Here is a 446,026-nt window from a genome sequence, read left to right as displayed (position 1 = left end):
AAACAACAGGGCATTGCCAGCCTGAAGCTGCCGGAACTGCGCGAGGATGAAGCGCGTGTCGCTGCCGCCCTGCAACGTCTGCAGATTGCCCGCACCCAGCTGGATGACGAGGCGAACCGCCTGCTGCGCCGCCGTGATGAGCTGGCGCGCCGTCTATCGCAGCTTGGCGAAGACATCGTTCGCGAAGAACGGCTTGTCTCTGATAACGCCCAGATCCTTGCGCGGCTCGATGAGGAAGAGGCAGACCTTCTCGAAATTCTCGCCGATTCCGGTCGTCATGCCGAAGAGATGCGCGAAGCCTTTGAGGCAGCTGCCGCTAAACTGACTGAAAGCGAAACCGTTTTCACTGCCATCACCGCCGAGCGCGCCGAGGCCGCCGCCGGGCGCCAGCAGCTGGAACGGGCGATCCGCGAGCTTTCCGATCGTAAACTCCGGCTGGAACGCCAGTCGCAGGAGGCATCCTCCGAGATCGATGCCGTCGATGAAAAACTCTCCGGCCTTCCCGATCCTTCGGAGCGCCGCGAGGCGGTCGAGGCAGCCGAGATCGCGGTGGAAGACGCTCTGATCGTGGCGGAAGAAGCCGAAGCCGCCGTTGCCGAGGCGCGTTCCGCCGAAGCGCTGGCGCGCGGCCCGCTGGAAACGGCGCGAAACCGGCTGAACGCTCTGGATACGGAAGCGCGCACCATCACCAAAATCCTGGCGGCCAGTGCTGCCGCCAATGGCAGCTTCACGCCGGTGGCGGAAGAAATGACGGTGGAACGTGGTTTTGAGGCAGCGCTTGGTGCAGCCCTTGGCGACGACCTCGAAAGTGCCCTTGATCCCGCTGCTCCCGCCTATTGGGCCGGCAATGGCGATGGTGCGGGCGATCCTGCTTTGCCGCAGGGCGTCAAGCCGCTTTTGAACTATGCGCAGGCGCCGGACGCATTAAGGCGCGGTCTCGCCCAGATCGGCGTTGCAGCCGACACTGCGGAAGCCTTGCGCCTGATGCCGTCGCTGAAGGCCGGTCAGCGGCTGGTGACGCGCGAGGGCGCGCTGTTTCGCTGGGATGGCCACATCGCCAGCGCTGATGCGCCGGGAGCCGCCGCCCTTCGTCTGGCACAAAAGAACCGGCTTGCCGAAATCGAGACGGAACTGGAAGAGGCCCGTTTCAGTCTGGAGGAGGCCGAAGAACAGCTCTCCATCAGGACCGACGACATCAGAAGCGCCGAGTTGCGGCTTTCGGAAGTGCGCGACAGAAGCCGGCTGGTGACGCGTCATCTTGCCGAGGCACGAGAGGCGCTGACATCAGCCGAACGCGCCTCGGGCGATCTTCTGCGCCGCCGGGATATCGTCTCGGAAGCGCTGAACCAGATCGGCGCGCAGATCGACGAGATCGTCGTTCAGGAAGAAAACGCCCGCATCGAAATGGAAGATGCACCGGATCTTTCCGCCCTTGATCTGCGCCTGCGTGAAAGCCAGCTGGAAGTCGCCACAGACCGTGGCCTGCTGGCAGAAGCGCGCGCCCGCCACGAGGGGGTGAGCCGCGAGGCGGAAAGCCGCCAGCGCCGGCTTCAGGCAATCGCGCAGGAGCGCTCCACCTGGGCATCGCGGGCCGCCAGTGCCGCCGATCACATCGCCACCCTGCGTGAGCGTGAGGAAGAGGCGCGCGAGGAAATCGCCGAACTGGACATTGCGCCGGAAGAGTTCGACGAGAAACGCCGCAACCTCCTGACCGAGCTTCAGAAAACCGAAGACGCCCGCCGCTTGGCCGCGGACCGGCTGGCGGAGGCGGAAAACCTGCAACGCGCCGCCGACCGCGTTGCCACCACCGCCCTTTCCGAACTGGCAGAAGCCCGTGAAAAGCGCGGCCGCGCCGAAGAGCGGCTTGTTTCCGCCCGCGAGAAGCGGCAGGAAACCGAACATCGCATCCGCGAAACGCTGAATACCGAGCCGCATATGGCGTTGCGCCTGACCGGCCTTGGTCCCGACCAGCCGAAGCCCGATATTCGCGATGTCGAGCGCGATCTCGACCGGCTGAAGATCGAGCGTGAGAGGCTGGGCGCCGTCAACCTGCGTGCCGAGGAAGAGCAGGCGGAGCTTTCCGCCAAGCTCGCGGCCCTCATCAAGGAACGCGACGATATCATCGACGCGGTGCGCAAGCTGCGCGCCGGTATCCAGAACCTCAACCGCGAAGGCCGTGAACGGTTGATTGCGGCCTTCGATGTGGTCAATTCGCAGTTCCAGCGGCTTTTCACCCATCTGTTTGGTGGCGGCACGGCGGAATTGCAGCTGATCGAATCCGACGATCCGCTGGAAGCCGGCCTGGAAATTCTCGCCCGTCCTCCGGGCAAGAAGCCACAGACCATGACGCTGCTTTCCGGCGGTGAACAGGCGCTGACGGCCATGGCGCTGATCTTTGCGGTCTTCCTCACCAATCCCGCACCGATCTGCGTGCTGGACGAGGTGGACGCGCCGCTCGACGACCATAATGTCGAGCGTTACTGCAATCTGATGGACGAAATGGTTGCCTCCACTGAAACGCGTTTCGTCATCATCACCCACAATCCCATCACCATGGCGCGCATGAACCGCCTCTTCGGCGTCACCATGGCCGAACAGGGCGTGTCGCAACTGGTTTCCGTGGATTTGCAGACTGCCGAGCAACTGCGCGAAGCCGTCTGAGTTTCCCGTTCCGGGCTTGCCCCTTAAGCCTTGTCCATCGCGAATTTATCTGGCCGCATCACCCATTCGGGTGGGCGACAATGCGCGGCATTTTGCTATGTCTTTTTGAAAGGAATTTGGGCTCTTTCCAGACCCCCCATCCGGTTTCCTGTACCGGATGGAAAGCCTTGCGAGGTCGCTGCCGTGGCCTCGCAAGGCTTTTTTTTGGTGTTGTGCCTCGCGTCCCTCTTTCCTGTACCAGTCACAGGAAACCAGCCGACTTGCCGCCCTCTTACACTGGCACCAACCGCAGCCGCGTGCCCCACGGATCAATCGCTTCCACAACCTTGTTTTCCATCTCCACCAGCACATAACCGGCCGCCCGCAGCCGCGTTTTCTGCGCTTCAAGGTCCGTGGGATTTTTGATGGCAAGAGAGAACCAGTCGAGGCCGGTTTCAGTGGCGTTGCGCTCTTTCGCGCCCCGGCTGTTCCATGTGTTGACGGCCAGATGGTGGTGATATCCGCCCGATGACAGGAAGGAGGCATCCGAACGGGCATCCTGCGTCGGTTTGAGACCAACGGCTTCCTCGTAAAAGGCGCGTGCGGTGGCAATCTCGCCGACCCGCAGGTGAATATGCCCGATGCGCATGCCGGAAGGTGCGGCCTCGTAATCGCTCTTTTTGGTGTCGGTCAGCGTTACGAGATCATCGACGTCGAGCGGTTCGGTCCCCATCTTAACCACGCTGCCGCTCCAGACCCATGTGTCCTTCGGCCGGTCGCTGTAAACCTCGATGCCGTTGCCTTCGGGATCGTTGAGATAGACCGCTTCACTGACATTATGGTCGGCAAAGCCTGTGAGGGGCACCTGCCTTAACGCCGCATGTACCAGCCACCGCGCCAGATCCTTGCGGGTGGGCATCAGATAGGCGATGTGGAACAGACCGGCTGAGGTGGGGCTTTCATAATCCGCCGTTGGCTTGTGAACGAGATCAAGCAGGGGAACGGTGCCGGCGCCGAGCGTCACGCCCCGTGCGTTGCGCGCAACCTCATTCAACCCGAGCACGGAACGGTAATAATCGATCATCGGATCGAGATCGCGCACCCGAAGCGCCGCCTGACTGACATGCATCGGCGTGGTCAGCGCAAAGGGAAGGGCGGTGCCTGCACTTGCTGCGGGTGGGGCGCCTTCTGCTCTAAGAGCACCGGCAAGGGCGGTGGCGGCGCAAGAAATTCCGGCAAATTTCAACGTGTGGCGGCGAGTAAATTGCATGAATAATCTCTTTTTGGGCGATGTGGATGGCTTAGGGAACACTCCGTTTCTGCGCACTACACGAATGCGTCAGTAACGCTGTTATTTTGCTTTTGCGGCAATTCTGGCGCGCAATTCGCCGCAATTATGCTGCACTGCGATGTAAACTGGACGTTGTGGCGTTTCCAACATGCTGCCAATGCTGTAGATGATAGAAAAATGACAACGCTTCTGGGTGGAGAGCGTGGAATGAAAAAGTGGGTTTATACCTTCGGCAACGGTGCTGCCGAAGGCCGGGCAGGTGACGTTGCTATATTGGGCGGCAAGGGTGCAAACCTTGCCGAAATGGCAAGTCTCGGCCTTCCCGTTCCCCCCGGCCTCACCATCATAACCGATGCCTGCGCCCTTTATCACAAGAACGGCCGCGATCTCCCCGAAGAGCTGAAGCTGCAGGTCATGGCCGGCCTTCACGGCATGGAAGCCGTGACCGGCAAGACATTCGGCGGCAGCCAGACGCCGCTGCTGTTGTCGGTCCGATCAGGCGCGCGTGCCTCCATGCCGGGCATGATGGACACGGTGCTCAATCTCGGCCTCAACGACCGCACGGTGCAGGCGCTGGGCCACGATGCGGGCGACGCCCGTTTCGCTTGGGACAGCTATCGCCGCTTCATCCAGATGTATGCCGATGTCGTCATGGGTCTCGACCATGAGCTGTTCGAAGAAATTCTCGAGGACGAGAAAGGCCGGCTCGGCCATGAATATGATACCGATATGTCGGCGGTCGAGTGGCAGCATGTCGTTGCGCTTTACAAGCAACTGATCGAGGACGAGCTGGGAGAGGCTTTCCCGCAGGATTGCCATGTTCAGCTCTGGGGCGCTATCGGCGCAGTCTTTGCCAGCTGGACGAACCATCGCGCCGTGACCTATCGACACCTGCACAATATTCCCGGCGATTGGGGCACGGCGGTCAACGTCCAGGCCATGGTCTTTGGCAATCTCGGCTCGTCATCCGCAACCGGCGTTGCCTTCACCCGCAATCCCTCCACCGGAGAGGCGGAGCTTTACGGCGAGTTCCTCGTCAATGCCCAGGGTGAAGATGTGGTAGCGGGCATCCGCACGCCGCAATCCATCACCGAGGCCGCGAGGCTGGCGTCGGGTTCCGACAAACCCTCCATGGAAAAGCTGATGCCGGAGGCTTTCGCCGAGTTCATGGTGATCTGCAAACGGCTGGAGACCCACTATCGCGACATGCAGGATCTGGAATTTACCATCGAGCGCGGCAAGCTCTGGATGCTCCAGACCCGTTCCGGCAAGCGCACCACACGCGCCGCCATGAAGATCGCCGTCGATATGGTCGAGGATGGGCTGATTTCGCAGGAAGAAGCCGTCTGCCGCATCGAGCCGTCATCGCTCGACCAATTGCTGCACCCCACCATCGATCCCGGTATTTCCCGGCCCATCATCGGCTCCGGCCTGCCTGCCTCCCCGGGTGCGGCAACCGGCGAGATCGTCTTTACCTCGGAAGAAGCGGTCGCTGCGGAAGCCGAAGGCCGAAGCGTCATTCTGGTCCGCATCGAAACCAGTCCGGAAGATATTCACGGCATGCATGCCGCCGAAGGCATTCTGACCACGCGCGGCGGCATGACCAGCCACGCCGCCGTGGTAGCGCGCGGCATGGGCATTCCCTGTGTTACCGGTGCGGGTTCGATGCGCGTCGATATGCGCAACAAGGTGCTGATCGGCGTTGGCTGCATGCTGAAACGCGGCGATGTCATCACCATCGACGGCTCTTCCGGCCGGGTGATGAAAGGTGAAGTGCCGATGACGCAGCCTGAACTGTCAGGCGACTTCGGCAAGCTGATGCAATGGGCCGATAATCTGCGCCGTATGACAGTGCGTACCAACGCCGATACACCGGCCGATGCCCGCGCCGCCCGTGCTTTCGGTGCAGAAGGTATAGGTCTTTGCCGCACCGAACATATGTTCTTCGAAGGCGACCGCATTCATGTGATGCGCGAGATGATTCTCGCCGAAAGCGAAAAGGGCAGGCGGGCAGCGCTTGACCGGCTTTTGCCGATGCAGCGTTCGGATTTCACCGAGCTTTTCCAGATCATGCACGGCCTACCGGTGACGATCCGCCTGCTTGATCCGCCGCTGCACGAATTCCTGCCGAAGAGCGATGGCGAGATCGTAGAGGTCGCCGCCGCCATGGGCATGCCGCAGACCGTATTCCGCCAGCGGCTGGATGCGCTGCACGAATTCAACCTCATGCTCGGCCATCGCGGCTGCCGGCTTGCCATTTCCTATCCCGAAATTGCCGAAATGCAGGCACGCGCCATTTTTGAGGCTGCGGTTGCGGCGGCGCGCATCACCGGTGCACCTGTCGTGCCTGAGATCATGGTGCCGCTGGTCGGCCTCCGGTCCGAACTCGATTACGTCAAGGCCGTCATCGACACTGTGGCCGCCGAGGTGGCGGAAGAGACCGGCATGACGCTCGAATATCTGACCGGCACCATGATCGAGTTGCCGCGTGCGGCGCTGCGCGCGCATGTGATTGCGGAAGCTGCGGAGTTCTTCTCCTTCGGCACCAACGATCTGACGCAGACGACCTTCGGGATTTCCCGTGACGACGCGGCACGTTTCATCAATACCTATCAGCGCAAGGGCATTATTGAACGCGACCCGTTCATCTCGCTCGATTTCGACGGTGTGGGAGAACTGATCCGCATTGCCGCCGAGCGCGGCCGCCAGACGCGTCCGGAGCTGAAACTCGGCATCTGCGGCGAACATGGCGGCGACCCGGCCTCGATCCATTTCTGCGAGGATGCGGATCTCGACTACGTGTCCTGCTCGCCCTTCCGCGTGCCCATCGCGCGTCTTGCCGCCGCGCAGGCGACACTTGCCGCAAGGGCAAGGCAGGGTGAAACCGCCAGCAATGTCGCCTTCATTCCGGTCAGGGGTTTGGTTGGACGATGATCCGCCGCTCCACCACCACCGGACGATAGAACATGTCGCGGTTCATCTGCGCCTGCCAGGCGCGGTTGTCGGCGCGACGATCCATTTCCAGATCGAGAAGGCAACCCGCCATGGGGTCGGTGCCGGGGCGGAAACCATAACCCCGGCATGTAGCCTCATCCCGCGCCCGGCGCTCTTCCGGAGTCAGCGTCTGGCAGGCGGTGAGCGCCAGCAGAGCGGCGAGCGAACCTAAGACGATGGAAACGCGCATTTTGTTTCTCCCTAGAACATGACAGCCGAGCGGCACTTTTATTGCCGCGATTGATACGCCTGTTTCATGATCGGGAAAAGCGGGTGAAGACTGGAAAGTTGCATCGTCTATTGCCTGATGCCGCAATCTTCTTTTCACGCCAGGGATGTCCGCGGCCGCCACCCGTTCTTGTTTTGCATTATTACTCTGAGCAGCCGTCCAGTATCGTGCCCCTGCTATCTTCAAGCGAGGCGTTGCTGCCTTTCGTGCGCAAAGTGTAGCTATAGTTCGGGTCTATTGCGTTATAAACCGCTCCGGACGCCGATATTGTTTCCGCCATAGGTATCATTTCTTCCATCTGCTGCAGGATCGCGAAGCTTTTTCCATCGGCGCCGTTGACGTAAACTACACGTAGGACTTCGTTGTTGGCGCACGAATAGGATACGGAATCAACAGTTGTTCCCGCTGCTGCGGTCAAATTAGGGAATGCAATGAAGGAGAAAATACTCAGGAGAATTATAGGCGATTTTTTCATATTTTTTCTCGGTGCAATTTTGTTTTCCATAATTATATTAGGATAATTGCAGTTAAAGTTGATGATTCGCAAATTTATACTTCAATATTTTTGAGATTATTGTCAATGTGGGCGTCGCTAAAGTGATGGCGACGCCCATCATGGAGATATGAAGGTACCACCCCGGCGGCACCACTTTCAGTCGTTCTTTGTTCAGGCAGGAACCGCGTCGTGGTCATCGAGCGCCTCGATGTCCTTGGCGTTGTTGTAGACTGCCTCGTCCAGAATGCCTTCACGTTTGGCGACGATGGTGGGCACCAGCGCCTGACCGGCGACGTTGACGGCCGTGCGGCCCATGTCGAGGATCGGGTCGATGGCGAGCAGCAGGCCAACACCTTCGAGCGGGAGACCGAGCGTGGAGAGCGTCAGCGTCAGCATCACCACGGCACCCGTGAGACCCGCCGTTGCGGCCGAGCCAAGCACCGAGACGAACACGATCAGCACATAGTCCTGAATGCCGAGCGGCACCTGGAAGAACTGGGCGATAAAGATCGCTGAAATCGCCGGATAGATGGCGGCGCAGCCGTCCATCTTGGTGGTGGCGCCAAGCGGCACGGCGAAGGCTGCATATTCGCGCGGCACGCCGAGGCTCTTTTCCGTCACGGTTTCGGTGACGGGCAGGGTGCCGATGGAGGAGCGCGACACGAAGGCGAGCTGGATTGCCGGCCATGCGCCTGCAAAGAAGCGCGATGGCTTCAGGCCATGGGCGAGAAGCAGCGCCGGATAGACCACGAAGAGAACCAGCGCCAGACCGATATAAACGGCCGCCGCATACCAGCCAAGCTGCGAAAGCGTCGTCCAGCCATATTGGTCAACGGCGCGACCGAGCAGGCCGATGGTGCCAATGGGCGTGAGGCGGATGACCCACCACAGGATCTTGCGCACGATGGCAAGCAGCGACTGGTTGAAGGCAAGGAACGGCTCCGCCGCCTTGCCCGCTTTCAGTGCCGCGACACCAAAGGCAATCGACACCACGAGCAGCTGCAACACGTTGAAGTTCAGCGAGGTGCTGGCGGAACCGTTATTGACCTTGGTCGAGGCCTCGAGGCCAAACACGTTTGCCGGCACGAGACCCTTCAGGAAGTCGAGCCAGGAACCGGTGGAGGAGGGTGCCGCCGCTGCCGTATTGGCAATCGCGGTGTTCACGCCCGGCTGAATGACGAGGCCAAGGACGATGCCGATGACCACGGCGATCAGCGCCGTGATGGCGAACCACAGAAGCGTCTGCCAGACAAGCTTTGCCGCATTGGAGAGGTTCTTGAGATTGGCGATGGAGGCGACGATGGCCGTGAAAATCAGCGGCGGCACCAGCGCGCGCAGCAGCTGCACGAAAATGCTGCCGATGGTCTGCAACGTCACGGAAAGCCAGTTCGGGCTGCCGGCGGCATCAGGACCGATATTGCGCGCAACGAGCCCGAGTAGCAGGCCGATGACCATGGCGATCAGAACCTGAAAGCCGAAGTTGCGATAAAAGGGTTTTGGCCCGGATGAGGGGGCTGGCGTCGTTGCCTGTGACATGGCTTGTCTCTTTTTTGTGCAAGAAAACGAGGATAATGCACTTTTTACACGCATTCTCGGAGGAAGGGACGAAGAATACGCCGATTTCCTCAGCAAATAAGGGATGAGCTTGCGTATTTGTTGCACTGACGATGCATTATTCTCTTAAGGGGAGATAATGCGGAAAAATATTCCGCTCTATCGTGGCCGTGGGCTTTCACGCGCTCAAAACGATGTCGGAGGCTAGAAGAGCGTTTGCGTTTGCTGAGGCCGCTGCGTTCCCACTCCGTCACCCCGGACCAGATCCGGGGTCCATTGCGATCAAGTCGTTGATCGTGGGAGGCTTCTTTCACCATGCAGACGCGCCGTGGCTGGATGCCGGATCAAGTCCGGCGCGACAAAGGTGGGTTTACGCACTTTACCCGCAGATCAGACCCGTCCTTGTTTTCCTAACCGCAAATCCGGTCTATGACATCATATGCAGGTGATTCCCTTGCCAGATTTCGGGTGCAACGCTTTTACGCCAATGCGATCTAACGGATATCCGCTTCCATGACTGTGCGTTTTGTCCGGCCTTTTTCAGTTGCAGCCTATCTTTCCCGCTATCTCGGTATGGCGGCGCTGGCGCTTTTTCTTGCCGCCGCCGGCATCCACCGTTTCGGACCGTTGACGACGCCCGATCTCGTCGGCCTGCTGATGATAGCCGCTGGAATCGCTCTGGTGGCGATGCTTCTGGCGTTGGTTGGTCTTGAACGGCTGTGGACCACGGGTGCGCGCGGCGGCCTTTCTGCGCTTGCCGCGCTGCTGTTGTCGGCGTTGCCGCTCGGCGTCGTCGGTTACGGCGCATTTCTGTACTGGCAGCAGCCAAAGATTTACGACATCTCCACCGATCTTGCCGATGCGCCGGAATGGCTGGTGCCGCCCGTTGCCAATCAGCAATGGCTGTCAAGACCGGCCACTGTTGCAAAAGCCGACCGGGACGCGCAGGCGGTGGCCTATGCGAGCCTTGCCGGACGCCGTTATGAAGGTGCGATAGACCGCATCTACGCCGCCGCCAAAAAAATGGCCGCCGCCCAGAGCATCCGCATCACCCATACCAAAGGCGTCATCGGCACGGTGGAGCCGCCCTCCGTCGGCGTTCCCGAACAGGACAAGTCTCAGCCCACCGAGGAAGCGCCGGTAGAGGACCTCCCCTCCATCGTGCCGGTTCCCATGGCACGGCCGGTCGAGGCACCGCAGCCCACCTTCTTTAACGGCAGCGGCGTGGTGCTGATGCAGGGCGAAAAGCGCACGCGCATCTGGGGCCTGCGTTTCGACATCCTCATCCGCCTGAAAGAGGAGGCGGAAACCACGATCGTCGATGTGCGCGTTGCGTCCCGTTACGGCCCGCACGATCTCGGCATGGGTGCAGCAATCGCAGAAGCGTATCTCGATGCGCTGGATGCGGAAATGCAAGGCCTGAACGACAATTAAGGCTTAGTTTCCTTCTTCGTCATTCCGGCTCAATGCCGGAACGACGGGAAAATGCGACGGTGGTTGAAATGTTTGAACCGGATATGATGACGCCGATATGAGCGTTGCGCCCAGACGCCAGCCTCACGCCGGAAAATATTCCCCCAGCAACGAAGGCGCACCCTCGGTCCGCACCTCGCCCTTTTCGATCAGGTCTTCGATATGGGCCAGTACGGAAAGTGCCGCAGCCCCATGCAGGCGTTTGTCGGTGCTGGCATAGATCACCTTCACCATATCGGCGATCCGCCGGTCGCCTTCCCGGATGCGCTTCAGAACCGCCCGTTCCCGCATGCGGCGGTGGGCGCGAAGCCCGCGCATGAAGGCTGCGGGATCGTTGACCGAGCCGCCATGGCCGGGCAGGAACAGCCGGTCGTCGCGGGCGAGCAGGCGCTCCAGCGAGGCCATGTAATCGCTCATCGACCCATCAGGCGGTGCGACGATGGTGGTGGCCCAGGCCATGACGTGATCGGCGGAAAAGACGATGCCGCTGCCATCAAGTGCGAAAGCGGCGTGGTTGGCGGTGTGCCCCGGCGTGTGCAGCGCCGTCAGCGCCCAGCCGTCGCCGGAAAGGCTCTGCCCGTCGCCAAGTGCCACATCCGGCACGAAAGCCGTATCGGAACTTTCGGCAAAGGGATTGGTCTCACCCACATGCAGTGGCCGGGCGGCGCGGTGCGGGCCTTCCGCAACCGTGATAGCGCCGGTCGCCTGCCGCAGCCGCTGCGCAAGCGGCGAGTGATCGCGATGGGTGTGGCTGACGAAGATATGGGTGACCTCGCGTCCATCAAGCGCCGCCATCAGCGCCTGAAAATGCGCCTCATCCTCCGGGCCGGGATCGATGACGGCAACGGACCGGTCGCCGACGATATAGGAGTTGGTGCCATGGAAGGTAAACGCGGAAGGATTGTTGACGGTGATGCGCTGGATAAGCGGGGCAACGGGAACCGCCTCGCCATAGGCCGGCCTGAAATCGAGATCGAATGCCGGGTCCGCCATCAAGACCTCCTGAAATATGCCATGCCACGCAGAGCCGCAGCCTCAGCCGCGCAATCGCCAAGCCCTAACATGCCATGTCAGGCACGGCATCCAAAAAGCTTGGATTTTGTGAAAAAATAAGCCGTCAGGTCATTGCCGCGTCGGGCAGGCTTTGCTAATCAGGCCCGGTTCAGGCAGCGGCGTTTCGCCCAAGCTGCCCTGTTGGGGCGTCGCCAAGCGGTAAGGCACCGGTTTTTGGTACCGGCATTCCCAGGTTCGAATCCTGGCGCCCCAGCCATCACTTCCAAAATCAGAACAGCGTGCACAGGTGCCGGCGGGCATCTATCAGCCGTACCATTTCACTGCGATCCCGGATGTTGTGACGCGCGAAAACCTGTCCTCCGTCATCACCAGCCTTGACCCAAGAATCCACAAACCGTTGAAATCCATGGATCCTCGCGAAGAGGCCAGGATGACGCGTGTGTGTTAAAGGCCTGCTTAAACAGAAACGCCGCGCATCCAAAGACACGCGGCGTCCAAACTTAAAATCGCGGCTAAGCCTTAAAGCGCGATATCCGGAACCTTCTTCACCGGCGCGCCAGCAGGTGCCGCTCCCGCGCCCTTCAGCGCGCCAAGATCGATCTGCGGCGGGGTCGGCAATTGCAGGTGCTCGGCCGTATAGGCCCATTCCTGCTGCACTTTTTCCGGGTCGTCATTGAGCTTGGTGCCGTAGCTCGGAACGATCTGGCGGATCTTGGCCTGCCATTCCGGTGTTGCCACCTTGTCCTTGAAGACCTTTTCCAGAACGCTCAGCATGATCGGTGCCGCCGTGGAGGCGCCAGGGGAGGCGCCGAGCAGACCGGCGATGCTGCCATCCTGCGCGGCGACGATTTCCGTGCCGAGCCTGAGTACACCGCCCTTTTCCTCGTCGCGCTTGATGATCTGCACGCGCTGGCCCGCCTGCCACAGACGCCATTCGCCCTGCTTCGCGTTCGGGAAATATTCCTTCAACGCGGCAAAGCGGTCGTCGTCCGACATCATCAGCTGGCCGGCGAGATATTCCACCAGCGGATATTCATCGATGCCGACGCGCACCATCGGCCAGGCATTGCTTGTCGTAACGGAGGAGACGAGATCGAAATAGGAGCCTTCCTTCAGGAACTTGGTGGAGAAGGTGGCGAAAGGTCCAAACAGGATGACGCGCTTGCCACCAAGCACGCGGGTATCGAGGTGTGGAACCGACATGGGCGGCGAGCCGACCGAGGCCTTGCCGTAGGCCTTGGCCAGATGCTGCATCGTCACGTCAGGATTGTCGTTGATCAGGAACGAGCCACCAACCGGGAAACCGGCGTAATTGTCGCCTTCCGGAATACCGGACATCTGCAACAGATGCAGCGCACCGCCGCCGGCGCCGATGAACACGAATTTCGCATCCACGGTCTGCTCAGCATCGGTCTTCAGGTTGCTATAGGTCACGCGCCAGCTGCCATCGGCATTGCGCTGGATATCGGAAACCTCGCTGTTGACCTGCAGGTCGAAATTCCGGTCGCTTTGCAGATGCGAAACGAACTGGCGGGTGATCTCGCCGAATTCCATGTCGGTGCCGAGCGGAGACCAGGTCGCACCGATCTTCTGGGAAGGATCGCGGCCTTCCATCATCAGCGGCACCCATTTCTTAAGCTGCTCGGGGTCGCTGGAATATTCCATGCCGGCAAAAAGCGGGCTTGCCTTCAGCGCCTCGTAGCGCTTTTCGAGATAGGCGATGTTCTCATCGCCCCAGACGAAGCTCATATGCGGCGTGTGGTTGATGAAGGAGCGCGGGTTCTTCAAAACGCCGTTACGCACCTGCCATGCCCAGAACTGCCGGGAAATCTGGAAGGATTCGTTGATGTTGACGGCTTGGCTGATCTTGATGTTGCCGTTGTCGTCTTCCGGCGTGTAGTTCAGCTCGGCAAGCGCGGAATGGCCGGTGCCGGCATTGTTCCAGCCGTTGGAGCTTTCAAGCGCCACGCCGTCCAGCCGCTCGAGCATCTGCATCGACCAGGTTGGCTCCAGTTCACGCAGCCACACGCCGAGCGTCGCGCTCATGATGCCGCCACCGATCAGAAGCACGTCGACCTTCTTGGTAGCCGTATTGGCGAGAAGCGAGGATGTCGGCAGCGCTGTCGCTGCAAGCCCTGCGAGCGCAGTGCCGAGAACCTGTCTGCGGTTCATTGGAAGCGCATGGGAGGGAAGCGCGTCTGAGGAAAGATCAGTGAGCTGGGATTTGTCTTGATCGATGGGAGTCACGGCCATACCTGATTCTTGTTTTGTGTTAAAAACACTCCTCCCAGCCGCCCCGTTACAGCAAAGCCGAAACAGGCACAACCCTGACTTATTCACTCCAGTTCAAGCGCTTTTGCGAGGATTTTGCCGGGACATAAGGTCGCATTGGCAGTTTCTGCCATTTTGCGGATTGTCATTTTTGTGGTTGCGAGGATTAGACGGTGCTTTCAAACGGTTGAAAGTGTCTCAAGCGCGAATATCGCGAAAACGCCGTCAATTCGGCGTTCGCCGCGCTTGGCGGATCAGGTTGCGCTGGTCCGTGTGAAAAAAATTCAGGAAAAATGAGAATAATCGCAAAAAAGTGAAAAGGCCCGCCGGTTAGGGCAGGCCTTGGCTCGTTTCGTCAGCTGGACGAAAACTCAGTTTGCGGCGAGGAATTCCGCGCAATAGCTCGGGCCGTTGACGCCGGGGCGGTCGGAAACCGTGCGTACCGAAGTGATCGTGTAGTCGCTGGAGACGGTGAGCTGAACCGTGCAGGAGAGCGAGGCGGTGCGGGCGGGCGAAATCTGGCGACCCTTCTTGCCGTCCTTGCCTTCTTCGAACTTGGCCGGAATGGTGGCCTTCTTGTAACCGCCGCGCCAGTTATAGATGGTCGAGCTGCCGGTTTCCGTGTCGCTCAGCGGCGGGCCGAATTTTGCAAAGAAAATACCTGCGGACTGACCGACCCACCGCGTTTCAACGGGGCTCTTCTGGGTGAAGGAAGGGGCAGAGCCCGTCGATGTCGTGCAGGCGGAGAGCGCAATGGCGAGCCCTGCGAGCGTTACGCTGCGAAATAGCATGGTGAAATGTCCTTTGTGCCGTGTCCGGCTTCCCGCCGGTCATTACGTTCCCCTAGCAGATTTGGCGGCGACGGGCAGGGGAGCTGTGCCGCTTGACGAAAATTTCCTGCCACAATTGCTTTTTTGTAACGTTTTCTCACACGCCGCCCGGTGCGGCAGGCACTTGGCGACCGCCCTTCGCAGCGCGTTGAAAACTTGTCACAAAAAATGCAATATGCCGCTTGTCGAATGCTGGAGGCTGGTCTATAGAAGCGCCGCTGGTCACGGAGTGTAGCGCAGTCTGGTAGCGCACGTCGTTCGGGACGACGGGGTCGGAGGTTCGAATCCTCTCACTCCGACCAGCTTAAGCCCAATATTTCCCGGGGCTTTCAAATGATCCCAACACTTCTGGAGATCCTTGGATCAAGGCATCGTACGGAGACCTGACCGTTTAAAACCGGACGGGTAAACGCATTCGGCGTCCGCAGCTGCAAATCACGACTTTGGTGATTGCACGGAAGGTCAATTTCTCCTACTCGCCAACGGGAGAATGAGCAAAACGCAAACAACAGCCGTCGGCCACAAGTCGGTTAAACCATCCCAGGACCAATTCCAGAAGTAATAACCCTCCAGATGGGGAGGAGGCATTTCTATGGACACCTCGTAGTCCCGCTTTTCCCGGCCATGAAAATGACCGGCGGCGAAGGCCAGACCGATTATCCACGCCACTCGCCAGCTAACGAGCAGGCGAAACAGAACGGCGACAATCGCCGCCATGATGACGGCCTCTAGAATGTGCCCCGCCCAATCCCAATGGTCTTGAATGTAGGTCCAGTCGATCATCGGTAGCGGTAATCACCGCGCCAGTCGCGACGATCGCGCCAATCCCTCCGGTCGCGCCAGTCGCGACGGTCATAGTCACGGTAGTGGCGATCGCGTTCATAGGTGCGGTAGTACACGCCTGTCGTATAATATCCGCCGCTACGGTAGCCCCGATCATCGACACAGCCGCTTAGGATGCCCACCGAAACCAGGCAGATCGCTGCAGTCAGAATTTTCATAATCTTCATCTCCAAATGACGGACACTAACGTGCGCTGAACCACGCAGTTCCATTGCTCAGAGAGTGAGGTGTCGGTCATTAACCGGGCCTGAACACAGCGCCATGACGCTGGCCATCTTCTAGGCTCTGCCAAGCGTCGAAAACTTGATGCGTTTGACTTTATCGACTGCGATGAAGCCGTCGTCAGCGCAGTCGCAGGGAACGCAACCGCGCCTCAACCGTTATCCCACCACAACAACGATGGAGGATAACATGCTAAAAGGTATTGCACTGTGGGCAATGGGTGTTCCGATTTTTGTGATCATCCTGCTTTACATGTTCGTGTTTTAAACGAGGCCTGATCCAAAGGCTTTCAAACAAAAAAGGCGACCGCTTGGACGGTCGCCTTTTTGTTGTGTGCGCGTGTCTGTCAGTCCAGATCGCTGATCAGCCGTGAGGCTGTCGCACCATCCGTGCGGCGGATGTCGATCTCGTCGCGGTGCTTGGCCAGCAGTTCGCTTGCCAGAAGCTTCTCGGCCAGATGGGCGGGCAGGGAGAGAATGACGCGGTCACCCTGTTCTTCCGTCGCGCCAACGCTGCGTTTGCCGGCAATCATGCCACCCGCCACCGTGTTGTTGGTGTCGGGGTCGATCAGGATGAAAGAGCCCGTTGCCCGGTTCTGCTCATAGGCATCGAAGATCGCCGTCTCGTCGAAGGAGAGCCGCACCTTGCCGATGGCGTTCATCGGCAGCGATGTCTCGTGCGCCTGCCATTCGCCTTCTTTCAGGTTGAGCTGGCTGACCGGCTGCACGCTGACGCGCTGGCGGCGGCTGCCGCTTTTCAGCCAATAACGTTTGCCGGCCTCGATGCCACCCGGCTGCAACGCCACGATCTGCGCGTCGAAGGCAAGCCCTGTCTGCGGTTGTGCCTCGATGGACACGATCATGTCGCCGCGCGAGACGTCCACCTGACGGTCGAGAACGAGCGTGACCGCGTCACCAGCAACGGCGGCGTTACGCACCAGATCGAAAGTGACGATCTGCTTGACATTCGCGACCATGCCCGACGGCAGCACGACAACGCTGTCGCCCGGCTTGACCGAGCCGCCGGCAACCGTGCCCTGATAACCGCGGAAACTTTCGCCGGGGCGCGACACGCGCTGTACGGGGAAGCGGAAACCACCCGATTGCGCCGAGCGCACCGTGGCAAGCTCCAGCGTTTCGACCAGCGTCGGGCCTTCATACCAGGGCATGGAGGCCTTGCCTGATAGCACGACGTTTTCGCCCTTCAGCGCCGACATTGGAATGGCTGTGATCTGCTTGATGCCGAGGTCGGAGGCGAAATCGCGGAATTCGTGGGCGATCAGTTCAAAACCTGCCTTGTCGTAATTCGTCAGGTCGATCTTGTTGATGGCCAGCACGAATTGCCGGATGCCCATCAGCGCCGCGATGGTGGCGTGTCGGCGTGTCTGTTCCAGAATGCCGGTGCGCGCATCGACCAAAAGCACGGCGAGATCGGCCGTGGAAGCGCCGGTCGCCATGTTACGGGTATATTGCTCATGGCCGGGCGTGTCGGCCACGATGAACGCGCGCCGGTCGGTCGAGAAATAGCGATAAGCGACATCGATGGTGATGCCCTGTTCGCGCTCTGCCTGCAAACCGTCGAGCAGCAGCGCGAAATCTGGCAGGCCGAGATCGTTCTGCTTGCCGCTATCGCGGTGCAGGGTGGCGGCCTGATCTTCCTTGACGGCCTTGGTGTCCCACAGGAGACGGCCGATCAGGGTCGATTTGCCATCATCGACGCTGCCGCAGGTGATGAGACGAAGCGGGCGCGTATCACGCGTCGCCTTCGAATGTTCGGCAAAGGGCAGAATGGTGGCCGTGGAGGCGGTGTTGGTAGCAGCGGCGGTCATCAGAAATAGCCCTCGCGCTTCTTCTTCTCCATCGAGCCGGACTGGTCTCGATCGATGGCGCGGCCCTGCCGCTCGGAAACGGTGGCGATTTCCAGCTCTGCGATGACCTCCTGAAGCGTCGCGGCCTCGGAGTGGATCGCGCCGGTGAGCGGGAAGCAGCCGAGCGTGCGGAAGCGGATCGAGCCGTGCTGGATCTCTTCGCCGGGCAGCAGCTCCAGCCGCTCGTCTTCGGCAAGGATCATCATGCCGTCACGCTCGATATAGGGGCGCTCGGCGGCGTAATAGAGCGGCACCAGCGGAATGTTTTCCGCCTCGATGTAACGCCAGATATCGACTTCGGTCCAGTTGGAGAGCGGGAAGGCGCGCACGCTTTCGCCCTTGCGGACCATGCCGTTATAGATGTTCCACAGCTCAGGGCGCTGGTTGCGTGGGTCCCATTTATGGTCCGGCGTGCGGAAGGAATAGATGCGCTCCTTGGCGCGGCTTGCTTCCTCGTCGCGGCGCGCACCGCCGAAGGCGGCATCGAACTGACCGGCGTCCAGCGCCTGGCGCAGCGCTTCCGTCTTCATGATGTCGGTGTAGAGCGCCGAACCGTGGGTGAAGGGCGTCACGTTTTCGCTCGCGCCGCGCGGGTTTGTGTAGGAGATGAGATCGAGGTCATATTCCTTGACGATCTTGTCGCGGAATTCGATCATTTCCTTGAATTTCCAGCCCGTATTGACGTGCAGCAGCGGGAATGGCACGCGGCCTGGGAAGAATGCCTTGCGCGCCAAATGCAGCAGCACGGACGAATCCTTGCCGATGGAATAGAGCATTACGGGATTGTCGAATTCGGCGGCGACTTCGCGGAAGATATGAATGGCTTCGTTTTCAAGCGCCTTCAGATGCGGATCGAGCGGCGGCTTGGATGCGACAGTATTCTTGCTGTCCGTCTCGTGGACTGCGTTGGACATTTTAAACTCCGGAACTGGTCTGAATGATTATCGTTGTGGGATGGCGGAAATGGCGGACGTCTGGTCCGCACCGGCGACGTGAAGACCGCATTCGCGCTTCTCGTCGTTTTCCCACCACCATCGTCCGGCGCGCTCAGGCTCGCCGGGCTTGATAGCGCGTGTACACGGCTCGCAGCCGATGGAGGGGTAACCACGCGCATGCAACGGATTGACGGGAATGTTTTCAGAAGCGACATAGGCCTTGATCTGGTCGATGTCCCAGTCCGCCAAGGCATTGACCTTGATCAGATTACGCTCAGCGTCGAATTCGGCAAAAGGCGTGGTCGCACGATTGCCCGACTGGCCGCGGCGGAGCCCGGTGATCCAGAAGGTGGCACCTTCCAGCGCCTTGCCGAGCGGGATCAGCTTTCTGACATGACAGCAGGCGTGACGGGCCTCGATGCTTTCGTAAAAACCGTTGAGGCCGTATTTTTCGGCATAGGCGTCGATATCGTCCTGTTCGGGCCGGAAGCGACGGATGTCGATGCCGAAGCGCTCCTCGGTTTCCTCGATGAGATCGACGGTTTCCTTGAAGAGTCGGCCGGTTTCCAGCGTCACGACGTCGATCGGCAACCGGTGGGTGCCGATGGCCGCCGTGATGACCTGGTCCTCGATGCCGAGGCTGGTGGTGAAGACCGCACGGCCGCCAAGACCGGCGATAAAGGAAAGTCGTCCCGCAAGATCGAGCCCGGCAAGCGTGGCGTCGAGGGAAGCGGTATCGGCAGAGGCATTTGCTGAATTGATCGTCATTGTCACGTCCGGGATTTCCATGGCCGATTATTGTTGAAATCGGGCCTCTGGAACAGAAATGACAGTCTTTGTGCGCTGCACTTCAGAGCAAAAATGCCTCACGCGCACGATCTATGAGCAAAAGATGCCCGTTCACCTTCTTTGCAGCTTGGATTTGAATTGTGACAACTTCTGCGCTAAGCCGGAATTGCCGGGTATCCGGGCTTGTGTTCTACTGGTTTCACGATGATTTCGCAGAAGGCAAAATATGCGCTGAGGGCGCTTCTTTCGCTGGCAAAGGCCGACGGCGGCTGTCCTGTGCAAATTTCCGATATTGCCCGCGAACAGGCCATTCCGAAAAAATTCCTTGAACAGATCCTTCTCGAAATGAAGAAGGAACGCATCGTCGAAAGCAGGCGCGGCAAGCAGGGCGGTTATTTGCTGGCGCGCCCAGCTGCCGATATCACCTTCGGCGAGGTGCTGCGCCTCATCGACGGGCCGCTGGCTCCGTTGCCCTGCCTGTCGCAGACCGCCTATCGCCGGTGCGAGGATTGCGATGGCGAAAAGCAGTGCGAGATACGCCACGTCTTCGCCCGCGTGGCCGATGCGACCCGCAATATCCTTTTCAACACCACCGTTGCGGATGCCGTTGCAGGCGTGGAAGTGCCCGAACTTTTGACGGCCTGACGAAAAAATCGTCTAAAACACCTGAATATTTTTCGCTGTAACGCCAAAAAATCGTCAAAAATGTGAAACGGTTTTGCATTCAGCAAAGTTTTACACGACGCTTGTTGCGCCTTTCGCCTATGCTGCGCTGTATTTGTTGCCCGTGGAAACGCTCTCGGGAAACACTTTTTCGATCGTATTCGGCCTCATTGACCAACTCTACCGGTCCAGTAGAGTTAAGCCATCTTCATCAGGAGGGAATACCGATGTCCAAGCTTCTGTCCGGTTTGAGCGTTTTCGCTCTCGGTCTATCGCTGGCTCTGGGAGGTGTCGGCTCGGCTGCCGCGCAGACCAAGCTGCTTAACGTGTCCTATGATCCGACCCGCGAACTCTACAAGGATTTCAACGAAGCCTTCGCCAAGAAGTGGAAGGCCGATACCGGTGAGGATGTCACGATCCAGCAGTCGCATGGCGGCTCCGGCAAGCAGGCTCGCTCGGTCATCGACGGTCTGGAAGCCGATGTGGTGACGCTGGCGCTGCAGAGCGATATCGATGCCATCGTCCAGAATTCCGGCAAGATCAACAAGGACTGGCGCGGCCGCCTGCCGCATAATTCCTCGCCCTACACCTCCACCATCGTGTTCCTCGTCCGCAAGGGCAACCCGAAGGGCATCCATAACTGGGGCGATCTGGTAAAGGGCGACGTGCAGATCGTTACCCCGAACCCCAAGACCTCTGGTGGCGCACGCTGGAATTACCTTGCCGCCTGGGCATGGGCGAATGAAGAGTTCAAGGGCGACCAGGACAAGATCAAGGCCTATGTCGGCGAACTCTACAAGCGCGCTCCGGTGCTCGATACCGGTGCCCGCGGCTCCACGGTCACATTTGCGCAGCGCCAGATCGGCGACGTGCTGCTGGCCTGGGAAAACGAAGCCTATCTGGCCGGTCAGGAATTCGGCGCGGATGCCTTCGACATTATCGTGCCGCCGATCTCGATCCTCGCCGAGCCGCCGGTCGCCGTGGTTGATGCGAACGTCGACGCCAAGGGCACCCGCAAGGCGGCGGAAGCCTATCTGCAATATCTCTATTCCGACGAAGGTCAGAACATTGCGGCGAAGCACTTCTATCGTCCTTCGAACCCCGCAGTTGTCTCCAAGGATCTGCTGAAGCAGCTGCCCGACATCAAGCTCGTCACCATCGACGATCCGCAGTTTGGCGGTTGGGCCAAGGCGCAGCCTGAACATTTCGGTGACGGCGGCATCTTCGACCAGATTTACAAGCCCGCCAAGTAAGCGGATGATGGGCTGAAGACAAATCCGCCCACCCCGCTTAAGGGAACTTGAAAAACGACAAATCGATCGACCGGACACCGTGCCGGTCGATCCTTTATAACAAGGCCGGGGAACACCGGCTCCCAGAGAGCATTTCCAGGAAAAGTGGACCCCGGTTTTCTGTCCGGAAATGTACCAAACTAAAGATTATCCGGAGCGTTGATGAGCAATAATACATCCGGAAACAGGTGGAAGTGGCGTCAATCGAGCGTGATACCCGGCTTCGGCCTGACGTTCGGTTACACGGTCGTCTATCTGTTTCTTATCATTCTTATTCCGCTCGGCGGCCTCATCTGGTCCACGGCGAAACTTGGTTTTGCAGATTTTATTGCGATCGCTGTCGATAGCCGTACGCTGAATGCGCTGCGCGTCAGTTTCGGCACCGCCTTCATCGCCGCACTGGTGAACGCTGTTTTTGGCGTCATCGTCGCATGGGTTCTCACGCGGTATCGTTTTCCCGGCCGGCGTTTCGTTGATGCCATCGTGGATCTGCCCTTTGCCCTGCCGACGGCGGTTGCCGGCATCGCGCTCACCACGCTTTATGCCAATCGCGGCTGGGTTGGCTCGCTGTTCGAACCCTTCGGCATCAAGATCGCGTTTACGCCGACCGGTATCGTCATCGCGCTGATCTTCATCGGCCTGCCATTCGTGGTCCGCACCGTGCAGCCGGTCATGGAAGAAATAGACCGGCAGGTGGAGGAGGTGGCGGCAACGCTCGGCGCCAACCGTTTCCAGACCATCAGCCGGGTGCTGCTGCCAAGCCTCACGCCCGCCATCCTGACGGGCTTCGCACTCGCCTTCGCGCGCGGTATCGGAGAGTACGGCTCGGTCATCTTCATCGCCGGCAATATTCCTTACGTCTCGGAAATCGCACCGCTCCTCATCGTCATACGGCTGGAGGAGTTCAATTATGCGGGCGCGACGGCCATCGCCACCATCATGCTGATCATTTCCTTCGCCATGCTGTTCCTCATCAATCTCATTCAGGCCTGGAGCCGCAAGAGGTACGGTTATGTCTGATGCTTCCCGCACCTCGTCCCGACCGTTCCGCGATCCCGCCAGCGAGAGCCTGCCTGCCCGGCTGGTGCTGATTGCCATTGCTTTCCTGTTCCTTGCGGCTTTCCTCGTGCTGCCGCTGGTATCGGTGTTCTTCGAGGCATTTCGCAAAGGCGCCGATGCTTTCTGGGAAGCGATCGTCGAGCCGGATGCACTCTCCGCCATCCGTCTGACACTGCTTGTCGCTGCCATTTCGGTACCGCTCAACCTTATCTTCGGTGTCGCCGCCGCCTGGGCGATTGCGAAATTCGAGTTCAAGGGCAAGGCATTCCTGATAACGCTGATCGACCTGCCGTTCTCGATCTCGCCGGTCATATCGGGTCTGGTCTATGTCATCCTGTTCTCTTCGCACAGCGTGCTCGGGCCATGGCTGAAGAGTTATGGCATCGAAATCCTCTTTGCTGTTCCGGGCATCGTGCTAGCCACCATCTTCGTCACCTTTCCCTTCGTCGCGCGTGAACTGATCCCGCTGATGCAGGAGCAGGGCAATGGCGATGAGGAGGCGGCGATCTCGCTTGGCGCAACCGGCTGGCAGACCTTCTGGTATGTCACGCTGCCGAATATCAAATGGGGACTGCTGTACGGGGTGCTGCTCTGCAACGCCCGCGCCATGGGCGAGTTCGGCGCCGTCTCTGTCGTATCAGGCCATATTCGCGGCGAGACCAACACCATGCCGCTGCATGTCGAGATACTCTATAATGAGTACAATATCGGCGCGGCCTTCGCGGTGGCGACGCTGCTGGCTGGTCTGGCGCTCGTGACGCTCGTTCTCAAAACCATTCTCGAAATACGCTTTGGCGCGGGCAACGCAGCCGGCAAGCATTGAAAGGCATATTCATGGAAGTGAAAGTTTCCGGCATCACCAAGCAGTTTGATCGCTTTCCGGCGCTGAACGACGTGTCGCTCGACATTCGTTCCGGCGAGCTGATCGCGCTGCTCGGTCCCTCCGGTTCCGGCAAGACGACGCTGCTGCGCCTCATCGCCGGCCTGGAGCAGCCGACCCAAGGCCGCATCTTCTTCGGTGATGAGGATGCCTCGCACCGCTCGGTGCAGGAGCGCAATGTCGGTTTTGTGTTTCAGCACTACGCCCTGTTCCGCCACATGACGGTTGCCGACAACATAGCCTTCGGCCTGAAGGTGCGCCCTTCCGCCTCCCGCCCGCCGAAAGCGGAAATCCGCAGGCGAGTTTCGGAGCTTCTGGACATGGTGCATCTGACCGGCCTCGAAAAGCGTTACCCCACCCAGCTTTCCGGCGGCCAGCGTCAGCGCGTGGCACTTGCCCGCGCAGTTGCCATCGAGCCGAAGGTGCTGCTGCTCGATGAACCCTTTGGCGCACTCGATGCCAAGGTGCGCAAGGAACTGCGCCGCTGGCTGCGCGAATTCCACGACCGCACGGGCCACACCACCGTCTTCGTTACCCACGATCAGGAAGAAGCACTGGAACTGGCCGACCGCGTCGTTGTCATGAGCCAGGGCAAGATAGAACAGGTCGGCACGGCGGATGACGTCTACGACACGCCCAATTCCCCGTTCGTCTTCTCCTTCATCGGCGAATCCTCCAGCCTGCCGGTGACGATCCGCCACGGCCAGGTGGTGTTTCAGGGCGAGAGCATCGGCGTCGCCGAAAATGGCGCAGGTGAGGGCGAACTGTTCTTCCGTCCGGAAGATGTGGTGCTGACCGACGAGAAAAACGCGCTTTACGGCAAGGTTACCACCTGTCGCCGCCTCGCCGGCACCCGCATCGCCGAAATCGACATCGCCAATAACGGCCATGACCCCTATCACCTCGAAATCGAGGTGCCGCTCAACGCCGCCGTGGCGGTAGGTGCCGAACTGCGGTTTCGTCCGACCCGGTGGAAGGTGTTTGGCAAGAAGTAGGGGAGATGCGGCTGCGATTGGCAGCTGGCGGTTCCCGGTAATACTGGCCTTGAGCCGGTATCCAGCCAGCCCAAACACTTGGTCTGGCTGGATCTCTGTGACAAGCACAGAGATGAGGGAACCGGGTAAACGCGCGATCACCCCAGAAACGGAAAAGGGTCGCCAGAGGCGACCCTTCCATGAGCTTGGTCCTGTTTACAGACCCGGGACTGTTTCTCAACGTTCCGAAGGCAAGAGGTTTTTACGCCGAGGGCTGCCCCGTCGAAAACCCACCCTTTCCATTGCCTGCACCAGAGACCGAAATCTCATTAGACATTGGATCACCTCCTTCCGATACGTTGAACATAACTAGAAGGTAGTACGATTCGTCATTAATGCAAGAGGTCTGATCAGGACACCCGCATCACGATCTTGCCGATATGATTGCTGGTTTCCATCAGCCGGTGGGCCTCCACAACTTCGTCCAGCGTGAAGACCTTGTTGATGACAGGCGCAACCTTGCCGCTTTCGATGAGCGGCCAGACCTGTTCGATAAGCTCATCACGGATGGCGCGTTTCTCGTCAGCGGTACGTGGCCGCATGGTGGAGCCGGTGACGGTCAGGCGTTTGACCATGATTGGCCGCAGATCAACCTTTTCAGCCACGGCGCCGCCCAGAAAGGCGATGATGGACAGACAGCCATCCTTGGCGAGTGCGGCAATGTTCTTTTCGAAATAGGCCGCACCGATCATGTCGAGAACCACATCGACACCCTTGCCATCGGTCTCGGCCTTGATGACGGCGGTGAAATCCTCGTCGCGGTAATTGATGGCCCGTTTGGCACCAAGCTTGACGCAGGCCTCGCATTTTTCCGCAGAACCCGCCGTCGCATAGACATCAGCGCCGAAGGCTTTGGCGAGCTGGATGGCGGTTGTGCCGATACCGCTGGTGCCGCCGTGGATGAGCACGCTTTCGCCTTCGGTCAGGCCCGCCATCTGGAAGAGGTTGGCCCAGACGGTGAAGAAGGTTTCCGGCAGCGCGGCGGCCTTGACGGCGTCGTACCCCTTGGGGAAGGGCAGGGCCTGTCCGGCCGGCACGGTGCAATATTGCGCATAACCGCCGCCATTGGCGAGCGCGCAGACCTTGTCGCCAGGTTTGAATTCGCTGACGCCTTCGCCGAGCGCCACCACTTCTCCGGCAATTTCGAGGCCGAGGATCGGGCTTGCGTCCTTCGGCGGCGGATAGGCGCCCTGCCTCTGCGCGACATCGGGGCGGTTGACGCCGGCCGCCTCGACCCTCACCAGGATTTCGCCTCTGGCGGGGGTTGGCAAAGGTGCTTGCGAAAGCTGCATCACCTCCGGGCCACCATGGGAGGGAAGGTCGATGAAGCGCATTTTTTCGGGCAGGGTCACATTTTCGGGCATGGCCAGGGGCAATTCCTCATTTGTCGGCGTTACCTGAAGATTTAGGACAGATGTACCGCTTAGGGAAGGAGGCCCTTTGTCGCTGATGTCATTTTGTCTCCCCGAACACCCGGATGACGAGGCCGCCTTCGTTTTCTTTCGCGGCTGTCTTGATGCCGGCGATCTCGCTGCCGATGCGCTCGGGATTGGCGATGATCAAACCTTTTGGCAATGTGAGAACGCCGATGGAGCAACGCAGCAAGGCAAAATCCCGCTCATTGCCGCGACGGTCCAGCCCGACCATGCGACCGGCCTGACGGTCCTCTGGCGAATAGAGTTCGGCCACTTCACCGTGAAAATCGCTGAGCAGCCGCTCGAGGATTTCCGTCAGTTCCTCCACCGCCCAGTCACGCACGCCGACGAAGAAGTCGTCGCCGCCGATATGGCCGAGAAAGCAGTCGCCGGCGAAAAAGTAGCGACGCATCAGTGCGGAAAACAGGGTGATGGCGTGGTCGCCGGCATTGAAGCCGTATTTATCGTTGAAGGGTTTGAAATTGTCGAAATCGCAATAGCAGAAGAAACGGGTCTCATCGCCATCACCGCAGCTGTCGGCGATGAAGCCGCCGATGGCGCGGTTGCCCGGCAGCGCCGTCAGCGGGTTCTGGTCCTGCGCCATCTTGAGCTGTTTTTCATTGATGACCTTGATGAGCGATGCGGCTGAGACGATGCCGGCGTAACGCATGTTTTCGGTCAGGATGATGCAGGCGCTGCCGCCCATGCTGGCGAACATGTTCATCAGTTGATCGGCATCGGCGTCGAGACCCACGATCGGCGCAGGATCGACGAAGTGGGAAATGGTGCGCTCGTAGATCTTGTTCTTGAGGAGATCGCGCCCGAAAGGCCGGTAGATGTATTCCTTGAGGTGATATTCGTTGATGACGCCGCGCGGTTCGCCATTGGCGTTGAGCACCGGGAAAAACGCCTGCTGCGGGTTTCTGCGGAACAATTCGAAGACGCTGTCGACGCTGTCATGCTCATAGACGGTGGGAAGACGCTCTATTTCGCGACGGATGAGGATTTCGTCCAGCGACTGGCTGTTGCGCCGCGCCACGCCCACGCGGTTGAGGTGCGGAAAGCTCTCGGGAAGTTCGCTGGTGAAAACCGTCGGCCTGGCGATCAGCCAGCCCTGCACCAGATCGACGCCATATTCGCGGCAGGTGAGAAATTCCGCTTCGGTTTCGATGCCTTCTGCAATGACCCGGACGCCGAGAACATGAGCGATGTTGACGATGTTGCGCACGAGATGCTGCTTGCGCGGAAGATGATCGACACCGCTGATGAAATGCCGGTCGATCTTCAGGTAATCAAGCGGATAGTCGCATAAAAGCTTCATCTCGCCGTGACCGGCGCCGAAATCGTCGATCGCCAGCTTGAAACCTTCCTTGCGCATGCGGGCGATCAGCGCCTTGAACTCCGGCACGCTGGTATTGTCGAAACGTTCGGAAAGTTCAAAGCAGATGGAGGAGGCCGGAATGCCCGCCCGCGCCAGATGGCCAACGAGCTTGTCGAGAATGGCGTCCCCGTGCGGGATAAGCCTTACATCGAGATTGAGGAACAGGGTGGTGGTGGAAAAATCCGCCAGGGTGGAGAATTTAGCGAGCGCCCGGCTCGCCAGCATCTGCTCGAAGGCCTTCAGCTCGCCATCCTCGGCAGCCTGGTCGAGAAGCGCGAGCGGGTTGGAAAACCCAAGCCGGTCATGGCCGCGCATCAGTGATTCATATCCGAAAATCGTGCCCGTCGTCGCCTCGACGATCGGCTGAAACGCGGTTTCAAGCACAAGCTTCGCCATGGGAAACATGTGCCCGGAGGCAAACCGCCTTATGACATCGTTCTCCAGCGTTACGGCCGGCATTTCTGTTCTCCGCTATTGCCAGTTCCCGTTGGTGGCATGACAAGTCAAATGCACACACGGGAACTTGTCTCTTTTCAGCAGACAATCGCAGATTACAGGTCAACAAAAGCTTTCACGACTGTGAAGCTTTAATGAAGGTTTTGTCACGGGCCCCTCAATAGCCAGGGGTATCCGGCAGGCCCTCAGGCCCGGCGCACATGTCCGGTGTGAGCGGCGTAAAGTTCCGCAACATTCAGGCGTTCGCGATCCGCCTCGACAGGTGCTGCAGCCTCTGTATCTGCGCCGGTTGCGGCAGCAGAGGCCGCCCATAGTCTCAGCGCGGCCCTTACGACCTCGCTGCCGGATGCGTAGGCGCCGCTATTCACGGCCTCGCGCATTCTTGCTGCCTGTTCCGGGGAAATCGATACTGTCACCATTGGCATGATATCACTCCCTTGTTCAACCGTTGCGAAGGCATCTCCGGTCCGTGTCGGGACCTGATGGGGATCGCGGTCTTGCGGGCGTTTTTTCAGTTTTCGTCTGGCGCCGCTTCCAGCGAAATTTGTATCACTCTGCATATTAGCACGAAACGTGTTCCATTCCCAATTTGCAGTATATCACGGTTTAGTTTTTCCCCTGTGAGCGGCTCCTCAGCATGGGAGCGGCTAGTCTTATCCGGCCTTGCCCGGTTTTCTTTGATCCATGGCAAATCAGCGACATGAAATGGCGCGTTTTTTATTGATTGATTGATCAATCAAGAATATTTTGCCCGCCATCAAGGAGACCCTTATGCCCAAGATCGGAATGGAGCCTTTGCGCCGCAAGGCGCTTGTGGATGCGGCGTTGCGCACCATAGGCCACCATGGTTCGCTGAATGTGACAATGTCGGATATTGCCCGGGAAGCGGGCGTATCTCCGGCGCTTGCGCATCATTATTTCGGCAGCAAGCAGCAGCTTCTTCTGGAAACCATCCGCAGCCTGCTGCGGGATCTGAGGCGCGATGCGGTGGCGGCGCTGACCCGCGCCAATGGCCCGCGCGAACGGCTGAGCGCCATCGTTCACGTCTCTTTCCAGAGCGACCAGTTCACGCCCGAGACGGTGGCGGCATGGCTTGCCTTTTACGTGGAGGCGCAGCGCTCGGAAGAAACGCGCCGCCTGCTGGTGCTCTATTCCCGTCGCCTGCGCTCGAACCTCATGGCAAGCCTAAACCGGCTATGCCCGCCCGATGACGCGGCGCGCATTGCGGAAGGGGCGGCAGCCCTTATCGACGGGCTGTATATCAGGCACAGCCTGCGTTCGGCCCCGCTTGGGCTCGCCTCAGCGCCGGCCCTTGTCGAAGACTATTTCGACTTGCAGCTCAAACCATATCCTGATGGACAGCGCCCGAAGCCGTCCGTCCGCATTCTCTAGGAGTATTCGACATGACTATCGCGACGTCTCTCAGGGCGCAGCCCAAAGCCTCGCATTTCATTGATGGCGACTATGTCGAAGACAATGCCGGCACGCTTTTCGAAAGCGTCTTTCCGGCCACCGGCGAAGTCATTGCAAGGCTGCATGCGGCAACGCCCGCGATTGTCGAGCGCGCCATTGCATCGGCCAAACGCGCCCAGAAGGAATGGGCGGCAATGAGCCCCATGGCGCGCGGGCGTATATTGAAACGCGCCGCCGATATCATGCGTGAACGCAACGAGGCGCTCTCCACGCTCGAAACGCTGGATACCGGCAAGCCGATCCAGGAAACCATCGTCGCCGATCCGACCTCGGGTGCCGATGCCTTCGAATTTTTCGGCGGTATCGCGCCTTCCGCGCTGAACGGCAACTACATCCCGCTCGGCGGCGATTTCGCCTATACCAAGCGCGTGCCGCTCGGCGTCTGTGTCGGCATCGGCGCATGGAACTATCCACAGCAGATCGCCTGCTGGAAGGCGGCCCCGGCGCTCGTTGCCGGCAACGCCATGGTCTTCAAGCCATCGGAAAACACCCCGCTCGGCGCTTTGAAGATCGCCGAAATCCTGATCGAGGCAGGGTTGCCCAAGGGCCTGTTCAACGTCATTCAGGGTGATCGCGATGCCGGCCCGCTTCTTGTCAACCACCCGGATGTCGCCAAGGTCTCGCTCACCGGCTCGGTGCCCACCGGCCGCAAGGTGGCCGCCGCCGCCGCCGGGCATCTCAAGCATGTGACGATGGAACTCGGTGGAAAATCGCCGCTGATCGTGTTTGACGATGCCGATATCGAAAGCGCTGTCGGCGGGGCGATGCTCGGCAATTTCTATTCTTCCGGTCAGGTCTGCTCCAACGGTACCCGCGTTTTCGTGCAGAAAAAGGCAAAGGACCGCTTCCTCGAAAACCTGAAGCGCCGCACTGAGGCGATGATCCTCGGCGACCCCCTGGATTACGCCACCCATCTCGGCCCGCTGGTCTCCAAAGCCCAGCAGGAAAAGGTGCTTGGCTATATCGAAAAGGGCAAAGCGGAGGGTGCGACGCTGGTAACCGGCGGCGGCATTCCCAACAATGTTGCAGGCGAGGGCGCCTATGTGCAGCCGACCGTGTTTGCCGATGTGACCGATGACATGACTATCGCGCGCGAGGAAATCTTCGGCCCGGTCATGTGCGTGCTGGATTTCGATGATGAGGATGAGGTTCTGGCCCGCGCCAACGCCACCGAATTCGGCCTTGCCGGCGGCGTCTTCACCGCCGATCTCGCCCGCGCTCATCGCGTGGTCGACCAGCTGGAGGCGGGCACGCTGTGGATCAATACCTACAATCTCTGCCCGGTGGAAATCCCATTCGGCGGCTCCAAGCAGTCTGGTTTCGGGCGCGAGAATTCGGCGGCGGCGCTGGAGCATTATAGCGAGCTCAAGACGGTTTATGTGAGCACGGGGAAGGTGGACGCGCCTTATTGAGATTTGGTGGTGGGGGGGACCCCACCCTCAGCCCGTCAATCGGAACCAACGCTCATTGAAGAGAGAGCAAATCATGCACGCAGATTACGTCATCGTCGGTTCCGGTTCCGCAGGCTCCGCCATCGCCTATCGCCTGTCGGAAGACGGCCGTTATTCGGTGATTGTCATCGAGGCTGGCGGCTCGGATTTCGGGCCTTTCATCCAGATGCCGGCCGCACTGGCCTGGCCGATGAGTATGAAGCGCTACAATTGGGGCTATCTCTCCGAACCCGAACCGAACCTCGACAATCGCCGCATCACCGCCCCACGCGGCAAGGTCATCGGCGGTTCGTCCTCCATTAACGGCCTTGTTTACGTGCGCGGCCATGCCGAGGATTTCAACCGCTGGGAGGAACTGGGCGCGCATGGCTGGGCCTATGCGGATGTGCTGCCTTATTTCAAGCGCATGGAACACAGCCATGGCGGCGAAGAGGGGTGGCGCGGCACGGATGGGCCGCTGCATGTTCAGCGCGGGCCGGTCAGCAATCCGCTGTTCCACGCCTTCATTCAGGCTGGTGCGCAGGCAGGCTTCGAGCTGACAGACGACTATAACGGCTCCAAACAGGAAGGTTTCGGCCTGATGGAGCAGACCATCCATAATGGCCGCCGCTGGTCCGCCGCCAATGCCTACCTGAAGCCGGCGCTGAAGCGCGGTAATGTCACGCTGGTCAACGGCTTCGCCCGCAAGGTCGTCATCGAGAACGGCCGTGCCGTCGGCGTCGAAATCGAGCGCAGGGGCGGGGTGGAAACCATCAAGGCCGATCGTGAGGTCATCGTCTCGGCATCGTCTTTCAACTCGCCGAAATTGCTGATGCTTTCGGGCATCGGGCCTGCCGCTCATCTGAAGGACATGGGCATAGAGGTTCAGGCGGATCGGCCGGGTGTGGGTGCAAACCTTCAGGACCATATGGAGTTTTATTTCCAGCAGGTCTCCACCAAGCCGGTGTCGCTTTACTCCTGGCTGCCCTGGTTCTGGCAGGGGGTCGCGGGTGCGCAATGGCTGCTGTCGAAAGGCGGGTTAGGGGCCTCCAACCAGTTCGAGGCCTGCGCCTTCCTGCGTTCAGCGCCTGGCCTGAAACAGCCTGACATCCAGTACCATTTCCTGCCCGTCGCCATCTCCTATGATGGCAAGGCGGCTGCGAAAAGCCATGGTTTTCAGGCACATGTCGGCTACAACCTGTCGAAGTCGCGCGGCAATGTCACGCTGCGTTCCGCCGATCCGCATGACGACCCGGTCATCCGCTTCAACTATATGAGCCACCCGGAAGACTGGGAAAAATTCCGCCATTGCGTGCGCCTCACGCGCGAGATTTTCGGCCAGAAAGCCTTCGACGATTTTCGCGGGCCGGAAATCCAGCCGGGCGAAAAGGTGGAGACGGACGAACAGATCGACGCCTTCCTGCGAGAACATCTGGAAAGCGCCTATCACCCCTGCGGCACCTGCCGGATGGGCGACAGGAACGACCCCATGGCGGTGGTTGATCCCGAATGCCGGGTGATCGGCGTGGAGGGGCTGCGGGTCGCCGACAGCTCGATCTTCCCGCATGTGACCTATGGTAATCTGAATGGCCCGTCGATCATGACGGGCGAAAAGGCGGCAGACCACATCCTTGGCAAAACCCCGCTGCCGCGCTCCAATCAGGAGCCGTGGTTAAACCCGCGCGCGGCCGTCAGCGACCGGTGAGGGTCAATGGTAATCATCCTCACGCTGATGGCGAACGGCGGCAATGGTGACTGTTTCCGGGCCGTCGATGCGGAACAGCACGATATAGCCGGATGACCCGAACGGCACGAGGAGTTCACGTATCAGCCCGTTTTCAGAAGATGCCTTACGGCAACTGAAGGGAAAATCGCTGAGAATGTCTAATCCTGCTCTTATGGCGTGAATGGCCTTCTCGGCCACATTGATGTCGTATGCGATCAGAAAATCATAGATGCGATCGAAATCCGCCAGTGCTTCTTCGGTATGACGAAGCTGATATGTCATTTCCGTTTCGCGGCTTTCGCAGCATCGAGTTTTCTTTGCATCATCGAAAGAACATCGTCGGTGCTATAATAGACACCGGTGCGCTCCGCTTGTTCGAGCGACGCCAGCCCGCGCGCAATGAATTCCGCCTGCGATTTGCGGATTTCCACCTGCCTGCGGACCGAATCCTCGACAAATGACGATAGTGTCTCGCCGTCTTTCAGAACGCTTTCTGCCGCCTCGCGGAAATCCGCCGTTACACGCAGCGAAGGCAAAGTTGCGGTTTTCATCTTTTCTCTCCATGCGTTGCATTTGCGATGCGCAGCTTCTGCCATCTGTCGCAACGAGTCAAATGCAAAACTTGCAATCGCCGGCTGGCAGGCAGATAAACGGGTTTCCCGTCTGCTAAATACCAAAACCACCGATCTGGACCGCCATGCCTGTCGATTACAAGAAGCTGAAAATGCTGCGCCGTTCCCGTGTTGTGTGGGGTTCATGGCGGGTGTGGAAGCCGAGGGCGGTTTTCTGGATCGGCGCGATTGCGGTGGGCCTTATCAGCGTCGGTTTTGCCTGGGCGGCGGATCGCGCCCAGCATCTTTTCTTCTCGGCAACATCTTCCGGCGAATGGGCGTTTCTGCTGCCGCTTGTCGTGACGCCGCTCGGTTTCACGCTGTGCGCCTGGCTGGCGCTGACGGTTTTTCCCAATGCCGGCGGCAGCGGCATTCCCCAGGCCATCGCCGCGCGGCACCTGCGTGACGACGCGGATCGTTCGCGGCTCCTGTCGCTGAAACTCGCTTTCGGCAAGGTCTTGCTGACGGTCGTCGGGCTTTTGTCCGGTGCGTCGATCGGGAGAGAGGGACCAACGGTGCAAGTCGGGGCCTCGATCATGCTTCAGGCGGCGCGCTGGGGCGGCATGGCACAGGCAAAAGGTCTTATTCTTGCCGGATCAGCGGCGGGTATTGCCGCAGCGTTCAACACACCGCTGGCCGGCATCGTGTTTGCCATCGAGGAAATGAGCAGGACCTACGAATCCCGGGCAAACGGCCTCATCCTTACCGCCGTCATCCTGTCCGGCCTTGCCTCGCTGGCGCTGGTCGGCAGCTATACTTACTTTGGCACCAGTTCCGTCATGGCGAAAACCATGATGGACTGGCTGCTCGTGCTGGTCTGCGGCATTGGTGGTGGTGCGTTCGGCGCGCTGTTCAGCGCGGGCGCGCTGCGCCTGTCCGCGCGTATCCGGCGCTTCGCCCAGGCCATGCCGTCAAGGCGGATGCTGGCGGTTGCCGCCGCCTGCGGCCTTGCCTCCGCCGTCATCGGTATTGCAACTGATGGCGCGACCTTCGGAACGGGTTACGAACAGGCGCGCGCCGCAATCGAGGGTCAGGCCGCACCGGCATTCTTCTTCATCGAAAAGCTGGCGGCCACGTTTCTGGCGATGATGTCGGGCATTCCGGGCGGTATATTCGCGCCGTCGCTGTCCGTGGGCGCGGGCTTTGGCAGTACGATGGCGACTTTGCTGGGTACGAGCATCGGCCTTGGCGCCATTGTCGGCATGGCGGGATATTTCGCGGGCGTGGTGCAGGCCCCCATGACGGCTTTCGTGATCATCCTCGAAATGACCGGCAATCATGACGGCGTCATCCCCATCATGGTGGCATCGATGCTGGGATATCTAACCTCCCGGCTGTTCTCCCGGGAGCCGCTCTATCACGGCCTGTCGCGTGTTTTTATTGCCCAAAGCATCCGCGCCAAACGCGCAGCACACGCCGCTGAGACCTGACCCGACTTTACGCGCGGATACCCGCTACTCCGAAATAGCCAAGTCCCGGTATCTTCACACCGGGCCGGCTGAAATCGAAGCCCGCGACCAGGCCGAGGAAATTGACCTCGAAGCCACTGCGTGCGCCCGCCGAAATACCGAACAACCCGCCAAGCGAGAGGCTCGCATCCTTCCAGTCGTCGGCGACGTGGTAAAACGCGCCGTTGGGCAGATAGTCGCGGCCCACCGCGTCTGATGGCAGAACCACACCGAGCTCCGGCACGCTGCGCAGCACATGGGCAACGAAAGTGTTGGAGTTGGGACCGGGATAGATACGATAGCCGCCCGGTTTGCCATAGGGATAGTCGGCAATCGCCTGTTCGATCTTCGGGATCAGTTTTTCCGCTGCCGCCCCATGAATGGCCACCACCTGACGCGGCGTGTTGGAATACCAATAGGCATCCGCCGGATAGCCATTGTGGCGTATCGGCATTCCCCAGCCCACCTTGTCGTAGCGATCGTAGGCCGTCGCGCCCGGCTTTTTCAGCACGATCCAGGCATGGCTGGCGACGGAGCCTTTAAAGCCACCGGTCATGGCGGAAAAAACGTAAACCGCCGCCTGCCGGTCGGCACCTGCTTGCGGCAGGGTGCCGGAGGAAGACCAGCGCGCGTCACGCCAGCCCTGCGGGTGATCCCTCATGGCCCACAACCCCGCCGATGCCAGAGCTGGCAGCAGATAGATGATGGCAATCGCCAGCAGCAGACGTTTTGCAAATTTCACTGATAGCCTCGTGCATCGAAAAATCAATTGCGCTATCAACGACATAAAATCAGAACTTTTTGAGGCCGCAAAAATGAACAATTCCGTTACCGTCGAAGTCCTCAGGGGCAGTCTGGTCGAAAGCCGCCACCAGAGTCTTGCAGTGGTGGTGGATGGCGATGGTGGCGTCGTGTTTTCAGCTGGTGATGTCGAGCGTGGCGTTTTCCCGCGTTCTGCCTGCAAGGCCATGCAGGCGCTGCCGCTGGTGGAAAGCGGCGCGGCGGATGCCTATGGCTTCGGCAATCGCGAACTGGCGCTTGCCTGCTCTTCCCATTCCGGCGAGGATGAACACGCGGCGCTCGCCGCCTCCATGCTCGCAAGGGCGGGCAGGGATGTGGATACGCTCGAATGCGGCGCGCACTGGTCTTCCGACCAGAAGACCATCATCCATCAGGCCCGCACGCTGGAAAAGCCGACGGCGCTTCACAATAACTGCTCCGGCAAGCACTCCGGCTTCATCTGCGCCTGCTGTCACACAGGCACCGACCCCGAGGGCTATGTCGGTTACGACCACCCCCTGCAGCGGGAAATTCGCGCGACGATGGAAAGCCTGACGGGTGCGACGCTTGGCCATGACAATTGCGGCGTGGACGGTTGCTCGATCCCCACTTATGCCGTGCCGCTCAAGGGTCTGGCGCATGGTTTTGCCAAGATGGCGACGGGCAGGGGGCTGGAGGCCGGGCGCGCGCAAGCCTCCCGCCGGCTCTTTGACGCCTGCATGGCGGAACCCTTTTACGTGGCGGGCACCGGCCGCACCTGCACCAGGCTGATGCAGATCGCGCCGGGCAGGATTTTCGCCAAGACCGGCGCAGAAGGCGTGTTCGTGGCCGCACTGCCGGAAAAGGGCATCGCCATGGCGGTGAAATGCGAAGACGGCACGACGCGTGCGGCGGAAGCGATGATTGCCGCAATGCTGGCGAAATATTTCGATGGCGCCGAGAACGAGGCGCTGCTTGCCATGGCAAACCGGCAGATGCGCAACTGGAACGGCATCCACGTCGGCGATATCCGGGTTGTCGGCCTCTAGAGGCATCTCCTGTAAAACTGCGCAGCGGCTTAATACAAAAAATAAGGCGCGCGGTATGCCTTCGGTTAAACGCGACACGCTTCAGAAATAACCTTTGACGCGGCCCGCTGCCGGCAGGATTATGGATTGCCCTTGCATGTGATGGTCTGCCAGATCGCCGCCGCAGGGGCTGGCGTCTCCACGCGAGGAGGTGGGCGCCCCTCATTGCCCTGGAGGTTGCATATCCATGTTCACACTGTTTTTCTCCCCCGGTTCCTGCTCCCGCGCCAGCCATATCGTGCTTGAGGAATCCGGCCTGCCTTACACGGCCCATCGCGTCAACTTCGCCGAGGGCGAGCAGCGCTCCGAGGCATTCCTGAAGATCAACCCGAAAGGCCGCGTGCCAGCGCTGGCAACGGCAAGCGGGGTGCTGACGGAAACGCCTGCCATCCTCGCCTTCATTGCGCAGATGGCTCCGGAGAAGAAACTCGCCCCACTCGACGATCCCTTCGAATTCGCCCTGATGCAAGCCTTCAACGCCTTCATTTCCTCCACGGTGCATGTCGCCCATGCGCATGGCCGGCGCGGCAGCCGCTGGGCGAGCGAGGATAGCTCCCTGGCGGATATGAAAGCGAAGGTGCCGCAGACCATGACCGATTGTTTCGAACTGATCGAGCACGGCATGCTGCACGGCCCGTGGGTCTTGGGCACCGCCTATTCGGTCGCCGATCCCTATCTATTCGTCATGTCCGGCTGGCTGGAAAGCGACGGCGTGGATATCGCCCGCTTCCCGAAGGTGCATGATCACTTCAGACGCATGAACGAGCGCCCGGCCGTGCAGCGGGCGCTGGCGGGTGAGAAGGGGTGATGTGCTAAAAAGCTTGCTTCGTCATCCTCGGGCTTGTTCCGAGGATGACGTCGAGTGCGAAGAGAGGTCTGCCAACTATCCCCAGCTACTGCCTTCGTTCACGCCGCCTCGGCGGCCCGGCTGTCCCACATGGACTTGAATGCCGTGCGGGCCTGGCAGCGCTCCAGCCAGGCTTTCAGCGCCGGATGGGCGTCAAACAGCGGCTGGTGGCCCTGCGCGTAACGGACGATCTCCGCCACGTTGAGATCGGCGACGGTGAAACGGTCGCCTACCAGATAATCGTGGCTGGCAAGATGTTGCTCCAGCACCCGGAAGGGCCGCCTCAAGAGGCGCGCGGCGACATCGATCACCGCTTTGCCGGCATCGCTTTCCGAAAGCCCTTCGGCGATGGCGGAGGAAATCTTCAGCGAATTGGTCTCGATTTCGGTCGCGGCAAAGAACGACCATTGCAGCATCGCCGCATCTTCCTTCAGGTCGACCGGTGCAAGCGGCCCGCCATATTTGCGGACGAGATAAAGGTTGATGGCCATGGATTCATAAAGCACCATGCCGTCATCTTCGATGCAGGGGATGGTGCCCATCGGATTGATGGCCAGAAACGCGGGGGACAGCGTGTTGAGCGGCGCATCTGCGGCCAGGGGATCGGCAACGCGGCGGGCCTGCACGACAGGCACGTGCTTGAATTCCATGCCCAGTTCCCCGGCAAGCCAGAGCGTGCGCGTGGCGCGGGAACGGTAGACACCATAGATCGTCAACATCGAAGTCACCCTTTTACCTTTTCGATGGCGGCACGTTAAGGTCTCGTCCTTTTAAAGTGAAGTTGTGGATGTCAGGGTCAACTATGATTTTTTCTGATCCGTCAGGAGGTCCGTATCCGGTGACAGCCGGGCCTCGAAACGGTCGATGAACCGATCGAAAAGCCGGGCGAATGTCTCGACATCCTCCTCCGGCCATCCATCCATCACATCCTGGATGACGCTCATCTTGGTCCGGCGCATTTCCTGCAGCAGACTGGTGCCAAGTGGTGTGATCTCAACGATGCTGCGGCGGGCATCTTCCTGCGAGACGCCGCGTTTCAACAGGCCGCGCCCGACCATATCCGCCACCACCCGGCTGCCGCGCGAGGGGTCGATGCGCATGCCCTCGGCAATCGCACCAACGGTGACATCACCGTCCGCGCGGCGCAATATATCGAGAACGTCGATATGGGAGAGTTCCAGACCCGGAGCCACCTTGGCAAGCGCCATACGCCCGATGATGCGCCGTCCGATCATGATGCGCATACGCGTCATCGTATTGCCGATGCGCTTGATGTCTTCGGGCAGATCCTCGTTCCAGTCTTCCTCAGTCGACACGCTCAGCCGTTCCTTTCAATCCCGATTTGCGATCACATTTAGCGCCAATATCATGGATGTCAAAAACTTGCCATTGACATATATATGCTAATAGCACACAAATTGTCGCAGCAAAATTGCCGAAACTCAACGAGATTTTTCATGGATATGTCCGTTGCCCCCGTGGCGCCGCTTGTGTCGGATCACCGGCGTAGGCTCATCGTTTTCCTGTTTCTGATGCTGGCCATGTTCATGGCTACCCTCGACAACCAGATCGTCTCGACAGCGCTGCCCACCATCGTCGGCGAGTTCGGCGCGCTGGAGCGTTTCGGCTGGATCGGTTCGGCCTATCTTCTGGCGACCAGCGCGGTCATGCCTGTTTATGGCAAGCTCGGAGACCTGTTCGGGCGAAAATACGTGATGATCGCGGCGGTTATCATCTTCACGCTCGGCTCGCTCGCCTGCGGGCTGGCCTGGTCGATGGATAGCCTGATCGCGGCCCGCGTGCTTCAGGGCCTTGGCGGCGGCGGCATCATGGTTTCGATCTTCTCCGTCAATGCGGATCTGTTCGAACCGCGTGAAAGAGCTCGTTACCAGAGCTATTCCAGCCTCACCATCATGGCCTCGGGCAGCGTCGGGCCCATTCTCGGCGGCACGATGAGCGATCTGTTCGGCTGGCGGTCGATCTTCCTCATCAACCTGCCACTCGGGCTTATCGTCATCACCGGCCTGATTTTCCTGCTGCCCTACCGCCGTCCCGCGCGTCAGCCGAAGATCGACTATCTCGGCGCCGTCCTGCTGGCAGCGACGATCGCAAGCGTCGTCTTCTGGGCCGACAGCAGCGAATTGTTCGGTTCGCTCATCGCCGGTCCCAGCCTCGGTATTATCGCTTTCGCCGTCATCGCCGCCTTCCTCTGGGTGCAGGTGGAACGTCGCGCGCCGGAGCCCGTGGTGCCGCTCAGGCTCTTTAAGGACAGCACCTTTCCGCTGTTGATGATCGTTTCATTGACCAGCGGCGGCATTGGCATCGGCATGGTCAATTATTACGCGCTGTTCCTGCAGACCACGACCGGGCTTTCCCCATCCCATGCCGGCCTGTTCTTCATCGCCGTCACCGGCGGCATCGTCATGGGTTCCCTGTCGGCCGGGCGGTTGATCTCGATCACCGGCGTCTACAAACCGTTTTCGGTGGCCGGGCTTACTATCAATGTCATCGCCATGCTGCTCTTCACGCAGATGCATGCGGGAACGCCGCTTTGGCTGATTGCGATTCTCATGCTGGCGCAGGGTTTCGCCGTCGGCCTCGGCCAGCAGGCACCCATTATCGGCGTGCAGAATTCCGCGCCGAAGGCCGATATCGGTGCCGCAAGCGGCGCGGTGACGCTCACCCGCATGGGCGGCGCAGCAATCGCCATCTCGGTCTATGGCGCGATCGTCACCTCCAGCCTCAAGGGCGTTGCCGTGACCATTCCGGGTGTCGGACGGATTGAGGAATTGACGCCGAAGATGCTCTCCGAACTGCCCGCGGCATCCCAGGCCGCCGTTGCCTCGCTCTATTCGGATGCCTTCACGCCGCTGTTCTTCGCAGCCGCCGCAACCGCCGCCATCGGCCTTGCCGCAGCACTGATGCTGAAACCGGTCCGGTTGCCAGCCGCAGCACAGGCGGCCAAGCCGGCGGAAAGTGCGGGGGAGTAGGGGGCGGCTGTCCTTATAAGGCGCGGTTAACTCGAGCTGTGCCTTCCTCCGGCAACTAGCTCTTCCCTCATCCCTGTGAGAAGCACAAGGATGAGGGATGGTTCCGGGCCTTTCCAATATGCCCGTGACCTCTGAGCGCGAAAACAAAACCGCACCCCTGGAAATTTAACGCCCGTTCCGCGTTATGCTCGCAGCACTTTAAATTCGCGCGGGCGGCCCTATCTCAATGCATATGAAGCCGGAACAGCTCCTGAACTCCACGCCCAAGGGTCTTTATTGCCCGCCGGGCGATTTTTATATCGACCCGGTGCGGCCGGTGGCGCGCGCGTTGATAACCCACGGCCATTCCGATCACGCCCGCGCCGGCCACGGGGCGGTGCTGGCTACACGCCAGACGCTCGATATCATGCGCATCCGTTACGGCGAGGACTTCTGCGGCAGCGAGCAGGCGGTCGCATTCGGGGAGACTGTGGAGGTAAACGGCGTGACCGTCGGTTTCCGCCCGGCGGGCCATGTGCTGGGTTCGGCGCAGATCTCCGTGGAAATGAACGGCATGCGCATCGTTGCCTCCGGCGATTACAAGCGCGGTATCGATCCCACCTGTACACCCTTCGAAACGGTGCCGTGTGATGTCTTCATCACCGAGGCCACCTTCGGGTTGCCGGTGTTTCACCACCCGCTGCCGCGGGTGGAAATCGGCAAGCTGCTCACCTCCATCAAGCAGTTTCCCGAGCGCACCCATCTGGTCGGCGCTTATTCACTCGGCAAAGCGCAGCGCGTTATCAGGCTCCTGCGCGACAATGGTTATGCCGATCCCATCTATATCCACGGCGCGCTGGCGCGGCTTTGCGATTATTACGTGTCGCAAGGCATCGATCTCGGTGAGCTGCGCCCCGCGACGCTTGAAAAAAGCGATCCCGCCATCTTCAAGGGCGCGATCGTCGTCGGCCCGCCCTCTGCATTTCAGGAGCGCTGGGCGCGCCGTTTCAACGAGCCCCTGATCGCATTCGCGTCCGGCTGGATGATGGTCCGACAGCGGGCGAAACAGGGCGGCGTGGAGCTGCCTTTGGTCATCTCCGACCACTGCGACTGGCCGGAACTGCTGGAAACCATCAAGGAAATTGGCCCGCAGGCCGTCTGGGTCACGCATGGTCGCGAGGAGGCGCTGGTGCGCTGGTGCGAATTGCAGGGCATTGCTGCCAAACCGCTGCATCTTGTCGGTTACGAAGACGAGGGGGATTGAGATGAAAGCCTTCGCCACCCTTCTCGACCGACTTGTCCTCACCCCATCGCGCAACGGCAAGCTGAAGCTTTTGACCGATTATTTCCGCGATACGCCTGACCCCGACCGGGGGTACGGTCTGGCGGCGATTGCCGGCACGCTGGACCTCAAAAGCGTCAAGCCCGCAATGCTGCGCGAGCTGGTGCTGGAGCGCATGGACGAGGTGCTGTTCCGCTATTCATACGATTATGTCGGCGACCTGGCCGAGACCATCTCGCTGGTCTGGGGCAATATCGGCGGTCTGGATGATTCCGAGGCGCAGGATCCCCGTCTTGGCGAAGTCGTGACGCTGATGAATTCGCTCGGCCGCACCGAAGTGCGCGGAGCGGTGCGCGATCTGCTCGACCGGCTCGATACCTCCTCGCGTTTCGCCTTCCTGAAACTCGCAACAGGCAGCCTTCGCATCGGCGTTTCGGCGCGGCTGGCGCGGCAGGCACTGGCGGATTTCGCGGATAAGGACATCATCGAAATCGAAACCCTCTGGCACGGTCTGACGCCGCCTTACACGACGCTTTTCGCCTGGCTGGAGGGCAAGTCCGAGCGACCGGTTCTGGCAACGCCCGCCATCTTTCACTCGGTAATGCTGGCCACCCCGGTTGCAGACGGCGATCTCGATGGTCTGGACCCTGCCGATTATGCGGCCGAGTGGAAATGGGACGGCATCCGTGTGCAGCTTTCCCGCGCAGGCGAGACGCGCAAACTCTACTCTCGCTCCGGCGACGATATTTCCGGCGCATTTCCCGACGTGCTCGATGCCATCGATTTCGAAGGCGTGATGGATGGTGAATTGCTGATTGGCGGCACGGCGCGCTCCAACAATCTCACGCGCACCTTTTCCGACCTTCAACAACGGCTGAACCGCAAGACGGTGACGGCCAAGATGCAGGATGACTATCCGGCCTTCATCCGCGCCTACGACCTGCTGTTCGATGGCGAGAGCGACATTCGCGCGCAGACCTATCTAGAACGCCGTGGCCGCCTGTCGGATATCATCGAGCATGCCCCGCATGACCGCTTCGACCTGTCTCCGCTCATCGGTTTTTCAACATGGGACGAGCTGAATACGCTGCGCGCCGCGCCGCCCGATCCGGTGATCGAAGGCGTCATGATCAAGCGCCGCGACAGCGCCTATCAGGCGGGTCGCGCCAAGGGACCGTGGTTCAAGTGGAAACGCGATCCCTACAATATCGATGCTGTCATGATGTATGCGCAGCGCGGCCATGGCAAACGCTCGAGTTATTATTCCGATTTCACATTCGGCGTATGGGCGGAAGGGGAGGATGGTGAACAGCTGGTGCCGGTTGGCAAGGCCTATTTCGGTTTTACCGATGCGGAGCTTGAAGTGCTGGACAAGTTCGTGCGTGACAACACCGTCGAGCGTTTCGGGCCCGTGCGCGCGGTGCGCGCCACGCCGGATTTCGGTTTCGTGCTGGAGGTGGCTTTCGAGGGCATCAACCGTTCCAACCGCCACAAATCCGGCGTTGCCATGCGGTTTCCGCGCATTGCGAGGCTCCGCGCCGACAAACTCCCGGCGGAGGCGGATCGCCTGGCGACGCTTGTGGCTATGATCGATGGCGTTGATGGGTAGGGGTCTCCGCTGTCTCCCTCATCCCTGTGCTTGTCACAGGAATCCAGCCAGCCCAAGTCCTTGGGCTGATGGGACTTTTCCCGCCGCGCCGATGCGCGTCGACTGGATTCCTGTAACAAGCCCAGGAGTAAGGGAATGTTTTGTCCAGAAAATGCCATGATGGCTGCGAATACATTGTTGTCATTCGCGAATCCGTGATTGGACAGCCTCTCGCCGCAGTGCTGAACTGCTTCTAATGTTTTGATCACTCAGGTGCGCATATGCCAGATAAACGCTTTCTCTCCTCAGCATTCGGACAGGAAGAAAGCGGCGCGACCTTAAGGAGCCTGACGCGGCGCAATCTGCTTGTGGGTGCCATGGGCCTGTCAGCAGCGGCACTTTTGCCCGCGGGTGCGAAAGCGGGCATTCCCACGCCCGAGGTGCTGCCGCTGGAAAAGCAGGATTACGGCGAGGCGCGTAAACGGTTCCATACCCATTTGCTGCGCAAAATGTCCGCTCCGGAAAAATCATCGCCGCTCGGCACACCGCCGGGCGCGGAACGGGTCACCTATCGTGGCGGGCCGGATGGTTCCATTGAGCTTGTGGCCTGGCTTTCCCATTATCAGCCCTCGACGGTACTCAAACCCGCGGTGCTTTTCCTGCACGGCGGCAACGCCACCGGTGACGGCCATTGGGCGATGATGAAGCCCTATTGGGAGGCGGGTTTCGTGGTGCTTTTGCCGTCCTTCCGGGGCGAAAACGGCCAGAACGGCAATTATTCCGGTTTCTACGACGAAACAGCGGATGCGCTGGCGGCGGCGACCTATCTGGAAAGCCTGCCCGGTATCGACAGGAAACGCTTCTTCATTGCCGGGCATTCCAATGGCGGCACGCTGACGCTCTTGGCCGCCATGAGCCGCAAATTCCGTGCCGCCGCGCCGATTTCTGCGGGCGTCAATTCATGGCGTTACTTCAACCGCTATTCGGACGAACTCTGTTTCGACGAAACCGACGAGCGGGAATTCATCATGCGCTCTTCGGTCTGTTTCGGTCCCAGCCTCAAATGCCCGGCGCTGTTGCTGCGCGGCACGGAGGAGCGCCCGTTCGACGCCGATCACCAGCTTTTCGTCGACCGCGCCGTGTATTCGGGATTCAAGGTCGACAAAAAACTGCTGCCCGGCACACACAATGGCGTGGTGCCGGGCGCCGTGACGGAAAGCATCCGCTTTTTCAACGAATTTGCATAAAAAAGGGCCGAAAACCGCTTTGCAGCTTTCGGCCCTCTCGTAAAGTCAGGCGCTCTTCTTGAAGTAGCCGAGCAGCCGCATGGCATTGGCGGTGACGAGAACCGTAGCGCCGGTGTCGGCGAAGACAGCGAGCCACAGGCCGGAGAGGCCGGTAACCGTTGTCACCAGGAATACCGCCTTCAGGCCGAGCGCGATCGTTACGTTCTGGTGGATATTGCGCATGGTGGCGCGCGATAGGCCGATCAGGCGGGCAGCATCGCCGACATTGTTGCGCATCAGCGCTGCATCCGCCGCTTCCATCGCCACATCCGTGCCTGAGCCGATGGCGACACCGACGCTTGCAGCCGCGAGGGCGGGCGCATCGTTGATACCGTCGCCCACCATCACCACGGTTTTCTTCTGGGCAAGCTTGCGGATTTCCTCGACCTTGTTCTGCGGCAGGAGTTCGCCGCGCGCTTCAAGTCCCAGCTTGTTGCCAATTGCCTTTGCCGTGCGGGCATTGTCGCCAGACAGCATAAGCGAGGAAATACCCATCTCCTTCAGTGCCTTGATGCCTTCTGCCGCATCCTTGCGCGGTTCGTCGCGCATGGCGAAGAGACCGCTCGCCGCTCCCTCGGCCATGACGACGGCCACGGTCTTGCCTTCGCTTTCCAGTGCGGAAATGCGCTCTGCAAGTTCCGTCGATACGGTCCCGACTTCGGTTGCAAAACGCGGCGCGCCGATGAACAGGCGCTTGCCGCCGACGGTGCCCTGCATGCCACGACCGGAAATCGCCTTGATCTCCGAGCCGGGCAGGGGAGTTACGCCTGCCTTGTTGGCATGGTTGACGATGGCTCTGGCAAGCGGATGGCTGGACTCGTTCTCGATGGTTGCGGCTTGCGCGATCAGCCCGGCCTCGTTGCCGTCAAGAGCCACCACATCCGTCACGACAGGTTCGCCGAGCGTCAGCGTGCCGGTCTTGTCGAAGGCCACGGTTTCGGTGCGTGCCAGCATCTCGATAACCGCACCGCCCTTCACCAGCATACCGTGCCGTGCCGCAGCCGAAAGGCTGGAGGCGATGGCAGCCGGAACGGAAATGACGAGTGCGCAGGGGCAACCGATCAGCAGCAGGGCGAGACCGCGATAGATCCAGGTGTCCCAGTCGCCAAGGCCCACAAGCGGCGGCACGACGATGGTAAGTGCGGAAATCGCGACGATCAACGGCATGTAGTAACGCGAGAAGTTCTGGATGAAGCGCTCGGTCGGGGCGCGGGCGTCCTGTGCTTCTTCAACGAGCGTGATGATGCGGGCAATGGTGTTGTCTTCCGGCGCACGGTCGACCCGAATGCGCAGCGAACCGTCATGGTTGATCGAACCCGCAAAGACGCGTGCGCCTTTTTCCTTGGCGACCGGAATGCTCTCGCCGGTCATCGGCGATTCGTCGACGCTGGATTCGCCTTCCATCACCACGCCATCGGCGGCAATGCGGTCGCCCGGACGCGCCACGACCACCTGTCCGATGCGAACCTTATCGGCGGCCACCTGCCGAAGCGTACCGTTTTCTTCCACCAGTGCCGTTTTTGGCAGCAGGGAACCGAGAGCCTTGATGCCCGAGCGGGCACGTGCGGCGGCAAAGCCTTCCAGCAACTCGCCAACGGAGAACAGCAGCACGACGATCGCCGCTTCTTCCGCCTCGCCAATGATGATGGCGCCGATGGCGGCAATCGTCATCAGCATCTCGATGGTGAAGATCGCCCCGAAACGCGCGGCGTTGAAGGCGTTGCGCGCAATGGGAAACAGCGTGACCAGCGTTGCGACGATGAAGGCGTAACTGCCCCATGCCGGGAAGCCGAGCTCCGCCGCATAGGCAACGGCCACGAGAATGGTGCCGGTGAAGGTGTTGCGCGCCTTGGCCGTGCGCCACCACACGCCTTTTTCATCCGCGCCATGGGCGTGGCCTATGTCGGCGCTCTGCGCGACGTTTTCAACGCTCCCGTGGCTATGCGCGTGCTTCGCATCGTCATGATGGTGGCCGCCGCAGCTTGAGTGGTCGTGGTCGGCGTGGTCATGGCTCGAATGGTCGTGGCCCGAATGGTCGTGGCCTGAATGATCATGTTTGTGATCGTGATCATGGCCGTGATGACCGCCGCATGATCCATGGTCGTGGTCGTCCGCATGATCGTGATTATGTTCTTCGACCTTGCCGAGTGCGGTTTTTTCCTGCGGCAGCAAGGCAGGCTTGAAGCCGAGCTTGCGCAGCGTGTCCTCGATCTTGTCGACCGGGGTTTTGTTGTCTGCCAGAGAAAGGTTCAGCCTTTCGCGCGCAACGGATACCTTGACGTCGGCAACACCGGGCAGACGCGAGAGCGCGGTTTCGATCTTGGCCGCGCAGCTGGCGCAATCCATGCCGCCGACAGAGAAGGTCAGGGCATTTTTCTGCTCGATGCTCGGTGCTGCTTCCGCATGGTGATGACCACCGCACGATGAATGGTCATGATCATGCCCATGATCGTGATGTTCCGCCGCAATCTTTTCGCGCGGAGCCTTGTCCTGCGGCAGCAAAGCGGGCTTGAAGCCAAGTTTGCGCAGCGTATCCTCGATTTTTGCGACCGACGTTTTGTCTTCCGCCAGCGAAAGGTTCAGCCTTTCGCGCGCAACGGAGACCTTGACGTCGGCAACGCCGGGCAGGCGGGAGAGCGCCGTTTCGATCTTCGCCGCACAGCTGCCGCAATCCATGCCGCCGACCGTGAAGGTCAGGTCTCCTGATTCCCCGTTCAAACTGCCGCGTGTCGAAATATTCATGGTTCTAGCTCCTGAATTCCACTCGACAGCCAATCTGGCACCTCTAGCAACTAGAGGTTCAAGGGCAAAAATGCGCTTTTCCGATTTTTTTTGAAAGGCACACACCAGCCTCGCGCCAGCCGCGCAATGCATCATGCCTTCAAACTTGGTTTCATGAAGCGGTTCAGATGACAGCACTCCTATTGAAAAACTGCCGCCGGGCGGCCTCGCTGGCGGTCATTGCGCTGCTGCCTTTCCTGAGCGGCTGCCTTTTCGTGACGGATACGAGCCGGATGAACCCGGACGTCTTCGTTCAGGAAACGGCGCCGGTGTTCAATTTCAATTCCGTAAGCTCCAATCGCCAGCCGGAACTGCCACCACAGCCGGGTCAGCTTTCCACGCGCCCTCCGGATCTGTTCAGAACCCGCTTCCATCAGGAATACGGTCCGCCGGTGCGCGGGCAGGGCCTGAGCGCGCCGCAGGTGCAGGGATTGAATGTGCCGCAGGCGCAGGGTCAGGCGATGGCCTATGGGCTTCCGGTCTCCAATCCGCTGCACCGGGTCATGTATGGCCCGATCCGCGATGACGACCGGTCCCTGCCGGCCATTCCCTATGGTCGCATCGATCCGCGTTATCTCCGGCAGGAGGTGAGCTACCAGACGGCGGAAGCGCCGGGTACAATCGTCGTGGATACAAAGCAGCATTTTCTCTATCTGGTGCAGCCGGGCGGCAAGGCTATCCGGTATGGCGTTGGCCTCGGGCGCGACGGTTACGCCTGGTCGGGTCGCGGCAAGATCCAGTGGAAGGCGAAATGGCCGCGCTGGACGCCGCCCGACGAAATGGTCAGGCGCCAGCCGGAACTCACCTCCATTTCCGCCGCCAATGGCGGCATGACGCCGGGTCTCAACAACCCGCTCGGCGCGCGTGCCCTTTACATTTTCAAGGACGGCAAGGACACGCTTTACCGCGTGCACGGAACGCCCGACTGGCAGTCCGTCGGCAAGGCAACTTCGTCCGGCTGCGTGCGCATGCTCAATCAGGATGTGATCGACCTCTACGAGCGCGTACCGAAGGGCGCACAGATTGTGGTTATCTGACCACTTTCTAAAAGAAAGCGCTGCATCGTGGGGTTCCCCCAGCGCCTTCTGGCTGGCTTTTAGCGGTCGGTTAACTATTTTCGCAATACGCCTGTGTACGTGGAACAAACGATGTACAACGGCGATATAGCCGTTCGAAATGTGGGACAATCCGGCCTTATGACAAGCACCGACACAGATCTTTCCAGACGCACTTTCCTTTCCCTTCTGGGTATTTCCTCCGCTTCGTTGCTGGCGGGCTGCGCTTCTTCCGGCACGGGTGAAGCCATTCGCCAGCAGGCGAGCAGCATCGGCAGCGATTTCCGCCAGATGTTCTCGTCGGGCGTTAGCGATGCGGAACTGGCCGTCATGTACGGTTCGGTCGAGGATGGCGGTTACGTCATTCCCGCGGTTCCCTACCAGAAGATCGACCGGCGTTATTATCGTCAGCGCGTAGTCGATCCGACCGGCGAACGCCCCGGCACCGTCGTCGTGGATACGCGCTCGCGTTTCCTCTATGTCGTGGAGCAGGGCGGCAGCGCCATGCGTTACGGCGTCGGCATCGGCCGCGATGGTTTCGCCTGGTCCGGCGAAGGCGTCATCCAGTGGCGCCAGAAATGGCCGAAATGGACCCCGCCGGACGAAATGGTCGCCCGCCAGCCGGAACTGGTCAAATATTCTTCCAAGAACGGCGGCATGCCACCGGGCCTGAAAAACCCGCTCGGTGCCCGCGCGCTCTATATCTTCCAGAACGGCAAGGACACGCTTTACCGCCTCCATGGATCGCCGGAATGGAACTCCATCGGCAAGGCCGTCTCTTCCGGCTGCGTACGCCTGATGAACCAGGACGTCATCGACCTCTACGACCGCGTGCCGCAGAAGGCGCGTGTGGTTGTTTGGCAGTAAGCCAAGCCTGTTCGAATAAAAAGGCGGCCTTGTGCCGCCTTTGTTTTTTCGGGATCACGGCCGGGCGATATTTTCCTTCAGCGCATTAACCTGGTCCCGCAGTTGCACCAGTTCCTCCAGCCCGCAGCCCGTGGCGTCGCCGATTGCCGCCATGATCTTCACGCCCTCCTTTTTGAGATCGGCGCCCTTGGGCGTTACGGCCACCAGCACCTGCCGCTCGTCAACAGTTCCGCGTTTGCGGGTGATCAGCCCGGCATGTTCCAACCTTTTCAGCAACGGCGAAAGCGTGCCCGAATCGAGGCCCAGCATTTCACCGAGTGCCTTCACGGTGGAGGTTTCCTTTTCCCACAGGGCCATCATGACCAGATATTGCGGATAGGTCAGGCCGATCGGGTCCAGCAGCGGCTTATAGGCGCGGGTGAAAGCGTGCGCCGCGCCGTAAAGGGCAAAGCATATCTGCTGGTCCAGCCTCAACAGGCTTTCCAAATTGGTGTCGTCGCTCTCTGCGCCCATTGTTCTGCTCCAAAAATCAACCGGGAAGGGAACAATCAGCCCTGCCTTTCGGTTCCTGCCACATGGATGCGCGGCGAAATTTCGTGAAATTATCGCAAAAAACAATTTTTTATTCAATGTGCAAAATTATATTGCGCACAATTGAATTGCGCATTATAAGAAACCCAACACCAACCCAACGGGAGTAAATGCCATGCCTATTCTCTACACGACCAAAGCATCCGCCACCGGTGGCCGCGCCGGCAACGCCAAGTCGGAAGACGGCGTACTCGACGTAACGCTGACCGTTCCGAAGGAACTCGGCGGCGATGGCGCCCGCGGCACCAATCCGGAGCAGCTTTTCGCAGCCGGTTATTCCGCCTGCTTCCTCGGCGCATTGAAGGCTGTCGCCGGCAAGCAGAAGGTAAAGATTCCTGAAGACACGACTGTGACGGCAACCGTTGGCATCGGTCCGCGCGAAGACGGCACCGGCTTCGGCATCGAAGTGTCGCTGAAGGTCAACATTCCCGGTCTTGAGCGCGAAAAGGCAGAAGAACTGGTAGCCGCCGCCCACATCGTGTGCCCTTACAGCCACGCCATGCGCACCTCCACGGAAGTGCCGGTCTCTGTGGCCTGACCCAGCAAGTTCCAGCAGCAAGGCCGGGTTAATCCCCGGCCTTCTTGTTTATGGAAAGAAAAGTGCTATATTCTTTCTAAGGAAAGGATATATGCCATGAATATTCACGCCAAGACCGCCATGGATCCTGCTTCGCAGGGCAGGGTCGTCACCAAGGCCGTTATGACCGCTGCCGAGCGGCTGGGCCTTAATGCGGCCCGCACTGCGGATATTCTCGGTGTTTCCGCCCCGACGGTGTCGCGCATGAAGCGGCTCGATTTCCTGCTGGAGCCGGGCGCCAAGTCTTTCGAGCTTGCGGTGCTGCTGATCCGGGTTTTCCGTTCGCTGGATGCAATCGCCGGCGGCGACGAGGCGGTAGCCAAAAACTGGCTGCGCAATCACAATACGGCGCTTAACGCCGTGCCTGCCGAGAGGCTCACCACCATTACCGGATTGATCGATGTCCTCTCCTATCTGGACGCCCGACGCGCTCCTGTCTGAAAAGCGCGCCGCATCGGGAAAATACTGGCGATTGGTGGAAGCGCAGCATCAGGTTTCCACCATGAAGCTGGTGGATACGGTGGAGGAGCAATCGCTGCTGGAAGATATTCTGGAGGCGAGCAAGCGGCCCTTTCCGCCGGAATGCGCCGGGCTCGATTATCTTCTTGCCACGCCCTTCCGGTATGGCGCGGCCTATCCCCATGGCTCGCGTTTCCGCCGGGCTGGCTTTACCGAAGGCGTTTATTACGCCGCAGCCAAGGTGGAAACCGCGCTTGCAGAAATGGCCTTCTACCGGCTGCTGTTTTATGCGGAATCTCCCGGCACACCGCTGCCTGCCAATCCCGCCGACTATTCCGCCTTTGCCGCCCGTATCGCCACCGATGCGGCGCTGGACCTGACGCAACCGGAATTGAACCGGGACGAGGCGCTGTGGGCCGACCTGCAGAATTACGAGCCATGCCAGGCGCTGGCCGAGCAGGCGCGTCTGGCAAAGATCGAGGCGATCCTCTACCGCTCGGTGCGCGATCCCGCAGGCGGCCTCAATATCGCGGTGCTGTCGCCGAAAGCCTTTGCCGAAAAAATGCCGGTGGAACGGATGAGCTGGCGCATCCGCCTGTCGAAGACCGGGGTGCAGGCACTGTGCGAATTTCCGATGCGCAGAACAGGGTTTGCGGTCGCGGATTTTTCCGGCGATCCACGCCTCGCCAGCCTGCTGGGCTGACGGGCGTTTCGCTTGTTTTATTCTCAGCCCGTTTGACGGGCCTCATGCCGACGCGAAAAACGCTTCGGGATCATCGACTTCCACCAGCCTGCGCTTGTCGATCAGCCAGAAACGTGTCCCGACCGCCCGCACGAAACTCCTGTCATGCGAGACGAAGACGCAACTGGCCGAACGGTTGATGATTTCCGCCTCAAGCGCTTCCTGCCCATCTATATCAAGATGGTTGGTGGGCTCGTCCAGCAGGTAGAAATTCGGTTCCGCCAACCGCAGCGCCAGCATGGCGAGCCGCGCCTTCTGGCCGCCGGAAAGCGTTGCGATCCGACGTTTCTGCATTTCCATGTCGATACCGGCACCCGCAAGCAGGCCGTGTATGCGCTGGTCGCCAATGTCGAAGCGGCGGGTCATGAGCGCAAATGGCGTGCTGTCGTCGTCGATTTCGGCAAGCGACTGATCGACGTATCCGGCCACCAGCGAAGGCGTGGCCTTTATGCCGTCCTGTATTTGGCCTTCATCCATCACCGCCGCTTTCAGAAGCGAGATCAGCCGCGTCTTGCCGACGCCGTTGCGGCCGAGAATGACGATGCGGTCGCCCTGGTGGACAAATTGCCGGCCGGTGCGAAACAGCAATGTCCCGTCCGGCGTCGAGACCGGCACATCCTCCAGAGTGACCAGAACCTTGGCATGGGTACCGCGATTGGCGAGCTGGATCTTGCCAGCGGAGCGCTCGCTATGTGCTGGGCGCGCATTCTCCTCCAGTTTCTCGGCACGCTGGCGCAATTGCTTGGTCTTGACGGTCAGAAGATCGCTGCCCGAATTGATGCCGATATTGTTGAGCTTGGCGGCCTGCCGGCGCAATTGCTGCGCGGTTTTCATGTCGCGCTGGAAACGCCGCTCATCGGCGGCATCCTCCTCTTCGAGTGCCGTGCGCGCATGGCCGTAAGGCAGCCGGAACAGCGCCGAATTTTCCGGCCGCAGGAACAGCGTGGTCTTCGTGACATTGTCGAGAAAGGCGCGGTCATGGCTGACGATGACGACCGCCGTGTCGCGCGGCAATTGACCGAGCCAGCTTTCCAGCACGTTGATTTTTTCGAGGTCGAGATGGTTGGTCGGCTCATCGAGCAGGAGAACGTCAGGCTCGGTGATCCACGCCCGCGCCAGCATGGCAAGTCGCTGCCAGCCACCGCTCAGTTCTTTCAAATGGCGATGACGATAGGGTTCCGGCACCAGCATGGCATCAAGAATAATGTCGGCGCGCCAGCTCTCATTGTCGATCTCATCCGCCGGCAGGGCGGAAAGCACGGCGTCCCGCATCGTCTTTTCCAAAAGCGGGGAGGGCAGGTGCTGGTGGACGATGGACTGCGTCAGCCCGCGCAGCCGGGTGATATCACCGCTGGTAGCGTCCAGTTCACCGGCAAGGCAATTCAGCAGGGTGGATTTGCCGTGGCCATTCGCAGCGACGATGCCGATGCGGTCTCCGGCATTCACGGTGAGGCCAAGATTGGAAAAAAGCGGCTTTCCCAGAATGATTCCGAGGTTTCGAAGCGTGATAAGGGTCATGAAATTGTCTCTGGCAAAACGGATCTGTGACGAACCGTGGTCTGCGACAATGCAGTACGGGATATCGGTTCGAGGTGATCCGTCGTGAAAACATGCGCAACGGCAGACAAGCTGCATTCTGCGCGGCCTTTCGGGCAAACCAGAGTTTTGGTGTTCCGGTCAGCCCTGCAAACGCGTCTGCAGGGCAAAAAGGTGGCAGATCTCGCGGTTGCGCCAGAAGCAGGAAATATCCATGCGAAGCCTCCTTTCTTGATACGTGTTCAACCATCCAACAATTAACAGCGGCAGGGGTTCGAGGCAATGGCTTTTGAAGAGGAGGGTGGTGCCGGAGAATATGGCGACCCGCATTCTCCAGCCCTCAAGCGCGGCGCCCTTACTGTTTTGCCACGCGCTCGCGCAGTTTTTCCACATGTTCGGCCATTTCAGGTGTCACCGCGTCGCCGAAATCCTCCATTTCGAACATCGGGCGGATTTCGATTTCGCTGCGCTCCAGCATCGGGTTGGGGCAACGCTTCACCCACTCCACGGCCTCATCCATGTCCTTCACCTTCCAGAGCCAAAAGCCGGCAACCAGCTCGTTGGTGTGCGGGAAGGGGCCGTCGATCACGCTACGGCTGTCACCGTCGAAAACAACTCTCTTGCCTTTGGAGGAAGGGTGGAGGCCATCACCGGAAAGCATGATGCCGGCATTGACCAGTTCCTCGTTGAACTTGCCCATGGCTTCCATCAGTTCGGTGGTCGGCATTATGCCATCCTCGCTGCTGCGGGTGGCCTTTACAAAAACGATAACACGCATGGTTTCCTCCCTTGTTGCGTCTTCCTCGTTAGTTTCGCCGTCCGGCGCGACGGGTAGATGACATTTTTACGGGTAAAAGTGGCTATATGCCGCTTTCCCGTCAGCCAAGATCAATGAGGTCGCGGCGCAGCCGGTCGGGGTCGCCGCTGCCGATGCGGGCCTCGATTTCGGCGTGGGTCTGTTGCCAGATGGGGAAGGCGGCGGTGAGTACGGCCATGCCTTCCACTGTCAGCCGCAGCCGCTTGCCGCGCTTGTCCTTTGGGTCTTGCTCGATACTGACCAGCCCACGCCGCTCCAGTGGCTTCAGCGCTGCCGTCAGCGTCGTGCGGTCCATCGCCAGAAGATTGGCGACCGGCCCCATCGGCGGCGGCTCCGGCCGGTTGAGCGACATCAGCAGGGAAAATTGGCCGTTGTTGATGCCGACGGGCTTCAATGCGTTATCGAACAGCCGCGCCAGCGCCCGCGCCGCACGTTGCGCATGCAGGCAAAGACAGGAGTCCCGCACTAAAAGAGTTGCCGAAAAAGGAATCACGCTGGCGTTTGACATGGACTATATATGTTGATATCAACGTAATTAGTCAAGCGGAACCTGTCGCCTTGCTGACGGTTTTCCTGGCTTTCAATGCAGACACAGGCGGCGCCCACCATGGAAGCGGAGCGGTGCCGTGGTGAAAGACGGATCCAAGGAGGAAAGATCATGTCTCATCCCGTCGTTTCGAATGAGGAGTGGCTTGCGGCCCGCCGCGATCTGCTGGTGAAGGAAAAGGAATTGACCCGCGCGCGCGACAGGCTGAACGAGGCGCGCCGCGCATTGCCATGGGAAGAGGTGACGAAAGATTATATTTTCGACGCGCCGTCCGGCCCGAAATCGCTGAAGGAACTCTTCGGCAATTGCAGCCAGCTCATCGTATACCACTTCATGCTGGCACCCGACTGGGAGGAGGGCTGCACCGGCTGTTCCTTTTTCGCCGACCATGTCGATGGTGCGATGGTTCACCTGAAGCACGGCGATGCAGGTTTCGTTGCGGTCTCGCGCGCACCGCTCGAAAAGATCGAGGCCTATAAAAAACGCATGGGCTGGAAATTCCCTTGGGTCTCGGCCAACGGCAGCGACTTCAACTATGATTATCAGGCCTCCTTCCGTGATGAGGATATCGAGAGCGGGGCGATCACCTACAATTACCGTGAGATCGAGCCGATGGGCGACCTGAAGGACCTGCACGGCGTCAGCATTTTCGCCAAGGGCGAGGACGGCAGGATTTACCATAGCTATTCCGCCTATGCCCGCGGCATGGAAGAGACGCTCGGTACATTGATGCTGCTCGATCTGGTGCCAAAAGGCCGTAATGAAGACGGTGTAATGGATTGGGTGCGCCGGCACGACCAGTACGAGGACGAGCCCAAGGCCGCGTCTTGCTGCCACTGAAATAGGACGAGGAGGAGGAGACGACAATGGAAAATGCCAAGCCGCAGAAGGAACACGCGTTCCTAGGCAGGATCGTCGGCGACTGGGTCATGACCGCCAGTTCCGGGCATGAGGGATACGATCCCGATGATCCCGCCCAGCGGTTCACCGAAACCGTCAGCTCCATCGGCGGGCTGTGGATCATCGGGCACGGCACCGGCAAGATGCCTGACGGGACGGAGATGACGGCTGTCATCACCGTGGGTTTCGACCCTGCCAAGGGCCATTTCGTCGGCACCTGGGTGGGGTCGATGATGACCAATCTCTGGGTCTACAAGGGCTGGCTGGAAGACGACGGCAAGACCCTGACACTCGAAGCGGAAGGACCGGCCTTTGACGGTTCCGGCCGCATCGATACCTATCGAGACGTGCTGGTGCTGCACGACGACAATAACCGCAGCTTTTCCGGCAGCGTCCGGCAGCCGGATGGCAGTTTCAAGACCTTCATGACATCGGAGTTCCAGCGTAAGGCATGACGCCCCGCCGGAATTTGCCCGATCACGCCGAATAATGCGCTGCCGCGTCCTGCGGCAGCCGATCGCCAGAAAAATGACGCCATAACCCCGGAGAGATTCAATGTCCGATACACACGGAAAATTCATATGGGTTGAACTGATGACGCCTGACATGGAGCAGGGTGCCCGCTTCTATGGTCATGTCGCTGGCTGGCAGACCAAGGATTTCGGTTCGCCGGAAATGCCCTATCTGGTGCTGGAAGCCGATGGCAAAGGCATGGGCGGCATCATGGAACTGACCGAAGAACACAAGGGCCAGGGTATTCCTCCCAACTGGACGGGTTATGTCGGCGTTGACGATGTGGACGCCACGGCAAAACTTTTCGCGGAAAAGGGCGGTTCGGTCAGGCGTCCGCCGCAGGATATCCCGGAGATCGGCCGTTTCGCCGTGGTGGCTGATCCTTCCGGTGCGGTTCTGTGCATCATGACGCCGCTGCCGATGGAAACCGGCGGTTTTCCGCAGGAGACGCAGAACCTGCCGGGTCACGTCGGCTGGTACGAACTTGCCACCAACAATGTCGACGACGCCATAGCCTTTTACGGTGAGGTCTTTGGCTGGACCAAGGACCATGATTTTGACATGGGCGCAGAAATGGGCCCGTATCGCATCTTCGCCCATAACGGCAAGGTCGTCGGCGGCATGATGAAATGCATGGCGGGTGCGCCCACCTGTTATTGGGGTTATTATTTCAACGTCGACGGCATCGATGACGCCATCACCCGGGTCAGCACCGGTGGCGGCAAGGTCGTCAACGGCCCGATGGAGGTTCCCGGCGAGAGCTGGATCGTCAATTGCCAGGACCCGCAGGGCGCTTTCTTCTCGCTGCTGTCGCAGAAGAAGTAACCCTTCTGGGCTGATATACCGATCTGCCGGAGGTTACTCCGGCAGATTACCGGTTTCTCGGTAGCCGAACGTGATCGATAAAGGCGCGGAGCTTCGGCGCAAGATGACGTCGATTCGGATAATAGAGATAAAAACCCGCAAAAGTCGGAGAATGGTCCTCCAGCATGGAAACAAGCTGGCCGCTCTCCAGGTAGGGACGGAAAGTCTCTTCCATGCCAAATGTGATGCCGGCGCCGGCACAGGCCAGCTTTATCATCAACTGCATGTCGTTGGTGGTGAAGTCCGGCTGGACAGCGACCGCGAATTCCCGGCCGTTTTCGGCAAATTCCCACCGATATGGCGCAACGTCCGGACGAGGCCGCCAGCCGATACATCTGTGATGGATCAGTTCGCGCGGCTGCGTCGGTAAGGTGACGCGATCTCGATATTGCGGGGAACAGACGGCGAGCTGCCGCTGCGGCCCGGAAACCGGAACGGCAATCATATCCTGCGCGATCAGCTCCCCCAGACGCACGCCGGCATCGTAGTGTTCGGCGACGATATCGAATTCCTCGTCCGTCACGACAATATCGAGTTGCACTTCCGGATGGATTTCAGCAAAGCGCGCCAGCAATGGCCCGGACAAGAAGCGCTCCGCTATCGAGGAAACGGCAAGCCGCAATTGCCCCCGAGGCATTCCACTCAGGGAAGAGGCGGCCTGTGTCGCTTGCATGAGGTTGCCGATGGATGGCGAAACATCGGCGTAAAGCTGTTGCCCCGCTTCCGTCAGGCTAACGCTGCGCGTTGTGCGCTGAACGAGCGCTATCCCCATCGTTTCTTCAAGCCTGCGGATGGTCTGGCTGACGGCTGACCGTGTTACGCCGAGCCTGTCCGCCGTAGCCCGAAAATTGCGTTCCTCGGCAACCATGCAGAAGGTGGAAAGCGCGTTGAGATCAACATTCATTGGTTAGTAAATCTATCCATGGAGGTTATCATTGAGGTAATTATCACGACAATGGCAAAGCTTTATCTTTCCTGCAACGGCCTCCTCTCGAAAAAGCGGGCCGTAAAGCCAAGGAGAAAGCCATGACATTGAACAAAGTTATTCTCATAACAGGTGCGTCGAGCGGGATCGGTGAGGGTATCGCCAGAGAACTTGCCGCTGCAGGCGCGAAACTGGTTCTGGGTGCGCGCCGCATGGACCGTTTGCAGGCCTTGGCCGACGAACTGCGCCAAACGGGCGCTGAGGTTGTCGTGCATCCCCTTAACGTCACGGAAAGGCAGAGTGTCGAGGAGTTTGCCGAGGCGGGACGCAAGGCGTTCGGACGGATCGACGTCATCGTCAACAATGCCGGCATCATGCCGCTATCGTTGATGTCGTCCCTCAAGGTCGATGAATGGGACTGCATGATCGACGTCAACATCAAGGGCGTGCTTTATGGCGTCGCCGCTGTTCTGCCTGAGATGACCGCCCGCGCTTCCGGCCACATCGTCAACATCGCTTCCATCGGCGCACTGGCCGTTTCGCCCACGGCTGCCGTTTATTGCGCGACGAAATTTGCGGTGCGGGCGATTTCGGACGGGCTGCGACAGGAAAACCGCGACCTGCGGGTCACCTGCATTCATCCCGGCGTGGTGGAAAGCGAACTTGCCGACACCATCACCGATCCGGCCGCTGCGGAGCTGATGCAAAGCTACCGGGCCATAGCATTGAAGCCGGACGCCATTGGCCGCGCAGTCCGCTATGCCATCGAACAACCCGACGACGTGGACGTCAATGAAATCGTCGTCCGCCCGACCGCCGCATAGGGAGGATCGGGCCAATGAAGATTGTTTCGACATCGCTTGCCCTTGTACTCGCAACGGCCGCCGCCGATACCGGCCACCATCAGGAGGATCGTGCCGTGAAAGGGAATATGGACAAGATGGCCCAGACCGAAAGCCACCCCTATATCGGCATGTGGGTCACCGGCGATGGCCATATCCGTCAGGAGCTTTTGCCTGATGGCCGCTACGACGAGGCGCGCGGCCAACGCAAAAGCGCCTATCAGGGGCGCTACGAGGTGAGGGGCAACCATATCGACTATTGGGATGATACCGGCTTTACCGCCGATGGCGAGTTCATCGACGATGTGCTCTACCACGGCGGCATGATTTTCTATCGCGAGCCGTGAACCAACCGTCACGCTAACAGGATAAAAACCGCCCGGCTGATCGAGGCCGGGCGGCTTATCTGTTTTAACGCTTCAGGCTTCCCAGTATGCCGCGCACGATGGCGCGGCCCACGGATGTGGCAACCGAGCGGGCGGCACTTTTCATTGCCGCCTCGATCACGGTTTCGCGCTGATAACCGCTCGTCTTGCGGGCGCCGGTGGTGGAGGCCTTTGTGGGTTCCTCGTCGCCGAAACCGGGCAGGCGCCAGCGTCCCGAGGCACTGTCGGACTGGCTGGAGGCATTTTCCTCTTCCGCGCGCTTGGCGGCTTCGGCTTCCGCAGCCTTCTGGGCGCGTGCGTTGAGGATTTCAAAGGCCGATTCCCGGTCCACATCCCTGTCGTATTGACCGGCAAGCGGGCCGGTATCCATCAGCAATTTGCGCTCGGCATCGGTGAGCGGCCCGACGCGGCCCGAGGGCGGCCGCACAAGGGTGCGCTCGACGATGGAGGGCGCGCCCTTGTCATGCAGGGTCGAAATCAGAGCCTCGCCCGTACCGAGCGTGGTGATGATGTCGGCTGTGTTGAAGGCGGGGTTCTGGCGGAACGTATCGGCTGCGGTGCGCACAGCTTTCTGCTCGCGCGGCGTATAGGCGCGAAGCGCATGCTGCACGCGGTTGCCCAGCTGGGCAAGAACGGTTTCCGGCACGTCCAGCGGGTTCTGCGTCACGAAGTAGACGCCCACACCCTTGGAGCGGATAAGCCGCACCACCTGCTCCACGCGCTCGACGAGCACCCTTGGCGCGTCGTTAAACAGCAGATGCGCCTCATCGAAAAAGAACACCAGACGCGGCTTTTCCGGGTCGCCCACTTCCGGCAGTTCCTCGAAGAGCTCCGAGAGCATCCACAACAGGAAGGTGGCGTAAAGGCGCGGGTTCATCATCAGCTTGTCGGCGGCGAGAACCGAAACCGTGCCACGCCCGTCCGTGCCGACGCGCATGATGTCGGCAATATTCAGCGCCGGCTCGCCGAAGAAGTTTGCGGCACCCTGCTGTTCGAGAACCAGCAGCCCGCGTTGCAGCGAACCGACAGAGGTCTTGGAAATCAGGCCGAACTGGCTGGACAGCGCACTTGCATTCTCGCCCATGTAGTTCAGCAGCGATTGCAGGTCTTTGAGATCGAGCAGCGGCAACCCGCCCTGATCGGCGATCTTGAAGGCAATGTTGAGCACGCCTTCCTGGGCTTCCGAAGCATCCATAAGCCGCGCCAGCAGCAGCGGGCCCATTTCGGCAATGGTGGCGCGCACGCGATGGCCTTTTTCACCGTAGAGATCCCAGAAGATCACCGGCGATTTGCCATAGGAAAAATCTGTGAAACCGATCTGTTCGGCACGTTTCTGCACCCAGTCCTTGGCTTCGCCCTGCGCGGCGATGCCGGAAAGGTCGCCCTTGATATCGGCGCAGAAAACGGGAACGCCGGCTTGCGAGAAACCTTCGGCAAGAACCTGCAGGGTTACGGTCTTGCCCGTGCCCGTTGCGCCGGTGATCAGGCCGTGGCGGTTGCCGAATTTCAGCTCCAGATATTCACCCTTGTTCAGGCTGTCGTCCGGATTGCGGCTGGTCCCGATATAGATCTGTCCGTCCTGCAACATCGACCATTTTCTCCTGCGACTGATGCATGCCCCTTAAATCGCGATCGATTTGAAGATGGTCATGTCCGAATTGAACTTTTACGGCACCCTCTGGCCGCTACTGCCAAAGCGGCCTTTTCATAGTATGGTTGTGATGATCTTATAAGGACAGTTTCAAGGCGCAACAACTGCTTGATGGCGATGAAGAAAAACCGCTTCATGAAAGTTGCCGCACCCGCCTGCCGCCCGCTTGAATGCGGCATGAGATTGTTTTACGTTGACGTTAACGTCAGTTATTCGGTGTTGGCGTCGTTTTTCAACAGGAGGCAAGAATGAACGAAGTCGTTGACCAGATCGCCGCAAAGGCGGGCATAGACCCTGCGCTGGCCGAAAAGGCTGTTGGCATGATTCTGGGTTTTCTCCAGCGCGAGGCGGCAGATGGTCCGATCGCCCGCATGATCGAAGCCATTCCGGGTGCCAGCGATCTCGTGGCACAGTATAATGGCGAGGGCGCTGGTGGCGGCGGTCTGCTGGGCGGATTGATGAGCGCGATCGGCGGCGGCGGCATCATGGGTCTCGGCCAGCAACTGATGAGCCAGGGCATCGGCATGAGCGAAATCACCACGCTCGCCAAGGAAACCATCGCCGTTGCTCGCCAGCACGCGGGCGATGAGACTGTCGATCAGGTGATCGCTTCGGTTCCGGGCCTCAGCCAGTTCGCGTAAGGCGACATTTTATTCGATAGCGGGGCGCGGCGGCTGTTCATTGAATCGGCGCCGCGCCTCTTCTATTTCCGCATGGTGGGTTTCCGCCCATATCCACACGCCGCAAAAGGCGCTGCCAAGGGTCTCTCCGAGAGACGTGAGGCCATAATCCACATGCGGTGGAATGACGGGGTGCACGGTGCGGCGCACCAGTCCGTCGCTTTCCATCTGCCTCAGCGTTTTCGTCAGCATCTTCTGGCTGATGGTGCCGACCAGCCTGCCGATCTGCGTAAAGCGAAGCGTGCCATGCTCTTCCAGCACCTCAAGGATCAGCATCGTCCATTTGTCCGCCACTTTCGCGATGATATCCTCAACCAGCGCCTCGATGACCGGATCGGTTTCCGTGGGCGGCGGAGACTTGCGCCTGTTCTCGATCATGGGATCGGCGGCATACCGTTTCATCTTACACTCTCCTTTGGGTAAGTATAATTCTTTTGGGTGCCTACTTACGAATGGAGAGTATAGCCGCTAATTTCCCGTCATCCAACAGGCAAAGGATTTTTCGATGAAAACGACAGGCAACACCATTCTCATCACCGGTGGCGGCTCCGGCATCGGCCGGGCGCTGGCGGAAGCGTTTCACCGGCTGGGCAACAAGGTCGTCATTTCCGGCCGCCGCCAGAATGTGCTGGATGAGGTAACGGCCGCCAATCCCGGCATGGCCGCGATGGTCATGGACGCGACCGACGCCGAAGGCATCCGCTCTTTCGCCGACAATCTCATCAAGACACATCCGACGCTCAACGCCGTCATCAACAATGCCGGCATCATGCGGCCGGAGGACATCGCCTCGGCCCCGGACTATCTGGACACGGCGGAGGAAACCATCGCCACCAACCTTCTGGCGCCCATTCGCCTGACGGCGGCGTTGCTGCCGCATTTCCTCAAGCAGCCTGAAGCGACAGTGCTGACGGTATCCTCCGGCTTGGCCTTCGTGCCCATGGTGGTCACCCCAACCTACAGCGCCACCAAATCGGCCATCCATGCCTATTCGGTCGCACTTCGCGAACAGCTGAAAGAAACCTCGGTTGAGGTCATCGAAATCGTGCCGCCCTATGTGCAGACGACGCTGATGGGGGAAGGCCAGGCAAGCGACGAAAGAGCCATGCCGCTCGAGGCCTTCATTTCGGAAGTGATGGACATTCTTGGCGGTCGCCCGGATGAGAAGGAAGTGGTTGTGGAACGCTGCAAGCCGCTGCGTTTCGCCGCGCAGAACGGCAATTTCGATCAGGTGTTTTCGATGGTCAACGGCATGCATCCGTAAGGCTCGGCCCTGTCTCGGACGCATCGCCTGTGATAGCGTGACGCTCTTTAAAGGGAGCGCCAGCTTTTCATGGGCAGCCGTCAATTCCTCATGCCGAAAACCGCCATGCCCGGTATTGCTGCCGTGGTTGCGGATAGCGACCGCTCTTTTCCACGTCACATGCACGACCAGTTCGGCATCGGCCTTGTGGAGCGCGGCGCGCAGAAATCGCTGAGCGGGCGCGGCATGGTGGAGGCTGAAGCCGGCCATGTCATCACCGTCAATCCGGGTGAGGTTCATGACGGCATTCCGCTGGGAGAGGGCGGGCGCGCCTGGCGGATGATCTATCTCGACATCGATATCGTGCAGGCCGCCATTGCCGATATCATCGAAAAGGATCACGGCTTTTTCGAATTCGCCTATCCCGTCGATACGAGGCCTCTGGCGGACCGGTTCCGCGTGCTTTTTTCAGCCGTGACGGCAACTGATCGCCCGGGTGACACCCTTCGCTGCGACGAGACCCTGCTTATGCTGCTCGTGGGTGCAATGGAAACGGTGGCAACACCACGCGAGACGGCAGCGCCCGATAGCATAAGACGGGCGAAAAGCAGGATCGATGACGATCCTGCCCGGCCATTGCGCCTAACCGATCTGGCGCAGGAGGCCGGCATGAGCCAGTTCCGCTTCCTGCGATCCTTCAGCAAGACCACGGGGCTGACGCCGCACAGCTACCTTTTGCAGCGACGCCTGCATCTGGCACGGGGTGCACTGGCCAAAGGCGCACCGCCCGCCGAGGTGGCGTTTTTCGCCGGTTTCTCCGACCAGAGCCATTTGAACAGGTTTTTCGTAAGGCAGTTCGGAGTGACGCCTGCGGCGTATAGGGCGGCGGTTTCGTAGGGCAGGTTTGGGTAATAGGGCTACAGACGCGAGCCTCCAAGCCTCAACGCTGCAATTTCATCCAAGACCCCCGCGTCGGACACAGTCAAGCTCCTGTCCTCCATTCAACAGGACTTGCAGAATCCATGACGCCCGAATTCCTCATCACATCCCTGATCATCGCCGCTTCGCCCGGAACAGGTGTAGTTTACACGCTGGCCGCCGGCCTGTCCCAAGGGTCGAAGGCGAGCGTCGTCGCGGCTTTCGGCTGCACGCTCGGCATCGTGCCGCATCTGCTGGCCGCCATCACCGGACTTGCCGCCATTCTGCACGCGAGCGCCCTTGCCTTCGGCGTGATCAAATATCTGGGTGTCGCCTACCTGCTCTACATGGCGTGGAACACGCTTCGGGAAGATGGGGCGCTGAAGATCGACGACAAGCAGGAGCACCGCAAGGCAGGGCGGGTCATCGGTGAGGCGATCCTCATCAATCTCCTGAACCCGAAACTGTCGATCTTCTTTTTTGCTTTCCTGCCGCAATTCATCGCGCCGGAGGAGGTTTCTCCGACGTGGCGCATGGTCGATCTCGGGCTGATCTTCATGGCCATGACGTTTCTGGTCTTTGCGCTTTACGGCTGTTTTGCCGCCTCGGTCAGGCGGCAGGTTGTGGCGCGCCCGGCCATGCTCACCTGGCTGAGACGCAGTTTCGCCGCCGCGTTTGTGGCGCTCGGGGCGAAACTGGCGTTGACGCAGCGGTGAGACCGGACCGGGTTCAACGCAGTCAATCGTCCCAGTCGGGCGCGAGGTGACCGGGGTTGACGATGCGGCCATCGGGTTTGGCAAGCGCGTGGATCGCCTGCATTTCCTCTTCCGAGAGCGCAAAATCGAAAATGTCGAAATTCTCCTTGAGGCGGCTTTCGGTTGCAGTCTTGGAAAGCGCCACGACATCCGGCTGCTGCACCGCCCAGCGCAGCGCCACCTGTGCGGCCGTCTTGCCGTGCCTTGCACCAATATCCTTCAGAACCGAATCATCAGGCACCTTGCCATCCGCCATCAGATAATAGGCAGTGACCGAAAGCCCGTGTTTGCGCGCTGCCGCATTCACCTTCGTCTGGTCCAGATAGGGATGGTATTCGATCTGGTTGGTGGCAAGCGGCGTGTCGGAGAGTTTGACCGCCTCTTCTGTCAGCGCCACGTTGAAGTTGGAAATGCCGATATTGCGCACCTTTCCGGCCTTGCGCACGTCGTTCAGCGCGCCGATCCTTTCCGCCAGCGGCACATCGCTTTTCGGCCAGTGCAGCAGCAGGAGATCGACATAATCCGTCTTCAGCTTTTGCAGGCTTTCATCGACGGAGGCGAGAAAATCAGCGTGGCGGTAGCGGTCCACCCAGACCTTGGTGGTCAGGAAAATATCGTGCCGGGAAATGCCGGACTTCGCGATCACTTCGCCAACCGCACCTTCATTCTTGTAGATCTGCGCCGTATCGACATGGCGGAAACCAAGTTTCAGCGCCTCCGGCAAAATGCGCCTGATATCCTCTTCCGGAATGCGGAAGGTGCCGAAACCGAGGGCGGGAATGTTCGCGCCATTCGCGTTGACGTCATACATGCATGTCTCTCCTGTTTATTGCAAACATGGCCGGCAAGGACTGCCGGATGGGGAATCGGTCTTTTATTAACTGGTGTCCGCGCCATTGGTTTCAAGCGTCTCGCCATTGCGAGGCGATGTGCGCGAGGCTACCAGTCGATGGTGAAACGTCGTAGATGGCATGATCGGAATGTGGAGGAACCACGCGTGTCGCGCTCACAACGGCTTCTTGATCTGTTGCAGATCCTGCGCGCCCACCGCATGCCGGTCAGCGGTATGGCGCTGGCCGCGCAAACCGGCGTCAGCCTGCGCACGCTTTACCGCGATATAGCAACGCTTCAGGCGCAGGGTGCTGACATCGAGGGCGAGGCGGGTGTGGGTTATGTGCTGCGTCCCGGTTTTTTGCTGCCACCGCTGATGTTTTCGCAGCAGGAGATCGAGGCGCTTGTGCTCGGGTCGCGATGGGTCGCGGGCCGTGCCGATGAGGGGTTGGCGCAGGCCGCCCGCGCAGCACTCGTCAAGATCGCCGCCGTTTTGCCCGATGCCCTGCGTGAGGAACTCGATAATTCCACCCTGCTTGTCGGCCCCGGGCAGGCCATGGCCACCATCCACGTCGATCTCGCCGCCATTCGCGATATTATTCGCAAGGAGAGCAAGGTCGTGATGACCTATCGCGACGAGAAGGGTGAATTGACGGAGCGGGTGATCTGGCCCTTCGCGCTCGCTTTTTTCGATCTGGTGCGGGTGGTGCTGGCATGGTGCGAGACGCGGCAGGATTTCCGCAGTTTCCGGGCCGACCGCATCGAGAGCTTCAACCCTCTGGACAAGCGTTATCCCCGCCGCCGCCATTCCCTGCTGAAGGACTGGCGCGAGCGGGAAAAAAAGCGACGGCAACAAAGTCATGCTGACAAAAACTGACAGCACGGGGGTCTAGAACCTGTTCATCCGCAACTCAAGGAGAACAGCCATGACCCACCCCGATTTCACCATTCTCTACGTCGACAACCCGCCGGCCAGCACGGAATTTTATAAAGCCCTGCTTCACGCAGAGCCGGTCGAAGCCTCTCCGACATTCTCCCTTTTCGTGCTTCAAAACGGCATGAAGCTCGGCCTCTGGTCAAGGCATACGGTGGAGCCGAAGGCATCGGTCGGGGGCGGTGGCGGCGAGCTTGCCTTCCGCGTCGAAAGTGATGCGCAGGTGGATGAAGCCTTCGCCGACTGGAAGACAAAGGGCATCGCCATTTTGCAGCAGCCCGGCACGATGGACTTCGGCTACACATTCACAGCGGCCGACCCCGACGGCCATCGTCTGAGGGTCTACGCCTTCGCGGGTTAGAGATAATGCGTTGAGGCCGATTGGCTAAATAGTGCCGTAGCCATGTCGTACTCTAAGCTCTCCTCATTCCTGTGACAGGCACAGGAATGAGGGGAGGCGAAAACTACGCTACTTCTTCACCGCCACCACGAACAGGCGCGGAAAACGCAACAGCAGCCGGCCGTCTGCCATGGGCGGATAGGCGGCTGCGATGCGCCTGGTATAGTCGTTGAGGAAGGCCTCGCGGTGTTCCTCGCCGGCGGCGGCAAGATAGGGGCGCAGACCCGTGCCCTTCACCCATTCCACAATGCTTTCCGCATCCTTCATGGGGTGGTTGTAGATGGTGTGCCACACATCCACCCGCGCGGATTTCGGTGTCAGCGCATCGAAATAGGCTGATGGCGCGGGCAGGGGTTTGCGGCGTAATTTGCCATCCGCAAACTTGTCCTTCCAGGGGCCGTCTGCTCCCGTTTCCTCCATGGCGCGATGTGTCGGCTCCTGCAGATTGTCAGGCATCTGCACGGCAAGAACGCCGCCGCTTTCCAGCTGGTCCATCAGCTGCGAAAGAACGGCAAGATGATCCGGCACCCATTGGAACATCGCATTGGCATAAAGCAGGTCCGCCTTCTGGCTGGGCCGCCAGTTGCCGAGATCGGCCTTGCCGAAACGGGTGTTGGGCAGCCGGTCCGCCGCCTTTTCCAGCATGTCGTCGTCGCTGTCGATGCCGGTGATGACGTTGACGCCGTAACGATCGGTCAAAAGCTCGGTGGAATTGCCCGGGCCGCAGCCCAGATCGTAACCGTTCAGCACGCGCTCCAGCGGCACCTGCGCCAGAAGATCCCTTGCCGGGCGTGTCCGCTCGTCTTCAAATTTCAGATATTGCTGGGCGGACCATGCCATGATTTTCTCCTGCTGACGTGTTGCATTCGGATCGGCGAACAAGAATGGTAAGGGGCGTTGCAAGCGCCGTCAGACTGCCAGCATCGCATGGGCGAAATCCCCCCGCCATCATCCAACGCATGAATTATTGTGATGGATCTATTCATCAACCTTTTGTTTCGCCTCACAAAACGTCTTTGTCAGGGCATGCATTTGTTATTTTCCATCAAAATAAGACATGGCGGCAATTAAAACTTGACCTCACCCGGTCAGAGGCATTCACTCCCGCCGATTTCAGAGCATTGCCAGCAAAAGTGCGGAGCGGTTTTGCGTGCGGCAATGTGGCAGGACGAAAAAGATGGAGCTCTTTCGCTTTTTGCAGAAAGGCGGAGATGCTCAAGACAGGAGACAGTCATGACCGTCGATACCGCACCCCGATCAACCACCTGGACCTATGTTGATGGTCAATGGCTGCCCGGCAATCCGCCGCTCATCGGCCCGACCTCGCATGCCATGTGGCTGGCCTCCACGGTGTTTGACGGCGCGCGCTGGTTCGATGGCGTGGCTCCCGATCTCGATCTGCATTGCCAGCGCGTCAACCGCTCGGCCACCAACATGGGCATGAAGCCGACCATGACGGCGGAAGAGATCGAGGCATTGGCGCTGGAAGGCGTCAATAAATTCGACGGCAAGACCGAAATCTACATCAAGCCGATGTATTGGGCAGAACACGGTTCGCCGGGCAGCGTCGTCGCGCCCGATGCCAATTCCACCCGTTTTGCGCTGTGCCTTTTCGAAGCGCCGATGAATGCCGGCGCATCGCTGACACTCACCGTCTCGCCGCTGCGCCGTCCTTCACCGGAAACCGCGATGACGGATGCCAAGGCCGGTAGCCTTTACCCCAATAGCGGCCGCGCCATTCTGGAAGCCCGTGCACGCGGTTTCGACAACGCCCTGATGTGCGACATGAACGGCAATGTCGCTGAATCGGCATCGTCCAACGTCTTCATGGTCAAGGACGGCGTCGTCTTCACCCCGGTTCCGAACCGCACCTTCCTTGCCGGCATCACCCGTTCGCGGGTGATGAGCCTTCTGCGCCAGGCCGGTTTCGAAGTGCGCGAAGCGACCCTGTCGGTCGAGGATTTCCGCGGGGCGGATGAAATCTTCTGCTCGGGCAATTATTCCAAGGTTTCCCCTGTTGTGAAACTGGATGACCGCGCATTGCAGGCAGGCCCGGTCGCCCGCAAGGCGCTCGATCTTTACATGGATTGGGCACGTCTCGGCGCAGACGTCTAGAGCGCCGTGCGTCCCGCCGGACGCTCTGACTCTCTTTGATCTGCGCATCGTTACGGACGAAAATCGAATGTGATTTTCTGTCTGGTGGGCAAAGCTGACACGTATTTCGATCAGGGCCACGGCAGGCGTTCGGCTTGCCGTGGCCTTTTGTTTTTGCAGTGCAGTATTTTCCCGCGAAAACTGAGGGGAATTTAATCCAATTTTAGACAAACCACACGTAGTTTGCAGCATCTTCCCTTCCGGCTAACGAGGGCCGCCAGATGTCTTTCAGCATTCGTAATGTACTTGTAGGGTTTTTTCTTACCATCAGCCTCGCGCTGGCCGGTTTGGTCGGAAACGAGTTGTGGCGGTCGGCCAATCGCGCCGGCACCTTTTCAGAGGTTGCGCAACTCGTCTCGCTCGACAAGCTTCTTTTCAACGCTCTTTTGAATTTCCGCAGTGAACGCGGCGACAGCGCCACGGCACTGACGCTCGATCCGTCGAAATCGACGGGCAGCGTCGCCAGCGTGCAGGCCGCACGCCAGAAGGTGGATGCTGCCATGACGGCATTCCTCACGCAGTCTTCGTCGCTTGAAGACACGCAGCTTCAGGCACCGCTGAAGCGCGTTAAAGATGTCTACGCGCAGTTCGTCGAATTGCGAAAGAAGGTTGACGCCAACGTTTCGCTGCCGCTTGACCGGCGCGAAGGCGGTCTCGACAAGACGGTCATGGCGCTCGGCGGCGATTTCCTCGCCTCGCTCGAGGCGGGCTCGACGGCGCTTGAAGGCACTGTTCGCTCTCTCGATCAGGGTCAGACCGGTTTGATCCAGTTGCGCTCTTACGGTTGGTCTGCCCGTGCCCTTGGCGGCAGCGCCACCGTCATTCTCAACGCTGCCGTTGCCCAGAACCGTCCACTGACGGCGCAGGAGATGCAGCAACTCGGCGCATTCGATGCCGGTGCGGCTTTCGCCTGGAAAGCGACCGGCGATCTGGTTACGCATGAATCGACGCCGCAATCGCTCAAGGATATCTACGCCACGGCGGACAAGACTTACTTCAAGGGCGATTTCAGCACGCAGCGCGCCAAGCTCATCGACGATCTCATGAATGGTCGCACGCCTGCCTTCACCATGGACAGCTGGCGCACCACCGTCACCGAAAACCTCGGCACGATCGCGAAAATCGCTTCTGCCGCCATGGATGTTCTGGACGCAAATGCCGCACAGGCCAAACAGGACGCCTTCATCGATGCGATGATCTATCTCGTTGTCTTCATCGCGACGCTGGCGCTCTGTATCCTGTCGCTTGCCGTCATCGTCGGGCGCGTCACCCGGCCGATCAGCCGCCTGACCAACGCGATGATGGAGCTTTCGGGCGGCAATCTTTCGATCGATGTCGCCGGCGCAAAACGCGGCGACGAGATCGGCGAGATGGCCCGCGCCGTGGAAATCTTCCGCGAGGCGGCAATCCGCAACAGGCAGCTGGAATCCGAAGCCCTGGCCAACCGCGAGCGGGCCGAGCGGGACCGCATCGAGTTGCAGCAGCGCGCCGAGGCCGAGGCCGAAGAACGGCTCAATCAGGCCACGGGTTCGCTGGCGGGCGGTCTTCGACGTCTCGCTTCCGGCGACATGGTCTGCGAGATCGCCACGCCGTTCGCACCGCAATTCGAGGCGCTGCGGCACGATTTCAACAGCTCGGTCGTTCAACTGCGCGAAGCGCTGACAAGTGTCGGCCAGTCCGTGCAGACGGTAAATGGCGGCGCTCACGAGGTTTCGTCGGCATCGGACGATCTTTCCCGCCGCACGGAGCAGCAGGCTGCCTCTCTGGAAGAGACCGCTGCCGCGCTGGAAGAGATCACCGCCAATGTTTCGGCCACCTCCAAGCGGGCAGGCGATGCGCGTGACACGGTGCGTGAGGCAAGGGCAAAGGCCGATCTTTCCGGCAAGGTGGTGCGCGATGCCGTTTCCGCCATGGAACGCATCGAGCATTCCTCGCGCCAGATCGGCCAGATCATCGGTGTTATTGACGAAATCGCCTTCCAGACCAACCTTCTGGCGCTGAATGCGGGCGTCGAGGCGGCGCGGGCGGGCGATGCGGGCAAGGGTTTTGCAGTCGTTGCACAGGAAGTGCGCGAACTGGCCCAGCGTTCCGCCAAGGCCGCCAAGGAAATCAAGCAGCTCATCAACACGTCAGCCGTTGCGGTGGGTGAGGGCGTGAAGCTTGTCGCCGATACTGGCGTCGGGCTTTCCGAGATCGAGCAGCTCGTACTGTCCGTCAACACCCATATGGACGCCATCGCCACCGCGGCGCAGGAACAGTCCGCCGGTCTCTCCGAGGTCAACACCGCCGTCAACCACATGGATCAGGCCACGCAGCAGAACGCCGCGATGGTTGAGGAAATGAATGCGGCCGGTGCGGGTCTTGCGCAGGAATGTGCCAATCTCCAGGCTTTGTTGGCGCAGTTCCAGCTCGGCCAGCAGACCTCCGCATTGCGCGAGACGGCAAGGCACATGCGAGAGGCAAGCCCCGCACGCGCACCCGTCTCCCAGCCGTCCAGATCCCGCCCGGTCACTGCTTCGCGTGGCAATGCCGCGCTGGCCGTGAAGGGTGATGACTGGACCGAGTTCTGAGGACGAGATTGCCTTTGGCTCCGGGGTCCAGCGCGGTCAAGTCTCTGATCGCGCACGACTCTTCTCACGGCGCAGACGCGCCGTGGCTGGATGCCGGATCCAATCCGGCATGACGAAAGAAAAAAGTCGCAAGCATCAACAGATCGAAGCCCGCGTCCGAAATCGACGCGGGCTTCATCGTTTCTGCAGGTTTGGCAATGCAGCAGCGAGCGCCCTTAGTGGCGCGGTCATGTGCTTGTCGCGTCTGAGGGCAAGGGCGATCCGCCGTTCGAGCGGCGGCTCGAGCGAGCGCCATTCAAGCCCCGATGGAGCATCTTCATGCTCCATCGCCATGCGTGGCACGATGGCAAGGCCAAGGCCCGCACCCGCCAGTTTCTTGATGGCCTCGACGCTGCCCAGTTCCATGGCGGGTTGAACGGTGCGGCCGCTTGCCGAAAACCATTGATCCACGAGCTTGCGCGTATTGCCGCCCTCGTAAAGCAGCAATGGCTGTGTCGAAAGCGTCTCGGCATTCAGGATTGTTGCGTCGCTGATGGTGCCAAGCGGGAAAACCGCAACCAGTTCATCGAGATGGATGTCGCTGATATCGAGGCTGCGGCCGCTGGCCGGCAGGGCCACCACCGCCGCATCGATCGTATTGGCTTCGAGAAGCCTCAGTATATCGTGGGTATTGCCGGTCTGCACGACGATGTCTATCCCCGGCATCACCTGGCGGATTTTGCCCAGCACTGGCGGCAGAAGATAGATGCAGGCGGTGGCGCCCGTGCCGATGCGCAGGCGTCCCGTCACGCCGCTGCGATGAGGGGCTACGGTATCGATGGCATGCGCCACTTCTTCCGCAATCCGTCTTGCATGGATGAGAAAGTCCCGGCCCGCCGCTGTCGGCTGCGCGCGCCTGCCGACCCGTTCTATCAGCCGCACACCGAGCTGCTTTTCCAGCAGCCGGATGTGCAGGCTGATGGCCGGCTGCGTCAGCCCCGCCTTGTCGGCTGCGGCGGAAAAGCTGCCGAGATCGGCGACATCCATGAAGCTGCGCACCTGCCGCAGATCGAGGTCCATCATCAAAGAAAACCTTATCGTTTGTATAAGACAGATAATCTTTATTTTGACTGAGCCGCAATGCACAATAATGCCGTGAATGACCACAGGACACGAGAATGACCCTTCCCACAATTTCCAGCCTTACCATCCGCCCCTGCGAGGAGGCGGATATTCCAGCCATTACCGAAATCTACCGGGATGCCGTGCTGCATGGCCGCGCCAGCTTCGAGATCGATCCGCCAAGCGTGGATATGATGCTTGAGCGCCGCCGACTGCTGGTAGAAGGCAACTACTCCTATCTCGTCGCCGAAATCGACGGAAAGGTAGCCGGATATGCCTATGCCGGCGCCTATCGCCCGCGTCCGGCCTATGGTGCTGCTGTGGAGAATTCCGTTTATATCGATCCGGCCATGAAGGGCATGGGAATTGGCGGCAAGCTGCTCGATGCGCTGATCGAGGATGCGACTTCGCGCGGCTTTCGGCAGATGATTGCGGTCATCGGCGATAGCGCCAACGCCGCGTCCATCGGTGTGCACCGCGCCGCCGGTTTCGAGCATGTCGGCACATTCAAGTCCATCGGCTGGAAACACGGCCAGTGGCTGGACACGGTGCTGATGCAGCGCGCGCTGGGCGATGGCGACACCACGCCCCGTTTCTGAAACCTCAGGGCTTGGTGGAACCAGGGATTTCAACCTTCAGCGTATCGCCGGCAAGCTCGCTGCCGAGTTCGACGGCCTTGGTCTTCTTGTCGTAAACGCAGATATGGCTGATCGTCGCATCCGCGCCCCTGGCCTTGCCGGTGAGGACGGCGAGGCCATAATTCTCGCTGCCCACCGGATCGACCACCACCTTGGCGTCCTCGATCATGTCTTTGCCGGCGCCAAGGCACGCCGTCTGCACATCCGCCACGAATTCCTTCCAGGCATCGTCAGACGACGCGACGGCCGGAAGCGCCAGCGAGGAGAAGGCGGCGAGAAGCAGCGCGCGATGGATCATGGAGCGGGTCATGGAATTTCCTTCCTGCAATTTCATCAAAAGCGAACCGATAGGGTGGAAAACGGTACGCCAGGGTTGTGAAACAAATGTGGTGGCGGCTGGCTTGAGAGGAATTTTCTCTTTTGTCGGAACATTTTGATATTTCACAGGTTGCCCAAACAGAGGTTCGCTCCTATGGTCCGCTCACACGGTTTCTAGGAGCGGTAACCCGCTGCAAAAAGGAGTAAAAACCATGGCCTTCGAACTTCCTGAACTCCCCTACGACTACGACGCGCTTGCACCATACATGTCGCGCGAGACGCTCGAGTTCCATCACGACAAGCACCACAAGGCATATGTCGACAACGGCAACAAGCTGGCGGCGGAAGCCGGTCTTTCCGACCTTTCGCTTGAGGAAGTCGTGAAGAAGTCCTTTGGCACCAATGCTGGTCTCTTCAACAATGCTGCCCAGCATTACAACCACGTCCATTTCTGGAAGTGGCTGAAGAAGGACGGCGGCGGCAACAAGCTGCCGGGCAAGCTGGAACAGGCATTCGCCTCCGATCTCGGCGGTTACGACAAGTTCAAGGCTGATTTCATCGCTGCCGGCACCACGCAGTTCGGCTCCGGCTGGGCATGGGTTTCCGTCAAGAACGGCAAGCTCGAAATCTCCAAGACCCCGAACGGCGAAAATCCGCTGGTTCATGGCGCAGAACCGATCCTCGGCGTCGACGTATGGGAACACTCCTACTACATCGACTACCGCAACCTGCGTCCGAAGTACCTCGAAGCCTTCGTCGACAACCTCATCAACTGGGACTACGTCCTGGAGCGTTACGAAGCCGCTTCCAAGTAAGTTTTGCGGATTGTAATTTTCTGAGCACCCGGCCCCCAAAGGCCGGGTGTTCTGCTTTTGAGGTCAACAATCCAGCGTGTCGCTCCCATTTGTCACAAGCCTGTCATCCGCCCGGTTTATCGCGGCGCATCATGACTGAAAAAACCACACCGCTCTTCTCATTCGGCATCGTTGCCGATCCCCAATATGCCGATGCCGAGCCCCGCCCGGATATGGGCCGGTATTATGCCGAAAGCCCGAAAAAGCTTGGCGAAGCGATCGACGCCTTCAATCGCGAGGAACTGGCCTTCGTGGTAACGCTGGGCGATATCATCGATCGCGGTTTTGAAAATTTCGATGCGATCCTTGGCGTCTACGAGCAGCTTCGCCACCCTTCGGTGATGCTGCCGGGAAATCACGATTTCGCCGTTGCCGCCGAACACTTGTCCGCCATCCATGCCCGCCTCGGCATGGCGTCGCCCTGGCACGATTTCACCATCGGTGAGATACGTTTCGTGGTGCTTGACGGCAACGAGGTCAGCCTGTTTGCCACGCCGCCCGGCGATCCGCGCCGCACGCTGGCGCAAGAGCGTCTGAGGCGCCTGCAAGAGGTGGGTGCGATCAATGCGCAGGACTGGAATGCGTCGCTCAGCGACGAACAGTTCGAATGGCTGCGGACCGTTCTGCAAAAGGCGGATGCGGCGGGTGAAAAAGTGGTCATTCTCTGCCACTATCCGGTCTATCCGAACAACGCCCATAATATGTGGGACGCGCCCCGCATCGTTGATCTTCTTGATGTACACCCTTCGGTCGTCGCATGGTTCAGCGGCCATAATCATGAGGGCAATTACGGGGTGCAGGGCAACACTCACTTCGTCAACTTTAAGGGCATGGTGGATACGCCCGACCAGAACACCTTCGCCATTGCCGATGTGTTTGCCGACCGAATCGTCATCCGCGGTTTCGGGCGCGAGGACGATAGGGTGCTGGAGCATTTGCGGCATAACGCTGCCGTGCTTTAAAGTCAGCACCACCCTCTCAACCGTCATTACCGTCCCTGTCACAGGAATGCCGGTTGAGACGGGGGCACCGACACAGAACGAAGGTTGAAAGACGCGCTAAATCAGTTGCTTTACGCGCTGGCTTGATTCGTCGTTCGTTCCGAAGTCCCCAGCTGATTGCTCTGCCAGCCGCTCATCCACAATTGCCGCAACCTTTCGCCTTCCATCTTGAAAAAGCTGCCGGTTGTCTTGCAGGTCAGAACGCGGTCGGAGCGGAAATTGCGGATCGCTTGCCTGAGTTCGCACCAGGCGAAGATATTGGTCGTCTCCGAATAATAGATCGTGGCGATGGGCCGGATCTGCCGCCGGGTCTCCACGCCGGTTTCATCGCCATAGGTTATGTCCAACCGCTCCTCGTCGCGCACCGCCCGCCTGACCATGGCAAGATCGACGCCGGCGGGTGAGGGCGCGATGCTGCCCCAGGCGTGCAGGGCATTGGCGGACAGGGTTTTCGACAGGGGGTCGGGCAGGGATGCCGCAATCTTGTCGCTGACCTTTTTGGCCGCCTGCCGCAATTCAGTATCGCCCGTGCGCGCGACCATGGCGAGCGCAAGCACGATCGCCTCCGTCTCCTCGATGGAAAACATCAGCGGCGGCAGGTTGAAGCCGGGACGCAGGATGTAACCGACGCCGCGTTCGCCTTCGATCGGCACGCGCATGGTCTGAAGGGCCGAAATATCGCGATAGACCGAGCGCACCGTGACCTCCAGTGCCTCGGCAATGGTCTGCGCGGTGATCGGCCTGCGCGCCACCCGCAGGATCTGGATGATCTCGAACAGTCTCGATGCCTTGCGCATTGCCGTTTTTCCCGGTGGTTTCCCAACGCAACTGACACAACGCTGTCAGTTGGCTTTTCCTATAAGCAGCAAAACACATTGAGAAACATGAGTTTTCTCGAATGTGTCGCAAACTGTCTTGGGAGATACTGACATGAGTTACGTCGAAAATCTCTGGCTTTTCTTTCTGGTCCTGTTCGGCATCATCATCCTGCCGGGCATGGATATGCTGTTCGTGCTGGCAAGTGCGTTGACGGGTGGCAAAAGAACCGGGCTTTCCGCCGCAAGCGGCATGAGCGCCGGCGGCATGGTGCATTCACTTTACGGTGCGTTGGGCGTCGGCATGCTTGCCGCCTGGATGCCGTCGCTGTTCCTGCCGCTGCTGGTCGCCGGCGCCGCTTACATGGTCTGGATCGGCGTCGGCCTGATGCGCAGCGCCATCACCGTCAATGGCGATGAGGCGCAGGCGAGCGCCTCTGTCAGAAAGGCGTTCTGGCGGGCCGTGCTCACCTGCCTTTCCAATCCGAAAGCCTATCTCTTCATGATGGCGATCTATCCGCAATTCCTCAAACCCGACTATGGTCCAATCTGGATGCAGGGGCTGGTAATGGGCGCGATGGTGGCCATCACGCAGTTCACGGTCTATGGCGCTCTGGCGCTGACGGCGGATAAAAGCCGGGCATGGCTCGTTTCCTCGCCTGCCGCGACGATTTTCATCGGCCGCGCCGCCGGTTTCATGCTGATTGCCGCAGCCCTGGTTACGCTTTGGGAAGCACTCTCCTAGACTTCTGTTTTCTTGGGGAAATTCACTGCAATGTGACTTCTTTTCGCCATGCGGAAAGGGCATCCTCGCGCCGTTATCGCGCGTTCGGCATCTGCCGGAATCAAGGAGAGAGTGTATGAAACTGAAAACCATCGCGGCGGCCATGCTTTTCGGCTGTCTTTGCGCCGGAGCGGTCTACGCTGCCGGCGAAGTCGAAAAACGTGAAGGCATGATGAAGCAGATCGGCGGCTCCATGGGGGCGCTTGCTGCCATCTCCAAAGGCCAGAAGCCTTATGACGCCGAAGCCGTAAAGGCTGCCGTGACGACCATCAGCACCAACGCCAAGGCTTTCCCCGACCAGTTTCCCCCGGGCAGCGAGACCGGCAGTGCTGCGGCACCCGCGATCTGGGAAAATTTCGATGACTTCAAGTCCAAGGCCGCCAAGCTCGGTGCCGATGCGGACAAGGTCCTCGCCAGCCTTCCCGCCGATCAGGCAGGCGTCACCGCCGCCATGCAGACCCTCGGTGCCGATTGTGGTGCGTGCCACCAGACCTACCGTCTGAAGAAGTGATCCTATCAAGAACGCCGCTTCCCGGCGGCGTTTTTTTTCAGCGGGAATGATGCCTGATCTCATCAGGTGATAATGGGGAGAAGGGTCATGGCCTCCATTTGGACGAAGCTCGCGGGCGGGATCGCGGTGGCGGCCATTGCCGGTTTCGGCATTTTCGCCTGGGTCACCGCGCCTGTGCGTCAGGCACCCAGCCACTGGGTGAGCCTTGGCGAGCCGGACCTTGCCAATGGCGAAACGCTGTTCTGGGCGGGCGGCTGCGCAAGTTGCCATGCGGCACCAGATGCCAAGGGCGATGCGCTTTTGACGCTTTCGGGCGGGCAAGCGTTGAAAAGCCCCTTCGGCACCTTCCATGTGCCCAATATTTCCTCCGATCCGCAGCATGGCATTGGCGGCTGGACGCTTTCGGAATTCGGCGATGCGATGACGCGCGGCGTCGGCAAGAACGGCGAACATCTCTACCCGTCCTTCCCTTACGCCTCCTATGCCCGCATGACGCAGAAGGACATCAACGACCTCTTCGGTTATTTGCGGGTTCTGCCCGCCAGCCAGAATGACGCGCCGGATCACGAACTGCCGTTCCCCTTCAACATGCGCATGGCATTGGGCGGCTGGAAATTCCTCTATTTCGATACATCCGCGCCACCCCGCGTCGAGCTTGCCGATGCCAATGCCGAATTGCTGCGCGGCCAATATCTGGTGGAAGGCCCGGGCCATTGCGGCGAATGTCACACGCCGCGCAATGCGCTTGGCGGTTTTCTCGATGGCAAATGGCTGGCCGGTGGTCCCAATCCCGAAGGCGAGGGCCGCATTCCCGATATTACCCCCGGCTCGCAGAGCGTCGGAAGCTGGGAAGCGGCCGATATTGCCAACTATCTGGAAACCGGCTTCACCCCGGAATTCGACAGCGTCGGCGGCTCCATGGTCAAGGTGCAGCAGAATATGGCGCATCTGACGGTCGATGACCGCAATGCGATCGCCGCCTATCTGAAGGCCATCCCGGCACGGTAGCCCTTTGCCGTCATGCCGGACTTGATCCGGCATCCAGCCGCGGCGCGCAATTCTCACGCCGGCCTGCCATTGACTCCCACCCACACCCATCGGATAACGATCCTGTGATGGTTCCTTCCGGGCGTTCCGGAAGGTGAAAAGGGAACACGATAGGGAGACATCCTCATTCGTGGCTGCCCCCGCAACTGTGAGCGGAGAGCCTGAAACGAAATGCCACTGGTAAGCATCTCGCCGGATATGGGCGAGGGCAATGCCGGGAAGGTGTTTCAGGTTTTGACCCGTAAGCCAGGAGACCTGCCATCACGGAAATGTCCATGCCGGCGGGGTGTCCGGAAGAGCGGAATTTCAGGGTGGTGGCGCTTGAACGTGCCGCCCTGTGTCAGTCTCGTATCCCCGTGGTGAAGTGTATCGCATGCGGCTGCACGGCGTTTGCCGTTCCGCCGCGTCTAAAGGCGCGGGGTCGCGCCGTAAGAGGGGTCACCATGTCCATCAACCAGAATACGGCAAATGCCGCCGTTTCAGCAAAAACGGGCAGCTTCGCGCAATCGCTGACGGCGATCGTGCTTGGTCTGTTCGTCGTCGGGTTTGTCGGCTTTTCGCATGTGGAAGCCGTTCACAACGCCGCGCATGACACGCGTCATGCCAATGCTTTCCCTTGCCATTGAGGGGAAAAAGCATGTCGTTCTTTCGCAATATCGTTTTTACCGCCGTCCTCGTCGGCATCGTTGGCGGCTTCGCCGTTTCGGCCATGCAGGCTTTCGGCACCACGCCGCTGATCCTGAAGGCGGAAACCTATGAAAATGCCGGTGGCGAAGCGCCCCACAGCCATGATGCTCCGGCCACGACCGGCGCTGCCGTTCCCGCGCACGAACATAATAAGGAAGCCTGGTCTCCGGCCGACGGCTTCGAGCGCACCGCCTATACGGTCGCCGCCAACGTGCTGACCGCCATCGGTTATGCGCTGGTGCTGACCGGCCTCATCTCGCTGCGCGGCACCGATGCCGGCTGGCGCGAAGGCCTTTTGTGGGGTGTGGCCGGTTTTGCCGCCGTCATGCTTGCGCCGATGATCGGCCTGCCGCCGGAACTACCGGGCAGCCCGGCGGCCGCGCTTGAGGCGCGTCAAATCTGGTGGCTTTCGACGGTTGCCGCAACCGCGGGCGGCATTGCGCTGATCGCATTCCGGCGCGAACCCTGGGCAATCGTGCTCGCACTGGTGTTGATCGTTGCTCCACATGTGGTGGGCGCGCCCCTGCCGCCGGAAGGTGAACATGCGCTGGCACCGCTGCCGCTGGAACGACAGTTCATCGTCGCCGCCACCGTGACCAGCTTTGTCTTCTGGGCCTTGCTCGGAACATTGAGCGCGTTTTTCCTGAAGCGCTTCCAGCAGGCTTAAATCCATGCAGGACGCAGCCGAATGGAGTGAGGAACTCGACGCGCTGCGTTTTGCCGTTCCCGGTCACGGCGCTTTCTGCGCCGTGCATCGCCTTGCTTTCAAGGCAGTCCTTGGCGTCAGCCCGGAACGGGAAGCGGCGCTCGCCTATTTTCATGAGAATGAGGCTGCCTTTACGGTCGCAGCCCTTGCCAAGATAAAACGCTCGGCTTTGCCGGCCGGTCGCAGTCTGCATCTCAACAGCCGCGATATCCGCCGTGCGATGGCGGGGGAGGGCGGGGATGTCGCGCCCCGTGTCTGCCGGGTGCTTGATCAGGGGTGATTTGTGATGGTCTCGCGGCTCAACTTCCCCACCACCCTCATTCCTGTGACAAGCACAGGAATGAGGGTGGGAGGATCCGCAAAACTCTCGACACCAAGGTGAGCTTCACCGGTGTTCCGCCGCAAAAATTCCAAGTTCCGCCTCGGCTTCCGGACCAAAGAGGCCGAGGTGTTTCAGAATTTCCACTGCGAAACTGACGGGTGCACTGCCGGCTGCGGTTACGATTCCGCCATCGCTGACCGCCTTCGGCTGGTCGCGATAGAGCGCTTCGCCGCGATAGGACGGATAGGCCTTGTGAGAGGCGAGCGAATTGCCGGTATGGGCGACGTCATCAAGGGCGCCCGTGCCTGCAAGCGCGCTGGCAGCCGCGCAGATGCCGGCAACCAGCCGGCCCTTCTCGCGAAACCGCTGTACCAGCCCGCCAAGATCGACAGCCATTCCCTTTTCCCAGCCGAGGCCGCCGGGAATGACGAGCGCATCGATGTTAGCAGGATCAAGCGCGTCATAGGATGTGTCGGGCGTAACGTTGAGCCCGCCCATTGAAACCACGGGCCGGCCGTCCGGGGTCGCGTAAACGATCTCGACGCCGAGATAGCCGCGCGCGGCGGCGGCAAGCAGCGCCGGTTCCCAGTCCGCAAAATCCTGCGCAAGCGCAATGGCAATCCGTGTCATGACCGTCTCCGAAGGTTGCAATCAGGCGATAGACTGCATGTAGCGCATGCCGGTGACCGGGCGCGGCGCGAAATCCATGCTTTCGTAGAAACGATGCGCGGCGACATTTCCGGTCGTGGCGCTGACGGAAAGATAGTCGCAACCGAGGCGCTTGGCGATATCGCGGGCGCGGGAAACCAAGTGCTGGCCGGTGCCATGTCCGCGGTGACCGTCACGCACGAAAAGATGGTGTAGCTCAAGCCCGCGGCGGCCTTCCTGCGCCCTGTAGAGCGGCAGCATCAGGGCGTAACCGATCAATGCGCCGTCGGCTTCCGCTACCAGCCCATGCACCCAGGGAAGCGGGCCGAACAGGTCGCGTTCCAGTTTCGCCGGCGTAATCGCCGCCGCATCGCCATGAAAGGTGGCAAGCAGGGTGATCATCTCATTGAGCTCAGGCAAATCGGTCTTGCGTGCGCCACGAATGATGACGACGGGCGGTCTTTCCAATGTAAGGGAACTGTCTTCGGTCATTTTTCTGGTCCTTCGGTTTTATCGGTGCCGTCAGGACGCTTGAAAAACAACAAAGCCGCCTGACGGCGGCTTGTTGACAAAATGATCTGTCGAGCCGCCCTTTACAGGTAGGCCCAAAAGTACGAGCAGGAGATGGGTGCGCGTTCGTTGATCATGTCCATGCAATGCGCTCGAATCTGAAATCTGTCAAGCCTGCTCTTCAGCCTCAATGCTCCCCTTCGCACATGCCATGGTCGGAAAGTGCGCGGATGACGTAACAATCCTCGATCGAATGACCATGGCAATGGGAGACGATACGTTCCAGCTCATGCTCGAGCTTCTTGAGGCTGCTGATTTTCTCGCGCACATGGGCGAGGTGTTCGGCGGCAATGCGGTCCGCACCCTCGCACGGCATTTGCCGGTGCTGGCTGAGCGCGATCAATTCTCTGATGGCGTCGATATTGAGCCCGATATCGCGGGCATGGCGGATGAAAGCCAGCCTTTCGAGATCGGATTTTTCGTAACGGCGCTGGTTGCCTTCCGAGCGGTCTGCCTCGCGGATGAGGCCCATCTGCTCATAATAGCGGATCGTCGGAACCTTCACGCCGGTACGTTTGGACAATTCACCGATGGACAGCATTGCCTTCTCCATATCCTCAAGAGCAGCCGGGACAAGAACGAACCGGATGCTCTAGTCTCTAGAGATATAGCTTTTCAGCCTGCCGTTCAATGGGTGTCAGGCGGCGGCCTCCACGCCGAGTGCCTGCGCCAGGGCTTTGAGAACTTCTGTCTCGATGCTGGAGGCGGCGTCAGGCTGCGCTGATGCGGCGATATCTACCGCCGGTTCGGTTCTGGCCTGTGCGCCGCTGTCTAGGTTCCAAAGTGCTGCGGCAAGGCCGGCGGAAACGCTGGCGGCGGCAGGTGCGGCGGAAACGGCAACGCTCTCGGCGCTGGAAATCGCGCGGTGTGCCGCCCGTGTCAGTTCCAGCAGGGCCTCGGTGGTTGCATTTGTTTCCCTGGTCTTTGTCGGCTCAAGGGTCCGGACCGGAGTTGCGTAATAGCTGCTGGTTGTTGCTGCGATAGTCGTCATGACTGAGTCCCCTAAGTTTCATGGGGTATTTTTAGGGGTCGAAACATTCGCGAAGATTGCGTCGCGCAGGGCTTGAACCAAAAAACATCGCAATATAGTATACCCCCCTATAGTATATGAGGTACTCATGTCCCATACGATCCGCAACAAGGAGAAGCTTCTCGCTCGCATCCGTCGCCTCAAGGGGCAGATGGAGGCGGTGGAGCGAGCCCTGGACGATTCCAAGCCCTGCGGCGAGGTGCTGCAATTGCTGGCCTCGGTGCGCGGTGCGCTTTCCGGCCTGACGGGGGAGGTGATGCAGGAACATCTGCATGAGCACGTCGTGCACGCCGAAAATGAAGACGAGCGGGCGCGTGCGGCGGAAGAGCTGGCCCAGGTGCTGAAGACCTACATCCGCTAACCTCTCTCCCAAAAGTGTCCGCGGCTTTGGGAAAAGACATGCGTGAAACAGAATATTCCAGGATCGAACAGGATTAGCGACATGACGACGACATCCGAATTTTCCGCAGCGTCCGGCCACGACCATGTTTTCCTAGGCCGGAACCATGAGCGCAATGAAAAGCGCGTGTGGATGGTGATTGCGCTGACCACAGTCATGATGGTGGCGGAGATCGTCGCCGGCCACTGGTTCGGTTCCATGGCGCTGACGGCGGATGGCTGGCACATGTCCACCCATGCGGGCGCAATGCTCATCTCGGCGCTGGCCTATCTCTATGCCCGGCGCGAGGCGCGCAATCCGCGCTTCACCTTCGGCACCGGCAAGTTCGGTGATCTCGCCGGTTTTGCCAGCGCCATCGTGCTGGCGGTGGTGGCGCTGCTCATCGCCGTCGAAAGTGCGATGCGGCTTTTCAATCCTGTTCAGATCGACTTCAATCAGGCGATCCTCGTCGCCGTCATCGGTCTTATCGTCAATCTCGTCAGCGCCGTGCTGTTGAAGGATGACCACGATCACGGCCATGGCCATGGTCACGCACATGGTTCGCATGCCCATCACGGCCATGGCAGCCACACCCATCACGATCACGGCTCGCACGCGCATCACGGCGAGCACGGAGCGAAGGGCGGCAGGGACAATAATCTGCGCGCAGCCTATCTGCATGTACTCGCCGATGCGCTGACTTCCGTTCTCGCCATTGTCGCACTGCTGCTCGGCAAGTGGAACGGCTGGTCCTTCCTCGATCCGTTGATGGGTATTGTCGGCGGTGTGGTGATTGCCCGCTGGTCATGGGGACTCATTCGCTCCACGGCAACGACGCTGGTGGATGCGGTTCCGCTGACGGAGGACTTGCCGCAGGAAATTCGTGAAAGCGTGGAAACGGAAGAAGATCGCATCACCGACCTGCACGTCTGGCAGGTGGGGCCGGGGCATCACGCCGCCATTGTCGCCATCCACTCGCAGGTGCCGAAGGCACCGGCTTTCTACAAGCAGAAGCTTGCAGCCATACATGAACTCTCACATGTAACGGTGGAGGTCAGCCCGGCAAGGGCCTGATCGGAATCATCTATTCGTATTCGGAATAGGCGCTGCGCACCCATTCGGCCTGCGCTTCTGCCTTGTCCTCGGCGGAGGTCGCAGCCTGCGTGTGGGCCGGCGCGCTGCCATTGCCAACGGCCCACAGCACGTTTGCCAGCGAACGGGAAAGAACGGTGCTGGAAACGGTCGGGTTGCCGGGGCCGCGTTTTACGGCCTGTTCCTCGGGCGCGCTCTGCGCGCTGCCGGGTTTTTCGATGTCGCGGACACGAGCCTGATAATTGTATCCGCCAATATTGCTTTCGATCTGCATGCCAGTGATTCCGCGTTCAAAAGTTAACAAATGGTTAACGGCGGCGGCTTGCCCGAAGCTTGCGCTTGCTGCATTGCAATGTCTTTCCCGGCTTGACACGTGGCAAAGGGGTGCTTCGTTTTTGCATGGTTGGACGGAAAGGCGGGCATTACCGGCCTTGCCCACACTTCGCGTCGTGCTCGCCATGGCGACCCTGTTGTGCCGCTCAAACTGTGGCGCCAAACACCCCACTCCCGTCATACCGGCTCTAGGCCGGTATGACGAAAGAGCGTTTTGACGCCGCCAGGCAGCTCCGATGTCTTTTGCGTAGCGGGGCTGGGGCTGTTTCGGTCCTCTGAAAGAAAGGCAAATCCTGTTGGTGCCGGATTACGCAGTTTCCTTTTCCGCAGGCGCCGCCGGTTCCGGGATTTTTTCCGCTTCCTCCACGACTACCACCCCGGCCTCCGTCTCCTGAGGTGCCGGCGTGACCATCGCCGCCACCAGCGTGTCGAGGCCGATGGCGCCGACTGGCTTGCCATCTTCATCCACCACATGGGCGCTGGTTTCGTTCGCCTCCGACATATCGCGGGCGATGGTTTCCAGTGTCGCGTTTTCCGGCACCGACATGCCCTCGGGTTTCGCCGTCAGCGGCTCCATCACGGTGGTCGCCTGAAGCACGCGGCTGCGATTGACGTCGCGCACGAAGTCGGTGACGTAACCATCCGCAGGGGAAAGGATGATGCTCTGGCCGTCGCCCTGCTGCACCACTTCGCCGTCTTTCAGAATGGCAATGTGATCGCCGAGCCGCAAAGCCTCATCCAGATCGTGAGTGATGAACACCACGGTCTTTTTCAGCTCCTGCTGAAGGTCGAGCAGCATCGTCTGCATATCGACACGGATCAGCGGATCGAGAGCCGAATAGGCCTCGTCCATCAGGAGAATATCGGCATCGTTGGCAAGCGCACGGGCAAGGCCGACACGCTGCTGCATGCCGCCGGAAAGCTGGTTCGGATAATAATCCTCATAGCCGGCAAGACCGACACGATCCAGCCAGTAACGGCCTTTCTCTTCGCTGTCCTTGCGTGGCATGCCCTGAATATCGAGGCCGTAGACGCTGTTTTCCAGCACGGTACGATGCGGCAGGAGGCCGAATTTCTGGAACACCATCGCCGTTTTGTGACGGCGGAATTTCCGCAGCGCCGAAGTGCTCATGCCGCAAATGTCCTCGCCGTCGTAGAGAACCTCACCTGCGGTCGGGTCGATCAGCCGGTTGATGTGGCGGATCAGCGTCGACTTGCCGGAACCGGAAAGCCCCATGACCACGGTGATCTTGCCGCCCGGCATGGTGATGTTGATGTTGTTGAGGCCAAGCACATGGTTGTGTTTGTCGTTCAGCTCGACCTTGTCCATGCCGGATCGCACCGCTTCGAGGTACTTCTCGGGATGCTTGCCGAAGATCTTGTAAAGATTCCTGATTTCGATGCTTTTAGCCATGGGAGACCTCGCGGTATTTCTGCAGGCGCTTGCCGAAAGCCTGGCTTGCCCGGTCGAACATGATGGCGATGGCGACCAGAGCGAAACCGTTCAGGAAGCCCACCGTGAAAAACTGGTTGTTGATGGCCTGCAGCACATTCTTGCCGAGACCACCGACGCCGACCATGGAGGCGACGACGACCATGGCGAGTGCCATCATGATGGTCTGGTTGATACCGGTCATGATGGTGGGCAACGCCAGCGGCAGCTGCACATTGAACAGCTTCTGGCCGTTGGAGGAGCCGAAGGCATCGGCGGCTTCCAGCACCTCCCGGTCTACCAGGCGGATGCCGAGGCTGGTCAGGCGGATGACGGGCGGAATGGCATAGATCACCACTGCGATCAGGCCCGGTACCTTGCCGATGCCGAAAATCACCACCACTGGGATGAGATAAACGAAGCTTGGCAGGGTCTGCATCACGTCGAGCACGGGATTGATGATACGCTGCAACCGTTCGGAGCGTCCCATCAAAATGCCGAGCGGCAGGCCGATGACGATGGCGATCAGCGTGGCGATGGCGACGATGGAAAGCGTCGTCATGGCGTCGCGCCAGAGGCCGACTGCGCCGATCATGAGCAGGGAGATGGCCGTGCCACCGGTGATCTTGAAGCTGCGCCCGGCCAGATGCACGATCGCCAGAATGACCAGCATGGTGACGATCCACGGGGTCTGGATGAACAGCCGCTCCGAGGAGTTGAGAAAGAGCTGCAGCGGATGCACGATCACATCGATCGCATCGCCGTAATTGCGCACGATATCGCGAAAACCGTCATCGATGGTCTTGCGTGCCACACGCATCGTGCCGTTATCGATGGCCGGAAACTTGCACAGCATATCCGGCAGATAGTTACAGAGGGCCATTATTGTTGTTTTCCCTTTGGGTTTTGGGGGATGGGTGGTCGAGGCTGGAGCGCGGGGCACCCCCCTCCGTCCTGCCGGACATCTCCCCCACAAGGGGGGAGATCGATCCGAGACAAAGTCTCGCCCATCAAACAGGTTGCGGATTTATGAGAAGGGTGAGCCCAGCCGATCTCCCTCCTTGGGGGGAGATGCCCGGCAGGGCAGAGGGGGTAAGCCACGGATGACAACCGAAGTTTCCCACTCTCATCAACCAATCACATCGAAGCCTTGATCTTCTCCGCCACCTCGGGCGAAACCCACTTCGTCCAGATATCCTCGTTGTTCTCGAGGAAATATTCCGCGCCGTCTTCGTTGGTGCCCTGGTTTTCATCCATCCAGGCCAGAACCTTGGCGACGGTCTCGTTGTCCCACTGCCGCTTGCGGATATAGTCGATGGAAGGACCGGCCTTCTCGGCGAAGTCCTTGGTGACAACAGTGAATACCTCTGCCACCGGATAGGCGTTTGGCTTGGGATCGGCGCAATCAGGCTTGGCGATGCAATTGTCGTAGGCCTCGCGGTCGAGTGCCACGCCATCGTCCAGTTTCACCATGTCGTACTTGCCAAGAATGGCCGTCGGGGACCAGTAATAGCCGAGCCAGCCCTGCTTTTTCTCATAGGCATTGGAGATCGAGCCATCGAGGCCCGCGGCGGAGCCGGTATCGATCAGGGCGAAGCCCTTCTCATCGGCCTTGCGTGCCTTGAACAGGTTGGCGGTCGTTGGCTGGCAGCCCCAGCCCGGCGGGCAGCCAAACACGGCACCCTTGCTGGCGTCTTCCGGCGCCGGGAAAAGCTCGGGATGCTTGAGTGCGTCCTCAACTGTCTTGATATCAGGGTGTTCGTCGGCGAGATATTTGGGAATCCACCAGCCTTCAACGCCACCTTCACTCAGGATTTTGCTTTCCTGGATCAGGTTGCCCTTCTTGACGGCGTCCTCATAGGGGGCGCCAAGGGTATTCACCCACATTTCGGGCGCCATATCCGGCTGGCCCTTTTCATTCATGGAGGTGAATGTGGGAGTGGTGTCGCCGCTGATGACGTTGACCGTGCAATCATAGCCGTTTTCCATGATGAACTTGTCGACGTAAGCCGCAACACCGGCGGACGCCCAGTTCATTTCGGCGATGGTGACGCTGCCGCATGTTTCTGCGGCGTTGGCGGAATTTGCTGCACCGGCAGCGATGGTAAAGCCCGTTACGAGAATGGTCGAGGCCAGGAGTTTCTTCATGGGAGACCTCCAAGTCTGATGCAGTGTTTTCAGTTGGCAAAGCGGGAGCACTGCAAAGCCCGGATTGCCAAGGGCGAACTGACATGGCGCATGAAAAAGCCGAAAAAATCCGGCGATAAGATTATCCGCAAGACGTGCTGCAGGATTGCCGCGAGAAGGGCGGCGAAAAGGCGCATGAATATGTCAACGGCCCGGATAATACGGCCGAAAAGTGATATTGCAATGCGAAATGGCGCAACGCAGCCATGCGTTCGATTTCCGGAACATTTTTTCCGGTGACGTAATACATGGGAATTATTTGCATTTGCGGAAGATATATTATGAGTTGCAGCAACCGGAAATAAAAATTCAATGTCGATAAAGATGTTATTTAAATAAAAGATGCGTATGGTAATTTGTGGAAAAAATATTCAATAACGAGATTTTTGCAGGTATTTTCGTCCAAAATAAGATCGGGCGACGATTGGATCGCCGCCCGTTTCTGCATTCAGCGTGTCAGACGGTGTCCTTGCCCGCGACCTTCAGTGCGAAGGCATATTCGAAGGCAATTTCTTCCAGCCGCTGGAAACGGCCCGACTTGCCTCCATGGCCAGCCGCCATGTTGGTCTTGAGCAGGATCGGGGCTTCCCCCGTCGTCTTTTCGCGCAGTTTCGCCACCCATTTGGTCGGTTCCCAATAGGTCACGCGCGGGTCGGTGAGGCCGGAAAGCGCAAGCAGCGGCGGATAGGGCTTTTCCCCGACATTGTCATAGGGGCTGTAGGCGGCGATCCACTGATATTCCTCTTCCGATTCCAGCGGATTGCCCCATTCCGGCCATTCCGGCGGGGTTAGCGGCAGCGTGTCATCAAGCATGGTCGTCAGCACGTCCACGAAGGGAACCGCAGCGATGATGCCGGCAAATTTTTCCGGGGCCATGTTGGCGACGGCGCCCATCAGCATTCCCCCTGCCGAACCGCCTTCCGCGATAATGCGATCGTAGGAGGTAAAGCCTTCCTTGACCAGATGATCGGCAGCCGCGATGAAATCCTTAAACGTGTTCTGTTTGTCTTTCATCTTGCCGGTTTCATACCACTCGAAACCCTTGTCCTTGCCGCCGCGAATGTGGGCGATGGCATAGATGAAGCCACGGTCTGCCAAAGACAGCGTTGTGGTGGAGAAGGAAGCGGGAATGGTGATGCCATAGGCGCCGTAGCCATAAAGCAGGCAGGGGGCCGAACCGTCGAGCACTACATCCTTGCGGTAAAGCAGCGAGACCGGCACCAACTCGCCGTCATGGGCAGGCGCCATGATGCGGCGGGTAATGTAGTCGTCGGGATTATGGCCGGAAGGCACTTCCTGCGTTTTCAGCAGCGTGCGGTCGCGCGTCACCATATTGTAGTCGAACAACTGGCTCGGCGTCGTCATCGAGGAGTAGGAGAAGCGGATGACATCGGTGTCGTATTCTGCAGCGCCATGCAGGCCAAGCGAATAGGCTTCCTCGGCAAAGGCGATGGAATGTTCCTCGCCCGTGCGGCGATCGCGGATAACGATGCGCGGCAGGCCGTCGCGGCGCTCCAGCCAGATCAGATGGCGGGCATAGGCATCGACGGAGAGAATGAGGCGACCCGGCTCATGCGGCACGACCTCCTTCCAGTTTTCCTTGCCCGGCGCGGTAACCGGCGCTTCCATGATGCGGAAATCCTTGGCATCGCCGTCATTGGTGAGGATGTAGAAGACATCGCCGCCTTCGCACATCGAATATTCGATACCTTCCTTGCGCTCCGCAACCACGACAGGCTCGGCCATCAGGTCCTTGGTGGAAAGAATGCGGTATTCGCTGGTCTCATGGTCGTGAATGTCGATGAAGATGAAGTCGTCGAGCACGGACGCGCCAACGCCCATGAAGAAGCCGGGGTCCTTTTCCTCATAGACCAGCCGGTCGGCCGACTGCGGCTCGCCGATGATGTGGTGGAAGACCTTCGAGGGGCGGTGGTTTTCGTCCTGCAGCGTATAGAAAAAGCTCTTGCCGTCAGGCGCCCATGCCCCGCCGCCGCCGGTATTTTCCACGACATCGGCAAGGTCTTCACCGGTTTCGAGATTACGGATGCGCAGCGTGAAATATTCCGAACCCTTGTCGTCATAACCCCAGATGCCGTGACTGTGATCGGAAGACTGGTCGAGGCCGGCAAGACGGAAATAATCCTTGCCTTCAGCTTCCCTGTCGCCATCAAGCAGCACGTGCTTTTCGCCGCCATCACGCGGGGTGCGGAAATAATGCGGTTGCTCGCCGCCGGTCACGAACAGCGTGCCATAGGCATAAGGTCCATCATTGACCGGAACAGAGGAATCATCCTGCTTGATACGGCCTTTCATCTCCTCGAACAGCTTTTCCTGAAGCGCCTTGGTGTCGCCCATTGCGGCTTCCATATAGGCGTTCTCGGCCTCGAGATGGGCGCGGATGGCTGGGTCGAGCAGGGTAGGGTCCTTGAACATGGCCTGCCAGTTATCGGCCCGGAACCATGCGTAGTCATCGGTGCGGGTGATGCCGTGATGCGTATCCTGGACGGGCCGTTTTTCGGCGGTCGGGGCGGCGGGCAGGTTCTTGAAAATCGGCAAGGGAAACTCGCTTTCGTATGAAAAATGCGTGGGCGGCACCCAAGATGTAGAGTGCCCCTCACCACCGATCAAGTTTCAAATCTCCACAGGTGAAATGAGGCTTGGGCACAATTTCGTCAGTTTTCGATCACATTTTGGCAATATCCGGCAAATCAGCGATGATACGCGCCTGCCACCGGCCTGCCGTGCATCGATAAGAACAAACGAAAACTGACAGGATCCCATGCGAAAGTTTCTTCCCGCTGCTCTTTCTGCGTTTTTCCTTGCCTTGCAGGCATCTACACCCGCTTTCGCAATAGACGCCAACGTCATGCGGCAGCTGAACGTGCTCGCCCCCGAGGAGCGTCTGGAGCAGCGTTGCGACATAGAGGCGATGGAGCGGATCGCGACGGAGCAGAAGGGCATGAAGCCGGATAAGGTCATTGCCTATACCTTCGGTGATCCCGAGGTTGGCAAGAATTCGATCAAGGCGTCGGGTGCAGTCTTCAGAAGCGCCGGTGAATGGTACAAGCTCAAATACAAGTGCCAGCTGAAAAGCGACAGCCTCTCCATCCAGTCCTTCGATTACCGTGTCGGCGACAAGATTCCCGAAGAGCAGTGGAAGAAGTTGTATCTTTATGATTGATCGGGGAATTCTTCGTCCGCGGTCGCCGGTTTAAACCCCGCTTTTCTTGCCGCCCTGCCAATGGGTCTGTAACGCTGTCCTTCGATCGAATTGAGGGGCGAGAACATGGCGAAGCAATTCAAGGGACTTTCGGCTTTTCCGATCACGCCCGCTGACGAGGCCGGGCAGGTGGATAGCCAAGCCTTTTCCGCCCTCGTCGAGCGGCTGGATGCGGCGGAGGTCGATTCCATCGGTATTCTCGGCAGCACCGGAACCTATATGTATCTGTCGCGTGCCGAGAGGCGGCGCGCGGTCGAGGCAGCCCATGCCGTCCTCAAGGGCAGGCGCACGCTGATGGCAGGCGTCGGCGCGTTGCGCACCGATGAGGCCGTGGCGCTGGCGAAAGACGCCGAAGCTGCCGGTGCCGATGCGCTGCTTCTGGCGCCCGTTTCCTATACGCCGCTGACTCAGGAAGAGGCCTATCACCATTTCGCCGCCGTCGCCGGCGCAACCGATTTGCCGCTCGCCATCTACAACAACCCGACGACGACGCGATTCTCCTTCAGCGATGAGCTTCTGGTCAGGCTCGCCTATATTCCGAATATCCGCGCCATAAAGATGCCGCTGCCGGCCGATTCCGACTATGCGGGAGAGCTTGCGCGGCTGCGGCCGAAACTGACGGATGATTTCGCCATCGGTTACAGCGGCGACTGGGGATGTGCGGAAGCAACGCTTGCCGGTGGCGATGCCTGGTACAGCGTCGTTGCGGGCCTGCTGCCGGTTCCGGCATTGCGGTTGATGCGCGCCGCCCAGGCCGGGGATGCGGAGGAGACGCGCAGGCTCGATCTGGCCTTCCAGCCGCTCTTCAAGGAATTCGGCAGTATCCGCGTGATCTACGCCGCCGCCAATGCTTTGTCGGTAACGGCATGCGAGCCGCCCCGGCCAATCCTGTCGCTCACCAGCGCGGAGCGCCAGCGGGTGGAAGAGGTGCTGAACGCTCTGTCAACGCTGGAAGCCGCGCCATAATTCGGGCGTTTTGCAGGCGGATTGCCACATCTTACCCTTCGGAAACTGAAAAATGCTGCGTAGCCTGCCCTTTGCCGCTCTCTTCCTGTCGCTCTCCACTGCCGCCTTCGCGGGGACGGGTCTCGTCGAGCCGACGCTGAAAATGACGCCGAGGCATGACGGCAGGGTGCGGGTGGCGATGACTCTGGACGCCTGCATGGGCAAGACCGACCATCGCATTCTCGATACGCTGGTGCAGGAAAAGATACCGGCGACGATCTTTGTCACTGCCCGCTGGCTGAAGCACAACAGCGAAGCACTTGCCGTAATGATGGCGCATCCGGATTTGTTCGAGATTGAAAACCACGGCGAAAACCATGTGCCAGCGGTGGACAAGCCCCTTGCCATCTACGGCATTGCCGCTGCCGGCTCGGAAGCGGCAGTCGAGCAGGAGGTCGAGGGCGGCAGGCAGGCAATTGTCGCCATGACCGGTCTTCAACCGCAATGGTTTCGCGGTGCGACGGCGAAATATACCACCTCGTCCATGGCCACTATCAACAGGCTCGGCATGCGGGTGGCGGGTTATTCCGTCAATGGCGATGGCGGCTCGCTTCTGGGCGCGGCCGCCACGGCAAAGCACATCGCTTCGGCCAGGGACGGCGACGTCATCATCTCCCACATCAACCAGCCTACCCACGAAGCGGGTGAGGGCGTGGTGAGGGGCCTTCTGGCGCTGAAGGCGCGCGGCGTGGTGTTCACAAGGCTGGACGACCCGTCGTTTACGCCGCCGGGTAATTGAGCGCGGCGGCTCTCTCCTCATTCCTGTAACAAGCACGGGAACGAGGGAAATGAGCATCCCACATCCACGCCCGTTTTTCGGCGGCATACCGCGCAAATTTGCGCTAGCATCCTCCCATGCTGTTCAAACGCCCCGACACCGAAACCCTATATTCCGCCCTTGTGAACAAGGACCCCGCCTATGAGGGCGTGGCCTATGTGTGCGTGACCTCGACGAAGATTTTCTGTCGCTTTACCTGTACGGCGCGAAAGCCGAAGATCGAAAACTGCCGCTTTCGCGAAACCATCGCCGAATGTCTGGAAGCTGGCTTCCGCCCCTGCAAGCGCTGCAAGCCGATGCTTTCCTATGGCACGGCGGATGAAACCGTCACCACCCTTCTGACGGCACTGGAAAACGAACCGGCGCGGCGCTGGCGTGAGGACGATGTGGTGGCGATGGGCCATGACCCTTCCACGGTGCGTCGCACCTTCAAACGCCGTTTCGGCATGAGTTTTCTGGAAATCGCAAGGTTGCGGCGGCTGGGAGATGCGGCGACAAGCCTCGCATCAGGAGAAGCCGTGATCGGCGCGCAGATCGATGCCGGATATGAATCCGGCAGCGGTTTCCGCTCGGCCATCAACCAGTTCTTCGGCACCTCTCCCGCCGCCATGAAGGGCAAGGGGTTCCTGAAGGGCGACTGGATCGACACGTCGATCGGTCCGATGCTGGTCGTTGCCGATGATCACGCCCTGCATCTTCTAGAATTTGCTGACCGGCCAGCGCTTCCGGCCGAATTGAAGCGGCTGAAGGCCCGCACCGGCGCGGATATGGTGCTGGGCAGGACGCCGGTCACCGGCCAGATCGCAGCAGAACTCGCGGCCTATTTCGCCGGGCACTCGGCTGACTTCGAAACCCGGCTTGCCGGACACGGCACACCCTTCGAGCGCGATGTCTGGCACGCATTGCGGGAGATACCGGCGGGAGAGATCGTCAGCTATTCTTCGCTTGCGACGTCGATGCAACGGCCATCCGCCGTGCGTGCCGTCGCCCGCGCCAATGGCGCTAACCAGATTGCCATCGTCGTTCCCTGCCACCGGGTGCTGGGCGCAGATGGCAGCCTGACCGGGTATGGCGGTGGGCTGTGGCGGAAGAAATGGTTGATCGAGCACGAGCGGCGCATGGCCGATAAGCTCCGCATCCCTCTCGCCTCCTGACCGGCCATCAGGCCGGCAGGTTTGGAACGATGCGGCGTGAAGGAAACAGCTCGCGCGTTACTGTCATGGCGATCAGCGACAGCGGCAGTGCCAGCATGGCGCCCGCAGCACCCCACATCCACGTCCAGAAGATGATCATCACGAAGACGAGGAAGGGGTTGATCTCCATGTTGCGGCCCACCACTGCCGGAAAGGCCAGGTTTTCCATCAACAGGTGAATGGTGAAGAAGATCGCGGATGGCAGCAACGCCAGCACCATGTTGTCATGCGTGATGATGCCTGCCACCGCCAGCGACACCGTCATGGCGGTGATGCCGAGAAACGGCACGAAGCTGGAGAGGAAGGCGAAGAGCCCCCACAGAAGCGGCATGGCCAGCCCGCCGAAATAGGCGATCGCCACCATCGTCACGCCCAGCGCCGCATAGATCAGCGCTGCCGTGGCAAAATAGGTGCCGAGCACTTCTTCCACCGAAGCGATGATGCGAATGGCCCTCAGCCGCTGGTGCCGGGCCGGAAAGGCCATGATGATCGCCTTGCGCAGCCGCAGGCGGCTGTAGAGGAACATCAAAAGCGCGGCGAGGAAGATCATGCCCTGAACGACTGCGGGGGTGACGTTGGAACCGAGCAGGGAAATTATCTCGCCGCTGCGCGAAATCAGCGACTCCATCGAAATCGACCCCATGCTGAAGGTCGCTGCCGAAATGTTCAGCCATCGGATGCTTTGAAGATAGGGCAGGAAGCGGTCCATACTGCGTTCGATCAGCGCTGGTCCTTCGGAGGCGAGCTGCGACAACGGGTCGATCAGCGAATTGATCACGAAAAACATCACGGCCGCGACAAGGCCGGAGAGAATGACAGCGACACCGGCTCCGGGAATGCCATAGGAACTGAGCTTTTCCGCCGCGATGCCGAGGATCATGCCCACGACAATCGCCAGCACCACCGGTATGAGGATCAGAGACAATTCATGAATGACCGCCATCATGACGACGAGAAAAATGCCGATAACCGACCATGCAACGGCCACATCGAGCGCTTCTCGGCCAAGCGGTTGCTGGCTGCGCGCGTCGTCACGGTGCGACCCGGACGCCAGACCCTCGAAAGGGTCGGCCCTCGTCGACGGAGCGTTTGCGGCGCGCCGACCGATATTGCCCAATATGCCGGTTTTTTCCGGCCTGGCATTCTCATTCATCGAACTGTCCCCCAATAAGACATCAAACGTTCGAAAAATGAGGCGGTTCCGGAGCGGCAAAAATTTCTGCCGCCCCGTGGTCTTTACGCGGAAAGCTTCAGGCCTATGCCCCACGGATCTTTGAGAACAATACCGTCGCTCTGCCGTTCTGTAGCTATTTCCAGCCGGTCGAGAGCGGCCGTTGCAGTATCGAGCGCCGCACTATCGTTGAACTTCAGCGAGTAGCCCGAAAGGCCCGTCATGTTGTCCTTGCGGGCCGTGGCGCCGCGGCTGTTCCAGATATTGGCGGCCACATGGTGATGATAAGCGCCTGAGCCGAAGAAGCTGGCACCCGGATAACGCGCCATGATCTTCAACCCCAGCACATCCTGATAAAACTCATCTGCCTGCGGAATATTGCCGACCTGCAGATGCATGTGGCCGATGGCCGTTCCATCGGCGGCGGCCTCGAACGCCGTTTTCGGCGCACTGTCATACAGCGCCTGTAGGTCGAGGCGGAGCGTAGCCATCTCCACCGTGCCGTCCTGCTGGTAGGTCCATTCCGACGGCGACCGGTCGCGATAGACCTCGATGCCGTTGCCTTCGGGGTCGGCCAGATAGATCGCTTCACTCACCAGATGGTCGGATGCGCCCTGAAGCTGGATATTGTTGTGCGCGGCATGGGCCAGCCAATGGGCCAGATCCTCGCGGCGCGGCATCAGGAAGGCGGTGTGGAACAGTCCTGCTGCATTGCGCGGCGCGCGTTCAACCGTGCCGGAGGTGGAAAGTGTCAGCAGCGGCTGGCCGTTGACACCAAGAACCTCGCCGCTCGGGCTTTTCTCGATGACGGAGAGGCCGATGATTTTCTGGTAGAATTCCGAAATGCGCGGCAGATCGTGAACGACAAGATGAGCCTGACCGACATAAGCCGGCCGCGTCAGGGCGAATTGTTTGATTTCACTCATCATAATCTCCATATTGAATCCGGCGTGCTGACGACGCGGATTTGCGCGTCTGCATCAGCCGACGCCGCTTTGCGGCGTTCATTTGTGGTGAATATGGGCGGGTTTTGTCGTTCAGCAAAGATCGCCATCTGGCGATTGACCGTCCACTATTCGTTGACAATGCCCCTGTTGCTGCTCCGACGCAGCTTTGACTTCAATCAAGGCGAAGGGCGCATCGGCAGGGAAATATGAGCCCGACACGTGAACGGCAGATTACGCCAAAGGAGATAGCCATGTACAAGAAAATCATCGTACCGGTAGACCTCAGCGCCATCGACAAGGGAGAGAAGATTCTCGCCAAGGCCAAGGCGCTGCTGGATGTCGATGGCGAGATCGTCCTCATCAATGTGGTTGAGGAACTGCCCGGCTATATGGCGATCGACCTGCCGGTAGACCTCATCGAAAATGCCATCAAGGATGCCAAGACGAAACTTGCGGATATTCAGGCGAAGGCCGGCTTCAAGGGCAAGCACGAAATCAGAAGCGGCGCGCCGGCGCGTGAAATCATTGCCGCTGCCGAAGAGCACAAGGCCGATCTCATCATCATCGCATCGCATATGCCTGACTTTACCAATTATTTCATCGGCGCCACCGCCGACCGCGTGGTGCGCCATGCCAAGTGCTCGGTGCTGATTGACAGGTAAAGTGAGTTGAAATCTTGGGGTTGCGGGCGATTTTCGCCCGCACCGGCTGGAGGAGAAGACCATGAATGTCGAAAGTTACGAGAAAATCCTGCGCGACCGCCAGCGCGAGCTTTACAGCCGCCTGCACAAAATCGAGGCGGATTTCGAAGAGCCGCGCAACCCCGATGACGACGATCGCGCCGCTGAACGCAGCAATGACGAGGTGCTTGATGAAATAGGGCAGGTGGGCCAGGACGAGCTGCGCGCCATCGACGCCGCACTGGACCGCATCGCGAACGGTACCTACGGCACCTGCGTCAAATGCGGCAAGAAAATTTCGGAAGACCGCCTGAAAGCCGTGCCCTATACGCCGTTCTGCCAGGAATGCGCTGCGGCCTTGTGAGGGCGCTCCTTTTTCCCTCCTCATTCCTGTGACAAGCGCAGGAATGAGGGAAACGGCGAGGCCGCCACTCAACCTCTCCTTTCGCAACAGCCCGGAACGCAATTTGATCGCCGTTAACCGGCTGCTGTCTTGTTCCTGTCTAATATTGCCGTCATGCTTGGCCACAAGCAGGCAAACGGGAATGGACTATGAGTAACGTGTGGCGGTTTGGTCGCCAGTATGATTTTCACGAGATTGTCGCCGATGGTATCGTCCACGGCGTGGGTATCGTTTTTGCGCTGGTGGGCGCCACGGCGCTGATTTTTTACGCGACCGTCTGGGGCAGCCTCAGCGCCATCGCGGCCGCCTGGATTTACGGACTCGGCCTTGTCGCCTGCCTTTCCGTGTCCTTCACCTATAATATCTGGCCGCATTCCAACGTAAAATGGTTCCTGCGCCGGCTGGATCACTCGGCGATCTTCATCCTGATCGCCGCCACCTACACGCCGTTCCTGATGCGCGGTATCCACGAGCCGCTGATTGCCACCATGCTGGGGCTGATCTGGCTTGCCGCCATCTGCGGCATATTGCTCAAATGCGTGTTTCCCGGCCGTTACGACCGGGTCGCCATAGGCCTTTATCTCGCCATGGGCTGGAGCGGCATCATGGTGGTGCAGCCGCTCTCGACGCATCTGGCCCCCGTCACGCTCTGGCTGATTGTCGCTGGCGGTGTCATCTATTCGCTCGGCGTGGTCTTCCATGTCTGGGAAAAGCTGCGATTCCAGAACGCCATCTGGCACGGTTTCGTCGTTGCCGCCGCCGTTGTCCACTATTTTGCCGTGGTCACTTCCTTCAGCCTCGTTCCCATGTCTTCCTGAGCTAGAGAGCACTGGACAGCCATCCGCGTCATCGCCTAATGCTCGCCTGAAGGTCGTGCCCCGGAACGTTGGGCGCGCGATGCAGACAAGAATGAGGGCGAACGATAATGAGTTTGGAACTGCGCGATGCCACCGTGGGCGATCTTTCCGGCATCATGGAGATTTACAACGACGCGGTCCTGAACACGACGGCGATCTGGAACGAAGTGCTGGTCGATCTGGAAAACCGCAAGGAATGGTTTTCCGCCCGCAAGTCACGCGGCTTTCCTGTGATCGTCGCGATTCTTGACGGCAAGGTTGCCGGCTATGCTTCCTATGGCGACTGGCGCGCCTTCGACGGCTATCGCCACACCCGCGAACATTCGGTTTATGTCCACAAGGACGCGCGCGGCCACGGCATCGGCAAGCGGCTGATGCAGGCGATCATCGACCACGCCTCCGGCAACGATGTGCATGTGCTGATCGCCGCGATCGAATCGGAAAACGGCGCCTCCATCCGCCTGCACGAAAGCCTCGGTTTCACCGTTGCCGGCCGGTTTTCGGAAGTGGGCACAAAGTTCGGCCGCTGGCTGGACCTGACTTGCATGGAGCTTAAACTGAACTAGTACGCGGGCCGGGATTTCTCTCAGGCGGGGCGCCGGGCGAAGGCCAGCATGACGCCGAAAGCCATCATCATCGAGCCGCTGATCCGGTTGACGCGCTTTAGGGCGTGCGCATTGCGCATAAGACCGGACAGTCGCGAACCGACAAAGGCATAAACGGTGATGGCCACCACCTCGAGCAGCAGGAAAATTGCGCCGAGCGTGGCGAAGCTCTGCCAATAGGCATCCTGCTGGATGAATTGCGGGAAAAAGGCCGTAAAGATCAGGATGGCCTTCGGATTGCCGGAGGCGACAAAAAACTCCTGCCGCAGAAAGGTCTTGAGAATATTTCCGTTGCCCGAGGAGATATCGGGAGCGGTGACGTCCGCCCTTGAGCGGATGAGCTTGAAGCCGATCCAAAGCAGGTAGAGAACGCCGATCCATTTGATCAGCGAAAACATCATTTCGGAAGCCATCAAAAGTGCGCCGAGGCCCAAAGCGGCGATCGCGATCATGCCCGCAAACGCAACCAGCCGGCCGCTCGCGGCCATCACTGCCGTTGCCATGCCGTATCGCGCACCAACCGTCATCGACAGGAGATTGTTGGGCCCGAACGCCATGTTCAGGGCAAAGCAGGCGGGAATGAATATGAGGATGGTTTCGAGCGCCATGATGGTGATCCGGAAGGAGTGAGATCGCGATAATCTCACTCTCCGGTCCGGCTGTCGAGACGGTCATTTTCTTCGCAAAAACGGCCGGCAGGCAACCGGCCGTTACCTGTCTCTCATCAGATCGGTTCGAACACCATCGAATGGCCGTTGATGCAATAACGCAGGCCGGTGGGCGGTGGGCCGTCCGGGAAGACGTGGCCGAGGTGGCCGCCGCAATTGGCGCAGCGGATTTCGGTGCGCACCATGCCAAGCGTCGCATCGCGATGTTCCGTCACCGCACCCGGTTTCACCGGTTCGAAATAGCTCGGCCAGCCGCAACCTGCATCGAATTTGGTATCGGAGAGGAACAGCGGCTCGTCGCAGGCGGCGCAGCGATAGAGGCCTTTCTGGAACGTGTCCCAGTAGGGACCGGTAAATGGGCGCTCGGTGCCGTGTTCACGCAGGATGCGATATTGCTCCGGCGTCAGCTGCTCGCGCCAGTCGGCATCGCTCTTGTTCACTTTCGGGGATGTCAGATCGCTCATGGAATGATCCTTTCTGTTCCTGCCAGAAATAGGCATCGGCGCTGCAGATTGAAAGAGGGCAGCTGTCATAACGAGTACGTTATGGGCAGGTATGAGAGTCGATTTGGGTTGAGATGGCGGTGTCTATGCCTTAACTGAAAAATACGATTTGAAGAGAACGCCGTTCATGGGCGTACAGGGGTAGGGGAAGCCCTGGGAGATGTGAATGACATCAGATGTCACGCAGCTGACATTCCTGTCGCTGTTTTTGCCGTTTCTGGCAGCGCTTGCCGCACCGATGCTGGTGAAAAGATTAGGTCACAATGCCGTCTGGATATTGGCGATCGCGCCCGCGCTGGCTTTTGTCCATTTCGCACTGATGCTGCCGCAGGTGGCGGCTGGCGGCGTGGTCACGGGCGGTTACGTCTGGGTTCCAAGTTTCAACCTCAGCTTTTCGTGGTTCATCGACGGCCTGTCGCTGACCTTTGCACTTCTGATCACCGGTATCGGTCTGCTGATCGTGCTTTATGCCGGCGGTTACATGAAGGGGCATCCGCAGCAGGGCCGCTTCCTGTCTTTCCTGCTTCTGTTCATGGGCGCGATGCTGGGCATCGTGGTTTCGGACAGCCTGTTGATGCTGTTCGTTTACTGGGAACTGACCTCGATAACCTCGTTCCTGCTGATCGGATTCGACCATGCGCGCCCGGCCGCACGCCGTGCCGCCTTGCAGGCGCTGGTGGTAACGGGCGGCGGCGGTCTGCTGCTGCTCGCCGGGTTGATCTTCATCTGGGACATGAGCGGCATGACGCAATTGTCCATGCTGGTGCGTGGCGGCGATATATTACGCGACAGCCCGTTATATCTGGCTGCGCTGCTGCTGGTTCTCGGCGGCGCGTTCACCAAATCGGCGCAGTTTCCGTTCCATTTCTGGCTTCCCAACGCGATGGAGGCACCAACGCCGGTTTCGGCCTATCTGCACTCGGCAACCATGGTGAAGGCCGGTGTCTATCTTCTGATGCGCCTCAACCCCGTTCTCGGCGATACCGCTGCCTGGCAGATCCTGCTGCCGTTCTTCGGCGGGTTGACCATGCTGACCGGCGCGCTGCTGGCCGTGCGCCAGACCGACCTGAAGCTGATGCTGGCCTATACCACCATGTCCTCGCTCGGTTTGCTGGTGATGCTGACCGGCTTCGGCTCTGACCACGCGATCGAGGCGGCTGTGCTTTATCTGGTGGCGCATTCGCTGTTCAAGGGCGCACTGTTCATGGTTGCCGGCATCATCGACCACGAGACCGGAACCCGCGATGTGACGAAGCTCGGCGGCTTGCGAAAAGCCATGCCGATCACCTTTGCGGCAGCACTTGCCGCGGCCATCTCCATGGCCGGCCTGCCGCCCTTTTTCGGCTTTCTCGCCAAGGAAGAGATTTATTATGCGCTGGCGCATGGCAATCCGCGTGCCGTGCTGTTCACCGGCATCGCCATTCTCGGCAATGCGCTGATGTTTGCCGTCGCTTTTGCCGTGGCGCTGAAACCTTTCCTCGGCAAGCCCGTGAAAACCCCGAAACACGCGCATGAGGGACCACTGCTGCTGTGGCTCGGCCCGGCGCTGCTGGCGATAAAGGGGCTGACCATCGCTCTCTTCGCTGGCCTTTCGCATTTTTACATTTCGACGCCGATGGCAAGCGCGATCGCGGGTGAGGCGCGCCCGGTGGAAATCTCGCTCATTCCCCATATCGGCGTGCCGCTCGGCCTGTCGCTGCTGACGATCGCGCTCGGCATCGTCCTCTACATGCAGCTTTCCGCCGTTCGCGGCCTGATGGTGCGCACCTTCAAGGCGCTGGGTGCAGGGCCGGACAGGGGCTTCGATGTTTTCATCGAAACGCTGGTCAAAATCTCGTTCCATGTTGTCAGGCTTATCCAGCCCGGCAGGCTGGAATTTTACGTCACCGCCACTTTCGCCGTCATTGCCGTCGTGCTGCTTGCGCCGCTGTTTCTCTATGGCGAACTGCCGTCCATGCCGGCGTGGCCGCACGACATGAAAATCCATGAGCTGACCTTCATTGGCATCGCGGTTGCGGGCCTTGTCGCGGTGCTTACGGCGTCCAGCCGGCTTACGGCCATCATCGCGCTCGGCATTCAGGGGTTTGCGGTGGCGGTCATCTTCCTGCTGTTCGGCGCGCCCGATCTGTCGTTTACGCAATTCATGGTCGAAACCCTCTCCGTGGTCATTCTGACGCTGGTGATGACACGGCTTCGCCTGTCTCCGTCAGACCATCGCGGCCCTGGCCAGAAGTTTCTGGACAGCACCATCGCCATTGCATGCGGAACCGGCTTTGCCCTGTTCCTGATGCGGGCGACGGAAGCGTCGTTCGATAATCGCCTCACCGATTTCTACAACACCTATTCCAAGGTCATCGCCCACGGGGCGAATGTGGTGAATGTCATCATCGTCGATTTCCGCGGCACGGATACGCTGGGCGAGATTGCGGTGGTGATGATAACAGGCCTGGCCATTCTCGCGCTCATCCGCATCCGCCCGGATGCTGCCATCAAGGGACCAGTAAAAGTAGCGAAGAAGAAGGGAGCGCGGGCTTGAACACGCTTATCCTGCGCACCGTCGCCCCCGTAGTCACCAGCCTCATGGTGCTGTTTTCCATCTTTGTATTGCTGCGCGGCCATAACGAGCCGGGCGGCGGTTTCATCGGCGGGTTGATCGCGGTCTCGGCGCTGGCGATCTACGGCATCGCTTATGGTGTGGCCGCGGTCCGGCGCGCCATCGTGTACCACCCGCTGTCCATTGCCGGCGCGGGGCTGCTGTTGGCGATGTTGTCTGGTCTCGTCTCGATTGCGGCCGGCGTGCCCTTCATGACCGGGCTGTGGGTCTATCCGAGCCTGCTCGGTGTGGAAGTGCCACTCTCCACCGTCATGTCCTTCGATATCGGCGTTTATCTCGTCGTGGTCGGTGCTATCACCTCCATTGCGTTGGCTCTGGAAGAAAGGGATAGCGACTGATGGAAGCTGTTTTCTCCATTCTCGTCGGCATCTTCTTTTCGGTGGCGATCTATCTCATGCTCTCGCGCCACAGCATCCGCATGCTGCTCGGCATCGCCATTCTCGGCAACGCAGTCAACCTCCTGCTGTTCACGGCGGGAAGGCTGACGCGCGAAGTGCCGCCGATCATTCCGCCCGGCATGGACACGCTGCCGGCGGGTGCCGCCAATCCGCTGCCGCAGGCGCTTATCCTCACGGCAATCGTCATTTCCTTTTCCTTCTTCTGTTTCCTGCTGGTGCTGACCTGGCGCGCGTTCCAGGAATTGCAGACCGACGACACCGACGAAATGCGCACCGCAGAACCGGCAGGCGAGCCTTTGCCGCCGCTCGGTTATTGAGCGGGGCGGGGCACAGACACATGGCTTCATCCACCACTTCCGCAATATCAGATCTTTCCGCAGCGCTTGTCACGGCACCCGTGCCGCTATCCGACTGGCTGATCATCCTTCCCGTCGCGCTCTCAATAGGCGCAGGTGCGGTGCTGATGATGCTGCGCCACACCATGCGTCTGCATGCGCCCATTGCAATCACGGCACTTGTTCTGCTGGTAATGCTCGATGCTGCGCTTCTGTGGAAGGTCGTGACCCAAGGGCCGTTCACCATGGTCATGGGCCGCTGGCTGCCACCCTTCGGCATTGCCTTTACGGCTGATCTGACCGGCACGCTGCTGTCGCTCGCCGCCGCCATCGTAGCGCTGGCCGGTGCCATCCATGCCAGCGCCGATATCGACGCCAGCGGCAGGCGATACGGTTTTTATCCGTTCCTGATGCTGTTGATGGCGGGTGTCACCGGTGCGTTCCTGACCGGCGACCTCTTCAACCTCTATGTCTGGTTCGAGGTGCTGCTGATCTCGTCCTTCGGCCTCATCGTGCTGGGCTCCACGCGCGAGCAGATCGATGGCGCGCTGAAATACGCCATCCTCAACCTCATCGGCACGACGCTGTTCCTGATCACGGTCGGTTATCTCTATGCCATCTTCGGCACACTCAATATGGCCGATATCGCGCTGAAGGCGACGCAGCTGCGCGGCACGGCTCCGCTGATGACGCTTGCCAGCCTGTTTGCTCTCGCATTCGCCATGAAGGCGGCGGCCTTTCCGGTGAATTTCTGGCTGCCCGCCTCCTATCACACGCCGCGCATCGTCGTTTCCGCCCTGTTCGGCGGCCTGCTCACCAAGGTCGGCATCTACGCGCTGATGCGCGTCATGGTCATGCTGTTTCCGGTCGAGCGGGAGGAGCTTAGTATCGTCATCGCCATCTCTGCGGCGCTGACAATGGTGCTCGGCGTCATGGGTGCGCTGGCACAGAACGATATCCGCCGCATGCTCGGTTACATCGTCATATCGGGCATCGGTTACATGATGGCGGGCATCGCCATCGGCACGCCCTCCGGCGTTGCCGGCGCGATCTTTTACGCGCTGCACTCCATGGTGCTGATGACGGCGCTTTATCTCGCCGCCGGCCACGCCGCCCGTCTTGGCGGCAGTTTCGCCCTGACTTCGCTCGGTGGCCTTTATCGGCAGGCGCCGTGGTTTTCGGGCCTCGCGCTCGCCTTGTTTTTCGCCGGTTCCGGACTGCCGCCGTTTTCCGGCTTCTGGCCGAAGGTGGTTCTCGTCAAATCGGCGATCGATATCGGCGCCTGGTGGCTTGCCGCCGCCCTTCTCCTGTCCGGCTTCATCGCCACCATCGCCTTCGGGCGGGTCTTCCTCTTATGTTTCTGGCGCCCGGCAGTGGCCTCAACCGGCCAGGCGCCGTCGCTGCCTGCGTCGCCTCTGGCGGCCCCTTCTTTCGTCCCGCTGGTCGGGCTGACATTGCTGGTGGTGTTCTTCGGCCTGTTTCCGGAAAGCCTGCTCAATCTCAGCCAGCAGGCGGCTGCGGGGCTTGGCAACCCCGAAGCCTATATCCAGTCGGTGTTTCCCGAAGGGAGCAGACCATGAGCCGCTACATCCTGTTACTGCTCTTCGTTGGCGTATGGCTCGCTGTGAGCGGCAGCGTCACGCCGGCGAACATTCTCTTCGGCCTTATCGTCTCGGCGCTGGCGCTGGGCCTTATCCGTCACCAGATCCCCAAGGACGGCCGTCATCGGCTGCGTCCCGTCCGCGTGCTGTCGCTGCTGCTGCTGTTCTTCAAGGAGCTGGCGCTGTCGGCCTGGAAGGTGGCGGTGATGGTGACGCGGCCGAAGCTCGATGTGCAGCCCGGTATCTTCGCCTATCCGCTCAGGCTGACGACGGATTTCGAGATCACGCTGCTTGCCAATCTCATCACGCTGACCCCCGGCACACTTTCGGTCGATGTTTCCGAGGATAAAACAACGCTCTACGTCCACGCGATCGATTGCAGCAATATCGAAGCCGCCAAGAATGACATCAGAAACGGCTTCGAAAAAAAGATCATGGAGGCGTTTCAGGGATGACGCCGGAACTCATAGTTTCATTTGCAACTGTACTTGCCACGGTTGTACTGTCCGCTGCCTTTTTGCTGACAGTATATCGCGTCGTCGTCGGTCCGACCTTGCCGGACCGAATCGTCGCGCTCGACATGCTGGTCGGTATCGCCATCGGCTTCATTGCGGTTATCGCCATCCGCACCGGCGTCGATCTTTATGTCGATATCGCCATTGCGCTCGGACTGGTGGGTTTTCTCGCAACGGTGGCTTTTGCCCGCTTCGTCCTGTCGCGCGGTGCAGATGGCAGGCGCAGGACAAAGGCTGTTCTGGACGGCGAGCGGGCATCGGAAGTTGTTGAAAAGCCTGAAAAACAAGTATCCAGGCGTGGAAAAAGAAGGGGCGGGCGATGATGGGCTGGATCGTGGCTATTCTGGTTGCGGCACTGACGGTCTCAGGTGCCGCCTTCTCGTTGATTGCGGCAATCGGGCTTAATCGCCTGCCGGATGTCTACACCCGCATGCATGCGGCTTCCAAGGCGGGAACGGTGGGCTCAGGCCTGTTGCTGCTGGCTGTCGGCATTCATTCCACGGAAATATCGACGCTGGCACGGGCACTTGCCGGTTTCTTTTTCTTTGTTCTGACAGCACCGGTCTCCGCACATCTTCTTGCAATGGCTGCACACAAGGCAGGTTATCCACTTGCTGATAAATCGGTAGTTGATGACCTAAAGAGAATTTGAAGTTGAATTACCCCCTAATAATGGGGGGTCTTCGTTTTGCATTACTACTTGGCATAGTATTTTATTACCCGTGATTTTTTGTATTCCAATTAGACTGTTTTGAACTGAAAAAATCATAATAGGAATTTGACTTTTGCTGTTTTGATGCTATCCAAATTAAGTGTAAAATTGCTTATTGCGATTTGCATCTAGCCTCTTCATGGTCGGCATAGGCATTTTATTAATGTCTAATCTATGGTTGATCAGACCTTTGTTGGCCATGTCGCGGGCTACAAGTTGAATCTCGGATCAATTCGTTTCCGGTTTCGCTTGAAATCTAGGGGTAGATTTCACGTTGGTTTCAACAGGGCGAAGGAGGGGCACCGGGTAACTTCACATCGCTCGATGCGGCGTTCATCCGTGTCTGGAGATAAATAACAGGAGATACTTAAATGACGGAAACTGCATACGGTAACGCCCAGGATCTGCTGGTCGAACTGACGGCGGATATTGTGGCTGCCTATGTTAGCAACCACGTCGTTCCGGTAACTGAGCTTCCCGGCCTTATTTCGGATGTTCATACGGCACTCAGCGGAACATCGGCACCGGCATCGGTGGCGGTCAATGTTGAAAAGCAGAAGCCTGCTGTGTCGGTTCGCAAGTCGGTTCAGGACGATCATATCGTCTGTTTGGAATGTGGTGGCTCGTTCAAGTCGCTCAAACGCCACCTGACGACGCATCACAGCATGACGCCGGAAGAATATCGCGAAAAATGGGATCTGCCGGTCGATTATCCGATGGTTGCTCCCGCCTATGCCGAAGCCCGTTCGCGGCTCGCCAAGGAAATGGGTCTCGGTCAGCGCCGCAAGGCGAACCGTTGATTTTCTAAGACGGATTGTGTCGCGGCTGTATTTTCTCCCCGTCCGGGGAAAGATGGCCCGAAGCGCCGGATAAAGGGGACCTTGGCAGCATATTGCTGGCCTTGCCCCTTAACTCGCCGCCGTGACCTTTTCCCTTAGCAGGAGATGGCGGCAGGGCGCGCATGCCCGCTCCATACACAACTTGCACCATAGTGTTATGTCCAGCTGGTCCTTAGACCGGCTTTTTTATTGCCGCGCGCAATTTCGACAGAGGAAAAAAATCCTTGTCGAGGCGTCACCTTTATTCAAAAACAAAGCGAAATCAATCGCATGTTTTTCGACGCCAAATTTGCCCTTCCCCGCGTCCATCCTCAGGTGTATGAATTAATTCCTATTCGTAAAGGAGTTGCATATGCCTTCGGACATATCGTCTTTGCCTGCCCCCTTTCGGCCCTGTGTGCAGGTTGCCGATAGCAATTTCCGCCGTTTTCCGCCTGCTGCCGGGCGGGAGGAGATTTCCCGGATTTGCCGGCTGGTCCGGCAACTGGCCGGGGAAATGGTGAAATTAACCGGCGATCGTGTGGCTGCGCGCCGGGACAGGCGGCGCACCGAATGCCATATCCGCCAGATCGCCATGTATGTGTGCCATGTGCAGCTCGGTATTCCCATGTCAGATATCGGCCCCTGTTTCGGCAGGGACAGAACGACAGTCGGCCATGCCTGCCAGGTGGTTGAGGATCGTCGCGACGAACCCGCCTTTGACGAGTTCGTCGCCACACTGGAGCGGCTTTCCGGCAGCATTTTCAACGTGATGAAAGGTGTTCGGGATGAGTGAGACAAAAAACGCTCCATCGATACTTCCCGATCCTGTCCTGTTGCGGCTCCTGCGCTGCATTGCTGCGGGCACGGCTGAGATATCGGAGGATCGCGGCGATATGGTATTGCAGCGACCGGAGGCCGGGAACGGCAGGACAGGGCGTCTGGCGTTGCGGTTTCCGGCCGCTACGGTGCAGCTAGCCCTCTCTTCGGGGCTGATCGAGAGACGCGAAAACACACTCTCCGCCGCGCCGCCGCTCGCCTCCTATTTGAAGCGCGCTATAGCCAGGGATCGCGATGAGATTTTTCAGGAACAGCACTGGGATTTGCAGACGGTGGTTCTGGATGTCGGCAAGGACAGGCAGCCGGCCCGGCGCAACCTCGATAGCTCGCCACTGACAGGCCTTTTACGGCTGAAGGAAAAGGATGGCACGGCATTCTTCCCCAGCGACGCCTTGCAGGCGGGCGAACGCCTCGCCGCCGATTTTCACCGCGCGCAATTGAACCCGAAGGTGACGGCAACATGGGAGCCGAAAATTGCAAGCCGCACGAAGGGGGAGGCGGGTGGCAAGCTCGATTTTACCGAAGCGGCGATTTCCGCCCGGACGCGGTTTTCCCGTGCAGCCGATGCTATGGGGCCTGAACTTTCAGGTGTCGCCATCGATATCTGCTGCTTTGAAAAGGGGCTGGAGGCCGTGGAGCGCGAGCGGCAATGGCCGGCGCGTTCGGCAAAACTGCTGCTGCGGGCCGCTCTGCTATCGCTTGCCCGGCATTATGCGCCGCAAGCGCAACGCAGCAGAAGGACAAGCCACCATTGGGGCGACGAAGATTATCGCCCGCCGATGGCGCCAACGATGGCAACAGAATGAAGGCTCAGGCGGTCAGAAGTCTCGCTTCCTCGCGGATACGTTTGACCATGGAACGCAGGCCATTGGCGCGCTGCGAGGACAAATGTTCCACCAGCCCGATCTTGTCGAACACCTCAATGGCGTCCAGACCGGCGATTTCGGAAGCTTTTTTACCGGAATAGACGGCAAGAACGATGGCGACGAGGCCGCGCACGATATGCGCATCGGAATCGCCCTCGAAGGTCATGAGAGGATCTTCAGCACCATCGCTGTGGCTGACGAGCCAGACCTGGCTTGCGCAGCCCTGCACCTTGTTCTCAGGCGTGCGCTTGTCTTCCGCAAGGTCGGGAAGCGCCTTGCCGAGTTCGATGACGTAACGATAGCGATCCTCCCAGTCGTCGAGGAAGGCGAAATCGTCAAGGATCGTATCGAGAGAGGCCATGTTGCGCGCCGTACCGTTCGTTATTGCCATGCTTTGCTACGATATAGGGCAAGTGCGAACGGTTTTGAACCATGCGGACCATGAAAAAGCCCACGGAAACAGGTTTCCGTGGGCAAGTTTGGCAGGCAGTCACGCAGGCGGACATATCCGGCTGCAGAGAAGGGGCGGCGCGGCGTTAGGCGGCGGCGCAAAATATCAGGGGGTGGGGCGCTTCTGCGGCAGGGGAATGATGGTGCCGGTCTTCAGCATGTCGGCATTCCCAGGGAATTCGACGCTGATCGCCGGTGCTGCGGCCAGTTTTTCGCTCTCGCTGGCGAGTTCGGCTGCGGGTGCCGTTTTATCACCGGATGCAAGCTGCGCGTCGAGCAATTCATAGGCGACCTTGGCGCCTTCCTTTGCCCGTTCACCGAGCGCGTGGAAGGTTTCGGCGCCCTTGACGCAGACGTCGGGTTTTTCGATGCAGATGGCGCTGACATAACGATAGGCCTCACCGGCTGCCGAAACGGCGCTGGGAATATCGAATGCCGAAGGTTCCTTGGTCGGATCGTTGCTGCTACCGAAATAGGACAGCGCGACCAGCACCAGCGAAAACCAGAATGTTCCTTTGATCAGAAACCACATTGTCAGACTACCCTGCCAGATGATCTTTGTTTTGAAGCCCCGCCCTTTTTGGGTCATCGGCCTTTGTCCCGTTTTTCGGGCTTGGAGAGAAGCTACAGGCGACCGGCGAACAGCCAATTGCAAAAAGCCGCGCAATTTAATTCAAATTGTATCTATTCTCCTCGCATCGGGACCGGCTCCAGCAATTCCGTCGCATTTTAACAGTCCATGTTAAGCATAATTGCGACAGATGCCGTCTGTTCCGGGCAAAAGTGGTCACCCGTGCTGCCACAAAGGTTAACGCGATGGCAAAAATAAAGCGAAATCCGTCGCTTACCCGTCATTAACCATGATTGGCAAAGCTTGGTTGAAATGCTCCGTAATGGGACTGCGGCGCATTTCGCGGCTGTTTGGTGCCGTTCTTTTTATCCATTCCTTAAGCCGCGGGCTTCTATTGTCGGAGCCGTTAGATCCGTCTCAGGGATTCAGGTTTGGTATTGCGTAATATGAGAAAAAAAGCGGTCGCATTGGTCGACCATGCCGCAGGCAGATGGCTTGCGCGTATGGAGGAGGACGCCGAAAGGCGCGCCGGCACCGTTGCGCGCCTGCGCCGCCTGTTTGCCTTCAGCGCCGTCGGCTTTCTGGTCGTTCCCGCCCTGTTCAGCCTCGTCTTCAGCCCCGCCATCGCGCTGCCCATCGGCGCCGCTCTGGTGCTGGCGCTCTATCTGGCCGCAGCCGCCCTGTTGATCGCCTTTTCGCGTCCTGCCCGTGGCGCAGCGTCCCTGTCCGCTCAAGCCGGCGACGATGACCTCGTTGCGGCATCGCAGGTGCCCGGCCTCGTACTCACCATCAATGAAAACGGCCTCGTCGAGCGCGTCTCCGGCCGCGACCTTGAAACGTTTCCATCCGATCTTCAGGCCTGCAAGGGCCATGTCTTTGCCGAATATGTCTATGTTTCTGATCGCATCGAGCTGATGCAGGCTTTCGACCTTCTGCGGCAGGGCGAGGAAAAGTCCAGCGTGGAGCTGCGGTTCGAAACCGGCGCGAAATCGCGCCAGGCGCAGTTCATTCACGCGCGTATGGAAATGACGGCGATCCGCAATGCGGCCGGCAGGCTGCGCCGCGTCGTCGCCCAGCTCTCCGACGTTACCGAGATGGAGCTTCTGCGCCGCGATGTCGCCCGCAAGGCGGCGGAGGCGGAATCGGCCAACGACGCCAAGTCGCGGTTCCTCGCTGCCGTCAGCCACGAGCTGCGCACCCCGCTCAACGCCGTCCTCGGCTTTTCCGACATTCTGGCGGGCGAATATTTCGGCCGGCTGGAAAACGACCGCCAGCGGGAATATGTCGGCTTGATCCGCCAGTCCGGCGCGCATCTCCTGTCGGTGGTCAACACCATGCTGGATATGAGCAAGCTGGAAGCGGGCCGTTACGAGCTGATGATGGAAAGCTTCCCGATCGGCGAAACCATCTCGTCCTGCGAGGCCATGCTCGGCTTGCAGGCGAAGGAAAAAGGTCTGACATTGACCAGCCGCATCCAGCGCGGTATCGGCGAAATCTCCGCCGACCAGCGCGCCATCCGCCAGGTTCTCATCAATCTGGCTGGTAACGCCATCAAGTTCACCGATGCCGGCGGTGTGGTGTCGATCGATGCGGCGCGTGAAGGCAGGATGCTGAAACTGACGGTCAGCGATACCGGCATCGGCATCGCATCCGACAAGATTGAACTCCTGGGCCAGCCTTTCATGCAGGTCCAGAATGAATATACCCGTCGCTATGAGGGCACGGGTCTGGGATTGTCCCTGGTCAAGGGTCTGGTAGCACTGCATGGCGGCACTTTCGCCATCACCAGCCAGCCCGGCGCGGGGACGGTCGTAACGATCATGTTGCCTGCCGACGGTTCCGGCATGGCGGGTGGCGAAAACGCTGAAACCGAATGCATGGTGGAGTTTCCGCCGCGCATCAAACGGCTCGGCGAAATGGCCGCGATTATGAAGAAGGATGGTGACGATGGCCCCGCGAAAGCGAAAATCGCCTAAGAAAACAACGGCCCAGATTGGCGCCGGGATTGTTTCCTTGGTGGTTTCGGCCATCGGGCGCGAACTCCTGCGCCGTCCCAAACTGGTGGGCGGCTCAGGCGCCTTCGTGGTCGTCTTCGGTTTTGTCGCCGCCAACGCGCTCTGGTACCAGCCGGGCGTTCACCCGTCTCCTTTCCTGCGTACCCGCGATGCGGCAAACCCGAACGGCATTGCCGGTTATCGCGCGGCGGAGCCGCTCGGCACGCAGGGTCATGTCACGACCTTCCGCATAGAACGCCCCAGCGAAACCGAAACCGCACAGCAACCGGCGGCCGCAACGGCGACGCCCGCGACATCGGTTGCGGCGGAAAACCAGAAGCCGCAGCAGATCGTTGCCGATATTCAGGCCGAACTTAAAAAACGCGGGCTTTACGAAGGCGAGGCGGACGGCAAGATGGGACCGCGCACGGCTGCTGCCATCATGTTCTTCGAAGAAACGCTTGGCATGGAACAGACCGGCGAACCGACGACACGGGTGCTGGCGGCGCTCAGGATCGACGGCGCAACCGTCGCCGCAATCCCGAAGGATCGGCCTTCCGACGCCAACACCGGCGGCGGCGTTGAGATCGACCCGGTCGCGGCCGCAATCCGCAAGGCTGAAGCGCCTCGTCCCAAGGCCGAACCGGTCTCCTTGAACAGCGCTGCCGCCGCTTCAAAGCCGGTGAGCCGCGATCTGATTGCAAAGATCCAGCAGGGACTGATCAATATCGCCTATGCCGATGTGAAGGTGGACGGTGTGGCCGGCGAGCAGACCCGCAACGCCATCCGCCATTTCGAAAAACACTACCGCCTGCCGGAGACCGGTGAACCGAGCGAAGCCGTGCTGAAGAAGCTGAAATCGATCGGGGCGCTTTAGGGGACTGGGTCTCAACTCTCCCCATTCCTGTGACGAGCGCAGGAACGAGGAAAGAAGAGAGCATAACAACACGGACAGGCAGCGGCCTGCCGCCTCCATCGAAAGCACCCCCAATGCGCCTCAAATCCGAAATCTTCGTATCAGCCCTTATCCGCCGCGTGTTTTCCACTGGTGGCTTTGCCGCTGTCGAAAAGAAGGGTGCGGAAGAGGCCGGCGCGATCTTCATCCGCCAGCGCCTTCGTGATGGCCGCGAAAACCTGTATGGACCCGCGCCACAGAGTTTTGCCGAGGACGAGGAAGTCCGGGCCGAACGCCGTTTCGAGACGCGTCTTGCAGGTGTGGAGGGGGAGGAAAGTGCTGCTCTTCTCGAAAGGGAGCGGCGCTTCGACAGCGATCTGTGGGTCGTCGAGATCGAAACGGACGAGATCGGCACTCTCCTGACGCTGGTGGACCAACCGAAGATTTAAAGCGTGCAGCAGCTTTGCACCCGGAATTGCTCCGGGCGAGGGGGGCCGCCTTAACCCTCACGTCCCCGTTCTGTGAATGACAGGTGCGCTGTGGTTCGGTCGTTCGCGGCCGTGGGTGTAGCTGTCGGCGCGCCGCCAGCTTTCCACCCGCTCTTCGCATTCAATGATTTCGAGGCGGTCGAGCATGGCCTCGGCGCGGCTCATGTCGCCTTCGGCGGCGGCAAGATGTGGATAGAAGCATTGCAATATGAAGGCGGCTTCGGAAAATTCCATGCCGAGCCCGATGAGGGTGGTGGCGAGCTGCGTGCCTGATATGTCGAGCATGATGCGCTCCGACAGCCAGTAGCTGGACGACAGCGAATCCGCCAGCGTCACCGCAAACTGCCGCGCATCACGCTCGCGCGCGAACCGCACGAGCAGCGCTTCCTGCACGTCACTCAGGCGGCGCAGGCCAAGAACGTCGCTTTCCGGGCGGCTGAGCTGATGCGCCATCCGTTTGATGCGCTGGCGCATTTCCTCTTCCACGGCGGTGGATTTGATCTGGGCGTCTGCCGGCTGCGCGCTGGCGGGCTCCGGCATGGCGGGAGGCGTCGCGTCATCGGGTCGCTTCAGGTCTTCCATGTGCCGCAGGCCGACAAGCGCGTCGATGACGGTCGGCGACAGGTCCTCGCGCCGCACGATGGCGCGCGCATGGGCGGCCCCTTGCGTGCGGGCAATGGTGATCAGCGTGTCGTCATCGAGGCACTTCGACGAAATCAGGAAGGGGGCGGCAATGGAAATCGGCTGGCAGGCGATGAAGAAGGCAACCGCCGAAGGCACGTTTGGATGCTGGGAAAGCGCTGCAATGGCTTCCCGCTTGGCCTCTTCGGTGGAAGCGTTGAAAAGCGGCATGAAAAGCTCGGCAAACTGCCGAAGGTCCGTTTTTGACGGATGGGGAACAGTCTCAAAATTCGTGACAGTGGCCATTAGCACCACATCTTTCTTCCTCACGGCTCTTGGCCTCTCAAGTTCTCGAAACCGGTCGGTCAACGCACTACCCAACAAAAACGCAAACACAATATCGGTTCAAATTAGAGCAAATCCGTTGACACCCTGTTAACTATGGGGGGTGGCAAGCGTTATTGTGCGTTTATCAACAAGGAAATTTTAAAACCTTCGTGACGGACAAAACGTCATGGAACCTTGCCGTCTCGCCTTTGTTTTCAACGGGTGCAGCTTTATGAAGGATAAGTTGGCGCCCGGCGATTAGGGTTAACGGATCATTAACCTCTGTCTGTTTCTAATTTCATGGGCAGTATTAGGATTCCATGTTATTCTGATTGATAGAATAATTTCGAAAATGGCATGCCGAAGCCTTGATATGCGCACGACACCTTGCAAAATCGCCATCGATTTTTGGGTCGTGCGAAAACCAGTCTGTGGGCTGGATTATGCGCAATGTGATGGTGATGAAATTCCCGACGCAAGACGAGGCTTGCGCGGTTCCCATGGGCAACATTGACTCCCGAAGAGGAGACGAGCATGGCAGTTATTATTCCAATCGCCGAAGCCCGACGAAGCCTGCGCCCGGCCGGAATGTCCGGCAAGGTTATGGGCCCGGCAAAGGTCGTGCTGTTTACCGGCGTGCGTTATGAAAAACGCGATACGGAACCGGCTGGCAAGGATGCGCGCAAGCGCAAGCCCGCACCGGAAACCGCCTTCAAATCCTGATTACGCTTGGTTGACCGGCGCTATTTCCACGGTGTCGGCTGACATTTCGCCTCGTTCAGGAACCGTTCCGCTTCTTCCCCGAAGCTCGGCTGCGGCACCATGGTCCGCAACACCACATACCCTTCCGTCTGATCCGATTCCGCCAGAATGGCCTGTGAGAGCGATGGCGGCTGCGCCTTGCGAATGGCCGCGATCTGCACAGAATCCGCCACCAGAATATCCATCACCCCGCCTGCGGACGTGCGGTCGTTCATGCTGAACACCTCGTTCGACGCCTTGTCGTAAACCGCGACCGACCAGAAGGGCACCGCGCCGATGGCCGTCAGCCTGACGGGCTTTTCCTCGATATTGAAGGTGCAGACGGCAACCCGCATGAAGGGATCGCCGCTTCCCAGTATCTTTTTCTCCGTCGTTTCTTCGAGAAGATGAAACTGATGCGGCTTACCTTCCGCCAAGGCGCGGGTATAGGCGTCGCGATTGCTGAAATGCGGTATCGCCAGAAGAATGACGACATGCAGCACGGCGGCGGCGACAAGGCCGGTGAGGATGGCGAGCAGGGTCCTAAGCATTGCCACACCCCAGCTTGCGGATTTGCGGCATGGCGATGTCGATAAGGCCGGAACTGCCGGCAACCGGCGTGTCGAGCAGCGTCATGACCAGCTTGAATGTCTGCCCCTGCGGCACAGCCAGCCAGTTATAGGTCTGGGCATCGGGTGCAATGGTGATGTCGATGCCGCCATCGGCGCTGCGCAACAGCGTGCGCGAATTGAGCGCAAAGGGTCGTCCGGCATCTTCCGCCAGAACATTGCCCTGCTGGTCTGCGGTATAGAGCGTCCAGAACCGTGAGGGCGGCACGGCGCCCGCCAGCTGGTAACGGCATTCGCCGGTCAGACGCTGGCCGTCGCTGTCGACGGAGGCGGTGAAGGCCAGCCCCTCGGCCGTTCCATAAAGCAGCTTGCCGGCATCGGCGCGGTGCGACTTGGCGTAGGGATCGGCCTCGATCGTCTGCGCTTCCGGAAAGGCATCCCATGAGCCGATGCGGATCGAGCCGAAGCCGGATGTCGCCTCAAGTGCTGCCAGCGTCGCGGCAATGCCGCCGCCAAAGGCGATCAATAGGGCGATGCCGACAAGGAATGGAACTCGAAACACGCTGTTTTCCCGTTTTTGAACAGGTCGAGGACTATCACTGATTCCCTGTTTGGAAAATGGTACGCCTTGTTTAGTCTTGATGGAAATGACCAGAAGAGGGATTCCACCATGTCGCGACAAGCCGCCATCGACCACGCCACCCGCTTTTTCGACGATGGCAGGTTCGAGCAGGACTTGGCGCGGCGCGTTTCGCTGCGCACCGAAAGCCAGGATAAGGCGCGCGGTGCCGAGCTGGCGCTCTATCTGGAGCGCGAAATGCAGCCCGCTTTCACCGCCATGGGGTTTTCCTGCACGATCCTGCGCGACCCGGCGGCGGATTTGCCGTTTCTGATCGCCGAACGTTTCGAGGGTGAAAATCTGCCGACCGTGCTGGGTTATGGCCACGGCGATGTGGTGCGTGGTCTTGATGACGGCTGGGCAGAAGGCCTTTCGCCTTTCGTGATGTCCGAGCGCAATGGCAGGTGGTACGGGCGCGGCACCGCCGACAACAAGGGGCAGCATTCGGTCAACATGGCGGCGCTGAAAGCGGTGCTGGAGACGCGTGGAAGACTTGGGTTCAACGCCAAATATCTGATCGAGATGGGCGAGGAGAGGGGTTCTCCCGGCTTGAGGGAAGTTTGCCGGGACTATAGCGAGCGGCTGAAAGCCGATCTTCTGATCGCCTCCGACGGCCCGCGCCTGAATGCGGAGCGGCCGACCGTTTTTCTCGGTGCGCGCGGCGGCATTACCTTCGATCTGGTGATCGAGGCGCGGGAAGGCGGCCATCATTCCGGCAATTGGGGCGGGGCGCTGTCCAATCCCGGCGTCCAGCTGGCGCATGCCATGGCAAGCCTCGTTGGCCCATCCGGGCAGATCCGCGTGCCCGAACTGGTGCCCGAAGAGCTGCCGCAGGCCGTGCGTGACGCGCTTGCCGATTGCGAGATCGATGGCGGCCCGGATGGTCCGAAAATCGATCCTGACTGGGGCGAGCCCGGCCTTTCCACCGCCGAACGTGTGTTCGGCTGGTGCGCGCTGGAGGTGCTGGCCTTCGAGACCGGCAATCCGCGAGCGCCCGTCAATGCCATTCCGCCACGGGCATGGGCGCGGCTGCAATTACGCTTCGTTGTCGGCATCGATCCGGAAGCGGTGCTGCCCGCCATCCGCCGCCATCTCGACCGGCAGGGGTTCAGCATGGTTCGGATCGTACCCGCCGGCGACGAGATTTTCCGCGCCACGCGGCTTGATCCGCAGGACCCATGGGTCGGCTTCACGCTGAGTTCCATGGCCCGCACGACGGGCAAGAAACCGGCACTTCTTCCCAATCTGGGTGGCTCGCTGCCCAACGATATCTTTGCCGATATACTGAAACTGCGCACCATCTGGGTGCCGCATTCTTATCCCGGCTGCTCGCAGCATGCGCCGAACGAACATCTGCCGAAGGAGATTGCCCGCGAGGCGCTTGCCATCATGGCCGGGCTTTACTGGGACCTTGGAGAGGGAGATACCCCTCCGCTTTAAGCGCCCATGACCAGCTTGAAGGCGATGGCCCACATGGTGAAGGCGATAACCCCTTCGAGGATGCGCCAGGCGGACGGCTTTTCGAAGATCGGGCGCAGCCAGCGCGCGCCGTAACCCAGCGAAAAGAAGAACAGCAGGGAGCCGGTGGCGGCACCCGCCGCGAAGGTTTTTTCAAAGCCGGGAAATTGCGTGGAGATGGTGCCGAGCAACACGACGGTATCGAGATAGACATGTGGGTTGAGAAAGGTCAGCGCCAGGCAAATGGCAAGCGTCTGCCACAGGCTCGCCTCCCGCCTTTCCGCCACCGAAAGCACCTCCGACGAACGGAGGGCCGAATGTAGGCTTTTCGCGCCATACCAGATGAGAAACGCCGCACCGGCATACCGCATGATGGGATCGAGCGCCGGCATGACGGCGCTTATCCGCTGAAAACCGAAGACGCCGACGGTGATCAGCAGCGCATCAGAAATTGCGCAGGTGGCACAGACGGCAAAGACATGGGAGCGCGCCAGCCCCTGCTTCAGAACGAAAGCATTCTGCGCGCCAATGGCAACGATGAGGCTGAGACCCATCGTCAGGCCGGTGAAGAAGATCTGAATGTCCATGTGCTGGCTGCTGCCTTTTGTCTCTGCCTGTGCGGATGGATGATGCCACCGCTTCCAGACCGAGTGCTTTGATATTTCCCTCACATGGTTTAATCAAATTAAACAAACTCAGTTCAAGTAAGTAAAACTAATGACGGGCAAAAACTATGCGACAGGGCGATTTCATGTGCGGGCACCTCGCCTCTTCCCTCATTCCTGTGACAAGGACAGGAATGAGGGAAGAGGAGAGTGCTACTGCTACTGCCCGGACGCTTCCCGCCAACCACGCCCATATCAATCTTTACAAGGAGGCCTGTGATGCTGGACTATCCTTCCATGCGCGCCGTGGCGCTCGTGGCCCAGACTGGCAGCTTTGAGAAGGCGGCACAGGTGCTGTGTGTCACGCCCTCGGCCGTTTCCCAGCGTATCAAGCAGCTGGAGGAGCGCCTCGGCGTGGTGCTGATAGTGCGCGGTAATCCTTGCGTGGCGACGGAAAAGGGCGAGTGGCTCTGCCGGCACATGGACCATGTCGGCATGCTGGAAACCGAACTGTTCCGGCAGCTTCCGGTTCTTTCGGAAGCGGGCGCGGCGGCAGAGCGTGTCACACTCAACATTGCCACCAATGCCGATAGTCTCGGCACATGGTTTCTCGACGCGGTTTCGAAATTCACCGGTGGCAGCGACTATCTCGTCAACATTGCGGTGGACGATCAGGACCATACGGTGGAATGGCTGCGCGGCGGCAGGGTGCTCGCCGCCGTCACCGCCCATGCCAAGCCTGTGCAGGGCTGCCGGGTCTTGGCTCTCGGTGTGCTCAGATATCACGCAACCGCCAGCCCGGCTTTCATGGCGCGCTATTTCTCCGATGGCGTCACGCCCGCCACGCTTGCCCGCGCGCCGGGGCTCACCTTTAACCAGAAGGACAGGCTGCAGGCCAGCTGGATCAAAAAAGCGCTGGGTGAGGATATATCCTATCCCACCCACTGGCTGCCCTCGACCGACGGTTTCGTGAAGGCAAGTCTTGCCGGCATGGGCTGGGGCCTTAACCCGGTGCAGCTGGTGGGAGAGCACCTTCAGGCGGGGCGGCTTGTGGAAGTCGTTCCCGGCACGCCGCTCGATATCCCGCTTTACTGGCAGGTCAATCGGCTCGCCGCTGAACGCCTCGGCACGCTCACCGCCCATGTGGTGGAAACAGCACGGGCGGCGCTTCTTTCCTGAGGCAGATCAAATAGTCTGCCATTCGCTCCAGTTCAACACGCGCGGAATCTGCGGTTTTGCTTCGCCGCCAAGAAACGCGATATATTCCAGCGAGTGGCCGTCGGGATCCTTGAAATAGACGCTGGCTGCCGGCATCCATGGAAAGACGACGGGCTCGTCGATCTCGTTTTCGCCGTCAAAACCGAGCGGCGTTACGCCGTTCCGGCGTAGATAGTCCGGTGCGGCGAGAAGCTGATCAAAATCGACGCTGAAGGCGATGTGCAGTCTCATATTGATGGGTGCGGACTGGATGGACCATAGGCCAAGCATCGAATGCCCACGTTCGCCGGTCCAGAAGAACGCCACATTCCGTTCAGGGAATCGTTGTGCCAGCTCCAGACCGACAACATTACGATAAAACTCAACCGAGCGTTCCAGGTTCGAAACCGTCAAATGCGTCTCGAACAATGCTTTTACTTTCACCATTTCCTGTCCTCAATTGCCTTAGCGCTGCGCCTTTCGGGCATTCGCTTTCTTGCAACCGGACTGTGCAACCTCAACCATGATTGAGGTCAAGCACCAAATGTGGATTTTTCTAAAGCCGAGTGCAGGCAGCAATCTGGAGGGAAAAACGCCTTCATTATGAGCCAAGGTTGCCAAGCCGTCACCGCCGGGCCGCATCCCCCGGGCCATCCCGCAATGACGCATCCGCAACCTTTTGCGTCGTGACGGTCAAAGGCGCGGCTTCCTTCATCTTCTTGGCGATGGAACGGATGACGCGGGTTGCTTCGGCTGAGAGCGAGCGTGGGCGGGTGAGTGCCGGCATGGCGGGTGCAGCGGTGGCGGATGCAGCAGCTACCTGGGCCGAAGGCTGCGGGCGCGCGCCTGTCGGCAGCGGGTTCTGGATGCCGGGAATGGGGCGCAGCTCCATGCCTTGATGGGCGTAGTCCATAAGCCGCTTGAAGGTCATGGCGGGAAGCGCGCCGCCGGTCATGTTGTTCATCGGCGTGAAATCGTCGTTTCCGAACCAGACCGCCGTGGTGTAATTGCCGGTGAAGCCCACATACCAGGCGTCGCGGTAAGCCTGCGACGTGCCGGTCTTGCCGCCGGAAACGATGCCGTTTTCAAGCGCGCCGCGCCGGGCCGTTCCCATCACGGGAATGGTGACAAGCATCTGGTTCATCTTCGAATTGGCCTCTTCGGAAAGCACCCGCTTGGCGGGTTCCTCGTCACGGCCGAAATCGTAGAGAACCTTGCCCTCGTAATCCAGCACCTGCTCGATGCCGTGGCGGCGCGATTGCATGCCATCGGCCGGGAACACGGCATAGGCCGTCGCCTGATCGAGAACCGTCAGTTCCGATGTGCCGAGCGGAATGGTCTTGTCGCTGCGCAGCGGCGTGGCGACGCCCATCGCCTTGGCGGTGTCGACGATCACCTGCGTGCCGAGCACGTCTTTGGCGAGACGCACCGGCACGGTGTTGTAGGATTTGGCAAGCGCCACCTGCAACGTCACCTTGCCGGCGTAGGAGCGGCCATAATTCTGCGGCGACCAGCCGCGCCAGGTCACGGGCGCGTCGGAAATCAGCGTCTCCGGCTTCATGCCCTTTTCCATGGCGGCCGAGTAGGTATAGACCTTGAAGGAGGATCCCGGCTGGCGCAGCGCCGCCGTTGCGCGGTTGAACTGGCTTTCGCCGTAGTCACGCCCGCCGACCATGGCGCGCAACGCGCCGCCGTTTTCGATCATCACCATCGCGCCCTGCTTGACGCGGTAGCCCTCGCCATACTCGCGCAGCTCCATTTCCATCGCCTGCTCGGCTGCCTGTTGCAGCCCGGTATCGATGGTGGTGCGCACGACGACGGTATGGTCCTTGAACCTGCCCTGCGCCGCCAGCCGCTGTACCTCGTCAAACGCCCAGTCGAGGAAATAATCCGGGGCCTTCACATCGGCGCGGTCGATGACGGTGGCTGGATTGCGCCGCGCGCCGATCACCTGACCCTCGGTCATCAGCCCGCTCTGCACCAGGTTGGAAAGCACGGTGTTGGCGCGCGCACGTGCGGCGGGCAGGTTGACATGCGGTGCGTATTTGGCCGGCGCCTTGAACAGGCCGGCGAGGATGGCGGATTCGGCAAGCGTGACATCGGTCAGGTTCTTGCCGAAGTAAAATTGCGCCGCCGCTGCCGCCCCGAACGTGCCGCCGCCCATATAGGCGCGGTCGAGATAAAGGCTGAGGATTTCCTTCTTCGACATGTTGGCCTCGAGCCACAGCGCGAGGAAGGCTTCCTTGATCTTGCGCTCCAGCGAGCGCTCATTGGTAAGGAACAGGTTCTTGGCAAGCTGCTGCGTCAGCGTCGAGCCGCCCTGCACCACGCCGCCGGCGCGGGCATTCTCGCTCATGGCGCGTGCAAGGCCGATGAAATCGATGCCGAAATGGTCGAAGAAGCGCCTGTCTTCGGTGGCCAGAACCGCCTTGATGAAATGATCCGGCATCTGGTCGATCGGGACGGAATCCTCATGGATGATGCCGCGATGGCCGATGGTGTTGCCGTAACGGTCAAGGAAGGTCACGGCAAAATCACCGCGATAACGCCAGTCCTTCTTGGTCTCCTCAAAGGCGGGCATGGCAAGCGCCAGAAGAACGACACAGCCGGCCGTTCCGAAGGTCAGCGCGTCGCATGTCAGGTTGACGAGAAGCTTCTTCCAGCCGCGCACATGCAGTTTGCGCGAGGCAATGGTGACGTCTTCCCAGAAATCCACCAGCCTTGCCGCAGCCGTCCACAGGCCGGAGTCGATAAAGCTATCGATTCTCAGCAGGATGTGCCGCTTTTTGCGACCGTTTTTATCGTCTTTTTCTTCCTGCACCTGGCGATGTTTTCCTGTTCAACGCAACGCGGATTGTCGATGTTTCTGCGCTTCATCCAATTCCGGACGCAAAACCATGACATGGTTCTGCTGGAATTGCTTGACGCGGCGGCCTCTCGCGGGTCAATGACCCATTGCCACTCGCCAAAATGCTAAAATATCGTACAAACCAGCCCTTGGCGATACGATATTAAGGATTAGGGATCGGTTAAACCTTGCCCTCCACGAGATCAAAATGGAACGGAAATGTTAACGATGAATGACGCGCCGTTCTGGAAAACCAAATCACTGGAAGAGATGAGTGGCCAGGAATGGGAAAGCCTGTGCGACGGCTGCGGCCTGTGCTGTCTGAACAAGCTGGAAGATTGGGACACCGGCGAAGTGGTGTTCACGTCGGTCCGCTGTCAGCTGCTTGACGGTGAAAGCTGTCGGTGCTCCGACTATGAGAACCGCCGCGCCACCGTGCCGGACTGTATCCAGCTTGATTTGAAAAAGGTGCACGAAATCGGCTGGCTGCCGCCCACCTGCGCCTACGCGCTGGTGCGCGATGGCAAGGATCTGTACTGGTGGCACTATCTCGTCTCCGGCGACGTGAACACGGTGCATCAGGCTGGCATTTCCGCGCGCGGCCGCACCGTCAACGAGCTGGACGTGGAGGTTGACGATTTCGAGGATTATGTGGTGGACTGGCCGCTCACAGTGGGTGAGACGGCGGGCGAAAAAGAGAATAGCTGACGGAAGTCGCCAATTTTCGTGTTGGTCCTATTCCTGCCCCATCGTTTTCTTAAGGCATGTTTCGGAATAACGGTATGCCTGAAACAAGGGCCGCCGTTCATCCATTCCTGCATATGATCCGCAGAATGCGGACGAGGGACATCAAAACGCATGCGCTATCGGCTGCCCGCCATCGTTCTTTCGTGCATTGCCCTTCAGGGTATTCTGCCGCTTTCCGCCTCCGCCCAGCAATCGCAGGCTTTTGAATGCACGCTGGTCACCTCCATCGAGACCGGCGCTGTCATCAACCAGCAGGGCGCCTGCGATCAGCGCGTGGCGCCGGCCTCCACCTTCAAGGTGCCGTTGGCTCTGATCGGTTATGACGCCGGCATCCTGCTGGATGACAAGACCCCCGCATGGGACTGGAAACCCGGCACGGAGGCCCGCGCGCAGGACCGCAAGACGGTTGATCCGACCATATGGGAGCAGGATTCGGTGCTGTGGTATTCGCGCGAACTCACCCGCCGCCTCGGCCCGGAAAAATTCGCCGCCTATGTCAAACGTCTGGGTTACGGCAATGCCGATGTATCCGGTGAACCCGGCAAGAATAACGGTCTCACCCATTCCTGGCTCGGTGCTTCCCTGACCGTTTCCCCGGTCGAGCAGGTGGGCTTCATCCGCCGCCTTCTGGCCGGAAATCTCCCGGTTTCGCGCGACGCGCAGGCAAAGACGCGGGCGATCGTGCCGGTGTTCGATGCGCCGGAGAGCTGGAGCGTGCACGGCAAGACCGGCACGGGCTTCATGCGCGACGAAAAAGGCAACCCCGACCGCAGCCGCCCCTTCGGCTGGTTTGTTGGCTGGGCGGAGCGCGAAGGCCAGCACATCGTCTTCGCAAGGCTTCGCGTTGCCGACAAGCCGTCGAGTGAACCGCTCGGCCCCGCAGTGCGCGACGCCTTCCTGCGCGATATTGCCCGGCTGGCAGTGCACAGATGATTACACGGCTGGCCAGCCCCAAGGAAAAGCGGACATGGCGGATGCCTCCAACGATGTGATCAAGCTCTACACCGACCATGGGGTTGATTTCGACAGGCTGCGCGGTCGCTCCCTCGCCGAAAAACCCTGGCTGGATCGGTTCACGTCGCTTTTGCCGCAGGGCGGATCCATCCTCGATATCGGCTGCGGTTCAGGCGAGCCGATTGCCGGCTACTTCATCGGCAACGGATATGACGTGACCGGCATCGATACGTCATATCCCATGATAGAAATTTGCCGCACCAGATTTCCGGAAAAGCGCTGGGTGGTCGCCGATATGCGTGAACTCGTGTTGAGTTGCCGCTTCGACGGGTTGATTGCCTGGCATAGTTTTTTCCATCTGAAGGCCGACGATCAGCGCCGCATGTTCGGTATTTTCCGGCAGCACGCCAATGACGGCGCCGCACTGATGTTCACGGCCGGGCCGGGACACGGGGAAGCGACGGGGACCCTTCAGGGAAAACCGCTTTACCATGCCAGCCTCGCTCGCGAAGAATATGAAAGCCTGCTTGCCGCGCACGGGTTTCGACTTCTCGACCACATCGTCAACGATCCTGATTGCGGTGGGGCGACGATTTATCTCGCCAGACGTGTGGCGGCGTAATCATTGAATTCAGAGCTCTGCCAGGCACTCACGATTGTGTGTGCGATAAAAAATGTCCTTATCCCTTGACCTTCCCATGATGGGAATCCTTACATAGTAGCCATAAACGGGCGAAAGTCGCCCCCAGGGAAGTGGCATCATGAATATCGGACAGGCTTCGGATGCATCCGGCGTTTCCGCCAAGATGATCCGTTATTACGAACAGATCGGCCTCATCACCCCCGCCGCCCGCACCGGCAACAACTACCGGGTCTATGGCGAGCAGGACGTGCATAATCTTCGCTTTATCAAGCGGGCGCGCACGCTTGGCTTCTCGCTGGAGGAGACCGAAACGCTCCTGAAACTCTGGCAGGACAAGAGCCGCGAGAGTTCGGCGGTGAAGGACATTGCGCTCGGCCATATCGCCGATCTCGAACAGAAGATTGCCGAGATGAAGGGCATGGTGAAGACCCTGTCCCACCTTGCCCATTGCTGCGGCGGCGACCACCGGCCGGATTGCCCGATCCTCGATGATCTAGCGGCAGGCGTCGAAAAGGCCGCCCACAAGCCTGCGAAGGCCCACTGACGGCCGCATCCCGCCCCGCCGCCAGTCCCTAAACCTCGTCGAACGCACCGCCTTCGCGCGAGGGATTGCGGTCGATCACGCGCTCTTCCGCGTCATCGGGAAGGGCCTCGTCGCTTTCCTGATAGGGGTCGTCCTCGCTCTCGGCCTCTTCTTCCTCGATTTCATGTTCGATGGACTGCGGAATTTCTCCCTTTGCCGGAAGGGCGTCGATATCGAGATCGAGCAGTTCCTCGTCCATGGCGTCTTCGTTGAGAGGTGTGATTTTCTTGCGGTCCATGGTGGTATCCTTTCTGTCTGGTCATTGCGCAAACGACCGGGGAGGCAGAGGGTTCCTGATGCCTGCAAGTTCGCTCGAGCGGAATAGGTGAAAAGGCGCCTTGACCTCAATGGTGCTTGAGGTTCTAGTTTGCCCGCCGTATCGCAAGAATGGAAAGGATACGGCTTTGACGAGTATGGAAATGACGGAGAAAAATAGCTGGTCGGAATTGCTTGGTGGGGCGAACCTCTCGCTTCTGACCGTCATTTCCTCCGGTATCGGCCTGCATGCCTTCAACCAGTTTGCAGTAGTCACGGCCCTGCCGGTCGCGGTGCGCGAGATTGGCGGAGCGGCGTTCTATAGCTGGGCCTACAGCCTCTATTTCGTCGGTTCCGTGGCAGGCGGTGTCACCGCCGTTCTGTTTCGCGAGCGTTTTGGCGCACGCAGCGTTCTATTCCTATGCTGCCTTATCTTTTCCTTCGGCTCCGTCATGTCGGCGCTCGCCGACAGCTTTTTATGGGTCGTCATCGGCCGGGCGTTGCAGGGACTTGCCGATGGCCTGATCGTGGCCGTGTGTTACAGCCTCATACCTGCCGGCTTTCGCTCGGCTCTACTGCCGAAGGTCTTTGCCATCGAGGCGGCCATCTGGGCGGTCGCGTCCTTCGTCGGGCCGCTCACCGGCGGGTTTGCCACGGAGCACATCTCCTGGCGCGCCACATTCCTGCTGTCTGCGCCGCTGATCGTGCTGCTGCTGGCCTATACGGCGATTGCGGTCTCGGCAGAACGGTCGGTCGCGACCTCGCGCAAGCCGATGGTGCCGCTGCTCCTTTGCCTCGTCGGCGCATTGGCTTTCTCCGCACCCTCCGCCTTTGAGGATGCCGGTCTGCGCATCATGTCGCTGCTGGTTGGTGCGGCACTGTTGTGGGCGTCGCTGAAGGCGGGCACCCAGCCTTCCACCGGCCTGTTCCCCAAGGATTCCTTCCGGTTGAAAACGGTACTTGGCAGCGGTTTCTGGGTGCTGTTCCTGATGTCCTATGCCCATGCACTCGGCAGCGTCTATCTCGCTTATGTCGCCATCAATCTCTGGCACCATGAGCCGACCTTCGCTGGTTTTATTGTCGTGACGATGCCGCTTGCCTGGAGCTTCGTGGCAATGCTGATCGGCAGCCTGCGTTCGGGCCGCCTGCGGCAGCTTTGCCTGCATTACGGACCCTACCAGATGGTGCCGGGCTGTGGGCTGCTCGGGCTTGGGCTGGCGACGGGGAACTGGCCGGAAATGCTGATCGGGCAGATATTGATCGGTTCAGCTTTCGGCATGTCCTGGGCAGGCATCAGCCAGGCAGCCATGGAAGCCGCGCCGGAAGAGGAGCGCAAGATGACGGGCGCCCTGCTGCCTACGGTCGCGACGCTGGGTGCCGCGGCCGGTGCGGGCGCAAGCGGCACCGTCGCTGCCGCGAGCGATCTCGTTCTGCAGATCGATCGTGCGGATGTAACGATGCCGATGCTCTATCTCTATGGGCTGGGTGTCATCGTCTCGCTTCTGGCGATCCTGACAACCCGCGGCTTGCGAAGCGGACAGCGCTGACGCATCTGCGGCGTGTGTGCCGTTAAGACTGCGTGGTGGCGATGGTGATCGCCGCCAGATACACCACGAAAGCCATGATCGCGACTGCGCCAATAATGATGACGACACCCTTGCCCGCGCGTTTTTTCTCGGTCTTGTTTTCGTTGGCTTCTGTCGGAAACAGGATGGGATCGCGGGAATCGCTGATTTTTGTCATGCCGTTTCTCCTTTGAGCGTTTGCTGCTTATCAACAGCAGATCCGCCAAAAGGTTCCTCACGGACGCAGCGCCCAGCTGGTGGCGTGCACTACAGCCCCCGGCGCTGCCTTGAGGAGCGCTGAACGCACGGGCTCGAAACCCTCTATGCGTTTTGTCCCCACATACCGGCCCCGGTTGGCGAACACTTCGATGGATCCGTAGTCCAGAAAGACGCGGATGTGCGAGGCCCTTGCCCCTCTGGCGATATAGTGCGGCGAGGGGCCATCGCGTCCGTCCTCGTGGCGGATCCACAGGCCCGTTTCATCGGCGATGAGGCCCAGTGTGACCACGGGATGATCGAGCACCAACTCGAACGGTGTGCCGGGCGAAGCAAGCTCGATCAGCATCTCCACCGCACCGTTGATGAAGGTGACGCGCTCCCCGGCCGCCAGCCGCGTGCGATCGACAATATGGCTTCGCAGGCTTTCCGCCGCACCGATGGGCGGGGTCAGTAGCTCGCCGTTCGAATAGTGGATCCGGCGCGGCAGCGTCATGGATGTCGGGAAATCGATCTCCGGATTGGCATCCGCCCAATTTGCGAGCCAGCCGATGCCGATGATGCTGTCGCCATCCAGAAACGCCTGGAAGGCGTAATTGTCGGTGCCGAAATCCAGCTCCTGCCCAAATTCTTTGGTGAAGACCTTGCCGTCGAACCAGCCGACATCGGCCATGGTCAGGTTCTTGCGGCCGGTTTCAGGGTCTTCGGAATGCATCAGCCCATAGACCAGAACCCAGCGCGTGGATCGGGCATTGGCCGGGCCGTCGAGCGGCAGAAGGCAGGGGCATTCAATGGCAGTGGTCTTGTAGCGCGTTTCCACCCAAAGCTTGCCCACATAGGTCCAGCCTGACGCCGCCGTCGGGTCCAGCGTCTCGTAAAGCAGGATGACGCCGCCACCGTCGCTCTGACTTCCGAGCAGCATTTTCCAAAGTCCATCCGGGCCGCGAAAGACGTAAGGATCGCGGAAATCCGGCGTCAGCCCCTGTCCGTCCGGGCGATGGCCGAGAATGACTTCGGCCTGTCCGGCCATGATGAGATCGGAAGAAGTGGCGGTGAGCTGGATCTGCTGTTCGGGAGTGCGATCCTGCACCTGCTCGGTGAAGAACACGCGGATGCCTGAACCTTCGACCAAAGGAATTGTCGAGCCGGAATAAGCGCCGCCGCGCTTGTCCGGCCGCGTCGTCAGATCCTCGGAAGGGAAGAGGAAGATCGGCAGATGCCGCCAGCGCAGGTAGTCGGAGGAAACCGCGTGGCCCCAATGCATGGTGTTCCAGCGCAGACCGTGTGAATAATGCTGGTAGAACAGATGCGGCCGGCCTTCGAACCGGCCAAAGCCGTTCGGATCGTTCATCCAGCCGAAGGGCGGGCGGAAGTGGTAGCTGTCAGGCAGTTCCGGTGCGGCATTGTCCGGCTTGGTATGGACGACGGTTATGCCGGTTTCCAGCACGTCGGCGGCGGTGAACCAGTAGATGACGGAAACGGCGGTCGTGACAGTATCGTAGCTCAGTTCCACATGGCCGCCGCCGAAGACCTGATAGATTCTAAATCCGAACTCTTCCGTGTTGAGGCTTGAAACCTCAGCGAATTTTCCATTCGCATTGGAAAAGGAGACGGCGCCGGGTTCCGCCGGTTTTTTCGCCTTCAGCCATACATGGAAAGTGGCGTTAACAGGCAGATCGGTGTGCAGGATGCGGATTGCGCTTTCCGGCTCGGCGGCTACGGCTTCAACGACGGTCATTCCCGTTCCTTTCGTTGCGGCTACTTTGGTTCAGGAAACGCAACGAATGGGACGAAAGAAAGTTCAACCGCCAGAGGTTTCGCCGTCGCCAGCCTCGTATTTGCCATCCAGCTCGAACACCAGCCCGTCTGGATGATAGAAGGTGCGGCCTTCGCCGGAGAAGTAAGCCGCAACGATCTTGTTGGTCAGCCGCGAGCCGAAACCCGTACGCGTCGGCGTCCTGACCGCAGGTCCGTCCGTCTCGCGCCAGCGCAGTTCGAAGCGGTCATCCTCGTCCAGCGTCCAAAAGATTTCGATTTTGCCGCTCTCGTTGGAAAGTGCGCCATATTTCATCGCGTTGGTGGCCAGTTCATAAATGGCCAGAGACAGGCCCAGCGCCTGTTGCGGCGCGATTTCCATGTCCGGTCCGGAAATCGTTACGCGCGCCTTGTCGTCGAGATGCGGATAAACGGACTCGCGGACAAGCGCGGAGATGCTGGCACCCTTTCCCGAAGCATGAATGAGGTTCTGGGCGTTGCCGAGTGCTGCGATACGTCTTTTGATGGTGTCGCGCGCATCCTCAAGCGTCTGCGAATGGCGCAGGGTGGCGCTGACGACCGCCGTGGTGATCGCCATCGTATTCTTGACCCGGTGGACGAGTTCGCGCCGCAGAAGATCCTCCCGGCTGCGGCTCTGCACCGCTCCGGTCGTGTCGACGGCTATGTCTATCAGCCCTGCGATCTTGCCCTGGTCGTTGTAAAGCGGGCTGTAGGAAAAGGTCCAGTAGGTGTCTTCGGGGTAGCCGTTGCGGTCCATGACGAGATGCATGTCCTCGGCGAACGTGCCCTTGCCGGAGAGTGCCTGATCAACGAAGGGTTTCACATCGTTCCAGACATCGGACCAGATGATGTGAAACGGCTTGCCGAGCGCACCCTCTTCCTTCAGCCCAAGAAACGGGCGGTAGGCGTCGTTGTAGACGATGTTGAGGTCAGGCCCCCAGAACAGACAGATTGCATGGCCTTGCTTGAGGATCATCTGCACGGTGGTTTTGAGTGATACCGGCCATGTCTCTATCGGCCCCGTGCTTGTCGACGCCCAGTCGAAGCGGCGGATGGCCTCGCCCATTTCACTGTCGTCATAGGGGAAATCTGGCACGAATTTATCCTGCTTGCATTGCGGCTCATTCATTGGATGTTTGTATGTTCAAATATACCTATAGTTCAAATTGATTTTTCCAAACTCCGCTGCGGCTTCCCGTAATTGTGGCTATTCACCCCTCGCAACCGGGCGGAAAAAGGGCCATATCAGGTAAAAGCAGGGAGTTTACCCGTGATCAGATTCGACAATTCCTATGCCCGCCTGCCGGAAAGGTTCAGCGCCGCCGTCTTGCCAACGCCGGTGAAGGCGCCACGCCTCATCGCCTTCAATCGCGCGCTGGCAGACGAGCTTCTTCTCGACGTCTCAGGCCTCGACGACGACAGGCTGGCGGCGATCTTTTCCGGCAATGTGGTACCGCAAGGGGCCGAGCCGCTGGCGATGGCCTATGCCGGCCACCAGTTCGGCGGTTTCGTGCCGAAGCTCGGCGATGGTCGTGCCATTCTTCTCGGTGAAGTCATCGACAAACACGGCAAACGTCGGGATATTCAGCTGAAGGGCTCCGGCCCGACGCCGTTTTCGCGAAGGGGCGACGGGCGCGCGGCGCTCGGCCCGGTACTACGCGAATATATCGTCTCCGAGGCAATGTTCGCGCTCGGCGTTCCCGCGACAAGGGCGCTCGCCGCCGTCCTGTCCGGTGACAGGGTGCAGCGCGAGGTGGGTCTGCCGGGCGGGGTTTTCACCCGTGTTGCGGCAAGCCATATCAGGGTCGGCACCTTCCAGTTCTTCGCCGCGCGCGAGGATGATGAGGGGATCAGAAATCTCGCGGATTATGTGATTGACCGCCACTATCCCGAAGTGAAAAACGCGGACAATCCCTATCTCGCCCTGTTGCAGGGCATCGCTCAGAGGCAGTGCGAACTCATCGCCCGCTGGATGATGGTTGGCTTCATCCACGGCGTGATGAATACCGACAATATGGCGATCTCCGGCGAGACGATAGACTTCGGTCCATGCGCCTTCCTTGACGAATACAACTCGAACAAGGTGTTCTCCTCCATCGACGCACAGGGGCGCTACGCCTTCAACAATCAACCGGGTATCGCCCAATGGAACATTGCAAGGCTGGCGGAATGCCTGTTGCCGCTGCTCGACCCTCAAGTGGAGAAAGCAGCCGAACTCGCAAACGCCGTGCTCGCTGATTTCGCCGCCGCGTTTCCCAAGCGCTGGCTTGCCGGCATGCGCGAAAAGCTTGGGCTGACGGGCGAAGAGGAGGGCGATATCGAGCTGGTGCAGGCGCTTCTTTCGCTGATGCAGGCATCGGAAGCCGATTATACGCTGACCTTCCGGCGTCTTTCTCACGCGGTAGAGGGCGATGCCGAGCCGTTTCGCGGCATGTTCATCGATATCGCGGCGGCGGATGCATGGCTGGCGCGCTGGCAGGAGCGGGCCGGGCGGGATGAAGTTTCTGCCTCCGAGAGGTCGCGGGCGATGCTCGCCGTCAACCCGGCCATAATTCCCCGCAACCACCGCATCGAGGAACTGATCGAGGCGGCGGTGGAAGACGGCGATTTCGAACCGTTCCACGCCATGCTGGCGGCGATTGCCACGCCATTTGAGGAACGGCCGGACAATTTCGTCTACATGCAGCCGCCGATGAGCGATGAGAAGGTGTTTCGGACCTTTTGCGGGACGTGATTTGGGAGAGGCATTCCGCCGCTCGTCGTCATGCTCGGGCCTGTCCCGAGCATCTGCGACCTATCGATTTCGTGAGACGTTAGATCCTCGGGACAAGCCCGAGGATGACAGTGTCGGGGCCGATTGCTCCCCTTAACTCACCCAACCCGGGCCAGCGGCTCATGCGCGCCGTAATATCTTCCAAACCGGTTTTCCAGGAATTTCGGCAGGGCCACTTCTTCCTGCCGGACAAACCCCTTCTGCGGCAGGGCGCCTTCCGCAAGCAGATCGAGAACCGTGCAGATGCCGGCTGCGGTGGTGATCTGGATTGCGCTCATCATCCGGCCGGAAACGGGGCCGGCATAGACCTTATTGGCATAGGTTTCCTGCAGGAAACGGCCGTTGCGGGTGCCGCAGACGGTAACGAAGACAATGACCACGTCCTGCATGGTGCCGGGCAGGGCGTTTTCGAACAGGTCCTTCAGCACATCGCGGCGGTTGCGCAGGTTGAGGTCGTTCAAAAGCGCCTTCATGATCGCGACATGGCCGGGATAACGGATGGTGCGGTAATTCATCGTCCGCACCTTGCCTTCCAGCGTCGCACATAGCGTGCCGAGGCCGCCCGAGGTGTTGAAGGCCTCATATGTCACGCCGTCGAGCGAGAACTCTTCGCGCTCTTCCAGCGCCGGAACGGCGGTGAGGCGGCCTTCGACGATGGCTTCGCAGGGCTCGATATACTCGTTGATCAGCCCGTCCGTGCTCCAGGTAAGGTTGTAGTTGAGCGCATTGGACGGATATTGCGGCAGCGCGCCGACACGCATGCGCACGCTGTCCAGCTTGTCGAACCGGGCGGCAAGATCTGCGGCGACGATGGAGATGAAACCGGGGGCAAGGCCGCATTGTGGAATGAGCGCGGTCTCAGCCGTTTCCGCCAGTGCCTTGACCTTGCGGGTGGATTCGACGTCTTCAGTCAGATCGAGATAATGCGTGCCGACTGTAACCGCAGCTTCCGCAATGCCCGCCGTCAGGTGGAAGGGGGCAGCGGAAAGCACGGCAAACTTGCCTTTCAACAGCGCTTCCAGCGCCGGACGGTCGCCAATGTCGACGATTTCAGTGTCGACACGCTCATGCGCCGGCACATTCGTCAGCTGGTCTGCCGAGCGATCGGCAACCGTGATGCGATAATCGCCGGTGACAGCCAGCATCCAGGCGATGGCTGAACCGATATTGCCCGCGCCGATGACGACGATGTTTTTCATGTTTTTGTTCCCCGCAGTAAATTCATATGCCTCTGCGCACCGGATGCGCTTCATAGGCAGAATGCCAGCTTTTTTGGACGATTCGCAGCTTCACTATGTGCGGATAGCGGGTTAATATTGGACAATTAGACGACAGGATTGGTCATTATGACGATTGCCGACAAGGACCGGGCGCTGCTCGCCCTGCTTTCCGAAAACGCCCGCATGCCGGTGGCGGAACTGGCCCGCAAACTCGGCCTTTCGCGCACCACCGTGCAGGCTCGCATCGAGCGGCTCGAGGCCGAAGGGGTGATCGCCGGTTATGGCCTGAGACTTTCGGAAAGCTATCTTTCCGGGCTGGTGCGCGCCCATGTGCTGATCACCATCGGGCCAAAGGCGCTGCCCGGCGTGACGGCGGCGCTCACCGCCATCAAGGAGGTGACAACGCTGCATTCGGTCAGCGGCACTTTCGACCTGATCGCCATTCTGGCAGCACCTTCCATTCTCGACCTTGACCGGTTGATCGACAGGATCGGCGCGCTGGACGGCGTGGAACGCACGCTATCGTCGATCATTCTTTCCACGCGGATTTCGCGGTAGGCGTTGGAGGGTTTGGCAGGCGAAAGGCGGACGAGTGCGCGCAATGCTCTCGTCTCCCTCATTCCTTTGACAAGCATAGGAATCAGGAAGGTGGGGGTCTGCCTTACCCTAACCCACCCCTCTCGTCATAAGCCTTCTGCGCCGCCAGCACCGCGTCCATATTACCCTCCGCCCAGTGGGCCAGTGCCGCAACCGTGTCGGTCAGCGTGCGCCCGAGCGGCGTCAGAGAATATTCGACCGTGACCGGCACCGTCGGAAAGGCCTGCCGCGAAATCAGGCCGTCGCGCTCGAGCTTTTTCAGCGTCTGAGACAGAACCTTCTGCGAAATGCCCTTGATTTCCCGCCGCAGCAGGTTGAAGCGCACCGCGTCCACCCGCAGCTTGTCGAGGATCAGCAGCGCCCATTTGTCAGCGATCCTGTCCAGCACCATGCGTGTGGGGCAGCGATCCTCGTAAACGTCATAGACATGTTCCATGGGTCTCATCCCGCTCTGAAAAGCCCGGGTCGGTTTCCTTGAGGATACCAGATAACCGGAAAGTGCTCTCTTTTCCTGATTTCGAATACGCAGTACGTATGTTTTCGAAACATGGTTTCTATTGGATACTACGGAGATTTGAGATGACTGGCAAGATACTCGTAATCGGGTCCACCGGCACCATCGGCACGCCGCTGGTAAAGGCGCTTCTGGCCAAGGGCGAAAGCGTGAAAGCGGCCTCGCGCACCGGCAAGGCAGCCGAAGGCGCGGAAGGGGTGCGCTTCGATTATACCGACGCCTCGACCTACACGGACGCCTTCGATGGCGTCGACCGTCTGTTTCTGATCCTGGCTGGCGGGCGTCTGGATGCAATCGACGCGCTGACGCCGGTTGTCGAGGAAGCTGCCCGCCGCAATGTGAAGATCGTGTTCCTCAGCGTCTTCGGCGTCGATGCCGACGATTCCATTCCCTATCGCCAGGTGGAACTGAAGATCATCGCTTCCGGCGCGCCTTACGTTATCCTGCGCCCCAACTGGTTTGCCGATAATTTCCACACCTACTGGAAGGTCGGCATCGAACACGGCCAGATCGCCGTTCCGGCAGGCGAGGGCAAGTCGAGCTTCATCGACGTGCGCGATATCGCCGACAGTGCAGCGGCAGCGCTGACCTCGACGGCTTTCGACAATAAGGCGTTCAACCTGACCGGGCCGAAGGCTTTCAGTTACGGCGAGGCGGCTGCGATCATCTCGCAGGCCATCGGCAAGCCGGTCGGCTATAGCGCGGTTTCGGACGATGTTTTCATCGGCATTCTGACCGGCGCTGGCGTTCCGAAGGATTACGCCGCCTTCCTCGCGTCGATCTTCTATCCGGTGCGCGAAGGCTGGACGTCGGCGGTCACCGGTGATGTCGAGACTTTGACCGGCCACGCACCGCGCTCGCTGGAAACCTATGTGGCCGACCATGTGGCCGCGCTGAAGGACTGACGCTCAGAAACGACACGCCCGTCGCGTCACGCCGGATCGGTGGAGCCGCGGCGGGCCTTGAATAACATCTTGAGCCGCTGGATATCATCCGCATTCCAGCCCTGCGGTGCGGTTACCTCCATCCACGCATCGATATAGTGCTCCGGCGCGTAGACATGGCCGTAACCGATCGGCGCCGTGGTGGCGGCGGCAACATCAAGACCGAGCTGCAGCAGGGTCACGACGGGGAACCAGCGGAAGGACGTGGAGACGTCAGGGCCGTGATGAACCATCCATTGCGGTCGCCGGTAAAGCGATGCGGCCTCGAAGAAGGTGATCGGGTCGCTGGCATATTGCAGATAGACGATGCGCATCGGGCCCCACTTCGCATCAGGCATATGCGCAGTGGTATATTGGTTGGCGAAGCGGATGACCGAGGAATCGCGGAAACGCGGCAGCCATTCCGGCGTACCCGCCACGCGCCCATTGGTGGCCATGCGCCATGTGGGGCTGGAAAAGGGCGGACCGCTCCACAGCGCACCCTGGAACGGGTCCGAGAGCACGTCGTAAAGATCGGATGATTTCTGCGAGTTCAGCGAACCGAGGCTCAGCCCGTGCAGATAGAGTTTCGGGCGCGTTTCCTTCGGCAGGGTGGTCCAGTAACCGTAGACGGCCTGAAACAGCGCGCGCGCCGTTTCCACACCGTAATCCGGTTCGGTCAGAAGCGCGATCCAGCTGGAAAGATAGGAATATTGCACGGCAACGCTGGCGATATCGCCGTCATGCAGATATTCGACCGTATCAAGCGCTTCCGGATCGATCCAGCCGGTGCCGGTGGGAATGACGACCAGCAACACCTTGCGCTCGAACCCGCCAACCCGCTTCAGCTCCTCCAGCGCAAGTGCTGCCCTTTCCTCGGGCGTTGCCGCAGAATTCAGGCCTGCATAGACCCTGAGCGGTTCCTTGGCCGGGCGGTGGGTGAAGGCGGAAATCTCCTGTGCCTCCGGCCCGCCGGCCACGAATTCGCGGCCTCTGCGGCCAAGCGATTCCCATGTCATCAGGGAAGCGCTGCTGCCGGTTTTGAGCGCATCGGAAGGGCGCGGTACATCCGGCTCGATCAGCGCATCCACCTGTTTCAGCGAGGAATCGGCAAACTTCAGGCCGATATCGAAGATCAGACCGTTCAGCAGCATCCATGACAGCACGATGGCGGCGGCGATACCGAGCACATTGGCGAGCCGGCGCGGCAGGAAGTGACGGCTGCGCACCGAGAAGAATCGCCGGATGAGCTGGAAAAGCCGTCCAGCGCCGATGAGGAGGGCGGCGACTAGCACCGCAACGCCGCCGGTCTTGGTGGGGTGGGCGCTGGGCAACGGATCTAGCTCCATCAGGATACGGATGGAATTCTGCCAGTCTTTCGCCTGCCAAAGAAACGCGATCGCCGTTATCGCGCTGGCAAGGGCGATGAGAAAGCGGATGCTGCGCCGGTTATGGCGCGAGGGGTGGGGCAATTCCAGATAGGTCCAGATGGCGGTGAGCGCCACGCCGATCAGATAACCGATGGCAAAGGAAAATCCGCACAGCACACCCTGCATCAGCCATGTGCGCGGCAGAAGAGACGGCGTGAGCGAAGCGCAGAACAGAATAGTGCCAAAGACGATGCCGGTTGCCGAAAGACCCGCAAACAACCGCCCAACCCATTGTTTCAACAACTTGACTTGCCCCTTTTTCCCGCCGTCTGGCACGAGTGTAGTATGCGCCGGGCGAGGGTGCAAACCCTGTTCGCAGGATAAAAACCACAATCATAGGAAAATAATCCTTTACAGCGTGACGGTGGTTTGATAGGTTTAGGTCACAGTCGGAGATTTGCGGCTGAGCGGCAAAGGTCGGTTTAGCCGATGCTTTTCCGCGACACGTCATTCTCTCGCAGGTCCACCTCATGGCAAATATCCGCAATTGCGATCTGGCGCTCCACGGCGTCTGGCAGGAAAGCTGCGCCTATGGCGGCGAGGGCAGGCTGGAGGCCGCACCCGAGATAAAATCGCGGGCCGACAAGCTGGCTGCCGAAGATGCGGCGCGCAATGGCAATCTGCGGCAATTGCTGAACGAGCTGACGGTGGAGATGCGCGAACAGTTCTGCATGTACCGCAACCTGCGGCAGACAAGCGAAGCGGCATTTTTATCAACGGTGGAGGATGCCTCGGGCAAGCAGGCGCGCGCCGACGTGAAGGCCGCAACGGATCAGCTTTCGCTGATTGTGCGCACACTGGAACGGATCGATGCCCTGCAACGGGTGCTGGCAGAAGAGAGGCAGGCTCTTGCCGGCGAGGACGAAGCCGATACCGAAGATTACGAAATGGCGGTGGCGCATTTCCTCAAACGCATCGACGAACTGGCAGAACAGAAATGCCGCGCGAGGCTGGAGGCAGATCTGGCCCGTATGCATCTACAGAAGCTGACACATGACGGATGTTTCGAGCGAACCCCAACTGCAAAAGCAGGTCTTCACCCTTCTGCGCGACTGGCGTTTCATCGGTAACCTGCCGCAGCAGCCGCCTGAGGGTGACTGGCGGACTTGGCTTCTGATCGGCGGGCGAGGATCCGGCAAGACCCGCGCCGGGGCCGAATGGGTGCACAGGATTGCGTCCGCCGGCAAGCAATCTGATTTGCGCATCGCGCTTGTTGCGGAAACCCTGGGGGATGCCCGTGAGGTGATGATCGACGGCATTTCCGGCATCTGCCGTATCGCCCGCCGTTGCCGCCCCGCCTTCGAGGTATCGCGCCGCCGGCTCATCTGGCCAAACGGGGCCATGGCGCAGGTGTTTTCCTCTGAAGACCCAGAAAGCCTGCGCGGCCCGCAATTTCACATGGCTTGGGCCGATGAACTTGGAAAATGGAAATATCCGCAGGAAACCTGGGACATGCTGCAATTTGGTCTGCGTCTGGGTGAGGCCCCACGGCAATTGGTGACGACGACGCCACGGCCCATTCCGCTCCTGAAGGCGCTTCTCGCCGACCCTTCGAGCCGGGTGGCCAAAATGCCGACGGCGATGAATGCGCAAAATCTCTCACCCGGTTTCCTGAAAGCCATGCACGACCGTTACGGCGGCACGCGGCTGGGGCGTCAGGAAATCGGCGGCGAACTGATTGATGAGCGCGAAGGCGCGCTGTGGAAACGTGCCGATCTGGAAGCAATTGTGGAAACCGACCATGAGCCGCTGGCGCGGATCGTGGTCGCGGTAGACCCGCCCGCCGGTATCGGTGAAAATTCCTGCTGCGGCATCGTGGCGGCCGGGCTTGGCATATCAGGCAAGTTGGTCGTGCTTGCGGATTGTTCGGTGGAAGGTGAAACACCGGGCGGCTGGGCGCGGGCCGTTGTCGCTGCCGTTCGCCGTCATGAGGCCGACCGGGTGGTGGCGGAAGTCAATCAGGGCGGCGAGATGGTGCGGGCAATGTTGCAGAGCATAGACGCCAATCTGCCGCTTACCCTGGTGCGGGCAAGCCGGGGCAAGTTCACCCGCGCCGAGCCGGTGGCGGCACTCTACGAACAGGGCAGGGTACGCCACGCCGCACGGTTTGAAAAACTAACCGACCAGATGGCGGATTTCGGACCCGACGGTCTTTCATCCGGACGCTCGCCCGACCGGCTGGATGCGCTGGTCTGGGCAATAACGGCGTTGACGACGAGTGTTGCGAGTGAGCCGAGGGTGCGCGGAATGTGATATCCGCGCTAATTGGCCCCATGAATGAGAGCCAATTGCCTATCTAGCCGACGCATATTGGTTCTTCTCCCCGGCGGGGAGAAGAAATCCGGGTCGCCGTTAACGCCCAAAATCGGACGTCTGGCAGATGCTACTTCTTCGGAGACTGCGCGGGTTTCGGCTGAGAACCGGTTTCGCGCATCTGGCGCCACTCATTTTCGAGCCGGTCATAAACGGTCTGGGGGATTGTCGCTGTCATGGTGGCATTCCTCCTTGAATGGTCAACGCTGCGGAAGTGCGCGGTGAATGGAGTTAGCGCGCTAAGGTTCCGCAACTCAAGGAATTTTTTACCTCAAAACCCCGGTCAGCGGATTAAAATCGATTAGGATTTTTTCAAATCGATTTAGTTTTGACGGCTGTCATGTGGAAAAAACAAAGGGTGATATCGCCCCCGATTTTCAGGAGCCGGCTATGGCCTATGACGGCGCGCGATTCTTCGCGTCGGTGCGAATTTCCATCTACGGTGGTCGCCTGCGAGCTGCACAGCTTGACGGGACAAAGACGATCCTGGCCGGCTTCGGCAAGGCCCTGCCGGGCGGTGATCCCCGCTGGCTCGCCTACATGCTGGCCACGACTTTTCACGAGACGGCTGCGACCATGCAGCCGGTGCGCGAGACATTGGCGGCAAACGATGCCGAGGCGATCGCAAGGCTGGACCGGGCCTTTGCAGCAGGCAGGCTGCCCATGGTGCGCAAACCCTATTGGCGGCCAGACGCCGACGGCAAAAGCTGGCTCGGACGCGGTTTCGTGCAACTGACGCATCGCCGCAATTACGAGGCCATGTCGCAGCTGACCGGTGTGGACCTTCTGGCGCGCCCAGAACGCGCCATGGAACCGGATGTGGCAACCGCGATCCTGATCCACGGCATGATAGCCGGCAGCTTTACCGGCCGGAAGCTTGCCGATGTCTTCGAGGGCAAGCGTGAGGATTGGGAGGGTGCGCGCGCCATCATCAATGGCCGCGACCGGGCGCGGCTTGTCGGGGACTACGGCCGGGCATTTCATCGCGCCCTTTTGGCGGCGCGGATTGAACCGGCGCGGGCCAGATGATAACCCGTTAGCAAGCGCCGCAAGGGCCATATTCGAATTTTGCATGACAGGTGACACCGTGATCCGCCATATCGTTTTTTTCACCGTTCCCGAGGAAAACCGCGACGCCGTGCGCAAGGGGCTCTCCGGCCTCACCGCCATACCGCATTCGCTGAAGCTCGAAATCGGCGAGAATGTGAAGAAGGACCAATGGGGCAATTCGGTCGATTTCATCGTCTATGGCGAGTTCGAAAACGAGGCGGCGCTCGCGGCCTACAAGGCCGACCCCGCTTATGATCTTTCGACGCGTACGGTGAAGCCGCTGCGCGAGACGCGGGTTGCCGCTGATTTCAACAGCGATACGGCAGTGAAAGCGCCAATCCGGTAAGTTTCGTCAAGACTCGGGCCCTCCACCCTCATTCCTGTGCTTTTCACAGGAAGCCAGCCGACGCGCGTCTGCGCGGCGAAACGAGTGCTTTAAGTCCAAAGACTTGGGCTGGCTGAATCCCTGTGACGAGCACAGGGATGAGGGCCTGGCGGGAAACTGAGCCCGCATTAAAACAAGGACAATTCCATGCGATTTCCGTTTTCCCTGCCGTGGCGGCGCCCGGCGGATGGCAGAGCCGTGCCTGAACGCAAGACAGCGGCGGGCGGCTTCATGGCGGTTGCGCCGCAGGGTGGCCAGGCATTCTGGACCGGCCGCTCCTATGCCGCACTCGCCCGCGAGGGCTTCATGAAAAACCCGGTAGCGCACCGCGCCGCCCGCATGGTGGCAGAAGCCTCCGCATCGGTGAGCTGGCTGCTTTACGATGGCGATGAGGAGATCGGCGATCATCCGCTGCTCGCACTTCTAGGCAAGCCCAGCGCTCATATGGGCGGGCCGGACTTTTTCGAGACGCTGTATGGCCATCTGATGTTGGCTGGCAACGCCTATATCGAACCGCTAGTGGTCGGCGAACGACTGCGCGAGCTGCATCTTCTACGGCCGGACCGGGTGAGCATCATCGAAGGCGCGGATGGCTGGCCCGTGGGTTACGATTATCGTGCCGAGGGCCGCGCCATCAGGCGCATTGCTGCTGAACGTGACGGGCTGGGGCTGCTGCACCTGAAGCTTTTTCATCCGCTGGACGATCGGGTCGGGTTCGCGCCACTTGCTTCGGCGGGCGCGGCTCTCGATCTCCACAATGCCGCAAGCCAGTGGAACAAACGTCTGCTCGACAATTCCGCTCGCCCTTCCGGTGCACTGGTCTATCAGCCGAAAGAGGGTGGCAATCTCTCCACCGAGCAATATGAGCGGCTGAAGCGCGAGCTGGAGGAAGGTTATCAAGGAGCGATGAATGCAGGCCGGCCGCTTCTTCTGGAAGGCGGTCTCGACTGGAAGGCCATGGGGCTTTCGCCGCGCGACATGGATTTTCTGGAAGCACGCAACGGTGCCGCACGCGACATAGCGCTTGCACTCGGCGTACCGCCGATGCTGATCGGCATTCCCGGCGACAATACCTATGCCAATTACCAGGAGGCAAACCGCGCTTTTTATCGTCTCACCGTGCTGCCGCTCGTCAACCGCACGGCGGCACGGCTCTGCGGCTGGCTGTCGCCGATTTTCGGCTCCGGGCTGCGGCTGGAACCGGATCTTGACAGGATCGCCGGTCTTGCCGGTGAGCGGGACGCCCTGTGGACAAGGATCGGCGCAGCGTCGTTTCTGACCGACGAGGAAAAGCGGGAGGCGGTTGGGTATTAGCCTCCGTGCTTGAGCCACCGGGCTGCGTCTTCGACCAATTTCTGAACCAGCGGAATCGTTTTGTGAGGTTCGCCGTTCAAGCGATTCTGAAGACTCGCGAAATGGCGTTTTGAAACTGCACACCCGACCTGCGGGCGACGCGGCGCGTCTGTCCGATTTTTCACATCCTAAACCGGAATGATTACCCATGTCTGAATTCGCCAATGAAGGCGGCATCTGGGCCGCCCGCATCACCGGTGCCGTCGCAGGCGCGGGTGTGTCGCTCGTCTACCTCCTGCCGAAAAGCAAACGCGAGGCGGCGAGCCGTTTCGTGACCGGCGTCTCCTGCGGCATGATCTTCGGCGGCCCCGTGGGCCTGTGGATCGTGCAGCAACTCGAGATTGCCGGCGCGCTTTCAGGCCGGGAAATCATGGTGGCGGGCTCTGCCGCTGCCAGCATGGTGGCCTGGTGGGGGCTTGGCCTGCTGGTGCGCGTGGCCGACCGTTACAACGCCCGTCCGCGCGCTTAGCCTCCACGCGGCACCCCCTTTTCACATCGCAGGAGTTTCCCATGCACGTCTATCGCGGGCCGCGCCCCGCCACGCGCAAATTCGCCAATCTGGAACTGCGCGGCATAGCTGGCGACGGCACGTTTTCCGGTTATGCCAGCGTCTTCGGCGAGGTCGATCTCGGCCGCGACGTGATCGAGCGCGGCGCTTTCCGCCGCTCCATCGAGGAACGCGGTGCGGGCGGTATCCGGATGCTCTACCAGCACGATCCGGCCGAGCCGATCGGCGCATGGCGCACCATCCGCGAGGATCAGCGCGGGCTTTACGTGGAAGGTGTTCTCGCCCCCGGCGTCGCCCGTTCGCGCGAGGTCCATTCGCTGATGAAGACAGGCGCGCTGGACGGGCTTTCGATCGGTTTTCGCACGGTACGTTCAAGCAAGGAGGGGCGCTCCGGCAAGGCGGCACGCCCTGGCGTCAGGCGCATTCTGGAGGCCGATCTCTGGGAAATCTCTGTGGTGACCTTTCCGATGCTGCCGTCCGCGCGGGTATCGGATGTCAAACACGCCCGCTTCTTCCGCGACCGCGAAACCGAGCTGGTGCGCACCATGCGCCGCGCGGCGCGTTCGCTTTTCGACACAGCCTTCAAACGCTGACTTCCTCCCAAACACTTCCGAAAACAAGGATGGCGACATGACAGACCAGATGACAAAACCGGCCGCAATGACGGTCGCGCCGCAGGTGAAGGCCGCGCCCGATACGATGGCGGCGGCCTTCGACGAGTTCATGGAGGCCTTCGAGGCCTTCCGCGACACCAACGACCAGCGGCTTTCCGATATCGAACGCAAGATGGGGTCCGACGTCGTGACCCGCGACAAGCTCGACCGCATCGACAAGGCGCTCGATGACAACCGCAAGATCATGGACGATCTGGCGCTCAAGAAAGCGCGCCCGGCGCTCGGCCGCAAGCAGGCGCATTCCCTCGATACGGATGAGCACAAGGCCGCCTTCGAAGCCTATATCCGCCGGGGTGAGGAGGGCGCGCTGCGCGATCTGGAGGCCAAGGCCTTTGCCGGATCGACAGGCGCCGATGGTGGTTATCTGCTGCCCACCGAAACGGATGGCGAGATCGGCCGCCGCATGACGGCGATTTCACCGATCCGGTCGCTGGCGACCGTGCGGCAGGTTTCCACTGCCGTGCTGAAGAAGCCGTTTTCGCCGGGCGGATTTGCCACCGGCTGGGTCTCTGAAACGGCGGCTCGCCCCGAGACGACGACACCGAAGCTCTCCGAACTTTCCTTCCCGACCATGGAACTCTACGCCATGCCTGCCGCAACCCAGGGGTTGCTGGATGATGCGGCCGTGGATATCGAGGCCTGGATCGCCTCGGAAGTGGACATTGCCTTTGCAGAACAGGAGGCAGCGGCGTTCATCGCCGGCGACGGTACCAACAAACCGAAGGGTTTCCTCTCCTATACGGCCGTCGCCAATGACAGCTGGAGCTGGGGCAATATCGGTTATGTCGCCACCGGTGTTGCGGGTGGCTTCGCCTCCGCGGGGCCAATGGATGTGCTGCTGGATGCCGTCTATGGGCTGAAGGCAGGCCACCGCCAGAACGGCAACTTCGTGATGAACCGCAAGACGCAAGGGGCGCTGCGCCGCTTCAAGGATACCAGCGGCGCCTATCTCTGGCATCCGCCCGCTGCCGCCGGGCAGCCCGCCTCGCTGATGGGCTTTCCCGTGATGGAGGCCGAAGACATGCCGAATGTCGCGGCAAACAGCTTCGCCATCGCTTTCGGTGATTTCCGCGCCGGTTACCTCGTGGTGGACCGCACCGGCGTGCGCATCCTGCGCGATCCCTATTCGGCAAAACCCTATGTGCTGTTCTACACCACCAAGCGCGTGGGCGGCGGCGTGCAGAACTTCGAGGCGATCAAGCTGGTGAAGTTCGGGGTGAATTGACCACAATCCTCCCCGTCACCCCGGACCAAGTCGGGGGTGACGGCGTGCGGATGCTACATTTTCGCCAAACGCTTTCGGCCGGAATTCTTTCTGTCCCATATCCGGAGACCCCATGACCTATGCCCTCATTCATCCGCCGCAGGCGGAGCCGCTGACGCTTGCCGAGGTGAAGGCGCATTTGCGTCTCGACGGCGGCGACGAGGATGCGCTGCTGGCTGCGCTGATCCGTACCGCCCGCGAGCATCTGGAACGTACGACAGGACTTTGCCTGATACGCCAGACCTGGCGGCTCTATCTCGACCGGTGGCCGCCGAGTGGTATGATTCTGATTGGTAAGGGACCGGCGCAAACCATCGAAACGATTCTGGTTTTTGACGGTCAAGGGCGCGCGGCCGACATCACAGCCGCCGACAGATTGCTTGACGGCGAGGCGCGCCCGGCGCGGCTGTGGCTGCGCGACCCGCCAGCCCCCGGACGGGTGATGAACGGCATCGAGATCGACTTCATTGCCGGTTACGGTGAGGCGGGAACCGATGTGCCCGATACGCTGAAACGCGCCATGCTGATGCATGTGGCCCAGATGTTCGCCTTCCGCGGTGCCGTTGCTCTGGAAAATCAACCCGCAGCGGTTCCGGCCGGTTACGAGCGGCTGGTGTCTCCGTTCTGCCGTGTGGGGCTATGAGCCATGAACCTCGTTTTTCTCGACCCCGGCAAGCTTACGGCGCGGTTGGAGCTTGAGGTGCGCAGCGAGGTAACGGACGGGCAGGGTGGGGCCGCGGAAAGCTGGAGTTTCCTGCGTTCGCTCTGGGCGGCTATCGAACCTGTTTCGAATGCCTCGCATGAGCGGGCCTCGGCTGAGGGCGTAACAATCACCCACCGCGTCTGGCTGGTCTGGCGCAGCGACATTGCCGCCGGCATGCGCTTTCGCAAGGGACGGCGCATTCTGGCGATCCGGGCCGTGATGGATCCGGACGAGACCCGCCGTTTCATCGTCTGCCGCTGTGAGGAGGAAAGCCCGTGAGTGCCGCAAATGTGCTTCTACAGGCGATTTTCGCAAAACTTTCCGGCGACGCTGCTCTGATGGCGCTCATCCCCGGCGGTATCGTCGACCGGCTTTTGCCGCGCGCCATCCTGCCCCTGATCGTTATCGACGAACTTGAATGCCGCGATTACTCGACGGCGACGGAAAAGGCCGAAGAACATTTTCTGTCGCTGGACATCTGGAGCGATGCCAATGGCCGCAGGTGCGCGGGTGAGATTGCCGGGCGGGTGAAAACCCTGCTCGACGATGCCGCCCTTCCGCTTGTCGGTATCTCGCTCGTCAATCTGCAGCTTCTCTCGAGCCGTTCGCGGCGCGAGCCGAAGACACGGAACTTCCTCGCAGAAATGCGTTTCAGGGCGGTAACGGAATAGGGTCGGTTCAGGAATTCTGTTTGCGCACGGTGCGCCAGAGCACGATCAGCAGCAGAAACGAAATGCTGATCAGCACGGCGGCGATGGTGAGCATGGCCGCCACCCCGCCGCGATCCAGCGCCAGCGTGAAAATGACGGGCGCCACGGCAATGGCAAGGTTCTGCGGCAGGGAGATACGCGCAGCCTGAAGGCCATATTGTTCCGGTGAAAATACCGCGAGCGGCAACACCGCGCGACTGACGGTGAGCACGCCCGCGCCAAAGCCGAAGAAAATGATGAAGCCGATGAAAGCGGGCATGGCCGGGGCAAAAACGAGCAACAGCACGAAGGATGCGAGCAGCATACCTAAGCCGATCATGCAGGTGACGAAAGGATTGCCGTGTTTTCCAAGCAGAAAATCCAACCCGCGCGCCATGATCGCAAGCACGCTGCGCACGGCTGCCAGTTGCACGGCGAGCGATTGCGATGCGCCGGCATGGACCAGCAGCAGAGGCAGGAGCGGCGAAAAGCCAAAGGCTGTGAAGGCGCTAAGCGTCGTCATTGCCGCCAGAAGCAGAAAGGCGCGCCGCGTATCGACAGGCGATGTCGAGACCGCAGCAGTTTTCGACGTGCCTGGAGTATTGCTCGTCCTTCGTCCGGGAAGGACAAAAACATAGAGTGGCAGAAGCACGAATATCTGCAGACAGGCATATACCAAAAGGGTGCCGCGCCAGCCCAGGTGCTGATCTGCGACGGTGGTGACGGGCAGGAAAACCGCTGCCGAAAGCCCGGTAAACACCATCAGAAGCGTCAGCGACCGGCCACTTTCCGCGCCGACACGTTCCACCACAGCGGTATGGGCCGCCGTCGTCAGGCCGCAGGTCGCGGCCAGACCCATCACGACCCAGCCGAGGACATAGCTGATCACGCCGCCCGCAAAGGCGAGCACGACAAAACCCGCCGTGAACAGCAACGAACCCGCCACAAGAACAGGGGCGGCACCACGGCGCACGAGCGTTCTTCCCAGAAGCGGGCCGCAGAGCGCGCTGATCGTCATCATGACGGTGAGACCGGCAAAAACGACCTCGTTTGCGATGGCCAGTTCCTGTCCGATGCGTGGCCCCAGTATGGCCAGCATGTCGAAACCGGTGCCCCAGCTGACGACCTGCCCAACCGCAAGCACGCCGATAAGGCGCGCGCGAGACGTGAAGGGGGTGGCATCAGACATGATGAAAATCGCGGGTGCGAGATGCGGGAATGCTTTTGGTAGCAGGCCAGTTGCGACCCGGCAACATCAAACGAGACGACATCAATCGAAACGAGAGGGAGAACACCATGGTGGCGCAGAAGGGCAAGGACCTGCTGCTGAAGTTCAACAACGCCGGCTCCTATGTGACCGTGGCGGGGCTCAGAACCAAGCGTCTGGCCTTCAACGCGCAGGCGGTCGATATTACCGACGGCGAAAGCGCCGGGCGCTGGCGCGAGCTTCTGGCCGGCGCCGGCGTGCAGCGGGCATCGCTGACGGCGTCGGGCATCTTCAAGGATCAGGCAAGCGATGCACTGGTGCGTGGCGCATTTTTCGCCGGCTCCATTCCGGGCTGGCAGATTGTCATTCCTGACTTCGGCACAATCACCGGGCCGTTCCAGATCGTCGCACTCGAATATTCCGGTCGCCACGATGGCGAAGTGCAATTCGAGACCGCGCTGGAATCGGCCGGTTTCCTCAATTTCGGAGCACTGTGATGCCGCAAGGGTTACGTTACGGGCGGGCGAACCGCCATCGCGGCGAGATCGAGGCGCTGATCGATGGCGAAAGGCGCGTTCTTTGCCTGACGCTCGGCGCTCTCGCCGAACTCGAAACCGCCTTTCAGGCCGATGATCTCACCGCGCTCGCCGAACGTTTCGCAGCCGGACGTATGAAGGCGACCGATATGATACGGGTGATCGGCGCAGGTCTGCGCGGCGCGGGCAACGTGTTTTCCGATGAGGACGTGGCCGCAGCCACGGTAGAAGGCGGCCTTGCCGGCCACGCCGCCATCGTCGCCGATCTCCTGACAGCCACCTTTGCCGGTTCGAGGGGCACACCGCCGGACCCTTGAGCGCCGCAGCAGGTGAGGTGGGCGATCTGACGCCGCGTCCTTTTCCTTGGGAGGCGGTAATACACACCGGTTTCCACCTGCTGCGGCTTTCCTCCGAAACCTTCTGGCAGCTGACGCCAAGGGAATTCGTTGCCATGACCGGCGGCATCCGCCCCGCTTTCCACACCCTCGACCGCCCGGCGATGGATGCGATGATGCGGCGGTTTCCGGATGGCTGAGTGTGGTTTGCTATTTTGGGGGACGTGCATCTTTCGTGAAAACGACCAGGCAATTCAAACATCTACGGCTCTGTTTTGAATCAGAAAGGCAAGCGTGATGGCAGGCGAAGTATCGATTGCGGACAGTCGCGAGGAAGCGGAAGCGCTCTCGGAGGCGATGGGTGATCTCGAACGGCGTTCCGAGCGGTTCGGGGCGGCGTTGACTTCTGCCATGCAGGCCGCGGTGACGAGCGGCAAGGGGTTGGATGACGTGTTGCGCGGGCTTGGCGAACGGCTCTCCGGCATTGCGCTTTCCGCCGGGTTGAAGCCGCTTGAGAACATGATCGGCAATGCCGTGGGCGGGCTTTTGAATGGCGGCGGTTCGCTGTTTGCCTTTGCCGATGGCGGGGTGCCGGGACGCAGTATCACGCCCTTTGCCGATGGCGGTGTGGTCGCAAGCCCGGCCTTCTTCCCGATGGGCGGCGGGCTTGGCCTGATGGGCGAAGCGGGTGCCGAGGCGATCCTGCCGCTGAAGCGTGGTTCGGATGGGGCGCTCGGTGTTGCCGCACCGGCGGGTGGCGGCGGCGCGCAGATCGTTTTCAATGTGACGGCGACGGATGCGGCGAGCTTCAGAAAAAGTGAAGGCCAGATCGCCGCCATGCTGGCGCGCAGCGTCGGGCGTGGCCAGCGCGGCCTGTGACGGATTGAACCTCCTCCCTGCAAGACCTCTGAGTCGAGCGTGACCCTTCCATCTTTCCCAGACTATTAAAACGAATCCAGGAACAACGACATGGCGGCATTTCATGAAGTGCGGTTTCCGCTGAGGCTGGCGCTTGGCGTAAGCGGCGGGCCGGTAAGGAGAACCGATATCGTCAACCTTTCCAATCGGCGGGAGAACCGCAACCAGCGTTGGAAGAATGCCAGACGCGCCTATGACGCAGGATCGGGCATTCGCTCCGTTGCCGATCTTTACGAGGTGCTGTCCTTTTTCGAGGCGCGGCGCGGTGAACTCCATGGCTTTCGGTTTCGCGACCCGGTGGATTTCAAATCATGTCCGCCGGGCCAGACACCTGCTGCAAGCGACCAGAAGATTGGCACCGGTGACGGCACGACGACGGCTTTTCAGCTGGTGAAGACCTATGCCGATGCGGGCGGTTCTTTCACCCGGCGGGTGGAGAAGCCGGTCGAGGCTTCGGTCATCATCTCAGTCGATGGGGTGAAAGCCGTCTTGTCGGATTTTTCGGTCGACCATGTGACCGGTACGGTGACGTTTCGCGCCGGTAAGGCGCCGCCTGCCGGTGCCGCAATCCGGGCCGGTTTCGAATTCGACGTGCCGGTGCGATTTGCAATCGACCGCATCGACGTGAACCTTACCGCCTTCGAGGCGGGCCGCATTCCCTCCATTCCATTGATGGAAATCCTGCCATGAAGACCATTCCTGCCGCTTTGGCCGAACATCTGGCGGGAGAGGCCACGACCACCTGCCATTGCTGGAAAGTGACGCTGAAGGACGGCGAGGTCATCGGTTTTACAGACCATGACGGGACCCTTTCCTTCGCCGGTACTGCCTATCTGGCCGCAAGCGGCTTTGGTGCGAGTGACAGCGACAGCGAGGCCGGACTTGGCGCGAGTGCGGGCGAAGTGACGGGCGGCTTTTCCAGTGAGGCGATTTCCGAAAGCGATCTGGCCGCCGGACGTTTCGATGGTGCGCAGGTGGCGCTCTACCTCGTCAACTGGCAGGTGCCGGAACAGCATGTGCTGCTGAACATGCGCGAAATCGGCGAGGTGACACGGGCGGGCGGGGCGTTTCGTGCCGAGCTGCGCAGCATCGCCCATCGTCTTTCCCAGCCGCAGGGCAGGGTCTATGGGCGGCGCTGCGATGCCGCCCTTGGTGATCGGCGATGCGGCGTCGATCTCAAGCGATTTACCGGCACCGGCAGCGTTGCGGGCATGGACGCGGCGGGCAACCTGCTGGTGACAGGGCTGGACGCTTTCGCCGATGGTTTCTTCAGCCGGGGGAAATTGCGGTTTCTGAGCGGCCAACTTGTCGGCAAGGGTTTCGATCTCGACGGCCACGAGAAACGCGATGGCGGCACGCTTCTGTCCTTTTGGCTCGCTCCGGAGCAACCGCCGCAGCCGGGTGATGTTTTTTCCGTCATCGCCGGTTGCGACAAGAGTTTTGCGACCTGCAAGGCGAAATTCGCCAATTACCTGAACTTTCGTGGCTTTCCGCATCTGCCGGGGGCGGATTTCGCCTATTCCTACGCCAGCGGCGGCCAGACCCATGACGGCAAGGCGCTGTTTCCATGAGCAGTACCTCAGAAAAAGTGCTGGCGGTCGCGCAAGGCTGGATCGGCACGCCCTACCGGCATCAGGCGTCGTTGCAAGGCGTTGGCTGCGATTGCCTCGGCCTTGTCAGGGGCATCTGGCGCTCGCTTTACGGCGAGGAACCGGAACTGCCGCCGCCCTACGCACCAGATTGGGCCGAGCGGGGCGGCGAGGACCGGCTGCTGGATGCCGCGACACGTTATTTTTCGGCGGTGCCTGATATGGAAGAGGCGATGCCGGGCGACCTGCTGCTGTTCCGCTGGCGGGCTGATGCAGCGGCGAAACATCTCGGCATTCTCGCCGGGCCACAGCATTTCATCCATGCCTATGAACAGGTGGCAGTGGTGCGCTCGGCGCTGGTGCCCGGCTGGAAGCGACGTATTGCCGGCGTCTTCCGTTTTCCCGAACCCTGACATTTTTCGAGGCGACCATGGCGACCATTCTCTTTCAGGCGGCGGGTGCAGCACTCGGCGGCGTTTTCGGCCCCGTGGGTGCCATCATCGGCCGCGCGGCTGGCGCGCTGGCGGGCAATGCCGTCGACCGCGCGCTGCTTTCGAACGGGCGGACGGTGTCCGGCGCCCGGCTTTCCACAGCGCGTATTCCGGGTGCGGACGAAGGCGCTGCGATCAACCGGCTTTACGGCACGGCGAGGATCGGCGGCACGCTGATCTGGGCGACGCGCTTTGAGGAAAGCGTCGAGGTGACGCGTCGCGGCGGCAAGGGCAATCGCGGCCCGAAGGTCGAGTCCTTTCGCTATTTCGCCAATCTCGCCGTCGGGCTGTGCGAGGGCGAGGCGGCCATGGTGCGGCGCGTCTGGGCCGATGGGCGGGAACTGGACCTGAGCGCCATCGAGATGCGCTTTTATCCCGGCAGCGAGACGCAATTACCGGATCCGCTGATCGAGGCAAAACAGGGCGCAGGCAATGCACCCGCCTTTCGCGGGTTGGCCTATGTCGTGTTCGAACGCCTGCCGCTTGACAGCTATGGCAACCGCATTCCGCTGATGCAGTTCGAGGTGGTGCGACCGGTCGGCCGGCTGGAAAAAGCCATCCGTGCCATCACCGTCATTCCCGGTGCGACGGAACACGGTTACGCCACGGCGCAGGTTTCGGAACGCACCGGCATGGGCGAAAGTCGCATCATGAACCGCAATTGCCTGACGGCCTTGACCGACTGGCAGGCCGCGATCGACGAATTGCAGGCGCTGTGCCCCAATCTGCAAAGCGTGGCGCTGGTGGTGAGCTGGTTCGGCACCGACATGCGCGCGGGCGAATGCCGCATTCTGCCGGGTGTGGAAGTGGCAGGTCGCGACAGGGAAAGTGCGGCATGGTCCGTCGCCGGTGTTTCGCGCGGGCAAGCGCATCTCGTCAGCCATCACGGCGGCGGCCCGGCCTATGGTGGCACGCCGGATGATCAAAGCGTTGTGCAGGCGATAGCCGACCTCAAGGCGCGTGGTCTGAAGGTCTGCCTTTATCCATTCGTGATGATGGATGTGCCAGCCGGCAACGGCCTGCCGGACCCCTACGGCAAAGGCGAGCAGGACGCCTATGGCTGGCGCGGACGCATCACCTGTTTTCCGGCACCGGGCCTGGCAGGTTCGCCCGACCGCAGTGCAGGCACGCGCACGGAGATTTCCACCTTCTGCAACCGCACTGAGGGGTATCGCCGCATGGTGCTGCATTATGCGGCGCTGGTGGCGCAGGCGGGTGGGGTGGATGCCTTCCTGATCGGCTCGGAGCTGCGCGGGCTGACAAGCCTGCGCGACCATAACGACGCCTTTCCTTTCGTGGAGGAACTGGTGCGGCTGGCGGCGGATGTGCGCGCCGTTGTCGGGTCGGCAACGAAACTGACCTATGGCGCGGACTGGAGCGAATATTTCGGATATCAGCCGGCGGACGGTTCCGGCGACGTGTTCTTCAATCTCGATCCGCTGTGGGCAAGCCCTGATATCGATGCCATCGGCATCGACAATTACATGCCGCTTTCCGACTGGCGCGACGAGGATGCTGCAAACGGCAATCCTGATGGTATGAGCGGCCCGGACGATGCTAACGCCCTCCGTCGTGCCATCACGGCGGGCGAGGGTTTCGACTGGTATTACGCCAGCGATGCCGACCGCGCGGCGCGGCGGCGCACGCCCATCACCGATGGTCTCAAGGGCAAGCCGTGGGTATTCCGCTACAAGGACCTGCGAAGCTGGTGGCGGAATGCCCATTTTGACCGGGTGCGCGGTGCTGAGAAATTGACGCCAACCGCATGGGTGCCGGGGTCGAAACCGATCTGGTTCACCGAACTCGGCTGCCCGGCGGTGGACAAGAGTTCGACGCGCCCGAATGTCTTTCCCGATCCGAAATCGGCGGAAAACGCTTATCCCTATTTTTCCCGCAGAAGCCGCGCCGACAGCCAGCAGCGACGGTTTCTGGAGGCGCATCTCGACCATTGGAAGGGGAAGGGGGATGCGGCGATGGTGGATCCGAACCGCGTCTATATGTGGACCTGGGATGCGCGGCCGTTCCCCGCCTTTCCGCAGAACGGCGCGGCCTGGAGCGATGGGGCCAACTGGCGTACCGGCCATTGGCTGAACGGCCGGCTTGGGACTGCCACGCTTGCCGATACCATCGCCGCGATCCTGAAGGACCATGGCTTTTCCGGCTTCGACGTCTCTGCCGTCAGTGGCGATCTGACGGGATATGTGCAGGGCGACGTGACCTCGGCCCGCAACCTCCTGGAGCCGCTGATGGCGGCGTTTCAGGTGGATGTCGCGGAGGACGGCGGAACCCTGCGCTTCCGCTCTCGCAACACGGCGGTTCTGCCCGTGCGTGACGCCGCCGTGCTGGCCGATCTGGACGACGAACCGCTGTGGTCGGAAAATCGCGGCCATGACAGCGATTTCGCCGCAGAGGCCGTGCTGACCTCGTTCAATCCGGAGCTGGACTACGAGCAGGCGAGCGTGCGTTCGCGCCGTATCGACAATGCCGGCAGCCGCGTCATGCGGCTCGACCTTAGCGCAGCACTCCCGGCGGAAACAGCGGAAGCCGCAGCTGAGGCCCTGTTGCGTGACAACAGGCAGGCGCGGCGCACGCTGCGTTTTGCGTTGCCGCCCGCAGATATCGCTCTGGAACCCGGTGATTGCATCCGTCTCCCGCAGAATGTGTTTTCGGAGGCTCCGGCAGGGAGGTTCCTGGTCAGCCGGATTGAGGACGGTACTGTACGGCAGGTGGAGGCGCGCGCCTTTTCCGCCGCATCCGCCGCTTTTTCGGGCGCTGTGGATGAGCGTCGTGTTGGCGGGGCAAACGGCGCGGAAGGTTTTGCCCCGGAGGTGCTGTTTCTCGACCTGCCGCGCCATGACGGCACAGCGTCTGAAAATTCGGCGCAGATTGCCGTTTTTGCACGGCCATGGCGGCCAATCGTCGTTTCGTCCTCCGCCGGCACGGAAGGCTACCGGCAGCGCGCCGTGCTTGACCGGCCCGCGATGATCGGCACGTTGGCCATGCCGCTGACATCAGGCCCCTCCGGCCGTTTCGACCGGCAAAACACCATCCTGATCGATCTGCCATCAGGCGAGCTTTCCTCGGCCACGGAGCTTTCGGTGCTGAACGGCGAGAACCGCATGGCGGTGAGGTCCGCAAACGGTGTTTGGGAGATCATCGCTTTCGCGCGCGCAGAGGAAATTGCGCCCGCGCGCTGGCGGCTTTCCGCTTTGTTGCGTGGGCTTGGCGGCACGGAAGATGCGTTGGCCATTGGCGCGCCGGTGGGCGCCCCTGTTGTGGTGCTGGACGCCGCGGTGCAGCCGCTCGGTCTTGCCGCGACCGAACGCGGACGGCGGCTGAACTGGATCGCCGAGGCGGCGGGAATGGCGGGCGCCCCCGCCGGTCCTTTTGTCTTCGAGGGTGGCTTGCGGGCTGAAACGCCGCTCGCGCCGGTGCATCTTGCGGCCGAGCGACGCAGGGACGGCATTTTGCTGCGCTGGGTGCGCCGAGGCCGGATGGAGGCCGATGGCTGGGACGCGAGCGAGATACCGCTGGAAGAGCCGTTCGAGCGTTACCGCGTGGAGGTGCTGGATCGCGAGGCCGTTCGACGCACGGCAGAGGTCTCCGAACCCTTCTGGCTGTACCCCAAAGCGGACGAACTCACAGATTTCCCGACCTTGCGGGATCACATTTCCGTGCGTGTCCGTCAGCTCGGCCGCGCGGTGCCTCTGGGAGTGGCGGCGCACGCCGTTCTCCCACTCTGACAACCACCTGAAAAACAACGCAAAGGACGAGATTATGGAGAGTACCAAGGCATGGTATCAATCGCGCACGATCTGGGGCGCCCTGGTTGCGGTTTTCGCACCGCTTTTCAGCGTCGCTGGTCTTGATCTTCCCGCCGGCCTGCACGGCGAGCTGGCGGAGGGACTGGTGACCGTTGCGGGCGGAATTGGCGGCCTCGTCGCACTTTACGGCCGCCTTTCGGCAACCCGTGCCATCCGCTGACGCCACTAGCGCCCATACCGTCCCCGCCGTGCGTCGTGGCGTCGGGGGCGGCATTCATTTGCCATTCAGACGCTTTGCGCTACATATTCGGTCACAATACGGTTCGAGACGCAGCCGATTTTTTTGGAAGATTTGTGCAATGGCATCACCTCTCATCATCGCGACGCTTGCAGCCGGGCTTTCCGGTTTCACGGCGCCCGAGGCTGATTTGCAGGGCCATTACATTCTGGCTGCAAGCGATTGCGGCGCGGCCGTTGCCCGCGTGGTGCGCGAAACCGGTGGTCAGCTTCTTTCGGTCTATCCCTCCGGTGACGGTCAGTCCTGTGTAGTTACCGTTCTCGTCCAGGGTAATGGCGAGCGCCCGCGCAAGGTAACGATGCGCGTGCCGATGTAGCCTTGCCCGCATCGCCGAAATATCGGAAAACAATCCGACACAGTTAGCATGACCGGCGACGCGCGCGCGGGCCGGGACGTAAGGAAAGGGCGGATAATGCGTATTCTCGTGGTTGAGGACGATGCCAATCTCAATCGTCAGCTGACCGACGCGCTGAAAGAAGCCGGTTATGTTGTCGATCAGGCATTTGACGGCGAGGAAGGCCATTATCTAGGCGATACCGAACCCTATGACGCGATCGTTCTCGATATCGGCCTGCCGCAGATGGACGGCATCACCGTCGTCGAGAAATGGCGCGCGGCGGGCAAGGCCATGCCGGTCCTCATTCTCACCGCCCGTGACCGCTGGAGCGACAAGGTGGCGGGCATCGATGCCGGTGCCGACGATTACGTGACCAAGCCGTTCCATGTCGAAGAAGTTCTTGCCCGCGTGCGTGCGCTCATCCGCCGCGCCGCTGGCCACGCTTCCTCCGAACTCGTCTGCGGACCGGTCAAGCTCGATACCAAATCCTCCAAGGCAACGGTCAACGGCGTGACGCTGAAGCTCACCTCGCATGAGTTCCGCCTGCTTTCCTATCTCATGCATCACATGGGCGAGGTCGTCTCGCGCACGGAGCTGGTCGAACATATGTACGATCAGGATTTCGACAGGGATTCCAACACGATCGAGGTGTTTGTCGGACGTTTGCGCAAGAAGCTCGGGGTTGATCTGATCGAGACCATCCGTGGCCTCGGTTACCGGATGCAAGCGCCGGCAGATGCGAAGTAGCTCTCTTACCGCCCGCGTTCTTCTTCTCGCCTCGGCCTGGTCGGCGCTGGCGCTGGTGGTCATTGCCGTCGTGATCTCGACGCTCTACCGGCAGGGCGTGGAGCGCAGCTTCACCGATCTTCTGCGGGCGCAGCTTTATAACGTCATCAATTCCGTGACGATTTCTAACGAGAATACGCTGGCCGGCAGCCCGCAGCTCGGCGATCTCCGGTTCTCGCAGCCCGATACCGGCTGGTACTGGGTGGTGGAGCCGCTCGGCAATTTCCAGACGGCACCGCTGGTCTCCTCTTCGCTCGGCGTCGCGTCCTTGCCGGTGCCGAGCATTATCGATGCTCCCTTCGATAACAGATACGAGCGGTTTTATGCCGTGACCGACGAGGCGGGCAACAAGGTGCGGGTGGCGGAAACGGAAGTCGTGCTGGATGGTGAGGGCCGCGCGGCGCGGTTCCGCGTTTCAGGCAACCTCAACGTCGTTGAAGACGATGTGCGCAATTTCTCCAACAGCCTTTATCTGGCGCTCGCCGTCTTCGGCGTCGGCAGTCTGGTCGTCAATGGCCTTGCGATTCTCTACAGTTTGCGGCCGCTCGATCAGGCCCGTCTGGCGCTCGGAAAGATCAGGGGCGGGGAGGCGGAAAGCCTCGAAGGCGAATTCCCGCGCGAAATCCAGCCATTGGCGAACGAAGTCAATGCGCTGATCGACAGCAACCGGCGCATCGTCGAGCGCGCCCGCATGCAGGTCGGCAATCTCGCACATTCGCTGAAAACGCCGATTGCCGTGCTTCTGAACGAGGCCCGCACGCTGGAGCCGCAGCATGGCGATCTGGTGCGCGCGCAGGCTGACGCCATGCAGGCGCAGGTGCAATCCTATCTTTCGCGCGCCCGCATTGCCGCCCAGCGCGGCTCGATCCTTGCCCGTGTGGAAGCGGAGCCGGCGCTGGAACGGCTGGTGCGCGTCATGCGCCGCCTCAACCCCGACAAGCAGTTCGAGCTGAATTTCGAGCATCCGGGGGCAGTGCTGGGCATGGAACAGCAGGATCTGGAGGAGATCGTCGGCAATCTTCTCGAGAATGCCGCGCGTTTTGCACAGACCAAAGTCGTCGTCACGCTTGCGACCGGCACGCACCCGTCCTCCGACCCCGAAATGGGCCGGCGCTCATGGGTGGAGTTGATCGTGGAGGATGACGGGCCGGGGCTGGAGCCCGGGCAGATAAGCGAAGCGATGAAGCGCGGCAGGCGGCTGGACGAAAGCCGTCCGGGCACCGGCCTCGGATTGTCGATCGTTTCCGAAGTGGTGTCTGAGTACCATGGCCACTTTTCCCTCTCGCGCAGCGGGATAGGTGGCCTGAAAGCCGATCTGATTTTGCCTGGCCTCTCGAAAGAGCTTGCGTGAGGCAAGAAAAAAGGCAAGAAATTCAATGCCGATATATAACGCGCGGTGCGGTAAGGAAAAGAGGACAGGGTTTGGTTGACGTGTATGATGGCTGCCGCTCCGTGACGATGCGTTCGCTGGTGTCACGCCCGGCACTTCTCTCGATCCTGTGTGTATCGATGCTGAGCGCCTGCACCACCACGGGCACCCGCTCGGCCGGTGGCAGTCTGTTCGGCGGTTCGGCACAACCTTCAACGCCGTTCCTTGCCAACATGCAGGGCGGCATTGTCGGACGAAGCGGTCTGCAGCTCGAAAAGGGCGACCGCACCAAAGCGCTAGAGGCCGAATATCGCGCACTGGAAACCGCCCCGGTCGGTACGCCGGTGACATGGACCGGCGACGATGCCAGCGGCCAGGTGGTTGCCAATGCGCCCTATCAGGTGGGCAACCAGAATTGCCGGCAATATTCCCACACGCTGACTGTCGATGAAAAGGAAACCCGGGTTCGCGGTGCGGCCTGCCGCAATGCCGATGGCAGCTGGTCTCCTTTGACGTAAATCAAGGTCATGGACCTTTCCGAGTGACAGGAAGAGCTATAGCGATGCACCTGGATGCCGGGCGGTGCGGCGTGATGTCTCAAATTCGCGTCATCTCCGCGCTTCATGTTTCCATGTGCCGTGCATTCGAGTAATTGAGCCATATGTTCTGGATTGTCGTTGCGATATTGACGGCGGCTGTCGCCATCGTCCTGATGTACCCGCTGATGCGGAAGACCGAGGTGTCGCAGACGCGCCGCGACGGCGAGGTTGCAGTCTATCGCGACCAGCTTGCCGAACTGGACCGCGAGCGTGCCGCTGGCCTGATCGGCGAGACGGAAGCGGAATATGCCCGCGCCGAAATCGGCCGCCGGCTGCTTGCCGCAGCCGATACCCGTCAAGACGCTGAAAGCAGCGCCCGGCCGCTGCGGCACAATCTCGCCGTAACCCTGATTACCGTTTTGCTGCCTGCACTTGGCCTCTGTCTTTACATCTGGAAGGGAAGTCCGGAAGTGCCGGACATGCCGCTCGAGGCACGTCTAGAGCAACCCGGTAACGACATGAACCTTCTGGTCGCCCGTGCCGAGCGGCACCTGGCCGAAAACCCCGACGACGGTGCAGGCTGGGATATCCTGGCGCCGATCTATTTCAAGACGATGCGGCTTGGCGATGCCGAGCTTGCCTATCGCAACGCGCTTCGTCTGCAAGGGCCGAGCACAGAACGGCTGACGGGACTTGGCGAAACACTGGTGGCGAGCAATGACGGCATCGTCATCGAGGCCGCGCGTGAGGCCTTTGCCGAAGCCGAGCGGCTGAAACCCGGCAATCCACGCGCACGCTTTTATCTGGCGCTGTCGCTGGAGCAGGCGGGCAAGGCGCAGGAGGCGCGTGCGGCCTTTGCAGCACTGGCGGCGGATGCACCAGCCGGTGCGCCATGGTTGCCGCTGGTGCGGGAACATATCGCCAGAACCGGCGGCGAGGCAGCGCCCGGCCCGACCGCAGGCGACGTGGCGGCGGCGAAAGATATGACGCCCGCCGACCGGCAGGCGATGATCGAGGGCATGGTGGCGAGCCTCGACGCCAAGCTCAAGGAAAATCCCGGTGATTTCGAAGGCTGGATGCGCCTCGTGCGCGCCTATTCCGTCTTGAACAATGCAGCGAAGGCGGGCGAGGCACTGCGAGCCGGTTTGCAGGTTTTCCCGCCTGAGGGCGAAGAGGGTAAGCAGCTACTGGCGCTGGCGAAGGAATTGGGAGTTTCCGCCGGACCCGTTCGCATGGACGGGCAAGGGCGCGCGATGCCGCAGGGAGTGACGCAATGACCCGCAAACAGAAACGGCTCGCAATCATCGGCGGTGGCATGAGCTTCATCGTCGCGGCCGTGCTGCTCGTCATGTTCGCCTTCGGCCAGTCCATAGCCTATTTCTACATGCCGGCCGATCTGGAGAAGACGCCGGTCAATCCCGGCACCCGCATCCGCCTAGGTGGGCTGGTGGCGGAAGGCTCCGTCAAGCGCGGGGAGGGCCGCACGGTGAGCTTCACGGTGACTGACGGTGAAGCAAACGTGCCCGTCAGCTATACCGGCATTCTGCCCGATCTTTTCCGCGAGGGGCAGGGCGTGGTGACGGAAGGCGTTTTCGATGCCGCGACCCATGGCTTTGTTGCCGACAGCGTTCTGGCCAAGCATGACGAAAACTACATGCCGAAGGAAGTGGCCGACCGGCTGAAAGACAAGGGCCTGTGGCAGAACACCGGAGAGGGCGGGCAACCTTCCGGCGCAGCGCCTTCTCCTGCGGGGGCTTCAGCCGACAAGACCGGAGCGATAAAATGATCAACGAGATCGGCCATTACGTTCTGGTTCTGGCACTCGCCGTGGGGCTGATCGTCTCGACGCTGCCGGTGATCGGCGCGCGCCGCAACGACCGGGCGCTGATGGATATCGCCTCGCTCGGCTCCGTCGTGATGTTCCTGCTCGTGGCCTTGTCCTTTGCGGCGCTGACGCGGGCCTATGCGGTTTCGGATTTCTCCGTGCGCAACGTCTGGGAAAACTCCCATTCGCTGATGCCGATGCTCTACAAGTTGACCGGCGTCTGGGGCAACCATGAGGGCTCCATGCTGTTATGGCTGCTGATCCTGGTGTTTTTCAGCGCGCTCGTTGCCGTCTTTGGTCGCAACCTGCCGGAAACGCTGAAAGCCAATGTGCTGTCCGTGCAGGCCTGGATTTCCGTCGCTTTCCTGCTGTTCATCCTGCTCACCTCCAATCCGTTCATGCGTCTGGAGCGGGTGCCGGCCGAAGGGCAGGACCTGAACCCTATCCTTCAGGACTTCGGCCTCGCCATACATCCGCCGCTGCTTTATCTCGGTTATGTCGGCTTTTCCGTCTGTTTCTCCTTCGCCGTCGCTGCACTTCTGGAGGGCCGGATCGATGCGGCCTGGGCGCGCTGGGTAAGGCCGTGGACGCTCGCCGCATGGACCTTCCTGACGGCAGGTATCTCCATGGGATCTTACTGGGCCTATTACGAACTCGGCTGGGGCGGCTGGTGGTTCTGGGATCCTGTTGAAAACGCCTCCTTCATGCCATGGCTTGCGGGCACCGCACTGCTGCATTCGGCACTCGTCATGGAAAAGCGCGAAGCGCTGAAAATCTGGACCGTGCTTCTGGCGATCATGACCTTCTCGCTGTCGCTGCTCGGCACCTTCCTCGTGCGCTCCGGCGTCTTGACCTCCGTGCACGCCTTCGCCACCGATCCGAGCCGCGGCATCTTCATTCTCGGCATCCTTACCGTTTTCATCGGCGGAGCTTTCGCGCTGTTCGCATGGCGGGCGCCCTCGCTGAAGGTGGGTGGATTGTTCGCGCCGATCTCACGCGAAGGGGCGCTGGTCCTCAACAATCTGATCCTGACGGTCTCGACCGCAACGGTACTAATCGGCACGCTCTATCCGCTCATTCTCGAAACGCTGACAGGCGAAAAAATCTCGGTCGGCGCGCCGTTCTTCAACCTCACCTTTGGCCTCCTGATGATCCCGGTCCTGATCGTCACGCCATTCGGGCCGATGCTCGCCTGGAAGCGCGGCGATCTTCTCGGCGCTTTCCAGCGGCTTTATGTGGCGGCCGCCATTGCAGCCCTTGCCGGGCTGACGCTCTGGTACGTGGAAAATGGCGGCCCGGTACTCGCCGCACTTGGCATTGCAGCCGGTTTCTGGCTGATCTTCGGGGCGCTTGCCGATCTCTGGTATCGGGCCAATTTCGGCAAACTGGCTTTCGGCATCGCATTCCGCCGGTTGAAGGGCCTGCCGCGTTCGGCCTTCGGTGCCGCACTTGCCCATATGGGGCTTGGCATCACCGTGCTTGGCATCGTCACCGTCACCACCTTCGAGACCGAAACCGTTCTTGAAATGAAGCAGGGCATGGAGGCGAAGGCGGGCGGCTACAGTCTCACCTTCGATGGCATCCGCCATGCCGTCGGCCCTAATTTTACCGAGGATCGCGGCCATTTCACCATACGCAAGGCGGGTGTGGAAGTGGCCGACGTCTGGTCCTCCAAACGGCTCTACACCGCACGGCGAATGCCGACCACGGAAGCGGGCATTTTGACCTTCGGCCTCAGCCAGCTCTACGTCTCGCTCGGTGACCCGATGGCGGATGGCGGCATGGTAGTGCGCATCTGGTGGAAACCCTTCATCCTGTGCATCTGGGGCGGCACGCTGTTCATGATGGCCGGCGGTTTGATATCGCTCTCCGACAGACGGTTGAGGGTGGGCGCACCGAGCCGCAAGGCGAAGCCGGCAAAAACGGCCGCGATGCCGGAGGCGGCGGAATGAGGGAGGTTGTGGCGGGGCTCACGCTCCTTCTCGTTCTCATGTTTACGTCATGGCCGGCCTTCGCCTTCAACCCGGACGAGGTGCTGAAAGACCCCGCACTGGAACAGCGCGCGCGCAATCTCACGTCTCAACTGCGCTGCATGGTCTGTCAGAACCAGTCGATCGATGACAGCAATGCCGAACTGGCACGGGACCTGCGCGTTCTGGTGCGGGACAGGCTGGTGGCAGGCGATAGCGATCAGGCTGTTGTCGACTACGTCGTGTCTCGTTATGGCGAATTCGTGCTGCTGAAACCGCGTTTCAGCCTGCGCACCGCACTTTTGTGGGGCGCGCCCATCGTTCTGGCGCTTGCGGGAATATTCGCCATCCTCGTTTTTTCGCGTCGGCGCGCCACCCAGGAGCGGCCGGAAAAACTGAGCGCGGACGAAGAAGAGAGAATTCGTAATCTCATTGAAAAATAACTGATTTTCATATCCGTCCTCGGTTCTTTTTCAACATTACGGTTTTTTCATTCGTCAGACACTTCGCTGTAAGGTGTCGCCTCCTATATCTTCATCATCCACCGCTTCTCCCCCGGTCAAACGGGTTCCAGTCTGAATGAAGAAAGAAGGTACACCATGTCTCACTCGCAAAACGGACGCTCCTCGCTGAAGACGGTTCTGAAGGCAACGACCGTTGGCGGTCTTGCCGCGCTGATGCTTTCCACAGGCATCGCCGCACCGATCGTTCATTCCTTTGCCGCTCCGGTCGAGGTGACTGCGCCGCAGGTTCCGAGCTTCGCCAATGTGGTCGAGGCGGTTTCGCCCGCCGTCGTCTCCGTTCGCGTCCAGTCGAACGTGCAGCCCGCTTCCGATGATTCCAGCAACTTTTCCTTTAATTTCGGCGGCCGTGGTCTCGACCAGCTGCCGGACGACCATCCCCTGAAGCGCTTCTTCAAGGAATTCGGTGGCCCCAACCAGGACCGTCCCGACCGTGGTCCGAACCGTCATCGTGACGGCAAGGGTCCGCTGCGCCCCGTCGCTCAAGGATCCGGCTTCTTCATCTCCGAAGACGGTTATGTCGTCACCAACAACCATGTTGTCGATGACGGCTCCGCCTACACGGTGGTGATGAATGACGGTACCGAACTCGAAGCCAAGCTCGTTGGCCGTGATCCGCGTACCGATCTGGCGCTGCTGAAGGTCGATGTGAACCGCAAGTTCACCTATGTGCAGTTTGCCGACGATAGCAAGATTCGCGTCGGTGACTGGGTCGTAGCCGTCGGTAACCCCTTCGGCCTCGGCGGCACGGTAACCTCGGGCATCGTTTCTGCCCGTGGCCGCGATATCGGCTCCGGCCCCTATGACGATTACCTGCAGATCGACGCCGCCGTGAACCGCGGCAACTCCGGTGGTCCCGCCTTCAATCTCAACGGTGAAGTCGTTGGCATCAACACCGCGATCTTCTCGCCCTCCGGCGGCAATGTCGGTATTGCTTTCGCCATCCCGTCGTCCGTTGCCAAGGACGTGATCGCCGACCTGCAAAAGGACGGCAAGGTCGAACGCGGCTGGCTCGGCGTGCAGATCCAGCCCGTCAGCAAGGACATTGCCGAGTCGCTTGGTCTTGCCGAAGCGAAGGGCGCGCTCGTCGTCTCGCCGCAGTCCGGTTCGCCGGGCGACAAGGCTGGCATCAAGCAGGGTGACATCATCACTGCCGTCAATGGCGACCCGGTCAAGGATGCCCGCGATCTGTCGCGCCGCATCGGCAGCATGACGCCAAACAGCAAGGTTGAAATCTCGCTCTGGCGCGGCGGCAAGTCGCAGTCGGTCACCGTGACGCTTGGCGATCTCGCAAGCGACGATGCCTCCAAAGCAACGCCGGGCCAGGAAAACGACAGTGGCAGCAAACCTTCCAGCGCAAAGGTGCTGTCGAGCCTCGGCCTGACGGTTGCGCCCGCTGACGACGGCAACGGCCTTGCCATCACTGATGTCGATCCGGACAGCGACGCCGCTGCCCGTGGCCTGAAGACGGGTGAGAAGATCACCTCCGTCAACAACCAGCAGGTGGCTTCTGCCGCCGATATCGAGAAGGTTCTCGAGCAGGCGAAGAAGGACGGACGCTCCAAGGCGCTGTTCCAGATCCAGACGGACAGCGGCAGCCGCTTCATCGCACTGGATATCGACCAGGGTTGATAATCTGAGATGCGACGCCGGTTCTTCTTCGAGCCGGCGTCGCTCGGGACTGTGTCTCCCCTTGAGGGCGGGACAGAGTATGTGGAACGCGCGTGCCGCTTGTTTCTTCTCCGCTAGGGAGGAGGAGGTCGCGGCAGCGGGATCAAGGGCAAGGCCAGCGATAGACCGCGCCCTTGCCCCTCATCCGACCCTTCGAGCCACCTTCCCCCCGCCGGGGAGAAGACAAGGACCCACAAAGCCGGTCCAGTCAGCACCGAGGAGGAAATCTCATGGAAAACAAGGTTCAGGAAATGTCCGTCGCATCTGTTTCCGGTTGTGCGGAAAAGGGCGAGGGCGCTATTGTCCCGCACATGAAGATTCTTGTTATTGAAGACGATCTCGAGGCTGCGGCCTATATGACCAAGGCGTTCCGGGAAGTCGGTATCGTTGCCGACCACGCGAGCGATGGTGAAAGCGGCCTGTTCATGGGCTGCGAGAATTCCTATGACGTGATGGTGATCGACCGCATGCTGCCGCGCCGCGACGGACTTTCCGTCATCAGCGAGCTGCGCCGGCGCGGCATCGAAACGCCGGTTCTCATTCTTTCGGCGCTTGGGCAGGTGGACGACCGCGTGACCGGCCTGCGTGCCGGCGGCGATGATTATCTGCCCAAACCCTATGCCTTTTCCGAACTTCTCGCCCGCATCGAAGTGCTGGGCCGCCGCAAGGGCAAACCCGAACAGGACATGGTCTACCGTGTCGGCGATCTCGAACTTGACCGGCTGTCCCACGATGTCCGGCGCGGTGGCAAGGAAATCCTGTTGCAGCCGCGTGAGTTCCGCCTGCTGGAATATCTCATGAAGAATGCCGGCCAGGTGGTGACCCGCACCATGCTTCTGGAAAACGTCTGGGATTATCATTTTGACCCGCAGACCAATGTCATCGACGTGCATGTGTCCCGCCTTCGTTCGAAGATAGAAAAGGACTTCGAAAAGCCGCTGCTGAAGACCATTCGCGGCGCGGGTTACATGATGAAGGACGAGGGCTGATTGGCGAAAATGGTCCGCCTCAGAATATTGTTCCGGTCAACAGCGGTGCGCCTTTCTGCGCTCTACATCCTGCTGTTTGCGCTCTGCGCCGCCTTTCTGGTCTTTTATGTCACCGCCCTTTCCGAACGGCTGCTGAACCAGCAGACGCGTGACGCGGTGCTGCAGGAAGTGTCGGATGTGCAGCGCATCTACAATCGCGGCGGCATCAACCCGCTGTTGCGGATGATGGAGCGCCGTGCCCGCCAGCCGGGGGCGAGCCTTTACATCATCGCCGGCCCCAATGGCGAAATCCTTGCAGGCAACGTCGCTTCCGTGCAGCCCGGCGTGTTTGACAAGGAGGGCTGGACGGGTTTCCCCTTCCGTTACGAACGTTATTCCGAAAGCGGCGACAGCGTGCAGCATATGGCGACCGCCAATGTCTTCATGCTGGACAACGGCCTGCGCATCCTGATCGGCCGCGATCTCGGCGAACCCACCAAATTCCGGGCGCTGGTGCGCAATGCACTGATGGTGGCGCTTGCCATCATGAGCGCCGGTGCGCTGCTCATCTGGTTCGGCATCGGCCGCAATGCCTTGAAACGCATCGACCGCATGTCGGCAGCGACCAAGAAGATCATGGCCGGCGATCTTTCGCAGCGCCTGCCGCAGGGCCGCTCCGGCGACGAGTTCGATCGGCTGTCCGGATCGCTCAACGCCATGCTCGGCCGTATCGAAAAGCTGAACGAGGGCTTGCGGCAGGTGTCCGACAATATCGCCCACGACCTCAAGACACCACTGACGCGGCTGCGCAACAAGGCAGCCGCCGCCTTGGATGACAACGACGAAACGAAACGGCGCGCGGCACTCGAAGGCATCATCGCCGAATCCGACCAGTTGATCCGCACCTTCAATGCATTGTTGATGATTTCCCGCGTCGAGGCCGGCTCCATCGCCGCCGAAATGACCGATGTGGACATGTCGGCAATCGCCGCCGACAGCGCCGAACTTTACGAACCGGTGGCCGAGGACGCGGGACTTACGCTTGAGGCCGAGATCGAACCCGGTCTTTCGGTGCAGGGCAACCGTGAGCTGATCGGCCAGGCGCTTTCAAACCTCATCGACAACGCCATGAAATATGCCTGCGAATGCGAGGGCGACAAAAAACTCATCGTGCGTCTGGTGAGCAAACCGGACGCCATCGTGCTGTCCGTCTCCGATAACGGCCCCGGCATCCCCGCCGACAAGCGCGGCGAGGTGCTGAAACGTTTCGTGCGGCTGGACGAAAGCCGCTCCAAACCCGGCACGGGGCTCGGCCTGTCGCTGGTGGAGGCCGTGATGGAATTGCACGGCGGATCGCTCGCGCTGTCGGACACCGACACTACGAATTCCGTCTGCCCGGGCCTGACCGTCTCGATGATCTTTCCCGTTTCGACCCAGTAAGCCGCGCTGTCCAACGCCGCCGACACCAGCACCGGCTGGTCACCGCTATTTGTGCGGAAATTCGTTCACCTCCGAGAAATAATCGTCTCTCGAGATTGAATTGAAAGATGATCGGAAGAATATCCTATAAGGTTCTACAGCTGCACTTTATGAGGGGATCGCATCGCGATCGGCAAAAGGACTTATGATCGATGGCAAACATGGCCCCCTTGGTCGGCGACCACCATGGACCGATCATTCTGTTCGATGCCGAATGTGTGTTGTGTTCCGTGAATGCGCAATTTGTGCTGCGGCATGACAAGGCCGGATATTTCCGGCTGGCCCCCATGCAGGGAGCCGTCGGCACGGAAATCTACCGGCGGCACGGAATGGACCCCAAAAATCCGGTCAGCCTGCTCGTTGTCGATGGCGACAGGGTGCGACAGGATAGCGACGGCGTTCTTGCGATCTATGAGGCGCTTGGCATGCCCTGGCGGCTGCTTGGCATGTTGCGCATAATTCCCGCATTTCTGCGCGATCCCGTCTATCGTTTTGTCACCCGCAATCGCTACCGTTGGTTCGGAAAACGCGCGCAATGCTGGGTGGCGCCGCCGGAATACATGGACAGGATTCTCTGAACTTAGCGACGATCCTCCGCCCAGGGCAGGCGACAATTTCAGGCGGCGGGACAGACACGTGAAGGCGTTGCGGAGATGGCTACGCATCCCCGCAACGCCACGTCGCCATCGGGTCAGAACGTATAAGCCACGCCAATCATTGCGAAGGGCTGGATGTCCTTCTTGGAGAGCGGGCTGTCCTTGGCATCGCCCAGCAGGAAGCCAACACCGCCGGCGCCGGTGATCGACCAGTTCTCGGTCATAAGATAAGTGAGGGAGGCGCTGGCGTCGATGCGCTTGAAGCCTGCCTTGGCGTCATAGCGGCGCAGGCCGGAACGGGCGGATTGGGCCGAGGTGACGCCGAAATAGGATTTCATGTGCTTGTCGTCCGCCCAGGTGGCGGAGAGGTCCGCGCCAAGGATGAACTGGTCGACTTTGTGCGAAACGCTGGCGCCGACGGTTGCGGTCAACCCTTCGCTCCCGCTGATGGTCTTGTCCACCTTCGCATAGACCTCGAAGGGATCGATGCCATAAGCGATAACACCGCCGACCACGCCGCCCGCCTTGATGTCACCCATTCCGCGAAGATTTTTCTTGTCGTCCTTTTCCTTGCGCCCGGCTTCCCAGCCGCCCTTGACGCCCAGTCTGAAGCCGTTGCTGTTCAGCAGGTTGACGGTGACGCCACTGAAATCGATGCTCAGCGTATCTCCATACTCAACGGAAACCAGGGGAACCGCGCCTGCTTCCAGCTTGTCCGAGCCCTCATATTTGGGAGCGTAGGCAGCACCCACGCCAAGTGTGATTTTCCACTCACTGGAACTGCTGTAGCGGGCATTGTCGAAATTGCCCTGCGGTTCGGCGAACCTGTCCGATTTGCCGAGATCGGCAGCGAGGACGGGCGTGCAGATGCCCTGCGCCAGGGGCAGCGCGGTCAGGCACAACGCCATTGCACGCAGGTTCTTTTGCCATTTCACTGTAAAAATCTGTTTCATGATCATATCCGTTGCAGCATCAAGCGTTGCAAAACCTGGGAGTCGGGTTTCGTTGAGCAGGACGCTACGTGGGCATAATTGCGGAGACATTACGCGAGATTGCCGGCCACGACTGAAATGGCGCTTCCGCAGGCCGGACCTCGGAAAAGATCGGCAAAAACGGTTTTCCTGATCGCAAAGCGCCACGCATTTGTTACAACGCGGAGTGTATGCGCCCGGAAGCTTCGACAATGCGTGGCGGCAGGACGATTTTGCGGGGAGCGATCCTTCCTGAGAATCAGGCACGGTCGAAGCGCAAGGATGGGTCGCTCGGGAGAGGGAGAGAGACAGTGACGAAACGGGAAACCGCTGAAAGGCGGCTGAGCGAGGTTCTGCCGGGAGTTATCCGCCCCTATACGCAGACGGAACTGAAATCCGTTCTCTCCACGCTGAAGGATATCGCCAAGGGCGAGCCAGCTGTGGCCGCGCTTCTTGCCGCCGAAAGCCCGCTGAAGGACTTCATCGCTGCGGCTTTCACGCTGTCGCCCTATCTGCGCGACATGGCCGCGGCGGATGAGGGGCTGCTGACGCTCGCGATTTCGAAGCCGCTGGAGCCACTACTGGCCGATCTCGTCCGTGAAGCGCGCGATTGCTGGAAGCCGGGGCAAGAGGGCGGCGTGCCCGTCGAAAACGAGGTGATGTCGCGCTTGAGGATCGCCAAGCGTCGGCTTTCCTTCGTCGCAGCGCTTGCCGATCTCGCGCGCATCTTCACCGCCCGCGATACCACGCGCTGGCTGAGCGACATGGCGGATGCTTCGCTGTCGGCCGCCATCGACCACCTGCTGCTTGTCGGCCATGAGACCGGCAAGCTGAAACTGAAGAACGTGGCCGCGCCAAGCGAAGGTTCCGGCCTGATCGTGCTTGGCATGGGCAAGCTCGGCGCTCGCGAACTGAACTATTCCTCGGACATCGACGCAGTGGTGTTCTTTGAACCCTCTGCTGGCATTATCGACGATCCCTATGCTGCGACAGAGAATTTCGGCCGCATGATGCGCCGCCTCGTGCGTATCATGCAGGAACGCACGGCAGACGGTTACGTCTTCCGCACCGATTTGAGGCTCCGGCCAGACCCCGGCTCGACGCCGCTCGCAATTCCCGTGGAAGCGGCGCTGCTTTATTACGAGGGCAGGGGCCAGAACTGGGAACGCGCCGCCTATATCAAGGCGCGGCCGGTGGCCGGCGATCTGAAGGCCGGCGACAATTTCCTGCGCGAACTGACACCTTTCATCTTCCGCAAATATCTAGATTACGCGGCGATTGCCGATATTCACTCCATCAAGCGGCAGATCCATGCGCATAAGGGCCATGGCGCGATTGCGGTTAAGGGCCATAACGTCAAGCTCGGACGCGGCGGCATCCGCGAGATCGAGTTCTTCGCGCAGACGCAGCAGCTGATTGCCGGCGGACGTATGCCGGCGCTCAGGGTCCGCGCGACGCAGGAGGCGCTGGCGGCGCTCACGGAAGCGAAATGGATCGATGCCGAAACGCGCGACAGCCTGACTGAAGCCTACTGGTTCCTGCGCGAAGTGGAACACCGCATTCAGATGGTGCGCGACGAGCAGACCCACGTGCTGCCCGACACCGAAACTGAACTGAAGCGCATTGCCTTCATGCTCGGTTTTGAAGATACCAAGGCGTTTTCCGAGAAGCTGGAAAAGGTGCTGCGGCTGGTGGAGCGCCGTTATTCGGCGCTGTTTGAACAGGAGACGAAACTCTCCGGTGAGGCAGGCAATCTGGTCTTCACGGGCCAGAAGGACGATCCAGATACGCTGAAAACCCTTTCAGCACTTGGTTTTCAGCGGCCGGAGGATATTTCCCGCGTCATCCGCACCTGGCACAATGGCCGGTACCGGGCAACGCAATCGGTCGAGGCGCGCGAGCGGCTGACGGAGCTGACGCCGGATCTGCTGCGCGCCTTTGGCGAAAGCAAGCGGGCGGATGAGGCGCTGCTGCGCTTTGATAATTTCCTCTCCGGGCTACCGGCTGGCATCCAGCTCTTCTCGCTGCTCGGCAACAATCAGGCGCTGCTGTCGCTGCTGGTGACGATCATGTCGTCGGCCCCGCGCCTTGCCGAAATCATCGCCGCCCGCCCGCATGTTTTTGACGGCATGCTGGACCCGGCGCTGATGAGCGACGTGCCGACGCGCGAATATCTTGCCCAGCGCATGGGCAATTTCCTTTCCAATGCCCGCCACTACGAGGATATTCTCGATCGGCTCCGTATTTTCGCCGCCGAGCAGCGCTTTCTCATCGGCGTGCGGCTGTTGACAGGCGCGATCCGTGGCGAGATCGCCGCCCGCGCCTTTACCCATCTTGCCGATCTGGTAATTGAAGCGGCCCTGAATGCCGTTCTCTCGGAGATGGAGACGGCACATGGGCCATATCCGGGCGGGCGCGTGGCCGTGATGGGCATGGGCAAGCTCGGCTCCTTCGAGCTGACCGCGGGTTCGGATGTCGACCTCATTCTCCTCTACGATTACGACGATGCCGCCCATGAATCGACCGGCGCAAAACCGCTCGATGTGGTGCGTTACTTCACTCGCGTCACCCAAAGGCTGATTGCCGCACTATCGGCACCCACAGCCGAGGGCGTGCTTTACGAGGTGGACATGCGGCTTCGCCCCTCCGGCAACAAGGGGCCGGTGGCGACGCGCATTTCCGCCTTTGAGAAATACCAGCGCGAGGAAGCCTGGACCTGGGAACATATGGCGCTTTCCCGCGCTCGCCTGATCTGTGGCGAAGCCTCGCTGATGGAAGATGCGCGCGGCATCATCGCCTCGGTACTGTCCCAGAAGCGCGATGTGGCGAAAGTCTCAGCCGATGTGCTGGAGATGCGCAGCCTCATCGAGCAGGAGAAGCCGCCGGAAAATATTTGGGATTTCAAGCTCATCAATGGTGGGCTGATCGACCTCGAATTCATCGCCCAATATCTGGCGCTGGTCGGTCCCGCCAAGGGTCTCCAGCCGCACGAACCGGGTCGCAACACGGCAGAGGCATTGCAGGTGCTGGCCGCCCCGGTGATGGAGCAGCAATCCTTCGACGACTGCATGGCGGCGACGGCGCTTTACACCGAGATATCGCAGATCGTGCGGCTGTGCATCGACGGTGCTTTCAATCCGAAGGAAGCGCCTGCCGGTCTTATCGATCTGGTTTGCCGGGCCGGGGATTGCCCGGATATTTCCACGCTGGAGGGCGAGGTGAAGCGGCTGGCGAAGGTTGTCAGGAAGGCGTTTGTGGCAACGGTGAAAAATGGCGGGTGATGGTGGGTATCGCGCGTTCTGCCGTCACTTACTGCAACGCAGCGGGCACAGCCCGATATTCCTCAATGCACCGTGCCACAGCACCCTGCCGCATGCGGGATGATAATCGTCACCACCGTACCTCTGCCTTCGCAGGAGCGAATTTTCATCGTGCCGCCATGCAGCCTGACGAGCGAGCGCGAGATGGCGAGCCCGAGGCCTGAGCCGCCCTGGCTTTTGGCGTATTGGCTCTGCACCTGCTCGAAGGGCTGGCCAATCTTGTCGAGCGCCTCGGCGGGAATGCCGATGCCGGTATCTGCGATGGTGAGGATCATGGCGGCCTGATGCACATGGGTGCGCAGCGCTACGCGGCCGCCATTACCGGTGAACTTCACGGCATTGGACAGAAGGTTGAGCATGATCTGCTTCATGGCGCGGCGGTCGCCCTGCATCGTCAGCCCGGCGCAGACCTTCTGCTGCACGGTGATGTTCTTCTGTTCCGCCTGGATGGCGGTCAGCCGCAGGGTTTCCTCGATCAGCGGCGCGAGATCGATTGTCTCGCGGTTGATCCGCATATGGCCGGCTTCGATCTTGGACATATCGAGAATGTCGTTGATGACATTTAGGAGGTGCTTGCCGCTGTCGTGGATATCCCGGGCATATTCGGAATATTTCGGCGAGCCAACCGGGCCGAACATCTCGTTTTGCAGGATGTCGGAAAAGCCGAGAATGGCGTTGAGCGGCGTGCGCAGCTCATGGCTCATATTGGCGAGGAATTCGGACTTTGCGAGGTTTGCCGCCTGGGCGCGCTCTTTTTCGGCGAGATAATTGGCGTTGGCGTCTGAAAGCTCCGTCTTCTGCCGCTCCAGCTTATGCTGCGAGGCGGAAAGATCGCCGATGGTGGCCATCAGCCGGCGTTCGGAGTCACGCAGGCGCTCCTGATGGCGCTTCAAAAGCGTAATGTCGGTGCCGACGGAGACGAGGCCGCCGTCACGGGTGCGGCGTTCATTGATCTGTAGCCAGCGATCATCGGCAAGCTGCACTTCCGTCATGCGCGAAAGGCCAGACTGATCGGGGTCCGCAACGCGCCGCTCCACAACCGGGCGTGCCGCAGCCGCCTGCACGGCGCTCTTTTCGGTGCCCGCTACCAGAACGCTATCCGGCAGGCCGTAAGCCTTCTGGTAATGGGTGTTGCACATGACGAGACGGTCATTCTTGTCCCATAGCACGAAGGCTTCCGAGGTGGATTCGATGGCGTCTGCAAGGCGCTGGTCTGCCTCGGCATAACGTTGCGCAAGGCGGTGCTGCTCAGTCACGTCCATGGCGATGCCGATGACGCGCGGGCCGTTATTGGTGCGGATGACCTGGGCGCGGGCGCGCAGCCAGACATAGTGGCCTTTCGCGTGGCGCATGCGGAAGATCTGGTCGATCTGGCGCAGATCACCGCAGCCGACAGCACGGGCAAGCTCGTAGAGGTTTCCATCTTCGGAATGCATCATGCGCGCCGCATCGGAAAAGGACAGCGGTGCGGCCTTCGGCGGTCTGCCGAGGATTTCGTAGAGCGAGCCGGACCAGAACATGCGCCGCGTGGAAAGATCGAAGTCCCACAGGCCGCAGCGGCCACGTGACAGCGCCGTCTCCACCCGTAGGTTCGATTCAGCGAAGATGTCGTCGGCGTCACGGGCGCGTTTGACCTGCATGTAATAGGCGTAGAGCACGACAAGAAGGATCGAGGAGATTCCGGCAAACAGCGTCACGTTCATGGCGATTTCGCTGCGCCAGAAAGAACGGATCGGCTCAAGCGAGCGCGCCGCGATGACCATGCCTCCATCGTCGCCGAAGGGGATCATCGTCGCATAATGCGGCTGGTTGTCGATATTCGTTTCGATGGTGCCGGGCGCGCCGGGAAAACGCTGAACAATGGCGATTTCGGGAAGCAAAGCCGGCAGGGAGGTGCCGATATAAAGCGTGGCGCCCTTGCCGGCGCCGGCGAAAATCCGGCCGTTGCTGCCCGACAGAAGCACCATGGTGCCATCAGCAAGGCTGCCCGAAGGCAGCGCTGCGGCAAGGCTCGCCTCTGCGCGGGTGCGCTCTTGCGAGGCAAAGACAATACCGTTGTTGATAAGGGCTGCTTTGGCCGTTAGCGCTGTCAGTGCGGTAGAGTGGCGGGCTGCCTCTTCCATGCGGCTATATTCGGCAACGATGCCCAGCATGCGTGACGCCGCGATGACGACGAGAAATGCAAGAATGAGAATGGGAATGAGGCGCTTCAGCAGGGTCTCGACCTGCGGCATCGGGCGGTCGGAGCCGTTCATCAAACCCATCAGGTCGCTGGAAAGCCTTTCGCCCCAGGCCGCAAGATCAGAAAATTTGGCATACGGCCGCTCATCGCCCGCAGTCGCCCGCCGCACGTTCGTCATTGTCCCGCCTTCAAGATATCCCCACTGATTCGAAGCGCCGCCGCTCGAATATGCATAGTGAATCAAATGCGATTCGCCGTGTCCAGAGGCAAAAGTTAAAAGAATTTTAACCCCTTGAACCGACTCCGTATTTTTTCGGGACAGCGCGTTACGGTCTTCACAGCGGCGGCAGGCATTGGAAAAACCGACACCCGGATGGCCGGTCTGGGACGTCCGGTGTGTTACGGCCGGTGGTTCTCAAGCCCTGTCGAAAGCTTCGAGAGCAGGTTCAAGTGCGCCGAGAACGCCGTTTCCGGCGGCAGGAAGCCCGGTCAGCACCGCGCTGATGATATCGTCACGGCTTGCGCCATGCGCTTTGGCTTCCAGCACATGAAATGCCACACCGCCTTCAAGCCGCAGTGCGGCGAGAATGCCGATATAGACCAGGCATTGCGTCTTGGCATCCAGCGTGGACGCCGCACCCAACCCCTGCACGGCCTGAAGCCAGACAGCCTGATGGGCCGGGGCCTCGGTGATGAAACGCTGGAACGAATTGCTGGTGTTGGAAATATCCGTCATTTGAAGTCCCTTTTCGCTTGCGGCCGCGTTCCGGCCTGTCGCTGACGATTGTGTCGCGCAATGCGTTGCGCCGCCTTGACGGAAATCAAGACGGCGCACAGGCATTGTCCGGAATAGGGGAGTTGGCGAATGTTCGCCGGGTATTATCCTTTCAGAATACGCCCGACGATATCGCTGACATCCGTCGAAAGACCTTTTGCTTCGGCGATCGTCGAAAGTGCTGCCTTGGCGTGTTCGGCGCGGCTTGCTTCCAGCGACCGCCAGGAGCGCATGGAGGTGAGAATGCGCGCGGCAAGCTGCGGGTTACGCTTGTCGATGGCTATGATCTGCTCGGCGAGGAACCGGTAGGCGGCACCATCGGCGCGGTGGAAACCGGTCGGGTTGGAGAAGGCGAGCGTGCCCACCAGCGACCGTACCCGGTTGGGATTGGAGGCGATGAAGTGTTTCGACGTCATCAGCGCCTTAATACGTTCCAGCGCGCCGTCGCCGGGAATGGCGGCCTGCAGCGAGAACCATTTGTCGAGAACCAGCGCATTGTCGGCAAAGCGGGCTTCGAAGGCGGCAAGCGCCTCCTTTGTCTCCGCGCTGTCGGGGAAACGCTGGGTCAGCACACCAAGCGCATGCGCAAGATCGGTCATGTTGGTGGCGCTGGCATAGGCCTTTGCCGCCCTGTCAGGCGTTCCCTCGGCAAAAGCAAGGAAGCTCAACGCGCCGTTGCGAAGCGAACGCCGTCCGGCGCTGTCAGCATCGGGGCTGTAGGCTTCACCATTGCCGTCGCTGTCGGCGAGCAGGCGGAGCGTTTCGAGACCGGCCGTGGCAATGGCCTTGATCGTCGCGTTACGTGCCTTGTGGATGGCGTCCGGGTCGGTATTGCCGCCCAGTTCGCGAGCGATGTCCGTTTCGCTCGGCAGCGCCAGCGCCTGTGCCCGGAAAGCGGGTTCAAGCGAAGCATCGCCGACGATTTCGATCAGCGTTGCGATGAGGTCGGCGTCCGAGCGTACTTCTTGGCCGTTCTGCACGGCCTTGGTAGCGGCAATCAGCGCCGGCAAAGCGAGATCGGTAAGCGCCTGGAAACGGGCAAACATATCCGTCTCGTGCCGGGCAACCTGCACCAGATCGGCAGCACTCTGTTCGAAATGCAGGTTGATCGGTGCCGAGAAGCTGCGGTTGAGCGACAGCACTGCGCGCGATGAAATGCCGGAGAAGGAGAATGTCTGGTTGCGTTCGGTCAGATGCAGCACGCCGTCACGGTATTCGCCGCCCGTAACAGCCTGCGGCTCGGCGATCTGGCCATTGTCGAGAATCAGCGCCAGCGACAGCGGAATATGACGCGGTTGCTTCACCGGTTGGCCGGGCGTTGGTGCGACGGTCTGTTCCAGCGTCAGCCTGAAGGTCGCCTTGGCGGCATCGTAGGCGGAGGAAACGGAGACGAGCGGCGTGCCGGCCTCGGTGTACCACAGCGAAAACTGCGACAGGTCGCGGCCGCTGGCATCGGCAAAACTCTTGAGGAAATCCTCAACAGTCGCCGCTTCGCCGTCATGACGTTCGAAATAAAGGTCCATGCCTTTCTTGAAGTCGTCTTCGCCAAGGATCGTGGCGATCATGCGGGTGACTTCGGCGCCCTTTTCATAAACGGTCGTCGTGTAGAAGTTGTTGATTTCGCGATAGGTATCGGGGCGTGGTGGATGGGCCAGCGGACCGGAATCCTCTGGAAACTGCTCCGATTTCAGGTGACGCACATCGGCGATGCGCTTGACCGGGCGCGAGCGCATGTCGGCGGAAAATTCCTGGTCGCGATAGACCGTCAGGCCTTCTTTCAGGCACAGCTGGAACCAGTCGCGGCAGGTAATGCGGTTGCCGGTCCAGTTGTGGAAATATTCATGCGCGATGATGCGCTCGATATTGGCGTAGTCTGCATCAGACGCAGTTTCCGGGTCGGCCAGCACGAATTTGTCGTTGAAGACGTTGAGACCCTTGTTCTCCATCGCGCCCATGTTGAAATCGGACACGGCGACGATCATGAAGATATCGAGGTCGTATTCACGGCCGAAGCGTTCCTCATCCCACTTCATCGAGCGCTTCAGCGCATCCATGGCATAGGCCGCGCGCGGCTCCTTGCCATGCTCGACATAGATCTTCAGCGCCACTTCGCGGCCGGAAAGGGTGGTGAACGTGTCTTCCACCACGCCGAGATCGCCGGCGACAAGCGCAAAGAGATAGCTGGGTTTCGGGTGCGGATCGAACCAGGCTGCAAAGTGGCGGCCTTCATCGTAATTGCCGCCGCCGAGGAAGTTGCCGTTCGACAACAGCAGCGGATTGCCCTCCTTCGCGGCGATGATCGTCACCGTATAGGGTGCCAGAACATCGGGCCGGTCCGGGAAATAGGTGATGCGGCGGAAACCTTCCGCCTCGCACTGGGTGCAATAAACGCCGTTGGTGCGGTAAAGCCCCATCAGCTGCGTATTGACCTGCGGATTGATGTAATTGGTGACACAGATCTCGAAGGGCGTCGCCGCAGGCAGATCGCGGATCGTCAGGCTATCAGGCGTCGCGTCATATTGGCTTGCGGGAATGTCCACCTGATCAAGCAGCAGGCCCGAAAGTGTCAACTCGTCGCCATCGAGAACGAGCGGCGCTGACACATCGACGCCCTCTCGGCGATGAAAGATCAGACGGGCTTCGACCTTGGTATTCTTGGGGTCGAGTTCGAAGGTGAGATCCACCCGCTCCAGAACGAAATCGGTGGGGCGGTAATCTGCCAGGTGAACGATCTGGCCCGTGTCTGTTCGCATGACTGTTCCTGAATAACTTTGTCGTTGTCCTCCGGGCATCATGTCGTCATAAGGCCCGGATGTAAAATAGGTAGAGTATTCGTCACAATCATGTGCGCATCGGGAGGACGTTCTGTCCTGCCATGGAAGGCTTTGCCGGCCCTGCAGACGATCCTGCCGCTGCCGGACCTGCGGACCATGCCAGCAAATGTTGAACGATTGCTGAAATTGTATTTTATTTTCTTCAAATTTTAGCGCGTGTCGCTTTTGGTCTGATTCTCACGTCGCCATCAGGGCCGAAGGCCTGAACAATGGGGGTGATTAGGCCACAAGCCGGGGAAAGCAATCCTGCGCCTCACCAGATCAACGGAATTCATGGGTAAATAACATTTTTTGTTGTAAAGCGCTTCGGGAATGCTCTAGCCTTGGGCAAATCCAATTCCCCCGCGTCGTCCTCCCCCGCATGAACAATCTCCCGATGGCGTGTTTGCGCAGCCGATATGAGTAACTGCCGATGAACGCCGAACCGACAAATCCCTTTCGGGGGATAAGCCTGAAGCTGATTTCGGTTGGCTTTTTTCTGGTGATGCAGACTTGTATCAAGGCCTCCGGTCCCGATGTGCCGGCCGGTCAGATCACTTTCTTCCGCTCCGCTTTCGCCATCATCCCCATCGTCGTTTATCTTGCCTGGCTGCATGCGCTGACGAGCGCGCTGCACACCAACAATCTCATCGGCCATTTCAAGCGCGGGTTTCTCGGCATTCTCTCCATGGCCTGCGGGTTTTACGGGCTGACGCTGCTGCCGTTGCCGGAATTCATCGCCATTGGTTATGCCTCACCGCTGCTGGCCGTCGTGTTCGCCGCCTTCATCCTGCGCGAGAAGGTGCGCATCTACCGCTGGAGCGCGGTTTTCGTTGGCATGATGGGCGTGCTGGTTATCCTGTGGCCGAAGATGACCCTGTTGCGTGAAGGCGGTTTTGCCGCGGGCGAGGGGCTGGGCGCGATTGCCGTGCTCTGCGGGGCAGCGCTTGGCGGTCTCGCAATGATCCAGGTGCGGCAACTGGTGGAAACGGAAAAGACGCCGACCATAGTTCTCTATTTCTCGCTCACGGCCACCTTGCTTTCGCTCGTCAGCGTGCCCTTCGGGTGGAGCGCTCTGGATACCAACCAGGCCGTGCTGTTGATCACCAGCGGCATTTGTGGCGGCGTCGCACAGATCTTCCTGACGGAGAGCTATCGCCACGCGGAGGTCTCCACTATCGCGCCCTTCGAATACAGCTCCATCGTTTTCGGGATAGCGGTCTCCTATATCCTGTTCGGAGACATTCCAACGCTCACCATGCTGATCGGCACGGCAATCGTGATTTTCGCCGGCATCTTCATCATTTTCCGCGAGCACCAGCTGGGCTTGGCGAGACGCGCGGCACGCAAGGCCTCCACGCCGCAGGGGTAACGCACCAAATTTGGCGGAGGTCGCAAACATGCGGCATCGTCGGCGCCAGAGCCGTTGTCGTTTCGTCGCCTAGTCCCGCAAATGCAAAAGGCGCCTTCCCGAAGAAAGACGCCAGCGCGCAATCAAAGATATGGACCGGTTTTACGCCGGCCTGAGTGCTCTCAGCGCTCGCGGAAATCCGCAAAGACAGCTGCAGGACGTGTGACGCGAACCTGCTGCATGGCAGCACGTGCGGTCATCTGTTCGTTAGCGGCAGCGCCGAAACGATGGTAACCCTGACTGGAGCGAGGGCCGAGGCCCGCCAGTCGGAGCGTTTCAAAGCCGGAATGTACCGGACGGAAGCGAGTGGTCATTGCCTTGGTTCCTTAAACCGAATTCCTCCCAAGACACAGGCTGGCTTATCGCAGTGCAGCATGGATTCGGCAAGCCGGGTCAGCGCGCCGCTGTTATGCGTAATACGCATGGCTTTTTTCATACTTCGTTTACTCTGAGTAAGAATCAGGCAATCAGCCTTCGGAGATTTTTGCCTGAAACGCCAATAAATCCTGCCATGCCAATGACTTACTGGCAGGTGCGTTTAGAAGTTCCTGCGGATGCAGGCTCGCCAGCGCCGGTAAAACCAGGTGCCCGGCTGCGACATCACGCCACTGTCCGCGCAGCGTATGGATCGTTCCGGTGCCGCCGAAAAAGAAACGTGCGGTCAAGTTGCCAAGAAGCAACAGGTGTTTCGGCTCCGCAAGTGCGATCTGGCGCTCGATGAAGGGGCGGCAAATATCCATTTCAGCCTGAGTCGGCGGGCGGTTGCCCGGTGGACGCCAGGGCACCACATTGCCGAGCATGATGCGTGCGCGGTCAAGGCCGATAGCGGCCAGCATACGGTCGAGCAGCAGCCCGGTCTTGCCGGCAAAAAGCTGGCCCTCGCGGTCGTCATCCGCATCCGGCATCGGGCCGATGACCATGACGGCGCAAGCAGGGTCGCCCTCGGTGAATACCGTGTTGCGGGCGCTGTTCTTGAGGTTGCAGCCGCTGAAACCCTCAAGCGCGATTTTCAGTTCGGAAAGCGACCTTGCGCTTTCAGCTGCAAAACGGGCAGCCGCCACGGCCTGTTCGTCCGGCATGGCAACATTCTGCTGAGGTGCCGGAGCAGGCGGCGCGCCTCTCGTCGGCGCGCTGCGACCTGCCGTCTGCCGCTGCGGAGCATCGGCACGACGCTCCGCGCCGCCGTCCATCTGGTGTGCGGGCGCAGAACTTTCCTGACGCGCTGCCGGTCGGGCAGGGCGGGAGGCGGCAAATTCGGCGAAACGGTCAACAGGTCCGTCTTCCAGCAACCAGTCCACGCCCGCATCCGCATGGAAATGCAGAAGCGCGGCGAGTTCGGCCGGGGAGAGGTCGTGAGCGGCGATCATGGGGTGAAATTATCCCATGTTCCCCGCCCGGGGAACCCGTAAATCACGCTGTCCAGCGCTGAATGTCACCGCTTTCGCCGATCATGGCCAAACCATGGGCAATCGAGAGCAACTCGCCGCCGGTTTCGATCCGGTCCGCGTCGAAACGACGGGTGAAAAGCTCGCGCACCGCCGGCACGAAGGAGGTGCCGCCGGTGAGGAACACCTTGTCGATTGCCTCAGGCGCGACTTGCGTCTTCTCCAGAACCTCGTCCAGCGCGCCCTCGATCTTGGCGAGGTCGTCGGCGATCCAGTTGTTGAAGTCGCTGCGCTTGACCATTTTGCGGCCGGCCTTGCCGAGCGGCGCGAAGTTGAATTCCGCTTCTTCGGCCGAGGACAGCGCCATCTTGGTGGCGGAAATCGACTGATAAAGCGGATAACCCTCGTCATGCTCCACGAGATCGATGAAGAGTTCGAGCTTGTCCGGCTCCAGCGCCGAGCGCACCAGCGATTTCAGATCGGTGAATTCCTTCGAGGTCTTGAAGATAGACAGCTGGTTCCAGCGACCGAAATTCACGTAGTAGCCGGAAGGCACGTCCAGCACCTTGTCGAAGCTCTTGAACTTGCTGCCCTTGCCGATTTCCGGCGAGACCAGATTGTCGATCATGCGGAAGTCGAAATGGTCACCGGCGACACCGACGCCGGAATGGCCGATGGGGGTGGCGGAGAGCTTGCCGGCATGGGTCTCGAAGCGGATCAGCGAATAGTCGGTGGTGCCGCCGCCGAAATCCGCCACCAGCACATTGGCGTCCTTCTTCAGGCTCTGGGCGAAATAATAGGCGGCCGCCACCGGCTCGTAGACATAGTGGATTTCGGGAAAACCGGCACGCGTCAGCGCTTCGTTGTAGCGGGAGAGCGCCAGCGTCTCATCCGGATTGCTGCCGGCGAAACGCACGGGGCGACCGGCGATGACGGTCGAGACGTCGCTTGGCCACTCTGCGCCCGCATAGGTTTTCAGCTTGCGCAGGAACACGTCCATCAAATCCTCGAAGCTCTGGCGCTTGGCGAAGATCAACGTGCCCTGGAAGAGCGGCGAGGCCGCAAATGTCTTGATCGACTGCAGGAAGCGGCAATCGCCCGCATTGTCGATGAATTGCCTGATGGCTGCGTGGCCCGCTTCCACGTGCAGGGCAGCCGCACCAAGGCCCGAATCCTTCATGAAGGAGAGCGCGGTGCGCATGCTGTCATCCGTGCCCGCGCTGCTGGTAAACTGCATGGAGCGGCTTTCGCCGCCGCCGTCGGAAAGAGCCATGACCGTGTTGGTCGTGCCGAAATCGAGGCCCAGTGCCCGCTTTTGCGTCATCGCCATATCCTTGTCGCCGATAGAAATGCTCGCCCGGCCCAAAGGCGGCCCGGCGTGAGAATAAGGGACGCATTTGGCATCCCGATGTCAGAGGAGGGCGGTTGATTGCACAGGCCCGGCAGAATGGCAAGCGCCACTTCTCGGTTTATTAAAACATTAGAATAAAGTAATTTTCCGTTATAAATACAGTTTTGCGATGCAAATTAAATATTTTTTCGCAATCGCAAAGTATAAATAAAGGCTATATCCTCAGGGAGCTTTCTTAATTGTAGCTGTCGCGTTGTAACCCGGAAGTCCAGATGTCCCGCAAGCAGGCATGTTCCGCCCTCCAAGATGTGCCGCCCGGGCCGGAGGTCCTCATTCGCGGCGACGTGGATATTTTCCATTCTCAGCTTATGAACCTCATGGCGTCATCGCAGCAGGGTTATGCCCTTTTCGATGGCAGCGATGACTTGCGCTTTGCCAATGCGGCCTTCCGCGAGGCGCTGGGCATGGCTCCGGACGGTTTTCCGAGCTGGATGGAGCTGATGCGCGGCGGGTATCGCAGCTCGACAGGAACGGCGGTCGAAACCACCGATTTCGAACTGTGGTTGCGCTCGGCGCGGACAAGGCGCGGCAAGTTGCCTTACCGCACCATCGAAACCAGCCTGAACGATGGACGCTGGATGTTGACGACGGAAACGACGCTGCCGGGCGGCTGGATGTTGTGTGTCGTGACCGATGTTTCCGAGCTTGGCATCCAGTTGCGCGATCTGCGGCAGGAGCGCGACAGGGCGCTGAAATCGGCGCTGAGCGACGAACTCACGGGCCTCGGCAACCGCCGCTATGCCATGGATATCCTCAACCAGATGCTTGGCCCCAACAAGGCGCAGGCGCTTGCGGTGATCATCATGGATATCGACCATTTCAAGGCGGTGAACGACCGTTTCGGGCATGCCTGCGGCGATCTCGTCCTTAAGGATTTCGCCACCCGGCTTTCCGCCGCGATCGCCGGGACGATCTGGTGGGGCGGATCGGCGGTGAGGAGTTTTTGCTCGTTCTCAGCGGTTCGCGAATGCTGAGCGCGGAAAGCACCATGCAGAAGCTGCTGGCGACGTTGACCGAGGCATCGCCGCTGAGCGATGTGCCGGATTTCCGTTACAGCTGTTCGGCTGGCATTGCCTTTGCCGATCCCGGCGAGAGCGCGAGCGATGTGCTGCGCCGCGCCGACACGGCACTCTACGAAGCCAAGAATACCGGCAGAAACCGCTTCGTAGTCTACGGAGCGGCCTCTTGACCGCTCCGGCGTGTAACCGGCGTCAGTTCGATTTCGCCGCGCCGCCATCCACCCGCAGCATTGTGCCGGTGATGTAGCTTGCCGGAACCGAGCAGAGGAAAGCCCCGGCGGCGGCGAATTCTTCCACCGTGCCAAGCCTGCCTGCCGGAATGCTCTTGACCGAAGCCTCGCGGATTTCCTCCATGCTTTTACCCAGGCGCTTGGCATTGGCGCCATCCAGCTCGTCGATGCGGTCGGTATGGATGCGGCCGGGCAGAAGAAGGTTGGACGTGATGCCGAAACCGGCCACTTCGCTCGACAATGTCTTGCTCCAGCCCACCAGCGCCCCACGCAGCGTGTTGGAGAGCGCCAGATTGGGGATGGGTTCGAACACGCCGGAGGAGGCAACGGTCAGGATGCGGCCAAAGCCCTGTTCCTTCATCTGCGGCAGCAGCGCATTGGTGAGCGTGATGACGCGCAGCACCATCGACTGGAAGAAGCTCTCCAGCTTCTCGGTCGTGATCTCCTGCGCAAGACCCGGCGTCGGCCCACCGGTGTTGTTGACGAGAATGTCAATGCCGCCGAGCTTGTCGTTCACGGCCTGAACCATGGCCTCGACGAAATTGTCATCGCCAAGATCGCCCCGCACCCAGTCGGCCTTGCCCTTGCCGAGTGCATTGATCGTCTTGCAGTTCGCGTCCAGCTTTTCGCTGCTTCTGCCAACGAGAAGAACATTCACGCCTTCATTCGCCAGCGCCGTGGCGATGCCCAGCCCAAGGCCGCGAGAGGAGGCGAGAACGAGGGCGCGTTTGCCGGAAATGCCGAGATCCATGGGTTTTGTCCTGTCTTGTTTGCAGCGGATCAAAGAATCGAAGCGTGACTACAGGCGAAAACCTTCCACAGTTTTCGCTATCCCGCTCCATCTGTGCTGTTTATAGGAAGGCGGCGCCCGCTTTTGAAGGTTAAATACGCGTCATGACCGAACAATCTCTGCTGAAATTCTCAATTGCCATCACGGTTCTTCTGGCCGCGTTCGGCATTGGTGCAGGCCTGTTTTCCGGCTCTTTCGCGGTGGTGTTCGATGGCGTTTATGCCCTGACGGATGCCTTCATGACGGTGCTGGCGCTACTGGTGGCGCGGCTGATCGCGGCTTCCGCCGCCCCACGGCCCGGTGGCCGGCTGGCAGAGCGTTTTACCATGGGCTTCTGGCATCTGGAGCCGATGGTCCTCGGCCTCAACGGCACGCTTTTGATGGGCGCTGCGATCTATGCCCTGATCAACGCCATCGACAGCCTGATGGACGGCGGCCGATCGATCGAGTTCGATTACGCCATCATCGTCACCTTCGTCAGCTTTGCCGTTTCGCTCGTCATGGCATGGTTCGTCAAACGCCAGAACCGCAGACTGAAATCGGCCTTCGTGGCGCTGGACGCCAAAAGCTGGCTGATGAGCGCGCTCCTGAGCGCGGCCCTGTTCCTCGCCTTCGCCATCGGCTACGGGCTGACGGGAACGGCGCATCAGTGGATCGCGCCCTATATCGACCCCGCCGTTCTGGCGCTGGTCTGCCTCATCATCATTCCCATGCCGCTCGGCAATGTGAAGCAGGCGCTCGCCGACATCCTTCTGGTGACGCCATTTGAATTCAAGCAGCATGTGGACAGGGTAGCGGCCGAAACCGTCGAAAAATTCGGCTTCGCCTCGCACTATTCCTATGTCGCCCGCGTGGGCCGAGGCCGCCAGATCGAACTCTTCTTCATCGTCCCGAAAAACTGGCCACCCCGGCGTCTCGAAGAATGGGACGCGATCCGCGACGAGATCGGCGATGCACTCGGCGGCGAGGGGACGGATCGGTGGCTGACGATTGTGTTTACGACGGATGAGGAATGGGCGGTTTGATGCGGATAATGCCATGCGTCGGCCTGGCGCAGTTTAATTTGACTGTAGATGATAAAATCCACTTCCGCCTCTAGCGGCTTCGCACTTGATGGCGTATCGAAGCGCCTCTCTACGCAAGCGTCGAGCCAGCTAGGCCTCATAAGCTGAGTAGAAAAGGAGCACGTGATGAAGATAGTCTACACGATCGGTTACGAGGGTACTGATATCGAACGTTTCGTGGAGACGCTCACCACTGTCGGTGTCGAAGTTGTCGCTGACGTCCGAGCAGTTCCACTGTCTCGAAAGAAGGGCTTCTCGAAGAATTCGTTACGAGAACATCTGGAATCCGCTGGGATCAAATACCTAGCCATGCAAGAGCTTGGAGATCCGAAGGAGGGAAGAGAGGCGGCTAAAGCAGGGAATTTTGACAGTTTCAGGACAATCTATAGCGCGCACGTTGATAAATCAGAATGCGCCGCTGCTGTTGAAAAGCTCGTGGCGCTGTCTGAAGAAAAGGCTGTCTGCCTTCTCTGTTTTGAACGCGATCCGAAAACTTGTCATCGATTCATCGTGGGAGAGCGGATGAGTGTCTTTGGCTACGAAATGGTTCATCTTTTTGGAGACGACGCAACTCGCTATCTTCGAAATAAGTCTAAGATGCCGAAGCGGTCACAACCTCCGTCTAGAACAGTTCTGTCTGCATCTGATGTGGCGGGTAGATCAAGCTGATAATCAGCCACTGATCCTGAAACCGATGTTGGTTTCCCATTAACAACATTAAATCTTTTGAAGGTATCTTCTTCTCAAGTTGGTCACGGAAGTGCTGCTCCCAACCGTCACCGTGCGAACGATGACAATTCCAGTATAGTGCCCCGATTTCCCAATCTACGAGTTTGTGCTTGAATACCTTTGCAGTAGCGCCTTCATGGCATTCGTATCTGTAGTAGAAATCGAACGGCAATTTCCTAAGAGTTCTGATCGACCGCTTATCATCGTCGTCGAAGAGACCACCTTGCTTCTGTTCCTGCACAAGCTTTGCCAACTCGTCGTCAGTCCATTCAGGGTCGGACACACGTTCAATTTCAAGGCCTATGATGCGTGTAGGCCTTAGTATGGCCAGTGAGAGACGGCCCGCAGAGCGATCGGCCTCGATGTCATCAAAGTGCGGATAGACTTTGATAGGTGACAACAGGCGTCTCCGTTCAGCCCAATCTTTGCCAGGCGCGACTACTTCGCCTCCGTTGATTGTATCGACTTTAATGGTGAAGCTTTCTGGTCTATGGTCTTTCTTAGCTTTCTCGACTTTGGCCTTGATCCATTGCCATTTTTTGAACTGCTGATCCTTTGCGATTAGGCGAAATGGTACAGGGAATAGGCGTACAAGCTTACCGCTCTCGTCCATTCCGGCTACGCAGGTTGTCTCCGCGTACTTACCGCACGGTGAAGGATAGGTCTTGCAGAGGATGAGAATGCGGGTGTCTACAATCGTCATCGTATATTCCGGGGGCGGATTTGCCCGTGAATCACCTTAGATGCTTGTGATTGCGCCACCAGTATCAACTGAAGTCAATCCAGCGTTGCCAAAGTATATAAAAAATACAACTATTTCTTTGTATGGCAAGAAGCCAGGGTTAGCTGACCTTGCTTGGCTGAAGCGTGCCTTCGGGTCAGGTAAAAGACGTGATAGGTGGCAGCACGTAGAAGAACACGCCAATTGCAATCCGGTCTAGGACAAGACTAGCGACGCTTGCCGTATGCCAGCTATCAAGGATCGCCCTTGACGCCCACCCAAGCAACTCCTATTCTCAATCTTACGTGCACGTAAAAGTAATAAAATACTCATCAGGTTGTCTGACAATTGAGTGGCGTGCGACATGTTTTGCCGCTATGGAAGCTCGACAAAGCCGTCGTGCTTTGCGAAGACAGGCTAGGGCGAATGTGTTGTCGCAGACGGGCTTTTCGGCCGGTGCAGGCAACACGGTGCGAATGCCGGAAGCGGATATAACAACAGCCGGATGGGACCGGCGAGGTGAGAGGGCAAGATGACGGAAGCGATGGAACTGCCGGAACGCGAAGCGATGGAATTCGACGTTGTGATCGTCGGTGCGGGTCCTGCGGGCCTTGCCGCCGCGATCCGTCTGAAGCAGGTCGAGCCGGAGCTTTCGGTCGTCGTTCTGGAAAAGGGTGCTGAAGTCGGCGCGCATATTCTCTCAGGTGCCGTGGTTGATCCCATCGGCATCGACCGGCTTCTGCCCGGCTGGCGTGAGGAAGAGGGACATCCCTTCAAGACCGAGGTCAAGGACGACCAGTTCATGTTCTTAGGCCCTGCGGGCTCCATCCGTCTGCCGAACTTCATGATGCCGCCGCTCATGAACAATCACGGCAATTACATCGTCTCGCTTGGGCTGGTCTGTCGCTGGCTGGCGGAAAAGGCGGAAGCGCTCGGCGTCGAGATCTATCCGGGCTTTGCCGCCACCGAAGTGCTTTATAATGAAGAAGGCGCAGTGATCGGTGTCGCCACCGGCGATATGGGCATCGAGAAGAACGGTGAACCCGGCCCCGCCTTCACGCGCGGCATGGAGTTGCATGGCAAATATGTGCTGATCGGCGAAGGCGTGCGCGGTTCGCTCGCCAAGCAGCTGATTTCCAGGTTTGAACTTTCGAAAGATCGCGAACCGCAGAAATTCGGCATCGGTATCAAGGAACTCTGGCAGGTCAAGCCGGAACACCACAAACAGGGCCTCGTGCAGCACTCCTTCGGCTGGCCGCTCGGTTTCAAGACCGGCGGCGGCTCGTTCCTCTATCATCTGGAGGACAATCTCGTTGCCGTCGGCTTCGTGGTGCATCTCAATTACAAGAACCCCTATCTTTATCCTTTCGAGGAATTCCAGCGCTTCAAGACGCATCCGGCCATCCGCGACACTTTCGAGGGCGGCAAGCGCATTTCCTATGGCGCGCGCGCGATTACCGAGGGCGGTTACCAGTCGGTGCCGAAGTTGACTTTCCCCGGCGGCGCGCTGATCGGCTGTTCGGCCGGTTTCGTCAATGTGCCCCGCATCAAGGGCAGCCACAATGCGGTGTTGTCGGGCATGCTGGCGGCGGAAAAGATCGCCGCGGCTATTTCCGCCGGTCGCGCCCATGATGAAGTGGCCGAGATCGAGGCGGAATGGCGTGACGGCGATATCGGCAAGGACCTGAAGCGTGTGCGCAACGTCAAGCCGCTGTGGTCGAAGTTCGGCACGCTTGTTGGCGTCGGCCTTGGCGGTCTCGACATGTGGACCAACCAGCTGTTCGGTTTCTCCGTTTTCGGCACGCTGAAACACGGCAAGACGGATGCGCAGAGCCTTGAGCCGGCCTCCAAACACAAGCCGATCGCCTATCCGAAACCGGACGGCGTTTTGACCTTCGACCGGCTGTCATCGGTGTTCCTGTCCTCCACCAACCATGAGGAAGACCAGCCGGTGCATCTTCAGGTGAAGGATATGGACTTGCAGAAGCGTTCCGAACACGACGTCTATGCCGGTCCCTCGACACGTTATTGTCCTGCCGGCGTTTATGAGTGGGTGGAGAAGGACGGCGAGGAGGTCTACGTGATCAACGCGCAGAACTGCGTGCACTGTAAGACCTGCGATATCAAGGATCCGAACCAGAACATCAACTGGGTGCCGCCGCAGGGTGGCGAAGGGCCGGTTTACGCCAATATGTGATCGCGGTGCTGGTCTGCCGGCAACCTTCGTCTTGCCCGGGCTTGCCCCGGGCATCTGTAACCGATTGATTTCACGATACGTGGTTGGATCCTCGCGACGAGCGAAAGGATGACGTCGCGTGCGCGAGGCATCGAAAGTCTCGTCCCCCCTAGTATTTGTGGATTGCCCTTCGATTTCTTACATATAGGATGTTGGGGTGTTGTAGCTTTGCTTGGTCCATGGATTGTGGGTCAGGAATGCGGTAACGCCTTGAATGTGCATATGTTGCGTTTGGGCCGTCGCCCGGCGGCAGGAGTGATGGAATGTCCGGCTTTCAGAGGCTGAATATCGTGCGGAATACAAGGATCGTCGCCGGTCTGGCGGCAGGTATGGTAGTTGCCGTTTCGCTCAGTGGCAGCCCGCTGATGGCCGCCAGCTGCCGCGCCGACGCCATGGCCGGCATCGACTGGCGCGAATGCAACAAGCGGCTCCTGATGCTGGGCGGCAGCAACCTCGATTCGGCGATGCTTTACGGCACGGATTTCACCTATACGGATTTGCGCGGCTCCTCGCTGAAGGGCGCCAATCTTGAAAAGGCGAAACTCATCCGGACGGCTCTTGGAGAGGCGAACCTGCAGGGCGCCAACCTGACGAAGGTGGAAGCCTACCGCAGTGACTTTTCCGCCGCCGACGCCACCAGCGCAAAATTCATCAATGCGGAAATGCAGCGGACCAATTTCAACAAGGCCAAACTGGACGGCGCGGATTTTACCAAGGCTGAACTCGGGCGTGCCGAGTTTCAAGATGCCAGCCTGTCCGGCTCGAAATTTTCGCTGACCAATCTGTCGCGTGCCAGCTTCCAGGGCGCAAAGCTCGGCGGCGCGGTGGATTTTGCCAACGCCTTCCTGCTGTTGACCCGCATTGAGGGGGTCGATCTTTCCGCCGCCACCGGCCTTGAGCAGAAACAGATCGACATCGCCTGCGGCGACGCCAAGACAAAACTGCCGAGCGGCCTGACGACGCCTGCCGCATGGCCATGCCCGGAAGATCCGGAAGACGATTGACCGGGAAGGGCGCGCTTTATCAGGCGCGCACCTCCCACTTCGTGTGACGTGTAGATCAAAAGCCCGAAAGCACGATCTTGCCCTTGGCCGTGTTGCTTTCAATCAAGGCGTGGGCCTTGACGAGGTTTGCGGCGTTGATGGTGCCGAAAACCTCGGTCAACGTCGTCTTGATCTTGCCGGCATCAACCAGTTCCGCAACGTGATTGAGCAGCTTGTGCTGTTCGATCATGTCAGGCGTCTGGAATACCGCGCGGGCGAACATCATTTCCCAATGGATTGAAACGCATTTGCGCTTGAACGCCATGGCGTCGAAACCGCCGGCCGGATCGTCGATCAGCGCAAAACGGCCCTGCGGCGCAATGGTCGCCACGCTGTCTGCGGCGTGAATGTCGCTATGGGTGGTCGAGAATACGAAGCCCGGTGCACCAAGGCCAAGCGCTTCCACCTGCGGGGCAATCGGCTTGCTGTGATCGACGACATGATGCGCGCCGAGGTCTTTGGCCCATTGCATCGTTTCCGGCCGCGAAGCCGTGGCAATGACGGTAAGATCGGTCAGTGCGCGCAGAAGCTGGATGGCAATCGAGCCGACGCCGCCGGCGCCACCGATCACCAGAACGGCATTTGCCGCACCCGGAACGGGCTCTGTCACCCGCAGCCGGTCGAACAGCGTCTCGTAGGCCGTGATCGCGGTCAGCGGCAGTGCCGCTGCTTCCTCGAAATTCAGCGACTTCGGTTTGGCGCCGACGATGCGCTCATCGACCAGATGGAATTCGCTGTTGGAGCCGGGGCGGTTGATGACACCAGCGTAAAACACCTCGTCGCCGGGCTTGAACAGCGATACCTTGTCGCCGACGGCTTTCACCACGCCCGCCGCATCGAAGCCCAGCACGCGGGCAGCACCGTTTTCCGGCGCCTGGTTGCGGCGAACCTTGGTGTCAACAGGATTGACCGAAACGGCCTTCACCTCCACCAGAATATCATGCCCCGTCGCCTCCGGCTGCGGCAGGTCGAGGTCGATAAGGGCATCCGTTGCGGTAATGGGCTGGCTCGTCTTGTAACCGATGGCGCGCATGAACAGTCTCCTTTACTTGTTTGCGTGCCTCTTACTTGATACATATGAACATCGATCGCAAGAATGCACATTTTGTGATGATACATACAAAAAGGATACTGTGATGTCGCGACCGCGCGCCAAGCTTACCGGCAATTTTCCGGGCTGCCCGGTGGAGTCTGCCTTGAGTTTTCTCGACGGCAAATGGAAAGGCGTGATCCTCTATCACCTCATCAACGAGGGCACCCTGCGCTTCAACGAGTTGCGCCGCCACATCCCAAGCGTCACCCAGCGCATGCTCACCAAGCAGCTGCGGGAACTGGAAGAGGCGGGCCTGATTTCGCGCACCGTCTTCCCGGTGGTGCCGCCGCGCGTGGACTATGCGCTGACGCCACTTGGCGAAACCATGAAGCCTGTGATCTCGGCGCTGAAAAGCTGGGGCGACGCCCATGTTGTGTGCAAGAACGGCGCGAAATACACCCTTCATCCTGAGCCTGCGGAGAAAGCAGCCTGAAAAACAACGGGTAAAACCAAGCCCTCCCGCACTTCTTTTTCATGGTGCGATGCAACACGGATTTGCCCGGTTTGATGCATAATGCTGCGAATTCGATTCGCAGCAGGGACATCAAATCACATGAGCATCGGTTGGTTGGAGGCCGGATTTCTCGGCCTTTTGCAAGGACTTACGGAATTTCTTCCGGTTTCTTCAAGCGCGCATCTGAGGATAGCCGGGGAGTTTCTGCCCTCCGGTGCGGATCCGGGTGCCGCCTTCACGGCGATTACGCAGATCGGCACGGAAGCGGCGGTGCTGGTCTATTTCTGGTCCGATATCATGCGGATCGCCGCCGCCTGGCTCCGGCAGAACCTTCGCCTCGGACCCTATGACAAGTCCGATGCGCGGCTTGGCTGGCTGATCATCGTCGGCTCGGTGCCGATCGTGCTGCTCGGCCTGTTCTTCAAGGATGCCATCGAGCATTCGCTGCGCAATCTCTATATCACCGCCGTAATGCTGATTGTCTTCGGCATCATTCTCGGCGTCGCCGACAGGATCGGCAAGAAGCGCTACAAGCTGAACCAGCTGATCTGGCGTGATGGCATCCTGTTCGGTTTCGCGCAGGCCATGGCGCTCATCCCCGGCGTCTCGCGCTCGGGCGGCACCATCAGCGCCGGCCTGCTCTTAGGCTACACGCGCGAGGCGGCCGCACGATATTCCTTCCTGCTCGCCGTTCCCGCCGTCTTCGGTTCCGGTTTCTACCAGCTGTTCAAAAGCATCGGCGAGGAGAACCCTGTAGGCTGGGGCCAGACGGGGCTTGCAACCCTGATCGCCTTCGTCGTCGGATACGCCGTGATCGTCGTCTTCCTCAAGCTGGTCTCCACCAAGAGCTACATGCCCTTCGTCTGGTACCGGGTGGTCATCGGGGTCATTCTTTTGGGACTTCTCGGAACGGGCGTTATCAGCGCTGGCGGTTGAGGGGCATTTGCCCTGTCGAAAACTCTGCAAATGAAAAGACCCGCTCTTTCGAGCGGGCCTTTTGTGTTTCAGAGCAGCGTGCCGCTGAGGATCACCAGCGCCACCGAGAAGTAGATGACGAGGCCGCTGACATCCACCAGCGTGGCGACGAACGGCGCAGATGCGCTGGCTGGATCCAGCCGCAGACGCTGCAGCAGGAATGGCAGCATGGAGCCAGCCAGCGAGCCGAAGGTGACGATGCCGACGAGTGCGGCAAAGACGGTAGCGCCCACCAGCAGCCAGTGGTCGCCATAATCATAAAAGCCTGCCTGCTGCCAGATGGTCAGACGCAGGAAGCCGATGGCGCCGAGAATGCAGCCGAGCGTCAGGCCCGTCGGGATTTCCCGCAGCAGCACCCGCCACCAGTCCGAAAGCTTCAGTTCGCCGAGCGCCAGCGCCCGGATGATGAGCGAGGTGGCCTGCGAACCGGAGTTGCCGCCTGATGACATGATGAGCGGAATGAACAGCGTCAGGACGACGGCTTTTTCCAGCTCGCCTTCAAAATGCTGCATGGCGCTTGCCGTCAGCATTTCACCCAGGAACAGGGCAGCCAGCCAGCCTGCGCGCTTGCGGATCATGTCCGGAAAGCCCATTGCCATATAGGGCTTGCCGAGTGCTTCCATACCACCGAACTTGTGAGCGTCTTCCGTGGTGTCGGCGATCATGGTGTCGATCACGTCGTCGACCGTGACGATGCCGAGGATATGCGAATGATCGTCAACGACGGGAAGCGCCAGAAGGTCGTGCTTGCGGATGAGCCGGGCAACATCCTCCTGCGACATCAAGGGGCTGGCACAGACGATGCCTTCCTTCGATGCGACGGAGAGAATGGAGGCGCCGGCCTCGCCGGTCAGCAGGCGACGCAGCGTCACGACGGTGGACAGCGTTCCGTCCTGCGCCAGAACATAGATGGCATAGACCGTTTCACGCGACCGCTCGACGACGCGGATGTGCGAAAGGGTCTGTTCCACCGTCCAGTTATCCGGCACGCTGACGAATTCCGTGGTCATGATCGAGCCGGCGGTGCGCGGCGGATAACCCATCAGATGTTTGATGGAGAGCGCGGTCGTGCGATCCAGCCGGGAAAACAGCTTTGCGCGCGGCTCTTCGTCCATTTCCGCCATGACGTCGGCAACGCGGTCGTCTGACATCAGGTTGACGAAGCGGGCGGCCTGGTCAAGCGGAATACCGGCAATGATGGCGGCTGCGTCATGCAGTTCCGGCCGGTCGAGAATGGCGACGGCCTTTGCCTGCGGCATGGCGAGCAGGGCGGCGACTGCCTCATGCGTATCGAGTGTGTTGAGGTGCTCGACGCGTTCTGCAATGGTGGTGGAACCGGCATTTCCGCTGCGGAGAAGACGTGCGGCCTTGCTGGCTCTCTGGGAGAGGGTGTGGAAGTTCATGATTGCTCACCTTTCCGTCGATTCGCCGATTACGACGAACGCGGTTGTGAGCCGACAGGTGCCGGATCAGTTCCCGTTCGCCGCTTTCGGCAAAGGCAATCGACTACTACTGTCGCTAGACATCAAATGATGCTCCGTTAAAATCCGCGCTGTGCCGGGTCACGGCCTGCGCGTAACGCCGTGTTGCGCCCGAAACCAAAAAGAGTCAAGCGAGCCGATCGTGAAATTTCCGTAAGGTTTATTGCAGGTGCCGGAACGGGTGTTCCGGCCGCTGAAAAACCGGCTTTCAGCCGGCTTTTGCGCGCCGTTCGACGGTGACGGACACAAGGAAAACGCCAAGCCCGAGAAGCGAAAGAACAGCGCCCACATAACCGGTGGAGGCATATCCATAGCCCATGGCGATGACCATGCCGCCAAGCCATGCGCCGAGCGCGTTGGCGATGTTGAAGGCGGAGTGGTTGGAGGCAGCCGCAAGCGTCTGCGCATCCGCTGCCACATCCATCAGCCGCGTCTGCACGGCGGGGCAGGCGGCAAAACCGCAGCCGATCAGGAAGACGCAGAGACACATCATGAACGGGTCATGCGCCGTCATGCCGAACACGGCCATGACCACCACGTTAAAGGCCAGCATGCCGCCGATCGTGCCGTTGAGCGAGATATCGGCCAGCCGCGAGCCGACCACATTGCCGACATTCATGCCGATGCCGAAGAGGGCGAGGACCATGGAGACGGTGGAAACCGGCATCATCGCGACATCGGTGGTGGTCTTGGCGATATAGCTGAAAACCGAGAACATGCCGCCGAAACCGACCGACGCGATGGCGAGCGTCAGCCATACCTGCACGCGGCGGAAAGCCCCGAGTTCACGCCAAACGCTGGCACCTTCCTCTACCCTGTCGCGCGGCTGGAACAGCCACAGCAGGGCGACGGTCAACAGCCCGATGCCGCCGACCAGCATGAAGGCCGCGCGCCAGGAAAGCATCTGCCCGAAGAAAGTGGCAAGCGGCGTTCCAAGCAGCGTGGCGATGGTGAGGCCAAGCATGACGCGGCCAACGGCGCGGGCACGTTTGTGGATTGGCGCCATGGAGGCGGCCACCAGCGCTGCAACGCCGAAATAGGCGCCGTGCGGCAGGCCGGTGATGAAGCGCAGCACGGTGAAGCTCAGGAAATCAGGTGCGACGGCGCTCAAGATATTGCCGAGTGCGAAAAGTCCCATGAGCCCGAGAAGCAGGGTGCGCCGCGTCATGCGTGCAGCCAGCACCGCGATGATGGGAGCGCCGATGACGACACCCAGCGCATAGGCCGTGATGACGTAACCTGCCTGGGGCACCGTGACGCCATAGGTCGTTGCGACGTCAGGCAGCAGGCCCATGATGGCGAATTCGCCGGTGCCGATGCCGAAACCGCCGGCGGCAAGCGCCAGTTCGATGAGTGCGACGGCAAACGGCGTCAGTGCCACGGCAGGCCTTGCCGCAACAACGGTTTCACTCTCCGCCTCGAGGCGGGCTTCCGACAAATTCGAATGGCTCATTGCGACCTGAAAAGGGGGAGGACCCCACAGAAAAAAGGGCAAGACCGTATGGGAACGGCCTGCCCTGACTGGAGATGCGCGGTCATGAAAATGACCTTAAGTGATATCTAACATGAAATGATGCATTGCGGTAGAGCGATTCTCGGCAAAAGAGCATCTTCACGCGATGGTGTTTGGAACCCTATATAACCCCAAGCATTTACGCGCGGCTGCCTCACAGGATCAGGTTGGAAATATGAAGCTCATTGCAATTTTCAATCGTGACGGCGGCACCTTCCGCACCACGGATATGGATGCCTATTGCGACCACGCCCGCGAGGTCTTTTCCCGCGCCGGCCACACAATCGACTGCCGCGTGGTTTCCGGCAAGGAAGTCGTCGAGGAGATGGAACGCGCCGCCGATGAGCCTGATATCGAAGGCATCATTGCCGGCGGTGGTGATGGAACGATTTCGGCCGCTGCCGGTATCGCCTGGAAACACGGCATCGCGCTCGGTATCGTACCGGCCGGCACCATGAACCTGTTCGCCCGCTCGCTGAAGCTGCCGCTCGATATCCGCCACGTCCTGGAGACACTGGCGAATGGCGAGATCGCCAATGTCGATATCGCCAGCGCCAACGGCCGTCTTTTCGTCCACCAGTTTTCCGCAGGCCTGCATTCGCGCATGGTGCGCTATCGCAACAACCTCGCCTTCGCCTCCCGCCTTGGCAAGATCAAGGCAAGCGTCCGCGCCGCCATCAGCGTCATTCTCAATCCGCCGGTCTTCGAGGTGGAATATACGGTCAATGGCAAGACGCAGCGCCGCAAGGTGTCAGCAATTTCCGTCTCCAACAATGAATTCGGGCAGAACTCGCTTCTGGTCGCGGATAATGTCTCGGGCGGCCATCTCGGCTTCTATCTCACCGATCCCCTGCGCCCCTCGGGCGTCGCAAGGCTCGCTTTCGACATCCTGCGCGGCAAGCTGAAGGAAAACGCTGCTGTAACGGCCACGACCGTCACGGGTGTGGAACTTCATTTCCCCAAGAAGCGCCATGACGTGCGTTGCGTCATCGATGGCGAATTGCTGCCGATGGAGCGCGACGTGGCACTTGAAGTCCATGCCGGCGAATTGAAGGTGCTGGTGGGGCGAGGGGTCTTGGCGTAGCGCACCACCTCCATAACGGTGCAATCGAACCTGCTTCAAGATAGCGGCGCATTTTTTCTCCCCGGCGGGGAGAAGAAACAAGCGGCAAGGCCGAGTCATCGTCTCGATCGCCCAAAAAACGCCAGTCTTGCCAAATCGAAGCCGCCCGGCCATGTTCGGTTGGGTGCGGCTCCGGAAGGCGCCGTCGTCTTTGCGGGAGTGCGATCTGTCATGAATGAAGTCTCCAAGCCGGCGTCCAACCTTGCCGCCATCGATGCCGCCCATCACCTGCATCCCTTTTCCGATATGGGTAAGCTGAACGCGAGCGGCACCCGCATCATCGAGCGTGCAGAAGGCGTCTTCATCTATGACAGCACCGGCAAGAAGTATCTCGACGCCTTTGCCGGACTGTGGTGCGTCAATATCGGTTACGGACGCCGCGAGATCGCCGATGTCGTGCAGCGCCAGATGAACGAACTGCCCTATTACAACGCCTTTTTCGGCACTACGACACCATCAGCCACACTTCTGGCTCAGAAGATCGCTTCCCGTGCCGGGCCGAAGATGAACCATGTGTTCTTCACCAATTCCGGTTCGGAAGCCACCGACACCTGGTTCCGCATGGCACGGGTCTACTGGAAGGCGCTCGGCCATCCGACGAAGACCAAGGTGATCGCTCGCCGCAACGGCTATCACGGCTCTACGGTCGCCGGCGCTTCGCTCGGCGGCATGAAGTGGATGCACGAGCAGGGCAATCTGCCGATCGAGGGTATCGCCCATATCGGCCAACCCTATTGGTATGCGGAAGGCGGCGATCTCTCACCCGCGGAATTCGGCCTGAAGGTGGCCCGCGAACTGGAAGCGAAGATAGACGAGCTCGGTGAAGAGAATGTCGCGGCTTTCGTGGCGGAACCCATTCAGGGCGCCGGTGGGGTCATTGTGCCGCCGGAAACCTACTGGCCGGAAATCGCCCGCATCTGCAAGGCGCGCAAAATTCTGCTGGTGTCCGACGAGGTGATCTGCGGTTTCGGCCGCCTCGGTTCCTGGTTCGGCTACCAGCATTTCGGCGTGGAGCCGGACCTCGCGCCCGTCGCCAAGGGCCTGTCATCCGGTTATCTGCCGATTGGCGGCGTCCTCGTTTCCGACCGCGTGGCGGATGTGATGTTGTCCGAGGTCGGTGATTTCAACCATGGCTTCACCTATTCCGGCCACCCCGTCTGCGCCGCGGCTGCTCTGGAAAATATTCGTATCATCGAGGATGAGGGGCTGGTGGAACGGGTGCGGGATGATATCGGCCCTTATTTTTCGCAAGGCTGGAAAAGCCTCACCGACCACGAATTGGTGGGTGAGGCAGTGAATGTCGGCCTCATGGGTGGCCTGCAGCTTGCAGCCGACAAGGCGACCCGCAGGCGTTTTGCCAAGCCGGATGACATCGGCACCGCCGTGCGCAACCATTGCCTGGCAAACGGCCTCGTCATGCGTGCCACCGGCGACCGCATGCTGGCCTCACCGGCGCTGACGATCAGCCGCTCGGAGGTGGACCAGATCATCGAGACTCTGCGCAAGGGGCTCGATCACCTGCGCGATACACCAGAGCATTTCCAATAAAAGCGCGTAGTTGTTTTACGTGCGGGAAATGCGACAAAAAACTCTAAGGGAGAATGAAATGGCAGGACAGGAACATCACTATGCCGTTCAGGTGAAGTGGACAGGCAATCGCGGCAAGGGTACCTCGGGCTACCGTGACTATGAACGCGACTACACGATTTCCACGTCCGGAAAAGCGGATATCGCCGGCTCTTCAGATCCCGCCTTTCGCGGCGATGCCTCCCGCTGGAACCCGGAAGACCTGCTGGTTGCCTCGCTCTCGGCGTGCCACAAGCTATGGTACCTGCATTTCTGCTCCGTCAACGGCATCATCGTTGAAGACTATGTCGACAATGCCGAAGGCACGCTGGTTATGGAAAAGGACGGCGCCGGGCAATTCAGCGAGGTAGTGTTGAAACCGGTCATCACCATCTCGAAGGGTGATCTTGCGCGGGCTGATGAGTTGCACCACGATGCCCACGACAAATGCTTCATCGCCCGGTCGGTGAATTTTCCCGTGCGTGTGGAGGGGACGGTGAAGGTGGTTTGAGACGGATGTAGTTGCTTCCCCAGCGCGCGTAGCGGATTATTTTGCTCGGCCCAAATTCAACGTCATCCTCGGGCTTGACCCGAGGATCCATAGTCGACCGGTGGTGGATCCTCGGGTCAAGCCGGAGGATGACGACGGAGAGGTTTCCAGCCTTTGCAGCGCCTCAAGGTGTCTGAGCAACATCACCACCTTGAGGACATGGATGCGCAAATTTACTGGAATGCCGTCTCGTAGAAGCTTCTGAGCTTGCGCGAATGCAGCGTTTCCGTTGGCATGGCGGCGAGTTTCTGCACGGCGCGGATGCCGATCTGCAGATGCTGGGCAACCTGCGTGCGGTAGAACTCCGTCGCCATGCCCGGCAGCTTCAATTCGCCGTGCAGCGGCTTGTCGGAGACACAGAGGAGGGTGCCGTAGGGCACGCGGAACCGGAAGCCGTTGGCCGCGATGGTGGCCGATTCCATGTCGAGTGCGATGGCGCGCGATTGCGACAGGCGCTTGACCGGGCCCGCCTGGTCGCGAAGCTCCCAGTTGCGGTTGTCGATCGTGGCGACGGTGCCGGTACGCATGATGCGCTTCAGCTCGAAGCCCTCGTAACCGGTGACTTCCGCAACCGCACCTTCCAGCGCCAGCTGTACTTCCGCCAGAGCAGGAATCGGCACCCAGACCGGCAGGTCGTCGTCCAGAACGTGATCCTCACGCACATAGGCGTGTGCCAGCACATAATCGCCAAGGCGCTGGCTGTTGCGCAGGCCGGCGCAATGGCCAACCATCAGCCAGGCATGCGGGCGCAGCACGGCGATATGGTCGGTGATCGTCTTGGCGTTGGAAGGGCCGACACCGATATTGACCAGCGTAATGCCGGCATGGCCCTTTTTCTTCAGGTGATAGGCTGGCATCTGCGGCAGGCGGCCAAGCACCGCATCCGTGTCCGGCCTGTCGGAACCGGCGGGGGTGATGATGTTGCCCGGCTCCACGAAGGCCGTGTAGCCTTCGCCACCATTCTTCATCAACTGCCGCGCCCATGCGGCGAATTCGTCGATATAGAACTGGTAGTTGGTGAACAGCACGAAGTTCTGGAAATGGCTGGCGCTCGTTGCCGTATAATGGCTGAGGCGGGCCAGCGAATAATCGATGCGCTGCGCGGTGAACGGCGCAAGCGGCGCGGGTTCGCCGGGCACCTGATCATATTCGCCATTGGCAATGAGATCGTCGGTGTTGTTGAGATCGGGCGTGTCGAAAAGATCGCGCAACGGCACGTCGGACAGCGAGGATGCCGCCGCCGCCTCGACATAAGCGCCTTCGCCAAAGGCGAAATGCAGCGGAATGGGCGTGGCCGATTCGGCAACCGTCACCGGAACGCCGTGGTTCTTGATCAGAAGCCCCAGCTGCTCTTTCAGGTAGTGGCGGAAAAGCTCCGGCCGGGTGATTGTCGTCGTGTAGACGCCGGGGGAGGTGACATGGCCGTAGGAAAGGCGCGAATCGACATGACCGAAAGTGGATGTCTCGAGGCTGACCTGCGGATAACAGGCGCGGTAGCGGCCGGTAATCGGCGCACCCTTGGCAAGTTCGGTGAAGGAGTTGATGAGGAACGCCGTATTGCGTTCGTAAAGCGCGGTCAAAGCCTCGACAGCTTCTTTCGGGTCCGTGAACGTCTGCGGCGCGAAAGGCTCGGGGCTGATGAAGGAGAAGGGCGGAATCGTTCGTTTTGCTATTGTCATGGCCCATTATAGGAGGCCTATTTCGACAGGCAAGCGACAGAAATACGAAGAAACTGAAAAGAAACGGAAAAATGGCTGCGGCAAAGGGCAGGCGGTGAAATCTCAGCCGAGCGCGCCGCGTTGCAGGCTCATCAGCAGCACGAAACCGGCGCCCTTTGATGCCGGGCGGGGATCTGCCTTGTAAACTGCAAGCCCCGCCACCGGGCCTAGAAAGATCGATGCCATCAGCACCAGTCTCAGTGCGGAAAACAGGCCGTTGGAAAAGCTCGTCGTCATCGGCCGGTCCTCACAGCACGACGGGGCAATTGGCGGCCGGTGCCGGGCTGTGCTGGCAGGCAAGCGCCGCACCCGCATTAACCCGCTGAAAGCTGCGGTTGGGATTAACGACGAGCGAGGCGAAGGACATGGCGAAGATCGCCATGAGAAACGCGAAGATTGCCAGCCGGCTGATCAACTTTGTCATGTCCATTCCCCTTTATTGGAGTTCATGGACAGAGTTTTGCCACACTCGGACTGAACGGACCCTGAGACCCCGGTTCATATGGTGTTCAGGGAGATTAACGGGATACTTCCAGTGTGAATTAGGGCGGTGGATGGCTTCAGCGGCCTCAAATTGCCTGCTTTTGCATCACGCCGGAGAGGCTACCGCACGGGCTGTGAGTTCGTTGACGAGGCCATCGAATGCTTGGGGATTGGCGATGTCAACGATCGGGACGTGATGGTGTCGCGCGGATGCCAGCATTTCGGTATTTTCGCGCAAGGACCGCTCAATGAAGGCGTCCATGATCCGGCGCTGGCCCGCCGTCGCATCTTTATATCCCGCATGCGCGCGCATTCTGTCGGAGAGAAAGTCATTCTGTGCGTGAAGAAAGATCCCGGCTACCGTGCTGCCCAGCAGGGGCGCTATAAATTCCGGCCGCAAGGCCGCGCCCTCGAAGACGACGATATTGCCGGTGCCTGTCTTGCTGTCGATCAGCCCGCGCACAAGCGGCCAGATATTCTGGTGATGCACCTTCAGAAACCAATGGATCGTTTCTGCCGACAGCTGCCTGTAATATTCCTCCACAGGCGCGGGTATGCCCGGCCATGGCCTCCCGGGGTGGCGTGCCAGGCTGTCGGTTGAAATTGCCTCGCAGTGGAGCTTTTCGCTTAACAGGCCGGCTAGGGTGCTTTTGCCGACATGGGACGTACCCGAAATCAGGATTATGGAAAGGGTGGCAGGCATGCGTCGCTCTTAAGAGTGTTCGTTCGGGCCGTGACGATACATCAACGGATATATGCGTTACACACGACGGCCGTCTGCGACGACGGACAGGCTGTTACAAGCCTGTCCGCCGCATCTTATCTCACAACCGCGTCCAGGTCTGCGATTTGCACAGGATTTTCAGCACGCAGCCCTTCATGCTCAGCGAATTGCCGGAAACGGTGCCGGAGCCGCTATAGGTCTTGTCATTGGCGGGATCGGTAATATCGCCCGAATAGCTGTTTCCCTTGCCGGAAAGCTTGCCGATCTGTTTTCCCGCATGTTTGCCTGTCTTCAGCGTCACGCAGAAAGCTGCGCCGCAGGGGCCGATTACGGCTGTCTCGCCGCTCGCCGTCTTCCAGTTGCCTTCAATGGGCTCAGCAGCAAAAGCAGGGTTGCTGCCGATCAGCAGGCCTGCAGCAATCATCATCACACGCTTCATAAAAACTCCTCCGTCCATGTCGCGCTTTCTTTGCCCGTTTCGTCCTCCGCACGGGCATGCGGATAGTATTTGACGTTCACGTAAAAGGAAACAGAAAATTCCAGCTGCGAGACTGCATTTGCGTCGGTCAGGAGAGTGGGAGAGGGGCAATTCGAAAAACCGTTGTTTGGATCGTGGTGAATGAAGGGTTGAAATCCAATTCTAAAGTTTTCGTAAAATTCGCTCGAAAGTCCTTAATTTCCGCACCTCGTGATATTTAACAAAAACCCAATTTTACCAATCGTTTGCAGTTTGTTTGCGGCCCATTAATCATGCCTTTTAAGCGCCCGTTGAAAGCCTCATGACATATTGGGGTCATCAGAAGCGCAGGGAAAACCTGCCGGCCGGAAGAACAAAAAAGCCGCAAAAGACGGCAGTTCCAAAGGTTAGCCTCGACAAGAAGGCACTTGATGAAACAGGCGAGAAGACAGGGATTAAAACGATGGCACGCTTTGAAATTCGCGATATCGAAATGGCAGTTGCCGGTGGCGAAACCCGCGCCGACACCCTTTGCAATCTCGGCCTGGTCTATGCGACCGGCCGGGGATGCAAGGTGGATCTGGTCGCGGCCCACAAATGGCTCAACATCGCCGCGATCCGCGGATCGGAAAGAGCCGCTTCGCTGCGAGCAGATCTTGCCCGCAACATGACCAAGGCGGAACTGGCCGAAGCGCTGCGTGCCGCACGCGACTGGATGACGATGCACTGACGCACCTTATCCGCGACAGAATTTCCGGTCCGGTTCCCTCCAGTCCCGATGACCGGTACAAACGAAAGTAAACCCGAAGGGGAATGCGGCGAGGGCTTTGAAACGAGCTTTTGCGCTGACACATCAAACCGCGACCGGCAGGAACAAGGCCGGCGCGGTTTTCTTATGTCTGGCGATGTCGGTTGATGGAAAACGATTCGCGAACAGTGGTTTGTCAGAGGATGTTGAATCGATGCACGCAATGGTCGATCGCACCATATGCCGCCTGGCTCGCCACCCTCATCCCTTTGCCTGCCACGGGGATCCAGCCGGCACACGTCTGTGTGGCGAAAGAATCCTTTCAGCCCAAGGACTTGGGCTGGCTCGATTCCTCGTGACAAGAACAGGAATGAGGAGAAGGCAAGCGAAACCTCAACCCAGCGCCTTGATGACCTTCGGCAATGCCTGTTCAAAAAGATCAAGCTTGTCATCAGGTCCCACACTCACACGAATGCAGCGGTTGAGCGGCGCCACGCCCGGCATGCGGATGAACACGCCATGTTCCATCAAGCCGTCGACGATGGCGCGGGCGTAAGTGCCGTCGCGCTGGCAATCGATGGTGACGAAATTGGTTGCCGACGGCAGGGGCGAGAGGCCGTTACTGCGGGCAATCGCAGAAATGCGATCTCGAGCCACCGCAATTTTTCCAACGACGTCATGCAGATAGGCCTGATCCTTCAGTGCCGCCAATGCGCCGGCGACCGAAACGCGTGCCATGCCGAAATGATTGCGGATCTTGTCGAAGGCTTCGACATTGCCGAGCGTGCCGATCGCATACCCCACGCGGGCGCCAGCAAGCCCGTAGGCTTTCGAGAAAGTCCGCATGCGCAGGATGTTCGGCTGGCCGATAAGGGCGTCGATGCTTGGCACGGCGCTGGCAGGTGCGGTCTCGCAATAGGCCTCGTCCAGAATGAGCAGGCAGGTTTCCGGCAGCGCACGGGCAAAGGCCACGACCTCGCTTGCCTCCCACCAGCTTCCCATCGGATTGTCGGGATTGGCGAAATAGACCAGCGGTGCATTTTCCCGGATGACGAGATCGAGAAGCCCGTCGAGGTTCTCGTGATCGTCGACATATGGCGTGGTCACGAGTTTTCCGCCAAAGCCGTTCACATGGTAATTGAAGGTAGGATAACCGCCGAGCGAGGTGACCACCGGCGTTCCCGGCTCAACGATTAGCCTGGCGATCTCACCCAGCAAACCATCGACACCGCCGCCAATGGCGATATTGCCACGCGAAACGCCGTGGTGGATGGCGAGTGCTTCCTTCAGTTCGAAATTTTCCGGATCGCTGTACATCCAGGTCTCGGCGGCAGCATCCCGCATGGCCATAAGCACGGATGGGGCAGGGCCGAACCCGCTTTCATTGGCGCCTATCCGCGCTTCCACCTTCAGGCCGCGGCCCCGCTCGATGGCTTCCGGGCCGACGAAGGGAACGGTTGAAGGAAGAGAGACGGCTAGCGGCGTAAGACGTGAGAAAGCGGACATTGGCTGAGATTTCCAGTACCTGTTTGAAAACCCGGCACACAATAGGTGCAAAAAAACCGGACGCAAGTCGCGCCCGGTTAACGGATGCCTGTTTTGGAACAGTTTTTTCCACCGTCGCGCCGTGAGAGAAAAACTCGGCCGCTAATCGGTCGATGCGGCTCAGACGCTGGTCTCGAAACTCAGCCTGCGCACGTGGTGCAGGAACTCCGCGTCGATCAACATGTTGAATCCGATGGTGACCTTTTCCTCTTCCCTGCGGATCAGGTTGCAGCCGATCTCATCGCGAATGCCGAGAATTTCCAGATAGAAGTTAGTGGGCATCTCCAGATGCGGGCTGACCTCGATCTCTGCGCCGTAAAGCGAGATGCTGCGCACCAGGCAGCGCATGGTATCCTTGGCGCTGAGGTGATGCCCGATGAAGGTGATCTTTCCGGGCCGGTCGATCTGAAACTTCTCGTATTGCTCGTCCTGCGGGACGCTTTGACGGTGATCAATATGTAAAGCCATGACAACCTCCCGGATTGCCTTTTCCTGATGCCGATTTTAACGCGGCTTCCTTGCCAGTGCGTGAAGGAAATCCGCGCAATTGTCTGTTGTGCGTCTCGACATGGGCCAGACCGCCTGTCGGAAGCCGATGTTTCTCTTGAAGAAATGCATCCGGCTCCTTCCGGTTGCAAGGGTGTCGCAGTCTGGGGTGATAATGTGTCATGCTTGCACCGGGCTGGCGGCGCTGTACGGTTGACGCGGGCCGTACTTGGCGTTACGCCTGATCCCGCAATATGTCTTCGCAGGGTGCGGCAAATCTGCCCATTGGCGATTGTTCTGGGAGTGGAATGTGGCGGGAAGGCTGGTAATCGTCGGGGCGGGGCAGGCCGCTTTCGCGCTGGCGGCAAAGCTCAGGGCGCTGAAGGATGAGCGCCCCATCACCATCATCGGCTCGGAGGATGCCTATCCTTATCAACGGCCGCCACTGTCGAAAAAATACCTTTTAGGCGAGATGAGCTTCGACCGGCTGATGTTCCGCCCTGAGGAGTGGTACGCGGAAAACAATGTCGATATCCGGCTCTCCACCTTCGTGGAGGAGATAGACCGCGCTGCCAAATCCGTTCGCATGCAGGATGGCAGCACGCTTTCCTACGACAAGCTGGTACTGGCGACCGGTGCTGCACCACGCGAGCTGCCCGCCAGCATCGGTGGCGATCTCGAAGGTGTTCTGACCGTTCGCGACAAGCGCGATGCTGACGGGCTGTTTGAGGAAATGAAACCCGGCCGCAGGCTGCTGGTTATTGGCGGTGGTTATATCGGTCTGGAAGCGGCAGCCGTCGCCCGCAAGCTCGGTCTCGAGGTCACGCTGATCGAAATGGCCGACCGCATTCTCCAGCGCGTGGCGGCAAAGGAAACCGCCGATATCATGCGCGGCATCCATCAGGAGCACGGCGTCTCCATCCGCGAAAAGACCGGCCTCGTGCGGCTCGTCGGCATGGATGGCCGAGTAGCCGCTGCCGAGCTTTCCGATGGTTCGGTGCTTGACGTGGATTTCGTCATTGTCGGCATTGGCGTAACCCCGAACGATCGCCTTGCCCGCGAATCGGGCCTCGATGTCGGCAATGGCATCGTGGTGGATGAACACACCCGCAGCTCGGACAAGGATATCCACGCGGCGGGCGATTGCGCGTTGCTGCCGTGGCGGGGCCAGCTTGTGCGTCTCGAATCAGTCCAGAACGCGGTTGATCAGGCCGAGGCCGCCGCTCACGTACTGGCAGGCGCCGAAGTCTCCTATGATGCCAAACCCTGGTTCTGGTCTGATCAATACGAGGTGAAGCTGCAGATCGCCGGCTTCAACCTCGGTTATGACGAGACTGTGCTGCGGCGCGGCGCGCGCGAAGGCAGCTGGTCGGTCTGGTATTTCCGCGACGGGCGATTCGTGGCGGTCGATGCCGTCAACGATGCCAAGGCTTATGTTTCCGGCAAAAAACTGCTCGATACCGGCGCTGAGCCAGATCGCGCCATCCTGGCGGACCCGTCCGCCGATCTGAAATTACTGCTTTCCTGAGGACATCATGCCCGCTCCCGAAAATCGTTTCAAAACAGCCATCCACGCCGGCAGGCCGCAAATCGGCCTCTGGCTCGATATGGGTGAGGCCATCACGGCGGAAATTGCCGGAACAGCGGGTTTTGACTGGCTGGTCATCGATGGTGAACACGGCCCGAACGATCTTCGCAGCATCATCGACCAATTGCGCGCTCTCGCCACATCGCCCGCCGAACCGGTGGTGCGTGTGCCCGTTGGCGAAAGCTGGATGATCAAGCAGCTGCTGGACGCAGGCGCCCGCACGCTTCTGGTGCCCATGGTCGATTCGGCGGCGCAGGCTGAAGATTTGGTCAGTGCGATGCACTATCCGCCGCGCGGCATTCGCGGCATGGGGGCGGCGGTTGCCCGCGCCTCAGCCTTCAACACCATAGCCGATTATGCCGACAGTGCGTCCGACAGCGTGTGCCTGCTGGTGCAGGCGGAAACGCGCGCCGCGATCAATGATCTCGACAATATTCTTGCGGTGGAAGGTGTGGACGGCATCTTCATCGGCCCGGCCGATCTTGCTGCGGATATGGGCTATCTCGGCAGGCTGGATGAGCCGGAAGTGCAGGCCGTAATCGAGGCAGCGATCGTCAAGATCGTCGCGGCCGGCAAAGCTGCGGGCATTCTCACCTTCAACGAGACCTTCAATCGCCGTTATCTGGAACTCGGCGCATCTTTCGTGGCTGTTGGCGCCGATGTCACGGAGTTTTCCAATACACTGCGTGCGCTTTCCAGCCGCTACAAGGGCGGGGTAGCGCCTGCGCCATCCAAATCCGGATATTGAGTCTTAGTCATCGTTGCTGGCGTTCAGCTTTTCCGGCGGAATGCCTTCTTCGCCGGAACCGAGATAACCGCTATTGATGAGTGCGGCGCGGACGATGCGCTGTATAGCCTCATCCCTGTCAAGGCCGTGATCTCTCGCGAAATCCGACAATGCTTCTTCAAGATCGCTGCTGAACACCATTTCCGCCCCCCGTTCGTCAATTCTCTGAAATAAATGCGAACAGGCAAGGCGGAACGTATCCCGCCTTGCCTGAATTCTAGCCTCTAGTGCCGCAATCAGCGCCAGCGATAAAGGCTGCTGTTCGAAGAACTCTGCTGAGTACCAGCGCCGACCGCATAACCGATCGCAAAGCCGAGTGCGCCGACGATCGTCAGCAGCGAGGTTGCAGTGCCGGGGTTTTCCTTGACTGCTTCCACAACGTTCTGGCCCTGGGCGCGCACATTGCTTGCCGCCTTGCGAACGCGGCCACGAGCCTCGTCCAGAAATTCGGATGCATCTTCACCAACGCCTTCCGCACGAGCGGAAACGGACTTGGAGAGAGACGAAATCTGCGAACGCAACTCCGCAATCTGGTTTTCGATCGTATCTTCGACAACATTCAGTTTGGTCTGAGCCATTAGAACACCTCTTTTTGTTACCGAAGCCAGAACGTGCCGGAAGAGAAGAAGTTCCCCAATGGCCCGCAAAGTTTCGCTGGCGGGCGTTCGGCCAACAGGTTTTTCGGCTTCTTGGCGAAAAACCCTTGCATTCATTTTTTTAAAGCAATAATCAGGCCGCACCGGAGAGGTGGCCGAGTGGTCGAAGGCGCTCCCCTGCTAAGGGAGTATACGTCAAAAGCGTATCGTGGGTTCGAATCCCATCCTCTCCGCCATTTCGGCACGCAGCCTGAAATTATAAACCTCCCTAAAAAGCTACTTCTTCCAAGCAGACACCCAAAGCATGCGTTTCCGCATGCCAGTTCGTTCTTCAGCACGTTTCGCGAAACGCCGGACCCCTGCGATAAACCGCAGGATAGTGGAGAGAGCTAATGGGCCGACTCGATTCTGCCCCTCGTTTCTTGCAGGCAGTTACAAAGCACTCTGTACCCAAGTGACACACACTCGTATCCCGCACCGTTTCACGACTCGTCCCGTAACGCTTGCGGACGCAATCGGCCAAACAATTGAAGTGCCGGAGCCTGCGAGCCGAATCGTTGATGGGGAATCGGTGGCGAACCGCTCGGGTTTCACTGTTGTTTCTATGTGCGCACCGGGGAGCCATACTAAGTGTGGGGCCGGAACGGGGCAAAAGTTTCCATCGCCCTTCCCCTGCGGGGCAAGGGATCTCCGAAAAGGCCTATAGTTTAGAAAGACCTTGTTAACCGCGCTAACTAACGGATTTTCAAGTCATTTCTTAACGCATGGTAAAGCCACCTATGGGCCGTGTGCCCACTGTGTGCTGTTTCCGCAACAAACCGAAATGAAGCATGTACGTAAATGCGCTTTATCGGATGTTGGCGATTGCAAGCGGCGAAACCTTTTGTATTTTCACGACCAGAAGCGAGGCGGTGGATCGTTTGGCTTCTAAGAACACGGGAATGGGGCAGGGAATGCTGTCCTTCGGCAAAAGTACCCAGACCCACTTAAAAACTTTGACTGGAGGTCAATCATGAACATCAAGAGCCTTCTCATTCGCTGCTGAGCCTGAGCCCCTGGAATACGTTCGCGTTTGCGACGCTTTCGGCACCGGCTTCTTCTACATCCCCGGCACCGAAACCTGCCTGAAGTTCTCGGGTTACATCCGTTTCCAGACTGACTTCGGCCGTGACAAGTCCGGCACGTCTGACTGGAACTCGTTCACGCGCGCCCAGTTCGACATCGACACCCGCTCCGACACTGAACTCGGCGCTCTGCGCGGCTTCATCGGTCTGCGCGGTCAGGCCAGCAACGACTCCTCGCGTGGTGTTGTTGTCGACCAGGCTTTCATCGAGCTCGGCGGCCTGAAGGTTGGTTACTACTACAACTGGTGGGATGATGGTCTCTCCGGCGAAGTTGACAGCCTTTCTTCGAATGCTACGCGTCTGAACGCTATTCGCTATACCTACGACGCTGGCTCGTTCTACGTTGGCGTTGCAGTTGAAGAACTCGAAGGCGCCCGCGGCGATTCCAACATCTCCGCTGACTTCCTCAAGGGCGGCTCGTTCGAACGTGCGAACAACGTTGGCGTATCCGGTATCATCGGCGCTAACTTCGGCGGCGTTAAGGCTAACGTACTCGGCGGCTACGACACCGACGCAGAAGAAGGCGCAGTTCGCGCTATCGTGACGGCTGACATCGGCCCTGGCACTCTTGGTCTCTCTGGCGTTTGGGCTTCTGGCGCAAACCGCTACTACGAAGAGTCCGAGTGGACCGTTGCTGCCGAATACGCTATCAAGGCAACTGACAAGCTGACCATCACTCCCGGCGTTCAGTACTTCAACACGATCGACCTCGGCGCTAACAACGACTGGGTTGGCGATCGCGATGCATGGCGCGCTGGTGTAGCTGTTGGCTACAAGATCACCGACGGCCTCTCCTCGCTGGTTTCGGTTAACTACCAGGACGTAGACGGCACCGAGGGTGTTGATACGGGCGCTGGCGACAGCTGGGTTGGTTTCGTTCGCCTTCAGCGCACGTTCTAATCTGATCTGACATTGTCAGTTATGGAAAGCCCGGCTCTTGAGCCGGGCTTTTTTTTTGATGTACATTGGCGGGGGGGCAAAGCGTCGATTGGCCGGCGTTTCGATATCCCGGCGACTTTCCGTCACGGCTTAGGTCGGTTTGTATCGTTGCCGATTCGTCTGCCACTCAACTGTTTTGGGCCCGTCAAACTGGGAACTGATTCTCTCTTGCTGCGGATGGAAGCGTTGCTGCCGACAGCCCGATTTCCCACCAACGGCACCGCGTTTCAGACGATTTCCCGTGGCGCAGCGATGTCAGAATTCTGGCGGTGGGATGAGGAATGACTTATCTCATTTATCGGCATTTCGCTTAAGTCGCTGAAAAGCATGAATTATTAACGTTTTGTTAGGAAGTGCTGCCCGTCGGTTAGAATTGTAGCTATTTCGCAACAATGCAAAACTAAGGTCCCCTTACTGTCTTCCTTTTGTCATCATTGGGATTGCCTCCCCGGCCGGTTTTGGCTCTAATCATCTCCATAAGCGGCACGCATTTAGTTGTGTTTCCCCACCCGCTGCTTAGAAAATTAAGCGTTTGACTGGAGGTCAACCATGAACATCAAGAGCCTTTTGATCGGCTCCGCTGCTCGCTGCTGAGCCTGAGCCCCTGGAATACGTTCGCGTTTGCGACGCTTTCGGCACCGGCTTCTTCTACATCCCCGGCACCGAAACCTGCCTGAAGTTCGACGGTTACATCCGTTTCCAGACAGACTTCGGTCGTAACCAGTCCGGTACGTCTGACTGGAACTCGTTCACGCGCGCCCAGTTCAACATCGACACCCGCACCGACACCGAACTCGGCGCTCTGCGTGGTTACATCGGTCTTCGCGGCCAGGCTAGCAACGACTCGAGCCGTGGCGTCAACGTCGACCAGGCTTTCATCGAACTCGGCGGCCTGAAGGTCGGTTACATGTACACCTGGTGGGATGACGATCTCTCCGGCGAAACCGACATCTTGTCTTCGAACACCACCCGCGGCAACGCTCTGCGTTACACCTACGACGCTGGTTCGTTCTATGCTGGTATCAGCGTTGAAGAGCTGGATGCTGGTCGTGATGTCTCCAATATCTCTGGAGACTTCATAAAGGGCGGATCATTTGAACGTTCGAACAATGTCGGCGTAAGCGGCATCATTGGCGCCAAGTTCGGTGCGGTCACCGCTAACCTGCTCGGCTCCTACGACACCGACCAGGAAAACGGCGCAATCCGCGCTATCGTGTATGCTGACATCGGTCCCGGCACCTTCGGCCTCTCCGGCGTTTGGGCTTCTGGCGCAAACTATTACTACGAAGAGTCTGAGTGGGCAGTTGCTGCTGAATACGCTATCAAAGCGACTGACAAGCTGACCATTACGCCTGCTGCTCAGTACCTCGGCACGATCGACATCGGTCCTGACAACGACTTCACCGGTGATCGCGACGCATGGCGCGCTGGTGTTACGGTTGACTACAAGATTACCCAAGGTCTTGATGCCAAGGTTGCTGTTAACTACCAAGATGTTGACGGCACCGAAGGTTTCGACACGGGCGCTGGCGACAGCTGGGTTGGTTTCGTTCGCCTTCAGCGCACGTTCTAATTTGATCTGACATTGTCAGTGATGGAAAGCCCGGCTCTCGAGCCGGGCTTTTTCGTTTGAGTGCCGTAAAAGCGTAACTGCCCGGTGCATCCTGAAAACAAAAAAGCACCGGGCCAGCCGGTGCTTCGATATTTTCACAGTCATCAACCGAAAATCTCGATTGTTACCCCGCCCGGCCATGACGCAGGTCATCAACAATATCGGCCTGTTGTCCAAGCCTCGTCTTGTAGACCTGATAATTCTCCATAACCCGCTGCACGTAATTGCGGGTTTCGGGGAAGGGGATGCGCTCGATCCAGTCCACGACATCGTCGATAGGCTTGCCGCGGGGGTCGCCATAGCGGGCGATCCATTCCGGCACACGTTTCGGGCCGGCATTATAGGCGATGAAGGTGAGGATGTAGGAGCCGCCGAAACTGTCGATCTGTTCGCCGAGATAATGTGCGCCGAGCGTGGCGTTATATCCGGCGTCGCTAGTCAGCATCGCCTGAGTGTAGGGCAGGCCGTGGCGTCCGGCCACGCCCTTGGCGGTTCCGGGCAATAATTGCAGCAGTCCGCGGGCATTGGCAGCGGAGACGGCGGCCGGGTTGAAGGCGCTTTCCTGCCGGGCGATGGCATAGGCAAGCGCCTTGCCGGAGCCGGCAATATTGGCACTGGCGGGAATGACACCGAGCGGATAGGCAAGGGCGGCCGCATCGATGCCGCGGCTGAAGGCCGTCTTGCCGATTTGCAGTGATACCTGATGGTTGCCGTTGCCCTCTGCCCTTGCTGCCAGAATGGCAAGCTCGCCCGGGCTGTCGAGCTGATCTGCCAATGACCTGTAGAGGCTGTCGGCCCGCCAGCCGTAGCCTGCGGCTTCCAGCCTGTCTATGGCCCGCACCGCTTCGCGGCCGGCAAAGCGTTCACGGTCGGCAGCGCTCGGAGCAGGGTATGTGACGTTCAGCGTCTTTGCATCGATTCGTGCGGCGGCAAGCTGGCCGTAAAAGGTGCCGGAATGGGCAGCCGCCTTGGTGAAGAAATCGCGGGCGTTGCCCGGCCCGCCCACTTCCGCCGCCCGCCCAAGCCAATAATAGGCCCGCGAGGCGGAAAGTGGCCGATTCGAGGTCTGCAAAAGGGTGTTGAAGTGGCGTGAGGCCGTGGCGGGATCGCGCAGTGCCCGCAACGCATACCAGCCAGCATGGAATTCCGCATCGGCAACATCGACGGCTGACGTGGCCGAATGATTGGCGACGATGCGATAGGCTTCGGCAAAATCGCCGAGATCGGCGACGCCGCGCGCGATGATTCGCCGCTCGTTCCACCATTCGCCGGGATTGACGAGTTTTGCCGTGTCCTTCGGCGCCTGCTTTAAAAGTGCTGCGGCTTCCGGATATTTCTGCTGGTTACGGAGATTTTCGATGCGCGCGAAGAGAAAAGCAGGGTCGCTGCGCAAGTTGGCGTCAACCTTGCCCAGCAGCGCCACGGCATTGCCTGAGCGCTGCAGCACGGCGGCCCAGGCATTGTAGAGCGACTGCGCCTTGCCGAGATCACCGAAACGTTTCGCCTGGCCGATTCGGCTGCGATACATCAGATAATCCATCCGCGCCTTGTGGTCGGCGGGCGTCAGATAAGTGGGGAACTCGGCAAGAACACGGTCTTCCATGTCCTTGTCCATGCCTTCGCTCACCCAGAGCTGGCGAATGAGGCGTTGTGCTTCCAAAGCCTTGCCGGAAGAGGTGAGGGCCTTGGCGAGCACAACGGTGCCCTCGGCTGTTTCCGGCCGGCCGCTGCCAAAAGCGGCAAGCACCTGGGGTGCCGGTGGATTTTCGCGGTAAAGCGCCTTTTCGGAATTGGCGCGCAGCGTCGCCGCACCCGGCCACCCCGCCAGTTCGCTCTGGGCTGTAGTGATTTCGGCGGAAGGCACGTCCTTCTGCCCGGAAATGGCAATCGCCCAGGTAAGAATATGCCGGTCGAGACTGCCTGTCTGCATGGCGTTGCGAAGGGCGATGGCGCGTGTCGTGTCGCGGCTGGAAAGCGCATCCAGTCCGGCTTTAAGCTGGCTCGCATCGTCAGGCCGGTTAAGGCGTGGTATGGCGCCGGTAATTTCGGGCGAGGCCGGCATGAAGGCGGGAACAGCAGGCGCATTCGGCTTCAAATAGGGAAGCGGCACGGCAGCTTCCGGCACGGGGCCGGCCAGCGCGTTCCAAACGGTCGCGGCAAGACCTGCCGCCATCAATCCCCAAACTGTCTTTTTCATACCGCTCTTCATCACTGGACGGAAACAATCGACCTTCTTGTATTGTCGTTTCATTGCAGCGGGATTGCGAAATGCGCCAGTGCGTTGCACCTATGAGTTTCGCCTCAGATCCCGCTCTGGAATCTACGGAGACTGTGCTTAACGAAACCTTACTTTCCGCTCGGCACTCCAATCAACTTTTATTCACCGGTCTGCGAGCGGCGTAAAATTCCACCGCCTCGTTTTTTGCCTGCCGCGTGAGCTTCCGCGACTGTCACACTTCCGACAATTTCGGACAAAATAGGCTGCCTTTGCGCTTGTCGGCGCCAAGGGCTGGCACTAATGTGTGCCGGTTTTAACCATCGAATGCGGCCGAAGCATGAACCGGCTCGGCGCCAGGAGCTTTGTATGTTCAAGGGATCAATTCCCGCCCTCATTACCCCGTTCACGGACAATGGTGCCGTGGACGAACAGGCATTTGCCGCCCATGTGGAATGGCAGATTGCCGAAGGCAGCAACGGACTTGTGCCTGTGGGCACGACGGGGGAATCTCCAACCCTGTCCCATGACGAGCACAAACGTGTGGTCGAGCTGTGCATCGAGGTAGCGGCGAAACGGGTTCCGGTCATCGCGGGCGCTGGCTCCAACAATACCGATGAAGCGATCGAACTTGCCCTGCACGCGCAGGATGCCGGCGCGGATGCGCTGCTGGTGGTCACCCCCTATTACAACAAGCCGACGCAGAAGGGGCTTTTCGCCCATTTTTCCGCAGTTGCGGAAGCAGTGAAACTGCCGATCGTCATCTATAACATTCCGCCGCGTTCGGTGGTGGATATGTCGCCGGAAACCATGGGTGCGCTTGTGAAGGCGCACAAGAACATCGTCGGCGTCAAGGATGCGACGGGCAAGCTCGACCGCGTCTCCGAACAGCGGATTTCCTGCGGCAAGGATTTCATCCAGCTGTCCGGCGAAGATGGCACGGCGCTCGGCTTCAACGCCCATGGCGGCGTCGGCTGCATTTCGGTCAGCGCCAATGTTGCGCCACGCCTCTGTTCTGAATTCCAGGCGGCCATGCTAGCAGGCGACTACGCCAAGGCGCTGGAGTATCAGGACCGCCTGATGCCGCTGCACCGGGCCATCTTCATGGAACCTGGTGTCTGCGGCACAAAATATGCGCTTTCGAAGACCCGTGGCGGCAACCGCAAGGTCCGCTCGCCGTTGATGAGCACGCTGGAACCGGCAACGGAAGCGGCAATCGACGCGGCACTGAAGCACGCCGGCCTGATGAACTGAGGGGGCACCTGAAACCCGAAAGGCGCGCAAGGGGACTGCTTCGCGACAGAAGCCGTTTCGCGCGCCTTTTCTTTTCGTAACGACGATACTAAATAGAAACTTGAAAACCGCTCGTGGCGGACAAGCCGCAGGCGCAATAAGAAAAACAAGGGATTGAAATATCATGGCCCCCAAAGGCAGCCAGCGCGTGGTGAACAAGATCGTTGCGGAAAACCGCAAGGCTCGTTTCAACTACGAAATCATCGACACCTATGAGGCGGGTTTGGTGCTGACCGGCACCGAGGTCAAGGCGCTGCGCGAAGGCAAGGCGAACATCGCCGAATCCTACGCATCGGACGAGGGCGATGAAATCTGGCTCATCAATTCCCACCTGCCGGAATATCTGCAGGCCAACCGCTTCAACCACGAGCCGCGCCGCCGTCGCAAGTTGCTGCTGAACAAGCGCGAGATCAACCGTCTGCGTGCCGGCATCAATCGTGAAGGCATGACGCTGGTGCCGCTGAAGGTCTATTTCAACGAAAAGGGCCGTGCGAAGCTGGAACTGGCACTGGCCAAGGGCAAGAAGCTGCACGACAAGCGCGAGACGGAGAAGGAACGCGACTGGAACCGGCAGAAGTCGCGGCTGTTGAAGGGCAACAACGCCTAGAGCTTACTCCCTCATTCCTGCACTTGTCGCAGGAATCAAGCCGCCGCGCGTCCGCGCGGCGAGAGAGTTCTTTTCAGCCCAAGGATTTGGTCTGGCTAGATTGCTGTGACAAGCACAGGAATGAGAGCGGGGATGCTTTCGCCTCTTGAATAGACAGCTCTCACGCCGCCCTATAAGTCCGCTCCACATAGGACGCCGACGCCGAAACACTGAACCGGCTGACCAGTGCCGCCAGATTGGCGCTCACATCGCTCAGATTGTGCGTGGCCGCGTTGGTTTCTTCCACCATGGCCGCATTCTTCTGGGTCAGATTGTCCATGCTGTTGATGGCGGCGCTGATTTCCTGAATGCCGACGGACTGCTCCTGGGCCGCCTTGGTCAGTGAGGTGATATGTTCCTGAATATGATCCACCTTGTTGCCGATCGTATTCAGCGATTGCCCGGTTTTATTGACCAGCGATACGCCCTGCATCACATCCTCCGAGGATTTGGTGATGAGGGTCTTGATCTCCTTGGCGGCGTTGGCTGAACGCTGTGCCAGCTCGCGCACTTCCTGGGCGACGACGGCAAAACCCTTGCCAGCTTCACCGGCACGCGCGGCCTCCACACCGGCATTCAACGCCAGAAGGTTCGTCTGGAACGAAATCTCGTCGATGACGGAAATGATCTGGGTGATCTTCTGCGACGATTCCTCGATGGCGCCCATCGCTTTTACCGCTTCCGTCACCACATCCCGTGACCGCGCCGCTTCGGCGGCCGAGCTTTCGACGATGGCCTTGGCTTCTTCGGAGCGCTGCGCCGAAAGCTTGGAAATGGTGGTGATTTCCTCCACGGCGGCGGCGGTTTCCTCAAGGGCTGCTGCCTGCTGCTCCGTTCTGCGGGCCATGTCGTCGGTAGCCGATGTCAGTTCGCGCGTATTGCCTGATATCTTGTTGGCTTCCTCGACGATCTGCGAGAATGCACCCGCGAGATTGCCGACCGCAGCGTTGAAATTGGCAATCAGCCCCTCGAATTGCGGTGCAGTCTTTTCATTGATGCTGGAGGTGAGGTCGCCATTCGCCAGCTTGTTCAGGGCGTTGTTGAGCAGTTCGAGAACGTGCTCCTGCTCCTTCTTCATCTGCGCCTGTTGTTCCTCGACCTTCAGCCGCTCGGCGGCAAGCACGTCGAGGTAGACGGAGATCGAATAGTCCATGTCGAGAAGGGCGGCCTTGATCGTTACCGTCAGGGCGTCGTTCAGCTTCTTGGCCTTCTTTTCCTGGAAAAGGCCCTTCAGTTCCGAATTGATAACGGCTTTGACGATGCCATCAAGCATCAGCGCGTAACCGCCAATATACCATCTCGGCTCCAGCCCCAGCCTTGCATGGGTACGGCCGATGGCCGTCACGGCATCGGTATAGTCCGAGTTGAAGGCGCCGGAGGCAATTCTTGCCCAGTGTTTCATCTGCATGCCTTTTGCATGCTGGACATGTGCTTCGCTTGCAAAGAACTTCGCCGTTTCCGGCACGGAGCGCGCCTTCGCATAAAAACGGTCGAGAGAGGCGTCGAGAGAGCCTGTAATGACGCCCTTCATGTCCGAAAGGTTTTGTCGTTGCTCCTGGCCAAGCCCCAGAAAATTAAGTCTTTCGTCGAGTTGTTGATTGGTCTTTACTTGGCCATGCATGTCTGAACATCCTGATTTGACACCGAAATCATGTCGTTGGTGCCGTTGGGTGATTTAGACACGTCTAAAATTAACCAAGATATAATTTTGACTGGCCGAATTTGATGTTTGTTAATTTTAAGAGGAATTTTCCGGCAGAAATACACGGTTGTGGAGCCAAACAAAAACGCGCCCGCCTTGCAGACGGACGCGTTGTCATTAGGTCGGCGGCTTAAAAACCGGGATCAGATCGTCTCGGGGCTTTCGACGTGCCGGGCAGGGCGCTCGTTCGGGTCACGCCCGATTTCGGCCTTCAAGGTCATGAGATCAATGAAGTGATCTGCCTGCCTGCGCAGATCGTCGGCGATCATTGCGGGCTGCGTTGCCATGGTGGACACCACGGAAACCTTGCGGCCCTTGCGCTGAAGCGCGTCCACCAGCTTGGTGAAGTCGCCGTCACCGGAAAACAGAACCAGATGATCGACGGTCTCTGACTGTTCCATGGCATCGACAGCAAGTTCGATATCCATGTTGCCTTTGATCTTGCGGCGACCGAGCGCGTCGGTGAATTCCTTCGCCGGCTTCGTCACGACCTTGTAGCCGTTATAATCCAGCCAATCGATCAGAGGGCGGATCGAGGAATATTCCTGATCCTCGATCAATGCGGTGTAATAGTAGGCGCGCAGCAGGTATCCGCGCTTCTGAAACGCCTTAAGAAGCTTGCGATAGTCGATATCGAACCCCAGGCTTTTAGATGCTGCATAAAGATTGGCTCCATCTATAAAGAGCGCAATTTTCTCCCGTGGATCGAACATTCCATCCCATTCCTTTTTTGGAAAGGCCATTATCTGGCTTTTATTTCCGGTCGCAAATGCGAAAAATCATGTCGTATCAACGAATTTTGCGTAGCGCCGTTGCGTTTTAAGTAAGGTAACTTCACCCGTATTCCAAGACAATTCTTCTAGACATTTTGTTCATCAGACGCCAAACAAGGGCAATAAGGTGCCAAAAGACGCCAAAGACAGGAAAAACTTGAATTCCGCGGCCAATGGCTGTATCGGAAGCTGGAAGGTTTCGTCGCGAGGAATCCAAAGCGTTTTTCGCAAGGCACGAAGCGCAGATTCAATAGGTTAGAGCATCCCTTGTGCATCCTCAAGAAAGCACGGCGCTCTGATCCACGACATTACGACTCGCAAAGGACAGGCAATGGCCCGCGTCACAGTTGAAGATTGCATTGATAAAGTAGACAACCGTTTCGAGCTGGTCCTTCTCGCCAGCCACCGTGCGCGCCAGATTTCCCAGGGCTCGTCCATCACGGTTGACCGCGATAACGACAAGAACCCGGTCGTCGCTCTGCGCGAAATCGCCGACGAGATGCTTTCGCCCGACGACCTCAAGGAAGACCTCATCCATTCGCTGCAGAAGCATGTGGAAGTGGACGAGCCCGAGCCCGATCCGGTTACGCTCGCAGCCTCCGCTACTGCCGATGGCGAAGAGGACGACCAGCCGGAAACCGTTACTTTCGACCAGATGTCGGAAGAAGAACTGCTGGCCGGTATCGAAGGCCTTGTGCCGCCGGAAAAAAATGACGACTATTGATCTGACTTTATGACGCCATTGGCAGGCGGTGGTTACCGTCTGTCAATATTTGCCGTCATAATCTGATCCCTATTGATGCAGCATTGTGCGCCGACCCCAAGGTTGGCGCGCTTTCTTTTTGTGGAATATCGCATGATGCGGCAATACGAACTCGTTGAGCGGGTTCAAAAATATAAACCGGATGCGAATGAGGCCCTGCTGAACAAGGCCTATGTTTATGCAATGCAGAAACATGGCCAGCAAAAGCGGGCCAATGGCGACCCCTATATCTCGCATCCGCTGGAAGTTGCCGCCATCCTGACGGAAATGCATCTCGACGAATCGACCATCGCGGTGGCGCTGCTTCACGATACGATCGAGGATACCACCGCTACCCGCGCTGAAATCGACGAGCTGTTCGGCGAGGATATCGGCAGACTGGTGGAGGGGCTGACCAAGCTCAAGAAACTCGATCTCGTCACGCGCAAGGCCAAGCAGGCCGAAAACCTGCGCAAGCTGCTGCTTGCCATTTCCGACGACGTGCGCGTTCTTCTCGTCAAGCTGGCCGACCGCCTGCACAACATGCGCACCATGGAATATATGCCGGCGGACAAACGCAGCCGCATTTCCGAAGAAACCATGGAAATCTATGCGCCGCTGGCCGGCCGCATGGGCATGCAGGACATGCGCGACGAGCTGGAGGACCTGTCCTTCCGTTACCTCAATCCGGAAGCCTATGAGACGGTGACCAACCGCCTTCAGGAACTGGAAACGCGCAACGAAGGGCTCATCAAGAAGATCGAGGACGAGCTGCGCGAGCTACTCGTGGCGAATGGCCTTCTCGGCGCCAGCGTCAAGGGGCGTCAGAAGAAGCCCTATTCGGTGTTCCGCAAGATGCAGTCGAAATCGCTCTCTTTCGAGCAACTGTCCGACGTCTACGGCTTCCGCATTCTGGTGGACGATATTCCTTCCTGCTACCGGGCGCTCGGCATTGTCCACACCCGCTGGCGCGTGGTACCCGGCCGCTTCAAGGACTATATCTCCACGCCGAAGCAGAACGACTATCGTTCCATCCACACCACGATCGTTGGCCCTTCGCGCCAGCGTATTGAGTTGCAGCTGCGCACCAAGCGCATGCACGAAATCGCCGAATTCGGCATTGCCGCCCATGCGCTTTATAAGGACGGCGAAAACGGGGAGGGCGATCTGCTCTCGCCGGAGAGCAACGCCTATTCCTGGCTGCGCCACACCATCGAATCGCTGGCAGAAGGCGACAGCCCGGAAGAATTCCTCGAACACACCAAGCTGGAACTGTTCCAGGACCAGGTGTTCTGCTTCACGCCCAAGGGCAAGCTGATTGCGCTGCCGCGTGGCGCCACCCCCATCGATTTCGCCTATGCGGTGCACACCAATATCGGCGACACCACGGTTGGCGCCAAGATCAACGGCCGGATCATGCCGCTTGTAACCCGGCTCAACAACGGCGACGAGGTGGAGATCATCCGCTCCGGCGTGCAGGTTCCGCCCGCTGCATGGGAAGAGGTGGTGGTGACGGGCAAGGCCCGCTCGGCCATCCGCCGCGCCACGCGCATGGCCATTCGCAAGCAATATTCGGGTCTCGGTTACCGTATTCTGGAGCGCACTTTCGAACGTGCCGGCAAGGCCTTCTCGCGTGACGCGCTAAAACCCGTGCTGCATCGTCTGGCGCAGAAGGATGTGGAAGACGCTATCGCCGCCGTTGGGCGCGGCGAGGTCTCCTCGCTCGACGTGCTGCGTGCAGTCTATCCGGATTATCAGGACGAGCGCGTGACGGTGAAGATGACCGGCGACGACGGCTGGTTCAACATGCGCAGCGCTTCCGGTATGGTCTTCAAGATCCCCGGAAAGTCGCGCTCCGTTCTGGAAGACGATGGCGCAGCCGAAATGCTCGATGGGCCAGACCCGCTGCCCATCCGTGGCCTTTCCGGCAATGTCGATGTGCATTTCGGTGCCGCCGGCGCCGTTCCGGGTGATCGCATCGTCGGCATCATGGAAAAAGGCAAGGGCATCACCATCTATCCCATTCAGGCGCCGGCGCTGCAGCGTTTCGACGATGAGCCGGAGCGCTGGATTGATGTCCGCTGGGATCTTGATGAGGCGAACAAGTCGCGCTTCATGGCGCGGGTGATGATCAACGCGCTGAACGAACCCGGCACGCTCGCCTCCGTGGCGCAATCGATCGCGACGCTGGATGTCAACATACGCGCCCTGAATATGGTCCGCATCGGCACGGATTTCTCCGAACTGGCGCTGGATGTCGAAGTCTGGGATTTACGGCAACTCAACCAGCTGCTGTCGCAGCTGAAAGACCTCGATTGCGTATCCACGGTCAAACGTGCCTTCGATTGAGGCATTTTTGATCATTCGCACATTCCAAAAGGCCGCTGTTATGCATTGGATGCATGGCAGCGGCCTTTTACTGTCTCTGGTCGCGCATGTGGTTTGCGACTATCTTCCTTTCAGAAATTGAAAACGGAAAACGCGGCGTGCCGGTGGTCCTACCCCGATGAGAAACGCCATTTCCAAACTGAAAGGACATGAAATCATGTTTACTCCGCTTCGCAAGATCGCCCGTGCAGTTCGTGGCAAGACGACCCAGGAACGCGAATTCGAATATCTCAGCGGCTCCGTGTCGAATGTCGACCTCGAGTTCCGCCAGCGCGAAATCGACCGCGGCCTGTTCCGCCGGTAATGCACTCAGCGCATGGCAGCCGTTCGCCATGCGTATGGGACTTGGAAGGTGGGTGGCCGTTATCGGTCAGCTCCTTCTCGTGTCTCGTAAGGCTGAGTGAATGCGCGTTACGAACGGGCGTGCACCGCTGTCCAGTCTAAATGATAGGACATGCTGCTTTTGAAACGAATTTGACGGCGAGAGGTGCTTGTTTCCTCGACGTCATCCTTGGCGCGTCCCAGGGATTTGATAGCCTTGCATTCAATCAATCGGTTGCAAATCCTCGGGACAAGCCTGAGGATGACGTCAGAGTGTTCGGCAAGGTTCGTATACTCGGTGATGCCATGTGGCGTGGGCGGAATTCCAGCTAAAGGCCGGAATGACGGGGAAAATATGCCTGCAAAAGAAATCCCCGTGTCGTATACGATGCTCTTGGCTCAGCCGGGGCGATGAAATAGACTGCCCCCATGCCGTTTCGCCGCCGTGAACCCGTTGGTTTTTCAGAGAAGATTCGTGACCTCTTTTGGCCGCGCACGGGTTTTACCCGTTCGCTGCGCTATATGAAGCTGCGTCTCCTGCGGTTGTCTGCGTCTCCGCATTCGATTGCCGCCGGTGTCGCGCTCGGTATCGGCGTGGCGTGGACACCGTTTCTCGGCGTGCATATCATTATCGCCATGGCGCTCGGTTTCCTCATGCGCGTCAATCTCGTCGCGGCAGCACTCGGCACCACCTTCGCCAATCCCCTGACATTTCCTTTCATCTGGGCGTCCACCTGGGAACTCGGGCATTTCCTGCTCGGACGACAGAAGGAGGCGGGGGTTGCGCATGTGGATTTCGTTGCGCTGTTCAGCCACCTCGAATTCCGGCAGATATGGAGGCCGGTGCTGGAACCCATGACCGTCGGTGCGCTTCTGCCCGCGGCCGTGAGCGCGGTCATCGCCTATATCACCGTCTATAGCCTCATCAGCGGTTTCCAGCGCCGCAAGATGGAAAATCTCGCGCATCGCGCCGCCAATAAAAACGCGTCTCTGGAGATGTTGAAATGATCCTTGGATTGGGCAGCGACCTGATCGATATCCGCCGCGTCGAACATTCGCTCACCCGTTTCGGTGAACGTTTCACGCACCGCTGTTTCACCGATATCGAGCGCGCCAAGTCCGATGGCCGCAAGAACCGCGCGGCATCCTACGCCAAGCGTTTCGCCGCCAAGGAAGCCTGTTCCAAGGCGCTCGGAACCGGCCTTGCGAACGGCGTTTTCTGGAAGGACATGGGGGTCGTCAATCTGCCGGGCGGCAAGCCAACCATGGCGCTCACCAACGGTGCCGCAGAAAGGCTGGCGGCCATGCTGCCCGCCGGTCACCGCGCCAATATCCATCTGACCATCACGGACGATTACCCTTACGCTCAGGCATTTGTGATTATCGAGGCGCTTCCCGTGAGCGACTGAGACCGGCGGCTGCCGCATTGGCGGCCTATTTGCAGGCGTATGACAGAAGCGCTTCCCTTCCGGCTGGAAAGGTTCTAGAGAAGTCGCAGAAATATGAAAGCGTCGCTGGCTGCGTGAAAAATTGCTTCACCCCGCCGCAGTCGCGAGCAACAACGGCCCGGACGCCTCCGTCAAATCGCAGGAACCGGTAAACAATCAGGCAGGTCTTTAAGTGTCCGAAAAAGCTGAAAAGAAGCAGAACGCCCTCTGGGAAAACGTCAAGGTCATCATTCAGGCGCTGCTGCTGGCCATGGTCATCCGCACCGTGCTGTTTCAGCCCTTCACGATCCCTTCAGGTTCGATGATGCCGACGCTGCTGGTAGGCGACTATCTTTTCGTCAACAAGTTCTCCTACGGCTATTCGAAATATTCGCTGCCCTTTTCGCCGAACCTGTTTTCCGGCCGTATCCTCGAATTCAGCAAGCCCAAGCGCGGCGATGTCGTGGTCTTCCGCCTGCCGCCCAATCCTGAAGTCGATTACATCAAGCGTCTCGTCGGCTTGCCGGGTGACCGCATTCAGGTGACGAACGGCGTGCTGTTCATCAACGGCCAGCCGGTTCCGAAGCAGCCTGATGGCACCTTCACCTCCGATTACCGTGCCGATCCGGGCGCCAATGTACCGGTGTTCCGCGAAACGCTCGATAATGGCGTCACCTTCGACACGCTCGACCAGTCGCCCGATTCGCGCGGCGACAACACCCGCGAATTCCTGGTGCCGGAAGGCCATTATTTCATGATGGGCGATAATCGCGACAACTCGCTCGACAGCCGTTTCGATGTCGGTTTCGTGCCGGAAGAAAACCTGATCGGCCGCGCCAGCGTCATCTTCTTCTCGCTGGGCAATGACACGCCGTTCAGCCGCATTTGGGACTGGCCGTCCAACATGCGCTGGGACCGTCTCTTCAAGGTTGTGGGATGAGCAAGACCAAGCCGCTGTCGATTGCGGAGATTTCCCGTCTCGAAGCGTTGATCGGATATGAATTCAAGGAAAAGGCCCGGCTCGACCGGGCCTTGACCCATGCGAGTGCCCGTTCCGCTGCGGCGGGCAATTACGAGCGGCTGGAGTTTTTGGGCGACCGCGTTCTCGGCCTTTGTGTTGCCGAGCTGTTGTTCTCTACCTTCCGCAACGCCAGCGAAGGTGAGCTTTCGGTTCGCCTCAACCAGCTTGTCAGCGCCGAATCCTGCGCCGCTATCGGCGACGAAATGGGCCTGCATAATTTCATTCGCACCGGATCGGATGTGAAGAAGCTGACCGGCAAAGCGATGCTGAACGTGCGCGCCGATGTGGTCGAAAGCCTGATCGCCACTCTCTATCTGGATGGTGGTCTGGAGGCATCCCGCAAGTTCATTCTGAAATACTGGCAGGGCCGCGCAACGCGCGTGGATGCCGGACGGCGCGATGCCAAGACTGAATTGCAGGAATGGGCGCATGCCAGATTTGCGGTTACGCCCGCTTATCGGGTTGACGATCGCTCCGGACCGGATCACGATCCCAGCTTCACCGTGACGGTGGAAATTCCCGGCGTAAAGCCGGAAACCGGCGTCGAGCGTTCCAAGCGCGCAGCCGAACAGGTGGCAGCAACCAGATTGCTGGAACGCGAAGGCGTCTGGCAGAAAAGCTCCACCTAGAACTGAGCGCCCGAAAGATAGTGGCGCTAAAATCGAGCGCATGGCGAGCCTTGTGGCCGCATGTTGAATACCTCAGACCTTGAATGGATATCATGACCGATCACGAAAACCCCGCCGTTGCCGGCGAAGACATCGCCCTTCCGACCCGCTCCGGCTTTGTGGCCCTCATCGGCCCGACCAATGCCGGCAAGTCGACGCTGGTCAACAGGCTGGTGGGTGCAAAAGTTTCGATCGTCAGCCACAAGGTACAGACGACGCGCGCCGTTATGCGCGGCATCGCCATTCACAAAAATGCGCAGATTGTTTTTATGGACACGCCCGGCATCTTCAAGCCGCGCCGCAGGCTCGACCGCGCCATGGTCACCTCGGCCTGGGGCGGAGCGAAGGATGCGGATCTCATCCTGCTGCTGATCGACAGCGAACGCGGCCTGAAGGGTGATGCGGAAGCGATTCTCGAGGGGCTGAAGGATGTTCCGCAGAAGAAAATCCTCTGCCTTAACAAAATCGACCAGGTGAAGCGCGAAGACCTGCTGAAGCTTGCTGCCGCCGCCAATGAGCACGTGACCTTCGACCGGACCTTCATGATTTCGGCCACCAACGGTTCGGGCTGCGAAGACCTGATGGATTATCTGGTCGATACCCTGCCGGAAGGTCCGTGGTATTATCCGGAAGACCAGATTTCCGATCTTCCGATGCGCCAGCTTGCCGCCGAAATCACCCGCGAAAAGCTGTTCCTGCGTCTGCATCAGGAGCTTCCCTACGCCTCGCATGTCGAGACGGAGAAGTGGGAAGAACGCAAGGACGGCTCCGTGCGCATCGAGCAGGTGATCTACGTCGAGCGCGACAGCCAGAAGAAGATCGCTCTCGGCAAGAACGGCGACGCGATCAAGGCGATCTCCACCGCCTCGCGTAAGGAACTGTCTGAAATCCTCGAACAGCCGGTTCACCTCTTCCTGTTCGTCAAGGTTCGCGAAAACTGGGGCGACGACCCCGAACGTTTCCGCGAAATGGGCCTGGAATTTCCGCGGGGATAAGGCACATACGGTTCCTCCCATATTCCTGTGACAGGCACAGGAATGTGGATGTGCCGGCCGGAAACGGAACGGCACACAACGAACATTCTGAATATCTTCAACCTTTTATCGGGAACCGAATGCATTCGGGTGGGTTGTTCCAAAACGATTGGGCGCAACCTTTTTTTCGATGATGGATATTCATGTCGCCAAAAAAACCGAACGGAATTTCCACCACCCCGTGTCAGCACTGTCCCTTGCGCGACCTGCCGCATTTCAGGGACTTTTCCTCTTCCGAATTGGATTTCGTCTCCCGTTTCAAGACAGGGGAACTGGCGGTGGAAAGCGGTTCCGTCATTTTGATGGAAGGGTCGCACAGCGCCCATCTCTACACTGTCCTTCAAGGCTGGGCTTTCCGTTATAAAACACTGGAAGACGGCAGGCGGCAGATCCTCAATTATGTCATGCCAGGCGATCTAGTCGGCCTGCAGGGCACGGTCATGGGGGAAATGCAGCATTCGGTGGAGGCGCTGTCGCCGGTGACACTGTGTGTCTTCGAGCGCTCGCGACTCAACAACCTCTTCACCGATCATCCGACCCTTGCCTATGACCTGACGTGGATTGCAGCAAGCGAGGAGCGCATGCTCGACAACCACTTGCTCAGCATCGGCCGACGCACAGCAATCGAGCGTGCTGCCTACCTCATCGCGTTCCTTTACAGCAAGGCAAAGGCGGTTAATCTCGTGCAGGGCGAAACGCCGATCCCGGTGACCCAGCAGCACGTTGCCGATACGCTCGGCCTCTCCATCGTCCACACCAACAAGACCTTGAGAAAGCTTGTCGATCGCGGTCTGATTCGCTGGACGGACAAGGGCTGTCTGGTGCTGGACGATGCCGGACTGAGCCATGTTGCCGGTTGGCAAAACGATGAAAAGCGGCCAAGACCCTTCATCTGATCTTTTTTCGACATGTCTTTTTTAAATGACGTTGGGTCCGTAATTTGCGAACTCTGTCGACATGGCGCTTGAAAATCACATTGGCGACAGCGGCGCAAATCCGTCTGGTTCCCTTCACGTTGAAAGAAGAAGAAACATGGTGCCACAACGCTGCATCATCGTTGAAGATGAATATCTGGTGGCGCTTGACGTCGAGGCGGTTCTCCAGTCCATCGGCGTTGAAACCATCACGATTGCGACGACACTTGCGCAGGCACAGGACGCATTAGGGCGGGATGGCGCCGATTGCGTGCTTCTCGACGTCAGCCTTTCCGACGGCAAGAGTTACGATTTTGCCCGCCACCTGCGCGATCACGGAATTCCCTTCGGTTTCGTCAGCGGTTATGGCGACACGAGTGGTTTTCCCGAAGATCTCGTGCATGCGCCCCTGCTGGGCAAGCCTTTCGGTGAAAACGAAATCGCCGATTTCGTGACGACGCTCGTTGCTGCGGCGCGCGACACCGTAAAAGAATAACGTTTCGCCGTCAGATCGGTTATGATCGGGCTTGAATCGGAATTCGGACAGATTTCATGCAGTGGCAGGACGAGGCAATCATTCTCGGCGTAAAGCGTCATGGCGAGACCAGCGTCATCGCCGAGGTGATGACCCGTTTGCGCGGCCGCCATCTGGGGATGGTGCGCGGCGGGCGCTCCCGCAGCATGCAGCCGGTGCTGCAGGCGGGAAACCGGGTGGATGTGATCTGGCGGGCGCGGCTTGACGACCATCTCGGCGAATTCCGCATTGAGCCTTTGCAGTTGCGGGCGGCGCAACTGATGGAAACGGCAACCGCCGTGTATGGCGTGCAGGCCATGGGCGCGCTGCTGCGGCTTCTGCCGGAGCGTGACCCGCATCCGCATCTCTATCAGGCGCTCGACGTCATTCTCGACAATCTCCACGATCCTGTTGATGCCGGGGAACTGTTCGTGCGTTTCGAGCTGGCGGTGCTCAACGATCTTGGTTTCGGTCTCGATCTCACGGAATGCGCGGCAACAGGCCTGCGCACCGATCTCATCTATGTATCGCCCAAAACGGGCAGGGCGGTCTGTAGTACGGCGGGGGCGCCCTATGCGGCGCGTATGCTTTCGCTTCCCGCTTTCCTGAGCGAAGGTCAGTCGAAGGCCGCCGATCGCGACAGCCTCGCGGCCGCCTTCCGTCTCACCGCCCATTTCCTCAACCGCCATGTCTATGATCCACGCGGCCTCAATGAAAACGCCGCCCGCGACGGTTTCGTGCAGGCGGCGTTGAAGGCACTGGAGCGCAAGGCGGTGCTGCCTGCGCTCGATAAGGCGGTATAGCCTCAGGCCATTGCTGGCCGAGGTGCGGGTCGTTCCTGAATAGGCCAATGCACGATGGCCGCAAAAATCCCCATGCCGACGCCGAGCCACCAGACGAGATCGTAGGAGCCGAGCTTGTCGTAAAGGAAGCCGCCGAGCCAGACACCGAGGAACGAGCCGATCTGATGCGACAGGAATACGACGCCACCCAGCATGCCGAGATGGCGCGTGCCGAACATGATCGCCACCAGCGCATTGGTCGGCGGCACGGTGGAAAGCCACAGGATGCCCATCACGGCCGCGAAGATGATGACCGAAAGCGGCGTTTGCGGCAGAAGCAGGAAAGCTGTAACGGCGATTGAGCGGGCGATATAGATATAGGCCAGCAGATAGGGTTTCGAGTAACGCTGGGCAATGACGCCGGCGGCCAGCGATCCGATGATGTTAAAGAAGCCGATCAGCGCCATGGCGATGACCGCATAGCGGGGTTCGATGCCGATATCGCCGAGATAGGCCGGAAAATGCGCGGTGATGAAGGCCACCTGAAAACCGCAGACGAAAAAGCCGGTGGTCAAAAGCAGATAGCTCTTGTGGCCCAGCGCTTCTCTTAGCGCCTCGCCTGCCGTCTGCTTGAATTGCGTCTGCGACTGGCTGCCGGACGAGGAATTGCCGCGCATCGGATAGGCCAGCAGTGGCACCAGCATCATCATTACGGCAAGCCAGACGAGACTGTCCGACCAGCCATAGGTGGAAATCAGGCCCTGGCTGATTGGCGCAAACAGGAACATGCCCGCCGATCCCGCCGCGGTGCCGATTCCGAAGGCAAGCGAGCGTTGCTGCGGCGTAACGTGCCGCGCGAAGGCCGAAAGAATGACGCTGAATGAACCAGCGGCAATGCCAAGCCCGACAAGCACGCCACCACCGAAATGCAGCCAGAAGGGCGAAGTGCCGAAGGACATGCAGATGAGGCCAGCCGCATAGAGAAAGCCGGAAAGCACGAGCACACGGCCGGTGCCGAATTTATCGGCGATGGCGCCGAAGAATGGCTGGCCTAGACCCCAGAACAGGTTCTGAAACGCCATGGCAAGTCCGAAGGTGGAGCGGTCCCAGCCGGTATCGGCCAGCATGGGTAGCTGGAAAAAGCCCATCGCCGAGCGTGGCCCGAAGGTCATGACCGCGATCAGCGACCCGGCGACGATGATCGCCCAGGGCATGGTTTGGCGTGTGGCTTGCGACATGAAACTCTCCCGATGCAGCACCTCGCCCCGTGGGACGCTGTACCGCAAAATTCCCCTTTGATGAGAGGAATATTATCTTTTGCAAGGCTGCCCCACTAGCAACTTTTCTTGACGGCACTATTCGTGCGATTGATGAGACACTCAGGTGAAATGCCATCGGGTAAGGTGAGGCAACGATGAAGCAGAATATTTACGACGACCCGCAGTTTTTCGAGCGCTACAGCGCCATGCCACGCTCTCTGGAGGGACTGCGTCAGGCGGGCGAATGGCATGAGCTGCGCGCCATGTTGCCAGCGCTGAAAGACAAGACAGTTCTTGATCTCGGTTGCGGTTTTGGCTGGCATTGCCGCCATGCCGTAGAGCAGGGCGCGGCGCATGTCGTCGGGGTCGATTTGTCGGAAAATATGCTGCGCCGCGCCGCCGAGATAAACGGCGGCCCCGGCATCGAATATCGCCGCGCCGCGATCGAGGACATCGATTTTGCGCCGGAGAGCTTCGATCTGGTACTGAGCTCACTCGCTCTGCACTACGTCCGCGACCTCGATGCGGCATTCGCGAGAGTTTTCTCCGTGTTGAAATCCGGCGGCGCCTTTGTCTTTTCCATCGAGCATCCCGTGTTCACGGCGCTGGACAAACAGGACTGGTTCTACGGCGAAGATGGCGAAATACTGCACTGGCCGCTCGATAACTATCAGAACGAGGGCGTGCGCCATTCCAACTGGATGGCGGATGATGTCGTCAAATATCACCGCACGGTGTCAGGCATTCTCAACGCCCTGCTGACTTCAGGCTTTGTGATCACGCGGCTCGCGGAACCGAGGCCCGATCCCGCCCTGCTGGCGGAGCGGCCGGAGATGAAACACGAAGACCGCCGTCCGATTTTCCTGATCGTCGGTGCGAAGAAGCCTTGATACGAATTCGTGAGATGCATCGCCCGGCAGCTTAACGCCTCTTGATCGCCCAGCCGTCCGGCCGTTCTTCGACTACCTTTGCCACATCGCCAACAGCTAGCCTGCCTTCGCCGCGCGGTGTGACATTCCAGCCGAAGAGCGGGCCGGGTACGCGCCGGTCGCCGGACATGCGGATGCGGCCCATGGCCTTCATGGGGGAGGGTACATCGCGGGAGCCGGTTATCTGGTCCTGTGTCGTCATGATGCAGCGGGCGCAGGGCTTGACGAGGTCGAAACGAATGCCGCCGATCTCGATCGCCGCCCAGCGATCCTCCGCCCACGGCTCGTCCGTTTCCAGCACGATATTGGGCCGGAACCGCTCCATGCCGACGGCGTCCTCGCCATTTGCACGCATATTGTCGTTAAGGGCTGCAAGTGAAGCGGTGGTGGTGACGAGTATCTGGTAACCGTCGGCAAAGGTGACGGGCGTTTCGTTGCCGGTCCATTCGAGGCTCGCGATGCGTTTTGCGATGTCATCGAAGAACACCAGCTTCACCTCGCGCCCAAGCCACTCAGACAATGTGTCGTTGGTTTCACTATCGGCGATATTGGCGCTGACGATCGATTTCCACACCGCCACATCCATGCGCTGCCCGGAAGGCCTGGCGAAAATCTCGCCACCTGCTTCCCGCGAAAGCACCATGCCGCCATCCGCGTGCTGTGCCAGAACCGTGGCAATATCAGGCAATTCGCGCTGGGTGATGAAGTGGCCCGAAGGGTCGGTCAGCATGGCGCGCCGGTCGCCGGGCAGGCCTTCCGCCGAAACATCGCTTTTCGAGAGGACAATGCCGCGCGCGCTTTTCAGCGGGTAGATGTTGAGTTCGGTCACACGCATTCAGGTCTCCTCAGATTTCGTCGAGAAACAGGTCCAGCACCTGTTTCAGCCGCTCATGGCGGTGCTTTGCCAGTTCTCGCCCGGTTTCGGTGCGGAAACCATCCGCAAGCTTGAACAGCTTGGTTTCGAAATGGTCGATGGCGAAGGCGCGATCATCAAGCGGACGGTCCTTTGCCAGCGGATCGGCCGGGTCGAAGAGCGCCGAACCCATGCGTCCGGCAATATAAAAGCAACGCGCAGCACCCACCATGCCGATGGCGTCCAGCCGGTCGGCATCCTGAAGGATCTTTGCCTCCAGCGTCTGCGGCTCGATATTGGCGGAAAAACTATGTGTGGTGATGGCATGCGCGGCGGCGTCAATATCGGCCTGACGCCAGCCAAGCCCGGCCAGAATGCCGGAGGCTTTTTCCGCCGCAAGGCGTGAGGCCTGCGCGCGAAGCGGCGAGTTCTTCTCCACCGCCACGCAATCATGCAAAAGCACGCTGGCCGCAAGCACCGTGCCATCGCCGCCTTCGCCCGCATGGATGCGCATGGCGTTGCGGAAGACGCGGTGGATATGGGCAAGATCGTGCGAGCCGTCACCCGCATCGGCGGCATGCGGGATCAGGTCCTGCGCAAGCGCCGCATAGGGCGCAAAAGCCTCAGCCGGGATCATGTCTTCGGCTGCCGGGTGAGGATTTTCTGATAGAACAGACCGATGCCGATCAGCACGGCGCCAAGCCCGATGAAGGACAGCGCCCGCAGCACGCCCTCAAGATTGCTCATGTCGATCAGGAATGCCTTGGCGACGGAGATCAGCACGAAGGCGGCGGATGCCAGACGCAGGCTGCGGGCATTGAAGCGCGAACCGACGATGAGCAGCAATACGCCGATCAACAGCCAGACCACCGAGTAGCTGTAGGTCTCGCCCTGCAGGAAGCCTTTCCAGTTGGCAATGTTTTCACCCTGCCAGAAACGGCGGACCGAAAGCGTGGCCCAGGCAAAGCCGAGTGCGGCACCCGCCACGGCCAGCAGGCTGACATAGGCTGCAGGCCGCTTGCCGCGTGCGTAATAGGCAAGGCCGCCATAGGCAAGCGCCGGCAGCAGGTAACCGATCAGCAGCAGGTTGAGGAACGGGATGCGGCCGGTATTTTCGCCGGTGAAATAGGGGTTCAGCGTGAAGAAATGCATCACCAGCACGTTGATGACGGCGATAACGCCTGCAATCATCGAGCCATAACGGAAAACGGGGCTGGGGCTCTTCAAATCGAGCGTCATCAGTACGCCTGAAAAACCGATGGTCAGCAGCGTATAGATCGACTGTTCGCCAAGCGTCGGCACGCTTTCGTCCAGTGTGCCGCCATTCATCGCATGGCGGATGAGGATTGCGACCGCCAGCAGGCCCATCAGGCTGGCGATGGCCTGCAGGAAGTTCTTTGCCCGGAAGCCCGGCCAGTCGCGCAGCATCCAGGCAGAGACGATAGCGAGCAGCGCCGGAATGCCGTAACCCGGCAGAAGCGCGTTGAAGACCGGCGTGAGCCCAAGATTTTGCGGCCCGACGATGGTCGGCTCCCAGGCGATGCGGCCAAGAACGGCAACACTTGCCACCGCCATGACCCAGGGCAGCACATCCCAGTTGCGCTGGCGGGTTGCCAGCACATAACCGAAACCAATGACGGAAAGCAGTATGGTTGTCGTAAGCCCCTCAGTCAGCGTGTGCAGGCTTAGCGCGAATGCGGCAAAGGAGCCGAGCACGAGGATGTTGAGCGGCTTGCGATAGGCCTCGTTGTTTTGTCGGTGCAGCCATTCGGCAGCGGCGATCAGCAGGAAACCGAGGCCGAGGCCATAGGCTGCATGCAGCCAGTCACGACCGAGATTTCCATATTCGACGAAGCTCGCGGTTCCGAGCCAGACCGGGAAAAGAGCTGCAATCCCCGCCCAGAGCTGGGCGAAATCCGGATCGTCCGCGCCCTTGCGTTTAAGGAAGGAAAAACCGCAGAGCAAAAGAATAGCGCCAAGACCAAGCGCCATGGCGATTTCAGCCATGTAGCCGGTTCGCACCGGCGGCAGCGCAATCGAGGTATCGTTGATGATGCCAATGAAATCGAGCCCGGAGCGAGACATCACCGAGACCGCAGCCTGCGCGCCAAGTGCTGCGATAATGGCGGGCCAGACTGCGTTGCGGCGGGAAGCACCAAGGGCCGCCAGCCCTGCGATGAGCGCTGAGACAATCACGGCCGGATGAAGGTCGATGCCTGCGCCGATGACGAGAAAGCTGAATGCCGGCAGGATCACGGCCATTGAGACGGTGAGATTGATGGCAAGCGACGGGCGCAGCAAAAGCCGCATGGCGCGAACGGCGCGCCGCCCGGAAGTTACGGTTTCTCCCGTTTCGGCAGGTGCTGCGTCGAAATAGCGTCCGGGCCAGAGGAAGATCGTACCCGCAAGCATGACGAGCAGCGCAAGGACCGGAGGTGCGGCACTGATCGTGTCGGCGATGGCGATATAGCCGAGCGCCCAGAGGCCGAGACCGGCATTGGCAAGCGAGGGAGCCACGGTCCAGCGCTGCCTGCGCGCGGCAGCAGCTGTCGCGAGCCAGGAGATCGTCAGGAAGATGAACAGCGCCCATACATCAGGCGTTTCGGTGGCGATCAGCGCAGGCGTCAGCATAGAGCCCAAAAGGCCAAAACCGGCGAGCGCCTGCCCGTGCAGAAGTGAAAGGCCAATAGTGGCGAAGGCGACAAGCCCGAGCAGTATGAAAGCGGTGGTGGGGCTTATGTAGTCGTAAATGCCGTAGGCGGCATAGATAACGCCGAACAGCGTCAGTGCACCCGCTGCCGTCAGCACGCCAGGTATCATGGCGTTGGAATAGGTGGTGGCGATACCAGGTACGGCCTTGCGGCGGATCGCCTCGCCGGCAAGCCCAAGACCGAGGCCGAAAATGGCGGCGAGCGAAAGCCGCACGGCCGGGCTCAGGAGCCCAGACTCGATCGAATATTTGATGAGGAAAATGCCGCCGAGCGCCAGCGCCAGCCCACCTGCCCACACTGCCCAGCGTGCGCCCAGCAGACTTTCGAAGCTTTCCTTCGGGGCTGACGCGGATGCGGCCTCAGTGGAAAGCGCACTTGTCTCTTCCGCGCTGGCAAGGTTCTCCGCCGGCGCCATGGCCGCGGCCACTTCGGTTTCGGACGGATATTCCGTTTCGACGAACTCTTCTTCCGGCAAAGCCCGGTTTTCTTCTTCCGCCCTGAAATCCGGGTTTTCCGCGGCTGCATCCGCCTCCGCCTGTGCGGCAAGAGGAGAGGCCGCCCCGGTGGCCATCAGACGCTTCAGGCCGTGAACCTCACGCTCCAGCGACTTGATGCGGCTTGAATTGCGGATGCTTGCGACCAGCGTGTAGATGAAGGCTGCGATGACGGCGAGGATGAGAAACGGGATTTCCAAACAGACTCTCCAATTACTAAGCTGTTTTTAAAGCCGTTTTGGCGAATTTATGCAAGGCTTGGTTGAGGGATGCGGGAGGTTGCCGTTTGTTTCTTCCGCCCGCCGGGGAGACGGTGGCCCGAAGGGTCGGATGAGGGGAAAACGTTGCTCAATCTCACGGCCTTTGCCCCTTATACCGCTGCCGTGGCTTTTTGCCCGGCGGGGGAGAACAAACCACGAGGCAACGCGGTATCGTCAGATGTCACGCCGCAAGCCAGTGCCGTGCCGCTTCGATATCGGCAAACCCAAGATCGTGACCGTCATCGATCATTTGCACTTCTGCCCGCGCGCCGCCGGCCACAAGCCTGCCTTGCACATCTGCCGCTCTGTCGCGATATTTGTCGCGTTCTCCGGCTACGAGCAGGAAGTTGCGTCCGGTAAGATCACTTTCCGGCCATCTATCGAGAATCGGCAACGGGCGATAAAGCAGCGCATCCCCGGCAAGCTCCGGGTAGAGTGCCGCAAAGGCCGCATAGAAATTCGCGCCGTTGGAATGGCCGATGAAGCGCAGCTTAGAGCGATCCAGACCATAGGACCGAATGGCGCCGTCAATGAAGGCGGCAAAGGCTTCCGCTTCCGAGACGATATCCTTCTGGTCGAAGCTGAAATCAGGCAGACGCCTGAACCAGCGGGCGATGTCTTCCTCCGTGCTGCGGCCACGGACGCCGAGAAGCGTGGCGCCCGGAGCAGCGCGGTGCGCCAGCGGCATCAGGCTGGTTTCACTGCCGCCGGAACCGTGCAGCAGGATGATGGTGCTGCCATCCGGCTTCTCGGGCGTATAGAAGCGGTGCACGAAGGGCAGGTCGCGATAGACGATACGTTCTTCGCCCGGCATCGAAAATTGCGGCAGCGCAACGCGCACATCCGCTTCGTCCTTCATGAAGAGTGGCGGGATGAACAAATTTTCGCCGAGTGCCTCCAGCGGTTCGTCCACGGTCATGCCGGGAGCGTCGGTCGCCATTTCAATCAGCACGCCGCCCGGTTCGCGGACATAAAGCGAGTGGAAATATTTTCGGTCGTGGGCATTCGTCGTGCTGGAGTTCAGCGATTTCAGCTCGGCCAGAACCGCGTTCAACTCCTCCAGATCCTTCGCGCGGAAAGCGATGTGGTCAACAGTGCCGGTACCCGGGGCGCTGGACCAAAAGCCGGTCGCGTCGCGCACGTCGATGATGTCGCCGCTTTGCGATACGAGCCGGCGGATCGCGCCCGTCTGGCTTTCCTGCCGGTAGCCGAAATATCTTGTGAGGAACGCCACGGTTTCTTCCGGCACCTCGCTCAGCATCGTCGCGCCATAACTCCGGCGAATGGCGTCTTCTGCGGGGATGTCGTTTGTCACATGCGGCGTGGCATCGGCGAAGGCGTTCGTGCCGACCAGCTTGACGATCAGGCCGTCAGGGTCTTTCAACCGGATGACAGGGGTTCCGAATTCGTCGGATGGGCCCTCCGCGCGGATGCCGAATTTCAGCGCGCGCGTCAGCCAGAAACCAATGCTGGCAGGGTCGATCGCCAGTGAAACTTCCAGCGTCTGGCCATAACCCACGCGGCCCTGCCCACCGTCTTCCCAGACGAGGAAGGTCAAAAGCGAGCCGGGCGAGGCGTTTCCGTCGCCGTAAAGCAGGTGAAGCTGCATGGCATCTTCAAAACCGGCAGTGCGTTTGACGAGCCTTAAGCCCAGAAAGCCGGCGTAAAAATCGACATTCGCCTGCACCTTCCGGGTGATCATCGTGATGTGGTGTATGCCCAGTGCAGAATTCATCTTGCCGTCCCCGCCGTTTTGCCTGCCGTTTGTGGCCCTATTTGTCCCACGCTGCGCCTGATCCGCAACCCCGGCAAGTGAGAACGCTGTGTTCGCTGCGTGAACGATATTGCTGTCGCTTCGTTGCATGCGGGATGGGCAAAAATCGGGCTTTTTGCCTGCCGGTTGATCATGAATGCCTTTAAAATAAGCATACAAAATAACGGCTATTTTGTATGCAATTTTATCTTGCCTTGATGGCTGGAATTGGGTCTTATGCAACCAATCCAACCATAACCATCAGGGGGAATAGATGATATTAACGCGTAGGTTGTTGTCGAGAGCTCTGGCCATTGCTGCAGTCGGTGCCGCTGCCGGGCTGTCGCTGCCGGTAACGAGCGCCCATGCCGAAACGCCGGTGAAATTCACGCTCGACTGGAAATTCGAGGGACCTGCCGCAGGTTTCCTGCTGGCGTTGGACAAGGGATACTTCAAGGCCGAAGGCCTCGACGTGACGATCGACAGCGGCAACGGCTCGGTGGAGGCTATTCCGCGCGTGGCAACCGGCGCTTACCAGATGGGTTTCGGCGACATCAATTCGGTGATCAAGTTCCTCGATGAGGATCCGAGCCAGAAGGTCAAGGCCGTTTACATGGTCTATGAACGCCCGACATTTGCCGTCGTGGGTCGCAAGTCGCTTGGTGTGACTGGCGACCCGAAGTCGCTGGAAGGCAAGAAACTCGGCGCGCCGCCGCCGGATGGCGCTTTTGCGCAATGGCCAGCCTTCAAGCAGGTCGCGGGGTTGGACGACAGCAAAATCAAGATCGAATCGATCGGCTTTCCGGTGCGTGAGCCAATGCTCGCCAAGGGCGATGTCGACGGCGTCTTCGGTTTTGCCTTTTCGGTGATCCTCAACCTAAAAAAACAGGGCATTGCCGATGACGATATCTCGACCATCCTGATGGCCGAGCATGGTTTGAATCTTTATGGCAATGCTGTGCTGGTAAACACTGATTTTGCTGAGAAAAACCCTGATGCCGTCAAGGGTTTCCTCAAGGCGCTGGCCAAGGGCTTCGCCGATTCCGTCAAGACCCCTGAAGAGGGTGTGGCGGCCGTGCTCAAGCGTAACGAGACGCTTGACAGCGCGATTGAGCTGGAACGCCTCAACATGGCCAACAGCATGAACATCAAGACGCCCTATGTGGTGGAAAATGGCATGGGCGGCGTCGATCCGGCCCGGCTTGCTGCCTCCCTCGAGACCCTGAAAGTTTCCATGGGTCTGAAAGGCAACGTCAAGGCAGTGCAGGTCTTCGACGCGGCTTACCTGCCGCCCAAGGAAGAGCGCATGCTTCCCTGATTGATGTCACGGCGACCGCCCGGATCGCTTGCCGGTCCGGGCGGTTTGCAATTTTTAAATAGCATGGGGGGCTGAAAAGGGGACTGCGATGTCACATCTCGTGGAAATAGACAATGTCGACATGCGTTACGGCGGGGCGGCCGGAACGCTGGCTGTATCCGGCCTCAACCTGACGGTCGACAAGGGGGAATTCGCTGCTGTCGTCGGCCCGTCGGGCTGCGGCAAGTCGACCCTGATGAAGCTGGTAACGGGGCTGCACATTCCGCAAAAGGGCAATGTCATCGTGGCCGGACGGCAGGTCACGGAACCGGTTTCCATTGTCGGCATGGCGTTTCAGAACCCGACGATGCTGCCCTGGCGCACGACGCTCGAAAATATCCTGCTGCCGCTGGAGATCGTCGAGAAGCACCGCCGGCGTCTGCGCGCGCATAAGGCCGAATATGTCGCCAAAGCCGAACGCCTGCTGGAAATCGTCGGCCTTAAAGGCTTCGGCTCGAAATTCCCCTGGCAGCTTTCCGGTGGCATGCAGCAACGCGCCAATCTCTGCCGCGCATTGATCCACGAGCCGGACCTTCTCATGCTGGATGAGCCCTTCGGCGCGCTCGACGCCTTTACCCGCGAGGAACTGTGGTGCGTCATCCGCGATCTGCATACGGCGCAGCGGGTTACCATCATTCTGGTGACGCATGACCTGCGCGAAGCGACCTTTCTCGCCGACAAGATTTTCGTGATGAGTGCAAGGCCGGGCCGCGTTCTGGCGGAACACCGCGTGCCTTTTGCGCGACCGCGCCAGCTGGATATCATGTATGACAAGGGTTTCAACGACATGGTGCAGGAACTGCATGGCGAGATAGCTCAGGCGAGGGTGGCGGCATGAGTGCGTTTGTGGAAAGCAGCATGGCAACCGCGCCGTCGAAACCGCTGATCGCCCGGGTCAACTGGGTGAAGGCCGCCCCCTGGCTCTATACGCTGGCGCTGTTTGCAATGTGGGAATTGCTGGTCTATGCGCTGAAAATGCCGCCAACCATTCTGCCGTCGCCCGTACGTGTGGGGCAGGCCATCGTGCAATATTGGTCGCCGATCTGGAAGAACTCACTGCAGACGCTCTATACCACCACGCTCGGTTTTGCGATTGCCGTCGCGGCGGGTCTCGCCATCGGCCTCTTTATCGGCTGGTCGAAAACCATCTATGCCGGGCTTTATCCGCTGATGATCGGTTTTAACGCCATCCCCAAAGTGGCGCTGGTGCCGATCCTCGTCATCTGGTTCGGCATCGGCACTGTTCCTGCGGTTCTGACTGCGTTCCTGATTTCCTTCTTCCCCATCGTCGTCAACGTCGCGACCGGTCTGGCCACCATCGAGCCGGAAACTGAGGACGTGCTGCGCGCACTTGGCGCCAGGAAGATGGATATCATGCTGAAGGTCGGCATTCCGCGCTCCATGCCTTACTTCTTCGGCTCGCTGAAAATCGCCATCACGCTCGCCTTCGTCGGCTCGGTCGTATCGGAAACCGTCGCCTCCAATTATGGCCTCGGTAATATGATGAGTTCGGCGCAAAGCCAGTTCAACGTCCCACTGGTCTTTGCCGGTCTGTTGATGCTCGCCGTGGAAGGTATCGTCATGTATGCGATCATGGCCTGGCTCGAAAAGCGCATGACCGGCTGGGCGCATCGCTCGACCATGGGGCAGTGAGCGGGGAAAGGGCCGCATCAACTCGCATTGGTTGCCTTCTCCCCACTGGGGGGAAGGCGAAATCGTGACAATTCAAGGTTTGACCACAGGCTGCGGAAAACCAGGAAGAGTGCGGTCTTAATGCGCCGCCATTTCCTCGACGATCTCAGGGCCATCCATCTGGAACGGATAATAGGTTGGCCAATTGGTCACCTCGTCCAGAAGTGCTTTGCGGTCATTGCCCCAGTAGAGGTGGTAATGGCCGGCTTTTTTAGGCGCGATGGTGTGATCGCTGAACTGAATAAATTGCGGTGCATCCACATCGCCGCCGGTCTTTTTGAAGATGTACCGCACGCCGCGATTACCCTTCTTGTAGGTCAGGATTTCCTGGCCGTCGCTGACATAAGTGCCTTGCGTTGGTTTGCCTTCCTTATAAAACGCCACGTTGTCGCCCTTGATGGTGATGCGATTGACATCCGTTTTGTAGCCAATTTCGTAATAGGCACGATATTCGGCTGCTGTCTTGTCGCCGTGGGCTGCCTTCTCCGCCATGACCCCATCGAGAGAACCGTTCAGCAGATAGGGATAGACTGACTGCCAGTCACCTTCCCAGTCTGAAAGCATGCGTGGCTTCACCTGCGCATCCTCGAAGTAACCCTTGTAGATCTGTTTCTCGGCTTCGGTCTGGCCATGGCTGTGATCGTGGCTGGGACTATGCGCGGTGGACGTCTTGTCTTTTCCGGCCGCCAGTGCCGGGGCTGTCATCAGCAGCATGGAACCGATTGCAAGCGCGCCGGTGACGCGGGTGATGGTTTTTTGCATTCTTCTGGCCCTTATGTGGTTATAAATCGAAGGGTAAGTTATGTAATAACATTACGAATAGGTCGTATAAACACGTCCTTCGCCAGACGCAAGAGCGCCTGCCGCCACCCTTGCGCGAAAAATGGTGAAAGCCGGCTCAGGGCCTGCTTTCATATGGGAAAAAGTTGCATGGAGAAGGGAGCGGCTGGGACGCTCTTAATTCACGCGGTTTGCCCGGTTAATTCCGACTTGCGCTCATCGAAAGCGAGCTTCATTGCCTTCGTCACGTCACGCGTGGTTGCGAAGTAATTGTCGCTACGCGCCCAGTAGCGCAATTTCACGGTGGCGCTGTCGGCGCTGACCGAATCGACGAAGGTAACGGGGGCGGGGTCCAGCAGTACCCGGCTTTCCGAGCGCACCACACGCATCAGCATGTCCTGCGCCGCAGCCAGATCCTCGTCGCTCTTAACCGTCAGGCTCAATTCGTGGCGGCGTGAGGGAAAGCGGCTATAATTGGTGATTGGCACGTTCCACAGGGTGGAATTTGGCGCAAGGCGGTAAAGCCCATCGCTGGTTTTAAGCTCGGTCGCAAACAGGCCGATTTCGATCACCGTGCCGCTCACGGCGCCAGTCTCGATATATTCGCCAACCCGGAAGGGACGCAGCACCAGAAGCATGATGCCGGCGGCGATGTTCTGCAATGTCCCCTGAAGCGCCAGGCCGATGGCGAGGCCGGCAGCGCCGAGTGCCGCAAGAATGGAGGCCGTCTGTACACCAAACTGGCCAAGCACCATGACCAGCACCAGAATAAGCACCACGTAACGGATGGCACCCGCGAAGAAACCGGCAAGCGTCGCATCGAAGCCGCGGATGCGCGACAGGCCCTGAAACGCCCAGCGCTGCAGGAAAGTCGCGGCCAGCCAGCCGATGATCAGAAGCAGCAGCGCACCGATGATCGAAAAGGAGTATTGCACCGCCAGCGTGCTCGCCTGCCGTACCGCTGCCTGCGATGCGACGATGATATCCGTTGCCTGTTGTTCCATAAATTATCCCGTGATTCTTATTGCTGTTCTACTTTGGTAACGACTGGATGCCGCAGGGGTTCCGCCAAAAACGGAGCCGTCAGTTGGAGAGAGGCAGCACGAAGGGTACGTTGCCGTCCGTATCCGCGCCCCTGCCGATCGTCTTGATTGCCGCCACCAGCCTGCCATCCCGCCCAAGCAACCGGTCCCCGATTGCGATGATGCGGGCATTGGGGGTGGCGTAAGGTGAGGCGGTGCGCAGGCTGAGCGCAAGCGCCATCTCGTCCTGATCCGGATAAAGGCTGAGTGCTGCAATGACGGCTGCGGCAGGAGAGCGCGACACGCCCATCCAGCAATGGATGAGAAGCGGTGCGGACTGGTCCCATTCGCGGGCGAAATCGATCAGCCGCAGCACATGTGCATCGTCAGGCGCGATGAGATCGCCGGTGCCCTTGAAGCTGATGTCGTTCATCGCAAGGGTCAGGTGCCTTTCGGCTGAGATCACCGCCGGGCGGTGAAAAGTCTGCTCCTTTGCTATCAGCGTCACCATTTCACGGGCTTTGTGCTTCACGGCCATTTCCGCGATCCGCGACAGCGGCGATACGACGATAGAAGTCATTTAACCCCTCCAGCCGCGTTGCCGGTTTTGACCACGCGCATCGCCTCGATCGCCTCGAAGCGTTCAATGAACCGCTTCTGCGCCTCGGTCGAGGGAAGCGGGATTATGTCGAACATATCGCGGGTGATGCCGCGCGGCAGGCCGAAGAATTTCTGTGCCTCGGCAATGGAAAAACCGGCAAGCTCCGTCGCCTCGAAAAAGGCGGCAACCGTATCGGCTTTCTTGATGCGGTCTTTCAGTTCGCGCGAGGCATGCGGCGGCAGGCCAAAGCGCAGATGCACGGCCGCTTCCAGCCTTTTCTCCACGGTTTTATAACCGCCGCCAACCACGGATTTGAACGGCGAGATCATGTCGCCTATGACATATTCCGGGGCGTCGTGCAAAAGCGCCATCTGCATATCGTCGGGCGTCGCATTCGCACATATGCGGCAGAAAATGTTTTCAACGATGAGGCTATGCTGGGCGACGGAAAAGGCGTGATCGCCGCGCGTCTGGCCGTTCCAGCGGGCGACGCGGGCAAGACCATGGGCGATATCGGCGATTTCTACGTCGAGCGGTGAGGGGTCGAGCAGGTCGAGCCGCCGTCCAGAAAGCATGCGCTGCCAGGCGCGGGGACTTTTAGCGGGCGCCACGCCTATTCCTCCGCCTGTACCGCAGGATCGACGACGGGGAAGGAGATGCCGCTCCAGGCCGGCAAGGCCACAGTCACGGGAACATTCTCGGCAATGAGCGGCGTGGCGGAGGCGAGCGCATCGGCAACGCGGTCTGTCCGCACGATGGCAAGTCCCGTGTTGCCGCAAACGGTTCCAAGCGCCCCGACCGGTTTTCCATTGGCGGTGATTTCGGTTCCGGTTGCGGGAAGCGCGCTTTCAGCCGAAACGGTTACGACCCGCCGTCTTGCCGTGCCGCGATGTTTCATGCGCGAGACGACTTCCTGACCGACGAAGCAACCCTTCTTGAACGAGACGCCGTCATTCACATCCATCAGCACATCATGCGGAAAAGCATCCTGCAACGCGTAATCCCGGCCGGATTCGGCAATTCCGTACTCAATGCGCAGGGCATCATATGCCGTTATGTCGCCCGAGGCCGAAGCACCCGGCACGCGGAACAGATTGATGCCGGCCTTGGCGAAACGGCCGTCCTTCGCGCCCGCCTCCGGCACACTTTCGCTCCAGAAAACGCTGACGCCTTCTATCGGTTCGGCCTTGAGATCAACGGGCGCGCGCAGCTTGTACATGGTCAGGCGGCGCAGCAGCGCATCCTGTTCGGCAGCGCCCGATTCGATCAGATAATCCGGCCCATCGCGCGCAATCAGGAAATCGAACAGGATCTTGCCCTGCGGCGTCAGAAGTGCCGAGGCGCGCGCCTCGCCTTGCGGCAGGTTTTCAACATCGGCCGTGATCAGATTGTTCAGAAACTCTTCGGCACCCGTGCCGGAAACTCTGATCAGGCGGCGGTCGGCAAGAAAGGCGGAAGGCATGGCATCACCGTTCGGTTCATCGAAAGCATTTCCGGCCAGGGTCGCTGAGGGCTAGCCGAGGCAATCTGCAGAAATGCTCTCTTTTTGTTTTCGCGCAGTTCTATTTGCAGAACCGCGACGCGCTTCTGCTGAATTGCTCATGCCGCACAGTTAGGATTTTTGCAAAAGAACGGCAAGCACCGCCGCGCGATCAATCGCCGGCGGTGAAGAACTTCCACTTGCCATCGGGCGAAATGCCGATGCGGTAAAAGCTGTAATTACCGTATTCCTGCATATCAGCCAGATCGCCCGCCGTGATGATCCGCAGCAGCTCTACCTTTTCCGGCGCAGTCAGCGTATTGAGCGGCTTTCCGGAGAAATAGGGGAAAACATAGGCTTCATCCGGGGTGCCGGCGTCGACATGGGCATAACCCGTGGAAAGCAGATCGATGATGATCGCCAGCACTTCCAGACCGTCCGGATCGCCGGAATAGCTTTTCAGCGCTGCGATCGGGTCGTCGCTGTCATTGCCGTCGATACGGAACTGCTTGTCGCTGGCGGCGATGAAAGGCCGCAGTTTTTCGATATCGCCCGAAGAGGCGGCGTCGATGATCTGCTGGCGAAGCTTGCGCACAGCTTCCGGCGCCTTTGAAATATCATGCTCGATAACGACCGACATTTCCGGCGTGTTGCCCGGCTTGGCCGGTTGCTGGGTCGATTGACCGGCGGAACGGTCGACCAGAGGGTCGGGCAGGGGAATGCCGTCCGAATCACCTTCGATCTCGTCGGGCTCAGGAGCCTGGGGCCGTTGCGGCTGTTCGCCACTTTGGGCTTGCGGCTCGCCTTCGGTATTTTGTGCGGGTTTCAGCTCGGAAAGCGCAAAGGCGCGGCCGGGCAAGCCAATGGACCCGGCGGTCAAGGCAGCCAAGATGGACAGCATGGCGGAAGAGCGCAAAAGCCCCTTGCTCAGGCAAGACATGACAGACCCCGACTTTACTGTATCACGCGCTGCGGGGAAAATTCGCCTTCAAGCATGCGCTGGCGCAGCGATTCCAGCATTGCTTCAGCACCGGCTTCGCCGTGCATACGGATGGTTTCGCGCATGGCCAGAGCGATTGCGGCATCGGCGATGATCTCCGGCTCGATGCCGTCGGCCATGCCGTCAGCCCATGCCTCGTTCTGGTGTTCCAGAGCGACCTGCATCTTTTCATGCACGATCATGTCGTCGATTTCGTTACGGCTCGTCTGCATTTTTCATCCTCGACAGGGCGGGCAAGTCCTTACCACCCTGTTAACAACACTAGCAGCCTTTTATCAAAACGGCACGGGCTGCGGCGAAAAGAGGTTAACAATCCGCTAATTTCCGAACCTGGACGCAATTTCCTGGGCGAGTGTTGCCCCTTCGTTACGGTAGCCCTCTTCTGCCATGACGGCGGCGCGTGTGCAACTGCTGTGGATGGCCGCAAAGGAACGATATCCACGGTTGAATGCAGCCGTCATGCGCTGGCGCCTTTCAGGTTCGTTGGCCGTATCGGCCGCCAGAAGATCGCTCATCGATTTGCGCCAGTCCTCCGGACCGGAGGAAGGGCACAGGGTTCTCAGATATTGCACCGCCCCCAATATCTCCGACAGCCGTGCCAGCCTGTCGTCATAGGGAGCGGGTTTGGGCGGTTGTGCTTCCGGCGGGCGAACCTCACTGGAAGCAGCCTTCGAAGGCTGCGCATGAGCGACGCCGTCTTGCCCGGCGAGTGCAAGAATGGTCAGGAAAAAAGACAGGAAAATGGTTGGCCGTATCAAAATTTTATTCTGCCCCACACATACTCGTGAACACCCGGCGGGCGGATTGGTCCTGAAGCCATCGCGGTCTTTCAGACCGCCCCGTCAGCTTTAGGTCTATATCATGTCTTTATCGCAAAACTGCTGCACAGTGTTGCGCGACATCCTCTAGATAATAGCGATTCTGGCTGTCTGGCAATCATGCAAGCAGCCGCTCGGCGCATTCGACGACGCTTTCCGGTGCCGGCAACCGGCGGATTTCCGACAATGTGAACCAGCCCGCATCCGCCGCGTCGTCGGCCGCCGTCACCGCCGGGTCCGCATCCGTTTCCACGGTAAAGACGGAGAGGAAATAGTGGCTCGTCAGCGCACCCTCGGGGTCGCGCGACGGCAGGTCATAGGTCGCAAACAGCTGCGGTTTACGCGCGACGATACCGGTTTCCTCCTGAAGTTCGCGCAGCGCCGTCTCGGCTGGCGTTTCACCCTCTTCGCCGCGCCCGCCCGGAAAGGCGAACATGTCTTTCGACGGCGGATTTATACGGCGCACGAGCAGCAGCCGATCTCCATTCCGGACGATGGCGGAGGAGGCGGGGCGGGGCTTGATACGAAGGGTCATGAATGGTTTCGCTTGTTTCAGCCGTCTTGGGCCTGTCTATATTGGTCCGGGAATACCGATGGTATATTCGGGAATCGGATCGATTGTGCACGCAGAAGACGGTGGAATGAAGGTCTATCTTATTTATGCCCTGGCGGCTGGTGCGGAAATCGCCGGTTGCTTTTCCTTCTGGGCCTGGCTGAAGCTTGGCAAGACGGGCTGGATATTGCTGCCAGGCATGCTGGCGCTCGCCGCTTTCGCCTGGGCTTTGACGCTGGTGCCGACCGAGACCGCGGGCAGGGCCTATGCCGCCTATGGCGGGATTTACATTGCCGCATCGCTTCTCTGGCTCTGGGGCGTTGAGGGGCAAGTACCGGATAGATGGGATATCGCTGGCGGTGCCGTCTGCCTCGCGGGCACGGCTATCATTTTATTCGGTCCCCGGGCCTGAGGAGCAGACGATGTGCGGACGTTTCGTGCTCAAAGCGACACCGGAAGAGATTGCCGATTATCTTGACCTGATCGGCCTTGAAGATTTTCCCGCGCGCTTCAACATCGCGCCCACACAGCCGATCCTGATCGTGCTGGAGGGTGAACGGCAGGAGCGCGGCAGTAACCTGCCCAACCGTCGGGCCATGCTGGTGCGCTGGGGTTTTCTGCCCGGCTGGGTCAAGGACCCGAAGGATTTCCCCCTGCTCATCAATGCGCGTTCGGAAACGGCCATCGGCAAGGCATCCTTTCGCGCCGCCATGCGCCATCGCCGCGTGCTGGTGCCTGCCACCGGCTTTTACGAATGGCGGCGCCCGCCGAAGGAGGAGGGCGGCAAGCCGCAGCCCTATTTCATCCGCCCGAAGAACGGCGGCATCGTCGCCTTTGCCGGCCTCATGGAGACGTGGTCTTCCGCTGACGGGTCCGAGGTCGATACCGGCGCAATCCTAACCACCGCTGCCAACGCCGCGATCGGCCGCATTCACGACCGTATGCCGGTGGTAATCGCGCCGGAGGATTTCAGCCGCTGGCTGGATTGCAAGACGCAGGAACCTCGTGAGGTGGCCGACCTGATGCGCCCGGTTCAGGATGATTTTTTCGAGATGATCCCGGTATCGGACAAGGTCAACAAGGTCGCCAATGTCGGCGCTGACCTTATCGAGCCGGTGCCGGAAAGCGCGCCGCTCGCGAAAATCAGGCTACCTAAGGATGATGGCCAGATGTCATTGTTCTGATGTGCTTGCTGGCATTCGAGGCTGGTCATCGCGGATCGACCCGGTCACTCCACAGTTGACCATCCTGCGCCCGTCTTACCCGTTCCGCCCGATTTTCTGCAGGCCTTCCTGGATCATGATGTCGGAATAGACGCGGTTGCGGCCGTTCGCCTTGGCGAGGTAGAGCAGCTGGTCTGCGGCATTGAGCTGATTGTCGAAGGGTTCGCCCTTTTCGATTTCCACGACACCGAGCGAAATCGTCAGCGCCAGGCTGCTGCCGCTCAGCTGGCGGCCGTTCTTTTCGACGGCGCCGCGCAGCTCCTCGCAGAATTGATAGGCGGCATGCGCATTGAGCCCGCGCAGGAACACGGCGAATTCCTCGCCGCCAAGGCGCGCGGGAATGTGGCGCTGCTCATGGCACATGTCGTGCAGCAGTTCGGCAAGCTTCTTCAGCGCCCTGTCGCCGGCATCATGCCCCAGCGTGTCGTTGATCTTCTTGAAATGGTCGATGTCGAGAATGGCGACTGCGCCGTTTTCGTCATTGTCGTTGATGACGTCCATCAGTGCCCGCGTACGCTCGAAGAAGGAGCGGCGGTTCGGCAATCCGGTCAGATGATCCCGCTCTGCCAGTTCACGCAGCCGTTTCAGCTGTTTCAGCGTTTCGATATTGTTGTCGATGCGGCACTGCAATTCTTCCGGCACGAAGGGACGGTAGACGAAATCCGATGCCCCGGCCTTGAGGAAGCTTGCCGAAAGCAGCCGGTCCGTGGAGGACGAGATGCCGATGACCCGCAGGTCTTCCGAGGAACGGCTGTCGCGGATGCGGCGCGTCAGCTCGTAGCCGTCCATGTCAGGCATATGGTAATCGGTGATGACAAGCTGAATCGATGGATCCTGCAACAGGATTTCCAGCGCCTGCTTGCCCGAATGGGCTTCGCTGACCCTGAAATTCTGCCGTTCGAGGATTTCCACGAGGCCGGAACGCGCCGTCCGCACGTCATCCACTACCAGCACGGAAAACAGTCTGTTGGTCAAAATCCGGTCGACCGTTTTCACCACGGCATCAACGGTGCGATGGCCATCCTTGACGATGTAGTCGATGATCTTCTTTTCGGCGTAGCGCTTGCGCGCCTCCTCATCCACCGTGGCGGTGAAGACGATCGCCGGCACCTTGTGGTCGGCAAGAAGTGCGAGAATTTCACCCTTCGGCGCATCGGGCAGATTGAGACCGGTGAGTGCCAGCGTGAAATCATGGGCGCGCAGCAGAATATCGGCCTGCGCCATGCTGTCACAATGGATCACTTCGGCTGGCGTTTCCTCCGAAAGCCGCGACTTCAGCAGCATGGAAAGAGCAACGGAATCTTCAATCAGAAGGATTTTATCCTGCATGCCGTATGAAGCCCCCCATGGCCCGTCTTCGTTGGTTTTCCCGCAACATCCGAATTGGTCCGATACCGCCTGTCAACGGCATCGAAAATCGGCCTTGTTCGCTGTAGCAGGAAGAATCGCTAAAGTAGAAATTTTTTTGATGCTCAGTAGTCGATGCGAGACTATCCGTACAGTCGTCCCGTGGAAGTCGAATACTTTACTTCGTTTTGGTTGCAGCTTCGTTACAGATCGGGAAGTTTTATAAAACAGGCCGGTTATGCGGTTCTCGCTGGGGGCCGCACAAATGGAGACGGCGCTAATATTAGCGCCGCACATTTAACCGGATGTTTTTTCGGATTGACCGTTACCATCGCAAAGTCTGCGAGGCCTTGGATGTTGTGCTTTCAAGAAAAGCGAATGTTTTCAAGCGGTTTTGGCGGCGGGCTTGCGCTTCAGCATCAGGGCTGCGGCCGCAACGGCCTTCAGTCCGAGCGGTCGGTAGTGGCTGTTGAGGTCGGGCTTCGCCTGCGGCTGTGCCTTCGTCTCGTTCGTCATTTCTCTTTCTCCACAATTCACGTCAATCGCCGTTTCGATACGTGTGAGCTACTTCTCTCGTGGGTAATCTTGACGGATTCGAGGCGAAAGAAAGCGAAGCCCGCTTTTCGGGCTGCGACATTTTGTGTCACGTCAAACGACGGCTCGGGGGAGAAAAATAATACCTGCGGTTTCAAATACCGCGATCGAGGCCGTTGCCGCCATTGGCGTCGTCATGCGCGTCTTCCTCAATCGTCAGCGTGCCATAACGGCGGTGCCAGAGGCGAGCGCTGATGGGGATGAACACGAGATAGGCAGCAACCGTCAGAACCAGTACCTCCCAGGTGAAGCTCATCAGCATTGCCACGTAAAGCACGACGACGAGGATCATCGGCAGCACCAGATCGCGGCGAATGCGGCTGGTACCTGACTTCCCCGACCAGACCGGCAGGCGGCTGATGAGAAGATAACCGATCAACACGGTGTAGGCGGCGGCGATATAGGCGAAGGGCTTGCCCGGCTCGACACCAAGGAAGCCGAGATAAACAGGCAGAAGCACCAGCATGGCGCCCATCGGGGCCGGAACGCCCACGAAAAATTCGTTCTGCCACGGCGCCTTCACCGGGCGCTCGATCATGACGTTGAAGCGCGCCAGACGAAGGCCTGCGGCAATCACGTAGATGAGGGCGGCGATCCAGCCTATCGAACGCGCCTGATCAAGCATATAGATATAGACGACGAGGGCAGGGGCGACACCGAAATTGACGATGTCGGCCAGACTATCCATCTGTTCGCCGAATTTGGATGTCGCTTTCATCATCCGGGCGATGCGCCCGTCGATGCCGTCGAGGAAGGCGGCAAGCAGCACCATGCCCACGGCCAGCTCGAACCGGCCTTCAATGGCAAGGCGCACGCCGCTCAGGCCCGCGCAGATGGCCAGAACGGTGATGAGGTTGGGTATTACGAGGCGAAAGGGAATTTCCCTCAGGCGCGGCCCACGGCCGCTGTCGTTGCGGCCCTCATGTTTTCCGTTCTGTTGCGGCTCCGAGATCGGCGTTTCCATGGCGCATGCCCTTCCTGTTTTCGTCAGCCGCGACGGCTAAGGACCGGACCCTTGGCGGAGCCGAACTCGGCCAGAACCGTTTCGCCGGCAATTGCCGTCTGGCCCACCGAAACGCGCGGCTGAAAACCTTCGGGAAGGAAGATATCGAGGCGCGAACCGAAACGGATAAGACCGAAACGCTCGCCGGCATCAACTGGTTCATTCGGCTTGACCCAGCAGACGATACGGCGGGCGACCATGCCGGCAATCTGCACCACGCCAACCTTGCCATGCGCTGTCTCGATGACGAGGCCGTTGCGCTCATTGTCTTCGGAGGCCTTGTCCACTTCCGCATTGAGGAAGAGGCCGGGGCGGTAGGCGACATTGACGATACGGCCGCGCACGGGCGCGCGGTTCACATGGCAGTTGAACACGTTCATGAACACCGAAATGCGCACCATCGGCTCCTTGCCGAGTTCCAGCTCCAGCGGCGGAACGACGGTCTGGATGGCGGACACCTTGCCATCGGCAGGGCTGATGATCAGGTCGTCATCCTGCGGCGTCACGCGCTCGGGGTCGCGGAAGAAGTAGGCGCACCAGGCCGTCAGCACCAGACCGACCCAGAACAGCGGTTCGGATATCCAGCCGAGCACCAGCGATGCGACGAAGAAGGCGGCCACGAAGACGTAGCCTTCCTTGTGGATCGGTACGATGGTGTTGCGAATGGTGTCGAACAGATTCATAAGTTTCCTTGCTCCGGTTTCCGCCTGCCGCGTCTGCATATGGTCGTGATACGACATCATCCATACGGGCATGCGACAAAGTTCGCTTAGCTGGTTACAGCCAAACTCCCCGCCCGGCAATGGTCCGGTTGGTGTGCCGCCCTGTTGTCAGGGGTTTATGCCCGTCAATGCGCGGGTTCGCCGCGGTCAACAACGCCAAGATCGTCGGTTTCGCGAACATGGCGCAGCATTTCCTCTGCGCGAATGGCTTCGCGCTGGCGGCTCCACATCGAGGCATAAAGCCCGTTCTGTGCCATCAGCGAGGCGTGGGTTCCGCGCTCGGCGATCAAACCTTCCTTCAGAACGATGATTTCATCAGCGCCGATGACGGTGGAGAGGCGGTGGGCGATGACCAGCGTCGTGCGGTTTTTCGAAACGATATCAAGCGCGCTCTGGATTTCCTGTTCCGTATGGGTGTCCAGCGCAGAGGTTGCTTCATCGAGAATGAGGATCGGCGGCGCTTTCAGAATGGTTCGGGCAATCGCCACGCGCTGCTTTTCGCCGCCGGAAAGTTTCAAGCCCCGTTCGCCAACCATGGTGGCGTAACCCTCCGGCAGTTTGCCTATGAAGGCGCTGATCTGGGCCGCATCCGCCGCTGCCGTGACCTCCTCGGTTGTTGCCGAAGGGCGTCCGTAACGGATGTTGTAGGCGAGCGTATCGTTGAACAGCACGGTATCCTGCGGCACCATGCCGATCATCGAGCGCAGGCTCTTTTGCGTCACGTCGCGAATGTCCTGCCCGTCGATGGTGACGGCGCCTTCCTGAATATCGTAGAAACGATAAAGCAACCGCGAGATCGTAGATTTTCCGGCACCCGAAGGACCGACGATCGCTACCGTCTTGCCCGCAGGCACATCGAAGGAAATGCCCTTCAGGATTGGTCTTTCCGGATCGTAGGCGAAATGCACGTCGCGAAAGGAAATGGCACCCGGTCCGGCCACAAGCGGCTTCGCATCCGCCCTGTCGGTAACCTCGGCCTCGACTTCGAGAAGTTCGAACATCTGTTCGATGTCGGTCAATCCCTGGCGAATTTCACGATAGACGAAACCGATGAAGTTCAGCGGTACCGAAAGCTGCAGCAGGAGCGCGTTGATGAACACGAAATCGCCGATGGTCTGCTCGCCGCGTTGCACGGCCATCGCCGACATCACCATCATGACAGTGGAGCCGATGCCGAAGATCACGCCCTGGCCGAAGTTCAGCCAGCCGAGCGACGTCCAGATCGAGATCGCCGATTTTTCGTAACGCTCCATCGCGACGTCAAAGCGCTTCGCCTCCATCTCCTCATTGCCGAAATATTTGACGGTTTCGAAGTTCAACAGTGAATCGATCGCCTTGGTGTTGGCGTCGGTATCGCTGTCGTTCATGGCGCGGCGAATGGAGATGCGCCAGTTGCTGGCCCGCACGGTGAACCAGATATAGGCCCACACGGTGACAACCGTGACCAGCACATAGGAAAAGCCGTAGGAGGTCCAGAAAATGATCGCCGTCAGCAGGAATTCGATGAAGGTCGGTGCGGTGTTGAGAATGGTGAAGCGGACAATGGTTTCGATGCCCTTGGTCCCACGCTCGATAACCCGTGAAAGCCCGCCTGTCTTGCGCTCCAGATGGAAACGCAGGGAAAGCCGGTGCATGTGCACAAAGGTTCGGTAGGCGAGCTGGCGCACGGCATGCTGGCCGACGCTGGCAAACAGCGAATCGCGCAGCTGGTTGAGCCCGACCTGTATCAGCCGCGTCAGATTATAGGCGATAACAAGCGCGACAGCACCGAGCAGGAAGGCCGGAACCAGCCCGACCATGTCCAGCTTGCCGTTCAGCGCATCCGTTGCCCATTTGAAGAAATAGGGAACGAGGATCAGCACCAGCTTGGCGATAACGAGAAACGCCGTCGCCCAGATTACCCGCATTTTCAGGTCAAGGCGGCCTTCCGGCCACATGTAGGGCCAGAGGTTGATGAGGGTCTGCGTGGGATTGCTGGAATCCGCCGAAATGGTTTTTTTCTTGGTGGCCATCATTTGCTCCGGGCACTGCCGGAAGCCGACAGCAGGGCGGCGGCTCTAGAAAGCCGCCGTGCTTGTCACAGGTAGGGTTGTTGCGGGGTCACCGCAATGTCTTGAACGATCAGGAACCGCTCTTCAGACGCTTGCGATGAAGTTCTTCCGCATTCGGCAGGGCCTTCTCCGGCACACCGAAAATCTGGCCGGGCTCGATCAGGTCAGGATTTTTGATCTGATCCTCGTTGGCGAGGTAGATCGTGGTGTAACGCACGCCCTGTCCGTAAACGCGACGGGAAATCTGCCACAGCGTATCGCCGCGGCGGATGATGACGCTGTTCTGGCTTTCGGCAAGCGGCGGCTGCTCGAAGGTCTGCGGACCGGCGGGCGCCTGCGGTGCAGGTGCGGGCGGGGCGATGATGTGGAGGTCGGCAAGGCGGCTTGCCAGCGTGGCGATACCCTTGCCGATCCCGGCAACGTCGTTCGGCCATGCCTCTACCGATGTCAGCAGCTGACGTGCCTTGGCGGCGATATCGCCGGCAAAGGCGGTAAAGGATGGCTCGGTGCCTGCGGCAGTGCGGAACTCGGAGAGCGACTTGAGGCCGATCACCACGGCGGAGCGGCCGGCAATGGCCTGGTCGAGCGCCGGTGTGGCCTGATCCTTGTAGAGATTGGACAGAATGCCGAAGGCCTTGGCGACATCCGTGCGCAGCTTTTCGAATGCAGCACGGTCGCTTGCCGTGCTCTGGTTTTCAGCGGGCGCGGTCGTCGTGGCGGCGGATGGCGTTGCGGACGGTGCCTGCATGGCGACGGTTGCCTGGTCGGTCTGCGGGCGCTCGAATGGAACGCGCACGCGGACCTTCACCGTGCCGTCGGCATTCAGCTCTTCGACAGTGATGATATGGCTGCCGACGGAAAGATCGACATTGCCCTCGATGACGAAATGGCCGGAGGCCTCCGTGGTGCTTTTGCCGATTTCCTTGTCGTCGACCAGCGCGCGCACGCTCGAAGCGGCAGGCGCGGAACCCGCAACGAAAATCTTCGAGCCTTCGAATTCGACGGCTGTTACCTGAACGGTCGAAGTCAACGGAGCTGCGGCAGCGGACGGAGCCGGGGTACCAGCGGCAGGCGCGGGCGTCGTGGTGGCGGCAGGTGTTGCCGACTGACCCGGTTGCGCGGCTTGCGGGGGCTGGAGTGCTGAAGGTGCCGCCTCCGGCATTGCCAGCACGCGGCTTGCTTCACCGGGCTTGGACACCATTGCCAAGAGTTCGCCCGCCTTGCCGTTGGGCACGGAAACGGTTGCGACTTCTTCGGATTGCGTTGCCTTGCCGCTGGCGTCGGTCGAGCGCAGCACCAGCTCATGGTCGCCCGGTGGCAGGGGATTGTCAAAAACGGCGGCGAAATCGCCCGATCCGTCGATGGTCGTCTGCGCGATCACCTTGCCGTTGCTGAGAATTTCAAGCTTGGAGCCGGGCTGTGCCTTGCCTGCGACCACAGCCGAACCATCGGGCTCGACGCGAAGCACGTCAAAGGTCGGTGCGCCCGATGTGGACTGCGCTGCATCGGCGGCAGGAGCGGCGGGTTGGGGCTGCTGTGCAGCGCCATCGTCGGTGCCGGTGAAGACGCCCGCCAGACGGCGAACCTGTGCTGCCGCCGCCGCTGCACTATCCGGCAGACCGCGCAGGAAAGCGGTGGTGCGTTCGGCCGCAGTGCGCGCCGTGGTGATGAGGCGCGACGTCGTTTCATCCAGCGTCTCGGGAATTTCGATATTGGTCAGTTCCTTGAGCGATGCCTCGACCTTCTTGCGTGCTGCCGCAAAGTCGGCGTCGGACGGAACCTTGCTATCGGCGAAAAGCGTGGTCAAATCCTTGATCGACTGGGTTGCGGAAGCCGCGAGGCGCCCGACCTTGTCGGCGATATTGGCGGTCTCCTGAGCGGCGTCGGACAGGATGTCGCCCGCCTTGTCGCTGCCCATTTCAACGCTGTTCTTCACCGCGTTGCCCGCTTCGTTGATGGCATCGCCGATGGGTTTGCCGTCATTGGAAATTCTAGGCAGGACGAAAAAGATCATGAGCAGGGACGCGATGCCCAGCACGATCAGTGCCAGCAAACCGGCTTTATTGTTTTTCATCCTGGAATCTCCGGGTATTGTAAGCTTTTTACACGAGTTGAGATTGCTAGCGTCTTACCTTGCCCCAGACAAGCGGCGTGGCCGTAAAAGGCCATATTTGCAAGGGATTTCCCAAATTTTCTTGACGTGTCGCATCCGGCATAGTTCCTTCCCATCATGACGGACAAAAATACAGCGATTCGATCCATCTGCGTTTATTGCGGCTCCCAGCCCGGACGTGACCCGGCTCACATGGAAGCAGGCCGCGCGCTTGGGAAATCCATTGCCGAAAACGGCATTCGCCTGGTCTATGGCGGTGGCACCAAGGGCATCATGGGCGCGGTCGCCAGCGGCGTTCTTTCCAACGGCGGCGAAGTAACTGGTATCATACCGGAATTTCTGGTCGATATGGAGGCTACACGCCATTCTCTCGGACAATTGAACGAGCTTATCGTCACCAAGGACATGCATGAGCGCAAACATATGATGTTTGAGCGCTCGGATGCTTTCGTAACGCTGCCGGGGGGCGTCGGCACGCTGGAAGAGATCGTCGAAATCATGACCTGGGCGCAGCTCGGCCGTCACGCCAAGCCGATTGTCTTCGCCAATATCAACGGCTTCTGGAACCCGATGCTGGAACTCGTGCAGCACATGCGCGATGAGGGTTTCATCCATCGCGCCCATCTTCTGAACCCGCTGGTCATCGATGAGGTCAAGGACATCGTGCCCGCCATCATCGACCGGGCGCTTGCGCAGCAGAACCCGGAAGGCGACCCTTCGGTAATTTCCCGTCTCTAGGCATCGAATAAATGTTAACGGGCGGCCACGCGGTTCGTTACAATTTTAAGTGTATATTAATAGAGATTTGACTGCGGCATCGCCCCGCCCGCTGTTTTCATGGCTCCGCGCCCGATCCTGTGCCAGCGTCTACAAGGCGTAGGCTGAGCGCGGAATTTTATTTTTCGCCGCCATGATAGCGGGGCTCATTGGGGAATGATTGCTTTTTTGGTGCGGCTGAAAAGCCGGACGCATTTTATTATTCAGAGAAGTCCGTTTCAGGGTAGGGATGCGATCCTCGGTTCCGCTGCCCGCCGCCGGGTGGACGCGAAAAAGCGGCTTGGAATATTGATCGCCGTCTTTGCCGTTATCTATGGCGTCGTTGCAGCACGGCTTGTCCAATACGGCCTTGCCGAACCCATTTCGACCGCATGGATCAATACCGGCGCCACCACAGTCGCCTCCCGTCCCGATATCCTCGACCGCAACGGCACGCTGCTCGCGACGGATCTCAACATGGTGTCGCTTTATGCGGATCCGCGCCGGGTCGTGGACGCGGATGAGGTTGTCGAGAAGCTCGCAACCGTCATCCCCAATCTCGACTGGCGCGAGACGCACCGCAGATTGCGCTCGGACACCGGCTTTCAATGGCTGCGGCGCCAGCTGACGCCGCGCCAGCAGGCCGATATTCTCAACCTCGGCATCCCCGGCATCGGTTTCCGGCCGGAGAAACGGCGCTTTTATCCGGGTGGCCCCGCAGCCTCCCATATCATCGGCCACGTCAATGTCGACAATCAGGGCCTTGCGGGGATGGAACGTTATCTCGACCAGCAGGGACTGGCCGACTTGCGCGCGACCGGCCTTGCCAGCGGTGCACCGCTGGAGCCGGTGAGGTTGTCGATCGATCTGCGGGTGCAGAACATCGTGCGTGAGGTCGTGCTCAAGGCGAAAACCGCCTATCAGGCGGAGGCTGCCGGTTCAGTGATACTGGATGTGGAGACGGGCGAGGTGCTGGCCATGGCGTCGGTGCCGGATTACGACCCGAACGAGCCTTCCCGCACCCTTGCCGATGGCAGCATCGACAGGGAGTATGAAAAGGGCTGGTTCAACCGCATGAGCAATGCGACCTTCGAGATGGGATCCACCTTCAAGAGCTTCACACTTGCCATGGGACTGGATGCAGGTGCCATAACGCTCAACTCGGTAGTTGACGCGTCGCGACCCATCCGCATGGGAGGCTTCACAATCAAGGATTTCAAGGGCCGGAACCGCCCGCTGTCGATCCCGGAAGTGTTTCAATATTCATCGAATATCGGCACGGCGGCCGTCGCCGACAAGGTCGGGGTCGAAGGCCACCAGCAGTTCCTGACGAAACTGGGACTTCTCTCCAGAATGGACACGGAAATGCCTGGCGTTGCCACGCCCACCCAGCCGAGAACATGGAAGAAGATCAATTCCGTCACCATTTCCTTCGGCCATGGCGTTGCCACTACGCCTTTGCAGACGGCGGTGGCAGCAGCTGCGCTCATCAATGGCGGCAGCCTTATTTCGCCGACCTTCCTGCCGCGTTCCCGAGAGGATGCGGCAGTGCTTTCTCGCACCGTCATCAACGGAAAGACGAGCGCCGATATGCGTTACCTTTTCAACTGGAACGGCATCAAAGGGTCGGGCAGGGGTGCGCAGGTGGAAGGATTTCACGTTGGCGGCAAGACCGGAACCGCCGACAAGGTCATCAATGGCCGTTATGCCAAGGATATCAATTTCAACGCCTTCGTTGCCGGTTTTCCGATGCACAAGCCAAAATATGTCGTGCTGACGATGATCGACGCGCCCAGGACCGGCGTGAACGGAGGACGCACGGCTGCCTCGACGGCCGCACCCATGACCCGCGAAATCATCACCCAGACGGCTGGACTTCTCGGCGTCAAGCCGCGCTTCGGCTATGACGCGACACCGCAATTGCTGGTCGATTATTAAAGACCCGCATTCCCGTTACAGATACGGGAATGTGGAGAGGTGGCATGACGCGGAAGGTTATCGCTTCAGCCGCATCAGGCTAGATGCGGTATAGATCGCCAGCGCCACCCAGATCATTGCAAAGGCCGCCATCCGCACCATGTCGAACGGTTCCTTGAAGATGAAGATGGCGATGAGGAAGATCATCGTCGGAGCGATATATTGCATGATGCCGATGGTCGACAGCCGCAGAAGCTTTGCACCATTGCCGTAAAGAATGAGCGGAACGGCGGTGACGATGCCGCTGGCCGCAAGCAGCCAGGTGTCGGTCGCATTGCCGGCCATGAAATGCGCCTGTCCGCTAATGGCAAGCCAGGCTAGCACCAGCACGGCCGGAACGGAAAGAAGCATGACTTCAAGCAGGAAGCCCTGTGTGGCGCCGATTGGCAGCGTCTTGCGGAAGAAGGCGTAGAAACCCCAGGACACGGTGAGCGCAATGGAAACCCATGGCAGGCTGCCCGCATGCCAGGTGAGGATCGCAACGGCCAGCCCCACGAGGCCGATGGCGGCGATCTGCGCCGGATAAAGCTTTTCCTTGAGCAGTACCGCGCCGAGGAAGATGCTGAACAGCGGATTGATAAAATAGCCGAGCGCGGCATCGAGTGCGCGGCCCGCGCCGATCGCCCAGATATAGATGCCCCAGTTGATGCTGATGAGCGCGGCCGTGAGGCTTGCCATGGCGAGCATTTTAGGGGTTTTCAGCGCAGTGCGGATTTCCGCCGTGCGACCGAGAGCGATGAGGACGGCGGCGCCGATCGGCACTGACCAGATGACGCGGTGCACGATGACCTCTATCGGCGAAATATGCGCAACCGCCTTCATGTAGATGGGAAGGAATCCCCACAGCAGATATGCGGAGAGCGCGAAAGCAAAACCGCGTGCGCTATCGCCGCCCTCTTGGGCCGGAAGCGTTTTATCGAGTGCCATGGGAGTACCGCCAATTATTAGGGATTGCCCTTCATAACGGATCGGCGTAGCGCGGGCCAATTCATTTCCGTGAAGCGTTCATGAGAAAAACTGCATGAATAAAAGGCGATTTGCTCTTGAAACAGGCGACTTTGCGATCGGAGGGATGATCCACGCACGAAAATCTGCGTGAATCATTGTCTCATCAGGCCGCTTCAAGCATCTGAAAGGCCTGCCTATTTCCCCCCGAAACGATCGGTTGCGCGGATCAGCTGGTCAAGAATACCGGGTTCGCTCAGGGCATGCCCGGCTGCCTCGACAATATGGAAATCCGCCTTCGGCCAGGCCTTGGCAAGCTGCCAGGCATATTTCAGCGGGCAGGGCATATCGTAACGCCCGTGCACGATGACGCCCGGAATATCGCGAAGCTTGCCTGCATCGCGCAGCAATTGCCCTTCCTCCAGCCAGCCGCCATTGACGAAGAAGTGGTTCTCGATGCGTGCGAAGGCGATGGCGTATTTATCCTCGCCGAAATCCTCGACGCGCGCCGGATCGGTAACAAGGGCGATGGTTGCGCCTTCCCACTGGCTCCATGCTCGCGCGCATTCGAGCTTCTTGGCTTCGTCCGTACCGGTGAGATAGCGATTATAGGCCTGCATCATCTCGCCGCGCTCGGCTTCAGGAATTGGCGCTATGAAGTTTTCCCAGCGATCGGGATACATTTCAGAAACGCCGAACTGGTAATACCAGTCCAGTTCCGGCCTGGTGACCGTGTAGATGCCGCGCAGCACCAGTTCGCTCACGCGTTCGGGATGAGTCTCGGCATAGGCGAGCGCCAGCGTCGAGCCCCAGGAGCCGCCGAAAACCAGCCATTTTTCAAAGCCGCACAGCGCACGGAGCCTTTCAATGTCGTCAACCAGATGCCAGGTGGTGTTGGCTTCCAGTTCCGCATGCGGCGTGGAGCGACCGCAGCCGCGCTGATCGAACAGGATGACGTCGTAAAGTGCCGGGTCGAAAACGCGGCGATGCGTGGGGTTTACCCCGCCGCCCGGACCGCCATGCAGGAAAACCGCCGGTTTCGCACCGCGTGTACCAACCCGCTCCCAATAGATCGTGTGCCCATCGCCGACATCGAGCATGCCGCTCTCGAAGGGTTCGATCTCGGGATAGAAGCTGCGCAATTCTTCGGTCATGTCTTACTTTCCTTCAGGTGGCCATTCGGCCGTGTCACGATCCGGGTGTTGCCGGTTGTTGACCGGTAGCCGGTTTTCATCCGGCGCAGCTTCCGGCTCGACCGGCAAGCCGTCAAGCTCCCCGAACCAATGCATTTTGCTGTCGAGATTTGATTGCGCCTCGGGCTTTATCAGCTCCGGCTCGTCCAGCGAACCAAGCGTGATGTTGATGAAATCGGCGTCCGGCATGTCATAGAAAAGCGGCGTGCCGCACCGTGCGCAAAAACCGCGCCGCACGTGATCGGACGACTGGAACCACGAAGCCTCGCCACGGGTCATTTCAAACTTCGCGCGGGTACTTGCTGCAAGCGGCATGAAATAGTTGCCCGATGCCTTCTGGCACATGCGGCAATGACACAGATGCGGATAGCGCAACCCGCCATCGATCCGGTAACGCACGGCGCCACACTGGCATCCGCCGCTGAAGCTTTCTGAACCGTTCATGCGCGGTCGTCTTCCGGCGGCCAGACCTTGGTGTCGTGGTCCGGGTGTTGGAAGGAGGTGATATCAGCCTCATCGACGCTCTGCTCGATTGCAGGTTTTGAAAACAGCTGCTCGATCCAGGGCATGCGCTTGTGGATATTGACCTGCACCTGCGGTTCGATCCGCTCCGGATGATCGAAAGCGCCAATCGCGATCTCTACGCCGCCAGGATAATGATAGGTCAGCGGCGTGCCGCATTTGTTGCAGAAGCCGCGATGGATTTTTGCAGATGAACGGAAGAGGGAAGGCTGGCCGCGCGTCCATGTCAGATGCGCCTGATCAGCGGTGACGAGTGCACCGAAGAAATTGCCGAAATGCTTCTGGCACATGCGGCAATGGCAAATGGAGGGGCGACCGATCTTGCCCGCATGAAACCGCACGGCGCCGCACTGGCAGCCGCCGGAAAAGCCTGTTTCGCTCATCGTTTACTCTCCGGGGGCCAGCTCTCGGTGTCATGGTCGGGGTGCTGGTAGGAAACGAGGTTGGTCAGATAGTCGACCGAGGTCAGATCGTCTTCCGTTGGGACGGCGGGTAGCGTGTGGATGCTGTCGACGAAATCGATTTTGCGTTCCACGCCCCACTGAATGGTGGGCGGCAAGGCGGCGGGATCGTCGAAAGCACCGGCCGCAACCGCCATGCCATCCGGCGCCTCATAGGTCAGCGGCGTGCCGCATTCGGGGCAGAAGCCGCGCTTGACGACGCTGGAGGACTGAAAACGTTTCGGCTCCCCCCGCGTCCATTCGAAATTGACGCCGCGCACGGAAACCAGCGGCGCATAATAGGCCCCAAAAGCCTTCTGGCACATGCGGCAATGACAGATGGAACTGTCCTTGAGATCGCCGGTCGCGCGGAACCGGATCGCGCCGCACTGGCATCCGCCGGTGTAGGTGGTCATGGTTGGCTCTCCTTCACCGTTCGGATAATGTGGAGACAGACATTGTCGATGTCTTTCAGGATATCCTCGTTCCAGAAACGGAGGACTGTCCAGCCGTCTTCCTGAAGCCGCGCAGTTCGTTCTTGATCGTATTGTAGCGCCGCCTCGGTTGTATGTTGGGAGCCATCGATCTCGATAATCAGGCGATGATCCGAACATGCGAAATCGACGATAAAACCGGCAATCGGCATTTGTCTGCGGAAACTAAACCCCTCGAGGCGATGCGCGCGAATAGCATTCCAGAGCTTCAGTTCGGCATCCGTCATTACTTTCCGCATCTGCTTCGCATATTTGCGATGCATCGGGTCTACGTCCGCGTGTAGCATCATTGGTTCGCCAGTTAGCTGCTTTACCTCAGATTGGTTGAGGTAACTCAAAACCGCAAGCGGATTGTGGTGACCGTCGGCCCCCCTCTGCCCTGCCGGGCATCTCCCCCACAGGTGGGGAGATCAATCGCGGTTATCGCTCGCCCCTCTTGAACGCTGAATACGGAGCGGAAGTGTGCTTCCGGCTGATCTCCCGGCAGGGCAGAGGGGGGTAAGTCCCAAGCCGCAGCAGCAAATTACCGCTTCAACTCCCAGGTCGTCGTCCGTTCCCCGGTTTCCTTATCCTTGCCATCCTTCAGCTGAATGCCCTTTTCAGAAAGCTCGTCGCGCAAACGATCCGCCTCTGCAAAGTTTTTCGCCTTCAGCATTTCCAGACGCAGTTGCACTAGGGCATCGACTGCCGAAACGATGGCCTCGTCCACTTCCGCTTTCTTCGGCAATACGCCGAGCAGGGCGGCGCTGGCCGCAAAGGCGGGCAGGCGGGCAGGATCGGTGTTGGCGGCATGTGCCAGCGCGTGAAGCGCCTGCACGGCGGCAACCGTGTTCAGGTCGTCGGCAAGCGCATCAAGCACGGTTTCATCCGGTGCCGCGTCGGAGGCTTCGGCCGCCGGCCACTTGGCGAGAAGACGTTCGGCCTCTTCGAGACGCTTCACCGAAAAATCGATTGGCTCGCGGTAATGCGTCATCAGCATGGCAAGGCGAAGAACCTCGCCCGGCCATTGGCGGCCGCCGAATTTTTCGGTGTGCAGCAATTCATAGATGGTCACGAAGTTGCCCTCGGACTTCGACATCTTGCGGCCTTCCACCTGCACGAAGCCGTTATGCATCCACACATTGGCCATCACCTGCGTCCCATGGGCGCAGCGGGATTGCGCGATTTCGTTCTCGTGATGTGGGAAGATGAGATCGAGCCCGCCGCCGTGAATGTCGAACACTTCGCCGAGGTAGCGACCGGCCATGGCCGAGCATTCGATGTGCCAGCCCGGACGGCCGCGGCCCCAGGGGCTTTCCCAGCCGGGCTCATTATCAGAGGAAAGTTTCCACAGCACGAAATCGCCGGGGGTCTTCTTGTGTGCTTCCACCGCCACGCGCGCGCCGGCCTGCTGTTCGTCCAGCGGGCGTTTGGACAACTGCCCGTAATCGGCCATCGAGCGGGTGTCGAACAGCACTTCGCCGCCCGCCGCATAGGCATGGCCGCGCGCGATCAGCTTCTCGATGATGTCGATCATCTCGGCGATGTAGTCGGTGGCGCGCGGTTCAACGGTCGGCTGCAGGCAGCCAAGTGCTGCCACATCCTCATGGAACTGGTCGGCGGTCTTTTTCGTCACCGCGTGGATGGCGTCATTCAGCGGCAGATGCGGATAGTCGCGCAGCGCCCTTGCGTTGATCTTGTCGTCGAGATCGGTGATGTTGCGGGCGTAGGTCACATGGCTTTCGCCATAGACGTGGCGCAGCAGCCGGTAAAGAACATCGAAAACGATGACCGGGCGCGCATTGCCAATATGGGCGAAATCGTAAACCGTTGGTCCGCAGACATACATGCGCACATTGTCGGCGTCGATCGGCGCAAATTCCGTCTTTTCGCGTGTCAGGGTGTTGTGGAGTTTCAGGCGCAAGGACATGCGGGCGTTCCCTAAAGGCAGTCAATTGTCCTGGCCGGACCGTTTGTCTGTTGGACCTTGCGGGGAGACGAAAACGATCTGGCCGGTGGTGAACCAGCAAAAATTATTCAGCAGCAGGTGCAGATCGTTGTTTTCATGCCTTGCCTTATGGCGTGCCGGTGTTTCGCGGTCAAGCGTTTCTCGCAGGCGCCAGAAGCACCTTAAGAGACCGCCTTGACCAAAAGCCTATTCCGGCTGGCGGTAATCCAGGAATTTGCCTTCACGCACCACGAAGAGCTTGCCGGTTTCGGTAAGCTCAGGCGAGGCAAGTTGAACAATGGCGGCGGCAACTTCAGAAGGGTGTGGCACGTCTGCGGGGTCTTCGCCGGGCATGGCCTGCGCGCGCATGGCGGTGCGTGTCGCGCCGGGATTGATGCTGTTGATGCGCAGCGCGGTTTTATCGGTTTCCGCAGCCCAGGTACGGGCAAGTGCCTCAACGGCGGCCTTGGAGGTGGAATAGACGCCCCAGAAGGGACGACAGCTATGGGCAGCACCGGAAGACAGGATCAACGCGCGCCCCGCATCCGATCTCAGGAGCAACGGTTCGACCGAGCGGATCAGCCGCCATGTAGCGGTGACATTGATGGTCATGACCTTTTCGAAGACTTTCGCCTCGATATGGCCGACCGGCGAGATGACGCCGAGAACACCGGCATTCGCGACCAGAATATCGAGCTTGCCCCAGCGCTCGAAGATATTGGCGCCCAGCGCATCGATGGCGTTCATATCGGCGAGATCGAAGGGAACCAGCGTCGCGGTGCCGCCGACGGCCTTGATGGCGTCGTCCAGATCCTCGAGGCCGCCGACCGTGCGGGCGCAGGCAATGACATGCGCACCGGCCTTGGCAAGTTCCAGCGCCGTGAAATAGCCGATACCGCGCGACGCGCCGGTGACGAGCGCGATCCTGCCCTTGAGATTGATGGTCATTTTGCCCCCTCCGAAATTCATTCCGCTTGTTTTATGAAGCCCCTGACGCCAACCGCAAGCGATCAAAACGCCGCAGCGGGTACTGTTTCAATCGCCCGCCACAAAAAAGCGGCCACCGGAAGCCGGTGGCCGCTTGTTATTTCAAGATTATCAGCCGTTGCTGGCCAGCACGGAAATCTTGCTGCCCATCGCCTCGCCGTTCTGGTCGAGAAGGCGGGTAGGGTAGTCGCCGGTAAAATAATGGTCCGTGAATTGCGGACGCGCATTGTTGCGGTTCTCGCCACCGACGGCGCGGTAAAGACCGTCGATCGACAGGAAGGCAAGCGAATCGGCGCCAATGAATTTCGCCATGGCGTCCACATCGGCATATTGGTTGGCGAGCAGCTTGTCGGCATCAGGCGTGTCGATGCCGTAGAAATCCGGATGGAAAATCATCGGGCTGGCAACGCGGATATGCACTTCTTTCGCGCCCGCTTCGCGGATCATCTGCACGATCTTCAATGAAGTCGTGCCGCGCACGATCGAATCATCCACCAGCACCACGCGCTTGCCTTCAATCATCGCCCGGTTGGCGGAATGCTTGAGCTTGACGCCAAAAGCGCGGATCTGCTGCGTCGGCTCGATGAAGGTACGGCCGACATAGTGGTTGCGGATGATTCCGTATTCGAACGGAATACCGCTTTCCTGCGCAAAACCGAGCGCTGCCGGGGTGCCGCCATCGGGAACCGGAACGACAACGTCTGCTTCCAGCGGCGCTTCCTTGGCAAGGTTCATGCCCATGTTCTTACGCGTCGTATAGACGTTGCGGCCGCCGACGACGGAATCGGGGCGGGCGAAATAGACATATTCGAACAGGCAGAGACGTTCCGGCTGCGGCTTCGAAGGCTTGCGCGCATCGATGGTGATCGAACCATCCGGCTGAATTTCGCAGATGATGACTTCGCCGTTTTCGACGTCACGCACGAATTTCGCGCCGATGATATCGAGAGCGCAGGTCTCCGAGCAGAAGATCGGCTTGCCGTCCAGCTCACCCATGACGAGCGGGCGGATGCCGATCGGGTCGCGGGCTGCGATCAGCTTGGTGCGGGTCATCGCCAGCATCGAATAGCCGCCTTCCATCTGGCGGATGGCGTCGATGAAACGGTCGGCAGTGGAGCTGTGACGCGAACGGGCGATGAGGTGCAGCACGACTTCGGTATCCGATGTCGACTGACAGATGGCGCCGGTGGCGATGATCTGTCGGCGAAGCGTCAGGCCATTGGTGAAATTGCCGTTATGGGCAATCGAAATGCCGCCTTCTTCCAGCTCGGCAAACAATGGCTGCACGTTGCGCATCGCCACTTCGCCTGTCGTGGAGTAGCGGGTATGGCCAATCGCGATGGAGCCGGGCAGGCGGGCAAGGGTTGCCGGATCGGTATAATGATCGCCGACGAGGCCCATATGGCGTTCCTGATGGAAGCGCTTGCCATCGAAGGAGACGATGCCTGCTGCCTCCTGGCCGCGATGCTGAAGCGCATGCAGGCCGAGTGCAGTCAGGGCGGAGGCATCGGCGTGGCCGAGAATGCCGAACACGCCGCACTCTTCGTGCAGCGTGTCGCCGTCGATCTCTTCATTGAAAGTGGAATGCGAAAGCGGCTCAATCATCCGGCTTGCCCTTGCTCTCTACCGAGAAAAACGAAAGACCTCTCCGGTGAGCTTGTCTCCCGGTCGGCCAGTCTGTGTCGTGCTTGATATTTAGCACAAATAGCGCGCCTTGCATGCATTGCAAGGCGCGACACTGTGTCAATTATTCGTTGCCGGCGGATTTGTCGCCGGTACATCTTCCGCAGGCGTCTGCGCGGCTGCCGGTTCCTGCGGTTTTCCGAGGATACGGGCGCGGATCTGCGGCTCGATATCGTCAGGCAGAACCGCTTCCAGCTTGCCCACCAGCCCGTCGAGGAAAGGCTTGGACTTGGCCTGGGTTACCCATTGCGGCTGCGTCTTCACATCCACCAGCCAGTTCCAGAAGGCAACCGCGACGACCAGCAAGAGAATGCCGCGCGCTGCGCCGAACAGGAAACCCAGCGTGCGATCCAGCGCACCGATGCGGCTGTCGATGATGAAATCGGCAATGCGCGAGGTGATGAAGGAAATGACGACGAGGGAGATGAGGAAGACGACGCCTGCCGAACCGGCGATGGCGATCTTGTCGTCATCGGTATAGTTGCGTGCATAGGGCAGCAGGATCGGGAAAAGATAATAGGCGGCGGCGACCGAACCGGCCCAGCTCGCGATGGACAGAATCTCGCGGGAAAAACCGCGCACCATCGCGAGAATGGCCGAGAAAAGAACAACGGCGATGACGATGCCGTCGAAAATTGTAATGGGCATATACCAACTCCGGAGGTGCGACGCCCTGTCAGGCGCTGCCTTGCCAATTGTGCGATCCTCTTACACCACTGTTTCCCTTGGCGAAAGGATCAATCTTAGTCGTCCTCAACCTGTTTGAACCGGTTGCCGGAACCGGCGATGCGCGCCACGAGGTCCGGCAGGCTTTCTATTTCCGTCCAGCGCCCCTTGCCCGCTTTCGGCAATTCAGCCGAAGCAGACGGCAGAAGTGCGGCGGAGAAACCGAGTTTTTCAGCTTCTTTCAAACGCTGGCCCGTATGCGAGACGGGCCGTACCGCGCCCGACAGGCTGATCTCGCCGAAATAGACGCAATCGGCGGGCAGGGCAAGACCGGCAAGCGAGGAAACCAGCGCAGAAGCTATCGCCATATCCGCAGCCGGTTCGGAAATGCGGTATCCGCCGGCGACGTTCAGATAAACGTCGTGCTGACCGAGCTTCACGCCGCAATGGGCTTCCAGAACGGCAAGGATCATGGCGAGCCGCGAACTGTCCCAGCCGACCACGGCGCGGCGCGGCGTGCCGAGCGAGGTGGCCGCGACCAGCGCCTGCACCTCGACCAGAATGGGACGGGTGCCCTCCATGCCGGCAAAGACTGCGGCACCGGGCGATTTCTCATTGCGCTCGCCAAGGAACAGTTCGGACGGGTTTGAGACCTCGCGCAATCCGCGATCGGACATTTCAAACACGCCGATCTCGTCCGTCGGCCCGAAGCGGTTCTTGACGGTGCGCAGAATGCGGTAATGGTGGCCGCGGTCGCCTTCGAAATAAAGCACGGCGTCGACCATGTGCTCCACCACGCGCGGACCGGCGATCTGGCCTTCCTTGGTCACATGGCCCACCAGAACCATGGTCGCGCCCGTCTGCTTGGCGTAACGGATCATCGCCTGCACGCCGGTGCGCACCTGCGTTACCGTGCCGGGAGCGGAATCGGCCGTGTCGCTCCATAGCGTCTGGATGGAATCGATGATGACGAGATCGGGGCGTTTGCCCTCGGAAATCGTCGCCAGAATATCCTCGACATTGGTTTCTGCCGCCAGCAGCACGTCGGTTTCCGCCGCACCCAGCCGCTGGGCGCGCAGACGCACCTGCGCTACCGCTTCTTCGCCAGAAACATAGATGACGCGATGTCCGCGCCGTGAAAGGGCAGCTGCCGCCTGCATCAGCAGGGTCGATTTGCCAATGCCGGGATCGCCGCCGATCAAGACCGCCGAACCGCGCACGAAACCGCCACCGGTTGCCCGGTCCAGTTCGCTGATGCCGGTCGGAATGCGCGGCGCCTCCTCGATCTCGCCCGAAAGCGCCGTGAGCGCGACCGCCCGGCCTTTTTTCGGCGTCTTGCCGGGGCCGGAGCCGATGCCGCCCATCGGGTCTTCTTCGACGATGGTATTCCACTCGCCGCAGCCTTCGCATTTTCCCGCCCAGCGGGTATGAACCGTGCCGCAGTTCTGGCACACGAATTGGGTCTTGGCTTTGGCCATCTATGTCAATTTTCTTTTTCGATTACGTCTTCAGCATCAATGTGCTGGTGGCCATGGACGACACGCAATATGCGCAGTTCATTCTCTTTAACGCGAAAATAGATACAGCGATTTTTGTGGTGCACGGCGCGAAGGCCGTTGCTGATCCAGTCTCGAGACACTCCCGTGAGGCTCAATCGAGCCGTGTCTTTGATCTTGCGTTCAATGGATGACACGAGCCGTTCGCCTGCGATCGGATTTTTATCATCCAGAAACTTATAAATATTGATGAGATCGCGAATGGCCTGCGATGACAGAGAGTAGGTGCGGGCCGTTATCACTTTTCGTTTCTGGCTCGTTCGATGATGTAGGCGGTTAGATCATCGGCCGTCGTAAACGTCACATACTCGCCCCGCTCAAACTCTTCGTCAGCCTCGCGAATCATGTTCCGAAGCTGAACGATCCTTCCCTCATCGCTGCTCAGTAATTGCAGGCTCGCGTGAATAACGGCGTCCGCATCGCTATAGACACCCGCAGCCACCTGCTCTTCGATGAACTTTTCGTCCTGTTCGCTCAAATGGATTTCGGGCATTTCGATCTCCTTTTGTTCTCTTTTAGCACAGGTCGCTTCCGCTTTCCAAGAGCTAAAGACGTGGTTCAGTCGTCAGCCATCAGATATTGGCGCTCGTAGCGCAAACCAAGCCCCGTCAGCATTTCGTAACCGATGGTGCCGGCGGCGCGCGCCACCTCATCGAGCGGCACTTTCGGGCCGAAAAGCTCGATATAATCGCCGGTGCGGACAGCGTTTGCCGGTATGTCCGTGATGTCGAAAATGGTGAGATCCATGGTTACACGACCGGCGACCGGCGCCTTGTGGCCGTTGACTATTCCGTAAGCACCGCCATGGCCCATTTCGCGCAATGGAATGCCGGAACCGGAAAGCGACCGCTGGTATCCGTCCGCATAACCAACGGAAGCGATTGCAAGGCGGCTTGCCCGTTTCAGCAAATAGGTGCCGCCATAGCTGACGGTCTGGCCTTCGCCGGCCTCTCGAATCTGGATGATCCGCGCTTCGGCCTTTGCGACGGGCCGCATCGGGTTTGCCACGTCGTTGATTGCCTCGCCGCCGTAAAGGGCAATGCCGGGGCGGGTGAGATCGAAATGATAATCCGGCCCCAGAAAGATTCCGGCAGAAGCGGAAAGGCTTGATTCGATTCCTTCGAAAGCGGCGCTAACCTTGCGGAATGATTCGAGCTGGACCTTATTCATGGGCGAAGACGGCGTGTCGGCGCAGGCGAGGTGGGAGAGCACCAGAACCGGATCGAAACTCGCAGGCCGGGTCACGTCGTCTGCCAGAAACAGCGCGTCGTCCAGCGGCAGGCCAAGCCGGTTGAAGCCGGTATCCACATGCAGCGCGCAGGGGTGTTCGCCGCGTTCGGCAACTGTCGCCATCCAGAAGGAGAGCTGTTCCTCCGAGGCCAGAACCGGCACGAGATCATTGTCGAAGACCTGACGCTCCTGGCCCTGCCAGATGCCTGACAGCACGAAGATGCGCGCTTCCGGTGCATAGGATCGCAAGGTCGCACCTTCGGACACCGTTGCCACGAAGAAGTCGCGTGCGCCGGCATGGTAGAGCGTCGCGCCGCAATCCTCGATACCGAGCCCGTAGGCATCTGCTTTCACGACAGCCGCCGTCCGCGCCTTGCCGGACCGCTTTTTCATGTCGCGCCAATTGTCGGCAAGCGCGCCGAGATCAACGGTCAGCCTCAGCGGCGCATGTTCGAAAGCGTCGGTTTCGTGTTCGGTAAATGTGTCTTCGAAGTCGTCTGTCATGCCATGCGTCCGGTTGATTTGGAACCGGTTCGGACCCTAGCACTTTTGTTCAAGACGGTAATGACCGATTGGTTTAAAGTCGTTCTATGCACAATGTTTCGCAGGAACAGGCCATAGACGTCATGCCGGTTGCAGCGACGGAAACGACGCGTTTCTGGCGCGACCCGCGTTTTGGCGGCATGGAATGTCTGAGCGCGACGTTCCTGACACATGAATATTCGCCGCACGCGCATGATACCTTCTCGATCGGCGCGATCGAAAGCGGCTCGCAGATTTCCACCATTCAGGGCACCAGGGAACAGACCGGGCCGGGGCATCTCTATCTCATCAATCCGGACGAGATTCACGATGGTGCGCCGGGTGGCGGCGGTTATCGTTATCGGATGATCTATCCCGACGCAGCGCTGCTGCGTGATATTATCGAGGATGTGACGGGCAGGGCTTTCCACGGAATGCCGTCCTTTCCAAGGTTTCTGCCGCGTGATCCGCAGATGGCCGCTGCTTTTCAGATGGCGCATCGCAGGCTGGAGGCCAAGTCCGGCGCTCTTGAGGCAGATGAGGGCATGTTCTCGGTTCTGGCGGCACTGTTCGGCAGGCATGGCAGCGCCATTATCCTGGCCGTTGAAACCCGCGAGAAGACGGCGGTCTATACCGCTCGCGACTATCTCTCCGATAATTACGAGACCGATATCGGCCTTGAGGAATTGGCGTCCATCGCTGGTCTCAGCCGCGCGCATCTCATCCGGGCCTTCCGCAAGGAGTTCCACATCACCCCGCATGCCTATCTGACGGATGTGCGCATAAGGCGGGCGCGCCGTCTTCTGCGTTCCGGCGAAATGCCGGCCGAGGTGGCTGCGCTGTGCGGTTTTGCCGATCAGGCGCATTTTACGCGGCATTTCAAGGCGCGCACCGGCATCACGCCGGGACAATTCCGGACGGCGTGATTTTGGTGGCCATTCCGAAGCGCAAGGTCACTTTCATTCAAGACTGGAAAAACTTGCAGGCGTAATCGAATGTCTCTTAAAAGGAGAATGCAATGTCCGTACTGGAAAAACGTGCAGAGCTTGGCGCAGGCCTGAGAGCTGCGGCACCCCTGCTGGTCGCCATGGTGCCGATCGGCGCCGTGTTCGGTGCAGTCGCGGTCGGCAAGGGATTGTCGCCGCTGGAAGCCTCGCTGATGTCGATTCTCGTCTTTGCAGGTGGCTCGCAATTCGTCGCCATGGATCTGTGGACGCATCCGGCAAGCTGGAGCGCGCTCGGTTTTGCCGCGCTGCTGGTCAATCTTCGCCATGTGCTGATGAGCGCTTCCATCGCCGGCAAGCTCGATGATTTTACCGGCTGGCGAAAATATGCGGCCATGCTGGTGCTGACGGACGAATCCTGGGCGCTATCGGAATTCAGGGCAGTTGCCGGCAGGCTGACGGCCGCATTTTTTACCGGCGCTGCGCTGTCAATCTACCTCGTCTGGAACATCGCCACGCTCACGGGCGCGCTTTTAGGCTCGGTGATGGGGGACATGACGGTCATCGGTCTGGACTTCGCTTTTCCGGCCGTGTTCATCGTGCTGCTGATGGGGTTCTGGAAGGGCAGGGAAACGGGCCTGGTGCTGCTGGCAAGCGCTGCCGCCGCCTTTGTCACGCACGCGCTGGTCCCAGGCGCCTGGTACATAGCCGCCGGTGCGCTTGCGGGGCTTTCCGTCGCAGCCTTCGGCTGCGAGGACGAGGTGGAGCAGCCTGCATGACGCTTGATACGAACACCCTGCTGGCGATCCTCGCCATGATGGCGGCCACCGTCGCTACGCGTTTTGGGGGGCTGCTGCTGGTCAACCATTTCACCCTGACGCCGCGTCTGAAAAAAGCGCTCGGCGTGGTTCCGCCTGCGGTCTTGATGGCTGTGGTGACGCCAACGGCATTCTCAAGCGGAATGGCGGAAACAATCGCCTGCGCGGTGACAGCAGTCGCGGCACTCCGCCTCAGCCTGCTGCCAGCCGCAACGCTCGGCGTCGTCACCGTGGCGCTTTTGCGCGGAATCGTATTGTGAGGTAACTCTGCCAAAGCCCTGAAAAGGCTCCACTTCGGCGTAGTGAACATCAAAATGAAATCTCGAGTGATGGAAAACACGTGTTGATATAATCAACTTATAGTATAGTCTTGAGCAAGGCTAACGTGTATTCCTAAGTATGCGCCTTTATTTTGCTTTAAATTTCACTGGGGTCGAATAGATGGGTATGAATAATATTCTATTAGTGTCAATTGTTGTCGTGCAGGCATTTTCATCGACATCGTTGATAGCGGCAGAAAAATGCAACATGAATAATATCGTTACTCACGGTGATAAAAAAGTAGAGATTTACTCATCATCACATAAGGTGAAATCATTATATTACGCTACGGATATGGCGGTGAATACGGATGGAACAGCTCGCTCTTATCATCCGCAAGATCCGTGGGCAACGAAAGGCCTAGCCTTTAATAATATGGGAAATGCCATAACTAATATTTATGACGAAAAAGGAAAGTTGGCGAATTGCGGAGAAAGAAAGGGGGCGTGCTACAAAAAAATAATCAATACTTTCGAAAAGGCGCGGGACTCTGGATACAATCCTGTAGGCTATCCGAGGGTCGAAACAGACCAGATCATACCGTGGAAGTATGATAACGCCTTGCGAAGAATGGTGCCCTGCACAATTCTTAGTGGTCCGTTCAAGGGCTATTTTGTATCTCAGACGTCTATTCACGTCGACACGAGCAGGCCTGAATGCGATCAAAATCGCTATCTTGACAGCCGTGAATTCAAAGCAGTCGTTTTGCCCAAAAATGTCGATTGGCGTTCTGGGGGCATACGAACTGATGACGGAGATATTGTTGTCGTTAGAGACGCAGAATCTGGTCGCATAGCTTATGCGATCAATGGCGATCGCGGCCCCGCTAAGGCCATTGGAGAAGGTACGATTGCGCTTACGTCTTATCTCAGCGGTAAAACCATAAAAAACGATTCAACATATGAAGAAATCAAGAAACTGCATCGTAAGCGAGTGCAGTACGTCACTTTTCCTGCCGATGATATTCGCAAGAAAAAAGCTACGGGTATTTTCACGCAGGCTGATATCGACCAAGAAGGTGAAAAGCTATTCGAAGCATGGGGTGGACAAGAGCGGCTTAAGGCGTGTGAATCGCTGCCTTGAAAAATTAAGATATTACATTTCTATGGGCGTCTATGCGGCTTAGCATTGTGTGTTTCAAAGCCGCCTGCAATTATGAGTATGGACAGAGTATTGAGCGCGAAAACCTGTTCGCCCTCAATACTCAATACTCAATACTCAATTCAGATCAATGCTCTTCGTACTGGCTGAAGCTCGGGTCGGCCAGATCCGCGAAGCGGGTGAATTCGGACTGGAAGGCGAGTTTCACCGTGCCGGTGGGTCCATGACGCTGTTTGGCGATGATGACGTCGGCGGTGCCTTTCACCTTGTCGAACAGGGCCTCCCACTCGGCATATTTCGGATCGGAAATATCGCGCGGCTCCATGTTCTTGACGTAATACTCCTCACGGAACACGAACAGCACCACGTCGGCGTCCTGCTCGATCGAGCCCGATTCACGCAGGTCGGAAAGCTGCGGGCGCTTGTCTTCACGGCTTTCCACCGCACGAGAGAGCTGTGAAAGCGCGATGATGGGAACGTTGAGTTCCTTGCCGAGCGCCTTAAGGCCCGTGGTGATCTGGGTGATTTCCTGCACGCGGTTCTCACCGCTCTTGCCGGCGCCGGTCATCAGCTGAATATAGTCGACCACCAAGACGTCAAGACCACGCTGGCGCTTCAGTCGACGGGCACGGGCGGAAAGCTGGGCGATGGAGATACCACCGGTCTGGTCGATGTAAAGCGGCACCTTCTGCATCATCTGGGAGCAGGCGACGAGCTTCTCGAAATCGGCCTCGGTAATGTCACCGCGGCGGATTTTCGAGGAAGACACTTCCGTCTGCTCTGAAATGATACGGGTTGCCAGCTGTTCGGACGACATTTCGAGCGAGTAGAAGCCGACGACGCCGCCGTTTTTCGCCTTGAACGAACCATCAGGCTGTACTTCCTGATCGTAGGTGGCCGCGATGTTATAGGCGATGTTGGTGGCAAGCGAGGTCTTGCCCATACCCGGACGACCGGCAAGTACGATAAGGTCTGAACGCTGCAGGCCGCCCATGCGGGCGTCGAGCGAGTGGATGCCGGTGGAAATGCCGGAAAGATTGCCATCACGCTCGAAGGCGGCGCCCGCCATGTCGATCGCCAGCGCCACGGCATCGTTGAACGACTGGAAGCCGCCATCGTAGCGACCGGTTTCCGCCAGTTCGAACAGGCGGCGCTCGGTGTCTTCGATCTGCGCCTGCGGCGGCATGTCCAGCGGCGCATCATAGGCGATGTTGACGACATCCTCGCCGATCTGGATCAGCGCGCGGCGCAGCGCCAGATCGTAGATCGCCCGGCCGTAATCTTCCGCATTGATGATCGAAACGGCTTCTGCCGCCAGACGCGCCAGATATTGCGCCACCGTCAGGTCGCCGACCTTGTCGTCTGCGGGCAGGAAGGTCTTGATGGTCACCGGATTGGCAGTCTTGCCCATGCGGATGATGTCGCCCGCCACTTCGAAAATCTTACGGTGCAGCGGTTCGTAAAGATGCACGGGCTTCAAGAAGTCCGACACGCGGTAATAGGCGTCGTTGTTAACGAGGATGGCGCCCAGCAGCGCCTGTTCGGCCTCGATGTTGTTCGGCGCCTCGCGGTAATGCGGTTCCGCCGGTTGCGCGGGGGTGATCTTTCTCACAGCGTCGTTCATGGTTTGCACGATCTCCCTTTGCCTTGCCACTACACTTCGGGTTTGGCTTCCTTGGCCATGGCAGTCAATGATATTGTTGCAACACTCTATGGCAGCCTGACGTCCTGTCTGCGAAGCTGGATCACATCTTCAGTTGTCCCCAGCAATCCACAGGCGGGGTGGGGACAAGGGGCGGGAAATTCCCGGCAACGTGATTCGCTGCCATGAGTTTATCGCATGGCAGACCCGACGTGAAAGAAACTTGAAAATCGGCAGGCTTCCAAATAAATAGGCAGAAAATAAGTAGTGTGCTAATTATAAGGCTTGCTGACATGTCCCGCGAAACCGACAAGGAACAGCTTCTGGACGAGGTGTCCGCCTTCACCCGCAAGCTGCGCGCATTTTTTGACGCGCGGGTAGGGGAAAGCGGCCTGACTTTGGCGCGTGCGCGTGCGCTTTTCGCGCTGTCGCGACGTGGGCCGCTGACCCAGACGGAGCTTGCCGAGGAAATGGAAATCGAAACGCCGACGCTGGTGCGCGTGCTGGACGGCATGGAGAAACAGAACCTCATCGAGCGCCGCTCCGACGAAACCGACCGCCGTGCCAAACGCATCCATATGACGGAGGAGGGCGAGAAAACCTCCGAAACGGTGCAGGCGGTGGCAAAATCGCTCCGTTCTGAAATCGCCGCCGATGTTTCCTCGCAGGATCTGGCGATGGCGCTGGATGTCATGCGCAGGCTTTCGGCCAATCTGCAAAATCTGGCAAGCGGGAGGGCGCAATCGTGAGTACCGTGGTGCCGCAAACGGCAGACGAGACCGCCTCTGAAAATGCCGACGTGACGGTAAAGCCCGCGAGCGCGCCGGAATCTGCTGCTGCTGCCGCCGCGCCGCAACCGGTGGAGCGGCCAGTGTGGCTGCGGCTGTGTTTCATCTTTGCGGGCCTGGCGTTCTTCATCACCCAAGGATTGGGCATGAACCTCGTCATGGCCAATCTATATCAGTTGCAGGGCGAATTTTCCGCCACGGTGGCCGAGGTTGCCTGGCTTTCCGCCGCCTATATGGCCCCCTATGCCACGTTTTCCATCGCGCTGTTCAAGGTGCGAACGCAATATGGCCTGCGGCCCTTTGCCGAACTTTCGATCATCGTCTTCGTCGTCGCCTCCTGCCTCAACCTGTTCGTGACAGATTTGCATTCGGCGATCGTCATCCGCTTCCTCAGCGGCATGGCGGCGGCACCTCTTTCTTCGCTCGGCTTTCTCTACATTCTGGAGGCCTTTCCGCCGGCACGGAAATTCTCGCTGGGCTTCAGCATCGCGCTCACCGGAACCTTGCTTTCTGCACCGCTCGCGCGCATCGTCTCGCCTTCCTTGCTGCAAATAGGCGGCTGGAATGCCCTTTACACGATGGAAATGGGCTTCGCGCTGATCTCGCTCGCCTTGATCTACCTGTTGAAAGTCACGCCGCCTCCGCGGGCGAAAGTCATCGAGCGCACGGATATTCTGAGCTACCTTCTGTTTGCGGGTGGCCTCGGCTGTCTTGCGGTCATGCTCACGCTTGGCCGGTTTTACTGGTGGTTCGAAACATGGTGGCTGGGCGTGCTTCTGGCCACGTCGATCACGCTTCTCACGCTGATGGTCGTCATCGAGTTGCCGCGCAAGAACCCGCTGCTTGACCTGCGCTGGATTTTTTCGAAAACCAACCTGCATGTCATAGCGGTACTGCTCATCTACCGTGCAGTTTCCTCCGAGCAATCCTCGACGGCGGTGAGTTTCTACCAGCAGCTTGGCCTTTTGAACGACCAGACGATCACGCTTTATGCTCTGGTGCTTTTGGCGACGGTTCTCGGCGGTGCGGCCTGTGCCTGGCTGATGCTGACGAAATATGTCGATACCGCTCATGTGATTGCGCTTACCCTGATTGCGGCCGGCGCTTTTCTGGACAGCCAGTCCAACAATCTGACGCGGCCAGCGCAGATGTATCTGAGCCAGATGATGATCGCCTTCGGTGCGGCCATGTTCCTGCCGCCCGTTATGGCAAAGGGGTTCGCTGCCGCACTTGCGCGCGGAGCGCCCTATCTGGTGAATTTCATCACCATCTTCCTGTTCACCCAGATCACCGGATCGATGTTGATGACCGGGCTGCTCGGCAGTTTCGTGACGCTGCGCGAAAAATTCCATTCCAATATTCTGGTGGAGAATATCCTGCTCACCAACCCATTGGTCGCCCAGCGCGTGTCGCAGCTTTCCGGCGCCTACAGCCACGTCATCACCGATCCGGCGCTGCTGAAGGCCGAGGGGCTTTCCCTCCTTGGCCAGCAGGTTACCAGGGAAGCCTATGTGCTCGCCTATAACGATACGTTCCTGTTGATTTCCACCGTTGCGGCGCTGGCGCTCATGGCGCTTTTGCTCCACCTTGCATGGCTGCGCATCCGTCCCCGCTTTTTCCGGGACAATGTCGATGCCGCGCCGGCGCCACAGTCTTGAACCTCCAAGAGTGATAATATGCTGAAGAAGATTTTTACCCCCGTTTCCATTCTCGTTCTGCTCGGTGGCCTCGCCGGCGTCGCGCTGGTGCTCTATGCATGGCGCCTGCCGCCATTCCTTTCCACCGTCGAAATGACCGACAACGCCTTCGTGCGTGGTTACGTGACGACGATGAGCCCGCAGGTGAGCGGTTATGTCGTGGATGTGCCGGTGAAGGACTATCAGGAGGTCAAACAGGGCACATTGCTGGCGAAGATAGACGACCGCATCTACCGCCAGAAGCAGGCGCAGGCGGGAGCCGCGCTGGATACGCAAAAAGCGGCACTGGACAATTCCCGCCAGCAGGAAAACGCCGCCAACGCCAATATCCGTTCCAGCGAGGCGGCTGTCGACAGCGCGCAGGCATCTCTGAAACAGGCGCAACTGGCATCAGACCGTCAGGACAACCTCATCAAAAGCGGTGCCGGCACCTCCAGCCTGCAGGAAGAGGCGCATGCTGCGCTTGAAAAGGCGAGGGCATCGCTCTCGCAGGCGAAAGCGGCACTTGAGGTCTCGCGGCAGGATTTGCAGACGATCATCGTTAACCGCAGTTCCCTGCAGGCCGCTGTCGCCAATGCCGAGGCTGCGGTCGAACTCGCCAGGATCGATCTCGACAATACCGAAATTCACGCGCCGGTGGACGGCAGGCTCGGCGAAATCGGCGTGCGCACCGGTCAGTATGTGACAGCCGGAACGCAGTTGATGGCGGTTGTGCCGCACGATGTCTGGGTCATCGCCAATTTCAAGGAAACCCAGCTCGCGGGCATGCAGGTCGGCCAGCCGGTGACGATCTCGGTGGATGCCCTGCATCGCCGCAAGCTCAACGGCCGCGTCGAGCGGTTCTCGCCCGCAACGGGATCGGAATTCGCTGTCATCAAGCCCGACAATGCCACCGGCAATTTCGTGAAGATCGCCCAGCGTCTCGGCGTGCGCATCGCGATCGACGCCGATCAGCCGCTGGCAGCGGATCTGTCGCCGGGCATGTCGGTGGTCGTGCATGTGGACAAGAGCGTGGCGCCGGAGGGGGCGGAGACGGCTGCGAGGTAGTCTGGCGCTGAGTTTGCCGAGAGGCACCCCCTCTGTCCTGCCGGACATCTCCCCCACAAGGGTGGAGATCGAATTGTGGCTTGCGCTCGACAACCTCAACGTTGCGGCTATTAGCGATGTGGGATCGCCCTGCTGATCTCCCTCCTTGTGGGGGAGATGCCCGGCAGGGCAGAGGGGGTAACCTCTCCGCACACTTCACGCCACCGTCAAAAACCAAAAAACCCCGGATGTCGCCATCCGGGGTTTTCCTTATGACCACAAGGCCAAAATCTTATTCGTCGTCGTCGTTGCCGTCAGCTTCCGGATCGAAGAAGTCTTCCGGACGCAGGGCGTCTTCGTCAACGCCGTAGATGGCGTCGGCGGAGGTGAGGCTTTCGCCCTTGGACTGACGCTCGGCTTCTTCGGCAGAACGGGCAACGTTCAGCTCGACCTGAAGCTCGACTTCGGCGTGCAGGTGCAGGGTAACGTTGTGCAGGCCGATGGTCTTGATCGGCGTGTTCAGTTCAACCTGGTTGCGGCCGATGTTGAAGCCTTCGGCGCCGAGGATTTCAACGACGTCGCGAGCAGCAACAGAACCGTAAAGCTGACCGGTTTCGCCAGCCGAGCGAACGACGATGAAGGACTTGCCTTCGAGTGCTTCGGCAACCTTCTGGGCTTCCGACTTGCGCTCGAGGTTACGGGCTTCAAGCGTTGCGCGCTCGGTTTCGAAACGGGTCTTGTTGGCGGCGTTGGCGCGCAGCGCCTTGCCCTGCGGCAGCAGGAAGTTACGTGCGTAACCGTCGCGAACCTTTACGGTTTCGCCCATCTGGCCGAGCTTGTTGATGCGTTCGAGAAGAATAACGTCCATCTTCTTGATCCTTTCTATGTGTTGGTTTCGTTCGTATTGTCAGTTTTCCGCGTTGGGGTGAGGGAGATCGTGCTGCGCACGTCGCTCAATCCCAAAACGAGAATGATAAGCAGCGGGAAGACAAAGACCGCCGAGAGATAGGCGAGGATGAGAACCGGCAGACGCCAGTCCTTTCCACGCGCGCGTTTGTGCAGCGAGGCGTAACCTGCCATCAGGAAGCCCGCGCCGAAGGTGCCGCAGACGACTGCGCCGACCATCGCGGCGACGCCACCGAAGAACATGGCGACGATGCCGCAGAGAAAAACGAAGATGGCGTTGCGGTGCATGCGCAGTGCGGAAGGAATGTCCTCGCGTGGGCGAAGACCCTTGCCGAAGGAACCGACCAGCCGGGCCGCGAAATAATACGCCGCAAACAAAAGGATGACCCACAGGCCGCCCTGAACGATCGGCAGCATCAGAACCAGCAGCGACTTCGTCTGCGCCAGTGCCTCGACATTGGGTTCGAACAGCGGTTCGCGGCTCTGCACTGAGGTCATCATCAGATCGACCATGCGCGCGACGAGATCGGGACCGTAACCGATCATCCAGCCGAGAATGACGACGGCAACCGAAACCAGAAGGCAGAGATGCAGGACGATGCCGGACAGCGGATACCAGGCAAGCAGGTCATCCGGGCCGCCGAGTTCCGAGGCCGGGCGCGCCAGATTGGCAAGATGCGAAAGCCAGCCCGCCGGGATCAGCGTGAAGATCGCAATGGTCAGCGAGAAAAGCGGCGATATGACGAGCGCGCCGATGATAGCCGTGGTGATGATCGCAACGACGGCTGCGCGGTTGCCCCAGCCCATGCCGGCGATGAAGATGGGCATGGCGGAACCGGCGTAAAGCAGGAAGGAAAAGGACGACTGTGCCGTTGCGCCAAGCGTTAGAAACGCGGCGCATATGCCGGCGAGAACGCCGGTGATCAGCACTGTCTGGTTCAACTTTTGCACTTCGCTGTCCTGCTGGAAACTTGAGCAGTTAGAGGACCGTTCCAATCAGGATCGTCGTCCCCAACATGGGTTTTATGGTATCGATCCGCGCCCAACGCGGAGGGATTTGAACTCGCAACCTACTGATTAAAAGTCAGTTGCATCGTGGAAGACGAGGCCGCGCCAAAGCGCGGCCTCGTTTCAAATCATTACGCTACGACGTAAGGCAGCAGGCCGAGGAAACGGGCGCGCTTGATCGCCTGGGCGAGTTCGCGCTGCTTCTTCTGGGAAACGGCCGTGATGCGGGAAGGAACGATCTTGCCGCGCTCGGAAATGTAGCGCTGCAGGAGACGAACGTCCTTGTAGTCGATCTTTGGAGCGTTTGCGCCGGAGAAGGGGCACGTCTTGCGACGGCGGTGGAACGGGCGGCGTGCCTGGGAAGAGGATGTATCAGCCATTGGTCAATTCTCCTTATGCACGGTCTTCGCGCGGACGGCGCGGACGGTCTTCGCGGTCGCCGAAGCCACCTTCGCGCGGTGCGCGGGGACCACGATCTTCACGCGGGCCACGATCCGGACGGTCGCCATCGCGGCGCGGACGGTCGTCACGGTCGCGCTTCTGCATCATCGCGGACGGGCCTTCTTCGTGGGCTTCGACGGCGATGGTCATGTAGCGAAGAACGTCTTCGTTGATGCGCATCTGGCGCTCGATTTCGTGGATCGCAGGCGCCGGAGCGTCGATGTCCATGAGAGCGTAGTGAGCCTTGCGGTTCTTCTTGATGCGATAGGTGAGGGACTTCAGACCCCAGTTCTCGACGCGTCCGACTTTACCGCCGAACGATTCGATAACGCCCTTGTACTGCTCGACAAGTGCGTCGACCTGCTGGGCAGAAATATCCTGCCGGGCAAGGAAGATGTGTTCGTAAAGAGCCATTTAAGCTTTGCCTTTCTTGCGTTTCGTCCTTCACCCGGCAACGGCGCTAAGCCTCAACGACTGCTCCTGGTTAGGCTGCGAAGCCTTAAAGCAAGAAAAGCGTTGTTCGAGACGGTCGAGAGCGGAGACACGGGAGGCCGGAAAAACCTTATGGTTCCTGCTGTTTCGTTACCGAAACCAGCCCTCCGTTCAGCCACCAGCCAATTGGACCGGGTGTTGTGAACAGCGCGCTTATACCCATTTTTGCCCGGAATGCAAGGACCGGAGGCGAAAAAGCGCGCTGCGCTGTCGTCAGATCGGCATCGGATATTGCCGATGGATCGCCGCAATACCCTTCAGCACCTCTTCCGATAGCGCCACATCGGCTGCTGCGATATCCACCTTCAGCTGCTCCATGGTCGTTGCGCCGATGATGGCGGAGGCCATGAAGGGGCGTGTCAGGCAGAAGGCGATGGCGAGCTGTGCCGGATCGAGGCCGTGTTGTGCGGCTAGCTCAAGATAGGCCTTGACCGGCGCTTCCTGATGCGGCTGCAGGCGACCGCCGAGGTCCTTGTTGATGGTGCCGCGCGAGCCCGCAGGGCGTGCGCCGTTCTGATACTTGCCCGTGAGCAGCCCTGCCGCCAGCGGCGAGTAGGCCAGCAGGCCGACATCTTCGTGATGCGCGACTTCCGCCATGTCGAGATCGAAGCTGCGATAGAGCAGGTTATATTCGTTCTGGATGGTTGCGACGCGCGGCAGGCCACGGGCCTCGGCAATATCGATATATTTCTGTGTACCCCAGGCGCTTTCGTTGGAAAGGCCGATAGCGCGGATCTTGCCGGCCTTTACCAGCTCGCCGAGCGTGTCGAGCTTTTCGGTTATCTCGGCAAGCGTGCGCTCCTTTTCCTGACCGGAAGCATCAAAGCTCCAGGCGCCGCGGAAGTGATAGGTGCCGCGGTTCGGCCAGTGGATCTGATAGAGGTCGATGTAATCCGTCTTCAGGCGCGTGAGGCTGGTATCTACTGCCTCGCGGATGGCGCTCGCATCAATATCGCGCCCGCCGCGAATATAGTCACGCCCGGAACCGGCGACCTTGGTGGCGAGCACGACCTGGTCACGCTTGCCGGTCTTTTCGAACCATGTGCCGATATAGTCTTCCGTCCGTCCCTGCGTTTCGGCGGAAACGGGGGTGGTGGGGTAAAGCTCGGCAGTATCGAAGAAATTGACGCCGTTCTCCAGCGCGTAATCCATCTGCGCATGCGCTTCGGCTTCAGTGTTCTGCGTGCCCCACGTCATTGTGCCAAGGCAAATTTCGGACACGGAAATGCCCGTGCGGCCCAATAGTCTCTGTTTCATGGAAATGTCCCGGTGCTTGGCCAGATATTTGAAAGGTGGCATGAAAGTAATGGGGAATTGCCGCAGTGCAAGAAAAAATATGATGAAAAGAAAGGGGAAAATAGATCGGCAAAACCGCGTCGATGGGGTGCCGAAGGGCTTCAAGCCTTGACTCCGCAGGCCGGAATGTGAATGGAAGTCGAAAAGAATAAAGGCAAGGCCAGACAAGAAGGACCACATCCCATGGGTATTGCATTCACATTTCCCGGTCAGGGAAGCCAAGCCATCGGCATGGGCAAGGAACTCGCCGATACCTATCCGGAAGCACGGGCTGTGTTCCAGGAGGTCGATGACGCGCTCGGCCAGAAGCTTTCCGACATCATGTGGAATGGCCCGGAAGAAACGCTGACGCTGACGGCCAATGCCCAGCCGGCGCTCATGGCGGTGTCCATGGCGGTCATGCGGGTTCTGGAAGCGCGGGGTCTGAAGCTCTCCGACGCCGTTTCTTATGTCGCTGGCCATTCGCTCGGTGAATATTCCGCGCTCTGTGCTGCCGGCACCTTCTCGATTGCCGATACCGCACGGCTTCTCCGCATCCGCGGCAATGCCATGCAGGCTGCCGTGCCGGTGGGCGAGGGCGCGATGGCAGCGATCATCGGGCTGGAGCACGATGCTGTTTCGGCAATCTGTGAAGAGGCTTCCATTCTCGGCGTCTGCCAGATCGCCAACGACAATGGCGGCGGCCAGCTGGTCATTTCCGGCGGCAAGGCGGCTGTCGAGAAGGCGGCTGCGATCGCTTCCGAAAAGGGCGCCAAGCGCGCCATCATGCTGCCTGTTTCCGCGCCCTTCCACTCAGCGCTGATGGCGCCGGCGGCGGAAGCCATGCGCGAGGCGCTGGCGGCTGTCGAAAAGAATAATCCGGTCGTGCCTGTTATCGCCAATGTGCGTGCCGCCCCGGTTTCCGACGCCAATGAGATCGCCGCTTTGCTGGTCGAGCAGGTGACGGGCCAGGTGCGCTGGCGCGAGACGGTGGAATGGTTCGCCGCCAACAATATAACGCAGCTTTACGAGATCGGCTCCGGCAAGGTGCTGACGGGTCTTGCCCGTCGCATCGACAAGACGGTGAACGGCGTTGCCGTCAACGGCGCTGCCGATATCGACCAGCTTCTCGCCACTCTTATCGGCTGAGACGGGCTTCGCCCCGCATCGGCTTTTTGTTTTACGGTAATTCCCGATGCGATTTCGCTAAAAGGCTTTTGCGGAATTGCTCTAAAGAAGGAACGGAACATGTTTGATCTGACAGGCCGCAAGGCTCTCGTAACCGGCGCGACCGGCGGCATTGGCGAGGAAATCGCCCGCCTTCTGCACAGCCAGGGCGCAACCGTCGGCCTGCACGGCACGCGCGTTGAAAAGCTCGAAGCCCTGGCGGCGGAACTTGGCGACCGCGTCAAGATTTTCCCGGCCAACCTTGCCGATCGTGCCGAGGTCAAGGCGCTGGGCGAAAAGGCCGAGGCCGAGCTGGAAGGCGTCGACATTCTTGTCAACAATGCCGGGATTACCAAGGACGGCCTGTTCGTGCGCATGAGCGACGAGGACTGGGACAACGTCATCGAGGTGAACCTGACCGCGATGTTCCGTCTGACGCGTGAACTGACGCATCCGATGATGCGCCGCCGTTTCGGCCGCATCATCAACATCACCTCCATCGTCGGCGTCACCGGCAATCCCGGCCAGGCGAACTATTGCGCCTCCAAGGCCGGCATGATCGGTTTTTCGAAGTCGCTGGCACAGGAAATCGCCACCCGCAACGTCACCGTCAACTGCGTGGCGCCCGGCTTCATCGAAAGCGCGATGACCGGCAAGCTGAACGACAAGCAGAAAGACGCCATCATGGGTGCCATTCCCATGAAGCGCATGGGAACGGGCGCCGAAGTCGCTTCGGCCGTACTTTATCTGGCTTCCAATGAAGCTGCCTACATGACCGGCCAGACCTTGCACGTCAATGGCGGCATGGCGATGATCTGACGCCACCTGAAAGGCGTCTTGAAACGATTGCGGCGCTGTTTCTGCACCTTGTTTGGTGTCGGGCGCCGCAAGACCCTCCATGCCGGTTTCCGGCGAAATTGCCTGTCATACGTTGTGCTTAGCGCGTTTTCAGGCTTTTCGACCGGTTGAAACCGTGTTAATCGGGCCAAGACTGTGAACAGTCGTCCCGGAGAGACAGGAAGCCGTTGCGATTTTGCGCGACGATGTCTAGCTTGGACCGGGTTGAACGGGTTTGCCAGCAGTGCCGGATTTGAACGGCGCATGAGGGCTTCTAACAGGGCAGGGTGCCGTAAGGCATTCCCTTCAAAATAAAGGTCGAGGAAACCGACATGAGCGATATCGCAGAACGCGTAAAGAAAATTGTAATTGATCATCTGGGCGTCGACGCCGACAAAGTTGTTGAAGGCGCAAGCTTCATTGACGATCTGGGCGCTGATTCGCTCGATACCGTTGAACTGGTCATGGCTTTCGAAGAAGAATTCGGCGTCGAGATCCCAGACGACGCAGCTGACTCGATCCTGACTGTTGGCGACGCTGTCAAGTTCATCGAGAAGGCCCAGGCCTGATCGACCTGTATTGGGGAGGTGTAACAACCTCCCGTCTTGGCCCGGCTTGTCCGGGCCAATATTTTATCGTGAAACAGAACGCGCCCGAAAGACGTGCGTCCTGACGAATGCATAAGTTTCCGAACCGGCTCCGGCCTGCGGAAGATTATGCGGACATTCAAAATGGCGCAGCGCCTGTTCCCGCCATTCCATGGTGTGTGGCGTTGCAAAAAGACCGATGATTTGGATAAGGGCGGAGCGTTGGCGATGAGGCGTGTCGTTATCACCGGTACCGGCATGGTATCTCCTCTTGGATGCGGAACGGAAATCACCTGGGAACGGCTGCTTGCCGGCCAGAACGGTGCCCGTCTCGTGACTGAGTTCGAAGTCGAAGACTTGCCCGCAAAGATTGCCTGTCGCATTCCCGTCGGCGATGGCTCCAACGGCACGTTCAATGCCGACGACTGGATGGAACTCAAAGAGCAGCGCAAGATCGATCCGTTCATCCTTTTCGGTGTGGCCGCTGCCGACATGGCGCTTGCGGACGCCGGCTGGCATCCCGAAACGGACGAAGACCAGATCGCCACGGGCGTTCTGATCGGCTCCGGCATCGGCGGTCTGGAAGGTATTGTCGAGGCGGGTTATACGCTGCGCGACAAGGGCCCCCGCCGCATTTCTCCATTTTTCATTCCCGGCCGTCTGATCAATCTGGTTTCCGGCCACGTTTCCATCCGTCACAAGCTGCGCGGTCCGAACCACGCCGTAGTGACGGCTTGCTCGACCGGTGCGCATGCCATCGGCGATGCTGCCAGGATGATTGCGTTCGGCGATGCCGAGGTCATGGTCGCAGGTGGTGCCGAATCGCCGGTCTGCCGCATCGCGCTTGCCGGCTTTGCCGCCTGCAAGGCGCTTTCCACCCAGCATAATGACGATCCGCAGAAGGCATCGCGTCCCTATGACCGCGACCGTGACGGTTTCGTCATGGGCGAAGGTGCCGGCATCGTCGTTCTGGAAGAGCTGGAACATGCCAAGGCCCGCGGCGCAAAGATTTATGCCGAAGTCGTCGGTTACGGCCTTTCCGGTGATGCCTATCACATCACCGCACCGTCTGAAGATGGCGATGGCGCCTACCGCTGCATGGCAATGGCGCTGAAGCGCGCCGGCCTCACGCCTGACGATATCGACTACATCAACGCCCACGGCACCTCCACCATGGCCGATACGATCGAGCTTGGTGCGGTCGAGCGGCTGGTTGGTGACGCGGCGTCGAAGATTTCCATGTCTTCCACAAAGTCGGCCACCGGCCATCTTCTCGGAGCAGCTGGCGCTATCGAGGCGATTTTCGCCACGCTTGCGATCCGCGACAACATCGTTCCGCCGACGCTGAACCTCGACAATCCCGACGTGGAGACGAAGATCGATCTGGTGCCGCACAAGTCGCGCAAGAGGCAGGTCAACGTCGCCTTGTCGAACTCCTTCGGGTTTGGCGGCACCAACGCCTCCCTCGTACTGCGTCGCTACGAAGCATAAATCACGACGAAAACCCGGCGCCGCAAACCGCCTAAAGCGGTGCGGCTCCCTCCCGCCGGGTGCCTGAGAGCGCTCTTCTTTGAAGAACGCATTGCGGCTTGCGAAAGCCATTTCGATTTTCGCGCCGATATTGTAGTCGTTTACGGAAGACGGTTTGCCGGTTTCGGAATGATTTCCTGCTGCGGGTGAATTTCCCGCCGCAGATGGCTTTCCTTGACCGGCTTTGCCGGAAACGACGATTCGTGAAGGAGGACAATGAGGTCTTCACGATGTCTCTATGTGGTGCAGGAAGGCATTCCGAACCTGTTTTTGCCGCATTACCTGCGCAAAAAGCGCTGACAACGCCGAACTGAAAAGGACCGACGGTGAGCGACACGAACCAGAACAGCCAGGGACCATACGGACGAGACGGCGCGGGTGAGGGCAATCGCGGCCCGATCATCCCGAAATCCCCGACCGAAGCGCTTCGGCCGGAAAAAGTGCCGGCTCCACCGAAGCGCTCCCGCAAGGCCCATGGCCAGCTGGTGATCTTCCTGAATTTTCTGATGACGCTTGCGGTTGCCGTCTGTGTGCTTGCTGTCGCAGCCTTCTATTACATGATCAATGCGTTCCAGGAGCCCGGTCCGCTTCAGACGAACACACATTTCACGGTGCGCAACGGCGCAGGCCTCATCGAGATCGCCAATAATCTCGAGCGCAATGACGTCGTATCCAATGCCCGTGTCTTCCGCCTGATGACGGGCAGCTACCTGCAAAAGGACCAGACGCTGAAGGCGGGCGAATACGAAATCAAGGCCGGCGCATCGATGAAGGATATCATGATGCTCTTGGAGTCGGGCAAATCGATCCTTTATTCCGTATCGTTGCCGGAAGGTCTGACCGTCAAGCAGATGTTCGCGCGGCTTGCCGCCGACGAGGTGCTGGATGGCGAATTGCCCGCCACCCTGCCGCCGGAAGGCAGCCTTCGCCCCGATACCTATCGCTTTACCCGTGGTACGAAGCGTGAGGAAATCATCAACCAGATGAGCGCGGCGCAGGAGAAGCTGATCGACATGATCTGGGAACGTCGTGACCCCGATCTGCCGATCAAGACGGTCGAAGAATTCGTGACGCTCGCCTCGATCGTGGAGAAGGAAACCGGCAAGGACGACGAGCGCGCCCATGTCGCTTCGGTGTTCTACAACCGGCTGAAGAAGGGCATGCGCCTGCAATCCGACCCGACGATCATCTACGGTCTCTTCGGCGGCGACGGCAAACCGTCCGACCGTCCGATCTACCAGTCGGACCTGCAAAAGCAGACGCCGTTTAACACCTATGTCATCAAAGGCCTGCCACCGTCTCCCATCGCCAATCCGGGCCGGGCCGCACTCGAGGCGGTTGCCAACCCGTGGCGCACCGATGACATCTACTTTGTTGCCGATGGCACCGGCGGCCATGTGTTTGCAAAGACGCTGGACGAACATAACGCCAATGTGCGCCGCTGGCGCAAGATTGAGGCCGAAAAAGCGGCTTCTGGCGCCAATCCCGATGTTGTCGTGGATGGTCAGCCCGGCGGCACCGAGGCGGAAAAACCGGCCAATAACTGATAGTTCTGACCGGGCTTTGTCATCGCGAGGCCCGGTTTTTTGCACGGCATGATGGGGGCTTTCTGAATATGACATTGCAATCGATGACCGGGTTCGCGCGCAGCGAAGGAACCTCCGGCCGTTACCGCTGGGCGTGGGAATTGCGCTCGGTGAACGGCAAGGGGCTCGATGTGCGCCTGCGCCTGCCAAACGGTCTGGAAGCGCTGGAAACGGGCCTACGGGAAATCGCGGCACAGCATCTTTCCCGTGGCAATATTCAGGCGGGATTGACGCTGGCGATTGCGGAAAACCGGCTGGAGGCGGTGATCAACCGCGATGCTCTTGCCGCAGTTCTCGCTCTCAAGGAAGAACTGGGCGACGTCGTCGACGACAAGCCGCTGAGCTTCGATACGCTACTGTCGCTGCGCGGGCTCGTCGATTTTCGCGAGGCGGAAGATGATGCCGAGGCGCAGGCCGCGCGCAACGCCGACGTGCTTGCGGGCTTTGCCGCCGCCGTTGAGAAGCTGAAGGACATGCGCGAGCGGGAAGGGGCGTCCCTGTTTGTCATCCTTTCCGGGCAGATCGACAGGATCGAGCAACTCGTGAACCTCATCGAAAACGATCCTTCCCGCCAGCCGGAACAGATCGCTGCAAGGCTTGCCCAGCAGATTGCCCTTATTGGCGATGGCATGCACGGGCTCGATCGCGACCGTCTGCACGCCGAGGCCGCACTGATCGCTACCAAGGCGGATCTGCGCGAAGAGGTCGACCGGCTACACGCACATGTCCAGGCATCGCGCGAACTTTTGGCTCATGGCGGGCCAGTTGGCCGCAAGCTCGATTTTCTTGCACAGGAATTTAACCGCGAGTCGAATACAATCTGTTCCAAATCGAACGCCAGTGCGGTAACCGCAGCAGGCATAGAGCTGAAAGTGGTTATCGACCAGTTCCGCGAGCAGGTCCAAAATCTGGAGTAGACCCATGGTTCCGGTGAACAATTCCCCTGTTACGATTGCCCGCAGAGGGCTGATGCTGGTGATTTCATCGCCATCGGGCGCTGGTAAATCCACGATAGCGCGCAACCTGCTCGACAAGGACAAGAACATCAGCCTGTCCGTCAGCGTGACGACGCGCCCGCGCCGCCAGAGCGAGATTGAAGGCATCCACTACCACTTCATCTCCAAGCGCGACTTCGAGCGGCTGCGTGACAGCGATGAGCTTCTGGAATGGGCCGAGGTTCACGGCAATTTTTACGGCACGCCGCGCGAGCCGGTGGAAGTGGCGATGGCGGCCGGACGCGACATGCTGTTCGACATCGACTGGCAGGGCGCCGAACAGCTTCAGGACAAGATGAAGGCCGACGTCGTGTCGATCTTCATCCTGCCGCCAACCATGACCGAGCTGCAATCGCGCCTGCACCGCCGCGCCGAAGACACCGAAGCGGTGATCCAGACCCGGCTTCTCAATTCCCGCGCCGAGATCGAGCACTGGCGCGATTACGACTACGTCATCCTCAATGACGACCTGCAGGCGGCCTTCGAGGCCGTAGAAGCGATAGTCAAGGCCGAACGTGTGCGCCGCGACCGCCGCCACGGCATGTTCGATTTCGTGCGCGGACTGCTTGCGGAAGAACCGCAGCTCTGATTTGGCAGTTAAAGCGGCTTGTTATCTCTAATGCTGACGTAGCCATTGCCGGGACAGGCGCTCGTCTGCCGCGTCTGCTGCCCAGCCGTGGCCTGTGTCGAGTTTCTCCAGTACCACATCCGCGCCCGCAGTCGAAAATTGATCGGCCAAATGGGGCGCATCATCGCGATGCCGCCGCTCATCATGTGCACCTGCCAGCAGGAGCGCAGGATATCCGGTGAGCTTCGGAAAATGCTCGTTATTGCGGGGGGATAGTGGCCGAAGCAGAATGGCACCCCTCGACAGATGACGATTCTGGCAGATTGTTTCAGCCGCGATGATCGCACCGTTTGAATATCCCGCGAGAAAGGGTCTTTGCCCCGTCTGCTGATATACGAATTCGATAAACCGGCAAAGTCCGGCGGCTTGATGTTTCAGGTCGTCGATATCGAGTTGTCTGTCGGGCTTTCTGCGAAAAAACGCAAAGCCATTTTCCCATGGCACAATGCCTCTCGGAGCATACAGAATGCCGTTGGGAAAAACGGCACGGCCAAACAATGCGAGATCTTCCTCCGTTCTTCCCGAACCGTGTAGCAACACGACCGCGCAATCAGGCGATCCGACGGGCATGTGGAGCTTGTAGTGAAAACCGGCACTCTCCACGCGCTTGTCCCCTAATTCTGTCACCCGCGTTAGAAGTGCCGAAACGTCGCCTTCAATTACAGGCAGTTCGCCAGCGTCACAAATTCCTCGACCGACAGCGTTTCAGCCCGCCGTGTCGCGTCAATGCCTGCCTTTTCCAGCAGAACTTCACCGCCAAGGCTTTTCAAGCTCTGGCGCAGCATCTTGCGGCGTTGGCCGAAGGCGGCTTCCGTTACCTTTTCGAGCTTCGCGACATCGCAGGGCAGCGGCTTTTCCTTTGGCAGCAGATGCACGACCGTCGAGGTAACCTTAGGCGGTGGGCTGAAGGCCTGCGGCGGGACGTCGAAGGCCATTTCCGAAACCGTGCGCCAGCCGGCGAGCACGCCAAGGCGGCCGTAATGGTTGTCGCCTTCTTCTGCCACGATGCGCTGGCCGACTTCCTTCTGGAACATCAGCGTCATGGAGAGCCAGAAAGGCGGCCATTCTTTCGGCAGCAGCCAGTTGACCAGCAATTGCGTGCCGACATTGTATGGCAGGTTGGCAATGATCCGCACCGGTTCGCCAGCGGGAACCAAAGCCTCGAAATCGGTCTTCAGCGCATCACCCTCGATGACCTCAAGACGTCCGGGATAATGCGCTTCGATCTCCGCAAGTGCCGGCAGGCAGCGGCTGTCCCGCTCAATGGCGATAACCTTTTTGGCACCGAGCGATAGAATGGCGCGGGTGAGGCCACCAGGCCCGGGGCCAACCTCGATGACCGTCACGCCGTCAAGCGGCCCAGCGGTTCGGGCGATCTTCTGGGTGAGATTGAGATCGAACAGGAAGTTCTGCCCGAGCGACTTCTTAGCGTCTAGCCCATGGCGCTGAATGACATCGCGTAGCGGTGGCAATCCGTCAATCGCGGCCATTATGCGCCGACCCGGCTGCGAAGAGAAATCTCCGCCGCCATCTTCAGCGCTGCGACAAGGCTCGTTTCGCTGGCAATGCCCTGGCCGGCGATGCCGAAGGCGGTGCCGTGGTCGGGCGAGGTACGGATGAAGGGCAGGCCGAGCGTGACATTGACGGAATCGTCAAAGCCAAGCGCCTTGGCCGGGATAAGGGCCTGATCGTGATACATGCAGACGGCGACATCATAGCGCCTGCGGGCGGCATCGTGGAACATCGTATCGGCGGGCAGGGGGCCGAAAGCGTCGATCCCATCTTTCCGCAACCGTATGGTCGCAGGGTGAACCACATCGCGGTCCTCCGTGCCCAATGCCCCATCTTCACCCGCGTGCGGATTGAGACCGGCGACCGCCAGTCGTGGTGCCTCGATGCCGAATTTCTGCCGCAGATCAGCATCGATAATGCGGCAGGTCGTAACGATCAGCTCTTCCGTCAGCGCCGAAGGCACGTCTTTTACTGGGATATGGATCGTTACCGGCACGACGCGGACCTTGGGTCCGGCAATCATCATCACCGGCATCACCTGTTTGCCGGTCAGGCGCAAAGCCAGATCGGCGAGAAATTCCGTGTGACCGGGAAAACCGAAGCCTGCTTCGTAAAGCACGGATTTCGCAATCGGATTGGTGACGACGGCGGAAGCCTTGCCCTCGACCGTCAAGGCAACGGCGAGCTCGATCGCCTTGATCGTCGCATGAGCGGCTCCGACATGCGGCTGGCCGGCCTGAACCTCGAAACCGACGGGAAGAGGAAGAACGGGAAAAGCACGGTCGAACACGCCGACGGCATCCGCCGCTTCGCAGGTCTCGATATTGACCGGTATGCCAAGCAGCGCCGCACGGCTCGCCACCACATCGGGATCGCCGATGAAGATGAAGGGCGCCACGCCGTTCTCCCGGCGCTTGGCCCAGGCGGCAATGGCGATATCAGGGCCGATACCGGCTGGATCTCCCTGTGTCAGGGCAAGCGGCAGGGATGCATGTGTCACGGAAAGGCCGGCTCTCGTATCAGGTGTTGACGATCTGCGCCTTCTTGCGCAGCTCATCCATATATTTCTTCTCGTTCGGGTTTTCGCCACCCTTGGCCTTCATCAGGTCTTCGGACTTGAACACCATTTCCGCCGCGTAATCGTCGGAAACCTGACGCTGCTTGCAGATTGCCAGATATTCGACGCCCTTTTCGGTCACACGTGTTCCTGTGGTGCCGCCTTCCTTGGTCTTTTCCACCAGAGGCTTCCACTCTTCCGGCAGTTCGGGCGCCAGAATCCGTCCAAGATCCTTGATCGCCACGTCCCGCATGGTGGCCGCGAAAGTCATGGCCTGGTCGCAGCCGGGATAACGCTTGCGCGAGGCTTCAGCCTCGGCCTTGCGCTTGCCGGTGATGGTATTGCGCTTCGATTCCGGAATGACAAAGATCACCTGTTGCAGGAAATATTCCGTCGTTACCGGCTTGTCGCCGCGTTCCCTCAGGCGGGTGACGAGGTCCTGGTTAGACATCTTGCCACGCGCACCATAACGGGCGTTCACAAGGCGCGGCCAGCTCATCTGCACGGCGATGAAGGCTTTGAAGTGGTCGGCGCCGACACCGGCCTTGGAGAGGACCTGAGACAGCTGCTCCGGTTTCATTTTGTTGTTGCCGGCAAAGCGCGCAAAAGCCGCATCGACCTCTTGGGTGCTGACGGACATTTTCACGCGACCGATTTCTTCGCGTTTCAGCGCCTCATCAACCAGCTGCTCGCGGGCTTTTTCGTTGAGATTGCCAGATTGGCGCTGCAGCTTCAGGAAGGCGACGCGCTTGGCAATATCATCATTGGTAATGGGGGTCTTGTTGACGACGATTTTGACCGTGCTGTCGGCGAAGGCCTGGCTGGCAAAGGGCGCAACGGCCATGGGAACGGCGAATATCGCAAAGGCGAAAGCAGCGCCACGCAAAGCCGTCTTTCCGAAATTCATCATATCCTTCTCCCTTTCGTCGGGCGGGGGTCTGTTTCCCCGTCCCGCCAATCTGTTCTGTCTGCCAATGGGGAATATTCCTTACCCTGGCTTTTCAGATCTGCACCTGTGCATCCGCACCGCGAATTTGCCACGTATATATCATCGCGATCTGCAAGACGGCAATGTGTCGGTTTGTTGAAAGAAACCCGATGGTCCTATACCGGACGGACCCTGGCGCGTTGTTGCGGCAAAACCGTGACTTTTACTGGCTGGATGGCAAAAAGGCAGGCCACGATGCTATATGGCCTGCCTTTAACCTCAGTAATTGTTCGGTTTCCAGCCGATATCCATATCGGCCCAGTCCTCGTTTGCGGAGCCAATGCTGACATCGCCGAGCGTGCGGAACGCCAGACGGGCATTGATCGACCAGTCATTGGCGGCCTGCCGGCTGGACGTGATATTGCCCTCGTCGGAGTAGCTGACCGTCAAGATCGTGCATTCATCCTGATAGGCAATGCCAATACGGCGCTCGGCGGCAAATTTTCCGTTCAGATCGTAGTTGATCGAGCCGAACAGCGACCAGTTGTCGTCCATGCGCAGCGTACCGGAGGCCTGAACGATATCGCGGTCTTCATTGTAGCCGTACTGCGGCTGCGCCTTGACCTGCGTATAGCTGAGCTTGCCGGTGAGGCGGCGGTCCGAATAGCTGACGCCTGTCTCGGAACGGTTGATCTCGAGATTGTCCTTGTCGAAGCGCAGGCTCGACGACAGCGAAAGACCGATTGGCGCATCGAAGGCTGCCATGGCGACGTAATCCGAGCGGTCGGATTCGAGACCGGAATTCGCGCCGACATTGACGAGATCGTAGGAGGCGAAAGAATTGTCACCCGCCAGATGGAAAGACTGGCCGGCAATGGCGCGAATGCCGTAGCCATTGTCGAATGTGCCGTTGTAGCGCAGACCGATGTTTGCGCGCGTGCCGCCCTCGATCCGGTCGAAACCGGAGAACTTGTCACGTTCGAACAGGTTGGTCGCGTCGAACACGAAAGCCTGCGAATCTTCGTTGGGGAAGCGGCCGGCATATTGTTCGTTCGGACGCACGAAAATCTGCGCAATCGGCTCGATCACGTGGTTGCTGTTAAGCGCCGTGAACAGCCAGGGGTAACGCACTTCCAGACCGCCGGTTACCATGCCTCGCAACGCCGCATCGTCCTGCATCATGCCCTGATAGGCATAGGACGTGCCACCCGATGTAAAGCTTGCCGCCGACATATCCGTCCACAGCGCATCGCCACGGGCGGCAAGGATCGGCGTGATCTGCAGGCCGCTATCCATCGTGAAGGTGCGCTTCCATTCGGCTTCGGTGGAAAGGCGCGTATAGTTTCCTTCAAGCCCGTTGAACCGCGAATAGCCTCCAAGCGCGTAGGCATCCTGTTTCTGGCGGGTGATGCTGGTCAGGTTGGTGGTCAGCGAAAGTTCGCCGCCATAGATCGGATCCGGTACGAAATAACGGTAGTCGACAACCGGATGAACGATGGCCTGCTTGCGCTCGTTGGATTCGTTGTTGTCCGTATCCTGAACGTTGAAATAATAGCCGCGGGCATCGAAGCTGTTCCGCTCGCCTGCGCCAGCCAAATAGATCTGATTGGTCTGGACGTCGTTCTTGTAACCCTTCAGCCCATAGGTACGCGAAAAGTTGTTGTCGGTCTGCACCATGGCATCCCAACCGAACGCCCAGCGCGGATTGATGGAGAAGTTACCCTTGCTGGCAATCATGCCGCGATTGTCGTTGAGGGCGTCACTGGTTCCGGCAGTAAATGTATCGGACTTCAGCTGGCTGATGCCGGCGACGGTCACGGTGTGCATGCCGGTTTCGAAACGCTGGCGCAGTTCCGCCTGCAGAAGCAGACCCTGCGTCGTGTAATAGGTCGGGGTAACGGTCACATCCGAGGTGTCGGACAGAACCTGAAAATAGGGCACGCCGATGCCGAAACCGAGGTTGTCGGTAATGCTCATTTGCGGGAAGAGGAAACCCGACTTCCGCTTCACCGTATTGTCCGGAACCGTCAGGAACGGCACATAGGCGATCGAATGGCCGAAAAGCTGCAAGCGGGCTTTTTCCAGCCGGATCGTATGAGTCTTGCCGTCCTGAATGACACGTTCAGCCTTGACCTGCCACAGCGGCGCCTTTTCGGGCCGTTCGGCGCATGGCAAACAGGCAGTGTAGACGCCGTTATTGAGGACCATGCGGTCGCCTTCGAGCCGTTCGGCGCTTTCACCCGCGATGCGGGTATTGTCCGGGGTCTCGACGCGAAGCGCATTGACGAAGCCCTGACCGAAATCGTCAGTGACATCCATCTCGTCGGCATAGATTTTGTTGCCGCCGGGCTCGATCAGCTCGATGTTGCCGTGCGCAATCACGCGGCCCGTCTGCTGATTATATTCCACTTGCTGGGCCACCATACGGTAGCCCGAATAATGCATGCGAACCACACCCTTTGCGATGACACGCTGGGAATCGCGATTATAGGTCAGTTCATTTGCCGTAAGCAGGAGTTTCGAATCGTCTTGGCTTCCGGGCGCAAGCAAACCACCCTGGCCGAAAGCGACCGGGCTGGATGCCAAATATGCGCACACAGCGGCACCTGTCAGAAGGGCCGTCCAAAGCCGCCTGATATTCCCGCGGTCATATACCGCCACTAGCCGTCCTCCTGATGAAGCAGAATGGTTGCCCCCAAAGCCAACGCCACGATGACTGGAACCCAGACCGCGACGGTGGGAGGGACAACGCCACCACTCCCGAATGCCCTTACGAGCACGGTTACTACATAAAGCACGAAGCCGGAAACGATTCCACCCAGAATCACGGAGCGCGACTGGACGAAGCGGCTGAACTTTAATGAAACTGTCGCGGCGATCAAGGTCATCGCAACCAGAAGCAGGGGCGTCGATAGCAGGAAATGATACTGCGTCTCAAGCGCTTTCGAAGACAGTCCAAAAGACTTTGCAACTTCGATCTTGTGAGAAAGATCAAAGAAAGCAACGGTTTCCGTCTGCGTCATACGTTCCTGAACGAATTCCCGTCTCAGATTGGTACTGATCCGCGTGCTCTCTTGCCGAACTGGCACATGTCCCGCACGGGTTTCCGCGACGCCGTTAAGAAGCCAGTAACCATCTTCCAACTTTGCCGACTTCGCGTCCTGCCGGGAGACGATGTTGCCGGCCTTGTCGAGGTGTATCAGAACCACGTCGAGAAGCATGGTCCCGTTGTCTTCGAAGCTCTTAGCGCCGATGATCGTATCCTGGCCGCCGCTCGACTGGCGCATCCAGGGAATGATGTCCTGCTGGCGTCCGCCGCTGCCTTCGTTGCGCCAGCCCGCTTCCATCGACAGCGACTGGTTTTGCCCCCAGGCGGCGATAGGGTTGAGGACGAGGACGGACAGGATTCCAAGAAAGACCGCACCAAGGACAAAAGGAAGGATGAATTGCCAGGCGGAGACGCCTGCCGCACGCGTGACGACTAGCTCGTAACGCCGGTTGAGCGAGATCAGCGTCGTCATGCCGACGAAGAGTGCAATGAAGGGAATAGTCTGCTGCAGGATCAGCGGCAGGCGAAGCGCGGTGAGGCCAAGTGCGCCTGGAACAGAATAGCCTGGCACGCTGGACATGCGCCGCGCCGTTTCGCTGAAATCGGCAAGATAGATAATTGCCGATACGCCGAGCAGGAACCAGATGGCCGTGATCAGATACCGTTTGAGGAAATACCGGGCGAGGGTGCTGAAAATCATGCGTTACCGCTCCCCGAGCTTCGCGCCAGCCGGCTGGAGAAAAGACGGCGCAGACGGCTGGCCGTATCCGCGATGATCTTCGGCATTCTCGGCTTGCGACCCGTGATGAGAATAAAGGCGGCGGCGGCACCGCTGAGGCCCGGCACGGCATAGACCAGCGGAATGAAGGCCGCGCTCTGCTTGACCTGGTTGGTGACGTAAAAACCGAGCCAGCGCAGCATGAAGGCCGTCACCAGCGCAGCGACCATCGGATGCATCCGCGCTTCACGATGCGAGCGCGCATCAGCGGCTATGACCAGCGATATCAGTGCGAAGGCGAAGGCGAACATCCAGTCCGACAGGCGCTTGTGCAACTCACTGCGGAAGCTTTCGGGAGACCGCTTGTAACTCGCGTTGTTCTCGTCTGGCGAGAGAAGGAAACCGAGGCTCGCATCGCCCGGAGAAAGCGACGGTTCGGAAGTCTGCTTTTCCGACATGGTCGAAAGGTCGAAGGCATAGGACAGGAACTTGACGATGGAGACCTTGCCATCAGGTGTTTTCTGCTGGACTTCGCCGTCGCGCATCGTCAGCGACGTGCCGCTTTCATCGATCATGCCTTCCTTGGCGTAATAGATAAGATCGAAATTGGGATCGCGGCGGTCGGCGACGAACAGGCCCTTGAGGATACGGCCCTGACGTTGGGCGATCTGCACATAGAGGCCGTCCTGAACAGCGCGGAAGGTCTTTTCCTCGATCACCGACGAGAGGAGGTCGGCATAGGCAGCCGCCACCATCTGCCTGGCCGAATTTCGGGCAGGCGGCTCGATGAAGTTGGTGATGGTGAAGGACAGCGCACTTAGAACGGCAGCCAGAATGATAACCGGGCGAAACATCACAGAGCGCGACGATCCGGCCGCATCGATGATGGCAAGCTCGGAATCGTTGTTCATCGCCGTGAATGTCTGGGTGATGCCGATGACGAGGGCGAAAGGCAACACGACGGGGATCAGCGTCGGCAGGATCATCGTCGCCAGCGCCATGAAAGAGCCCATCGACTGGCCGGTATCGGTGACGAGGTTGATTCTCTGGAGAACCTGGATGGTCCAGATGATGGCCAGCACCGGCAGCAGCGCGACCAGAAACATCTGCGTTGTCCGTCGCAGGATATAGTTCTCGAGAAGCTTCATACTGCCCTTGTCGACATTGTTTTTCTGCGCGATCGCTCGCCGGATTTCCGCCTATCTAATCGCATCGTTTGCAATTGGCTATTCCGGCACGCTCACAAAAATGTTTTGCACGATGATTTTTCCACCGCCTGTGTCTTTTTGTGGAACAAGCTGTCGGTTTCATGACGCGATCGGCCATTCCACAAAAATGCCTTTCCTTTATCGAATGTCGGCCTTTAAAGAATGTGAGCCTTTAAAAATGCAGGGTTGCGCCGGGGGCCGAAAAGGCCATGATCGGGCGCACACGCAAGTTATCCATGAAGAGCAGGAAAACATGTCCGCCAAATTCGATATTTCTTTCGCCAATTCCGCCTCGCTTGAAAATACCCTTGCCGTTGTGCTGCAAGCCTCGGGTGAGGCGCAGGCAGCTGCCGGCGCATCGGAAGCCGATCCGGGCGGCGTGCTTGAACGGGCGGCAAAGATTTCTGGCTTTTCCGCAAAGTCCATGACCATACTCGACGTGATTGCGCCGCAGGGTTCGGGCGCCGACCGGCTTCTCGTCATTGGCCTCGGCAAGCCGGCGAAACTTGTCGCCCATGACTGGTTGCGTGCCGGCGGCACCGCTGCCGCCAATTTCAGGAAGGCGGACAAGGTTGCCGTCTATCTAGATGCCCCGGGCGTCGATGTCGGTGCGCAGGCGGCTGCGGATTTTGCGCTTGGCCTGCTGCTGCGTGCCTATAGCTTCGATGCCTATAAGACCAAGAAGAAATCCGATGATGAGAAGTCGCCGAAGAAAGTAGAAATCGTCATCGTGACGGCAGTCCATGAGGAGGCGGAAAAGGCCTTTGCCGTGTCGGAGGCCGTCGCGGGCGGCGTTGTCCTGGCGCGTGATCTCGTCAACCTGCCGCCGAATGTTCTCGGTCCTGTCGAATTCGCTGAAAAGGCGGAAGAGTTAAAAAAGCTCGGTGTCGAGGTCGAAATTCTCGGCGAGAAGGAGCTGAAGAAGCTTGGCATGAACGCGCTTCTCGGTGTGGCGCAGGGTTCGGCGCGTCCGCCCCGGCTTGCGGTCATTCAGTGGAACGGCGGCTCCAAGAAGGACGAGCCTATCGCCTTCGTCGGCAAGGGCGTTGTGTTCGATACCGGCGGTATCTCGCTGAAGCCCGGCCTTAACATGGAAGACATGAAGGGCGACATGGGTGGCGCTGCCGCCGTGACCGGCCTCATGCACACGCTCGCGGCCCGCAAGGCGAAAGCCAATGTGATCGGCGTCATCGGTCTGGTGGAGAACATGCCTGATGGTAACGCCCAGCGTCCCGGCGATATCGTCACCTCCATGTCCGGCCAGACCATTGAGATCATAAACACCGACGCCGAAGGCCGGCTGGTTCTCGCCGATGCGCTCTGGTACACCAAGGAGCGTTTCAACCCGAAATTCATGATCAACCTCGCCACCTTGACGGGAGCGATCACGGTTGCACTCGGCAATCTTCAGGCTGGCCTTTTCTCGAATGATGACGAGTTGGCTGCACGTCTTTCGCAGGCGGGCGATGTTACGGCGGAAAAGCTGTGGCGCATGCCGCTGGGCAAGGATTACGACAAGATTATTGATTCCAAATTCGCCGACATGAAGAACAGCTCTGGCCGTCTGGCGGGCTCTGTCACCGCCGCTCAGTTCCTCAAGCGTTTCGTGGGTGAAACACCCTGGGCGCATCTCGATATCGCTGGCACCGCCATGGGTTCGCCGATGACCGAGATCAACCAGTCCTGGGGATCCGGTTACGGTGTGCGGCTGCTGAACGAACTCGTTCGCGCCCATTACGAAGATTGATGCGACCGGAGCTGCAAGTCCGCAGATGACTGAAATCCTGTTCTACCATCTGACGGAATCGAAGCTGGAGGATGCATTGCCGCCCTTGCTCGAAAAATCGCTGGAACGCGGCTGGAAGGTCGCGATCCAGACGGTGGACGAGGAGCGCCGCGATTTCCTCGACACGCATCTGTGGACCTTTCGTGACGACAGTTTTCTGCCGCACGCAACGGATAGCTCTGCCGCGCCGCAAAACCAGCCGATTCTTTTGACGGCGTCGACTGCGAACGGTAACGAGGCGAGTGTGCGGTTTCTCGTCGACGGTGCCGAACCGCCGGCGGTGGAGGGCTATGAGCGGATAGTGTTCATGTTCGACGGATATGATGCCTACCAGCTGGAAATGGCGCGGAACCACTGGAAAAGGCTGAAGACCGAAGGTCATGCGCTGACCTATTGGCAGCAATCGCCGGAAGGCCGCTGGCAGAAGAAAGCCTGATCACAGTTTCCCACACAAAAAGACTGGCAAAAATTCGCATGTGGCGCAGCCTGCCGGTTTTCGCATTATGAGCCGAATCAGACATAGCTGTCTGATCCGGCCGACAGGTGACGGACGGTGGCGGCTGCCACAGACCAAACAGCAGAAGGACATCATCATGGGACAGGCGATTTCACGGCCCGACGGGGAAATAGAGCGTCTGGTCGCGGTGCGGTCAATCATGTCCGTCAAGAATGCCGAGATGCCGGAACTGGAAGTGCTGTCTCGATTGGGGCAGGGCGTCTTTGACGTACCGCGTGCGGCCGTCCATATCGTCGATGAGGACTGGCTCCATATTGCCGAACAGGCGGGAATGCAACTTTCGGAATGTCCGCGCGATCTGTCGATCTGCAACCGAGTAATTGCCAGGCAGGATGTCGTGGTCATTTCCGATCTGACCCAGCATCCGGATTTCCGCTTCATGTCCTATGTGAAGGGCGGTCCCGGATTGCGTTCCTATGCTGGCGCGCCGATCGAGCTGGAACCGGGTCTTGTGGTCGGCGCCTTTTGCCTTGTCGATACGGTGCCGAGAAAATTCTCTCAAAGCGAAATTGACAATCTGAAGCACTTTGCGCTGCTGGCGGCCGCACTCCTGCGTTTACAGAAGGCCAATTTCACAATGAGTCTGGCGGAGCGTGAATTGCGGGATGCGGTGATGACTGATCCGTTGACCGGCTTTTACAATCGCAAGGCGCTGGAGGCGATTGTCGATGGCCAGCTTGGCGCGGCTCTGCGTGAGAACGAGGCCTTCGGCGTGCTCTATCTCGATCTGGACGGTTTCAAGGCGATCAATGACACGTTCGGCCACCCGGCGGGTGACAGGGTGCTGACCGCTGCCGCCGACCGCATTCGCAATTCGATCCGCAGCGAAGATACGGTGGTGCGCATGGGGGGCGACGAATTCGCCATTTTCATACCCCGTCCCAGCACGTCTGAGGTGATGAACGGACTGGCAGACAGGCTTCTGGAAGCCTTCCGTGAACCCTTTGATGTTGACGGGCAGGCGGTCGGTGCGCGTCTCAGCATTGGCGGCGCCATCGCTCCTCAGGCCGGTGCTGACCGCGCCACGCTTTTGCGCAGCGTTGACGAGGCACTGTATCAGGCAAAAAAGTCAGGGCGCGACCGTTTCGTCAGCCGCGCCCTTTGATGCACCTGTCTTCCGGAAGGCTTCCAAAAGCCTTTCGGCTCCTCAGTCGTAGAAGGAATCCACGAATTTGTGGCGGCCGAGCAGGAAGGCATCGGCCACATGAGTCAATGGCGCAAGATCGACATCAGAGCGTCCGGCCTTGATGATTTCCGCAAAACGCTCGTAGAGCGCCGGATATTCCCGCTCGGGTTCCGACACCGCCTGCTCGCCATTGATGGAGAGCTTCGCGCCGCCTTCCGAAAGCACCATCTGCCCGGCCGCCGTTTCGGCAACGATATCCCAGCTCTGCTTGCCGGTCTGGCGCCAGTCGAACTCGGCGCGCACGGGCATTTTCGTAACGTCGGAAAAATGCAGCTCGGCAGCGATGGGCGCGTCGCGGTTTTCCGGGAACTCAAGCGTTGCCTTGGTCAGGAAGAGCGCGCGGGGCAGGATGTGGGTGATGATCGACAGCGCATTGATGCCGGGATCGAACACACCGAGACCGCCCGCCTGCCAGATCCATGCCTGGTTGGGGTGCCAGTGGCGCACATCCTCTTTCCAGATGACATGCACGCTGTCGATTTTTGTCGAGGCGAGAAACGCCTTTGCAGCTTCAACGCCCGGCGCATAACGCGAGTGCCAGCTTGCAAATAGCGAAAGACCCTTCGAATCCGCAAGGCGAACGAGATCCTGAACTTCCGAAAGCGTTGCGCCCGGTGGCTTTTCGAGGAAAACGTGCTTGCCGGCATTCAGCGCCGCATATGCAGCCTCGTAACGGTACTGCGGCGGCATGCAGAGCGATACGGCCTCGATATCCTCGACGGCCTCCAGCATGGTCTCGATGGTGCCGTAAGAAGCGACGCCATCCACGGTACCGTGGCGGCTGGCCGTGCAGATCAATTCAAAATCCGGATTGCCTGCGATGGCGGGAAGGTGCTGGTCGCGAACGATTTTGCCGACGCCGACGATGGCAAGCTTGGTGGCTGACATGAAGTGGGACCCATTTGTATGATGCGTGGGATAAAGTGTGACTTTACGAGTTTTTTAACAGAAACGATCAAAGGAGCAAGGCGATCGTCCTTGCAGGTCTCGTCTTTTTTCCGTGCGTAACGGCATGGCAAAAATCGGTATGCATATTTTATGTTGCCTAATATTTGAAATGTTAAAATATTGTTTCAAATTTAAAAGTATTGATTTTTATAACTTAATGCTTTTAAAATTCGAACTCGAAGTTAAGTTCCGAAATATTAATGTATATTTTATATTTAAATCAATTTCAATTTCATTATTAAATGTATTATAGTCATAATTTAAAATACATATTTATATTAATTTTGTAATTATTTAAATGAAGGCAATTGTCAACTAAATACATACAGCGTAATTCTCGCATCTTTATCTACGCTAAGTTCTTTAGTTTCGATGTAAAATTCGTTAGTTAGACTGTCTCGATGGTTTTTTCGTTCGGTTGTTGGTTGGCGCTTCGCTTCGTTGCTTGATTTTCCTGCTCGGCATTGTGCGACGCCGGCGGTGAGGAGGTATTCGAACTCGTGTCTTGTCAGCCGCTTGCTGTTGGCACGTGTCCGGCGATTTCGCCCGGGGCATCCCGCGGTGGAGCGACAGGTCGTGTGGAGCGATTGGCTATATGTGCTGATTTCCCTGCGTAAACGCGGGATTTGTGAAGGTCAAACGCCGGAACCACGGCAAAAGAATAGTAATGACCGGGGGACATGCAGAGATGATGGAATTGATCGCCGCCCAGGCGGCCGCGTCAGCCGCCGAGTTGCCGTTCCTGCTGCTCCAGGCTGCGGCCCTTGTCGGCATGGTGTCGGTGCTGATCCTTCTGCAGCGAAACATTGCTCTCGATGACGCTCGTTATAAAATCTATTACGGCATCATCTTCGGGGTTACCGGTTTCTTGCTGACGCTACTGGTATCCGAGTTCATCAAGCTGCCTTCCAAGCCCTATATCCGCTCTGACCTGCTGTTCCTGGCTGGCGTGTTGGGGTCCTGGCAAGGCGGCTTGATAAGCCTGGCACTCGTCTCCGCAGGGCGATTTTTGTTTGGTGGTCCGCCACTCTTTGGGGCCGCTTTTCTGGATATGAGCATTATCTCGGCTTTCGGGATGGCAATGTATGGCTGGATGCGCCGGCGCAGTCTCACTGAACTCGGCGTCCGCGAGGTCTTCGGCGTATTCGCGGTCAGGATTTTCGCGGCGTTGTTCGCTGTTTGCGTGACCTATAGTCTCAGCATGATAAATCAGGACGTTTTTCTCAGTAACGTCGGACGGCGCATCTTCGGCTCGTTGGTTGGGTTGCCGATGATCGCCTGTCTGTTTCTGTTGCTGCGCAGCGAGGCGCGGGCGCGTGAAGAGGCAAGGAAACGCGATGCTGCGGCGCGGACGGATTCTTTGACGGGCCTTCCAAACAGGCGCGCCCTCAAAGACCATATCGAAGTCGTGATGCGGCAGGAGCCGGCCGTTCCACACGCTCTCCTTCTCATAGAAATCGTCAATATGGCCGATGTCGCCGCCTGCCAGGGCGAGGATTGGGGCGATCTTTTCTGGCCGAGGCTGGCACAGGAAATCTGCAACGATGGCAACGGTCTGCTGTCGAGTTCCAATGCACCGCGCAGCTTCATGTTCGGCGATACCACGCTTGCAGTCGTCATGTCGGGGATTTCGCTCGAGAAGTCGGAAAGCACAAGGCTGATAATGCGTCTCCATGACGGGTTAAGTACATTTTCACGGTCTGCGGATCCAGAACCGGTGCCGCATCTGAAAATCGGTGCCGCTAATCTGGATAAGCTTTCCCGGCAGAACGTGGCTTCCTTCCTCCGGCAGCTTAGTCTTGCGCTGCGAGGAAGCGAAAATCCGGTGCAGATATTCCCCTTCTCCTTCGCCGATAAGGCCACGCGGGACGAGGGGGTGCGCCAGATGCTGGTCAACTGGATCAGATCCGGCAAGCCGCCGATATTTTATCAGCCGAAATTCGAAATGCACAATCGCCGCATGATTGGCGCGGAGGCTCTTTTACGGGCGGTGGATGCGTGCGGACAGCCGCTTTCGCCCTATTATGTGCTGGAGATTGCCGAGCGTCACCGGCTGCTGGTGGAGTTTGAATGGTCGACGATCGAAGCCGTCGTCCGCGACCTCATCGACCTGCGGGGCCTCGACCCGGACTTTCATCTGGCGGTGAACATTTCCGCATCGTCTTTTGCCACTGCGGGCTTCGGAGAGCGGGTTGTGGCCTTTTTGAACGAGATGGGGGTCCCGGCGCACCGTCTGTCGATCGAAGTGACGGAGATGAGCAGGATACCGGCCATCGACATCGTGCAGCAGAATTTCGACAGGCTGAGCGAAGCGGGCGTGCGGCTGGCGCTCGATGATTTTGGCACCGGTTATGCGGCACTCACCCTGCTTGCGCGGTTCCCCTTTGAGGAGGTCAAGATCGATCACTGGATGACGTCCCGGCTTGAACAGTCGCGGTTCCGGGAGGCCATCGCGCTCGCCTTCGAAAGCGCCGAACGTTACGGCGCCACGCTGGTGACGGAAGGTATCGAAACGGAAGAGCAGAGCAGGCTGCTCATGCAGATGGGAATCCGTTTCGGTCAGGGCTATCTTTATTCGCCCGCCGTGCCGCTCGAGCGGCTGCAGCCTCGCAGGGAATGCGCTTAGATTTTCGCACCAGCATGATGACGCATCACTGCGTCATCGCATCCTCATATTCGCTCGAAAGCATCAGCCACTGCTCCTCGGCGTCCGAAAGCTTGCTCGCGGCTTCGCCACGCTCTTTGACTTTCTGCGCGGCCTTGGCAGGTGCCTTTTCGTACAAAGCAGGGTCCGCCAGTTCCTTGTCGAGCGACTGAATCATTTTCTCAAGCTTCGCCGTCAAAGATTCGATTTCATTGATCTTTTTCTTCAGCGGCGCAAGCTGGGCGCGTTTTTCGGCGTTGGCCTTGCGCTGGTCGGCTTTCGATGTCTGGTCGGCGGCGGCTTCTGTCTTCTCTTCCTTCTTTTTTCCGGAAGAGACGACGAGATCGCGATATTCCTCCATGTCGCCTTCAAAGGTCTTCACCGTGCCGTCGGCCACCAGCCATAGGCGGTCGACAGTTGCCTCGATGAGATGCCGGTCGTGCGAGATGAGGATGACGGCGCCGTTATAGTCGTTCAGCGCCTCGATCAGCGCCCGGCGACTGTCGATGTCGAGATGGTTGGTCGGTTCGTCGAGGATGAGCAGATTTGGCGCATGGAAGGCCGCAAGTCCCATCAGCAGCCGGGCCTTTTCACCGCCGGAAAGGTCTTTCGCCGCCGTCGCCATCTTCTCCGTCGCAAGTCCCATCTGCGCAACCCGCGCCCGCACCTGCGCTTCAGACGCCAGCGGCATCAGCTTGCGCACGTGTTCGACCGGTGTCTGGTCCGGCACGAGATCGTCCAGCTGATGCTGCGCAAAGAAGCCGATCTTCAGGCCCGGGGCGATGCGAAGATCGCCCGCTTGCGGCGCAAGCCGACCGGAGATGAATTTCGCAAAGGTCGATTTGCCGTTGCCGTTGGAACCGAGCAGCGCGATGCGGTCGTCATTATCGATGCGGAGATTGAGCTGCTTCAGAATGGATTTGCCCGGCTCGTAACCCACGGCACCGCCATTGATAGCGACGATGGGTGAGGCGGGCTGCTTTTCCGGCTCCGGGAACGTGATCGGCTGGACGTGGTCCTCGATCACGGCGGCGACGGTGCCCATGCGCTCCAGCGCCTTGATACGGCTCTGCGCCTGGCGCGCCTTGGTGGCCTTGGCGCGAAAACGGTCGATGAAGCTTTGCAGATGTTTGCGCGCGGCGTCGTTTTTCACCTTCGCCTTCATCTGCAATTCGTCTGCTTCGGCTTTCTGGCGCTCGAACTGGTCGTATCCGCCGCGATAGAAGGTCAGTTTCTTCTGGTCCAGATGCACGATGGAATTGACGGCATTGTTCAGCAGATCGCGGTCGTGGCTGATGATGATGACGGTATGCGGATAACGCCGGATATAGTCTTCCAGCCAGAGCGTGCCTTCAAGGTCGAGATAGTTAGTCGGCTCGTCGAGCAGCAGGAGGTCGGGTTCGGCAAACAGCACGGACGCGAGCGCCACGCGCATGCGCCAGCCGCCGGAGAACGAAGAGGCGGGGCGAAGCTGCGCCTCGTGATCGAAGCCAAGACCGGCAAGAATGCTGGACGCGCGGGCTTCGGCCGAATGCGCGTCGATATCGACCAACCGCACCTGAATTTCTGCGATCCGGTGCGGGTCTGTTGCGGTTTCCGCCTCGGCCAGCAGCGCGCTGCGCTCCTTGTCGGCGGAAAGCACGATGGAAATCAGCGATTCTTCCGTTCCCGGCGCTTCCTGCGCAACCTGGCCGATGCGCGCGAGTTTCGGGATCGTTACCGAACCGCTTTCCGCTGAAAAGTCACCGGTGATGACCCGGAAAAGAGTGGATTTGCCGGCGCCGTTGCGGCCAACGAGGCCCACCTTCACGCCAGCCGGAAGCGTCACGCTGGCGTGGTCGAGAAGCAGGCGCCCGGCGATGCGGGCGGAGAGATCGGTAATCGTAATCATGGCGCCGTTTTGGCCGAACTGCGTGGCCAAGGCAAGAGCGCGCGCGCCACACCAGATCAGATATGCAGCTTCAACAGCCGAGCTGCGCCAGATAGCTGCTGCGGCTGCGTTGAGCCACGTCCCGGGAGTAGCCTATGACGCAATTGCGCGTGCCGCAGCGTGCGGACAGCAGGGCGAGCTCGGCATGGCTGAAAAATTCGGCTGATGTCGCGGTGCAGTCCACTGCCGCAACGCCGATCGAGACGGTCAAATGCTCGCCGTCGCCCTCACTGGTGACGAAACGCAGCGCCTCGACGTTCTGCCGCAACCGCTCTGCAATTGCTTCAGCTGTATTTTGCGAGACGCCGGCGAACAGAAAAGCGAACTCGTTTCCGCCGATGCGGGCAACGAAATCGTCCTTCTTGATCGTCTTGCGGAAAAGCGCTGCCAGCCGGCGCAGCGCCTTGTTGCCGGCGGTGGGGCCGTATTTGCCGTTGATTTCGCGGAAATGGTCGATGTTGAGCAGCACAAGCGATGTGGCTGATGCCCCCTGAGCGCCCGAAAACAGGTCGGCGAGCTTCTCGAGGAAAGCCGCCCGGTTGGGAAGCGCCGTCAAGGCATCACGCAGGGAATTCGTCTGAAGATCGGTCCTGCTTTTCTCAACCTCGCGGATTTTCATCAGCCCCATGGAAACGAAATGCCGGAGACTCGTTTGTTCCTCGTGAATATCGCCCATCAATTGCGCAAGCCGCTCCGTTGCAGGCAGCTCGGAGTGATCTTGCCCGGAAAGACTGGCAATAAATGTTTCGGTGCGTTGCAGGCCGGCTTCCAGTCGCGCGGAAATCTGCTTCAGCGTCTCGAAGGCCGTCGCTGCCATCTGCTCGGCCTCGATCTTCGAAAAACCCGGCAGATTGTGTCTCTGGCCGACAATATCGATTTCATGCTGTTGCGGCGCGTTGCCAAGGGCGAGAATATCGCGTCCCATCGCCGGGTTATGCCCCGACAATATTTCGTAGATCAGTTCGTAGTTTCGCGGCAGCGGTGCAATATTCATCTTGTCGATGAACTGAGCAATTTTTGTAAAGACGAGACCGTTCCTTGCCTTCTCGCGTTTTTTATCGCCCGCCGTTGACGTCACTGACAGCCCCAATACCAACAAATTATGAATGCACCGGTGATAACCGATTGTTGAACGCGATTATTTTTACAAGCAACGGTTTAAAATAGGCTAAACCTGACGAGGTTTTCATTGCCGTGAGACCCCAATTCTCGTGGAGGGGACGGTTGAGCGCCGGATGCGTTTTTTGATCAGTAGTATGACAAATCCTGATTTGATTTCAGGCGGCGGTCGTTTTTATATCGCATCATCGATGTAGCAGAAGAGGGTGCAGCCTATGACGACCTCCAGAACCTTATATTCACTTTGCGGAAGCGATAGCGCACGGCCGTTTTCTCCCCATTGCTGGAAAACCGTGCTTTCGCTGGCGCATAAGGGGCTGGATTTCGAGGAGCGTCCCTTGCCCTTCACGGTCATCCCGACGGTGGAGGACGGTTTTTCGAGGACCGTGCCGATCCTTCGTGATGGCGACCAGCTGGTGAGCGACAGTTTCGAGATCGCCCTTTATCTGGATGAGGCCTATCCGGAGCGGCCGTCGCTGTTTAACGGGGAAGGCGGCAAGGCGATGGCGCGTTTCGTTGAAAGCTGGTCGCAGACGGTGCTGCACCCGGCCATCACCCGCATTGCCGTGCTCGATATCCACAATATGCTTGATGAGCCTGACCGCCTTTATTTCCGCGACAGCAGGACGAAGGCGCTCGGCCGGACGCTCGAGGATGTGGTGGCGAACCGTGAGGCGGAAATCGCGGCCTTCCCAGCGCTCCTGGCGCCGATCCGCCGCATGCTGGGCTTCCAGCCTTTCATCGGTGGCTCATCGCCGCTGTTTGCGGACTACATCGTTTTCGGTGCGCTGCAATGGGCAAGGATTACCACCGGAGCGGATCTGTTTTCCGAAAACGACCCCGTCCGGGACTGGTTCGAAGGCTGCCTAGACCTCCACGACGCCAGAGGCCGCAGTGTGACAGCGGCGTGAAATGTCTGCAGCCATCGTCGCAATGTGGTTGATCCCCCTTGTTTTCGGGCCTTTGGGCGGGTAAAGACCGCCCACTTTCTCTATAGGAAAAGGAAACGGACACATGGCGATTGAACGCACATTTTCGATGATCAAGCCGGACGCAACCAAGCGTAACCTGACTGGCGCGATCACCAAGGTATTTGAAGACAACGGTCTGCGCATCGTCGCCTCCAAGCGCGTCTGGATGAGCAAGCGCGAAGCCGAAGGCTTCTACGCCGTTCACAAAGAGCGTCCCTTCTTCGGCGAACTCGTTGAAGGCATGACCTCCGGCCCGACCATCGTTCAGGTTCTGGAAGGCGAAAACGCTATCCTCAAGAACCGCGAAATCATGGGCGCAACCAACCCGGCCCAGGCTGCTGAAGGCACCATCCGCAAGAGCTTCGCGCTTTCCATCGGCGAAAACTCCGTTCACGGTTCGGACGCCCCTGAAACCGCCGCACAGGAAATCGCCTACTGGTTTGCCGAAACCGAAATCGTCGGCTGATTCAAAATATCAACGGCTTGAATCGCCCTCTCAGGCGATGGCATGAAGCCGCTGAAAAGACTCGATGAAACGGAGCCGAAAGGCTCCGTTTTTTTGTTTTATTGCCGATAGAAGTTTACGCCGAAGCAATCCCCACGGGCCTCAGTCCTTTGACGAGCCCATGGATGAGGGGAGGTTTTCACGACGCCGGACACCCCTCGACAGGACGCATATCCGTCGTGCCGTCCGCTTTGAACACGTCCGGATTGGGTGTGTAGAGCGGGCCGACCGTCAGCGGTTTGGCGGGAAGGAGCGACTGGTCGGTGTCGGAGCGGATGGTGGTCTCTATCGTCTGCAGTACATCGCCTTCCGGCCCTTTGATGCGGATCGTGACCTTGTAGGGGCGGTCCTGCTTGACGCATTCGACCGGCGGACTTTGAACGGCGATCTTTTCATCTGCCGGGAAAATCTTCTCCCTGGTCGTCAGCTCGGTGCCGCCGCGGGGATTTTCGAAGGTCGCTTCCAACGTGCTGCCGTCGCGGATGGGGGCGATGCGCTGCAAGGTCACGAGATAGGTGGCAATCGCCACACGGTAGTTGAAGACGAACATGCGGCCGGAAACCTTCGCGACATCGCGCGGCTCGTCCCGCTGACAACCGGAAAGACCGAGCACCGTAGTGATCGCCAGCAACGGAATGGTTATTCCTTTCATGCCTGCGCTTCCTTCTTGCGGTGATAATGCCGGCTGGCTTTCTGCCGGTTGCCGCACACCGTCATGTCGCACCAGATGCGGCTTCTGTTCTTGCTGCGGTCGATGAAAAGCCAACCGCAATTGCCGCAAATCCGCAGCCGTTTCCGCGTCTCCGCCGCAAGCAGCGACAGAGCTGAATGGGCGGTCGCATTGGCAAGGCTCTCTCGCAGGGGAAACAACCGTAGTGCCGTGCCGCATGCGAAGAGTAGCCCGGCCAGCCGACCGTCGTCATCGTCGCCACTCGTCATCGAAGAGCGGAAATAATCGTCGATCGCCTCGCGAAGATCGAGAAATACCTGCCTCATGTCCGCTTCGGGCGCGATGAGTGCGGGAAACCTGTCGCGCTCCGCTCCGAGTCGGGTCGACGCCTCGGCAAAGGTGGCGATCTGTTCGGGGGCGGCAAAACGGTCGACCGATTTTGCCGCGTCCGCGCGCAGGATGACGCTATTGGCGACATCGAGGGCCAATGCGCCGCCTGCGAAACGATGTTCTGTCCAGCGAAATGTCATGGCGACATTATAACTATCAAAATGGATTTTAACAGTTATAATGCGATGGGGAGGACGGATTGGCTTATTTCCTGCAACAATTGCTGAATGCCGTACCGGTAGCCTCGCTTTATGCGGTTCTGGCGTTCGGCTATGCCATCGCCTTTTCGGTTACGAAACGGGCCGATGTCACCTATGGCGCGATCTTCGCTTTCGCCGGTCAGACCTGTCTGCTGTTTGCCGATTTTGGCTGGAACCGGCTGTGGCTGATCTTGCCTGCAACACTCGCGCTTGGGGCAGGGGTCGGTCTTTTCGGCGGTCTGTGGGCGGCGGCTTTCATCGGCAGGGCGGTGATGCGGCCCCTGGCGAAAGCCTCCCCCAATGCGGTGACGGTCGCCTCCATTGGCGTGCTGATTGCGCTCACCGAAAGTGCCAGACTTGCCGCCGGCACGCGGCAATTATGGCTGCCACCGCTTTTGTCGGAACCGGTGCGATTCTGGGCCTATGGAAGCTTCGCTGTCACCCTGACGTCGATGCAGATGCTGAACACGGCTGTCTTCTGCCTGCTCGTTCTCGCAGGCACTTTCTACCTCCAGCGTTCCGGCTTTGGCAGACGCTGGAGGGCGGTGTCGGACGATGCTTTCGCCGCGTCACTGTGCGGGGTAAATGGAGGCAGGGTGTTCCTGCTGTCCTACTGTGCAGCGGGTCTGCTTGCCGCCATCGCCGGCGTCCTCGCCACGTTTTATTACGGCACCATGGATTTCGGTGCCGGTCTGGTGTTCGGCCTGAAGGTCGTACTGATTTCGGCAGCGGGCGGTTATGCAAGCCCGCTCGTCTGCGCGCTCGGGGCTGCTGCCGTCGGGTTCGCGGAAACGCTATGGGTCGGTTACGGCCCGGTTATCTGGCGGGATGCGGCGGTTCTGGCGCTTCTGGTGGGCTGGCTGATCGTCATGCGCAGCAGGGTGGAAGCGCCCTAGAGCATTTCCAGGAGGGGTGGCGTCCGGTTTTCGTCCGGAAATGCGGGAAAACACAAAGCGTTACCGCCATTTGTCCTTGGCCGTGTCGTCGGTCGTCTTTGCGGCAACCCAGTCGCCCTTCGTGCCATCCTTGCCGTGTTCCTTTTTCCAGAACGGGGCGGACGTCTTGAGGTAGTCCATCACGAAATTTGCGCCGTCAAAAGCGGCCTGCCGGTGCCGGGAAGCAGCAATGACGAGGACGATATTCTCGCCGGTGGCGATCTTGCCATGGCGATGAATGGCGGTGAGGCCGAGGAGGTCGAAGCGTTCGATGGCGAGTTGCGCGATGCGGGTCATTTCCGCTTCGGCCATGCCGGGATAATGCTCGAGTTCCAGCGCCGCGAGCGTGCCGCCATCATCGCGACAAAGCCCGGTGAAGGCCACCACCGCGCCGATGCTCTTGTCGCCTTCCGTTAGCCTGCGGGTTTCTTCCGCAGCGTCGAAATCCTGTGCCTGCACGCGGACAGTGGGCTGCATCCGGTTATCCCCCCGTCATGGGGGGGAAGATGCCGATCTCGCGCGCACCGGCAATGCTCTCGTCATGTTCAACATGTTCCTGATTGACCGCAACGCGGATCACATCCGGAAATTCGAAGGCGGCTTCGTAGTTTTCACCAAGGGTTGAGAGATAGGCGATCAGCTCACCGGCCGTGGTAACGGAGGAGGGGATATCCAGCTCCTCTTCCGCCGTGCCGATCTTTTCGCGAACCCAGGCGAAATAAACGATCCGCGCCATCATTCTTCGTCCACGATGTGCTTGAGACCCGCCTTGAAGTAGTCGTAGCCGGTGTACATGGTTAGCGCTGCTGCAAGCCAGAGAAGCGTAATTCCCATCTCGGTCGTGTAGGGCAGAACCTTGTCTCCCGCGGGACCGGCAAGAAGAAAGGCGATGGCTACCATCTGGATGGTGGTCTTCCACTTCGCGATGCGGGTGACGGGAACGCTGACCTTCAGCGCCGCCAGATATTCACGCAGGCCCGAGACCAGAATTTCGCGGCAGAGAATGGTGATGGCGGCCCACAGCGACCAGCCGGCAATGGTGCCGTCCGCTGCCATCAAGAGCAGCACCGAGGCGACCAGCAGCTTGTCGGCGATCGGGTCCAGCATGCGGCCGATATTGGAGGTCTGATTCCAGATACGCGCCAGATAACCATCCAGAAAATCGGTCAGCGAGGCGACGATGAACAGCCAGAGGGCCGTCCAGCGCGCAAAATCCGAGCTTTCCAGCTTTCCTTCGATGTAAAAACACAAAACGATGACGGGAACCGCCAGAATGCGGGCATAGGTGAGAAGGTTGGGAATGCTGTATGCGCGCGAAGCCATGGGAAACCTGTCAGTCTGGATAAGCTGCCTTGATGCCGCCCCTGACGCATAGGGTCAACACGTTATTATGTTTTTTTAGCAGTTCGTTGCGACAGTGCGCCTTCAATCGCCACTGCTCTCATGGAAGTGATTGTAGATTTGCCGCGCTACGGCTTCTGAAATGCCGGTGACATTCATCAGATCGTTGAGGCCTGCGCGTGAAACCGCCTTGGCCGTACCGAAATGCTGCAGCAGCGAGCGCTTGCGTCCTGGGCCGATCCCCGAAATTTCGTCCAGCGGATTGCGCACCATTTCCTTCTTGCGTCGCGCCCGGTGTGAGCCGATGGCAAAACGGTGGGCCTCGTCGCGCATGCGCTGGATGAAGTAAAGCACGGGATCGCGCGGCGGCAGGGAAAAATCGCTGCGGCCATCCGCAAAGAAGCGCTCGCGGCCCGCCTCGCGGTCCACACCCTTGGCGACGCCGATGGCAATCACGCTGTCGCGAATGTCGAGCTCATCGAGGATGGCACGCACCGCCGTCATCTGTCCCTGACCACCATCGATCAGGATAACGTCCGGCCAGGCGGGGAAGGGCATGTCCGCGGCTTCCTCGGGTGTGGGCGTCAGCGTCTGCGCGCGGTCGGGCTTGCCCTCTTCCTTCAACAGGCGCGAGAAGCGGCGGGTCATGACCTCACGCATCATGCCGAAGTCGTCACCGGGAGTGATGTCGGTCGATTTGATGTTGAACTTGCGATACTGGTTTTTCACGAAGCCTTCCGGCCCCGCCACCACCATGCCGCCCACGGCATTGGTGCCCATGATGTGCGAGTTGTCGTAAATCTCGATCCGGCGCGGCACGTAGGGAAGGTTGAAGGTTTCCGCGAACCCCTTCAACAACCGCGCCTGAGAAGAGGTTTCCGCCAGCTTGCGGCCATGCGCCTCGCGGGCATTGGCAAGAACATGGTCGGTGATGTCCTTCTTTTCGCCGCGCTGCGGCACGCTGATCGTGACCTTGTGTCCGGCTTTTTCGCCGAGAGCAGCGGCCAGCAATTCCTGTTCCTCCACGGTTTCGGAAAGCAGGATCTGCTTCGGCACCGGTTTGTCGTCGTAAAACTGCGCCAGGAACGCATTGAGGATTTCCGAGCCGGGCAGGGACGGGTCGGCCTTCGGGAAATAAGCGCGGTTGCCCCAGTTCTGGCCGGTGCGGAAAAAGAACACCTGGATGCAGGATATGCCGCCCTCGTGATGGATGGCGAAAACATCCGCCTCCTCGATGCCGGCCGGATTGATGCCCTGATGGCTCTGGACGTGCGAGAGCGCCGCCAGCCGGTCGCGATAGACGGCGGCGCGCTCGAAGTCGAGATCCTCGGCCGCCTCGTTCATCTGCCGGGCAATCGCGGTCTTGACGCTCTGGCTCTTGCCGGACAGGAAATCCTTGGCTTCCTTGACGAGTTCCGCATACCCCTCATCGCTCACCTCATGTGTGCAGGGGCCGGAACAGCGCTTGATCTGGTAAAGAAGACAGGGACGCGTGCGGGTTTCGAAAACGCTGTCGGTGCAGGTGCGGATCAAGAACGCGCGTTGCAGTGAATTGATCGTGCGTCCAACGGCTCCGGCAGAGGCGAAGGGTCCGAAGTAGTCGCCCTTGCGCGCCCGCGCACCCCGGTGCTTGAAAATCGCCGGTGCACGATTGTCTGCTGTGATCAGGATATAGGGAAATGACTTGTCGTCGCGCAAAAGCACGTTAAAGCGCGGCCGCAAGCGTTTGATGAGGTTAGCTTCCAGGAGAAGCGCCTCGGTCTCCGTGCGGGTGGTGACGAATTCCATATGGGCGGTCAGCCGCACCATCTGCGCAATGCGGTTGGAATGCACGCGACCCTGGGCATAGTTACCGACGCGCTTCTTCAGCGAGCGCGCCTTGCCGACGTAGAGAACGTCGTTCGCCTCGTTGAACATGCGGTAGACACCCGGCGAGTTCGGCAGGTGTTTGACGAATTCGCCGATCAGATCCATGCCCTTCAGGCCGGATTCGTTTTTCCAGCCGGCATTCCAGTCCATGCCGGCAACGTCGCGCGGTGCCTCGGCCGCGTCTGTCGCGGCAAGGTTTGCATCGTCGTCTTCGTCATCGGTTTCATCGAAGAGAATACCGCCGTCAGGCAGCTTCTTTCCGTTCATTCAGGTATCTCCGCCACATCAGGGGTTTCCCAGCCAAGATGCTGGCCGCCATCGAGCGCGATCATTTGTCCGGTGATCGACGGCGTATCAAAAAGAAAGCGAATCGTCCGCCCGAACTCGTCGGGTTCCGGACCGCGCTTTAATATAAGGCCGTCGATCTGCGCCTGAAAGTCCTCCGGCGCCTGTCTTTCGCTTTTGAAGGAGGGACCCGGCCCGATGGCGTTGACGCGCACCCGCGGCGCAAAACTCTGCGCCATCGTCCGTGTGGCTGTCCAAAGGGCCGATTTCGAAAGCGTATAGGAGTAAAAACGCGGCGTAAGCGCAAGTACACGCTGATCGATGATGTTGACGATCAGTCCCGATTTATCCTGAGGCAATTGCTGAACGAAGGCGGCCGCGATGAGGGAAGGCGCCCGCACGTGCACGGAAAAATGCGCGTCGAAGATTGCCGGATCGGGCGTTTCTGCCGAATCGTCCAGAAAAATGGATGCATTGTTGACGACCACGCCTATCGGGCCGAGCGCCGAAGATGCCTGTTCGACAAGCGCCATTGTTGGCGATGATTGTGTCAGATCCGCCTGAACGGCAACGGCCTTGCCGCCTTTTTGCCTTATTTCGTTAGCGAATTCCTCGGCTTGCGCCATGGAGGCATTGGCGTGGACGGCAATCGCAAAGCCATGCGAGGCCAAATCCGTGGCGATCGCCCGCCCGAGCCGCCGGGCGGCACCCGTTATCAAGACTGTCTTCGGTATATTTTCTTTCACAGCGGACCTGCATTTGCTCATACACGCCCTATTTGCTGGATATAATCGCAAATCGCAAGCTGTCCGTGGGCCGTAAAAGAATTGTGTGGATTTTTATTGGTAATGTAATTTAAATTTAATTTGAATATAACTAAGTTTAAATTCGATATATTGGAAATTAAGTTTCCGGTAGGGTTAATAAAACCCTTGTGGCAATTAGGCAACGTCTAATTCTAGTCACGTGTCTGCCCCAAACAATTCACATTTTGGCTCTTTGATCTCCGCATTCTCCCATCAAATTCAATTTTCAGAGGGGCGATTAACCCGACGAATTTACCGCGTCTAAAAACAATGTTTTGAGTACGGCGCGGTCCTGAAAGGAGAATAACATGCGTATTTTCGTAGCAACCATTATGGCTTCGACCATTGCAGCCGCCGGTTTCTCGGCTGCTCACGCCGCTGACGCCGTAAACGACGTGCCGCAGGCACCGGTAGCCTACGACCAGCCCGCTCCGGTCAAGAACTGGACCGGCGCTTACCTCGGTGGTACCGCCAACTACGATTGGGGCCGTTTCAGCTCCAGCAACGACGGCCGTGACGCCAAGGGCGCCGGCGGCGGTATCTACGGCGGTTACAACATGCAGAACGGCCAGATCGTTTACGGTGCCGAAGCAGACGTTAACCTCGGCCGCGAGCGCGGTTCCGCTGGTACGGTTGGTGGCAACGCCGTCGAAGGCAAGCAGGGCGTCAACGGCTCGCTGCGTGCCCGCGTCGGTTACGACATGAACCCGTTCCTGCTGTACGGTACGGCTGGTCTCGCAGCCTCCGACAACAAGGTACGTGACGCGACCTCCAAGGACAGCGCAACCGCCCTCGGCTACACCGTTGGTGCCGGCGTTGAAGCCATGGTTACGGACAACATCACTGCCCGTCTGGAATATCGCTACAGCGACTACCAGAAGAAGGACTACAGCCTGGACTCCGGCGCGTTCTCGCGCGGCTTCGACGACCACTCCGTCAAGGCCGGTATCGGCGTCAAGTTCTGATCCTTCAAGGATCGGTAAAAGAAAAGCCGGGGTTTACGCCCCGGCTTTTTTCGTTTTTGCCATCAGTTACAGCATCCATGCCCGGCGATCAGGCCAGGCATGGCGCTCACATTGGTGTCAGGCGGCGGCCCTCATGTCCTTATAGGCTTCAAAACGCTTGCCGAATGTCTCCGGCCATTGCGCCAGCGCCTCGTGCCCTTCTGCCCATTCACCTGCAAAACGCAGATCGAGATAACCGATCAACGCCGCAAGGGCGAAATGTCCGCCATGCAGCTTCTTGCCGGTTTTCGGCAGGTTGGCGTTGAGATGATCCAGACCCTTCACCGCCTTTTTCCACTGCTTGTCGATCCATGGCTGGTGAACTCTGTCTTCCGGGCGGGAACGGCGCTCGTAAACGATGGCCAGCAGGCAATCCATGATGCCGTCGCAGAGCGCTTCCAGAATTTCCGCTTCGGTGCGCTTGCCGTTCTTTTTCGGGTAGAGCTTGCCGCCCGAAAGGCGGTCTAGATAGTGCATGATCGCGACGCTGTCATAGACTGAGCCGCCATCGTCCAGAAGCAGGACCGGAATTTTGCCGAGCGGATTGTTGTCAACCAGCGTCGCGGGCTCGGCATTGGTGTCGACGGCGACGTTGGTAATGTCGATGCCGAGATGGCGGGCGGCCATGCGCACCTTGGCGGAGTAGGGGGAAGTGACGGAGTAAAGCAGTTCCATAGCCGGGTCCTGACGTATGTTGATGTGTGGGTATTAGCGAATGGGGACGATTTCGGTAGCGCTGACGCGGCAGCCCTTGCGGTCAAGCTCAGGGCAATCGCGGAATGTCATGTCCTTGTTGAGGCAGATACGGACTTCCTCAAGGCGTTTTCCGTCGCAGCTGATCGAGACGCCGCGTTTCGACATGCCGGGGTTGGCGTCGGTGAAGGCGGTTTCGATGGCATCGGCGGAAAGGGTGGCGCCTTTAGCGCCGGAGGCAATCGTCTCCGGCAGCTTGACCGCCTCGAAGGCGGTTCGTGTTGCCGAAAAATAATCCTTCTGCGAAAGGCCGGAGCAGGCGCCGTGCTTGCGCCACTGGTGGCCGATCAGGCCCATGGAGGGCATGATGTCGAACATCGTGCGGCCGATTGCGTCGGGCACACGGTCCGGCTCGCTGCTCGTGCAGAATTCGGGGTATCCGGTTTCGTTTTGCGGCCAAAGCCCGTGTACGACGAAACCGTACCGCCTGTTGCTGCCGCATTGCTGGCGATTGCCGGAACCTTCGGAGCTGGCGCAGAACGCCGGCGACCAGGAGAGCGAAAGCACATAAAAATCGAAGCCTGTTCCGGCGGGCACAGGGTTTTTGCCCGTGTCTCGTCGGGCAATTTCCGGCTGGGATGTTTCGGGCCTGGAATTGCCGGCGGGCTGCGTTTGGGATTGGGTCTGCCGGTTGTTTGCAGAACCGGTCGGGGCCGGATTTTCCCGCGAAAACCAAAGGGCCGCAAGCGACAGAAGACCGAGGGCGATGAAACCGGCATAACGCTTCATTTTCGTGCACGTTCTCCGGAAAATGGACAACCTCGTATCGCCCGCAGACGACAAAGCGGTCTTACATAAATTTGTGAACGAGGCAAACGGGCAAAAAGGTTGAAAGCTTCGCCGCATAACGAATAGAGTCGAACGAATCTTCTGCGGAGTGCGGAAATCGGGTTGGGGTGAAGCTGGGGGAAATAGGCGGGCATGACCGCATGACATTGAAGAAATACATCTGGCCCGTCATTGGTCTGGCAACGATCGGTTTTTCGGCCTGGCTGCTCTATCACGAGCTGCGCGGTCTTTCACTCGATGATCTATGGGAAAGCCTCACGGCCATTCGCGCGCGGGACTGGGTGTGCTCCGGCCTGTCGACGCTTGTCGCCTATGCCGCCCTTGCCGGTTACGACCGCATCGCTCTCCAGCATCTCGGCCGGAAGGTAAACTGGTTCTTCATCACGCTCACCTCCTTTACCACCTACGCGCTTTCCCACAATGTCGGGGCATCCGTGTTTTCCGGTGCCGTCGTCCGATACCGGGCCTATACGTCCAAAGGGTTGAGCGCTGCCGAAGTCGGCATTCTCGTCGGCCTTTGTTCCTTCACCTTCATCATCGGAACGATCATGCTCATCGGTCTGGTGCTGGTCTATGAACCGGACATTACCGAGCGATTTACCGGGATCCTGCCCGTGGAAGCATCAACGACAACCGGCGTCCTGCTGCTCGCCATCGTCGCACTTTATGTGCTCGGCAGTCTTTTGAAGCTGCGGCCGCTGAAAATCGGTTCGTTTTTTCTGCCATATCCCGTGCCGAAACTGGTGGCGCAACAGCTGGTCATCGGTCCGATCGAACTGATCGGAGCTGCAGGCATCATCTATTTCGCGCTGCCGGAAGCCGGAAATCCCGGTTTCATGGTCATTCTCGGGATTTTCCTGATTTCCTTTTCAGCGGCGCTCATCTCGCACGCGCCGGGCGGGCTTGGCGTGCTGGAGCTGGTGTTCGTCACCGGCCTGCCTGATATGAACCCGGCTGACGTGATTGCGGCGCTGCTGGTGTTCCGGCTGTTCTACCTCATCATCCCGTTCATCATGGCGCTGTTCGTGATCCTGTTCTTTGAGCGATCGCAGCTTGCACAGGCGCGGAAGGGGTCAGGGTAAGCACTCAATCCTCTTCCGGCTTTTCCTCGCCGCGCAGCCAGAAGGCGCGGTGCGAGGCGTATCTGTCCTGCGCCATCACCGTCTTCAGGAATGGCAGCAGCGTGTGCAGCTCGTCCTTCAGCGTGTAGGGCGGATTGACGACGATGAGGCCTGAACCGCTCAAGCCTTCCAGCCGGTCGCTTTTCACGGAAAGTTCCGCGCACAGCATCTTCGGAATATCGAAGGATTGCAGCCGCTCGTGGAAATCCTTGATCGGTGCGCCTTTTTTGAGCGGATACCACAGGCAATAGGTGCCGGTGGAGAAACGCCGATATGCCTTGTTCAACCCATCCGCCAGCCGCTGATATTCATTTTCAAGCTCGAAAGGCGGATCGACGAGGATGAGGCCGCGTTTTTCCTTCGGCGGCAGATGCGCGCCAAGCGACAGCCAGCCATCGAGCTCCGTCACCCGAACCTGATAATCTCCCTCGAACAGACGCGCCAGCGCGCGTGCGTCGTCCGGGTGCAGTTCCATGGCCGAAAGCCTGTCCTGCGGGCGGAACAGCATGCGCGCGAGCTTCGGTGAGCCGGGGTAGAACTGCATGCCGCCTTCGGGGTTGAGTTCCCTGACGGTGGAAAGATAGGGTTCCAGCAATTCGGCGACAGGGGCCGGCAGATCGGCGTCCATCAGCTTGCCGATGCCGGTCTGCCATTCGCCTGTCTTCTGCGCCTCTTCCGACGACAGGTCGTAGAGGCCGATGCCGGCATGAGTATCCAGCACGCGAAACGCCTTGTCCTTGTTCTGCAGGTAACGGACGAGACGCGCGAGAACGGCGTGTTTGAGAACATCCGCGAAATTGCCGGCGTGGTAGATGTGGCGATAGTTCATGGGATGTGTCTCGCTTCCCGATGGGGATGATGAATATTCTTGATGGACGTCACTTCGGCCTTTTTGCCGCGTCGCTGATGCAATATAGAAAAGACATGAACCTTGCGACCCCGATTTCCGCTAAAAACGCCGCCCCGAAAGCCGAAAGTGCCACGCGCATCGGCCACACGGTCTGTCCGCACGACTGTCCGAGCGCCTGCGCGCTGGAAGTGGACATCAATGCCGATGGCCGCATCGGCCGCGTGCGCGGCGCCAATGCCAATACTTACACTGCCGGCGTCATCTGCGCCAAGGTGGCGCGTTACTCCGAGCGTATCTATCATCCCGGCCGTCTTTTGACCCCGAAGCGCCGCAAGGGTGCGAAGGGTGCTGGCGACTGGCAGGAGATATCCTGGGCGGCGGCACTGGACGAGGTTGCCGACGCCTTAGTCAAAGCCGAGGCAAAGCACGGCGCCGAGGCCGTCTGGCCTTATTTCTATGCCGGAACCATGGGACAGGTTCAGCGCGATTCCATCGAGCGCCTGCGTCACGCCAAGAAATATTCCGGCTTTTTCGGATCGATCTGCACCAACATGGCCTGGACGGGTTATGTGATGGGTACAGGCGCGCTGCGCGGGCCCGATCCGCGCGAAATCGGCAAGGCCGATGTCGTCGTCATCTGGGGCACGAATGCTGTCGCCACGCAGGTCAACGTCATGACCCATGCGGTAAAAGCCCGCAAGGAACGTGGCGCGAAGATCGTCGTCGTCGATATCTATGACAATCCGACCATGAAACAGGCCGATATGCGCATCGTCCTGCGTCCAGGCACCGATGCGGCGCTCGCCTGCGCCATCATGCACATTGCCTTCCGCGATGGTTATGCCGACCGCGATTACATGGCGCGCTTCGCTGACGATCCGGTGGGACTTGAAGAGCATCTGAAATCGAAGACGCCGCAATGGGCGTCCGAAATCACCGGTCTTTCCCTGGAGGAAATCGAGGATTTCGCAAGGCTCGTGGGCACGACGAAAAAGACGTTCTTCCGGCTCGGTTATGGTTTCGCCCGCCAACGCAACGGCGCGGTCGCCATGCACGCGGCTCTTTCTATCGCCACCGTTCTTGGCTCCTGGCAATATGAAGGCGGCGGCGCCTTCCACAATAACGGCGATATCTTCCGGCTCAACAAGGCGGAACTGATGGGCACAGCCTATGCCGACCCCAACGTGCGCCAGCTCGACCAGTCGCAGATCGGCCGCGTGCTGACGGGGGATGCGGAAGCGCTGCGACATGGTGGCCCGGTGACGGCGCTGCTCATCCAGAACACCAACCCCGTCAATGTCGCACCCGAGCAGCGGCTGGTGAAACAGGGTTTCCTGCGCTACGATCTTTTTGTTGCCGTGCATGAGCAATTCATGACGGAGACGGCCGAGTTGGCCGATATCGTGCTGCCGGCCACCATGTTCCTTGAACATGACGACATCTACCGCGCCGGTGGCCAGAACCACATTCTGCTTGGCCCCAAGCTGGTGGAGCCGCCGGAAACCGTGCGCAGCAATCTCTTCGTCATTGAAGAACTGGCGAAACGTCTTGGTATTGACCATATGCCGGGCTTCGGTCTTTCAGCCCGCGACCATGTCGATCATATGCTGAAAGTCAGCGGCTGGGGCGATTTCGATACGTTGGCGGAAGAAAAATGGATCGATGCGCAGCCCTCTTTCGAGGTGGCGCATTATCTCGAGGGCTTTGGTTATGGTGACGGAAAATTCCGTTTCAGCCCCGAATGGGCGACAGGGCCGTCTCCAAACAAACCGCCGAAAAACATCGGCGTGATGGGGCCGGTTGCGCAATTTCCGAAATTCCCGGATCAGGTAGATGTCATCGAAACCGCCGACGGAGAGCATCCTTTCCGACTGGCGACATCGCCAGCGCGCAACTTCCTCAACTCCACCTTCGCGGAAACGAAAACCTCCGTGCAGAAGGAAGGCCGTCCGGAAGTGATGATCTGTTCCGAGGACGCCACCCGCAACGGTATAGCCGATGGCGACATCGTGCGTATCGGCAATGGCCGCGGCGAAGTGCGTCTTCACGCGAAAATCGTGGAGGGTGCGAGGCCCGGCGTTCTGGTTGCCGAAGGGTTGTGGCCCAACAAGGCGCATCTGGACGGCGAGGGTATCAATGTTCTGACGGGCGCCGATGCCGTCGCCCCCTATGGCGGCGCGGCTTTCCACGACAATAAGGTGTGGCTCCACCGCGACGACGAAGCCTGAAAGGCTTGATATTGCACCGCAACAGGGCCAAGCTGAACACTTCCGCGACAGGCAAGGGAATATCCGGTGACACAGACGCAAGCGAAAAACGTTCCGGCCGACACTGATTCCGGCAGGGTCCGGCTGGTGGAAAAGGAAACGGTGTGGAAGGGCTTCGTGCATATGCAGAAGCTCATTTTCGATCAGCGCATGCCGGATGGCAAGACAATCCGCATCATCAGGGAAGTCCACGATCACGGCAGCGCCGCCGCCATCCTTCTATACGATGCCAAACGCGACAGCGTGGTGATGGTGCGCCAGTTCCGCCCTGCCGTCTTCGTGAACGGCGATCCAAGCTTCATGATCGAAGTGCCAGCGGGGCTCCTCGATGACGACAATGCGGCCGACGCCATTCGCCGCGAGGCCATGGAAGAATCTGGCTACGCGGTGGAAAAGGTCGAATACCTGTTCGACATGTATGCCAGCCCGGGAACGCTCACCGAAAAAGTCAGCCTCTTCGTCGCCCGCATCGATCTCGACGTGCAGGCCGGCAGCGGTGGCGGTCTGGAAACCGAAGGCGAGGATCTGGAGGTTCTGACCTACGGCCTCGACGAAGCCTTCGCGATGATCGCGTCCGGCGAAATCACCGATTCCAAGACGATTATTCTGTTGCAGTGGGCCATGTTGAATCGAGCGGCTCTACGCAAACCTTAAGCGAACGCAACGTTTTCCAACTTTGCCGCAGCCGCAAGCTTCCTATCATGTGTTGCTAAAGGCACATTGTGCGAAATCGCAAGCGAGAGGTAGGCAGCATCATAGGCGGGAAGCGCATGTTTCGTGCCAGGCGGATGATGGAGACGTGATCGGCGATTGTGCCGTCCTCGTAAGGCAGGAACCAAGCCGCGACTACCGAGGCGTCCACGACAAAGGCCATTACTTGCGGCCTTCTTCTTTCCACGCCTTGACCTCATCCGGAGTTGTCTTTTTTCGTTGCGACCGTTCTGTCCGCATCGCAGAGATGAGGTGTCGACGAGATTGAGGATCGATCGCTTTTACGAGGCATGCCACAGCTTCGTTCTGCGTGCGATAATAACATCTTCCCCCGCCTCAACCGGAAGCCTTCAACTCAGAATCTGCCCTTTACGCCGGCCCCAACGAAAAGCGACTGCATATCGCCGCCCGCCGAATCTTTATAAAACCGGCCGGTAGTTCCGCCAGTCGGTGTGAGGGTTTTGTCACCGCGACCGAAGCTCGTATATTCGTATGCGCCATCCAGGTAGAGGGAGGCATTCTCAGTCAGGGCATAGGCGATGCCCGCTTTTGCTCCGAACATGCCGCCAACATGGAATTTGTCGGTGAAGCGGATCGAACGCATCCAGTGATCGTCCGTGGCTTTCGCATAGATCATTGCGCCGCCTTCGAGGCCGGCATTCAGCGACCAGTTCCCGAATTTGCGCCCACCGGTCACATTGCCGTAAAATACGGGGATTTGCTGCCGGTAGGTGATAGCTTTTTCGCTATTGTTGAACTCACCGACATTATTGCGAAATCCTCTCCAACTGTAGATGTAGTCACCGCCATAGGCGGACCACTGCACGTCGGTATAGCGAAAGCCGATACCGGCACTGAGGTGCTGCAGCGGGTCTTCCAGCAGTGTTCTGTTGAGTTCGATGCTTCCGGTCAGGTGGTGGTCGAGGCGGGTATCGCCGTGCTGTGAGCGGTCGCTCCATCCAGTTTTCGATGTATCCCTGTAATAGGGAGGCAGCCAATCGTAGTCGGTCATGTAGCCATCGCCAGCAAAGCCGATTCGACCTTCCGTTTTTATGCGCCACTCGGGCGACAGCTCAAGTCCAAGCGATCCGCGTAACGCCATGGCATTTGTTGTTTTCCAGTCGAGTTGACTGTTTTTGTGGCTTCCGTTGTAAAAGGTCTCGGTGGCCTTGATGTTTAGAACACCGGCATCGAGCGAAGCGGTGATGCCGCTTTGCTCGGCGGCGAGCGGCAGGCTCGTGCCCACCAGTAAAACGGCCGAAAGCGGCAGGGAAAACCTCGAAAATAGCATAATCGCTCCTGAATGACCGGAGGGCTCCAAAATGCGGGGCCGTTGCGGGCATTAGAGGTGATTATGGTAAACGTTCGGTTTATTTTATAGGAAATACCACTTTAAGTATCTTTGTACTTTAGTGAAATATTTATCAGTAAACAGAAATCAGGCTGGGATACTCGGATTTACTTGCGTCGCCGCTGGAAATGGCTTTTCCACCTTCCATCCGCACCTTGCCTTCCGCAAGCTGCTTCAGGGCAAGTGGATAAAGCTGGTGTTCGACGGTGAGTATCCGCGCTGCCAGCGTCTCGGCCGTGTCGTCGGAAAGAACCGGCACCGCGCCCTGCGCGATCGTCGGGCCTTCGTCCATGCCTTCGGTTACAAAATGTACGGTGCAGCCGGAAATCTTCATGCCGCTGTCGATGGCGCGCTGGTGGGTGTGCAGGCCGGGGAAAAGCGGCAGCAGGGAAGGGTGGATATTGATGATGCGGCCTTCGTAGGGGGCGATGAAATCCCCTGAGATCAGCCGCATGTAACCGGCAAGACAGATGATATCAGGCGCAATCTCGCCAAGTGCGGCCAGAATGGCTCCCTCATGCTCGGCCTTGCTGGCATAGGTCTTGCGTTCGAAAACGAGCGTGGGAATACCGAACGCCCGCGCCTTTTCCAGCCCGCCTGCCGACGCCTTGTCTGAAATTACACAGGCGATCTCGGCCGGAAAATGCGTTTCCTGACAGGCCTTGGCAAGCGACACCATGTTGGAACCGCTACCGGAAATGAAAACGACGACACGTGCGCGGCCAGATCGAGAGGCGGCGCTCATCATAGGCTGAGGGCGCCCTTGTAGATCGTGCCCTGCGCACCCTCTTCGCGGGCGACCATGCGGCCGAGCGGGAACACGGTCTCGCCTTCCGCCGTCAGAGCATCGGTGACCTTGGCGGCATTTTCAGCCGAAACGACCAGGATCATGCCGACACCGCAGTTGAACGTGCGCAGCATTTCTTTGGCTTCAACGCCACCGGTTTTTGCAAGCCACGAGAACACAGCCGGAACCTCGATCGCGTCGAGATCGATCTCGGCGGCGAGATGCTTGGGCAGAACGCGCGGAATATTTTCCGGGAAGCCGCCGCCGGTAATATGCGCCAGCGCCTTCAGCGCGCCGGTCTCGCGGATTGCCTTCAAAAGCGGCTTTACATAGATGCGCGTCGGCGTCAGCAGCGCTTCGCCAAGCTTCTTGCCATCTGCGAAGGGTGCCGGGGCGTCCCAGTCAAGGCCGGAGATCGAAACGATCTTGCGCACCAGCGAAAAACCGTTGGAATGAACGCCGGACGACGAAAGTCCGAGAATGACGTCGCCTTCGGAAATATCGCCGGCGGGCAGAAGCTGGCCACGTTCGGCAGCACCCACGGCAAAGCCCGCGAGATCGTAGTCGCCATCGGAATACATGCCGGGCATTTCAGCGGTTTCACCACCGATCAGCGCACAGCCGGATTCGCGGCAGCCGGCTGCAATGCCGGAAACGATGGCAGCGCCCTGATCCGGGTCGAGCTTGCCGGTCGCGAAATAGTCGAGGAAGAACAGCGGTTCTGCGCCCTGCACGACGAGATCGTTGACGCACATGGCAACGAGGTCGATGCCGACGGTGTCATGGAAATTCGCGTCGATGGCGATCTTCAACTTGGTGCCGACGCCGTCATTGGCGGCCACCAGAACCGGATCGTTAAAGCCTGCGGCCTTCAGATCGAACAGGCCGCCGAAGCCGCCGATTTCGCCATCCGCGCCGGGACGCCGCGTCGAGCGCACCGCCGGTTTGATCTTTTCGACCATCAGGTTGCCGGCGTCGATATCCACACCTGCGTCACTATAGGTAAGACCGTTCTTGCCCGACTGGCTCATCGCTCTCGTCTCCGCTGGTTCCTTTGGCGTCGCCATTCGCACGGGACGGGGCCTGATGCAAGGGTTTGAGTGGCAAAAGCTCCGGTTTTTAACGGCTTTGCGACGGTTTGACGTTTTGTGTGCCTCGGGCCTCTCGACGGCGATATGCGCAGCGCAGACTTGAAAACCCGTCGTTGTTGCACGGACCTGGTAACTGCCGTGTCTATCGCTACCGGGCCACCGGCCTTGACCATGTGCATATGCGCATCCTATCTCCATCATGGGCAATGACGGCACGGCGACAAGAGGATGAACGGATGCAACCCCATGTGAGCGGTACGAGCCTGCGCCGGCAGGTTTTTTTCTGGATTGGCGTGCTTGCCGTCTTTATCTTTTTCCTGATGGTCTTCAGCTCCATCCTCCTGCCTTTCGTGGCGGGCATGGCACTTGCCTATTTTCTCGATCCGGTTGCCGACTGGCTGGAGCGCCGAGGCCTGAGCCGGTTGATGGCCACCGTCGTTATCCTCGTCACCTTCGTGCTGATTTTCGCGCTGTCGCTCATTATCATCATTCCGCTGATTGCCGCCCAGGCATCCGAATTCATCACGCGCATCCCGCAATATGTCTCGTCCCTGCAGCAGTTGATCGCCGGTGCGGACGCCAATCTGCTGCCTGACTGGGTGAGCAACCAGATCAATGCAGTGAAGGAGAATTTTTCCAAGCTGCTGACCGAAGGCGCGGGCTTCATAGGCACCCTGCTGACGCAGATCTGGAATTCCGGTAAATCGCTGGTCGATGTCATGTCGCTGCTGGTCGTCACACCCGTCGTCGCCTTCTACCTGCTGCTCGACTGGGACCGGATGATCGACAAGGTCGATAGCTGGATACCGCGCGACTACGTGCATACGGTCCGCCAGATCGCCCGCGACATGGATAGGACGATTGCCGGCTTCGTGCGCGGGCAGGGGTCGCTCTGCCTCATCCTTGGTGTTTATTATGCTGTCGGCCTGTCCTTGGTGGGCCTGAATTTCGGCCTGCTGATCGGCCTTTTCTCCGGCCTTATCAGCTTCATTCCATATATTGGTTCGATGGTCGGCCTCATCCTTGCCGTCGGCGTTGCCATTGTGCAGTTCTGGCCTGATTATATCTATGTATTTCTGACACTTGCCGTGTTCTTTTCCGGCCAGTTCATCGAAGGCAACATCCTGCAGCCGAAGCTCGTCGGCAGCAGCGTCGGCCTGCATCCGGTATGGCTGATGTTCGCATTGTTCGCCTTCGGTGCGCTTTTCGGTTTCGTCGGCCTTCTGGTCGCCGTGCCGGCGGCGGCAGCCGTTGGCGTGCTTGTCCGCTTTGCATTGTCGCGATATCTTGAAAGCGATCTTTACCATGGGCACGCCGCCAACCTTCCCTGGGAAGAACAGGAAACGTCCTCCGGCAAGGTTGACTCTCAGGGCTAACGATGACTGACCAAATCAAAAACGACAACGCCCGGTCGAAGGCCGAGCAGCTGCCGCTCGCATTCTCACACCAGTCCGCTTCCGGAAGGGACGATCTTCTCGTGTCCGACTCGCTCAAGGCTGCCGTCAGCCTTGTGGATGAATGGCCGAACTGGCCTTCGCCCGTGGTGGTGCTGGCCGGGCCTCCGGGTTCGGGAAAATCGCATCTCGCCAATATCTGGAAAAATATCAGCAGCGCGCAGGATATCCACCCGCAAGCCGGTGTTGGCGCTGCGCGTCTTGCCGAAACCGGAGCGGTTCTGTTCGAGGATGCCGATCGCCGCGGTTTTGACGACACCGAACTTTTCCATGTCATCAACAGCGTGCGCCAGCACGGCACCACGCTTTTGATGACCAGCCGGCAATGGCCGGCCGCATGGCCGGTGACCTTGCCGGACCTGCGCTCACGCCTGAAAGCCGTGACTGTGGTGGAGACAGGCGAGCCCGACGAGGGTCTTCTGGCACAGGTTCTGGTGAAACTCTTCGCCGACCGGCAGCTTTATATGGATGACAAACTCATAGGCTACATCGTCAACAGAATGGAGCGTTCACTCGATACGGCGCAGACGATTGTGGACCGTATCGACAGGCTGGCGCTTTCGCGTGGAACAAGGATAACCCGTCCCTTGGCGGCGGAAGTCCTTAACGCGATGGGCGAAGGGACAAGGGGTAGCGGGCTGGAGGTCGATTGACTGTCACAGTTCCGTCGTCAAACTGTTATACGGGCAAGAGGGACGATCGCGGGATGCAGCAGGATCACGGGACGGAAAGTCAGGGGATGGTACAGGACATGGACGCTATTGTGCAGGACGACTTCAACAAGGTTCAGCCGATGACCGAGGGCGAGAACCTCTGGGACAGCCCCGCGCGCTTCATCAACCGCGAATTCTCCTGGCTCCAGTTCAATCGCCGTGTACTGGAAGAAACGCTGAACACGGATCATCCGCTGTTGGAGCGGCTGCGTTTTCTGTCCATCTCCGCCGCCAACCTCGATGAATTCTTCATGGTCCGCGTCGCCGGCCTCGAAGGCCAGGTGCGCCAGAAGATTACGGTCAAGACACCTGACGGCAAGACACCAGCCGAGCAGCTGGAAGACATTCTGAAGGAAATCGACAACCTGCAGATGGAGCAGCAGGCTTCGCTTGCCGTTCTGCAGCAATATCTCGCCAAGGAAGAAATTTTCATCGTGCGGCCTGCCGCACTTTCCGAAGCGGATCGTACCTGGCTGGGCACTGAGTTCGAGGAACGTATTTTCCCGGTGCTGACGCCGCTGTCCATCGACCCTGCGCACCCGTTCCCTTTCATTCCGAACCTCGGTTTCTCGATGGGCCTGCAACTCGACAGCGTCAACGGCCGCGAGCCGATGACAGCGCTGTTGCGTCTCCCGACGGCGCTCGACCGCTTCGTTCGTTTACCGGATGAGAAAAACGCCATCCGCTACATAACGCTTGAAGATGTAGTCGGCCTGTTCATTCACCGTCTTTATCCGGGCTATACCGTCAGGGGATTCGGCACGTTCCGCATCATCCGTGACAGCGATATCGAGGTGGAGGAAGAGGCGGAAGATCTGGTCCGCTTCTTCGAAAGCGCGCTGAAGCGCCGCCGCCGCGGTTCGGTTATCCGCATTGAGACCGACAGCGAAATGCCGCAGTCGCTCCGCCAGTTCGTGGTGCACGAGCTTGGCGTGCCTGATAATCGCGTTGCCGTTCTGCCCGGCTTGCTCGCGCTCAACACTATCTCGGAAATCGTGCGCGCACCGCGCGACGACCTGAAGTTTGAGCCTTACAACGCCCGTTTCCCCGAGCGCGTGCGTGAACATGCCGGCGATTGCCTTGCCGCCATCCGCGAAAAAGACATGGTGGTTCACCACCCCTATGAAAGCTTCGACGTGGTTGTGCAGTTCCTGTTGCAGGCCGCGCGCGACCCCGAAGTGCTCGCCATCAAGCAGACGCTTTACCGCACCTCCAACGACAGCCCGATCGTTCGAGCGCTGATCGACGCGGCGGAAGCCGGCAAATCCGTTACCGCGCTGGTCGAATTGAAGGCGCGTTTCGACGAAGAGGCGAACATCCGCTGGGCGCGTGATCTGGAGCGGGCCGGCGTGCAGGTGGTGTTCGGCTTCATCGAACTCAAGACGCATGCCAAGATGTCGATGGTGGTGCGCCGCGAGGACGGCAAGCTCAGAACCTATTGCCACCTCGGCACCGGCAACTACCACCCGATCACGGCCAAGATCTATACCGACCTGTCCTTCTTCACCTGCAACCCGAAGATCGCCCACGACATGGCGAATATCTTCAACTTCATCACGGGTTACGGCGAACCGGAAGAGGGCATGAAGCTCGCCATTTCGCCCTATACGCTGCGTGCGCGCATCGTGAAGCACATCAACGAAGAGATCGAGCACGCCAAGCGCGGTGCGCCGGCGGCGATCTGGATGAAGATGAACTCGCTGGTCGATCCCGAGATTATCGATACGCTTTACCGCGCCAGTGCGGCTGGCGTGGAGATCGATCTCGTCGTGCGCGGCATTTGCTGCCTGCGCCCACAGGTTGCGGGTCTGTCGGACAATATCCGCGTCAAGTCGATTGTCGGCCGCTTCCTCGAGCACAGCCGAATCTTCTGCTTCGGCAATGGTTTCGGCCTGCCGTCCGACAAGGCGCTGGTCTATATCGGCTCCGCCGACATGATGCCGCGCAACCTTGATCGCCGCGTTGAAACGTTGGTGCCGCTCACCAACCCCACCGTGCACGAGCAGGTTCTTTCACAGATTATGCTGGGCAATCTCATTGACAACCAGCAGAGCTACGAGATACTTGCGGACGGAACGTCGAGGCGCATCGAGGTGCGTAAAGGCGAAGAACCGTTCAACGCGCAGCACTATTTCATGACCAATCCCAGCCTTTCCGGACGTGGTGAAGCCCTGAAATCAAGTGCGCCCAAATTGATTGCCGGGTTGATTTCTTCCCGCAAGAAACAGGCTGAATGACTCGATCAGAAGCACAGGGGCGGCTGACCGGCCTTGCCCCCGTTTCCGTCATAGATATTGGTTCGAACTCCGTTCGTCTCGTCGTATATGAAGGTCTTTCCCGCGCGCCCGCCGTGCTGTTCAATGAAAAGGTCCTTTGCGGTCTCGGCAAGGGACTGGCCCTCACTGGCCGGATGCATGATGAAGGCGTAAGCCGGGCGTTGATGGCACTTCGTCGCTTCCATGCGCTTTCCGAACAGGCGCAGGCGCAGCAACTCTACGTGCTGGCGACAGCGGCAGCGCGTGAAGCGGAAAACGGCCCGGATTTCATCCGTGAAGCCGAAGCCATACTTGGTTGCGAGATCGAGGTCCTGTCCGGCGAAAAAGAAGCGCTTTATTCCGCCTATGGCGTGATCAGCGGTTTCCACGACCCGGATGGCATTGCAGGCGACCTGGGCGGCGGTTCGCTCGAACTCATCGACATCAAGGGCAAGAACTGCGGCGAGGGCATCACCCTGCCGCTCGGCGGCCTTCGGTTGTCGGAACAATCGGATGGCTCGCTGGAGAAGGCGACGACCATTGCCCGCAAGCACGTCAAATCCTTCGCAAAGCTGCTGGCGGCCGGCGAGGGGCGTACCTTTTATGCCGTGGGCGGCACGTGGCGAAACATCGCCAAGCTGCACATGGAGATCACGGGTTATCCGCTGCACATGATGCAGGGATATGAATTGCCGCTGGCGGAAATGCTGAACTTTCTGGAAGAAGTCATCGTCTCCAGGGACAGCAAGGACCCGGCCTGGCAGGCGGTCTCCAAGAACCGCCGTTCGCTTCTGCCGTTCGGCGCCATCGCCATGCGTGAAGTTCTAAAGGCGATGAAGCCGGCAACGATCGCCTTCTCGGCGCAGGGCGTGCGCGAAGGTTATCTTTATTCGCTGCTGACGGAAGCGGAGCGGGATACCGACCCGCTGTTGGTCACGGCCGACGAGCTTGCCATTCTGCGTGCCCGTTCGCCCGAACATGCGCGCGAACTGGCCGACTGGAGCGGCCGCACCTTTCCGGTCTTCGGCATCGAGGAGACGGAAGAGGAAAGCCGTTACCGGCAGGCGGCCTGCCTTCTGGCCGATATCAGCTGGCGTGCACATCCGGACTATCGCGGCCTCCAAGCGCTCAACATCATCGCCCACTCCTCCTTTGTGGCGATCACCCATCCGGGCCGCGCCTATATTGCGCTTGCCAATTATTACCGCTTCGAAGGGTTGAACGACAACGGCACCACACAGCCGCTCGCCGCCATGGCGGGTGACCGCCTGCTGGAACTAGGCAAGTTGCTCGGCGGCCTGCTGCGCGTCGTTTACCTCTTCTCAGCCTCCATGCCCGGTGTCGTCGATCACCTGAAATTCCGCAAATCCACCAATCCGGATCTGGATCTGGAATTCGTCGTACCACACGCCTATTGCGATTTTGCCGGCGAGCGTCTGGACGGACGCCTGCAGCAACTGGCGAAACTGACGGGCAAGCGGTTGGCGTTTGTGTTCGAGTAACGGGCAGACGCCGGCCATTTGGCACCGCAGACAGTTGTGGAGCTATACTAGGACCAGCGCTGACAAAAGGCGTCGATATCGCTTGATTGAAAGTCGGCTAGCCGCGCCATGATCGTCTCGAAGGGCCAGTCCCACCAGGCGATTTTGGCAAGCTTCCCCGCCACGGTTTGCGAAAACCGCTCGCGAATGATCTTCGCGGGAACACCGCCGACGATGGTGTAGGGCGGCACGTCCTTGGTGACGACCGCGCCTGCTGCGAGCACGGCGCCGTCTCCAACCTTCACGCCCGGCAACACGATGACCCCATGACCGATCCAGACATCGTGACCGATGACAGCGCGATCCTCCTTGCGGCGATCGAAAAAAGCGTGGTCGCGCACCGCCTCTGTAGCGTAATATTCCGGGCAGTAGCTGAAACGGTGCATGGACGGTCGGTCCATTGGATGGTTCGGTGCGCCAATCCTGACGTCCGCGGCAATAGCGCAGAATTTCCCGATTGTCGCATCACCGACAATACAACGGGGTCCGAGGTAGGAGTAATTCCCGAGTTCGACGTTGTGCAGAGAGGTATCGGCCAAAATTTCGCAACAGCTACCTATGTTCGAGTCCCTTATGCTTGCCGTCGAATGGATAACTGTCTCTGCGAGCTTGGGGCGATTGAGTTGTGCGGTTGAGTGCATGCCTGTCTCCGGATTTCGGCCTGCGTAACCGGGGACTATGAAGGGCATATGACATGAAATTGCGAAGGCAAGCCGATTAAGCCAGATATCCCTTTGAAATGCAGATCGTGTGCGCGCTTTGCGTGGAACGAAATCTGGCTTCACACAGCGCCGTCAGCCGCCGGAACCATCCGCGGTCGCAGCTTTTTTACTTCCAGTAATGGTCGGATATGTTTTGGGCATTCTGAATGATGTGACGCGCGACTTCGGGATCTCCGCCCTCGAATGTTTCCAGGTCGGCTCCGCATAGCAGCAGGAAAAGCTGCTGGTGTGCGACAGCGGCAAAATAGTCATGAGGCGGTGGCTGTATTTCAGACCCGATTGACTGGAGTTCGTCAGCAGCCTGTTTGCTTGCACGCTCAAGCGCTGCGAAAATAGTGGACACCATCGCCGATTCTGTCCGTTGCAATATATCCTGAACCTGCCGTTCGGCGGGCGTCAGGACCGGGCAGCTCTCACTCATCGCACAACTCTCCTCTCGGCACACCTCGTTTACCTGCGGTACTATGCCATGGATTGTGTCTGCTTTGAGAGGAGAAGCTGAAGTTGTGCATTTGAAACCGCAAACGAAAAACACGACAGACCGAAATCGGTTTGTCGCCGAGACAAACCGGTCGCCTCGCTACAAGCCGTTATTATTCAACCGTGCCCCAGCGCCTTCCGGATACAGGCGCTGAGATAGGCATATTGCAGGGGCGTGGCCCTTGCCATCGCTTCCGTGCGGGTGGCGGGCCTGTCCTCGTAACCGACCGGAATATCGAACTGGGTGAAGGTGAAATCCCAGCGGGTGCCGTTGACGATATTGTAGAAATGGTCGGCGCCGCTAACGACGGTTTTGGCGAGGTCGCCACCGAAAATATCCTGCACCACCAGAGCTGTAACGCCGCCTTGCCCCCTGGCTGGGTTTTCTCTCGACCACAGGCTGCTGGTTTCGAGCGACCAGCTTTTCCTCAGGGCGTAATACAGTCGTTCGGCATTGTCCTGCATGACGGGTCTTTCCTGTTTCGGAACCGGGTTCCGGGTCAGGTTGGGTCGGTACAGTAACGGAGCGCCGCGCTTCCTTTTTCAGGCCGCAGGAACGCTCCGTTCAGTTGAGCTTGCGCCGATGCGCTGACGGTGCCGGAACGAATTCCGGCACTCCTTTCCTCACTTCGCGTCGAGAAGGTCCTTGACTTCCAGCAGGACGAACTCGTTGTCGTCAGCCTTGTCCAGCGCACGACCGGCCGAGAAGGGCAGGTTGTTGTCGTTGCCGACGATGATATGGGTGGCGTCGACACGGTCGACATTCTCGATGGTCACGAACGGCATGTCGTAGAAACCGTTGCCGCCGCCCTGACGCTTCCTGTTATCAGGATCGGAGATCTTCAGCAGATCGATATAGCCGATCTTGCGCGCCGCCTTGCCAGCATTGGCGTCGTTGAATTCGATCTTGTAGATGCGCTTGACCTTGGAAGGTACGGCAAAGCAGTTTACGTCCGGCTTCTTCGGGTCGGCGCAGGCCTTGTCAGCGGTGCCGGCGCCATTGTCACGCTCGATGACCAGCGCCGTGCTCTCGTCCAGCATGTTGAAATCGCCGATGGCTTCGCCACCTTGCGCCAGCGGGTAGAGCCAGGTACGGCCTGTCCATTCCTTCTTGGCGGTATCGAGTTCGATGATGCGAAGGGCGGTTGAGCCGTCTTCGGTCTTTTCGACCTGACCTTCGGCGGTGTAGAGCGGGCCTTCGAGAAGGCCGTAAAGCTTCGAGCCATCCTTGGAGAGCGCCATGCCTTCATAACCACCTGATCGTTTCAGGTTGAAAGCGGGCATTTTCTGCGTGGGGTTGCCGGGCAGTGCCAGGGTCGGATGATCCGGGGACTTCACCTCGATATCGCCGGCCTTGGTGGTGATGACGTCGGTCAGCTTGCCGTCGCGGGTGAATTTCAGGATGTAGGGACCGAACTCTTCGCCCACCCAGAAGCCGTCGGCAAGGGGCTGAATGGATTCGACGTCGAAGTCGGCGCCCGTCAGGTAACGTTTGGTCGAACCTTCCATGACGATGGGGAAGGGAGCTTTCTTGTCCGGGTCGGAAAGGAACACCGTCTCCAGCGCGTTGACCTTGCCGGCATCCCAGTCGAATTTGATGTGGTGGAGCATCAGCATGGCGTCGCTGGAGTTGAGCTTCGAGCCGAAACCATTATCGGAAAGGCTCCAGAAGCTGCCGTCCTCCATGGCCTTGATGCCGGAAAAGCCCTGCATGGCCTGGCCGTTGAACGGCATGGAGAGGCCGGTCGGGCGAACGCCATCCTTGCCGGGCACGGTGCCGAGACCCTCGGCGCGCTTGCGGTCGGCCGTCGTGAACTTGGCGGATGTCTTGAGGTATTCCGGCGCATCGGCAGGTGCTGCGATGATGGTGTTGGCCGGCAGAATGGCGTGTGAGACCAGCTTTGCCGGAAACTCCTGCTCTGCATGGGATGCGGTTGCGAGCGCAAGAATGGCGAAAGGTGCGAAAAGAATATGCTTCATGGTGGAGACCCCTCAATGCCTGTTGAAGACAGGACTGAGGCGATAGGGGCGCCACATGACAGGCAGGTGATTGCAGTTTGAAGCTTTGATGAATTTTGATGACGGGCGGCCTCGGAAACCGAAGCTACCCGTTTGTTTTCAGGGGTTTTTTCAGGCGGCTGGGGCCTGATATTGGCTGAGCGTACACACGCCGAGCGTCTGGCCGCGTCCCTTGACAGCATGTTCGCCGAGATATTCGCTGCGCACACCTTTGGGTAGCACCAGCTGATGGGCGAGATCGGCAGAAATCAGCACGGGATGGCCGAGCATCTTGCTCAGTGATTCGAGCCGCGAAGTGGTGTTCACCGTGTCGCCAAAATAGGTGATCTTGTGGTGATCGACGCCGATTTCGGCTGTTATGACGGGCCCGCCATGAATCGCAAAGCGAAGGCGCGGCACTTCGCCGAAACGGGCGAGCCACATGTCGCGCTTGTCCTCGATGGTCGCCTGGATATCGAAAACACAGCGCACGCAGGCTGCCCGCCTTATTGCCATGTGATAGGGCCAGGTGATGATGGCCGCGTCGCCGATGTAGTCGTCAATGACGCCGCCATGTCTTCTGACGGGGGCTGCGTAGCTCGCGAAGATTTCGCCCAGAAACTCCTGCGCCTTCAGGTCGCCATGGGTTTCGGCAAACGAAGTGGAGCCGACGAGGTCGATGAAGATGAAGACGCGGTCTTCGCTGACTGGACGGCGATAGCGCCCAAGGATGAGATCGATGAAGATGTCACGGCCCAGCAGTTCGCGCACGCGCATGATGAAAACGATGATGCCGCAGACGATGAGGGTGAAGATCAGTGTCTGCACCTCGGCATGCACCGCCCGTTTCCATGTGCCGGGAAATATGCCGCTAACCCACAGAATGGTACCGCCAAGCCCGAAGCCACAGAAGACGAGGACGGCATAGATGATGAGGCCGACGGCAATATAGGCCGGTGTCGGCAATGCGCTTACCTGCCGCGACAGACCGGGCAGCACGTAACCACGCTCGAAGGCGAGGATGGGCGCACAGGCGAACAGCGCATAGGTGGCGCCAATGAGCGCGCCGCCGCCATATTCCAGAAACGCGTAGGCCACCCCGCTGCCGGCCACGGCAACGAAGAGCACCACGTAATCCAGAATGGGCAGCAATTTTCTCATGTCGGTTCTTGATCTCGGGGAAGGGAAGCGTCGTGCCCCCGTCAGGCGAAGCTTCTGTTCAGGTCATATGCGACATTAATGTGGAAAATGCGCTGCAAAAAGTGACCATTCCGTAAGGTCACATGAAGGATTGGAAAGGCTGTTGCCCCGTTGCCGCAAAAGGGCTGTGAACCCGGCTCTACTACTTAATAGGATGTTCTGTAATAGACCGTTTCAAGCGGCGATTGCGGACGGTCGTCCGGCGAGCGGTTCGACCATGTGACGGGGAAGGCGGCAAAACGCAGCCGGTTGCCGTCTATCCATGCCCGGTCGAACAGGGTTTCTCCCTTGCTGGCAAAGGTGATGGCCGCGCAGGTCCGGCCATCGACATCGAAGGGAATATTCTCTTTCCAGCCAGTCAACCCGCAACCGGTACCCTTCGGGTCACCATTATAATGCTCGACAACCGCGGGGTCGTTGGGTGTCATGGCGATTGAGGTGACGGTATGGGCAAAGAGCATGCTGTCGTTGTCCTTCAGGCCACCATCCAGCGTGCCTTCGTAACGCACCTGCACCGTGGGCTGCTGGCAGCTGCTGCGGGCGTAAATCTGTGAGACAGCATGCATGCGGCCACCGCGTATGGTGATGCGCGTGACGATGCCGTGACGGTCGTTCTTGCCGATCTCAAGGCAATCGGTCGTCCATTCGCCCTGAAGATCGACCTTGCCGTCATCGGCGCGCGCTGACGTGGATGAAAGAGTAGGGAAAATGCCTGCGGCCACGATAGATGCGGCCAACAGCAGAGCACGGGCAGGTTTCATGGAAATACCCTCAAAGCGAGACCATCTGCAAAGAGATGGACCGCGATGCGGGCAAAATTTGGGTTGGCGCAGGTCCGGTAAAAGCAGAAGCGCTTTCGCGTCCGCACAACGCGCAAAACTGCGCGAGGCGCGGGCGATCAGGCCTCGCTCACCGCCACATCAACCGCCTCGACCTTCTTGCCGGCGAAACGCAATGCTACTTCGCCATTGATGAGCTTCAGCGCCACATCGCCAAACAGTTCGCGCCGCCAGCCGGTCAGCGCTGCCACGGTGGCAGCCTCGCCCTCGGAAGCGATCTTGTCCAGATCTTCGCTGTTGGCGATGACCTTTGCTGCGACGCCGTGCTTGTCTGCCGTCAGCTTCAGGAGAACTTTCAACAGCTCCACGGCAGCGCCGGAGCCTTCCGGTGCGTGGCTGTGACGTGGCGCCTTCGGCATTTCCTCTTTCGGAAGTGCCAGCGCCGCATTCACGGTCTCGATGATGGCCGTGCCGGAGGAAGAGCGCTCCCAGCCCTTCGGGATGGTGCGAAGCCGCGACAGCGCCTCGGTGTCCTTCGGCTGCTGTTGGGCAATTTCGAAGATCGCATCGTCTTTCAGCACGCGTGAGCGCGGCACGTTGCGCGACCGCGCCTCACGTTCACGCCATGCGGCGACAAATTTGAGGATGGCGAGTTCAGTCGGCTTGCGCAGGCGCGATTTCAACCGCAGCCAGGCATCGTCGGGATGCATGTCATAGGTTTCGCGCGATTCCAGAATGTCCATCTCTTCGGTCAGCCAAAGCGAGCGGCCTTCACGCTCCAGCTGCGCCTTGAGCGCTAGATAGACATCACGCAGATGGGTGACGTCGGCCAGCGCATAATCCAGCTGCTTTTCCGTCAGCGGGCGGCGGCTCCAGTCCGTGAAACGTGAGGATTTGTCGATCTGCACATTCTTGATCCTCTGGACCAGCTGGTCGTAAGAGATCGAATCGCCGAAACCGCACACCATGGCCGCGACCTGCGTATCGAAGATCGGGTGCGGAATAAGCCCGCCAAGATGATAGATGATTTCGATATCCTGACGCGCCGCATGGAAAACCTTCACGACATCGGGATTGGCCATGAGTTCGAACAGCGGCGTAAGGTCGAGACCCTTGGCGAGGGGGTCGACCAGTACCTCAAGGGTAGGGCTCGCCATCTGTACGAGACAAAGCTCGGGCCAGAAGGTCGTTTCACGCAGAAACTCGGTGTCGATGGTAATGAATTCCGATTTCGCCAGTTCCGTGCAGGCTTCGGCGAGGGCGGCAGTCGTTTCAATCATTGCAAATGGCCACTCGTGAAAATTATCCGTCTTACTTTCCCTTTGCCGGGCGCATGTCAATACAAAGCCCGCTTTTGAAGGCTCAAGGATCGTTTTTCTCAGGTGGTTTTGGCGTCGGCCCGTCGTTTTTGGGTGGTGCAGGGGCGGCCAGCTTCTGAAAATAGGCCGAGGTGCGCAAAAGCGGGCGGAACCGCCAGTTCCGCTCCTCAACGGGTACTCCCTCGCGCACCCTAAGCCGGTATATGGTGTAGGCGATGAAAACGATCTGGATCGCGGCCGTGTAGCTGAACAGCGCTTTGGGACCGAACTGGTCGATCAGGACGGAGGCGAGCAGCGGCCCGACGGTTGCACCCACCGACCAGAAGAACAGCAGCCCGGCAGACACCATCGCATGTTCGCCCTCTTTGGCATGGTCGTTGCCATGGGCGGAACTGAGTGAATAGAGCGGCAGGGCAAAGGCGCCGAACACGAAGACGCCGATGATGTTGCTCCATTCGTCCGAGCCGGCGAACAGGGCGAGAAACAGACCGACAATCACGGAGCACGCCGTGGTAGCGAGAATGATGATGCGGCGGTCGTAACGGTCTGAATAGACGCCGAGCGGATATTGCAAGACCACGCCGCCGATGATGCCCGCACTCATGAAGGTGGCGATGGCGGTGACGGAAAGGCCGATCTGTTCGGCATAGATTGGCCCGATGTTGCGAAAAGCCGCCATGCTGAGGCCGACAGCCACGCAGCCGACGACGGCAAGCGGTGAGATGCGCCACACCGCGAAAAGATTGAACGGGATCTGTTTCGGCGGCGCGGGGTTGGATTTGTCGGCAATCGAGATCGGCACCAGCGACAGCGTGAGCGCCATGGCGATCAGCGAAAACACCACGGGCCCGTCAATGCCGGCGACGGGAATGATATATTGGGCGAGCGTCACGGAACCGAGATCAACGAAACGATAGATGGACAGCGTGCGCGCACGGTTGGAATTCGTCACCTGCGCATTGATCCAGCTTTCGATCGCGGCGAAAAGACAGGCGACCGCAATACCGATGACGAAGCGCATCAACATCCAGAACAAGGGATGAAGGACAAGCGGCATGGCGATCGAGGCGGCCGATGCGACCGCCGCCATGGTGGCGAAGGTGCGGATATGGCCAATCTTGCGCAGAAGGCGCGTCACCGAAATGCAGCCGAGCGCGAATCCGATGCTGTAGGCGGCGCTGATGAGGCCGATGGTGCTGGCCGAAAACCCTTCGGACAGGCCCCGCAGCGCGATATAGGTTCCCTGCAGACCGTTGCCGCCAATCAGAATGCCGGCGGTGACGAGAAGCGGGATAAGAGGTCTGATCTGGCTCATTGCGGGCCGACTCGGTTTGGCGGGCTGAATAAGCACTATCTAAAGCGAAGGTGCGCGAAAGGACAGGCTGAACGCGACATTGTTGTGCTTTGCCTTGACAAATCGGGCTGGTCATGCGCTTTTCCGGCAAATTTCGACAGTGCCGCCCATCTGGCCCACGACACGCTCCAGGATATTAAAATGCATCGTTACCGCAGCCACACCTGTGCCGCTCTCCGCAAGTCCGACGTCGGCGAAACCGTTCGCCTTTCCGGTTGGGTTCATCGCGTGCGAGATCATGGCGGCGTTCTCTTCATCGACCTTCGCGACCACTACGGCATTACCCAGGTTGTGGCCGACCCCGATAGCCCGGCCTTCAAGGTTGCCGAGACGGTGCGCGGTGAATGGGTGATCCGCATTGACGGTCTCGTCAAGGCGCGGTCCGAAGACACCATCAACAAGGGCATGGCCACTGGCGAGATCGAGCTTTATGCGCAGGAGATCGAGGTTCTGGGCGTTGCCAAGGAACTGCCGCTGCCCGTCTTCGGTGAGCCTGAATATCCCGAAGATGTTCGCCTGAAGTATCGCTTCCTCGACCTGCGCCGCGAAACCCTGCACAAGAACATCGTCAAGCGCACGCAGATCATCTCCTCCATGCGCAAGGGTATGGGCGATCTGGGCTTTGCCGAATATACGACGCCGATCCTCACCGCATCCTCGCCGGAAGGCGCGCGCGACTTCCTCGTTCCCTCGCGCATCCACGAAGGCCAGTTCTTCGCGCTGCCGCAGGCCCCTCAGCAGTACAAGCAGCTTCTGATGGTGGCCGGTTTCGACCGCTACTTCCAGATCGCTCCATGCTTCCGCGATGAAGACCCGCGTGCAGACCGTCTGCCGGGCGAATTCTACCAGCTCGACGTTGAAATGAGCTTCGTGACCCAGGAAGACGTCTGGACCACGATGGAGCCCATGATGACGGCCGTTTTCGAACAGTTTGCCGAAGGCAAGCCGGTGACGAAAGAATGGCCGCGCATTCCCTATGACGAATCGATCCGTAAATACGGCTCCGACAAGCCGGACCTGCGCAACCCGATTGTCATGGAAGCCGTGACCGAGCACTTCGATGGTTCGGGCTTCAAGGTTTTCGCCAACATGATCGCCTCCAACCCCAAGGTGCAGGTCTGGGCTATCCCGGCCAAGACCGGTGGTTCGCGTGCATTCTGCGATCGCATGAACGCCTGGGCGCAGAGCCAGGGCCAGCCGGGCCTCGGCTACATCTTCTGGAAGGAAGAAGAAGGCAAGGTTGCCGGCTCCGGTCCGCTTGCCAAGAACATCGGCGAGGAACGCACCGAGGCGCTGCGCCAGCAGCTTGGCCTTGAGGCGGGCGACGCCTGCTTCTTTGTCGCGGGCGATCCCGCCAAGTTCTACAAGTTTGCCGGCGAGGCGCGCACCCGTGCCGCCGACGAGCTGAACCTGATTGACCGCGACCGTTTCGAAATGTGCTGGATCGTCGATTTCCCCTTCTTCGAATACAACGACGAAGAAAAGAAGATCGATTTCGCCCACAACCCATTCTCCATGCCGCAGGGTGGCATGGAAGCGCTGGAAGGACAGGATCCGCTCTCCATCAAGGCTTTCCAGTATGACGCGGTCTGCAACGGCTTCGAAATCGCCTCCGGCTCTATCCGTAACCAGTCGCCCGAGCTGATGGTCAAGGCTTTCGAAAAGGTCGGCCTGTCGCAGAGCGACGTGGAAGAGCGCTTCGGCGGTCTCTACCGCGCCTTCCAGTACGGTGCGCCTCCGCATGGCGGTTGCGCCTTCGGTATCGACCGCGTGGTCATGCTTCTGGTTGGTGCGAAGAACCTGCGCGAAATCACGCTGTTCCCGATGAACCAGCAGGCACAGGACCTGCTGATGAACGCGCCGTCCCCGGCAACGCCGACCCAGCTTCGCGAGCTGGCGCTGCGCGTGGTTCCGTCCAAGAAGGACTGATCTCAACCGCCACGGGTTTTGAACAAAAGGGCTGGCGGCGACGCCGGCCCTTTCTGTTTCTGCAACGAACGTGGGAAAGTCACAATTTTACCGCGAGTTTAACGGAATTCCGAACGTAATCAGCCGGAATCCGATCCCAGTATAGTTTTGCGCTCATTTTGGGGACGCAAAGACTATCGGGGATTTTAAACTTGGGACAGCGCCGGCCGAACTTCGCTTGGGGTTGCGGCGCGATCATATTTATAAGGATTTCAGAATGGCACATGAATCGGAAAAAGACCTCGCCCTGGCCGGTGGGCAGATGCCGCCAGCCCCGCCTCGCAACGGCTTCGCCGTCAGCCTGCGCTCACCGGGCGCCAAGTTTCTGATGATTGGTTTCATATCGATGGTTCTGCTCGTACCGCTGCTTCTCGTCTGGGCGCTGACGGAAGAGCGCGCCTCGCGGGCCGAGGATGTTTCGGGCCGTATCGCCAGCGGCTGGGGTGGCGATCAGGTGGTGAACGGCCCTTATCTCGCCGTGCCTTTCGACGTGGAAAGACGCCGCGAGGTGAACGGCCAGAGCATCGTCGATCGCACGACCGAATGGGCGCTGGTCATGCCGGAAACGCTTGATGTCACGGCCGATCTGAAGACCGAGGAGAAGCGGCTGTCGATCTACAGCCTGCCGGTCTATAATGGCGACCTTGTCCTCAAAGGCCGGTTCGGTGCCGGCATCCTTCAGGATCTCGCCCGCTTCTCCGGCACGCCCCGCCTCGACAGCGCCATTCTCGTTCTCAGCATACAGGATATGACCGGCATTCGCTCGAGCGCCGGTGTCAGGATCGATGGCGGTTCCGTATTGCCGTTCGATCCCGGCATGCGTGATATCTCTGTCATAGCGCCCCGCACGGGTGCGCAGGACATGTCCATCAGGTCCGATGCCGGCGTGCACAGATCGATCGAAAGAGGCCTTGTCGAGAAAGGCTTCGATTTCGATATAGCCTTCTCCCTGAATGGTTCCGGCAGCTTTGCCGTCGCGCCCGCCGGCCAGACCACCAGTTTGGCGGCCAAGGCCAACTGGCCGCATCCCGGCTTTGAAGGCCTGTTCCTGCCGGAGGAAAAGACCGTCACAGCCTCGGATTTCACGGCCAACTGGACAATCCCCTATCTCGCAAGGGGCATAGACCGCGTGGTCGAGAGTTCGCGCCTGCCGCTGACCGACAGCCTGATGAGGATCAACCTCGTCGAGCCCGTGAAATTCTACCAGATCATCGCCCGGACACTCAAATATTCGATAGGCTTCATCTCTCTGGTGTTCCTGGCCGTCTTCATCGTCGAACTGAGGGGCGGCAGCAACGTGCACTGGATCCAGTACGTGCTGACGGGGCTGGCGCTGATCGTTTTCTACGTGTTGCTGCTCGCACTTGCGGAACATACGGGCTTCACCATCGCCTATGCTGCGGCGTCGCTTCTGACAGCGCTCCTGATCTCCTCCTATCTCGGAAGCGCAACCCGTAGCCGCAAGAACGGGGTAGCCCTGTTTACGGTTCTGGCGGTGGCTTATGGGGTCATGTATCTGGTTCTGAATGAGGATGAATATGCGCTGCTGGCCGGCGCGTTGATATCTTTCATCGCCATTGCTGCCACCATGTTCGCAACCCGCAGGGTCGACTGGTCGGGAACCGGCCCAACCCAGCACAACACCAATATTGGTCGCAGCGAAGCGTCGTAAGGCGCATCGCCAGCATCGAAAGGCGGGCAGACAACTTGCTGCCCGCTTTTTTGCCGTCTATAGGTGGAGCATTCACCACGGACCCGGTGAAATTCCGGGTGGCTCTTCTGGCCGCCGATCCGCCAGACAACGCAAAGCACCGACATTCTTTTTCAATCTACCGGACACGTTTCCGGCCGGTGCGTCATACTTTGCGAAAAAATCAAATGAACAGATTTCAGACTTACAGACGTGAGTGGTTTTCCAATATTCGCGGCGATGTGCTTTCCGGCATCGTCGTCGCACTTGCGCTCATTCCCGAAGCAATCGGCTTTTCCGTCATCGCCGGCGTCGATCCGAAGGTGGGGTTGTTCGCTTCTTTCGCCATTGCCTGCGTCTGCGCCTTCACCGGTGGCCGTCCGGGCATGATTTCCGCGGCAACCGCCGCCACAGCCGTCCTGATGGTGACGCTGGTGAAGGAACACGGCCTGCAATATCTCTTTGCTGCGACCATCCTCATGGGTGTGCTGCAGATCGCTGCGGGCTTTGCAAGGCTCGGGCGGGTGATGCGCTTCGTCTCTCGCTCAGTCATGACCGGCTTCGTCAATGCACTGGCGATCCTGATCTTCATGGCGCAATTGCCCGAGCTGATAGGCGTGCCTATCGCAACCTACGTCATGATCGCGGCTGGTCTTGCAATCATCTATCTCTTCCCGCTGGTCACTAAAATCATCCCGTCGCCGCTGGTCGCCATCGTCGTTTTGACCTGCGTGGCGGTGTTTTTCGGCATGGATATCCGCACCGTCGGCAATCTCGGCGAGCTGCCCTCGACGCTGCCGGTCTTCGCCCTGCCACAGGTGCCGCTGACTTTCGAAACGCTGCAGATCATCTTTCCGTATTCCGCAGCGCTGGCTGCCGTCGGTCTCCTGGAATCCCTGCTGACGGCACAGATCGTTGACGACATGACAGATACCGGCAGCAACAAGAGCCGGGAATGCATCGGGCAGGGGACAGGCAACATAGCCTCCGCGCTGATCGGCGGGATGGGCGGCTGCGCCATGATCGGCCAGTCGGTCATCAACGTCAGATCCGGCGGCAGGGGCAGGCTCTCCACTTTTGTGGCGGGCGCCTTCCTGCTGTTCCTCATTCTGGTGCTGGATGATCTTGTCCGCATCATTCCAATGGCCGCTCTTGTGGCTGTCATGATCATGGTTTCGATCGGCACCTTCTCGTGGCGTTCGATTCTCGATCTCAGCCGCAATCCACCGTCTTCCAGCATCGTCATGCTGGTAACGGTCGGGACCGTGCTGGCGACCCATGATCTCGCAAAAGGCGTGCTCGCAGGTGTGCTTCTCTCCGGCGTGTTTTTCGCTGGGAAGGTTTCAAAACTCTTCCACGTTCGTCCAGAGCTTGTCGCGGATGGTCGGCACCGCATCTACCGCGTCGATGGGCAGATTTTCTTCGCCTCGACGGAAGGCTTCATTGCCGCCTTCGATTTTGCCGAAGACGTGGAAACGGTCACCATCGACGTCACACAGGCGCATCTGTGGGACATTTCGGCTGTCGGTGCGCTGGACAAGGTCGTGCTGAAATTCCGCAAGACCGGCAAGACGGTCGAGGTGATCGGCGTCAACGAAGCGAGCGCCCATATGATCGACCGTTTCGCCCTGCACGACAAGCAGGATGGAGCGACAGCCTCAATCCACTGACCGGAAGTAAAAAGCCCCGGCGTAACCGGGGCTTTTTGTTGTGCTATTCGTTTGCCGTCACCGTCACGCCGAGCATTGTCGGCAGGGTGTTCGGCGCGCCCATGGCGGCGCCCATGATCATCGGGAAGGGAACCGGCTTTTCCGGTTCGGCCGAGATAGAGAAGCTCTTCGGATTGTCGATGTAGGCGTTGATCGCAGCCGACACCATGTTCTGCAATTCCGGAACGTTGAGCGAAGCCATCATGATGGGCGCCATGCCCTTGATGGTCTGGGAAAGCTGATCGCTGGTCATACCCTGCTGGCTTGCAGCGTAGTCGATGGCGCGCTTGGTGATGCTGGCATCTTCGAAGCTGATTTCGGCATTAACGAAGGAAAGCTGCTGCATCAGGCCGAGCATGGCAAGGCCCGCTGCCTGTTCGGCCTGTTCCTTGTTCGGATTTGCAGCCTGCGCCTTCACCGTCTCCTGCATCGATTTGATGAAGGCGAGTGTGTAACCGGAGAAACCGAACGACATGTTGAGACGGCCGACCTTGTCGAGGTCGATGGCATATTCCTCGACGTCTACGGTGCCGGAGGCAACTTCCCAGCTTCCGCTCATGGTCATGTTGCCGGAAAGGGCCTGCAGATTGAGCTTTTCAATTGCGTCTTTCGTGGCCGGATCGTTGACTTCGCTGAGATCGGCTTTGAAGCCGGATGCGTCGAGATCGAAGCCGATCGAGGCCTTGTCGTCGCTGACGGACATCGTTGCGCTGCTTTCCTCGAGCGAGAAAGCCTGCTTGCCATCGATGGAGACGGAAATCGGACCGCTATGCGCCTCGTCGTAGAACATCAGCGCATCAATCGTGCCCGTCGTCGCATCGGCAGGGATGGTGAGACCCGACATGTAGATGTCGTTGGCCTTGATCTCCACGTTTTCCTGCTTGTAATCGACATTGTCGAAACGCGCGTTCTTGATCTTGTAGCCGCCGTTGTTTTCCTCGACGCCTTCAAGGGTGACGTTGCCGACCGGAATTTTTTTGGCCGGATCGGCAGCCGCATTAAAGGTCACGCCGTTCAGCGTCACCGTGTCGCCGTTGACGGCGACGGATCCGGCGGCAATTTCACCGCCCTGCGCGGCGTAGGCGGCATTGATCTTTTTCAGAACGTCGTTGCCATCCAGTGCGAATGCCGGTGCGGAAAGCGCGAGAAGCGCGGCACTTGCGAAAAGAATCTGCCGGGTGGATTTCAGTCTCATAGTGTTTCTTCCCTCAATGTGCGGATGTGCACCGTGTTCTAAATGTGAATGGTGACATTTATATTCGCGATTATTCAAAGGTCTACAGGATTTAGATCGATTCGTATGACGGCGGCATTGCGGCATTCGCAACGCAGTTAATAAAAATCCTCACAAAAGGCGTCGTTTCGTCCACAGCCGAGACCCCCGAATTCCTTGCCGGGAATCGGCATTTCCGCTAGTCAAGCACCATGGGAAAAAATCTTGTACCTCCGTCAGGCGGAGACGATAACATTCATCCGGTCGATTTGAAGGCGGCGCTTGAAGAGCGCTACCTCGCTTACGCCTTGTCCACGATCATGCATCGTGCGCTGCCGGATGTGCGCGATGGACTGAAGCCGGTTCACCGCCGCATCATCCACGCCATGAGCGAAATGGGCATCCGCCCCAACTCGGCTTTCAAGAAATGCGCCCGCATCGTCGGTGACGTTATCGGTAAGTTCCATCCGCATGGCGACCAGTCGGTCTACGATGCGCTGGTCCGTCTCGCGCAGGATTTCTCGCAGCGTTATCCGATCGTGGACGGGCAGGGCAATTTCGGCAATATCGATGGCGACGGCGCCGCCGCCTATCGTTATACCGAAGCACGCATGACCGATGTGGCAGCGCTGCTGCTCGAAGGCATCGGCGAGGACGCGGTTGACTTCCGTGCTACCTATAATGAGGAAGATGAGGAGCCGGTCGTCCTCCCGGGCGCGTTCCCCAATCTGCTTGCCAACGGTGCCTCCGGCATCGCCGTCGGCATGGCGACGTCCATCCCGCCGCACAACGCCCATGAACTGTGCGACGCAGCTCTGCATCTCATCAAGCATCCGGATGCCACGGTTGAAAAGCTGGTGGAATTCATTCCCGGCCCCGACCTGCCGACCGGCGGCGTGATCATCGAAAGCCGCGAGAACATTCTCGAAGCCTATAAGACCGGGCGCGGTGGTTTCCGCGTGCGCGCCAAATGGGAAACGGAAGACCTCGGACGTGGCGGCTATCAGATCGTCATCACCGAAATCCCGTTCCAGGTGCAGAAATCGCGGCTGATCGAAAAGATCGCCGAGCTGCTGCTCGCCCGCAAACTGCCGCTGCTTGAGGATGTCCGCGACGAATCGGCCGAAGACGTGCGTATCGTGCTGGTTCCGAAAAGCCGCACCGTCGACGCGACGCTGCTGATGGAATCGCTGTTCCGTCTGTCCGACCTTGAAAGCCGCCTGCCGCTCAACATGAACGTACTGTCGCTTGGCAGGGTGCCGAAGGTCATGGCGCTGAACGAGGTTCTGAGCGAATGGCTGGCACACCGCAAGGACGTGCTGGTCCGCCGTTCCCGCCATCGTCTTGCGGCCATCGATCGCAGGCTCGAGATTTTGGGCGGCCTGCTGGTCGCCTATCTCAATCTCGATGAGGTGATCCGTATCATCCGCGAGGAGGACGAGCCGAAACAGGTGATGATGGCCAAGTGGTCGCTCACCGATAATCAGGCCGAAGCCATCCTTAACATGCGTCTGCGCAATCTGCGCAAGCTTGAGGAATTCGAAATCCGCAAGGAGTTCGACGAACTCAGCAGCGAGAAGGCTGAAATCGAGGGTCTGCTCGCCTCCGATGAAAAGCAATGGCAGACCGTCGCCTGGGAAATCGGCGAGGTCAAAAAGAAATATGCCAAGGCAACCGAGATCGGCCGTCGCCGCACGCAGTTTGCGGATGCGCCGGATGCCGACATCGAGGCCATCCAGCAGGCGATGATCGAAAAGGAACCGGTCACCATCGTCATCTCGCAGAAGGGATGGATCAGGGCGCTGAAGGGGCATATGTCCGATACGTCGGCTCTGACCTTCAAGGAGGGCGATGGCCCGAAGCTCGCCTTCCCGGCGCAGACGACCGACAAGTTGCTGCTGCTGACCACCGGCGGCAAGGCCTACACGCTCGGCGCCGACAAGCTGCCGGGCGGTCGCGGCCATGGCGAGCCGATCCGCATCATGGTCGATATGGAGAACGATCAGGACATCCTGACGGCCTTCGTTCACGATCCGTCGCGCAAGCTTCTGCTCGTCTCGACTGGCGGCAACGGCTTCATCGTGGCCGAAAGCGAAATGGTCGCAAATACCCGCAAGGGCAAGCAGATCATGAATGTCGCCATGCCTGATGAAGCCAAGCTCGCGGTTCCGGTAACGGGCGACCATGTCGCCGTCGTCGGCGAAAATCGCAAGCTGCTTGCCTTCCCGCTGTCGCAGGTGCCGGAAATGTCACGCGGCAAGGGCGTGCGCCTGCAACGCTACAAGGACGGCGGCGTCGTTGATGTGAAATGTTTCGCGCTCGCAGACGGCTTGAGCTGGTCCGACACGGCCGGGCGCCTCTTCACCAAGGTAGGTGAGGAATTGCGCGAATGGCTGGCAGACCGCGCCACCGTTGGCCGCACCGTACCGAAGGGCTTTCCGCGTAGCGGGAAATTTGGCGGGTAACAGCTGAAAGACGTCCCGAGCGATTACTCGGGACGTCTTTGATGGTCGCTGTTTCAGGACTTGGCGAGCGTTCTTAGCGCAACGTGGTATTTGCGCATCGCAATCCGCGCGTGTTCGAGCTGCCGATTAAAATCATCCGTCAGTTCTTCATCAAGACCACCGGCAGCACAATTCAAGCATGTTGCCGTATACACTTAGATCAAGAACGTCGCCTGTCTTCCATCCAAGCCGTTCAAGCATATCCTTTGGTATAACAATACCAGCGGCTTCGCCAATCTCGCAAATCGTTGCTTTCATTTGAAGTACTCCAAAGTTTAAATGGAGTTTAGCATACGGTTTTGACTGTTTGGCGAACTATTCTTCTACCGTAGGCTTATAAACCTCCCACCCGCGCGGTGTCAGATGCTCCTGCGGGTGGTAGCGCGTCTTGTAGCCCATCTTTTCAGAACCATCGACCCAGTAGCCAAGATAGACGTGCGGCAGGCCGAGCGCGCGTGTGCGGGTGATGTGATCCATGATCATGAAAGTGCCGAGCGAGCGCTTTTCTAGATCGGGGTTGAAGAAGGAATAGACCATCGACAGCCCGTCGCTCATCACATCGCTCAGCGCTACGGCGAGAAGTTCACCTCGTTTGCTGGAATCGATGCCGGAGCCGGGCTCTCGCACACGGTATTCGATGATGCGGGTGTTGACGTGCGTGTCTTCGATCATGATCGCATAGTCGAGCGCCGACATGTCGGACATGCCGCCTGACTGGTGCCGATGGTCGAGATAGCGGCGAAACAGTGAGAACTGTTCGGTGGATGGCTCAGCGGCATGAACGGTGGCGACGACATCCTTGTTGATGGAGAGAACGCGCCGCATCGATTTCGTCGGCTGGAACTGTTCGGCAAGGATGCGCACGGAAACGCAAGCTCGACAGGTTTCGCACGCCGGGCGATAGGCGATGTTCTGTGAACGCCTGAAGCCGCCCTGGGTCAGAAGGTCGTTCATTTCCGACGCACGCGGGCCGACCAGATGCGTGAAAACCTTCCGCTCCATCTGGTTCGGCAAGTAGGGGCAGGTGGCCGGTGCCGTAAGATAGAATTGGGGAGAGGGCGTCGCCTGCGTGTTCATCGAACCGTGATCGCCTCCTGCGTCTGTTGTGAAAGCGCGCCGCGATTTCACGGGGTGCGGCGACGCTTCAAGCGACATGCATAATGTCACAGAATGGCAAAATGACGGAAAACGTCAACTGCACCATGCGCTATTTGCCTGATATGGAAGCCACGTTTTCGTGGCTTTCCCTTATATCAGTAGGTTCTGACCATGACGGTGCCGAGCAGGAAGTCGTGAACGAGGCGAGAGCGCTCCGTAAACAGGCCTGCAAGCAGGATAAGCGGCGTCAAAACCGAGTTGATGATCCAGAAAAGCGCAATGTGCACGGTGGCCAGAAGGAAATCGATTCGCCGTCCGTCCATGCGCGCCATTGCGATGCCCATCGCCCGCATGCCGGGTGAGGCCTGCGACGGGCCGCTGAGCGTCACGCCGAAATAAAGGACCGCGACGATGACGAACAAGGCCGGATAGAGGAAGAAGCCGAGACCCAGCGTAATCACGCCGAGAAAGAAGACGATCACGGCGGCTGGAATGCACAGCAGGAGAACGATCGCGTAATCGATCAGGAAAGCGAAGATGCGTCGGCTCAGCACGCCGCTATAGGCGCGCCAGTCGTCCGGTGCGACATAGGTAGGGTTCTGGTCGAGGTTCATCGGTCGTTTTCTCCTGAGAAGACATGACAGCTCGAAACGCGCTTTTCGTCAGGCAGCATTCCGTGTCAGCAAACAATATGGGAAGAAAACGACCGAATACAATAAGCGTCGGCTGTCAGCCCTTCGCGAGTTTGCGCGCGGCTTCCACTGCGAAATAGCTCAGAATGCCATCACAGCCTGCACGCTTGAAACAGAGAAGCGTTTCCATCATCACGCGCTCGCCGTCGATCCAGCCATGCATGGCCGCTGCCTTGATCTGGGTATATTCACCGGACACCTGATAGGCGAATGTGGGCAGCCCGAAATTCTCTTTCAGCCGCCAACAGATGTCGAGATAGGGCAAGCCAGGTTTGACCATCAGCATGTCAGCACCTTCTTCGACGTCGAGCGCTGCGTCGCGGATTGCCTCCATGCCGTTAGCGGGGCTGATGTAATAGCTGTTCTTGTCCCCCTTCAGCAGTCCGGCCGTCGAAATGGCCTCGCGATACGGACCGTAATAGCCGGAGGAGAATTTTGTGGCATAGGCCATGATGCCGACGTTCTGGTGCCCGGCCGCATCCAGGCCGCGGCGGATGGCGCCAATGCGGCCATCCATCATCTCGGACGGAGAAATAATGTCCGAACCGGCATCGGCCTGAAGGATTGCAGCACGAACGACCTGGTCCACGGTCTCGTCATTGACGATCTCGTCGCCGCGCAGAATGCCGTCATGCCCATGGCTGGTGAAGGGATCGAGCGCAACATCGGTGATCATGCCGATATTCGGAACCGCTTTTTTGACCGCGATGGTCGCCTGATTGATGAGGTTGTTGGCCTCGAGCGCATTCGAGCCGGTCTCGTCGCGCAAGTCCATCTCGATATTCGGGAAGGTCGCAATCGCCGGAATGCCGAGATCGGCGGCTTCCTTCGCCGCTTCGACCAGCTTGTCGACGCTCATGCGGTTTACGCCGGGCATCGCCGGTATGGGATCGAGGATATTGCTGCCCGGTACGATGAAGACCGGCCAGATGAGATCATCGACGGTCAGGCGGCTTTCCTGAACCAGACGGCGAGTCCAGTCGGCCTTGCGATTGCGGCGCATGCGGCGATGGCCGGTGATCGCGTCGACCAGATGCGTTTTGTCCTGCATGTAAGAATGTCCTTCGTATCCCACCCAAGTCAGGAAAGCTGCATAACACGAAGCAAGCGCCGTGCGAATGCGACAATGTTTCCCCCTGGACTTCCCCGGTGGGCGAGGGTGCTTTGACAAGGCAAGCCGCCGAATTCAATATGGGCTGGTCGCCCGCCCGCGGAAACCGTATCTTCCGGCCATGGAACCTGATTCTCAACCTCTGCCGAAACGTCCGCTGACGGAAATCCTCTTTCTGGTCTTCATGAGGCTGGTCGCGGTTTCCTGTTTCTGGTTCGGCCTGCAATATTGGGCGATGCTGACGGGATATTCTCTCGGCGGGCATGGGCGGTTCGATATGCTTAACCTGCCATGGCGAGTGGCGGGTAGTGCGCTTGCGGTGATTTTCCCCGTCGCAGCGCTCGGTCTCTGGCTCGGCGCCTCCTGGGGGGCAGTCATGTGGGTCTTGGGTGCCGGCACCCAGATCGCCATGTATAAGGTGTGGCCATATATCTTCGGCGCCAACACGCTTGTACCCGTCATGCACGGTCTCGTGGCAACCATTTATATACTATTCCTGGTCGCTTTTTGGCTCGATCAGCGCCAGAATGAAGAGCGCGCAAGAATTGATTTACCATAAGAATAAAGCAATTCAGCCTGGTTTTCGGTCGAATTTTATTGCTAAGTCTTTGATTTGTAATGCATGGCGATAAGCCAGTCCCGCTTCGCCACAAGTTTGACCCACTTGGGAAAATGCAGGTAAGCATTTGTTAATCGTAGCTTTTAAGTAGAATTTTATGCGCATTGATTAGGTTCTCACTCAAGGCGGGAGACAAACAAACACACCGCCAAACAAAACAGTGAGGCAGTCATGATCAATAGCAAAGCAAAGCCGCAGGCCGTTGTTGCCGACGCACATGAAGATACCATCCGTTCGCTCTACATGGAGTCGCTGCACCTGGTGGAACGTCTCCACCGCCGCCTCCTCGATGTCATCAAGGACGAGTTCGATCGTCAGGGTCGCGATGATGTCAACGCCGTTCAGGCGCTCCTGCTGTTCAACATCGGCAATTCCGAACTGACGGCCGGCGAGCTTCGTTCGCGTGGTTATTACCTCGGATCGAACGTCTCCTACAACGTCAAGAAGCTCGTAGACCTCGGTCTCATCAACCACCAGCGCTCGCGTGTCGACCGCCGCTCGGTCCGCATCAGCCTGACTGAAAAAGGCCAGGAAATCGCAGAAACGGTTGCTCACCTCTACGAGCGCCACGTCGGCTCGATTGAAAAGGTCGGCGGCATCGGCACCGGCGAGTTCTCCGAAATGAACAAGCTGCTGCAGCGCCTCGATCGCTTCTGGAACGATAGCATCGCTTATCGTCTCTAATTCCGCGGCGGTTTCACTGTTAGCGCCGGGGGCATCGGTTTGCCTCCGGCTTGCGGATTCGTGTTCGAGGCGCCGTTCACCTGTGCGTGTCAAGCCCGGTCTCTCAGGTGCGTTTTCGCCCTGTTTTGTAGGCATACACAGCTTCGTGAGAAAAGGTCCGTGACACGAATTGGCCATATTGATATGGGACCCGCAAAGGTGAAGGAGCCGGCGGTTTCTCCTGCTGTCGTGGCAAGTCCCGACTGTTCTGCCAGACAATAGCGCCCAGACCATGGGTATTGAGCATTACCGGCCGGCAGACACGTTGTACGTGTTTGTTAATCATATTGATTTAGGCATTGTTGAGAATGCCGAAGAGAGTGGCTGGTAGGTAGAATGACAAAAAAATCCGTTTCCGAATCCGTATCGCGCCGTGCGCTTCTGCGCTCGGCTGTTTCCGTTGGTGTTGCCGCGCTTGCCGCGCCGGCCCTGGCGCAGAATGCGCTCAACGATCTCATGGGCTCATCGCGCCGCGGCAACTGGGATGACCAGTTCGACGCGAATTCGTCGCGTTCCGCCGTTGGCGTCGTTTCCAACAACCCGGTTCTCGGACGGGAAGCGCCTGTCTACATGCAGCAGGCGATCATGCAATATCAGCAGATCGTGCAGAATGGCGGCTGGCCGGACGTGCCCGTCACCCAGCAGCGTCTCCAGATCGGCGTTTCCGATCCTTCCGTTCAGGCGCTTCGCCAGCGATTGATGGTCTCCGGCGACCTGCCGCGCGAAGCTGGCATTTCCAGCGCCTTCGACTCTTACGTCGATGGTGCGTTGAAGCGCTTCCAGGCCCGCCACGGCCTTCCCGCCGATGGTGTCAGCGGCGAATACACGACCAAGGCGCTCAATGTTTCGGCCCAGATCCGTCTGGCGCAGTTGCAGACCAACCTCGTGCGCATTCAGTCCATGTCCGGCGATCTCGGCCAGCGTCACCTGATGGTGAACATTCCGGCCGCTGCCATCGAAGCGGTTGAGAATGAGCGCGTCGTCCTGCGCAACACCGCCGTCGTCGGTCGCGCCAGCCGCCCGACGCACGTCATCAATTCCAAGATTTACGAAGTCATCCTCAACCCTTACTGGACAGCGCCGCGCTCGATCGTCGAAAAGGACATCGTGCCGCTGATGCAGAAGGACCCGACCTATCTGGAGCGGAACAACATCCGCCTCATCGACGGCAAGGGACAGGAAGTTTCGCCGACGGCGGTCGACTGGTTTGCGCCAAAGGCACCGAACCTGATGTTCCGCCAGGACCCCGGCAAGATCAACGCCATGTCCTCGACGAAGATCAACTTCCACAATCCGAACAACGAATATATGCACGACACGCCGCAGCAGGGTCTGTTCAACAAGCTGATGCGGTTCGAATCGTCCGGCTGCGTGCGCGTACAGAACGTGCGCGACCTCACAAGCTGGCTGCTGCGCGACACGCCCGGCTGGTCGCGTCAGGAAATGGAACGCGTCATCGCCACCCGCGTCAACACACCGATCAAGCTGGCGCAGGAAGTGCCTGTCTATTTCGTCTACATCACCGCATGGTCGGCGAAGGACGGCGTGGTGCAGTTCCGCGACGACATCTATGAAAAGGACGGCAACGCCGAACTGGCACTCAACACCACCACCGGCATCGAACAGCCGGCTGGACCCGTCGACGACGACCTGTTGCCGCGCAACTGATCCGGCGCTGCCATCAGGTTTTTATATTTAAGTGAAAGGCCGCACCCCGTCGGGTGCGGCTTTTTTCATTTTCGCTGCTGGTTTTGAAAAAACAGCTGCCGTTTTTTGTCGCAACGTCGCAGTTTGACGGGCAAATCTCGCTGCCCGTATTGCTCTTGTTCGGGCAGGGCGCTAAGACGCCATCGCATTACTGTTTCAGGAGCCTTCACCATGTCGAACACAGATGCTTTCTTCTCCCGTCCGCTTGCCGAAGTCGATCCGGATATTTTCGGCGCGATCGAGAAGGAACTGGGTCGCCAGCGCCACGAGATCGAACTGATCGCCTCGGAAAACATCGTTTCCCGCGCTGTGCTTGAAGCGCAGGGTTCGATCATGACCAACAAATATGCCGAAGGTTATCCGGGCAAGCGTTATTACGGCGGCTGCCAGTTCGTAGACATTGCTGAAGAGCTTGCCATCGAGCGCGCCAAGAAGCTGTTCGGCGTCAACTTCGCCAACGTCCAGCCAAATTCCGGTTCGCAAATGAACCAGGCCGTGTTCCTCGCGCTGCTCCAGCCGGGCGACACCTTCATGGGTCTCGACCTGAACTCCGGAGGCCATCTGACGCACGGTTCGCCGGTCAACATGTCCGGCAAGTGGTTCAACGTCGTGTCTTACGGCGTGCGCGAAGGTGACAACCTGCTCGACATGGACGAGGTGGAGCGCAAGGCCAAGGAAACCCGGCCGAAGCTTATCCTTGCCGGCGGCACCGCCTATTCCCGTATCTGGGACTGGAAGCGCTTCCGCGAGATCGCCGATGAAGTCGGCGCCTATCTGATGGTCGATATGGCCCACATCGCTGGTCTCGTTGCCGGTGGCCAGCATCCGTCGCCGTTCCCGCATTGCCACGTTGCCACCACGACGACGCACAAGTCGTTGCGCGGCCCGCGTGGCGGCATGATCCTCACCAATGACGAGGATCTGGCCAAGAAGTTCAACTCCGCCGTTTTCCCCGGCCTGCAGGGCGGTCCGCTGATGCACGTCATCGCCGCAAAGGCAGTTGCCTTCGGTGAAGCTTTGCAGCCGGAATTCAAGGATTACGCCGCACAGGTCGTCAAGAACGCCAAGGCGCTTGCCGAAACGCTGATCGAAGGTGGTCTTGATGTCGTCTCCGGCGGCACTGACAACCACCTGATGCTGGTTGACCTTCGCAAGAAGAACGCCACCGGCAAGCGTGCTGAAGCAGCTCTCGGTCGCGCTTACGTCACCTGCAACAAGAACGGCATTCCTTTCGATCCGGAAAAGCCTTTCGTCACCTCGGGTGTGCGTCTCGGCACACCGGCCGGCACGACGCGCGGTTTCAAGGAAGCGGAATTCCGCGAAATCGGCAAGCTGATCGTCGAGGTGCTGGATGGTCTGAAGGTCGCCAACTCGGATGAGGGCAACGCTGCTGTTGAAGCTGCGGTGCGCGAAAAGGTCGTCGGCCTGACTGACCGTTTCCCGATGTATCCGTACATGTAAGGACGTAAAGAGATGCGCTGCCCATTTTGCGGTTCCGAAGACACACAGGTCAAGGACTCGCGTCCGGCGGAGGATAACACCTCCATCCGCCGGCGGCGCATCTGCCCCGATTGCGGCGGCCGCTTCACGACCTATGAGCGCGTGCAACTGCGCGAGCTGATGGTCATCAAGAAAAGCGGCCGCAAGCTGCCCTTCGACCGGGAAAAGCTGGTGCGATCCTTCGAGATCGCGCTACGCAAACGCCCGGTTGACCGGGACCGGATCGAGCGGGCCGTCTCGGGCATTGCTCGCCGTCTGGAAAGTTCCGGCGAGACGGAAATCCCCTCGGAAGAAATCGGCCTCCAGGTGCTTGAAGCGCTGAAGAGCCTCGATGACGTGGCCTTCGTACGTTACGCCTCGGTCTATCGCGATTTCAGTCATGCCGAGGATTTCGAGAACGTGATTGCCGAAATCAACGCCAAGATCGCCCGAGATACAGACGCCGGAGCATAGACGTGACGAGCCGCGCCGATGACGAAAAATTCATGGCCCGGGCAATCGAGGTTTCCCTGCGTCATCAGGGTCAAACCGAGACCAATCCCTCCGTCGGTTGCGTTCTCGTCAAGGACGGAAAAATCATCGCCGAAGCGGTGACCGCAATTGGCGGCCGCCCCCATGCCGAACGCCAGGCGCTGGAAATCGCCGGCGAAGCGGCGCGCGGCGCAACAGCCTATGTCACCCTTGAACCCTGCTCGCACTGGGGCAAGACGCCGCCCTGCGCTAATGCGCTGGTCGAATACGGCGTGGCCCGTGTCGTTGTGGCGGTTGACGACCCGGACGAGCGTGTTTCCGGTCGCGGTTACTCCATCCTGCGGGAGGCGGGCATTGTCGTGGAAACAGGCCTGCTGCGCGAACAAGGCAAGAGAGCGCTTGCGGGTTACCTCACACGCCAGGTTAAAAAACGCCCGCATGTGATTCTGAAGCTTGCCATTTCTGCCGATGGCATGATCGGCAGACAAGGGGAGGGACAGGTAGCGATCACCGGTCCGCAGGCCAGGCACGCCGTGCATGAACTGAGAGCGCGCTGCGATTGCATCCTCGTGGGCATCCGTACCGCGATAGCGGACGATCCGGAACTGACCGTTCGAATTGCAGGTCTCGAAGATCGTTCTCCGGTCCGAATCGTGCTTGATCGCAAATTTGAACTACCGTTGACGTCTAAGCTGGTGAAGACGGCGAGGGACTTGCCGGTTGTCGTTGCTGCGCTACCCCCCTCTGCCCTGCCGGGCATCTCCCCCTCAAGGGGGGAGATCGACTCGCCGCGACCGACTCGTTCAGATATTGAATCCGTTACTCATTCGCCCACCTTTGGTGTCGGAAAAAATGCTGCCCTATCGATCTCCCCTCGTGAGGGGGAGGTGCCCGGCAGGGCAGAGGGGGGTAGCCACGACCGTCGCCAACAACTGACCGACGCAGGCGTCGAAATCCTTCAAGCACCAACCATCGAGAACCTCCTTCACATTCTCGCTGAACGCGGCATGTCGGAACTTCTGGTCGAAGGCGGCGCTTTTGCCGCAAAATCGTTCCTTGAAGCCGATCTCGTGGACCGTATCATGCTGTTTGAAAGCCCGGTCGTGGTTGGTGAAGGCGGGATTGAAACGCCGCTAAGCCGTGCCGATATTCCGGGCGATTATGTTTTGGTCAGCGAAACCGCCTACGGGCCGGATCGCTGCTTCGATTATGAAAGGCCGCTTTGATGTTTACCGGAATTGTCACCGATGTTGGAACCGTGTCCGAGCTGGAAGCTCTGGCGGAAGGCATTCGTCTGCGGGTGGCGACCAATTACGATCCCAAGACCATCGATATGGGCGCATCGATCTCCCATGGCGGCGTCTGCCTGACGGTGACCAAACTGCCCGAAGACGGCAGCAACGAGCGCTGGTACGAGGTCGAGGCCTGGGAAGAGGCATTGCGCCTGACGACGATTGCGGGCTGGCAGAAGGGCACGCATGTCAATCTGGAGCGCGCCCTGAAGATTGGCGACGAGCTTGGCGGTCACATCGTTTCCGGCCATGTCGATGGCAAGGCGGAGATTCTGTCTGTCGAGCCGGAAGGTGAGGCGGTCCGTATCCGCCTGCGCGCGCCCGACCATCTGGCGAAATTCGTGGCGCCCAAGGGTTCCATTGCACTCGATGGCACTTCTCTGACCGTCAATGCGGTCGACGGAACGGATTTCGACGTGCTCTTGATCCGCCATACGCTCACCGTCACCACATGGGGTGAGCGCCAACCGGGTGATTTCGTCAATTTCGAAGTCGACACCATGGCGCGATATGCCGCAAGGCTTGCGGAGTTTCCCTCGGCGTAACAACGTTCGGCATCTATTGTGCTGAAATACACTCTCGGCCTTGAGCCTGTATCCGACTGGCCCAAATCCTTGGGCTGAAAAGACTCTTGCCGCCGCGCAGACGCGCGTTGACTGGATTATCTCTCAAGGCCGGAATGCCGGATAGACTTTACAGTCCTCCGCCATCGCGACAGATCAGTTGTTGTCCCGCACTCCGCTTTCGATTGACGCGCAAACACTATAAAGACGTCTTTAGGCCCAAACGGGGTAGGGGGATTACGACATGCCGTCTTTCGAACTGCTGACAGCCTTTTTCATCACCACCGCCCTGTTTGCCTTTATTCCCGGCCCGGCCATGCTTTATGCGGCGGCGCAGACCATGGCGCGCGGCCGGTTTGCCGGACTGATGGCGGTGCTTGGCATCCATGTCGGCTGCTATTTCCATATCGTCGCCTCTGCGGCGGGGCTTTCGGTGCTGTTCCAGGCGGTGCCGTGGCTTTATCTGGCCGTGAAGCTGTGTGGCGCGCTGTATCTCATCTGGCTCGGCTTCTCGATGCTGCGCAGCAAGCTTGAAGGTGAGGCCGTCAATCTGACCATCGAACCGAAATCGGCAAGGCGCGCCTTCATCGACAGCATCATCGTCGACGTGCTCAATCCGAAGACGGCGCTGTTCTTTCTGGCGTTTCTGCCGCAATTCGTTGATCCGGCGGCGGCCTTTCCGATCTGGCTGCAATTGCTGATCCTCGGTATTGCCGTCAATTTCATTTTTTCCTCCGCCGATCTGGTTGGCGTGCTTCTGGCGGGCGCGATGGTCGGGCGGCTCAAGCGCTCCAGCAGGGTGCAGGTGCTTGCCCGTCGCACTGCGGGAACGGTGCTGATGGGGCTTGGCGTGCATCTGGCTTTCCAGAAAACCTGATTTTCGTAAGCCGCGCCGGATAAGGCGAAAACCTGCGCAATTGTCTCGTAAACGGGGCCTCTTGCGCGGGTGACACATGAAATTACTTGCCAAAAACGGCCAGCCGTGGTTTGACCGCCGCAAAAGCCGGTATGATCCGGCCCGAACCTTTTCAGGAAAATCCCATGTCCAAACCCCATCTTCTTATCGTGGAAGCACGCTTTTACGACGATATGGCAGACGCTCTTCTCGAAGGCGCGAAGTTCGCGCTGGATGAGGCTGGCGCAACCTATGACGTCATCACCGTTCCCGGCGCGCTCGAAATCCCCGCTGCCATTGCCATGGCGCTGGATGGCGGCGACAACGAAGGCACGGAATATGATGGTTTCGTAGCGCTCGGCATGGTCATTCGTGGCGAGACCTACCACTTCGACATCGTTTCCAACGAATCCTCCCGCGCCCTGATGGATCTCGCCGTCAGCGAATCGCTGGCCATCGGCAACGGCATCCTCACCGTCGAAAACGACGATCAGGCATGGGCGCGTGTTCGCCGTTCTGACAAGGATAAGGGCGGTTTTGCGGCCCGCGCGGCGCTGACGATGATCGAGCTCAAGAAAAAACTGGGTGGCTGAACGCATGTCGGATGTTGAAAATGGCGGCGAACCGCGCCAGCCTTCGGTAAAGCCCGCCAACCAGCGTGGCGCTGCGCGCCTCGCGGCCGTGCAGGCACTTTATCAGATGGATGTCGGCGGCACCGGCGTGATGGAAGTCGTGGCGGAATACGAGGCACATCGTCTCGGTCAGGAAGTCGATGGCGATACCTATCTGAAGGCCGATCCTTCCTGGTTCCGTTCCATCGTGTCCGGCGTCGTCCGCGATCAGACGAAGATCGACCCACTGGTGCGCTCCGCACTTCTGGAAGACTGGCCGCTGTCGCGTCTTGATGCCACCGTTCGCGCTATCTTGCGTGCCGGCGCTTTTGAGATTCTGGAGCGCAAGGACGTGCCGGTCGCCGTCATCGTTACGGAATATGTCGAAATCGCCCGTGCTTTCTTCGAGCACGACGAGCCGAAGCTGGTGAACGCGGTTCTGGACCGCATTGCCAAGCAGGTACGCGGCGAGGCAAAACGCTAAAATACGTTAGGTGAGGAAGATATGAGCGCCGTTTCCGTCCCCGGACTTGAAGTTCAACTGGACGAGGCGAAGCGCAACGTCTTCCTCCTGACCGCCGCACAGGCGATCATGGGCTCGGCAGCACCTATGAGCTTCTCGGTTGGCGCGCTTGCCGGTTACCAGTTGCTCGGGGCTGACAAGTCGCTGGCAACGGCGCCGCTTACCGGTTTCAACATCGGCGTGGCGCTGGGCGCCATCTGCGTTGCCGCAGCATCGCGTTTTCTCGGCCGCAAGGCGGGTTTCATGGTCGGCGCGCTGATGTGCTCCATCGGCGGCGGCATTGCTGCCGTGGCACTCTTCCGCTCCGACTTCTGGCTGTTTGCGATCGGCCTACTGCTTATCGGCATTTCCGGCGGCTTCACGCAGAAAATCCGCTTCGCTGCTGCCGACGCGTCCCCCTCATTTTACAAGCCGAAAGCCATTTCCTGGATATTGGCGGGTGGCATCGTCTCGGCGATCATCGGGCCGCAGCTTGCCATTTTCGGCAAGGATGTCTTCGCACCGGTCACCTTCGCCGGTGCTTTCATCGCGCTGGTGCCGCTCGGCATCATCGCGATTGCCATTCTGGCATTCCTGAAATTGCCGGACCCGAAGGCCGCCTCTATCCACGCGCAGGCGGCACGGCCGTTGTCGGAAATCGTGCGCACGCACCGGTTTGTCACCGGCATGGTCTGCGGCATCGGTTCCTATGCGTTGATGACGTTCATGATGACCGGCGCGCCGCTCGCCATGGTGGTCGGCTGCGGGTTTCCCACCGAACTTGCGACGCTCGGCATCCAGTGGCACGTTCTCGCCATGTTCGGCCCAAGTTTCTTCACCGGTATGTTGATTGCGCGATTCGGCGCGGAAAAAATCGTTGCAGCCGGTCTCGTCGTGCTGATGGCCTGCGCCGTCGTCGCCCATATGGGCATCGAATTGTGGAACTTCTGGGCGGCGCTCATTCTCCTCGGTCTCGGCTGGAACTTCGGCTTCATCGGCGCTACCGCCATCATCACCTCCAGCTACCGCCCGCATGAGGCAGACAAGGTACAGGGCTTTCACGATATCGTGCTGTTCGGCACGGTAGCGCTGTCGTCCTTCTCTTCCGGCAAGGTGTTTACAGCCTGGGGCTGGTCGGTCATGAACCTCGTTATCTGGCCGGTTGCGGGGCTATGCCTCGTGCTGGTGGCGTCGCTGTTGCTGACCCCGCGCAGAAACGCCGCGTAAGATCGCCTTCGATCTCTACCCCTTTCATGTTTCAGGCAAATTTGTGGGCTTGACGCCACGCCTTTCGCCAACGCAATCTTGCCGCGCAGGTCATTTTTCCTTGGGAGGGGAAGAATGGCCACGACAGGACAGGCCGCGCATTTGATCGCTCCTGTCCTTGCACATGGTTCGCCACGCCGGGGAGGGAGTGAGACCCGGCCTTTTGGGAGGTAAGTGCGCATGACCGTAATACCCATAGTGATTTTATGTGGGGTCCTGTCCGTGGTTTACGCGGCATGGACGACCAGGAGCGTTCTCGCTGCCGATCAGGGCAACGAGCGTATGCGTGAAATAGCAGGTTTTATCCGTGAAGGTGCGCAGGCTTATCTCACCCGTCAATATCTCACCATCGCCATCGTCGGATTGATCGTCGCCGTTCTCGCCTGGTATCTGCTGTCGGCTCTCGCGGCCATCGGGTTCATCATCGGCGCCGTGCTTTCGGGTGCTGCCGGTTTCATCGGCATGCATGTCTCCGTCCGTGCCAATCTGCGCACCGCACAAGCCGCATCCCACAGCCTTGCCGCCGGTCTCGACATCGCATTCAAATCAGGCGCCATCACCGGCATGCTGGTAGCGGGCCTCGCGCTGCTTGGCGTGTCCATCTATTATTTCATCCTCACCTCGGTGCTCGGCCATGCACCCGGATCGCGTGAGGTGATTGACGCGCTGGTGTCGCTCGGTTTCGGCGCTTCGCTTATCTCCATCTTCGCCCGTCTCGGCGGTGGCATCTTCACCAAGGGTGCAGATGTCGGTGGCGATCTCGTCGGCAAGGTCGAAGCAGGCATTCCCGAGGACGATCCCCGCAACCCTGCAACCATCGCAGATAATGTCGGCGACAATGTCGGCGATTGCGCCGGAATGGCGGCCGACCTTTTCGAGACCTATGCCGTCTCGGTGGTCGCAACCATGGTGCTTGCGGCGATCTTCTTTGCCGGAACGCCGATACTGGAAAGCGCGATGGTCTATCCGCTGGCCATTTGCGGCGCCTGCATCCTGACCTCGATTGCCGGCACCTTCTTCGTCAAGCTCGGCACCAACAACTCCATCATGGGCGCCCTCTATAAAGGGCTGATTGCCACCGGTGTCTTCTCGATTGCGGGGCTTGCCGTGGCAACTTACGCGACCGTGGGCTGGGGTACCATCGGCGCGGTTGCCGGAATGGAGATTACCGGCACGAACCTCTTCCTGTGCGGGCTGGTCGGCCTTGTGGTGACGGCGCTGATCGTCGTCATCACCGAATATTATACCGGCACCAACAAACGCCCGGTCAATTCCATCGCACAGGCTTCGGTCACGGGCCACGGCACCAACGTCATCCAGGGTCTTGCAGTCTCGCTGGAATCGACGGCGCTGCCGGCGCTTGTCATCGTTGGCGGCATCATCGGCACCTACCAGCTCGGTGGCCTGTTCGGCACGGGCATCGCGGTCACCGCCATGCTTGGTCTGGCGGGCATGATCGTGGCGCTCGACGCCTTCGGTCCGGTGACTGACAATGCCGGCGGCATTGCCGAAATGGCCGGTCTCGACCCGGATGTACGTAAGGCGACCGACGCGCTGGATGCCGTCGGCAACACCACCAAGGCCGTCACGAAGGGCTATGCCATCGGTTCTGCCGGTCTCGGCGCGCTGGTGCTGTTTGCCGCCTATTCCAACGACCTGTCCTATTTCGCTGCCAATGGCGATACCTATCCTTACTTCAAGAATATCGGCGAAATATCCTTCAGCCTTGCCAATCCTTACGTCGTTGCCGGTCTGCTGTTCGGCGGCCTCATTCCGTATCTCTTTGGCGGTATCGCCATGACGGCGGTGGGCAAGGCGGCAAGCTCGATCGTCGAGGAAGTTCGCCGCCAGTTCCGCGAAAAGCCTGGCATCATGGCAGGAACGGAAAAACCGGACTACGGCAGGGCGGTCGATCTTTTGACCAAGGCGGCGATCAAGGAGATGATCATTCCATCGCTGCTGCCGGTTCTGGCGCCGCTCGTCGTTTATTTCGGCGTGCTGCTTATCTCAGGTTCCAAGGCCTCTGCCTTTGCCGCACTCGGTGCATCGCTGCTCGGCGTCATCATCAACGGCCTGTTCGTGGCGATTTCCATGACCTCCGGTGGTGGTGCGTGGGATAACGCCAAGAAAAGCTTCGAGGATGGCTTCATCGACAAGGACGGCGTGCGCCACGTCAAGGGTTCGGACGCCCACAAGGCGTCGGTTACGGGCGATACGGTGGGCGATCCCTACAAGGATACCGCCGGTCCGGCCGTCAACCCGGCTATCAAGATCACCAATATCGTGGCGCTGCTGCTATTGGCGGTTCTTGCCCACTGAAGGCTGAGGTTTCGACGAATGAAAAAGGCCCGGGGAGCGATCCCCGGGCCTTTGAATTTCCGTTCCGTCTTCCGATCAGGGGGTGTTGCCGCCCTGGCCGAGAATGCTCTTTGCGATATTGGCGCCCGAGGTGCCGCCGGACAGCAGCTGCTGCAGGAAGGTAAGATCCTTGCCGCCTGTCGGGGTGGTACGCGAAATCGTGTCGAAGACCTTGCCGTCCTGCAGCGCGTAATTGGCCTTACGCTCGATTACGCCGTCCTTGTTGAAATAGATCGCGAGAATGTTCTGTTCGACCAACGTCGGCTTCATGAAAGCGGCGCGGCGCACACGCTTCTGCGAGATGTAATAGAAAACCTCGTTGCCGAACGTCGCCGTGGTGGAGGGCGTGCCCATGGTCAGCAGAACCTGCTCGCGGCTGGAACCTTCCGGGATCAGCTGAAGCGACTGCTCGTCCATGACGTAGCCGTTGTGGAACACATCGGTGGTGCTGGTGCAGGCGGAAAGCAGGGTGGACGCGACGACGATTGCGATGGCGGTCTTGCCCAGAATTTTGCCGTGACTTGCGGATTTCTGCTTGCTCAACTGCTTTTCCCCGACTGCGATCATGAATGGCACCTTCCGGCATTGCGTGGTGCACAGTGTCTGTGCACATGATTGTGTCAATCCGGGGACGGAAAATCCCGATCACCCCCCAAATTCAACGCTTTCACGGCCTTTGGAAACTCCTCCGGTCTCTTAGACTGTTTCAGCCGAAAGACGAACGTGACCGCGACAGCATTGCAATTCGTGGATGCTTCGGTAAACCAGCTTTGGCGATCATGCAACAAGTGCGATAGGCGGGTGAGCGAATTCACCAGCCCCGTTCGGAAAAAAACGATGATATTCGGGCTGTTCAGACAGAAAAACAACAACCGCGCCATAGTAGACCGGCAATATGCGATCCTGACGGCTGCGGCCCGCACGCCCGCTTTTTATCTTGATCTCGGCGTTCCGGACACGGTGATGGGCCGCTTCGAGATGCTGTCGATCATCATGATTCTCTATTTCCGCCGCACCAAATCCTCCGGTGTGAGCGGGCAGGAAATCGCCCAGGAGATCGTCGACGCCTTTTTTCAGGATATCGACCATTCCATCCGTGAGCTCGGCATTGGCGACCAGGGCGTGCCGAAGCGCATGAAGAAATTTGCCGGTATGTTCTACGGGCGGCTCGAATCCTATGCGGCGGCGCTGGATGCATCCGACCCCGTTGCCCTTGCCGCAGCGCTCCGGCGCAATATATACCCCCAGACAGATGAGAAAGCACCGGAACTGGACGGGCTTGCGGGCTGGATGATGGAGGCGTCTTCCAACCTTTCCGCAGGCTCCGAAGAAACGATAGCAACCGGAAGCCTGAAGCTGCCTTTGCCTGGACTATGAGGTTTACGATGAACGCGCGACACGCCGCAAATGACGATCTGCCTTTTTCCTACCCCGTAAAGGTAGGCCATATTTCCGCCAATCCGGTGAGGATTGGTCTTGAAGCCAATGCCGAGGAACTGAAGGCACTGGCGAAATTCTGGGATGTGGTTTCCGTCGAATATCTGAAGGCGGAACTGCAGGTTACCCGCTGGAAGAGGGATGGCGTGAAGATCAAGGGCGAGGTGCATGCGGCCGTGACCCAGGCCTGCGTCGTGACGCTGGAGCCGGTTTCCAGCAAGATCGACGAGAGCGTCGAGCATATTTTCGTGCCGGAAGGATCGAAGCTGGCGCGGATGGTCACCAATGAGGAAGGGGAGATCGTACTCGATCCCAATGGCCCTGACATTCCCGACCAGTTCACCGGCGACAGCATTGATGTTGGCGCGACTGTTGCGGAATTCGCAGCCCTTGCGATCGATCCCTATCCGCGCAAATCGGATATCGAATTTACCGATACGACCGAAAATGAGCCTGAAGAAGAAAAGCGTCCGTCGCCTTTCGCCGTGTTGAAAGACTGGAAAAAAGACTGAATGCGCCGCCGGGCTGAAATAATTTTATTGTAACACAGGCCGGAACAGGTATTTTCGCGCAAAATCCGCTTGAGTGGCGGCAAAAAGGATAAGGGACGAGTGATCAGAATAGCGATTGACGTCATGGGTGGCGATTTCGGCCCTGATGTTGCCATACCCGGTGCCGCCAAGGCGCTTGAACGGCACAACGATGTGACTTTTCTGCTCTACGGGCAGAAAAGCAAGTGCGACCCCATTCTGGCACAATATCCCGCACTTCGGGAAAAGTCGGTCTTTCACGATTGTGAAATCTCGGTCGCCATGGACGAAAAGCCAAGTCAGGCGCTTCGTCGTGGCCGCTATGTCTCCAGCATGTGGCGCGCCATCGAGGCCGTGAAGCTCGGTGAAGCGGACGTCGTCGTATCCGCCGGCAATACCGGCGCGCTGATGGCCATGGCCAAATTCTGTTTGCGCACCATGGCGCGGGTGGAACGCCCGGCCATCGCCGGCATATGGCCGACGCTGAAAGGCGAAAGCATCGTGCTCGATGTTGGCGCCACGATTGGCGCCGATTCCCAGCAATTGCTCGATTTTGCCCTGATGGGCGGCGCCATGGCGCGTGCGCTTTTCGATATCGACCGTCCGACCGTCGGTTTGCTGAATGTCGGTGTCGAGGAGGTGAAGGGTCAGGAAGAGGTGCGTGAAGCCGGACGGCTGATCCGCGAGGCCGATCTAGGCACCATCGATTACCGCGGTTTCGTCGAGGGTGACGACATTGGCAAGGGCACGGTGGATGTGGTGGTGACCGAAGGTTTCACCGGCAACATTGCACTCAAAGCCGCCGAAGGCACGGCGCGCCAGATCACCACGCTTCTGCGTGAGGCGATCTCCCGCAGCTTCTTTGCCAAGATCGGTTATATTCTCGCGAAAAGCGCTTTCGATGTGCTGCGAGAAAAAATGGACCCGCGCAAGGTCAATGGCGGCGTGTTTCTCGGCCTGAACGGCATTGTCATCAAAAGCCATGGCGGCACGGATGCCATCGGTTTTGCCTCCGCGGTCGATGTCGGCTACGACATGGTCCATAACGGTCTTACGGCAAAAATTGAAAACGATCTGAAGATTTACCACGCAAGACGGCTTCCGCCCCCGGCGCCCGAAGCTCTCGTGGCTGACGAGGAATAAGGGAATGATCCGCTCTATCGTACGTGGTTTCGGGGCAGCGCTTCCGAAGCGTGTCATGACCAATAGTGAAATCGAAGGGGTCGTAGAGACTTCCGATGAATGGATCGTGCAGCGCACGGGCATTCGTCAGCGCTACATAGCGGGAGAAGGCGAGACCACCGCTTCGCTCGGCGAGGCTGCGGCGCGTGCGGCGCTCGACAATGCCGGCCTGACGCCCGATGACATCGACCTCATCATTCTGGCAACCTCGACACCGGACAATACATTTCCGGCAACGGCGGTAAACATCCAGAACCGTCTCGGCATGACCCACGGTTTCGCCTTCGACATGCAGGCCGTCTGCTCCGGCTTCGTCTATGCCGTGGCCACCGCCGATCTTTACATTCGCGGCGGCATGGCCAAGCGCGTGCTGGTGATCGGCGCCGAAACATTCTCGCGCATTCTCGACTGGAAGGACCGCACCACCTGCGTTCTGTTCGGTGATGGTGCAGGCGCACTCGTAATCGAGGCAGGGGAAGGCGAGGGTACTTCCAGCGATCGTGGCATCCTCACCTCGCAGCTGCGCTCCGACGGTTCGCACAAGGACAAGCTTTACGTCGATGGTGGACCTTCCACGACCGGCACGGTCGGCCATCTGCGTATGGAAGGCCGGGAAGTGTTCAAGCACGCTGTCGGCATGATCACCGACGTCATCGAACAGGCTTTCGAGGCGACAGGCACGACGGCTGATGATCTCGACTGGCTCGTTCCGCATCAGGCCAACAAGCGCATCATCGACGGATCGGCGAAAAAGCTCAATATCGATCCGGAAAAAGTCGTCATCACCGTCGATAAGCACGGCAATACGTCGGCCGCATCCATTCCGCTGGCGCTTGCCGTTGCGGCCAGTGACGGACGCATCAAGAAAGGCGATCTGGTCATGCTGGAAGCCATGGGCGGCGGTTTCACCTGGGGCGCAGTGCTGCTGCGCTGGTAACGGCAAATTTTAGCGTTTACCGGGGCGCTGGCACAAAATCGGTTGTGATTTTTGCGGCAGTACCCCGTTCAAACGTGCTGAAGCGACCCCCGCGTGCGGCAAAACCGCGTCAGTCGCTCTAAGCCATTGCACTGATTGCCGAAAGCCTCAAATGAATCTGGAACAATCCCTTGACCGGTCGCCACAAGGGAAATAATCTCGGCGGCTCCTAGAGAAAAATTCAGACACGGTTTGTGGGGAAAAATGGCCGGGAAGACAGTGACACGCGCAGATCTTGCAGAATCTGTGTTTCGTAAAGTCGGGCTGTCCCGCACCGAATCCGCCGAACTGGTCGAAACGATCATCGACGAGATTTGTAATGCGATCACGCGCGGCGAGGTCGTCAAGCTCTCGTCCTTCGCGACATTTCAGATCAGGGAAAAGAACGAGCGTATCGGCCGCAACCCGAAAACGGGTGAGGAAGTTCCGATTTCGCCACGCCGCGTCATGACCTTCAAGGCGTCAAACGTGCTGAAACAGCGAATCCTGAAGGCGCATACGGCTCGCAAGACCAAGCAAAAGGGTCAGAAAGCCGGGGCGTAAGCCGGCTGTAACACGGGTTTTTTGCCGCATGGCAAGCCTTTATCCCCATTCTTCTTGTGAACATGCTTGAATTTCGACGTGCAAGCCGTTGAAATCTGGTCGACTCACATCATAATCAATTTTAGATAAATGGTATCTTGCCGCCACGGGCATCGGTGCGAGGATCGGGTTCGATTTTTCGCAATACATGATGCACGGTATCGGCTGGTGAAAAGCGTTCTTGTTCAGTGTCCGGCTGGGTGCATGGCGCTCAAGGTCCGGATGGGAGTGGAAGTTTGGACAAAAGCCCCGACGCGTTTCGGACGATCAGTGAAGTGGCGGATGAGCTGAACCTGCCGCAGCACGTGCTGCGTTTCTGGGAAACGCGCTTTCCGCAGATCAAGCCGATGAAACGGGGTGGGGGCCGCCGTTATTACCGCCCTGATGATATCGATCTCCTCAAGGGCATTCGTCATCTTCTTTATGACCACGGCTACACCATCAAAGGCGTGCAGAAACTTCTGAAAACCAACGGAAACCGTTTCGTGGCGGCAATCGCGTCGGGCGATCTTGCTACCATGGAAGCCATCATGGCAGCGAGCGGCGAAAAGGAAGTTGCCGAACCGCGCGTGCTGGATCCGGACGGAGACGAGGTCGTCGGCCGCCCGAAAGCCAAGCCGAGCGGCCGATTTTTCGGCTTCGGTGGCGGTAACAGCGATACCGAGATATCGGTCGGCAAATCTGGCATCGGCAAGGATGACCAAGCGCTGTTGCAGGAGGCGCTGTTCGATCTTCTCGAATGCAAGCGGCTGCTTGATCAGGTTCGCTGATCGCTTATCCACAACTCTGTTCGAGCATTTTCAGGAAAAGCGAAGGCGCTCTGGAATGCCAACCTTTCAGAAACTCTCTTGACCGATAATGCGGCTCCGTAAAAAGGAGTCTGATCGTGAGCAATCGAAAACCGACAACGCGACGCCGTACGGCGAAGAAATCGGCCGGCGGCAGCGTTTGGCCCTGGGTGCTGATGCTGGGCGTCGTGGCTGGCGGCATTCAGGCTTACGAACATCGCGACAGTCTTATGCCGCAGCGGCATGTCGCGAAGGCAACATCCACGACTACAAATTCCCCCAAGATCGCCGTAGCCGCCAAACGCGAGACGGCCGCACCGGAGAAGGTGGCGGCCATCCGCCCCGCATCGCCGGTTTCACCGATCAATGGTCCGGTGCCGCCACGCTCGATTGCCATGCCGCCTGCGGCACAGCAGAGCCAGGTTGCCGCTATCCTGCCGGAAACACGCCCTTCGGTCGAAAAAGTCTCGCTGGGAGAAAAAAGCGGCGCCTTTGCCTTTTGCGGTCGCTCAGGTCTCACCAATTGCGTGGCCGATGGCAATACCTTCTGGATGAAGGGCGTGAAAATGCAGCTCGCCGGCATCGAGGTCCCGCAGATCGACCGGGCGCGATGCATGGAAGAGCGTCAGCGCGGTTTCATTGCCAAGGTGCGGTTGCGGGATATGCTGAATGCCGGCGCATTCGATGTGGCGTCGTCGGCAACAGCCGGCGGGCAAGCCATGGAACGCAAACGGATTTCACGTTCGGGCGTATCCTTTGCCGATCAACTCGTGCGGGAAGGCCTGGCTCATCCGGTCTCGGCAAAAAATCAGTCCTGGTGTGGCTAAGGCCCGGTTGACCGAAACGGTGCGGCCTGTGTAGATGTGGCGCTGTTGGTGCTTGGGGTCAGGGTCTCGTTCGATCCTGCGCCTGAGGAATGACAAGGCAATTTTGTAGCGCCGGGGCCTGTTGGCACGCGGTGCGACAATGCGGACGTGGCGAAATCGGTAGACGCAGCAGACTTAAAATCTGCCGACCATTGGTCTTGCGGGTTCAAGTCCCGCCGTCCGCACCATTTCCATCTCCAATTAAAAGATTTCTCTGCCGTTTTCCTGCGACATGCGGGCATTCAGGATGGATTCTGCGCCAGGATAGTCGATATCCGGGCAATCGATTGCATCATGACGGATGAGTCAGCCTAAAAAATGGGCTTGTTCACGCTCGCGGCATTTCTCCGTGAAAATCATCCAAAAGAGCCTATTGACCTTGCCACGATGGGAAGCCCTATCTTTTTTTTGTAAAGAGAAAAAGAGGTCATGCGCATGTCACAAATCCAGATACAGGCGAACCATTCGATAGCCATCGAGGGAATGACATGTGCCTCCTGCGTCGGTCGTGTCGAGAAGGCTATTGCCAAGGTGCCGGGGGTCGTCAAGGCTTCGGTCAATCTTGCGACGGAGCGCGCCGATATTGCTTTTTCAGGAGCGCCCAACGTTTCGGCCGTTGTCGATGCCGTGCGAAATGCAGGCTATAGCGTCGACGAGAAAACCATCGAACTCGATATCGAGGGCATGACTTGCGCGTCCTGCGTCGGCCGTGTCGAAAAGGCGCTGAAGGCCGTTTCCGGTGTCTCCGACGCGAGTGTCAATCTCGCAACGGAGCGGGCCACCGTCCGCGTCGCCGGCAATGCCGTCTCTGCCGCCAGGTTGGCCGAAGCAATCAGCCAAGCCGGTTACAAGGCAAACGAGATCGTCGCTGACAAGGCCAAGGGTGACGAGCCGGACCGGCGCGAAGCCGAATTGCGCGGTTTGAAAATCAGCCTGGCCACCTCTGTTGCCCTGACGCTGCCGGTCTTCATTCTGGAGATGGGCTCGCATCTGGTGCCCGCCATCCATGATTTCGTGATGGAAACCGTCGGCATGCGGGAAAGCTGGTATCTGCAATTCGCGCTGACCACGCTTGTTCTCTTCGGGCCGGGCCTGCGGTTCTTCAAAAAAGGCATCCCCGCACTTCTGCGGCTGGCGCCGGATATGAATTCGCTGGTGGTGCTGGGCACGGCCGCCGCCTGGGGGTTCTCGGTCGTCGCCACTTTCGTGCCCGAAATCCTGCCGAGAGGCACGGCCAATGTCTATTATGAGGCCGCAGCGGTGATCGTCACGCTTATCCTGCTCGGCCGTTTCCTCGAGGCGCGCGCCAAGGGCCGCACCAGCGAGGCGATAAAGCGGCTCGTCGGCCTGCAGGCCAAGTCGGCCCGTGTGATGCGCAATGGTGAAACCATCGATGTGCCGCTTCAGGATGTTGCGACTGGCGATGTCATCGTCGTCCGTCCCGGCGAGAAAGTGCCAGTCGATGGTCTGGTGCTTGATGGTTCTTCCTATGTCGACGAATCGATGATTACAGGCGAGCCGGTGCCGGTGACCAAGACGGCTGGGTCCGAAGTCGTGGGCGGTACGGTCAACAGAAACGGCTCCTTCACGTTCCGCGCCACGAAGGTCGGTGCCGACACGCTGATCGCGCAGATCATCCGCATGGTCGAGGAAGCGCAGGCCGACAAACTGCCGATACAGGCGCTGGTGGACAAGGTGACCAACTGGTTCGTGCCTGCAGTCATGCTCGCTGCACTCGCCACCTTCATCGTCTGGTTCATTCTCGGGCCGGACCCGGCCTTGACCTTTGCGCTGGTTAACGCCGTCGCTGTCCTCATCATCGCTTGCCCCTGCGCCATGGGCCTTGCCACCCCGACCTCGATCATGGTCGGAACCGGCCGTGCAGCCGAAATGGGCGTGCTGTTCCGGCGCGGCGATGCTCTCCAGACTTTGCGTGATGCCGATGTCATCGCCGTCGACAAGACCGGCACGCTGACGCTCGGCAAGCCGACACTGGTGCATTTCACCACGACCGAAGGCTTCGATCAGGATGAGGTGTTGCGCCTTGTCGCCTCGCTTGAGAGCCGTTCCGAACATCCCATAGCCGAAGCGATCGTCGAGGCGGCAAAACATGGTGGCCTGACGCTTGCCGACGCGGCCGGCTTTGAGGCGACCCCCGGTTTCGGCGTTGCGGCAACGGTTGACGGCCGCAAGGTCGAGGCGGGCGCCGACCGCTTCATGGTGAAGCTCGGTTACGACATTGCGAAGTTCGCCGACGATGCAGACCGGCTGGGCAGGGAAGGGCAGTCGCCGCTTTATGCCGCTGTCGATGGCCGGCTGGCCGCCATCATCGCTGTTGCCGATCCGATCAAGCCGACGACCCCGGAGGCGATAGCAGCGCTGCATGCGCTTGGTCTCAAGGTCACGATGATAACAGGCGATAACCGCCGCACGGCCGAAGCCATTGCCCGCCGTCTTGGTATCGACGAAGTGGTGGCGGAAGTACTGCCTGACGGCAAGGTCGAGGCCGTTAAAAGACTTGCGGCCGATGGCCGGCGGGTGGCCTTCGTCGGTGATGGCATCAACGATGCGCCGGCCCTTGCGGCGGCCGATGTCGGTCTCGCAATCGGCACGGGTACGGATGTCGCCATAGAAAGCGCCGATGTGGTGTTGATGTCTGGCGATTTGCGCGGTGTCGCGAATGCCATTGCGTTGTCCAAGGCAACGATCCGCAACATCCGCCAGAACCTGTTCTGGGCCTTTGCCTATAATGCCGCACTCGTTCCCGTGGCGGCCGGAATATTGTATCCTGCCAACGGTGTTCTGCTGTCGCCTGTCCTTGCAGCCGGAGCCATGGCGCTTTCCAGCGTGTTTGTCTTGACCAACGCGCTGCGTCTCAAAAGCTTCCGCCCGCCGCTGCTGGACAGATCGTCCGGCATGCAACTCGCAGCGGCAGAATAGGGGGCGGATGTGATGACGCCTGGAAACACAGTCTATTTGCCACGTATCGGACGCAGCATTGTCGCAGCGCAGGGCGAGACCGTCCTTCAGGCCGCCCTTGCCGCCGGGATTTCCTATCCGCACGGCTGTCGCATGGGCCGGTGCGGGGCGTGCAAATCGCGCCTCGTCTCAGGCGAGATCGACCTTCTCAAGCATACGCCTTTTTCGGTGACCGAGGAGGAAAAGGCGGAAGGACTGACACTCGCGTGCCGCGCCGTGCCGTTGAGCGACGTAACGATTGGCTGGCTCGACGGTGAGGATGAGTTTGCCGATATTCCGGCCGGCCGCTTTGATGGCGTCATCGCGGAAGCGGTGGATGCGACGCATGATATCAAGCTCATCCGCATAAGGCTCGACGATCGCGAACTGTTTACCTTCAAGGCCGGCCAATATGTGCGCCTGCTTTATCCGGACTGTTCGCCGCGTGACTATTCCATTGCCAGCCGCATCGATGAGGACCTGATCGAATTCCATATCCGGCATGTCCCCGGTGGCGTCACGAGTGGCCATATTTTCGCGAACGCCAAGGCGGGTGACCCTGTCGTGCTGGTCGGTCCCTTCGGGGCTTCGTACCTGCGGGAAAAGCATTGCGGACCGATCCTCGGCATTGCCGGCGGTTCGGGGCTGGCGCCGGTGAAGGCGGTGGTAGAGGCAGCGCTTGCCACTGATCGGACCACGGGCCGGCAACGCCCGATCCATGTCTATTTCGGCGCCCGCGCTGAGCGTGACCTCTATATGGTCGACCGTTTCGAAGAACTTGCCGTAAGCCATGGCAATCTGAGCTTTGTTCCGGTTCTCTCGAATGAAGAACATGCGCAGATACGGCGCGGTTATGTCGGTTCCGCCGTGGCAGACGACTTCGACGATCTCGATGGCTGGAAAGCCTATCTGGCCGGACCGCCGGCGATGATCGAGGCAACGGTGCCGCAGCTCCTGGCAAGGGGCATCCGCACCGCCGACATTCATGCAGACGTGTTTTTCACCCCGGAAAGATAGGAGCAGGATCGATGAACATTGGTACAGCCGCCACCGCATCCGGTGTTTCCGCAAAGATGATCCGCCACTACGAGACGATCGGTCTGATCAAATCCGCAAACCGCACGGAATCCGGTTATCGGGTCTATACGACCAACGATCTGGAGACGCTGCGTTTCATCCGCCGCGGCCGCGACCTCGGTTTCTCGATCGAAAAGATCAGGCAGCTCATGACCCTGTGGCGCGATCCCGGCGGTGCATCCTGCGACGTCAAGCGCATCGTCATGGAACATGTCGTAGATCTCGAGGCCAAGATGCATGCTCTTCGGGAGATGGCCGACACGCTGCGAAATATCGCGACCTATTGCCCTGACAATGGTGAACCGGATTGCCCGATCATTCAAGATCTTGCCCAGTCTGAAGACCCCGATTTTACGCCGGTGGCGATCCTGCCCAAGCGTTCCGGCATGCTGAAGGGCACGTCCGGTGTGGTGACGGATTTGCCGCGCCTCATGAAATAAACCGCATTTCCCCGGCGGGGACCGATCATCGATTGCAGTGCAATGGCCATTTTCGGCGAAGGAGAACAGGCAATGTGGATACAGATAATACAACGCTTCCTTATTCTGTGCCTTATGCTGATGATCGTCTCCGTCATCGCGTTTCTTTTGCCCTACATGGCCGGTGGCGATCCTGCCCGCACCATTCTGTTTTCGCGCATGCGCGATACGGCGCTCGATCCGCATGCAGTCGAGGCCCTTCGGTTAAGCCTCGGGCTCGACCGGCCGCTCTACGTCCAATATTTCGCATGGCTGTCGGGCGCGCTGCGCGGTGATCTGGGCTTTTCCTTCACCAGCAGCCAGCCGGTGGCGGGTGAGCTTTTGCGCTCTCTCGGCGTGTCCGTGACATTGGCACTGACGGCGCTGGCGATTGCGGTCGCCGTCGCCCTGCCGCTCGGCACGTTGGCGGCGATGCGCCCGGGTGGCCGCCTGGACAATTTCGCAACGCTGATGATCCAGACCTTCGTTGCCACGCCGGAATACTGGTTTGCGCCGATGTCGGCGCTCGTCTTTGCGCTTTATCTCGGCTGGTTGCCGTCTGCGGGCTGGGATAGCTGGCGCTCGCTGGTGCTTCCCGCTTTGACGTTGACGCTGCGCCCACTGGCCTATTTCACGCAGGTGACGCGCGCCGCCATGGCTGAGGTTCTGCGCGCGCCTTACATCACGGCGGCCCGCAGCCGCGGTCTCGGCATGCATGGCACGGTCATGCGCCACGGCATTCGCAACGGTTCGCTTCCGATCGTCACCTTCTTTGCCCTGTGGCTTGCGGGCCTGCTTGGCGGATCGGTGGTCGTGGAGGTGATATTCGCCATCCCCGGAATGGGCCGGCTTCTTTACGACGCCGTGGTCAATCGGGACATCCCCATGCTGCAGGGCGGTTTCATCTGCATCGTCGCCCTTTCCATCCTGATCAATACCCTGGCCGATGGCCTCTATGTCCTGATCAATCCAGCAATGCGAGGTCAACATGACCATTAGTCACTTCCCGAGCGCGCCGGTAGCCGCCATGCCAATGACCTTGCCCAAGCGCCCGTCGACACTTTTCCGGTTCACGGATTTCATCCGCCGGCGGCACTGGACGTTCTACGCGGGTTCGGCGATTTTTCTCGTCATCATCCTGCTGCTCGTCATCGCGCCGTGGATTTCGCCCTATAATCCCGCGCAGCAAAGCCTTCGCCTGCGGTTGAACGCGCCAAGCGCCGCCTACTGGCTGGGCACTGACCATCTCGGGCGTGATGTCTTGAGCCGGTTGCTTATCGGCGGACGCTTCACGGTCACGATTGCCGCCATCACCGTCATTCTGTCGGTCGCCATCGGAACATTCATCGGCATCATCAGCGGTCGCAGCCGCGGCGTTGTCGATGAAGTCCTGATGCGGGTGGTGGATCTGCTCATCGCCATCCCTGACGTGGTGATCGCCATTTTCCTCGTCGCCATCTTCGGCCCGGGATATGGAACATTGATCGCGTCGCTGACGATCGTCGGTTGGACACCTTTTGCGCGACTGGCACGCGGGCTGACGCTTTCGATCAATTCCCGAGAATATATGCGCGCCGCCGAGGTGCTTGGATGCACACGCCGCTTCATTATTTTCCGGCATGTCATTCCCAACACGATCTGGCCGATCGCAGCCGTTGCCTTCCTGCGCTTCGGCCACAAGCTGATCACGGTGGGCGGACTGTCGTTTCTCGGCCTCGGCGTGCAGCCGCCTGCCGCAGACTGGGCGCTGATGCTAGCCGATGCGCAGGCCTATGCGGAACGTATGCCTATTCTCGTGATCGCACCGGGTCTGGCGATTTTCCTGTCGGCGTTGAGCGTGACATGGATCGGCCACGGCCTGAACATGGATACCAGGAAACCGAACGGCCATTGACGCCTGCGGTTAGAGCAATGACCGGCGCCCGCGCAGATCAAACATACACAGGGCACGATAGCCCTAAGGAGAGTATTATCGTCTGAAGCCGCTTGAAAATAAGCCCATGCCTCCGATGCAATAATAATAAGGGGAACTCTTATGAATATCGAAGGACACACGCATGCCAATACGGCCATCGCCCCGGAGCGGACACCGCTTCTGGAAATCGAGGATCTGCACGTTTCGGTGCCGTCTGGAAATGGCCGCAAGTTTGTTATCTCCGGTCTGACGCTCTCCGTCGATGCCGGAGAGGTCGTTGCACTGGTCGGCGAATCCGGATCCGGCAAGAGCATGACGGCTCTGTCGCTGATGCGGCTGTTGCCGCACGGCGCGGAAATCAACTCCGGCCGCATTTCCTTTGCCGGGCGCGACATTCTTGCTCTCTCGCCCTCCGAGCTTGATGCGTTGCGCGGCGCCGATATCGGAATGCTTTTTCAGCAACCGCAGGCAATGCTCGATCCGACCAGCCGGGTCAGGACGCAGGTCGCCGAGCCAATGTGGGTCCACCGCAAGATGAGCCGGCATGCGGCACTGGGCCGGGTTGTCGGCATGCTCTCGGATGTTGGAATTCCCGATCCGTCGGCGCGGGCGCAATGCTTTGCACATGAACTCTCCGGCGGCATGGCGCAGCGCGTCATGATTGCTGCGGCACTCTCCGGCAATCCGCAACTGCTGATCGCCGATGAACCGACGACGGCACTCGATGTCACCGTCCAGGCACAAATATTGCGCCTGCTCGACGATGAGCGTCGGAAGCGGCGGCTCGCCACGCTGCTCATCACCCATGACCTCTCGGTCGTTGCCGCTTTCGCGGACCGGATTGCGGTGATGTATGCTGGTCGCATTGTCGAGGAAGGGCCGACGCAGGCAATCCTCAAGGCGCCGCAACATCCCTATACCAAGGCGCTCATCAGCTGCTCGCTTCTGACGACCGACAGCGAGGGGCAGCTGCTGACGATCCCCGGTTCCAGCTCGCAGGCCCATGACATGTCCTGCGGTTGCCGTTTCCATCCCCGCTGCGCGCTTGCACAGTCGGCCGGCATGGGCGGCCGTTGCATGGCAACGGAGCCGGATCTGAATGCCTTGCCGGAAGGTCGCAAGGCGCGATGCTGGGCGGTCGACGACGACCATGCCGGCAGCCATGCCAGTCACACAGTCTGCTGAAGGAGGGTTGCGATGCTATCGACAGTGAAAACACCGAACCGGCCTCAGGCGGATGGCAAGATCAAGCCCTATGTGGTCGCAAACAACCTGTGCAAATATTATCCGATATCGGGTTTCGGCAATCGCGTGGTCAAATCCGTGGACGATGTTTCCCTCACGATCGGCGAGGGCGAGGTTCTTGGTCTCGTTGGCGAATCCGGCTGCGGCAAAAGCACTGTCGCCGGGCTGATAACGCGGTTGACCAACGCGACGAAAGGCGAGGTCAGCATCGGAGACCACGATATTCTGCACATGCAGGGCGAGACGCTGCGGCGCATGCGCCGTGTCGTGCAACTGGTGTTCCAGGATCCCTATTCCGCGCTCGACCCGCGCATGCGCATAGGGCAAAGCATGGAAGCGCCGCTTGCCCAGCACGGCATCGGCACGCGCGAAGAACGCATCGCGCGCGTGTTCAAGATGCTGGAGGAGGTCGGCCTCGATGCCTCGTATTATGACCGTTATCCGAGCCAGTGCTCCGGCGGGCAGTTGCAACGCGTGGTCATAGGACGCGCGCTTCTTCTCAATCCAAGCTTCCTTGTGTGCGACGAACCGACATCGGCGCTCGACGCCTCCATGCGCACGCAGATCCTGAACCTCCTGATGGACATGAAGCGTCGTCATGGTTTGACGGTGCTGATGATTTCCCATGACCTGCGCGTGGTGCGTTATCTCTGCGACCGTATCGCGGTGATGTATCTCGGGCGGATCGTTGAAATCGCCGACCGGGATGAGCTTTTCCGGGCGCCTAAGCATCCCTATACGAAGGCTCTTATTGCCTCGTCGATGCTTGATGAAACCGGATTATATGCGCCGGAAATGCTTCTGGATGGTGATCTGCCAAGCCCGCTCAATCCTCCAAGTGGCTGCAAGTTTCACACCCGCTGCAAATATGCGACGCAGATTTGCAGCGAACAGGAACCGGTTCTGGAAGACGTTGCCGGGGAGCATTTCGCTCGTTGCCATCACTGGCGCGAATGGGGCTGAGGAGCAGCGCAGTTACAGTCTTCTGGTTCTGTAAAAACAGATGAATTGTGCGTTTGTGAATTAATATCGGAATTAAATTCCGAGTATAAAAACATAAAATGAATGATATTCAAGCGGATGCTCGTGTAGCGTCCGAAGGATATTCTTATGTCTTTCGAGGTCTATTTTATGAAGATCTTAAATCTCGTGAGACGACTGACTTTTGAGCGTTGTCATCAAAAATAAAAGGGGAATATTCAATGATAAAGCACGTACTTTTGGCGACAAGCGCCATTGTGGTTTCGTTTTCAGTTCAAACGGCCAAGGCCGATACGATTACCTATGACGACAATTTCGGTGTCAAGACCGGCTGGCAAATGGCGTCGGACGACGCCTATCTCGGCTCACGCGCGGGTTGTTTCGAAAGCTTCGTGCGGGTCGGCTACGACATGAAACTGGAGGCCAGTCTTGCCGAAAGCTGGAAGCAGACGGACCCTAAGGTCTGGGAATTCAAGCTGCGCAAGGGTGTGAAGTTCCAGAATGGCGAGCCGCTCAATGCCGCAACCGCAGTCAATGCGCTGACCAATCTTCTGAAGGCGCCGGTTCCAGCCCGCGCCTTCTCGCCGAAGTTGATTGCTTCTGTCGAAGCGAGCGGCGACGACAGCGTGAAGATAACCACCATCGAACCATCGGTGATGCTGCCGGCGCAAATGGCGAGCCCTGCCACGTCAATCCTTGCCCCCGCCGCTTATAAGGACGGGAAAGTCGATCCGGTCGGGACCTGCACCGGGCCTTTCAAGATCACGGAGGTCGACCCCAGCCAGTATATGCTTCTTTCCGCCAACCACGATTATTGGGGCGGCATGCCGAAGCTTTCCGGAGGCCGCGTCAACTTCGTTCCCGATGCCGACACCCGCGCCACCCAGGTCCGAACCGGCGAAGCGCAGATTTCGCGCCTCGTGCCACCATGGACGGTCAAGACCATCGAATCCACCGACGGCGTCAAGGTCGCGCCAATTCCTTCGCCGCGCATTACGGAACTCCTGCTGAACAACGCGAAGGCGCCTTTCAATAATGTGAAAGTGCGTCAGGCGATCCAGGCGGCCATCGACACCACCGGTATCGCCGACAGCATTTATGAAGGCGCGGTAAAGGGTGCTACCCTGCCTTTCGCAGCGGGAGAGCCATGGGCCGCGAAGGAAGTCGAGCCCGCCTATAATGTCGAGAAAGCCAAGGCTCTGCTGAAAGAGGCAGGCGTAGCGCCAGGCAGTCTGAAGATCGCGCTCCTCGCCTATACGGCAAAAACGGAACTGAAGGATGTCGCGGCCATTATCCAGGCCCAGTTGCAGGAAGTCGGCATCAAGGTTGATGTTCGCGTCGCCGATTACAGTGCAATCGAGCCAGATCTGCTGTCCGGTAATTTCGACATGGCGCTCCTGTCCCGCGGTTATGCCACAGATGTTGCCGAACCGGCCGGCTTCCTAAATGCCGACTATACCTGCGGCGGCAGCTACAATATCTCGCATTATTGCAACGAAGACACCGACAAGCTGATCAAATCGGCCTATGCGACGGCCGAACCTGCCAAGCGGTATGCAATTTACGGCGAGGCGGCAAAGAAGCTGTATGAGGAGGCCGTCACCGTCTTCCTGATCCATGAGACCGTATTCGACGCCTATTCGGAGAAGCTTGCAAACTACAAGCCCCATCCCATCAACTACTTCGTCATGACCAAGGATCTGGCAACGAAGTAAGGCGTGCGACATTGCCGATGAAGCCCAGCCCGGCTCGCAAGAGCCGGGTTTTTCGTGTGCTCAGAGACGATTGATGCCCGCGTTTGACGAATACGGGTTTGAAATCCGGAAAACCTCCGCTGTCATCCCTGGGAAGGGAGAGGGCATATGCAGCTTGGGGGGAGGTAAGAAGGGACGAACGTTGGTATCGTCCAGCGGCTGTCACGCAAGCTCGGCGTGAAGCGGGGGCAGGCAGGTCGATCCGGCGGCAGGGATGAAGGCCGCCGCCGGCATCTCGTCAAATCAGGCGCGCGCTTCTGGCGTATAGCCTGCAGCGGTGATGATTTCAGCAATACGTGCCGCGTCGGAGACGCCGCCAACCACAACCGTGCGGCTTGCCGGATCAGCATGAACGGCGGCACCGGGAACGGTCTTTTCGATTGCGCCCTTGATCACACCGGCGCAGTGACCGCAGGTCATGTCTTCAACGTGGAAAGAAAGGTCGGCATCAACAGGTGCGGCAGCGGTTTCGGGGTGATGCTGGTGGGCGGTGCACATAGGCGGTTCTCCTTGGGTTGGAACTTGTAACAGCAGGAGCCTGGACTATTCCAACGTGGGAAGGTCAAGCGCTTTATTAAGGCAGCCAAAATAAGCGCACCGGCATTTTAGTTGCGCCAGAAAATCGGCATCAGCAGCACGAGAACGGTGAGGATTTCCAGACGTCCAAGCAGCATCAGGACAGACAGGAGATAGAGCGCCGGATCACTGATCGTGGAGAAATTGCCGACAGGCCCGATGATCGGGCCGATGCCGGGCCCGACATTGGCAAGTGCGGTCGCAACGCCCGAGGTCGCAGTCAGGAAATCGTAACCCATCAGGCTCATGGCGAGGCTGCCGGCGATCCAGAGCGCGATGAAACAGCTGACGAAAAGGAAGATCGTCCGGATCGTGTCGGGATCGACCACCTGCTGGCCGTAACGGACCGAATAAACCGCGTTCGGATAGATCAGCTTTTTGAGGCCCGCCCGAACGACATTGAACATGATCAGGAAACGATAGGCCTTGATACCACCCGCCGTCGAGCCGGAGCAGCCGCCCATGAAGGTTGCGAAAAAGGCCACGACGACAACGAACGGACCCCACAGCGTGTAGTCGTCGCTCGCAAAGCCACCGGTCGAGAGGATTGATGTCATGTTGAAGAAGGAGTGGCTGAGCGCAGTATCCAGCGGCACGCCGTTTCTAAGGTGGTGATAAACGCCGACTGCGATGGAAATCGCGCAGAGATAGCCAAGGAAGACGGCTATCTGCGGGTCGCGCAGCGTCTCCAGCCTGCGGCGCACCGCAAGCAGGATCATCACCGAGAAGGGCAGGCTGCCGAAGATCAGGAAGATGGTGGCAATCCAAAGCAGCGCCGTGTTGTTGAAATAGGCAAACGAGGCGTCGTGGGTGGAAAAACCGCCGGTCGCAACCGTCGACATGGCATGGTTGAGGGCATCGAAATGCGACATGCCGGCAAAATCGAAAGCCACCGTGCAGGCGATGGTCATGATGATGTAGATCGCCACGAAAGCGCGGGTGAAGCTTGCCAGCCGCGCGAAGGGCCGGTCATTGCCGGTGTCGGATGATTCCATGCGGAAGAAAGTCATGCCGCCGACGCGCAAGAGCGGCAGGATGAAGAGGCCAAGCGCGACAATACCGATGCCGCCGAGCCAACAGAGCAACGACCTCCACAGAAGAATGCCCTGCGGCGCATTATCGAGGCCGGATATGGCGGTCGATCCCGTCGTCGTGATGGCCGAGACCGATTCGAAAAGGGCCTGACCGGGCGTCAGGTCAAGCTCGGACAGATAGAGCGGAACCGCTCCGACAATGGAAAATACAAGCCAGAGCACGTTGACGAGCAGGAAGCCGAAACGTTTGTTGAAGGACGCGATCGGTGCGCGCGTGGCCAGCGCACAGGCAAGTGCAAAGCCGCCGCACATGAAGCCTGAAAGCGCAAATACCGTCCAGTCGTCATTGCCGTAATAAAGGTCCGTCAGCGCGGGCAGGAACATGGCCGTCGCGAGATAGAGCCCGAAGATGGACGCCACATATATGACCGAGCGCAGAAGATTGCTGTTCAAGAAATGAAACCCAGGGTTCGTGGCAGCGTGAAATGAGTCTTTGTCTCTGACGCCTTCCTATGGCATAGCGGGTGCCATTATGAATTTCAATGGATTGACAATCGTGGACAAGCAGCTTGTGGAGGCAGCGCGGCGGGAAGTGCGGGAGATATTCCCGGAAACGCCGTTGCAGTTGAATGAACATCTCAGCCGTCGGTATGGCGCGTCGATTTGGCTGAAGCGTGAGGATCTGTCTCCGGTTCGTTCCTACAAGATTAGAGGCGCATTCAACTTTCTCCGCAAGGCTGTTGCGAAGGCTGGCAAGGACAAGGTTTTCGTCTGTGCTTCGGCCGGCAACCATGCGCAGGGGTTTGCTTTCGCCTGCCGCCATTTCGGCGTTCACGGTGTTGTTTTCATGCCGGTGACCACGCCGCAGCAGAAGATCGACAAGACCCGTATCTTCGGTGGTGAATTCATCAGCATCCGTCTGGTGGGCGATATTTTCGACCAATGTTACGCCGCCGCGCGCAAATACGTCGAAGACAATGACGCCTACATGGTGCCGCCCTTCGACCATCAGGATATCATCGAAGGCCAGGCGACGGTTGCTGCCGAAATCATGGACCAGCTCCCCGAAGGCACCAAACCGGATATGGTTGTCATGCCGGTTGGCGGCGGCGGGCTTTCGGCAGGCCTTACCGGCTTTCTGGCGGGCACCGTTGAAAAGGGCAACTTCGTGTTCTGCGAGCCGGAAGGCGCGCCGAGCCTGAAAAGGAGCCTCGAGCGCGGCGAAGCGGTAACGCTCCCCAAGGTCGACAATTTCGTCGACGGCGCCGCTGTTGCCCGCATCGGCGATCTCAACTTTCAGGCGCTGAAGGATTTTCCGGCCGAGCAGGTTTTGCTCATCCCCGAAAACGCCATCTGCGTGACCATCATCGAGATGCTGAACCTCGAAGGCGTGGTGCTGGAGCCAGCGGGTGCGCTGTCCATTGCCGCGCTGGAGAAGCTCGGTCGCGAGAAACTGGAAGGCAAGACGGTTATCGTCGTCGTCTCCGGCGGCAATTTCGATTTCGAGCGCCTGCCTGACGTCAAGGAACGCGCCATGCGTTACACCGGCGTGAAGAAATACTTCATTCTGCGCCTGCCGCAGCGCCCCGGCGCGCTGCGCGATTTCCTCAATCTGCTTGGCCCGGACGACGATATCGCCCGTTTCGAGTATCTGAAGAAATCGGCCCGCAATTTCGGTTCGATCCTGATCGGCATCGAAACCAACGCGCAGGAAAACTTCGCAGGGCTTCTGGAGCGCTTCGAGGCTGCGGGCCTCGGCTATGAGGATATTACCGAAAACGAGATCCTGTCGAACCTGATCATCTGATCGGGATAAGAGCGACGGGGAAGGGCGGAGCATATCCGCCCTTCGAAATGCGAGACAGATTAAGGGAGTGAAAGCCATGGCATCGTTTTTTTCCAAAATCCTTTCGGCCTTCGGCTCCGGCCAGTCCGCGGATGCGCCGCAGAAGGCAGCGCAGTCGGAACCGCATGTGCATGGAGACTATCTGATCTATGCGACGCCGCTGAAGGAAGGCGGCCAGTTCCGTTTGGCGGGCCGCATCGAGAAAAAGGACGGCGAGGAAACGCTCGTGCATGAATTCGTGCGCGCCGATGTCTTCACCAGCATGGACGATGCGGTTGAGTTCACCATCCGCAAGGCAAAGCTGATCATCGACCAGAACGGTGCATCGCTCTTCCCAGGAAAATGATGGCGGTTTCTTCTGCTGGACATTAAGATTCCGTTGGTTGCTTCGGCCTATCGTCTTCAGAGGGCATGAAGTCGCGCCGATGAACCGGCGCGATGTGGATCGATAGGGCGTATGCCGATGCAATGGGCAAATCTGGCCCTCTTCGTGGCGGAAGCCATCGTCTATTTTTCGGTAATGACGGCATTCCTTCATTACCGGCATATTCTCGGCATCGGTGTTTTTCTCACCGCGCTTGGCGTCATGCATTTCCTGGAAACCTACCTGGCGGCGGTCTTTTACGTCGAGCTGCCATTTGGCGTGGTATCACCCGGCTCCTCGATCCTTTTTGCCGGCAAACTGATGATGATCCTCATGCTCTATATGCGCGAGGATGCGGCAGTCGTCCGCCAGCCGATCTACGGCCTGTTTCTCGGCAATATACTCACCATCATCATGGTGCAGATCATCCGCTTCCATCCGACGGTGGCAATTGTCCCCGGACAGTCGGTAGATACCGGATTTCTGGATGAGATGGGCGTGCTGATGGTCTGGGGAACCAGCCTGCTTTATATCGACGCCATCGCCATCATCCTGTTTTACGAAAAGCTGGGACGCTATTTGCAGCGCCATATTGTCCTGCGCTTTGCAATCTGTGGCGTGGTGATTTTGAGCCTGGATCAGGCAGGCTTTTACGCGGCGTTGCGATATATGCTGAACGCGCCGGTCGATGTCTTTTACGATGGCTGGAAAGCGAAGATGGTGGCCGTTGCCATCTATGCTCTGCTCTTTGCCATTTATCTGAAGCTGACGGCGGCGAAAGGCCGCTTCCTGACGCGCCGCAGCGTTGCCGATGTCTTCAACGACCTCACCTTCAGGGAACGCTATGAGGAGCTTTTGTCCCGTTCCGGCCGCGACATGCTGACCGGTGTGTCTGACCGCGCCCGCATGGAACTCGATGCGCCGTCCGTCGTCGTGGAATGTCTGGAAAAGAAACGTCCCGTCAGCGTGCTAATCGTCGATATCGATCACTTCAAGACCGTCAACGATACCTTTGGGCATTTGCAGGGCGATGAGATATTGCGGGAATTCGCCGCCGTTCTGAAACGCATCGTGCAACCGCACGGCCATCTCTACCGGTTCGGCGGCGAGGAGTTCGTGGCCCTGTTGCCGACGATGACCCATGAGGGGGCACTTGCCTTTTCAGCAGGTCTGCGGACGGCGATATTGAAGGATCTGCAACGGCCGGACGGTTCGCCGCTGACTGTCAGCATCGGCGTCGCCACGGCTTTCGAGGACGGGCAGCTTTTCCGCGCGCTGCTATCGGAAGCCGATGCGCGGCTCTATGCGGCAAAAAATAACGGCCGCGATCAGGTGCACGGCCGCTACGGAATGTGGGTCGGCTGATACCGGCAATCGAGCCGGCATCACCACGTGTCAAATGGCGCCTCAGGCGGCCTGCGCCAGTTCGGCAACCTTTGCTTCGGCTGCCGCAACGGCCTTCTCAACGGCTTCCGGTCCAAATGCCAGACCTTCGACATAGATCACTTCCACATCCGTCATGCCCATGAAGCCAAGAACGGTCTTGAGGTAGGGAACGGCGTGGTTCATCGACACAGCCGGGCCTTCGGAATAAACGCCGGCGGCGGCCAGCACGATGTAGACCTTCTTGCCGGTGGCAAGACCAACCGGGCCGGTTTCTGTGTACTTGAAGGTCTGGCCAGCGCGGGCGACGTTGTCGATCCACGACTTCAGGCCGGAATAGATATTGAAGTTGATGAGGCCGGTGCCGATGACGACAGTGTCGGCGGCCATAAGCTCTGCAACCAGCTTGTCGGAATAATCGGCTGCAACCGCTTCTTCAGCCGTGCGCTGGTCTGGAGCCTTGCGGATCGCAGCGGTCTTGACGGTGTCGAGATGCGGAATGGGGTCGGCAGCGAGATCGCGGTGGACAAGGGTATTGGAAGCCGACTTGGCCTTCAGCTTGTTTGCGAGTTCGCCGGAAAACTTGTTGGAAACCGACTCGTCGCCACGCGGGCTGGAGGTGATGAGCAGAATGTTCGACATGGTCTTTCCTTGCATAAGCGATGAATTGACGGACGCCTTGGGAGGGCGGGAGAGCACGATGCCCTTCCTTTGCCCCCTATATGACCAATTGATGCCATCAAGAAAACTGTGATAATGTGGAAGCGACCTATCGATGAAATGGATGGAACATGGACGCGAACCCGACGCTCGACCAATTGCAGGTGTTTTTGACGGTTGCCGAAACCGGAAGTTTCTCTGCCGCTTCACGGGCGCTCAATCGCGCCCAGTCTGTTGTCAGCTACACCATCGCCAATCTCGAGGCGCAGCTTGAAGTCAGCCTGTTCGAGCGCAATGGCGTACGCCAGCCTCGATTGACGGACGAGGGTCGCGCCATGCTGGAAGATGCAAGGCGCATCGTGGCCGGTCTGCAGGAAATGCGTGCGCGTGCCAAGGGTTTGAAGCAGGGGCTGGAGGCCGAGCTTTCTGTCGCCATCAGCACCATGGTGCCGGCGGAAGCTGTCGTTGCGGTGCTTCGCGATTTTCGAAAGGAATTCCCCACCGTTACCCTCAGCCTCAATGTGGGTGAGTTGGGCATGGTTATGGATATGGTGCTCTCCCGCAAGGCTGGGATTGGCATCGGCGGGGCGCTGTTGCGCCAGGATGACGAACTCGTCGTCGAAAAGGTCGGCCATTCCTTCATGCTGCCGGTCGTCGCCGCCGATCATCCACTGGCACAGATCGAGAGGCCGCTGGTTCTGGGCGATGTCCGCGAGGAGGTCCAGCTCGTCGTCACCGATGCGTCGGGGCTGACCAAGGGGCGCGATTTCAACGTGCTGTCCTACAAGACATGGCGGGTCAGCGACATTGCTACGAAATACCAGCTCATCAAGGGCGGTCTCGGCTGGGGCGGTCTGCCCGCATCGATCGTGCGCAACGACCTGACCAATGGCAGCCTGAAGGCACTTGATCTCGAAGCTTATGAGCAGGGCGAATATCCGATCTTTGCGCTGCGCCGGGTGGATTCACCCGCCGGTCCCGCTGGCCAGTGGCTTGCCACGGCCTTTCAGCAGCGTCTGTCGGCATGCCCGAACCAGAAGGATTTCAACAGGATAATTGCCGGAGGCAAACAGCGGACTATTTCTGTCGCCGCCGAGTGACATGGGTTGACTGAGTGACCAATTGACGAAGGTGAATGGCCTGCCTTATACAGGAAACACGATCAGCAGTTCACCGAGGCATCGCCGTCCCGCAAGGGAAGCTAAACCTGCATTTTGAAAGATTGACAGCACTTATCCCGTGCCTAGTCGGAAGCCGGCGATCAGCGACACCTCTTCGGAATGGCACTCGAGGGTAAGTCATGCCACGTTCGATCTTTTCCATTGATATCGCCGACCTCTCCACATTTGCCAAATCGCTACGCGAACAAATCGGCAGGCTGGAACGCCAGCCAAGCCATGTGGAGATGCTCAATCTCCTGAGCCGGGCTGCCGGGTTTCGCAACTTTCAGCATCTGCGCGCCGGGCGCACGCCACCCGTAGCAAGTGGCTTGCCGCCACCGCAGACACGACCGGAGACAATGCCTGCCAATGAGGGCAGGGTGCTGAAGACCGCGCGGACTGTCGATGCTGCCGGTAGATTGGTGCAGTGGCCAGCCCGCCGCTCCCAGCAGGAACTGTGCCTCTGGTATCTTTGGGCAAGAATCCCAGCCGGTCGCAGTTTCTCAGAGCGCGAATTCAGCAGCTTTCTCGATGGTCTGCATCTGTTTGGAGATGCCGCGATGCTGCGGCGTGACATGGCGGGTCTCCGGCTCATCCGCCGTAATCGCGATGGCAGCGACTATCAACGCATCGAGCAGAAGCCACCGCCGGAACTGCCACTGCTGTTGCGTATCGTGAGTGACCGCAATTGAGTAAATGCCCTCCCGGCCGATGAAACGCCGGGAGGGCTGCAAGCTCTAGAGAACGAGGCGGAACTTTGCGAAACCTTCGGCGCCGTCGCCGGCATCCTCGATTTTTGCGCCCTTGATGTCAGCCGCGTAATTGCGACCCTTCGGGCCAGTCTCAAAGATGGCGGTCGTATTGGCAACTGGGGCGAAGGACCAGTTCGCATCCGCCGACGGGTTAATGGTGCCCTGATCGATGATATAGCGCACGATCACGTCGCGGTTGGTGTCGGGCGCCACGAAGATCACCTTGTCGGCGGCGATATCGGGGAATTTTCCGCCGCCGCTTGCACGGTAATTGTTGGTCGCCACCACGAATTTCTGCTCGGGGTCGATCGGCTTGCCGTCGAATTGCAGATTGACGATGCGGTTGCTGTCGGGATTGACGGCCTTGCCGTCCTTGTCGAACTTTGCCGGTTTGGAAATGTCGATCTGGTAGGTGACACCGTCGATGACGTCGAAATTATAGGACGGGAAATCCGCGTTTAGGAGCGGCGCATCCTTTGCGCCGGCCTCGACCGTGTTGAACATGCCGGCGGACATTTCCAGCCAGTTCTTCACCTGCGCACCGTTGATCAGCACCGCCTGCACCGTGTTGGGGTAGAGGTAGAGATCGGCGACGTTCTTGATGGCGATGTCACCGGCAGGGACATCGGTGTAATAATCCGCACCACCGCGACCGCCAGACTTGAAGGGCGCTGCTGCCGAAAGCACGGGCAGATCCTTATATTGCCCTTCCTTCAGCATGTCCTTGATGTACCACGTCTGGGCATTGGAGACGATCTGCACGGAAGGGTCGTCGGCCACCAGCGCGAAGTAGGAATAGAGTGGCGCCGACGTCTTGCCGACCGGGCGACGCACATAGGCGAGCGCCGCTTCGTGATCTGCCTTGGCGGCGGCTATGACCTCCGGTTTGTCCGTGACATCTGCAACGACCTTGCGATTGTCGTCGCGGTGGTAGATCGGCCGGGCCTCGGAGGTGAAATCGACGATCTTCCAGCTTTTGCCGTCCTTTTCGAGCAGAAGGTCAATGAGGCCCATATGCGAGCCCCAGAAACCGGCCATCACGGCCGGCTTGCCCATCAGCGTACCCTTGACCGCATCCGCACCCTCGATGCCGTCCCATGTCTTTGGACCGGGGAAGACCAGATGCTGGTGACCAGTGAAGATGGCGTCAATACCTTCCACGCCCGCCAGATAAAGCGAGGCGTTTTCCATGCGATCGGTCTGGCCCTTGCCATCGATGCCGGAATGGGAAAGCGCGATGACGATATCGGCACCTTCTTCCTTCATGACCGGAACCCAGGCTTTAGCCGCCTCGACGATATCGCGCGTCTGGGCCTTGCCCTCCAGATTCTTGGAATCCCACATCATGATCTGCGGCGGCACGAAACCGATGATACCGACCTTGACCGGACTGGTTACGCCTGCACCATCGCGGATCTGTTTCTCGAGGATGACGTAAGGCTTGAAGAACAGCTCATCCTGCTTGGGATCGGAAGCCAGCTGACCCTTGGTGAGGTTGGCGCAGACATAAGGGAAACCGGCGCCCGCCAGTGTATTGGACATATAGTCGAGGCCGTAATTGAATTCGTGGTTGCCAAGCGTGCCACAATCATAGCCAAGGACATTCATGGCGTTGATGACGGGATGCTTGTCGCCGGCCTTCATGCCGCGCTCATAGGCGATGTAATCGCCGAGCGGATTACCCTGCAGGAAGTCGCCATTATCCACCAGCATCGAGTTTCCGGCCTCGGCACGGATGGCGCCGATGATCGAAGCGGTGCGCGCCAGACCCATCGTGTCGTTCGGTTTGTCGGCGTAATAATCATAGGGAAATACGTGAACGTGGATGTCAGTCGTTTCCATGATGCGCAGATGCGCCTGGTTGGCTGCGGCGCGCGCGGCGAAGGGATGCAACAGCACCAGAGCCGAAGAGGCGGCGATGCCACCCAGAAGCGAACGGCGAGTGATGGGGTGGAGAGCGAGAAGCGACGACATGGGAACTCCTTCGTATGAAGCTTGCTCTGTCAGGAAAACGACAAGGTAGAAGCAATCCCCGAGGAGTCCATCATCAAAATGACAAGCCCGTGACGGACGGGCCAGTTTTCAACCGTTTGATAAATTTTTTGCCACAAGGTGGCCGCGCGCGCATGGCCCGCTTCGGGAATGCGCTATGTCCGGTCTGCGCATTCCCCTTGTCGGAAACATCTGCTTAGCGGGCGAGAGTCGGTTTTACTTCTTCGTGGAAGAAGCGGAAATAAGACGACAGCTGTGCCAGCGTGTTGGTGGAAAGTTTGAGTTGCAGGCCGAGCCGGTTCATGTGCTGCCATTGCACGACACCCTCGATGAAACCCAGATCTTCACTCTGCACCTTCACCCGGCTTCCCTTGGCGGCAGCGAAAGGTCCGTCCAGTTCGAGCGCCATGCCGGTGGCGGACAGGTCCACCACGCGGCCTCGGGTCGACTGGCTGAAATAGTGCACGGTCGCGTAGATCCGGGTCTTGCTACGGGTCGCAGTGCGGGTCGCCATATTGAGGTTGTTTGCCATTTCGCTACTCAAATCAATTGTTTCCGATGCTTGCATCATGACGTAGAAAGTTTGAGAGCCGTTTAGCCGTTTGCTTAAAATTGCAAGTAATCGCGCGATTATGCTGTGTCGATACGGCACTGGTAGCAATTGTTGCGGGCGGAGCGCACATGCACATAAGCGACGTCTGCCCGCTCCAGAAGATGCGCTGCGCGTGAAAGGATTTCGTCCGTCGCCGTCACCGCGCCGGTGCCGTAGACGATGCGGTCGTCAGTGCCATAGCCGCGAACGATATAATCGGGGCTGTTGAGCATCGGGGGAAGGGCATCCGTCTGCGGATAGTGCTCACAGGCCTCAGCGTGAAGAAAGACTGGCCCCGTTTCCGCATAGGGCTGGAGCGAAGGGAAGGGCCGGTAGGCGAGGATCAGCATTCCTTCGCCTTCATTAATCTGGGAAAAGCAATGGCGGCACGGCATGCCACCTGGAGAAACGGCCTTTTCCGGCGGGTTGCCATAGGCGTCGGCGGCTCCCGCCCGGAAAGCCTCAGCTTCCTTAGCCGGCATTGCTGTAAAGACGAGATCGGTCATGGCGAGGTCCTTCTGTTGGGATCGGCGTTGCTTCTTTGCAGCTATGATCCCGAAACAGACCTCTATCCACCCGATTCTTGACGGGTGATGCAACCAGCCCATTGCGTGACTCGTTAGCATCGGGAATCAGTGGCGCTCCTCGATCCCGGAAGGTCTGATTTTATGTTCCGTCGTTTTCTGGCCGCTGTTCCGCTGGCTTTCGTTTCTTTGACGGTTCCGATCGACACGCAGGCGCAGGTCGCCTCCGGTCTCGATGGCCTGTCCGACGATCAGCTCCAGCAAGCGGTCAATTTCGTCATCGGCAATGCGATCTTCTCGCTTTATCACGAGGGTGCACGCATGCTGATCTCGGATTTCGGCGCGCCGGAGACCGGCAGCGCGCAAGCACCTGCCGATCAGCTGGCGGGCACGCTCATCCTTCAGGCCAACGAGGAATGGCTCGATACCGCACTCGTCAATGCTACCGACAGCTGGTATCTGGCGCGCGAGACGGAGGCTTTGCCCCAGCACGAAGCACCGGTGTTTTCGGCACTTGTTCCCGACAGGAGCCGCGATCGCAACATGGCCTGCCTGATGGTCGGCCGCGACAAGGACGGCTATGGCGATCTTGCCACCATGATGGGGCTCGCCAATGACGAATTTGCCAAATGTGGCGCCGCCTATCCGCGTATCGCATCGGCGTGGGAGGATTTTCTGACGCCCCACCGCGCGCAGACACCATCCAGATTTACCGTGAGCTACGTGCCGCCGCGCGATCCTGAGCTGGAACCTTACGCCATCATGGTCAAGGAATCGAAGGTTCTCGATCTTATCAGCCGCAGTTTCGGCGTTTACGGCTTGAAAGGCGAGGTCAAGTTGACGGCGAAGTCCTGCGGGCGTCCCGATGTCTACTGGTCGGCCGAAAAACGTGAGATCACCTATTGCTACGAGCTGGGTAAATTCCAGGCGGAGCTGATTGCCGATCATCTTCTCAACAGCGTTACCGAAGACAAAGGTTCCGCCGGCGAGCATACCCCGACGGCCGTCACTCTGGAAAGAGAAATCTGAGGCCAGTTACCGGATGCACGGCAACCTGTCCTCTTGAAACGGGAGGATATTGCCATGCCGAAGGTTGTCGTTCGAAATTTCGCCATTTCGATTGACGGATACGGTGCCGGGCCGGATCAAAGTCTTCAGAACCCGCTGGGTGTGAATGGCGAAACCCTGCATCAATGGGCGTTCAAGACCCGCACATTTCACCGCATGTTCGGCAAGCAAGGCGGCTCGACCGGCACGGACGAGCAGTTTTCCGAGAAGAGTTTCGAAAATATCGGCGCCTGGATCTTGGGCCGCAACATGTTCGGCCCTATCCGCGGTGCTTGGCCGGATGAACACTGGAAGGGCTGGTGGGGGGAAGAGCCGCCTTATCACGTGCCGGTTTTCGTGCTGACGCACCATGCGCGCGCCTCCTTTGCGATGAAGGGCGACACCGTGTTTCATTTCGTCAACACGGGCATCAAGGCCGCCCTCGACATGGCGTTGCAGGCGGCAAACGGCAGGGACGTCCGGATCGGCGGCGGCGTTTCGACCATTCGGCAATATATGGCCGGAAGCATGATCGACGAACTGCATCTGGCACTGGCTCCGGTCTTTCTCGGCAAGGGCGAAAACCTCTTCGAGGGGCTGGATTTGCCTGCGCTTGGTTATCGCTGCACCGCAACAGTGGCGGGCGAGGGCGCTACCCATTTGATTATCGATAAAGCCTGAGTCGCAAACTGCACAATGGTTTCATGTGCGGTTGCCTCCCACTCCCTCATTCCTGTGACAAGCAAAGGAATGAGGGAGGAGTAGTCGGATCTGCTCTACAGTCGGGGAATAGCGCGGGCCATCCCCGACGTGACGAACTCAGTTGCGCAGCGAGATTTCCAGAAGCTCGGTATCGGACAGCGGCTCTACCCAGGCCTCATAGGTACCAACAGGCGAAAATCCCATCATCTGGTAGAGTTGCAGCGCGCGGGGATGGTCAAGCGTGTTGGTGGTCACCGTCACGCGCTTCGGATTGTCCTGCCAGGCAGCGTAAAGCGCCTGCAACAGGAACCACTTGCCGACGCCAGCACCGATAGCCTCTTCGAGAAGCCCGAAATAGGAAAGCTCGGTTACCTCGTCGCTTGCCTTGTTCAGCTCGAAGAAACCGGCAGGTGCACCGTTCATATAAAGGACGGTGACGCTGTTCTTCGGGTCCTTGAGGACGGCGGACAGTTCCGCATCGCTCATGCGCATGCGTTTCTGCCAGTGCCAACGTTTTCCCACCCGCCAGTACATGTAGCGGTAGAAGTGCAAGGGAATATCGGTGACCCGCATCAGTGCCGTCTGGATGTTGACGGGGATAGCAAGGCTGACCTTCGGCGGCGCCGTCATTTCAAGCTGCGTCACATGCGCCTTCAACGGCCCATGTGACACCACGGGAAGAGGTTCGGCAGGGCCGGTGACAACAGGCGTGTCTTCCAGTCCACCCCATTCCGACCACGAACCGTCATAGAGCGAATTATCCTGGTGGCCGAGCGATTCCAGCGCCAGCGTAATGACGGCGGCGGTAACGCCCGAGCCGCAGCTCGTCACCACCGGCTTGCCAAGATCGATACCGGCATCCGCCACCATCTTTCGGATGGCGGTGAGGTCCTTGAAGTGGCCGTTCTCGGAAAATGCGGTGGCGGGCAGGCTGCGAGCGCCAGGCATATGGCCTGAACGCATGCCGGCACGCGGCTCGGCCTCGTCGCCGGTGAAACGTCCCGCGCCGCGGGCATCGGCAATCTGCTTTTCGCCACTGTCAACGATGCCGCGCATGGTCGATAGCGAGGTCACGCGCTTTTCGTTGAAATCGGGTGTGAAGGTGGCAGGCTCGATTTCCGGCGTGCCGGTTTCTAGCGGCCGGCCTTCGCGCTTCCAGCCGTCAAGACCGCCATCCAGCACGTAGGCCTTGCGCACGCCCATCACCCGCAGCATCCACCACACGCGCGGTGCGGAAAAGAAACCGGGGCCGTCATAGACCACGATGGTATCAGTGTCGCTGAGGCCAAGCTCTCCCGCCTGTTCAGCAAAGAACTCCGGCGAGGGCAGGGAATGCGGCAATCCGGTTGCATGATCGGCGATCTTGTCCTGATCGAAGAACACGGCACCGGGCAGGTGACCCGCCGCAAATTCTTCCGCACCGTTGCGTTTATGCGCCGGCAAATACCACGAGGCATCAACGAGACGAAACCCGGCCGTGCCGAGCTGCTTTTCTACCCAGTCCGCCGAAACGACGAAACGGCTCTTATCCGTGCTCACGATGTCTCTCCTAATTTCAGGCAGCAGCTTCAGGCGTGCCGAAACGAATGCGGAACCGCCTGTTCTCCTTGCCCTTCTTTTCTATCTTGGCAATGTGAATATCGCCCACTTCCTGCGTTTCGGAAACATGGGTGCCGCCGCAGGGCTGGCTGTCGATGGTAGAATTTTCGCCGATGCAGACAAGGCTGACCCGGCCAAGGCCGATTGGCGGGCGCACATTCTTGGATTTGACGATGCCCGGATTGGCCTGAAGTTCTTCGTCGGTAATCCATTGCAGGAAAACGGGATGGTTGGCTTTCACCAGTTCCATCAGCTTTGCCGTCACTTCATCCTTGTCGATGGTTTCCGACATGTCGAAATCGACGCGCGATTCGTCTTCGCCGACGGCAGCACCGGTGATTGGCCACTGGCAGACGACTGATAGCAGATGGCAGGCCGTGTGCATGCGCATCAGCTTGTAACGGCGCGGCCAGTCTACGTGCAGGGTCAGTTTTTCACCGACTTCGGGGGAAGGCTGACCTTCCAGCGGCACATGGATGATAACGCTCTTGTCGGCGCCATTTTTGGTAATGCCGAGTTCGATGCGCGAACCATCGGCCTGCTCGAGAAAGCCGCTGTCGCCCGGCTGGCCGCCGGACGTGGCGTAAAAGCAAGTCTGGTCGAGCTCGATGCCGCCATCCTCATGCACCGCCGTGACGATCGCTTCTGCGGTGGAAAGATAAAAATCGTCACGGAACAGGGCATTCACAGGCATTTCGGCATGTCCTCAAACGGTTTCGTACGGAACCGCAATCTCGCTTTTCGTTGCCAGCCACTGGGGAACCGGAAGCCCCTTGGAGCGCAGGAAATCCGGATTGAACAGCTTCGACTGATAACGATTACCGTAGTCGCAAAGTATCGTCACGATTGTATGCCCTGGACCAAGCTCGCGGGCAAGGCGGATTGCGCCGGCAATGTTGATGCCGGAGGAGCCACCGAGGCAAAGACCCTCTTTCGTGACCAGATCGAACAGCACCGGCAGGGCTTCCGCATCCGAAATACGATAGGAGAAATCCGGCGCGAAGCCTTCCAGATTGGCGGTGATGCGCCCCTGTCCGATGCCCTCGGTGATAGAGGAGCCTTCCGACTTCAGGACGCCATGCTTGTAAAATTCGTAGAGGGCGGCGCCCTCAGGGTCGGCAAGGCCGATCTTGATGTCGGGATTGAAATCGCGCAGGCCGTCAGCCACGCCCGCAAGCGTTCCGCCGGAACCGACGGCGCAAATGAAACCATCGACCTTGCCGTCCGTCTGGTCCCATATTTCCGGTGCCGTTGTCTCAATATGGGCCTGACGGTTGGCGATATTGTCGAACTGGTTGGCCCAGATCGCGCCGTTTTCATCCGTCGCGGCCAGCTGTTTTGCTAGGCGGCCGGAAACCTTCACGTAATTGTTCGGGTTGGAATAGGGTGCTGCCGGAACCTCGACCAGCTTTGCGCCGAGAAGCTTCAGCGCATCCTTCTTTTCCTGGCTTTGCGTCTCGGGAATGACGATGACAGTCTTGTAGCCGAGCGCATTGGCCACCAGCGACAGGCCGATGCCGGTATTGCCTGCCGTGCCTTCCACGATGGTGCCGCCCGGCCGCAGCTGTCCGCGCCGTTCCGCATCGCGGATGATGTAAAGCGCGGCGCGATCCTTTACCGATTGGCCGGGATTGAGAAACTCCGCCTTGCCGAGGATTTCACACCCCGTCGCTTCAGAGGCAGCTTTCAGACGGATAAGCGGCGTGTTGCCGATAGCACTGAGCGCAGAGGGATGAATGGTCATGATTGAGCCTTCTTGTCTGAGCGGAAATTAGGTGCCGTTATGTCCCGTTACAACCGCCTCAAGGCAAGAAATTATCTTCCCGCCTTAGGCTTCGCCACGCAAAATTTTGCCGATACCCAATTTTATGCGTTGTTCTTCACTGCGGCATAGGCTGCAAGTGCTCTTTCCCGTGCCTTCCCATGGTCGACGATCGGCAGGGGATAGGTCTTGCCCAGCTCGATACCCGCCTTTTTAAGCACCTCTTTCGGTGCTTCAAACGGCTTGTGGATGTATTTTCGCTCAAGCTTTTCAAGCTCCGGCACGAAGCGGCGCACGTAGTCTCCCTCGGCATCGAATTTCTCCCCCTGCAATATGGGGTTGAAAATGCGGAAGAACGGCGAGGCGTCCGCGCCAGAACCCGCCACCCACTGCCAGTTGGCAGCGTTGGAGGCCGGATCGGCATCAACAAGCGTATCGCGAAACCACTTCTCGCCTTTGCGCCAGTCGATAAGTAGATGTTTGATGAGGAAGGATGCCACGATCATGCGCACCCGGTTGTGCATGGTGCCATGTTTCCACAATTGCCGCATGCCGGCATCCACGATCGGATAACCCGTCATGCCACGCGTCCAGGCGTTGAAGGATGTGTCATCGTCCCGCCAGCCGAAGGCGTCGAAACTGTCGTTCCAGTTTTTCTCGTCCAGCTCGGGAAAGTGGAACAGCAGATGGTAGCAGAATTCCCGCCAGACGAGTTCCTTGCGGAAACGGCTGATATCGTTGGACGCGATATGGCGTGAGAGCCCCTTCGTCGCATGCCACACGGCGGCGGGCGATATTTCGCCGAGCGCCAGATGCGGCGCAAGAAGCGACGTGGCGTCCTTCGCCGGAAAATCGCGGCCGTCCTCATAACCCTTCAAGGCACCATCGATGAAATCATCGAGTTTTTCCCGCGCGGCATTTTCACCGGGTGTCCATATCTCGCTGAAACCCCTGGCCCAGTCCGGTTTGACCGGCAGAAGCTTCCAATCATCGAGTTTCTCCGATTTTGGCCATGTCTCAGGTGCCTTCAGGCTCTGCGGTGCATCCGCCGGCGTATGTGGCTCCTCGCCGCCCTCCAGAGCCCGCCAGAAGGGCGTGTAGACCCGGTAGGGACCGCCGGATTTGGTCTGCACCCGGGATGGTTCATGCAGGAGGTGTCCGGCAAAGCTGCGAACTGTCAGGCCGTCGTCCCCAAGCGCCTCTTTTAGTGTCTTGTCCGTTGCCATGCCGGTCGGCTCATAGCGACGGTTCCAGAGGACTGCATCCGCGCCGGTTTCGGCTATCAGCCGGCGCAGCGTCTCCTCTGCATTGCCGCTTCTGAGCAGTAGACGGCTGCCGCATTTCTCCAGCGCCGCGGAAAGAGAGGCAAGCGAATGGTGAAGCCACCATTCCTGCGCGCCGCCCAGCGGGCCGCTGGATGTCTCGCGGATATAGAGCGGTATGACGGGGCCGCCATGCTCCACCGCTGCGAGAAGGGCGAGATTGTCCGCAAGGCGCAAGTCCTTGCGGAACCAGACGATAACAGGAGAGGATTTTGTTGGCATGAAGGGATCCGGTTCACTTCCGCTTGAACGAGTGTTGAAACGCTTTGTTCCTCAAATCGCGTAGAATGGAAAGCTGGAGGCACATGGTTTTTCGAGGGCTATTTTTTCGACCTTGAAACCGAACGTGAAGGGAACCAACTGGAGGAGCCGGCGTTTTTCGCTGGTTAATAGAGCATGGAAGTACAATCAATGTTGCTGAAAGACGTTAAGTGGGAAAAGCCTGTTACCATATCCTTGGAAAACGGTGCTCCCCGGATTTTCAACGGCGTTTACGAGGCCTTCGATTTTCTCCAGCACGAATGGCCACAACGCGGTGACAAGGCGCATGAGCAGGCCCTGCGTCTGTGCCGCGCCTCGCTGATGGGGGACGTGGCGGGAGAGATTGCGCGCGCCGCCTTCGTTACCGCGAGCCGGCAGGCGCAATGCCTCCTGGAGGCCGGAAATAAGGTGGAAGATCAGGGTAAACTTGCATCCTGACAGCGTTGCCGGATTGAGATGTGAAAGGCCACCCGTAAAGCCGGGTGGCCTTGTTTTATCCGCCGCCAGAAACGGGTTGTGTCGAACGCAGGATATGGCATCGTGCGCGTGCAAAGCGGATGAATACGGCAATGACCAACCACTACGGCTATATTGTTTTCCCGACAGCTCTCGGCCATTGCGGCCTCGCATGGGCAGAGCGCGGTATCGCCCGTCTGCAATTGCCCAGCGCAGATGCCGGTGAAACCGAAAAACTTATCCAGAAACGCCTGCCGTCATCTTCCATTGCTGTACCCGACACACGCGCCCGTGAGGCGATTGCGATGGTTACCCGCTATTTCGATGGTGAAGAGATTGATTTTACGCCCGTGGAACTCGATCTTTCCGGGCAGGAGCGGTTCTTTCTAGATGTCTATGAGGTGGCACGGCATATCGGCTGGGGCCGCACGACGACCTATGGCGGTATCGTAAAAACGCTGGGCCTCTCCATGGAAAAGGCCCGCGACGTCGGGCAGGCCATGGCGAAAAATCCCGTGCCGCTGATCATTCCCTGCCACCGTGTTCTGGCGGCTGGCGGCCGGCTGGGTGGCTTTTCCGCGCCGGGCGGAACGAACACCAAATTACGTATGCTGGATCTCGAAAATGCCGGCCGCAGCCGTGCTGACGATGCACAGGGCAGCCTGTTTTAAAGCAATGAAAGATCAGTCCACATGAATAGCCGTCTGATTTCTGCCCTTTTCTCGTCAAATTGTCGCTAAATTGTCACAATACACGGACGCCCTCTAACATAAGGGCGAGACGTTTGAGAGTATCCGCGTTAATTCTATCCGCTGCATTGGCTTTTACAGTCGTGGCACCCGCGTCGGCTGGTATGCTGAACCAGGCTGAAAAATACACAGGACTGCATGAATCCAAAAACAACAAGAGCCTGAAGAATATTCTTGGGGCAAATCCCCGCAGCACACCGTGGTGTGGCCTGTTCTTGCATGCCGTTGCCAGCAAGGCCGGGCGCGCATCGCCCAAATCCTACGGATTTGCAAAATCCTGGACGTCATTCGGTTATGCCGTTCCCGTCGCCGCCGCCAAACCGGGCGATGTTGTCGTCATTCGCAACGGCCGCGGTTATCACGCCGGAATATTGAAGAGCATGAGCGGCAAGACAGCGCAAATTCTCGGCGGCAATCAGTCCGGCCGGGTGCAGGTGTCGAACTTCAACCGCAAGGCCATCGTTTCCGTGCGTCGCTGAAGACCGGACCAACTTACTACGATCCTTATAAAGGCGGGCTGTGGCCCGCCTTATGCGTTTTAAGGCCCCTATGGCTGTTCCCTTGTGCCGGGTGCCGCATCGCGCTGGTCATCGTCCTCAAGGTCTGTGGCGACGATGAAGGCATCCTCGTGTTGCCGCGCTGCCTGCCGGCGTGCGCGCAGGCTTATCGATTCATCGGGGTAAATCTCACTTTCTTTAGATTTGAGTTCACTGTCGGTTTCAAAACGCGGCAAATCTTCGTCTTTGATATCGAGAGGTTCGTTTTTCTTCTGTTTCGGATCGCTCATGGATGGTCCTCCTGCGGGTTCCTGCCGGGCAAACGATCCTGCAGTGAGTAGGGTTCCCTTTTTTCAGGGAAATGCGCATGCGCAATCTCCGGACGCGGAACAATTTCCGGCCATTTCTGTTTTTCAATTGGCACAGTCAAAGCCGATGCGACGCAAAGAGGAGGACGTTATGAACCATGATCGCGAAGCAGCAATCCGCGAAAAAGCCCGCGCAATATGGGAGAGGGAAGGCAGACCGGAAGGACATCACGAACGCCACTGGATGGAGGCGGAACGGGAGGTCTCGGCAAGCACAGAAACCGGAAAGACCAATGGCAAAAATGGCGCGAAGAAACCCGCTGCCGCCAAGTCCTTGGTCCAGAAGAAGGTGACTGCGGATAAGGCGTCGGTAAAAAATGCCAAATCACCAGCGGTAAAATCTCTTCAGAAAGAGCAAAAAGCGGAGACCAGCCGAAAAGACGACGACCTGACCGAAAGCCTGGAGGAAAGTTTCCCGGCAAGCGATCCGCCGGCACTCACCAACGCGTCTACTTCGACGAAGCGTGTGGCGAAGAAGACCCGAGGTCAATAGCGCCCAGCTAAGCGCCTATGCCAAGATCGATATAGAGCGAATGCTGCGGCATCTCGCTCGTCATGCCATATTTTGGAAAAATGGCTCCCCGGGCCGGATAAATTTTAGCAACTTTAACGACCATAATGAAAACTCTCCGCCAAGAAAGTGCTTATCTTTCAGGCGGATGCTTGACCATTTTGCCCATAGCGCTGAATGTTAGCGCATACCCCTATAGCGGGGAAATTGTGGGGAAAGAAAATGGGTAGCCATACTAGGAACGTTCTAACCGTCAAAACGGTCGCGGCGAGCAAGTCAACCAAGCTGCGCGACGGAGGAGGTTTGTATCTGATCTCAAAAGGTACAGGCCGCTATTGGATTTTCAATTACACCTTCGCCGGCCTGCGCCGCGAGATGGGCCTTGGGCCGCTCCATACTGTCGGCCTGGCTGACGCAAGGGACAGGGCCGAGGCAGCGCGCCGGCTGGTTCGCTCTGGTATCGATCCGCTTGCAGCCAAGCGCGACGCCGAGGAAGTGTCTCCGAAAGCGATGATGTTCGGTGCCTACGCTGACGCTTTTATCGACGCTGCAGTTAAGGCCGGTCGGTGGCGAGGGGCTAAGACTGAAGCTCGATGGCGCAACCTTCTCACAAACCATGCTAGCCCCATACGGGCCAAGGCGCTTGCGACTATCCGCGTGCGGGACGTCGTCCAGGTGCTAGAGCCAATATGGGGCGATAAGCAAGAAACCGCTGAGAAGCTTCGTGAGGCAATTGAGCGTGTTCTAGACGCGGCGAAGGTTGAGGGTCACCGATCTGGCGATAATCCGGCAGCCTGGAAAGGCACGCTTGAGCACGTGCTACATAAACCCAACGAGCTTTCTAATCGCAATCATCATGCCTCACTGCCTCATGCCGACGCGTCTGCATTCATGAAGAAGCTGGCTGAGGTGAGGGGTGTCGGCGCTCGAGCATTGGAGTTCACGATACTTACGGCAGCGCGGTCTGGGGAGGCGCGCGGCGCGGTCTGGGATGAGTTCGACCTTGATGCGAAGATATGGACTGTACCAGCCGTGAGAATGAAGGGCGGCAAGTTGCATCGCGTGCCACTTTCGGAAAAAGCCGTTACGCTTCTGAAGGCGATGAAAGCTCAAGCTGTGAACGATCTTGTATTTCCTGGCGTTCGGGACAAGCGGCCTCTTTCAGACATGTCGCTGGCTAAAGCGCTAAAAGCCGCGGGAGCAGGGGCTTACACAGTACATGGCTTCCGAAGCACATTCCGCGACTGGGCAACCGAGGTCGCTCACGCGCCTAGGGAAATCGCAGAAGCTGCCCTTGCCCATGCTGTAGGAGATGTTGTGGAAAGGTCGTATGCGCGATCGGACGCCCTTGAGCGACGGCGCAAACTCATGTGCGATTGGTCTTCGTATCTATTCCGTCCACATTGACTTTTTTGTAAAATCGGTTTAGTTATGGATCGTTGAATCTCAGTGGTGGGTTCGACGTTCGGGGTGGTGCCCGACGCTCTGTGGCTGGCTTTGCCGGAAGACCATAGCGCAACGCAGCAGCGGACTTGTCCGTAGTTTCAGTCTCACCCGGCACCTGCCGGTCACCGACACTTCTCAAAAAATCAACTGATCCATTTCACGTCAGGATTTTGTCCTGCATTCTGAGGAGACGCCACGTTGCAACACGACAACGATAATACCCCTGCGCTGATTTCTCTTAACGACGCTTGCCGTCTCACGTCCATGTCCCGCACAATGCTGAACCGATACCGCGCCGAGGGAAGATTCCCAGTCGCCGTCGATCTTGGCGATCGCCGTGTGGCATTCGTTAGGTCTGAAGTCACCGATTGGATACATGCGAAAATCAGCGCGAGGGTGGCCGCATGAGCAGCATCGTCATGTACGCGCGAGAGTTGGTGCGAACCTTGAAAGGCGAAACATACTGCCTTGAAGATCGCGACGTCGATGAGCGGGATATGACCCGCCAGCAGCTTGAAAAGCTTGCCGCTGGTTTTGGTCGGGTTGCCGAGATGGCATCGAAACATCAGGCGCGCTTGTTGAAAAGGATTCAGCCGATAGAAAGCACCGATGATCCCTTCAAGCAATACGGAATTGGCGACGCGGTCCTATATCACGCCATCACCGGCGTTAACATCAAAGGAAGAATCGTTAACTTCGTTGACGGTCATCCAGAACTTAAGTTTCACGATGGATCTACGGCCGTCTGTATAGGTTCGCGTGTCAGTCTGGCCTCAATTGATCTGAGACCGACTCGCCCCGCCTAAACGGTCCTCACAATCACCAACAAAACAACAACCTGCCGGCACGCGTCGGCAGGTGCGCATCTCGATAGCCCACAAACACATGACGCATGGATGGCAAAATATGAGCAGGTCTGATCACGTTGGCGGTCCTGTCGATCGCTTAGAACTCTTAGGAGCCATCATCGACGATGAGCGCGTGCGGCTTATCCACATCAAGACCGCGCGCCACATTCTGAAGCGCTATTACCAAAAGCACGGCAACGCGCGCGCAAGTGTTAGCTTCTTGCAGCAGGCTACCGGCCTGACAAGGGGCAGCGTCGCAAACGCAACAGAGGATCTTGTTGCGTGGGGATATTTCACTCGCGTCATGGGTTCCGGTAAACGCCCCACAGAATATCATCCGAATTTTAGCGTCCTACAATCGCCGGACGCTACTAGCGTCCTACCGTCACAGGACGAAACAAAATCAAGCGTCCTACAGCCACAGGACGAGATCGTCCTACGGTCACAGGACGCTAAATCTGTTAGTGTCCTACAGCCGCAGGAGCAAACTCATTTACTTGTCTCGGCTACAGCCAGAGACAAAGTAAATATATCCGCAGCGGGCACGGGGTCGGGCCTGGCGGCCGCCCCGGCCCGTGCGTCTGAAGACCGCGTGATGACCATTGTATCGAGCCACATTGAGCACGACGAAGACGAAGGATCCGACTGGCTTCAAATGGAGCTTCAAGCTGACGATGGCGCCAGGGAGCAATATGCCGTGTGCGTCCAAAGTGACGAAGATCAAGCGATGCAGGAACGCGGCATGAAAAGGCTAGAAAGGCTGGCAACCGCCCTTGGCATCGACCAGATCAATGAGCCAGACGACGTGGTAGGCAAGACTCTTCTGCTTACGGCCAGTGACGACTTCCTTCCTTTGGAGGGCGCATGAAATATTTTGCCCGCATCAACGCGATAGCCAATCGCCTCGAGCGGTTGGCGCCGGGCCACAGAGATCCGTTTCGCTTCCACGAAGAGAAGTCCGAACTGGTGAATAAGCTTCGAAGGCTAGCAGACGAAAGCGCCGGCCTCCGTGCCGCCAACGACAACATCAAGGGCTTTGCCCCGGGTCACTACATGTGCATCTGCAACGAATATGGACAGCGCTTCACAGGTGCCAAGCATTCTTGGCGGTGCGAGCAGTGTGACGCTAAAAAAGTTGAGGACAGCAATCTGCACGGTTAGTCACTGGTTCTCCTGATTATGTAGCGCCACCACTATCTCACTCAACAGTAAGTCGAGCGAATTTGAAACGTCGACTTGCGTAATAGTGGGAAGCGCTTCTTTGCGGCGGATGTGCGAGTGCAAATGCAAATCAGCTATATTTCTCAAAGTCGTTTCAAGGTTCTTTAGTTCTTTCTTAACTGAAGTCGAGGACGCGTAGTTATTGGCGACTTCAGCGAAAGACTTCATGCCAAAAATGGGAGGGACATGGTCGATAATGGCGCGCGTCAACATGGCCATCGCGAAATACGACTCCGTTGCAAACGCGAGATTGATCTCTTGGCAGAGCCTGACAAGCTTGCTCAAGTCAAAATTCGGACTGGCGGCGTTCTGTAAGTCTTGTATCCTAGCAGGATCAACGTACGCTCTCGACGTCAATGCAAGCTTCAATTCCTTGCGACCTGCTTGCAAGCTGTTTTCGCTAACCATCTCTGGCGTAGACAGTCGCCTCAGCGCAACAATTGATGGCAGGTTTGCGAGCCATCTAAGTCGTTGATCGATGTGCATCTCTGCCAGTCCGCGGGCGAACGGAGTTGGCTTATCGATTAATGTTCCTAAATCCGAAGAAGGCAATGAGGCCCAATCCGATCTCAAGCCGCTGTCCGGAAACATTTCAGAGACCCACTCTCCAACTACCGAAACCCATCCAGAGTACGCCATACTGTATTCCAGTGGAGATCCTAGCCTTGCTAGGTTTTTGAGATCCGATCCCCTCTTTGTCATGTCATCTAGGCCGCGCATGAAATCAGGCTCCGTGTTAACCCAGGGTTGATACCATGTTTCTACGAAGGCTTTAACGGGAGCCAGCCCGCCACCCACAACCAAATTGCCGGCTGAGCACGGCTCGCTGCCCGACCAGCGTGCGTCCATTCTGGCAGCCGTGAGCGCATCTGACTACAAGAAGTCACCGAAGGCCAAGAACTGGGTCGGAAGCGCTGTGGCGTACGCTGTGGGGCTGGATTTGGACGACAACGTGCATCGCAAGCGCGCGTCCAGCCTTGTGAGTGCGCTGATGCGTGAAGGAGCGCTTGTCGAGCGGGAGGAGCGCGATCCAGTGCGGCGGGAGCTGGCGGTGTTTGTGAGGGCGGGTTAGTCGTCGACCACAGATGTACTGGCGGCGCAGAGAAGCAAAAGGAAGGTCGGTGCAGAGATGCGCCGGCCTTTTTTGTTGCTCCGAACATGGACTGGGCGTTTTTGCAGTGGCATATGCACTACCCAGCCTGCTGAACCCGCTTCAAAGAATCTAGCAAACGGCTGCCGGCGCCGACGATTTTCGAAAGCACCTTAATCTGTTCTCTAAGAGAAACTTGGTCCGTGGGGATCGGATAGTTGATCTGATGATCAACCTCTCCCCAAATCTCCTCAAAGAGCGTCCTGACTTGAATTTCACAGCACAGCTTAGAGTCAGTACGAGGCCTGACGAGATAATGGATGCTCGTGTAGGAAGTAGGTTTTTGAGAAACATCCAAATCGAAATTTTTGAAAAAATCGGCCGCTTCGGGGTCCCAAGTGTACGCTTTTGGACGTTCGTCGAGAAACCAGTCCCCGTCTTGAACCTTTTTCCTGATCACCTCATCGATGTACCGGAAGTCCTCTTGAAACAAATGAAGGATTCTAACACCGGCTAAGTCCGTGACTTTAAGATGGAAGTCCTCGACGGTGATATTTTTTCCTTCTGTCGCCTTCCGTTTGATTTTTTCTCTCAAATGTTCTTTGTCTTTAAGGCGGCTTTTGTATGAATGGACCATTCTGTATCCACTCGCAGAGAGTTTCGGATTTTCGCCAATGTGCCGTTCTACCACATACATGAAAAGACTGAGATCATGACTGATAGCGTTGTAAGCGTCCAAAATCTCTTCTATTTCTACGTCCGTAGGCGGCGCGGATGCAACAGGGGCGCCGGCAGCCGGAAGGCTGTCAGGAACTAAAATACCCGTATCGTCGGTCTCTAAAGGTCCAGTCACAGCTCATTTACCCTCTGTAGGAAGTCTTTCGCAAATGCGTGGTAAGACGTCTGGGTTTCTTCGTATTTTTTACGATTACCGCCGATCGTACTACTGTCATCGCTTTGCAATTCCATCGCGGGAAGCCTCCACATTGGTGCATGATATTTTTGGGACATACTTGGGAACGTGTTGTGACTATGTATTACTGCTTTTCCCCCGATTGACCCGGTAAGAATTTCTGAAAAGGGGAGCGCATTCTCGGCCGCAATGAACTTCGCTATCGTCTTTGGGATTTGTTGGGCATAATGATAGTGAGCGGTCGCTAAATCGAGGTCGTTGCCTAGCCCAGTGTATCTCTTTGCGTTGTAGATTGTGTACCCGATGAGTTTGACAAATTTTTCAGGGAATTGCTTGCGTTTCGCGTCCGAAAGAAGCTGAAAAATCGTATCGAACTGCTTTCTCCAAAGATCTAAGGCGCTGCCAATATTGCGTATGCCGTAGACGGAGAACAGGTCAGGTGAACAGGGAATGAGGAACCCGTCTGCCAAGGTCAGAAGGTGGCGGTTCAAGGCTCCGAGGCTTGGCGACGTATCAAAAATCACAAGATCGTAACCGTGAAGGGAAGCGTACTGGTGCGCCATTTCCCGGACACGAGTCGCCGTCCTGATGGCAAGAGGGTCGCCTTGATAAATTCCGCTCCATCGTTCGCCGATTTTCGCTTCATAAAGGTGTAACGTGAGCCTCCCAGGGATCAAGTGTACATTGTTCGTAAGAGCTACCGGTGGAGGCAGCGTATCGAGTTCAGCCGTGCCGTCTTCTGTCGGTTTGAGGTCAAAATGTATCGAACGTGGCTTGGCAAGCATGTCAGAAAAATCTTCGGTCTGAGCCTTCTTTCGTGCCGCTGCGAAGTCTTCGATGTAATCGTCTTCGGCCGACCAGATATCGTGAATAAAATCCATATCCAGCGAGAAAATCGTCAGATTACATTGAGGGTCCAAATCAATAAGCAGAACCTTTTTTCCCAGTTCTCCCAGCGCGTGTGCAAGATGGAATGTGAGCGTCGTTTTGCCGACCCCACCTTTGTTGTTAAAGATCGTCACTATGTCTGGTGTCATTACTTCAGCCCTAAAAAATCCAATAAACCGGGAAAGCCCGTCGGTTAGAATGAACAGGGTAATCTGAGGTAATCTCCACCCGACTTATTCCTACCCAGCAAAAACACACAACCAATTCCGAATTAATATTCAACTAAAAGTTCGCCCCGATAGCGCATTTTCTATCCGTGCAGTAACTGTGCACATACGGGCGGAGACACCCGCACAGCGCTGCCCGGTTGGTGCACGTTTAGTAGGGTATATATTTATATATACCCCTACACGTGCAACCGTGCAGGGCGGTGTGCCGCGCGCACGGTTCTCAAGATGATTTATCTGGGCAACGTGCGGTCGGCAGATGGGCGGTTGGGATGCAACCTACTGCCCTCGAACGGGCCGGTCACTGTCGGTGCCTTGCTCACGGTCGCCAGGCTGGCCAACCGGCACAGGCGGAGCACCTTCGTCATTGTTCGTGATTATGTCCTCATCCTTGGCTCTTGGTCGCCACGTTGAGCCACGTGTGGCCTTCGGATCATCGGGCTTGCCCACGGTATTCTTATTCAGGTCTCGCATGATGGTCTCCTTTCGCAAGGCGAACCATGAACGCGAGGAGATGTTCCCGCCGGCGAGATGGAACTCGAATAAGGCCAGTCGCATTTTCGCAGATGAGGAGAATGCACATGCCAGAGAACGAAATGCAGCCGTACACCGTCGAGCAGCTACAGCAGAAATATTCCGTAAGTCTGCACGTGGCAGTGGAGGTGCTTGAACACTTTCGAGGCGACCGGTTAAAAATAGACAAGTTCATGAAGCGGTGCCCGAACCGGGACGACGAAAAGCACTAGTGAAAAAGGCCGGCGTTCAGCCGGTCTTTTCTTTTGGCCAAAAAATATTTCACAAATCGACTACCCGTTTTCGATGCGTTCTCGGAAAGTAGGTGTGTGGTTCACGCTGTGGCGCACTTTATGGACGTGGATCACAGAAGCCGACCCAGAACATTATATCCTAAGGCTCTGTATGGAGCGCATCCAACCAAATATGGAGGCGTTATGATCAGACTTCGTGTCGAGAATATTGGTGGGCCTTTTCCCGGCAAGGGGCAGGCTCCTTCGATGGCGCACGACAAGGTACTACCCCGAAATGAGCGGGCAGCCTTTGAAAGGCTAAATGACCTAGCCGCAATGCGGCCGCATGTTATGGATGCGGGCTCCCTTGCTTCAGCGAATGATAATCGGAGACCGCCAGAAACGCCTGCGACCAAATTTATCTGGCCAGCGCAAGAGCTAAGGCTAACGCCTTCACAAGCTGATTTTCTTCATCGCGGGCGCAGCTCGGTGCATAAGCGCATCAACGACAGGACGGAATTGATTTTGAAGTCCCGCGGAATGTTGGCATGGCGCAAGGGCAGTGACGACCAATTCTACCTGGTGCCGAGCGATAAGGGTCAAGCAGCGCTCAGCAAATACGAACAGCGAGAGGGACGTAAATGAAAACGACGATCACCCCACCCGCAGGCTATTACGTTTCACCGATGCTCCCAGGGGTGCTATTCAAGCGCAGGGACGAGGCGCCATCATCTGCCACACCGTCATACCGCACAACAGCCGCGCACCGCGCCGCAGTGGAAAAATGGCGCAAGACAGCGCCAGCGAATGACAGCGAGATCTTCGGAAAGAAGCCAAAGACAGAAGCCCCACGACATAGAGATCTAGGCGCCATGAACGGCCTGCTGGCATTCCGAAACAGGCCAACAGGCGCTGCTGAGGGCAGTGGCGTCAGGATGAAGGGCTTCAGCGCGCTGGCAACCAACTGGTCAATTGTGCCCACCAATGACAATGTGCCGACAGAAGATGGCTTCGGCAATGAGCGCGAGGTGCAGTATGAGCCGAGCATACAGTTGATCATGGAATCGGTAGAGAAAATCGAGGTGCGCGAGCGTCCAGAGCCGTCGATGCTTAGCGCGAAAGGCAAAAGGGAAATTCACGCGATACCAGTCGGTGGATTGGTCGAATACGGTTCGTACGTGGATAATGAAGGCAAGCGGCACAAATGCATCGTCCGGATCGGCTCGCTGCGTTTCAGTGACGGCAGCCAAAAAGAAAAGGGCCAGAAGCTCGTGCTAGGGGAGGCGGTCGACACTGAGATCAGAATGCCAGTCGGCGCTATGTTGGGATGCAACGAGAAATCAGCTCGCGATAAGGGCGCAGAGATCGACGAGACGGGCAGCAATTCACACTACCGATGGATGGTAAAAGGAAAGACGGCCAGGCAGCCGAAGCGGAAGACGCGCTCGAAAGTGCGCGTCGCCATTTCTAAGGCGGAAGCGCGTGCAATGCTTGCGAAGGCGATCGAAAACACGCCGGTAATGCCCGAGATCAAGAAATGCCCCGATGGTTTTCCATTTGGCCCTACCGCGTTGCGTCAGCTCTTCATTGCCGGCCGCAAGGGCAAGAATGGCGAGACGGGATCGCAGGCGTGGGAGGATATCGCGGTCGAGAGCGAGAACAAGCGACAATTCGAAATCGCGCTCGAGAGCATGCTCGATAGCGACGTCAGGATCCTTGCCGACGCCGTTGAAGCAAAGAGCCTGGCTCAACTTGGGGAGGCTCGAGGCTACAAGGGACGCCATGCGGTGGATGCCGGACGTTCACTTCTAAGGGCTGCCAACGACAATTTCGAGCGCGCGTTGGAATTGGCGATGTACGCAGCGGAGGGATAGGGAAGAAAAATTCCACTCATCCACCTTTAACAGTGAAGGGGTCGAAAGGCTCCAAGCTGTTCTGGACGCACAAAGATTGCGACAGAGCCTCGGCCAGAGATGAGCCGGGGCTAACTATGGCCGACCCAATCCTCTGCTTGCAAGCTTGGCCCTGAATTGACAGGCGTGCACCACGGACGCGTGGTTGCTGGTCGGGATCCTTTATCGTGGAGTAGAGCAGTCTGGTAGCTCGTCAGGCTCATAACCTGAAGGCCGTGAGTTCAAATCTCACCTCCGCAACCAATCCCATGCGCGTTCTCCTCCGCTTGCATGGTGATCGTGCGGCCCGTTCCCTTTCCAAGGTTGAGCGGGCCGCTTTTGTTTTTCTTGATTGCTTCGGCTGTCGATACGCTGCGGTGCTACGCTGCGATACGACGAGCAGCTTTGTCAGATGCTTTGCGGTCAGAGCCGTATTCAGAGATGATCTTCTCTGCTTCATCTACTGAGATGCGGTGCTTTTTTGCCAGAATCTTGGCGTCATAAGGCTGTTCGGACGCCGAAGCGCCTTGCGGTTGTGCCATGGTTTTTCTCCTTGAGATGGCCGACGCTACTTGAGCCGCATATTGCAGGCTGTCGGTCACTGTCCTGTATGTAGGTAGTTGGGTTGCACTGCGCAACCACGATGGCGTCCATATCGGGAGACGTGATGAACGGAGTGAAGGCCAATAGGAGTTCGGGGAAGTATTATGGAAGCCAAAGAGCGCGATGCATATGTCCTTGCTTCAGAGCGTCATGCTTTCACGCTGATTGGCTGGGCCAAGCGGTCTGCGGATAACGGCTGCACTGAGCGTGCGCTCAATCAGGCACAAGCGGCATTGGCAATTGCTCAGGCTGTTGAGCTGCTTAAAAAGTCCACCCCCTGACTACCATCGAGCAAGAGCGATCAGTAGTCCATGCATGTGTCGCAGAGTGGATTTTCGGGATCGGTAACCAAGTAGGACTTAACCGGCGTACCGCAGCTCAAGCAGATGGTGTCGCATCCAATGCGTTCAGCCCTGAGCTCGTTTTCAAGGTGCTCCGCGTCTCGGTTTTCGATCGCATTGCGGCGCCGATTCAGTTCTGCGGCAATCTCTTCCTCTGTGAACCTGCTCATCCCGTCCCCCATTGGTTCCCAATACCGGTGGGGCAAGAATGCACACCATAAGGGTGTAGCGCAATGCCCAAACCCTACGGCCGCTCAGCCGAAGCCGCTCTCTACCGTCGCATGTACAAGACAGCCAGATGGCAGCGCCTACGCGAGGCCCAGCTTACCGCCGAGCCGCTATGCCGGTTCTGCCTTGCCATTGAGGATGTCACCGAGGCAACGACGTGTGACCACGTCAAGCCGCACAAGGGCGACGAGGCTTTGTTCTACGACCAAAGCAACCTGCAATCACTTTGCGCTCCATGCCACGACAAGCTGAAGGCTCGCATCGAGCGAGGCCAACAGGCCGTGGTCATTGGTGTTGATGGATATCCGGTGGAGGTGGGCTGATGATGCGTGGCACTGGCAAGACTAAGGCCATGGTGATGGCTCTGCCCAACGATGGCGCATGCGTTGTGGTCCATAACGCAGCCATGGTCCGGTACGTCGAGCACATGATCTATGACCTGCGCGGTAATGACATGGTGAAGCGCTGCAGGGTTATCAGCGTAGCCCGCCAGCATGATGCTGATCGCCTTCAAGGGTTGCGTATGCGGACGTTCGTTGACCATGCCTTCTGGTGGTTGGCCCATGATCTCCACCTTGTACGCCGCGTCGAGTGTCTCGTCGATCGCATCAACTATCAGTTTCTCGACATGAAGGCGGCTGCCTAACCCACCGGGGGTGGTAGCAAAGTCGACGATCGCCTCGGCCAAGGACCGCCGGGGTAACGCAACGCATATGCAAACACAGATTTTTGCCTAGCGTGCGCGCAAGCGCGCGTGCGCGAGGGGATTCCGCATGTCTGAGAAGAAAAGCCGCGTCGACAGCGTTGACGAGGCCGTCAGGATAGCTTCGGCGGCTTCTGAGGAGATCCAGTTTCCCGAGAACGTGCCGCTGGACGACGGCGACGTCCCATTTTTCAAAAACGTCATTGCCGAATACGCCCGCGCCGATTGGTCGGCGCACCAGCTTGAGATCGCCGCGATGCTCGCTCGCACGATGGCCGACCTTGTGAGGGAGCAGGACCTGCTTCGCACAGAGGGTTCGGTCGCCGTTACCGAAAAAGGCACGCCGGTAGCTAACCCGCGCAAATCCGTAGTCCAGATGCACGCTTCTTCCATCCTTTCGTTTCGCCGATCACTGGCGCTGCATGCGCGCGCCGTACAAGGCGAGGCGAGGGACGCGGCCAAGCGGCGAGACCAAGCCAAGGAGATCGAGGCAGGCGCGAGCGTGGATGACGAACTCCTAGCCTAATCGAGGTTGTGAATGCTTTCTGAGGCCGTGGTCGGCGCCATCAAGTGCGGCCCGATCCCGGTTCTGCGCGACTGGCGCGGACTGCCGACGTCGGAGCTAACCCGCGGCGAGAAGATGTGCCGCTTCATCGAAGAATATCTGGTCGTGCCAGAGGGCGCGCTGGTCGGGCAGCCTATCAGGCTGCTGGACTTCCAGGTGGCCTTCATCCTGTCGGTCTATGACAATCCGAACGGCACGTCGCGAGCGTATCTGTCGATCGCGCGTAAGAACTCCAAGACGGCTACCATTGCCTGTCTCTTGCTCGGCCACGTGATTGGCCCAGAGGCGTTTCCGAACAGCCGTATCATGTCCGGCGCGCGATCCCGCGACCAGGCTGCTGAAGTCTTTAACTACGCCAGCAAGATGCTGATGATGTCGCCGCGCCTGAAGGGGCTGTATCGCATCGTACCGTCCGGCAAGATGATTGTCGGCTTGCGCAAGAACGTCGTCTACCGCGCCAGTTCGGCGGAAGCCAAGAGCGCGCACGGTGGTTCGCCACTGGTCGCCATCCTCGATGAAGTCGGCCAGATCAAAGGCCCGCACGACGACTTCGTTGAAGCGATCGTGACATCGCAAGGCGCCTACGGCGACAAGGCGATGATCTTCGCTATCTCGACGCAGGCAGCGACTGACGGCGACCTTTTCTCGCGATGGCTGGACGATGCCGAGACATCAAAAGCACCACGAACGGTTTCGCACCTCTACACGGCTCCGGCTGATTGCGACGTCCTCGACGAAGAAGCGTGGAAGGCGGCAAATCCTGCGCTTGGCAAGTTCAAGTCCGTTTCATCGGTTCGCGACGACGCTGAGCGCGCGGCACGTATGCCGACTGAGGAGGCCAGCTTCCGTTGGCTCCATCTCAACCAAAGGATCGATGCCAATGCACCGTTTGTGTCTCCGGCTATTTGGCGAGCGTGTAACGCTCGAGTTGTGGACTTTGATGGTCTCCCTGTGTTTGGTGGGCTCGATCTTTCTGAGGTGAGCGACTTGACTGCTCTGGTGCTCATGGCGCCGAAAGAGCAGGACGGAAAGACCACCTGGCACGTAAAGCCGACGTTCTGGCTGCCGGGAGACGGGATACGCGCAAAGGCAAAGGCCGACCGCGTGCCTTACGATGTCTGGCACAAGGATGGCCATCTCGAAGCCGCCCCCGGTAGAACCGTCGACTACGAGTTCGTCGCGCATTACCTGCGCGACCGCTTCGACGAGATGGATATCCGCAAGATCGCGTTCGACCGCTGGAATTTCAGGCACCTGAAGCCATGGCTGCAGAAGGCAGGCTTTACTGACGATCAACTTGAAGGCGACGATGCTGTATTCCAGCCGTTTGGGCAGGGCTTCCAGTCGATGTCGCCGGCTCTCCGCGAGCTCGAAAGCATCATCCTCAACGGCAACCTCGCTCACGGCGACCATCCGGTACTGACGATGTGCATGATGAATGCCACCGTCAAAGCGGATCCTGCTGGCAATCGAAAGCTCGTCAAACATAACCGCGAACGCCGCATCGACGGCGCAGTCGCCTTGGCAATGGCAACGGCGATGGCCGGAACCTACGAGGTCGGCGATAGCGGCGACTTGGACGACTTCGTCAACAATATCATTTCTGTCACCTGGTGACGGGCAACCTAGTGGTGAGGCCTGATGGGCTTTTTTGAGAGATGGGTCGGAAGGCCTATCAAGCTCACCGACGGCGAGTTCTGGCGAGGCTTCTTCGGCCTCGGCACCACGTCCGGGGAGACAGTCACGATTGAGAGCGCCCTTTCGCTCGATGCGGTCTGGGCATGCGTCAACTTAGTGCAGAACGCGGCCGGAACGCTTCCTTGCATCGTCTATGGCGAGGACGGCGTCACGGTCGACAAGAACGCTCCGCTATACGAGCTTCTGCACGACATGCCGAACATGGACGACACTGCGCCAGAGTTTTGGTCGATGGCGGCTATGTGCTTGCTGCTAGACGGCAATTTCTTCGCCGAAAAGAAGATGAACGGCGAGCGCCTCGTTGCACTCAATCCGCTTCACCCTTTGAACGTGGATGTGTGTCGCTCCAAAGATGGGCGGAACACGCGCTACTACGAGGTGACGGAAGACGGCAAAAAGCGCCGAGTGCCAGAAGGCAAGATGTTTCACGTCCGCGGCGTCCGTTTGCCTGGCTGTGATCGCGGCATGTCGCCGATCGGCGTGGTGCGCAATACGGTTGGGAGTGCATTGGCAGGCGAGAAGGTCGCCGGTCGCATGTTCAAGAACGGCCTGCTTTCTTCGCTCATCGTTAGCTCGGATCAGATCCTGAAGCCTGAGCAGCGCAAGCAGATATCCGACACGCTGACGCAATTCGCCGGTGCCGAGAAGGCTGGTGGGGTGACGGTATTGGAGGCTGGCTTCAAGCCGTACCCGATGTCGATCAACCCAAAGGATGCTCAATTCCTTGAGGCGAGGCAGTACAGCGTCGAGCAGATCTGCCGCATTTTCGGCGTTCCTCCCGTGATGATTGGTCACGCGGCAAACGGCACCACGACCTGGGGAAGCGGCATCGAGCAGCTGATCCTCCAATTCACCAAAACTTGCATGCGGCCGATGCTCAAGCGCATCGAAGCGGCAATTTATCGTGACTTGCTCGACGCGAAGACGAGGAAGACCACGAAGGTGAAGTTCAACATGGAAGAACTCTTGCGCGGCGACAGCACGGCGCGGGCAGAATTCCTGTCGAAGATGGTCACGAACGGCATCTACCTCGTCGATGAGGCTCGCTCTTACGAAGACAAGGCGCCAGTGGACGGCGGCAACAAGGCCATCGTTAACGGCACCATGACGCGCCTCGATACGCTTGGGAAGACCGAAACTCCGGCGCCAACGCCAGCAGCGCGCGCTGCATAAGGGAAAATCATGAAGTTTGAACACCTGATTTCGGCCTTTTTGGCCGAACCTTGGGCTATTCAGCGCGAAAAACTGGGCGTTTTGGCTGATGTTTTGGTGGCGCGGGCCGAAGGTGAGAAGCTGTTTTCGTCCGAGTTCGCTGCCTCGATCGACGACGCGCGAGCCAAGGAAATTGCTGAAAACAGCGGCAGCGTCGCCATAATCCCGGTTTATGGGGTTCTGGCCGATAAAATGGACCTGTTTTCCGCGATGAGCGGCGGCACGTCCTATGCCGGCATCAAGAAAGCGCTGCACAAAGCGCTTTCGAACGAGGATATCAAGGCTGTCGTGCTCGACATCGACAGCCCCGGCGGCACGGTGCCCGGCACTGACGAGCTCGCGACCGAAATCCGCAAGCTTCGCGGCGGCGAAAAGCCGATCATTGCGCAGGTGAACAGCTTGGCAGCGAGCGCGGCTTACTGGATCGCAGCGTCGACCGACGAAATTGTCGTCACGCCATCTGGCCGCGCCGGTTCGATCGGCGTTTATACCGCCCATGATGACCTGTCGGCTGCCCTTGATCAGCGCGGCATCAAGCGCACGTACATTTCAGCCGGCAAGCACAAGGTTGAGGGTAACGAGACCGAGCCGCTCGGCAAGGACACGCTGGCCCACGTGCAGGACGGTGTGAACCGCTCGTACAATCGGTTTGTTGCAGCCGTTGCTGAAGGGCGCGGCGTGACGGTCAGCAAGGTTGAGGATGGCTACGGTCAGGGGCGCGTTTTTTACGCAGAAGCCCTCATGGACCGCGGAATGGTCGACCGCATTGCGACGCTTGACGAGACTTTGGCCCGCTACGGCGCCGACGTTGAGCCTGCGCCTGTAAGGCGAATCAAAGCTGCCAACGCTGCGAAGGCTGAGGCAGCGCAGACGCTGGTCGAAAAGATGTCCGCCGGCGAGCAAATCACAAAACGCGAGTTCGAAAACGGCATCAGGGGACTGATGGGGTTGTCGGGCTCTGAGGCAGAGCGGGCCGCTCGGCTCTACCTCAAGGATGGTCAGGGGGCTCCTGACGTCGAGACGGATGCTGCTGCTTTGGCAGCCATTGAACGGCTCATCGCCGAAGCAAAATCACCACTCATTCGATAAAGGAGCCACTCATGGCCGAACTAGCAGAAAAAATTGGCGAACTTGGCGCCTCCCTCGCATCCATCAAAGAGCAGGTTGGCAATCTCGCCACCGACTTTACCTCCAAGCTTGCCGCTAATGGTGAAGTTTCCGCAGAGTTGAAGGAAAAGACCGATAAGGCGCTTTCCGAACTCGGCGATGTCACGACCCGCCTCGGCGACCTTGAGAAGCGCGCTGCGCGTGAACGAGATGGCGGTGATCCTGACGAAAAATCGCTGGGCGATATCGTCGTCGAAGCCGCAGGCGCGCAGTCGTTCGATTCTTCCTACAGGGGAATGATCAAGGTAAAAGCCGACCGTGCTGCCATCACATCTGCCAATACTACCGTTGGCGCCGGCCGCTCTCAGGGGACGTCTCTGGTGCCGGGCGCCCGCGTTCCCGGCATCTTCGGCCTGCCTGAGCGACAGCTGACGATCCGCGACTTGGTTATGCCGGGGCAGACTGCTTCGAGCACGATCGAGTACGTCAAGGAAACCGGCTTCACTAACAACGCTGCTCCGGTCGCCGAAACGACCGCCAAGCCGTATTCGGATCTGACGTTTGACATGACGTCCTCGCCGGTCCGCGTGCTGGCCCATCTCTTCAAGGCCTCCCGCCAGATCCTGGATGACGCGCCAGCGCTTCGCTCCTACATCGACGGACGTGCTCGTTACGGTCTCCGTTTCGTCGAGGAAAACCAGCTGCTGAATGGCTCTGGCACCGGTCAGAACCTCCACGGTCTGGTTCCGCAGGCTACCGCGTTTAACCCGGCGTTCGCTGCCGCAGACGAAACGGCGATCGACCGCCTTCGTCTGGCTGTTCTGCAGGTCGTTCTCGCCGAGTATCCGGCAACCGCGTTCGTTCTGAACCCGATCGACTGGGCGAAGATTGAGCTGACCAAGGACGCCGGCGGCAACTACATCATCGGCAATCCGCAGGGCTCGCTCACTCCGACGCTCTGGAATCTGCCGGTTGTTTCGACGCAGGCCATGGCCGCAGGCGAGTTCCTCACCGGTGCGTTCAGCTTCGCAGCCCAGATTTTCGACCGCATGGATATCGAAGTTCTGCTCTCGAGCGAAAACGTCGACGACTTTGAGAAAAACCTTTTCACGATCCGCGCTGAAGAGCGTCTGGCGTTCGCAGTCTATCGCCCCGAGTCCTTCGTGACTGGCGATGTCGAAGGCGCCTGATTGATCTGAGGGGAGCTTCGGCTCCCCTTCCTTGAAAGGGAGTGAACATGACCGATTTTCTGGAAGTGAAGGCAAAGCGCACGTTTGCCGTTGGCAAAGAGCTAAAGAGCAAAAAGAGCGATCCATTCAAGGTCGAGGCGGGCGAGGCGAAGCAGCTCGAAGAGCTGGGCCTGGTAGATATCATCGGCGAGGCAAAGGCTGAAACCTCTGCTGAAGACGACGACGCGGATGAAGCCGGTGACAAGCCGGTGATCTCCTCTGCTCGCTCGACGAAGAAGAAGGACAAACCCGATGCTGTCAACGAAGGTTCGTAAGCGCAGGGTCGCATCCTATATCGGCGCCGGTATCGTCAACGGTATCGGCTCGCCGGTGAATTCTATCGCGCCTGCAATCACGGGCACGGCGCAGGTTGGACAGACGCTAACGTCTACCGCCGGCACATGGTCCGGCTCGCCGACCTATGCACGGCAGTGGTTCGCGGCGGGCGTCGCAATCGCTGGAGCGACGGCGGCGACCTATGTTCCGGTCGTGGGTGACGTCGGCAAGGCCATCACGGTTCGCGTAACCGCCACAAATGACAAGGGCAGCGTGCCTGTCACAAGCGCGCCGACTGCCGCAGTAGTGGCGGCCTGATATGGCCATCGTCGATCTCGAAACCGTCAAAAAGCATCTCCGTGTCTTTCATGAAGATGAAGATGTGGAGATCGGCCTCTATCGCGACGCCGCTGAGAGCATTGTTACGCAGCATCTTGATCGCGAAGTCGTAGCCGCAGGCGAAACACCCACGGCCGCCGACGGCATTGCTGCAACGCCCGCAATCGTGTCGGCGATCCTTCTCGTGACCGGCGATCTCTACGAGGTGCGCGAGCCTGACCCGAAGGCAACGGGCGACGCGGTTCTTCCGCGAGCGGTACGGATGCTTCTGGCTCCGTGGCGTGTCTGGCGAACAGTGGCGGACGACTATGTGGCTCCGATTCCATGAACCGTTCGACTGGCGCCAGCCAGGCTTCACCATCGCCTATAAGGCTGGCCTCTACAACGTCACGCGCAAGTGCGCTGCGGCTGCGATAGCGGCTAAGGCTGCTGAACCCACCAAGGATCGACCTAATGCCAAAACGCAAGAGGGCGGGCGCAGGCTCGCTGAGTGAGCGCATCGGCTTTGAGGCCGAGGTCGAGGGTGATGACGGGTATGGCGGCGTGGTGGTCGACTTCGCGGAGCAATTCGTGGAGCCAGCTCGCCTCGAGCCGCGCGTCGGTAGCGAGACTGTTATCGCCAGTCGCCTTCAGGGCTTGCAGCCCTACACCATGACCGTCCGCAGCAACGAACGCACGCGCACTATCACGTCCGCGTGGCGGGCGCGGAATAAGCGGTCTGGCGTAGACTACGCAATCAAGGCTGCAGTCAACATCGACGAGCGCAATCAGTGGATTGAACTGCTTGTGGTGCAGGGGGAGGCTTCGTGATTAAAGCAAAGGTTCTGGGCCGCGAGGCGCTGACGAAAAAGCTCAATCAGGTAGCTCCGCTCGCCAACAAGTACGCCGCCGAAGCGAAACTTCAGATCGCTACCGAAGCCGCCGACAAAATCTCCGACCGGGCGCCGATAAGTAACAGCGCAACGGCTGGCGACTATGCTGCCTCGATACAGGGCGGCAAGATTTCTGACAGGCCGAGTGCGAAAGCGCTTGTGGGCGCATCGGCCAGCAAGGATCCGGATGCCACTGGAGTTTTCGCCGCATGGATTTGGCACTTTTTGGAATTTGGCACGCGGCCGCACAATGTCGCCAAAGGCGGCGGCACTGTTGCGGGCAGGAAGCAGCGCGACGGCGCAAGAATGCATCCCGGCACAAGGGCGCAGCCACACGTCTTTCCGACATGGCGATCGATGAAAGCCAAGGCAAAAAAGAAGATTAGCGATGCCATATCGCGCGGAGTGAGGGAGGCCATGAAGAACTAATGGCTAGTCCCGATCTTGAGCTACAGGGCGCCATCGTCGCAAGGCTGAAGGCACGTTCATCGCTAACGGCCATTGTCGCACAGCGCATTTACGACCGCCCGCCGACCAATGCTGCGTTTCCATACGTCGAATACGGCGAAAGCCAAGTGATTAGAGATGACGTCGGCTGTCTGAAGTCGAACCTCATCTACGTGACGATCCACGTTTGGTCGCAATATTCCGGAGGCTTTAAGGAGCTGAAGGAGATCATTCACGAGGTCGTCGAGGCATTGGATGAAGCACCCTTAGTGCTGCCCTCACATCGATTGATATCGATTACGCGGCAAGACACCCGTCATTTCAAAGACCCGGATGAAGTTACGACGCATGGCGTCGTCGAATTTGTCGCGCGCGTCGAGACACCGGCCTGATTGGCCATCAACCCCTAAATTTTGAGGTTTACTCATGGCCGACGGTCAACAGATTGGTCGTACGCTGCTCATCCAGATCGGTGACGGCGAAACTCCTGAAGTCTTTTCGAATCTGTGCGGTTTGACGACCCGCAGCTTCAATATGTCCGCTAACGAAGTCGACACGACCATTACGGATTGCGTCAATCCAGAGAACACGCCGCAGAAAACAGCAGAGCCGGGCATCAAGAACCGCACGTTCTCTGGTTCCGGCAAGTTCGTCAAGAGCGCTTCCAACACCGCCTTCATGACGCACGTCAACGACGCCACCAAGTTCAACGCGAAGGTAATCGTGCCTGGTCTTGGTACTTACACCGGTCCTTGGTTCGTTTCTGAATTCGAGTTCAGCGGCGAAATGGAAGGCAATATGGAATTCACCGCGACGTTCGTTGCTGCTGGTGTTCTTGCATTCGTCGCGGAGGTGTAATTTGGCTGATGCTGAAAAACCCTTTCCGTTGGAAGTGAACGGAGCTCGGGGGGAGGTCGGCCTGTGGGTCGGCAAGGAACCGTTGGTCATCGTCGCTGAGATGGGTGGCCTTGCTGCCGTGTCTTCGCGCCTGTCGTGCAAGAGCATGTCCGATTTGTTCCTTCGCCTGTCGGGCGTCGAGCCTGCCGCCACAGTGGCCGCGCTCGATCTGCTTACCGTCCGTGGCGACAAGATCTCGGCCATCGGCGCGCTGAAGCTGAAGCACTTCGGCGCCGTGGCCAAGGCGATTTCCGAGGCGCTGTCTCATCATTTTGATGAGGAAGACGAGGGAAACGGGGAAGCCGCTCAAAAGGCGGCATAGAAGAGCCGTTCCCTTGGCGCGACTGGCAAAAGATCGCATTCGGCGGCCTCGGCTGGACACCAGGAATATTCTGGGCGTCTAGCTTGACCGAGTTCACCCTTGCGGTGAAGGGCAAGGCCGAAGCGAACGGCGGCAAGAAAGCCGTGGCTCCTCCGTCAGACGCCGAGATGGACGAGTTGATCAAGAAGTATGGTGGTTAGGCTGGCTTTTGCCGCCACACATTTGGATTGGCCTTATACTTCTCCAAGTACGGGCCGATCTGACTGCCACTTATAGCGTCCATATACCGGTCTGAAACAAGGCCGTATTCGTAGCACTCTTGCGTGGCAATGGCATATGCCCTCTTGGTGCCCTCGTTCAGGTCGCCAAAGTCCCGCCTTAAGATGACATCGGCAATATCCTTTTCGCACTTCTCGATGATGCGAGGCGTAGCGACAAGTTGAGGCCGATCATTAATCGACAATCCGCGAGCTGCCCATCCTCCGGCGGCTGAGGCAATGCAAGATACAGCAACAATGATTGCAAGTGTCCAAACCTTCATTTGAAAAGCCTCCCAGCTCGCCGAACCGGCGGGCTTTTCCACGTTAGGAAATAGACTTGGCCGGTAACAACAACGATGATCTGATTATCTCAATCAGCACCGACCTTGCAACCGTAAAGCGAGCGCTGAACCGGTTGGTTTCGGATGTAGGTGCGGCATCCAGCGGCATTGAGAAACGTTTTGCTGCGACCGGAAAGTCGATCAACAATTCGCTGACCACTTCGATGCAGGATCGCATCAACAGTATGGTGGGCATCGGAACGACTGCGGCTAAGGAGTGGAACGGAGTTCTCGCCGATCAGCAGAAAGAGCTTGATCGCCTCCGCGCCAAATACAGCCCGCTGTTCTCGACAATTTCCAACTACAAGAGCGCCGTCGCCGAGATCCGGCAGGCACATGCTGCCGGCGCCATTTCCGCTAATGAGATGGCCTCGGCAATTCAACGAGAGCGACAGGCCGCCCTTGCGTCTACGGCTGCCATCAAGGGGCGGAATTCTGCTCTGGCTTCGCAGCCGAAAACCAACAGCTTCAATACCGCGAACATCGCTGCCCAATTCCAGGACATCGGTGTCACTGCGGCGATGGGCATGTCGCCTATCCAGATCGGCTTGCAGCAAGGCACGCAGCTCTCCGCGGTCTTGCAGGAGATAAAAAACAGCGGGCAGGGCGTTGGTAGAGGACTGGCCGCTGCGTTCGCATCGGTAATCTCCCCTATTTCTCTGGTGACGATCGGCATCATTGCCGCCGGCACAGCAGCGTTTCAGTACTTCTCGACCGTGATGAGCGAGGGCGATAAGTCTGCTGAGGTCCTAAAAGAACAAGCGGCCCTTATTTCAGCGGTTGCGGAGAGATGGGGCGATGCGGTTCCGGCTTTACGCGAATACGCCGACCAGCTGAAGCGCGCGCAGGATGGTGCCGATCTCCAAGCTGCAACCGGTAACGCTATTGAACGTGTGCTGGCGGATGCAACCAAGGGATATGATGGATTAAAGGCGGCTGCAGTTGAGGCATCTTTGACGATGCAGACTGGCAATCAGGAATCCCGGCAATCATTCGCCGTCCTGATTGGTGATGTCACCGATTTGGAGGGGCAGATCGGTAGCCTGTCCGAGGCATATAAGGCGGGCAAGGACACCTCCAAAGAAATGGCGGATGTCACGCAGACACTTGCCAAAATGCTTGAGAATGACGCTTCGAGTGCCTCTGATACCCTGAGCGGAAGAATTGAGTATCTCTCTCGAATGTTCGTTGCTGCTGCGGACAGCGCGAAAAAACTGCGGGAACAAGCATTGCTGGCCGAAGCGTCGGCTAGGACGGCGCTGTACCCATCGCAAGGTAGCTATCCCCAGACATTTCAGTCCGCCGACGGGACCATCCAGAACGAGAAATACTCCCTCCCGTTCGATGGCCCCACACCAGAACGCCGCCCATCTGATCTGGATACGGACAAAAACCGCGGATTCGGCACGCCAAAGCGGGCGAAAACACCGCAGAAAACGGCTTCTGATAGGTTCGCTGAGGATATTCAATCGATCCGCGACAGAACCGAAGCGCTACGTCAGGAAATGAGCCTTATCGGCCTATCCAATGAGGCTCAGGTAAAGCGGCGCGCGGCTCTGGATCTTGAGCAGACGGCGCTTGCGGACCTTCGTGAAGAGGCGCGGAAGAAAGGCGAAAAGGATCTGGAAAGCATCACGCTTTCTCCAGATAAGATCGCTGCGATTGAGCAGGAATCCGCTGCGTATGCTCGTCAGTCTGAGGCGCTAAGGCAGGCTCAGGAGCAACAGCAAAAACTCAGCGAATGGAACAACGTTGCTAAGGGCGCGACGCGCGGCTTTATCGACGACCTGATTCATGGCGAGAGTGCCGCGGACGCATTTGCTGGCGCGCTAAGCCGCATTGCAGATGTGCTTCTCGACGATGTGCTCGCCAGCTTGTTCAAGGTAAACAGCGCAGCTGGGAACGGCGGAGGATTGCTAAGCAGCATACTTGGCATCTTCGGTGGTGGCTCCCAGTGGGCAGGCATTCAATCCGGGTCGATCACCGGCGGGCTGTTCTCCGACGGAGGCTTCACTGGACCCGGCGGCAAATACCAGCCCGCCGGCATCGTTCATAAAGGCGAGGTCGTCTGGTCGCAAGCCGATGTGGCGCGCGCTGGCGGTGTAGGTGCTGTTGAAGCTCTCCGCAAAGGCTACGCCAATGGTGGACCTGTAGGGATATCTGTTCCGTCCATTCCATCGCTACGGCCAGCCAACGACAACGCAGTGAAGGTCAACTACGCGCCCGTCATCGACGCGCGCGGTGCCGATGCTGCTGCTGTGGCCAGGCTGGAGAGGGTTGTCGCTAAGCAGGGTGCAGAAATGCAAGGCCGCGTCGAAGCGGCTGTGCGGTCTGCTCAGAAACGAAACGTGAAGCTGGGGTAGTATCCGACCTGCAAATTAAAGGCCTCCCTAAGAGATGGGGAGGCCCTGGCAGCCTGCTTTAGGCGGCTTTCTTCGCAGCCGACGTTTTATTAATGGACGTCACAGCAAGATTGGTGAGCTTGTTGTTCGTAGCTTTTTCCTGGTCAAGGATTTCGCTGAGAATCTTGTGCGCTTCATCGTGGCCGAGATCCTTAGCCCATTCGCGCAGCGAACCATATCTGGCGATTTCATAGTGCTCGACAGCTTGGCAGGCGGCCAGAAGGCCAGCGTCTAGCGCGGTACCTTCTGCCTCTTTTATGAGACTGTCGGTTTCCTTGATCAAGCCTTCAATCGCGTCACACTTTTCACCGGAGGCTTTCTTGCCAATGGATTTAAAGACCTGCTCGAGTTTTTTGATCTGGTCTTTTGTCTCCGCGAGATGATCCTCGGCGGCCTTCTTCAATTCGGCGCTTTGGGCGGCCTTCGCTACCTTCGGCAGCGCCTTCGTAATGGCGTTCTCTGCGTAGTAGACGTCCTGCAACGTGTGCTCAAAAATGTCTGCAAGCGATTTCATGGGATTCCCTCCGGTTGTTGATTGCGCCGGGGGAAATGCGCGGTTGCGACCTTTGTTCCTTTGCGGCCACTCAACGGCGGAATCCACAATGACAATCACATACCCGCTCCCAACTTCCTTCTTCGATGAGTTCCCAGGCTGGTCGACCGAGTTCAATCTGCTTTGGCGGCAAGAGCAGTCGCGCACGGCTGGCGGCCGAACGGTCGTCAAGGACATGGGCTCGCCGCTCTGGCAAATGACGGCGCAATCGCGCTCGATGAAGCCGAACGAGCTGGACTACTGGCGTGCGCGGCTCACGAGCTTGGAAAACGGGCTCAAGACGTTCCGCGCATTCCCGAAGTCTCGCTGTTTCCCGGTGGCATATCCGAACGGCAGCTGGCCAACCGGCGGCGCGTTCGGCGGCGTAGGGCAGGTGGCCACGATAGCGAGTAACCGCAAGGCTATCTCGCTCTCGGGCCTGCCTGCTGGCTACAATGTCATGGTCGGCGATTACATCCAGATCGGCGACAAAGACCTGCACATGGTCATGGAGCCGATGACGGCCAGCGCTGGCGGCGTGACGACGCAGTTTGAGGTCCGCCCGCATCTGTGGCCGGGTGTGGTGGCGCCGGTCGCTGCCACGCTCGTTAAGCCTTCCTGCATCATGACCTTGTTGCCGGGAACGGTTTCGACCACCGCCGACAAAGACACTGGACGGGCTGTAGTCAGCTTTCAGGCGATTGAAGCCCGGTAGTCATTGAATTTTCACCCCGAAATGCGCCGCGATCATTTTCGATTCACGCGTGCCCTTGGCAACTTCACGATCAAAGCACTTCGCGTACAGCTCGGTGCCCTTCTTCTCACTGCAAGCGCGCTCGGCATTCCTGTTGACCGCTTTTTTCCAGTCGAACGGCTCTGACTTTACGATGGGACCTTGTTGGCATGCGGTCAGGAGCAATGCCGAGAACGCGACGATTGCGTATTTCATGAAATCTCCGACTCTCGCCTACTAAATAAAATGAACTTGATCCAGCTTAGGAATTTCACGAGGGGATCGGTTGCGCCGAAATAGAAGAATGCGACGAGAAGGGTAGACGCCAGCGAGTTGCCAAACGGACTGCTATAAAATGTCAACCCACGACTTCTTCCCTCTCCGAATGGAAGAAGTAAGCCAACAAGCACCACTGGCATTATCATTGCGTGAACGAATGAAATTCCCCAGTTGAACGTGTGCTTGGGTCTCCTCAACTCCAATACAAGCAAGGCGACCAATCTGCAAATCATCATGGAACTTGCGATGTAGTTGGAAAGTAAGAAGGTATTCCATCCGTTGAGGCTGCCAAAGTGGGCTTCGATTTGGCTAATGTAGTACAAATTGACGGGCCAAATCAGCCAATAGTCGGCGGCAGCAAAATCTACCACCTTCTTGGCGAGAAAAAGGGGAGCAACCAATGCCACGAAATATGCCGCCATAAACGTGGTCAGCGATACCGCCATAAACCGTTTCTCAAACGCCAATACAGACTTTTCAATCACCACTACGCGGCCTCATCGCAGTTGTTGAATTCACAAGCTCAAAGCAATGTCCGGCAGAACGGCGTGACGTCACATATCGATACTCGAGCGCTATCAGGACACCAATCATCCCCCAGCAGTAGCGGGATTATGCTCAACTTTAGGTTTGTGTCTAGGCCGCTTCATGGGCCTCGCTGCCGCTAGATCCCCACGAGAAATCAATGAGAAACATCTCAGCAGAAAACCTCGCTGCGCTTGAGGCGCGGCAACTGGTGGCGCGTGACTTCCTCTGGTTTGTTGCGCGCGATCGAGCAACTGGTGCGCCGGTCACCGATGGCATGTGGTCGGACGTCGGCAACGTGTCGGCGGCTGTGGTCCACCCGGACACAGGCCTGCCTGTCACGCGTGACTGGTATGGCTCCGGGACGCTGGTGCAGATCGATGACATTCCGCTCGTCGCCAACCTGTCGGTGCAGAACGTCAACATCCGCCTGTCTCAGGTTAGCGAGCACGTTCAGACGTTGGTCCGCCTGTACGACTGTAAACAGGCTCGCGTCGAGATCTACCGCGGCTTGTTCGATCCGGATAGCCGCCAGATGGTCGCGCCGGCAGAGTGCCGTTTCGTAGGCTTTGTCGACACAGTCACCATCACGACGCCAAGCGAAAACGAGGAGGGCAGCGTGACGATGGTTTGCGCCAGCCATACTCAGGAAATGACGCGCTCCAATCCGTCGACGCGCAGCCATGCTACGCAGGTTCTGCGGCAGGCCGGTGATGCATTCTACACCGATGCGGACACCTCGTCCGAGTGGGAGTTCTTCTGGGGTTCCGAAAAGGGCAAGGTGGCGACGCAGCCGAAGCGCAAGAAATTTCTTGGGATCTTCTGATGGATGTTCGATTTGCTACTGCTGAGGACCGCGACCGAGTGGTCGCATTGTTGCGCGAAAGCCATGAGGCCGCTGGCTTAACATTTCCGTTTCAGGCGGCTTACGCAGACCAGCTGTTTCAGCAGCACATGCGTTCTCCAATGGCTTGCGTGCTGGTCACAGGCGAGCGCGCGCACGGCGTTCTGATGGCCGTTGCTTTTGATCATCCGTTCGGTGCTGGCCGCATTGCCAAGGAAACGGTCTGGTTCGTATCGCCAGAGGCGCGCGGGCGCGGCTCAATCAAGATGCTTGACGCCTACGAGGCGTGGGCCCGGTCAGTCGGCTGCGTGTCCGTCGGCATGGCATCGTTGGCAACCAATGACGTTTCCAGCCTCTACGAACGGCGTGGCTACAGCGCTGTCGAAACACACTTCATGAAGCCGCTCTAGCGGCTACGCGCGCGGATAGCGCAGCGCATCCCAAGGAAAATCGATGGCTATTTTTTCTGGCATCGCATCTGCGATTGGCGGCGCGATTTCGGCTGTGTCTAGCTTTATTGGCGGCCTCGGTGTTGTAGGCTCTTTCCTGCTGAAAACGGCCGTAGGCGTTGGCGTCAGCCTGCTCGCCCAGTCGCTCGCAGGCAAGCCTAAAGATCCGACATTCTCGATCAACGGCACACTGCAAGGCGGCGGCGATATCTCGCGCTCCTTTATCCTCGGTCGTACTGCGACTGCTGGCTCTCTCGTGTTCGTCAATACGTGGGGGCAGGATGGTGACACACCGAACGCCTATCTGACGCAGGTCATTGCGCTGTCGGACATGCCGATACGTGGCCTTGCTGAAGTCTGGGTCAACGGCGAGCGTGTAACGCTCGGCGGCCTCACCGATCGCGGCTACGCGGTCAACGAATATCCCGACAGCCTGTGGGTCAAGTTCTACGACGGCACGCAGACGACGGCCGACAGCTTCCTGTTTACGTCAGTATCGAACGGTAACAGATGGTGGAACCCTGACCGTATCGGTAGGGGGGTTGCTTACGCGATCGTCACGGCTCGCGTTTCCAAGAACATGTTCTCCGGCGTGCCGTCCTTCAAGTTCGTGCTGGAAGGCATGCGCCTGTACGACCCTTCTCGCGACAGCACTGTCGGCGGTGTCGGTGGCCAGCGCTATGCCGATCCTGCAACGTGGGGCGGCGATGGCGACTTTCTGCCTGCTGTTCAGATCTACAATCTGCTGCGCGGTATCAGCTACAACGGTCAGTGGTTTTACGGCCTGCAGAACATGGCGGCGGCCCGCCTCCCTGCTTTGGCGTGGATTGCGCAGATCGAGAAGCATAGGGCCGGCACGCTGGAATCCACAGGATGGGTCAACACCTACCGGAGCGGTGGGGAAGTCCAAGTCGAGGCTCCGCTGACGTCTGCTGTTGAGGCATTGCTCACGGCCTGCCAAGGCAAGATTTCGGAAGTTGGTGGCGTCTATTACCTGCATTCTGGTGCTCCGGATGCTCCGGTTATCGCATTCACCGACGACGATATCTTGTCGACTGAAGAGCAGGAGTTCACGCCGTTTCTCGGTTTGGCCGACACCATCAACGGCGTTTCAGCCAACTATCCTTCTCCGCAAGATGGCTGGGTATCAAAGACTGCGCCGCCGCTCTATCGGACTGACCTTGAAGCAATCGACGGCAATCGCCGTCTGATGGCCGACGTCGATCTGAACTTCGTTCCGTATGCGGAGCAGGTACAGCGGCTGATGAGGTCGGCGCTCGAAGAGGCTCGACGCTTCCGCAGGCACACGATTGTTCTGCCTCCGCGCTTCTGGGCCTACGCGACGCCGGGGACGGTGTTCTCGTGGACTTCCGAGCGTAACGGCTACATCGCGAAACTGATGCGCCTCGACGGCGTGGCGGATCGCGCCAACCTCGATGTCATGGTCGATATCACTGAGGTTGATCCAGCCGACTACGAGTGGAACACAGGCGCCGACTTCAAGCCCCCTGTTGATGGACAGCTGGGCGTGCGTCATTCGTCCGACGCCGCAGCCAATCGTGGACTGGTTTGCAGAACCGGCCACCATCAAGGACGCGGCTGGTGATGATCGCAGACCGGCGATCCGGCTGACCTGGGACAATACTGATGGGCGCCTCGATGACGTGATTGGCATCGAATACGAGGTCAGATTACAGGCGTCGCTTGAAAAGATCTCGGAGGGTCGCACGGACCAACCGCAGGTCGGCTCAATGCTCATCTCGCAGGGGCTGCTGCCGAATGAGAGCTACGTCGTTCGTGGCCGCTACATTCCCGGTGGCGATAGGCCAGTTTTGTGGTCAGGATTTATCCCGGTCATCACACCGAACGTGCTGCTCTCTGACAAGGATGTGTTCGTCGATATCGATCTCACCGGCATAGGTGAGGCTCTTGGCTGGCTCCGCAACAGCACGCGCACCGCACAGGATGCCATTGACGGCCTCATAGCATCGCAGATGGAAATGGCGACGGTTGCCTACAAGGACACCCGAAATCTCGCCAGAGAGCTTTCTGTCGAGCTAGGCGCGGCCCGAGCTGAATACCGCGAGGATATCCAGCTAGCCGTTAATGAAACGATGGCCGTAGCCGGAAAGGTCGAAACACTTACGGCTGCACTGGGCGGAAATAGTGCTTCAGTCAATATCGCCTNATATCCAGCTAGCCGTTAATGAAACGATGGCCGTAGCCGGAAAGGTCGAAACACTTACGGCTGCACTGGGCGGAAATAGTGCTTCAGTCAATATCGCCTGGGCGGCTTTAGCCACACCGGCAGGCTATGCGGCTCGATACGGCGTGACGGCAGCTGTCAACGACGGCCAATATCGTTCTGCAGCACTATTGTTGGATGTTCCCGCAAACCCGTCCAGCCCAACACGGTTGGTTGGCTTTGCTGACCAATTCGTCATTGCCAGCGGCGATATGTCGGTCATAAAGCAGCCATTCGTTGTTCAGGATGGGGTGCTTTACGCTAACGACATCAGGGTCAACAAGCTGTCGGCATTCACTTCGGTGTTGGGGAACGTCAACATTGAGGAGGCCTATATCGGCAACCTTCAGGTTGGAACGTCGAATATTGCTTCTGGTGCTATTTCAGATGCGTTTGAAGTTTCGCAACATTGAGGAGGCCTATATCGGCAACCTTCAGGTTGGAACGTCGAATATTGCTTCTGGTGCTATTTCAGATGCGTTTGAAGTTTCGCAGTCTGGCAGTACGCCGCAGAGCTTGGTTGTGAACCATGGCACCGGGGCTCCGAGGATATACCTTTTTTATTCCAGCGAACTCGTCACCGCAAATAACCAGATCGGCGCGCAAATTCGCTACGATATAAACAATGATACCGACGGGGGCGTTATCGGTTCTATCGGGTCGGTAAACCCTGGCGTTAACAATGGCGATATCGTGTCAGCTTCATCTTTCCGTATTTTCGTTCCCCCTTCGGGAAGGACGCAAACCACGTTCTGGCGTTAACAATGGCGATATCGTGTCAGCTTCATCTTTCCGTATTTTCGTTCCCCCTTCGGGAAGGACGCAAACCACGTTCAGAATAAGCAGGTTCGCGCCGGTCAATCTTTCGACCTCTGCGCGCCTCATCGCGATGGTTCTTCGGCGCTAAACTCAAGGAAACTACATGACAACCGGCAACACAATGCAGATCGACCCTCTGGTCGCTCTGCAAGAAGCGAACGCGCGCGAAGAATTTTTCAAACAGCGCAATTTGTTCCTTGGTCAATGCCTCGCTGTGCAGAAGGCTGAGAACCAGATCCTTCTCGACAAAATTAACGGCCTTGAAGCCGATCTGCGCGTTGCAAAAGGCGAAGTCGAGACCAACGACGGAGCATCCCAATAATGGCGAACACCACCTGGTACGGCGACGGCACGGCAACCGTCGCAGTCGGCTCGCGCACGGTTACCGGTATCGGGACCGGCTGGTTGACAGAGGTTGCCGGACTGACGCCGATCAAGGTTGGCGACAAGTTCGGCATTCACGTGGGGCGACCGATTGTCATTGAGCAGATCATCAGTGACACGGAACTCTTGCTTGCCGACGATTGGCCCGGTCCTGCCCAGACGGATGCGCCTTATAAAGTCGAACTGACGTCACCAACGATTGCAGCGGTCGAGGCGATGCGTCGACTTCTGGCGTCGTTATCGAATGGCAATCTCGACAGCTTGTCCGAGATCACCGTCGGCACGGATGACATTCCGATTGGTGTCGGTCCGGGCGTGTTTGGGACTATCAATAAGGCGGCCCTTGTGCAGGGCGTCGAGTATGATGCTTGGGTGGCGAACCTCGCGGGCAGGGCTGTATACAATGGTGCCGCCAAAGACTTCGCCGTGCTGGTCATCGATATCGGTGATGGCCGGTCAGCAATCTACTTCAAGAACTCGGCAACGTCGGGCGACTGGAGTGCGCCATCGTATGTAACTGGTCCCGTTGGTCCTGCCGGTGTCAACCAGCGCGGTAACTACAGCGCGGGCACGGCCTACGCGATCCGTGATATCGTTCAGTACGGTGGCTCGACGTGGATTGCCAAGGTCGCGACGACCGGCAATGCACCGCCCACGCTTCCTACGACCGAGAACACGCAGTGGCTGTTGTTCGCGCGGTCTGGAACTGCCGGCGTCGTGGATCGTGGTGCCTATAGCGGCGCGACGGCCTATTCTGCCAACGACATCGTTCTCAATAACGGATCGACGTGGCTTGCGCTTCAGTCGACGACGGGCAATGCGCCTCCGACGTTGCCGACCGAAAGTGATGCCTACTGGCGCCTGCTGGCTCGGAAGGGGACGGATGGCTCTGGTACGGGTGATGTTGTTGGGCCTTCCGGCGGTGTTGCAATCAATGACTTGGCGGTCTTTGCTGACACTACCGGCAAACTTCTCAAGAAGTCCCCGAACAACGTTATCGGCAACGCACTTTTGTCACAGCTCACTGCGCCTGCAATTAAAGGGCGGCTAACGGCGGGAACTGGCAATGTGGAGGATTTGACTCCGGCGCAGGCACGTCAGGTTTTGGGTGGGTGGGAATTCATAGGAGAATTCTCCGGCACGTCCGTAAGCGCGATCAACATAATTGGATTGGCTGCCTACAGAAGTTTGAGACTTGAAATGTCGTTTGTCGCAAATGGAAATACTAGTTCTGGAATAAGAGCATCTGCTGATAACGGTTCATCTTTCTTTGCTGACTCGGATGAGTGGCGGTATACTCTACTTCAAGGAACTGGGTTTGGAAGCGTAAGTTATGACGACAACATAGCAAATTTCGCACCTGTAACTGGAGATCACAGCGGCGCAACCGGATTGTCTACGGTTTCAAGCGTGGTTATCCATGAGTTTAACACGACAAGAAACACTGTAGCACTTGGAACCGTCTTTATTAATCAACCTTCATCAAGGGTGATTAGAACAGTATCAGCCGCAAACAAAAGAAATACGGCCTACAACGCTATTCAATTTTTAACACCGGGCGCAACGCTACAGACGGCAAGGATTTTCTTGGAGGGGATAAGAGGATGAATATTGCGATATTCAACGCCGCAACAGGCGAAGCAATTGAACGTCCTCTCACGCCAGAAGAGATCGCCGAGCTAGAAGCCATACCTGCATCGCCACACTCTACCTCCGACTATGAAAACGCCATCCAGAATCTCGTTGATGACACGGCCCGGGAGCGACAGTTCCGCGATGGTGTGACGTTGGCATCCTACACGGCGTCCACCAAACCGAAGTGGGCGGCAGAAGCTCAGGCCTTCGTTGCGTGGCGCGACAACGTTTGGTCCTATGCTTACGGGGAACTTGCGAAAGTGCAGGCAGGCCAAAGACCTCAGCCGACCGTCGAGCAGTTTCTGACTGAAATTGCGCCCATCGCTTGGCCGGTAGCACCTTGAAAATCGATCGTCGCCATAGCTAATATGTCGGTTATCCAACCCTGTCGGCGGCACAAAGATGAACATGGGTCATTTGGCGCTTTTGTATCTCGGTATTGCCGTTCTGGCTGTTGGCTGCGCTACATTTGTTGGCGGTTTGGTCTATCTCATCTGGCTGATTTTCAGCGAGCCCGCCATCATCAGGAATGAGATCGGTGCGCGTGCCTTAATGTACGTCTACGACAACCTTCCGCTTCGACGGTAGCGTACCTGGCGATCAGGAGCGGGATGCTAAAAGAGGCTCGCACGGTGGCTGGGGGGTGTTGAGCGCGAGCCTCAGTGCTGTGAACAAGATACACTGCACAGCGGCATACAATGCGCGACATTTGAAATCGTTCCATGAGGTGGAGGCCAGTCGCTCCTTGTAAGCGCCAGGCCTCCACGCCGTGGCGATTGGGATGCCACGGCGGCGCCGTGTCGTTGGGGCCCCGTGAGCCGTCAACAGAAACCTTTGGGAGAGGCCCGCCGCTCCGCCAAGCAGCGGACCCCAATGTCGCGGCCTGTTTCAGGGGACGCGCGACGGCGGCGTTTTTAAAACCGTCGCCACATGCCTGCAATCTCAGAAGTTACCCGTCATTCAGAGAAGCCTGCATTCTCAGGGGATCGCGATGATCAACTTTACGCGACCGATAAAAATAGAGGCCCGCAGGGCCGGGGGGCGGCTGCGGGCCTCTGTCAGGTCGCTGGGCGGAGCGACCACGCGCAAGGTGGCCTCGGCCGCATGAACCGAAGATGAACGACTCGCCTCTGCTTTGGGGCGAGAAACAACCCGTAAAAATCAGGATTCCCAATGCCAATCACAAAAATCTCCACGCAGGGGAGGGCCTTCGTGCGCCTGCACGAGGGCAATCCACTTACCTGTTACCTCGACCCCGTCGGCATTCCGACGATCGGTACGGGCTTCACGATGGGCAGCGATTCAGTTCGCCGCGAACTGGCCAAGATCGGCATCACGAAGCTGGTGCCTGGTAAGACCAAGATCACCGCAGCGCAGAGCGATGTTATCCTCGACGCTGTTCTTGCTGCCGAGTACGTGCCCGCCGTAGTTGCCGGTTCGCCGAATGACCGCAAACAGCATGAGCTGGACGCTGCTGCATCCGTGACGTTCAATCTCGGCGTTGGCGCTATGAATTGGACGTGGGCTGACCTCTGGCGCAAAGGCCAGATCCAGAAGGCCGCAGCTCATCTCGCAAGCAACTACAACACTGCGAAAGGCAAGAAACTGCTTGGCCTCGTGCGCCGTCGCAAGGAAGAGGCGCTTTTATTCGAGAAGGGCATCTATACCGGCGTTGGCGTGACGAAAGAAGTGACGGCGGAACCGCCGGTGCTACCGGATCCAGTTGTGAAGGAAGCGCAGGAGCTGCTCACGACTGCTGGCCTCAATCCCGGCGCTATCGACGGTTGGATGGGCGAAAAGACCAAGGCTGCCGTAATCGCTTATCAGAAGGCACACCCGCACCTTATCGCTGACGGCATCATCGGTCCTGCCACCATCGCACAGCTTCGTCGCGACGCAGGCGCGGCCAAGGACGTGGTTACAAAAGGCGCAAGCTCTGCGGCCGGTTCTGGACTGCTTGCCTTCACTGCGGGCCTTCCATGGGGCTGGATCGCCGCAGGCGTGCTTGTGGTGGTTGTCGGCTACGTGGCCTACCGCAACCGCGATTTGATCGCACGCCGGTGGAATAGCTGGCACGGCAAGGAGGTGGTGGTTTGATGATCATCGCCAAGCTTAAAGGCTACCTAGCCGCAATCGGCACGGCGCTCGCGATCCTTGCGGGCGTCTTTTTGTATGGCCAGCGGGCAGGGCGGACCGCGGCGAAGGACGAGCAGGCTGCGGCGAATGCCAAGGCCATCAAGAAGGCCGGGGATGTCGAGCATGAAATCAAAAATCTTGGCGACGATGATGTTGATCGTCGTCTTACTCAGTGGATGCGCGACAAGCGGTAATTACTGCGACATCGCGCGACCGGTGAGGCCCTCCTTCGAGGATAGCCTCACGCCGGAAACAAAACGGCAAATCCTCATCGAGAACGAGAAGCTGCAGAAGCTCTGCGGGGTGAAGCCATGACCGGCCCTGAAATTATGGCTGTCGGCGGGTTCTTCGTGCTGCTGTTCGGTTTCCTCTTCGGCCTCTGGAAGTACGTCGACGCGAAGATCAGTGCCGCAAAGATGGAGGCGTCTGGCGCTGCATCGGCGGCTTCGGCAATGGCGTCCCTTGCGAGGGAAGAGCTCGCGGCTCACCGCCTGCATGTGGCGGAAACCTACGTCTCAAAGTCCGGCCTTCGCGAACAGACTGAGCAGATTATGGGCGCTATCGGCGCCGTGAAGGATGCCGTCGACAAGATGACGTTACGCGTGGATCGCATCGTCGAAAATCAATCAAAGCCGCGCGCGACGCGGGCTTCCTAATTTAGCCCGCTTGCCGAGAGGTAGGCGGGTTTTTGTTTAGCGTACGATTTGCTTTGATGATCCTCAACTTATTCATTGGAAGATAAAAATTCCAGAGAGCCGCTACAACGGTTTTTTCAACGTGTTTCATCGTAAATATTTAATTGCTCAAGTATCTCTTTAAGCGGCACGTATCGGCGGGCTCCGAAAATGGGGACGCCATACGAAATGCCTGGGTAAGATTCACGATACGGGCCTTCGGCCCTGCTACTGCTTCTTAGCCTCGTCCTGTTTCATTCGCTCGAGTTCTTCCGGACCAAATGCTGCCTCAAGCACCACATCTGCCTCGAACAAAAAGCTCTCCCAGATAGGCCGGCCTTCAAGCTTCGTGTCTTCCGGCACGTCGTTGAAGCGCGCTAGAGCGCGGGCGGCGCGTTCTCGGGGAGGATGTGGGGGCTTCATAAGAAGATCACTCTCTAATCAATGCAAAGCTTATCGCTCGCGGTTTCTTCAACTCGTCCGTCTCAGCTCCCCTAAGCTCGTTGGTCGCTTCGACAACAGCATTCGTATACCTTCTGCTGCATCAAGCAGTACGTGCACCTTCTCATCTTCGGAGAGCCGGCCAGTCTCCATAGATGCGGTGCGGAGATAGCTCATCAAATCACGATTGATCGGTTCGCCCGGTACTTCCTCATGAAGTCGTTGGACCATATTAATCGTTCTATTCAGCAGCGTTCTCACTTGATGTGGAGTGAGGCGAGATACTTCGGACGCCGCTTGCTCCAACTCTGAAATAAGCCCCCTAGGCATACGTTCATCCCTCCCGCTTGGTCTATATTCTCTCCTCTTCAAATGAGAACACGCGATAAGCGAAGAGTCTATGTGTGAAATCTATATGGTCGAGTGTGAGGACGCGCCGAATTTACTTAAAGCGCATAACAGATTTAAGGGGGATGCTCGCGATCAAATGGCCGTCGCCGCGAATAACTTCAAATGAGCTGCCATCTACGACTTCGTCCTTGAGGATTTTTTCTGAGAGCATTTCTCTCGCGGCTTGCACGGCCTCGTGTCTTGCCTGCTCATCAGTAGAAAGAATTGCTCCCTCCATATCCACGGAAAGCCCTTCAGCGTCTCGGACGTGGAAAAAGTAACGCGGCATAGCGAAATTCCCGGCATGCGTTCAAAGAATGTCGATATCAACGATCAGTCACTTGACATTGTTCCGCAGCTTCATGCCCCGTGCAGATGCAGAACGCTCGGCGTTATTCGAGCTCACCTAAAAAGAAACCCTCCGGCGGGGAGGGTTCTAATCGTGCCAACTAAAGGGCACTAGGAGCAATGGGCGGAGGGGGAAATGGTCCGTCCGGCCTTAAAAACTCGCGACGAGAAAATCGGTTCCGAAAAAATTAGTTATTCCACCACACGCAGCACCGGCGGCGCACCTTCAGCTCTGAACGTCTTTAGATTTACCTGCGTCATTGGGCCACGAGATGTATGCATCGTCAGGGTGCTGATATCGACGTCGAGGCCGGTCTTGTGAACTTCTTTGATGGCATCGTTTAACTGGCGAAGGGCCATTGCCAACCGTTGTTCCGCGTTCTTCTGGCGGGAAATGCGGGTTATCATTATAGTGGCTCCTTATGCGGATAATGCGCCCAGCAATGCCAGGTAGATTTCTCGGCCTTCGATCGAGAATATCCGAAGCCGCCCCATTTCTTGCAGCCAGGATGCTCGCAATAGTGATTCTCGTGAATGCCGTCGCTGTTCTTGGATTGGTCGCTCATATGATGGTGTTTCCAGTGATGTCTATGGGCCCGTTAGACGTTTCAATCAACGGCCAGCGAACTTTCTTTTTCCATTTGTCCAACGCATCCTCAGCGGAGGAACAAAAGACCCATTCGATGAATGCGTCTGAAATGTTAGGGTGGTCGTATAGGATGGCAGCGATCCCCTTGCGCTGGCTGAACAAGATTTCCGTCTTTGCGCCTGTCGGTATGTCGTCATCGTCAGCGAATAGTTCCGTGGCAACGTAACCGGTGAAGGCTGTGAGATCAGAATCACGGTCGACTTCATCGAGGATGCGCGGATCAAGGTCGTCGTGGTCGGCTTTCGTTGCGCCCACGAAGTCGCCTTCATTCAGCGGGAATTTTGCGTATACGCCATGTTTTTCAAGCAGGTATGGACGAATGCGCATGTTTGCCTCCTATCCAAATAGATCCTGTTGCGGCCTTTCTTCCTCAACTGGCAGCAGCACGAGGCCGTCGTCAGGCAATGGTCGCTGAAGCGCTTTCGCTTCTTCCCATGGCGCTGTCAGCCATGTCTCAATTTCATCTTTGTTTGTCAGAATTACCGGCATGGCCTTCGGGTGGATGGGCTTGACGACGCTGTTCGGGTCGGTCGTCAGGAACGCAAAAAGCTGGTGTTCTCCACCGCGCGGGTTCTTCATCGATCCCCGAACACCGTTCCACTCGGTCCATATGCCGGCGAAGAACGCCAGCGGTGCCGCTTCGTTGATCGCAAACCAGCGTTTCGTCTTGCGTGGTGTGGTGTCCTCCCATTCGCAGAACATTGTCCACGGCACCACGCATCTGTTCTCAGGCCGAAGCCAGCGCCGCCAGTGAGGCGACGTCACATTACGGATGTTTGTGACACCCGTATCCGGCTTCCCCTGCGTGACGAACTGCGGCGAGGGCATCCCCCAAGTCAGGCCGGCGAGTTCCCGGCCATTGTCGCCGTTTCGCACTACTGGCGCCGATCGGTCCGGGTAGATCTCTATGTCAGGCTCGAGGTTAAGCCGCTCCTGCATGGTGCCCACGATGTCGCGGATCGATTCCTGATTGGTCTTCACACGGTATAGATTACACATGCTCACCTCGGCATCTTGGCTATGGTGATTTTGACGTCACCCTTGGTGTTGCACCTTTTGCACTTTAGCCGCTTGGCAATATCGTCGACGGTGGTATCGGTTTTAGCCACGCGGTTCAGTTGCCAATGCTGGATATTCGAAACGTGACCGCAGTAGTTGCACCTGGCAACGACAATCTCCCAGTTCCGTATTTCCTTGACCTTAACGGCCGTCGGCGGCGCTTGTTTCAATGTTTCGATGAGGCTGCGTGCGCGGGCGTGGTATCTAAGTCTGCATCGATCTGAAAAACCGTCGACGGGCCGGGGGCATTTGATTATGTCCTTGGCTATCTTGTTTAGCAGAGATGGCATTGAATGGTCGCCATATTCGATCATAAGCTCTCCCGAGCAGATGAACTTCAGGAGCTCGCAATCCTCGCACAACACGCCCACCGGCTCGCCGCCGTATTCGGACAGCACATAAGCTCCTTTACCTGGCATCTCGATCAGCGTCCGGCTTCCATCCTCTCGTAAATCCTGTGCCCATCGCAGCCGTCGCCAGAGCGAGTTGCATCCTCAGATGCAGAATGTCCTCCATGAGCGTCTCAATGGCGGCTCGGCTATCTCCATCGTGCCATGCAATGATGTGGTCCACCGGATCTGCTTCGGGTTCTCGTCTTTCTGGGCGCACGTTCTCATTCTCCTTCTTCAGAGCCGCAAAAACTTCCCTTGTCATGAAAAAGGCGCGCGCCCCCGCGCCGGTAAATCAGTCTGGCATCAAGTCCGAAATCTGCCCATGCGACACCAGGAGACGCGGGTTGCCCATAGACCCGCTTTCCTCGTCTACGGTGACAGCGTAGGCCGCCACGCCGATGTGGCGCGATGCCATTGCGCCTGCCATTTTTTCCGCGGATGCGGCGTTAGAGGCGGGTCGCATTTCGCCAGGCACAATGCCTGCGCGGCCTTTCTTGAACTGCACTACGATGATTTTTTCTTCATCGGCCATCTCGCGTACTCCTCGTTTGTTCTACAAATGTTCTCATTTTAGAGAGGAGTCAAGTACGTTCATCTACTGGGTCGACGTAGTCGGTCGCTCGAACCTAGCGCGGAAGCAATGAAAAAATCGAACCAATCGAACTGTGACGGTTCACAAATTCTTTGTGGCAAAGATGGAGCCAGAAGCGCGCCTAGTTGAGGACGCCAACCTCAGCGGTAATTTTGCTGCTCACGAATATGGGCTGTTCGTTTCAAGCTAGTTCACCCAAATTCCAAGATCGATCGCGTAATTCGTCACCTGCTGAAGTCGAGCATGCCCGATCACCGTGCCAACTGGAGTTAATCGCATCCGCCTTATTGGCGTCTTGTTCCAGGTGCTGAACAGGTCACGAATCCGAGGGCAAACGGGTTCTATTGCCGCTATGAATTGATCTTCGGTCATTAAAATCGATGGTTCAAGTAATACTTTAAGCCGACTTATTTGATTGCCGTCCAGCATGTCGCGGAAATCTAGGTTGATTTTCTCCACCGACATAGCATTAGCTTGCCAGCGCGTTTTGTCGTTGACACACGGAATCAAGAATGTCGGCACTAGATCGGCATAATTTTCTCCGAATAGTTCCTTAACTCTCGCAGTATCGTGACCCAAACACATCGCACCTGCATAGTTTTTTCGCAGAATTTCGATTAGTTCCTCTCCAGGGAGGAAGTTATCAATAACGCTCACGCCGTTCGCTTCCATGTAAAAGAAGCTGTTGTGATTGTCTGTGATATATTCAATCATCGGACACGCAAAACCATTCAGTGCTAGCCCTAGTGATTGAAGGCTATTCACTGCTGTAAATGACGTGGCCTTAAAGAGATGATTTAGCGCCAGAGCTGCGAGCTCGTTTTCCGTTAGGACTGCAATTTTTTCAACCGCTTGCCCAAGGCAGAGAGATAGACGGTCCCTGTTTTCTTGCTTAGACTTGCTCGCGAGCAAATCCACTAATACGTCGACGTTTACTTGGTCTCCAAATCGGCAAAACGCTTTCTGAGCCTCCCCAAGGGAGAATTGGAAGTCGGGTGATTCAAAAGCATTTGCATTTGCGATCTGCGTATCCGAGAATTTTGTAAGAATTTTTTCCTCGAATGTACGAAGTCGCTCTTCAACAATTGAATGCGCAATCATCGCGAACTTCGGGAGCTGATCACTTAGACTCTCAATTATGTCCTTCATATCCGCGGCGGAATATCCGACGTGAGTATCCTGACCGCTTTGTATAACGGTTGAATTACCAGATGCTTCTGCTTTCTGAGTCATTTGATTTTAGTGTCACGTCCCGATTGGATGATCGTAGATTGCCCAGCGGAACGAGCGTTCTGTGAGTTTTTCTTCACGATAAACCTTCCACCCAGGAATGCCAGTGCGATCGAAATGACTATGCCTGCCGCCCAAAGAATAACGTTCTGATCCATCAATTCCTCCTAAACGCGAGAGAATATATGGCGACTCTATTCAGGGTTTCAACACATTATCGCGCGAAATTTCCGACTATTAGGTGGTTTTGTCCTATTCTACGAACTGGAACCTCAGGGTTGGAACAATGGCTTCTTGGCACGTATGGGCTCCGTTCATTTCGAGCCGCCTCCCCATTTGGCATTTCCAGCGTTGCCCTATTTTTTCGACTTGTGACATTCTGCCGCCGCTTCAAAAACGATGTCGCTCATATCTCGGCTCCTTCAGCATTTGCTTTCACTTGCGCGGGCGACATCTTCCGCATCGCACTTGCTGCCAATTCAGCGCGGCCGCCCAAATAGTGCATATCAAGAATAGTCTCGACATCCTTCAGGCTGTGCCCGGTAACGGCGGCGATCTCTGGCACTGTGCACCCGGCTAGCGCCATCCGTGTAATCGCTGTACCGCGCAAATCGTGAAATGTGAGGCCGGTGATACCAGCCTTCGTGCAACACTTTCTCCAAGATGTGTTGAACCCGTCGCTTGTCCAGGCTGCGCCGCGGCTGTTTTTAAGGATGGCGCCACTCCCACTCTGGGGGCGCAGAACGTCAGCAAGTGCCCCCATGGGCACAATAACCCGCGCCTTCGTTTTCGACTGAGCGAACCGCAAATTGACGCCGTCAAAATCGCGCCAGGAGAGCCGCAGAAGGTCGCCTTTGCGCTGGCCTGTCCATAGCGCCAACTGAATGGCTAAACGCATGTAGGAGGGCGCCACAGCCTCGAAAGCCGCTACGTCGGCGTCAGCCCACGTCTGATCGCGTCTCGTCGAGCGGTACAGTCGACCGCCTCGTTCTGCGATGTTGACCGAGATCATTCCTCGGTCTTTTGCAAATGACAGCACACGAACCAAAATCATCCACGCAAAGTCCGCCGTCCTTGGGGTGCCCGCGAAAGAATCCCGCCATTCCTTAAACGCGCCGCGCGTCGGCGGCTGCTGTAGCTCCTCAAGCGATAGGCCGCCGAACTGCATTCGGATTTTATCGAGATAACGATCGTATTCGTGACGCGTGCTGAGCTTGGTTCGGCGAAAATCAGAAGAGCCGCGATAGAGCGTTATAAGCGTCGATAGGTTGGTAGGTGAGGGCGCTCTGCGCTGCTCGTGGGCTAGCTTGAAGGCGCCATCGAGAAGAGGATCGCCGGGTTGGATCGGCTCGCCTTTGTCGTCCTTTAGCAGCGGCCCACCGCGCCACGCATAGCAGTAGTAGACGGTCGTGCCGCTGGCGAGAGTCTTCTTGACCGTGGCCAGGCCCTTTAAATTTGCGTCACGCATTGCTCAACCCTTCCGCAAAGGAGCAACCTGCCGCCGGCAGAATGCCGAAAGCGTTTTGTCGTCTCCTCATGTGGTGGTGGTGGTGGTGTGCTTGGTGGCCGCGAAGGTAGGTTAGGCAGTATCGTGTGCGTAGGTCAAGCGCGATCGCGCAACCGCACGCCCGGGCCGTTGCCGTTCGACGGTATGAAAATAATTCCGAGATCAAGGAGAGCTTGGACCACGGCCGCTACGTTGTTGGTCATGCCCGACACCCCGCCTTCGCTCGCCTCCATGCGCTTTAGTGTCGGGACGGATATTCTAGCAGCCGTGGCGATCTCAGACTGCGTCTTACCAATTAGAGTTCTAGCTGCCGCCAACTGGCGGCCAGACAGGCTGTCGTGATCCATTGGTATCATTTCGATCTTTTTGTGTTGACGTGCTTGGTTGGTTGATCTAAAAGTATCACCAAGACACCAAAATCGCAACGCGGAACCAAGATCATGGTAAACACAGTCATAACAGCGAAGGCTGAAAGCATGTCAGAATTCCCTAACCTTGAAGCTGAGGTGTGTGACGTGTTCAATTCGACACGCATTGCGTTGGACTACATCACCGCGCAGCTAGTGGCCCACATGGACCACGACGACGCAAACACCGCTGCTTACATCCTCCATGATGCTGCGTCGCGCGCCGAGATCCTCAAGAACAAGTTCTATGCGGCGCTAGACGCGCACCACGCGCCTACCAAGAATCGCTCGTGACAGCTTCCAGCCAGCCCTGCGCATTTGGGCTGGCTACCTTGCCGGTGTGCGCCTTCGGGCTGCACCCGGTCCTTTATTCCTGAGGAGACCTAGACGCTCATTTGCGTCCGGGATCAAGCGCCACCACCGCGCAAAGAAGGCTCGTAGGGTTCACCACCCTGCGGGCCTTTTCCACTATGGTGACGGGACGGTAGAGGTGAGTCCTTTAATGTAACTCACGGCGGGCTGCACCCATTCGGCGCCTGGAATTCTTGACAGGGCCGGCACCAAATTGACCGTTACCGAGGTCACAATAAGAAACGCGATGCCGGCGATGGCCTGCTTTCGAATATCCGTACCAACGTCCTTAGCGAAGCGAAACGCGGACCTAACTACAGCTGCGAAAAAATTCTCAATAGTTCTCGCCAGGGAAAGCACGTCTCGCTTATCGGGATTGGGGCCGTCCGCCCAGTGCGAGACCGTTTTTAAGGCATCACTGACTTCTGGTGCCACCGCTTGGTTGTCCCTGATCATCACGACGATTTCGCGGGCACCATCGATCATGTCGTCAATGTTACCTTGATTGACCTTCAACGCGGCAGCATTCTCACAGTAGATGCGCCAGTCCTCAAATTGGGAGAGGGCGTCTGTCACCATTTCAATGTGGCCGATCAATAGCGCTGCCAAGTTGGGCGAGAGCTCATCGATTTCTGAGTTCACCATCCGTCCGCAAAGCTGCGCTTTTTGGCCAATTTGCACAATATTTTTGTGTGCCTCTAACGTTGCTTGGAGTGAGGCGAACGCGGCCCGAAGTCTTGGTGAGACGTTGGTGCCTTCTAGATCAGTAAGTACGTAAGCGCCGTGTTCCACCGCCGATTCTATTGCAGCCTCAGCGAAATCCCGTTCCCGCTCGCTGGATCTCAAAGGTTGATCAATCACAACCAAGGATTCGTTATGGTAGTCGAACTGGAACGCCGCAGTTTTTTGGCCGGGTGTCATTTCGAGGAGATTGTCGGGCGTGATCTGATTGAGGCCAATCTTCATTCCCGTCGTGAGGCGGGAGAGACCAGCACCGTTGTGAACAATATCTCCGAGAACCCTGTGCAAGGGATGCGATGTGAGTAACGTCGATCTAGTTCGAGCTGCGGCATCTGCCAGTTGATCAATTTGCAGGTCAAGCGCCTGCACCTCATCGAAGCTGATGGCATCTGGCTTGGAGGATAACCTGCGGATGTTTGATTTCAGGTGGGAAAAGCGCGACAGCATTTCACGGATGGAATCTGGATTCGACGCCGCGGATCGCATCTCTCCCTCTGCACGGCGCAGCCGCGTTTCCATTTCGCGTAGAATATTTTGGAGTCTGTCCGGTTTCATGCAGCCATCGTGCTCAAAATACTGACACCACTATACGTCAACGGAACAACAGAAGACACAACCCCGTTGATGGCTTGACGTTATCAACAGAAGATTGCCACGCCAAAAGCGGGGAGGGAATGTGGGGAAATTTTCAGCGGTATCAAAATCTTCAAGCAAATCATGCGCTTGCAAGAAAAAATGGCTCCCCGGGCCGGATTCGAACCGGCGACCTGTCGATTAACAGTCGAATGCTCTACCGCTGAGCTACCAGGGAACGTGCGCTGCTTGGCGCGGTGTGAGCGGGGTAATACAAATGCTTTTCCGATTTGCCAAGCGCTTTTTTCAAAAAAAACGCATTCATCTTGTTTTATCTCGCCGGAGTCCCGATTTTCCGGGCTTATCGACGGTGAAAAAATTATCCACAGGCCAGATGTTAAAGGGCAGTATGGAATGAAATTTGGAATGGACCACAGAACGGGTCGTCTCAATCTCGGAAAATGGAGCGTTGCCATGCCGCGTTCGCGCGTCGGCAGGATCGCCACCGGCTCGGCGCTGGTGGTGGGCGGAACGCTCGGGTTTTTGCCCATCCTCGGTTTCTGGATGGTCCCGCTTGGTCTTATCGTGCTTTCCCACGATTTGCCGGCGGTTCGCCGCAGGCGGCGGCGGCTGGCAGTCTGGTGGGCATCGCGACGCAATGGTCGCAACACCCGCAATAGAGGTGGACAATAAGCCTCAGCCGCCCATCGAGCTGCTGAGGCCCTGTCCGGCCCAGAAGGCGGCATAGGCGAGTGCTGCAAAATAAATCGCCGTCAGGACGAGAAACAGATATCCGCCGAGAACGGTCACGCCGTCCCTCTGGATCATACCCGCCGAAAAAAGCAGGATGGCTACGCCCGGCAGGGTGTTGGAGAAGGGAATGAAGCCGAGCGGCATCATCAGCAACACGCCAGCGGTCATCAGCGCAAGTCCGTTTACTCTATTGGCGACGATGCCCGCCGTCAGCGCCGGAAGGCGCGGGCGGATGAAGCGATCGAGCCTGGAGACGATGGCGACGCCTTTCTGCAGTGCCGGCACCAGCTTTGCCGTTTCCATCTGCCGGTCGAGAATCCTGGCCGGCAGCCATGGCAGACGGTTGAGGGTGATGGCCAGACTGACGAGAATGATCGCTGCGCCAAACACGGTGCTGACGCCTGGAATGGAGACCGGAATGAGGAAAGGCAGGGAAGCTATGGCACAGATGAGCAGCAGGCCCTGTTCGCCGATTGCCTCCATCAGCTCGCGCAATGTGATCGTCTGACCTTGCAGTTTCCCAATCAGCTTTTCGAGCGTGGTGCTGAGCTTTTCAGACGTATCAGTGAATGCGAATTCGTTCGACATCAGGCTTCCCGGAAGTTGCTTTAACTCCGGGTTTGATAACATTCATCCGGCCAAATGCCTACCGCCGATGGAAAATCAGCGTCTTTTCGGACCGGTGCTGCTGCCCGCCTTTGTCAGTGGGAAACCCAGCTGCTGTAGGCGCCTGCGAGAAGAACAATCAGCAGGATGACCAGTATGACCGGATTGATCGACGTAATGAAGCTTACATAGTCCATGATAACTTCCTCCTCTTTCCGCCACACCTTATTCTACCGCGAAAAGGCCGGTTTATCTACCTGAGGATGAAATTTCGCATCGCAGCAACCATTCGCCGTTGCGGTCTGGAATTGTTTGTTTTTCTCGTTTGCCGCAACGCAAAAAATAAATCTTCCAACATTTGCCATTCTCTTGCGTTGTCTCTAATCCTGATTTGGCGGCGGTCGATAGTCAGAACGTCCGCCGCTGACAAACCGCCACTGAGATGCCTTGGCTCCCGCCTTGCCTTCGGTCTAAAACGATCTTCCCCGGGGACATGAAATGCTGAAAAACATCTATGCCTGGACGATGGCGCTTGCCGCGCGCAAAAGCGCCGTGTGGTGGCTGGCGATCGTGGCCTTCGTCGAAAGCTCCGTCTTCGTTGTGCCGGCGGATGTGCTTTTCCTGCCCATGGTGCTGGCAAAGCCAAAAAAGGCGATGTTTTATGCGCTCGTCGCAACGGTCGCTTCCGTTCTCGGTGGCATTGCCGGCTGGTTTCTCGGCCACTATGCTTTCGAGAGTATCGCGCGGCCAATTCTGGAATTTTACGGCAAGCTGGACAGCTTCGAGCAGCTCAAGAATTCGGTAAATTACGAGACTATCATTCTCCTGCTGGTGACATCGGGCTTTGCGCATCTGCCGCCGATCAAGGTCGTCACCATCCTCTCCGGTGCGGCCAATATCAGCCTCGGCCTCTTCATTCTCTCGGCTGTCGTCACGCGCGGCGCGCGCTTTTTCATCCTCGCCGGGTTGCTGCAAAGATACGGTGAACCGGTGCGCCACTTCATCGAAAAACGCCTTGGTGTTATTGCCGCCGCTGTGGCCGCAGCGCTCATCGCCATCTATGCGGTCTACGTTTTCGTGCGCTGACGAAACGCAGTTTTTCTACTCTTACAATACTGTCGCATAACTTTCAGCCTACTGTCAGAATCCAGCTGTATCGGTTGTCTCGTCCAATGAGAGAACCGATTTATTATGCGAAGATTATGGAAGTGCTCCTTGGGGGGCATGGGTATTGCTGTGCTTGCCGCAGGCGGTTATCTCCTTGCTATCCAGCTTCTCGGCAACTTTCACGAGGTGGTGGCGGGGCAGCTTTACCGCTCCAACCAGCCAAGCAGTGAGCAGCTGGTCCGCTATACCAGGGACCATGGCATAAAGACGGTCATCAATCTGCGCGGAGAGAATGAATCCGAGGACTGGTACAAGGATGAGATCAAAACCTCGCGCGAGCTTGGGTTGACCCATATCGATTTTGGCATGTCAGCCCGCCACGAACTCGACATGACCAAGGTGAACCAGTTGGTCGCGATCATGCGTGATGCGCCGAAGCCCATCCTCATCCATTGCAAGTCCGGTGCGGACAGGACAGGCCTTGCGACCGCGCTTTATCTCGGCCGCGTCGCGTATCTCGGTGAAAAGGCGGCTGAGAGCCAGCTTTCCGTCCGCTACGGCCATATCGGCATCCCCTATCTGTCTGAGACCTATGCCATGGACCAGACCTGGGAAAATGTCGAACACATGTCGATCGCCGACGACTTCACAATTGCTTCAAACGAGTTTTGAAAACGGTCGGGCATAGCGTCCGCAAAATTGCTGATCGATCTCCTGAAACGGGATTTCGCGTTCTGTTATGATCGCGCAACGGTCGGGACGGGGCCCAAACGCTTGGTTTCTTAACTGTTGAGTTATCAACGACGCAGCCTGTCTTTCATCAGGCGACCCGATTTCTCTCTCTCAAGGTTCGTCGGAAATCACATTTTTTGTCTATATATTAGTAACTTATGCGATCCAACAATTAAGTTGACTCCTTTAATCATCTTTTATAGAGCGACGTTGTTTCAACTTCTGGATCGCATCATGACCCCTAAATCATTTATGAGCGGCCTTGCCGCATCGCTTTTATCTATTCTCTTT

Annotated in this window: 459 protein-coding genes, 6 tRNA genes, 4 pseudogenes, 1 riboswitch and 1 other annotated feature (2 of these 471 cut by a window edge); of the genes and pseudogenes, 271 read left to right on the top strand and 198 right to left on the bottom strand. The window is 59.1% G+C overall.

All coding sequences use genetic code 11. The features are described from left to right. Window positions 1–2,661 carry the 3' portion of a chromosome segregation SMC family protein gene (locus ASD46_RS03380; protein WP_025592684.1) on the top strand. Its footprint begins 807 nt before the window's first position, so the window shows 2,661 of its 3,468 coding nt (coding positions 808–3,468); its start codon lies beyond the left edge, outside the window; its stop codon occupies window positions 2,659–2,661. A 271-nt stretch (window positions 2,662–2,932) separates the two neighbouring features. Here ASD46_RS03380 and ASD46_RS03375 read toward each other — a convergent pair whose 3' ends face one another. Next, window positions 2,933–3,910 carry a VOC family protein gene (locus tag ASD46_RS03375; protein ID WP_025592685.1) on the bottom strand — a complete coding sequence of 326 codons (978 nt, stop codon included), beginning with the start codon at window positions 3,908–3,910 and terminating at the stop codon, window positions 2,933–2,935. Window positions 3,911–4,138: 228 nt separating this feature from the next. Between ASD46_RS03375 and ppdK the strand changes: the two genes are divergently transcribed. Then, a complete protein-coding gene (gene ppdK / locus ASD46_RS03370; protein ID WP_060641848.1) occupies window positions 4,139–6,865 on the top strand; it encodes a pyruvate, phosphate dikinase in 2,727 nt (908 codons plus the stop codon). On the opposite strand, the gene ASD46_RS03365 is transcribed toward ppdK, so the two are convergent. From ASD46_RS03365 to ASD46_RS03355, 3 genes are all read right to left on the bottom strand, one after another. Next, a complete protein-coding gene (locus ASD46_RS03365) occupies window positions 6,843–7,115 on the bottom strand; it encodes a hypothetical protein (protein WP_003511845.1) in 273 nt (90 codons plus the stop codon). The genes ppdK and ASD46_RS03365 overlap by 23 nt on opposite strands. 181 nt (window positions 7,116–7,296) lie before the next feature. Further along, window positions 7,297–7,659 (bottom strand): MliC family protein, encoded by a 363-nt coding sequence (locus tag ASD46_RS03360; protein WP_080670412.1) that lies wholly within the window; start codon window positions 7,657–7,659, stop codon window positions 7,297–7,299. Between the two features lie 162 nt (window positions 7,660–7,821). Continuing rightward, window positions 7,822–9,186, bottom strand: a complete 1,365-nt coding sequence (locus tag ASD46_RS03355) for a dicarboxylate/amino acid:cation symporter (protein ID WP_025592687.1) — start codon at window positions 9,184–9,186, stop codon at window positions 7,822–7,824. Between the two features lie 531 nt (window positions 9,187–9,717). Between ASD46_RS03355 and ASD46_RS03345 the strand changes: the two genes are divergently transcribed. Continuing rightward, complete coding sequence (locus ASD46_RS03345; protein ID WP_060641847.1) at window positions 9,718–10,638, top strand: DUF1499 domain-containing protein; 921 nt, start codon at window positions 9,718–9,720, stop codon at window positions 10,636–10,638. 123 nt (window positions 10,639–10,761) lie between these two features. On the opposite strand, the gene ASD46_RS03340 is transcribed toward ASD46_RS03345, so the two are convergent. Then, window positions 10,762–11,670 (bottom strand): MBL fold metallo-hydrolase, encoded by a 909-nt coding sequence (locus ASD46_RS03340; RefSeq protein ID WP_025592693.1) that lies wholly within the window; start codon window positions 11,668–11,670, stop codon window positions 10,762–10,764. A 202-nt stretch (window positions 11,671–11,872) separates the two neighbouring features. Between ASD46_RS03340 and ASD46_RS03335 the strand changes: the two genes are divergently transcribed. Continuing rightward, a tRNA-Gln gene (locus ASD46_RS03335) sits at window positions 11,873–11,947 on the top strand. A gap of 263 nt (window positions 11,948–12,210) precedes the next feature. On the opposite strand, the gene mqo is transcribed toward ASD46_RS03335, so the two are convergent. Beyond that, the gene (gene mqo, locus ASD46_RS03330) at window positions 12,211–13,944 is read right to left on the bottom strand and encodes a malate dehydrogenase (quinone) (protein WP_025592695.1); all 1,734 of its coding nucleotides are present in this window, start codon (window positions 13,942–13,944) and stop codon (window positions 12,211–12,213) included. A gap of 389 nt (window positions 13,945–14,333) precedes the next feature. Next, window positions 14,334–14,753: a hypothetical protein gene (locus ASD46_RS03325; RefSeq protein WP_003511854.1), complete on the bottom strand. Its 420-nt coding sequence runs from the start codon at window positions 14,751–14,753 to the stop codon at window positions 14,334–14,336. Window positions 14,754–15,017: 264 nt separating this feature from the next. Between ASD46_RS03325 and ASD46_RS03320 the strand changes: the two genes are divergently transcribed. After that, window positions 15,018–15,094, top strand: a tRNA-Pro gene (locus ASD46_RS03320). 160 nt (window positions 15,095–15,254) lie between these two features. Here the strand turns inward: ASD46_RS03320 and ASD46_RS03315 are convergent. Together ASD46_RS03315 and ASD46_RS03310 are read right to left on the bottom strand one after the other, a co-directional pair. Further along, entirely contained in the window at window positions 15,255–15,575 is a 321-nt protein-coding gene (locus ASD46_RS03315; protein ID WP_025592698.1) for a hypothetical protein, read from the bottom strand. Further along, a complete protein-coding gene (locus tag ASD46_RS03310; protein WP_003511857.1) occupies window positions 15,572–15,793 on the bottom strand; it encodes a hypothetical protein in 222 nt (73 codons plus the stop codon). Before ASD46_RS03310 ends, ASD46_RS03315 begins: the two co-directional genes overlap by 4 nt. 148 nt (window positions 15,794–15,941) lie before the next feature. Here ASD46_RS03310 and ASD46_RS26925 point away from each other — a divergent pair, with 148 nt between their 5' ends. Beyond that, the gene (locus ASD46_RS26925; protein WP_139104356.1) at window positions 15,942–16,124 is read left to right on the top strand and encodes a hypothetical protein; all 183 of its coding nucleotides are present in this window, start codon (window positions 15,942–15,944) and stop codon (window positions 16,122–16,124) included. Window positions 16,125–16,203: 79 nt separating this feature from the next. Here the strand turns inward: ASD46_RS26925 and cysN are convergent, their stop codons facing one another. The 3 genes from cysN to ASD46_RS03290 are packed head-to-tail and all read right to left on the bottom strand — an operon-like array spanning window position 16,204 to window position 19,448. After that, on the bottom strand, window positions 16,204–17,685 hold the full coding sequence (gene cysN, locus ASD46_RS03300; RefSeq protein WP_003511861.1) for a sulfate adenylyltransferase subunit CysN: 1,482 nt from the start codon (window positions 17,683–17,685) through the stop codon (window positions 16,204–16,206). After that, window positions 17,685–18,638, bottom strand: coding sequence for a sulfate adenylyltransferase subunit CysD (cysD, locus tag ASD46_RS03295; protein WP_003511863.1), 954 nt, complete (start codon window positions 18,636–18,638; stop codon window positions 17,685–17,687). The genes cysN and cysD overlap by 1 nt, the downstream gene beginning before the upstream one ends. Window positions 18,639–18,665: 27 nt before the next feature. Continuing rightward, window positions 18,666–19,448: a phosphoadenylyl-sulfate reductase gene (locus ASD46_RS03290; RefSeq protein ID WP_013635643.1), complete on the bottom strand. Its 783-nt coding sequence runs from the start codon at window positions 19,446–19,448 to the stop codon at window positions 18,666–18,668. Window positions 19,449–19,652: 204 nt separating this feature from the next. Here ASD46_RS03290 and ASD46_RS03285 point away from each other — a divergent pair, with 204 nt between their 5' ends. The 5 genes from ASD46_RS03285 (at window position 19,653) to ASD46_RS03265 (ending at window position 24,337) form a co-directional block, all read left to right on the top strand. Beyond that, on the top strand, window positions 19,653–20,093 hold the full coding sequence (locus ASD46_RS03285) for an RrF2 family transcriptional regulator (protein WP_025592702.1): 441 nt from the start codon (window positions 19,653–19,655) through the stop codon (window positions 20,091–20,093). Window positions 20,094–20,338: 245 nt separating this feature from the next. Continuing rightward, the gene (locus ASD46_RS03280; protein WP_003511869.1) at window positions 20,339–21,364 is read left to right on the top strand and encodes a sulfate ABC transporter substrate-binding protein; all 1,026 of its coding nucleotides are present in this window, start codon (window positions 20,339–20,341) and stop codon (window positions 21,362–21,364) included. 201 nt (window positions 21,365–21,565) lie between these two features. Further along, on the top strand, window positions 21,566–22,423 hold the full coding sequence (gene cysT, locus ASD46_RS03275) for a sulfate ABC transporter permease subunit CysT (RefSeq protein WP_025592705.1): 858 nt from the start codon (window positions 21,566–21,568) through the stop codon (window positions 22,421–22,423). Further along, the gene (gene cysW, locus ASD46_RS03270) at window positions 22,416–23,285 is read left to right on the top strand and encodes a sulfate ABC transporter permease subunit CysW (protein WP_003511871.1); all 870 of its coding nucleotides are present in this window, start codon (window positions 22,416–22,418) and stop codon (window positions 23,283–23,285) included. Before cysT ends, cysW begins: the two co-directional genes overlap by 8 nt. Window positions 23,286–23,296: 11 nt before the next feature. Further along, entirely contained in the window at window positions 23,297–24,337 is a 1,041-nt protein-coding gene (locus tag ASD46_RS03265; RefSeq protein WP_025592707.1) for a sulfate/molybdate ABC transporter ATP-binding protein, read from the top strand. A 389-nt stretch (window positions 24,338–24,726) separates the two neighbouring features. Here ASD46_RS03265 and ASD46_RS03260 read toward each other — a convergent pair whose 3' ends face one another. The 3 genes from ASD46_RS03260 to ASD46_RS03250 form a co-directional block, all read right to left on the bottom strand. Then, window positions 24,727–25,740 (bottom strand): NAD(P)H-quinone oxidoreductase, encoded by a 1,014-nt coding sequence (locus ASD46_RS03260; protein WP_003511875.1) that lies wholly within the window; start codon window positions 25,738–25,740, stop codon window positions 24,727–24,729. An 88-nt stretch (window positions 25,741–25,828) separates the two neighbouring features. Next, the gene (locus ASD46_RS03255) at window positions 25,829–27,631 is read right to left on the bottom strand and encodes a GGDEF domain-containing protein (protein WP_013635646.1); all 1,803 of its coding nucleotides are present in this window, start codon (window positions 27,629–27,631) and stop codon (window positions 25,829–25,831) included. A 182-nt stretch (window positions 27,632–27,813) separates the two neighbouring features. Further along, window positions 27,814–28,053, bottom strand: coding sequence for a type II toxin-antitoxin system ParD family antitoxin (locus tag ASD46_RS03250; protein WP_025592709.1), 240 nt, complete (start codon window positions 28,051–28,053; stop codon window positions 27,814–27,816). A gap of 346 nt (window positions 28,054–28,399) precedes the next feature. Here ASD46_RS03250 and betI point away from each other — a divergent pair, with 346 nt between their 5' ends. The 3 genes from betI to betA all read left to right on the top strand — a co-directional run bounded on the left by betI (window position 28,400) and on the right by betA (window position 32,236). Further along, the gene (betI, locus tag ASD46_RS03245; RefSeq protein ID WP_003511878.1) at window positions 28,400–29,020 is read left to right on the top strand and encodes a transcriptional regulator BetI; all 621 of its coding nucleotides are present in this window, start codon (window positions 28,400–28,402) and stop codon (window positions 29,018–29,020) included. Between the two features lie 11 nt (window positions 29,021–29,031). Continuing rightward, entirely contained in the window at window positions 29,032–30,513 is a 1,482-nt protein-coding gene (gene betB / locus ASD46_RS03240; protein WP_025592710.1) for a betaine-aldehyde dehydrogenase, read from the top strand. Between the two features lie 73 nt (window positions 30,514–30,586). Further along, complete coding sequence (gene betA / locus ASD46_RS03235; RefSeq protein ID WP_025592711.1) at window positions 30,587–32,236, top strand: choline dehydrogenase; 1,650 nt, start codon at window positions 30,587–30,589, stop codon at window positions 32,234–32,236. 3 nt (window positions 32,237–32,239) lie between these two features. Here betA and ASD46_RS03230 read toward each other — a convergent pair whose 3' ends face one another. Then, the gene (locus ASD46_RS03230; RefSeq protein WP_035197952.1) at window positions 32,240–32,539 is read right to left on the bottom strand and encodes a type II toxin-antitoxin system RelE/ParE family toxin; all 300 of its coding nucleotides are present in this window, start codon (window positions 32,537–32,539) and stop codon (window positions 32,240–32,242) included. Further along, window positions 32,536–32,808: a YlcI/YnfO family protein gene (locus tag ASD46_RS03225; RefSeq protein WP_003511882.1), complete on the bottom strand. Its 273-nt coding sequence runs from the start codon at window positions 32,806–32,808 to the stop codon at window positions 32,536–32,538. Before ASD46_RS03225 ends, ASD46_RS03230 begins: the two co-directional genes overlap by 4 nt. Window positions 32,809–32,954: 146 nt before the next feature. Between ASD46_RS03225 and ASD46_RS03220 the strand changes: the two genes are divergently transcribed. Beyond that, complete coding sequence (locus ASD46_RS03220; RefSeq protein ID WP_025592715.1) at window positions 32,955–34,298, top strand: chloride channel protein; 1,344 nt, start codon at window positions 32,955–32,957, stop codon at window positions 34,296–34,298. A gap of 7 nt (window positions 34,299–34,305) precedes the next feature. Here the strand turns inward: ASD46_RS03220 and ASD46_RS03215 are convergent, their stop codons facing one another. Further along, window positions 34,306–35,058 (bottom strand): DUF3750 domain-containing protein, encoded by a 753-nt coding sequence (locus ASD46_RS03215; RefSeq protein WP_003511884.1) that lies wholly within the window; start codon window positions 35,056–35,058, stop codon window positions 34,306–34,308. Window positions 35,059–35,131: 73 nt separating this feature from the next. Between ASD46_RS03215 and ASD46_RS03210 the strand changes: the two genes are divergently transcribed. Together ASD46_RS03210 and ASD46_RS03205 are read left to right on the top strand one after the other, a co-directional pair. Next, window positions 35,132–36,124 carry an asparaginase gene (locus ASD46_RS03210; RefSeq protein WP_025592717.1) on the top strand — a complete coding sequence of 331 codons (993 nt, stop codon included), beginning with the start codon at window positions 35,132–35,134 and terminating at the stop codon, window positions 36,122–36,124. 226 nt (window positions 36,125–36,350) lie between these two features. Continuing rightward, on the top strand, window positions 36,351–36,971 hold the full coding sequence (locus ASD46_RS03205; protein ID WP_013635651.1) for a glutathione S-transferase family protein: 621 nt from the start codon (window positions 36,351–36,353) through the stop codon (window positions 36,969–36,971). A gap of 98 nt (window positions 36,972–37,069) precedes the next feature. On the opposite strand, the gene ASD46_RS03200 is transcribed toward ASD46_RS03205, so the two are convergent. Continuing rightward, complete coding sequence (locus ASD46_RS03200; RefSeq protein ID WP_003511889.1) at window positions 37,070–37,729, bottom strand: glutathione S-transferase family protein; 660 nt, start codon at window positions 37,727–37,729, stop codon at window positions 37,070–37,072. Between the two features lie 81 nt (window positions 37,730–37,810). Beyond that, window positions 37,811–38,326, bottom strand: coding sequence for a MarR family winged helix-turn-helix transcriptional regulator (locus ASD46_RS03195; RefSeq protein WP_003511890.1), 516 nt, complete (start codon window positions 38,324–38,326; stop codon window positions 37,811–37,813). 141 nt (window positions 38,327–38,467) lie between these two features. Between ASD46_RS03195 and ASD46_RS03190 the strand changes: the two genes are divergently transcribed. From ASD46_RS03190 to ASD46_RS03175, 4 genes are all read left to right on the top strand, one after another. Further along, complete coding sequence (locus ASD46_RS03190) at window positions 38,468–40,000, top strand: MDR family MFS transporter (RefSeq protein WP_019564151.1); 1,533 nt, start codon at window positions 38,468–38,470, stop codon at window positions 39,998–40,000. 226 nt (window positions 40,001–40,226) lie between these two features. Further along, window positions 40,227–41,243 carry a ligase-associated DNA damage response exonuclease gene (locus ASD46_RS03185; RefSeq protein WP_025592721.1) on the top strand — a complete coding sequence of 339 codons (1,017 nt, stop codon included), beginning with the start codon at window positions 40,227–40,229 and terminating at the stop codon, window positions 41,241–41,243. A 1-nt stretch (window position 41,244) separates the two neighbouring features. Continuing rightward, window positions 41,245–42,870: a cisplatin damage response ATP-dependent DNA ligase gene (locus ASD46_RS03180; RefSeq protein WP_003511896.1), complete on the top strand. Its 1,626-nt coding sequence runs from the start codon at window positions 41,245–41,247 to the stop codon at window positions 42,868–42,870. A gap of 260 nt (window positions 42,871–43,130) precedes the next feature. Continuing rightward, window positions 43,131–44,096: an alpha/beta hydrolase family protein gene (locus ASD46_RS03175; RefSeq protein WP_003511897.1), complete on the top strand. Its 966-nt coding sequence runs from the start codon at window positions 43,131–43,133 to the stop codon at window positions 44,094–44,096. A gap of 45 nt (window positions 44,097–44,141) precedes the next feature. Here the strand turns inward: ASD46_RS03175 and ASD46_RS03170 are convergent, their stop codons facing one another. Beyond that, complete coding sequence (locus tag ASD46_RS03170) at window positions 44,142–46,877, bottom strand: heavy metal translocating P-type ATPase (RefSeq protein ID WP_025592723.1); 2,736 nt, start codon at window positions 46,875–46,877, stop codon at window positions 44,142–44,144. Window positions 46,878–47,044: 167 nt separating this feature from the next. Between ASD46_RS03170 and ASD46_RS03165 the strand changes: the two genes are divergently transcribed. Together ASD46_RS03165 and ASD46_RS03160 are read left to right on the top strand one after the other, a co-directional pair. After that, on the top strand, window positions 47,045–47,953 hold the full coding sequence (locus ASD46_RS03165; RefSeq protein WP_019564146.1) for a L,D-transpeptidase: 909 nt from the start codon (window positions 47,045–47,047) through the stop codon (window positions 47,951–47,953). 159 nt (window positions 47,954–48,112) lie between these two features. Next, window positions 48,113–48,838, top strand: a complete 726-nt coding sequence (locus ASD46_RS03160; protein WP_013635657.1) for a L,D-transpeptidase — start codon at window positions 48,113–48,115, stop codon at window positions 48,836–48,838. Window positions 48,839–48,892: 54 nt separating this feature from the next. On the opposite strand, the gene ASD46_RS03155 is transcribed toward ASD46_RS03160, so the two are convergent. After that, window positions 48,893–49,351, bottom strand: a complete 459-nt coding sequence (locus ASD46_RS03155) for a MarR family winged helix-turn-helix transcriptional regulator (protein ID WP_003511901.1) — start codon at window positions 49,349–49,351, stop codon at window positions 48,893–48,895. Window positions 49,352–49,544: 193 nt separating this feature from the next. Here ASD46_RS03155 and ASD46_RS03150 point away from each other — a divergent pair, with 193 nt between their 5' ends. From ASD46_RS03150 to ASD46_RS03140, 3 genes are all read left to right on the top strand, one after another. After that, on the top strand, window positions 49,545–49,967 hold the full coding sequence (locus tag ASD46_RS03150; RefSeq protein WP_003511906.1) for an organic hydroperoxide resistance protein: 423 nt from the start codon (window positions 49,545–49,547) through the stop codon (window positions 49,965–49,967). Window positions 49,968–50,063: 96 nt separating this feature from the next. Beyond that, window positions 50,064–50,447, top strand: a complete 384-nt coding sequence (locus tag ASD46_RS03145) for an MbcA/ParS/Xre antitoxin family protein (RefSeq protein WP_003511907.1) — start codon at window positions 50,064–50,066, stop codon at window positions 50,445–50,447. Continuing rightward, window positions 50,407–51,168: an RES family NAD+ phosphorylase gene (locus ASD46_RS03140; protein ID WP_013635658.1), complete on the top strand. Its 762-nt coding sequence runs from the start codon at window positions 50,407–50,409 to the stop codon at window positions 51,166–51,168. The genes ASD46_RS03145 and ASD46_RS03140 overlap by 41 nt, the downstream gene beginning before the upstream one ends. Window positions 51,169–51,210: 42 nt before the next feature. Here the strand turns inward: ASD46_RS03140 and ASD46_RS03135 are convergent, their stop codons facing one another. The 4 genes from ASD46_RS03135 to ASD46_RS03120 all read right to left on the bottom strand — a co-directional run bounded on the left by ASD46_RS03135 (window position 51,211) and on the right by ASD46_RS03120 (window position 54,068). Further along, window positions 51,211–52,725: an ABC-F family ATP-binding cassette domain-containing protein gene (locus tag ASD46_RS03135; protein ID WP_003511912.1), complete on the bottom strand. Its 1,515-nt coding sequence runs from the start codon at window positions 52,723–52,725 to the stop codon at window positions 51,211–51,213. 159 nt (window positions 52,726–52,884) lie between these two features. Continuing rightward, window positions 52,885–53,073, bottom strand: coding sequence for a hypothetical protein (locus ASD46_RS03130; protein ID WP_035197957.1), 189 nt, complete (start codon window positions 53,071–53,073; stop codon window positions 52,885–52,887). 25 nt (window positions 53,074–53,098) lie between these two features. Further along, window positions 53,099–53,521 (bottom strand): YciI family protein, encoded by a 423-nt coding sequence (locus ASD46_RS03125; RefSeq protein WP_003511914.1) that lies wholly within the window; start codon window positions 53,519–53,521, stop codon window positions 53,099–53,101. A gap of 100 nt (window positions 53,522–53,621) precedes the next feature. Next, window positions 53,622–54,068, bottom strand: a complete 447-nt coding sequence (locus ASD46_RS03120; RefSeq protein ID WP_013635660.1) for a MarR family winged helix-turn-helix transcriptional regulator — start codon at window positions 54,066–54,068, stop codon at window positions 53,622–53,624. Window positions 54,069–54,218: 150 nt separating this feature from the next. Between ASD46_RS03120 and ASD46_RS03115 the strand changes: the two genes are divergently transcribed. The 3 genes from ASD46_RS03115 (at window position 54,219) to ASD46_RS03105 (ending at window position 56,345) form a co-directional block, all read left to right on the top strand. Beyond that, window positions 54,219–54,947 carry a DUF899 domain-containing protein gene (locus ASD46_RS03115; RefSeq protein WP_025592728.1) on the top strand — a complete coding sequence of 243 codons (729 nt, stop codon included), beginning with the start codon at window positions 54,219–54,221 and terminating at the stop codon, window positions 54,945–54,947. 26 nt (window positions 54,948–54,973) lie between these two features. After that, entirely contained in the window at window positions 54,974–55,462 is a 489-nt protein-coding gene (locus tag ASD46_RS03110; RefSeq protein WP_003511919.1) for a DUF1579 domain-containing protein, read from the top strand. A gap of 100 nt (window positions 55,463–55,562) precedes the next feature. Beyond that, window positions 55,563–56,345 (top strand): VOC family protein, encoded by a 783-nt coding sequence (locus ASD46_RS03105; protein ID WP_025592729.1) that lies wholly within the window; start codon window positions 55,563–55,565, stop codon window positions 56,343–56,345. Between the two features lie 46 nt (window positions 56,346–56,391). Here ASD46_RS03105 and ASD46_RS03100 read toward each other — a convergent pair whose 3' ends face one another. Beyond that, window positions 56,392–57,288: a LysR family transcriptional regulator gene (locus ASD46_RS03100; protein WP_025592731.1), complete on the bottom strand. Its 897-nt coding sequence runs from the start codon at window positions 57,286–57,288 to the stop codon at window positions 56,392–56,394. A 122-nt stretch (window positions 57,289–57,410) separates the two neighbouring features. Between ASD46_RS03100 and ASD46_RS03095 the strand changes: the two genes are divergently transcribed. Then, window positions 57,411–58,133: an SDR family oxidoreductase gene (locus tag ASD46_RS03095; RefSeq protein ID WP_025592732.1), complete on the top strand. Its 723-nt coding sequence runs from the start codon at window positions 57,411–57,413 to the stop codon at window positions 58,131–58,133. 14 nt (window positions 58,134–58,147) lie between these two features. Continuing rightward, a complete protein-coding gene (locus ASD46_RS03090) occupies window positions 58,148–58,498 on the top strand; it encodes an Atu4866 domain-containing protein (protein WP_013635663.1) in 351 nt (116 codons plus the stop codon). 64 nt (window positions 58,499–58,562) lie between these two features. Here ASD46_RS03090 and ASD46_RS03085 read toward each other — a convergent pair whose 3' ends face one another. Continuing rightward, window positions 58,563–60,125 carry a helicase HerA-like C-terminal domain-containing protein gene (locus tag ASD46_RS03085; protein ID WP_025592733.1) on the bottom strand — a complete coding sequence of 521 codons (1,563 nt, stop codon included), beginning with the start codon at window positions 60,123–60,125 and terminating at the stop codon, window positions 58,563–58,565. A gap of 311 nt (window positions 60,126–60,436) precedes the next feature. On the opposite strand from ASD46_RS03085, the gene ASD46_RS03075 reads away from it, so the two are divergent. Beyond that, the gene (locus ASD46_RS03075) at window positions 60,437–60,829 is read left to right on the top strand and encodes a hypothetical protein (RefSeq protein ID WP_003511926.1); all 393 of its coding nucleotides are present in this window, start codon (window positions 60,437–60,439) and stop codon (window positions 60,827–60,829) included. 9 nt (window positions 60,830–60,838) lie between these two features. Here the strand turns inward: ASD46_RS03075 and ASD46_RS03070 are convergent, their stop codons facing one another. Then, a complete protein-coding gene (locus ASD46_RS03070) occupies window positions 60,839–61,270 on the bottom strand; it encodes a winged helix-turn-helix transcriptional regulator (RefSeq protein WP_013635666.1) in 432 nt (143 codons plus the stop codon). A 103-nt stretch (window positions 61,271–61,373) separates the two neighbouring features. Here ASD46_RS03070 and ASD46_RS03065 point away from each other — a divergent pair, with 103 nt between their 5' ends. The 3 genes from ASD46_RS03065 to ASD46_RS03055 all read left to right on the top strand — a co-directional run bounded on the left by ASD46_RS03065 (window position 61,374) and on the right by ASD46_RS03055 (window position 63,745). Further along, entirely contained in the window at window positions 61,374–62,132 is a 759-nt protein-coding gene (locus tag ASD46_RS03065; protein WP_013635667.1) for an SDR family oxidoreductase, read from the top strand. Window positions 62,133–62,201: 69 nt separating this feature from the next. Further along, window positions 62,202–63,008 (top strand): AraC family transcriptional regulator, encoded by an 807-nt coding sequence (locus ASD46_RS03060; protein ID WP_025592737.1) that lies wholly within the window; start codon window positions 62,202–62,204, stop codon window positions 63,006–63,008. A gap of 125 nt (window positions 63,009–63,133) precedes the next feature. Further along, the gene (locus tag ASD46_RS03055) at window positions 63,134–63,745 is read left to right on the top strand and encodes a LysE family translocator (protein ID WP_025592739.1); all 612 of its coding nucleotides are present in this window, start codon (window positions 63,134–63,136) and stop codon (window positions 63,743–63,745) included. A 22-nt stretch (window positions 63,746–63,767) separates the two neighbouring features. Here the strand turns inward: ASD46_RS03055 and ASD46_RS03050 are convergent, their stop codons facing one another. Beyond that, entirely contained in the window at window positions 63,768–64,595 is an 828-nt protein-coding gene (locus ASD46_RS03050) for an aldo/keto reductase (RefSeq protein ID WP_025592741.1), read from the bottom strand. Window positions 64,596–64,781: 186 nt separating this feature from the next. Between ASD46_RS03050 and ASD46_RS03045 the strand changes: the two genes are divergently transcribed. Both ASD46_RS03045 and ASD46_RS03040 read left to right on the top strand, forming a co-directional pair. After that, window positions 64,782–65,492, top strand: a complete 711-nt coding sequence (locus ASD46_RS03045; protein WP_025592742.1) for a helix-turn-helix transcriptional regulator — start codon at window positions 64,782–64,784, stop codon at window positions 65,490–65,492. A gap of 49 nt (window positions 65,493–65,541) precedes the next feature. Continuing rightward, the gene (locus tag ASD46_RS03040) at window positions 65,542–65,910 is read left to right on the top strand and encodes a VOC family protein (protein WP_025592744.1); all 369 of its coding nucleotides are present in this window, start codon (window positions 65,542–65,544) and stop codon (window positions 65,908–65,910) included. A 108-nt stretch (window positions 65,911–66,018) separates the two neighbouring features. Here the strand turns inward: ASD46_RS03040 and tam are convergent, their stop codons facing one another. Then, entirely contained in the window at window positions 66,019–66,789 is a 771-nt protein-coding gene (tam, locus tag ASD46_RS03035) for a trans-aconitate 2-methyltransferase (RefSeq protein ID WP_060641846.1), read from the bottom strand. Window positions 66,790–67,182: 393 nt separating this feature from the next. Here tam and ASD46_RS03030 point away from each other — a divergent pair, with 393 nt between their 5' ends. Further along, a complete protein-coding gene (locus ASD46_RS03030; protein WP_025592748.1) occupies window positions 67,183–68,064 on the top strand; it encodes a branched-chain amino acid aminotransferase in 882 nt (293 codons plus the stop codon). A 260-nt stretch (window positions 68,065–68,324) separates the two neighbouring features. Then, complete coding sequence (locus ASD46_RS03025; protein ID WP_003511949.1) at window positions 68,325–70,673, top strand: methyl-accepting chemotaxis protein; 2,349 nt, start codon at window positions 68,325–68,327, stop codon at window positions 70,671–70,673. Window positions 70,674–70,847: 174 nt separating this feature from the next. Here the strand turns inward: ASD46_RS03025 and ASD46_RS03020 are convergent, their stop codons facing one another. After that, window positions 70,848–71,735 carry a LysR family transcriptional regulator gene (locus tag ASD46_RS03020; protein WP_025592750.1) on the bottom strand — a complete coding sequence of 296 codons (888 nt, stop codon included), beginning with the start codon at window positions 71,733–71,735 and terminating at the stop codon, window positions 70,848–70,850. A gap of 95 nt (window positions 71,736–71,830) precedes the next feature. On the opposite strand from ASD46_RS03020, the gene ASD46_RS03015 reads away from it, so the two are divergent. Then, complete coding sequence (locus ASD46_RS03015) at window positions 71,831–72,373, top strand: GNAT family N-acetyltransferase (RefSeq protein WP_025592751.1); 543 nt, start codon at window positions 71,831–71,833, stop codon at window positions 72,371–72,373. A gap of 4 nt (window positions 72,374–72,377) precedes the next feature. On the opposite strand, the gene ASD46_RS03010 is transcribed toward ASD46_RS03015, so the two are convergent. Continuing rightward, window positions 72,378–72,722 (bottom strand): hypothetical protein, encoded by a 345-nt coding sequence (locus ASD46_RS03010; protein ID WP_244434338.1) that lies wholly within the window; start codon window positions 72,720–72,722, stop codon window positions 72,378–72,380. 220 nt (window positions 72,723–72,942) lie between these two features. Here ASD46_RS03010 and ASD46_RS03005 point away from each other — a divergent pair, with 220 nt between their 5' ends. Beyond that, window positions 72,943–73,545, top strand: coding sequence for a superoxide dismutase (locus ASD46_RS03005; protein ID WP_003511955.1), 603 nt, complete (start codon window positions 72,943–72,945; stop codon window positions 73,543–73,545). Between the two features lie 131 nt (window positions 73,546–73,676). Further along, window positions 73,677–74,546, top strand: coding sequence for a metallophosphoesterase (locus ASD46_RS03000; protein WP_025592756.1), 870 nt, complete (start codon window positions 73,677–73,679; stop codon window positions 74,544–74,546). Window positions 74,547–74,656: 110 nt separating this feature from the next. On the opposite strand, the gene ASD46_RS02995 is transcribed toward ASD46_RS03000, so the two are convergent. After that, window positions 74,657–75,382 (bottom strand): helix-turn-helix transcriptional regulator, encoded by a 726-nt coding sequence (locus tag ASD46_RS02995; protein WP_025592758.1) that lies wholly within the window; start codon window positions 75,380–75,382, stop codon window positions 74,657–74,659. A gap of 133 nt (window positions 75,383–75,515) precedes the next feature. Between ASD46_RS02995 and ASD46_RS02990 the strand changes: the two genes are divergently transcribed. The 6 genes from ASD46_RS02990 to ASD46_RS02965 all read left to right on the top strand — a co-directional run bounded on the left by ASD46_RS02990 (window position 75,516) and on the right by ASD46_RS02965 (window position 79,415). Beyond that, window positions 75,516–76,145, top strand: coding sequence for a LysE family translocator (locus ASD46_RS02990; RefSeq protein WP_060641845.1), 630 nt, complete (start codon window positions 75,516–75,518; stop codon window positions 76,143–76,145). Window positions 76,146–76,260: 115 nt separating this feature from the next. After that, window positions 76,261–76,695 (top strand): c-type cytochrome, encoded by a 435-nt coding sequence (locus ASD46_RS02985; protein WP_025592760.1) that lies wholly within the window; start codon window positions 76,261–76,263, stop codon window positions 76,693–76,695. Window positions 76,696–76,782: 87 nt separating this feature from the next. Then, window positions 76,783–77,703 carry a c-type cytochrome gene (locus tag ASD46_RS02980; RefSeq protein ID WP_025592761.1) on the top strand — a complete coding sequence of 307 codons (921 nt, stop codon included), beginning with the start codon at window positions 76,783–76,785 and terminating at the stop codon, window positions 77,701–77,703. Window positions 77,704–77,794: 91 nt separating this feature from the next. After that, a riboswitch (cobalamin riboswitch) is annotated at window positions 77,795–78,020 on the top strand. A 165-nt stretch (window positions 78,021–78,185) separates the two neighbouring features. Beyond that, window positions 78,186–78,368, top strand: coding sequence for a CbtB domain-containing protein (locus tag ASD46_RS02975; RefSeq protein ID WP_003494386.1), 183 nt, complete (start codon window positions 78,186–78,188; stop codon window positions 78,366–78,368). An 11-nt stretch (window positions 78,369–78,379) separates the two neighbouring features. Beyond that, window positions 78,380–79,096, top strand: coding sequence for a CbtA family protein (locus tag ASD46_RS02970; protein ID WP_025592764.1), 717 nt, complete (start codon window positions 78,380–78,382; stop codon window positions 79,094–79,096). 4 nt (window positions 79,097–79,100) lie between these two features. After that, window positions 79,101–79,415, top strand: a complete 315-nt coding sequence (locus tag ASD46_RS02965; RefSeq protein WP_025592765.1) for a hypothetical protein — start codon at window positions 79,101–79,103, stop codon at window positions 79,413–79,415. 105 nt (window positions 79,416–79,520) lie between these two features. On the opposite strand, the gene ASD46_RS02960 is transcribed toward ASD46_RS02965, so the two are convergent. The 4 genes from ASD46_RS02960 to ASD46_RS02945 form a co-directional block, all read right to left on the bottom strand. Continuing rightward, a complete protein-coding gene (locus ASD46_RS02960) occupies window positions 79,521–80,087 on the bottom strand; it encodes a type 1 glutamine amidotransferase family protein (protein ID WP_025592767.1) in 567 nt (188 codons plus the stop codon). A 21-nt stretch (window positions 80,088–80,108) separates the two neighbouring features. Further along, entirely contained in the window at window positions 80,109–80,597 is a 489-nt protein-coding gene (locus ASD46_RS02955) for a GNAT family N-acetyltransferase (RefSeq protein WP_003511975.1), read from the bottom strand. A 205-nt stretch (window positions 80,598–80,802) separates the two neighbouring features. Continuing rightward, window positions 80,803–81,216, bottom strand: coding sequence for a MerR family transcriptional regulator (locus ASD46_RS02950; RefSeq protein WP_025592768.1), 414 nt, complete (start codon window positions 81,214–81,216; stop codon window positions 80,803–80,805). 96 nt (window positions 81,217–81,312) lie between these two features. Next, window positions 81,313–81,666: a hypothetical protein gene (locus ASD46_RS02945; RefSeq protein WP_025592769.1), complete on the bottom strand. Its 354-nt coding sequence runs from the start codon at window positions 81,664–81,666 to the stop codon at window positions 81,313–81,315. A 127-nt stretch (window positions 81,667–81,793) separates the two neighbouring features. Here ASD46_RS02945 and dmeR point away from each other — a divergent pair, with 127 nt between their 5' ends. Then, window positions 81,794–82,066 carry a Ni(II)/Co(II)-sensing transcriptional repressor DmeR gene (dmeR, locus tag ASD46_RS02940; protein WP_003494395.1) on the top strand — a complete coding sequence of 91 codons (273 nt, stop codon included), beginning with the start codon at window positions 81,794–81,796 and terminating at the stop codon, window positions 82,064–82,066. An 81-nt stretch (window positions 82,067–82,147) separates the two neighbouring features. Beyond that, window positions 82,148–83,158, top strand: coding sequence for a CDF family Co(II)/Ni(II) efflux transporter DmeF (gene dmeF, locus ASD46_RS02935; protein ID WP_060641844.1), 1,011 nt, complete (start codon window positions 82,148–82,150; stop codon window positions 83,156–83,158). A 10-nt stretch (window positions 83,159–83,168) separates the two neighbouring features. Here dmeF and ASD46_RS02930 read toward each other — a convergent pair whose 3' ends face one another. The 5 genes from ASD46_RS02930 to ASD46_RS02910 all read right to left on the bottom strand — a co-directional run bounded on the left by ASD46_RS02930 (window position 83,169) and on the right by ASD46_RS02910 (window position 89,684). Beyond that, window positions 83,169–83,450, bottom strand: coding sequence for a hypothetical protein (locus ASD46_RS02930; protein WP_003511987.1), 282 nt, complete (start codon window positions 83,448–83,450; stop codon window positions 83,169–83,171). A 366-nt stretch (window positions 83,451–83,816) separates the two neighbouring features. Continuing rightward, window positions 83,817–84,923, bottom strand: coding sequence for a quaternary amine ABC transporter ATP-binding protein (locus ASD46_RS02925; RefSeq protein WP_035197990.1), 1,107 nt, complete (start codon window positions 84,921–84,923; stop codon window positions 83,817–83,819). Next, complete coding sequence (locus tag ASD46_RS02920) at window positions 84,916–85,824, bottom strand: ABC transporter permease (RefSeq protein ID WP_003511991.1); 909 nt, start codon at window positions 85,822–85,824, stop codon at window positions 84,916–84,918. Before ASD46_RS02920 ends, ASD46_RS02925 begins: the two co-directional genes overlap by 8 nt. 254 nt (window positions 85,825–86,078) lie before the next feature. Then, window positions 86,079–87,089 (bottom strand): ABC transporter substrate-binding protein, encoded by a 1,011-nt coding sequence (locus ASD46_RS02915; protein ID WP_019564115.1) that lies wholly within the window; start codon window positions 87,087–87,089, stop codon window positions 86,079–86,081. A 495-nt stretch (window positions 87,090–87,584) separates the two neighbouring features. After that, window positions 87,585–89,684: a S9 family peptidase gene (locus tag ASD46_RS02910; RefSeq protein WP_025592776.1), complete on the bottom strand. Its 2,100-nt coding sequence runs from the start codon at window positions 89,682–89,684 to the stop codon at window positions 87,585–87,587. Window positions 89,685–89,907: 223 nt separating this feature from the next. Here ASD46_RS02910 and ASD46_RS02905 point away from each other — a divergent pair, with 223 nt between their 5' ends. The 4 genes from ASD46_RS02905 to ASD46_RS02890 all read left to right on the top strand — a co-directional run bounded on the left by ASD46_RS02905 (window position 89,908) and on the right by ASD46_RS02890 (window position 93,285). Beyond that, window positions 89,908–90,309 (top strand): DUF930 domain-containing protein, encoded by a 402-nt coding sequence (locus ASD46_RS02905; protein WP_003511997.1) that lies wholly within the window; start codon window positions 89,908–89,910, stop codon window positions 90,307–90,309. A gap of 105 nt (window positions 90,310–90,414) precedes the next feature. Next, on the top strand, window positions 90,415–91,314 hold the full coding sequence (locus tag ASD46_RS02900; protein WP_060641843.1) for a dihydrodipicolinate synthase family protein: 900 nt from the start codon (window positions 90,415–90,417) through the stop codon (window positions 91,312–91,314). 52 nt (window positions 91,315–91,366) lie between these two features. Beyond that, window positions 91,367–92,092, top strand: coding sequence for a polysaccharide deacetylase family protein (locus tag ASD46_RS02895; RefSeq protein WP_025592779.1), 726 nt, complete (start codon window positions 91,367–91,369; stop codon window positions 92,090–92,092). Window positions 92,093–92,208: 116 nt separating this feature from the next. Beyond that, window positions 92,209–93,285 (top strand): bifunctional transcriptional activator/DNA repair enzyme AdaA, encoded by a 1,077-nt coding sequence (locus ASD46_RS02890; RefSeq protein WP_060641842.1) that lies wholly within the window; start codon window positions 92,209–92,211, stop codon window positions 93,283–93,285. A gap of 7 nt (window positions 93,286–93,292) precedes the next feature. Here the strand turns inward: ASD46_RS02890 and ASD46_RS02885 are convergent, their stop codons facing one another. Together ASD46_RS02885 and ASD46_RS02880 are read right to left on the bottom strand one after the other, a co-directional pair. Beyond that, the gene (locus ASD46_RS02885; RefSeq protein WP_035197996.1) at window positions 93,293–94,477 is read right to left on the bottom strand and encodes an AI-2E family transporter; all 1,185 of its coding nucleotides are present in this window, start codon (window positions 94,475–94,477) and stop codon (window positions 93,293–93,295) included. 83 nt (window positions 94,478–94,560) lie between these two features. Next, entirely contained in the window at window positions 94,561–95,421 is an 861-nt protein-coding gene (locus ASD46_RS02880; RefSeq protein ID WP_035197998.1) for a VOC family protein, read from the bottom strand. 272 nt (window positions 95,422–95,693) lie between these two features. Here ASD46_RS02880 and ASD46_RS02875 point away from each other — a divergent pair, with 272 nt between their 5' ends. From ASD46_RS02875 to ASD46_RS02860, 4 genes are all read left to right on the top strand, one after another. Further along, window positions 95,694–96,104 carry a universal stress protein gene (locus ASD46_RS02875; RefSeq protein WP_025592781.1) on the top strand — a complete coding sequence of 137 codons (411 nt, stop codon included), beginning with the start codon at window positions 95,694–95,696 and terminating at the stop codon, window positions 96,102–96,104. Window positions 96,105–96,165: 61 nt separating this feature from the next. Next, a complete protein-coding gene (locus ASD46_RS02870) occupies window positions 96,166–96,486 on the top strand; it encodes a TraR/DksA family transcriptional regulator (RefSeq protein ID WP_003512004.1) in 321 nt (106 codons plus the stop codon). A 188-nt stretch (window positions 96,487–96,674) separates the two neighbouring features. Further along, window positions 96,675–97,343, top strand: a complete 669-nt coding sequence (gene trhA / locus ASD46_RS02865) for a PAQR family membrane homeostasis protein TrhA (protein ID WP_013635699.1) — start codon at window positions 96,675–96,677, stop codon at window positions 97,341–97,343. A 107-nt stretch (window positions 97,344–97,450) separates the two neighbouring features. Beyond that, entirely contained in the window at window positions 97,451–97,948 is a 498-nt protein-coding gene (locus tag ASD46_RS02860) for a GNAT family N-acetyltransferase (RefSeq protein ID WP_060641841.1), read from the top strand. A 20-nt stretch (window positions 97,949–97,968) separates the two neighbouring features. Here ASD46_RS02860 and ASD46_RS02855 read toward each other — a convergent pair whose 3' ends face one another. Both ASD46_RS02855 and msrB read right to left on the bottom strand, forming a co-directional pair. Then, complete coding sequence (locus ASD46_RS02855) at window positions 97,969–98,595, bottom strand: LysE family translocator (protein ID WP_025592786.1); 627 nt, start codon at window positions 98,593–98,595, stop codon at window positions 97,969–97,971. Between the two features lie 116 nt (window positions 98,596–98,711). Beyond that, window positions 98,712–99,119, bottom strand: a complete 408-nt coding sequence (gene msrB / locus ASD46_RS02850; protein ID WP_003512009.1) for a peptide-methionine (R)-S-oxide reductase MsrB — start codon at window positions 99,117–99,119, stop codon at window positions 98,712–98,714. 205 nt (window positions 99,120–99,324) lie between these two features. On the opposite strand from msrB, the gene ASD46_RS02845 reads away from it, so the two are divergent. The 10 genes from ASD46_RS02845 to ASD46_RS02800 all read left to right on the top strand — a co-directional run bounded on the left by ASD46_RS02845 (window position 99,325) and on the right by ASD46_RS02800 (window position 107,797). Further along, window positions 99,325–101,694 (top strand): putative monovalent cation/H+ antiporter subunit A, encoded by a 2,370-nt coding sequence (locus tag ASD46_RS02845; RefSeq protein WP_060641840.1) that lies wholly within the window; start codon window positions 99,325–99,327, stop codon window positions 101,692–101,694. Continuing rightward, a complete protein-coding gene (locus tag ASD46_RS02840; protein WP_003512013.1) occupies window positions 101,691–102,110 on the top strand; it encodes a Na(+)/H(+) antiporter subunit B in 420 nt (139 codons plus the stop codon). The genes ASD46_RS02845 and ASD46_RS02840 overlap by 4 nt, the downstream gene beginning before the upstream one ends. Beyond that, window positions 102,110–102,487, top strand: a complete 378-nt coding sequence (locus ASD46_RS02835) for a Na+/H+ antiporter subunit C (RefSeq protein WP_003509263.1) — start codon at window positions 102,110–102,112, stop codon at window positions 102,485–102,487. The genes ASD46_RS02840 and ASD46_RS02835 overlap by 1 nt, the downstream gene beginning before the upstream one ends. Before the next feature lie 20 nt (window positions 102,488–102,507). Further along, complete coding sequence (locus ASD46_RS02830) at window positions 102,508–104,085, top strand: Na+/H+ antiporter subunit D (protein WP_025592793.1); 1,578 nt, start codon at window positions 102,508–102,510, stop codon at window positions 104,083–104,085. Beyond that, on the top strand, window positions 104,082–104,561 hold the full coding sequence (locus ASD46_RS02825) for a Na+/H+ antiporter subunit E (protein WP_025592795.1): 480 nt from the start codon (window positions 104,082–104,084) through the stop codon (window positions 104,559–104,561). Before ASD46_RS02830 ends, ASD46_RS02825 begins: the two co-directional genes overlap by 4 nt. Beyond that, complete coding sequence (locus ASD46_RS02820; protein WP_003512027.1) at window positions 104,558–104,944, top strand: cation:proton antiporter; 387 nt, start codon at window positions 104,558–104,560, stop codon at window positions 104,942–104,944. Before ASD46_RS02825 ends, ASD46_RS02820 begins: the two co-directional genes overlap by 4 nt. After that, a complete protein-coding gene (gene mnhG, locus ASD46_RS02815) occupies window positions 104,941–105,273 on the top strand; it encodes a monovalent cation/H(+) antiporter subunit G (RefSeq protein WP_060641839.1) in 333 nt (110 codons plus the stop codon). Before ASD46_RS02820 ends, mnhG begins: the two co-directional genes overlap by 4 nt. Before the next feature lie 431 nt (window positions 105,274–105,704). Then, window positions 105,705–106,133, top strand: coding sequence for a MucR family transcriptional regulator Ros (gene ros / locus ASD46_RS02810; RefSeq protein ID WP_003512037.1), 429 nt, complete (start codon window positions 105,705–105,707; stop codon window positions 106,131–106,133). A 391-nt stretch (window positions 106,134–106,524) separates the two neighbouring features. Next, window positions 106,525–106,947, top strand: a complete 423-nt coding sequence (locus ASD46_RS02805) for a helix-turn-helix domain-containing protein (protein WP_025592797.1) — start codon at window positions 106,525–106,527, stop codon at window positions 106,945–106,947. Next, a complete protein-coding gene (locus ASD46_RS02800; protein ID WP_025592800.1) occupies window positions 106,940–107,797 on the top strand; it encodes a DUF6456 domain-containing protein in 858 nt (285 codons plus the stop codon). Before ASD46_RS02805 ends, ASD46_RS02800 begins: the two co-directional genes overlap by 8 nt. 4 nt (window positions 107,798–107,801) lie before the next feature. On the opposite strand, the gene ASD46_RS02795 is transcribed toward ASD46_RS02800, so the two are convergent. Together ASD46_RS02795 and ASD46_RS02790 are read right to left on the bottom strand one after the other, a co-directional pair. Beyond that, on the bottom strand, window positions 107,802–108,218 hold the full coding sequence (locus tag ASD46_RS02795; protein ID WP_025592801.1) for a SufE family protein: 417 nt from the start codon (window positions 108,216–108,218) through the stop codon (window positions 107,802–107,804). A gap of 195 nt (window positions 108,219–108,413) precedes the next feature. Then, window positions 108,414–108,839, bottom strand: a complete 426-nt coding sequence (locus ASD46_RS02790) for a DUF5330 domain-containing protein (protein ID WP_025592804.1) — start codon at window positions 108,837–108,839, stop codon at window positions 108,414–108,416. A gap of 485 nt (window positions 108,840–109,324) precedes the next feature. Here ASD46_RS02790 and ASD46_RS02785 point away from each other — a divergent pair, with 485 nt between their 5' ends. From ASD46_RS02785 to ASD46_RS02775, 3 genes are all read left to right on the top strand, one after another. Next, on the top strand, window positions 109,325–110,854 hold the full coding sequence (locus tag ASD46_RS02785; RefSeq protein ID WP_025592805.1) for a sensor histidine kinase: 1,530 nt from the start codon (window positions 109,325–109,327) through the stop codon (window positions 110,852–110,854). Beyond that, window positions 110,826–111,749 carry a peptidoglycan-binding protein gene (locus ASD46_RS02780; protein ID WP_013635711.1) on the top strand — a complete coding sequence of 308 codons (924 nt, stop codon included), beginning with the start codon at window positions 110,826–110,828 and terminating at the stop codon, window positions 111,747–111,749. The genes ASD46_RS02785 and ASD46_RS02780 overlap by 29 nt, the downstream gene beginning before the upstream one ends. Before the next feature lie 113 nt (window positions 111,750–111,862). Beyond that, window positions 111,863–112,216: a DUF1491 family protein gene (locus ASD46_RS02775; RefSeq protein WP_025592807.1), complete on the top strand. Its 354-nt coding sequence runs from the start codon at window positions 111,863–111,865 to the stop codon at window positions 112,214–112,216. A 57-nt stretch (window positions 112,217–112,273) separates the two neighbouring features. Here ASD46_RS02775 and ASD46_RS02770 read toward each other — a convergent pair whose 3' ends face one another. After that, window positions 112,274–113,182 carry a DUF2336 domain-containing protein gene (locus ASD46_RS02770; RefSeq protein WP_025592809.1) on the bottom strand — a complete coding sequence of 303 codons (909 nt, stop codon included), beginning with the start codon at window positions 113,180–113,182 and terminating at the stop codon, window positions 112,274–112,276. Between the two features lie 555 nt (window positions 113,183–113,737). Here ASD46_RS02770 and ASD46_RS02765 point away from each other — a divergent pair. Beyond that, window positions 113,738–113,926, top strand: coding sequence for a hypothetical protein (locus tag ASD46_RS02765; RefSeq protein ID WP_013635714.1), 189 nt, complete (start codon window positions 113,738–113,740; stop codon window positions 113,924–113,926). Between the two features lie 20 nt (window positions 113,927–113,946). On the opposite strand, the gene ASD46_RS02760 is transcribed toward ASD46_RS02765, so the two are convergent. Together ASD46_RS02760 and ASD46_RS02755 are read right to left on the bottom strand one after the other, a co-directional pair. After that, entirely contained in the window at window positions 113,947–114,495 is a 549-nt protein-coding gene (locus tag ASD46_RS02760; protein ID WP_025592812.1) for a membrane protein, read from the bottom strand. Continuing rightward, the gene (locus ASD46_RS02755; protein ID WP_003512054.1) at window positions 114,488–115,075 is read right to left on the bottom strand and encodes a DUF1214 domain-containing protein; all 588 of its coding nucleotides are present in this window, start codon (window positions 115,073–115,075) and stop codon (window positions 114,488–114,490) included. The genes ASD46_RS02760 and ASD46_RS02755 overlap by 8 nt, the downstream gene beginning before the upstream one ends. A 108-nt stretch (window positions 115,076–115,183) precedes the next feature. On the opposite strand from ASD46_RS02755, the gene ASD46_RS02750 reads away from it, so the two are divergent. Beyond that, window positions 115,184–116,572 (top strand): M20 family metallopeptidase, encoded by a 1,389-nt coding sequence (locus ASD46_RS02750; RefSeq protein WP_025592814.1) that lies wholly within the window; start codon window positions 115,184–115,186, stop codon window positions 116,570–116,572. Here ASD46_RS02750 and ASD46_RS02745 read toward each other — a convergent pair. Beyond that, a complete protein-coding gene (locus ASD46_RS02745; protein ID WP_003512058.1) occupies window positions 116,569–117,177 on the bottom strand; it encodes a LysE/ArgO family amino acid transporter in 609 nt (202 codons plus the stop codon). The genes ASD46_RS02750 and ASD46_RS02745 overlap by 4 nt on opposite strands. Window positions 117,178–117,474: 297 nt before the next feature. Between ASD46_RS02745 and ASD46_RS02740 the strand changes: the two genes are divergently transcribed. Then, complete coding sequence (locus ASD46_RS02740) at window positions 117,475–118,374, top strand: LysR family transcriptional regulator ArgP (protein ID WP_025592816.1); 900 nt, start codon at window positions 117,475–117,477, stop codon at window positions 118,372–118,374. Between the two features lie 6 nt (window positions 118,375–118,380). Here ASD46_RS02740 and ASD46_RS02735 read toward each other — a convergent pair whose 3' ends face one another. Both ASD46_RS02735 and ASD46_RS02730 read right to left on the bottom strand, forming a co-directional pair. Next, window positions 118,381–118,839, bottom strand: a complete 459-nt coding sequence (locus ASD46_RS02735; protein ID WP_003512061.1) for a VOC family protein — start codon at window positions 118,837–118,839, stop codon at window positions 118,381–118,383. 178 nt (window positions 118,840–119,017) lie between these two features. Continuing rightward, window positions 119,018–121,213 carry a transglycosylase domain-containing protein gene (locus ASD46_RS02730; RefSeq protein ID WP_013635720.1) on the bottom strand — a complete coding sequence of 732 codons (2,196 nt, stop codon included), beginning with the start codon at window positions 121,211–121,213 and terminating at the stop codon, window positions 119,018–119,020. Between the two features lie 255 nt (window positions 121,214–121,468). On the opposite strand from ASD46_RS02730, the gene ASD46_RS02725 reads away from it, so the two are divergent. The 4 genes from ASD46_RS02725 to cueR (ASD46_RS02710) all read left to right on the top strand — a co-directional run bounded on the left by ASD46_RS02725 (window position 121,469) and on the right by cueR (ASD46_RS02710) (window position 124,128). Beyond that, window positions 121,469–121,948 carry a YcgN family cysteine cluster protein gene (locus ASD46_RS02725; RefSeq protein ID WP_019564095.1) on the top strand — a complete coding sequence of 160 codons (480 nt, stop codon included), beginning with the start codon at window positions 121,469–121,471 and terminating at the stop codon, window positions 121,946–121,948. Window positions 121,949–122,098: 150 nt separating this feature from the next. Beyond that, window positions 122,099–122,920 carry a class D beta-lactamase gene (blaOXA, locus tag ASD46_RS02720; RefSeq protein WP_003512067.1) on the top strand — a complete coding sequence of 274 codons (822 nt, stop codon included), beginning with the start codon at window positions 122,099–122,101 and terminating at the stop codon, window positions 122,918–122,920. Between the two features lie 34 nt (window positions 122,921–122,954). Further along, on the top strand, window positions 122,955–123,563 hold the full coding sequence (locus tag ASD46_RS02715) for a class I SAM-dependent DNA methyltransferase (RefSeq protein ID WP_025592818.1): 609 nt from the start codon (window positions 122,955–122,957) through the stop codon (window positions 123,561–123,563). 139 nt (window positions 123,564–123,702) lie between these two features. Further along, window positions 123,703–124,128, top strand: coding sequence for a Cu(I)-responsive transcriptional regulator (cueR, locus tag ASD46_RS02710; protein WP_003512071.1), 426 nt, complete (start codon window positions 123,703–123,705; stop codon window positions 124,126–124,128). 28 nt (window positions 124,129–124,156) lie between these two features. Here cueR (ASD46_RS02710) and ASD46_RS02705 read toward each other — a convergent pair whose 3' ends face one another. Then, window positions 124,157–124,405, bottom strand: coding sequence for a hypothetical protein (locus tag ASD46_RS02705; protein WP_003512073.1), 249 nt, complete (start codon window positions 124,403–124,405; stop codon window positions 124,157–124,159). A 175-nt stretch (window positions 124,406–124,580) separates the two neighbouring features. Here ASD46_RS02705 and ASD46_RS02700 point away from each other — a divergent pair, with 175 nt between their 5' ends. Next, window positions 124,581–125,969, top strand: a complete 1,389-nt coding sequence (locus ASD46_RS02700) for an MFS transporter (protein WP_025592821.1) — start codon at window positions 124,581–124,583, stop codon at window positions 125,967–125,969. A gap of 22 nt (window positions 125,970–125,991) precedes the next feature. Here the strand turns inward: ASD46_RS02700 and ASD46_RS27425 are convergent, their stop codons facing one another. The 3 genes from ASD46_RS27425 to ASD46_RS02685 form a co-directional block, all read right to left on the bottom strand. Next, on the bottom strand, window positions 125,992–126,165 hold the full coding sequence (locus ASD46_RS27425) for a hypothetical protein (protein WP_003512077.1): 174 nt from the start codon (window positions 126,163–126,165) through the stop codon (window positions 125,992–125,994). Between the two features lie 57 nt (window positions 126,166–126,222). Beyond that, complete coding sequence (locus tag ASD46_RS02690; protein WP_025592822.1) at window positions 126,223–127,941, bottom strand: glycoside hydrolase family 32 protein; 1,719 nt, start codon at window positions 127,939–127,941, stop codon at window positions 126,223–126,225. A gap of 63 nt (window positions 127,942–128,004) precedes the next feature. Next, entirely contained in the window at window positions 128,005–129,075 is a 1,071-nt protein-coding gene (locus tag ASD46_RS02685; protein ID WP_236742466.1) for a sensor histidine kinase, read from the bottom strand. Between the two features lie 177 nt (window positions 129,076–129,252). On the opposite strand from ASD46_RS02685, the gene ASD46_RS02680 reads away from it, so the two are divergent. After that, a complete protein-coding gene (locus ASD46_RS02680; RefSeq protein WP_025592826.1) occupies window positions 129,253–130,713 on the top strand; it encodes a protein adenylyltransferase SelO in 1,461 nt (486 codons plus the stop codon). Between the two features lie 137 nt (window positions 130,714–130,850). Here ASD46_RS02680 and ASD46_RS02675 read toward each other — a convergent pair whose 3' ends face one another. Next, window positions 130,851–131,951, bottom strand: coding sequence for a saccharopine dehydrogenase family protein (locus ASD46_RS02675; RefSeq protein ID WP_003512083.1), 1,101 nt, complete (start codon window positions 131,949–131,951; stop codon window positions 130,851–130,853). Window positions 131,952–132,098: 147 nt separating this feature from the next. Between ASD46_RS02675 and ASD46_RS02670 the strand changes: the two genes are divergently transcribed. Further along, window positions 132,099–132,530, top strand: a complete 432-nt coding sequence (locus ASD46_RS02670) for an Lrp/AsnC family transcriptional regulator (RefSeq protein ID WP_003512084.1) — start codon at window positions 132,099–132,101, stop codon at window positions 132,528–132,530. A 103-nt stretch (window positions 132,531–132,633) separates the two neighbouring features. Here the strand turns inward: ASD46_RS02670 and ASD46_RS02665 are convergent, their stop codons facing one another. Beyond that, window positions 132,634–133,005, bottom strand: coding sequence for a winged helix-turn-helix transcriptional regulator (locus tag ASD46_RS02665; RefSeq protein ID WP_019564087.1), 372 nt, complete (start codon window positions 133,003–133,005; stop codon window positions 132,634–132,636). Between the two features lie 143 nt (window positions 133,006–133,148). On the opposite strand from ASD46_RS02665, the gene ASD46_RS02660 reads away from it, so the two are divergent. Next, window positions 133,149–133,988, top strand: coding sequence for an SDR family oxidoreductase (locus ASD46_RS02660; RefSeq protein ID WP_025592827.1), 840 nt, complete (start codon window positions 133,149–133,151; stop codon window positions 133,986–133,988). Window positions 133,989–134,014: 26 nt separating this feature from the next. On the opposite strand, the gene ASD46_RS02655 is transcribed toward ASD46_RS02660, so the two are convergent. Next, entirely contained in the window at window positions 134,015–135,655 is a 1,641-nt protein-coding gene (locus ASD46_RS02655; RefSeq protein ID WP_029658736.1) for an alpha/beta hydrolase, read from the bottom strand. Between the two features lie 251 nt (window positions 135,656–135,906). On the opposite strand from ASD46_RS02655, the pseudogene ASD46_RS02650 reads away from it, so the two are divergent. From ASD46_RS02650 to ASD46_RS02600, 11 genes and pseudogenes are all read left to right on the top strand, one after another. After that, window positions 135,907–136,433 (top strand): annotated as a pseudogene (locus ASD46_RS02650) (hypothetical protein). Then, the gene (locus ASD46_RS02645) at window positions 136,430–137,689 is read left to right on the top strand and encodes a DNA-packaging protein (protein ID WP_025592831.1); all 1,260 of its coding nucleotides are present in this window, start codon (window positions 136,430–136,432) and stop codon (window positions 137,687–137,689) included. The pseudogene ASD46_RS02650 and the gene ASD46_RS02645 overlap by 4 nt, the downstream one beginning before the upstream one ends. A gap of 450 nt (window positions 137,690–138,139) precedes the next feature. Further along, window positions 138,140–138,778: a chitinase gene (locus ASD46_RS02640; RefSeq protein ID WP_025592834.1), complete on the top strand. Its 639-nt coding sequence runs from the start codon at window positions 138,140–138,142 to the stop codon at window positions 138,776–138,778. 43 nt (window positions 138,779–138,821) lie between these two features. Beyond that, window positions 138,822–139,145, top strand: coding sequence for a Dabb family protein (locus ASD46_RS02635; protein WP_003512096.1), 324 nt, complete (start codon window positions 138,822–138,824; stop codon window positions 139,143–139,145). Between the two features lie 186 nt (window positions 139,146–139,331). Further along, window positions 139,332–140,498 (top strand): phage portal protein, encoded by a 1,167-nt coding sequence (locus ASD46_RS02630; RefSeq protein WP_035198024.1) that lies wholly within the window; start codon window positions 139,332–139,334, stop codon window positions 140,496–140,498. Between the two features lie 187 nt (window positions 140,499–140,685). Next, window positions 140,686–141,006 (top strand): DUF6107 family protein, encoded by a 321-nt coding sequence (locus tag ASD46_RS02625; RefSeq protein WP_003512100.1) that lies wholly within the window; start codon window positions 140,686–140,688, stop codon window positions 141,004–141,006. Between the two features lie 41 nt (window positions 141,007–141,047). Then, complete coding sequence (locus tag ASD46_RS02620) at window positions 141,048–141,638, top strand: HK97 family phage prohead protease (protein WP_025592839.1); 591 nt, start codon at window positions 141,048–141,050, stop codon at window positions 141,636–141,638. Between the two features lie 37 nt (window positions 141,639–141,675). Next, window positions 141,676–142,944 (top strand): phage major capsid protein, encoded by a 1,269-nt coding sequence (locus ASD46_RS02615; protein ID WP_025592840.1) that lies wholly within the window; start codon window positions 141,676–141,678, stop codon window positions 142,942–142,944. A 112-nt stretch (window positions 142,945–143,056) separates the two neighbouring features. Then, window positions 143,057–143,626 (top strand): head-tail connector protein, encoded by a 570-nt coding sequence (locus ASD46_RS02610; protein WP_025592842.1) that lies wholly within the window; start codon window positions 143,057–143,059, stop codon window positions 143,624–143,626. A 3-nt stretch (window positions 143,627–143,629) separates the two neighbouring features. Further along, complete coding sequence (locus tag ASD46_RS02605) at window positions 143,630–143,965, top strand: phage head closure protein (RefSeq protein WP_003512107.1); 336 nt, start codon at window positions 143,630–143,632, stop codon at window positions 143,963–143,965. Next, on the top strand, window positions 143,962–144,357 hold the full coding sequence (locus ASD46_RS02600; protein WP_025592843.1) for a DUF3168 domain-containing protein: 396 nt from the start codon (window positions 143,962–143,964) through the stop codon (window positions 144,355–144,357). Before ASD46_RS02605 ends, ASD46_RS02600 begins: the two co-directional genes overlap by 4 nt. A gap of 7 nt (window positions 144,358–144,364) precedes the next feature. On the opposite strand, the gene ASD46_RS02595 is transcribed toward ASD46_RS02600, so the two are convergent. Then, window positions 144,365–145,564 (bottom strand): MFS transporter, encoded by a 1,200-nt coding sequence (locus ASD46_RS02595; RefSeq protein ID WP_025592845.1) that lies wholly within the window; start codon window positions 145,562–145,564, stop codon window positions 144,365–144,367. Between the two features lie 107 nt (window positions 145,565–145,671). Between ASD46_RS02595 and ASD46_RS02590 the strand changes: the two genes are divergently transcribed. From ASD46_RS02590 to ASD46_RS02490, 21 genes are all read left to right on the top strand, one after another. Next, complete coding sequence (locus ASD46_RS02590) at window positions 145,672–146,079, top strand: phage major tail protein, TP901-1 family (protein ID WP_003512111.1); 408 nt, start codon at window positions 145,672–145,674, stop codon at window positions 146,077–146,079. Further along, a complete protein-coding gene (locus tag ASD46_RS02585; RefSeq protein ID WP_013635742.1) occupies window positions 146,079–146,435 on the top strand; it encodes a gene transfer agent family protein in 357 nt (118 codons plus the stop codon). Before ASD46_RS02590 ends, ASD46_RS02585 begins: the two co-directional genes overlap by 1 nt. Continuing rightward, on the top strand, window positions 146,432–146,653 hold the full coding sequence (locus tag ASD46_RS02580) for a rcc01693 family protein (RefSeq protein WP_025592848.1): 222 nt from the start codon (window positions 146,432–146,434) through the stop codon (window positions 146,651–146,653). The genes ASD46_RS02585 and ASD46_RS02580 overlap by 4 nt, the downstream gene beginning before the upstream one ends. A 97-nt stretch (window positions 146,654–146,750) precedes the next feature. Further along, a complete protein-coding gene (locus tag ASD46_RS02575; RefSeq protein ID WP_025592849.1) occupies window positions 146,751–147,332 on the top strand; it encodes a phage tail tape measure protein in 582 nt (193 codons plus the stop codon). 90 nt (window positions 147,333–147,422) lie between these two features. Then, window positions 147,423–148,061, top strand: a complete 639-nt coding sequence (locus ASD46_RS02570; protein WP_060641838.1) for a TIGR02217 family protein — start codon at window positions 147,423–147,425, stop codon at window positions 148,059–148,061. After that, window positions 148,058–148,942, top strand: coding sequence for a DUF2163 domain-containing protein (locus ASD46_RS02565; protein ID WP_025592851.1), 885 nt, complete (start codon window positions 148,058–148,060; stop codon window positions 148,940–148,942). The genes ASD46_RS02570 and ASD46_RS02565 overlap by 4 nt, the downstream gene beginning before the upstream one ends. Continuing rightward, window positions 148,939–149,373, top strand: coding sequence for an NlpC/P60 family protein (locus ASD46_RS02560; RefSeq protein WP_025592852.1), 435 nt, complete (start codon window positions 148,939–148,941; stop codon window positions 149,371–149,373). The genes ASD46_RS02565 and ASD46_RS02560 overlap by 4 nt, the downstream gene beginning before the upstream one ends. Window positions 149,374–149,390: 17 nt before the next feature. Then, on the top strand, window positions 149,391–153,194 hold the full coding sequence (locus ASD46_RS02555; RefSeq protein ID WP_060641837.1) for a baseplate multidomain protein megatron: 3,804 nt from the start codon (window positions 149,391–149,393) through the stop codon (window positions 153,192–153,194). Between the two features lie 34 nt (window positions 153,195–153,228). Beyond that, entirely contained in the window at window positions 153,229–153,435 is a 207-nt protein-coding gene (locus tag ASD46_RS02550; RefSeq protein ID WP_003512133.1) for a hypothetical protein, read from the top strand. Window positions 153,436–153,574: 139 nt separating this feature from the next. Further along, the gene (locus ASD46_RS02545) at window positions 153,575–153,829 is read left to right on the top strand and encodes a hypothetical protein (RefSeq protein ID WP_003497070.1); all 255 of its coding nucleotides are present in this window, start codon (window positions 153,575–153,577) and stop codon (window positions 153,827–153,829) included. A 96-nt stretch (window positions 153,830–153,925) separates the two neighbouring features. Further along, on the top strand, window positions 153,926–154,597 hold the full coding sequence (locus ASD46_RS02540; RefSeq protein ID WP_003512135.1) for a response regulator transcription factor: 672 nt from the start codon (window positions 153,926–153,928) through the stop codon (window positions 154,595–154,597). Continuing rightward, window positions 154,587–155,987: a sensor histidine kinase gene (locus ASD46_RS02535; RefSeq protein WP_003512137.1), complete on the top strand. Its 1,401-nt coding sequence runs from the start codon at window positions 154,587–154,589 to the stop codon at window positions 155,985–155,987. Before ASD46_RS02540 ends, ASD46_RS02535 begins: the two co-directional genes overlap by 11 nt. A 107-nt stretch (window positions 155,988–156,094) precedes the next feature. Next, window positions 156,095–156,523 (top strand): membrane protein, encoded by a 429-nt coding sequence (locus ASD46_RS02530; RefSeq protein WP_025592860.1) that lies wholly within the window; start codon window positions 156,095–156,097, stop codon window positions 156,521–156,523. A 143-nt stretch (window positions 156,524–156,666) separates the two neighbouring features. Continuing rightward, window positions 156,667–157,821 (top strand): c-type cytochrome biogenesis protein CcmI, encoded by a 1,155-nt coding sequence (ccmI, locus tag ASD46_RS02525; protein WP_019564067.1) that lies wholly within the window; start codon window positions 156,667–156,669, stop codon window positions 157,819–157,821. After that, entirely contained in the window at window positions 157,818–158,330 is a 513-nt protein-coding gene (gene ccmE / locus ASD46_RS02520) for a cytochrome c maturation protein CcmE (RefSeq protein ID WP_003512141.1), read from the top strand. Before ccmI ends, ccmE begins: the two co-directional genes overlap by 4 nt. Beyond that, a complete protein-coding gene (locus tag ASD46_RS02515; protein WP_003512142.1) occupies window positions 158,327–160,321 on the top strand; it encodes a heme lyase CcmF/NrfE family subunit in 1,995 nt (664 codons plus the stop codon). Before ccmE ends, ASD46_RS02515 begins: the two co-directional genes overlap by 4 nt. Then, entirely contained in the window at window positions 160,318–160,782 is a 465-nt protein-coding gene (locus ASD46_RS02510; RefSeq protein ID WP_025592862.1) for a cytochrome c-type biogenesis protein CcmH, read from the top strand. Before ASD46_RS02515 ends, ASD46_RS02510 begins: the two co-directional genes overlap by 4 nt. A 156-nt stretch (window positions 160,783–160,938) precedes the next feature. Next, window positions 160,939–162,492 (top strand): Do family serine endopeptidase, encoded by a 1,554-nt coding sequence (locus ASD46_RS02505; RefSeq protein ID WP_003512147.1) that lies wholly within the window; start codon window positions 160,939–160,941, stop codon window positions 162,490–162,492. A 269-nt stretch (window positions 162,493–162,761) separates the two neighbouring features. Continuing rightward, window positions 162,762–163,520, top strand: a complete 759-nt coding sequence (locus ASD46_RS02500) for a response regulator transcription factor (RefSeq protein WP_013635754.1) — start codon at window positions 162,762–162,764, stop codon at window positions 163,518–163,520. Between the two features lie 9 nt (window positions 163,521–163,529). Then, the gene (locus ASD46_RS02495; protein ID WP_025592864.1) at window positions 163,530–164,939 is read left to right on the top strand and encodes a sensor histidine kinase; all 1,410 of its coding nucleotides are present in this window, start codon (window positions 163,530–163,532) and stop codon (window positions 164,937–164,939) included. Window positions 164,940–165,130: 191 nt separating this feature from the next. Beyond that, complete coding sequence (locus tag ASD46_RS02490; RefSeq protein ID WP_060641836.1) at window positions 165,131–165,556, top strand: thiol-disulfide oxidoreductase DCC family protein; 426 nt, start codon at window positions 165,131–165,133, stop codon at window positions 165,554–165,556. A gap of 113 nt (window positions 165,557–165,669) precedes the next feature. On the opposite strand, the gene ASD46_RS02485 is transcribed toward ASD46_RS02490, so the two are convergent. Next, on the bottom strand, window positions 165,670–166,533 hold the full coding sequence (locus ASD46_RS02485; RefSeq protein WP_025592866.1) for a MipA/OmpV family protein: 864 nt from the start codon (window positions 166,531–166,533) through the stop codon (window positions 165,670–165,672). A 323-nt stretch (window positions 166,534–166,856) separates the two neighbouring features. Between ASD46_RS02485 and ASD46_RS02480 the strand changes: the two genes are divergently transcribed. Continuing rightward, complete coding sequence (locus tag ASD46_RS02480) at window positions 166,857–169,826, top strand: bifunctional [glutamine synthetase] adenylyltransferase/[glutamine synthetase]-adenylyl-L-tyrosine phosphorylase (protein ID WP_025592867.1); 2,970 nt, start codon at window positions 166,857–166,859, stop codon at window positions 169,824–169,826. A gap of 62 nt (window positions 169,827–169,888) precedes the next feature. Here ASD46_RS02480 and ASD46_RS02475 read toward each other — a convergent pair whose 3' ends face one another. The 3 genes from ASD46_RS02475 to pepN all read right to left on the bottom strand — a co-directional run bounded on the left by ASD46_RS02475 (window position 169,889) and on the right by pepN (window position 175,575). Beyond that, window positions 169,889–172,225: a PAS domain-containing sensor histidine kinase gene (locus ASD46_RS02475; protein WP_019564062.1), complete on the bottom strand. Its 2,337-nt coding sequence runs from the start codon at window positions 172,223–172,225 to the stop codon at window positions 169,889–169,891. A gap of 237 nt (window positions 172,226–172,462) precedes the next feature. Continuing rightward, the gene (locus ASD46_RS02470; RefSeq protein ID WP_025592869.1) at window positions 172,463–172,783 is read right to left on the bottom strand and encodes a carboxymuconolactone decarboxylase family protein; all 321 of its coding nucleotides are present in this window, start codon (window positions 172,781–172,783) and stop codon (window positions 172,463–172,465) included. Window positions 172,784–172,926: 143 nt separating this feature from the next. After that, the gene (pepN, locus tag ASD46_RS02465) at window positions 172,927–175,575 is read right to left on the bottom strand and encodes an aminopeptidase N (RefSeq protein WP_025592870.1); all 2,649 of its coding nucleotides are present in this window, start codon (window positions 175,573–175,575) and stop codon (window positions 172,927–172,929) included. A gap of 493 nt (window positions 175,576–176,068) precedes the next feature. On the opposite strand from pepN, the gene ASD46_RS02460 reads away from it, so the two are divergent. Next, complete coding sequence (locus tag ASD46_RS02460) at window positions 176,069–177,007, top strand: DMT family transporter (RefSeq protein ID WP_025592872.1); 939 nt, start codon at window positions 176,069–176,071, stop codon at window positions 177,005–177,007. Window positions 177,008–177,168: 161 nt separating this feature from the next. Here ASD46_RS02460 and ASD46_RS02455 read toward each other — a convergent pair whose 3' ends face one another. From ASD46_RS02455 to ASD46_RS02445, 3 genes are all read right to left on the bottom strand, one after another. Beyond that, window positions 177,169–177,360, bottom strand: a complete 192-nt coding sequence (locus ASD46_RS02455; protein WP_003497027.1) for a hypothetical protein — start codon at window positions 177,358–177,360, stop codon at window positions 177,169–177,171. A 153-nt stretch (window positions 177,361–177,513) separates the two neighbouring features. After that, a complete protein-coding gene (locus ASD46_RS02450; protein ID WP_025592874.1) occupies window positions 177,514–178,413 on the bottom strand; it encodes a uracil-DNA glycosylase in 900 nt (299 codons plus the stop codon). Between the two features lie 43 nt (window positions 178,414–178,456). Continuing rightward, on the bottom strand, window positions 178,457–179,755 hold the full coding sequence (locus tag ASD46_RS02445) for an Hsp70 family protein (RefSeq protein ID WP_003512167.1): 1,299 nt from the start codon (window positions 179,753–179,755) through the stop codon (window positions 178,457–178,459). A 299-nt stretch (window positions 179,756–180,054) separates the two neighbouring features. Between ASD46_RS02445 and ASD46_RS02440 the strand changes: the two are divergent. After that, window positions 180,055–181,031 (top strand): annotated as a pseudogene (locus ASD46_RS02440) (diguanylate cyclase domain-containing protein). 22 nt (window positions 181,032–181,053) lie between these two features. Here the strand turns inward: ASD46_RS02440 and ASD46_RS02435 are convergent. After that, window positions 181,054–181,842: an SDR family oxidoreductase gene (locus tag ASD46_RS02435; protein ID WP_013635763.1), complete on the bottom strand. Its 789-nt coding sequence runs from the start codon at window positions 181,840–181,842 to the stop codon at window positions 181,054–181,056. A 143-nt stretch (window positions 181,843–181,985) separates the two neighbouring features. Between ASD46_RS02435 and ASD46_RS02430 the strand changes: the two genes are divergently transcribed. Then, window positions 181,986–182,906, top strand: a complete 921-nt coding sequence (locus ASD46_RS02430; protein WP_013635764.1) for a cation diffusion facilitator family transporter — start codon at window positions 181,986–181,988, stop codon at window positions 182,904–182,906. A gap of 165 nt (window positions 182,907–183,071) precedes the next feature. Next, window positions 183,072–183,614: a DUF488 family protein gene (locus ASD46_RS26200; RefSeq protein ID WP_075807494.1), complete on the top strand. Its 543-nt coding sequence runs from the start codon at window positions 183,072–183,074 to the stop codon at window positions 183,612–183,614. Here ASD46_RS26200 and ASD46_RS02425 read toward each other — a convergent pair. Continuing rightward, a complete protein-coding gene (locus ASD46_RS02425) occupies window positions 183,568–184,377 on the bottom strand; it encodes a hypothetical protein (protein ID WP_060641835.1) in 810 nt (269 codons plus the stop codon). The genes ASD46_RS26200 and ASD46_RS02425 overlap by 47 nt on opposite strands. A 550-nt stretch (window positions 184,378–184,927) precedes the next feature. Between ASD46_RS02425 and ASD46_RS02420 the strand changes: the two genes are divergently transcribed. Both ASD46_RS02420 and ASD46_RS02415 read left to right on the top strand, forming a co-directional pair. Continuing rightward, entirely contained in the window at window positions 184,928–186,592 is a 1,665-nt protein-coding gene (locus ASD46_RS02420; RefSeq protein WP_025592880.1) for an electron transfer flavoprotein-ubiquinone oxidoreductase, read from the top strand. Between the two features lie 302 nt (window positions 186,593–186,894). Continuing rightward, a complete protein-coding gene (locus ASD46_RS02415) occupies window positions 186,895–187,635 on the top strand; it encodes a pentapeptide repeat-containing protein (RefSeq protein WP_013635767.1) in 741 nt (246 codons plus the stop codon). Between the two features lie 55 nt (window positions 187,636–187,690). Here ASD46_RS02415 and ASD46_RS02410 read toward each other — a convergent pair whose 3' ends face one another. After that, window positions 187,691–188,707: a zinc-binding alcohol dehydrogenase family protein gene (locus tag ASD46_RS02410; protein WP_025592882.1), complete on the bottom strand. Its 1,017-nt coding sequence runs from the start codon at window positions 188,705–188,707 to the stop codon at window positions 187,691–187,693. A 103-nt stretch (window positions 188,708–188,810) separates the two neighbouring features. Between ASD46_RS02410 and ASD46_RS02405 the strand changes: the two genes are divergently transcribed. Then, window positions 188,811–189,200, top strand: a complete 390-nt coding sequence (locus ASD46_RS02405) for a winged helix-turn-helix transcriptional regulator (RefSeq protein ID WP_013635769.1) — start codon at window positions 188,811–188,813, stop codon at window positions 189,198–189,200. A 120-nt stretch (window positions 189,201–189,320) separates the two neighbouring features. After that, window positions 189,321–190,157 (top strand): undecaprenyl-diphosphate phosphatase, encoded by an 837-nt coding sequence (locus ASD46_RS02400; protein WP_003512187.1) that lies wholly within the window; start codon window positions 189,321–189,323, stop codon window positions 190,155–190,157. Between the two features lie 68 nt (window positions 190,158–190,225). On the opposite strand, the gene mgtE is transcribed toward ASD46_RS02400, so the two are convergent. After that, window positions 190,226–191,599, bottom strand: coding sequence for a magnesium transporter (mgtE, locus tag ASD46_RS02395; protein ID WP_013635773.1), 1,374 nt, complete (start codon window positions 191,597–191,599; stop codon window positions 190,226–190,228). 286 nt (window positions 191,600–191,885) lie between these two features. Continuing rightward, window positions 191,886–193,130 carry an MFS transporter gene (locus tag ASD46_RS02390; RefSeq protein WP_013635774.1) on the bottom strand — a complete coding sequence of 415 codons (1,245 nt, stop codon included), beginning with the start codon at window positions 193,128–193,130 and terminating at the stop codon, window positions 191,886–191,888. A 235-nt stretch (window positions 193,131–193,365) separates the two neighbouring features. Between ASD46_RS02390 and ASD46_RS02385 the strand changes: the two genes are divergently transcribed. The 3 genes from ASD46_RS02385 (at window position 193,366) to ASD46_RS02375 (ending at window position 196,390) form a co-directional block, all read left to right on the top strand. Next, window positions 193,366–194,274 (top strand): diacylglycerol/lipid kinase family protein, encoded by a 909-nt coding sequence (locus ASD46_RS02385; protein WP_013635775.1) that lies wholly within the window; start codon window positions 193,366–193,368, stop codon window positions 194,272–194,274. 210 nt (window positions 194,275–194,484) lie between these two features. Continuing rightward, window positions 194,485–195,861, top strand: coding sequence for an aspartate aminotransferase family protein (locus tag ASD46_RS02380; RefSeq protein WP_025592886.1), 1,377 nt, complete (start codon window positions 194,485–194,487; stop codon window positions 195,859–195,861). A 58-nt stretch (window positions 195,862–195,919) separates the two neighbouring features. Then, the gene (locus ASD46_RS02375; protein WP_025592887.1) at window positions 195,920–196,390 is read left to right on the top strand and encodes an OsmC family protein; all 471 of its coding nucleotides are present in this window, start codon (window positions 195,920–195,922) and stop codon (window positions 196,388–196,390) included. 212 nt (window positions 196,391–196,602) lie between these two features. Here ASD46_RS02375 and amn read toward each other — a convergent pair whose 3' ends face one another. The 5 genes from amn to ASD46_RS02355 form a co-directional block, all read right to left on the bottom strand. After that, window positions 196,603–198,108 carry an AMP nucleosidase gene (gene amn / locus ASD46_RS02370; protein WP_003512205.1) on the bottom strand — a complete coding sequence of 502 codons (1,506 nt, stop codon included), beginning with the start codon at window positions 198,106–198,108 and terminating at the stop codon, window positions 196,603–196,605. 102 nt (window positions 198,109–198,210) lie between these two features. Further along, the gene (locus ASD46_RS27420) at window positions 198,211–198,384 is read right to left on the bottom strand and encodes a hypothetical protein (protein WP_003509979.1); all 174 of its coding nucleotides are present in this window, start codon (window positions 198,382–198,384) and stop codon (window positions 198,211–198,213) included. 10 nt (window positions 198,385–198,394) lie between these two features. Then, window positions 198,395–198,577, bottom strand: a complete 183-nt coding sequence (locus ASD46_RS27310) for a hypothetical protein (RefSeq protein WP_013635780.1) — start codon at window positions 198,575–198,577, stop codon at window positions 198,395–198,397. Between the two features lie 159 nt (window positions 198,578–198,736). Next, window positions 198,737–199,333, bottom strand: coding sequence for a hypothetical protein (locus tag ASD46_RS02360; protein WP_025592889.1), 597 nt, complete (start codon window positions 199,331–199,333; stop codon window positions 198,737–198,739). 121 nt (window positions 199,334–199,454) lie between these two features. Beyond that, window positions 199,455–199,793, bottom strand: a complete 339-nt coding sequence (locus tag ASD46_RS02355) for a DUF2147 domain-containing protein (protein WP_003512209.1) — start codon at window positions 199,791–199,793, stop codon at window positions 199,455–199,457. A gap of 481 nt (window positions 199,794–200,274) precedes the next feature. Here ASD46_RS02355 and ASD46_RS02350 point away from each other — a divergent pair, with 481 nt between their 5' ends. Further along, entirely contained in the window at window positions 200,275–200,541 is a 267-nt protein-coding gene (locus tag ASD46_RS02350) for a sel1 repeat family protein (RefSeq protein WP_003496982.1), read from the top strand. A 411-nt stretch (window positions 200,542–200,952) separates the two neighbouring features. Here the strand turns inward: ASD46_RS02350 and ASD46_RS02345 are convergent, their stop codons facing one another. Together ASD46_RS02345 and ASD46_RS02340 are read right to left on the bottom strand one after the other, a co-directional pair. Further along, entirely contained in the window at window positions 200,953–202,065 is a 1,113-nt protein-coding gene (locus tag ASD46_RS02345; RefSeq protein ID WP_013635783.1) for a pyridoxal phosphate-dependent aminotransferase, read from the bottom strand. A 159-nt stretch (window positions 202,066–202,224) separates the two neighbouring features. After that, window positions 202,225–202,572 (bottom strand): hypothetical protein, encoded by a 348-nt coding sequence (locus ASD46_RS02340; protein WP_013635784.1) that lies wholly within the window; start codon window positions 202,570–202,572, stop codon window positions 202,225–202,227. Window positions 202,573–202,900: 328 nt separating this feature from the next. On the opposite strand from ASD46_RS02340, the gene ASD46_RS02335 reads away from it, so the two are divergent. Both ASD46_RS02335 and ASD46_RS02330 read left to right on the top strand, forming a co-directional pair. After that, window positions 202,901–204,118, top strand: a complete 1,218-nt coding sequence (locus tag ASD46_RS02335) for an NAD(P)/FAD-dependent oxidoreductase (protein WP_025592892.1) — start codon at window positions 202,901–202,903, stop codon at window positions 204,116–204,118. A gap of 7 nt (window positions 204,119–204,125) precedes the next feature. Then, window positions 204,126–204,926 carry an aldolase/citrate lyase family protein gene (locus ASD46_RS02330; RefSeq protein ID WP_025592893.1) on the top strand — a complete coding sequence of 267 codons (801 nt, stop codon included), beginning with the start codon at window positions 204,126–204,128 and terminating at the stop codon, window positions 204,924–204,926. A gap of 3 nt (window positions 204,927–204,929) precedes the next feature. On the opposite strand, the gene ASD46_RS27415 is transcribed toward ASD46_RS02330, so the two are convergent. Together ASD46_RS27415 and ASD46_RS02325 are read right to left on the bottom strand one after the other, a co-directional pair. After that, on the bottom strand, window positions 204,930–205,106 hold the full coding sequence (locus ASD46_RS27415; protein WP_200951517.1) for a hypothetical protein: 177 nt from the start codon (window positions 205,104–205,106) through the stop codon (window positions 204,930–204,932). Window positions 205,107–205,201: 95 nt separating this feature from the next. Beyond that, window positions 205,202–205,543 (bottom strand): hypothetical protein, encoded by a 342-nt coding sequence (locus ASD46_RS02325; protein ID WP_003512218.1) that lies wholly within the window; start codon window positions 205,541–205,543, stop codon window positions 205,202–205,204. Window positions 205,544–205,706: 163 nt separating this feature from the next. Between ASD46_RS02325 and ASD46_RS02320 the strand changes: the two genes are divergently transcribed. The 3 genes and pseudogenes from ASD46_RS02320 to ASD46_RS02310 all read left to right on the top strand — a co-directional run bounded on the left by ASD46_RS02320 (window position 205,707) and on the right by ASD46_RS02310 (window position 209,197). Next, a tRNA-Ser gene (locus ASD46_RS02320) sits at window positions 205,707–205,797 on the top strand. A gap of 801 nt (window positions 205,798–206,598) precedes the next feature. Then, a pseudogene (locus ASD46_RS02315) lies at window positions 206,599–207,585 on the top strand (porin); the annotation flags it as partial. Between the two features lie 588 nt (window positions 207,586–208,173). Continuing rightward, window positions 208,174–209,197: pseudogene (locus ASD46_RS02310) on the top strand (porin). A 163-nt stretch (window positions 209,198–209,360) separates the two neighbouring features. On the opposite strand, the gene ASD46_RS02305 reads toward ASD46_RS02310, so the two are convergent. Continuing rightward, window positions 209,361–211,433 carry a lytic transglycosylase domain-containing protein gene (locus ASD46_RS02305; protein ID WP_060641834.1) on the bottom strand — a complete coding sequence of 691 codons (2,073 nt, stop codon included), beginning with the start codon at window positions 211,431–211,433 and terminating at the stop codon, window positions 209,361–209,363. A gap of 387 nt (window positions 211,434–211,820) precedes the next feature. Between ASD46_RS02305 and dapA the strand changes: the two genes are divergently transcribed. Continuing rightward, window positions 211,821–212,705 carry a 4-hydroxy-tetrahydrodipicolinate synthase gene (gene dapA / locus ASD46_RS02295; protein ID WP_003512226.1) on the top strand — a complete coding sequence of 295 codons (885 nt, stop codon included), beginning with the start codon at window positions 211,821–211,823 and terminating at the stop codon, window positions 212,703–212,705. 163 nt (window positions 212,706–212,868) lie between these two features. Next, window positions 212,869–213,351 (top strand): SsrA-binding protein SmpB, encoded by a 483-nt coding sequence (smpB, locus tag ASD46_RS02290; RefSeq protein WP_003512228.1) that lies wholly within the window; start codon window positions 212,869–212,871, stop codon window positions 213,349–213,351. Between the two features lie 160 nt (window positions 213,352–213,511). Here the strand turns inward: smpB and ASD46_RS02285 are convergent, their stop codons facing one another. Next, on the bottom strand, window positions 213,512–215,011 hold the full coding sequence (locus tag ASD46_RS02285) for a globin-coupled sensor protein (protein ID WP_025592897.1): 1,500 nt from the start codon (window positions 215,009–215,011) through the stop codon (window positions 213,512–213,514). A gap of 224 nt (window positions 215,012–215,235) precedes the next feature. Further along, complete coding sequence (locus ASD46_RS02280; protein WP_013635795.1) at window positions 215,236–215,805, bottom strand: NYN domain-containing protein; 570 nt, start codon at window positions 215,803–215,805, stop codon at window positions 215,236–215,238. A gap of 391 nt (window positions 215,806–216,196) precedes the next feature. Between ASD46_RS02280 and rpoZ the strand changes: the two genes are divergently transcribed. The 11 genes from rpoZ to recO all read left to right on the top strand — a co-directional run bounded on the left by rpoZ (window position 216,197) and on the right by recO (window position 225,697). Beyond that, window positions 216,197–216,589, top strand: coding sequence for a DNA-directed RNA polymerase subunit omega (gene rpoZ, locus ASD46_RS02275; protein WP_003512234.1), 393 nt, complete (start codon window positions 216,197–216,199; stop codon window positions 216,587–216,589). Window positions 216,590–216,721: 132 nt separating this feature from the next. Beyond that, on the top strand, window positions 216,722–218,956 hold the full coding sequence (locus ASD46_RS02270) for a RelA/SpoT family protein (RefSeq protein ID WP_003512236.1): 2,235 nt from the start codon (window positions 216,722–216,724) through the stop codon (window positions 218,954–218,956). A 196-nt stretch (window positions 218,957–219,152) separates the two neighbouring features. Further along, a complete protein-coding gene (locus ASD46_RS02265; RefSeq protein WP_003496944.1) occupies window positions 219,153–219,299 on the top strand; it encodes a hypothetical protein in 147 nt (48 codons plus the stop codon). Between the two features lie 446 nt (window positions 219,300–219,745). Then, a complete protein-coding gene (locus ASD46_RS02260; RefSeq protein ID WP_003512239.1) occupies window positions 219,746–220,324 on the top strand; it encodes a DUF2062 domain-containing protein in 579 nt (192 codons plus the stop codon). Further along, window positions 220,321–220,725 (top strand): holo-ACP synthase, encoded by a 405-nt coding sequence (acpS, locus tag ASD46_RS02255; RefSeq protein ID WP_003512241.1) that lies wholly within the window; start codon window positions 220,321–220,323, stop codon window positions 220,723–220,725. Before ASD46_RS02260 ends, acpS begins: the two co-directional genes overlap by 4 nt. 211 nt (window positions 220,726–220,936) lie before the next feature. Next, window positions 220,937–221,683 carry a signal peptidase I gene (lepB, locus tag ASD46_RS02250; protein ID WP_003512243.1) on the top strand — a complete coding sequence of 249 codons (747 nt, stop codon included), beginning with the start codon at window positions 220,937–220,939 and terminating at the stop codon, window positions 221,681–221,683. Next, entirely contained in the window at window positions 221,680–222,393 is a 714-nt protein-coding gene (gene rnc, locus ASD46_RS02245; RefSeq protein WP_003512245.1) for a ribonuclease III, read from the top strand. The genes lepB and rnc overlap by 4 nt, the downstream gene beginning before the upstream one ends. An 83-nt stretch (window positions 222,394–222,476) precedes the next feature. After that, window positions 222,477–223,427 (top strand): GTPase Era, encoded by a 951-nt coding sequence (era, locus tag ASD46_RS02240; RefSeq protein WP_013635798.1) that lies wholly within the window; start codon window positions 222,477–222,479, stop codon window positions 223,425–223,427. A 182-nt stretch (window positions 223,428–223,609) separates the two neighbouring features. Next, the gene (locus tag ASD46_RS02235; RefSeq protein WP_003512249.1) at window positions 223,610–224,362 is read left to right on the top strand and encodes a Crp/Fnr family transcriptional regulator; all 753 of its coding nucleotides are present in this window, start codon (window positions 223,610–223,612) and stop codon (window positions 224,360–224,362) included. 136 nt (window positions 224,363–224,498) lie between these two features. After that, entirely contained in the window at window positions 224,499–224,876 is a 378-nt protein-coding gene (locus tag ASD46_RS02230; RefSeq protein WP_025592901.1) for a response regulator, read from the top strand. A gap of 56 nt (window positions 224,877–224,932) precedes the next feature. Next, window positions 224,933–225,697, top strand: a complete 765-nt coding sequence (gene recO, locus ASD46_RS02225) for a DNA repair protein RecO (RefSeq protein WP_025592903.1) — start codon at window positions 224,933–224,935, stop codon at window positions 225,695–225,697. A gap of 2 nt (window positions 225,698–225,699) precedes the next feature. Here the strand turns inward: recO and ASD46_RS02220 are convergent, their stop codons facing one another. Next, window positions 225,700–226,914 carry an MFS transporter gene (locus tag ASD46_RS02220; RefSeq protein WP_003512255.1) on the bottom strand — a complete coding sequence of 405 codons (1,215 nt, stop codon included), beginning with the start codon at window positions 226,912–226,914 and terminating at the stop codon, window positions 225,700–225,702. 176 nt (window positions 226,915–227,090) lie between these two features. Between ASD46_RS02220 and ASD46_RS02215 the strand changes: the two genes are divergently transcribed. Continuing rightward, window positions 227,091–227,825 carry a class I SAM-dependent methyltransferase gene (locus ASD46_RS02215; protein WP_025592905.1) on the top strand — a complete coding sequence of 245 codons (735 nt, stop codon included), beginning with the start codon at window positions 227,091–227,093 and terminating at the stop codon, window positions 227,823–227,825. A gap of 31 nt (window positions 227,826–227,856) precedes the next feature. Here ASD46_RS02215 and ASD46_RS02210 read toward each other — a convergent pair whose 3' ends face one another. The 4 genes from ASD46_RS02210 to ASD46_RS02195 all read right to left on the bottom strand — a co-directional run bounded on the left by ASD46_RS02210 (window position 227,857) and on the right by ASD46_RS02195 (window position 233,917). Beyond that, window positions 227,857–228,699: an MOSC domain-containing protein gene (locus ASD46_RS02210; RefSeq protein WP_013635801.1), complete on the bottom strand. Its 843-nt coding sequence runs from the start codon at window positions 228,697–228,699 to the stop codon at window positions 227,857–227,859. Window positions 228,700–228,709: 10 nt separating this feature from the next. Then, window positions 228,710–229,354 carry an HD domain-containing protein gene (locus ASD46_RS02205; RefSeq protein ID WP_060641833.1) on the bottom strand — a complete coding sequence of 215 codons (645 nt, stop codon included), beginning with the start codon at window positions 229,352–229,354 and terminating at the stop codon, window positions 228,710–228,712. Continuing rightward, window positions 229,351–232,122, bottom strand: coding sequence for a DUF2339 domain-containing protein (locus ASD46_RS02200; protein WP_035198057.1), 2,772 nt, complete (start codon window positions 232,120–232,122; stop codon window positions 229,351–229,353). The genes ASD46_RS02205 and ASD46_RS02200 overlap by 4 nt, the downstream gene beginning before the upstream one ends. 241 nt (window positions 232,123–232,363) lie before the next feature. Then, on the bottom strand, window positions 232,364–233,917 hold the full coding sequence (locus ASD46_RS02195) for a VOC family protein (RefSeq protein ID WP_025592909.1): 1,554 nt from the start codon (window positions 233,915–233,917) through the stop codon (window positions 232,364–232,366). Between the two features lie 292 nt (window positions 233,918–234,209). On the opposite strand from ASD46_RS02195, the gene ASD46_RS02190 reads away from it, so the two are divergent. The 3 genes from ASD46_RS02190 (at window position 234,210) to ASD46_RS02180 (ending at window position 236,945) form a co-directional block, all read left to right on the top strand. Next, window positions 234,210–235,253, top strand: a complete 1,044-nt coding sequence (locus tag ASD46_RS02190) for an ABC transporter substrate-binding protein (protein WP_025592910.1) — start codon at window positions 234,210–234,212, stop codon at window positions 235,251–235,253. 88 nt (window positions 235,254–235,341) lie between these two features. Beyond that, window positions 235,342–236,130, top strand: coding sequence for an ABC transporter ATP-binding protein (locus ASD46_RS02185; RefSeq protein ID WP_003512279.1), 789 nt, complete (start codon window positions 235,342–235,344; stop codon window positions 236,128–236,130). After that, window positions 236,127–236,945 carry an ABC transporter permease gene (locus ASD46_RS02180; protein ID WP_003512280.1) on the top strand — a complete coding sequence of 273 codons (819 nt, stop codon included), beginning with the start codon at window positions 236,127–236,129 and terminating at the stop codon, window positions 236,943–236,945. The genes ASD46_RS02185 and ASD46_RS02180 overlap by 4 nt, the downstream gene beginning before the upstream one ends. A gap of 117 nt (window positions 236,946–237,062) precedes the next feature. Here ASD46_RS02180 and ASD46_RS02175 read toward each other — a convergent pair whose 3' ends face one another. The 9 genes from ASD46_RS02175 to ASD46_RS02135 all read right to left on the bottom strand — a co-directional run bounded on the left by ASD46_RS02175 (window position 237,063) and on the right by ASD46_RS02135 (window position 243,220). Continuing rightward, complete coding sequence (locus ASD46_RS02175; protein ID WP_060641832.1) at window positions 237,063–237,746, bottom strand: ZinT family metal-binding protein; 684 nt, start codon at window positions 237,744–237,746, stop codon at window positions 237,063–237,065. Between the two features lie 200 nt (window positions 237,747–237,946). Next, window positions 237,947–238,768 carry a mechanosensitive ion channel family protein gene (locus ASD46_RS02170; RefSeq protein WP_025592915.1) on the bottom strand — a complete coding sequence of 274 codons (822 nt, stop codon included), beginning with the start codon at window positions 238,766–238,768 and terminating at the stop codon, window positions 237,947–237,949. A 79-nt stretch (window positions 238,769–238,847) separates the two neighbouring features. Next, window positions 238,848–239,366: a tyrosine phosphatase family protein gene (locus ASD46_RS02165; protein WP_019565367.1), complete on the bottom strand. Its 519-nt coding sequence runs from the start codon at window positions 239,364–239,366 to the stop codon at window positions 238,848–238,850. Next, a complete protein-coding gene (locus ASD46_RS02160; protein ID WP_025592917.1) occupies window positions 239,363–239,998 on the bottom strand; it encodes a YfbR-like 5'-deoxynucleotidase in 636 nt (211 codons plus the stop codon). The genes ASD46_RS02165 and ASD46_RS02160 overlap by 4 nt, the downstream gene beginning before the upstream one ends. A gap of 2 nt (window positions 239,999–240,000) precedes the next feature. Then, window positions 240,001–240,849: a YgfZ/GcvT domain-containing protein gene (locus ASD46_RS02155; RefSeq protein ID WP_025592919.1), complete on the bottom strand. Its 849-nt coding sequence runs from the start codon at window positions 240,847–240,849 to the stop codon at window positions 240,001–240,003. A gap of 190 nt (window positions 240,850–241,039) precedes the next feature. Continuing rightward, window positions 241,040–241,807: a hypothetical protein gene (locus tag ASD46_RS02150; RefSeq protein WP_025592920.1), complete on the bottom strand. Its 768-nt coding sequence runs from the start codon at window positions 241,805–241,807 to the stop codon at window positions 241,040–241,042. Window positions 241,808–241,821: 14 nt separating this feature from the next. Further along, the gene (locus ASD46_RS02145; RefSeq protein ID WP_003496894.1) at window positions 241,822–242,079 is read right to left on the bottom strand and encodes a hypothetical protein; all 258 of its coding nucleotides are present in this window, start codon (window positions 242,077–242,079) and stop codon (window positions 241,822–241,824) included. 105 nt (window positions 242,080–242,184) lie between these two features. Beyond that, window positions 242,185–242,625, bottom strand: a complete 441-nt coding sequence (locus ASD46_RS02140) for a TIGR02301 family protein (protein ID WP_025592922.1) — start codon at window positions 242,623–242,625, stop codon at window positions 242,185–242,187. 178 nt (window positions 242,626–242,803) lie between these two features. Then, complete coding sequence (locus ASD46_RS02135) at window positions 242,804–243,220, bottom strand: NUDIX hydrolase (RefSeq protein ID WP_003512297.1); 417 nt, start codon at window positions 243,218–243,220, stop codon at window positions 242,804–242,806. Window positions 243,221–243,326: 106 nt separating this feature from the next. Between ASD46_RS02135 and ASD46_RS02130 the strand changes: the two genes are divergently transcribed. Both ASD46_RS02130 and ASD46_RS02125 read left to right on the top strand, forming a co-directional pair. Next, window positions 243,327–243,650 (top strand): YnfA family protein, encoded by a 324-nt coding sequence (locus tag ASD46_RS02130; protein WP_025592925.1) that lies wholly within the window; start codon window positions 243,327–243,329, stop codon window positions 243,648–243,650. A gap of 10 nt (window positions 243,651–243,660) precedes the next feature. Beyond that, the gene (locus ASD46_RS02125) at window positions 243,661–244,422 is read left to right on the top strand and encodes an SOS response-associated peptidase (RefSeq protein WP_025592926.1); all 762 of its coding nucleotides are present in this window, start codon (window positions 243,661–243,663) and stop codon (window positions 244,420–244,422) included. 75 nt (window positions 244,423–244,497) lie between these two features. Here ASD46_RS02125 and ASD46_RS02120 read toward each other — a convergent pair whose 3' ends face one another. The 6 genes from ASD46_RS02120 to ASD46_RS02100 form a co-directional block, all read right to left on the bottom strand. Further along, entirely contained in the window at window positions 244,498–245,790 is a 1,293-nt protein-coding gene (locus ASD46_RS02120; RefSeq protein WP_025592928.1) for a response regulator, read from the bottom strand. 402 nt (window positions 245,791–246,192) lie between these two features. Beyond that, window positions 246,193–246,324 (bottom strand): hypothetical protein, encoded by a 132-nt coding sequence (locus ASD46_RS27655; protein ID WP_003496883.1) that lies wholly within the window; start codon window positions 246,322–246,324, stop codon window positions 246,193–246,195. Window positions 246,325–246,496: 172 nt separating this feature from the next. Then, entirely contained in the window at window positions 246,497–247,366 is an 870-nt protein-coding gene (pssA, locus tag ASD46_RS02115) for a CDP-diacylglycerol--serine O-phosphatidyltransferase (protein ID WP_003512304.1), read from the bottom strand. 23 nt (window positions 247,367–247,389) lie between these two features. Further along, window positions 247,390–248,127: a phosphatidylserine decarboxylase gene (locus tag ASD46_RS02110; RefSeq protein WP_076844018.1), complete on the bottom strand. Its 738-nt coding sequence runs from the start codon at window positions 248,125–248,127 to the stop codon at window positions 247,390–247,392. Window positions 248,128–248,252: 125 nt separating this feature from the next. Further along, window positions 248,253–250,139, bottom strand: a complete 1,887-nt coding sequence (locus tag ASD46_RS02105) for an ABCB family ABC transporter ATP-binding protein/permease (RefSeq protein ID WP_025592930.1) — start codon at window positions 250,137–250,139, stop codon at window positions 248,253–248,255. Window positions 250,140–250,248: 109 nt separating this feature from the next. Continuing rightward, the gene (locus ASD46_RS02100; RefSeq protein WP_060641831.1) at window positions 250,249–252,252 is read right to left on the bottom strand and encodes a LysM peptidoglycan-binding domain-containing protein; all 2,004 of its coding nucleotides are present in this window, start codon (window positions 252,250–252,252) and stop codon (window positions 250,249–250,251) included. Between the two features lie 156 nt (window positions 252,253–252,408). On the opposite strand from ASD46_RS02100, the gene ASD46_RS02095 reads away from it, so the two are divergent. Then, on the top strand, window positions 252,409–253,029 hold the full coding sequence (locus ASD46_RS02095; protein WP_025592935.1) for a TIGR00730 family Rossman fold protein: 621 nt from the start codon (window positions 252,409–252,411) through the stop codon (window positions 253,027–253,029). 195 nt (window positions 253,030–253,224) lie between these two features. Then, window positions 253,225–254,985, top strand: a complete 1,761-nt coding sequence (locus ASD46_RS02090; RefSeq protein WP_025592937.1) for a peptidoglycan D,D-transpeptidase FtsI family protein — start codon at window positions 253,225–253,227, stop codon at window positions 254,983–254,985. Between the two features lie 57 nt (window positions 254,986–255,042). Here ASD46_RS02090 and rarD read toward each other — a convergent pair whose 3' ends face one another. The 14 genes from rarD to alr form a co-directional block, all read right to left on the bottom strand. After that, window positions 255,043–255,951 (bottom strand): EamA family transporter RarD, encoded by a 909-nt coding sequence (gene rarD / locus ASD46_RS02085; RefSeq protein WP_003512314.1) that lies wholly within the window; start codon window positions 255,949–255,951, stop codon window positions 255,043–255,045. Window positions 255,952–256,166: 215 nt separating this feature from the next. Then, complete coding sequence (pip, locus tag ASD46_RS02080; protein ID WP_025592939.1) at window positions 256,167–257,123, bottom strand: prolyl aminopeptidase; 957 nt, start codon at window positions 257,121–257,123, stop codon at window positions 256,167–256,169. 3 nt (window positions 257,124–257,126) lie between these two features. Then, the gene (locus ASD46_RS02075; protein WP_025592940.1) at window positions 257,127–257,606 is read right to left on the bottom strand and encodes a GFA family protein; all 480 of its coding nucleotides are present in this window, start codon (window positions 257,604–257,606) and stop codon (window positions 257,127–257,129) included. Further along, window positions 257,603–258,067, bottom strand: a complete 465-nt coding sequence (locus ASD46_RS02070) for a GFA family protein (protein ID WP_003512324.1) — start codon at window positions 258,065–258,067, stop codon at window positions 257,603–257,605. Before ASD46_RS02070 ends, ASD46_RS02075 begins: the two co-directional genes overlap by 4 nt. Next, on the bottom strand, window positions 258,064–258,540 hold the full coding sequence (locus ASD46_RS02065) for a GFA family protein (protein ID WP_025592941.1): 477 nt from the start codon (window positions 258,538–258,540) through the stop codon (window positions 258,064–258,066). Before ASD46_RS02065 ends, ASD46_RS02070 begins: the two co-directional genes overlap by 4 nt. Beyond that, window positions 258,537–258,905: an endonuclease domain-containing protein gene (locus tag ASD46_RS02060; RefSeq protein WP_025592943.1), complete on the bottom strand. Its 369-nt coding sequence runs from the start codon at window positions 258,903–258,905 to the stop codon at window positions 258,537–258,539. Before ASD46_RS02060 ends, ASD46_RS02065 begins: the two co-directional genes overlap by 4 nt. Before the next feature lie 236 nt (window positions 258,906–259,141). Further along, window positions 259,142–260,527, bottom strand: coding sequence for a cysteine--tRNA ligase (cysS, locus tag ASD46_RS02055; RefSeq protein WP_013635827.1), 1,386 nt, complete (start codon window positions 260,525–260,527; stop codon window positions 259,142–259,144). A 225-nt stretch (window positions 260,528–260,752) separates the two neighbouring features. Continuing rightward, window positions 260,753–261,493 (bottom strand): SDR family NAD(P)-dependent oxidoreductase, encoded by a 741-nt coding sequence (locus tag ASD46_RS02050; RefSeq protein ID WP_003512341.1) that lies wholly within the window; start codon window positions 261,491–261,493, stop codon window positions 260,753–260,755. Window positions 261,494–261,643: 150 nt separating this feature from the next. After that, window positions 261,644–263,137 (bottom strand): amidophosphoribosyltransferase, encoded by a 1,494-nt coding sequence (purF, locus tag ASD46_RS02045; RefSeq protein WP_003512343.1) that lies wholly within the window; start codon window positions 263,135–263,137, stop codon window positions 261,644–261,646. A 138-nt stretch (window positions 263,138–263,275) separates the two neighbouring features. Continuing rightward, complete coding sequence (locus ASD46_RS02040; protein ID WP_003512345.1) at window positions 263,276–263,863, bottom strand: CvpA family protein; 588 nt, start codon at window positions 263,861–263,863, stop codon at window positions 263,276–263,278. Window positions 263,864–263,958: 95 nt separating this feature from the next. Further along, window positions 263,959–265,359, bottom strand: a complete 1,401-nt coding sequence (radA, locus tag ASD46_RS02035) for a DNA repair protein RadA (protein ID WP_003512347.1) — start codon at window positions 265,357–265,359, stop codon at window positions 263,959–263,961. A 5-nt stretch (window positions 265,360–265,364) separates the two neighbouring features. Next, a complete protein-coding gene (locus ASD46_RS02030; RefSeq protein ID WP_025592947.1) occupies window positions 265,365–265,679 on the bottom strand; it encodes a type II toxin-antitoxin system RelE/ParE family toxin in 315 nt (104 codons plus the stop codon). Next, a complete protein-coding gene (locus tag ASD46_RS02025) occupies window positions 265,676–265,930 on the bottom strand; it encodes a type II toxin-antitoxin system ParD family antitoxin (RefSeq protein WP_025592949.1) in 255 nt (84 codons plus the stop codon). Before ASD46_RS02025 ends, ASD46_RS02030 begins: the two co-directional genes overlap by 4 nt. 65 nt (window positions 265,931–265,995) lie before the next feature. Continuing rightward, the gene (gene alr / locus ASD46_RS02020) at window positions 265,996–267,171 is read right to left on the bottom strand and encodes an alanine racemase (RefSeq protein ID WP_025592950.1); all 1,176 of its coding nucleotides are present in this window, start codon (window positions 267,169–267,171) and stop codon (window positions 265,996–265,998) included. A gap of 86 nt (window positions 267,172–267,257) precedes the next feature. Between alr and ASD46_RS02015 the strand changes: the two genes are divergently transcribed. From ASD46_RS02015 to ASD46_RS02000, 4 genes are all read left to right on the top strand, one after another. Then, the gene (locus ASD46_RS02015; RefSeq protein WP_025592951.1) at window positions 267,258–268,115 is read left to right on the top strand and encodes an AraC family transcriptional regulator; all 858 of its coding nucleotides are present in this window, start codon (window positions 267,258–267,260) and stop codon (window positions 268,113–268,115) included. A 92-nt stretch (window positions 268,116–268,207) separates the two neighbouring features. Then, window positions 268,208–268,912, top strand: coding sequence for an AzlC family ABC transporter permease (locus ASD46_RS02010; RefSeq protein WP_013635831.1), 705 nt, complete (start codon window positions 268,208–268,210; stop codon window positions 268,910–268,912). Continuing rightward, window positions 268,909–269,211, top strand: a complete 303-nt coding sequence (locus ASD46_RS02005; RefSeq protein WP_013635832.1) for an AzlD family protein — start codon at window positions 268,909–268,911, stop codon at window positions 269,209–269,211. Before ASD46_RS02010 ends, ASD46_RS02005 begins: the two co-directional genes overlap by 4 nt. A gap of 181 nt (window positions 269,212–269,392) precedes the next feature. Beyond that, complete coding sequence (locus ASD46_RS02000) at window positions 269,393–270,355, top strand: glycoside hydrolase family 75 protein (RefSeq protein ID WP_080670416.1); 963 nt, start codon at window positions 269,393–269,395, stop codon at window positions 270,353–270,355. A gap of 145 nt (window positions 270,356–270,500) precedes the next feature. Here ASD46_RS02000 and ASD46_RS01995 read toward each other — a convergent pair whose 3' ends face one another. Then, the gene (locus ASD46_RS01995) at window positions 270,501–271,997 is read right to left on the bottom strand and encodes a replicative DNA helicase (protein WP_003512358.1); all 1,497 of its coding nucleotides are present in this window, start codon (window positions 271,995–271,997) and stop codon (window positions 270,501–270,503) included. Between the two features lie 311 nt (window positions 271,998–272,308). On the opposite strand from ASD46_RS01995, the gene ASD46_RS01990 reads away from it, so the two are divergent. Genes ASD46_RS01990 through ASD46_RS01980 form a run of 3 tightly spaced genes read left to right on the top strand, consistent with a single transcriptional unit; the run spans window position 272,309 to window position 275,547 of the window. Further along, the gene (locus ASD46_RS01990; protein ID WP_003512359.1) at window positions 272,309–272,764 is read left to right on the top strand and encodes a MarR family winged helix-turn-helix transcriptional regulator; all 456 of its coding nucleotides are present in this window, start codon (window positions 272,309–272,311) and stop codon (window positions 272,762–272,764) included. Further along, window positions 272,761–274,461, top strand: coding sequence for an MFS transporter (locus tag ASD46_RS01985; RefSeq protein ID WP_025592958.1), 1,701 nt, complete (start codon window positions 272,761–272,763; stop codon window positions 274,459–274,461). Before ASD46_RS01990 ends, ASD46_RS01985 begins: the two co-directional genes overlap by 4 nt. Window positions 274,462–274,479: 18 nt before the next feature. Then, window positions 274,480–275,547 (top strand): HlyD family secretion protein, encoded by a 1,068-nt coding sequence (locus ASD46_RS01980; RefSeq protein ID WP_003512361.1) that lies wholly within the window; start codon window positions 274,480–274,482, stop codon window positions 275,545–275,547. A gap of 271 nt (window positions 275,548–275,818) precedes the next feature. On the opposite strand, the gene rplI is transcribed toward ASD46_RS01980, so the two are convergent. The 5 genes from rplI to ASD46_RS01955 all read right to left on the bottom strand — a co-directional run bounded on the left by rplI (window position 275,819) and on the right by ASD46_RS01955 (window position 279,630). Then, on the bottom strand, window positions 275,819–276,394 hold the full coding sequence (gene rplI, locus ASD46_RS01975) for a 50S ribosomal protein L9 (protein ID WP_003512362.1): 576 nt from the start codon (window positions 276,392–276,394) through the stop codon (window positions 275,819–275,821). Window positions 276,395–276,408: 14 nt separating this feature from the next. Further along, complete coding sequence (locus ASD46_RS01970) at window positions 276,409–277,383, bottom strand: hypothetical protein (protein WP_025592960.1); 975 nt, start codon at window positions 277,381–277,383, stop codon at window positions 276,409–276,411. 188 nt (window positions 277,384–277,571) lie between these two features. Continuing rightward, the gene (gene rpsR, locus ASD46_RS01965; RefSeq protein ID WP_003496832.1) at window positions 277,572–277,820 is read right to left on the bottom strand and encodes a 30S ribosomal protein S18; all 249 of its coding nucleotides are present in this window, start codon (window positions 277,818–277,820) and stop codon (window positions 277,572–277,574) included. A gap of 13 nt (window positions 277,821–277,833) precedes the next feature. Beyond that, window positions 277,834–278,295, bottom strand: coding sequence for a 30S ribosomal protein S6 (rpsF, locus tag ASD46_RS01960; RefSeq protein WP_003512373.1), 462 nt, complete (start codon window positions 278,293–278,295; stop codon window positions 277,834–277,836). Window positions 278,296–278,586: 291 nt separating this feature from the next. Beyond that, complete coding sequence (locus tag ASD46_RS01955; RefSeq protein WP_025592963.1) at window positions 278,587–279,630, bottom strand: aldo/keto reductase; 1,044 nt, start codon at window positions 279,628–279,630, stop codon at window positions 278,587–278,589. Between the two features lie 222 nt (window positions 279,631–279,852). On the opposite strand from ASD46_RS01955, the gene fabD reads away from it, so the two are divergent. The 7 genes from fabD to gmk all read left to right on the top strand — a co-directional run bounded on the left by fabD (window position 279,853) and on the right by gmk (window position 286,939). Further along, window positions 279,853–280,797, top strand: a complete 945-nt coding sequence (gene fabD / locus ASD46_RS01950) for an ACP S-malonyltransferase (protein ID WP_025592965.1) — start codon at window positions 279,853–279,855, stop codon at window positions 280,795–280,797. 99 nt (window positions 280,798–280,896) lie between these two features. Next, on the top strand, window positions 280,897–281,634 hold the full coding sequence (gene fabG / locus ASD46_RS01945) for a 3-oxoacyl-[acyl-carrier-protein] reductase (protein WP_003512379.1): 738 nt from the start codon (window positions 280,897–280,899) through the stop codon (window positions 281,632–281,634). Window positions 281,635–281,984: 350 nt separating this feature from the next. Further along, the gene (locus ASD46_RS01940) at window positions 281,985–282,221 is read left to right on the top strand and encodes an acyl carrier protein (protein WP_003502080.1); all 237 of its coding nucleotides are present in this window, start codon (window positions 281,985–281,987) and stop codon (window positions 282,219–282,221) included. Window positions 282,222–282,467: 246 nt separating this feature from the next. After that, complete coding sequence (gene fabF, locus ASD46_RS01935; protein ID WP_025592969.1) at window positions 282,468–283,730, top strand: beta-ketoacyl-ACP synthase II; 1,263 nt, start codon at window positions 282,468–282,470, stop codon at window positions 283,728–283,730. 365 nt (window positions 283,731–284,095) lie between these two features. Beyond that, a complete protein-coding gene (mltG, locus tag ASD46_RS01930) occupies window positions 284,096–285,316 on the top strand; it encodes an endolytic transglycosylase MltG (protein ID WP_003512383.1) in 1,221 nt (406 codons plus the stop codon). Between the two features lie 68 nt (window positions 285,317–285,384). Beyond that, window positions 285,385–286,272 carry a YicC/YloC family endoribonuclease gene (locus ASD46_RS01925; protein ID WP_025592973.1) on the top strand — a complete coding sequence of 296 codons (888 nt, stop codon included), beginning with the start codon at window positions 285,385–285,387 and terminating at the stop codon, window positions 286,270–286,272. 4 nt (window positions 286,273–286,276) lie between these two features. Beyond that, on the top strand, window positions 286,277–286,939 hold the full coding sequence (gene gmk, locus ASD46_RS01920) for a guanylate kinase (protein ID WP_003512388.1): 663 nt from the start codon (window positions 286,277–286,279) through the stop codon (window positions 286,937–286,939). A 27-nt stretch (window positions 286,940–286,966) separates the two neighbouring features. Here gmk and ASD46_RS01915 read toward each other — a convergent pair whose 3' ends face one another. From ASD46_RS01915 to ASD46_RS01885, 7 genes are all read right to left on the bottom strand, one after another. Next, window positions 286,967–287,581, bottom strand: a complete 615-nt coding sequence (locus ASD46_RS01915) for an alpha/beta hydrolase (RefSeq protein ID WP_025592976.1) — start codon at window positions 287,579–287,581, stop codon at window positions 286,967–286,969. A gap of 56 nt (window positions 287,582–287,637) precedes the next feature. Continuing rightward, window positions 287,638–288,468 carry a 16S rRNA (adenine(1518)-N(6)/adenine(1519)-N(6))-dimethyltransferase RsmA gene (rsmA, locus tag ASD46_RS01910; RefSeq protein WP_025592977.1) on the bottom strand — a complete coding sequence of 277 codons (831 nt, stop codon included), beginning with the start codon at window positions 288,466–288,468 and terminating at the stop codon, window positions 287,638–287,640. Then, window positions 288,468–289,490 (bottom strand): 4-hydroxythreonine-4-phosphate dehydrogenase PdxA, encoded by a 1,023-nt coding sequence (gene pdxA / locus ASD46_RS01905; protein WP_025592978.1) that lies wholly within the window; start codon window positions 289,488–289,490, stop codon window positions 288,468–288,470. The genes rsmA and pdxA overlap by 1 nt, the downstream gene beginning before the upstream one ends. Window positions 289,491–289,509: 19 nt before the next feature. After that, window positions 289,510–290,457, bottom strand: coding sequence for a peptidylprolyl isomerase (locus ASD46_RS01900; protein ID WP_025592980.1), 948 nt, complete (start codon window positions 290,455–290,457; stop codon window positions 289,510–289,512). Window positions 290,458–290,754: 297 nt separating this feature from the next. Further along, the gene (locus ASD46_RS01895) at window positions 290,755–293,136 is read right to left on the bottom strand and encodes an LPS-assembly protein LptD (protein ID WP_025592982.1); all 2,382 of its coding nucleotides are present in this window, start codon (window positions 293,134–293,136) and stop codon (window positions 290,755–290,757) included. After that, window positions 293,136–294,224, bottom strand: a complete 1,089-nt coding sequence (gene lptG, locus ASD46_RS01890; RefSeq protein ID WP_060641830.1) for an LPS export ABC transporter permease LptG — start codon at window positions 294,222–294,224, stop codon at window positions 293,136–293,138. The genes ASD46_RS01895 and lptG overlap by 1 nt, the downstream gene beginning before the upstream one ends. Further along, on the bottom strand, window positions 294,221–295,390 hold the full coding sequence (locus ASD46_RS01885) for an LptF/LptG family permease (protein ID WP_003512402.1): 1,170 nt from the start codon (window positions 295,388–295,390) through the stop codon (window positions 294,221–294,223). The genes lptG and ASD46_RS01885 overlap by 4 nt, the downstream gene beginning before the upstream one ends. Window positions 295,391–295,703: 313 nt before the next feature. Here ASD46_RS01885 and ASD46_RS01880 point away from each other — a divergent pair, with 313 nt between their 5' ends. From ASD46_RS01880 to ASD46_RS01870, 3 genes are all read left to right on the top strand, one after another. Continuing rightward, on the top strand, window positions 295,704–297,197 hold the full coding sequence (locus tag ASD46_RS01880; RefSeq protein ID WP_025592984.1) for a leucyl aminopeptidase: 1,494 nt from the start codon (window positions 295,704–295,706) through the stop codon (window positions 297,195–297,197). Between the two features lie 25 nt (window positions 297,198–297,222). Beyond that, window positions 297,223–297,672, top strand: a complete 450-nt coding sequence (locus ASD46_RS01875; protein ID WP_025592987.1) for a DNA polymerase III subunit chi — start codon at window positions 297,223–297,225, stop codon at window positions 297,670–297,672. Window positions 297,673–297,829: 157 nt separating this feature from the next. After that, complete coding sequence (locus ASD46_RS01870; RefSeq protein ID WP_025592989.1) at window positions 297,830–298,858, top strand: sensor domain-containing diguanylate cyclase; 1,029 nt, start codon at window positions 297,830–297,832, stop codon at window positions 298,856–298,858. 42 nt (window positions 298,859–298,900) lie between these two features. On the opposite strand, the gene ASD46_RS01865 is transcribed toward ASD46_RS01870, so the two are convergent. Next, window positions 298,901–299,827: a Gfo/Idh/MocA family protein gene (locus tag ASD46_RS01865; RefSeq protein ID WP_003512408.1), complete on the bottom strand. Its 927-nt coding sequence runs from the start codon at window positions 299,825–299,827 to the stop codon at window positions 298,901–298,903. 748 nt (window positions 299,828–300,575) lie between these two features. Here ASD46_RS01865 and ASD46_RS01860 point away from each other — a divergent pair. Next, window positions 300,576–302,513: a GGDEF domain-containing phosphodiesterase gene (locus tag ASD46_RS01860; protein ID WP_025592990.1), complete on the top strand. Its 1,938-nt coding sequence runs from the start codon at window positions 300,576–300,578 to the stop codon at window positions 302,511–302,513. Between the two features lie 25 nt (window positions 302,514–302,538). Here ASD46_RS01860 and ASD46_RS01855 read toward each other — a convergent pair whose 3' ends face one another. Beyond that, window positions 302,539–304,422, bottom strand: coding sequence for an ABC-F family ATP-binding cassette domain-containing protein (locus ASD46_RS01855; RefSeq protein ID WP_025592992.1), 1,884 nt, complete (start codon window positions 304,420–304,422; stop codon window positions 302,539–302,541). A gap of 70 nt (window positions 304,423–304,492) precedes the next feature. Continuing rightward, window positions 304,493–305,539 (bottom strand): GGDEF domain-containing protein, encoded by a 1,047-nt coding sequence (locus ASD46_RS01850; protein WP_025592994.1) that lies wholly within the window; start codon window positions 305,537–305,539, stop codon window positions 304,493–304,495. 256 nt (window positions 305,540–305,795) lie between these two features. Here ASD46_RS01850 and ASD46_RS01845 point away from each other — a divergent pair, with 256 nt between their 5' ends. Both ASD46_RS01845 and ndk read left to right on the top strand, forming a co-directional pair. After that, window positions 305,796–306,491: a glutathione S-transferase family protein gene (locus ASD46_RS01845; RefSeq protein WP_038490568.1), complete on the top strand. Its 696-nt coding sequence runs from the start codon at window positions 305,796–305,798 to the stop codon at window positions 306,489–306,491. 103 nt (window positions 306,492–306,594) lie between these two features. Then, window positions 306,595–307,017, top strand: a complete 423-nt coding sequence (gene ndk / locus ASD46_RS01840; protein WP_003502118.1) for a nucleoside-diphosphate kinase — start codon at window positions 306,595–306,597, stop codon at window positions 307,015–307,017. A 178-nt stretch (window positions 307,018–307,195) separates the two neighbouring features. Here the strand turns inward: ndk and ASD46_RS01835 are convergent, their stop codons facing one another. Together ASD46_RS01835 and ASD46_RS01830 are read right to left on the bottom strand one after the other, a co-directional pair. Beyond that, a complete protein-coding gene (locus tag ASD46_RS01835; RefSeq protein WP_003512417.1) occupies window positions 307,196–307,708 on the bottom strand; it encodes a hypothetical protein in 513 nt (170 codons plus the stop codon). Next, window positions 307,705–308,256: a CGNR zinc finger domain-containing protein gene (locus tag ASD46_RS01830; protein WP_025592997.1), complete on the bottom strand. Its 552-nt coding sequence runs from the start codon at window positions 308,254–308,256 to the stop codon at window positions 307,705–307,707. Before ASD46_RS01830 ends, ASD46_RS01835 begins: the two co-directional genes overlap by 4 nt. Window positions 308,257–308,315: 59 nt before the next feature. Between ASD46_RS01830 and ASD46_RS01825 the strand changes: the two genes are divergently transcribed. Further along, on the top strand, window positions 308,316–309,212 hold the full coding sequence (locus ASD46_RS01825) for a branched-chain amino acid ABC transporter permease (RefSeq protein WP_025592999.1): 897 nt from the start codon (window positions 308,316–308,318) through the stop codon (window positions 309,210–309,212). 60 nt (window positions 309,213–309,272) lie between these two features. On the opposite strand, the gene ASD46_RS01820 is transcribed toward ASD46_RS01825, so the two are convergent. The 5 genes from ASD46_RS01820 to ASD46_RS01800 form a co-directional block, all read right to left on the bottom strand. Further along, on the bottom strand, window positions 309,273–309,728 hold the full coding sequence (locus tag ASD46_RS01820) for a molybdenum cofactor biosynthesis protein MoaE (protein WP_013635855.1): 456 nt from the start codon (window positions 309,726–309,728) through the stop codon (window positions 309,273–309,275). A gap of 4 nt (window positions 309,729–309,732) precedes the next feature. After that, window positions 309,733–309,987, bottom strand: a complete 255-nt coding sequence (moaD, locus tag ASD46_RS01815) for a molybdopterin converting factor subunit 1 (RefSeq protein ID WP_019565410.1) — start codon at window positions 309,985–309,987, stop codon at window positions 309,733–309,735. Further along, window positions 309,987–310,574, bottom strand: a complete 588-nt coding sequence (pgsA, locus tag ASD46_RS01810) for a CDP-diacylglycerol--glycerol-3-phosphate 3-phosphatidyltransferase (RefSeq protein ID WP_003512433.1) — start codon at window positions 310,572–310,574, stop codon at window positions 309,987–309,989. The genes moaD and pgsA overlap by 1 nt, the downstream gene beginning before the upstream one ends. A gap of 102 nt (window positions 310,575–310,676) precedes the next feature. After that, window positions 310,677–312,728, bottom strand: coding sequence for an excinuclease ABC subunit UvrC (uvrC, locus tag ASD46_RS01805; protein ID WP_013635857.1), 2,052 nt, complete (start codon window positions 312,726–312,728; stop codon window positions 310,677–310,679). Then, window positions 312,725–313,513: an SDR family oxidoreductase gene (locus ASD46_RS01800; protein WP_025593002.1), complete on the bottom strand. Its 789-nt coding sequence runs from the start codon at window positions 313,511–313,513 to the stop codon at window positions 312,725–312,727. Before ASD46_RS01800 ends, uvrC begins: the two co-directional genes overlap by 4 nt. A gap of 347 nt (window positions 313,514–313,860) precedes the next feature. Between ASD46_RS01800 and ASD46_RS01795 the strand changes: the two genes are divergently transcribed. After that, the gene (locus ASD46_RS01795) at window positions 313,861–314,517 is read left to right on the top strand and encodes an outer membrane protein (RefSeq protein ID WP_003512439.1); all 657 of its coding nucleotides are present in this window, start codon (window positions 313,861–313,863) and stop codon (window positions 314,515–314,517) included. Window positions 314,518–314,634: 117 nt separating this feature from the next. Here ASD46_RS01795 and ASD46_RS01790 read toward each other — a convergent pair whose 3' ends face one another. Together ASD46_RS01790 and ASD46_RS01785 are read right to left on the bottom strand one after the other, a co-directional pair. Next, on the bottom strand, window positions 314,635–315,231 hold the full coding sequence (locus ASD46_RS01790) for a glutathione S-transferase (RefSeq protein WP_003512441.1): 597 nt from the start codon (window positions 315,229–315,231) through the stop codon (window positions 314,635–314,637). Window positions 315,232–315,264: 33 nt separating this feature from the next. Then, the gene (locus ASD46_RS01785) at window positions 315,265–316,038 is read right to left on the bottom strand and encodes a ribonuclease T2 family protein (protein WP_025593005.1); all 774 of its coding nucleotides are present in this window, start codon (window positions 316,036–316,038) and stop codon (window positions 315,265–315,267) included. A gap of 200 nt (window positions 316,039–316,238) precedes the next feature. On the opposite strand from ASD46_RS01785, the gene ASD46_RS01780 reads away from it, so the two are divergent. After that, a complete protein-coding gene (locus tag ASD46_RS01780) occupies window positions 316,239–317,180 on the top strand; it encodes a lysylphosphatidylglycerol synthase domain-containing protein (RefSeq protein ID WP_025593007.1) in 942 nt (313 codons plus the stop codon). A 4-nt stretch (window positions 317,181–317,184) separates the two neighbouring features. On the opposite strand, the gene ASD46_RS01775 is transcribed toward ASD46_RS01780, so the two are convergent. After that, window positions 317,185–318,048, bottom strand: a complete 864-nt coding sequence (locus ASD46_RS01775) for a 23S rRNA (adenine(2030)-N(6))-methyltransferase RlmJ (RefSeq protein ID WP_003512446.1) — start codon at window positions 318,046–318,048, stop codon at window positions 317,185–317,187. A gap of 29 nt (window positions 318,049–318,077) precedes the next feature. Between ASD46_RS01775 and ASD46_RS01770 the strand changes: the two genes are divergently transcribed. Both ASD46_RS01770 and ASD46_RS01765 read left to right on the top strand, forming a co-directional pair. Beyond that, window positions 318,078–320,297, top strand: a complete 2,220-nt coding sequence (locus tag ASD46_RS01770) for a molybdopterin-dependent oxidoreductase (RefSeq protein ID WP_029658739.1) — start codon at window positions 318,078–318,080, stop codon at window positions 320,295–320,297. A 66-nt stretch (window positions 320,298–320,363) separates the two neighbouring features. Next, complete coding sequence (locus ASD46_RS01765) at window positions 320,364–320,990, top strand: NUDIX domain-containing protein (RefSeq protein WP_025593009.1); 627 nt, start codon at window positions 320,364–320,366, stop codon at window positions 320,988–320,990. A gap of 412 nt (window positions 320,991–321,402) precedes the next feature. Here ASD46_RS01765 and ASD46_RS01760 read toward each other — a convergent pair whose 3' ends face one another. The 3 genes from ASD46_RS01760 to purM all read right to left on the bottom strand — a co-directional run bounded on the left by ASD46_RS01760 (window position 321,403) and on the right by purM (window position 324,216). Further along, window positions 321,403–322,338 carry an omptin family outer membrane protease gene (locus ASD46_RS01760; protein WP_060641829.1) on the bottom strand — a complete coding sequence of 312 codons (936 nt, stop codon included), beginning with the start codon at window positions 322,336–322,338 and terminating at the stop codon, window positions 321,403–321,405. A 133-nt stretch (window positions 322,339–322,471) separates the two neighbouring features. Further along, window positions 322,472–323,146, bottom strand: coding sequence for a phosphoribosylglycinamide formyltransferase (gene purN / locus ASD46_RS01755; protein ID WP_025593013.1), 675 nt, complete (start codon window positions 323,144–323,146; stop codon window positions 322,472–322,474). Continuing rightward, the gene (gene purM / locus ASD46_RS01750) at window positions 323,143–324,216 is read right to left on the bottom strand and encodes a phosphoribosylformylglycinamidine cyclo-ligase (RefSeq protein ID WP_025593015.1); all 1,074 of its coding nucleotides are present in this window, start codon (window positions 324,214–324,216) and stop codon (window positions 323,143–323,145) included. Before purM ends, purN begins: the two co-directional genes overlap by 4 nt. 296 nt (window positions 324,217–324,512) lie before the next feature. Between purM and ASD46_RS01745 the strand changes: the two genes are divergently transcribed. The 4 genes from ASD46_RS01745 to ppx all read left to right on the top strand — a co-directional run bounded on the left by ASD46_RS01745 (window position 324,513) and on the right by ppx (window position 330,200). Next, window positions 324,513–325,652: an AI-2E family transporter gene (locus ASD46_RS01745; RefSeq protein ID WP_025593017.1), complete on the top strand. Its 1,140-nt coding sequence runs from the start codon at window positions 324,513–324,515 to the stop codon at window positions 325,650–325,652. Between the two features lie 2 nt (window positions 325,653–325,654). After that, window positions 325,655–326,383, top strand: a complete 729-nt coding sequence (gene hdaA / locus ASD46_RS01740; protein WP_003512460.1) for a DnaA regulatory inactivator HdaA — start codon at window positions 325,655–325,657, stop codon at window positions 326,381–326,383. A gap of 98 nt (window positions 326,384–326,481) precedes the next feature. Further along, window positions 326,482–328,680 (top strand): RNA degradosome polyphosphate kinase, encoded by a 2,199-nt coding sequence (locus ASD46_RS01735; RefSeq protein ID WP_075807550.1) that lies wholly within the window; start codon window positions 326,482–326,484, stop codon window positions 328,678–328,680. Further along, the gene (gene ppx / locus ASD46_RS01730; RefSeq protein ID WP_035198104.1) at window positions 328,677–330,200 is read left to right on the top strand and encodes an exopolyphosphatase; all 1,524 of its coding nucleotides are present in this window, start codon (window positions 328,677–328,679) and stop codon (window positions 330,198–330,200) included. The genes ASD46_RS01735 and ppx overlap by 4 nt, the downstream gene beginning before the upstream one ends. Before the next feature lie 47 nt (window positions 330,201–330,247). Here the strand turns inward: ppx and ASD46_RS01725 are convergent, their stop codons facing one another. From ASD46_RS01725 to ASD46_RS01690, 8 genes are all read right to left on the bottom strand, one after another. Further along, window positions 330,248–330,880 (bottom strand): DapH/DapD/GlmU-related protein, encoded by a 633-nt coding sequence (locus ASD46_RS01725; RefSeq protein WP_025593022.1) that lies wholly within the window; start codon window positions 330,878–330,880, stop codon window positions 330,248–330,250. Between the two features lie 187 nt (window positions 330,881–331,067). Then, window positions 331,068–331,382, bottom strand: coding sequence for a hypothetical protein (locus ASD46_RS01720; RefSeq protein ID WP_003512466.1), 315 nt, complete (start codon window positions 331,380–331,382; stop codon window positions 331,068–331,070). Between the two features lie 176 nt (window positions 331,383–331,558). Next, window positions 331,559–331,906 carry a hypothetical protein gene (locus ASD46_RS01715; RefSeq protein ID WP_003512467.1) on the bottom strand — a complete coding sequence of 116 codons (348 nt, stop codon included), beginning with the start codon at window positions 331,904–331,906 and terminating at the stop codon, window positions 331,559–331,561. Between the two features lie 159 nt (window positions 331,907–332,065). Further along, entirely contained in the window at window positions 332,066–333,421 is a 1,356-nt protein-coding gene (locus ASD46_RS01710; protein ID WP_060641828.1) for an esterase-like activity of phytase family protein, read from the bottom strand. Between the two features lie 150 nt (window positions 333,422–333,571). Next, window positions 333,572–334,600 (bottom strand): adenylate/guanylate cyclase domain-containing protein, encoded by a 1,029-nt coding sequence (locus ASD46_RS01705; RefSeq protein ID WP_003512469.1) that lies wholly within the window; start codon window positions 334,598–334,600, stop codon window positions 333,572–333,574. Between the two features lie 185 nt (window positions 334,601–334,785). After that, complete coding sequence (locus ASD46_RS01700) at window positions 334,786–335,400, bottom strand: hypothetical protein (protein ID WP_025593026.1); 615 nt, start codon at window positions 335,398–335,400, stop codon at window positions 334,786–334,788. A gap of 137 nt (window positions 335,401–335,537) precedes the next feature. Continuing rightward, complete coding sequence (gene rnd, locus ASD46_RS01695; protein WP_003512471.1) at window positions 335,538–336,698, bottom strand: ribonuclease D; 1,161 nt, start codon at window positions 336,696–336,698, stop codon at window positions 335,538–335,540. Window positions 336,699–336,780: 82 nt separating this feature from the next. Further along, on the bottom strand, window positions 336,781–338,052 hold the full coding sequence (locus ASD46_RS01690; RefSeq protein ID WP_003512472.1) for an MFS transporter: 1,272 nt from the start codon (window positions 338,050–338,052) through the stop codon (window positions 336,781–336,783). 180 nt (window positions 338,053–338,232) lie between these two features. On the opposite strand from ASD46_RS01690, the gene aspS reads away from it, so the two are divergent. The 3 genes from aspS (at window position 338,233) to ASD46_RS01675 (ending at window position 343,419) form a co-directional block, all read left to right on the top strand. Next, window positions 338,233–340,020, top strand: a complete 1,788-nt coding sequence (aspS, locus tag ASD46_RS01685) for an aspartate--tRNA ligase (RefSeq protein WP_003512477.1) — start codon at window positions 338,233–338,235, stop codon at window positions 340,018–340,020. 256 nt (window positions 340,021–340,276) lie between these two features. Then, window positions 340,277–341,731, top strand: coding sequence for a cell envelope integrity protein CreD (creD, locus tag ASD46_RS01680; protein WP_025593029.1), 1,455 nt, complete (start codon window positions 340,277–340,279; stop codon window positions 341,729–341,731). Between the two features lie 76 nt (window positions 341,732–341,807). Further along, window positions 341,808–341,863 (top strand) — a sequence feature (sul1 is cis-regulatory element that is thought to sense ions involved in sulfur or methionine metabolism; They are found in Alphaproteobacteria). 74 nt (window positions 341,864–341,937) lie between these two features. Then, window positions 341,938–343,419: a SulP family inorganic anion transporter gene (locus ASD46_RS01675; RefSeq protein ID WP_025593031.1), complete on the top strand. Its 1,482-nt coding sequence runs from the start codon at window positions 341,938–341,940 to the stop codon at window positions 343,417–343,419. A gap of 43 nt (window positions 343,420–343,462) precedes the next feature. On the opposite strand, the gene ASD46_RS01670 is transcribed toward ASD46_RS01675, so the two are convergent. After that, window positions 343,463–344,653, bottom strand: coding sequence for a hypothetical protein (locus tag ASD46_RS01670; RefSeq protein WP_003512485.1), 1,191 nt, complete (start codon window positions 344,651–344,653; stop codon window positions 343,463–343,465). A gap of 230 nt (window positions 344,654–344,883) precedes the next feature. Between ASD46_RS01670 and parC the strand changes: the two genes are divergently transcribed. Then, window positions 344,884–347,136 (top strand): DNA topoisomerase IV subunit A, encoded by a 2,253-nt coding sequence (gene parC / locus ASD46_RS01665; protein ID WP_035198107.1) that lies wholly within the window; start codon window positions 344,884–344,886, stop codon window positions 347,134–347,136. A 150-nt stretch (window positions 347,137–347,286) separates the two neighbouring features. Here parC and ASD46_RS27650 read toward each other — a convergent pair whose 3' ends face one another. The 4 genes from ASD46_RS27650 to hemB all read right to left on the bottom strand — a co-directional run bounded on the left by ASD46_RS27650 (window position 347,287) and on the right by hemB (window position 350,016). Then, window positions 347,287–347,376, bottom strand: coding sequence for a hypothetical protein (locus ASD46_RS27650; RefSeq protein ID WP_323455096.1), 90 nt, complete (start codon window positions 347,374–347,376; stop codon window positions 347,287–347,289). Between the two features lie 114 nt (window positions 347,377–347,490). Continuing rightward, the gene (locus tag ASD46_RS01660) at window positions 347,491–348,252 is read right to left on the bottom strand and encodes an arginyltransferase (protein ID WP_025593035.1); all 762 of its coding nucleotides are present in this window, start codon (window positions 348,250–348,252) and stop codon (window positions 347,491–347,493) included. Window positions 348,253–348,428: 176 nt separating this feature from the next. After that, window positions 348,429–348,887 (bottom strand): RDD family protein, encoded by a 459-nt coding sequence (locus ASD46_RS01655; protein WP_003512493.1) that lies wholly within the window; start codon window positions 348,885–348,887, stop codon window positions 348,429–348,431. 115 nt (window positions 348,888–349,002) lie between these two features. Further along, window positions 349,003–350,016 carry a porphobilinogen synthase gene (gene hemB, locus ASD46_RS01650; protein ID WP_003512495.1) on the bottom strand — a complete coding sequence of 338 codons (1,014 nt, stop codon included), beginning with the start codon at window positions 350,014–350,016 and terminating at the stop codon, window positions 349,003–349,005. A gap of 181 nt (window positions 350,017–350,197) precedes the next feature. Here hemB and ASD46_RS01645 point away from each other — a divergent pair, with 181 nt between their 5' ends. The 12 genes from ASD46_RS01645 (at window position 350,198) to ASD46_RS01590 (ending at window position 362,544) form a co-directional block, all read left to right on the top strand. Next, window positions 350,198–350,635 (top strand): DUF6163 family protein, encoded by a 438-nt coding sequence (locus ASD46_RS01645; protein ID WP_003512497.1) that lies wholly within the window; start codon window positions 350,198–350,200, stop codon window positions 350,633–350,635. A gap of 234 nt (window positions 350,636–350,869) precedes the next feature. Next, window positions 350,870–351,379 carry a transcriptional regulator LdtR gene (ldtR, locus tag ASD46_RS01640; RefSeq protein ID WP_025593036.1) on the top strand — a complete coding sequence of 170 codons (510 nt, stop codon included), beginning with the start codon at window positions 350,870–350,872 and terminating at the stop codon, window positions 351,377–351,379. A gap of 375 nt (window positions 351,380–351,754) precedes the next feature. Further along, window positions 351,755–353,086, top strand: a complete 1,332-nt coding sequence (locus tag ASD46_RS01635) for a L,D-transpeptidase family protein (RefSeq protein WP_003512501.1) — start codon at window positions 351,755–351,757, stop codon at window positions 353,084–353,086. Window positions 353,087–353,296: 210 nt separating this feature from the next. After that, window positions 353,297–354,586, top strand: a complete 1,290-nt coding sequence (gene glyA, locus ASD46_RS01630; RefSeq protein ID WP_003512506.1) for a serine hydroxymethyltransferase — start codon at window positions 353,297–353,299, stop codon at window positions 354,584–354,586. 12 nt (window positions 354,587–354,598) lie between these two features. Further along, a complete protein-coding gene (gene nrdR / locus ASD46_RS01625) occupies window positions 354,599–355,078 on the top strand; it encodes a transcriptional regulator NrdR (protein WP_003512508.1) in 480 nt (159 codons plus the stop codon). 2 nt (window positions 355,079–355,080) lie between these two features. Then, on the top strand, window positions 355,081–356,322 hold the full coding sequence (ribD, locus tag ASD46_RS01620) for a bifunctional diaminohydroxyphosphoribosylaminopyrimidine deaminase/5-amino-6-(5-phosphoribosylamino)uracil reductase RibD (RefSeq protein WP_025593083.1): 1,242 nt from the start codon (window positions 355,081–355,083) through the stop codon (window positions 356,320–356,322). Beyond that, the gene (locus tag ASD46_RS01615) at window positions 356,322–356,933 is read left to right on the top strand and encodes a riboflavin synthase (RefSeq protein WP_003512512.1); all 612 of its coding nucleotides are present in this window, start codon (window positions 356,322–356,324) and stop codon (window positions 356,931–356,933) included. The genes ribD and ASD46_RS01615 overlap by 1 nt, the downstream gene beginning before the upstream one ends. A gap of 262 nt (window positions 356,934–357,195) precedes the next feature. Continuing rightward, window positions 357,196–357,828, top strand: a complete 633-nt coding sequence (locus ASD46_RS01610; protein ID WP_035198110.1) for a LysE family translocator — start codon at window positions 357,196–357,198, stop codon at window positions 357,826–357,828. A 164-nt stretch (window positions 357,829–357,992) separates the two neighbouring features. After that, the gene (ribH, locus tag ASD46_RS01605; RefSeq protein ID WP_025593086.1) at window positions 357,993–358,439 is read left to right on the top strand and encodes a 6,7-dimethyl-8-ribityllumazine synthase; all 447 of its coding nucleotides are present in this window, start codon (window positions 357,993–357,995) and stop codon (window positions 358,437–358,439) included. 4 nt (window positions 358,440–358,443) lie between these two features. Continuing rightward, window positions 358,444–358,941, top strand: a complete 498-nt coding sequence (gene nusB / locus ASD46_RS01600; protein WP_013635887.1) for a transcription antitermination factor NusB — start codon at window positions 358,444–358,446, stop codon at window positions 358,939–358,941. A 21-nt stretch (window positions 358,942–358,962) separates the two neighbouring features. Continuing rightward, the gene (locus ASD46_RS01595; protein WP_025593088.1) at window positions 358,963–360,186 is read left to right on the top strand and encodes an MFS transporter; all 1,224 of its coding nucleotides are present in this window, start codon (window positions 358,963–358,965) and stop codon (window positions 360,184–360,186) included. A gap of 219 nt (window positions 360,187–360,405) precedes the next feature. Next, the gene (locus ASD46_RS01590; RefSeq protein WP_025593089.1) at window positions 360,406–362,544 is read left to right on the top strand and encodes a sodium-translocating pyrophosphatase; all 2,139 of its coding nucleotides are present in this window, start codon (window positions 360,406–360,408) and stop codon (window positions 362,542–362,544) included. Window positions 362,545–362,619: 75 nt separating this feature from the next. Here ASD46_RS01590 and ASD46_RS01585 read toward each other — a convergent pair whose 3' ends face one another. Further along, window positions 362,620–363,150 (bottom strand): outer membrane protein assembly factor BamE, encoded by a 531-nt coding sequence (locus tag ASD46_RS01585; protein WP_003512524.1) that lies wholly within the window; start codon window positions 363,148–363,150, stop codon window positions 362,620–362,622. A 270-nt stretch (window positions 363,151–363,420) separates the two neighbouring features. Here ASD46_RS01585 and ASD46_RS01580 point away from each other — a divergent pair, with 270 nt between their 5' ends. The 16 genes from ASD46_RS01580 to ASD46_RS01505 all read left to right on the top strand — a co-directional run bounded on the left by ASD46_RS01580 (window position 363,421) and on the right by ASD46_RS01505 (window position 379,293). Further along, window positions 363,421–363,960, top strand: coding sequence for a ubiquinol-cytochrome C chaperone family protein (locus ASD46_RS01580; RefSeq protein ID WP_003512525.1), 540 nt, complete (start codon window positions 363,421–363,423; stop codon window positions 363,958–363,960). A gap of 8 nt (window positions 363,961–363,968) precedes the next feature. Then, window positions 363,969–364,532, top strand: a complete 564-nt coding sequence (locus ASD46_RS01575; protein WP_025593091.1) for a YceD family protein — start codon at window positions 363,969–363,971, stop codon at window positions 364,530–364,532. 99 nt (window positions 364,533–364,631) lie between these two features. After that, window positions 364,632–365,693 (top strand): phosphate acyltransferase PlsX, encoded by a 1,062-nt coding sequence (gene plsX / locus ASD46_RS01570; protein WP_003512528.1) that lies wholly within the window; start codon window positions 364,632–364,634, stop codon window positions 365,691–365,693. A 4-nt stretch (window positions 365,694–365,697) separates the two neighbouring features. After that, the gene (locus tag ASD46_RS01565; protein WP_003512529.1) at window positions 365,698–366,669 is read left to right on the top strand and encodes a beta-ketoacyl-ACP synthase III; all 972 of its coding nucleotides are present in this window, start codon (window positions 365,698–365,700) and stop codon (window positions 366,667–366,669) included. A gap of 243 nt (window positions 366,670–366,912) precedes the next feature. Next, complete coding sequence (locus ASD46_RS01560; RefSeq protein ID WP_003512530.1) at window positions 366,913–367,251, top strand: integration host factor subunit alpha; 339 nt, start codon at window positions 366,913–366,915, stop codon at window positions 367,249–367,251. 275 nt (window positions 367,252–367,526) lie between these two features. Then, window positions 367,527–368,060, top strand: a complete 534-nt coding sequence (locus tag ASD46_RS01555) for a MerR family transcriptional regulator (protein WP_003512531.1) — start codon at window positions 367,527–367,529, stop codon at window positions 368,058–368,060. A 116-nt stretch (window positions 368,061–368,176) separates the two neighbouring features. Further along, entirely contained in the window at window positions 368,177–368,905 is a 729-nt protein-coding gene (locus tag ASD46_RS01550) for a hypothetical protein (RefSeq protein WP_013635890.1), read from the top strand. 141 nt (window positions 368,906–369,046) lie between these two features. After that, window positions 369,047–369,132: transfer RNA gene (locus ASD46_RS01545), tRNA-Leu, on the top strand. 247 nt (window positions 369,133–369,379) lie between these two features. Then, window positions 369,380–371,884: a heavy metal translocating P-type ATPase gene (locus ASD46_RS01540; RefSeq protein ID WP_060641881.1), complete on the top strand. Its 2,505-nt coding sequence runs from the start codon at window positions 369,380–369,382 to the stop codon at window positions 371,882–371,884. A 12-nt stretch (window positions 371,885–371,896) separates the two neighbouring features. Continuing rightward, window positions 371,897–372,919: a 2Fe-2S iron-sulfur cluster-binding protein gene (locus tag ASD46_RS01535; RefSeq protein ID WP_025593198.1), complete on the top strand. Its 1,023-nt coding sequence runs from the start codon at window positions 371,897–371,899 to the stop codon at window positions 372,917–372,919. A gap of 11 nt (window positions 372,920–372,930) precedes the next feature. After that, a complete protein-coding gene (gene cueR, locus ASD46_RS01530; RefSeq protein WP_013635893.1) occupies window positions 372,931–373,419 on the top strand; it encodes a Cu(I)-responsive transcriptional regulator in 489 nt (162 codons plus the stop codon). 72 nt (window positions 373,420–373,491) lie between these two features. After that, complete coding sequence (locus ASD46_RS01525) at window positions 373,492–374,436, top strand: ABC transporter permease (RefSeq protein ID WP_003512536.1); 945 nt, start codon at window positions 373,492–373,494, stop codon at window positions 374,434–374,436. Further along, a complete protein-coding gene (locus ASD46_RS01520) occupies window positions 374,426–375,331 on the top strand; it encodes an ABC transporter permease (RefSeq protein WP_025593200.1) in 906 nt (301 codons plus the stop codon). The genes ASD46_RS01525 and ASD46_RS01520 overlap by 11 nt, the downstream gene beginning before the upstream one ends. A 141-nt stretch (window positions 375,332–375,472) precedes the next feature. Then, on the top strand, window positions 375,473–376,537 hold the full coding sequence (locus ASD46_RS01515; protein ID WP_025593201.1) for an ABC transporter ATP-binding protein: 1,065 nt from the start codon (window positions 375,473–375,475) through the stop codon (window positions 376,535–376,537). 12 nt (window positions 376,538–376,549) lie between these two features. Further along, the gene (locus tag ASD46_RS01510) at window positions 376,550–377,560 is read left to right on the top strand and encodes an ABC transporter ATP-binding protein (RefSeq protein WP_025593203.1); all 1,011 of its coding nucleotides are present in this window, start codon (window positions 376,550–376,552) and stop codon (window positions 377,558–377,560) included. 239 nt (window positions 377,561–377,799) lie between these two features. Next, the gene (locus tag ASD46_RS01505) at window positions 377,800–379,293 is read left to right on the top strand and encodes an ABC transporter substrate-binding protein (RefSeq protein WP_025593204.1); all 1,494 of its coding nucleotides are present in this window, start codon (window positions 377,800–377,802) and stop codon (window positions 379,291–379,293) included. Between the two features lie 282 nt (window positions 379,294–379,575). On the opposite strand, the gene ASD46_RS01500 is transcribed toward ASD46_RS01505, so the two are convergent. Continuing rightward, entirely contained in the window at window positions 379,576–379,830 is a 255-nt protein-coding gene (locus tag ASD46_RS01500) for a heavy-metal-associated domain-containing protein (RefSeq protein ID WP_003496638.1), read from the bottom strand. Between the two features lie 107 nt (window positions 379,831–379,937). Further along, on the bottom strand, window positions 379,938–381,395 hold the full coding sequence (locus tag ASD46_RS01495; protein ID WP_003512541.1) for a TrkH family potassium uptake protein: 1,458 nt from the start codon (window positions 381,393–381,395) through the stop codon (window positions 379,938–379,940). A gap of 79 nt (window positions 381,396–381,474) precedes the next feature. On the opposite strand from ASD46_RS01495, the gene ilvA reads away from it, so the two are divergent. The 3 genes from ilvA (at window position 381,475) to ASD46_RS01480 (ending at window position 384,517) form a co-directional block, all read left to right on the top strand. Next, window positions 381,475–382,749, top strand: a complete 1,275-nt coding sequence (gene ilvA, locus ASD46_RS01490) for a threonine ammonia-lyase (protein WP_029658759.1) — start codon at window positions 381,475–381,477, stop codon at window positions 382,747–382,749. Between the two features lie 76 nt (window positions 382,750–382,825). Further along, window positions 382,826–383,134 (top strand): HlyU family transcriptional regulator, encoded by a 309-nt coding sequence (locus ASD46_RS01485; RefSeq protein ID WP_013635901.1) that lies wholly within the window; start codon window positions 382,826–382,828, stop codon window positions 383,132–383,134. A 117-nt stretch (window positions 383,135–383,251) separates the two neighbouring features. Continuing rightward, the gene (locus tag ASD46_RS01480; protein ID WP_025593206.1) at window positions 383,252–384,517 is read left to right on the top strand and encodes a sensor domain-containing diguanylate cyclase; all 1,266 of its coding nucleotides are present in this window, start codon (window positions 383,252–383,254) and stop codon (window positions 384,515–384,517) included. Between the two features lie 42 nt (window positions 384,518–384,559). Here the strand turns inward: ASD46_RS01480 and ASD46_RS01475 are convergent, their stop codons facing one another. Further along, window positions 384,560–385,177: an FMN-dependent NADH-azoreductase gene (locus ASD46_RS01475; RefSeq protein WP_003512545.1), complete on the bottom strand. Its 618-nt coding sequence runs from the start codon at window positions 385,175–385,177 to the stop codon at window positions 384,560–384,562. A 149-nt stretch (window positions 385,178–385,326) separates the two neighbouring features. Here ASD46_RS01475 and ASD46_RS01470 point away from each other — a divergent pair, with 149 nt between their 5' ends. Continuing rightward, window positions 385,327–386,295 carry a LysR family transcriptional regulator gene (locus ASD46_RS01470; protein WP_013635904.1) on the top strand — a complete coding sequence of 323 codons (969 nt, stop codon included), beginning with the start codon at window positions 385,327–385,329 and terminating at the stop codon, window positions 386,293–386,295. A 200-nt stretch (window positions 386,296–386,495) separates the two neighbouring features. Then, the gene (locus ASD46_RS01465; protein WP_025593207.1) at window positions 386,496–387,047 is read left to right on the top strand and encodes a DUF2087 domain-containing protein; all 552 of its coding nucleotides are present in this window, start codon (window positions 386,496–386,498) and stop codon (window positions 387,045–387,047) included. 45 nt (window positions 387,048–387,092) lie between these two features. Here ASD46_RS01465 and ASD46_RS01460 read toward each other — a convergent pair whose 3' ends face one another. From ASD46_RS01460 to ASD46_RS01450, 3 genes are all read right to left on the bottom strand, one after another. Continuing rightward, window positions 387,093–389,081, bottom strand: coding sequence for a bifunctional 2',3'-cyclic-nucleotide 2'-phosphodiesterase/3'-nucleotidase (locus tag ASD46_RS01460; protein ID WP_003512549.1), 1,989 nt, complete (start codon window positions 389,079–389,081; stop codon window positions 387,093–387,095). 214 nt (window positions 389,082–389,295) lie between these two features. Continuing rightward, window positions 389,296–389,631 carry a PilZ domain-containing protein gene (locus tag ASD46_RS01455; protein WP_019565441.1) on the bottom strand — a complete coding sequence of 112 codons (336 nt, stop codon included), beginning with the start codon at window positions 389,629–389,631 and terminating at the stop codon, window positions 389,296–389,298. A gap of 98 nt (window positions 389,632–389,729) precedes the next feature. After that, entirely contained in the window at window positions 389,730–390,197 is a 468-nt protein-coding gene (locus ASD46_RS01450; RefSeq protein WP_060641827.1) for a DUF1203 domain-containing protein, read from the bottom strand. 162 nt (window positions 390,198–390,359) lie between these two features. Between ASD46_RS01450 and ASD46_RS01445 the strand changes: the two genes are divergently transcribed. Further along, entirely contained in the window at window positions 390,360–391,244 is an 885-nt protein-coding gene (locus ASD46_RS01445) for a DUF4344 domain-containing metallopeptidase (protein ID WP_060641826.1), read from the top strand. Between the two features lie 54 nt (window positions 391,245–391,298). Next, window positions 391,299–391,943, top strand: a complete 645-nt coding sequence (locus tag ASD46_RS01440; RefSeq protein WP_025593209.1) for a dihydrofolate reductase family protein — start codon at window positions 391,299–391,301, stop codon at window positions 391,941–391,943. A gap of 138 nt (window positions 391,944–392,081) precedes the next feature. Here ASD46_RS01440 and sseA read toward each other — a convergent pair whose 3' ends face one another. The 4 genes from sseA to ASD46_RS01420 all read right to left on the bottom strand — a co-directional run bounded on the left by sseA (window position 392,082) and on the right by ASD46_RS01420 (window position 396,869). Further along, window positions 392,082–393,503 carry a 3-mercaptopyruvate sulfurtransferase gene (gene sseA / locus ASD46_RS01435; RefSeq protein WP_025593211.1) on the bottom strand — a complete coding sequence of 474 codons (1,422 nt, stop codon included), beginning with the start codon at window positions 393,501–393,503 and terminating at the stop codon, window positions 392,082–392,084. Window positions 393,504–393,519: 16 nt separating this feature from the next. Continuing rightward, window positions 393,520–394,257: an alanyl-tRNA editing protein gene (locus ASD46_RS01430; RefSeq protein WP_025593212.1), complete on the bottom strand. Its 738-nt coding sequence runs from the start codon at window positions 394,255–394,257 to the stop codon at window positions 393,520–393,522. 12 nt (window positions 394,258–394,269) lie between these two features. Then, entirely contained in the window at window positions 394,270–395,307 is a 1,038-nt protein-coding gene (locus tag ASD46_RS01425; protein ID WP_025593214.1) for a cysteine synthase A, read from the bottom strand. Window positions 395,308–395,429: 122 nt separating this feature from the next. Beyond that, window positions 395,430–396,869: a cryptochrome/photolyase family protein gene (locus tag ASD46_RS01420; protein ID WP_025593215.1), complete on the bottom strand. Its 1,440-nt coding sequence runs from the start codon at window positions 396,867–396,869 to the stop codon at window positions 395,430–395,432. Between the two features lie 189 nt (window positions 396,870–397,058). Here ASD46_RS01420 and ASD46_RS01415 point away from each other — a divergent pair, with 189 nt between their 5' ends. The 3 genes from ASD46_RS01415 (at window position 397,059) to ASD46_RS01405 (ending at window position 398,592) form a co-directional block, all read left to right on the top strand. After that, the gene (locus tag ASD46_RS01415; RefSeq protein WP_003512562.1) at window positions 397,059–397,346 is read left to right on the top strand and encodes a DUF982 domain-containing protein; all 288 of its coding nucleotides are present in this window, start codon (window positions 397,059–397,061) and stop codon (window positions 397,344–397,346) included. Window positions 397,347–397,477: 131 nt separating this feature from the next. Further along, on the top strand, window positions 397,478–398,035 hold the full coding sequence (locus ASD46_RS01410) for a methylated-DNA--[protein]-cysteine S-methyltransferase (protein ID WP_025593217.1): 558 nt from the start codon (window positions 397,478–397,480) through the stop codon (window positions 398,033–398,035). A gap of 113 nt (window positions 398,036–398,148) precedes the next feature. After that, complete coding sequence (locus ASD46_RS01405) at window positions 398,149–398,592, top strand: TIGR02594 family protein (protein ID WP_025593218.1); 444 nt, start codon at window positions 398,149–398,151, stop codon at window positions 398,590–398,592. A gap of 68 nt (window positions 398,593–398,660) precedes the next feature. Here ASD46_RS01405 and ASD46_RS01400 read toward each other — a convergent pair whose 3' ends face one another. After that, the gene (locus ASD46_RS01400; RefSeq protein ID WP_013635919.1) at window positions 398,661–398,900 is read right to left on the bottom strand and encodes a hypothetical protein; all 240 of its coding nucleotides are present in this window, start codon (window positions 398,898–398,900) and stop codon (window positions 398,661–398,663) included. A 169-nt stretch (window positions 398,901–399,069) separates the two neighbouring features. On the opposite strand from ASD46_RS01400, the gene ASD46_RS01395 reads away from it, so the two are divergent. From ASD46_RS01395 to ASD46_RS01375, 6 genes are all read left to right on the top strand, one after another. Then, a complete protein-coding gene (locus ASD46_RS01395; protein ID WP_025593221.1) occupies window positions 399,070–399,471 on the top strand; it encodes a DUF2934 domain-containing protein in 402 nt (133 codons plus the stop codon). A 240-nt stretch (window positions 399,472–399,711) separates the two neighbouring features. Then, the gene (locus ASD46_RS01390) at window positions 399,712–400,896 is read left to right on the top strand and encodes a tyrosine-type recombinase/integrase (RefSeq protein WP_060641825.1); all 1,185 of its coding nucleotides are present in this window, start codon (window positions 399,712–399,714) and stop codon (window positions 400,894–400,896) included. A 237-nt stretch (window positions 400,897–401,133) separates the two neighbouring features. After that, entirely contained in the window at window positions 401,134–401,343 is a 210-nt protein-coding gene (locus tag ASD46_RS26145) for a helix-turn-helix transcriptional regulator (RefSeq protein WP_111792638.1), read from the top strand. Further along, window positions 401,340–401,741, top strand: a complete 402-nt coding sequence (locus ASD46_RS01385; RefSeq protein WP_060641824.1) for a hypothetical protein — start codon at window positions 401,340–401,342, stop codon at window positions 401,739–401,741. Before ASD46_RS26145 ends, ASD46_RS01385 begins: the two co-directional genes overlap by 4 nt. Window positions 401,742–401,841: 100 nt before the next feature. Beyond that, window positions 401,842–402,651, top strand: a complete 810-nt coding sequence (locus tag ASD46_RS01380) for a hypothetical protein (RefSeq protein WP_060641823.1) — start codon at window positions 401,842–401,844, stop codon at window positions 402,649–402,651. Beyond that, window positions 402,648–402,944, top strand: coding sequence for a hypothetical protein (locus tag ASD46_RS01375; protein ID WP_060641822.1), 297 nt, complete (start codon window positions 402,648–402,650; stop codon window positions 402,942–402,944). The genes ASD46_RS01380 and ASD46_RS01375 overlap by 4 nt, the downstream gene beginning before the upstream one ends. On the opposite strand, the gene ASD46_RS01370 is transcribed toward ASD46_RS01375, so the two are convergent. Continuing rightward, a complete protein-coding gene (locus ASD46_RS01370; protein ID WP_162248376.1) occupies window positions 402,945–403,853 on the bottom strand; it encodes a hypothetical protein in 909 nt (302 codons plus the stop codon). It lies immediately after the preceding gene. Between the two features lie 67 nt (window positions 403,854–403,920). Between ASD46_RS01370 and ASD46_RS01365 the strand changes: the two genes are divergently transcribed. Beyond that, the gene (locus ASD46_RS01365) at window positions 403,921–404,076 is read left to right on the top strand and encodes a hypothetical protein (protein WP_323455093.1); all 156 of its coding nucleotides are present in this window, start codon (window positions 403,921–403,923) and stop codon (window positions 404,074–404,076) included. 118 nt (window positions 404,077–404,194) lie between these two features. On the opposite strand, the gene ASD46_RS01360 is transcribed toward ASD46_RS01365, so the two are convergent. The 3 genes from ASD46_RS01360 to ASD46_RS27570 all read right to left on the bottom strand — a co-directional run bounded on the left by ASD46_RS01360 (window position 404,195) and on the right by ASD46_RS27570 (window position 406,596). Further along, window positions 404,195–404,947, bottom strand: a complete 753-nt coding sequence (locus ASD46_RS01360; protein WP_323455092.1) for a RelA/SpoT domain-containing protein — start codon at window positions 404,945–404,947, stop codon at window positions 404,195–404,197. Then, on the bottom strand, window positions 404,944–406,044 hold the full coding sequence (locus ASD46_RS01355) for a ParA family protein (RefSeq protein WP_060641820.1): 1,101 nt from the start codon (window positions 406,042–406,044) through the stop codon (window positions 404,944–404,946). Before ASD46_RS01355 ends, ASD46_RS01360 begins: the two co-directional genes overlap by 4 nt. A gap of 357 nt (window positions 406,045–406,401) precedes the next feature. Then, window positions 406,402–406,596 carry a hypothetical protein gene (locus ASD46_RS27570; RefSeq protein WP_156389979.1) on the bottom strand — a complete coding sequence of 65 codons (195 nt, stop codon included), beginning with the start codon at window positions 406,594–406,596 and terminating at the stop codon, window positions 406,402–406,404. A gap of 107 nt (window positions 406,597–406,703) precedes the next feature. On the opposite strand from ASD46_RS27570, the gene ASD46_RS27410 reads away from it, so the two are divergent. The 4 genes from ASD46_RS27410 to ASD46_RS01335 all read left to right on the top strand — a co-directional run bounded on the left by ASD46_RS27410 (window position 406,704) and on the right by ASD46_RS01335 (window position 409,024). Beyond that, a complete protein-coding gene (locus ASD46_RS27410) occupies window positions 406,704–406,868 on the top strand; it encodes a hypothetical protein (RefSeq protein ID WP_200951516.1) in 165 nt (54 codons plus the stop codon). 204 nt (window positions 406,869–407,072) lie between these two features. Then, entirely contained in the window at window positions 407,073–407,513 is a 441-nt protein-coding gene (locus ASD46_RS27405; protein ID WP_200951515.1) for a hypothetical protein, read from the top strand. After that, window positions 407,510–408,742, top strand: coding sequence for a hypothetical protein (locus tag ASD46_RS01340; RefSeq protein WP_060641818.1), 1,233 nt, complete (start codon window positions 407,510–407,512; stop codon window positions 408,740–408,742). Before ASD46_RS27405 ends, ASD46_RS01340 begins: the two co-directional genes overlap by 4 nt. A gap of 205 nt (window positions 408,743–408,947) precedes the next feature. Next, a tRNA-Met gene (locus tag ASD46_RS01335) sits at window positions 408,948–409,024 on the top strand. A 116-nt stretch (window positions 409,025–409,140) separates the two neighbouring features. On the opposite strand, the gene ASD46_RS27400 is transcribed toward ASD46_RS01335, so the two are convergent. Next, on the bottom strand, window positions 409,141–409,302 hold the full coding sequence (locus tag ASD46_RS27400; protein ID WP_173996751.1) for a hypothetical protein: 162 nt from the start codon (window positions 409,300–409,302) through the stop codon (window positions 409,141–409,143). 165 nt (window positions 409,303–409,467) lie between these two features. Here ASD46_RS27400 and ASD46_RS26915 point away from each other — a divergent pair, with 165 nt between their 5' ends. From ASD46_RS26915 to ASD46_RS26135, 17 genes are all read left to right on the top strand, one after another. After that, window positions 409,468–409,644 (top strand): hypothetical protein, encoded by a 177-nt coding sequence (locus ASD46_RS26915; RefSeq protein ID WP_156389978.1) that lies wholly within the window; start codon window positions 409,468–409,470, stop codon window positions 409,642–409,644. Between the two features lie 293 nt (window positions 409,645–409,937). Then, window positions 409,938–410,255 (top strand): HNH endonuclease, encoded by a 318-nt coding sequence (locus ASD46_RS01325; protein WP_060641816.1) that lies wholly within the window; start codon window positions 409,938–409,940, stop codon window positions 410,253–410,255. Continuing rightward, the gene (locus ASD46_RS01320) at window positions 410,255–410,578 is read left to right on the top strand and encodes a hypothetical protein (RefSeq protein ID WP_060641815.1); all 324 of its coding nucleotides are present in this window, start codon (window positions 410,255–410,257) and stop codon (window positions 410,576–410,578) included. The genes ASD46_RS01325 and ASD46_RS01320 overlap by 1 nt, the downstream gene beginning before the upstream one ends. Before the next feature lie 127 nt (window positions 410,579–410,705). Then, window positions 410,706–411,161, top strand: coding sequence for a hypothetical protein (locus tag ASD46_RS01315; protein WP_060641814.1), 456 nt, complete (start codon window positions 410,706–410,708; stop codon window positions 411,159–411,161). 12 nt (window positions 411,162–411,173) lie between these two features. Then, entirely contained in the window at window positions 411,174–412,817 is a 1,644-nt protein-coding gene (locus ASD46_RS01310) for a terminase large subunit (protein WP_060641813.1), read from the top strand. A 24-nt stretch (window positions 412,818–412,841) separates the two neighbouring features. Then, the gene (locus tag ASD46_RS01305) at window positions 412,842–414,071 is read left to right on the top strand and encodes a phage portal protein (RefSeq protein ID WP_025593788.1); all 1,230 of its coding nucleotides are present in this window, start codon (window positions 412,842–412,844) and stop codon (window positions 414,069–414,071) included. 9 nt (window positions 414,072–414,080) lie between these two features. Further along, window positions 414,081–415,199, top strand: a complete 1,119-nt coding sequence (locus tag ASD46_RS01300) for a S49 family peptidase (protein ID WP_060641812.1) — start codon at window positions 414,081–414,083, stop codon at window positions 415,197–415,199. 11 nt (window positions 415,200–415,210) lie between these two features. Next, window positions 415,211–416,407, top strand: coding sequence for a phage major capsid protein (locus ASD46_RS01295; RefSeq protein ID WP_060641811.1), 1,197 nt, complete (start codon window positions 415,211–415,213; stop codon window positions 416,405–416,407). Between the two features lie 47 nt (window positions 416,408–416,454). Next, the gene (locus tag ASD46_RS01290) at window positions 416,455–416,721 is read left to right on the top strand and encodes a hypothetical protein (RefSeq protein WP_060641810.1); all 267 of its coding nucleotides are present in this window, start codon (window positions 416,455–416,457) and stop codon (window positions 416,719–416,721) included. Next, a complete protein-coding gene (locus ASD46_RS01285) occupies window positions 416,699–417,040 on the top strand; it encodes a hypothetical protein (protein ID WP_025593782.1) in 342 nt (113 codons plus the stop codon). Before ASD46_RS01290 ends, ASD46_RS01285 begins: the two co-directional genes overlap by 23 nt. Before the next feature lies 1 nt (window position 417,041). Beyond that, window positions 417,042–417,389 carry a head-tail connector protein gene (locus tag ASD46_RS01280; RefSeq protein WP_060641809.1) on the top strand — a complete coding sequence of 116 codons (348 nt, stop codon included), beginning with the start codon at window positions 417,042–417,044 and terminating at the stop codon, window positions 417,387–417,389. Window positions 417,390–417,514: 125 nt separating this feature from the next. Further along, the gene (locus ASD46_RS01275) at window positions 417,515–417,871 is read left to right on the top strand and encodes a phage head closure protein (RefSeq protein WP_060641808.1); all 357 of its coding nucleotides are present in this window, start codon (window positions 417,515–417,517) and stop codon (window positions 417,869–417,871) included. Beyond that, the gene (locus tag ASD46_RS01270) at window positions 417,868–418,362 is read left to right on the top strand and encodes an HK97-gp10 family putative phage morphogenesis protein (protein WP_060641807.1); all 495 of its coding nucleotides are present in this window, start codon (window positions 417,868–417,870) and stop codon (window positions 418,360–418,362) included. Before ASD46_RS01275 ends, ASD46_RS01270 begins: the two co-directional genes overlap by 4 nt. Next, the gene (locus tag ASD46_RS01265) at window positions 418,362–418,772 is read left to right on the top strand and encodes a DUF3168 domain-containing protein (protein WP_060641806.1); all 411 of its coding nucleotides are present in this window, start codon (window positions 418,362–418,364) and stop codon (window positions 418,770–418,772) included. Before ASD46_RS01270 ends, ASD46_RS01265 begins: the two co-directional genes overlap by 1 nt. Window positions 418,773–418,806: 34 nt before the next feature. Then, entirely contained in the window at window positions 418,807–419,238 is a 432-nt protein-coding gene (locus tag ASD46_RS01260) for a phage tail tube protein (RefSeq protein ID WP_060641805.1), read from the top strand. Between the two features lies 1 nt (window position 419,239). Beyond that, window positions 419,240–419,599 carry a hypothetical protein gene (locus ASD46_RS01255; protein ID WP_013636134.1) on the top strand — a complete coding sequence of 120 codons (360 nt, stop codon included), beginning with the start codon at window positions 419,240–419,242 and terminating at the stop codon, window positions 419,597–419,599. Beyond that, the gene (locus ASD46_RS26135; RefSeq protein ID WP_082546127.1) at window positions 419,596–419,799 is read left to right on the top strand and encodes a phage tail assembly chaperone; all 204 of its coding nucleotides are present in this window, start codon (window positions 419,596–419,598) and stop codon (window positions 419,797–419,799) included. The genes ASD46_RS01255 and ASD46_RS26135 overlap by 4 nt, the downstream gene beginning before the upstream one ends. On the opposite strand, the gene ASD46_RS01250 is transcribed toward ASD46_RS26135, so the two are convergent. Continuing rightward, complete coding sequence (locus ASD46_RS01250; RefSeq protein ID WP_060641804.1) at window positions 419,796–420,140, bottom strand: hypothetical protein; 345 nt, start codon at window positions 420,138–420,140, stop codon at window positions 419,796–419,798. The genes ASD46_RS26135 and ASD46_RS01250 overlap by 4 nt on opposite strands. Window positions 420,141–420,196: 56 nt before the next feature. Here ASD46_RS01250 and ASD46_RS01245 point away from each other — a divergent pair, with 56 nt between their 5' ends. After that, the gene (locus ASD46_RS01245) at window positions 420,197–422,563 is read left to right on the top strand and encodes a phage tail length tape measure family protein (protein ID WP_060641803.1); all 2,367 of its coding nucleotides are present in this window, start codon (window positions 420,197–420,199) and stop codon (window positions 422,561–422,563) included. A 58-nt stretch (window positions 422,564–422,621) separates the two neighbouring features. Here the strand turns inward: ASD46_RS01245 and ASD46_RS01240 are convergent, their stop codons facing one another. Next, window positions 422,622–423,116, bottom strand: coding sequence for a ferritin-like domain-containing protein (locus ASD46_RS01240; protein ID WP_060641802.1), 495 nt, complete (start codon window positions 423,114–423,116; stop codon window positions 422,622–422,624). Window positions 423,117–423,204: 88 nt separating this feature from the next. On the opposite strand from ASD46_RS01240, the gene ASD46_RS01235 reads away from it, so the two are divergent. Further along, window positions 423,205–423,849 carry a hypothetical protein gene (locus tag ASD46_RS01235; RefSeq protein WP_060641801.1) on the top strand — a complete coding sequence of 215 codons (645 nt, stop codon included), beginning with the start codon at window positions 423,205–423,207 and terminating at the stop codon, window positions 423,847–423,849. On the opposite strand, the gene ASD46_RS01230 is transcribed toward ASD46_RS01235, so the two are convergent. Both ASD46_RS01230 and ASD46_RS01225 read right to left on the bottom strand, forming a co-directional pair. Next, window positions 423,850–424,083, bottom strand: coding sequence for a hypothetical protein (locus ASD46_RS01230; RefSeq protein WP_060641800.1), 234 nt, complete (start codon window positions 424,081–424,083; stop codon window positions 423,850–423,852). Then, complete coding sequence (locus ASD46_RS01225) at window positions 424,080–424,634, bottom strand: hypothetical protein (RefSeq protein WP_060641799.1); 555 nt, start codon at window positions 424,632–424,634, stop codon at window positions 424,080–424,082. The genes ASD46_RS01230 and ASD46_RS01225 overlap by 4 nt, the downstream gene beginning before the upstream one ends. 197 nt (window positions 424,635–424,831) lie before the next feature. Between ASD46_RS01225 and ASD46_RS01220 the strand changes: the two genes are divergently transcribed. The 12 genes from ASD46_RS01220 to ASD46_RS01175 all read left to right on the top strand — a co-directional run bounded on the left by ASD46_RS01220 (window position 424,832) and on the right by ASD46_RS01175 (window position 433,839). Beyond that, window positions 424,832–425,497: a hypothetical protein gene (locus ASD46_RS01220; protein WP_060641798.1), complete on the top strand. Its 666-nt coding sequence runs from the start codon at window positions 424,832–424,834 to the stop codon at window positions 425,495–425,497. Then, entirely contained in the window at window positions 425,497–425,925 is a 429-nt protein-coding gene (locus tag ASD46_RS01215; RefSeq protein ID WP_060641797.1) for a GNAT family N-acetyltransferase, read from the top strand. The genes ASD46_RS01220 and ASD46_RS01215 overlap by 1 nt, the downstream gene beginning before the upstream one ends. Window positions 425,926–425,968: 43 nt before the next feature. Then, window positions 425,969–427,570, top strand: coding sequence for a phage tail protein (locus ASD46_RS27645; protein ID WP_323455091.1), 1,602 nt, complete (start codon window positions 425,969–425,971; stop codon window positions 427,568–427,570). A 608-nt stretch (window positions 427,571–428,178) separates the two neighbouring features. Beyond that, the gene (locus tag ASD46_RS27640) at window positions 428,179–428,622 is read left to right on the top strand and encodes a phage tail tip fiber protein (RefSeq protein WP_323455095.1); all 444 of its coding nucleotides are present in this window, start codon (window positions 428,179–428,181) and stop codon (window positions 428,620–428,622) included. Then, the gene (locus tag ASD46_RS27635) at window positions 428,597–428,971 is read left to right on the top strand and encodes a hypothetical protein (protein ID WP_323455090.1); all 375 of its coding nucleotides are present in this window, start codon (window positions 428,597–428,599) and stop codon (window positions 428,969–428,971) included. Before ASD46_RS27640 ends, ASD46_RS27635 begins: the two co-directional genes overlap by 26 nt. Before the next feature lie 160 nt (window positions 428,972–429,131). Then, complete coding sequence (locus ASD46_RS01205) at window positions 429,132–429,350, top strand: hypothetical protein (RefSeq protein WP_060641796.1); 219 nt, start codon at window positions 429,132–429,134, stop codon at window positions 429,348–429,350. Further along, a complete protein-coding gene (locus tag ASD46_RS01200; protein WP_060641795.1) occupies window positions 429,350–431,020 on the top strand; it encodes a fusion protein in 1,671 nt (556 codons plus the stop codon). Before ASD46_RS01205 ends, ASD46_RS01200 begins: the two co-directional genes overlap by 1 nt. After that, the gene (locus tag ASD46_RS01195) at window positions 431,017–431,391 is read left to right on the top strand and encodes a hypothetical protein (protein ID WP_060641794.1); all 375 of its coding nucleotides are present in this window, start codon (window positions 431,017–431,019) and stop codon (window positions 431,389–431,391) included. Before ASD46_RS01200 ends, ASD46_RS01195 begins: the two co-directional genes overlap by 4 nt. 58 nt (window positions 431,392–431,449) lie before the next feature. Next, the gene (locus ASD46_RS01190) at window positions 431,450–431,635 is read left to right on the top strand and encodes a hypothetical protein (protein ID WP_060641793.1); all 186 of its coding nucleotides are present in this window, start codon (window positions 431,450–431,452) and stop codon (window positions 431,633–431,635) included. 585 nt (window positions 431,636–432,220) lie between these two features. Further along, window positions 432,221–433,144, top strand: a complete 924-nt coding sequence (locus tag ASD46_RS01185) for a glycoside hydrolase family protein (protein WP_060641792.1) — start codon at window positions 432,221–432,223, stop codon at window positions 433,142–433,144. Beyond that, complete coding sequence (locus tag ASD46_RS01180; RefSeq protein ID WP_019567289.1) at window positions 433,144–433,377, top strand: hypothetical protein; 234 nt, start codon at window positions 433,144–433,146, stop codon at window positions 433,375–433,377. The genes ASD46_RS01185 and ASD46_RS01180 overlap by 1 nt, the downstream gene beginning before the upstream one ends. Window positions 433,378–433,494: 117 nt before the next feature. Next, on the top strand, window positions 433,495–433,839 hold the full coding sequence (locus tag ASD46_RS01175; RefSeq protein ID WP_013636120.1) for a hypothetical protein: 345 nt from the start codon (window positions 433,495–433,497) through the stop codon (window positions 433,837–433,839). Between the two features lie 246 nt (window positions 433,840–434,085). Here ASD46_RS01175 and ASD46_RS01170 read toward each other — a convergent pair whose 3' ends face one another. The 11 genes from ASD46_RS01170 to ASD46_RS01125 form a co-directional block, all read right to left on the bottom strand. Further along, window positions 434,086–434,280, bottom strand: coding sequence for a hypothetical protein (locus ASD46_RS01170; protein ID WP_060641791.1), 195 nt, complete (start codon window positions 434,278–434,280; stop codon window positions 434,086–434,088). Window positions 434,281–434,740: 460 nt separating this feature from the next. Continuing rightward, window positions 434,741–434,977: a DUF6894 family protein gene (locus tag ASD46_RS01165; RefSeq protein WP_060641790.1), complete on the bottom strand. Its 237-nt coding sequence runs from the start codon at window positions 434,975–434,977 to the stop codon at window positions 434,741–434,743. Between the two features lie 251 nt (window positions 434,978–435,228). Beyond that, complete coding sequence (locus ASD46_RS01160) at window positions 435,229–435,444, bottom strand: hypothetical protein (protein ID WP_013636118.1); 216 nt, start codon at window positions 435,442–435,444, stop codon at window positions 435,229–435,231. A 154-nt stretch (window positions 435,445–435,598) separates the two neighbouring features. Further along, a complete protein-coding gene (locus tag ASD46_RS01155) occupies window positions 435,599–436,012 on the bottom strand; it encodes a hypothetical protein (protein WP_060641789.1) in 414 nt (137 codons plus the stop codon). A 9-nt stretch (window positions 436,013–436,021) separates the two neighbouring features. Next, window positions 436,022–436,684, bottom strand: a complete 663-nt coding sequence (locus tag ASD46_RS01150) for an SOS response-associated peptidase (protein WP_060641788.1) — start codon at window positions 436,682–436,684, stop codon at window positions 436,022–436,024. A 2-nt stretch (window positions 436,685–436,686) separates the two neighbouring features. Further along, complete coding sequence (locus ASD46_RS01145) at window positions 436,687–437,142, bottom strand: hypothetical protein (protein WP_323455089.1); 456 nt, start codon at window positions 437,140–437,142, stop codon at window positions 436,687–436,689. 10 nt (window positions 437,143–437,152) lie between these two features. Then, entirely contained in the window at window positions 437,153–437,353 is a 201-nt protein-coding gene (locus ASD46_RS27630; protein WP_026331080.1) for a hypothetical protein, read from the bottom strand. 75 nt (window positions 437,354–437,428) lie between these two features. Then, window positions 437,429–437,668, bottom strand: a complete 240-nt coding sequence (locus tag ASD46_RS01135) for a hypothetical protein (protein WP_060641786.1) — start codon at window positions 437,666–437,668, stop codon at window positions 437,429–437,431. 246 nt (window positions 437,669–437,914) lie between these two features. Continuing rightward, window positions 437,915–438,961: an LPO_1073/Vpar_1526 family protein gene (locus ASD46_RS01130; protein ID WP_156389976.1), complete on the bottom strand. Its 1,047-nt coding sequence runs from the start codon at window positions 438,959–438,961 to the stop codon at window positions 437,915–437,917. Continuing rightward, window positions 438,958–439,116: a hypothetical protein gene (locus ASD46_RS26910; protein WP_156389974.1), complete on the bottom strand. Its 159-nt coding sequence runs from the start codon at window positions 439,114–439,116 to the stop codon at window positions 438,958–438,960. The genes ASD46_RS01130 and ASD46_RS26910 overlap by 4 nt, the downstream gene beginning before the upstream one ends. Window positions 439,117–439,364: 248 nt before the next feature. Then, entirely contained in the window at window positions 439,365–440,426 is a 1,062-nt protein-coding gene (locus ASD46_RS01125; protein WP_060641784.1) for a site-specific integrase, read from the bottom strand. 479 nt (window positions 440,427–440,905) lie between these two features. Here ASD46_RS01125 and ASD46_RS01115 point away from each other — a divergent pair, with 479 nt between their 5' ends. Further along, complete coding sequence (locus ASD46_RS01115) at window positions 440,906–441,166, top strand: hypothetical protein (RefSeq protein ID WP_060641782.1); 261 nt, start codon at window positions 440,906–440,908, stop codon at window positions 441,164–441,166. A 174-nt stretch (window positions 441,167–441,340) separates the two neighbouring features. On the opposite strand, the gene ASD46_RS01110 is transcribed toward ASD46_RS01115, so the two are convergent. Continuing rightward, a complete protein-coding gene (locus ASD46_RS01110; protein ID WP_060641781.1) occupies window positions 441,341–442,519 on the bottom strand; it encodes a hypothetical protein in 1,179 nt (392 codons plus the stop codon). A 181-nt stretch (window positions 442,520–442,700) separates the two neighbouring features. Then, window positions 442,701–442,775, bottom strand: a tRNA-Asn gene (locus ASD46_RS01105). A 176-nt stretch (window positions 442,776–442,951) separates the two neighbouring features. Here ASD46_RS01105 and ASD46_RS01100 point away from each other — a divergent pair. Continuing rightward, window positions 442,952–443,230, top strand: coding sequence for a hypothetical protein (locus tag ASD46_RS01100; RefSeq protein ID WP_013635921.1), 279 nt, complete (start codon window positions 442,952–442,954; stop codon window positions 443,228–443,230). A gap of 3 nt (window positions 443,231–443,233) precedes the next feature. Here ASD46_RS01100 and ASD46_RS01095 read toward each other — a convergent pair whose 3' ends face one another. After that, on the bottom strand, window positions 443,234–443,878 hold the full coding sequence (locus ASD46_RS01095; RefSeq protein ID WP_025593222.1) for an exopolysaccharide biosynthesis protein: 645 nt from the start codon (window positions 443,876–443,878) through the stop codon (window positions 443,234–443,236). Window positions 443,879–444,394: 516 nt separating this feature from the next. Here ASD46_RS01095 and ASD46_RS01090 point away from each other — a divergent pair. From ASD46_RS01090 to ASD46_RS01080, 3 genes are all read left to right on the top strand, one after another. Next, complete coding sequence (locus ASD46_RS01090; RefSeq protein ID WP_003512594.1) at window positions 444,395–444,982, top strand: YqaA family protein; 588 nt, start codon at window positions 444,395–444,397, stop codon at window positions 444,980–444,982. 138 nt (window positions 444,983–445,120) lie between these two features. Then, complete coding sequence (locus tag ASD46_RS01085) at window positions 445,121–445,675, top strand: dual specificity protein phosphatase family protein (RefSeq protein ID WP_003512595.1); 555 nt, start codon at window positions 445,121–445,123, stop codon at window positions 445,673–445,675. Window positions 445,676–445,987: 312 nt separating this feature from the next. Next, on the top strand, window positions 445,988–446,026 hold the 5' portion of the coding sequence (locus ASD46_RS01080) for an ABC transporter substrate-binding protein (protein ID WP_035198131.1). It continues 1,056 nt past the right edge of the window; only the first 39 of its 1,095 coding nucleotides appear in the window; its start codon is at window positions 445,988–445,990; its stop codon lies off the right edge, out of view.

It is taken from the genome of Rhizobium sp. Root491 (genome assembly GCF_001427205.1).
Classification (GTDB): domain Bacteria; phylum Pseudomonadota; class Alphaproteobacteria; order Rhizobiales; family Rhizobiaceae; genus Agrobacterium; species Agrobacterium tumefaciens.
The sequence above is the reverse complement of the archived record's forward strand: the minus strand, read 5'-3'. Positions and strand labels throughout refer to the sequence as shown.

Bases quoted from the DNA above. Each gene is read 5' to 3' on its own strand.
- ASD46_RS01980 (WP_003512361.1), top strand. From the start codon at position 274,480: ATGCTGAAGAAGATTTTTACCCCCGTTTCCATTCTCGTTCTGCTCGGT.
- ASD46_RS01990 (WP_003512359.1), top strand. From the start codon at position 272,309: ATGTCCCGCGAAACCGACAAGGAACAGCTTCTGGACGAGGTGTCCGCC.
- aspS (WP_003512477.1), top strand. From the start codon at position 338,233: ATGCATCGTTACCGCAGCCACACCTGTGCCGCTCTCCGCAAGTCCGAC.
- trhA (WP_013635699.1), top strand. From the start codon at position 96,675: ATGAGTAACGTGTGGCGGTTTGGTCGCCAGTATGATTTTCACGAGATT.
- ASD46_RS02430 (WP_013635764.1), top strand. From the start codon at position 181,986: ATGACCGAACAATCTCTGCTGAAATTCTCAATTGCCATCACGGTTCTT.
- ASD46_RS03265 (WP_025592707.1), top strand. From the start codon at position 23,297: ATGGAAGTGAAAGTTTCCGGCATCACCAAGCAGTTTGATCGCTTTCCG.
- ASD46_RS02885 (WP_035197996.1), bottom strand. From the start codon at position 94,477: ATGAATGAGAATGCCAGGCCGGAAAAAACCGGCATATTGGGCAATATC.
- ASD46_RS27420 (WP_003509979.1), bottom strand. From the start codon at position 198,384: ATGACGACGAGCTTTTCCAACGGCCTGTTTTCCGCACTGAGACTGGTG.
- ASD46_RS01410 (WP_025593217.1), top strand. From the start codon at position 397,478: ATGACCAACCACTACGGCTATATTGTTTTCCCGACAGCTCTCGGCCAT.
- ASD46_RS02050 (WP_003512341.1), bottom strand. From the start codon at position 261,493: ATGACCATCAATCTCAAGGGCAGGATCGCGCTCGTCACCGGCGCGTCG.
- ASD46_RS03165 (WP_019564146.1), top strand. From the start codon at position 47,045: ATGACAGCACTCCTATTGAAAAACTGCCGCCGGGCGGCCTCGCTGGCG.
- ASD46_RS03285 (WP_025592702.1), top strand. From the start codon at position 19,653: ATGATTTCGCAGAAGGCAAAATATGCGCTGAGGGCGCTTCTTTCGCTG.
- parC (WP_035198107.1), top strand. From the start codon at position 344,884: ATGGGAAAAAATCTTGTACCTCCGTCAGGCGGAGACGATAACATTCAT.
- ASD46_RS01355 (WP_060641820.1), bottom strand. From the start codon at position 406,044: ATGACACCAGACATAGTGACGATCTTTAACAACAAAGGTGGGGTCGGC.
- ASD46_RS03085 (WP_025592733.1), bottom strand. From the start codon at position 60,125: ATGTTGCAGGACGGACAGATCTATATCGGGACCAGCCGCAATCCGGAC.
- ASD46_RS27410 (WP_200951516.1), top strand. From the start codon at position 406,704: ATGCCAGAGAACGAAATGCAGCCGTACACCGTCGAGCAGCTACAGCAG.
- ASD46_RS02460 (WP_025592872.1), top strand. From the start codon at position 176,069: ATGAACGCCGAACCGACAAATCCCTTTCGGGGGATAAGCCTGAAGCTG.
- ASD46_RS01205 (WP_060641796.1), top strand. From the start codon at position 429,132: ATGACAACCGGCAACACAATGCAGATCGACCCTCTGGTCGCTCTGCAA.
- ASD46_RS02605 (WP_003512107.1), top strand. From the start codon at position 143,630: ATGAACCTCGTTTTTCTCGACCCCGGCAAGCTTACGGCGCGGTTGGAG.
- ASD46_RS01595 (WP_025593088.1), top strand. From the start codon at position 358,963: ATGAGCGCCGTTTCCGTCCCCGGACTTGAAGTTCAACTGGACGAGGCG.
- ASD46_RS02645 (WP_025592831.1), top strand. From the start codon at position 136,430: ATGACGGATGTTTCGAGCGAACCCCAACTGCAAAAGCAGGTCTTCACC.
- ASD46_RS02700 (WP_025592821.1), top strand. From the start codon at position 124,581: ATGGAAATGACGGAGAAAAATAGCTGGTCGGAATTGCTTGGTGGGGCG.
- ASD46_RS01185 (WP_060641792.1), top strand. From the start codon at position 432,221: ATGCCAATCACAAAAATCTCCACGCAGGGGAGGGCCTTCGTGCGCCTG.
- ASD46_RS01445 (WP_060641826.1), top strand. From the start codon at position 390,360: ATGTTCCGTCGTTTTCTGGCCGCTGTTCCGCTGGCTTTCGTTTCTTTG.
- pgsA (WP_003512433.1), bottom strand. From the start codon at position 310,574: ATGGCTTCGCGCGCATACAGCATTCCCAACCTTCTCACCTATGCCCGC.
- ASD46_RS01100 (WP_013635921.1), top strand. From the start codon at position 442,952: ATGAAATTTGGAATGGACCACAGAACGGGTCGTCTCAATCTCGGAAAA.
- recO (WP_025592903.1), top strand. From the start codon at position 224,933: ATGCAGTGGCAGGACGAGGCAATCATTCTCGGCGTAAAGCGTCATGGC.
- ASD46_RS01645 (WP_003512497.1), top strand. From the start codon at position 350,198: ATGGAACCTGATTCTCAACCTCTGCCGAAACGTCCGCTGACGGAAATC.
- ASD46_RS01780 (WP_025593007.1), top strand. From the start codon at position 316,239: ATGACATTGAAGAAATACATCTGGCCCGTCATTGGTCTGGCAACGATC.
- ppx (WP_035198104.1), top strand. From the start codon at position 328,677: ATGACTCGATCAGAAGCACAGGGGCGGCTGACCGGCCTTGCCCCCGTT.
- ppdK (WP_060641848.1), top strand. From the start codon at position 4,139: ATGAAAAAGTGGGTTTATACCTTCGGCAACGGTGCTGCCGAAGGCCGG.
- ASD46_RS02025 (WP_025592949.1), bottom strand. From the start codon at position 265,930: ATGCCCGAAATCCATTTGAGCGAACAGGACGAAAAGTTCATCGAAGAG.
- ASD46_RS02260 (WP_003512239.1), top strand. From the start codon at position 219,746: ATGCCGTTTCGCCGCCGTGAACCCGTTGGTTTTTCAGAGAAGATTCGT.
- ASD46_RS01165 (WP_060641790.1), bottom strand. From the start codon at position 434,977: ATGCCGCGTTACTTTTTCCACGTCCGAGACGCTGAAGGGCTTTCCGTG.
- ASD46_RS27415 (WP_200951517.1), bottom strand. From the start codon at position 205,106: ATGGTGTTCAGCAGCGATCTTGAAGAAGCATTGTCGGATTTCGCGAGA.
- ASD46_RS03280 (WP_003511869.1), top strand. From the start codon at position 20,339: ATGTCCAAGCTTCTGTCCGGTTTGAGCGTTTTCGCTCTCGGTCTATCG.
- ASD46_RS03155 (WP_003511901.1), bottom strand. From the start codon at position 49,351: ATGGGCGCAGAGAGCGACGACACCAATTTGGAAAGCCTGTTGAGGCTG.
- ASD46_RS02880 (WP_035197998.1), bottom strand. From the start codon at position 95,421: ATGAGTGAAATCAAACAATTCGCCCTGACGCGGCCGGCTTATGTCGGT.
- ASD46_RS02670 (WP_003512084.1), top strand. From the start codon at position 132,099: ATGACGATTGCCGACAAGGACCGGGCGCTGCTCGCCCTGCTTTCCGAA.
- ASD46_RS01865 (WP_003512408.1), bottom strand. From the start codon at position 299,827: ATGTCAGCCACCAAGCTTGCCATCGTCGGCGTCGGCAAAATCGTTCGC.
- ASD46_RS01315 (WP_060641814.1), top strand. From the start codon at position 410,706: ATGTCTGAGAAGAAAAGCCGCGTCGACAGCGTTGACGAGGCCGTCAGG.
- ASD46_RS01300 (WP_060641812.1), top strand. From the start codon at position 414,081: ATGAAGTTTGAACACCTGATTTCGGCCTTTTTGGCCGAACCTTGGGCT.
- rpoZ (WP_003512234.1), top strand. From the start codon at position 216,197: ATGGCCCGCGTCACAGTTGAAGATTGCATTGATAAAGTAGACAACCGT.
- ASD46_RS01820 (WP_013635855.1), bottom strand. From the start codon at position 309,728: ATGCAGCCCACTGTCCGCGTGCAGGCACAGGATTTCGACGCTGCGGAA.
- ASD46_RS02795 (WP_025592801.1), bottom strand. From the start codon at position 108,218: ATGGCCTCTCTCGATACGATCCTTGACGATTTCGCCTTCCTCGACGAC.
- ASD46_RS01265 (WP_060641806.1), top strand. From the start codon at position 418,362: ATGGCTAGTCCCGATCTTGAGCTACAGGGCGCCATCGTCGCAAGGCTG.
- ASD46_RS01775 (WP_003512446.1), bottom strand. From the start codon at position 318,048: ATGAACTATCGCCACATCTACCACGCCGGCAATTTCGCGGATGTTCTC.
- ASD46_RS02950 (WP_025592768.1), bottom strand. From the start codon at position 81,216: ATGCTGTCCATCGGTGAATTGTCCAAACGTACCGGCGTGAAGGTTCCG.
- ASD46_RS27650 (WP_323455096.1), bottom strand. From the start codon at position 347,376: ATGCTTGAACGGCTTGGATGGAAGACAGGCGACGTTCTTGATCTAAGT.
- ASD46_RS03355 (WP_025592687.1), bottom strand. From the start codon at position 9,186: ATGTCACAGGCAACGACGCCAGCCCCCTCATCCGGGCCAAAACCCTTT.
- mnhG (WP_060641839.1), top strand. From the start codon at position 104,941: ATGATGGGCTGGATCGTGGCTATTCTGGTTGCGGCACTGACGGTCTCA.
- ASD46_RS02340 (WP_013635784.1), bottom strand. From the start codon at position 202,572: ATGGCTTTACATATTGATCACCGTCAAAGCGTCCCGCAGGACGAGCAA.
- ASD46_RS01440 (WP_025593209.1), top strand. From the start codon at position 391,299: ATGCCGAAGGTTGTCGTTCGAAATTTCGCCATTTCGATTGACGGATAC.
- ASD46_RS01900 (WP_025592980.1), bottom strand. From the start codon at position 290,457: ATGATGAATTTCGGAAAGACGGCTTTGCGTGGCGCTGCTTTCGCCTTT.
- fabG (WP_003512379.1), top strand. From the start codon at position 280,897: ATGTTTGATCTGACAGGCCGCAAGGCTCTCGTAACCGGCGCGACCGGC.
- purF (WP_003512343.1), bottom strand. From the start codon at position 263,137: ATGATTGAGCCGCTTTCGCATTCCACTTTCAATGAAGAGATCGACGGC.
- ASD46_RS02735 (WP_003512061.1), bottom strand. From the start codon at position 118,839: ATGGTGAAAGTAAAAGCATTGTTCGAGACGCATTTGACGGTTTCGAAC.
- ASD46_RS02150 (WP_025592920.1), bottom strand. From the start codon at position 241,807: ATGTCTTGCCTGAGCAAGGGGCTTTTGCGCTCTTCCGCCATGCTGTCC.
- ASD46_RS02560 (WP_025592852.1), top strand. From the start codon at position 148,939: ATGAGCAGTACCTCAGAAAAAGTGCTGGCGGTCGCGCAAGGCTGGATC.
- ASD46_RS02595 (WP_025592845.1), bottom strand. From the start codon at position 145,564: ATGTCTGATGCCACCCCCTTCACGTCTCGCGCGCGCCTTATCGGCGTG.
- alr (WP_025592950.1), bottom strand. From the start codon at position 267,171: ATGACAGACGACTTCGAAGACACATTTACCGAACACGAAACCGACGCT.
- radA (WP_003512347.1), bottom strand. From the start codon at position 265,359: ATGGCCAAAGCCAAGACCCAATTCGTGTGCCAGAACTGCGGCACGGTT.
- blaOXA (WP_003512067.1), top strand. From the start codon at position 122,099: ATGCGCTATCGGCTGCCCGCCATCGTTCTTTCGTGCATTGCCCTTCAG.
- ASD46_RS01195 (WP_060641794.1), top strand. From the start codon at position 431,017: ATGAATATTGCGATATTCAACGCCGCAACAGGCGAAGCAATTGAACGT.
- ASD46_RS01585 (WP_003512524.1), bottom strand. From the start codon at position 363,150: ATGATCGCAGTCGGGGAAAAGCAGTTGAGCAAGCAGAAATCCGCAAGT.
- ASD46_RS01705 (WP_003512469.1), bottom strand. From the start codon at position 334,600: ATGAGAAAATTGCTGCCCATTCTGGATTACGTGGTGCTCTTCGTTGCC.
- ASD46_RS02985 (WP_025592760.1), top strand. From the start codon at position 76,261: ATGAAACTGAAAACCATCGCGGCGGCCATGCTTTTCGGCTGTCTTTGC.
- ASD46_RS02070 (WP_003512324.1), bottom strand. From the start codon at position 258,067: ATGAGCGAAACAGGCTTTTCCGGCGGCTGCCAGTGCGGCGCCGTGCGG.
- ASD46_RS01835 (WP_003512417.1), bottom strand. From the start codon at position 307,708: ATGAAAGGAATAACCATTCCGTTGCTGGCGATCACTACGGTGCTCGGT.
- ASD46_RS01125 (WP_060641784.1), bottom strand. From the start codon at position 440,426: ATGCGTGACGCAAATTTAAAGGGCCTGGCCACGGTCAAGAAGACTCTC.
- rplI (WP_003512362.1), bottom strand. From the start codon at position 276,394: ATGGACGTTATTCTTCTCGAACGCATCAACAAGCTCGGCCAGATGGGC.
- ASD46_RS03055 (WP_025592739.1), top strand. From the start codon at position 63,134: ATGACGCCCGAATTCCTCATCACATCCCTGATCATCGCCGCTTCGCCC.
- ASD46_RS02380 (WP_025592886.1), top strand. From the start codon at position 194,485: ATGAATGAAGTCTCCAAGCCGGCGTCCAACCTTGCCGCCATCGATGCC.
- ASD46_RS03315 (WP_025592698.1), bottom strand. From the start codon at position 15,575: ATGATCGACTGGACCTACATTCAAGACCATTGGGATTGGGCGGGGCAC.
- ASD46_RS01215 (WP_060641797.1), top strand. From the start codon at position 425,497: ATGGATGTTCGATTTGCTACTGCTGAGGACCGCGACCGAGTGGTCGCA.
- ASD46_RS02180 (WP_003512280.1), top strand. From the start codon at position 236,127: ATGAGTGCGTTTGTGGAAAGCAGCATGGCAACCGCGCCGTCGAAACCG.
- ASD46_RS02170 (WP_025592915.1), bottom strand. From the start codon at position 238,768: ATGGAACAACAGGCAACGGATATCATCGTCGCATCGCAGGCAGCGGTA.
- ASD46_RS02230 (WP_025592901.1), top strand. From the start codon at position 224,499: ATGGTGCCACAACGCTGCATCATCGTTGAAGATGAATATCTGGTGGCG.
- moaD (WP_019565410.1), bottom strand. From the start codon at position 309,987: ATGGCGCGGATCGTTTATTTCGCCTGGGTTCGCGAAAAGATCGGCACG.
- ASD46_RS01325 (WP_060641816.1), top strand. From the start codon at position 409,938: ATGCCCAAACCCTACGGCCGCTCAGCCGAAGCCGCTCTCTACCGTCGC.
- ASD46_RS02130 (WP_025592925.1), top strand. From the start codon at position 243,327: ATGAAGGTCTATCTTATTTATGCCCTGGCGGCTGGTGCGGAAATCGCC.
- ASD46_RS02955 (WP_003511975.1), bottom strand. From the start codon at position 80,597: ATGACCGAAGACAGTTCCCTTACATTGGAAAGACCGCCCGTCGTCATC.
- ASD46_RS03120 (WP_013635660.1), bottom strand. From the start codon at position 54,068: ATGTCAAACGCCAGCGTGATTCCTTTTTCGGCAACTCTTTTAGTGCGG.
- ASD46_RS03040 (WP_025592744.1), top strand. From the start codon at position 65,542: ATGACCCACCCCGATTTCACCATTCTCTACGTCGACAACCCGCCGGCC.
- ASD46_RS03135 (WP_003511912.1), bottom strand. From the start codon at position 52,725: ATGACCCTTATCACGCTTCGAAACCTCGGAATCATTCTGGGAAAGCCG.
- betI (WP_003511878.1), top strand. From the start codon at position 28,400: ATGCCCAAGATCGGAATGGAGCCTTTGCGCCGCAAGGCGCTTGTGGAT.
- ASD46_RS01790 (WP_003512441.1), bottom strand. From the start codon at position 315,231: ATGGAACTGCTTTACTCCGTCACTTCCCCCTACTCCGCCAAGGTGCGC.
- ASD46_RS02570 (WP_060641838.1), top strand. From the start codon at position 147,423: ATGGCGGCATTTCATGAAGTGCGGTTTCCGCTGAGGCTGGCGCTTGGC.
- ASD46_RS01305 (WP_025593788.1), top strand. From the start codon at position 412,842: ATGGGCTTTTTTGAGAGATGGGTCGGAAGGCCTATCAAGCTCACCGAC.
- ASD46_RS01400 (WP_013635919.1), bottom strand. From the start codon at position 398,900: ATGAGCGATCCGAAACAGAAGAAAAACGAACCTCTCGATATCAAAGAC.
- ASD46_RS01725 (WP_025593022.1), bottom strand. From the start codon at position 330,880: ATGCACTCAACCGCACAACTCAATCGCCCCAAGCTCGCAGAGACAGTT.
- ASD46_RS03255 (WP_013635646.1), bottom strand. From the start codon at position 27,631: ATGCCGGCCGTAACGCTGGAGAACGATGTCATAAGGCGGTTTGCCTCC.
- ASD46_RS01115 (WP_060641782.1), top strand. From the start codon at position 440,906: ATGGTAAACACAGTCATAACAGCGAAGGCTGAAAGCATGTCAGAATTC.
- ASD46_RS03160 (WP_013635657.1), top strand. From the start codon at position 48,113: ATGACAAGCACCGACACAGATCTTTCCAGACGCACTTTCCTTTCCCTT.
- ndk (WP_003502118.1), top strand. From the start codon at position 306,595: ATGGCGATTGAACGCACATTTTCGATGATCAAGCCGGACGCAACCAAG.
- ASD46_RS02490 (WP_060641836.1), top strand. From the start codon at position 165,131: ATGGCAAACATGGCCCCCTTGGTCGGCGACCACCATGGACCGATCATT.
- ASD46_RS01670 (WP_003512485.1), bottom strand. From the start codon at position 344,653: ATGAGACTGAAATCCACCCGGCAGATTCTTTTCGCAAGTGCCGCGCTT.
- ASD46_RS02970 (WP_025592764.1), top strand. From the start codon at position 78,380: ATGTCGTTCTTTCGCAATATCGTTTTTACCGCCGTCCTCGTCGGCATC.
- ASD46_RS03230 (WP_035197952.1), bottom strand. From the start codon at position 32,539: ATGACATATCAGCTTCGTCATACCGAAGAAGCACTGGCGGATTTCGAT.
- ASD46_RS03220 (WP_025592715.1), top strand. From the start codon at position 32,955: ATGCCTGTCGATTACAAGAAGCTGAAAATGCTGCGCCGTTCCCGTGTT.
- rpsR (WP_003496832.1), bottom strand. From the start codon at position 277,820: ATGGCTGATACATCCTCTTCCCAGGCACGCCGCCCGTTCCACCGCCGT.
- ASD46_RS02925 (WP_035197990.1), bottom strand. From the start codon at position 84,923: ATGGCTAAAAGCATCGAAATCAGGAATCTTTACAAGATCTTCGGCAAG.
- ASD46_RS02355 (WP_003512209.1), bottom strand. From the start codon at position 199,793: ATGAAGCGTGTGATGATGATTGCTGCAGGCCTGCTGATCGGCAGCAAC.
- ASD46_RS02640 (WP_025592834.1), top strand. From the start codon at position 138,140: ATGGCCTATGACGGCGCGCGATTCTTCGCGTCGGTGCGAATTTCCATC.
- ASD46_RS02450 (WP_025592874.1), bottom strand. From the start codon at position 178,413: ATGATCGCCGCTCACGACCTCTCCCCGGCCGAACTCGCCGCGCTTCTG.
- ASD46_RS27405 (WP_200951515.1), top strand. From the start codon at position 407,073: ATGATCAGACTTCGTGTCGAGAATATTGGTGGGCCTTTTCCCGGCAAG.
- ASD46_RS02420 (WP_025592880.1), top strand. From the start codon at position 184,928: ATGACGGAAGCGATGGAACTGCCGGAACGCGAAGCGATGGAATTCGAC.
- ASD46_RS01095 (WP_025593222.1), bottom strand. From the start codon at position 443,878: ATGTCGAACGAATTCGCATTCACTGATACGTCTGAAAAGCTCAGCACC.
- ASD46_RS01485 (WP_013635901.1), top strand. From the start codon at position 382,826: ATGGCATCGTTTTTTTCCAAAATCCTTTCGGCCTTCGGCTCCGGCCAG.
- ASD46_RS01465 (WP_025593207.1), top strand. From the start codon at position 386,496: ATGCCACGTTCGATCTTTTCCATTGATATCGCCGACCTCTCCACATTT.
- ASD46_RS02515 (WP_003512142.1), top strand. From the start codon at position 158,327: ATGATCAACGAGATCGGCCATTACGTTCTGGTTCTGGCACTCGCCGTG.
- ASD46_RS02945 (WP_025592769.1), bottom strand. From the start codon at position 81,666: ATGACGACTATCGCAGCAACAACCAGCAGCTATTACGCAACTCCGGTC.
- ASD46_RS01880 (WP_025592984.1), top strand. From the start codon at position 295,704: ATGTCCGCCAAATTCGATATTTCTTTCGCCAATTCCGCCTCGCTTGAA.
- ASD46_RS01655 (WP_003512493.1), bottom strand. From the start codon at position 348,887: ATGAACCTCGACCAGAACCCTACCTATGTCGCACCGGACGACTGGCGC.
- ASD46_RS01280 (WP_060641809.1), top strand. From the start codon at position 417,042: ATGGCCATCGTCGATCTCGAAACCGTCAAAAAGCATCTCCGTGTCTTT.
- pip (WP_025592939.1), bottom strand. From the start codon at position 257,123: ATGACCGAAGAATTGCGCAGCTTCTATCCCGAGATCGAACCCTTCGAG.
- glyA (WP_003512506.1), top strand. From the start codon at position 353,297: ATGTCGAACACAGATGCTTTCTTCTCCCGTCCGCTTGCCGAAGTCGAT.
- ASD46_RS02980 (WP_025592761.1), top strand. From the start codon at position 76,783: ATGGCCTCCATTTGGACGAAGCTCGCGGGCGGGATCGCGGTGGCGGCC.
- ASD46_RS02125 (WP_025592926.1), top strand. From the start codon at position 243,661: ATGTGCGGACGTTTCGTGCTCAAAGCGACACCGGAAGAGATTGCCGAT.
- ASD46_RS03310 (WP_003511857.1), bottom strand. From the start codon at position 15,793: ATGAAAATTCTGACTGCAGCGATCTGCCTGGTTTCGGTGGGCATCCTA.
- hemB (WP_003512495.1), bottom strand. From the start codon at position 350,016: ATGCAGGACAAAACGCATCTGGTCGACGCGATCACCGGCCATCGCCGC.
- ASD46_RS01770 (WP_029658739.1), top strand. From the start codon at position 318,078: ATGAATATTCTTGATGGACGTCACTTCGGCCTTTTTGCCGCGTCGCTG.
- ASD46_RS01675 (WP_025593031.1), top strand. From the start codon at position 341,938: ATGAACAGATTTCAGACTTACAGACGTGAGTGGTTTTCCAATATTCGC.
- ASD46_RS01800 (WP_025593002.1), bottom strand. From the start codon at position 313,513: ATGAGCAAATGCAGGTCCGCTGTGAAAGAAAATATACCGAAGACAGTC.
- ASD46_RS01735 (WP_075807550.1), top strand. From the start codon at position 326,482: ATGGACGCTATTGTGCAGGACGACTTCAACAAGGTTCAGCCGATGACC.
- hdaA (WP_003512460.1), top strand. From the start codon at position 325,655: ATGACTGACCAAATCAAAAACGACAACGCCCGGTCGAAGGCCGAGCAG.
- ASD46_RS02235 (WP_003512249.1), top strand. From the start codon at position 223,610: ATGTCGCCAAAAAAACCGAACGGAATTTCCACCACCCCGTGTCAGCAC.
- ASD46_RS01520 (WP_025593200.1), top strand. From the start codon at position 374,426: ATGACCATTAGTCACTTCCCGAGCGCGCCGGTAGCCGCCATGCCAATG.
- ASD46_RS01560 (WP_003512530.1), top strand. From the start codon at position 366,913: ATGGCCGGGAAGACAGTGACACGCGCAGATCTTGCAGAATCTGTGTTT.
- pssA (WP_003512304.1), bottom strand. From the start codon at position 247,366: ATGGAAACGCCGATCTCGGAGCCGCAACAGAACGGAAAACATGAGGGC.
- ASD46_RS02425 (WP_060641835.1), bottom strand. From the start codon at position 184,377: ATGACGATTGTAGACACCCGCATTCTCATCCTCTGCAAGACCTATCCT.
- ribH (WP_025593086.1), top strand. From the start codon at position 357,993: ATGTCCAAACCCCATCTTCTTATCGTGGAAGCACGCTTTTACGACGAT.
- ASD46_RS01845 (WP_038490568.1), top strand. From the start codon at position 305,796: ATGACGACCTCCAGAACCTTATATTCACTTTGCGGAAGCGATAGCGCA.
- ASD46_RS27635 (WP_323455090.1), top strand. From the start codon at position 428,597: ATGCGTTTGAAGTTTCGCAACATTGAGGAGGCCTATATCGGCAACCTT.
- ASD46_RS02190 (WP_025592910.1), top strand. From the start codon at position 234,210: ATGATATTAACGCGTAGGTTGTTGTCGAGAGCTCTGGCCATTGCTGCA.
- ASD46_RS02630 (WP_035198024.1), top strand. From the start codon at position 139,332: ATGCGATTTCCGTTTTCCCTGCCGTGGCGGCGCCCGGCGGATGGCAGA.
- ASD46_RS02785 (WP_025592805.1), top strand. From the start codon at position 109,325: ATGAGAAAAAAAGCGGTCGCATTGGTCGACCATGCCGCAGGCAGATGG.
- ASD46_RS26200 (WP_075807494.1), top strand. From the start codon at position 183,072: ATGAAGATAGTCTACACGATCGGTTACGAGGGTACTGATATCGAACGT.
- ASD46_RS03375 (WP_025592685.1), bottom strand. From the start codon at position 3,910: ATGCAATTTACTCGCCGCCACACGTTGAAATTTGCCGGAATTTCTTGC.
- ASD46_RS02270 (WP_003512236.1), top strand. From the start codon at position 216,722: ATGATGCGGCAATACGAACTCGTTGAGCGGGTTCAAAAATATAAACCG.
- ASD46_RS01175 (WP_013636120.1), top strand. From the start codon at position 433,495: ATGACCGGCCCTGAAATTATGGCTGTCGGCGGGTTCTTCGTGCTGCTG.
- ASD46_RS03260 (WP_003511875.1), bottom strand. From the start codon at position 25,740: ATGCCCGAAAATGTGACCCTGCCCGAAAAAATGCGCTTCATCGACCTT.
- ASD46_RS01860 (WP_025592990.1), top strand. From the start codon at position 300,576: ATGATGGAATTGATCGCCGCCCAGGCGGCCGCGTCAGCCGCCGAGTTG.
- ASD46_RS02390 (WP_013635774.1), bottom strand. From the start codon at position 193,130: ATGAGCCATTCGAATTTGTCGGAAGCCCGCCTCGAGGCGGAGAGTGAA.
- ASD46_RS26910 (WP_156389974.1), bottom strand. From the start codon at position 439,116: ATGGATCAGAACGTTATTCTTTGGGCGGCAGGCATAGTCATTTCGATC.
- ASD46_RS03015 (WP_025592751.1), top strand. From the start codon at position 71,831: ATGACCCTTCCCACAATTTCCAGCCTTACCATCCGCCCCTGCGAGGAG.
- ASD46_RS02510 (WP_025592862.1), top strand. From the start codon at position 160,318: ATGAGGGAGGTTGTGGCGGGGCTCACGCTCCTTCTCGTTCTCATGTTT.
- ASD46_RS02990 (WP_060641845.1), top strand. From the start codon at position 75,516: ATGAGTTACGTCGAAAATCTCTGGCTTTTCTTTCTGGTCCTGTTCGGC.
- cueR (WP_013635893.1), top strand. From the start codon at position 372,931: ATGAACATTGGTACAGCCGCCACCGCATCCGGTGTTTCCGCAAAGATG.
- ASD46_RS03105 (WP_025592729.1), top strand. From the start codon at position 55,563: ATGTCCGATACACACGGAAAATTCATATGGGTTGAACTGATGACGCCT.
- ASD46_RS01380 (WP_060641823.1), top strand. From the start codon at position 401,842: ATGAGCAGGTCTGATCACGTTGGCGGTCCTGTCGATCGCTTAGAACTC.
- ASD46_RS01830 (WP_025592997.1), bottom strand. From the start codon at position 308,256: ATGACATTTCGCTGGACAGAACATCGTTTCGCAGGCGGCGCATTGGCC.
- ASD46_RS01085 (WP_003512595.1), top strand. From the start codon at position 445,121: ATGGGTATTGCTGTGCTTGCCGCAGGCGGTTATCTCCTTGCTATCCAG.
- purM (WP_025593015.1), bottom strand. From the start codon at position 324,216: ATGAGCCAGTCGGGCAAGAACGGTCTTACCTATAGTGACGCAGGTGTG.
- ASD46_RS02665 (WP_019564087.1), bottom strand. From the start codon at position 133,005: ATGGAACATGTCTATGACGTTTACGAGGATCGCTGCCCCACACGCATG.
- ASD46_RS03145 (WP_003511907.1), top strand. From the start codon at position 50,064: ATGAATATTCACGCCAAGACCGCCATGGATCCTGCTTCGCAGGGCAGG.
- ASD46_RS01200 (WP_060641795.1), top strand. From the start codon at position 429,350: ATGGCGAACACCACCTGGTACGGCGACGGCACGGCAACCGTCGCAGTC.
- ASD46_RS01220 (WP_060641798.1), top strand. From the start codon at position 424,832: ATGAGAAACATCTCAGCAGAAAACCTCGCTGCGCTTGAGGCGCGGCAA.
- ASD46_RS02435 (WP_013635763.1), bottom strand. From the start codon at position 181,842: ATGGATCTCGGCATTTCCGGCAAACGCGCCCTCGTTCTCGCCTCCTCT.
- ASD46_RS26925 (WP_139104356.1), top strand. From the start codon at position 15,942: ATGCGTTTGACTTTATCGACTGCGATGAAGCCGTCGTCAGCGCAGTCG.
- ASD46_RS01510 (WP_025593203.1), top strand. From the start codon at position 376,550: ATGCTATCGACAGTGAAAACACCGAACCGGCCTCAGGCGGATGGCAAG.
- ASD46_RS02000 (WP_080670416.1), top strand. From the start codon at position 269,393: ATGGGTATGAATAATATTCTATTAGTGTCAATTGTTGTCGTGCAGGCA.
- ASD46_RS02855 (WP_025592786.1), bottom strand. From the start codon at position 98,595: ATGGCGCTCGAAACCATCCTCATATTCATTCCCGCCTGCTTTGCCCTG.
- ASD46_RS01575 (WP_025593091.1), top strand. From the start codon at position 363,969: ATGAACGCGCGACACGCCGCAAATGACGATCTGCCTTTTTCCTACCCC.
- ASD46_RS03005 (WP_003511955.1), top strand. From the start codon at position 72,943: ATGGCCTTCGAACTTCCTGAACTCCCCTACGACTACGACGCGCTTGCA.
- ASD46_RS02960 (WP_025592767.1), bottom strand. From the start codon at position 80,087: ATGACACGGATTGCCATTGCGCTTGCGCAGGATTTTGCGGACTGGGAA.
- nusB (WP_013635887.1), top strand. From the start codon at position 358,444: ATGTCGGATGTTGAAAATGGCGGCGAACCGCGCCAGCCTTCGGTAAAG.
- ASD46_RS01610 (WP_035198110.1), top strand. From the start codon at position 357,196: ATGCCGTCTTTCGAACTGCTGACAGCCTTTTTCATCACCACCGCCCTG.
- ASD46_RS01475 (WP_003512545.1), bottom strand. From the start codon at position 385,177: ATGTCGAACATTCTGCTCATCACCTCCAGCCCGCGTGGCGACGAGTCG.
- ASD46_RS01455 (WP_019565441.1), bottom strand. From the start codon at position 389,631: ATGGCAAACAACCTCAATATGGCGACCCGCACTGCGACCCGTAGCAAG.
- ASD46_RS01855 (WP_025592992.1), bottom strand. From the start codon at position 304,422: ATGATTACGATTACCGATCTCTCCGCCCGCATCGCCGGGCGCCTGCTT.
- ASD46_RS02745 (WP_003512058.1), bottom strand. From the start codon at position 117,177: ATGGACATTCAGATCTTCTTCACCGGCCTGACGATGGGTCTCAGCCTC.
- ASD46_RS01170 (WP_060641791.1), bottom strand. From the start codon at position 434,280: ATGAAGCCCCCACATCCTCCCCGAGAACGCGCCGCCCGCGCTCTAGCG.
- ASD46_RS02760 (WP_025592812.1), bottom strand. From the start codon at position 114,495: ATGCTTAGGACCCTGCTCGCCATCCTCACCGGCCTTGTCGCCGCCGCC.
- ASD46_RS01995 (WP_003512358.1), bottom strand. From the start codon at position 271,997: ATGAACGACGCTGTGAGAAAGATCACCCCCGCGCAACCGGCGGAACCG.
- ASD46_RS02325 (WP_003512218.1), bottom strand. From the start codon at position 205,543: ATGGCTCAGACCAAACTGAATGTTGTCGAAGATACGATCGAAAACCAG.
- ASD46_RS02800 (WP_025592800.1), top strand. From the start codon at position 106,940: ATGAGTGAGACAAAAAACGCTCCATCGATACTTCCCGATCCTGTCCTG.
- ASD46_RS03075 (WP_003511926.1), top strand. From the start codon at position 60,437: ATGAACGAAGTCGTTGACCAGATCGCCGCAAAGGCGGGCATAGACCCT.
- ASD46_RS02385 (WP_013635775.1), top strand. From the start codon at position 193,366: ATGAAGCTCATTGCAATTTTCAATCGTGACGGCGGCACCTTCCGCACC.
- betA (WP_025592711.1), top strand. From the start codon at position 30,587: ATGCACGCAGATTACGTCATCGTCGGTTCCGGTTCCGCAGGCTCCGCC.
- ASD46_RS01260 (WP_060641805.1), top strand. From the start codon at position 418,807: ATGGCCGACGGTCAACAGATTGGTCGTACGCTGCTCATCCAGATCGGT.
- ASD46_RS01370 (WP_162248376.1), bottom strand. From the start codon at position 403,853: ATGGACGCACGCTGGTCGGGCAGCGAGCCGTGCTCAGCCGGCAATTTG.
- ASD46_RS02535 (WP_003512137.1), top strand. From the start codon at position 154,587: ATGCGAAGTAGCTCTCTTACCGCCCGCGTTCTTCTTCTCGCCTCGGCC.
- ASD46_RS02915 (WP_019564115.1), bottom strand. From the start codon at position 87,089: ATGAAGAAACTCCTGGCCTCGACCATTCTCGTAACGGGCTTTACCATC.
- ASD46_RS01390 (WP_060641825.1), top strand. From the start codon at position 399,712: ATGGGTAGCCATACTAGGAACGTTCTAACCGTCAAAACGGTCGCGGCG.
- dapA (WP_003512226.1), top strand. From the start codon at position 211,821: ATGTTCAAGGGATCAATTCCCGCCCTCATTACCCCGTTCACGGACAAT.
- ASD46_RS02820 (WP_003512027.1), top strand. From the start codon at position 104,558: ATGACGCCGGAACTCATAGTTTCATTTGCAACTGTACTTGCCACGGTT.
- ASD46_RS27425 (WP_003512077.1), bottom strand. From the start codon at position 126,165: ATGACAAAAATCAGCGATTCCCGCGATCCCATCCTGTTTCCGACAGAA.
- ASD46_RS02095 (WP_025592935.1), top strand. From the start codon at position 252,409: ATGACGGACAAAAATACAGCGATTCGATCCATCTGCGTTTATTGCGGC.
- ASD46_RS01375 (WP_060641822.1), top strand. From the start codon at position 402,648: ATGAAATATTTTGCCCGCATCAACGCGATAGCCAATCGCCTCGAGCGG.
- ASD46_RS01505 (WP_025593204.1), top strand. From the start codon at position 377,800: ATGATAAAGCACGTACTTTTGGCGACAAGCGCCATTGTGGTTTCGTTT.
- tam (WP_060641846.1), bottom strand. From the start codon at position 66,789: ATGGCATGGTCCGCCCAGCAATATCTGAAATTTGAAGACGAGCGGACA.
- ASD46_RS01230 (WP_060641800.1), bottom strand. From the start codon at position 424,083: ATGAAATACGCAATCGTCGCGTTCTCGGCATTGCTCCTGACCGCATGC.
- ASD46_RS02705 (WP_003512073.1), bottom strand. From the start codon at position 124,405: ATGGACCGCAAGAAAATCACACCTCTCAACGAAGACGCCATGGACGAG.
- ASD46_RS02185 (WP_003512279.1), top strand. From the start codon at position 235,342: ATGTCACATCTCGTGGAAATAGACAATGTCGACATGCGTTACGGCGGG.
- ASD46_RS03325 (WP_003511854.1), bottom strand. From the start codon at position 14,753: ATGCTATTTCGCAGCGTAACGCTCGCAGGGCTCGCCATTGCGCTCTCC.
- ASD46_RS01415 (WP_003512562.1), top strand. From the start codon at position 397,059: ATGTTGCTGAAAGACGTTAAGTGGGAAAAGCCTGTTACCATATCCTTG.
- ASD46_RS03150 (WP_003511906.1), top strand. From the start codon at position 49,545: ATGCCTATTCTCTACACGACCAAAGCATCCGCCACCGGTGGCCGCGCC.
- ASD46_RS01295 (WP_060641811.1), top strand. From the start codon at position 415,211: ATGGCCGAACTAGCAGAAAAAATTGGCGAACTTGGCGCCTCCCTCGCA.
- ASD46_RS02005 (WP_013635832.1), top strand. From the start codon at position 268,909: ATGACGCTTGATACGAACACCCTGCTGGCGATCCTCGCCATGATGGCG.
- mgtE (WP_013635773.1), bottom strand. From the start codon at position 191,599: ATGAACTTCCACACCCTCTCCCAGAGAGCCAGCAAGGCCGCACGTCTT.
- ASD46_RS02905 (WP_003511997.1), top strand. From the start codon at position 89,908: ATGCGAAAGTTTCTTCCCGCTGCTCTTTCTGCGTTTTTCCTTGCCTTG.
- ASD46_RS01340 (WP_060641818.1), top strand. From the start codon at position 407,510: ATGAAAACGACGATCACCCCACCCGCAGGCTATTACGTTTCACCGATG.
- acpS (WP_003512241.1), top strand. From the start codon at position 220,321: ATGATCCTTGGATTGGGCAGCGACCTGATCGATATCCGCCGCGTCGAA.
- ASD46_RS02610 (WP_025592842.1), top strand. From the start codon at position 143,057: ATGACCTATGCCCTCATTCATCCGCCGCAGGCGGAGCCGCTGACGCTT.
- ASD46_RS01955 (WP_025592963.1), bottom strand. From the start codon at position 279,630: ATGAAACAGAGACTATTGGGCCGCACGGGCATTTCCGTGTCCGAAATT.
- ASD46_RS01160 (WP_013636118.1), bottom strand. From the start codon at position 435,444: ATGATAACCCGCATTTCCCGCCAGAAGAACGCGGAACAACGGTTGGCA.
- ASD46_RS02135 (WP_003512297.1), bottom strand. From the start codon at position 243,220: ATGACCCTTCGTATCAAGCCCCGCCCCGCCTCCTCCGCCATCGTCCGG.
- ASD46_RS02790 (WP_025592804.1), bottom strand. From the start codon at position 108,839: ATGTGGTTTCTGATCAAAGGAACATTCTGGTTTTCGCTGGTGCTGGTC.
- ASD46_RS02690 (WP_025592822.1), bottom strand. From the start codon at position 127,941: ATGACCGTCGTTGAAGCCGTAGCCGCCGAGCCGGAAAGCGCAATCCGC.
- ASD46_RS01130 (WP_156389976.1), bottom strand. From the start codon at position 438,961: ATGACTCAGAAAGCAGAAGCATCTGGTAATTCAACCGTTATACAAAGC.
- ASD46_RS03250 (WP_025592709.1), bottom strand. From the start codon at position 28,053: ATGCCAATGGTGACAGTATCGATTTCCCCGGAACAGGCAGCAAGAATG.
- ASD46_RS01870 (WP_025592989.1), top strand. From the start codon at position 297,830: ATGGGACAGGCGATTTCACGGCCCGACGGGGAAATAGAGCGTCTGGTC.
- ASD46_RS03025 (WP_003511949.1), top strand. From the start codon at position 68,325: ATGTCTTTCAGCATTCGTAATGTACTTGTAGGGTTTTTTCTTACCATC.
- ASD46_RS02500 (WP_013635754.1), top strand. From the start codon at position 162,762: ATGGAAAACAAGGTTCAGGAAATGTCCGTCGCATCTGTTTCCGGTTGT.
- rnd (WP_003512471.1), bottom strand. From the start codon at position 336,698: ATGATTGAAACGACTGCCGCCCTCGCCGAAGCCTGCACGGAACTGGCG.
- ASD46_RS02930 (WP_003511987.1), bottom strand. From the start codon at position 83,450: ATGCAGATCGAAAGCAATATTGGCGGATACAATTATCAGGCTCGTGTC.
- ASD46_RS27640 (WP_323455095.1), top strand. From the start codon at position 428,179: ATGGCCGTAGCCGGAAAGGTCGAAACACTTACGGCTGCACTGGGCGGA.
- ASD46_RS01795 (WP_003512439.1), top strand. From the start codon at position 313,861: ATGCGTATTTTCGTAGCAACCATTATGGCTTCGACCATTGCAGCCGCC.
- ASD46_RS01180 (WP_019567289.1), top strand. From the start codon at position 433,144: ATGATCATCGCCAAGCTTAAAGGCTACCTAGCCGCAATCGGCACGGCG.
- lptG (WP_060641830.1), bottom strand. From the start codon at position 294,224: ATGATTTTCAGCACCCTCGCCCGGTATTTCCTCAAACGGTATCTGATC.
- ASD46_RS02825 (WP_025592795.1), top strand. From the start codon at position 104,082: ATGAGCCGCTACATCCTGTTACTGCTCTTCGTTGGCGTATGGCTCGCT.
- ASD46_RS03065 (WP_013635667.1), top strand. From the start codon at position 61,374: ATGAAAACGACAGGCAACACCATTCTCATCACCGGTGGCGGCTCCGGC.
- ASD46_RS01580 (WP_003512525.1), top strand. From the start codon at position 363,421: ATGATATTCGGGCTGTTCAGACAGAAAAACAACAACCGCGCCATAGTA.
- ASD46_RS02475 (WP_019564062.1), bottom strand. From the start codon at position 172,225: ATGACGAACGTGCGGCGGGCGACTGCGGGCGATGAGCGGCCGTATGCC.
- ASD46_RS02495 (WP_025592864.1), top strand. From the start codon at position 163,530: ATGGTCCGCCTCAGAATATTGTTCCGGTCAACAGCGGTGCGCCTTTCT.
- ASD46_RS03100 (WP_025592731.1), bottom strand. From the start codon at position 57,288: ATGAATGTTGATCTCAACGCGCTTTCCACCTTCTGCATGGTTGCCGAG.
- ASD46_RS01285 (WP_025593782.1), top strand. From the start codon at position 416,699: ATGCTGTCAACGAAGGTTCGTAAGCGCAGGGTCGCATCCTATATCGGC.
- rnc (WP_003512245.1), top strand. From the start codon at position 221,680: ATGAGCAAGACCAAGCCGCTGTCGATTGCGGAGATTTCCCGTCTCGAA.
- ASD46_RS02075 (WP_025592940.1), bottom strand. From the start codon at position 257,606: ATGAACGGTTCAGAAAGCTTCAGCGGCGGATGCCAGTGTGGCGCCGTG.
- ASD46_RS01525 (WP_003512536.1), top strand. From the start codon at position 373,492: ATGTGGATACAGATAATACAACGCTTCCTTATTCTGTGCCTTATGCTG.
- ASD46_RS27310 (WP_013635780.1), bottom strand. From the start codon at position 198,577: ATGGACATGACAAAGTTGATCAGCCGGCTGGCAATCTTCGCGTTTCTC.
- ASD46_RS02895 (WP_025592779.1), top strand. From the start codon at position 91,367: ATGCTGCGTAGCCTGCCCTTTGCCGCTCTCTTCCTGTCGCTCTCCACT.
- ASD46_RS01135 (WP_060641786.1), bottom strand. From the start codon at position 437,668: ATGGCCGATGAAGAAAAAATCATCGTAGTGCAGTTCAAGAAAGGCCGC.
- ASD46_RS02920 (WP_003511991.1), bottom strand. From the start codon at position 85,824: ATGGCCCTCTGTAACTATCTGCCGGATATGCTGTGCAAGTTTCCGGCC.
- ASD46_RS01430 (WP_025593212.1), bottom strand. From the start codon at position 394,257: ATGCCTGTGAATGCCCTGTTCCGTGACGATTTTTATCTTTCCACCGCA.
- ASD46_RS02350 (WP_003496982.1), top strand. From the start codon at position 200,275: ATGGCACGCTTTGAAATTCGCGATATCGAAATGGCAGTTGCCGGTGGC.
- ASD46_RS02165 (WP_019565367.1), bottom strand. From the start codon at position 239,366: ATGACTTCTATCGTCGTATCGCCGCTGTCGCGGATCGCGGAAATGGCC.
- ASD46_RS02555 (WP_060641837.1), top strand. From the start codon at position 149,391: ATGGCGACCATTCTCTTTCAGGCGGCGGGTGCAGCACTCGGCGGCGTT.
- cysW (WP_003511871.1), top strand. From the start codon at position 22,416: ATGTCTGATGCTTCCCGCACCTCGTCCCGACCGTTCCGCGATCCCGCC.
- ASD46_RS02265 (WP_003496944.1), top strand. From the start codon at position 219,153: ATGTTTACTCCGCTTCGCAAGATCGCCCGTGCAGTTCGTGGCAAGACG.
- ASD46_RS01635 (WP_003512501.1), top strand. From the start codon at position 351,755: ATGACAAAAAAATCCGTTTCCGAATCCGTATCGCGCCGTGCGCTTCTG.
- fabD (WP_025592965.1), top strand. From the start codon at position 279,853: ATGGGTATTGCATTCACATTTCCCGGTCAGGGAAGCCAAGCCATCGGC.
- ccmE (WP_003512141.1), top strand. From the start codon at position 157,818: ATGACCCGCAAACAGAAACGGCTCGCAATCATCGGCGGTGGCATGAGC.
- ASD46_RS01710 (WP_060641828.1), bottom strand. From the start codon at position 333,421: ATGAAGCATATTCTTTTCGCACCTTTCGCCATTCTTGCGCTCGCAACC.
- ASD46_RS01690 (WP_003512472.1), bottom strand. From the start codon at position 338,052: ATGAGCCAGATCAGACCTCTTATCCCGCTTCTCGTCACCGCCGGCATT.
- ASD46_RS01940 (WP_003502080.1), top strand. From the start codon at position 281,985: ATGAGCGATATCGCAGAACGCGTAAAGAAAATTGTAATTGATCATCTG.
- ASD46_RS01425 (WP_025593214.1), bottom strand. From the start codon at position 395,307: ATGACCATTCATCCCTCTGCGCTCAGTGCTATCGGCAACACGCCGCTT.
- ASD46_RS02305 (WP_060641834.1), bottom strand. From the start codon at position 211,433: ATGAAAAAGACAGTTTGGGGATTGATGGCGGCAGGTCTTGCCGCGACC.
- ASD46_RS03290 (WP_013635643.1), bottom strand. From the start codon at position 19,448: ATGGAAATCCCGGACGTGACAATGACGATCAATTCAGCAAATGCCTCT.
- rarD (WP_003512314.1), bottom strand. From the start codon at position 255,951: ATGGCACTCGATAAAACGCTTCCGGCCCAAGAGGGCGGCGATAGCGCA.
- ASD46_RS01190 (WP_060641793.1), top strand. From the start codon at position 431,450: ATGAACATGGGTCATTTGGCGCTTTTGTATCTCGGTATTGCCGTTCTG.
- ASD46_RS01700 (WP_025593026.1), bottom strand. From the start codon at position 335,400: ATGAAACCTGCCCGTGCTCTGCTGTTGGCCGCATCTATCGTGGCCGCA.
- ASD46_RS03050 (WP_025592741.1), bottom strand. From the start codon at position 64,595: ATGTATGACGTCAACGCGAATGGCGCGAACATTCCCGCCCTCGGTTTC.
- ASD46_RS02215 (WP_025592905.1), top strand. From the start codon at position 227,091: ATGAAGCAGAATATTTACGACGACCCGCAGTTTTTCGAGCGCTACAGC.
- ASD46_RS02675 (WP_003512083.1), bottom strand. From the start codon at position 131,951: ATGAAAAACATCGTCGTCATCGGCGCGGGCAATATCGGTTCAGCCATC.
- ASD46_RS01320 (WP_060641815.1), top strand. From the start codon at position 410,255: ATGATGCGTGGCACTGGCAAGACTAAGGCCATGGTGATGGCTCTGCCC.
- cysD (WP_003511863.1), bottom strand. From the start codon at position 18,638: ATGTCCAACGCAGTCCACGAGACGGACAGCAAGAATACTGTCGCATCC.
- amn (WP_003512205.1), bottom strand. From the start codon at position 198,108: ATGACAATAGCAAAACGAACGATTCCGCCCTTCTCCTTCATCAGCCCC.
- ASD46_RS01875 (WP_025592987.1), top strand. From the start codon at position 297,223: ATGACTGAAATCCTGTTCTACCATCTGACGGAATCGAAGCTGGAGGAT.
- ASD46_RS02400 (WP_003512187.1), top strand. From the start codon at position 189,321: ATGAGCATCGGTTGGTTGGAGGCCGGATTTCTCGGCCTTTTGCAAGGA.
- ASD46_RS01925 (WP_025592973.1), top strand. From the start codon at position 285,385: ATGACATTGCAATCGATGACCGGGTTCGCGCGCAGCGAAGGAACCTCC.
- rsmA (WP_025592977.1), bottom strand. From the start codon at position 288,468: ATGGCCGCGATTGACGGATTGCCACCGCTACGCGATGTCATTCAGCGC.
- ASD46_RS27655 (WP_003496883.1), bottom strand. From the start codon at position 246,324: ATGACGAACGAGACGAAGGCACAGCCGCAGGCGAAGCCCGACCTCAAC.
- ASD46_RS03200 (WP_003511889.1), bottom strand. From the start codon at position 37,729: ATGTTGACGATCTATGGTGTCTACCGTTCCCGCGCCACGCGCACGCTC.
- ASD46_RS27645 (WP_323455091.1), top strand. From the start codon at position 425,969: ATGGCTATTTTTTCTGGCATCGCATCTGCGATTGGCGGCGCGATTTCG.
- ASD46_RS01590 (WP_025593089.1), top strand. From the start codon at position 360,406: ATGACCGTAATACCCATAGTGATTTTATGTGGGGTCCTGTCCGTGGTT.
- ASD46_RS02590 (WP_003512111.1), top strand. From the start codon at position 145,672: ATGGTGGCGCAGAAGGGCAAGGACCTGCTGCTGAAGTTCAACAACGCC.
- ASD46_RS02015 (WP_025592951.1), top strand. From the start codon at position 267,258: ATGCACAATGTTTCGCAGGAACAGGCCATAGACGTCATGCCGGTTGCA.
- ASD46_RS02105 (WP_025592930.1), bottom strand. From the start codon at position 250,139: ATGGCCACCAAGAAAAAAACCATTTCGGCGGATTCCAGCAATCCCACG.
- ASD46_RS01785 (WP_025593005.1), bottom strand. From the start codon at position 316,038: ATGAAGCGTTATGCCGGTTTCATCGCCCTCGGTCTTCTGTCGCTTGCG.
- ilvA (WP_029658759.1), top strand. From the start codon at position 381,475: ATGAATTTCAATGGATTGACAATCGTGGACAAGCAGCTTGTGGAGGCA.
- uvrC (WP_013635857.1), bottom strand. From the start codon at position 312,728: ATGAACGGAAAGAAGCTGCCTGACGGCGGTATTCTCTTCGATGAAACC.
- ASD46_RS02060 (WP_025592943.1), bottom strand. From the start codon at position 258,905: ATGCTACACGCGGACGTAGACCCGATGCATCGCAAATATGCGAAGCAG.
- ASD46_RS27570 (WP_156389979.1), bottom strand. From the start codon at position 406,596: ATGCGAGACCTGAATAAGAATACCGTGGGCAAGCCCGATGATCCGAAG.
- ASD46_RS01535 (WP_025593198.1), top strand. From the start codon at position 371,897: ATGACGCCTGGAAACACAGTCTATTTGCCACGTATCGGACGCAGCATT.
- cysT (WP_025592705.1), top strand. From the start codon at position 21,566: ATGAGCAATAATACATCCGGAAACAGGTGGAAGTGGCGTCAATCGAGC.
- ASD46_RS02210 (WP_013635801.1), bottom strand. From the start codon at position 228,699: ATGCGTGTGACCGAACTCAACATCTACCCGCTGAAAAGCGCGCGCGGC.
- ASD46_RS02110 (WP_076844018.1), bottom strand. From the start codon at position 248,127: ATGCAGACGCGGCAGGCGGAAACCGGAGCAAGGAAACTTATGAATCTG.
- ASD46_RS03115 (WP_025592728.1), top strand. From the start codon at position 54,219: ATGTCTCATCCCGTCGTTTCGAATGAGGAGTGGCTTGCGGCCCGCCGC.
- ASD46_RS03130 (WP_035197957.1), bottom strand. From the start codon at position 53,073: ATGCGGGTCGCCATATTCTCCGGCACCACCCTCCTCTTCAAAAGCCAT.
- ASD46_RS02530 (WP_025592860.1), top strand. From the start codon at position 156,095: ATGCGTTCGCTGGTGTCACGCCCGGCACTTCTCTCGATCCTGTGTGTA.
- ASD46_RS02805 (WP_025592797.1), top strand. From the start codon at position 106,525: ATGCCTTCGGACATATCGTCTTTGCCTGCCCCCTTTCGGCCCTGTGTG.
- ASD46_RS02175 (WP_060641832.1), bottom strand. From the start codon at position 237,746: ATGCAAAAAACCATCACCCGCGTCACCGGCGCGCTTGCAATCGGTTCC.
- ASD46_RS02575 (WP_025592849.1), top strand. From the start codon at position 146,751: ATGGCAGGCGAAGTATCGATTGCGGACAGTCGCGAGGAAGCGGAAGCG.
- ASD46_RS02410 (WP_025592882.1), bottom strand. From the start codon at position 188,707: ATGCGCGCCATCGGTTACAAGACGAGCCAGCCCATTACCGCAACGGAT.
- ASD46_RS02330 (WP_025592893.1), top strand. From the start codon at position 204,126: ATGCCCGCTCCCGAAAATCGTTTCAAAACAGCCATCCACGCCGGCAGG.
- pepN (WP_025592870.1), bottom strand. From the start codon at position 175,575: ATGCGAACAGACACGGGCCAGATCGTTCACCTGGCAGATTACCGCCCC.
- ASD46_RS02765 (WP_013635714.1), top strand. From the start codon at position 113,738: ATGGCAGTTATTATTCCAATCGCCGAAGCCCGACGAAGCCTGCGCCCG.
- ASD46_RS01110 (WP_060641781.1), bottom strand. From the start codon at position 442,519: ATGAAACCGGACAGACTCCAAAATATTCTACGCGAAATGGAAACGCGG.
- ASD46_RS02875 (WP_025592781.1), top strand. From the start codon at position 95,694: ATGTACAAGAAAATCATCGTACCGGTAGACCTCAGCGCCATCGACAAG.
- ASD46_RS01460 (WP_003512549.1), bottom strand. From the start codon at position 389,081: ATGTCGTCGCTTCTCGCTCTCCACCCCATCACTCGCCGTTCGCTTCTG.
- ASD46_RS02445 (WP_003512167.1), bottom strand. From the start codon at position 179,755: ATGACGCAAAAGCGGGCACTGGGCCTCGATTTCGGCACGACCAACACG.
- ASD46_RS01480 (WP_025593206.1), top strand. From the start codon at position 383,252: ATGCAATGGGCAAATCTGGCCCTCTTCGTGGCGGAAGCCATCGTCTAT.
- ASD46_RS01760 (WP_060641829.1), bottom strand. From the start codon at position 322,338: ATGCTATTTTCGAGGTTTTCCCTGCCGCTTTCGGCCGTTTTACTGGTG.
- ASD46_RS03185 (WP_025592721.1), top strand. From the start codon at position 40,227: ATGCATATGAAGCCGGAACAGCTCCTGAACTCCACGCCCAAGGGTCTT.
- ASD46_RS03360 (WP_080670412.1), bottom strand. From the start codon at position 7,659: ATGGAAAACAAAATTGCACCGAGAAAAAATATGAAAAAATCGCCTATA.
- ASD46_RS03210 (WP_025592717.1), top strand. From the start codon at position 35,132: ATGAACAATTCCGTTACCGTCGAAGTCCTCAGGGGCAGTCTGGTCGAA.
- cysS (WP_013635827.1), bottom strand. From the start codon at position 260,527: ATGTCCTTGCGCCTGAAACTCCACAACACCCTGACACGCGAAAAGACG.
- ASD46_RS01470 (WP_013635904.1), top strand. From the start codon at position 385,327: ATGGACGCGAACCCGACGCTCGACCAATTGCAGGTGTTTTTGACGGTT.
- ASD46_RS03170 (WP_025592723.1), bottom strand. From the start codon at position 46,877: ATGAATATTTCGACACGCGGCAGTTTGAACGGGGAATCAGGAGACCTG.
- ASD46_RS03205 (WP_013635651.1), top strand. From the start codon at position 36,351: ATGTTCACACTGTTTTTCTCCCCCGGTTCCTGCTCCCGCGCCAGCCAT.
- dmeR (WP_003494395.1), top strand. From the start codon at position 81,794: ATGTCCCATACGATCCGCAACAAGGAGAAGCTTCTCGCTCGCATCCGT.
- ASD46_RS02195 (WP_025592909.1), bottom strand. From the start codon at position 233,917: ATGAATTCTGCACTGGGCATACACCACATCACGATGATCACCCGGAAG.
- cysN (WP_003511861.1), bottom strand. From the start codon at position 17,685: ATGACCGCCGCTGCTACCAACACCGCCTCCACGGCCACCATTCTGCCC.
- ASD46_RS03060 (WP_025592737.1), top strand. From the start codon at position 62,202: ATGGGCAGCCGTCAATTCCTCATGCCGAAAACCGCCATGCCCGGTATT.
- ASD46_RS02635 (WP_003512096.1), top strand. From the start codon at position 138,822: ATGACAGGTGACACCGTGATCCGCCATATCGTTTTTTTCACCGTTCCC.
- ASD46_RS02280 (WP_013635795.1), bottom strand. From the start codon at position 215,805: ATGTTCGATCCACGGGAGAAAATTGCGCTCTTTATAGATGGAGCCAAT.
- ASD46_RS02860 (WP_060641841.1), top strand. From the start codon at position 97,451: ATGAGTTTGGAACTGCGCGATGCCACCGTGGGCGATCTTTCCGGCATC.
- ASD46_RS01515 (WP_025593201.1), top strand. From the start codon at position 375,473: ATGAATATCGAAGGACACACGCATGCCAATACGGCCATCGCCCCGGAG.
- ASD46_RS03090 (WP_013635663.1), top strand. From the start codon at position 58,148: ATGAAGATTGTTTCGACATCGCTTGCCCTTGTACTCGCAACGGCCGCC.
- ASD46_RS02145 (WP_003496894.1), bottom strand. From the start codon at position 242,079: ATGCAGACGAGCCGTAACGAAATCGACGACATGATCGTGCATGAAAAG.
- ASD46_RS01155 (WP_060641789.1), bottom strand. From the start codon at position 436,012: ATGCGCATTCGTCCATACCTGCTTGAAAAACATGGCGTATACGCAAAA.
- ASD46_RS03000 (WP_025592756.1), top strand. From the start codon at position 73,677: ATGACTGAAAAAACCACACCGCTCTTCTCATTCGGCATCGTTGCCGAT.
- ASD46_RS02995 (WP_025592758.1), bottom strand. From the start codon at position 75,382: ATGCGCAAGGCATCGAGACTGTTCGAGATCATCCAGATCCTGCGGGTG.
- ASD46_RS03020 (WP_025592750.1), bottom strand. From the start codon at position 71,735: ATGATGGACCTCGATCTGCGGCAGGTGCGCAGCTTCATGGATGTCGCC.
- ASD46_RS02565 (WP_025592851.1), top strand. From the start codon at position 148,058: ATGAAGACCATTCCTGCCGCTTTGGCCGAACATCTGGCGGGAGAGGCC.
- ASD46_RS02205 (WP_060641833.1), bottom strand. From the start codon at position 229,354: ATGATCCCGGCTGAGGCTTTTGCGCCCTATGCGGCGCTTGCGCAGGAC.
- ASD46_RS01885 (WP_003512402.1), bottom strand. From the start codon at position 295,390: ATGAAGCTTCTCGAGAACTATATCCTGCGACGGACAACGCAGATGTTT.
- ASD46_RS02010 (WP_013635831.1), top strand. From the start codon at position 268,208: ATGTCCGTACTGGAAAAACGTGCAGAGCTTGGCGCAGGCCTGAGAGCT.
- ASD46_RS01275 (WP_060641808.1), top strand. From the start codon at position 417,515: ATGCCAAAACGCAAGAGGGCGGGCGCAGGCTCGCTGAGTGAGCGCATC.
- ASD46_RS02890 (WP_060641842.1), top strand. From the start codon at position 92,209: ATGCTGTTCAAACGCCCCGACACCGAAACCCTATATTCCGCCCTTGTG.
- ASD46_RS02740 (WP_025592816.1), top strand. From the start codon at position 117,475: ATGCTGGACTATCCTTCCATGCGCGCCGTGGCGCTCGTGGCCCAGACT.
- ASD46_RS02780 (WP_013635711.1), top strand. From the start codon at position 110,826: ATGGCCCCGCGAAAGCGAAAATCGCCTAAGAAAACAACGGCCCAGATT.
- ASD46_RS02625 (WP_003512100.1), top strand. From the start codon at position 140,686: ATGTCTGAATTCGCCAATGAAGGCGGCATCTGGGCCGCCCGCATCACC.
- ASD46_RS02220 (WP_003512255.1), bottom strand. From the start codon at position 226,914: ATGTCGCAAGCCACACGCCAAACCATGCCCTGGGCGATCATCGTCGCC.
- ASD46_RS03070 (WP_013635666.1), bottom strand. From the start codon at position 61,270: ATGAAACGGTATGCCGCCGATCCCATGATCGAGAACAGGCGCAAGTCT.
- ASD46_RS01310 (WP_060641813.1), top strand. From the start codon at position 411,174: ATGCTTTCTGAGGCCGTGGTCGGCGCCATCAAGTGCGGCCCGATCCCG.
- ASD46_RS02155 (WP_025592919.1), bottom strand. From the start codon at position 240,849: ATGCCTTCCGCCTTTCTTGCCGACCGCCGCCTGATCAGAGTTTCCGGC.
- ASD46_RS02585 (WP_013635742.1), top strand. From the start codon at position 146,079: ATGCCGCAAGGGTTACGTTACGGGCGGGCGAACCGCCATCGCGGCGAG.
- ASD46_RS02545 (WP_003497070.1), top strand. From the start codon at position 153,575: ATGGCATCACCTCTCATCATCGCGACGCTTGCAGCCGGGCTTTCCGGT.
- ASD46_RS03340 (WP_025592693.1), bottom strand. From the start codon at position 11,670: ATGGCGGACCCGGCATTCGATCTCGATTTCAGGCCGGCCTATGGCGAG.
- dmeF (WP_060641844.1), top strand. From the start codon at position 82,148: ATGACGACGACATCCGAATTTTCCGCAGCGTCCGGCCACGACCATGTT.
- ASD46_RS02470 (WP_025592869.1), bottom strand. From the start codon at position 172,783: ATGACGGATATTTCCAACACCAGCAATTCGTTCCAGCGTTTCATCACC.
- ASD46_RS02345 (WP_013635783.1), bottom strand. From the start codon at position 202,065: ATGTCCGCTTTCTCACGTCTTACGCCGCTAGCCGTCTCTCTTCCTTCA.
- ASD46_RS02770 (WP_025592809.1), bottom strand. From the start codon at position 113,182: ATGGCCACTGTCACGAATTTTGAGACTGTTCCCCATCCGTCAAAAACG.
- ASD46_RS02285 (WP_025592897.1), bottom strand. From the start codon at position 215,011: ATGCATGGCCAAGTAAAGACCAATCAACAACTCGACGAAAGACTTAAT.
- ASD46_RS02540 (WP_003512135.1), top strand. From the start codon at position 153,926: ATGCGTATTCTCGTGGTTGAGGACGATGCCAATCTCAATCGTCAGCTG.
- ASD46_RS03030 (WP_025592748.1), top strand. From the start codon at position 67,183: ATGACCGTCGATACCGCACCCCGATCAACCACCTGGACCTATGTTGAT.
- ASD46_RS02090 (WP_025592937.1), top strand. From the start codon at position 253,225: ATGATTGCTTTTTTGGTGCGGCTGAAAAGCCGGACGCATTTTATTATT.
- ASD46_RS02775 (WP_025592807.1), top strand. From the start codon at position 111,863: ATGCGCCTCAAATCCGAAATCTTCGTATCAGCCCTTATCCGCCGCGTG.
- ASD46_RS02900 (WP_060641843.1), top strand. From the start codon at position 90,415: ATGGCGAAGCAATTCAAGGGACTTTCGGCTTTTCCGATCACGCCCGCT.
- ASD46_RS03095 (WP_025592732.1), top strand. From the start codon at position 57,411: ATGACATTGAACAAAGTTATTCTCATAACAGGTGCGTCGAGCGGGATC.
- ASD46_RS01660 (WP_025593035.1), bottom strand. From the start codon at position 348,252: ATGAACACGCAGGCGACGCCCTCTCCCCAATTCTATCTTACGGCACCG.
- rpsF (WP_003512373.1), bottom strand. From the start codon at position 278,295: ATGGCTCTTTACGAACACATCTTCCTTGCCCGGCAGGATATTTCTGCC.
- nrdR (WP_003512508.1), top strand. From the start codon at position 354,599: ATGCGCTGCCCATTTTGCGGTTCCGAAGACACACAGGTCAAGGACTCG.
- smpB (WP_003512228.1), top strand. From the start codon at position 212,869: ATGGCCCCCAAAGGCAGCCAGCGCGTGGTGAACAAGATCGTTGCGGAA.
- ASD46_RS03175 (WP_003511897.1), top strand. From the start codon at position 43,131: ATGCCAGATAAACGCTTTCTCTCCTCAGCATTCGGACAGGAAGAAAGC.
- cueR (WP_003512071.1), top strand. From the start codon at position 123,703: ATGAATATCGGACAGGCTTCGGATGCATCCGGCGTTTCCGCCAAGATG.
- ASD46_RS03140 (WP_013635658.1), top strand. From the start codon at position 50,407: ATGTCCTCTCCTATCTGGACGCCCGACGCGCTCCTGTCTGAAAAGCGC.
- ASD46_RS01235 (WP_060641801.1), top strand. From the start codon at position 423,205: ATGACAATCACATACCCGCTCCCAACTTCCTTCTTCGATGAGTTCCCA.
- ASD46_RS01420 (WP_025593215.1), bottom strand. From the start codon at position 396,869: ATGCCAACAAAATCCTCTCCTGTTATCGTCTGGTTCCGCAAGGACTTG.
- ASD46_RS03190 (WP_019564151.1), top strand. From the start codon at position 38,468: ATGGATATGTCCGTTGCCCCCGTGGCGCCGCTTGTGTCGGATCACCGG.
- ASD46_RS02835 (WP_003509263.1), top strand. From the start codon at position 102,110: ATGGAAGCTGTTTTCTCCATTCTCGTCGGCATCTTCTTTTCGGTGGCG.
- ASD46_RS01250 (WP_060641804.1), bottom strand. From the start codon at position 420,140: ATGAAGGTTTGGACACTTGCAATCATTGTTGCTGTATCTTGCATTGCC.
- ASD46_RS02750 (WP_025592814.1), top strand. From the start codon at position 115,184: ATGTCGCGACAAGCCGCCATCGACCACGCCACCCGCTTTTTCGACGAT.
- ASD46_RS02415 (WP_013635767.1), top strand. From the start codon at position 186,895: ATGTCCGGCTTTCAGAGGCTGAATATCGTGCGGAATACAAGGATCGTC.
- ASD46_RS01745 (WP_025593017.1), top strand. From the start codon at position 324,513: ATGCAACCCCATGTGAGCGGTACGAGCCTGCGCCGGCAGGTTTTTTTC.
- ccmI (WP_019564067.1), top strand. From the start codon at position 156,667: ATGTTCTGGATTGTCGTTGCGATATTGACGGCGGCTGTCGCCATCGTC.
- msrB (WP_003512009.1), bottom strand. From the start codon at position 99,119: ATGAGCGATCTGACATCCCCGAAAGTGAACAAGAGCGATGCCGACTGG.
- ASD46_RS03125 (WP_003511914.1), bottom strand. From the start codon at position 53,521: ATGCGTGTTATCGTTTTTGTAAAGGCCACCCGCAGCAGCGAGGATGGC.
- ASD46_RS02715 (WP_025592818.1), top strand. From the start codon at position 122,955: ATGGCGGATGCCTCCAACGATGTGATCAAGCTCTACACCGACCATGGG.
- ASD46_RS03180 (WP_003511896.1), top strand. From the start codon at position 41,245: ATGAAAGCCTTCGCCACCCTTCTCGACCGACTTGTCCTCACCCCATCG.
- ASD46_RS26915 (WP_156389978.1), top strand. From the start codon at position 409,468: ATGGAAGCCAAAGAGCGCGATGCATATGTCCTTGCTTCAGAGCGTCAT.
- ASD46_RS02965 (WP_025592765.1), top strand. From the start codon at position 79,101: ATGCAGGACGCAGCCGAATGGAGTGAGGAACTCGACGCGCTGCGTTTT.
- ASD46_RS02660 (WP_025592827.1), top strand. From the start codon at position 133,149: ATGACTGGCAAGATACTCGTAATCGGGTCCACCGGCACCATCGGCACG.
- ASD46_RS01500 (WP_003496638.1), bottom strand. From the start codon at position 379,830: ATGTGCACCGCCCACCAGCATCACCCCGAAACCGCTGCCGCACCTGTT.
- ASD46_RS01615 (WP_003512512.1), top strand. From the start codon at position 356,322: ATGTTTACCGGAATTGTCACCGATGTTGGAACCGTGTCCGAGCTGGAA.
- ASD46_RS01565 (WP_003512529.1), top strand. From the start codon at position 365,698: ATGATCCGCTCTATCGTACGTGGTTTCGGGGCAGCGCTTCCGAAGCGT.
- ASD46_RS01150 (WP_060641788.1), bottom strand. From the start codon at position 436,684: ATGTGTAATCTATACCGTGTGAAGACCAATCAGGAATCGATCCGCGAC.
- ASD46_RS01540 (WP_060641881.1), top strand. From the start codon at position 369,380: ATGTCACAAATCCAGATACAGGCGAACCATTCGATAGCCATCGAGGGA.
- ASD46_RS01715 (WP_003512467.1), bottom strand. From the start codon at position 331,906: ATGCAGGACAATGCCGAACGACTGTATTACGCCCTGAGGAAAAGCTGG.
- ASD46_RS02845 (WP_060641840.1), top strand. From the start codon at position 99,325: ATGACATCAGATGTCACGCAGCTGACATTCCTGTCGCTGTTTTTGCCG.
- ASD46_RS01240 (WP_060641802.1), bottom strand. From the start codon at position 423,116: ATGAAATCGCTTGCAGACATTTTTGAGCACACGTTGCAGGACGTCTAC.
- creD (WP_025593029.1), top strand. From the start codon at position 340,277: ATGGCACATGAATCGGAAAAAGACCTCGCCCTGGCCGGTGGGCAGATG.
- ASD46_RS02040 (WP_003512345.1), bottom strand. From the start codon at position 263,863: ATGCCCATTACAATTTTCGACGGCATCGTCATCGCCGTTGTTCTTTTC.
- ASD46_RS02485 (WP_025592866.1), bottom strand. From the start codon at position 166,533: ATGATCATGAAACAGATTTTTACAGTGAAATGGCAAAAGAACCTGCGT.
- purN (WP_025593013.1), bottom strand. From the start codon at position 323,146: ATGATGAGCGCCGCCTCTCGATCTGGCCGCGCACGTGTCGTCGTTTTC.
- ASD46_RS01290 (WP_060641810.1), top strand. From the start codon at position 416,455: ATGACCGATTTTCTGGAAGTGAAGGCAAAGCGCACGTTTGCCGTTGGC.
- ASD46_RS01720 (WP_003512466.1), bottom strand. From the start codon at position 331,382: ATGAGTGAGAGCTGCCCGGTCCTGACGCCCGCCGAACGGCAGGTTCAG.
- ASD46_RS02405 (WP_013635769.1), top strand. From the start codon at position 188,811: ATGTCGCGACCGCGCGCCAAGCTTACCGGCAATTTTCCGGGCTGCCCG.
- betB (WP_025592710.1), top strand. From the start codon at position 29,032: ATGACTATCGCGACGTCTCTCAGGGCGCAGCCCAAAGCCTCGCATTTC.
- ASD46_RS02975 (WP_003494386.1), top strand. From the start codon at position 78,186: ATGTCCATCAACCAGAATACGGCAAATGCCGCCGTTTCAGCAAAAACG.
- ASD46_RS02830 (WP_025592793.1), top strand. From the start codon at position 102,508: ATGGCTTCATCCACCACTTCCGCAATATCAGATCTTTCCGCAGCGCTT.
- ASD46_RS02120 (WP_025592928.1), bottom strand. From the start codon at position 245,790: ATGCAGGATAAAATCCTTCTGATTGAAGATTCCGTTGCTCTTTCCATG.
- ASD46_RS01090 (WP_003512594.1), top strand. From the start codon at position 444,395: ATGCTGAAAAACATCTATGCCTGGACGATGGCGCTTGCCGCGCGCAAA.
- ASD46_RS02455 (WP_003497027.1), bottom strand. From the start codon at position 177,360: ATGACCACTCGCTTCCGTCCGGTACATTCCGGCTTTGAAACGCTCCGA.
- mqo (WP_025592695.1), bottom strand. From the start codon at position 13,944: ATGGCCGTGACTCCCATCGATCAAGACAAATCCCAGCTCACTGATCTT.
- gmk (WP_003512388.1), top strand. From the start codon at position 286,277: ATGGTTCCGGTGAACAATTCCCCTGTTACGATTGCCCGCAGAGGGCTG.
- ASD46_RS02100 (WP_060641831.1), bottom strand. From the start codon at position 252,252: ATGAAAAACAATAAAGCCGGTTTGCTGGCACTGATCGTGCTGGGCATC.
- ASD46_RS02065 (WP_025592941.1), bottom strand. From the start codon at position 258,540: ATGACCACCTACACCGGCGGATGCCAGTGCGGCGCGATCCGGTTCCGC.
- ASD46_RS02550 (WP_003512133.1), top strand. From the start codon at position 153,229: ATGGAGAGTACCAAGGCATGGTATCAATCGCGCACGATCTGGGGCGCC.
- ASD46_RS03345 (WP_060641847.1), top strand. From the start codon at position 9,718: ATGACTGTGCGTTTTGTCCGGCCTTTTTCAGTTGCAGCCTATCTTTCC.
- ASD46_RS02615 (WP_025592840.1), top strand. From the start codon at position 141,676: ATGACAGACCAGATGACAAAACCGGCCGCAATGACGGTCGCGCCGCAG.
- ASD46_RS02505 (WP_003512147.1), top strand. From the start codon at position 160,939: ATGTCTCACTCGCAAAACGGACGCTCCTCGCTGAAGACGGTTCTGAAG.
- ASD46_RS02360 (WP_025592889.1), bottom strand. From the start codon at position 199,333: ATGCCTGCCACCCTTTCCATAATCCTGATTTCGGGTACGTCCCATGTC.
- ASD46_RS01385 (WP_060641824.1), top strand. From the start codon at position 401,340: ATGAGCAGCATCGTCATGTACGCGCGAGAGTTGGTGCGAACCTTGAAA.
- ASD46_RS02620 (WP_025592839.1), top strand. From the start codon at position 141,048: ATGCACGTCTATCGCGGGCCGCGCCCCGCCACGCGCAAATTCGCCAAT.
- ASD46_RS03110 (WP_003511919.1), top strand. From the start codon at position 54,974: ATGGAAAATGCCAAGCCGCAGAAGGAACACGCGTTCCTAGGCAGGATC.
- ASD46_RS03010 (WP_244434338.1), bottom strand. From the start codon at position 72,722: ATGACCCGCTCCATGATCCATCGCGCGCTGCTTCTCGCCGCCTTCTCC.
- fabF (WP_025592969.1), top strand. From the start codon at position 282,468: ATGAGGCGTGTCGTTATCACCGGTACCGGCATGGTATCTCCTCTTGGA.
- ASD46_RS03225 (WP_003511882.1), bottom strand. From the start codon at position 32,808: ATGAAAACCGCAACTTTGCCTTCGCTGCGTGTAACGGCGGATTTCCGC.
- ASD46_RS27400 (WP_173996751.1), bottom strand. From the start codon at position 409,302: ATGGCACAACCGCAAGGCGCTTCGGCGTCCGAACAGCCTTATGACGCC.
- ASD46_RS02375 (WP_025592887.1), top strand. From the start codon at position 195,920: ATGGCAGGACAGGAACATCACTATGCCGTTCAGGTGAAGTGGACAGGC.
- ASD46_RS01395 (WP_025593221.1), top strand. From the start codon at position 399,070: ATGAACCATGATCGCGAAGCAGCAATCCGCGAAAAAGCCCGCGCAATA.
- ASD46_RS01450 (WP_060641827.1), bottom strand. From the start codon at position 390,197: ATGACCGATCTCGTCTTTACAGCAATGCCGGCTAAGGAAGCTGAGGCT.
- ASD46_RS02870 (WP_003512004.1), top strand. From the start codon at position 96,166: ATGAATGTCGAAAGTTACGAGAAAATCCTGCGCGACCGCCAGCGCGAG.
- ros (WP_003512037.1), top strand. From the start codon at position 105,705: ATGACGGAAACTGCATACGGTAACGCCCAGGATCTGCTGGTCGAACTG.
- ASD46_RS03365 (WP_003511845.1), bottom strand. From the start codon at position 7,115: ATGCGCGTTTCCATCGTCTTAGGTTCGCTCGCCGCTCTGCTGGCGCTC.
- ASD46_RS02725 (WP_019564095.1), top strand. From the start codon at position 121,469: ATGAATGACGCGCCGTTCTGGAAAACCAAATCACTGGAAGAGATGAGT.
- era (WP_013635798.1), top strand. From the start codon at position 222,477: ATGGATATCATGACCGATCACGAAAACCCCGCCGTTGCCGGCGAAGAC.